The 441,070-nt window shown below is 62.5% G+C and carries 451 protein-coding genes, 2 tRNA genes, 3 pseudogenes and 1 riboswitch (1 of these 457 only partly in view); of the genes and pseudogenes, 209 read left to right on the top strand and 247 right to left on the bottom strand.

Translation table 11 applies throughout. The features are described 5' to 3' along the window. Window positions 1–19 precede the first annotated feature (19 nt). Entirely contained in the window at window positions 20–397 is a 378-nt protein-coding gene (locus tag GH983_RS05445; protein WP_153761861.1) for a glyoxalase superfamily protein, read from the bottom strand. A gap of 255 nt (window positions 398–652) precedes the next feature. Here GH983_RS05445 and GH983_RS05440 point away from each other — a divergent pair, with 255 nt between their 5' ends. Next, on the top strand, window positions 653–823 hold the full coding sequence (locus GH983_RS05440; protein WP_153761860.1) for a hypothetical protein: 171 nt from the start codon (window positions 653–655) through the stop codon (window positions 821–823). A 92-nt stretch (window positions 824–915) separates the two neighbouring features. Then, window positions 916–2,418 carry an AMP nucleosidase gene (locus GH983_RS05435; protein ID WP_153761859.1) on the top strand — a complete coding sequence of 501 codons (1,503 nt, stop codon included), beginning with the start codon at window positions 916–918 and terminating at the stop codon, window positions 2,416–2,418. Between the two features lie 91 nt (window positions 2,419–2,509). On the opposite strand, the gene GH983_RS05430 is transcribed toward GH983_RS05435, so the two are convergent. Beyond that, window positions 2,510–3,043 (bottom strand): GNAT family N-acetyltransferase, encoded by a 534-nt coding sequence (locus GH983_RS05430; protein ID WP_153761858.1) that lies wholly within the window; start codon window positions 3,041–3,043, stop codon window positions 2,510–2,512. Between the two features lie 91 nt (window positions 3,044–3,134). Then, window positions 3,135–3,608, bottom strand: coding sequence for an OsmC family protein (locus GH983_RS05425; RefSeq protein ID WP_153761857.1), 474 nt, complete (start codon window positions 3,606–3,608; stop codon window positions 3,135–3,137). 150 nt (window positions 3,609–3,758) lie between these two features. Here GH983_RS05425 and GH983_RS05420 point away from each other — a divergent pair, with 150 nt between their 5' ends. From GH983_RS05420 to GH983_RS05405, 4 genes are all read left to right on the top strand, one after another. Beyond that, window positions 3,759–4,349, top strand: a complete 591-nt coding sequence (locus GH983_RS05420; RefSeq protein WP_069043859.1) for a PadR family transcriptional regulator — start codon at window positions 3,759–3,761, stop codon at window positions 4,347–4,349. A gap of 2 nt (window positions 4,350–4,351) precedes the next feature. Next, on the top strand, window positions 4,352–4,645 hold the full coding sequence (locus GH983_RS05415) for a DUF2218 domain-containing protein (RefSeq protein WP_153761856.1): 294 nt from the start codon (window positions 4,352–4,354) through the stop codon (window positions 4,643–4,645). A 201-nt stretch (window positions 4,646–4,846) separates the two neighbouring features. Further along, window positions 4,847–6,010: a TMEM43 family protein gene (locus GH983_RS05410; RefSeq protein ID WP_194842789.1), complete on the top strand. Its 1,164-nt coding sequence runs from the start codon at window positions 4,847–4,849 to the stop codon at window positions 6,008–6,010. Between the two features lie 139 nt (window positions 6,011–6,149). After that, the gene (locus tag GH983_RS05405; RefSeq protein WP_153761854.1) at window positions 6,150–6,923 is read left to right on the top strand and encodes an SDR family NAD(P)-dependent oxidoreductase; all 774 of its coding nucleotides are present in this window, start codon (window positions 6,150–6,152) and stop codon (window positions 6,921–6,923) included. A gap of 45 nt (window positions 6,924–6,968) precedes the next feature. On the opposite strand, the gene GH983_RS05400 is transcribed toward GH983_RS05405, so the two are convergent. Continuing rightward, on the bottom strand, window positions 6,969–8,342 hold the full coding sequence (locus GH983_RS05400; RefSeq protein WP_153761853.1) for an aspartate aminotransferase family protein: 1,374 nt from the start codon (window positions 8,340–8,342) through the stop codon (window positions 6,969–6,971). A 192-nt stretch (window positions 8,343–8,534) separates the two neighbouring features. Here GH983_RS05400 and GH983_RS05395 point away from each other — a divergent pair, with 192 nt between their 5' ends. The 5 genes from GH983_RS05395 to GH983_RS05375 all read left to right on the top strand — a co-directional run bounded on the left by GH983_RS05395 (window position 8,535) and on the right by GH983_RS05375 (window position 15,452). Then, complete coding sequence (locus GH983_RS05395; protein WP_153761852.1) at window positions 8,535–9,893, top strand: glutamine synthetase family protein; 1,359 nt, start codon at window positions 8,535–8,537, stop codon at window positions 9,891–9,893. A 247-nt stretch (window positions 9,894–10,140) separates the two neighbouring features. Further along, window positions 10,141–11,739, top strand: coding sequence for a peptide ABC transporter substrate-binding protein (locus GH983_RS05390; RefSeq protein ID WP_153761851.1), 1,599 nt, complete (start codon window positions 10,141–10,143; stop codon window positions 11,737–11,739). A 62-nt stretch (window positions 11,740–11,801) separates the two neighbouring features. Next, entirely contained in the window at window positions 11,802–12,725 is a 924-nt protein-coding gene (oppB, locus tag GH983_RS05385) for an oligopeptide ABC transporter permease OppB (RefSeq protein ID WP_069041774.1), read from the top strand. Beyond that, a complete protein-coding gene (locus GH983_RS05380) occupies window positions 12,718–13,842 on the top strand; it encodes an ABC transporter permease (RefSeq protein ID WP_153761850.1) in 1,125 nt (374 codons plus the stop codon). The genes oppB and GH983_RS05380 overlap by 8 nt, the downstream gene beginning before the upstream one ends. Before the next feature lie 2 nt (window positions 13,843–13,844). Continuing rightward, on the top strand, window positions 13,845–15,452 hold the full coding sequence (locus tag GH983_RS05375) for an ABC transporter ATP-binding protein (RefSeq protein WP_153761849.1): 1,608 nt from the start codon (window positions 13,845–13,847) through the stop codon (window positions 15,450–15,452). 54 nt (window positions 15,453–15,506) lie between these two features. Here GH983_RS05375 and GH983_RS05370 read toward each other — a convergent pair whose 3' ends face one another. After that, window positions 15,507–16,424 (bottom strand): diacylglycerol kinase family protein, encoded by a 918-nt coding sequence (locus GH983_RS05370; RefSeq protein ID WP_054149619.1) that lies wholly within the window; start codon window positions 16,422–16,424, stop codon window positions 15,507–15,509. A 253-nt stretch (window positions 16,425–16,677) separates the two neighbouring features. Here GH983_RS05370 and GH983_RS05365 point away from each other — a divergent pair, with 253 nt between their 5' ends. Both GH983_RS05365 and GH983_RS05360 read left to right on the top strand, forming a co-directional pair. Beyond that, window positions 16,678–17,895 (top strand): MFS transporter, encoded by a 1,218-nt coding sequence (locus tag GH983_RS05365; RefSeq protein ID WP_153761848.1) that lies wholly within the window; start codon window positions 16,678–16,680, stop codon window positions 17,893–17,895. A 192-nt stretch (window positions 17,896–18,087) separates the two neighbouring features. Next, window positions 18,088–19,110, top strand: coding sequence for a zinc-binding alcohol dehydrogenase family protein (locus GH983_RS05360; RefSeq protein ID WP_153761847.1), 1,023 nt, complete (start codon window positions 18,088–18,090; stop codon window positions 19,108–19,110). A 48-nt stretch (window positions 19,111–19,158) separates the two neighbouring features. Here the strand turns inward: GH983_RS05360 and GH983_RS05355 are convergent, their stop codons facing one another. After that, window positions 19,159–19,632, bottom strand: coding sequence for an Lrp/AsnC family transcriptional regulator (locus tag GH983_RS05355; protein WP_054149649.1), 474 nt, complete (start codon window positions 19,630–19,632; stop codon window positions 19,159–19,161). Between the two features lie 129 nt (window positions 19,633–19,761). Here GH983_RS05355 and GH983_RS05350 point away from each other — a divergent pair, with 129 nt between their 5' ends. Further along, window positions 19,762–20,676: a DMT family transporter gene (locus GH983_RS05350; protein WP_153761846.1), complete on the top strand. Its 915-nt coding sequence runs from the start codon at window positions 19,762–19,764 to the stop codon at window positions 20,674–20,676. Window positions 20,677–20,685: 9 nt separating this feature from the next. On the opposite strand, the gene GH983_RS05345 is transcribed toward GH983_RS05350, so the two are convergent. From GH983_RS05345 to GH983_RS05335, 3 genes are all read right to left on the bottom strand, one after another. Next, window positions 20,686–21,093, bottom strand: coding sequence for a helix-turn-helix domain-containing protein (locus tag GH983_RS05345; RefSeq protein WP_054149622.1), 408 nt, complete (start codon window positions 21,091–21,093; stop codon window positions 20,686–20,688). 305 nt (window positions 21,094–21,398) lie between these two features. Beyond that, complete coding sequence (locus tag GH983_RS05340; protein ID WP_054149623.1) at window positions 21,399–22,013, bottom strand: L,D-transpeptidase; 615 nt, start codon at window positions 22,011–22,013, stop codon at window positions 21,399–21,401. A 253-nt stretch (window positions 22,014–22,266) separates the two neighbouring features. Beyond that, on the bottom strand, window positions 22,267–23,931 hold the full coding sequence (locus GH983_RS05335) for an electron transfer flavoprotein-ubiquinone oxidoreductase (RefSeq protein WP_153761845.1): 1,665 nt from the start codon (window positions 23,929–23,931) through the stop codon (window positions 22,267–22,269). 330 nt (window positions 23,932–24,261) lie between these two features. On the opposite strand from GH983_RS05335, the gene GH983_RS05330 reads away from it, so the two are divergent. The 4 genes from GH983_RS05330 (at window position 24,262) to GH983_RS05315 (ending at window position 27,891) form a co-directional block, all read left to right on the top strand. Further along, window positions 24,262–25,173, top strand: a complete 912-nt coding sequence (locus GH983_RS05330) for an NAD(P)-dependent oxidoreductase (protein ID WP_153761844.1) — start codon at window positions 24,262–24,264, stop codon at window positions 25,171–25,173. An 88-nt stretch (window positions 25,174–25,261) separates the two neighbouring features. After that, window positions 25,262–26,665, top strand: a complete 1,404-nt coding sequence (locus tag GH983_RS05325; protein ID WP_153761843.1) for an FAD-binding oxidoreductase — start codon at window positions 25,262–25,264, stop codon at window positions 26,663–26,665. Window positions 26,666–26,759: 94 nt separating this feature from the next. Then, the gene (locus GH983_RS05320; protein WP_153761842.1) at window positions 26,760–27,545 is read left to right on the top strand and encodes an SDR family oxidoreductase; all 786 of its coding nucleotides are present in this window, start codon (window positions 26,760–26,762) and stop codon (window positions 27,543–27,545) included. A gap of 118 nt (window positions 27,546–27,663) precedes the next feature. Continuing rightward, window positions 27,664–27,891 carry a hypothetical protein gene (locus tag GH983_RS05315; protein WP_054149628.1) on the top strand — a complete coding sequence of 76 codons (228 nt, stop codon included), beginning with the start codon at window positions 27,664–27,666 and terminating at the stop codon, window positions 27,889–27,891. A 17-nt stretch (window positions 27,892–27,908) separates the two neighbouring features. On the opposite strand, the gene GH983_RS05310 is transcribed toward GH983_RS05315, so the two are convergent. Further along, complete coding sequence (locus GH983_RS05310; protein ID WP_153763565.1) at window positions 27,909–28,097, bottom strand: hypothetical protein; 189 nt, start codon at window positions 28,095–28,097, stop codon at window positions 27,909–27,911. Between the two features lie 270 nt (window positions 28,098–28,367). Here GH983_RS05310 and GH983_RS05305 point away from each other — a divergent pair, with 270 nt between their 5' ends. The 4 genes from GH983_RS05305 to GH983_RS05290 all read left to right on the top strand — a co-directional run bounded on the left by GH983_RS05305 (window position 28,368) and on the right by GH983_RS05290 (window position 31,415). Continuing rightward, window positions 28,368–29,660, top strand: a complete 1,293-nt coding sequence (locus GH983_RS05305; protein ID WP_054149629.1) for an Hsp70 family protein — start codon at window positions 28,368–28,370, stop codon at window positions 29,658–29,660. A gap of 223 nt (window positions 29,661–29,883) precedes the next feature. Next, window positions 29,884–30,777: a uracil-DNA glycosylase family protein gene (locus tag GH983_RS05300; RefSeq protein WP_153761841.1), complete on the top strand. Its 894-nt coding sequence runs from the start codon at window positions 29,884–29,886 to the stop codon at window positions 30,775–30,777. Window positions 30,778–30,920: 143 nt separating this feature from the next. After that, entirely contained in the window at window positions 30,921–31,112 is a 192-nt protein-coding gene (locus GH983_RS05295; protein WP_054149631.1) for a hypothetical protein, read from the top strand. Window positions 31,113–31,256: 144 nt separating this feature from the next. Continuing rightward, entirely contained in the window at window positions 31,257–31,415 is a 159-nt protein-coding gene (locus GH983_RS05290) for a hypothetical protein (RefSeq protein ID WP_153761840.1), read from the top strand. Window positions 31,416–31,491: 76 nt separating this feature from the next. Here GH983_RS05290 and GH983_RS05285 read toward each other — a convergent pair whose 3' ends face one another. After that, a complete protein-coding gene (locus tag GH983_RS05285; protein ID WP_153761839.1) occupies window positions 31,492–32,388 on the bottom strand; it encodes a hypothetical protein in 897 nt (298 codons plus the stop codon). A 327-nt stretch (window positions 32,389–32,715) separates the two neighbouring features. Here GH983_RS05285 and GH983_RS05280 point away from each other — a divergent pair, with 327 nt between their 5' ends. Next, the gene (locus GH983_RS05280) at window positions 32,716–33,987 is read left to right on the top strand and encodes an MFS transporter (protein WP_153761838.1); all 1,272 of its coding nucleotides are present in this window, start codon (window positions 32,716–32,718) and stop codon (window positions 33,985–33,987) included. A gap of 2 nt (window positions 33,988–33,989) precedes the next feature. On the opposite strand, the gene GH983_RS05275 is transcribed toward GH983_RS05280, so the two are convergent. Further along, entirely contained in the window at window positions 33,990–34,928 is a 939-nt protein-coding gene (locus tag GH983_RS05275) for a DMT family transporter (protein WP_153761837.1), read from the bottom strand. A 300-nt stretch (window positions 34,929–35,228) separates the two neighbouring features. On the opposite strand from GH983_RS05275, the gene GH983_RS05270 reads away from it, so the two are divergent. The 4 genes from GH983_RS05270 to GH983_RS05255 all read left to right on the top strand — a co-directional run bounded on the left by GH983_RS05270 (window position 35,229) and on the right by GH983_RS05255 (window position 44,825). After that, on the top strand, window positions 35,229–36,338 hold the full coding sequence (locus GH983_RS05270) for a methyl-accepting chemotaxis protein (RefSeq protein WP_153761836.1): 1,110 nt from the start codon (window positions 35,229–35,231) through the stop codon (window positions 36,336–36,338). 248 nt (window positions 36,339–36,586) lie between these two features. Next, window positions 36,587–39,235, top strand: a complete 2,649-nt coding sequence (pepN, locus tag GH983_RS05265; RefSeq protein ID WP_153761835.1) for an aminopeptidase N — start codon at window positions 36,587–36,589, stop codon at window positions 39,233–39,235. Window positions 39,236–39,499: 264 nt separating this feature from the next. Further along, the gene (locus GH983_RS05260; protein ID WP_153761834.1) at window positions 39,500–41,860 is read left to right on the top strand and encodes a PAS domain-containing sensor histidine kinase; all 2,361 of its coding nucleotides are present in this window, start codon (window positions 39,500–39,502) and stop codon (window positions 41,858–41,860) included. 889 nt (window positions 41,861–42,749) lie between these two features. Further along, window positions 42,750–44,825 (top strand): autotransporter domain-containing protein, encoded by a 2,076-nt coding sequence (locus GH983_RS05255; protein ID WP_194842788.1) that lies wholly within the window; start codon window positions 42,750–42,752, stop codon window positions 44,823–44,825. A 92-nt stretch (window positions 44,826–44,917) separates the two neighbouring features. Here GH983_RS05255 and GH983_RS05250 read toward each other — a convergent pair whose 3' ends face one another. The 4 genes from GH983_RS05250 to GH983_RS05235 all read right to left on the bottom strand — a co-directional run bounded on the left by GH983_RS05250 (window position 44,918) and on the right by GH983_RS05235 (window position 51,739). Further along, window positions 44,918–47,869 carry a bifunctional [glutamine synthetase] adenylyltransferase/[glutamine synthetase]-adenylyl-L-tyrosine phosphorylase gene (locus tag GH983_RS05250; protein WP_153761832.1) on the bottom strand — a complete coding sequence of 984 codons (2,952 nt, stop codon included), beginning with the start codon at window positions 47,867–47,869 and terminating at the stop codon, window positions 44,918–44,920. A 52-nt stretch (window positions 47,870–47,921) separates the two neighbouring features. Beyond that, a complete protein-coding gene (locus tag GH983_RS05245; protein ID WP_153761831.1) occupies window positions 47,922–49,337 on the bottom strand; it encodes a HAMP domain-containing sensor histidine kinase in 1,416 nt (471 codons plus the stop codon). A gap of 1 nt (window position 49,338) precedes the next feature. After that, window positions 49,339–50,097, bottom strand: coding sequence for a response regulator transcription factor (locus GH983_RS05240; protein ID WP_153761830.1), 759 nt, complete (start codon window positions 50,095–50,097; stop codon window positions 49,339–49,341). 97 nt (window positions 50,098–50,194) lie between these two features. Next, window positions 50,195–51,739, bottom strand: coding sequence for a Do family serine endopeptidase (locus tag GH983_RS05235; RefSeq protein ID WP_236759320.1), 1,545 nt, complete (start codon window positions 51,737–51,739; stop codon window positions 50,195–50,197). A 208-nt stretch (window positions 51,740–51,947) separates the two neighbouring features. On the opposite strand from GH983_RS05235, the gene GH983_RS05230 reads away from it, so the two are divergent. Continuing rightward, the gene (locus GH983_RS05230; RefSeq protein WP_153761829.1) at window positions 51,948–52,208 is read left to right on the top strand and encodes a CopG family ribbon-helix-helix protein; all 261 of its coding nucleotides are present in this window, start codon (window positions 51,948–51,950) and stop codon (window positions 52,206–52,208) included. Further along, the gene (locus GH983_RS05225) at window positions 52,205–52,522 is read left to right on the top strand and encodes a type II toxin-antitoxin system RelE/ParE family toxin (RefSeq protein ID WP_153761828.1); all 318 of its coding nucleotides are present in this window, start codon (window positions 52,205–52,207) and stop codon (window positions 52,520–52,522) included. Before GH983_RS05230 ends, GH983_RS05225 begins: the two co-directional genes overlap by 4 nt. Here GH983_RS05225 and GH983_RS05220 read toward each other — a convergent pair whose 3' ends face one another. The 13 genes from GH983_RS05220 to GH983_RS05160 all read right to left on the bottom strand — a co-directional run bounded on the left by GH983_RS05220 (window position 52,523) and on the right by GH983_RS05160 (window position 66,395). Then, window positions 52,523–52,957, bottom strand: a complete 435-nt coding sequence (locus tag GH983_RS05220) for a cytochrome c-type biogenesis protein (protein ID WP_153763564.1) — start codon at window positions 52,955–52,957, stop codon at window positions 52,523–52,525. Between the two features lie 164 nt (window positions 52,958–53,121). Further along, window positions 53,122–55,110 carry a heme lyase CcmF/NrfE family subunit gene (locus GH983_RS05215; RefSeq protein WP_054151264.1) on the bottom strand — a complete coding sequence of 663 codons (1,989 nt, stop codon included), beginning with the start codon at window positions 55,108–55,110 and terminating at the stop codon, window positions 53,122–53,124. Further along, window positions 55,107–55,559, bottom strand: a complete 453-nt coding sequence (gene ccmE, locus GH983_RS05210) for a cytochrome c maturation protein CcmE (RefSeq protein WP_054151265.1) — start codon at window positions 55,557–55,559, stop codon at window positions 55,107–55,109. Before ccmE ends, GH983_RS05215 begins: the two co-directional genes overlap by 4 nt. Next, a complete protein-coding gene (gene ccmI / locus GH983_RS05205) occupies window positions 55,556–56,776 on the bottom strand; it encodes a c-type cytochrome biogenesis protein CcmI (RefSeq protein ID WP_153761827.1) in 1,221 nt (406 codons plus the stop codon). The genes ccmE and ccmI overlap by 4 nt, the downstream gene beginning before the upstream one ends. Before the next feature lie 180 nt (window positions 56,777–56,956). Next, the gene (locus GH983_RS05200; RefSeq protein ID WP_153761826.1) at window positions 56,957–57,364 is read right to left on the bottom strand and encodes a hypothetical protein; all 408 of its coding nucleotides are present in this window, start codon (window positions 57,362–57,364) and stop codon (window positions 56,957–56,959) included. A gap of 123 nt (window positions 57,365–57,487) precedes the next feature. Next, window positions 57,488–58,882, bottom strand: a complete 1,395-nt coding sequence (locus tag GH983_RS05195) for an ATP-binding protein (protein ID WP_054151268.1) — start codon at window positions 58,880–58,882, stop codon at window positions 57,488–57,490. Continuing rightward, window positions 58,879–59,544 carry a response regulator transcription factor gene (locus GH983_RS05190; RefSeq protein WP_006727294.1) on the bottom strand — a complete coding sequence of 222 codons (666 nt, stop codon included), beginning with the start codon at window positions 59,542–59,544 and terminating at the stop codon, window positions 58,879–58,881. The genes GH983_RS05195 and GH983_RS05190 overlap by 4 nt, the downstream gene beginning before the upstream one ends. A gap of 45 nt (window positions 59,545–59,589) precedes the next feature. Next, the gene (locus GH983_RS05185; RefSeq protein ID WP_153761825.1) at window positions 59,590–59,829 is read right to left on the bottom strand and encodes a hypothetical protein; all 240 of its coding nucleotides are present in this window, start codon (window positions 59,827–59,829) and stop codon (window positions 59,590–59,592) included. Window positions 59,830–60,206: 377 nt separating this feature from the next. Next, window positions 60,207–60,416 (bottom strand): hypothetical protein, encoded by a 210-nt coding sequence (locus tag GH983_RS05180; RefSeq protein ID WP_054151270.1) that lies wholly within the window; start codon window positions 60,414–60,416, stop codon window positions 60,207–60,209. Window positions 60,417–60,439: 23 nt separating this feature from the next. After that, window positions 60,440–64,219 carry a glycoside hydrolase/phage tail family protein gene (locus GH983_RS05175; protein ID WP_153761824.1) on the bottom strand — a complete coding sequence of 1,260 codons (3,780 nt, stop codon included), beginning with the start codon at window positions 64,217–64,219 and terminating at the stop codon, window positions 60,440–60,442. 2 nt (window positions 64,220–64,221) lie between these two features. Continuing rightward, window positions 64,222–64,737 carry an NlpC/P60 family protein gene (locus tag GH983_RS05170; RefSeq protein WP_153761823.1) on the bottom strand — a complete coding sequence of 172 codons (516 nt, stop codon included), beginning with the start codon at window positions 64,735–64,737 and terminating at the stop codon, window positions 64,222–64,224. Between the two features lie 132 nt (window positions 64,738–64,869). Beyond that, window positions 64,870–65,766 carry a DUF2163 domain-containing protein gene (locus GH983_RS05165; RefSeq protein WP_153761822.1) on the bottom strand — a complete coding sequence of 299 codons (897 nt, stop codon included), beginning with the start codon at window positions 65,764–65,766 and terminating at the stop codon, window positions 64,870–64,872. Then, window positions 65,763–66,395 carry a DUF2460 domain-containing protein gene (locus GH983_RS05160; RefSeq protein ID WP_153761821.1) on the bottom strand — a complete coding sequence of 211 codons (633 nt, stop codon included), beginning with the start codon at window positions 66,393–66,395 and terminating at the stop codon, window positions 65,763–65,765. Before GH983_RS05160 ends, GH983_RS05165 begins: the two co-directional genes overlap by 4 nt. A 203-nt stretch (window positions 66,396–66,598) precedes the next feature. Here GH983_RS05160 and GH983_RS05155 point away from each other — a divergent pair, with 203 nt between their 5' ends. After that, window positions 66,599–66,844: a type II toxin-antitoxin system VapB family antitoxin gene (locus tag GH983_RS05155; protein WP_153761820.1), complete on the top strand. Its 246-nt coding sequence runs from the start codon at window positions 66,599–66,601 to the stop codon at window positions 66,842–66,844. Next, on the top strand, window positions 66,844–67,248 hold the full coding sequence (locus tag GH983_RS05150) for a type II toxin-antitoxin system VapC family toxin (protein WP_153763563.1): 405 nt from the start codon (window positions 66,844–66,846) through the stop codon (window positions 67,246–67,248). The genes GH983_RS05155 and GH983_RS05150 overlap by 1 nt, the downstream gene beginning before the upstream one ends. A 159-nt stretch (window positions 67,249–67,407) precedes the next feature. Here GH983_RS05150 and GH983_RS05145 read toward each other — a convergent pair whose 3' ends face one another. From GH983_RS05145 to GH983_RS05130, 4 genes are all read right to left on the bottom strand, one after another. Next, a complete protein-coding gene (locus GH983_RS05145) occupies window positions 67,408–68,016 on the bottom strand; it encodes a phage tail tape measure protein (RefSeq protein ID WP_153761819.1) in 609 nt (202 codons plus the stop codon). A 171-nt stretch (window positions 68,017–68,187) separates the two neighbouring features. Then, complete coding sequence (locus GH983_RS05140; RefSeq protein WP_156322993.1) at window positions 68,188–68,340, bottom strand: phage tail assembly chaperone; 153 nt, start codon at window positions 68,338–68,340, stop codon at window positions 68,188–68,190. A 47-nt stretch (window positions 68,341–68,387) separates the two neighbouring features. Further along, a complete protein-coding gene (locus GH983_RS05135; protein ID WP_236759321.1) occupies window positions 68,388–68,789 on the bottom strand; it encodes a gene transfer agent family protein in 402 nt (133 codons plus the stop codon). Between the two features lie 7 nt (window positions 68,790–68,796). Next, on the bottom strand, window positions 68,797–69,204 hold the full coding sequence (locus tag GH983_RS05130) for a phage major tail protein, TP901-1 family (RefSeq protein ID WP_069041801.1): 408 nt from the start codon (window positions 69,202–69,204) through the stop codon (window positions 68,797–68,799). 518 nt (window positions 69,205–69,722) lie between these two features. Between GH983_RS05130 and GH983_RS05125 the strand changes: the two genes are divergently transcribed. Then, a complete protein-coding gene (locus GH983_RS05125) occupies window positions 69,723–70,919 on the top strand; it encodes an MFS transporter (protein ID WP_153761818.1) in 1,197 nt (398 codons plus the stop codon). A gap of 155 nt (window positions 70,920–71,074) precedes the next feature. On the opposite strand, the gene GH983_RS05120 is transcribed toward GH983_RS05125, so the two are convergent. The 14 genes from GH983_RS05120 to GH983_RS05055 all read right to left on the bottom strand — a co-directional run bounded on the left by GH983_RS05120 (window position 71,075) and on the right by GH983_RS05055 (window position 80,700). Then, a complete protein-coding gene (locus tag GH983_RS05120; protein ID WP_153761817.1) occupies window positions 71,075–71,365 on the bottom strand; it encodes a HEPN domain-containing protein in 291 nt (96 codons plus the stop codon). Beyond that, window positions 71,355–71,711: a nucleotidyltransferase domain-containing protein gene (locus tag GH983_RS05115; protein ID WP_054151341.1), complete on the bottom strand. Its 357-nt coding sequence runs from the start codon at window positions 71,709–71,711 to the stop codon at window positions 71,355–71,357. The genes GH983_RS05120 and GH983_RS05115 overlap by 11 nt, the downstream gene beginning before the upstream one ends. Before the next feature lie 78 nt (window positions 71,712–71,789). After that, complete coding sequence (locus GH983_RS05110) at window positions 71,790–72,422, bottom strand: hypothetical protein (protein WP_210251769.1); 633 nt, start codon at window positions 72,420–72,422, stop codon at window positions 71,790–71,792. A gap of 52 nt (window positions 72,423–72,474) precedes the next feature. Next, window positions 72,475–72,873, bottom strand: a complete 399-nt coding sequence (locus tag GH983_RS05105; protein ID WP_153761815.1) for a DUF3168 domain-containing protein — start codon at window positions 72,871–72,873, stop codon at window positions 72,475–72,477. 90 nt (window positions 72,874–72,963) lie between these two features. Next, window positions 72,964–73,134 carry a hypothetical protein gene (locus GH983_RS05100; RefSeq protein ID WP_153761814.1) on the bottom strand — a complete coding sequence of 57 codons (171 nt, stop codon included), beginning with the start codon at window positions 73,132–73,134 and terminating at the stop codon, window positions 72,964–72,966. A gap of 62 nt (window positions 73,135–73,196) precedes the next feature. Next, on the bottom strand, window positions 73,197–73,532 hold the full coding sequence (locus tag GH983_RS05095) for a phage head closure protein (protein WP_153761813.1): 336 nt from the start codon (window positions 73,530–73,532) through the stop codon (window positions 73,197–73,199). Between the two features lie 2 nt (window positions 73,533–73,534). After that, on the bottom strand, window positions 73,535–74,104 hold the full coding sequence (locus GH983_RS05090; RefSeq protein WP_153761812.1) for a phage head-tail connector protein: 570 nt from the start codon (window positions 74,102–74,104) through the stop codon (window positions 73,535–73,537). A 376-nt stretch (window positions 74,105–74,480) separates the two neighbouring features. Next, window positions 74,481–75,779: a phage major capsid protein gene (locus GH983_RS05085; protein WP_194842828.1), complete on the bottom strand. Its 1,299-nt coding sequence runs from the start codon at window positions 75,777–75,779 to the stop codon at window positions 74,481–74,483. Window positions 75,780–75,817: 38 nt separating this feature from the next. Then, window positions 75,818–76,393 (bottom strand): HK97 family phage prohead protease, encoded by a 576-nt coding sequence (locus GH983_RS05080; protein ID WP_153761810.1) that lies wholly within the window; start codon window positions 76,391–76,393, stop codon window positions 75,818–75,820. A gap of 135 nt (window positions 76,394–76,528) precedes the next feature. Next, on the bottom strand, window positions 76,529–76,801 hold the full coding sequence (locus tag GH983_RS05075) for a hypothetical protein (RefSeq protein WP_153761809.1): 273 nt from the start codon (window positions 76,799–76,801) through the stop codon (window positions 76,529–76,531). Between the two features lie 567 nt (window positions 76,802–77,368). After that, the gene (locus GH983_RS05070; RefSeq protein ID WP_153761808.1) at window positions 77,369–77,689 is read right to left on the bottom strand and encodes a DUF6107 family protein; all 321 of its coding nucleotides are present in this window, start codon (window positions 77,687–77,689) and stop codon (window positions 77,369–77,371) included. 237 nt (window positions 77,690–77,926) lie between these two features. Continuing rightward, window positions 77,927–78,496 (bottom strand): alpha-ketoglutarate-dependent dioxygenase AlkB, encoded by a 570-nt coding sequence (locus tag GH983_RS05065; RefSeq protein WP_153761807.1) that lies wholly within the window; start codon window positions 78,494–78,496, stop codon window positions 77,927–77,929. A 310-nt stretch (window positions 78,497–78,806) separates the two neighbouring features. Then, window positions 78,807–79,979, bottom strand: a complete 1,173-nt coding sequence (locus tag GH983_RS05060) for a phage portal protein (protein ID WP_153761806.1) — start codon at window positions 79,977–79,979, stop codon at window positions 78,807–78,809. 94 nt (window positions 79,980–80,073) lie between these two features. Then, on the bottom strand, window positions 80,074–80,700 hold the full coding sequence (locus tag GH983_RS05055) for a TetR/AcrR family transcriptional regulator (RefSeq protein ID WP_210251768.1): 627 nt from the start codon (window positions 80,698–80,700) through the stop codon (window positions 80,074–80,076). 147 nt (window positions 80,701–80,847) lie between these two features. On the opposite strand from GH983_RS05055, the gene GH983_RS05050 reads away from it, so the two are divergent. Then, the gene (locus tag GH983_RS05050; RefSeq protein WP_153761805.1) at window positions 80,848–81,822 is read left to right on the top strand and encodes a chlorophyllase; all 975 of its coding nucleotides are present in this window, start codon (window positions 80,848–80,850) and stop codon (window positions 81,820–81,822) included. Between the two features lie 246 nt (window positions 81,823–82,068). Here GH983_RS05050 and GH983_RS05045 read toward each other — a convergent pair whose 3' ends face one another. Continuing rightward, the gene (locus GH983_RS05045) at window positions 82,069–82,374 is read right to left on the bottom strand and encodes a Dabb family protein (protein WP_153761804.1); all 306 of its coding nucleotides are present in this window, start codon (window positions 82,372–82,374) and stop codon (window positions 82,069–82,071) included. Window positions 82,375–82,453: 79 nt separating this feature from the next. Next, window positions 82,454–83,074: a glycoside hydrolase family 19 protein gene (locus tag GH983_RS05040; protein ID WP_069041814.1), complete on the bottom strand. Its 621-nt coding sequence runs from the start codon at window positions 83,072–83,074 to the stop codon at window positions 82,454–82,456. A gap of 208 nt (window positions 83,075–83,282) precedes the next feature. On the opposite strand from GH983_RS05040, the gene GH983_RS24455 reads away from it, so the two are divergent. Beyond that, the gene (locus tag GH983_RS24455; protein ID WP_256367279.1) at window positions 83,283–83,408 is read left to right on the top strand and encodes a hypothetical protein; all 126 of its coding nucleotides are present in this window, start codon (window positions 83,283–83,285) and stop codon (window positions 83,406–83,408) included. A 348-nt stretch (window positions 83,409–83,756) separates the two neighbouring features. Further along, complete coding sequence (locus tag GH983_RS05035; RefSeq protein WP_069041815.1) at window positions 83,757–84,113, top strand: endonuclease domain-containing protein; 357 nt, start codon at window positions 83,757–83,759, stop codon at window positions 84,111–84,113. 238 nt (window positions 84,114–84,351) lie between these two features. On the opposite strand, the gene GH983_RS05030 is transcribed toward GH983_RS05035, so the two are convergent. The 9 genes from GH983_RS05030 to GH983_RS04990 all read right to left on the bottom strand — a co-directional run bounded on the left by GH983_RS05030 (window position 84,352) and on the right by GH983_RS04990 (window position 93,555). Then, window positions 84,352–85,833: a DNA-packaging protein gene (locus GH983_RS05030; RefSeq protein ID WP_153763561.1), complete on the bottom strand. Its 1,482-nt coding sequence runs from the start codon at window positions 85,831–85,833 to the stop codon at window positions 84,352–84,354. Between the two features lie 443 nt (window positions 85,834–86,276). Beyond that, a complete protein-coding gene (locus GH983_RS05025) occupies window positions 86,277–86,750 on the bottom strand; it encodes a hypothetical protein (protein ID WP_153761803.1) in 474 nt (157 codons plus the stop codon). A 281-nt stretch (window positions 86,751–87,031) separates the two neighbouring features. After that, window positions 87,032–88,192 carry a diguanylate cyclase gene (locus GH983_RS05020; protein WP_153761802.1) on the bottom strand — a complete coding sequence of 387 codons (1,161 nt, stop codon included), beginning with the start codon at window positions 88,190–88,192 and terminating at the stop codon, window positions 87,032–87,034. 196 nt (window positions 88,193–88,388) lie between these two features. Beyond that, the gene (locus GH983_RS05015) at window positions 88,389–88,739 is read right to left on the bottom strand and encodes a carboxymuconolactone decarboxylase family protein (RefSeq protein ID WP_069041818.1); all 351 of its coding nucleotides are present in this window, start codon (window positions 88,737–88,739) and stop codon (window positions 88,389–88,391) included. Between the two features lie 170 nt (window positions 88,740–88,909). Then, the gene (locus GH983_RS05010; protein ID WP_371418433.1) at window positions 88,910–89,113 is read right to left on the bottom strand and encodes a heavy-metal-associated domain-containing protein; all 204 of its coding nucleotides are present in this window, start codon (window positions 89,111–89,113) and stop codon (window positions 88,910–88,912) included. Window positions 89,114–89,191: 78 nt separating this feature from the next. Continuing rightward, window positions 89,192–89,635 carry a Cu(I)-responsive transcriptional regulator gene (cueR, locus tag GH983_RS05005; RefSeq protein ID WP_069043870.1) on the bottom strand — a complete coding sequence of 148 codons (444 nt, stop codon included), beginning with the start codon at window positions 89,633–89,635 and terminating at the stop codon, window positions 89,192–89,194. A 176-nt stretch (window positions 89,636–89,811) separates the two neighbouring features. Continuing rightward, window positions 89,812–92,421, bottom strand: coding sequence for a heavy metal translocating P-type ATPase (locus GH983_RS05000; protein ID WP_153761801.1), 2,610 nt, complete (start codon window positions 92,419–92,421; stop codon window positions 89,812–89,814). A gap of 139 nt (window positions 92,422–92,560) precedes the next feature. Beyond that, window positions 92,561–92,788, bottom strand: a complete 228-nt coding sequence (locus tag GH983_RS04995) for a type II toxin-antitoxin system RelE/ParE family toxin (protein WP_371418472.1) — start codon at window positions 92,786–92,788, stop codon at window positions 92,561–92,563. 302 nt (window positions 92,789–93,090) lie between these two features. After that, the gene (locus GH983_RS04990) at window positions 93,091–93,555 is read right to left on the bottom strand and encodes a YcgN family cysteine cluster protein (RefSeq protein WP_054149816.1); all 465 of its coding nucleotides are present in this window, start codon (window positions 93,553–93,555) and stop codon (window positions 93,091–93,093) included. 398 nt (window positions 93,556–93,953) lie between these two features. Here GH983_RS04990 and GH983_RS04985 point away from each other — a divergent pair, with 398 nt between their 5' ends. Next, window positions 93,954–96,089 carry a transglycosylase domain-containing protein gene (locus GH983_RS04985; RefSeq protein WP_236759360.1) on the top strand — a complete coding sequence of 712 codons (2,136 nt, stop codon included), beginning with the start codon at window positions 93,954–93,956 and terminating at the stop codon, window positions 96,087–96,089. Window positions 96,090–96,403: 314 nt separating this feature from the next. Then, window positions 96,404–97,594: a GGDEF domain-containing protein gene (locus GH983_RS04980; RefSeq protein ID WP_246727506.1), complete on the top strand. Its 1,191-nt coding sequence runs from the start codon at window positions 96,404–96,406 to the stop codon at window positions 97,592–97,594. Here GH983_RS04980 and GH983_RS04975 read toward each other — a convergent pair. After that, window positions 97,557–99,272: a diguanylate cyclase gene (locus GH983_RS04975; RefSeq protein WP_246727505.1), complete on the bottom strand. Its 1,716-nt coding sequence runs from the start codon at window positions 99,270–99,272 to the stop codon at window positions 97,557–97,559. The genes GH983_RS04980 and GH983_RS04975 overlap by 38 nt on opposite strands. 290 nt (window positions 99,273–99,562) lie before the next feature. Between GH983_RS04975 and GH983_RS04970 the strand changes: the two genes are divergently transcribed. Beyond that, the gene (locus tag GH983_RS04970; RefSeq protein ID WP_153761798.1) at window positions 99,563–100,159 is read left to right on the top strand and encodes a nucleotidyltransferase domain-containing protein; all 597 of its coding nucleotides are present in this window, start codon (window positions 99,563–99,565) and stop codon (window positions 100,157–100,159) included. Between the two features lie 125 nt (window positions 100,160–100,284). Continuing rightward, window positions 100,285–100,818, top strand: coding sequence for a DUF4269 domain-containing protein (locus tag GH983_RS04965; protein WP_153761797.1), 534 nt, complete (start codon window positions 100,285–100,287; stop codon window positions 100,816–100,818). A 129-nt stretch (window positions 100,819–100,947) separates the two neighbouring features. Here GH983_RS04965 and GH983_RS04960 read toward each other — a convergent pair whose 3' ends face one another. Further along, window positions 100,948–101,727, bottom strand: coding sequence for a class I SAM-dependent methyltransferase (locus GH983_RS04960; protein ID WP_153761796.1), 780 nt, complete (start codon window positions 101,725–101,727; stop codon window positions 100,948–100,950). A 459-nt stretch (window positions 101,728–102,186) separates the two neighbouring features. On the opposite strand from GH983_RS04960, the gene GH983_RS04955 reads away from it, so the two are divergent. After that, on the top strand, window positions 102,187–102,873 hold the full coding sequence (locus GH983_RS04955; protein ID WP_054149822.1) for a hypothetical protein: 687 nt from the start codon (window positions 102,187–102,189) through the stop codon (window positions 102,871–102,873). A 3-nt stretch (window positions 102,874–102,876) separates the two neighbouring features. Here the strand turns inward: GH983_RS04955 and GH983_RS04950 are convergent, their stop codons facing one another. Continuing rightward, window positions 102,877–103,143, bottom strand: a complete 267-nt coding sequence (locus GH983_RS04950; RefSeq protein ID WP_153761795.1) for a hypothetical protein — start codon at window positions 103,141–103,143, stop codon at window positions 102,877–102,879. Window positions 103,144–103,379: 236 nt separating this feature from the next. Next, entirely contained in the window at window positions 103,380–104,273 is an 894-nt protein-coding gene (locus tag GH983_RS04945) for an NAD(P)-dependent oxidoreductase (protein ID WP_153761794.1), read from the bottom strand. 153 nt (window positions 104,274–104,426) lie between these two features. Between GH983_RS04945 and GH983_RS04940 the strand changes: the two genes are divergently transcribed. From GH983_RS04940 to GH983_RS04910, 7 genes and pseudogenes are all read left to right on the top strand, one after another. Next, window positions 104,427–104,906, top strand: a complete 480-nt coding sequence (locus GH983_RS04940; protein WP_054149825.1) for a DUF3833 family protein — start codon at window positions 104,427–104,429, stop codon at window positions 104,904–104,906. 238 nt (window positions 104,907–105,144) lie between these two features. Continuing rightward, a complete protein-coding gene (locus GH983_RS04935; protein WP_153761793.1) occupies window positions 105,145–105,681 on the top strand; it encodes a glyoxalase superfamily protein in 537 nt (178 codons plus the stop codon). Between the two features lie 78 nt (window positions 105,682–105,759). Next, complete coding sequence (locus GH983_RS04930; protein ID WP_054149827.1) at window positions 105,760–106,137, top strand: PH domain-containing protein; 378 nt, start codon at window positions 105,760–105,762, stop codon at window positions 106,135–106,137. 238 nt (window positions 106,138–106,375) lie between these two features. Continuing rightward, window positions 106,376–106,738, top strand: a pseudogene (locus GH983_RS04925) (type II toxin-antitoxin system RelE/ParE family toxin). Then, a complete protein-coding gene (locus tag GH983_RS04920) occupies window positions 106,728–107,051 on the top strand; it encodes a DNA-binding transcriptional regulator (protein ID WP_054149829.1) in 324 nt (107 codons plus the stop codon). The pseudogene GH983_RS04925 and the gene GH983_RS04920 overlap by 11 nt, the downstream one beginning before the upstream one ends. Before the next feature lie 176 nt (window positions 107,052–107,227). Further along, complete coding sequence (locus GH983_RS04915; RefSeq protein ID WP_054149830.1) at window positions 107,228–107,812, top strand: DUF1214 domain-containing protein; 585 nt, start codon at window positions 107,228–107,230, stop codon at window positions 107,810–107,812. After that, on the top strand, window positions 107,809–108,360 hold the full coding sequence (locus GH983_RS04910) for a DUF1254 domain-containing protein (protein WP_153761792.1): 552 nt from the start codon (window positions 107,809–107,811) through the stop codon (window positions 108,358–108,360). The genes GH983_RS04915 and GH983_RS04910 overlap by 4 nt, the downstream gene beginning before the upstream one ends. Window positions 108,361–108,367: 7 nt before the next feature. On the opposite strand, the gene GH983_RS04905 is transcribed toward GH983_RS04910, so the two are convergent. Both GH983_RS04905 and GH983_RS04900 read right to left on the bottom strand, forming a co-directional pair. Continuing rightward, window positions 108,368–109,306, bottom strand: a complete 939-nt coding sequence (locus GH983_RS04905; RefSeq protein ID WP_153761791.1) for an HD-GYP domain-containing protein — start codon at window positions 109,304–109,306, stop codon at window positions 108,368–108,370. Window positions 109,307–109,526: 220 nt separating this feature from the next. Beyond that, on the bottom strand, window positions 109,527–109,739 hold the full coding sequence (locus tag GH983_RS04900) for a hypothetical protein (protein WP_054149833.1): 213 nt from the start codon (window positions 109,737–109,739) through the stop codon (window positions 109,527–109,529). A 325-nt stretch (window positions 109,740–110,064) separates the two neighbouring features. Between GH983_RS04900 and GH983_RS04895 the strand changes: the two genes are divergently transcribed. Next, window positions 110,065–111,216: a DUF2336 domain-containing protein gene (locus tag GH983_RS04895; protein WP_246727503.1), complete on the top strand. Its 1,152-nt coding sequence runs from the start codon at window positions 110,065–110,067 to the stop codon at window positions 111,214–111,216. A gap of 150 nt (window positions 111,217–111,366) precedes the next feature. Here GH983_RS04895 and GH983_RS04890 read toward each other — a convergent pair whose 3' ends face one another. The 4 genes from GH983_RS04890 to GH983_RS04875 form a co-directional block, all read right to left on the bottom strand. Further along, on the bottom strand, window positions 111,367–111,714 hold the full coding sequence (locus GH983_RS04890; protein ID WP_054149834.1) for a DUF1491 family protein: 348 nt from the start codon (window positions 111,712–111,714) through the stop codon (window positions 111,367–111,369). Between the two features lie 50 nt (window positions 111,715–111,764). Then, a complete protein-coding gene (locus GH983_RS04885) occupies window positions 111,765–112,271 on the bottom strand; it encodes a type II toxin-antitoxin system YhaV family toxin (RefSeq protein WP_153761790.1) in 507 nt (168 codons plus the stop codon). Next, window positions 112,264–112,587, bottom strand: a complete 324-nt coding sequence (locus GH983_RS04880; RefSeq protein ID WP_054149836.1) for a type II toxin-antitoxin system PrlF family antitoxin — start codon at window positions 112,585–112,587, stop codon at window positions 112,264–112,266. Before GH983_RS04880 ends, GH983_RS04885 begins: the two co-directional genes overlap by 8 nt. Before the next feature lie 167 nt (window positions 112,588–112,754). After that, the gene (locus GH983_RS04875) at window positions 112,755–114,215 is read right to left on the bottom strand and encodes a methyl-accepting chemotaxis protein (protein ID WP_371418432.1); all 1,461 of its coding nucleotides are present in this window, start codon (window positions 114,213–114,215) and stop codon (window positions 112,755–112,757) included. A 191-nt stretch (window positions 114,216–114,406) separates the two neighbouring features. On the opposite strand from GH983_RS04875, the gene GH983_RS04870 reads away from it, so the two are divergent. Further along, window positions 114,407–115,387, top strand: a complete 981-nt coding sequence (locus GH983_RS04870; RefSeq protein ID WP_153761789.1) for a glycosyltransferase — start codon at window positions 114,407–114,409, stop codon at window positions 115,385–115,387. Between the two features lie 27 nt (window positions 115,388–115,414). Here GH983_RS04870 and GH983_RS04865 read toward each other — a convergent pair whose 3' ends face one another. Both GH983_RS04865 and GH983_RS04860 read right to left on the bottom strand, forming a co-directional pair. Further along, window positions 115,415–116,425 (bottom strand): peptidoglycan-binding protein, encoded by a 1,011-nt coding sequence (locus GH983_RS04865; RefSeq protein WP_054149838.1) that lies wholly within the window; start codon window positions 116,423–116,425, stop codon window positions 115,415–115,417. After that, the gene (locus tag GH983_RS04860) at window positions 116,397–117,896 is read right to left on the bottom strand and encodes a HAMP domain-containing sensor histidine kinase (protein ID WP_083229719.1); all 1,500 of its coding nucleotides are present in this window, start codon (window positions 117,894–117,896) and stop codon (window positions 116,397–116,399) included. The genes GH983_RS04865 and GH983_RS04860 overlap by 29 nt, the downstream gene beginning before the upstream one ends. Before the next feature lie 500 nt (window positions 117,897–118,396). Between GH983_RS04860 and GH983_RS04855 the strand changes: the two genes are divergently transcribed. Together GH983_RS04855 and GH983_RS04850 are read left to right on the top strand one after the other, a co-directional pair. Continuing rightward, window positions 118,397–118,861, top strand: a complete 465-nt coding sequence (locus GH983_RS04855; protein ID WP_153761788.1) for a DUF5330 domain-containing protein — start codon at window positions 118,397–118,399, stop codon at window positions 118,859–118,861. A 280-nt stretch (window positions 118,862–119,141) separates the two neighbouring features. After that, entirely contained in the window at window positions 119,142–119,558 is a 417-nt protein-coding gene (locus GH983_RS04850) for a SufE family protein (protein WP_153761787.1), read from the top strand. 7 nt (window positions 119,559–119,565) lie between these two features. Here GH983_RS04850 and GH983_RS04845 read toward each other — a convergent pair whose 3' ends face one another. The 10 genes from GH983_RS04845 to GH983_RS04800 form a co-directional block, all read right to left on the bottom strand. Further along, window positions 119,566–120,348 (bottom strand): DUF6456 domain-containing protein, encoded by a 783-nt coding sequence (locus tag GH983_RS04845; protein ID WP_153761786.1) that lies wholly within the window; start codon window positions 120,346–120,348, stop codon window positions 119,566–119,568. Window positions 120,349–120,363: 15 nt separating this feature from the next. Continuing rightward, complete coding sequence (locus GH983_RS04840; protein ID WP_153761785.1) at window positions 120,364–120,792, bottom strand: helix-turn-helix domain-containing protein; 429 nt, start codon at window positions 120,790–120,792, stop codon at window positions 120,364–120,366. Between the two features lie 238 nt (window positions 120,793–121,030). After that, entirely contained in the window at window positions 121,031–121,459 is a 429-nt protein-coding gene (locus GH983_RS04835) for a MucR family transcriptional regulator (protein WP_153761784.1), read from the bottom strand. Window positions 121,460–121,865: 406 nt separating this feature from the next. Then, complete coding sequence (gene mnhG, locus GH983_RS04830; protein ID WP_069041839.1) at window positions 121,866–122,195, bottom strand: monovalent cation/H(+) antiporter subunit G; 330 nt, start codon at window positions 122,193–122,195, stop codon at window positions 121,866–121,868. Further along, on the bottom strand, window positions 122,192–122,587 hold the full coding sequence (locus tag GH983_RS04825; protein ID WP_153761783.1) for a cation:proton antiporter: 396 nt from the start codon (window positions 122,585–122,587) through the stop codon (window positions 122,192–122,194). The genes mnhG and GH983_RS04825 overlap by 4 nt, the downstream gene beginning before the upstream one ends. Then, a complete protein-coding gene (locus tag GH983_RS04820; RefSeq protein ID WP_153761782.1) occupies window positions 122,587–123,060 on the bottom strand; it encodes a Na+/H+ antiporter subunit E in 474 nt (157 codons plus the stop codon). The genes GH983_RS04825 and GH983_RS04820 overlap by 1 nt, the downstream gene beginning before the upstream one ends. Further along, window positions 123,057–124,637 (bottom strand): Na+/H+ antiporter subunit D, encoded by a 1,581-nt coding sequence (locus GH983_RS04815; RefSeq protein ID WP_153761781.1) that lies wholly within the window; start codon window positions 124,635–124,637, stop codon window positions 123,057–123,059. Before GH983_RS04815 ends, GH983_RS04820 begins: the two co-directional genes overlap by 4 nt. A 20-nt stretch (window positions 124,638–124,657) precedes the next feature. Further along, window positions 124,658–125,035 carry a Na+/H+ antiporter subunit C gene (locus GH983_RS04810; protein ID WP_054149849.1) on the bottom strand — a complete coding sequence of 126 codons (378 nt, stop codon included), beginning with the start codon at window positions 125,033–125,035 and terminating at the stop codon, window positions 124,658–124,660. After that, the gene (locus GH983_RS04805) at window positions 125,035–125,454 is read right to left on the bottom strand and encodes a Na+/H+ antiporter subunit B (RefSeq protein WP_054149850.1); all 420 of its coding nucleotides are present in this window, start codon (window positions 125,452–125,454) and stop codon (window positions 125,035–125,037) included. The genes GH983_RS04810 and GH983_RS04805 overlap by 1 nt, the downstream gene beginning before the upstream one ends. Continuing rightward, on the bottom strand, window positions 125,451–127,847 hold the full coding sequence (locus GH983_RS04800) for a putative monovalent cation/H+ antiporter subunit A (protein WP_194842827.1): 2,397 nt from the start codon (window positions 127,845–127,847) through the stop codon (window positions 125,451–125,453). The genes GH983_RS04805 and GH983_RS04800 overlap by 4 nt, the downstream gene beginning before the upstream one ends. A 305-nt stretch (window positions 127,848–128,152) precedes the next feature. Between GH983_RS04800 and msrB the strand changes: the two genes are divergently transcribed. The 3 genes from msrB to GH983_RS04785 all read left to right on the top strand — a co-directional run bounded on the left by msrB (window position 128,153) and on the right by GH983_RS04785 (window position 129,363). Beyond that, complete coding sequence (gene msrB, locus GH983_RS04795) at window positions 128,153–128,566, top strand: peptide-methionine (R)-S-oxide reductase MsrB (protein WP_054149851.1); 414 nt, start codon at window positions 128,153–128,155, stop codon at window positions 128,564–128,566. A 105-nt stretch (window positions 128,567–128,671) separates the two neighbouring features. Next, window positions 128,672–128,821 (top strand): hypothetical protein, encoded by a 150-nt coding sequence (locus GH983_RS04790; RefSeq protein ID WP_153761779.1) that lies wholly within the window; start codon window positions 128,672–128,674, stop codon window positions 128,819–128,821. Between the two features lie 146 nt (window positions 128,822–128,967). Continuing rightward, the gene (locus tag GH983_RS04785) at window positions 128,968–129,363 is read left to right on the top strand and encodes a hypothetical protein (RefSeq protein ID WP_153761778.1); all 396 of its coding nucleotides are present in this window, start codon (window positions 128,968–128,970) and stop codon (window positions 129,361–129,363) included. Between the two features lie 67 nt (window positions 129,364–129,430). Here the strand turns inward: GH983_RS04785 and GH983_RS04780 are convergent, their stop codons facing one another. Then, a complete protein-coding gene (locus tag GH983_RS04780) occupies window positions 129,431–130,003 on the bottom strand; it encodes a nucleoside 2-deoxyribosyltransferase (protein ID WP_153761777.1) in 573 nt (190 codons plus the stop codon). Between the two features lie 230 nt (window positions 130,004–130,233). Between GH983_RS04780 and GH983_RS04775 the strand changes: the two genes are divergently transcribed. Further along, window positions 130,234–130,959, top strand: a complete 726-nt coding sequence (locus GH983_RS04775; protein WP_210251767.1) for a TylF/MycF/NovP-related O-methyltransferase — start codon at window positions 130,234–130,236, stop codon at window positions 130,957–130,959. A gap of 95 nt (window positions 130,960–131,054) precedes the next feature. Then, entirely contained in the window at window positions 131,055–132,911 is a 1,857-nt protein-coding gene (gene recQ / locus GH983_RS04770; RefSeq protein WP_153761776.1) for a DNA helicase RecQ, read from the top strand. Between the two features lie 247 nt (window positions 132,912–133,158). On the opposite strand, the gene GH983_RS04765 is transcribed toward recQ, so the two are convergent. Genes GH983_RS04765 through GH983_RS04755 form a run of 3 tightly spaced genes read right to left on the bottom strand, consistent with a single transcriptional unit; the run spans window position 133,159 to window position 135,003 of the window. Then, the gene (locus GH983_RS04765; protein WP_153761775.1) at window positions 133,159–133,584 is read right to left on the bottom strand and encodes a type II toxin-antitoxin system VapC family toxin; all 426 of its coding nucleotides are present in this window, start codon (window positions 133,582–133,584) and stop codon (window positions 133,159–133,161) included. Then, on the bottom strand, window positions 133,584–133,826 hold the full coding sequence (locus tag GH983_RS04760) for a type II toxin-antitoxin system VapB family antitoxin (RefSeq protein ID WP_054151088.1): 243 nt from the start codon (window positions 133,824–133,826) through the stop codon (window positions 133,584–133,586). The genes GH983_RS04765 and GH983_RS04760 overlap by 1 nt, the downstream gene beginning before the upstream one ends. Window positions 133,827–133,863: 37 nt before the next feature. Beyond that, the gene (locus tag GH983_RS04755; protein WP_246727502.1) at window positions 133,864–135,003 is read right to left on the bottom strand and encodes a helix-turn-helix domain-containing protein; all 1,140 of its coding nucleotides are present in this window, start codon (window positions 135,001–135,003) and stop codon (window positions 133,864–133,866) included. Window positions 135,004–135,175: 172 nt separating this feature from the next. Between GH983_RS04755 and GH983_RS04750 the strand changes: the two genes are divergently transcribed. The 3 genes from GH983_RS04750 to GH983_RS04740 all read left to right on the top strand — a co-directional run bounded on the left by GH983_RS04750 (window position 135,176) and on the right by GH983_RS04740 (window position 138,249). Beyond that, window positions 135,176–135,922 carry a hypothetical protein gene (locus GH983_RS04750; protein WP_153761773.1) on the top strand — a complete coding sequence of 249 codons (747 nt, stop codon included), beginning with the start codon at window positions 135,176–135,178 and terminating at the stop codon, window positions 135,920–135,922. A 493-nt stretch (window positions 135,923–136,415) separates the two neighbouring features. Then, the gene (locus tag GH983_RS04745) at window positions 136,416–137,453 is read left to right on the top strand and encodes an NADP-dependent oxidoreductase (RefSeq protein ID WP_153761772.1); all 1,038 of its coding nucleotides are present in this window, start codon (window positions 136,416–136,418) and stop codon (window positions 137,451–137,453) included. 121 nt (window positions 137,454–137,574) lie between these two features. Then, a complete protein-coding gene (locus GH983_RS04740; RefSeq protein WP_153761771.1) occupies window positions 137,575–138,249 on the top strand; it encodes a type 1 glutamine amidotransferase domain-containing protein in 675 nt (224 codons plus the stop codon). Window positions 138,250–138,390: 141 nt separating this feature from the next. Here GH983_RS04740 and GH983_RS04735 read toward each other — a convergent pair whose 3' ends face one another. After that, window positions 138,391–138,888 carry a GNAT family N-acetyltransferase gene (locus tag GH983_RS04735; protein WP_153761770.1) on the bottom strand — a complete coding sequence of 166 codons (498 nt, stop codon included), beginning with the start codon at window positions 138,886–138,888 and terminating at the stop codon, window positions 138,391–138,393. A gap of 134 nt (window positions 138,889–139,022) precedes the next feature. On the opposite strand from GH983_RS04735, the gene GH983_RS04730 reads away from it, so the two are divergent. Beyond that, a complete protein-coding gene (locus GH983_RS04730) occupies window positions 139,023–139,502 on the top strand; it encodes an ABZJ_00895 family protein (protein WP_153761769.1) in 480 nt (159 codons plus the stop codon). 155 nt (window positions 139,503–139,657) lie between these two features. On the opposite strand, the gene GH983_RS04725 is transcribed toward GH983_RS04730, so the two are convergent. Beyond that, window positions 139,658–140,317, bottom strand: coding sequence for a hemolysin III family protein (locus GH983_RS04725; protein WP_054151095.1), 660 nt, complete (start codon window positions 140,315–140,317; stop codon window positions 139,658–139,660). Window positions 140,318–140,517: 200 nt separating this feature from the next. On the opposite strand from GH983_RS04725, the gene GH983_RS04720 reads away from it, so the two are divergent. Further along, a complete protein-coding gene (locus GH983_RS04720) occupies window positions 140,518–140,901 on the top strand; it encodes an MAPEG family protein (RefSeq protein WP_054151096.1) in 384 nt (127 codons plus the stop codon). 335 nt (window positions 140,902–141,236) lie between these two features. Continuing rightward, window positions 141,237–143,048, top strand: a complete 1,812-nt coding sequence (locus tag GH983_RS04715; RefSeq protein WP_305765075.1) for a methyl-accepting chemotaxis protein — start codon at window positions 141,237–141,239, stop codon at window positions 143,046–143,048. A gap of 37 nt (window positions 143,049–143,085) precedes the next feature. Here the strand turns inward: GH983_RS04715 and GH983_RS04710 are convergent, their stop codons facing one another. After that, window positions 143,086–143,592, bottom strand: coding sequence for a DUF305 domain-containing protein (locus GH983_RS04710; protein WP_153761768.1), 507 nt, complete (start codon window positions 143,590–143,592; stop codon window positions 143,086–143,088). Between the two features lie 190 nt (window positions 143,593–143,782). Between GH983_RS04710 and GH983_RS04705 the strand changes: the two genes are divergently transcribed. Together GH983_RS04705 and GH983_RS04700 are read left to right on the top strand one after the other, a co-directional pair. Further along, the gene (locus GH983_RS04705) at window positions 143,783–144,079 is read left to right on the top strand and encodes a DUF1778 domain-containing protein (RefSeq protein ID WP_153761767.1); all 297 of its coding nucleotides are present in this window, start codon (window positions 143,783–143,785) and stop codon (window positions 144,077–144,079) included. A gap of 2 nt (window positions 144,080–144,081) precedes the next feature. After that, window positions 144,082–144,600, top strand: coding sequence for a GNAT family N-acetyltransferase (locus GH983_RS04700; RefSeq protein WP_153761766.1), 519 nt, complete (start codon window positions 144,082–144,084; stop codon window positions 144,598–144,600). A gap of 83 nt (window positions 144,601–144,683) precedes the next feature. Here GH983_RS04700 and GH983_RS04695 read toward each other — a convergent pair whose 3' ends face one another. From GH983_RS04695 to xylF, 3 genes are all read right to left on the bottom strand, one after another. Continuing rightward, on the bottom strand, window positions 144,684–145,469 hold the full coding sequence (locus tag GH983_RS04695) for an ATP-binding cassette domain-containing protein (protein ID WP_054151101.1): 786 nt from the start codon (window positions 145,467–145,469) through the stop codon (window positions 144,684–144,686). Window positions 145,470–145,483: 14 nt separating this feature from the next. Then, a complete protein-coding gene (locus tag GH983_RS04690; protein ID WP_054151102.1) occupies window positions 145,484–146,797 on the bottom strand; it encodes a sugar ABC transporter permease in 1,314 nt (437 codons plus the stop codon). Between the two features lie 245 nt (window positions 146,798–147,042). After that, window positions 147,043–148,083 carry a D-xylose ABC transporter substrate-binding protein gene (gene xylF, locus GH983_RS04685; RefSeq protein WP_054151103.1) on the bottom strand — a complete coding sequence of 347 codons (1,041 nt, stop codon included), beginning with the start codon at window positions 148,081–148,083 and terminating at the stop codon, window positions 147,043–147,045. Window positions 148,084–148,322: 239 nt separating this feature from the next. Between xylF and GH983_RS04680 the strand changes: the two genes are divergently transcribed. From GH983_RS04680 to GH983_RS04660, 5 genes and pseudogenes are all read left to right on the top strand, one after another. Next, on the top strand, window positions 148,323–149,534 hold the full coding sequence (locus GH983_RS04680) for an ROK family transcriptional regulator (protein WP_194842826.1): 1,212 nt from the start codon (window positions 148,323–148,325) through the stop codon (window positions 149,532–149,534). 199 nt (window positions 149,535–149,733) lie between these two features. Then, the gene (locus GH983_RS04675; RefSeq protein ID WP_236759328.1) at window positions 149,734–149,946 is read left to right on the top strand and encodes a hypothetical protein; all 213 of its coding nucleotides are present in this window, start codon (window positions 149,734–149,736) and stop codon (window positions 149,944–149,946) included. Window positions 149,947–150,023: 77 nt separating this feature from the next. Beyond that, window positions 150,024–150,731, top strand: coding sequence for a haloacid dehalogenase type II (locus GH983_RS04670; RefSeq protein WP_153761764.1), 708 nt, complete (start codon window positions 150,024–150,026; stop codon window positions 150,729–150,731). Between the two features lies 1 nt (window position 150,732). Then, window positions 150,733–150,816, top strand: a pseudogene (locus GH983_RS04665) (trans-aconitate 2-methyltransferase); the annotation flags it as partial. Between the two features lie 158 nt (window positions 150,817–150,974). Continuing rightward, entirely contained in the window at window positions 150,975–151,223 is a 249-nt protein-coding gene (locus GH983_RS04660) for a DUF982 domain-containing protein (RefSeq protein WP_054151105.1), read from the top strand. Between the two features lie 14 nt (window positions 151,224–151,237). Here GH983_RS04660 and GH983_RS04655 read toward each other — a convergent pair whose 3' ends face one another. The 3 genes from GH983_RS04655 to GH983_RS04645 all read right to left on the bottom strand — a co-directional run bounded on the left by GH983_RS04655 (window position 151,238) and on the right by GH983_RS04645 (window position 153,231). After that, window positions 151,238–152,137, bottom strand: a complete 900-nt coding sequence (locus GH983_RS04655; protein ID WP_194842787.1) for a hypothetical protein — start codon at window positions 152,135–152,137, stop codon at window positions 151,238–151,240. Window positions 152,138–152,267: 130 nt separating this feature from the next. Beyond that, complete coding sequence (locus GH983_RS04650) at window positions 152,268–152,708, bottom strand: YqaA family protein (protein ID WP_153763554.1); 441 nt, start codon at window positions 152,706–152,708, stop codon at window positions 152,268–152,270. A gap of 220 nt (window positions 152,709–152,928) precedes the next feature. Continuing rightward, on the bottom strand, window positions 152,929–153,231 hold the full coding sequence (locus tag GH983_RS04645) for a hypothetical protein (protein ID WP_054151107.1): 303 nt from the start codon (window positions 153,229–153,231) through the stop codon (window positions 152,929–152,931). A 140-nt stretch (window positions 153,232–153,371) separates the two neighbouring features. On the opposite strand from GH983_RS04645, the gene GH983_RS04640 reads away from it, so the two are divergent. Next, window positions 153,372–153,758: a DUF1622 domain-containing protein gene (locus GH983_RS04640; protein WP_069041858.1), complete on the top strand. Its 387-nt coding sequence runs from the start codon at window positions 153,372–153,374 to the stop codon at window positions 153,756–153,758. Here the strand turns inward: GH983_RS04640 and GH983_RS04635 are convergent, their stop codons facing one another. Beyond that, the gene (locus tag GH983_RS04635; protein ID WP_153761762.1) at window positions 153,759–154,244 is read right to left on the bottom strand and encodes a DUF421 domain-containing protein; all 486 of its coding nucleotides are present in this window, start codon (window positions 154,242–154,244) and stop codon (window positions 153,759–153,761) included. Window positions 154,245–154,266: 22 nt separating this feature from the next. Beyond that, on the bottom strand, window positions 154,267–154,488 hold the full coding sequence (locus tag GH983_RS04630; RefSeq protein WP_054151110.1) for a hypothetical protein: 222 nt from the start codon (window positions 154,486–154,488) through the stop codon (window positions 154,267–154,269). 208 nt (window positions 154,489–154,696) lie between these two features. Here GH983_RS04630 and GH983_RS04625 point away from each other — a divergent pair, with 208 nt between their 5' ends. Next, window positions 154,697–156,220 (top strand): sensor histidine kinase, encoded by a 1,524-nt coding sequence (locus GH983_RS04625; RefSeq protein ID WP_194842786.1) that lies wholly within the window; start codon window positions 154,697–154,699, stop codon window positions 156,218–156,220. Window positions 156,221–156,262: 42 nt separating this feature from the next. Here the strand turns inward: GH983_RS04625 and GH983_RS04620 are convergent, their stop codons facing one another. Together GH983_RS04620 and GH983_RS04615 are read right to left on the bottom strand one after the other, a co-directional pair. Further along, window positions 156,263–157,078 carry an SDR family oxidoreductase gene (locus tag GH983_RS04620; protein WP_153761760.1) on the bottom strand — a complete coding sequence of 272 codons (816 nt, stop codon included), beginning with the start codon at window positions 157,076–157,078 and terminating at the stop codon, window positions 156,263–156,265. Between the two features lie 8 nt (window positions 157,079–157,086). After that, a complete protein-coding gene (locus GH983_RS04615; protein ID WP_153761759.1) occupies window positions 157,087–158,280 on the bottom strand; it encodes a phytanoyl-CoA dioxygenase family protein in 1,194 nt (397 codons plus the stop codon). Window positions 158,281–158,335: 55 nt separating this feature from the next. Here GH983_RS04615 and GH983_RS04610 point away from each other — a divergent pair, with 55 nt between their 5' ends. Beyond that, window positions 158,336–159,394, top strand: coding sequence for a LacI family DNA-binding transcriptional regulator (locus GH983_RS04610; protein WP_153761758.1), 1,059 nt, complete (start codon window positions 158,336–158,338; stop codon window positions 159,392–159,394). Window positions 159,395–159,399: 5 nt separating this feature from the next. Here GH983_RS04610 and GH983_RS04605 read toward each other — a convergent pair whose 3' ends face one another. Together GH983_RS04605 and GH983_RS04600 are read right to left on the bottom strand one after the other, a co-directional pair. After that, a complete protein-coding gene (locus GH983_RS04605) occupies window positions 159,400–159,876 on the bottom strand; it encodes a hypothetical protein (RefSeq protein WP_153761757.1) in 477 nt (158 codons plus the stop codon). A gap of 225 nt (window positions 159,877–160,101) precedes the next feature. Further along, window positions 160,102–160,494 carry a DUF937 domain-containing protein gene (locus GH983_RS04600; RefSeq protein WP_153761756.1) on the bottom strand — a complete coding sequence of 131 codons (393 nt, stop codon included), beginning with the start codon at window positions 160,492–160,494 and terminating at the stop codon, window positions 160,102–160,104. A 244-nt stretch (window positions 160,495–160,738) separates the two neighbouring features. Between GH983_RS04600 and GH983_RS04595 the strand changes: the two genes are divergently transcribed. The 5 genes from GH983_RS04595 to GH983_RS04575 all read left to right on the top strand — a co-directional run bounded on the left by GH983_RS04595 (window position 160,739) and on the right by GH983_RS04575 (window position 164,276). Next, on the top strand, window positions 160,739–162,316 hold the full coding sequence (locus tag GH983_RS04595) for a helicase HerA-like C-terminal domain-containing protein (RefSeq protein WP_054151116.1): 1,578 nt from the start codon (window positions 160,739–160,741) through the stop codon (window positions 162,314–162,316). A gap of 153 nt (window positions 162,317–162,469) precedes the next feature. Further along, window positions 162,470–163,276, top strand: a complete 807-nt coding sequence (locus GH983_RS04590; RefSeq protein WP_236759329.1) for an EAL domain-containing protein — start codon at window positions 162,470–162,472, stop codon at window positions 163,274–163,276. Between the two features lie 62 nt (window positions 163,277–163,338). Next, the gene (locus GH983_RS04585; RefSeq protein ID WP_153761755.1) at window positions 163,339–163,659 is read left to right on the top strand and encodes a YnfA family protein; all 321 of its coding nucleotides are present in this window, start codon (window positions 163,339–163,341) and stop codon (window positions 163,657–163,659) included. 63 nt (window positions 163,660–163,722) lie between these two features. Next, window positions 163,723–163,968: a BrnT family toxin gene (locus GH983_RS04580; RefSeq protein WP_153761754.1), complete on the top strand. Its 246-nt coding sequence runs from the start codon at window positions 163,723–163,725 to the stop codon at window positions 163,966–163,968. After that, window positions 163,965–164,276: a BrnA antitoxin family protein gene (locus GH983_RS04575; protein ID WP_153761753.1), complete on the top strand. Its 312-nt coding sequence runs from the start codon at window positions 163,965–163,967 to the stop codon at window positions 164,274–164,276. The genes GH983_RS04580 and GH983_RS04575 overlap by 4 nt, the downstream gene beginning before the upstream one ends. Before the next feature lie 32 nt (window positions 164,277–164,308). Here the strand turns inward: GH983_RS04575 and GH983_RS04570 are convergent, their stop codons facing one another. Next, window positions 164,309–164,944 carry a LysE family translocator gene (locus GH983_RS04570; protein WP_153761752.1) on the bottom strand — a complete coding sequence of 212 codons (636 nt, stop codon included), beginning with the start codon at window positions 164,942–164,944 and terminating at the stop codon, window positions 164,309–164,311. A gap of 124 nt (window positions 164,945–165,068) precedes the next feature. Here GH983_RS04570 and GH983_RS04565 point away from each other — a divergent pair, with 124 nt between their 5' ends. Next, window positions 165,069–165,764 carry a YafY family protein gene (locus GH983_RS04565; protein WP_153761751.1) on the top strand — a complete coding sequence of 232 codons (696 nt, stop codon included), beginning with the start codon at window positions 165,069–165,071 and terminating at the stop codon, window positions 165,762–165,764. Window positions 165,765–165,857: 93 nt separating this feature from the next. Here the strand turns inward: GH983_RS04565 and GH983_RS04560 are convergent, their stop codons facing one another. Both GH983_RS04560 and GH983_RS04555 read right to left on the bottom strand, forming a co-directional pair. Next, window positions 165,858–166,907, bottom strand: coding sequence for a fatty acid desaturase (locus tag GH983_RS04560; protein ID WP_069041868.1), 1,050 nt, complete (start codon window positions 166,905–166,907; stop codon window positions 165,858–165,860). 315 nt (window positions 166,908–167,222) lie between these two features. Then, window positions 167,223–167,714 (bottom strand): hypothetical protein, encoded by a 492-nt coding sequence (locus GH983_RS04555; protein ID WP_054151123.1) that lies wholly within the window; start codon window positions 167,712–167,714, stop codon window positions 167,223–167,225. Between the two features lie 105 nt (window positions 167,715–167,819). Between GH983_RS04555 and GH983_RS04550 the strand changes: the two genes are divergently transcribed. The 4 genes from GH983_RS04550 to GH983_RS04535 all read left to right on the top strand — a co-directional run bounded on the left by GH983_RS04550 (window position 167,820) and on the right by GH983_RS04535 (window position 169,223). Further along, the gene (locus GH983_RS04550) at window positions 167,820–168,164 is read left to right on the top strand and encodes a hypothetical protein (RefSeq protein ID WP_069041869.1); all 345 of its coding nucleotides are present in this window, start codon (window positions 167,820–167,822) and stop codon (window positions 168,162–168,164) included. A 12-nt stretch (window positions 168,165–168,176) separates the two neighbouring features. After that, window positions 168,177–168,386, top strand: coding sequence for a cold-shock protein (locus tag GH983_RS04545; RefSeq protein ID WP_006727165.1), 210 nt, complete (start codon window positions 168,177–168,179; stop codon window positions 168,384–168,386). Window positions 168,387–168,626: 240 nt separating this feature from the next. Further along, on the top strand, window positions 168,627–168,863 hold the full coding sequence (gene rpsU / locus GH983_RS04540; RefSeq protein ID WP_054151125.1) for a 30S ribosomal protein S21: 237 nt from the start codon (window positions 168,627–168,629) through the stop codon (window positions 168,861–168,863). Window positions 168,864–168,995: 132 nt separating this feature from the next. Then, on the top strand, window positions 168,996–169,223 hold the full coding sequence (locus tag GH983_RS04535; protein WP_006727163.1) for a hypothetical protein: 228 nt from the start codon (window positions 168,996–168,998) through the stop codon (window positions 169,221–169,223). 75 nt (window positions 169,224–169,298) lie between these two features. On the opposite strand, the gene GH983_RS04530 is transcribed toward GH983_RS04535, so the two are convergent. From GH983_RS04530 to GH983_RS04520, 3 genes are read right to left on the bottom strand one after another with little or no spacing between them, the layout of a single operon-like run. Further along, window positions 169,299–170,075, bottom strand: a complete 777-nt coding sequence (locus tag GH983_RS04530) for a VOC family protein (RefSeq protein ID WP_153761750.1) — start codon at window positions 170,073–170,075, stop codon at window positions 169,299–169,301. Window positions 170,076–170,104: 29 nt separating this feature from the next. Beyond that, window positions 170,105–170,596: a DUF1579 domain-containing protein gene (locus GH983_RS04525; protein ID WP_153761749.1), complete on the bottom strand. Its 492-nt coding sequence runs from the start codon at window positions 170,594–170,596 to the stop codon at window positions 170,105–170,107. A gap of 10 nt (window positions 170,597–170,606) precedes the next feature. Beyond that, window positions 170,607–171,338, bottom strand: a complete 732-nt coding sequence (locus GH983_RS04520; RefSeq protein ID WP_153761748.1) for a thioredoxin family protein — start codon at window positions 171,336–171,338, stop codon at window positions 170,607–170,609. 50 nt (window positions 171,339–171,388) lie between these two features. Between GH983_RS04520 and GH983_RS04515 the strand changes: the two genes are divergently transcribed. Continuing rightward, entirely contained in the window at window positions 171,389–171,835 is a 447-nt protein-coding gene (locus tag GH983_RS04515; RefSeq protein WP_069041873.1) for a MarR family winged helix-turn-helix transcriptional regulator, read from the top strand. Between the two features lie 8 nt (window positions 171,836–171,843). Here GH983_RS04515 and GH983_RS04510 read toward each other — a convergent pair whose 3' ends face one another. Together GH983_RS04510 and GH983_RS04505 are read right to left on the bottom strand one after the other, a co-directional pair. Further along, on the bottom strand, window positions 171,844–172,056 hold the full coding sequence (locus tag GH983_RS04510) for a hypothetical protein (protein ID WP_054151130.1): 213 nt from the start codon (window positions 172,054–172,056) through the stop codon (window positions 171,844–171,846). Between the two features lie 226 nt (window positions 172,057–172,282). Further along, entirely contained in the window at window positions 172,283–172,705 is a 423-nt protein-coding gene (locus tag GH983_RS04505; protein WP_054151131.1) for an organic hydroperoxide resistance protein, read from the bottom strand. Window positions 172,706–172,849: 144 nt separating this feature from the next. Between GH983_RS04505 and GH983_RS04500 the strand changes: the two genes are divergently transcribed. The 5 genes from GH983_RS04500 to GH983_RS04480 all read left to right on the top strand — a co-directional run bounded on the left by GH983_RS04500 (window position 172,850) and on the right by GH983_RS04480 (window position 176,614). After that, entirely contained in the window at window positions 172,850–173,311 is a 462-nt protein-coding gene (locus GH983_RS04500) for a MarR family winged helix-turn-helix transcriptional regulator (RefSeq protein WP_054151132.1), read from the top strand. A gap of 84 nt (window positions 173,312–173,395) precedes the next feature. After that, window positions 173,396–174,736 carry a DUF2254 domain-containing protein gene (locus GH983_RS04495; RefSeq protein ID WP_153761747.1) on the top strand — a complete coding sequence of 447 codons (1,341 nt, stop codon included), beginning with the start codon at window positions 173,396–173,398 and terminating at the stop codon, window positions 174,734–174,736. Window positions 174,737–174,819: 83 nt separating this feature from the next. Further along, complete coding sequence (gene bla, locus GH983_RS04490) at window positions 174,820–175,716, top strand: class A beta-lactamase (protein WP_210251766.1); 897 nt, start codon at window positions 174,820–174,822, stop codon at window positions 175,714–175,716. Beyond that, window positions 175,713–176,078 carry a hypothetical protein gene (locus GH983_RS04485; RefSeq protein WP_153761746.1) on the top strand — a complete coding sequence of 122 codons (366 nt, stop codon included), beginning with the start codon at window positions 175,713–175,715 and terminating at the stop codon, window positions 176,076–176,078. The genes bla and GH983_RS04485 overlap by 4 nt, the downstream gene beginning before the upstream one ends. A 131-nt stretch (window positions 176,079–176,209) precedes the next feature. Continuing rightward, complete coding sequence (locus GH983_RS04480) at window positions 176,210–176,614, top strand: host attachment protein (RefSeq protein ID WP_153761745.1); 405 nt, start codon at window positions 176,210–176,212, stop codon at window positions 176,612–176,614. 109 nt (window positions 176,615–176,723) lie between these two features. On the opposite strand, the gene GH983_RS04475 is transcribed toward GH983_RS04480, so the two are convergent. Further along, window positions 176,724–177,434: a L,D-transpeptidase gene (locus tag GH983_RS04475; protein ID WP_054151136.1), complete on the bottom strand. Its 711-nt coding sequence runs from the start codon at window positions 177,432–177,434 to the stop codon at window positions 176,724–176,726. Between the two features lie 157 nt (window positions 177,435–177,591). Continuing rightward, on the bottom strand, window positions 177,592–178,410 hold the full coding sequence (locus tag GH983_RS04470) for a L,D-transpeptidase (protein ID WP_054151137.1): 819 nt from the start codon (window positions 178,408–178,410) through the stop codon (window positions 177,592–177,594). 311 nt (window positions 178,411–178,721) lie between these two features. Here GH983_RS04470 and GH983_RS04465 point away from each other — a divergent pair, with 311 nt between their 5' ends. Next, window positions 178,722–180,932 (top strand): methyl-accepting chemotaxis protein, encoded by a 2,211-nt coding sequence (locus tag GH983_RS04465; RefSeq protein WP_246727501.1) that lies wholly within the window; start codon window positions 178,722–178,724, stop codon window positions 180,930–180,932. Window positions 180,933–181,007: 75 nt separating this feature from the next. On the opposite strand, the gene GH983_RS04460 is transcribed toward GH983_RS04465, so the two are convergent. Then, complete coding sequence (locus GH983_RS04460) at window positions 181,008–182,609, bottom strand: MDR family MFS transporter (RefSeq protein WP_153761743.1); 1,602 nt, start codon at window positions 182,607–182,609, stop codon at window positions 181,008–181,010. A 124-nt stretch (window positions 182,610–182,733) separates the two neighbouring features. On the opposite strand from GH983_RS04460, the gene GH983_RS04455 reads away from it, so the two are divergent. Further along, window positions 182,734–183,288 (top strand): MarR family winged helix-turn-helix transcriptional regulator, encoded by a 555-nt coding sequence (locus tag GH983_RS04455; protein ID WP_194842785.1) that lies wholly within the window; start codon window positions 182,734–182,736, stop codon window positions 183,286–183,288. A 164-nt stretch (window positions 183,289–183,452) separates the two neighbouring features. Here the strand turns inward: GH983_RS04455 and GH983_RS04450 are convergent, their stop codons facing one another. Next, entirely contained in the window at window positions 183,453–183,656 is a 204-nt protein-coding gene (locus GH983_RS04450) for a hypothetical protein (protein WP_054151139.1), read from the bottom strand. Window positions 183,657–183,874: 218 nt separating this feature from the next. On the opposite strand from GH983_RS04450, the gene GH983_RS04445 reads away from it, so the two are divergent. Continuing rightward, the gene (locus tag GH983_RS04445; RefSeq protein ID WP_153761742.1) at window positions 183,875–185,254 is read left to right on the top strand and encodes a TIGR03808 family TAT-translocated repetitive protein; all 1,380 of its coding nucleotides are present in this window, start codon (window positions 183,875–183,877) and stop codon (window positions 185,252–185,254) included. A 124-nt stretch (window positions 185,255–185,378) separates the two neighbouring features. After that, window positions 185,379–187,217: a bifunctional diguanylate cyclase/phosphodiesterase gene (locus tag GH983_RS04440; RefSeq protein ID WP_153761741.1), complete on the top strand. Its 1,839-nt coding sequence runs from the start codon at window positions 185,379–185,381 to the stop codon at window positions 187,215–187,217. Window positions 187,218–187,262: 45 nt separating this feature from the next. Here GH983_RS04440 and GH983_RS04435 read toward each other — a convergent pair whose 3' ends face one another. Then, window positions 187,263–187,820, bottom strand: coding sequence for a DUF2087 domain-containing protein (locus tag GH983_RS04435; protein ID WP_153761740.1), 558 nt, complete (start codon window positions 187,818–187,820; stop codon window positions 187,263–187,265). Between the two features lie 301 nt (window positions 187,821–188,121). On the opposite strand from GH983_RS04435, the gene GH983_RS04430 reads away from it, so the two are divergent. Further along, window positions 188,122–188,781: a glutathione S-transferase family protein gene (locus GH983_RS04430; RefSeq protein ID WP_153761739.1), complete on the top strand. Its 660-nt coding sequence runs from the start codon at window positions 188,122–188,124 to the stop codon at window positions 188,779–188,781. Between the two features lie 12 nt (window positions 188,782–188,793). Here the strand turns inward: GH983_RS04430 and GH983_RS04425 are convergent, their stop codons facing one another. The 3 genes from GH983_RS04425 to GH983_RS04415 all read right to left on the bottom strand — a co-directional run bounded on the left by GH983_RS04425 (window position 188,794) and on the right by GH983_RS04415 (window position 192,544). Then, a complete protein-coding gene (locus GH983_RS04425) occupies window positions 188,794–190,128 on the bottom strand; it encodes a lipopolysaccharide biosynthesis protein (RefSeq protein ID WP_153761738.1) in 1,335 nt (444 codons plus the stop codon). Beyond that, on the bottom strand, window positions 190,125–191,417 hold the full coding sequence (locus tag GH983_RS04420) for a GNAT family N-acetyltransferase (protein WP_153761737.1): 1,293 nt from the start codon (window positions 191,415–191,417) through the stop codon (window positions 190,125–190,127). The genes GH983_RS04425 and GH983_RS04420 overlap by 4 nt, the downstream gene beginning before the upstream one ends. A 119-nt stretch (window positions 191,418–191,536) precedes the next feature. After that, a complete protein-coding gene (locus GH983_RS04415) occupies window positions 191,537–192,544 on the bottom strand; it encodes an asparaginase (protein WP_153761736.1) in 1,008 nt (335 codons plus the stop codon). 72 nt (window positions 192,545–192,616) lie between these two features. Here GH983_RS04415 and GH983_RS04410 point away from each other — a divergent pair, with 72 nt between their 5' ends. After that, window positions 192,617–193,351, top strand: coding sequence for a DUF3750 domain-containing protein (locus GH983_RS04410; protein WP_153761735.1), 735 nt, complete (start codon window positions 192,617–192,619; stop codon window positions 193,349–193,351). Between the two features lie 315 nt (window positions 193,352–193,666). On the opposite strand, the gene GH983_RS04405 is transcribed toward GH983_RS04410, so the two are convergent. Continuing rightward, the gene (locus GH983_RS04405) at window positions 193,667–194,062 is read right to left on the bottom strand and encodes an NIPSNAP family protein (RefSeq protein WP_194842784.1); all 396 of its coding nucleotides are present in this window, start codon (window positions 194,060–194,062) and stop codon (window positions 193,667–193,669) included. 124 nt (window positions 194,063–194,186) lie between these two features. Here GH983_RS04405 and GH983_RS04400 point away from each other — a divergent pair, with 124 nt between their 5' ends. Then, entirely contained in the window at window positions 194,187–194,492 is a 306-nt protein-coding gene (locus GH983_RS04400) for a hypothetical protein (RefSeq protein ID WP_054151149.1), read from the top strand. Window positions 194,493–194,503: 11 nt separating this feature from the next. On the opposite strand, the gene GH983_RS04395 is transcribed toward GH983_RS04400, so the two are convergent. Further along, entirely contained in the window at window positions 194,504–195,199 is a 696-nt protein-coding gene (locus GH983_RS04395; RefSeq protein ID WP_153761733.1) for a proteasome protein, read from the bottom strand. A 274-nt stretch (window positions 195,200–195,473) separates the two neighbouring features. Between GH983_RS04395 and GH983_RS04390 the strand changes: the two genes are divergently transcribed. Next, the gene (locus GH983_RS04390; RefSeq protein WP_069041888.1) at window positions 195,474–196,499 is read left to right on the top strand and encodes a hydroxyacid dehydrogenase; all 1,026 of its coding nucleotides are present in this window, start codon (window positions 195,474–195,476) and stop codon (window positions 196,497–196,499) included. Between the two features lie 169 nt (window positions 196,500–196,668). Next, window positions 196,669–197,793, top strand: a complete 1,125-nt coding sequence (locus GH983_RS04385; protein WP_069041889.1) for a GGDEF domain-containing protein — start codon at window positions 196,669–196,671, stop codon at window positions 197,791–197,793. Between the two features lie 43 nt (window positions 197,794–197,836). Here the strand turns inward: GH983_RS04385 and GH983_RS04380 are convergent, their stop codons facing one another. The 3 genes from GH983_RS04380 to GH983_RS04370 form a co-directional block, all read right to left on the bottom strand. Next, on the bottom strand, window positions 197,837–198,838 hold the full coding sequence (locus GH983_RS04380; RefSeq protein WP_194842783.1) for an NAD(P)H-quinone oxidoreductase: 1,002 nt from the start codon (window positions 198,836–198,838) through the stop codon (window positions 197,837–197,839). 155 nt (window positions 198,839–198,993) lie between these two features. Next, the gene (locus GH983_RS04375; RefSeq protein ID WP_246727500.1) at window positions 198,994–199,422 is read right to left on the bottom strand and encodes a hypothetical protein; all 429 of its coding nucleotides are present in this window, start codon (window positions 199,420–199,422) and stop codon (window positions 198,994–198,996) included. 72 nt (window positions 199,423–199,494) lie between these two features. Further along, entirely contained in the window at window positions 199,495–201,294 is a 1,800-nt protein-coding gene (locus GH983_RS04370; RefSeq protein ID WP_153761732.1) for a bifunctional diguanylate cyclase/phosphodiesterase, read from the bottom strand. 347 nt (window positions 201,295–201,641) lie between these two features. Between GH983_RS04370 and betI the strand changes: the two genes are divergently transcribed. The 4 genes from betI (at window position 201,642) to GH983_RS04350 (ending at window position 205,701) form a co-directional block, all read left to right on the top strand. Next, window positions 201,642–202,292, top strand: a complete 651-nt coding sequence (betI, locus tag GH983_RS04365; protein WP_153761731.1) for a transcriptional regulator BetI — start codon at window positions 201,642–201,644, stop codon at window positions 202,290–202,292. A gap of 51 nt (window positions 202,293–202,343) precedes the next feature. Continuing rightward, the gene (gene betB, locus GH983_RS04360; RefSeq protein ID WP_153761730.1) at window positions 202,344–203,807 is read left to right on the top strand and encodes a betaine-aldehyde dehydrogenase; all 1,464 of its coding nucleotides are present in this window, start codon (window positions 202,344–202,346) and stop codon (window positions 203,805–203,807) included. Between the two features lie 75 nt (window positions 203,808–203,882). Next, window positions 203,883–205,535: a choline dehydrogenase gene (gene betA / locus GH983_RS04355; protein ID WP_153761729.1), complete on the top strand. Its 1,653-nt coding sequence runs from the start codon at window positions 203,883–203,885 to the stop codon at window positions 205,533–205,535. Between the two features lie 10 nt (window positions 205,536–205,545). Then, on the top strand, window positions 205,546–205,701 hold the full coding sequence (locus tag GH983_RS04350; RefSeq protein ID WP_153761728.1) for a hypothetical protein: 156 nt from the start codon (window positions 205,546–205,548) through the stop codon (window positions 205,699–205,701). Between the two features lie 59 nt (window positions 205,702–205,760). Here the strand turns inward: GH983_RS04350 and GH983_RS04345 are convergent, their stop codons facing one another. From GH983_RS04345 to GH983_RS04335, 3 genes are all read right to left on the bottom strand, one after another. After that, the gene (locus GH983_RS04345; RefSeq protein WP_246727499.1) at window positions 205,761–207,185 is read right to left on the bottom strand and encodes a virulence factor family protein; all 1,425 of its coding nucleotides are present in this window, start codon (window positions 207,183–207,185) and stop codon (window positions 205,761–205,763) included. After that, a complete protein-coding gene (locus GH983_RS04340) occupies window positions 207,182–208,501 on the bottom strand; it encodes a phosphatidylglycerol lysyltransferase domain-containing protein (protein WP_246727498.1) in 1,320 nt (439 codons plus the stop codon). The genes GH983_RS04345 and GH983_RS04340 overlap by 4 nt, the downstream gene beginning before the upstream one ends. 208 nt (window positions 208,502–208,709) lie before the next feature. After that, a complete protein-coding gene (locus GH983_RS04335) occupies window positions 208,710–209,855 on the bottom strand; it encodes an alpha/beta hydrolase (RefSeq protein WP_153761726.1) in 1,146 nt (381 codons plus the stop codon). A 372-nt stretch (window positions 209,856–210,227) separates the two neighbouring features. Here GH983_RS04335 and GH983_RS04330 point away from each other — a divergent pair, with 372 nt between their 5' ends. The 3 genes from GH983_RS04330 to GH983_RS04320 all read left to right on the top strand — a co-directional run bounded on the left by GH983_RS04330 (window position 210,228) and on the right by GH983_RS04320 (window position 213,184). Beyond that, the gene (locus GH983_RS04330; RefSeq protein ID WP_054151159.1) at window positions 210,228–211,262 is read left to right on the top strand and encodes a TRAP transporter substrate-binding protein; all 1,035 of its coding nucleotides are present in this window, start codon (window positions 210,228–210,230) and stop codon (window positions 211,260–211,262) included. Window positions 211,263–211,334: 72 nt separating this feature from the next. Continuing rightward, window positions 211,335–211,874 (top strand): TRAP transporter small permease, encoded by a 540-nt coding sequence (locus tag GH983_RS04325; protein WP_069041898.1) that lies wholly within the window; start codon window positions 211,335–211,337, stop codon window positions 211,872–211,874. Then, the gene (locus GH983_RS04320; RefSeq protein WP_153761725.1) at window positions 211,874–213,184 is read left to right on the top strand and encodes a TRAP transporter large permease; all 1,311 of its coding nucleotides are present in this window, start codon (window positions 211,874–211,876) and stop codon (window positions 213,182–213,184) included. The genes GH983_RS04325 and GH983_RS04320 overlap by 1 nt, the downstream gene beginning before the upstream one ends. Before the next feature lie 7 nt (window positions 213,185–213,191). On the opposite strand, the gene GH983_RS04315 is transcribed toward GH983_RS04320, so the two are convergent. Next, window positions 213,192–213,443 (bottom strand): Ada metal-binding domain-containing protein, encoded by a 252-nt coding sequence (locus GH983_RS04315; protein WP_153761724.1) that lies wholly within the window; start codon window positions 213,441–213,443, stop codon window positions 213,192–213,194. Window positions 213,444–213,698: 255 nt separating this feature from the next. Here GH983_RS04315 and GH983_RS04310 point away from each other — a divergent pair, with 255 nt between their 5' ends. Beyond that, window positions 213,699–214,349 (top strand): DUF2161 domain-containing phosphodiesterase, encoded by a 651-nt coding sequence (locus tag GH983_RS04310; protein WP_153763548.1) that lies wholly within the window; start codon window positions 213,699–213,701, stop codon window positions 214,347–214,349. A 13-nt stretch (window positions 214,350–214,362) separates the two neighbouring features. On the opposite strand, the gene GH983_RS04305 is transcribed toward GH983_RS04310, so the two are convergent. Together GH983_RS04305 and GH983_RS04300 are read right to left on the bottom strand one after the other, a co-directional pair. Beyond that, window positions 214,363–214,833, bottom strand: a complete 471-nt coding sequence (locus tag GH983_RS04305; RefSeq protein WP_153761723.1) for a DUF6644 family protein — start codon at window positions 214,831–214,833, stop codon at window positions 214,363–214,365. 4 nt (window positions 214,834–214,837) lie between these two features. Next, window positions 214,838–215,212 (bottom strand): DUF6152 family protein, encoded by a 375-nt coding sequence (locus GH983_RS04300; RefSeq protein WP_153761722.1) that lies wholly within the window; start codon window positions 215,210–215,212, stop codon window positions 214,838–214,840. Between the two features lie 616 nt (window positions 215,213–215,828). On the opposite strand from GH983_RS04300, the gene GH983_RS04295 reads away from it, so the two are divergent. The 5 genes from GH983_RS04295 (at window position 215,829) to GH983_RS04275 (ending at window position 217,481) form a co-directional block, all read left to right on the top strand. Then, window positions 215,829–216,068, top strand: a complete 240-nt coding sequence (locus GH983_RS04295; RefSeq protein ID WP_054151765.1) for a hypothetical protein — start codon at window positions 215,829–215,831, stop codon at window positions 216,066–216,068. A gap of 103 nt (window positions 216,069–216,171) precedes the next feature. After that, the gene (locus GH983_RS04290; RefSeq protein WP_054151764.1) at window positions 216,172–216,420 is read left to right on the top strand and encodes a hypothetical protein; all 249 of its coding nucleotides are present in this window, start codon (window positions 216,172–216,174) and stop codon (window positions 216,418–216,420) included. Between the two features lie 114 nt (window positions 216,421–216,534). Then, window positions 216,535–216,783: a hypothetical protein gene (locus GH983_RS04285; RefSeq protein WP_153761721.1), complete on the top strand. Its 249-nt coding sequence runs from the start codon at window positions 216,535–216,537 to the stop codon at window positions 216,781–216,783. 99 nt (window positions 216,784–216,882) lie between these two features. Further along, complete coding sequence (locus GH983_RS04280) at window positions 216,883–217,131, top strand: hypothetical protein (RefSeq protein ID WP_153761720.1); 249 nt, start codon at window positions 216,883–216,885, stop codon at window positions 217,129–217,131. A gap of 101 nt (window positions 217,132–217,232) precedes the next feature. Beyond that, on the top strand, window positions 217,233–217,481 hold the full coding sequence (locus GH983_RS04275; protein ID WP_069041169.1) for a hypothetical protein: 249 nt from the start codon (window positions 217,233–217,235) through the stop codon (window positions 217,479–217,481). A 93-nt stretch (window positions 217,482–217,574) separates the two neighbouring features. On the opposite strand, the gene GH983_RS04270 is transcribed toward GH983_RS04275, so the two are convergent. After that, on the bottom strand, window positions 217,575–218,006 hold the full coding sequence (locus tag GH983_RS04270; RefSeq protein ID WP_054150961.1) for an Rrf2 family transcriptional regulator: 432 nt from the start codon (window positions 218,004–218,006) through the stop codon (window positions 217,575–217,577). Window positions 218,007–218,228: 222 nt separating this feature from the next. Here GH983_RS04270 and GH983_RS04265 point away from each other — a divergent pair, with 222 nt between their 5' ends. The 6 genes from GH983_RS04265 to GH983_RS24535 all read left to right on the top strand — a co-directional run bounded on the left by GH983_RS04265 (window position 218,229) and on the right by GH983_RS24535 (window position 224,172). Continuing rightward, window positions 218,229–218,975 (top strand): phosphoadenylyl-sulfate reductase, encoded by a 747-nt coding sequence (locus GH983_RS04265; RefSeq protein WP_153761719.1) that lies wholly within the window; start codon window positions 218,229–218,231, stop codon window positions 218,973–218,975. A gap of 210 nt (window positions 218,976–219,185) precedes the next feature. Further along, window positions 219,186–220,142 (top strand): sulfate adenylyltransferase subunit CysD, encoded by a 957-nt coding sequence (gene cysD, locus GH983_RS04260; RefSeq protein ID WP_153761718.1) that lies wholly within the window; start codon window positions 219,186–219,188, stop codon window positions 220,140–220,142. A gap of 1 nt (window position 220,143) precedes the next feature. Further along, window positions 220,144–221,622, top strand: coding sequence for a sulfate adenylyltransferase subunit CysN (cysN, locus tag GH983_RS04255; protein ID WP_153761717.1), 1,479 nt, complete (start codon window positions 220,144–220,146; stop codon window positions 221,620–221,622). Window positions 221,623–221,765: 143 nt separating this feature from the next. Further along, entirely contained in the window at window positions 221,766–222,674 is a 909-nt protein-coding gene (locus GH983_RS04250) for a B12-binding domain-containing protein (protein ID WP_083229585.1), read from the top strand. Window positions 222,675–222,931: 257 nt separating this feature from the next. Continuing rightward, complete coding sequence (locus GH983_RS24260) at window positions 222,932–223,180, top strand: hypothetical protein (RefSeq protein ID WP_236759333.1); 249 nt, start codon at window positions 222,932–222,934, stop codon at window positions 223,178–223,180. Window positions 223,181–223,206: 26 nt separating this feature from the next. Then, the gene (locus GH983_RS24535) at window positions 223,207–224,172 is read left to right on the top strand and encodes a methyl-accepting chemotaxis protein (RefSeq protein WP_371418471.1); all 966 of its coding nucleotides are present in this window, start codon (window positions 223,207–223,209) and stop codon (window positions 224,170–224,172) included. Window positions 224,173–224,211: 39 nt separating this feature from the next. Here the strand turns inward: GH983_RS24535 and GH983_RS04240 are convergent, their stop codons facing one another. Beyond that, on the bottom strand, window positions 224,212–225,252 hold the full coding sequence (locus GH983_RS04240) for a LacI family DNA-binding transcriptional regulator (RefSeq protein WP_069043884.1): 1,041 nt from the start codon (window positions 225,250–225,252) through the stop codon (window positions 224,212–224,214). Window positions 225,253–225,536: 284 nt separating this feature from the next. Next, window positions 225,537–225,613, bottom strand: a tRNA-Pro gene (locus tag GH983_RS04235). Between the two features lie 337 nt (window positions 225,614–225,950). On the opposite strand from GH983_RS04235, the gene GH983_RS04230 reads away from it, so the two are divergent. Continuing rightward, window positions 225,951–226,370, top strand: coding sequence for a hypothetical protein (locus GH983_RS04230; RefSeq protein ID WP_153761716.1), 420 nt, complete (start codon window positions 225,951–225,953; stop codon window positions 226,368–226,370). Window positions 226,371–226,819: 449 nt separating this feature from the next. Then, window positions 226,820–227,080 (top strand): hypothetical protein, encoded by a 261-nt coding sequence (locus tag GH983_RS04225; RefSeq protein ID WP_040300825.1) that lies wholly within the window; start codon window positions 226,820–226,822, stop codon window positions 227,078–227,080. A gap of 42 nt (window positions 227,081–227,122) precedes the next feature. Here the strand turns inward: GH983_RS04225 and GH983_RS04220 are convergent, their stop codons facing one another. Together GH983_RS04220 and GH983_RS04215 are read right to left on the bottom strand one after the other, a co-directional pair. Continuing rightward, the gene (locus tag GH983_RS04220; protein WP_246727497.1) at window positions 227,123–227,944 is read right to left on the bottom strand and encodes a phosphate/phosphite/phosphonate ABC transporter substrate-binding protein; all 822 of its coding nucleotides are present in this window, start codon (window positions 227,942–227,944) and stop codon (window positions 227,123–227,125) included. A gap of 2 nt (window positions 227,945–227,946) precedes the next feature. Continuing rightward, window positions 227,947–228,870 carry a fatty acid desaturase gene (locus GH983_RS04215; RefSeq protein WP_153761715.1) on the bottom strand — a complete coding sequence of 308 codons (924 nt, stop codon included), beginning with the start codon at window positions 228,868–228,870 and terminating at the stop codon, window positions 227,947–227,949. A gap of 276 nt (window positions 228,871–229,146) precedes the next feature. Here GH983_RS04215 and GH983_RS04210 point away from each other — a divergent pair, with 276 nt between their 5' ends. The 7 genes from GH983_RS04210 to GH983_RS04180 all read left to right on the top strand — a co-directional run bounded on the left by GH983_RS04210 (window position 229,147) and on the right by GH983_RS04180 (window position 236,946). Next, a complete protein-coding gene (locus tag GH983_RS04210) occupies window positions 229,147–229,662 on the top strand; it encodes a sigma-70 family RNA polymerase sigma factor (RefSeq protein ID WP_153761714.1) in 516 nt (171 codons plus the stop codon). A gap of 172 nt (window positions 229,663–229,834) precedes the next feature. Then, on the top strand, window positions 229,835–230,842 hold the full coding sequence (locus tag GH983_RS04205; protein ID WP_153761713.1) for a FecR family protein: 1,008 nt from the start codon (window positions 229,835–229,837) through the stop codon (window positions 230,840–230,842). A 140-nt stretch (window positions 230,843–230,982) separates the two neighbouring features. Beyond that, window positions 230,983–233,277: a TonB-dependent receptor domain-containing protein gene (locus GH983_RS04200; protein ID WP_153761712.1), complete on the top strand. Its 2,295-nt coding sequence runs from the start codon at window positions 230,983–230,985 to the stop codon at window positions 233,275–233,277. Window positions 233,278–233,350: 73 nt separating this feature from the next. Beyond that, window positions 233,351–234,262: a siderophore ABC transporter substrate-binding protein gene (locus GH983_RS04195; protein ID WP_153761711.1), complete on the top strand. Its 912-nt coding sequence runs from the start codon at window positions 233,351–233,353 to the stop codon at window positions 234,260–234,262. Then, entirely contained in the window at window positions 234,262–235,239 is a 978-nt protein-coding gene (locus tag GH983_RS04190; RefSeq protein ID WP_153761710.1) for an ABC transporter permease, read from the top strand. Before GH983_RS04195 ends, GH983_RS04190 begins: the two co-directional genes overlap by 1 nt. Beyond that, window positions 235,232–236,176, top strand: a complete 945-nt coding sequence (locus GH983_RS04185; RefSeq protein ID WP_153761709.1) for an iron chelate uptake ABC transporter family permease subunit — start codon at window positions 235,232–235,234, stop codon at window positions 236,174–236,176. The genes GH983_RS04190 and GH983_RS04185 overlap by 8 nt, the downstream gene beginning before the upstream one ends. Next, window positions 236,173–236,946, top strand: a complete 774-nt coding sequence (locus GH983_RS04180) for an ABC transporter ATP-binding protein (protein ID WP_054150946.1) — start codon at window positions 236,173–236,175, stop codon at window positions 236,944–236,946. Before GH983_RS04185 ends, GH983_RS04180 begins: the two co-directional genes overlap by 4 nt. A 114-nt stretch (window positions 236,947–237,060) precedes the next feature. Here the strand turns inward: GH983_RS04180 and GH983_RS04175 are convergent, their stop codons facing one another. The 4 genes from GH983_RS04175 to bcsA are packed head-to-tail and all read right to left on the bottom strand — an operon-like array spanning window position 237,061 to window position 244,572. Next, window positions 237,061–238,959, bottom strand: a complete 1,899-nt coding sequence (locus GH983_RS04175; RefSeq protein ID WP_069041920.1) for a hypothetical protein — start codon at window positions 238,957–238,959, stop codon at window positions 237,061–237,063. Next, complete coding sequence (locus tag GH983_RS04170) at window positions 238,938–240,029, bottom strand: glycosyl hydrolase family 8 (protein ID WP_153761708.1); 1,092 nt, start codon at window positions 240,027–240,029, stop codon at window positions 238,938–238,940. The genes GH983_RS04175 and GH983_RS04170 overlap by 22 nt, the downstream gene beginning before the upstream one ends. Then, complete coding sequence (locus tag GH983_RS04165; protein WP_153761707.1) at window positions 240,026–242,344, bottom strand: cellulose biosynthesis cyclic di-GMP-binding regulatory protein BcsB; 2,319 nt, start codon at window positions 242,342–242,344, stop codon at window positions 240,026–240,028. Before GH983_RS04165 ends, GH983_RS04170 begins: the two co-directional genes overlap by 4 nt. Beyond that, on the bottom strand, window positions 242,341–244,572 hold the full coding sequence (gene bcsA / locus GH983_RS04160) for a UDP-forming cellulose synthase catalytic subunit (RefSeq protein ID WP_246727496.1): 2,232 nt from the start codon (window positions 244,570–244,572) through the stop codon (window positions 242,341–242,343). The genes GH983_RS04165 and bcsA overlap by 4 nt, the downstream gene beginning before the upstream one ends. Window positions 244,573–245,136: 564 nt before the next feature. On the opposite strand from bcsA, the gene GH983_RS04155 reads away from it, so the two are divergent. Beyond that, window positions 245,137–246,111, top strand: coding sequence for a GlxA family transcriptional regulator (locus GH983_RS04155; protein ID WP_194842782.1), 975 nt, complete (start codon window positions 245,137–245,139; stop codon window positions 246,109–246,111). Between the two features lie 71 nt (window positions 246,112–246,182). Here GH983_RS04155 and GH983_RS04150 read toward each other — a convergent pair whose 3' ends face one another. Both GH983_RS04150 and GH983_RS04145 read right to left on the bottom strand, forming a co-directional pair. Continuing rightward, window positions 246,183–247,883, bottom strand: coding sequence for an ABC transporter ATP-binding protein (locus GH983_RS04150; RefSeq protein ID WP_153761705.1), 1,701 nt, complete (start codon window positions 247,881–247,883; stop codon window positions 246,183–246,185). 292 nt (window positions 247,884–248,175) lie between these two features. Next, window positions 248,176–248,250, bottom strand: a tRNA-Gln gene (locus GH983_RS04145). Between the two features lie 170 nt (window positions 248,251–248,420). Here GH983_RS04145 and GH983_RS04140 point away from each other — a divergent pair. Continuing rightward, a complete protein-coding gene (locus GH983_RS04140; protein WP_153761704.1) occupies window positions 248,421–248,981 on the top strand; it encodes a type 1 glutamine amidotransferase domain-containing protein in 561 nt (186 codons plus the stop codon). A 78-nt stretch (window positions 248,982–249,059) separates the two neighbouring features. On the opposite strand, the gene GH983_RS04135 is transcribed toward GH983_RS04140, so the two are convergent. Then, window positions 249,060–249,386, bottom strand: coding sequence for a hypothetical protein (locus GH983_RS04135; protein WP_153761703.1), 327 nt, complete (start codon window positions 249,384–249,386; stop codon window positions 249,060–249,062). Window positions 249,387–249,497: 111 nt separating this feature from the next. Here GH983_RS04135 and GH983_RS04130 point away from each other — a divergent pair, with 111 nt between their 5' ends. Both GH983_RS04130 and GH983_RS04125 read left to right on the top strand, forming a co-directional pair. Next, a complete protein-coding gene (locus tag GH983_RS04130; RefSeq protein ID WP_153761702.1) occupies window positions 249,498–250,484 on the top strand; it encodes a hypothetical protein in 987 nt (328 codons plus the stop codon). Window positions 250,485–250,570: 86 nt separating this feature from the next. Beyond that, window positions 250,571–251,506, top strand: coding sequence for a DUF1499 domain-containing protein (locus GH983_RS04125; RefSeq protein WP_153761701.1), 936 nt, complete (start codon window positions 250,571–250,573; stop codon window positions 251,504–251,506). Between the two features lie 179 nt (window positions 251,507–251,685). On the opposite strand, the gene GH983_RS04120 is transcribed toward GH983_RS04125, so the two are convergent. From GH983_RS04120 to GH983_RS04110, 3 genes are all read right to left on the bottom strand, one after another. Then, window positions 251,686–252,624, bottom strand: coding sequence for an MBL fold metallo-hydrolase (locus GH983_RS04120; protein ID WP_153761700.1), 939 nt, complete (start codon window positions 252,622–252,624; stop codon window positions 251,686–251,688). After that, window positions 252,621–252,917, bottom strand: a complete 297-nt coding sequence (locus tag GH983_RS04115; protein WP_153761699.1) for a cupin domain-containing protein — start codon at window positions 252,915–252,917, stop codon at window positions 252,621–252,623. Before GH983_RS04115 ends, GH983_RS04120 begins: the two co-directional genes overlap by 4 nt. Before the next feature lie 124 nt (window positions 252,918–253,041). Continuing rightward, window positions 253,042–253,665: an FMN-binding negative transcriptional regulator gene (locus tag GH983_RS04110; RefSeq protein WP_153761698.1), complete on the bottom strand. Its 624-nt coding sequence runs from the start codon at window positions 253,663–253,665 to the stop codon at window positions 253,042–253,044. 202 nt (window positions 253,666–253,867) lie between these two features. Here GH983_RS04110 and GH983_RS04105 point away from each other — a divergent pair, with 202 nt between their 5' ends. Beyond that, on the top strand, window positions 253,868–254,152 hold the full coding sequence (locus GH983_RS04105; protein ID WP_069041933.1) for a type II toxin-antitoxin system ParD family antitoxin: 285 nt from the start codon (window positions 253,868–253,870) through the stop codon (window positions 254,150–254,152). A gap of 195 nt (window positions 254,153–254,347) precedes the next feature. Here the strand turns inward: GH983_RS04105 and GH983_RS04095 are convergent, their stop codons facing one another. From GH983_RS04095 to ppdK, 4 genes and pseudogenes are all read right to left on the bottom strand, one after another. Beyond that, window positions 254,348–254,893, bottom strand: coding sequence for a hypothetical protein (locus GH983_RS04095; protein WP_150127430.1), 546 nt, complete (start codon window positions 254,891–254,893; stop codon window positions 254,348–254,350). 427 nt (window positions 254,894–255,320) lie between these two features. Continuing rightward, window positions 255,321–255,491, bottom strand: a pseudogene (locus tag GH983_RS04090) (putative PEP-binding protein); the annotation flags it as partial. After that, the gene (locus GH983_RS24530) at window positions 255,470–255,601 is read right to left on the bottom strand and encodes a putative addiction module antidote protein (RefSeq protein WP_335622540.1); all 132 of its coding nucleotides are present in this window, start codon (window positions 255,599–255,601) and stop codon (window positions 255,470–255,472) included. The gene GH983_RS24530 and the pseudogene GH983_RS04090, both read right to left, overlap by 22 nt. A 147-nt stretch (window positions 255,602–255,748) precedes the next feature. Continuing rightward, on the bottom strand, window positions 255,749–258,415 hold the full coding sequence (ppdK, locus tag GH983_RS04080; protein WP_153761697.1) for a pyruvate, phosphate dikinase: 2,667 nt from the start codon (window positions 258,413–258,415) through the stop codon (window positions 255,749–255,751). 223 nt (window positions 258,416–258,638) lie between these two features. On the opposite strand from ppdK, the gene GH983_RS04075 reads away from it, so the two are divergent. From GH983_RS04075 to GH983_RS04065, 3 genes are all read left to right on the top strand, one after another. Then, window positions 258,639–259,640 (top strand): VOC family protein, encoded by a 1,002-nt coding sequence (locus GH983_RS04075; protein WP_153761696.1) that lies wholly within the window; start codon window positions 258,639–258,641, stop codon window positions 259,638–259,640. Between the two features lie 154 nt (window positions 259,641–259,794). Beyond that, on the top strand, window positions 259,795–261,108 hold the full coding sequence (locus GH983_RS04070) for a hypothetical protein (protein ID WP_194842824.1): 1,314 nt from the start codon (window positions 259,795–259,797) through the stop codon (window positions 261,106–261,108). 384 nt (window positions 261,109–261,492) lie between these two features. Beyond that, window positions 261,493–262,659, top strand: coding sequence for an MFS transporter (locus GH983_RS04065; protein ID WP_153761694.1), 1,167 nt, complete (start codon window positions 261,493–261,495; stop codon window positions 262,657–262,659). Between the two features lies 1 nt (window position 262,660). Here the strand turns inward: GH983_RS04065 and GH983_RS04060 are convergent, their stop codons facing one another. The 5 genes from GH983_RS04060 to GH983_RS04040 form a co-directional block, all read right to left on the bottom strand. Next, entirely contained in the window at window positions 262,661–263,083 is a 423-nt protein-coding gene (locus GH983_RS04060) for an Ivy family c-type lysozyme inhibitor (RefSeq protein ID WP_153761693.1), read from the bottom strand. Further along, window positions 263,080–266,544 carry a chromosome segregation SMC family protein gene (locus tag GH983_RS04055; protein WP_153761692.1) on the bottom strand — a complete coding sequence of 1,155 codons (3,465 nt, stop codon included), beginning with the start codon at window positions 266,542–266,544 and terminating at the stop codon, window positions 263,080–263,082. Before GH983_RS04055 ends, GH983_RS04060 begins: the two co-directional genes overlap by 4 nt. A gap of 81 nt (window positions 266,545–266,625) precedes the next feature. Beyond that, complete coding sequence (locus tag GH983_RS04050) at window positions 266,626–267,372, bottom strand: DsbA family protein (RefSeq protein WP_054149180.1); 747 nt, start codon at window positions 267,370–267,372, stop codon at window positions 266,626–266,628. A 186-nt stretch (window positions 267,373–267,558) separates the two neighbouring features. After that, window positions 267,559–267,912, bottom strand: a complete 354-nt coding sequence (locus GH983_RS04045) for a DUF5368 domain-containing protein (RefSeq protein ID WP_153761691.1) — start codon at window positions 267,910–267,912, stop codon at window positions 267,559–267,561. A gap of 10 nt (window positions 267,913–267,922) precedes the next feature. After that, window positions 267,923–269,224 carry an FAD/NAD(P)-binding oxidoreductase gene (locus tag GH983_RS04040; RefSeq protein ID WP_054149182.1) on the bottom strand — a complete coding sequence of 434 codons (1,302 nt, stop codon included), beginning with the start codon at window positions 269,222–269,224 and terminating at the stop codon, window positions 267,923–267,925. 350 nt (window positions 269,225–269,574) lie between these two features. Between GH983_RS04040 and GH983_RS04035 the strand changes: the two genes are divergently transcribed. From GH983_RS04035 to GH983_RS04025, 3 genes are read left to right on the top strand one after another with little or no spacing between them, the layout of a single operon-like run. Then, the gene (locus tag GH983_RS04035) at window positions 269,575–270,972 is read left to right on the top strand and encodes a lipopolysaccharide assembly protein LapB (RefSeq protein ID WP_153761690.1); all 1,398 of its coding nucleotides are present in this window, start codon (window positions 269,575–269,577) and stop codon (window positions 270,970–270,972) included. A gap of 10 nt (window positions 270,973–270,982) precedes the next feature. Then, the gene (locus tag GH983_RS04030) at window positions 270,983–273,511 is read left to right on the top strand and encodes a FecR domain-containing protein (RefSeq protein ID WP_194842781.1); all 2,529 of its coding nucleotides are present in this window, start codon (window positions 270,983–270,985) and stop codon (window positions 273,509–273,511) included. Continuing rightward, on the top strand, window positions 273,508–275,742 hold the full coding sequence (locus GH983_RS04025) for a CHASE2 domain-containing protein (protein ID WP_153761688.1): 2,235 nt from the start codon (window positions 273,508–273,510) through the stop codon (window positions 275,740–275,742). Before GH983_RS04030 ends, GH983_RS04025 begins: the two co-directional genes overlap by 4 nt. A 6-nt stretch (window positions 275,743–275,748) precedes the next feature. On the opposite strand, the gene GH983_RS04020 is transcribed toward GH983_RS04025, so the two are convergent. From GH983_RS04020 to GH983_RS04010, 3 genes are all read right to left on the bottom strand, one after another. Continuing rightward, on the bottom strand, window positions 275,749–277,950 hold the full coding sequence (locus tag GH983_RS04020; RefSeq protein ID WP_153761687.1) for a SulP family inorganic anion transporter: 2,202 nt from the start codon (window positions 277,948–277,950) through the stop codon (window positions 275,749–275,751). A gap of 86 nt (window positions 277,951–278,036) precedes the next feature. Then, complete coding sequence (locus GH983_RS04015) at window positions 278,037–280,307, bottom strand: SulP family inorganic anion transporter (protein WP_194842780.1); 2,271 nt, start codon at window positions 280,305–280,307, stop codon at window positions 278,037–278,039. Between the two features lie 199 nt (window positions 280,308–280,506). Further along, the gene (locus GH983_RS04010) at window positions 280,507–280,998 is read right to left on the bottom strand and encodes a DUF721 domain-containing protein (protein ID WP_054149188.1); all 492 of its coding nucleotides are present in this window, start codon (window positions 280,996–280,998) and stop codon (window positions 280,507–280,509) included. Window positions 280,999–281,080: 82 nt separating this feature from the next. On the opposite strand from GH983_RS04010, the gene mutY reads away from it, so the two are divergent. Both mutY and GH983_RS04000 read left to right on the top strand, forming a co-directional pair. Further along, window positions 281,081–282,187: an A/G-specific adenine glycosylase gene (gene mutY, locus GH983_RS04005; protein WP_153761685.1), complete on the top strand. Its 1,107-nt coding sequence runs from the start codon at window positions 281,081–281,083 to the stop codon at window positions 282,185–282,187. 3 nt (window positions 282,188–282,190) lie between these two features. Further along, complete coding sequence (locus GH983_RS04000) at window positions 282,191–282,802, top strand: HAD family phosphatase (protein ID WP_153761684.1); 612 nt, start codon at window positions 282,191–282,193, stop codon at window positions 282,800–282,802. Between the two features lie 56 nt (window positions 282,803–282,858). Here the strand turns inward: GH983_RS04000 and GH983_RS03995 are convergent, their stop codons facing one another. The 3 genes from GH983_RS03995 to GH983_RS03985 all read right to left on the bottom strand — a co-directional run bounded on the left by GH983_RS03995 (window position 282,859) and on the right by GH983_RS03985 (window position 285,830). After that, window positions 282,859–283,860 carry an OmpA family protein gene (locus GH983_RS03995; protein ID WP_153761683.1) on the bottom strand — a complete coding sequence of 334 codons (1,002 nt, stop codon included), beginning with the start codon at window positions 283,858–283,860 and terminating at the stop codon, window positions 282,859–282,861. A gap of 362 nt (window positions 283,861–284,222) precedes the next feature. Beyond that, entirely contained in the window at window positions 284,223–285,353 is a 1,131-nt protein-coding gene (locus GH983_RS03990; protein ID WP_153761682.1) for a site-specific DNA-methyltransferase, read from the bottom strand. 174 nt (window positions 285,354–285,527) lie between these two features. Further along, a complete protein-coding gene (locus GH983_RS03985; protein WP_245280835.1) occupies window positions 285,528–285,830 on the bottom strand; it encodes a helix-turn-helix domain-containing protein in 303 nt (100 codons plus the stop codon). A gap of 183 nt (window positions 285,831–286,013) precedes the next feature. Between GH983_RS03985 and GH983_RS03980 the strand changes: the two genes are divergently transcribed. The 4 genes from GH983_RS03980 to GH983_RS03965 are packed head-to-tail and all read left to right on the top strand — an operon-like array spanning window position 286,014 to window position 288,221. Beyond that, complete coding sequence (locus GH983_RS03980) at window positions 286,014–286,640, top strand: glutathione S-transferase C-terminal domain-containing protein (RefSeq protein WP_054149194.1); 627 nt, start codon at window positions 286,014–286,016, stop codon at window positions 286,638–286,640. Continuing rightward, a complete protein-coding gene (locus GH983_RS03975) occupies window positions 286,637–287,029 on the top strand; it encodes a nuclear transport factor 2 family protein (RefSeq protein WP_245280836.1) in 393 nt (130 codons plus the stop codon). The genes GH983_RS03980 and GH983_RS03975 overlap by 4 nt, the downstream gene beginning before the upstream one ends. Before the next feature lie 4 nt (window positions 287,030–287,033). Next, window positions 287,034–287,246: a 4-oxalocrotonate tautomerase family protein gene (locus GH983_RS03970; protein ID WP_054149195.1), complete on the top strand. Its 213-nt coding sequence runs from the start codon at window positions 287,034–287,036 to the stop codon at window positions 287,244–287,246. 6 nt (window positions 287,247–287,252) lie between these two features. Next, window positions 287,253–288,221, top strand: a complete 969-nt coding sequence (locus tag GH983_RS03965; RefSeq protein WP_054149196.1) for a nitronate monooxygenase family protein — start codon at window positions 287,253–287,255, stop codon at window positions 288,219–288,221. On the opposite strand, the gene GH983_RS03960 is transcribed toward GH983_RS03965, so the two are convergent. From GH983_RS03960 to GH983_RS03925, 8 genes are all read right to left on the bottom strand, one after another. Continuing rightward, entirely contained in the window at window positions 288,218–288,559 is a 342-nt protein-coding gene (locus tag GH983_RS03960; RefSeq protein WP_153761681.1) for an MmcQ/YjbR family DNA-binding protein, read from the bottom strand. The two genes, GH983_RS03965 and GH983_RS03960, sit on opposite strands and share 4 nt — an antisense overlap. Before the next feature lie 125 nt (window positions 288,560–288,684). Continuing rightward, window positions 288,685–289,107 carry a DUF1284 domain-containing protein gene (locus GH983_RS03955; RefSeq protein WP_153761680.1) on the bottom strand — a complete coding sequence of 141 codons (423 nt, stop codon included), beginning with the start codon at window positions 289,105–289,107 and terminating at the stop codon, window positions 288,685–288,687. 26 nt (window positions 289,108–289,133) lie between these two features. Next, window positions 289,134–289,724: a biotin transporter BioY gene (locus GH983_RS03950; RefSeq protein WP_153761679.1), complete on the bottom strand. Its 591-nt coding sequence runs from the start codon at window positions 289,722–289,724 to the stop codon at window positions 289,134–289,136. Between the two features lie 749 nt (window positions 289,725–290,473). Beyond that, on the bottom strand, window positions 290,474–291,154 hold the full coding sequence (locus GH983_RS03945) for a GntR family transcriptional regulator (protein ID WP_153761678.1): 681 nt from the start codon (window positions 291,152–291,154) through the stop codon (window positions 290,474–290,476). Between the two features lie 55 nt (window positions 291,155–291,209). Continuing rightward, window positions 291,210–291,524, bottom strand: coding sequence for a type II toxin-antitoxin system RelE/ParE family toxin (locus tag GH983_RS03940; protein WP_153761677.1), 315 nt, complete (start codon window positions 291,522–291,524; stop codon window positions 291,210–291,212). Beyond that, entirely contained in the window at window positions 291,511–291,756 is a 246-nt protein-coding gene (locus GH983_RS03935; protein WP_153761676.1) for a type II toxin-antitoxin system ParD family antitoxin, read from the bottom strand. The genes GH983_RS03940 and GH983_RS03935 overlap by 14 nt, the downstream gene beginning before the upstream one ends. 62 nt (window positions 291,757–291,818) lie before the next feature. Further along, window positions 291,819–292,163, bottom strand: coding sequence for an antibiotic biosynthesis monooxygenase (locus GH983_RS03930; protein WP_054151188.1), 345 nt, complete (start codon window positions 292,161–292,163; stop codon window positions 291,819–291,821). Beyond that, window positions 292,160–292,489: an NIPSNAP family protein gene (locus GH983_RS03925; RefSeq protein ID WP_153761675.1), complete on the bottom strand. Its 330-nt coding sequence runs from the start codon at window positions 292,487–292,489 to the stop codon at window positions 292,160–292,162. The genes GH983_RS03930 and GH983_RS03925 overlap by 4 nt, the downstream gene beginning before the upstream one ends. Window positions 292,490–292,657: 168 nt before the next feature. On the opposite strand from GH983_RS03925, the gene GH983_RS03920 reads away from it, so the two are divergent. The 4 genes from GH983_RS03920 (at window position 292,658) to GH983_RS03905 (ending at window position 295,164) form a co-directional block, all read left to right on the top strand. Next, window positions 292,658–293,344, top strand: coding sequence for a helix-turn-helix transcriptional regulator (locus GH983_RS03920; protein ID WP_153761674.1), 687 nt, complete (start codon window positions 292,658–292,660; stop codon window positions 293,342–293,344). A gap of 84 nt (window positions 293,345–293,428) precedes the next feature. After that, on the top strand, window positions 293,429–293,773 hold the full coding sequence (locus tag GH983_RS03915; RefSeq protein WP_054151185.1) for a multidrug efflux SMR transporter: 345 nt from the start codon (window positions 293,429–293,431) through the stop codon (window positions 293,771–293,773). Then, complete coding sequence (locus GH983_RS03910) at window positions 293,773–294,363, top strand: TetR/AcrR family transcriptional regulator (RefSeq protein WP_153761673.1); 591 nt, start codon at window positions 293,773–293,775, stop codon at window positions 294,361–294,363. The genes GH983_RS03915 and GH983_RS03910 overlap by 1 nt, the downstream gene beginning before the upstream one ends. 111 nt (window positions 294,364–294,474) lie before the next feature. Beyond that, window positions 294,475–295,164 carry an HAD family hydrolase gene (locus GH983_RS03905; protein WP_153761672.1) on the top strand — a complete coding sequence of 230 codons (690 nt, stop codon included), beginning with the start codon at window positions 294,475–294,477 and terminating at the stop codon, window positions 295,162–295,164. A 20-nt stretch (window positions 295,165–295,184) separates the two neighbouring features. Here the strand turns inward: GH983_RS03905 and GH983_RS03900 are convergent, their stop codons facing one another. Both GH983_RS03900 and GH983_RS03895 read right to left on the bottom strand, forming a co-directional pair. After that, window positions 295,185–296,105 carry a diacylglycerol kinase family protein gene (locus GH983_RS03900; RefSeq protein WP_246727493.1) on the bottom strand — a complete coding sequence of 307 codons (921 nt, stop codon included), beginning with the start codon at window positions 296,103–296,105 and terminating at the stop codon, window positions 295,185–295,187. 176 nt (window positions 296,106–296,281) lie between these two features. Continuing rightward, window positions 296,282–297,646, bottom strand: coding sequence for an LLM class flavin-dependent oxidoreductase (locus GH983_RS03895; RefSeq protein ID WP_153761671.1), 1,365 nt, complete (start codon window positions 297,644–297,646; stop codon window positions 296,282–296,284). 128 nt (window positions 297,647–297,774) lie between these two features. On the opposite strand from GH983_RS03895, the gene GH983_RS03890 reads away from it, so the two are divergent. After that, window positions 297,775–298,356: an XRE family transcriptional regulator gene (locus tag GH983_RS03890; protein WP_210251765.1), complete on the top strand. Its 582-nt coding sequence runs from the start codon at window positions 297,775–297,777 to the stop codon at window positions 298,354–298,356. A 36-nt stretch (window positions 298,357–298,392) separates the two neighbouring features. Here the strand turns inward: GH983_RS03890 and GH983_RS03885 are convergent, their stop codons facing one another. After that, entirely contained in the window at window positions 298,393–298,947 is a 555-nt protein-coding gene (locus GH983_RS03885; RefSeq protein WP_153761669.1) for a hypothetical protein, read from the bottom strand. A 303-nt stretch (window positions 298,948–299,250) separates the two neighbouring features. Between GH983_RS03885 and thrC the strand changes: the two genes are divergently transcribed. From thrC to GH983_RS03865, 4 genes are all read left to right on the top strand, one after another. Next, window positions 299,251–300,657 (top strand): threonine synthase, encoded by a 1,407-nt coding sequence (gene thrC, locus GH983_RS03880; RefSeq protein WP_153761668.1) that lies wholly within the window; start codon window positions 299,251–299,253, stop codon window positions 300,655–300,657. 20 nt (window positions 300,658–300,677) lie between these two features. Further along, window positions 300,678–301,976, top strand: a complete 1,299-nt coding sequence (locus GH983_RS03875) for a pitrilysin family protein (RefSeq protein WP_054151179.1) — start codon at window positions 300,678–300,680, stop codon at window positions 301,974–301,976. Between the two features lie 61 nt (window positions 301,977–302,037). Then, entirely contained in the window at window positions 302,038–302,649 is a 612-nt protein-coding gene (locus GH983_RS03870) for a GNAT family N-acetyltransferase (protein ID WP_054151178.1), read from the top strand. Then, complete coding sequence (locus GH983_RS03865; protein WP_153761667.1) at window positions 302,646–305,558, top strand: EAL domain-containing protein; 2,913 nt, start codon at window positions 302,646–302,648, stop codon at window positions 305,556–305,558. Before GH983_RS03870 ends, GH983_RS03865 begins: the two co-directional genes overlap by 4 nt. A 12-nt stretch (window positions 305,559–305,570) precedes the next feature. Here GH983_RS03865 and GH983_RS03860 read toward each other — a convergent pair whose 3' ends face one another. Next, a complete protein-coding gene (locus GH983_RS03860) occupies window positions 305,571–306,206 on the bottom strand; it encodes a LysE family translocator (protein WP_153761666.1) in 636 nt (211 codons plus the stop codon). Window positions 306,207–306,385: 179 nt separating this feature from the next. On the opposite strand from GH983_RS03860, the gene GH983_RS03855 reads away from it, so the two are divergent. Together GH983_RS03855 and GH983_RS03850 are read left to right on the top strand one after the other, a co-directional pair. Continuing rightward, entirely contained in the window at window positions 306,386–307,237 is an 852-nt protein-coding gene (locus tag GH983_RS03855; RefSeq protein WP_153761665.1) for a GyrI-like domain-containing protein, read from the top strand. Then, entirely contained in the window at window positions 307,234–307,662 is a 429-nt protein-coding gene (locus tag GH983_RS03850; RefSeq protein WP_246727491.1) for a DUF1801 domain-containing protein, read from the top strand. Before GH983_RS03855 ends, GH983_RS03850 begins: the two co-directional genes overlap by 4 nt. A gap of 30 nt (window positions 307,663–307,692) precedes the next feature. Here the strand turns inward: GH983_RS03850 and GH983_RS03845 are convergent, their stop codons facing one another. Next, window positions 307,693–308,298: a YqgE/AlgH family protein gene (locus tag GH983_RS03845; protein WP_069041963.1), complete on the bottom strand. Its 606-nt coding sequence runs from the start codon at window positions 308,296–308,298 to the stop codon at window positions 307,693–307,695. A gap of 187 nt (window positions 308,299–308,485) precedes the next feature. Here GH983_RS03845 and GH983_RS03840 point away from each other — a divergent pair, with 187 nt between their 5' ends. Both GH983_RS03840 and GH983_RS03835 read left to right on the top strand, forming a co-directional pair. After that, the gene (locus GH983_RS03840; RefSeq protein ID WP_246727489.1) at window positions 308,486–309,334 is read left to right on the top strand and encodes a protein-disulfide reductase DsbD domain-containing protein; all 849 of its coding nucleotides are present in this window, start codon (window positions 308,486–308,488) and stop codon (window positions 309,332–309,334) included. 71 nt (window positions 309,335–309,405) lie between these two features. Then, window positions 309,406–309,897, top strand: coding sequence for a peroxiredoxin (locus GH983_RS03835; protein WP_069043894.1), 492 nt, complete (start codon window positions 309,406–309,408; stop codon window positions 309,895–309,897). Between the two features lie 68 nt (window positions 309,898–309,965). Here the strand turns inward: GH983_RS03835 and GH983_RS03830 are convergent, their stop codons facing one another. The 3 genes from GH983_RS03830 to GH983_RS03820 form a co-directional block, all read right to left on the bottom strand. Continuing rightward, the gene (locus tag GH983_RS03830) at window positions 309,966–310,274 is read right to left on the bottom strand and encodes a Dabb family protein (RefSeq protein WP_054148958.1); all 309 of its coding nucleotides are present in this window, start codon (window positions 310,272–310,274) and stop codon (window positions 309,966–309,968) included. 92 nt (window positions 310,275–310,366) lie between these two features. Continuing rightward, window positions 310,367–310,837: a ribonuclease HI gene (gene rnhA, locus GH983_RS03825; RefSeq protein WP_054148957.1), complete on the bottom strand. Its 471-nt coding sequence runs from the start codon at window positions 310,835–310,837 to the stop codon at window positions 310,367–310,369. Beyond that, window positions 310,834–311,799: a homoserine kinase gene (locus tag GH983_RS03820; RefSeq protein WP_153761663.1), complete on the bottom strand. Its 966-nt coding sequence runs from the start codon at window positions 311,797–311,799 to the stop codon at window positions 310,834–310,836. The genes rnhA and GH983_RS03820 overlap by 4 nt, the downstream gene beginning before the upstream one ends. A 288-nt stretch (window positions 311,800–312,087) precedes the next feature. Between GH983_RS03820 and GH983_RS03815 the strand changes: the two genes are divergently transcribed. Then, complete coding sequence (locus tag GH983_RS03815) at window positions 312,088–313,791, top strand: bifunctional diguanylate cyclase/phosphodiesterase (RefSeq protein ID WP_246727488.1); 1,704 nt, start codon at window positions 312,088–312,090, stop codon at window positions 313,789–313,791. 14 nt (window positions 313,792–313,805) lie between these two features. Here GH983_RS03815 and GH983_RS03810 read toward each other — a convergent pair whose 3' ends face one another. The 11 genes from GH983_RS03810 to coxB all read right to left on the bottom strand — a co-directional run bounded on the left by GH983_RS03810 (window position 313,806) and on the right by coxB (window position 322,066). After that, a complete protein-coding gene (locus GH983_RS03810) occupies window positions 313,806–313,973 on the bottom strand; it encodes a hypothetical protein (RefSeq protein ID WP_153761662.1) in 168 nt (55 codons plus the stop codon). Between the two features lie 77 nt (window positions 313,974–314,050). Further along, window positions 314,051–315,049 carry a 4-hydroxy-3-methylbut-2-enyl diphosphate reductase gene (gene ispH / locus GH983_RS03805; RefSeq protein ID WP_371418470.1) on the bottom strand — a complete coding sequence of 333 codons (999 nt, stop codon included), beginning with the start codon at window positions 315,047–315,049 and terminating at the stop codon, window positions 314,051–314,053. A 10-nt stretch (window positions 315,050–315,059) separates the two neighbouring features. After that, on the bottom strand, window positions 315,060–315,425 hold the full coding sequence (locus GH983_RS03800) for a DUF1304 domain-containing protein (RefSeq protein ID WP_054148951.1): 366 nt from the start codon (window positions 315,423–315,425) through the stop codon (window positions 315,060–315,062). Window positions 315,426–315,497: 72 nt separating this feature from the next. Beyond that, window positions 315,498–316,241 carry an SURF1 family protein gene (locus GH983_RS03795; RefSeq protein WP_153763542.1) on the bottom strand — a complete coding sequence of 248 codons (744 nt, stop codon included), beginning with the start codon at window positions 316,239–316,241 and terminating at the stop codon, window positions 315,498–315,500. A 7-nt stretch (window positions 316,242–316,248) separates the two neighbouring features. Next, window positions 316,249–316,632: a DUF983 domain-containing protein gene (locus tag GH983_RS03790; protein WP_054148949.1), complete on the bottom strand. Its 384-nt coding sequence runs from the start codon at window positions 316,630–316,632 to the stop codon at window positions 316,249–316,251. Between the two features lie 141 nt (window positions 316,633–316,773). Next, window positions 316,774–317,649, bottom strand: a complete 876-nt coding sequence (locus GH983_RS03785) for a cytochrome c oxidase subunit 3 (protein ID WP_054148948.1) — start codon at window positions 317,647–317,649, stop codon at window positions 316,774–316,776. Between the two features lie 55 nt (window positions 317,650–317,704). Beyond that, entirely contained in the window at window positions 317,705–318,313 is a 609-nt protein-coding gene (locus GH983_RS03780; RefSeq protein ID WP_054148947.1) for a cytochrome c oxidase assembly protein, read from the bottom strand. Between the two features lie 14 nt (window positions 318,314–318,327). Then, window positions 318,328–318,462, bottom strand: coding sequence for a hypothetical protein (locus tag GH983_RS24450; RefSeq protein ID WP_054148946.1), 135 nt, complete (start codon window positions 318,460–318,462; stop codon window positions 318,328–318,330). Beyond that, window positions 318,462–319,418: a heme o synthase gene (locus GH983_RS03770; protein ID WP_054148945.1), complete on the bottom strand. Its 957-nt coding sequence runs from the start codon at window positions 319,416–319,418 to the stop codon at window positions 318,462–318,464. The genes GH983_RS24450 and GH983_RS03770 overlap by 1 nt, the downstream gene beginning before the upstream one ends. A 90-nt stretch (window positions 319,419–319,508) precedes the next feature. Then, window positions 319,509–321,167 carry a cytochrome c oxidase subunit I gene (gene ctaD / locus GH983_RS03765; RefSeq protein ID WP_054148944.1) on the bottom strand — a complete coding sequence of 553 codons (1,659 nt, stop codon included), beginning with the start codon at window positions 321,165–321,167 and terminating at the stop codon, window positions 319,509–319,511. Between the two features lie 14 nt (window positions 321,168–321,181). Beyond that, entirely contained in the window at window positions 321,182–322,066 is an 885-nt protein-coding gene (gene coxB / locus GH983_RS03760; RefSeq protein WP_150127435.1) for a cytochrome c oxidase subunit II, read from the bottom strand. Between the two features lie 377 nt (window positions 322,067–322,443). Between coxB and GH983_RS03755 the strand changes: the two genes are divergently transcribed. The 4 genes from GH983_RS03755 to GH983_RS03740 all read left to right on the top strand — a co-directional run bounded on the left by GH983_RS03755 (window position 322,444) and on the right by GH983_RS03740 (window position 325,406). Then, entirely contained in the window at window positions 322,444–322,923 is a 480-nt protein-coding gene (locus GH983_RS03755; protein WP_371418469.1) for an invasion associated locus B family protein, read from the top strand. A 111-nt stretch (window positions 322,924–323,034) separates the two neighbouring features. Next, entirely contained in the window at window positions 323,035–324,450 is a 1,416-nt protein-coding gene (gene tldD, locus GH983_RS03750; RefSeq protein ID WP_069041967.1) for a metalloprotease TldD, read from the top strand. Between the two features lie 270 nt (window positions 324,451–324,720). Then, on the top strand, window positions 324,721–324,972 hold the full coding sequence (locus GH983_RS03745) for an AbrB/MazE/SpoVT family DNA-binding domain-containing protein (RefSeq protein WP_153761661.1): 252 nt from the start codon (window positions 324,721–324,723) through the stop codon (window positions 324,970–324,972). Further along, window positions 324,969–325,406, top strand: coding sequence for a type II toxin-antitoxin system VapC family toxin (locus GH983_RS03740; protein WP_153761660.1), 438 nt, complete (start codon window positions 324,969–324,971; stop codon window positions 325,404–325,406). The genes GH983_RS03745 and GH983_RS03740 overlap by 4 nt, the downstream gene beginning before the upstream one ends. 11 nt (window positions 325,407–325,417) lie before the next feature. Here GH983_RS03740 and GH983_RS03735 read toward each other — a convergent pair whose 3' ends face one another. Together GH983_RS03735 and soxR are read right to left on the bottom strand one after the other, a co-directional pair. Beyond that, a complete protein-coding gene (locus GH983_RS03735) occupies window positions 325,418–326,734 on the bottom strand; it encodes a D-alanyl-D-alanine carboxypeptidase (RefSeq protein ID WP_153761659.1) in 1,317 nt (438 codons plus the stop codon). Window positions 326,735–326,948: 214 nt separating this feature from the next. Beyond that, window positions 326,949–327,392 (bottom strand): redox-sensitive transcriptional activator SoxR, encoded by a 444-nt coding sequence (gene soxR, locus GH983_RS03730; protein WP_153761658.1) that lies wholly within the window; start codon window positions 327,390–327,392, stop codon window positions 326,949–326,951. Between the two features lie 79 nt (window positions 327,393–327,471). Between soxR and GH983_RS03725 the strand changes: the two genes are divergently transcribed. Next, window positions 327,472–328,962, top strand: coding sequence for an MFS transporter (locus GH983_RS03725; protein ID WP_194842779.1), 1,491 nt, complete (start codon window positions 327,472–327,474; stop codon window positions 328,960–328,962). An 85-nt stretch (window positions 328,963–329,047) separates the two neighbouring features. Beyond that, the gene (locus GH983_RS03720) at window positions 329,048–330,094 is read left to right on the top strand and encodes a polysaccharide deacetylase family protein (protein WP_153763541.1); all 1,047 of its coding nucleotides are present in this window, start codon (window positions 329,048–329,050) and stop codon (window positions 330,092–330,094) included. 15 nt (window positions 330,095–330,109) lie between these two features. Here GH983_RS03720 and pdxH read toward each other — a convergent pair whose 3' ends face one another. Further along, entirely contained in the window at window positions 330,110–330,730 is a 621-nt protein-coding gene (gene pdxH / locus GH983_RS03715) for a pyridoxamine 5'-phosphate oxidase (RefSeq protein ID WP_054148936.1), read from the bottom strand. Between the two features lie 65 nt (window positions 330,731–330,795). On the opposite strand from pdxH, the gene GH983_RS03710 reads away from it, so the two are divergent. The 4 genes from GH983_RS03710 to GH983_RS03695 all read left to right on the top strand — a co-directional run bounded on the left by GH983_RS03710 (window position 330,796) and on the right by GH983_RS03695 (window position 334,425). Continuing rightward, window positions 330,796–331,251, top strand: a complete 456-nt coding sequence (locus GH983_RS03710) for an RT0821/Lpp0805 family surface protein (protein ID WP_371418425.1) — start codon at window positions 330,796–330,798, stop codon at window positions 331,249–331,251. A gap of 223 nt (window positions 331,252–331,474) precedes the next feature. Continuing rightward, complete coding sequence (locus tag GH983_RS03705; protein ID WP_153761656.1) at window positions 331,475–332,746, top strand: DnaJ domain-containing protein; 1,272 nt, start codon at window positions 331,475–331,477, stop codon at window positions 332,744–332,746. A gap of 253 nt (window positions 332,747–332,999) precedes the next feature. Beyond that, a complete protein-coding gene (gene fabI, locus GH983_RS03700; protein WP_054148934.1) occupies window positions 333,000–333,818 on the top strand; it encodes an enoyl-ACP reductase FabI in 819 nt (272 codons plus the stop codon). A 16-nt stretch (window positions 333,819–333,834) separates the two neighbouring features. Then, on the top strand, window positions 333,835–334,425 hold the full coding sequence (locus GH983_RS03695; protein ID WP_153763540.1) for a histidine phosphatase family protein: 591 nt from the start codon (window positions 333,835–333,837) through the stop codon (window positions 334,423–334,425). Between the two features lie 39 nt (window positions 334,426–334,464). On the opposite strand, the gene GH983_RS03690 is transcribed toward GH983_RS03695, so the two are convergent. After that, the gene (locus GH983_RS03690; protein ID WP_054148933.1) at window positions 334,465–334,725 is read right to left on the bottom strand and encodes a DUF1344 domain-containing protein; all 261 of its coding nucleotides are present in this window, start codon (window positions 334,723–334,725) and stop codon (window positions 334,465–334,467) included. A gap of 290 nt (window positions 334,726–335,015) precedes the next feature. Between GH983_RS03690 and GH983_RS03685 the strand changes: the two genes are divergently transcribed. The 3 genes from GH983_RS03685 (at window position 335,016) to ribB (ending at window position 340,451) form a co-directional block, all read left to right on the top strand. Further along, entirely contained in the window at window positions 335,016–338,069 is a 3,054-nt protein-coding gene (locus GH983_RS03685; RefSeq protein ID WP_054148932.1) for a GGDEF domain-containing phosphodiesterase, read from the top strand. A gap of 175 nt (window positions 338,070–338,244) precedes the next feature. Next, complete coding sequence (gene aroC, locus GH983_RS03680) at window positions 338,245–339,339, top strand: chorismate synthase (protein ID WP_069041972.1); 1,095 nt, start codon at window positions 338,245–338,247, stop codon at window positions 339,337–339,339. Window positions 339,340–339,350: 11 nt separating this feature from the next. Then, window positions 339,351–340,451 (top strand): 3,4-dihydroxy-2-butanone-4-phosphate synthase, encoded by a 1,101-nt coding sequence (ribB, locus tag GH983_RS03675; RefSeq protein WP_054148930.1) that lies wholly within the window; start codon window positions 339,351–339,353, stop codon window positions 340,449–340,451. A gap of 124 nt (window positions 340,452–340,575) precedes the next feature. Here ribB and GH983_RS03670 read toward each other — a convergent pair whose 3' ends face one another. The 4 genes from GH983_RS03670 to GH983_RS03655 form a co-directional block, all read right to left on the bottom strand. Further along, entirely contained in the window at window positions 340,576–341,274 is a 699-nt protein-coding gene (locus tag GH983_RS03670; protein ID WP_069041973.1) for an RES family NAD+ phosphorylase, read from the bottom strand. Window position 341,275: 1 nt separating this feature from the next. After that, window positions 341,276–341,710, bottom strand: a complete 435-nt coding sequence (locus GH983_RS03665; protein WP_153761655.1) for an antitoxin Xre-like helix-turn-helix domain-containing protein — start codon at window positions 341,708–341,710, stop codon at window positions 341,276–341,278. Window positions 341,711–341,830: 120 nt separating this feature from the next. Next, on the bottom strand, window positions 341,831–342,190 hold the full coding sequence (locus GH983_RS03660; protein WP_371418468.1) for a GNAT family N-acetyltransferase: 360 nt from the start codon (window positions 342,188–342,190) through the stop codon (window positions 341,831–341,833). Window positions 342,191–342,276: 86 nt separating this feature from the next. Further along, window positions 342,277–343,464 (bottom strand): winged helix-turn-helix domain-containing protein, encoded by a 1,188-nt coding sequence (locus GH983_RS03655; protein ID WP_153761653.1) that lies wholly within the window; start codon window positions 343,462–343,464, stop codon window positions 342,277–342,279. Between the two features lie 174 nt (window positions 343,465–343,638). Here GH983_RS03655 and GH983_RS03650 point away from each other — a divergent pair, with 174 nt between their 5' ends. The 5 genes from GH983_RS03650 to GH983_RS03630 all read left to right on the top strand — a co-directional run bounded on the left by GH983_RS03650 (window position 343,639) and on the right by GH983_RS03630 (window position 348,866). Beyond that, a complete protein-coding gene (locus tag GH983_RS03650) occupies window positions 343,639–344,319 on the top strand; it encodes an energy-coupling factor ABC transporter ATP-binding protein (protein WP_153761652.1) in 681 nt (226 codons plus the stop codon). Next, a complete protein-coding gene (locus tag GH983_RS03645; RefSeq protein WP_153761651.1) occupies window positions 344,313–344,918 on the top strand; it encodes an energy-coupling factor transporter transmembrane protein EcfT in 606 nt (201 codons plus the stop codon). The genes GH983_RS03650 and GH983_RS03645 overlap by 7 nt, the downstream gene beginning before the upstream one ends. Window positions 344,919–344,950: 32 nt before the next feature. After that, window positions 344,951–345,514: a biotin transporter BioY gene (locus GH983_RS03640; protein ID WP_153761650.1), complete on the top strand. Its 564-nt coding sequence runs from the start codon at window positions 344,951–344,953 to the stop codon at window positions 345,512–345,514. 82 nt (window positions 345,515–345,596) lie between these two features. After that, window positions 345,597–346,622 (top strand): DUF4424 domain-containing protein, encoded by a 1,026-nt coding sequence (locus GH983_RS03635; protein WP_246727487.1) that lies wholly within the window; start codon window positions 345,597–345,599, stop codon window positions 346,620–346,622. Window positions 346,623–346,850: 228 nt separating this feature from the next. Continuing rightward, window positions 346,851–348,866, top strand: a complete 2,016-nt coding sequence (locus tag GH983_RS03630; RefSeq protein WP_194842778.1) for a methyl-accepting chemotaxis protein — start codon at window positions 346,851–346,853, stop codon at window positions 348,864–348,866. A gap of 92 nt (window positions 348,867–348,958) precedes the next feature. Here the strand turns inward: GH983_RS03630 and GH983_RS03625 are convergent, their stop codons facing one another. The 3 genes from GH983_RS03625 to GH983_RS03615 all read right to left on the bottom strand — a co-directional run bounded on the left by GH983_RS03625 (window position 348,959) and on the right by GH983_RS03615 (window position 350,382). Continuing rightward, window positions 348,959–349,216, bottom strand: coding sequence for a DUF2188 domain-containing protein (locus GH983_RS03625; protein ID WP_153761648.1), 258 nt, complete (start codon window positions 349,214–349,216; stop codon window positions 348,959–348,961). Window positions 349,217–349,224: 8 nt separating this feature from the next. Further along, window positions 349,225–349,632: a hypothetical protein gene (locus GH983_RS03620; RefSeq protein WP_153761647.1), complete on the bottom strand. Its 408-nt coding sequence runs from the start codon at window positions 349,630–349,632 to the stop codon at window positions 349,225–349,227. A 147-nt stretch (window positions 349,633–349,779) separates the two neighbouring features. Next, a complete protein-coding gene (locus tag GH983_RS03615; protein ID WP_054148921.1) occupies window positions 349,780–350,382 on the bottom strand; it encodes a superoxide dismutase in 603 nt (200 codons plus the stop codon). Between the two features lie 195 nt (window positions 350,383–350,577). Between GH983_RS03615 and GH983_RS03610 the strand changes: the two genes are divergently transcribed. Beyond that, a complete protein-coding gene (locus GH983_RS03610) occupies window positions 350,578–350,892 on the top strand; it encodes a hypothetical protein (protein WP_153761646.1) in 315 nt (104 codons plus the stop codon). Window positions 350,893–350,897: 5 nt separating this feature from the next. On the opposite strand, the gene GH983_RS03605 is transcribed toward GH983_RS03610, so the two are convergent. From GH983_RS03605 to GH983_RS03585, 5 genes are all read right to left on the bottom strand, one after another. Next, complete coding sequence (locus GH983_RS03605; protein WP_153761645.1) at window positions 350,898–351,239, bottom strand: YkgJ family cysteine cluster protein; 342 nt, start codon at window positions 351,237–351,239, stop codon at window positions 350,898–350,900. Between the two features lie 3 nt (window positions 351,240–351,242). Continuing rightward, window positions 351,243–352,427: an MFS transporter gene (locus GH983_RS03600; protein ID WP_153761644.1), complete on the bottom strand. Its 1,185-nt coding sequence runs from the start codon at window positions 352,425–352,427 to the stop codon at window positions 351,243–351,245. 311 nt (window positions 352,428–352,738) lie between these two features. Beyond that, a complete protein-coding gene (gene dxs, locus GH983_RS03595) occupies window positions 352,739–354,658 on the bottom strand; it encodes a 1-deoxy-D-xylulose-5-phosphate synthase (RefSeq protein WP_153761643.1) in 1,920 nt (639 codons plus the stop codon). Window positions 354,659–354,747: 89 nt separating this feature from the next. Beyond that, window positions 354,748–355,674: a pirin family protein gene (locus GH983_RS03590; RefSeq protein ID WP_153761642.1), complete on the bottom strand. Its 927-nt coding sequence runs from the start codon at window positions 355,672–355,674 to the stop codon at window positions 354,748–354,750. Window positions 355,675–355,828: 154 nt separating this feature from the next. After that, entirely contained in the window at window positions 355,829–357,187 is a 1,359-nt protein-coding gene (locus GH983_RS03585) for a GntP family permease (RefSeq protein WP_153761641.1), read from the bottom strand. Window positions 357,188–357,438: 251 nt separating this feature from the next. On the opposite strand from GH983_RS03585, the gene GH983_RS03580 reads away from it, so the two are divergent. Next, window positions 357,439–357,804, top strand: coding sequence for a response regulator (locus tag GH983_RS03580; protein WP_054148914.1), 366 nt, complete (start codon window positions 357,439–357,441; stop codon window positions 357,802–357,804). Window positions 357,805–357,852: 48 nt separating this feature from the next. Here GH983_RS03580 and GH983_RS03575 read toward each other — a convergent pair whose 3' ends face one another. From GH983_RS03575 to GH983_RS03560, 4 genes are all read right to left on the bottom strand, one after another. Then, window positions 357,853–358,236 carry a DUF1850 domain-containing protein gene (locus GH983_RS03575; protein WP_153761640.1) on the bottom strand — a complete coding sequence of 128 codons (384 nt, stop codon included), beginning with the start codon at window positions 358,234–358,236 and terminating at the stop codon, window positions 357,853–357,855. Next, complete coding sequence (locus GH983_RS03570) at window positions 358,233–360,350, bottom strand: TRAP transporter permease (RefSeq protein ID WP_153761639.1); 2,118 nt, start codon at window positions 360,348–360,350, stop codon at window positions 358,233–358,235. The genes GH983_RS03575 and GH983_RS03570 overlap by 4 nt, the downstream gene beginning before the upstream one ends. Window positions 360,351–360,442: 92 nt before the next feature. Beyond that, complete coding sequence (locus tag GH983_RS03565) at window positions 360,443–361,399, bottom strand: TAXI family TRAP transporter solute-binding subunit (protein WP_153761638.1); 957 nt, start codon at window positions 361,397–361,399, stop codon at window positions 360,443–360,445. A 115-nt stretch (window positions 361,400–361,514) separates the two neighbouring features. After that, the gene (locus tag GH983_RS03560; RefSeq protein ID WP_054148910.1) at window positions 361,515–361,985 is read right to left on the bottom strand and encodes an Lrp/AsnC family transcriptional regulator; all 471 of its coding nucleotides are present in this window, start codon (window positions 361,983–361,985) and stop codon (window positions 361,515–361,517) included. Between the two features lie 182 nt (window positions 361,986–362,167). Between GH983_RS03560 and GH983_RS03555 the strand changes: the two genes are divergently transcribed. The 7 genes from GH983_RS03555 (at window position 362,168) to GH983_RS03525 (ending at window position 368,662) form a co-directional block, all read left to right on the top strand. Continuing rightward, the gene (locus GH983_RS03555; protein WP_153761637.1) at window positions 362,168–362,959 is read left to right on the top strand and encodes an ABC transporter ATP-binding protein; all 792 of its coding nucleotides are present in this window, start codon (window positions 362,168–362,170) and stop codon (window positions 362,957–362,959) included. A 41-nt stretch (window positions 362,960–363,000) separates the two neighbouring features. Next, window positions 363,001–363,771, top strand: coding sequence for a transporter substrate-binding domain-containing protein (locus tag GH983_RS03550; RefSeq protein ID WP_076392782.1), 771 nt, complete (start codon window positions 363,001–363,003; stop codon window positions 363,769–363,771). A 21-nt stretch (window positions 363,772–363,792) separates the two neighbouring features. After that, window positions 363,793–364,518: an ABC transporter permease gene (locus GH983_RS03545; protein ID WP_069041986.1), complete on the top strand. Its 726-nt coding sequence runs from the start codon at window positions 363,793–363,795 to the stop codon at window positions 364,516–364,518. Between the two features lie 12 nt (window positions 364,519–364,530). Next, the gene (locus GH983_RS03540; RefSeq protein ID WP_153761636.1) at window positions 364,531–365,220 is read left to right on the top strand and encodes an ABC transporter permease; all 690 of its coding nucleotides are present in this window, start codon (window positions 364,531–364,533) and stop codon (window positions 365,218–365,220) included. 22 nt (window positions 365,221–365,242) lie between these two features. Continuing rightward, the gene (locus tag GH983_RS03535) at window positions 365,243–366,475 is read left to right on the top strand and encodes a PLP-dependent aspartate aminotransferase family protein (protein ID WP_153761635.1); all 1,233 of its coding nucleotides are present in this window, start codon (window positions 365,243–365,245) and stop codon (window positions 366,473–366,475) included. Between the two features lie 23 nt (window positions 366,476–366,498). Then, window positions 366,499–367,410, top strand: a complete 912-nt coding sequence (locus GH983_RS03530) for a homocysteine S-methyltransferase family protein (protein WP_153761634.1) — start codon at window positions 366,499–366,501, stop codon at window positions 367,408–367,410. Window positions 367,411–367,660: 250 nt separating this feature from the next. Continuing rightward, a complete protein-coding gene (locus GH983_RS03525) occupies window positions 367,661–368,662 on the top strand; it encodes a TerC family protein (protein ID WP_371418467.1) in 1,002 nt (333 codons plus the stop codon). Between the two features lie 174 nt (window positions 368,663–368,836). On the opposite strand, the gene GH983_RS03520 is transcribed toward GH983_RS03525, so the two are convergent. Continuing rightward, the gene (locus GH983_RS03520) at window positions 368,837–369,088 is read right to left on the bottom strand and encodes an exodeoxyribonuclease VII small subunit (protein WP_153761633.1); all 252 of its coding nucleotides are present in this window, start codon (window positions 369,086–369,088) and stop codon (window positions 368,837–368,839) included. Window positions 369,089–369,090: 2 nt separating this feature from the next. Continuing rightward, window positions 369,091–370,026 (bottom strand): histone deacetylase family protein, encoded by a 936-nt coding sequence (locus GH983_RS03515; protein WP_054148902.1) that lies wholly within the window; start codon window positions 370,024–370,026, stop codon window positions 369,091–369,093. Between the two features lie 179 nt (window positions 370,027–370,205). Here GH983_RS03515 and GH983_RS03510 point away from each other — a divergent pair, with 179 nt between their 5' ends. Beyond that, entirely contained in the window at window positions 370,206–370,607 is a 402-nt protein-coding gene (locus tag GH983_RS03510; protein WP_153761632.1) for a thioesterase family protein, read from the top strand. Between the two features lie 28 nt (window positions 370,608–370,635). Here GH983_RS03510 and GH983_RS03505 read toward each other — a convergent pair whose 3' ends face one another. Continuing rightward, window positions 370,636–372,360, bottom strand: a complete 1,725-nt coding sequence (locus tag GH983_RS03505; RefSeq protein ID WP_054148900.1) for a PAS domain-containing methyl-accepting chemotaxis protein — start codon at window positions 372,358–372,360, stop codon at window positions 370,636–370,638. A 413-nt stretch (window positions 372,361–372,773) separates the two neighbouring features. Between GH983_RS03505 and GH983_RS03500 the strand changes: the two genes are divergently transcribed. The 3 genes from GH983_RS03500 to GH983_RS03490 all read left to right on the top strand — a co-directional run bounded on the left by GH983_RS03500 (window position 372,774) and on the right by GH983_RS03490 (window position 376,535). Further along, entirely contained in the window at window positions 372,774–373,577 is an 804-nt protein-coding gene (locus tag GH983_RS03500) for a TlyA family RNA methyltransferase (RefSeq protein WP_054148899.1), read from the top strand. After that, window positions 373,574–374,824: a class I SAM-dependent RNA methyltransferase gene (locus tag GH983_RS03495; protein ID WP_069041990.1), complete on the top strand. Its 1,251-nt coding sequence runs from the start codon at window positions 373,574–373,576 to the stop codon at window positions 374,822–374,824. Before GH983_RS03500 ends, GH983_RS03495 begins: the two co-directional genes overlap by 4 nt. Window positions 374,825–374,927: 103 nt before the next feature. Beyond that, the gene (locus GH983_RS03490; protein WP_153761631.1) at window positions 374,928–376,535 is read left to right on the top strand and encodes a heme peroxidase family protein; all 1,608 of its coding nucleotides are present in this window, start codon (window positions 374,928–374,930) and stop codon (window positions 376,533–376,535) included. On the opposite strand, the gene GH983_RS03485 is transcribed toward GH983_RS03490, so the two are convergent. The 4 genes from GH983_RS03485 to GH983_RS03470 all read right to left on the bottom strand — a co-directional run bounded on the left by GH983_RS03485 (window position 376,529) and on the right by GH983_RS03470 (window position 382,024). Continuing rightward, on the bottom strand, window positions 376,529–376,834 hold the full coding sequence (locus tag GH983_RS03485) for a hypothetical protein (protein WP_054148897.1): 306 nt from the start codon (window positions 376,832–376,834) through the stop codon (window positions 376,529–376,531). The two genes, GH983_RS03490 and GH983_RS03485, sit on opposite strands and share 7 nt — an antisense overlap. Window positions 376,835–377,041: 207 nt before the next feature. Continuing rightward, window positions 377,042–379,132, bottom strand: coding sequence for a methyl-accepting chemotaxis protein (locus tag GH983_RS03480; protein ID WP_153761630.1), 2,091 nt, complete (start codon window positions 379,130–379,132; stop codon window positions 377,042–377,044). Between the two features lie 183 nt (window positions 379,133–379,315). Then, window positions 379,316–380,077, bottom strand: a complete 762-nt coding sequence (locus GH983_RS03475) for a crotonase/enoyl-CoA hydratase family protein (protein ID WP_153761629.1) — start codon at window positions 380,075–380,077, stop codon at window positions 379,316–379,318. Window positions 380,078–380,245: 168 nt separating this feature from the next. After that, window positions 380,246–382,024 carry an acyl-CoA dehydrogenase gene (locus tag GH983_RS03470; protein WP_153761628.1) on the bottom strand — a complete coding sequence of 593 codons (1,779 nt, stop codon included), beginning with the start codon at window positions 382,022–382,024 and terminating at the stop codon, window positions 380,246–380,248. A gap of 403 nt (window positions 382,025–382,427) precedes the next feature. Here GH983_RS03470 and GH983_RS03465 point away from each other — a divergent pair, with 403 nt between their 5' ends. Then, a complete protein-coding gene (locus GH983_RS03465; RefSeq protein WP_153761627.1) occupies window positions 382,428–384,338 on the top strand; it encodes a PhoX family phosphatase in 1,911 nt (636 codons plus the stop codon). A 110-nt stretch (window positions 384,339–384,448) separates the two neighbouring features. Here the strand turns inward: GH983_RS03465 and minE are convergent, their stop codons facing one another. From minE to GH983_RS03430, 7 genes are all read right to left on the bottom strand, one after another. Continuing rightward, on the bottom strand, window positions 384,449–384,709 hold the full coding sequence (minE, locus tag GH983_RS03460) for a cell division topological specificity factor MinE (protein ID WP_006726700.1): 261 nt from the start codon (window positions 384,707–384,709) through the stop codon (window positions 384,449–384,451). Then, a complete protein-coding gene (gene minD, locus GH983_RS03455) occupies window positions 384,706–385,521 on the bottom strand; it encodes a septum site-determining protein MinD (RefSeq protein ID WP_069041996.1) in 816 nt (271 codons plus the stop codon). The genes minE and minD overlap by 4 nt, the downstream gene beginning before the upstream one ends. Window positions 385,522–385,550: 29 nt before the next feature. Next, on the bottom strand, window positions 385,551–386,321 hold the full coding sequence (gene minC, locus GH983_RS03450) for a septum site-determining protein MinC (RefSeq protein ID WP_054148892.1): 771 nt from the start codon (window positions 386,319–386,321) through the stop codon (window positions 385,551–385,553). A 188-nt stretch (window positions 386,322–386,509) separates the two neighbouring features. Beyond that, window positions 386,510–387,004, bottom strand: a complete 495-nt coding sequence (locus GH983_RS03445; protein ID WP_054148891.1) for a BA14K family protein — start codon at window positions 387,002–387,004, stop codon at window positions 386,510–386,512. Window positions 387,005–387,210: 206 nt separating this feature from the next. Then, a complete protein-coding gene (locus GH983_RS03440) occupies window positions 387,211–387,636 on the bottom strand; it encodes a BA14K family protein (protein WP_153761626.1) in 426 nt (141 codons plus the stop codon). A gap of 226 nt (window positions 387,637–387,862) precedes the next feature. Beyond that, window positions 387,863–388,948 (bottom strand): hybrid-cluster NAD(P)-dependent oxidoreductase, encoded by a 1,086-nt coding sequence (locus GH983_RS03435; protein WP_153761625.1) that lies wholly within the window; start codon window positions 388,946–388,948, stop codon window positions 387,863–387,865. A gap of 2 nt (window positions 388,949–388,950) precedes the next feature. After that, entirely contained in the window at window positions 388,951–390,195 is a 1,245-nt protein-coding gene (locus GH983_RS03430) for an aromatic ring-hydroxylating dioxygenase subunit alpha (protein WP_153761624.1), read from the bottom strand. A gap of 102 nt (window positions 390,196–390,297) precedes the next feature. After that, window positions 390,298–390,502, bottom strand: a riboswitch (cobalamin riboswitch). A 303-nt stretch (window positions 390,503–390,805) separates the two neighbouring features. Here GH983_RS03430 and GH983_RS03425 point away from each other — a divergent pair. After that, window positions 390,806–391,411 (top strand): DUF6656 family protein, encoded by a 606-nt coding sequence (locus GH983_RS03425; RefSeq protein ID WP_054148887.1) that lies wholly within the window; start codon window positions 390,806–390,808, stop codon window positions 391,409–391,411. A gap of 16 nt (window positions 391,412–391,427) precedes the next feature. On the opposite strand, the gene GH983_RS03420 is transcribed toward GH983_RS03425, so the two are convergent. Further along, a complete protein-coding gene (locus GH983_RS03420) occupies window positions 391,428–392,507 on the bottom strand; it encodes a diguanylate cyclase domain-containing protein (protein WP_054148886.1) in 1,080 nt (359 codons plus the stop codon). A gap of 217 nt (window positions 392,508–392,724) precedes the next feature. Between GH983_RS03420 and GH983_RS03415 the strand changes: the two genes are divergently transcribed. From GH983_RS03415 to GH983_RS03405, 3 genes are read left to right on the top strand one after another with little or no spacing between them, the layout of a single operon-like run. Next, window positions 392,725–393,717 carry an L-threonylcarbamoyladenylate synthase gene (locus GH983_RS03415; RefSeq protein ID WP_153761623.1) on the top strand — a complete coding sequence of 331 codons (993 nt, stop codon included), beginning with the start codon at window positions 392,725–392,727 and terminating at the stop codon, window positions 393,715–393,717. A gap of 5 nt (window positions 393,718–393,722) precedes the next feature. Then, window positions 393,723–395,150: an FAD-binding oxidoreductase gene (locus GH983_RS03410; protein WP_153761622.1), complete on the top strand. Its 1,428-nt coding sequence runs from the start codon at window positions 393,723–393,725 to the stop codon at window positions 395,148–395,150. A 4-nt stretch (window positions 395,151–395,154) separates the two neighbouring features. After that, window positions 395,155–395,541 (top strand): winged helix-turn-helix domain-containing protein, encoded by a 387-nt coding sequence (locus GH983_RS03405; protein WP_153761621.1) that lies wholly within the window; start codon window positions 395,155–395,157, stop codon window positions 395,539–395,541. Window positions 395,542–395,545: 4 nt separating this feature from the next. On the opposite strand, the gene modC is transcribed toward GH983_RS03405, so the two are convergent. From modC to GH983_RS03385, 4 genes are all read right to left on the bottom strand, one after another. Further along, the gene (modC, locus tag GH983_RS03400) at window positions 395,546–396,631 is read right to left on the bottom strand and encodes a molybdenum ABC transporter ATP-binding protein (protein WP_153761620.1); all 1,086 of its coding nucleotides are present in this window, start codon (window positions 396,629–396,631) and stop codon (window positions 395,546–395,548) included. Then, complete coding sequence (gene modB, locus GH983_RS03395; protein ID WP_153761619.1) at window positions 396,631–397,332, bottom strand: molybdate ABC transporter permease subunit; 702 nt, start codon at window positions 397,330–397,332, stop codon at window positions 396,631–396,633. Before modB ends, modC begins: the two co-directional genes overlap by 1 nt. A gap of 24 nt (window positions 397,333–397,356) precedes the next feature. Beyond that, on the bottom strand, window positions 397,357–398,115 hold the full coding sequence (modA, locus tag GH983_RS03390) for a molybdate ABC transporter substrate-binding protein (RefSeq protein ID WP_153761618.1): 759 nt from the start codon (window positions 398,113–398,115) through the stop codon (window positions 397,357–397,359). Between the two features lie 134 nt (window positions 398,116–398,249). Continuing rightward, complete coding sequence (locus GH983_RS03385; protein WP_153761617.1) at window positions 398,250–400,433, bottom strand: DUF1217 domain-containing protein; 2,184 nt, start codon at window positions 400,431–400,433, stop codon at window positions 398,250–398,252. Between the two features lie 352 nt (window positions 400,434–400,785). Between GH983_RS03385 and GH983_RS03380 the strand changes: the two genes are divergently transcribed. Then, window positions 400,786–401,352, top strand: coding sequence for a DUF6101 family protein (locus GH983_RS03380; RefSeq protein ID WP_054148983.1), 567 nt, complete (start codon window positions 400,786–400,788; stop codon window positions 401,350–401,352). Window positions 401,353–401,484: 132 nt separating this feature from the next. Here GH983_RS03380 and ubiA read toward each other — a convergent pair whose 3' ends face one another. Together ubiA and GH983_RS03370 are read right to left on the bottom strand one after the other, a co-directional pair. Continuing rightward, window positions 401,485–402,438 carry a 4-hydroxybenzoate octaprenyltransferase gene (ubiA, locus tag GH983_RS03375; RefSeq protein WP_153761616.1) on the bottom strand — a complete coding sequence of 318 codons (954 nt, stop codon included), beginning with the start codon at window positions 402,436–402,438 and terminating at the stop codon, window positions 401,485–401,487. Window positions 402,439–402,519: 81 nt separating this feature from the next. Beyond that, complete coding sequence (locus GH983_RS03370; RefSeq protein ID WP_153761615.1) at window positions 402,520–403,317, bottom strand: MipA/OmpV family protein; 798 nt, start codon at window positions 403,315–403,317, stop codon at window positions 402,520–402,522. Window positions 403,318–403,617: 300 nt separating this feature from the next. Here GH983_RS03370 and GH983_RS03365 point away from each other — a divergent pair, with 300 nt between their 5' ends. The 3 genes from GH983_RS03365 to GH983_RS03355 all read left to right on the top strand — a co-directional run bounded on the left by GH983_RS03365 (window position 403,618) and on the right by GH983_RS03355 (window position 407,255). Then, window positions 403,618–404,505, top strand: a complete 888-nt coding sequence (locus GH983_RS03365; RefSeq protein ID WP_153761614.1) for a branched-chain amino acid aminotransferase — start codon at window positions 403,618–403,620, stop codon at window positions 404,503–404,505. Window positions 404,506–404,608: 103 nt separating this feature from the next. After that, the gene (locus GH983_RS03360) at window positions 404,609–406,717 is read left to right on the top strand and encodes a S9 family peptidase (protein WP_153761613.1); all 2,109 of its coding nucleotides are present in this window, start codon (window positions 404,609–404,611) and stop codon (window positions 406,715–406,717) included. A gap of 220 nt (window positions 406,718–406,937) precedes the next feature. Then, window positions 406,938–407,255, top strand: coding sequence for a hypothetical protein (locus GH983_RS03355; protein WP_153761612.1), 318 nt, complete (start codon window positions 406,938–406,940; stop codon window positions 407,253–407,255). Between the two features lie 68 nt (window positions 407,256–407,323). Here GH983_RS03355 and GH983_RS03350 read toward each other — a convergent pair whose 3' ends face one another. Further along, entirely contained in the window at window positions 407,324–408,055 is a 732-nt protein-coding gene (locus GH983_RS03350; protein ID WP_153761611.1) for a cation transporter, read from the bottom strand. Window positions 408,056–408,135: 80 nt separating this feature from the next. Between GH983_RS03350 and GH983_RS03345 the strand changes: the two genes are divergently transcribed. Then, window positions 408,136–408,549: a helix-turn-helix domain-containing protein gene (locus GH983_RS03345; protein ID WP_069042011.1), complete on the top strand. Its 414-nt coding sequence runs from the start codon at window positions 408,136–408,138 to the stop codon at window positions 408,547–408,549. A 49-nt stretch (window positions 408,550–408,598) separates the two neighbouring features. Here GH983_RS03345 and GH983_RS03340 read toward each other — a convergent pair whose 3' ends face one another. Both GH983_RS03340 and GH983_RS03335 read right to left on the bottom strand, forming a co-directional pair. Continuing rightward, window positions 408,599–408,928, bottom strand: a complete 330-nt coding sequence (locus GH983_RS03340; protein WP_153761610.1) for a type II toxin-antitoxin system RelE/ParE family toxin — start codon at window positions 408,926–408,928, stop codon at window positions 408,599–408,601. A gap of 1 nt (window position 408,929) precedes the next feature. After that, the gene (locus GH983_RS03335; protein WP_069042012.1) at window positions 408,930–409,196 is read right to left on the bottom strand and encodes a type II toxin-antitoxin system ParD family antitoxin; all 267 of its coding nucleotides are present in this window, start codon (window positions 409,194–409,196) and stop codon (window positions 408,930–408,932) included. Between the two features lie 264 nt (window positions 409,197–409,460). Between GH983_RS03335 and GH983_RS03330 the strand changes: the two genes are divergently transcribed. Both GH983_RS03330 and GH983_RS03325 read left to right on the top strand, forming a co-directional pair. Continuing rightward, a complete protein-coding gene (locus GH983_RS03330) occupies window positions 409,461–409,952 on the top strand; it encodes a GNAT family N-acetyltransferase (protein WP_054148871.1) in 492 nt (163 codons plus the stop codon). A 31-nt stretch (window positions 409,953–409,983) separates the two neighbouring features. Then, window positions 409,984–410,553, top strand: a complete 570-nt coding sequence (locus GH983_RS03325; RefSeq protein WP_153761609.1) for a DJ-1/PfpI family protein — start codon at window positions 409,984–409,986, stop codon at window positions 410,551–410,553. 18 nt (window positions 410,554–410,571) lie between these two features. Here the strand turns inward: GH983_RS03325 and GH983_RS03320 are convergent, their stop codons facing one another. The 6 genes from GH983_RS03320 to GH983_RS03295 all read right to left on the bottom strand — a co-directional run bounded on the left by GH983_RS03320 (window position 410,572) and on the right by GH983_RS03295 (window position 415,795). After that, window positions 410,572–410,796 (bottom strand): hypothetical protein, encoded by a 225-nt coding sequence (locus tag GH983_RS03320; RefSeq protein ID WP_054148869.1) that lies wholly within the window; start codon window positions 410,794–410,796, stop codon window positions 410,572–410,574. A gap of 342 nt (window positions 410,797–411,138) precedes the next feature. Then, entirely contained in the window at window positions 411,139–412,056 is a 918-nt protein-coding gene (locus GH983_RS03315) for a cytochrome c (RefSeq protein WP_054148868.1), read from the bottom strand. A gap of 91 nt (window positions 412,057–412,147) precedes the next feature. Further along, a complete protein-coding gene (locus tag GH983_RS03310) occupies window positions 412,148–412,591 on the bottom strand; it encodes a cytochrome c (protein WP_069042016.1) in 444 nt (147 codons plus the stop codon). 147 nt (window positions 412,592–412,738) lie between these two features. Beyond that, window positions 412,739–413,635 (bottom strand): metallophosphoesterase, encoded by an 897-nt coding sequence (locus tag GH983_RS03305; protein ID WP_246727486.1) that lies wholly within the window; start codon window positions 413,633–413,635, stop codon window positions 412,739–412,741. Window positions 413,636–413,700: 65 nt separating this feature from the next. Beyond that, window positions 413,701–414,777, bottom strand: a complete 1,077-nt coding sequence (locus GH983_RS03300) for an AI-2E family transporter (RefSeq protein ID WP_153761607.1) — start codon at window positions 414,775–414,777, stop codon at window positions 413,701–413,703. 136 nt (window positions 414,778–414,913) lie between these two features. Continuing rightward, window positions 414,914–415,795 (bottom strand): VOC family protein, encoded by an 882-nt coding sequence (locus tag GH983_RS03295; protein WP_153761606.1) that lies wholly within the window; start codon window positions 415,793–415,795, stop codon window positions 414,914–414,916. A 213-nt stretch (window positions 415,796–416,008) separates the two neighbouring features. On the opposite strand from GH983_RS03295, the gene GH983_RS03290 reads away from it, so the two are divergent. Beyond that, entirely contained in the window at window positions 416,009–416,419 is a 411-nt protein-coding gene (locus GH983_RS03290; RefSeq protein WP_054148865.1) for a universal stress protein, read from the top strand. Between the two features lie 28 nt (window positions 416,420–416,447). Beyond that, on the top strand, window positions 416,448–416,768 hold the full coding sequence (locus tag GH983_RS03285) for a TraR/DksA family transcriptional regulator (RefSeq protein ID WP_054148864.1): 321 nt from the start codon (window positions 416,448–416,450) through the stop codon (window positions 416,766–416,768). A gap of 62 nt (window positions 416,769–416,830) precedes the next feature. On the opposite strand, the gene GH983_RS03280 is transcribed toward GH983_RS03285, so the two are convergent. Beyond that, window positions 416,831–419,149 carry a Tex family protein gene (locus GH983_RS03280; protein ID WP_153761605.1) on the bottom strand — a complete coding sequence of 773 codons (2,319 nt, stop codon included), beginning with the start codon at window positions 419,147–419,149 and terminating at the stop codon, window positions 416,831–416,833. Between the two features lie 173 nt (window positions 419,150–419,322). Here GH983_RS03280 and purD point away from each other — a divergent pair, with 173 nt between their 5' ends. From purD to GH983_RS03265, 3 genes are all read left to right on the top strand, one after another. Further along, window positions 419,323–420,594, top strand: coding sequence for a phosphoribosylamine--glycine ligase (purD, locus tag GH983_RS03275; RefSeq protein WP_153761604.1), 1,272 nt, complete (start codon window positions 419,323–419,325; stop codon window positions 420,592–420,594). Window positions 420,595–420,719: 125 nt separating this feature from the next. Next, window positions 420,720–421,169 (top strand): plant virulence effector HPE1-like domain-containing protein, encoded by a 450-nt coding sequence (locus tag GH983_RS03270; RefSeq protein ID WP_153761603.1) that lies wholly within the window; start codon window positions 420,720–420,722, stop codon window positions 421,167–421,169. A gap of 275 nt (window positions 421,170–421,444) precedes the next feature. Next, window positions 421,445–423,265: a methyl-accepting chemotaxis protein gene (locus GH983_RS03265; protein ID WP_153761602.1), complete on the top strand. Its 1,821-nt coding sequence runs from the start codon at window positions 421,445–421,447 to the stop codon at window positions 423,263–423,265. Between the two features lie 58 nt (window positions 423,266–423,323). Here the strand turns inward: GH983_RS03265 and GH983_RS03260 are convergent, their stop codons facing one another. The 7 genes from GH983_RS03260 to GH983_RS03230 form a co-directional block, all read right to left on the bottom strand. Next, window positions 423,324–423,827, bottom strand: a complete 504-nt coding sequence (locus GH983_RS03260) for a DUF523 domain-containing protein (protein WP_153761601.1) — start codon at window positions 423,825–423,827, stop codon at window positions 423,324–423,326. Next, window positions 423,824–424,123 carry a type II toxin-antitoxin system RelE/ParE family toxin gene (locus tag GH983_RS03255; protein ID WP_153761600.1) on the bottom strand — a complete coding sequence of 100 codons (300 nt, stop codon included), beginning with the start codon at window positions 424,121–424,123 and terminating at the stop codon, window positions 423,824–423,826. The genes GH983_RS03260 and GH983_RS03255 overlap by 4 nt, the downstream gene beginning before the upstream one ends. Next, the gene (locus GH983_RS03250; protein WP_054148857.1) at window positions 424,116–424,367 is read right to left on the bottom strand and encodes a type II toxin-antitoxin system ParD family antitoxin; all 252 of its coding nucleotides are present in this window, start codon (window positions 424,365–424,367) and stop codon (window positions 424,116–424,118) included. The genes GH983_RS03255 and GH983_RS03250 overlap by 8 nt, the downstream gene beginning before the upstream one ends. A 105-nt stretch (window positions 424,368–424,472) precedes the next feature. Beyond that, window positions 424,473–426,626: a glycine--tRNA ligase subunit beta gene (glyS, locus tag GH983_RS03245; RefSeq protein ID WP_153761599.1), complete on the bottom strand. Its 2,154-nt coding sequence runs from the start codon at window positions 426,624–426,626 to the stop codon at window positions 424,473–424,475. A gap of 171 nt (window positions 426,627–426,797) precedes the next feature. After that, complete coding sequence (locus GH983_RS03240) at window positions 426,798–428,732, bottom strand: DUF2207 domain-containing protein (protein WP_153761598.1); 1,935 nt, start codon at window positions 428,730–428,732, stop codon at window positions 426,798–426,800. Next, complete coding sequence (locus tag GH983_RS03235; protein WP_153761597.1) at window positions 428,729–429,994, bottom strand: 3-phosphoshikimate 1-carboxyvinyltransferase; 1,266 nt, start codon at window positions 429,992–429,994, stop codon at window positions 428,729–428,731. Before GH983_RS03235 ends, GH983_RS03240 begins: the two co-directional genes overlap by 4 nt. A 126-nt stretch (window positions 429,995–430,120) precedes the next feature. Beyond that, window positions 430,121–430,672, bottom strand: coding sequence for a LemA family protein (locus GH983_RS03230; protein ID WP_054148853.1), 552 nt, complete (start codon window positions 430,670–430,672; stop codon window positions 430,121–430,123). A 202-nt stretch (window positions 430,673–430,874) separates the two neighbouring features. Here GH983_RS03230 and GH983_RS03225 point away from each other — a divergent pair, with 202 nt between their 5' ends. Both GH983_RS03225 and GH983_RS03220 read left to right on the top strand, forming a co-directional pair. Further along, window positions 430,875–432,887: a PAS-domain containing protein gene (locus GH983_RS03225; protein ID WP_069042027.1), complete on the top strand. Its 2,013-nt coding sequence runs from the start codon at window positions 430,875–430,877 to the stop codon at window positions 432,885–432,887. A gap of 26 nt (window positions 432,888–432,913) precedes the next feature. After that, entirely contained in the window at window positions 432,914–433,315 is a 402-nt protein-coding gene (locus GH983_RS03220; protein WP_054148851.1) for a response regulator, read from the top strand. Window positions 433,316–433,320: 5 nt separating this feature from the next. Here the strand turns inward: GH983_RS03220 and GH983_RS03215 are convergent, their stop codons facing one another. From GH983_RS03215 to GH983_RS03190, 6 genes are all read right to left on the bottom strand, one after another. Continuing rightward, window positions 433,321–434,253 (bottom strand): glycine--tRNA ligase subunit alpha, encoded by a 933-nt coding sequence (locus GH983_RS03215; protein ID WP_140829073.1) that lies wholly within the window; start codon window positions 434,251–434,253, stop codon window positions 433,321–433,323. A gap of 125 nt (window positions 434,254–434,378) precedes the next feature. Next, the gene (locus tag GH983_RS03210) at window positions 434,379–435,518 is read right to left on the bottom strand and encodes a sensor histidine kinase (protein ID WP_153761596.1); all 1,140 of its coding nucleotides are present in this window, start codon (window positions 435,516–435,518) and stop codon (window positions 434,379–434,381) included. Window positions 435,519–435,627: 109 nt separating this feature from the next. Beyond that, the gene (locus tag GH983_RS03205; protein WP_054148848.1) at window positions 435,628–435,822 is read right to left on the bottom strand and encodes a hypothetical protein; all 195 of its coding nucleotides are present in this window, start codon (window positions 435,820–435,822) and stop codon (window positions 435,628–435,630) included. A gap of 36 nt (window positions 435,823–435,858) precedes the next feature. Further along, window positions 435,859–436,722, bottom strand: coding sequence for a S49 family peptidase (locus GH983_RS03200; protein WP_069042030.1), 864 nt, complete (start codon window positions 436,720–436,722; stop codon window positions 435,859–435,861). 93 nt (window positions 436,723–436,815) lie between these two features. Continuing rightward, complete coding sequence (locus GH983_RS03195; RefSeq protein WP_153761595.1) at window positions 436,816–437,622, bottom strand: tRNA1(Val) (adenine(37)-N6)-methyltransferase; 807 nt, start codon at window positions 437,620–437,622, stop codon at window positions 436,816–436,818. A 7-nt stretch (window positions 437,623–437,629) separates the two neighbouring features. Further along, complete coding sequence (locus GH983_RS03190) at window positions 437,630–437,860, bottom strand: DUF2007 domain-containing protein (RefSeq protein WP_054148845.1); 231 nt, start codon at window positions 437,858–437,860, stop codon at window positions 437,630–437,632. 125 nt (window positions 437,861–437,985) lie between these two features. Between GH983_RS03190 and GH983_RS03185 the strand changes: the two genes are divergently transcribed. From GH983_RS03185 to GH983_RS03175, 3 genes are all read left to right on the top strand, one after another. Further along, window positions 437,986–439,002, top strand: coding sequence for a polyprenyl synthetase family protein (locus GH983_RS03185; protein ID WP_069042032.1), 1,017 nt, complete (start codon window positions 437,986–437,988; stop codon window positions 439,000–439,002). 120 nt (window positions 439,003–439,122) lie between these two features. Then, the gene (locus GH983_RS03180) at window positions 439,123–440,934 is read left to right on the top strand and encodes a tetratricopeptide repeat protein (RefSeq protein ID WP_153761594.1); all 1,812 of its coding nucleotides are present in this window, start codon (window positions 439,123–439,125) and stop codon (window positions 440,932–440,934) included. A 5-nt stretch (window positions 440,935–440,939) separates the two neighbouring features. Beyond that, window positions 440,940–441,070: the start of a 4-(cytidine 5'-diphospho)-2-C-methyl-D-erythritol kinase gene (locus GH983_RS03175; RefSeq protein ID WP_153761593.1), read on the top strand. The gene runs 769 nt beyond the window's last position; the window shows 131 of its 900 coding nt (coding positions 1–131); its start codon is at window positions 440,940–440,942; the stop codon falls past the right edge of the window.

Here is a 441,070-nt window from a genome sequence, read left to right as displayed (position 1 = left end):
TTCTGCATTCAAGGATTGATCACAGGGGCTGGCCCACATCGATGCGATTGCCATCGGGATCTTCGAAGACGAAGGCCCGCAGGCCGTAATCCTTGTCCTGAAGACGCTTCACCACCCTTAGACCTCGTTGCTGCACGAGGTCATGCAGCCGGTCGATATTCTCGACCATCATGTGGGCGATGTTGAAGTCAGCGGCCTTGTGGTTCTTTTGAAGCGTGAGATGCAGTTCGGCGTCGTCGCGCTGCAGGATCATGAAGCCGACGGGGCTACCGTTCTCGAAGACCTTTCGAAATCCAAGCAGATCGACATAGAAGGCTTGGGCCCGCTCCATGTCCTTGACGGGCAAGGTCGCGGCAATGCGCCCAAACCGGAGGGCGACGTCGTGTTTTTCTGTCATGGGTGAAACCCTGTTGCCGGACGGTGGGTCGGATGGCGACGGTGCACCAAAGGCGAGGCCATTCGGTAAGGAGAGCTGGACGGGACGGTGCCCGCCGGTTTCCATTATGTCCAGAAGCCGGAGAGAGGGAAGAGGCATTTCCAGACGCCCCGCATTTCAGTTAACCCTTCTGAATGCCAGATGAACCCACATCTCAGCCAGCATTCAGACCCGCTCCGCTATACCGGTCTCAACAGATCGGAAAGGAGCAAGAACATGGCCAAGCTGGCACGGCGTCTCACCATCATCTCTTTGAGCATGGCGCTTTTCGCCTTCATGTTCGCGCAGCTCGTCGTCAACACTCAGCCGACCGTGCGGCATCTTTCTTCGGGTCTCGTCGCAAGCTGCGCGCCGACCGGCCTCAACAGCTGCCGCCCGACCTTTTGATCGAAGCCAGGCGCGCAAGCGGCTCCGAAGAAATCTTGACGCATCCCCCATGACGTCGTTTGCTTGTCAGATTTCGTCTCCTATAATGCGCCATGAACACACGAATCCTGTCCCCAGCACCCCAGAACTCCATCAGCCCCGAGCCCTTTGCGCCTCAGGTCTTCACAGATGCGACGGCGGCCGTCGACGCGCTGACGGCGCTTTACGAGCGTAATACCAATTTCCTGATCGAGGCCTTTTCGTCTCTGGCCAAGGGCGGTCCGATCGAGGGCCGATATCGCGCCTTCTATCCGCAGGTCAGCATAGAGACGACGAGCTTCGGCCATATCGACAGCCGTCTCTCCTACGGACACGTTACCTCGCCCGGCATCTACACCACGACGATCACACGGCCGCAGCTCTTCCGGCATTATCTGAAGGAACAGCTGGCGCTTCTGATGCGCAATCATCAGGTGCCGATTACGGTGTCTGAATCAGCAACCCCCATTCCGCTGCATTTTGCCTTTGCGGAAGGCGCCCACGTCGAGGCGTCTGCCGGCGGCCTCGTCGACATGCAGCTGCGCGACATCTTCGATACGCCTGATCTCACTGTTACCGATGACGAGATCGCCAATGGCGAATACGAGCCCTTGCCCGGCGAACCGCATCCGCTGGCCCCGTTTACGGCACAGCGCATCGATTATTCGCTAGCGCGCCTGTCGCATTATACCGCGACGAGCGCATCGCATTTCCAGAACTTCGTGCTGTTCACGAACTACCAATTCTATGTGGACGAGTTCTGCGCCTATGCCCGCAAGCTGATGGCGGACGGAAACAGCGACTACACGGCCTTCGTCGAGCCGGGCAACATTCTCACCCCTTCGGGCCACTCCGAACCGATCGAAGGTGTCGCCCTTGGACGCCTGCCGCAGATGCCGGCCTATCATCTGAAAAAGAAGGGGCACGGCGGCATCACTGTCGTCAATATCGGCGTCGGTCCTTCCAATGCCAAGACAATCACCGACCATATCGCAGTACTTCGGCCGCATGCCTGGCTGATGCTCGGCCATTGCGCCGGACTTCGCAACAGCCAGCGGCTCGGCGACTACGTGCTGGCGCATGCCTATATGCGCGAGGACCACGTGCTCGATGACGACCTGCCGGTCTGGGTGCCGATCCCCGCTCTGTCAGAAGTGCAGCTGGCGCTGGAAGATGCGGTCGAGGAGATCACCGGCTATGAGGGCTTCGAGCTGAAGCGCATCATGCGCACAGGCACGGTCGCCACGATCGACAACCGCAACTGGGAACTGCGCGACCAGCGTGGCCCGGTGAAGCGGCTTTCCCAGGCGCGCGCCATCGCACTCGACATGGAATCGGCCACCATCGCCGCCAACGGCTTCCGTTTCCGCGTGCCCTACGGCACGCTGCTCTGCGTCTCCGACAAGCCGCTGCATGGCGAGCTCAAGCTGCCAGGCATGGCGACGGCCTTCTACAAGACCCAGGTCAGCCAGCATCTGCAGATCGGCATCCGGGCGCTGGAGAAGCTCGGCGCCATGCCGACCGAGAAGCTGCATTCCCGCAAGCTCAGAAGCTTCTTCGAGACGGCATTCCAGTAAGGCAGCAAGCGCAGCGGCCGGCAGAAACGACAGAATGGTGTCCGGCAGGAATTTCCTTCCTGCCGGCAATCATCTGATGGGAGCCTGAATCTCAGCGCCCAAGGAATTCGCCGCGCGTCAGTTCGTACCAGACATCGCCGTGTTCGGAACCCGGGATGGGATCGGGAAAATCGGCAAACTCCGTGCGCGTGTGTTTCATGCCGATTTTTTCCATCACCCGTCGCGAACTCTGGTTCACGGCCATCGTGGTTGCCACGATCCTTTCGTAGCCACCGCTGGTGAAGCCCCATGTGACAAGCGCCGAGGCTCCTTCCGACGCCAGTCCCTGGCCCCAGCACGCTCGGCGCAGGCGATAGCCGATCTCGGCGATCATCTCCGTTTCCGGAAACAGACAGAACCATCCGACAAACGCGCCATCGGTCGTCCTGCGTGCAGTCCACACATAAGGTTCCGTGCCTCTCGGCATCAGGAACGCCGCTTGCTCCGGATCGATCTTCTGGTGATCGACCGCGCCGCCGTTCAGAAAGCGCATCACGTCCGGGTCGCGTTCCAGCGCGATGAAATCGGCAGCGTCACTCGAGCGACAAGGAGCGAGCGTCAGGTTCGCCGTCTGCAATTGTACCATCAGGTCTCCTCGCAGGTCTTCCCGTTGCATGACGATATAGGTGGTCGACGGGAGAGCTTCCGTCGGGCAATACCTGCCCCGCCCTCACCTTTCACGCCTCGACGATCTTCGCCTCGCAGCGCACGGGAAAATTCACCGAATTGGCAATGAAACACTTCTCGTGCGCGTCGCCATGCAGGTCCAGCGCGAGTTCCGGAAAGGTGCCACGCTTGATGGTAACGGTGGGGCGAAGCACGACATCGGTAAAGCGCCCCGTACCATTGGCATCCATTTCCATGACACCTTCGGCATGGTCTTCATAAGCGATCACAATGACGCCGGAGACGGCGCAGAAATGCAGATACCAAAGCTTGTGGCAGGCCGACAGCGAGGCGAGAAAGAGATCTTCCGGGTTCCAGCGCTTGGGATCGCCGCGAAAGGCCGGATCGGCGGAGCCGAGAATATCCGGCTTGCCTTCCGCCGAGAGCAGATGATCACGTCCATAGTCGCGGTAGCCGGAGGTTCCTGTACCGGCATTACCCTGCCAGGTGACCGTGACTTGGTATTCGTGCCGCTTCTCGCTCATCGACGCCCTCCTCAGCGATTCCTCTTGCGATCTTAGTCCTCACGCACAAGCCGGACCAGCATGACCCCGGAGAGATTTTTATGGCCGGGCCTTGCATCGTACGATCTAAGATATATCGTAGATGCAATTCAAACAGAACGAGAGATGATCATGAGACATTCCCAGAGCGGCCGCGGCGAATGCGGCAATCCCTTCCACGCCTTTCGCCAGGCGATGCATGCTATGCGCAATGGCGGCCCCCAGGGCGGGCCTTTCGGCGGCCCCAGAGGGCGTGGCGAACGCCGCCGTATGTTCGACGGCGGCGAGCTGCGCCTCGTTCTCTTGAAGCTGGTCGAGGACCAGCCGCGTCACGGCTATGACCTGATCCGCGAGATCGAGAGCCTGTCGGGCGGTGCCTATGCCCCTTCGCCCGGCGTCGTCTATCCGACCATGACGCTGCTTCTCGACATGGGGCTCGCGGAAGAGCATGAGAGCGACGGCCCGCGCAAGGTGATGACCATCACCGAAGCCGGCCGGACACATCTCGCAGAGCGGGCCGACGAGGTCGCGACCGCGATGGGACGCCTGACGGCGCTTGCAAAAGTCAGCGAAAGAACCGATGCAGCCCCGGTGCGTCGCGCCATGCACAACCTGAAGCAGGCCCTGCACGACTGTCTGTCGCGCGAAACGACCACGCGCGAGACGCAATTGGAGGTCGCCCGCATTCTGGACGAGGCGGTCGGCAAGATCGAAAGGCTTTGATCATGGCAACATCGACGACAACCGTTTCCACCGAAAACGGCTGGAAATATCTGCAGCAGCTCTGCAAGCACTGGTCCCACAAGCTCGAGGTCGAGCTGGACGAGCAGAACCACAAGGCCGTGGTGAAGTTTCCCGAGGCAACAGCATCCATGCACAGCGATGCATCGAGCCTGACGGTCACGATCGAGACCGAAGATGCCGGAAAGCTCGAAACCTATCAGGGCGTGGTGGCCAGCCACCTTGACCGCTTTGCCTTCCGCGAGGCCCCCCTGCCCTTCGACTGGAAAGCGGCTTAAGCCATTCCCGACGTCACGGGTCCGCCGGCCAGAACAGTCTGGTTTTTGGATCAGTCTCCTGCGTGAGGCTGATCCCTCTGGCGGAGGATGTGCAATACGTTCTGCCCCGCCTTCGATCCCCCCAAGATAAGAACTTTCCCTGGCAACAAAACTTGCTAGAAACTCGCAACTCGGCAAGGGCGCTAGGCAATGGGGGATGCCATGAATGTGGTAACAAGGACATCGACATCTTGGTTTTCTCGTCTGGGTGGGGCACTGACGGGGGCCATATTCGGCTTCATTCTCGTCATCGTGGCAATCGTCGCGCTGCTCTGGAACGAAGGGCGATCGGTCGCGACGTATGAGTCGCTGGTGGAAGGCCAGTCGATCGTCGTCAGCACCGATGCAGCGCGGATAGACCCTGCGCTCGATGGCAAGCTGGTGCATATCGAAAGCGGCGTGGTTCCGGAGGCTGACGTCGTCGACCCGGACACGGGAATCAGCGCGAGCGGCGTGATTGGCCTGGCTCGCAAGGTCGAGATGTATCAGTGGGTCGAGGAAAAAAGCAGTAAGACCGAGAAGAAGCTGGGCGGCGGCGAAGAAACCGTGACCACCTACACCTATTCCAGGGAATGGAGTGGGGATGCGCAGGACTCCTCGAAATTCCAGGAATCTGCGGGGCATGAGAACCCCGAATTCTGGCTGCCGTCGACGGAAACGCTGGTGGAGACGGCGAAACTGGGTGCCTTCAGTGTGGAAGGCTCGCAGATTGCCTCGGCTGGCACGCGGCAAGCCTTGCCGATCACCGCTGAAACGGCAGCCGAGGCTTCCGAAGCCCTCGGCTATCCCGGCGAAGGCCGTGCCGTCACGCAGGCGCTTTATTTCGGCGCCGATGAGAAGGCGCCGCAGGTCGGGGACACCCGGGTCCGCTTCGAGAAGATCGTGCTGCCCGAAGTCAGCGTCGTGGCCATGCAGCGTGGCGATCGCCTGGCCGAATACACCACGGAAAATGGCTACACGCTCTTCCTGCTCGCCGCTGGCCGCGAAACCTCGGACAAGATGTTCGCCGACAGCCAGACCGAAAACGTCATTCTGACCTGGGTTATCAGGGCAGCGGGGATCCTGGGTTTGTTCGTCGGCTTTGCCCTGATCCTGCGGATCTTCAGCGTGATCGGTGACGTCATTCCGTTCGTCGGCACCCTGATCGGCTTCGGGACGGGTCTGATTTCGTTCGTCCTGGCGATCGCGGTCGGCGTAACGGTCATTGCGATCGGCTGGTTCGCCGTCAGGCCGCTGCTGTCGATCGGGCTGATCGTGGGCGTGGTCGCAATTATCTGGGCCTATTCCAGGTATGTCCGCAAACAGACGGCCCAGCCTGCAGCGTGACCCGCGGACGGTAGAGCACTGAGCACGCCTGGGTTCACTGAAACATCCTAGGTCAAGGTGCAACGAGATGGACGAGAGCGGCCTTGCCAAATCACATCGGGGCCGCTCTAAGCTTGTCTGACAACAGGAGGACAAGCCCATGACCGCACTCACCATCCCCGACCTTTCTGGCAAGGCCGTGCTGATCACCGGCGCATCGAGCGGCATCGGCGAGGCCCTGGCACGCGGTTTTGCCGCACAAGGCGCCCTGGTCGGCCTGCACTACAATTCGAATGCGGAAGCGGCGCATGCCATCGCCCGCGACATCGAAGCCGCTGGTGGCAGCGTCGTACTGGTGAAAGCCGATGCGGCGTCATCGGAGGCCATGGCCGAGGCCGTCGAGCATGTCGCCAAGACCTTCGGTCGGCTCGATGGTGTCATCAACAATGCCGGCAGCATGATCGCCCGCGTGCTCTATGAAGAGATGACGGACGCCCATTACGACAAGGTAATGGATGTGAATGCCCGCTCGGTGATCGCTACGACACAGGCCGCCGTGCCGTATCTGAAGCGTGAGGGCGGCTTCGTCATCAATACGACGTCGGTGGCCGCTCGCACGGGCGGCACCGCCGGCTCCGGCGTCTACGGTTCCTCGAAAGCCTTTGTCGGCGCAGTCACCAAGGGCATGGCGCTGGAATTCGGCAAATACAATATCCGCGTCAACGCGGTGGCACCCGGCGTCATCACCACCCCATTCCAGGACAAATATGCCCTGCCCGGCCAGCTCGATCAGGTGGCAGCCGCCGTGCCCTTGAAGCGCACCGGCACACCGGAGGATTGCGTCGGCGCCTATCTCTTCCTGGCGTCCTCCATGCTCTCCGGCTACATCACCGGACAGACGATCGACATCAATGGTGGCCAGTTCATGCCGTGAGGCAAAGGGCGCCGGTCTCGCCGGCGCCTCATTGGTTGGGCCGCTTCACCCCTCGCCGCGATTGTCCTTCAACCAGTCAAGGCCGTTGCGCAACTTATCAACTGCCTCGTCGATCTGCGACCGCGAGATGATCAGCGGCGGGGAGAAGAGCATGCGGTCGCCGGTGGCGCGCAGCACGACGCCGGCATTGACACACTGGTTACGGACGGAAGTGCCGGTATCGTCTGGTTTCTTGAAGCGGCGGCGGGTGGCCTTGTCGGCCGCGATCTGCACCGCACCCATCAGGCCGACGCTGACGGCTTCGCCGACGAGTTCGTGGTCGGTGAGCGAGGCCAATGCCTGGGCGAGATAGGGGCCGGTGTCGTCGCGGACACGCTCGACCAGGCCTTCTTCCTCGATGATGCGGATGTTTTCGAGCGCTGCGGCGGCTGCCACCGGGTGACCGGAATAGGTGTAGCCGTGGTAGAAGTCGCCGAGCTCGTTGACCATGACTTCCGCCACGCGATCAGACACCAGGACGCCGCCAATCGGCAGGTAGCCGGAGGACAGGCCCTTGGCGATCGGCGCGAGGTCCGGCTCGAAGTCGTAATGCTGGTGGCCGAACCAGGAACCCAGGCGGCCGAAGCCGGAGATGACTTCGTCGGCGACGAGCAGGATCTGGTACTTGGCGCAAATGCGCTTGATTTCCGGCCAGTAGGTCGACGGCGGCACGATGACACCACCGGCCCCCTGGATCGGCTCGGCAACGAAGGCGGCGACATTCTCTTCGCCGAGTTCAATGATCTTCTCTTCAAGCTCGCGGGCAACCTTCAGGCCGAAATCCTCAGGTGTCAGATCCCCGCCCTCGGCATACCAATAGGGCTGGTTGATGTGGTGGATGCCCTCGATCGGCAGATTGCCCTGTTCATGCATCCACTTCATGCCGCCGAGCGAGGCGCCGGCGACGGTCGAGCCGTGATAGGCGTTCTTGCGGGCAATGACCTGTGTCTTCGTCTCGTGGCCGAGCGCCTTCCAGTAGACGCGCGCCATACGGAACCAGGTGTCGGAGGCTTCCGAGCCGGAATTGGAGAAGAAGACCCGGTTGATCTTCGGGCCGGTCTTTTCGGCGATCTTCTGGGCGAGCAGCGTGGTCGGCGGCGTCGTGGTGCCGAAGAAGGTGTTGTAATAGGGCAGTTCCAGCATCTGGGCGTGGACCACATCGGCGATCGATTTGCGGCCATAACCGACATTGACGCACCACAGGCCGGCAAAGGCGTCGAGATACTGCTTGCCGGTCGAATCCCAGATATGCACGCCTTCCGCACGGGTGATGATCTTGGTGCCGGCCGCATTCAGCTTCTTCATGTCCGAGAAGGGATGAAGATGGTGGGCAGCGTCGATGGCACCGAGGTTGGAGACGGCGGTTACTGGCTTGTTCATCGGTCGGATCCTCGATCGGGGCAGAAGCTCTTGCTTTCACGGCCAAACATGGTCCGTGCGGCTGCCTTGCCTCGCATTGAAAGGCGGAACATTATCGGCTACGAACATGACCGTCCAAAACGCGTTTGGCAAGGCACCGATTGCCGCGTTCCTCCGGCCAAATCCGCCCAAAAAGCCAACGAGAGTTTTCCCATGACAGCACCGACCGAGGCCGCCGATCTTACCGCAGCCGACCCTTCCGCGCGCATTGAGGTGCTGCTCGTCGGCATGAATGGCGACCTCAGGGGCAAGATGATTCCGCTCAAAGCCGAGGATAAGGTCTGGAAGAACACGGTGCGCCTGCCGGCCTCGACGCAATCGCTCGACATCTGGGGCGACGACAATGACGACATTACCAAGATCTCGCTGACGCTCGGAGATCCCGATGGCATCTGCATGCCGGACAAGAACTCGCTGACGACGCTTCCCTGGGGGCCTGCCGGCTCCAAGCAGGTGCTGGCCACCATGCATACGCTCGATGGAGAGCCGCATTTCGTCTGCCCGCGCGCGATCCTCGCCAATGTGATGAAGCGCTTCGAGGAGAAGGGCCTGACGCCTGTTGTTGCCACCGAGCTTGAATTCTATGTGATGGAGCCGGATTTCCGCGAGACCGGCGTGCCGATGCCACCGAAGGCGCTGGTCATGAACGGCGAGGTCGAGGGCTACCAGCTGTATGACATGCGCGCGACCGCCGCGATGGAGGACTTCCTCGATACGGTGCGCGAATATTGCGACGACATGGGCCTGCCGGCCGATGCGACGACGGCTGAATTCGGCCCCGGCCAGTTCGAGGTCAACCTTTTGCACAAGCCGGATGCCATGGCCGCTGCCGACGACTGCATCTATTTGAAGCGCGTCGTCGATTTTGCCGCCCGCCGGCATGGTTTCAAGGCGACCTGCATGGCGAAGCCCTATGGCGATCATGCCGGCTCTGGGCTTCATGTGCATGCCTCGATCATCGACAAGGACGGCCGCAACATCCTCGACGCCAAGGGCGGCGATCCGGTGAAGCTGAAGTCGATCACCGCCGGCATGCTGAGGAGCATGCAAGATGCGCAACTGATCTTCGCACCCTTTGCCAATTCCTATCGCCGCTTCCAGCCGGGCTCCTTTGCGCCTGATAAGATCGACTGGGGTTTCGGCAATCGCGGCACCGCGATCCGCATTCCGGACAAGGACGGCCCGGCTGCCCGCATCGAGCACCGTGTTGCCGGTGCAGACGCCAATCCGCATCTCTTGCTCGCCGCCATCCTCGGCGGCATCCTGCTTGGCCTCGACGAGGATCTTGATCCCGGCCAGGTCACGACGCCGGACAGCGCGCCTGAAAACCCCGACATGCTGACCTATGATTTCCTGACCGCCGTCGAGCGGTTCCGCGCATCCGCCTTCATCGCCGACATCTTCGGGGCCGAATATCAGCGCATCTATGGCGACACCAAGCGCAAGGAGGCCATGGCCTTCCTCAGGACCGTGTCGAGCTTCGATTACCAGACCTATCTGCCGCGCATCTGACCCCTACCGAGCCACCGGAAACCTTGCAGACGCGGCCCTCGGGCCGCGTTGTCGCATTTCGGGCAGGATTTGACGCTATAATTTTATTTCGTCACAAAACGGTCACACGAAATCTTCGTGCCAAGTCACAGGCCAACCCTCCAATTTCCTCCCAAAAATTAGGGTAGCCACAAAAAATGCGGCTTGCCACCTCCGCACGAATATTCTTCTCTCCCTTTCCGTTAACGTGAACTGGGAGTTCCAAACGATGTCTATCCAGACGCGCCGGCTGCTCGGCACCTCTCTTCTCCTCACCTCCTTGATGTTTGGCGCAAGCCAGGCGCTGGCCGAAGTCGTGCTTCATCGCGGCAATTCCGGCGAGCCGCAGACGCTCGATCAGGCCAATACCTCGATCGACATCGAAGCCTTCATTCTCAAGGATCTCTATGAGGGCCTGACGATCTACGACGCCAAGGGCGAAATCGTGCCCGGCGCTGCCGAAAGCTGGACCATCTCCGACGATGGCACCGTCTATACCTTCAAGATCCGCGAAAACGCCAAGTGGTCGGATGGCTCGCCGGTGACGGCTGAAGACTTCGTCTACTCGATCCAGCGCGTCCAGAACCCGGAAACCGCCGCGAAATACGCCAACATCCTCTACCCGATCAAGAATGCCGAAAAGGCCAACAAGGGTGAAGCGAAGCTGGAAGAAATCGGCGTCAAGGCCGTTGACGAGAAGACCCTCGAAGTGACCCTTGAGCGCGCAACGCCGTTCTTCCTAGAACTTCTGGCACACCAGACCGCCCTGCCCGTCTCCAAGGCAAGCGTCGAAGAGAACGGCAAGGATTTCGTCAAGCCGGGCGTGATGGTGTCGAACGGCGCCTACAAGCTCGAGAGCCACGTGCCGAATGATAACCTCGTGGTCGTGAAGAACGAAAACCACTGGGATGCCGCCAATACCCAGATCGACAAGGTTGTCTTCTACCCGATCGACGATCAGGCCGCTTCGGTCCGCCGTTTCGAAGCCAAGGAAATGGACCTCGTCTACAACTTCTCGGCCGACCAGATCGACCGCCTGAAGGATAGCTATGGCGAGCAGGTCCGCGTTTCGCCGTCGGCCTCGACCTATTACTACGTCTTCGACACCCGCCAGGAACCCTATAGCGACGTGCGCGTCCGCCAGGCCCTCTCCATGGCCGTCGATCGCGACTTCCTGGCCGAGGAGATCTATTCCGGCGCGCAGCTGCCGACCTACTCGCTGGTTCCGGATGGTCTCGGCGGCTACGAGGCAGCCAAGGCCGACTTCGCCGAAATGTCGCAGCTCGACCGCGAAGACAAGGCGATCGAACTGATGAAGGAAGCCGGTTACGGTGAAGGCGGCAAGCCGCTCAACATCGAGATCCGCTACAACACCAACCCGAACCACGAGCGCGTGGCAACCGCTGTCGCCGACATGTGGAAGAACACGTTCGGCGCAACGGTGACGATGACCAACCTCGACGTGGCCTCGCACTACGCCTACCTCCAGGAAGGCGGCGCCTTCAACGTGGCTCGTGCCGGCTGGGTCGCCGACTATGCGGATGCTGAAAACTTCCTCGGCCTCAACGTCTCGACCAACACCTCGTTCAACTACGGCAAGTACAACAACCCGGAGTTCGACGCGCTGATGGCCAAGTCCTACACCGAAGGCGATGCCGAAGCCCGCAAGAAGATCCTGCATGATGCCGAAGTCATCCTGATGCGCGACCAGCCGATCGCTCCGCTGATGAGCACGGCGAACCTGTGGCTGGTCTCCGACCGCGTCAGCGGCTGGCAGGACAACGCAGCCAATGAGCATCTCAGCCGCTTCCTCCGCGTCGCTGAATAATCTCGTCACGTGACCGGACGACGCACGGTTCAAGCCGCGCGTCGTCCATTCAGGAGCAGGACATGACATCCTTCGTACTCCGGCGGCTGATGAGCGCCGTCCCGACGATCTTCATCGTCGTCACCATCTCATTCTTTCTGATGCGCTTTGCGCCCGGCGGCCCCTTCAATCTCGAGCGCCCGCTTCCGCCTCAGACGATGGCCAATATCATGGCCACCTACAAACTCGACCAGCCGCTGATCAGCCAGTATCTGAGCTATATCGGCAATGCCGTCACCGGCGATCTCGGTCCGAGCTTCATCTACAAGGACAACACGGTCTCCGAACTGATCGGCAAGGCCCTGCCCTATTCGATCCAGCTGGGGGGGATCGCGATCCTGGTCGCGCTCATCGGCGGCGTCCTGCTCGGGACGGTCGCAGCACTCAGGCAAAACAGCACGATCGATTTTGCGGTCATGACGTTTGCGACGGTCGGCGTGACCATTCCCAATTTCGTCGTGGGTCCGGTGCTGACGCTTCTGTTTGCCGTGATCCTCAACTGGCTGCCGGCCGGTAGCTGGGGCGACGGCTCGCTGCGTTACCTCATCCTGCCGGTGACGGCGCTTGCTCTGCCGCAGCTTGCCGTTTTCGCCCGCCTGACCCGCGGCGCGATGATCGAGGCGCTGCATACCGACCATATCCGCACGGCCAAGGCTTACGGCCTGCCCTCGCGTGTCGTCGTCGTCACGCATGCGATGCGCGGTGCGATGCTGCCGATCGTCTCCTATCTCGCACCCTGTGCCGCCGCACTTCTGACCGGTTCCGCAGTGGTGGAGACGATTTTCACCATTCCCGGCGTCGGTCGCTACTTCGTGCTCGGCGCACTCAACCGCGACTATCCCCTCGTCATGGGCACCGTCATCCTCGTCGCCGTGTTCGTGATCGTCTTCAACCTGTTGGTCGACATCGCCTATGGCCTGCTCGATCCGAGGGTTCGCAATGACTGATATCACCGCTTCCCCCCAGCCGGAGATCACCGGACGCAGCCTCGCCCAGCTCGCCATGATGCGTTTTCGACGCAACAAGGCAGCCATCTCGGGCTGCGTGCTTCTGGCGTTCGTGACCCTGTTCTCCTTCGCCGGCCCGCTGTTCGTGCCACACAGCTACGATCAGGTCTTCTCCTCCTACGTCAACGTGCCGCCGAGCCTGACTCCAAGGCCCGATCCCGAGACGCTGCAGGACGTCGCCGAAAGCGTGGCCCAGCGGGCAAGAGTGCAACTCGACAGCTTTACGGTCGAGGATGGCCGGTTTACTGCCGTGATCAGCTCGGATGGGGAAATCGATCCCCGCACGATCCGCTATTTCGATCGCAACAACGAATTCAAGAATTCGGAAGTCGTGGACCAGGCAGCGGATGGTCGAAGCCTCACCGTATCCGGCAATGTGGACCAGATCACGTTCCCCTTCGGCACCGATTCCAACGGCCGTGATCTGCTCGTCCGCGTCATGCTCGGCGGGCAGATCTCGCTCGCCGTGGGTCTTGCTGCCAGCCTCGTCTCGCTCGGCATCGGTGTCGTCTATGGCGCGACCTCGGGCTATCTCGGTGGCCGCGTCGACAATGTGATGATGCGGATCGTCGAAATCCTCTACTCGCTGCCTTTCGTCTTCCTCGTCGTGGTGCTCGTGGTCTTCTTCGGGCGATCGGTGATCCTGATCTTCCTGGTGATCGGGGCGGTGGAATGGCTGGAAATGGCCCGCATCGTGCGCGGGCAGACGCTGTCGCTCAAGCGCCGCGAATTCGTCGGAGCCGCAGAAGCGCTGGGTCTAACCGACTGGCAGATCATCCGCCGTCACATCATCCCGAACACGATCGGCCCGGTCATCGTTTTCGTCACGGTCATCGTGCCGAAGGTCATCCTGCTTGAGAGCTTCCTGTCCTTCCTCGGCCTCGGCGTCCAGGCGCCGCTTGCCAGCTGGGGCACGCTGATCTCGGAAGGGGCCGCCAGCATGCAAAATGCGCCGTGGCTTTTGATCTTCCCGGCGATCTTCTTCGTGGTGACGCTGTTTTCGCTGAATTTCGTGGGCGACGGCCTGCGGGATGCGCTGGATCCGAAGGACCGATGAGCATGGACGACAGGACAAACAACGAAACCGTGCTCGACGTTTCCGACCTCAAGGTGACGTTCGCGACACCCGACGGCACAGTGGAAGCAGTCAAGGGCATCAGCTTTTCGGTGAAGAAGGGCGAAACGCTCGCCATCGTCGGCGAAAGTGGCTCGGGCAAGAGCCAGACCATGATGGGCATCATGGGCCTGCTCGCCAAGAACGGCGATGTCAGCGGCGAGGCCGTCTATGGCGGACGCAACATCGTCGGCCTGCCGATCGGCGAGTTGAACAAGGTGCGCGGTGCGAAGATCACCATGATCTTCCAGGAGCCGATGACCTCGCTCGATCCACTCTACCGGATCGGCAAGCAGATATCAGAACCGCTGATCCATCATCGCGGCATGAGCAAGACGGAAGCGCGCGCCCGCGTGCTGGAACTCTTGAAGCTCGTCGGCATTCCCGACCCCGAGCGCCGCATCGACAGCTATCCGCACGAAATGTCCGGCGGCCAGCGCCAGCGCGTGATGATCGCCATGGCCTTGGCCAACGAGCCCGACGTGCTGATCGCGGATGAACCGACGACCGCGCTTGATGTCACCATCCAGGCGCAGATCCTCGATCTGCTGGCTGACCTGCAGAAGCGCTTCGGCATGGCGATCGTGCTGATCACCCACGACCTCGGCGTGGTCAAGCACGTGGCCGACCGTGTCGCTGTCATGCGCAAGGGCGAGATCGTCGAAACGGGAAGCCGCGATGCGATCTTCGGCAACGCCCAGCACGACTACACGAAGATGCTGCTGGCGGCAGAACCCTCTGGTACAAAGCCGCCGCCGGCTGACGATGCGCCGGTCGTGCTGGAAGGTCGCAATGTCACCGTCGATTTCGACATCGGCAGCGGTGGTTTCCTGCGTCCGAACCGTACCTTCCGGGCTGTCGACCAGGTCAGCGTTCGGCTCCGCCAGGGCCAGACCATCGGCATCGTCGGGGAGTCGGGATCTGGCAAATCGACGCTCGGACGGGCGCTTTTGAAGCTGCTCGCAGCCGATGGAGCCTTCCGCTTCGAGACGGCGGATATCACGAGCCTCGATCGCGCTGGCATGCGCCCTTTCCGCAAGCAGCTGCAGCTGGTGTTCCAGGACCCCTATGGCTCACTCTCGCCGCGCCAGACGGTGGGCGAGATCATCACCGAAGGTCTCTACGTGCACGAGCCGCAGCTCAGCCGCGCCGAGCGTGATGCGCGGGCCATTGCTGCTCTCAAGGAGGTTGGCCTCGACCCGGCAGCGCGCAACCGCTATCCGCACGAATTCTCAGGCGGCCAGCGTCAGCGCATCGCGATCGCCCGCTCGATGATCCTGAAGCCCAAGGTCGTCATACTGGACGAGCCGACGTCAGCGCTCGACCGCTCCGTGCAGCGTCAGGTGATCGAACTGCTGCGCGACCTGCAGGACAAGCATGGGCTTTCTTACGTCTTCATCAGCCACGACCTGTCGGTGATCCGTGCGATGTCGGACCATGTCATCGTGATGAAGAACGGCAAGATCGTCGAACAGGGTGCGACCGAGGCGATCTTCGATCATCCGCAGGAAGACTATACCCGCGACCTGATCGCGGCGGCCTTCAGCCACTGAGCTCGGTTCATCCACAAACCAGAAAGCGGCGCCCCAATCGGGCGCCGTTTTGGTTCATGCCGGCGCCTGCGGCCGCGCCACGAGCACCTTCAGCTGTCCGGCATGGATCTTGATCTCGACGTCAGCGGGCATGCGCAGCAATTCGCCGTCGAGCACACAGGCGGCACCCTTGCGATGTTTGGGGAAATGGAGATGCACCTTCTCCGCAGTCGAGGCGGTCACTGCCTCGTTCTCCTTGAACTTGCCCCTGATGATATCGAAAGCCAGCTTGCCGACGCCTGTCGGTTCCAGCGGCTCCGCCAGATAAACGCCAAGCCTGCCGGTATCGACTCGGTCGGCGAAGAACAGCGAATTGTTGCCGAGCGGATTGTTGGAGACGGAAATCGCCGAGACCGGGCGCTCCTCGCTGCGGCCGTCGCCGTCGATGTCGAAGACGACCTCGAAGCGCGGCGGATCGAGCATGACGCCGAAGGCGGCGCTGGTGCTTGCCCGGATCTTGCCGATACGGGAGGCAAAATTCATCTGGTTGCGCATCCGGACCATGCGGGCGTGCAGACCTGCGGAAAATTGGTGCACGAAGGGACGACCGTTCGCCGTTGCAATATCGACGTTGACAACGGTTGCGTCGGCCAAGAGGTCGAGTACCTTCCAGATATCGAGCGGTAGCTTCAGCGAGCGGGCAAAGAGGTTCATCGTGCCGGCGGGGATGATGCCGAGCGGCACGCCGGCTTCCCAGGCGATGCCTGCGGCCGTGGATATCGTGCCGTCTCCACCGCCGGCCAGAAGCGCGTCAAGGTCGCTCTCTTTGCTCGCCTTTTCCAGAGATTGCACAACCTCGTCGCCGCCGACGACATCGCATACGAGATCGTGGCCCTTCGCCGCAAAGGCCCGGGTTGCCGTCTCGCAATAGGTCTGCATGTCGGTGGTCTTGAAGGTGCCACCTTCGCGATTGAGTACCGCCTTGATTTTCATGTCGCCCTTTCGCGGCCCTTGAGAGGCCAATGCTCACAACGTGTCGACGCCTCGAAAGTTTCGAAAGCCGCCTGCAGATCGATAGCGCACGAGCAGATTTCAAGATGGCGAGCAAAAGCCTTTGCCGCAGCGCACACGGATATGATAAAAAACAGTTCCTTCTTAACGGCCTGCTGGCTCCTTTCTTTCATTTCGGCTTCCTCGGAAGCGCGTTTCGCGTGGCAAGGTTCTCTTGCGCGCCCATGGTGTTTTCATGACCGAATTCGCTTCGTCCCCCACCGCAGAACTACAACAGTCCCCGGCCCTGACGCCAACGACGATCCTGCTGATCGAACTGGCGCTCGCCGCTGGCGGTTTTGGCATCGGGACCGGCGAGTTCGTGATCATGGGGCTGCTGCCGGAGGTCGCAGAGACCTACGGGGTAACGGTGCCGCAGGCAGGCCATGTGATCAGCGCCTATGCGCTGGGTGTCGTCATCGGCGCACCGATCATCGCAGCACTTGCCGCCAAACTTCCGCGCAAGACGTTGCTCTTGCTGCTCATGGGCCTCTTCGCCGTCGGCAATTTCGCCAGCGCGCTCGCCACTGAATTCTCGACATTTACGCTTCTTCGCTTCGTCACCGGTCTGCCGCATGGGGCCTATTTCGGCGTGGCCGCCCTGGTTGCCGCCGCCATGGCGCCGCCAAACCGTCGCGTTAGGGCCGTTGGCCGCGTGATGCTGGGGCTGACCATCGCCACGCTCATCGGCACGCCGATCGCGACCTTCCTGGGCCAGTTGATGAGCTGGCGCGCCGCGTTCTTCCTGGTAGCAGCCATCGCGGCCATAACCGTGGCGTTGATCGCACTCTATCTCCCGAAAGACGAAGTGGCCGAGGGTGCCAGCATCCGCCGCGAACTGTCGGCCTTCGGGCGCCTGCAGGTCTGGCTGTCCTTCGGTGTCGCTGCCGTCGGCTTCGGCGGCATGTTTGCGATCTTCAGCTATATCGCCAAGACCGTGACCGATACCGCGGGTCTCCCGGCCAGCATGGTGGCAGTGGTTCTTGCCCTCTTCGGTATTGGCATGAATGTCGGCAATATCGTCGGCAGCCGCATGGCCGACTATTCGCTGAAGGGGACGATCGGTGGCATGCTCGCCTTCAATATCGTGCTGATGGCAGTCTTTTCGCTCACCGCGCACAATCCGATCATGCTGTGCATCTGCGTCTTCCTCACCGGCTGCGGCTTTGCCGCCTGCCCGGCCGTGCAGACCCGTCTCATGGATGTGGCAGCCGACGCGCAGACGCTCGCCGCCGCCACCAATCATTCCGCCTTCAACATTGCGAACGCGCTCGGCGCATGGCTCGGCGGACTGGTGATTGCCGCCGGCTACGGCTACGCCGCCACCGGCTATGTCGGCTCGGTGCTCTCGGCCTTCGGCCTGATCATCTTCCTGATCTCCATTGCTTTGGAGAAAAGGCCGTCACGCGGCTGAGGCGGTCTTCAAGGTCCGCTTGAGGGGACAGCCGGGAAATTGCTGGCCATCCTTTCGCAAGGGCGTGACATAGTCGGCACTGTGAAATGAACCGAGGTTCTTTTCTGTGCCTACAGACAACATGTGCATTCTTGCAGAACTCCAATCAATGTCCTTAATGGGTAGCGTTCAAACGCCAGACAGGAGTTTTCCATGCGCGCCATCGGCTTCCATATGCCCCAGCCCATCACCTCGGAGACGGCGCTGGTCGATCTCGAGCTGCCCGTGCCGGAGGCGACGGGCCACGATCTCCTCGTCGAGATCAAGGCGATCTCGGTAAACCCGGTCGATACCAAGGTTCGCCGCAACCAGACGCCGCCGGCAGGCGAAGCCCGGATCCTCGGCTATGATGCGGCGGGCGTGGTCAAGGCCGTCGGTCCGGATGTCAGCCTCTTCAAGCCAGGAGACGAGGTCTACTACGCCGGCGCGATCAATCGTCCGGGCACCAATGCCGAATATCACCTCGTCGACGAACGCATCGTCGGCCTGAAGCCGAAGACGCTCTCCTTCGCACAAGCCGCCGCCCTGCCGCTGACTGCCATCACCGCTTACGAGGCGCTGTTCGACAGACTGAAGGTGAGCGATCCGGTCCTCGGCGCCGGACGGTCGATCCTGATTACGGGCGGTGCCGGTGGCGTCGGCTCGATTGCCATCCAGCTTGCCAAGGAACTAACCGACCTTACCGTCATCGCCACTGCCTCGCGCCCGGAGACGGTGGACTGGGCGAAGTCTCTCGGTGCCGATCACGTCATCAACCACAGCAAGCCGCTCGCCCAGGAATTTGCCGCACTCGGCATCGACCCGCCGGGTTTCATCTTCTCGGTGACCCATAGCGGCCAGCATCGACTGGCGATGGCCGAGATCGTCGCGCCGATGGGCCGCATCTGCCTGATCGACGACTTCCCCGAAGGCTTCGACATCCTTGCCTTCAAGCAGAAGGTCGTCTCCCTGCACTGGGAGTTCATGTTCTCCCGGCCGGTCTTCCAGACGCCTGACATGATCGAGCAGCACAAGCTGTTGACGCATGTTGCCGAACTCATCGACGCGGGCAAAATCCGCACGACGCTCGATACCGTGCTCGGGCCGATCACAGCGGAAAATCTGCGGGAGGCGCACAGGCTGATCGAGAGCAACCGCACGCGCGGCAAGATCGTGCTGGAAGGTTTTCCGGCCTGAGCCAGTTCTTACCGGCCGCCGTCTCTGCGGAGGCCACCTCTTCCGCGATCAGGTGCGAACCGGGAGCTTCAGCGGCGCGCCTGTCTTGACGCTCCTGATCGCAAAATTCGACCGGATGTCGGTCACGTTGGGCAAGACGAGTAGCTTCTCCGTGAGCAAGGTCTCGTAGGCCGAGAGATTTTCGACAACGACTTCTGCCAGGAAATCGGACTCGCCCGAAATCATGTAGCAGGCGACGACTTCGGGAATGTCGAGCAGGGCCTCGTGCAGCGCATCGGCGTTCTCGCGCGTGTGGCGCGCCACCTTGAAGGCGACGAACACGGTGAGTTCGAGCCCCAGCATCCGACGGTCAAGATCTGCACGATAGCCGCGGATGAGACCGCTCTCCTCCATCAGCCTGATACGTCGGAGGCAAGGCGATTGCGAGAGCCCGACCTTGTCGGCAATCTCGACATTGGTGATGCGTGCGTCATCCTGCAGAAGCTTGAGGATCGCGTGATCGAACTTATCGAGTTTTGGCAGCAATTAGAACTCCAGCGCTTTTTTTTGGCATATTCTGTCAAATTGCTAACCATCAGGCGTGCATTGCGCAAGGACACGTCAGAGCGAACGGCATAAGATTGGACGCAAGCATCATCCTCTGGAGCAACCATGTCCGCCGTCGGCACCACTCCCCTTCCCGGCTCCGGCCGCTCAGCGCTGGGTGCATTGTCGGCGCTGTCCGTCGTGCTCATCTGGGCCTCGTGGCTGGTTTCCACACGTCATAGCGTCGGCGCCGGGCTTGGCCCCCTCGACCTCAGTCTTCTGCGTTACGGAATTCCGGCGCTCGTGCTGGCGCCGGTCTGGTGGCGTACGGGCCTGTTTCCCAAGGGGGCCATGGGACCACTCTGCCTGATGATTCTCGGCTCCGGCGCGCCCTTCTTTCAGATCGTCGCCTTTGGCATGCGCCATACACCCGCCTCGGCGGCCGGCGTCTTGCTGCCGGGGCTGATGCCGCTTGCGGTCGCAGTCATCGGGATGGCATTCCTTGGCGAACGACCCGACAGATGGCGCAAGGCAGGCATGGTTGCGATCCTCGCAGGCGGCGGCATCCTGCTCGCGGGCAATCTGGGTGCTGACGGGCTCGGCTGGATCAGCTTCACCATCCTTCCCATCGGCGCGACGCTCTGGGCCGTCTATACCCATGCCTTCCGCCGCAGCGGACTCGATGCCTTCGAAGGAGCGGCCTTGATCTGCGTCTGGTCGACCCTTCTCAACCTTGCGGCCCTGCCCTTTGTCGGCACCCAATTCCTGACGGCACCTTTGGGGGAAATTGCTCTGCAATCCGTCACACAGGGCCTGCTTTCAGGCTTGGTCGCGACCTTGCTCTATGGGACGGCAGTTCGCGCGCTCGGCGGAACCCAGGCTGCCGCCTATACGGCGATCACGCCAGTGGCTGCGGCCATTGGCGGTGCCGTGCTGCTTGCGGAGCCGCTCGGCATCTCGGTTCTCGTTGCGGCGCTTGTCACCGGGCTCGGCGTCCTCTTGTCCACCGGCCTTTTGTCCCGACGTCCGCCCGCAGGCTGACGGCCGGCATCACGCAGCAGAACGCATGATCGCCGCACTGCCCGTCGGGCTCTCGCTCGGCTTCAGTGCCGCATCCTCGACGGCCACGAGGTTCTCCTGGCCCCAACGGCCGATCGCCTGAAGCACCGGCTCGAGGCTGCGGCCGAGCGGGGTCAGCGAATAGTCCACACGCGGCGGCACGACCGGATAGACGGTGCGGGCGACGAGACCGGCGACCTCCATGTCGCGCAACTGCTTCGACAACATGCGATGGGTAATCGATGGCAGGCGCTTCACCAGTTCGTTGAAGCGCAGCACTTCGTCCTTGAGGAGATGGTGGAGGATGACGCCCTTCCATTTGCCGTCGAACAGCTGCAGGGTCGCCTCGATCTGGCAACCACCGAGGTCGGACAAGCCGGCGTTCATATCGCGAGCCATTCAAAATCCCTTCTCAAATCTTAGACGCGGCCGGTCACCGGCGCATCTGTTCCCACTTAGTCCCGATCGGTCGGCGGAAAAAGCCTCCGGCCGATCGGAATTGGTCGACACAGCGTCAACCAGACATTCGACGCACAAGAGCGCCGGAAAGTTTCATTGCGGGGAGATTGGGGCAAAGGCTTGGAGCTGCAAGCGTGATGGCACAGTCGTGACTGGGTGTGACAAGACAGTGCCAATCGATCACAGCAAAGTGGCGCCGGTCAGGGACCAGCGCCACAATAAAGACGGGAAAGTCGCAGTGCCGATCAGGCCTGAATCACAACGACCTTGCTGCCGACATCGACGCGGGCATAGAGATCGATCACGTCGTGGTTCATCATGCGGACGCAGCCCGAGGACATCGCCTGGCCGATCGACCAGGGCTGGTTGGTGCCATGAATGCGGAACATGGTGTCGTTGCCGCCACGATAGAGATACATGGCGCGGGCGCCGAGGGGATTGTTCGGGCCGCCGGGCACACCGCCGGCATATTTCAGGTTCCGCTCGGGGTCACGGCGGATCATGTTGGGGGTCGGCGTCCAGCTCGGCCATTCTGCCTTGCGACCGACATAAGCATTGCCGGAAAGAGCAAGGCCCGCGCGCCCGACGCCGATGCCGTAGCGCATGGCCCGACCATTGCCCATCACGTGGTAGAGCCGGCGCTCTGGCGTATTCACCACGATCGTGCCCGGAGCGTGTGGCGTCTCGTATGCCACTTCCTGACGACGCAGTTCCGGCTTGATCTTCTCGATCGGTACCTTTTTCAGCGGAAACGGCTCGTCCGGCACGTCGCCATACAGGGCCTGCTGATTGGGAACGGACTGGCAGCCGGCGATGAAGAGCGGCAGGCCAAACAGAAGACCGCGGCGGGAAATGGTCATGTTTCAGGCGTCCTCGGGATTACGATTCGTTGCCGAGGAGCCTAGGAATTTATGGTTAATGACGGGTTAAATCTAAAGGTGCTTGTTAAGATCGATGGCGAAGATGGGGCGGTGGCTGGTGGCGACACCGCACTGCAATGCAAAAAGGGCGGCCTCTCGACCGCCCTTTAAATAGACATTACATGTTCGGATAGACCGGCCCTTCGCCGCCAATTTGCCAGCGGCGGTCCGTGCGGGCCTGCCTCTCGAACATTTACATGTTCGGATAGACCGGCCCTTCGCCGCCTTGTGGCGGCACCCAGTTGATATTCTGGTTCGGGTCCTTGATATCGCAGGTCTTGCAGTGAACGCAGTTCTGGGCGTTGATCACGAAGGTCTGCTCGCCCTCCTTCTCCACCCATTCATAGACGCCCGCCGGACAGTAGCGGGTCGACGGACCGGCATAGACGTCGAGTTCGGATCGCTTCTGCAGATCCATGTCCTTGACCTTGAGGTGGACCGGCTGGTCTTCCTCGTGGTTGGTGTTGGAGAGAAACACCGAGGAGAGGCGGTCGAAGGTCAACACACCATCCGGCTTCGGATAGGCGATCGGCTTGTGGCTCGCTGCCGGCTCGAGCGATGCCGCATCGGTCTTGCCGTGCTTCAGCGTGCCGAAGAAGGAGAAGCCGAGGAGCTGGTTCATCCACATGTCGATGCCGCCAAGGCCGACGCCCAGCGCCGTACCGAGCTTCGACCAGAGCGGCTTGACGTTGCGCACGCGCTTGAGGTCCTTGCCGATGTCGGTCGAACGCCATTCGTTCTCGATCTCGATCGGTTCGTCATTGGCGCGGCCGGCGGCAATCGCATCCGCAATTTTTTCCGCTGCCAGCATGCCGGAGAGCACGGCGTTGTGGCTGCCCTTGATGCGCGGCACATTGACGAGACCGGCGGAACAGCCGATCAGCGCGCCGCCCGGGAAGGAGAGCTTGGGCACCGACTGGTAGCCGCCTTCGGTGATCGCACGTGCGCCATAGGAGAGCCGCTTGCCGCCCTCGAAGGTCTTGGCGATCGCCGGATGCGTCTTGAAACGCTGGAATTCCTCGAAGGGCGAGAGATAGGGGTTCTTGTAGTTCAGGTGCACGACGAAGCCGACGGCAACCATGTTGTCTTCGAGGTGGTAGAGGAAGGAGCCGCCACCGGTCTTCATGCCGAGCGGCCAGCCGAAGGAGTGCTGCACGAGGCCCGGCTTGTGGTGCTCGGGCTTGACCTGCCAGAGCTCCTTGAGGCCGATGCCGAACTTCTGCACGTCGCTGTCGCGCGACAGGTCGAACTTGGCGATCAACTGCTTGGCGAGCGAACCGCGCACGCCTTCCGAGATCAGCACATATTTGCCGAGCAGTTCCATGCCGCGCGTGTAGGCCGGACCCGGCTCGCCGTTTTTCTCGATGCCCATGTCGCCGGTCGCGACGCCGATCACGGCGCCCTGGTCATTGTAGAGCACTTCGGAGGCTGCAAAGCCCGGATAGATCTCGACGCCGAGCGCTTCCGCATGGGCGCCGAGCCAGCGACAGACATTGCCGAGCGAGACGATGTAATTGCCGTGATTATTCATCAGCGGCGGCATCAGCATGTTGGGAAGGCGAATTGAGCCGGCCGGACCGAGGAAGAGGAACTGGTCATCGGTGACTTCCGTCTTGAACGGATGGTCGGCTTCCTCGCGCCAGCCGGGGATCAGCCGGTCGATGCCGATGGGATCCACCACGGCACCGGAGAGAATATGCGCGCCGACTTCCGCACCCTTTTCGAGCACGACGACGGTCAGATCCGGATTGACCTGTTTCAGACGGATCGCTGCCGACAGACCTGCGGGACCTGCGCCCACGATCACGACGTCGAATTCCATGCTTTCGCGTTCTGGCAGTTCCATATCCGTGCTCATCGTCATTTCCTCATCAGGCGGTCCCATCCGCCTCCTCCTTGACAAAACCGAACCCAATTGTCGAGCCGAAGCGCGACGCGCCAAGGCGCAAATTCCGGCAGGGCGATGTGAAGCGCGAGAATATCTTACGTGAACGTAAGGGTCAATGCGACGATTTCGCTGCGTTGGCTGTAGTCACCGCTCGCCGGACCTTTCTTCTCGCTTTCCCAACGAAAAGTGCGGCGCCGTGTTCCGCCTGCGTCAAATCCTGTCGCAGGCCAAAATCTGTCTTTGAAACCTTCCCCGCTTTGTCTCAGTCTGGCGACAAAACGCCAGCAGGGGGCAGACAACATGGCATTCACATATGGTTTCATCGGGCTCGGCCATCTTGGCCGCCATCTCGCCGGCAGCCTGGTCCGGGCTGGCTTCACCGTCGTGGTCAATGATCTCGATCCCGACAATGCCAAGGAGCTGGTGGCTGCCGGCGCCAAGTTTGCCGCAAACCCTCAAGCTGTGGCTGAAGTCGCAGATGCCGTGATCACGTGTCTGCCCTCGCCCAAGGTCAGCGAACGCGTTCTGACCGGCGAGCGCGCCATTCTGAAAGGCCTGAAGCCGGGTGCCACCTGGATCGAAATGAGCACGCTCGACGAACAGGAAGTCCTGCGTCTCGGCAAGATCGCGGCCGATGCTGGCGTGCGCATGCTTGAAGCGCCCGTTACCGGAGGCGTGCATCTGGCAGCCTCAGGCGAAATCACCGTCATCATCGGCGGAGATGCCGACCTCTACGATCTGCACCGGCCGGCCTTCCAGGCGATGGGAAAGCAGATTTTTCGAGCAGGCCCGCTCGGCAAGGCTGCCGTGATCAAGGTCATCACCAACATGCTCGCCTTCATCCACCTGATCGCAACCGGCGAGGCACTGATGCTGGCGAAGAAGGGGGGCATCGACCTGACGGATGCCTTCAACATCATCAAGGCCTCCTCGGGCAACAGTTTCGTGCATGAGACCGAGGGCCAGGTGATCCTGAACGGCAGCTACAACATCAACTTCACCATGGATCTCGCCGTCAAGGATCTGGGCTTTGCGCTGGGCTTCGGCCGCGACTTCGGCGTACCCCTCGACCTTGCCTCCCATGCACTGCAGACCTTCATTCGAGCCCGCTCGACCTATGGCGGCGACGCATGGTCGTCGCAGGTCGTGAAACTTCTCGAAGATGCAACCGGCACCGATCTGCGGGCACCCGGATTTCCAGCGGAGCTTTGAGCGGTTAGAGAGGTCTTGATTGGTGGCTCGGCGCCTTGCGGCGACCGGATTTTCAGGCGAAGAAGCCGCGAACAGTTCAGGTTGCACCATGTCTTCGCATTCGACCTTCTCGCCCCTCGACCTCACCTCGGCACTTGACGGCCTGCATCCGGACCTCCGGATCCTTGGTCCCGAGGCGCTTGCTGGTCGCCATCCCGGAGAAGACCAAGCGAACCTGAATGCCGGCGTGATGGCGCAGCCGGCATCGACGGAGGCGGTCGCGGCGCTGGTATCCTGGTGCAGGGCAAACCGCGTTGCCATCGTGCCGCAAGGTGGGGTCAGCGGGCTCGTCGGCGGCGGCGTTTCCCATGCGGGTGACATCATTCTGTCCAGCGCCCGGCTTAACCGGGTGCTGGCAATTCATGCGGACGAGGAAACGGTCGAAGTGGAGGCAGGCGTCACCCTGGAGGCCCTGCGGACGGCACTGGACCCGCATGGGCTGACCACAGGCATCGACCTCGGCTCGCGTGGATCGGCGACGATCGGAGGAATGGCTGCCACCAATGCCGGCGGCATCCTTGCCTTCCGCAACGGCGTGATGCGCCATCAAATCCTGGGCCTTGAAGCCGTTCTTCCCTCGGGCGAGATCTTCTCGGACCTGACGCGGGTGGTGAAGGTCTCGGCGGGGCCGGATCTGAAGCAGTTGCTGATCGGCAGCGAGGGTGCCTTCGGTTTCGTCACGCGGCTCGTGCTGAAAGTCGAGACAATCCGCCCGCATCGTGCCGTGGCGCTCCTCGGCGTACCCGATGCGAGCCGCGGGTTGCGGGTTGCCGCGCGGCTGCGGCGCCATCCGGCGCTCCAGTTGGAAGCCGCCGAGATGATGTGGCCGCGTTATGTGCGCGATCACGCCGCGCTGAAGCGCTTCGACCTGTCCTGGCTGGAGAACAATACGCCGGTGCTGCTGCTGGAAGTCTCCGGCGAGACGGCAGAGGCCGCAACAGCGCTTCTCGAGGCAGAACTCGCCGAGATCTGGGAGGAGGCCGAGCTTCAGGGCGGGATCATCGCCCAGTCCTCCGATCAGGCACGCCGCTTCTGGGAAATGCGTGAGGATTCCGGCTTCTACTTCGCCGCGTTTCCCAATGCGCCGTCCTTCGACGTCTCGATGCCGCCCTCCGCCCTGGACGACTATGTCGCCGGACTGACTAATCGTCTTGACGCGATCGGCGATGGCTTGGAGGCCTATGTCTACGGGCATATCGCCGACGGCAACCTGCATATCGCAATCGCGGCTGCCGGGCCCCTGCCCTCTGAGCTGAAGGCGGCCGTCGAGGCGGCGGTCTATGATGGCATCCGTGCCTCGGGCGGCAGCTTCTCCGCAGAACACGGTGTTGGCCTTGAAAAGCGTGCCGCCTATCTGACCCACGTCGATCCGGTGAAACAGGCGCTTGCGCGCCAGATCAAGTCCGTGCTCGACCCACACAACCTGTTCAATCCGGGCAAGGTGCCGTTCTGAAACCGGTTGATCCGCAGATCGCAGGGGTTTCGATCGCGGTCCGGCACCGATAGACTGCCGCAAAGCATATCGCATCACAGGGAAGGATACACCCATGGATCTCGGCATTTCCGGCAAACGTGCCCTCGTGCTGGCCGCATCGCGCGGTCTTGGTCTCGGCATCGCAAAGGCGCTTGCGGCGGAGGGGTGCCATGTCCTCATCTGCGGACGCACGGAAGACAAGCTCAAGGCCAATGTCGAGGCCATCAGGGCATCTGGGGGCAAGGCGGACTATGTGGTCGCCGACCTCGCCGATGCGCATTTCGTCGACCAGATGCTGCACGCGGTCCATCACACGCTCGGCGGCATCGACATCCTCGTCAACAATACCGGCGGCCCGACGCCCGGCACCGTCGAGGACATGGATGCCGAGAAGCTCTACAACTTTTTCCAGTCCATGGTGGTCCGCGTCATCACGCTCACCAATGCGCTGGCGCCCTTGATGAAGACGCAAGGCTTCGGCCGCATCCTCACGGTTGCCTCCTCCGGCGTCTTCGAGCCGATCCCGAACCTCGCCCTCTCCAACACGCTGCGCGGTGCGCTCGTCGGCTGGAACAAGACGCTGTCGGCGGAACTCGCCTCTTACGGTGTGACGGCCAACATGATCCTGCCCGGCCGCATTCACACGGACCGCATCGACGAGCTCGATGGCGCAAACGCCAAGAAACAGGGCACGTCATTGGACGAAGTGCGCGCGGCATCGGTCAAGTCGATCCCCGCCCAGCGGCTCGGCCGTGTCGAGGAGTTCGCGGCCGCTGCGGCGTTCCTCTGCTCTAGTCCAGCAAGCTACATCACCGGCACCATGCTGCGCGTAGACGGCGGGGCGGCGAAATCGATCTGAGCGGCCCGCCATCGGCGTCAAATTCGCATTAGCTAAAATGAGAGCGATCGACTGAACGGCTTGGAAAGCTCTTGGGTTTACTCAAACGTGAGAAACCTGGGAGATGAGAGTTCCCGTGATGACCGATGCCGGACATGAAGACCGGATGCTGCTGGCACTCGACCCAGCAGCACTCGTGACCGAACCCGAACCGACCGTCGAAGAGCGCGCGCGTGTCCCGCGCTCTCGCAACGCCAGCTATGGCCGGATAATCGACCACTTCCTGACAAAGCTTGAGGGCTTCAACGAAGAGCAAGAAGCGCCAGAGATGGCGCAGTACGCTGCCCGTCTCTATCATGAAGTCTGAGCACGACCGGTCTCGCCTCAACGCCGCCTCAGCCAGGCAAGCCCTGCCACACCCGCAATCGCCAAGAGAATACCATACATGATCCAGGGGCTCTGATCGATCATGAAGCTCGACGCCGGATAGGGAAAGTGACCCGAGCCCTGCCCGATCCACACGAAGCCGATCAGAATTGCGAGAGCAGCAAAGCAATGCAGGGCGATGCGCATGGGTGACATCTGTCGATCTCCAGGGTGAAGCCGACCATAGACCCAGGCGCCAACAACGGCTAGAGGCGCCCGCTTCGCAGGGACCGTCGATGCAATAGTTCGTGTCTGCGCGCCCACCTGCGCTCCGATTGCAGCCGTCACAAAAAGGTCGCTTGCCCTCGCCGCCCCCCTGTGGCATCAGGCGCCCTCTTTCATGTCTCGGCATCGCCGAGCACGACCGGCTCGCCGGGTCTCACAGACAATCAGGCATAGATAAAGGGAGCGATGGCCATGGCTGAAGCGCTTGGGCTCGATTTCGGCACGACCAATACCGTGATCGCCGTCGCGGAAAGCAGCGACGCGACACATTCGGTCGCCTACACCTCGCCGGCCGGCACATCCGACAGCATGCGCACCGCGCTCTCCTTCCTCAAGGATCGACAACTCGGCGCCGGCGCGCTGAAGGTCGAGGCGGGCCAGGCCGCAATCCGTGCCTTCATCGACAATCCCGGCGACTGTCGTTTCCTGCAGTCGATCAAGACCTTTGCTGCTTCCGCCCTCTTCCAGGGGACGCTGGTGCATGCAAGGCGCTTCCAGTTCGAAGACCTGATGGAGGTGTTCCTGAAGCGCCTGCAGGCCTATGCGGGCGATGGCTGGCCGGGCGAGGCCAAGCGTCTCGTCGCCGGTCGTCCCGTCCATTTCGCCGGCGCCAGTCCCGATCCGGCGCTTGCCGTCACCCGCTACAACGAAGCGCTGACGCGGCTCGGTTTTCCCGAGATCCACTATGTCTATGAGCCGGTGGCCGCCGCCTTCTACTTTGCCCGCACGCTCAAGCGTGACGCGACGGTTCTCGTCGCCGACTTCGGCGGCGGTACGACCGACTTCTCGCTGATCCGCTTCTCGACCGAAGCCGGCAAGCTCAGCGCCACGCCGATCGGCCAGTCCGGTGTCGGCATTGCCGGCGACCAGTTCGATGCGCGCATCATCGACCAGCTTGTGGCGCCGGAAATCGGCAAGGGCAGCCAGTTCAAGAGCTTCGGCAAGCTGCTCGACGTCCCAAGCAACTACTATCTCGCCTTTTCGCGCTGGAACCAGCTTTCGGTCTTCAAGACCTTGAAGGAATTCACCGACCTCAAGTCGCTGGTGCGCCAGGCGGAAGAGCCGGAGAAGCTCGAACTGTTCATCGATCTGATCGATCACGACGAAGGTTACCCGCTCTATCAGGCGGTCTCGGCCACAAAGATGGCCCTGTCTTCGGCGGAGGAAGCCGATTTCCGCTTCGCGCCGCTCGGCAAGGCCGGCGAGAAGCGCGTGACCCGCCGCGATTTCGAAAGCTGGATTGCCGACGACCTCGTCCGCATGGAAGAGGCGCTCGACGAGGTGTTGGCCAAGAGCAACACCGAGGCCGGCACGATCGACAAGATATTCCTCACCGGCGGCACATCCTTCGTGCCCGCAGTGCGTGACATCTTCCACCGCCGCTTCGACGCAAGCCGCATCGAGACCGGCGGCGAACTGGTGTCGATTGCCCATGGCTTGGCTTTAATCGGCGAGCGGGACGATATCGAACAGTGGGTGGCGTGAACCGGGCCGACTAACTCCCACTGCGAGCGCATGCCGGGGGGCTCCGCTCATCCTGAGGATGCCTGCGAAGCAGGCCTCGAAGGATCAAAGCCATACAGAAAACCACCCGCCCTCGTCCTTCAAGGGTCGCATACGCTCCCGCCTCAGGACGAGGGCTGGTCGCCAAAGTTTGTCCTACGCTTTCCATTTGCCTTCCGTCGGCCAAAGGCACTAGAACAGCCTCATGATCCAGGCCCGCGACATGTCCTCCGCAGAGCTCGCCGCGCTTCTCGCATTTCATGCAGAGGCCGGTGTCGAGTGGCTGGTGGAAGACGATCCGATCGACCGCATCGCGGCTTTTGCAGCCGAAAAGGCGGCGCGGCAGGTGGCACGCCCTGCAGCGGATACACAAGCCACCAATGCCCCGGCGCGCAGCCTGCCGGGACGCGGCGCAACTCCCCCCTCCGAGCGCCAGCCGACGCGGGCGCAACCCGCCCAAGGCTCGGCGCTGCCGGCAATCCCGGATGAGAATGCCATTGCCGAAGCGCGCTTTGCCGCCGAAAGCGCACGTTCGCTTGCCGAATTGAAAACTGCCATCGAAGCCTTCACCAGCTGCAATCTGAAAACCTCGGCACGGTCGACCATCACGGCCGAAGGTACCGGCACGGCCGGCATCATGGTGATCGGCCCCATGCCGAATGCTGATGACGACCGCGAGGGTCAGGCCTTTTCAGGGCGCGCAGGCCTTCTCCTCGACCGCATGCTTTCGGCCATCGGCCAGAGCCGCGAAAGCGCCACCATCACCACCATCATCCCCTGGCGACCGCCTGGCGACCGTATGCCCTCCGGCCCGGAAACTGCCATTTGCCGACCCTTCATCGAACGCCAGATCGCGCTTGCTGAACCTCGCCTGGTCCTTGTGCTCGGCAATTATGCCGCCCGCTTCTTCTTCGGTGAAACCGGGACGATCCACGCTCTGCGTGGCAAGTGGCGTGATATCGGCGCCGGCGGCCATACCGTCCAGGCCATGGCGACGCTGCATCCGCAGGAGTTGCTCGCCGCCCCAGCCAGCAAGGCACTTGCCTGGATGGATCTGCTCGCCTTCTCCGAACGCGAGAATCCTGTCCAAAACGGCTAAATTATCATCAGCATGAACAAATTATGAAGAAAGCCATGCATTTGATGCAGGGCAGGATCGCAGCCTTGTTCGTTGCCGAATCTATGCTGCACTGCGATATATAAGTCTGAAAGTGGGAGGGACACTTTTAAAGGAAGACCATCGTGAGCCTTCGCACCCGCCCCATTCACTGCAAGTTCGAGACCTTGCGTCTCGCCAGCGAACACGGCCGCAGCGCAAGCCCCTACAACCGAAGCAGCGCTGCAGTTTCCGCAGAACAGCTGAGCGCGCGCTTCACCGGCCATGCCGGTCGCATAGCGCGCCCCGCCAGTGTCTTTTCCGAATTCCGCACCTGACGTTCGACGACCTCACCGGCCAAAAACCGTCGATTTGCTGGGAACGCATATCAGGGCTTCCGCATTGTGCATTGCGGCATCGGTTCATCCATGAACAGATATACCTACAAACATCGATATGCATTTAGAGCAGAGGATAAGACCATGAACATCTCGTTCCACCCCGTCCGCAGCCTGCGCCAGGCCATGCATCACATCGGCCATGCCGTCAGCGCTTCAGAAGAGTTGTCCACCGCCGCCCGCAAGCGCCAGCAGGCCCAGGATCGTGGCGTCGAGCGCGCCTTGCAGCCGCTCGGCTTCTGATCCGGTCTGCACGATAGGCGGTTTCGTCGGGCCCGCCTTGCGCGGGCCTTTTCGCGTCTACAGATTGGAACCGTGTTTACAAGCCGCCGACCGCCCCGAGGCGGGGATCAGGCTTTCCCAGGCGAACAGGCCCGCAGATCCGCTCATAGGCAAAGTCAACAATCGAGAACTTGATCGCCTGCCAGCCACAATACTCCTCGAGGAAGTCGCGGTTGAGGATGCAGTGGTTACGATCGCCATCGGGCCAATAGAGGCAGCCCGTCTCCACCGCGCGGCGGAAAAGCCGCTGCAGATGCGTGCGGGAGATCATGAAGTGCTCGGCCATGACACGGGCATCGATCCGACCGATATCGTACCCGTCGCTACCCGGTGAATGCTCCATCGCCCGGCGAACCAGTTCATCCATGACGAGACCACCCGCCTCGGTCCACAGGAAGAGCGCCACGCGCGGCGGAGGCTCCAGCCAACTCGGATTGAGACAGGCATGGCGGGCGATCTGCGGCTGAATGAGACGGAAGAGATCCGGCTCGGCCGCAAGGGTCTCGGCCCGGTCGCCGCCATCGAGGCAATCGAGGAGCTCCAGATTTGTCACGAGCCATTGATACATCGCGCGGGTCGGCAATTCCGTCGCCTCGTAGCGCTTCGGCCGACGGTTCGGATCGCCGACGATGCGGACGAACTTGTAGCTCAACAACTGGTCGAGGAAATTCAGGACCGTATTGCGGCTCGCAGAATTGTTCGAGGTGATGATTTCGCGGAGATTGGTCGTCGTCAGTCCGCTTCCCGGCTGTGTTGGATCATATTCAAGCTGCAGCGCAAAAGCCGCCTGGCTGAGCAGCCAGCGCTGGTGAGATGCCAGCATGCGTGAAAGCCGAGGGCTCTGGTCGAACTGGCCGCGCAACTTGCCGGCATAGGCACCCAATGCGGTGGCGAATTGAGGATGACCAACAATATCGCTGGAGGAGAGCGTCATGACGGCCTCCGCGATCCGTACTTCCAGGCTGCAAAGGAGATCGACGCAGTCAGGCATCGAAATGCGTGCCGGTCCATTCCTCTGTTCGCCGCGGTCGTCCCCATTCGATCCCTTTGGCGGACGTGGACACTGGGTCCGACGCCTCTCTGACGCTGTTAGTGTGAAGGTAAACGAATTCCTGACGACGTTTCAATCCCTTATTGCCAAAGCGCGAGGGAAGAATGATATGGCGTTCACGATTGCGCCGACTTGCGTCGTATTCGACATTTCACTTGCCCGGCTCTACTGGCACTATTCTCGTTCCCAATTGCGCCCCACGGAGGCCAAATGCTGTCCAGTCTCGCCTCCATCGCCACCCTGATGCTGTCGACGCTGCTGATGATGGCGGGCTTCGGACTGATGGGCTACATGCTGCCGATCCGCTCGCTCAACGAGGGATGGTCGACCTTCATCATCTCCGTCATCGCCACCGGCTATACCTTCGGCTTTACGGTGTCGTGCATCGTCACGCCGATCTTCGTGCGCCGAGTCGGGCATGTGCGGGTCTTCGGTGCTCTGATCACGCTCCTGACCGTCTCCATCCTGCTTTGCGCGCTCGTTGTCGAATGGTGGGCCTGGATGATCTTCCGCGGTCTTTCCGGCTTTGCCATTGCTGGCGCCTATCTTCTGATCGAAAGCTGGCTCAATGAGCGGGTGACGAACGACAATCGCGGCGCCCTGTTTTCCGTCTACATGGTGACCTGCCTCGTGGGCTCGATCGGCGGCCAATACATCGTACCTCTCGGCGATGTGAACGGACCGAACCTTTTCATCATCTGCGCGCTGATCTTCTCGCTGGCACTCTTTCCTGTCGCCCTGTCGACGGCCAAGTCGCCAAGCCCGATTGCCGAGGCGCGCTTCGATCTGAAGCGGCTCTATCGCCGGTCGCCGATTGCATTCTTCGGCTCGCTGCTTTCCGGGGCGCTGTCGGGAACCTGGGGCAGTCTCGGCGGCGTCTATTCCCAAACGATCGGCATGACCACGGCGCAAGGGGCGACGCTGCTGGCTGCCTTCCTGGCCGGTGGCGCTATCTCGCAGGTGCCGATCGGACGCATATCGGACCGCATGGATCGGCGTTTCGTGATGATTGCATCCGGACTGTTCGGCGTCGGCGCCTGCGGGATGATGATCGCTTTCGGCGCGGATGACCCAACCGCGCTCTATATCGCCGGCTTCTTCGTCGGCACCGTGCTCTATCCGGTCTATTCGCTCAACGTCGCCCATGCCAACGACCTCGCCGAGCCTCATGAATATGTGACGCTGTCGAGCGCCATCATGATCCTCTATGGCATGGGTACAGTCACCGGTCCGATCATGGCGGGCACGCTGATGCAATGGTTGGGGCCGACCGCGCTTATCGGCTTCCTCGGAACGGCCTTTGCGCTTTATGCCGGCTACGCGGCCTACCGCATCACCAGACGCCCTGATGACGTGACACCGGAAGACAAGACCGATTTCCAGGCGACGATCCTGCCGATGCAGGGCGCAGACAACGCCTCTCCGCTGCCTGAGCCTGATTTGGAGGAGCAGCTAGAGCTCGGGATCGAGTCCGGGCGCTAAGCTCACCCTTGCGGGGTGGATGCCTTGCGGGCGGCCCGCCGTTCCAGGCCAAGCTGGTGTTCGCGGTAGATGATGAAGATGCCGGCCGCAACGACGATGGTCGCGCCGATCAAGGTGGTCATCGTCGGGACTTCCGAAAACAGCATATAGGCGGCAATCGAGCCGAGGATGATCGAGCAGTATTCGAAGGGTGCGATCGTCGAGACATCGGCAAAGCGATAGCTTTCGGTCAGGAAGATCTGACCCAGCCCGCCGAAGAAGCCGGCAAGGGCAAGGAGCCCGAGCCCATGCCAGGAAAGGTCGGCCCAGCCGAAGAACCAGGTAATCGCCGAGAGAAGGGCTGCGGTCAGCGAAAAGAAGAGGACGATGGTCGAGGTCTTTTCCTCGCGCACCAGCTGGCGGACCTGCAGCATGGCCCCTGCCCCGAGGACGGCTGAAACCAGCACGGCCACGGCGCCGACCGCCACGTCTGAGCCCAGCCCTTCTTCGCCGAACAGCGTAAGCTTCGGCAGGGAAATGATCAGGACACCGACAAGCCCGATCACGACCGCCGTCCAGCGATAAAGCCGGACGGTCTCCTTCAGGAAGATGGCTGCAAAGACGACGGCAATCAGCGGCATCGCATAGCCAATGGCGATCGCATCCGGCAGCGGCAGATGGGCGAGCCCATAGAAGCCTGCCCCCATCGCACAAACGCCGAGCAAACCGCGCTTCACATGGCCGACCGGGTTGTCTGTCTGGAACGCCTGACGCAACTCGCCGCGCCAGGCGAGATAGATGAGGATCGGCACGATGGCGAAAGCCGACCGGTGAAAGCTGATCTGGCCCGGCGGAATGCCGCTGCCTGCGAGTTTGATGCAGGTCTGCATAGCGACGAAGACGGTCACCGAGCAGACTTTCAGCACGATGCCGCGGAGAGGATTGGGATCGGCGAAGGCCATGGCGATCAGATTCTTGCGGGCAGGCTATGCACAATCGCATAGGGATTTTGAGCCGGCGACGACGACGCCGTGGACTCGGGCTTCCGTCTAGCATGCATGCCCGTCCGCTCCGCGCAAGTGCAGTGCAAGTGCAGATATCGGCAGGTTGAACCCAGAAATGGCCCGGAAACACCGGGTTTTTGGCCATCCATCGTTAACCGACCGTTCAAACGAGGAAATTATCTTTCCTGTCAATAAGTCATATTATTGCGGCACTTTGCCGTCTTTGCTGCTCGCTTTTTCAAACCGGGGTTTGGCGCCATGCCGCAGGCCGAATATCAGACCAATTCCATTTCAGAGATCCGCGCCACGCCCCGGTCCATGCGCCTCGTCACCGAGAGTATCGGCACCGATCTCGAGCAATTCAGCGCCGACAACGCCCAAATCGTGCGCCAGATCCGCCTTCTCGCCATCAATGCGCTGATCGAGGCGGCGAGAGCCGGTGAGGCCGGCAAAGGTTTCGCCGTCGTCGCCAACGAGGTTCAGCGTCTGGCGCAGGGTGCCGGAGAAACCGCAGAGCGCTTCCAGGAGAACGTGCTTGGACGTATCCGGCAAAGCCGGACCATGGCGGATGATCTCGTCGACCAGATGGAAGGCGTGAGACTGATCGACCTTGCCCAGACGCTCGTGCAGTTCATCGTCCGCAATCTCTTCGAGCGGACGGCGGACGTGCGCTGGTGGGCGACCGACAGCGCGCTCTGGGAAGCCCTCGAACAGCCCTCGCCCGAGCGAGCCCAGCATGCAGCCGCGCGGCTCGGCGTCATCAATCGGTTCTACACGGTCTATCTCGATCTCGTCATGACCGATGCCGCCGGCAAGGTCATCGCCTCGGCCAATCCCCGGCATCATCGCAGCCTCAAGGACCAGGATCTCTCCAGCGAAACCTGGTTTCGGGCAGCTCGCACCTGCCAGAGCGGTGACGACTATATCGTCGACACCGTCAAGCGCAGCCTGGTGCACGACAATCGCGACGTTCTCGTCTACGCCACCGGCATCCGGAAAGGCGGCCGCAGCGATGGCGCGCTTCTCGGCACGCTCGGCGTCTATTTCGACTGGAAGGCCCAGGGCCAGGCCATCGTCGAGAAGGAGGCGAACCTGGCGCCGCAGGTCGCCGAAAAGACCGAGGTCCTGCTGCTCGACGGCAACAACATGGTGATCGCCTCATCGCGTCCGGAGCGGATCTACACCCATTTCGCGCTCAACAATCCCAAACAACTCGCCAAAGGCAGCTATTACGATCAGAGCGGCGCCATCGTCGCCTTCGCAAAGACCCTCGGCTATGAGGACTATGACGGCCTCGGCTGGTCCGGTGTCATTATCCAGAGCATGGACAGTGAGGACCTCTTGCGTCAGCGGTTGCGATTGAAGTGATGCTGCCCACCTGGCTGCCGGTATTGCCGAAGATATTCTCCTGACTATTCTTGGATTTGAAGCCCGATTTCGGCCGTGAAATCCAAGAAAACCGGCGCCAGGATCAAGAGCATCGTAAAAATAACTCGTGTTTTAACAATCATTCAGAAATTGCTGCAATCATCGCGACAACTTGACCCCAGGCGATCGCGAGCCCAAGCGCTCGTGCCGTGCCTTGGTGGCCAACCCCGTAGCGACCAGGACACATTATGCGCACAGACACGGGCCGGATCGTTCATCTGGCAGACTACCGCCCCACCGACTTCGTTCTGGAACGGGTTGATCTGACCTTCGAACTGGACCCGACGGAAACCAAGGTGGAAGCCCGGTTGATCTTCCATCGGCGCGAAGGTGTCGATGCGGCAGCCCCCCTGGTGCTCGACGGTGACGACCTCACCATGACGAGCGTTCTTTTCGACCAGATCGAGATGGACCCGTCGCGCTACACCGCGACGCCCGAGAGCCTCACCATCCGCGACCTGCCGGAATCCACGCCCTTCGAGATCACAGTCGTGACGATGATCAATCCGGAGGCCAATACCCAGTTGATGGGCCTTTATCGCTCGAACGGCATCTACTGCACCCAGTGCGAGGCCGAGGGCTTCCGCCGCATCACCTATTTCCCCGACCGGCCTGACGTGCTCGCCGTCTATACGATCAACATCATTGCCGACAAGGCGGCCAATCCGCTCTTGCTTTCGAACGGCAATTTCCTCGGCGGCGCCGGCTTCGGCCCGGACAAGCATTTCGCCGCCTGGTTCGACCCGCATCCGAAGCCGTCCTATCTCTTCGCGCTGGTTGCCGGCGATCTCGGCATTGTTGAAGACACGTTCACCACCATGTCTGGCCGTGAAGTGGCGCTGAAGATCTATGTCGAGCACGGCAAGGAGCCGCGTGCGGCCTATGCGATGGATGCCTTGAAGCGTTCGATGAAGTGGGACGAAGAGGTCTTCGGCCGCGAATACGATCTGGATATTTTCATGATCGTCGCCGTCTCGGACTTCAACATGGGGGCCATGGAGAACAAGGGCCTCAACATCTTCAACGACAAGTACGTGCTCGCCGACCCCGAGACCGCGACCGACCAGGACTACGCGAATATCGAGGCGATCATCGCGCATGAATACTTCCACAACTGGACCGGCAACCGCATCACCTGCCGCGACTGGTTCCAGCTCTGCCTGAAGGAAGGCCTCACCGTCTATCGCGACCACGAATTCTCCGCCGACATGCGCTCGCGTTCGGTCAAGCGCATCGCCGAAGTCCGCCACCTGCGCTCGGAGCAGTTCCCGGAAGATGCAGGTCCGCTCGCTCATCCGGTGCGGCCCAGCAAGTATCGCGAGATCAACAACTTCTACACGACGACCGTCTACGAAAAGGGCTCCGAAGTCACCCGGATGATCGCGACCATTCTCGGCCGTGACGACTTCAAAAAGGGCATGGACCTCTACTTCGATCGTCATGACGGCGATGCCGCCACCGTCGAAGACTTCGTCAAATGCTTCGAAGATGCGAGCGGCCGCGACCTCACACAGTTCTCGCTCTGGTATCATCAGGCCGGTACGCCGCAGATCACCGTTTCCTCGTCTTATGACGCCGGTGCCAAGACGCTCACGCTGTCGCTCGAGCAGATGATCCCGGCAACTCCTGGCCAGAGCGCCAAGGAGCCGATGCATATTCCGCTCCGCTTTACGCTGATCTCGGAAAACGGCTCGGAAGCCTCGGCCTCTGCGATATCAGGCGGCGACGTCACCGGCGATGTGCTGCATCTGACCGAGCGCGCCCAGAGCTTCACCTTCTCCGGCATCGGCAGCCGCCCTGCTGTCTCGCTGAACCGCGGCTTCTCCGCTCCGGTCACCCTGCATTTCTCGCAGAGTGCTGAGGATCGCGGCCATATCGCCCGCCACGACAGCGACCTCTTCGCCCGCTGGCAGGCGATCACCGACCTCGCTCTGCCGGCCCTGATCGATGCTGCGAAGACCGCCCGTGACGGTGGTACCGTGGCGGCCGACCCCGCTTTCGTCGACGTCCTGCTTGCAGTGGCAGCGGACGAGGCGCTGGAGCCTGCCTTCCGCGCCCAGGCGCTCTCGCTTCCGAGCGAAGCCGACATCGCCCGTGAACTGGGCGGCAACAACGACCCGGATGCTATCCATGCCGGCCGCCAGGCCGTGCTCAGCGCCATCGCCACGGCAGGCGCCGATGTCTTCCGCAAGCTGCACGCCACCCATTCGGCTTCCGGCCCCTTCTCGCCAGATGCCGCAGGTGCAGGCAAGCGGGCGCTGAAGAACCTTGCGCTTTCCTTCCTGTCGCTGGCGGAAAACACCCCGGCGCTGGCCGCCGAGGCATTTGCTAAGGCCGACAACATGACGGACCTGTCGCAGGCCCTCACCATCCTCGCCCATCGCTTCCCCGATGCGGAAGAGACGAAGCAGGCGCTCACCGCTTTCGAGACCCGCTTCGCGTCGAACGCGCTCGTGCTCGACAAGTGGTTCACCATCCAGGCGACGATCCCGGGTGCGGCGAGCCTCGACCGGGTAAAGGCCTTGATGGCGAGCCCGCATTACCAGCCGACCAATCCGAACCGCGTGCGCTCTCTCGTCGGCACCTTCGCCTTCGGCAATGCGACCGGCTTCAACCGTGCGGACGGTGCGGCCTATGCCTTCTTTGCCGAGCAGATCCTCGCGATCGATCCTCGTAATCCGCAGCTTGCGGCACGCCTCCTGACCGCCCTGCGTTCCTGGCGGCTGCTGGAAGCCGGCCGAGCCGACAAGGCGCGCGCGGCGCTTGCGACCATCGAAGCCTCGGCGACCCTGTCGACCGACGTGCGCGACATCGTCGACCGCATCCTGAAGGGCTGAGCCGCCCGTCCGATCCTATGAAAAAAGGCGCCGCGCAAACCGGCGCCTTTTTTAGTCCTCGATCGTTTTCCGGCCTCCGAACGCCGGCTAATTTTCCATGAGATTCAGCCTCTTGCACTGACGCCGATAAAAAAGCGGAGTCGGAGCAATGGGTTAATATTTTCTTTACGCACCGGCTCTGGACAAGCCGAATCGGCCATGATTCCTTGGCGTCAGATTCGGGCAAGCGGCGCTCGAATCACACGAGGGACAGAGGCAGGGACGATGTTGGACGCGCGGCGGGTCACCGCAGCCGATGAGCGGCTGCGCATCAAATTTTCGGACAGGGGTGAATTCTTCACGCGGCTCGGACGGCGGTTTTTCGGCTCGTCCTCGTCCGTTTCAGGTCAGGCCGAGGTATCCGTCCGCTCGATGCGGATCGAGACCATTTTGCGTCGGGCAATCCCGATCCTCATCCTCGCTTTTCTCGCCGTCGTGGCGCTCGCCCGCACTATCGGCATCGTCAACGAACACCAGCGCATGGCAGCGGCAGCCCGCCAGTCGACGGCCCTGATCGCAGCCACGGTCAATGCCGCGCTCGGCGAACGGCCGGCGCTATTTGAGACCCGCAATCGCGCTGAGGCCGAGAAACGCCTCGCCACGTATCTGGATCACGAGCATTTTGCCAACGGTGCCCTCGTGCTGCTCGTCGACCCCACCGGCCGCGTCTTCGGCTCGTCGCCGGCAGCCGCAGGTCAGGTCGGCTCGATGCTCGTCAGCCTGCTGCCGGAGATGATGACGATCCGCAAATCCGGCAGCCGCGCCGGCGCAATCGAAACGGATCTGAACGGCGTTCCCCATCACGCGATCTTCACACCCGTCGGCACCGATGGCGCGATGATCGTCGCTGCCCATTCGCTGCAGGCTGTCGAAGACTTCTGGCGCCGCGAGCTGTCGCTCAACGTTACGCTGTTCACCTGCATCACCGTCATCCTCTTCGTCATCCTCTATGCCTATTTCTACCAGGTGAAGCGGGCCCGCGAGGCAGACGATACCTTCCTCGAATCCAACCTGCGGGTGGAAACGGCGCTCGCCCGCGGTCGCTGCGGCCTCTGGGACTTCGATCTCGAAAGCCGAAAGCTCGTCTGGTCGCGCTCGATGTACGACATGCTTGGCCTCACGCCCTCGACCCAGCCGCTGGCATTCGCCGATGCCGCCCGCCTGATGCATCCCGACGATGGCAATCTCTATGCGCTCGCCCGCTCGGTCGGTCGCGGCAGTTCGCGGCATATCGACCAGATTTTCCGCATGCGCCACGCCCAGGGCCATTATGTCTGGATGCGCGCCCGCGCCCAGATCATCTCTTCCAATACCGGCGACCTGCATGTGATCGGCATTGCGATGGACGTGACCGAACAGCACCGCCTCGCCCAGCGTTACGCCGAAGCCGATCAGCGCCTCGCTGACGCGATCGAATGCACCTCGGAAGCCTTCGTACTCTGGGACAAGAACGACAAGCTCGTCGCCTGGAACGGCCATTTCCAGAAGGTCTACGGTCTGCCTGACGACGTGCTGGTGCCAGGCAAGGAGCGTTCGCTGGTGCTCGCGGCCGCCGGCAAGCCAATCATCCAGCGCCGCATCGCCGACGCCGATGACGGCACCAATTCGCGGACCTCGGAAGTACAGCTCGCCGACGAGCGTTGGCTGCAGATCAACGAGCGCCGCACGCGTGACGGTGGCCTCGTCTCGGTCGGCACAGACATCACGCTGCTCAAGCGGCACCAGGAGCGCCTGCGTGAACAGGAACGCCGCCTGATGGCCACGATCGGCGATCTCTCCGCCTCGCAGAAGATCCTCGAGCGTCAGAAGACCGAACTCTCCGACGCCAACGAAAAGTATATCGCCGAGAAACAGAATGCCGAAGCTGCCAACAAGGCAAAGTCGGAATTCCTCGCCAATATGAGCCACGAGCTCAGGACGCCGCTCAACGCCATCCTCGGCTTCTCGGAAATCCTGCTCGCCCGCATGTTCGGCCCGGTCGGTTCGCCGAAATACGAGGAATATGCCAAGGACATCCACGAAAGCGGCAAACACCTGTTGAACGTCATCAACGACATCCTCGACATGTCAAAGATCGAGGCGGGACAGATGAAGATCCGCTGCGAAACCATTGATCTCTGCCCACTGATTGAAGAGAGCATGCGGCTGACCGCGATCCCCGCCGAAGAAAAGAACATCACCGTCGAACAGCGTATCGAAGCCAGCCTCTCGCTTGTCGCCGACCGTCGCGCCATCAAGCAGATCCTGCTCAACATCCTGTCCAACGCCGTCAAGTTCACCGATGAAGGCGGCAAGATCGCTCTTCGGGCCCGCAAGGTTCAGGGCGCCGTGATCGTCTCCATCGCCGATACCGGCATCGGCATTCCGAAAAGCGCGCTCAGCAAGATCGGCAATCCCTTCGAACAGGTGCAGAGCCAGTATGCCAAGTCGAAGGGCGGCTCGGGTCTCGGCCTTGCCATCTCCCGTTCGCTGGTCGCGCTGCATGGCGGCTCGCTGAAGATCCGCTCCCGCGAAGGCCAGGGCACGGTCGTGTCGATGCGCATCCCGGATGTGAGCTTCGCCCAAGGCTTGAAGCGGCGCGCGTGAACGCGACGGCTGCAAGCGTTGAGCGGTGTTCACCCCACGGCAACCCTTCCCGGTGAATACGCAGCCGAACTGCCTCATCCGTGAGGGTCCTCGGGCCATGACAGGCTCGGGAAAATCCGGTACGAGGCCGGAGGCAAAACAGGTACCGGACTGGCCAGTGAAGGCAAATCGCGCAATGGGCTCTATGTCAATTTGATCATCAACCTGATCGGCACCCTGCTGTCGATCAGGTTGATGATCCTGATAGTCGCCGGCATATGGATTAGGTCGGCGACGCCCGCTACGGCGTCATTTCCCTGATCTGGATGAGGATCGGCTATCTCGGCGCTCTCAAACTCGGCCTTGCTCCCGCCACTATCAATGCACTGGCGCGCCTCGACCATTCCGCCCAGCGCGAACGCGCCTGCGTCCTTGTTGGGACCGCCCTGCTCTATCTTGGCATCTGCGCGTCAACGATCCTTTTGATGGATCAGCCCAAACCGTCGGCGGGCTGCAACGGCACCCATCTAATGTGATATCGTGATAATTTTGTACTTTGTTTGGTAGCGTCGCCTTCCGCCCTCAAAGCTCGATTGCGCGCAACAAACATCGCTTGTATTTCCGAGAGTTATGAGCGCCCCATAATTCGCAATACATCTGCCCGCAAGAAAACCTACCGCAAAATACAGTCTCAACTTATCGAGGAGAAATACACCCTGTAGCTTTAACGGCTATAGAGTGCCACTCAGCCATGACAGCATCACAGCATTTCCCCTCGCTTCGCCACCGTCGTCTTTCTCTTGTCACTGCCACTTCACTAAGCCTTGTGATGAGCCTCGGCCTTACCGGTCCGGTGCAGGCGACTAGCATTGTCAACCGCGATCTATCCGTCTTGCTCTCCAGGGGTTACTTGGCAAACATTTTGGGCTTCACGAGATCGCCAAGCGGTATCGGCGCCAGCACCGGCTACTCGAGTTACCAGGATAGCAATCAACTCTCCGCCGGACCAAACACGATCACCACCCCATCGAATGATCTTGATGCGACCGCGATCAGCGGCGACGGAAGTACCGTGGTCGGTCACGAGTTGATTAACCCCGAGACCCGCCGTCTTTTCGTCTGGTCACAAGCTGACGGGTTGACCTACGTGGGCACCGATACGGTCGGCTACACATTCGACCTGCGGCACGTCAGCGACGATGGTTCGGCGGTAGCAGGGACGAACTACTATAACAATCCTACGGCGTTCTACTGGCATAAAGGTGACACGACGATCACCAATCTCGGCACTCTCGGTGGCACTCAATCCTATGCTAACGCGCTGAGCGGCGATGGCAGCACGGTCGTTGGCTATTCCTATAACGCCGACGAGGTGCAGCAAGCGTTCGTCTGGATACGCGGCGGCGGGATGGTCGGCATCGGCGTTCCTGACGCCCAAACTGCAAGCTTCGCCACTCATGTCAGCTTCGACGGCAGTGTCGTTGGCGGTGGATTGTCTAACGAATTGGGCCTTCGCGCCTTTCGCTGGACGGTTCAGACGGGCCTGACCGACCTCGGCGATCTCGGTGGTGGCGGTCAAACGACTCTCCAAGCAATGAACCGGGATGGCAGTGTCATGGTGGGGTACTCCACCGGTGCATCGGGCGGTGCGCGGGCGTTCCGCTGGGCCAATGGCGCGATCGGGGATCTCCAAGCACCAGGTTACATCAATTCATTTGCACTCGGCGTCAGCGACGACGGCGCAGTCGTCATCGGCAATGCCAGCATGCCTGACCCCAGCGGTGCCCAAGGGCCAGAAGGTCCCGTGATCCTCTACCGTGGTTTTCGCTGGACCAACGAGAGCGGCATGATCACCGTAGACCAATGGCTCCGCGACAATGGGGTCACGCTGGCGCAAGACATCACCGGCGATGCCGCGGCCGTTTCTGCCGATGGCGAAACCGTTTTTGGCCGGCTTGCGAACGGCGGCGGCTACTACATCGCCCATGTCGATCCTGATGCGGCAGGCGTGATCGACCCTGTTCCAGGAAGCGTGGTCAAGCCTGTTGCGGGAGGCGTGATCAACGTTTCCAACTATGTTACTTCCGCCGCACAGACGAATTCCGTGGCGATCGGCCTCCAGACATCAACCGCCAGCACTGTCATGTTCGGTGCCCAGGGCAGCCCGATGCGCAATCTTCTCGACGTCGGCCGTCGTTCCGTCTGGGGTACCGTGGACACCGGTTACGACAGCGGTGCGAAGTCCGAAGGGGCTGTCGCGCTGGGAGATTTCGGTTTCGGCTACGGCCTGATGGACGGCGTCACCCTGCGCCTCCAGGGGGGCGCGACGCATACCGATCAGGATCTCTATGACGGCGGCGACTTCCAGGCACTTGGCTGGTACGTGGCACCCGAAGTTACGGCCAATCTGGTCGGTGATCTCTATCTGACTGCCGGCGGCCTCTACGGTCGCGGCAAGCTTGACATCAATCGTGGTTATCTGAACGGCACCGCACTCGACTATTCGAAAGGCGAAACCGATACGGAAATGCTCTCCGGCAAGGTGCGCGTCGACTGGCTGAACGCGCTCACCTTGGGTGATGCCGCCTTTACGCCCTACCTCGCGCTTTCGCGAACCTTGGCGAAGACGGATGCCTACAGGGAAACCGGCGGCGGCTTCCCCGCCAGCCATAATGCGGTGAGTGAAAACGCGACCATCGCCCGCCTCGGGGTCGACGGCGTCTACAAGCTGAACGACACCGTGTCCCTCCTCGCCCGTGCCGAAGCCGCCTACCGCTTCGAAGAGCAGAGCACAGGCACGTCGACGGAAGTCGCCGGCGTCCAGCTCGCAGTTGCCGGTCAAGACATCAAGCAGTTCTGGCTGCGCGGTGGTGTCGGCACCGAACTCGCCATCGGCGGCGGCGTCGCTTCCTTCATGCTCAACGCCACGACCGAAAGCGACGATCCTGACGTCTGGCTGCGCTCCGGATGGAAGGTCGACTTCTGAGGCCAATGTCGCGCAAGACATGCAAAAGCCGCCGGTAACCCGGCGGCTTTTTCCATTTTCAGTTCAGGTGTCGCCGCAACGTCCCGTGCGTCCTACGTCACCACCCGCGAGAACACCTTCCTCACCGCCTTGGACAGCCGCTTCACTTCCGACTCGGCCGTTTTCATATCGGGACTTTCGGCGGCGCGTGCCACGCGGTCGGTCAGGCCGGCCGGGACATTGGCGGGATCGAAGGGGCCGTCGATGCAGAGGCGAATGACCTGCGACAGGTCCGTGTAGAGCTTGAGCGCCGAGAGGCAGATATCGAGATCGTTGGGGTCGATCAGCGTGCCGAGTGCCTTCAGAGCATCCGCAGTGGACAATTCATTGGTGCGCACGCGATGGCCCCTGGAGGGGGCCATCAGCGCCAGATATTGCGCGATGAACTCGATATCAACCAGGCCGCCGGGAATGAGCTTCAGATCCCATATGTCCTTGGCCGGCTTCTCCTGTTCGATCAGGGCGCGCATTTCCAGCACGTCCTTGACGGTCTTTGCGCGATCGCGCGGGGCTGCCAGCACCTCCTCGATGATCCGCTCGGCCTCGGCCACGAGGCCCGCATCGCCGGACATCATGCGGGCCCGCGAGAGCGCCATGTGTTCCCAGGTCCAGGCCTCCTCGCGCTGATAACGGGCAAAGGCGCGAAGCCTCGTTGCGACCGGCCCCTTGTTGCCGGAGGGGCGAAGTCGCATGTCGACCTCGTAGAGCACGCCTTCGGCCGTCGGCGCCGAGAGTGCCGCGATCAGCCTTTGCGTCAGCCGGGTGAAGTAACGCACCGGATCAAGCGGCTTTGCACCATCCGATTCAGAGGCATCGTCGTCATGCTCGTAGAGCAGGATCAGGTCGACGTCGGATCCTGCCGTCAGTTCGAAGGAGCCGAGCTTGCCCATGCCGGCCAGCGCCACCCGGCCACCAGGGATCTTGCCATGCGCCGCCTCCATCTCCGCGATGACCGCCTTCAGCGCCTCGTCGATGACGAGGTCGGCGAGGTCGGTAAAGGCATGGCCCGCCTGGGCCCCGCCGATCGAGCCGGTCAGCAGGCGAATACCGATCAGGAACCGCTGTTCGGCGGCGAAGATGCGCAGCCGGTCGAGGATTTCCTCGTAGTGGCGCGCGCTGGAGAGGAAACTCTTCAGCCGCTGGCCGAGATAGTCGCGGGTGGGAAGTTCGACCAGGAGGCCCGGATCCAGCATGCCGTCGAAAACGTGCGGCCGCTCTGCGATGATCTCGGCAAGCCTTGGGGCAGCCGCCATGATGTTGACCATCAGGTCGAGAAGGGCGGGATTGTTGCCGAGCAGCGAGAAGAGCTGGATGCCGGCGGGGAGCCCTGAGAGGAAATTGTCGAAGCGCAGAAGTGCCTCGTCGGCCCGCCGGCTCTCGCCGAAGGCCTTCAAAAGATCCGGCGTCATCTCGGTCAGCCGCTCACGCGCCTCGACCGATTGCGTCGCCCGGTATCTACCGTAGTGCCAGGTGCGGATCACACCGGAGATGGCTTCGGGCCTCTCGAAGCCGAGACCCTTTAACGTCTTCAGCGTGTCCGGGTCATCCTGCTGGCCGGTGAAGACGAGATTGCCGGTCGCGCTCGACAGGCCCTCCTCCTTTTCGAACAGGCGTGCGTAACGCTTCTCGACGGTCTTCAGCGTCGTTTCCAATGCCCGCGAGAAGGCTGTCGTGTCGATGAAGCCCAGCATGAAGGCAATGCGCTTCAGTTCGGCCTCGGTCTCCGGCAGGACATGGGTCTGCTCGTCATGCACCATCTGGATGCGGTGCTCGACATCGCGCATGAACCAGTAGCAGTCGGTCAGTTCTTCCGCCGTCTGCTCATCGATCCATCGCGCCGAGGCCAGCGCCTTCAACGCTTCTTCGGTCGGGCGGCAGCGCAGATCCGGCATGCGGCCGCCGGCGATCAGCTGCTGTGTCTGGGCAAAGAACTCGATCTCGCGGATGCCGCCGCGACCGAGCTTGACGTTGTGCCCCTTCACGGCAATCGCGCCGTGGCCCTTGTGCACATGGATCTGGCGCTTGATCGAGTGGATGTCGGCGATTGCTGCATAGTCGAGATATTTGCGGAAGACGAAGGGCACAAGCTCCCTGAGGAACCCCTCGCCTGCCTTCAGGTCGCCGGCCACCGGCCGCGCCTTGATGAAGGCCGCCCGCTCCCAGTTCTGTCCTCTGCCCTCATAGTAGATGAGCGCCGCTTCAACAGGCACGGCAAGCGGCGTCGAGCCCGGATCGGGCCTCAGCCTCAAATCGGTGCGGAAGACATAACCATCCGCCGTGCGCTCCTGCAGGATACGCACCAGACGGCGCATCATCCGGCCATAGGTCTCCATCGCATCATCGGGATCTCCAAGGATACCGGCATCCGGATCGTAGAAGATCACGAGGTCGATGTCGGAGGAGTAATTCAGCTCGCGGGCGCCGTGCTTGCCCATGCCGAGCACGATCAGCCCGCAGCCTTCAGCCGGATTGTCCCGGTTCTTGAGGGTGAGCTTCCCGCCCTCATGGCCCGAAAGTAGCAGATGATCGATGGTAGCAGCCACGGCTGCGTCTGCCACCGCACTCAGCCAGGCCGTGGTATCGCGGGCGGTGAAGACACGGGCAAGATCGGCAAGCGCCGTCAGAAAGGCCACCTTGCGCTTGGCGCGCCGCAGCCTCGCCATGACCTCGCCTTCGCCCGGCACAACACCGGCGGCATCCGGCTTCCAGGCGGAGCGCGCCTCTTCGATCGCATCGACAATCTGCGGCTCGATCGGTGCCGAGACAGCATCGAGCAAAAGCGACGGCTTCAGATTGGCGACGTCGCGCAGGTAGGGGGACAATGTGAAAGCCGCAAGGATGAAGCTGCGCAGCGGCCCTTCAGCCGAAAGATGCTCGGCGAGCGCCGGCTCCTGTTTCGTCAGATCCTTGAGCAAAGCGGTGGCCGCCTTGAGCTCTGTCTGATTCAACGGACGGATTGCTCCGTCGGCCACATCGGACAATCTGCTCGTCCTGCCGTTCCCCATCAGCGTGTCCTCTCCCGGTCGAGATTTCTAGCGAATCTCCAACCGGGTAAGGTTACGACCTCATCCCGGGAAAAACCATGGTCGCGGTCAAGCCGGGATAATCGGCATGGCTGCGAGTATCCGTCAGTTGCAGCCGGCCGCCATGGAGGGCCATGATCGCCTCGACGAGCGACAGGCCCAGGCCTGTCCCCGGCTTCGACCGGCTCTTGTCCAGCCGAACGAAACGTTTGACCACCTCGGCACGTTTGTCGGCAGGCACGCCCGGCCCCTCGTCCGAGACGGAAATCTCGACACCATCCGTCCCCCGCGAGACTCGCACCCGGATCTCCGAGCCTGCCTCTCCCTGACCACCATACTTGATGGCATTGTCGATCAGGTTGGAAATCGCCTGTCCCACCAGTTCGCGGTTGCCGCGCACGGACAGACCCGGCGAAATCTCGCAGATCATCGTCTGGCCCGCCTCTTCCGCGACCGGCTCGTAAAGCTCGGCGCTGTCGGCCGCGATGACAGAGATGTCGATGTCGGAAAGCTCGGCCGCAATCGATCCGGCTTCGACGCGCGAAATCATCAGCAGCGCGTTGAAGGTGCGGATGAGCTGGTCGGATTCGCCGATGATCGTCTCAAGGGCTGCCCTGCGGGCATTCGCATCATCCTCGTTCAGCGCATCGGCCGCCTTGTTGCGCAGGCGCGTCAAGGGCGTCTTCAGATCGTGGGCGATGTTGTCGGAAACCTGTTTCAGCCCCTCGTTCAGCTGTTCGATACGCCCGAGCATGCCGTTCAGCGACGACGACAACCGATCGAACTCGTCGCCGGAGCCCGATACGGGCAGTCGCTGGGAGAGGTCGCCGGCCATGATCTTCTGGCTCGCTTCCGAAACACGGTCGATGCGTTTCAGCGCATTGCGGCCGATGGCGAACCAGATGACGACGGCGCCGATCCCCATGATCAACAGCGCCACCATCAGCGCCTGACGCACGAGAAGTCTGAGCTTGCCTGGCTCGCCGAGATCGCGCCCAACAAGCACACGGATGCCATTGTCCAGCACGAAGACATGGCCCGTCGCGAGGTGACGCTTCACCCCGCCGCTGTCGGTATAACGCTGGTAACGGAAGGGAAAATCGGTCCAGCCCTCCTCGTCAAAGACGCCGGGTTGCAGCGAGGCGACATTGCCGGCGAGGATCTCTCCGTTCGGGCTTGCGATCACATAGAGGTTCGCCCCCGGCTGGCGGGCACGCCTCTCCATGGTTCTGAGTAGCTGGTTGATGCCGCCCCGTTCAAAGGCGCCCTGGATTTCGGTCACCTCCTGGCGAAGGGCATCGCGGGTCTGGTTGTTGAGGATGCGCTCGGCGAGCCCCGTTACGTAAAAGACGAGGAAGGCGGCGCAGAGCGCAAAGAGAATGATGTAGAGCGCAGACAACCGGACGGCCGTGGACTTGGCCAGCACCCCGATGCGGGACTTCAGCCGCATGTCAGCCTTCGTCCTTGATCATGTAACCGGCACCGCGAACCGTCTTCAGAAGCGGCCGGTCGAAATCCCTTTCGATCTTCGAGCGCAGCCGCGACACATGCACGTCAATGACATTGGTCTGCGGGTCGAAGTGATAGTCCCAGACGTTTTCGAGCAGCATGGTGCGCGTCACCACCTGTCCGGCATTCTTCATCAAGTATTCCAGAAGGCGGAATTCACGCGGCTGCAGCAGGATCTCCTTGCCGGCGCGCTTCACCTCATGGGAGAGCCGGTCGAGCTCGAGATCGCCGACCCGGTAGGCCATGTCTTGCTCCGGTTTGCCCTTGCGGCGACCAAGCACCTCGACGCGCGCCAGGAGCTCGGAAAAGGCATAGGGTTTCGGCAGGTAATCGTCGCCGCCGGCACGAAGCCCCGTCACGCGGTCATCCACCTGGCCCAGCGCCGAGAGGATGAGGACGGGCGTATCGATGCCGCGCTTGCGCAGCTCGCTGATGACGGAAAGGCCATCACGGCGCGGCAGCATGCGGTCGACCACCATCACGTCATAGGCGTTTTCGGTGCCCATGAAGAGCCCGCTTTCGCCGTCGCTCGCATGGTCGGCGACGATGCCGGCCTCGCGAAAGGCCTTGGTCATGTAGGCTGCAGCTTCCAGATCGTCTTCGATGACAAGTATCTTCATGCGCGCGACATTAGCCTCAGCATCCGCCACCGTATAGCCGGTTTCGCCGGACTTAGGCTGTCCTTGTTCCGCGATCCCCATACTTCGTCCTTTCCTTGCATCTAGCGGTCGGCGACCACCGGAAACGACAAGGGGCGCCGCCGGTCCTCGACCGCCGGCGCCCCTCGTCAGATCACAATTAGCCCTGGGCGATCGGGAGCGCCACGAAGCGGCTGCCGCTATCCGATTCGACCTGGAAGAGCGCCCGGGTCCGGCCGTCCTTCTTCGCCTGGTCGAGGACCTTCTGGACATCGGCAGCGGACGAGACCTCCTGGTTGTTGACCGAGGTAATCGTCTCCCCGGCCTTCAGGCCCTTGTCGGCGGCGTCGCTCGACGGATCGACGTCGATGATGGCAAGCCCCTTGCCGCCATCAGCAGGGCGAACGGAAAGGCCGAGGCCCGACAGTTCCTGCTCGGCTTCCGGAGCGGGTGCGGCATCATTCTCCGTGCCGGCACTCGCAGACTGTTCCGCCGGCAGTTCACCGAGCTTGACCTCGACTTCGGTCGCCTTGCCATCGCGCCACAGCGTCACATCAACCGTGGTATCCGGGGCATAGGCGGCAATGCGGCGAGCGAGATCGCGCGGATCCTTGACCGGGTCGCCATTGACGGCAGTCACCACGTCACCCTGCTGAATGCCAGCATCTTCGCCGGGCGAGCCGGCCTGCGGGGCAACAACCAGAGCACCGGCTGCCTCAGACAGGCCGAGGCTGTCGGCGATGTCCTGGGTCACCGGCTGGATCTGCACGCCGAGCCAGCCGCGAGACACCGTCCCGGTTTCCTTGAGCTTGGCGATGACATCGGTTGCAACCGAGGCCGGGATCGCGAAGGCAATGCCGACATTGCCGCCGGAGGGCGAGAAGATCGCGGTGTTGATGCCGACGACTTCGCCGTTCAGGTTGAAGCCGGGACCACCCGAGTTGCCGCGGTTCACCGCTGCGTCGATCTGGAGATAGTCGTCATAGGGGCCGGAGCCAATGTTGCGGCCACGAGCGGAGATGATGCCGGCAGTTACCGTGCCGCCGAGGCCGAAGGGGTTACCGACAGCGACGACCCAGTCACCGACGCGGACCTTCTCGTCGTCTGCGAACTTCACATAGGTGAACTTGGTGTCAGGCGCGTCGACCTTGAGCAGCGCGAGATCGGTTCGGCTGTCCTTGCCGACGAGTTTGGCATCATATTCCTTGCCGTCGTTCATCACGATGGTGAAGGCGGCACCGTCATCGATGACGTGGTTGTTGGTAACGATATAGCCATCTTCAGAGATGAAGAAGCCGGAGCCCTGCGAAGTCGGACGCAGGCGTCCCGGGCCACGCTCGGCGCGCGGACCACGGTCGCGCGGACCTTCCATGCCCGGACCGCCGAAATCACGGAAGAAGCGCTTCAACGGGTGATCGTCCGGCAGATCTTCAAAGCTGCGGCCACCGAAATTGAAGGAGAAATTGCTTTCGTCGGACGAGGCCGGCTGAACATTCGACTGGACGCGGACGGAGACGACGGCCGGCAGCACGGCCTGCACGACATCGCCGAAACTCGGGACCTGCGGCGCGTTCACTTCGACCGGTGCGGCAAGCGCCGGAACTGCGGCGAAGGGAGCAGCCGTCACCAGCATCATGGCGGCAAGGCTCGCGGCGGTGGAGGTCTTGAGGATCGTCTTGAGGGAGCGACCTTTGTTCTCGGACATGTGATCTACCTTCATCTGTTCTTCTGAATGGAGCCGCCGGACAACCCGGCGGTGGGAAGCGGTGGATGAAGTGAGATATAGGGGGCGTCACGTTACGGCGAACTGTACGGCAGATGAATTCTTCGTAATCTTTGGCGAAAGCTTGGACGGGATTTGACCCCATCTCTGGCCAGAGCTATCATCCGTATTACAAACGGAGCAAAAAGCGATGTCGAAACAGAATCTGTCAGATCCGATCACACTTCGCTTGCCACTTGATCTTCTGGGCGAAATCGAAGCTGTGGCCGGCGCCTGTGAACGCAGCCGCAGCTGGGTCATGGTACGGGCGTTGAAGGCCTATATGGCTCAGGAAGGCCGCGAGATCCTTGAGATCGCGCAGGCACGCAGGGCGATCGCCGACGGTGAGGGGACGGACGCCGATGATGTGCTCGCCGAACTGAACGCCATCATCAAGGGTGCCGCGGCGTGAAAGTCGTCGTTTCGCCCAGTGCCAGAGCGTATGTCGCGCGCGAGGCCGGCTACTTGAGAGAACGAAATCGGGCAGCAGGCGAGCGTTTGCTTCACGACTTCAAACAGTTCCTGACAGCGCTCGCGCAGTCTCCCATGATGGGTCAGGACGCAACTGAGCTTCCCCTGGGCGGCATCCGGCGCTTCGTCCTTGGAGATTATCTGATCCACTACGAGGTTGGGGCCGCAGCCATCGTCATTCTGACAATCCGCCACGGTCGCGAGCGGCCACCAGAACTGCCGCTCGACGATGCCTCCGACTACGAATTTCCTTGATCACTCACGATCCAGCAGCTTCCCCAACCGCGCTTCCTCTTCGGGCGAGAGCTTCGCCACCGGCTGCACGGCGCGCCGGCGCGTATAGACCACAGCCACGATCAGCCCGATGATCGCGAGTGCCGCCGGTGCGCCCCAGAGCCCGATCGTGCGGATGCTGAGCCGCGGCTTCAACAGCACGAACTCACCGTAGCGCGACACGACATAGTCGAGCACCTGCTCGTCGCTGTCGCCACCCACCAACCGCTCACGCACCACGACGCGCAGGTCGCGGGCGAGCTCGGCATTGGAATCGTCGATCGACTGGTTCTGGCAGACCATGCAGCGCAGCTCCGCCGAAAGGGCCCGCGCCCGCTGTTCAAGAGCAGGATCGGCGAGCACTTCGTCGGGATTGACGGCAAAGGCATGGAGGGGGGTGAAGAGCAGTGCGAGCAGGAGGAAAAGGCGGTGGAGTGTAAGCCGTCGCTGCCCCTCATCCGGCTGCCGCCACCTTCTCCCCGCAAGCGGGGAGAAGGCCGAAGCCACAAGCGCCTGCCATCCCCTCTCCCCGCTTGCGGGGAGAGGGTCAGGGTGAGGGGCAATCTTCTGAAAACAAGCACTCACTCCGCAGCCTCCAGCACCGGCTTTGCCGCCACCTTGGCCCGTTTCGGCGCACCGACCCGCAGTCTGCGGTCGGACAGCGACACGACACCACCGACCATCATGACGATCGTGCCGTACCAGATGCAGAGGATCCAGGGCTTCCACCAGACCCGCACGACAATGCCGCCATCGGCCATCGGATCGCCCAGCGAGACATAAAGCTGACTAAAGCCGAAGGTGACGATGCCGGCTTCTGTCGTCGGCATCTGGCGGGCCGTATAGAGCCGCTTCGACGACCAGACATCGGCCACTTCGACACCACCCTCGCGGATGGTGAAATGCCCCTGGTCTTCGGTGTAGTTCGGGCCGTTGGCAGCGCGCAGGCCATCAAAGGTGATGACATAGCCACCGGATTCCACCGTCATGCCCGGCTTCATCTCGACCACGGCTTCCGTTTCGAACGTGGTTACAGCCACGACGCCGAGCACCGTGACGCCGACACCGAAATGGCCGAGCGCCGTACCGAAGGCGGAGCGCGGTAGGCCCTTCAACCGAGCCCAAGCCGTGGCGACCGGATGTTTTCCGAAACCGGCGCGATACCAGAGATCGGAGACCGCGCCGCCCATGACGAAGAAAGCGAGTGCGAGACCGCCCACGGCCATCACGGGCCCGCCGTTCTGGGCGTACCAGAGGCCGAGACCGAGAACGAGCGAAAGTGCCGCCGCCACATACAGGCGCTGCAAGGCGCCGAGCAGATCGCCGCGCTTCCAGGCGAGGAACGGCCCAAAGGGTACCGCCAGCAGAAGCGGGATCATCAGAAGCCCGAAGGTGATGTTGAAGAAGGGCGGACCGACCGAGATCTTCTCGCCCGTCAGCGTCTCGAGCAACAACGGATAGAGCGTGCCGATCAGCACCGAGGCGGTGGACACCGTCAGGATCAGGTTGTTGAGGACGAGCGCGCCTTCACGCGAGATCGGCTGGAACAAGCCGCCGGCCTTCAAAAGCGGCGCACGCAGGGCAAAGAGCATGAAGGCGCCGCCGATGAAGATGACGAGAATGCCGAGAATGAAAACACCGCGCGTCGGGTCTGTGGCGAAGGCATGCACCGAAGTCAGAACCCCGGAGCGCACCAGGAAGGTGCCGAGCAGCGACAGCGAGAAGGCGATGATGGCGAGCAGCACCGTCCAGATTTTCAAAGCGTCACGCTTTTCCATCACGAGCGCCGAATGCAGGAGCGCCGTGCCCGCAAGCCAGGGCAGCAGCGAGGCGTTTTCAACAGGATCCCAGAACCACCAGCCGCCCCAGCCGAGTTCGTAATAGGCCCAGTAGGAGCCCATGGAGATGCCGGCGGTCAGGAACACCCAGGCAGCCAGCGTCCAGGGCCGTACCCAGCGCGCCCAGGCGGCATCGATGCGACCGTCCATCAGCGCAGCGATCGCGAAAGAGAAGCAGACCGAGAAGCCGACATAGCCGAGATAGAGCAGCGGCGGATGGATCGCGAGGCCAATATCCTGCAGGACCGGATTGAGGTCCTGCCCCTCGGCCGGAATGGGCGAGAGACGGATGAAGGGGTTCGACGTCAGAAGGATGAAGAGCGTGAAGGCGGCGGTGATCCAGGCCTGTACGGCCAGCACATTCGCTCTCAGACGGTCCGGCAGGTTGGTGCCGAAAAAGGCGACCATGGCGCTGAAGAAGGCCAGGATCAGCACCCAGAGCAGCATCGACCCTTCATGGTTCCCCCAGACGCCGGAGATCTTGTAGATCATCGGCTTCAGCGAATGGGAGTTCTCGTAGACGTTCTGGACCGAAAAGTCGGAAACGACGTAGCCGTAGGTCAGAACCGCAAAGGAAAAGCCCACGAGCAGGAAGAGCGCGTAGGTGCCGGTGGTCGCGACCGCCATCATCGCCGCGTCGCCGCGGCGCGCACCGATCACCGGCAGGATGGAGACGACGAGACAGGTGGCAAGCGCCAGAACGAGGGCATAATGGCCAAGCTCGATGATCATTGGATCTTCTCCTTGCCGCTCAGTTGAACCCCTTGCGCCTCCAGACGATCCGCAACGTCCTTCGGCATGTAGTTCTCGTCATGCTTGGCGAGAACGGTATCGGCGACGAACACCTTGCCCATGCCCTCGAAGCGACCTTCGGCGACGACCCCCTGCCCCTCGCGGAAGAGATCGGGGAGGATGCCGGTATAGGTCACGGGCAGCTGGCTCAGGGTGTCGGTTACTGTGAAGGTTACCGTCGAGCCTTCTCCGCGCACCAGCGAACCCGTCTCGACCAGTCCGCCGAGGCGGATGCGGGTGCCCGGCTGGACATCGGATTCGGCAAGATCGTTGGGCACATAGAAATAGGCGATCGACTGGCCAAAGGCGAACATCACCAGAAGCACGGCGGTCAGGATGAAACCCATGCCACCGCCAATCACTGCCAGGCGTTTCTGTTTGCGGGTCATTGGCTCACCTCCTCAACGGACAGGTCGAGTTCCCTCGCCATTGCGAGCAGCTGCTGGCCCTCGGCGCCGTCGGCCGGGAAGGTTTTCAGGCCCTCCTTGAGCGCGGCTTCTGCCCGTTCCTTGTCTTTCAGCATCGCATAGGAGCGGACAAGCCGCATCCAGCCTTCAAAATTATTCGGATCTTCCTTCAGCCGTGCATCGAGGCTCGCCACCATGCCGCGGATCATCTCGCCGCGATCAGCCTCCGACATGGCTCCGGCATTGGCAACGTCCTCGGCCGTCGGGTTGCCCGGGGCTGCCGGGTTCTGAGCCTGAGCTTCGCCTTCCGGCGCAGCCTGTGCCGGCTGTTCGAGAAGCGGCACGCCGGCGCTGTTGGCCGCAATATGCTGATTGACCAGTGGCATCCAGGGGGCCGTCGGCGGCGAGGCCTTGGCGATGTTCTGGAAGGCCGTGAGCGCCTCGGCGCGGCGACCGGACTGCTCGAGCGCCAGCGCCAGATAGAAGTCGGCACGCGGATTGTTGGGTTCGAGCTTCAGCGCCGCCTGGAAGGCCATCTGGGCATCGTCGGTGACGATCCCGTCATTGCGCATGACAACGGTCTCGCCGAGGCCGTTCATACGCTCGGCATCCGGCCCGAGAATGCGGATCGCATTGCGAAAGGCAAGCTCGGCATCGTCATAGCGGCCAATACGAAAATAGACGGGCGCCAGCACGTTCCAGCCGTTCCCGTCTTCCGGTGTGGTCGCGAGATGCCGCTCCACCTTGGCCACCAACAGATCGACATCGTCGCCGGGGTCGGCAATGCGTGCTTCGAGCGGCGCATCGGGTGTGCCCGGGCTGCCGATTTCCAGATAGCCCGCAAGCCCGATCACGGGAAGACAGAGCAGGATGAAGGCTTGCGACCAGGTGTAGCGACGGCGGCCGGCACGCTTCGCCGCGGCATCCGCGGGCTCGTCCCCCTCGCCTTCGCCACCGGCCTTCTCCCGACCTGCGATCGCCAGCAGACGACGGCCGATTTCGGCGCGCGCATAGTCGGCATCTTCGGGAGAAATAAGCCCCCCGGCCTTGTCCCGCTCCAGTTCGCGCAGCTGGTCGCGATAGACCGCCGCCTCGCCTTCGTCATAACGCGTCGCTCGGGCCGAAGCCCGCAGCAAGGGGGACAGCAGGACGACGGCAACAAGGACCGTCAGAAGCGCGGAGATGATCCAGAACAACATGAAACTCAATTACGTCAAGGACAGGTGCTTTCCAACAGCCAAACCTCGCCTGACGGAAAGTTGAGGCGTTTGGCCGCAAGAATTCTCTAAGTTACCATAACCCGCCCAGCCTTGACCCAAGTCAAGTGGGAGGCGCGTTCAAATGATTGAAATCCTCGGGATCAGCAGCCCGGGTTCGCCTCAGCTCAGCGGCGTCCAGGTGCCGTTCGGGTTGCGGCAGGCAGCGCCGCGGGCTTGGCGTTCACGGCCGTCCGTGAAAACCTTGTGGGTGAACTGGCGGCAGTTCTGCTGGCCGACCTGGTATGGGGCGGCTGCAATGACCTCCCCACGCACCTCGCCGCCTGCCCATATTACAGGCTGGCCACCGGGGGCAGCCTCAAGCGCGCGATATTCGGCTTCGAGCGCCCGCTGCGTCTGGCTGCGCGAGAGTTCGACGCCAGTCCGGGATACGATGCCCCCCTGCAAGGCAGAAATATAGACCGCGGAATTGGCGATTGCGCTGCGTCCGCCGCCCGAAGTGGTGCAGCCCGCAAGCGCGAGCGACACGAGGCCAGTGGCTGCAAGTATCCCGAAGTGCTTCACACCCATCAGACCGATCCAAGTCCCGTCGATTTCTGTTGTCGAGGCCGATCGTTTCGCGCGAAGCGGATCGCGGCCTTCGACCGGCTCAAGGCCATCTTATACACCTATGTAATTTCACAGGAAAATCAATCATGCAGTGTCCTTGGTCACAGCTGGTAGGATCAACTGTGCGCGAAGCCCACCGATGCCGGCGCGCGACAGGCCGAAAGAGCCTTGATATTCGCCCGAAATCTCCTTGACGATCGACAGCCCGAGCCCCGTGCCGGGCTTGCTCTCGTCGAGCCTTCGGCCGCGCTTCAGCGCCTCGCCGATCTGGTCGGGGGCAAGCCCCGGCCCGTCATCTTCGACCACCACCTCGATCCAGCCGCGCCGGCCGTCGGTCGTGTCGCCATCACGGGTCGTCATCACGGCCCGGGTGACGACCTTGGTTCGGGCAAAGCGGGAGGCGTTTTCGAGCAGGTTGCCGACAACCTCTTCGACATCCTGCTGCTCCATCGCGAAGGTCAGGTCCGGCGCGACATCGAGTTCAAACACGATATCGGCGTTCAGCTTGCGCATCACCCGCGCCAGCCGCTCCATGACGGGCTGCGCCTCGGTGCGGGCCAGCACGCTGTCGCGCTGGGCTGCGATCCGCGCCCTGTTGAGATAGGAGCTTACCTGCGCCTGCATGGCCTCGGCCTGGGTCGCGATGACTTCGGCCTGGTTCTTCTCCAGGGTGCGCGCCTCGTTCAAAAGCACGGCGATTGGCGTTTTCAGGGAATGGGCGAGATTGCCGACCTGCATGCGGGCCCGCTCGACAATGCGGCGGTTGCTGTCGATCAGCGCGTTGATCTCGTTGGCAAGCGGCTGAACTTCGCTCGGGAAATCACCTTCGATCCGCTCGGCCTCGCCCCGCCGGATTCGTTCCAGCGCCCGGCGCGCGCGGTCGAGCGGTTTCAGGCCATAGAGAATGGCAAGTCCGTTGACGACGAGGCCGCCAATACCAACCACCGCGAGAGCCGCATAAAGACGGCTGGTGAAAAAGGCGATCTCGTCTTCGACCACCTGCAGATTGCCCGACACGCGGAAGCGTGCTGCCCGTCCCTGGTCGTCGAGCACCACTTCGGTTTCGGCAACCCTTATCTGGTTGCCGACATCATCCGTCATTTCGTAATAGCGTTCGTAGTTCTGGTCGAAGGGTGTTGCGTCCACGTCGGGGACGGCCAGGTTTGCGACCCCGAGCGAGGCGGAGGCGAGCGGTGCCGTGGCATAGTTGCCGAGCGGTTCAACCAGCCAGTACCAGCCGGTTGCTGGCTGGGAAAACCTGAGATCACCCAGCGCCGGCGAACCGGTCAGGCTGTCGCTATCGCCGATCGAGACCGAGTTGACGACGTTATAGAGCTGGGCACGCAGGAGATTGTTGAATCCGCGCTCGACACCCTGGCGATAGAGGGCTGAAATCGCTACCGCAATCGTCACCAGGGCCAGCGCCGACCAGAGCGTGGCGAGGATCAGGACGCGCGCGGTGAGCGAGCGGATCCTCATTTCGCCGGGGCTTGGATTCGGTAGCCGAGGCCGCGCACGGTCTCGATCATGTCGACGCCGAGCTTCTTGCGCAGACGGCCGACAAAGACCTCGATCGTGTTGGAATCGCGGTCGAAATCTTGGTCGTAGAGATGCTCGACCAGTTCAGTCCGCGACACGACCTCGCCCATATGGTGCATGAGATAGGACAGAAGCCGGTACTCATGCGAGGTGAGCTTCAGCGTCACGCCTTCGACAGTGGCTTTCGAGCTTTTGGTGTCGAGCCGGACGGGGCCGCAGACGATTTCAGAGGATGCATGGCCTGCCGCACGGCGGATCAGGGCGCGGATACGGGCGAGCACTTCCTCGACATGAAAAGGCTTAGTGACATAGTCATCGGCGCCTGCATCGATGCCGGCCACCTTGTCCGACCAGCGGTCGCGAGCGGTCAAAATCAGTACCGGCATGACCCGGCTTGCGGCGCGCCATTTCTCCAGCACCGTAATGCCGTCCATCTCGGGAAGGCCGATGTCGAGGATGACGGCGTCATAGGGTTCGGTCTCGCCGAGGAAATGGCCTTCCTCGCCGTCAAAGGCCTTGTCGACCACATATCCCGCTTCCTGCAGGGCCTCGACAAGCTGGCGGTTCAGATTGACATCGTCTTCGACGACGAGAATGCGCATGCGTTCACCCCTCGGTGCGGAAAGCTCTTCAATCCCGGAGGCGGGTCACTCGGCGACCCGCATCGTGACCTTGCGCGGCCGTTCGTTGCCGTTGCCCGGCACGAGCACGACGATCACGCATTCACCGCCCGATTCGTGCACGGAAAGCAACTGTCCGCCGACTTCGGCGACCACGCGTTCCGCGGCTTGTCGGCAATCCGCCCCCACGGCATCGCCCACCGTCGCCGGCAAAGCCGCCACGGTCACGGCCAATGCGAGGCCCGTGTATTTCATGAAAGATGCCATTGCTGCTTCTTCTTGGATGACGTCCACTTTGGCAAATTATGTACCGCAAGGCGTCTGAATGGCAAATGAATGCGTGGGCTCAGAGTGTGGATCACGGTCGGGAGCCAATCACGACCGCCACGCAGGGGGCAAGACGCAGAGGTCACCTTGTCGGCCCCCTCTCCAACAAAATCTGAGGTTTAGCCCTGATCGGGCTAAGCCCTCGATTTTGTAACCTCTCCCAAAAGGGCAGAGGAGATGATGCGGCCGGCCCCTCCCTTCCTTTCCCTCCATAGTGGGGGAGAAAGCGAAATCGAAGGCTTAGGCGAGCGTAAGCCGCCTAAACTTCAGATTTCGCAAGTGAGGGGATCGGTGCAGTTGGCAACATCGGCCCGCCCTCACCCACCCACGCCCTTCGTCGCCGTCAGCCGCCCGTAGAGCGCGAGCAATCCTCCGACCGTACCGGCAAGCGTCGTCAGTGCATCGGCAATTTCGGCCTGCTCGGCGCCGCCGAGCTCCAGTCCGGCCCTGCCGAGAAGCGGGGCAGCGATCGCAATCAGGGCGCCCCAGACGGTCTTCGACTGGTACCAGGGTTTCATCTCCAGCATGTCATCCTCCTGTTGAATGGTTTTCAATCGACGGGAACCACCGCCTCCAGCGGCAGGCCGGCGGCCAGCCGTCCGAGTTGGCGGATGCGGAGGCCAAGCGCCGTCTGCGCCAGCCCGAAATCTGTCAGTTCATCGGCGACGGCATAGGTCCAGGCGGGCTCGGTCACCTCGACCACCCGAAGCACGGTGCCCCCATCAAGGATCTCCAGCCGGTAGCGCTCCTCCGCCTCGTCGAGCGGCACCTCCCCGTCTGTCCAGGCATCGGCCTCGATGCGGCTGCGCCGGATCCAGCTGATCGAAAGATCGCCCGCGGCCTGCCGCAGCACCTTCGCATGCACAGGCGAAAGCGGCGTCTCCGCCCGCAATCCGCCGGCAAAGACATGCGGGCCCGAAATCTCGGTCACGAGCCCCATCAGCTCGAGGATCCAGTTCTGTGCGGCCCCGCGTTCGGCATTCCCGAGCCCCAGCGGCCGGACCGCTTCGTCGAGAGCCACGACCTCGGCCCCGGCTGCGGCACCAGCCACGACTGCGTCCTCCGTGCCTCCCAGCCCGCGCAAAAGGCCCGTCAGCCGGAAGCGTCCGACCGCAATCTCCTCGGCCTCGACAAAGCCGACGACCTCCCAGCCGCCGGTATTGGCCCGGACCGCGAGCCGGTTCGCGCCGGAGAGAACAGCCATGCGGCTCGCCGAGGCAAAGGCTCCTGCTAGAACCTCGACTACAAGGGCATTCGCCCCATCGAAGCGCCCGACAGGTCCGGGGGCAAGCGGCTCCAGAAGCCGTCCCAGGGGCGCTGGCCGATCCAGCGTCAGCCTGAGCCGATAGCCCTCGGCTTCCGGAGAGCTCGATACCGCAAGCCGCCGCCAGGGACGGCCATATGCCGCAACGCTCGCGTCACCGGCATGGCTTGCACCCTCTAGCCTCGGCAGATCGAGAAATTGCACGACCGGCGCAAAGCCGGCCGCACCGCCACCGTCGACCACCCGTCCGGGTTCAACCACCGGCACGGGTGCGGAGACCTTGCCCGCAAAGGCCCTCAGCGTCAGGCGTCGCTCGAAGCCCTCGTCGATGCCCTGCACCAGAAAACGCCCGTCCGGTCCTTCGGGGAAGCGCAGAACGTCTCCGGGCTCGATCGCAATCTCCTGCGGCCCGAGCGCCAGCTGAACCGTGCGCCGCGCCAGCCGGTTGTCACGCAGCCAGCCTTCGGCGGCAGCAAGTGCTGTCTCCTCCGGCATCGCCGCCGGCAGGTCGCGCGCAAGCTGCCGATCGGTCGCGGCCTCCACCTTGCGCGAGCGCACGCTCGCCTCGACATAATCCGCCGCCGGATCATAAAAGGTCACCAGCGCCTCGGAGGCGAAATCGCTGTCATGGCCGCGCGTCTCGCTCCACAGCGGGCGATCGGCGATGTCGGCGAGGACGGTGATCTCGCGGGCAGCCAGGCTCGCCGTCGGCCGAGTGCGGAATTTCAGCCGCCCGGCGTCCTCGATCACGTCGATCTGGAAGAGGTCGAGCAAGGGCTCGATCAGGTCGCGCGCAGAGCTCAGATCCCCCTTTACATAGCCGCCGAGATCGCCTGCCACTTCCGACACGTCGAAATCGGAAAAGCCATGATCCCTGAGGATCGCCGCAATCGTGTCGGCCAGTGTCGCCGTACCCAGGCGGCCGTTCAACCAATGCCCTGTCCGCCAGTTCGATCCGTCTGCCCAGAGCGCCGTGTTCTGCGGAAAGGCCGGATAGGGCCGCGCATCCCAGGTCCAGGAATAGACATGCGATGGATCAACCATATTAGGCGGCAGAAGACTGCCAGCCCAGTGGTCGAGATGGGCCTCCAGAAACCGACGCTGCTGGCTGTCGCTGCGCGCGCCCGCCGAGAAGTGAGGCATTCCGCTCTCGGCCGATTTGGCATCGACGAAGATGTTCGGCTGGTTCGCCCCCTTGTCGACCGCGCCGCAACCGACTTCGGTCATCCAGAAGGGCTTCATGCCGGGTATCCAGGCCGTCGGGCTCGCCTGCTCGACGCCGCCGATCCGGTTGAAATGGGGGTTCTCCCACCAGGATTTCAGGTCCTTGAACCTGAAGACCCAGGGCTTGCCATAGGCGCCATCGGTGATCGGCGTCCTCACCCGCGCCCTGCGGTCTGCCTCGCTGGCATAAAACCAGTCGAACCCCTCGCCCGATGTCAGCGTCCGCGCAAATCCCTCCGCATCGTCGATGCCGGTGAAGCCATCCGGGCTTTCCGCCTCGAGATCCTCGTCGCGCCAGTCGGCGAGCGGCATATAGTTGTCGATGCCGACGGCGGTGACGTGAGGGCTCGCCCAGAGCGGATCGAGATGGAAGAAGACATCGCCCGAGCCATCCGCCGGCTGATGGCCGAAATACTCGGTCCAGTCGGCGCCATAGGAAATCGCCGTCCCGCCGCCGAGCAGACCGCGCACTTCACCGGCGAGCGCTACCAGCGCCTCGACGAATGGAAAGGCGTTGGCCTCGTCGCGCAGGGCGGTCAGCCCGCGCAGTTCCGAGCCCAGCAGAAAGGCGTCGACCCCGCCAGCAGCGGCGGCAAGCGCCGCATAATGCAATACGAGACGTCGATAGCCGTCACCGCGGTAGACGAAGCTTGAGACCTGCGCCTGCGCCGAGGCCGTCTTGTCGCTTCCGGGAGGATAGGCCGTGATCCGCCCCCGCCAGGGATAGGCCGCCTGCTCGGCGCCGCCATAGGGGTCGGGCAGGCCGTTGCCGGCGGGAATATCCATCAGCACGAAGGGATAGAGCGTCACCTTCAGCCCGCGCGCCTTGATGTCCCTGATCGCCTCGATGACGCTCTCGTCGCTCGGCGAGCCGCCATAGGCCGGACCACCGCTGTGGCGCGACACCACATAGGCATCGCCCCGCGCCAGCCCCGCGACACTCCAGGGCCGGCTCTCCTCGTTGCGGTAGCCGACCTCCACCCCCGGCAGCACCCGGCAATCACCGGCGCGCAAATCCGTGCCGAACCAGGCCACCACCAGGGCCACGCTTTCGAGATCAGGGCAAAGCGCCTGCAATTCGTCCAGCGAGGCCTGCCAGTCCGTCGCCGCCGTGAGCGTGTTGCGGTTCAGCCAGCGTTTCGCGCCCTCGCTCGGCGCATCCGAGATCCTCACCGTCGCATAACCGTGTTCGGTCGCGCCGGGAATCATCGTCACCGCCCGGATCTTCTCCTCCAGCGCGCCGACCGGTCGAATCACCTCAAACTGGATCAGCGGAATGCGGTTGCCGAAATCGTCGAGCGGCAGCCGCTCGAAGACGACATAGGCTAGCCCCCGATAGGCCGGCGCATTGGCCGCCCCCTGCTTCGCCGCAATCAGCGGATCGGCCGGCTGGCTTTCCGATCCGCGATAGACGCGCATCTCGATTTCGGTTGTGTCGAGTTCGCGCCCATCTGCCCAGACCCGCCGCACGCCCGCGATCGGCCCCTCGCAGAGCCCGAGCGCCAGATTGGCATAGTAGCGATAGGTCGTGGTGCGCGTGCCGCCGGAGGATTTTCCGCCGCTACGCTCGGTCACAGTCTCTTCCTCGAAACGCGTCGCCCAGATCAGCGTGCCGCCCAGCCGCGCGGTGCCGTAGAGCCTCGGAATAACTGTGCCTTCGCTGGCACCAGAAATGCGCGCCGAAGACAGCCGTGCACCGCTCACTTCGCGGGTGCCAGACAGCAGGCTCCGATCGATCATGCTGCCGGCAAGCGCGCCTGCCGCCTGGCCGATCGCCGCTCCGACCGGCCCGAAGACGGAGCCGAGGGCAGCACCCGCCGCCTGCAGAAGAATGGTCGCCATCTTCAGATCCTTTCGGGGAAGCGGTAGATGCCGGCAATCCTGCGCCGCCAGGCCGGCACGAGCGCCGACAACGTCACCGCCGATTGTTCATAGGCATGGATGAAGGCGTCGGGCGGCGGCTGACTGGGAGCGTATTCCGCCGAAAACCGCGCCTCGTCGGCGTCCATGTCACAGCCGCCCCCTTCCGAAGCCATACAGGCCAGAATGCCCGCATGTTTCGCCGCCAGATGCGGCCGAAAGCGAAACAGCACGAGATCGCCCGGCCGGCTCTCCGCAAAAGAAGCCACGGCTTGAAAATGCCGCCCGGCCGCCGCGATCAACCGCTCCTCGCCCGCCCGCTCCGCCCAATCAGGCGCATAGGCCGGCACGGGCTCGGGCTCTTTGCCATAGAGTTCCCGCCAGATCCCGCGAACAAGCCCCAGGCAGTCGCAGCCCACCCCCTTCACCGATCCCTGATGCCGATAGGGCGTGCCGATCCAGGTCCCGGCAATCGCCAGGACGGACGTGTTGACGGACATGGGGAAGCTCCGGAGGGAAGGTGATGACCGGGAAGCGGCGGGTGGGGGGTGAACCGAAGAGAAGCAAGCCAGGCTCACCCCACCCCGGACCTCCTGTCCGCCCTCCCCCTCAAGGGGAGGGTAGAGCAAGCCTCACCGATACAACACCCCGCCATCATGGGTGCTATCGCCACTGACATAGGAATAGGCAAAGTCGCTGCCCGGCATGTGCGGAAAGCCACGAAAATTCAGCGGGTTGCCGAAGACTGCTCGACAGGTGGCAAAACTCTTGTCACAGCCGACCGTCAGCGTCACGGCATCCCCTTCGGCCGGCCGCGCCTCGAGCGGCAGCCAGAGCCTCAGCGTCATCAGCCCACCCACCACAGCACTGCTCTCCTCGATGGCCAGCCGCTTGCCGGCCAGAGGCCCGTCGTCGAACCTCACATGCCCGAGCCGGAAATGCCCCTCGCCCAGACCCGGCAGGCCAGAGACCGTCAGCCGGTCCCCCGCCAACACCGCCGCAACGACGCCCATAACCCGGCGGTTCGCGACGTCCATGTTCACCCGGCACCTGTCATCGCCGAGATCCGCATCGCAGCGGCGGTTGTAGATCCGCCCCTCCGCCTGCTGCAGGCGATGGGCAAAGCTGCGGAGCTCCGCCGAAAAGCCCGGCCCCGCGCGGCTCACCTCGCCGATTTCCTGCACCGTAACAATCGCGTGCTGCTCTTCCGGCGCCTGCCAGTTGATCAAAAAACACTCGACCCGCGCCCCGTCAAAGCGCCCGGCTGCGAGATCGGCTTCGGTAATCGCCTCGCTCGAAAATCCGCCCCGCACCTCAGCCCCCGGCGCTGCAAGACCGCTTGCACTACTGGCCTCAGTCGCTGAGAAGCCGGTACCCGGCTCGAACACCGTGCCGGCGAAGTCGAGCCGCTGGTCATGTTCGGTGAACCCGAGCCGAAAACCGTCCCGGCAGGTAACGCGCCAGGCGCGGCACAGCGTCGTCTCGCCGGTCGCAACATGGGTGGCAAGCGCTTCAGGAAGCCTTCTCATGGGATTACCTCGATCAGCGGAATGGAGGGAATGCGCCCGGCCCGAAAGGCTTCGAGATCAATCTCGATCCGGTCGGCGTCGAAACGAACGGGCACGTCATAGTCGAAACCCGCCCGGATCTCCGTTCCCTCTTCCGGCATACGAGCGGGTCCAAAGGTGACGACCCCGGTGGCCGCATCGACGGAAAAACCACCCGTCTGCTCCACCCCGTCAAGCGCAACCCGAACCGATCCCGCCACCGGCTTCACCACCGGCCGCCGCTCGACCGCCGCGCCATCGCCATAGGCCTTCACCAGCTGGAAAGCCGCAGTCTCGCCGTCGCCCGCCCCGATCCACTGGTCGAGCGGCGTGACTGCCTCACCCGGCCGTGCCGAGGAGCAATCCACAGGATCGCGAAAGCGAAACCCATGCAGCTGCCCGCCGCGCGCCTCGAAGAATTCCAGCACGGCATAGAGATCCGCGACCGAGCGCACTGCGGTGCCGACATCATAGCGGCGCCTGGAAAACCGCCAGCGCCGATTGCGCGCCTCGCGACCATTGGAAAGCGAAATGATATCCGTCTGCCGCCCCGGCCCGCCGCTCGTGGACAGCGACAGACGCAGCGGGAAACGCTGTTCGTGAAAGGCCATGGCGGTCTCCGTTCGATAAAACTGCAAGAAAAAGAAAAGAGAAATGTCAGACGGGCGCCTGAGCGGTGATCAGTGGGGCTGACGACATCTGTCTTTGGCGGCTGCGCACGCGGATAGTCCGAACGGCTGCGCGCCTGGCGCCCCTTGGAAAACCGCCCACGACCATCTACATTGAAAGCGGAAAACATCTACATGGAGCCGTCATGGCCATCAACGTCAACAATCCGGAAGCCGATGCGCTGACGCGGCAGTTTGCGCAGATGGCAGGCGTCGGCATCACCGATGCGATCGTGATCGCCATGAAGGAGGCGATCGAACGGCGCAATCGCGCCGAAACAGCGCTGGAAACGGCCGCGCGCCTCAGGACAAAACACGAGGTAGTTCTGGCGGAACAGGCCCGGAGCCCCCTTCCCCGCGAGGTTTTCAATGACCTGTGGGGTGACAAGTGATGTTCGTCGACGCCTGCGCGATCATCGCGCTTCTGTCGGACGAGCCGGAAGCGCAGCGCGTGTCCGATGCGCTCGCGTCCGCCACGCGACCATTCACATCCCCGATTGCGGTCCTCGAAACGGTTCTCGGTCTCGCCCGCGCGGACAAGCTCGATCTTCCGGTGCCTGCGGTCGAAGCCCTGGTGACGGAATTTCTCGAAGCCCGCGGCATCGACATCCGCGATCTGCCGCCGCCTGCACATACGGTTCGCCTCTCCTCGGAGGCCGCCCATCGCTTTCGCCATGGTCGCCACGGCCTGAACCTCGGCGATTGCCTGCATTATGCCTGCGCCAAATTCCACGGCGTCCCGATCCTTGCCACCGCCGACGAGTTTCGCGCCACGGATCTCGATGTCATTGCCTGAGCGCAGGTCGGTCTGCAGACCGAGTTTGCTTGATTGCAGCTTTCGGCGCCGGCCGCCCTTTCCTTCTCCCCGCCTGCGGGGAGAAGGTGGCCCGCAGGGCCGGATGAGGGGCAAGCCACTCCCTATTCCCTATTCCCTACTCGCTACTCGCTAACCCACTCACATCCCCCGCCGTCCGCGCCCCACGGAGCGCGCCAGCATGGCCGTGATCTGCCCTTCACTTCTGGCAAAACTTGCAGCATCGCTTGCCGTCACCTGGAAATGAATGACCGTGGTCGCCCCGCTGCCCTCGGACGCCACGCCAAGCGCGCCGTCCGCACCGCGTTTCAGCGGCAGGATCGCCTCGGCGCCCGCCTCGCCCATCAGCCCGGTCCCACCGTCCATCGGAAAGTAAGTCGGTGCCGCCACGACGCCGCCGTCGGCAAAAGGGGTGACCCGTCCAGGGACACCGCCCTGGGCAAAGGCCGTGACCCCGCCGGAAAGCGCCGATCCAAGCCCGGCGGAGAGGCTGCCGATCAGGCTGCCCGCCGCATTGCCGAGCAGGGTCTCGAGAGGTTTCAGGCCCGAGGCGAGCGCGATATCGGTGAGCCGCAATCCGACCCCGCGCAACACTTCCTCCAGCCCCTTGCCGCCTGTCGTCGCGCCCTTCAGCGCCGAGGTCAGCGCCCGGCCGAAACTCGCCGAGCGACTTTCGAGATCGTCGAGCACGGAGAGCGCTGCCGCCGCATCGAGGTCGACTGCGACCGCCAGTGTGTCGTCATCGGTCATGGAAACGTCCTTTCGTGAAAGGGTCTGACGGACAGGCAAGAGACATCCGTGTTGCCTGGCAGCACTTTCCCCTCACCCTGAGGCGCCCTCGCCCGTGAGGGCCTCGAAGGGCGAGGGGGTGCAATCTGCAACACACCTCCTCCCCGAAGGGAGAGTCGGTCACGCCGACGCTCAATCTGGAAATTTCTGCATCAGGGTCTCCACCTCCCGCCGCGACAGGCCGGTAGGCTCACCGAAAGCCCCCGCCATCGCCGCCAGCTCCGGCAAGCTCAGCCCCCAGAACACATCAGGAGAAAGCCGCAGGCGGGAGAGGCCGAGCGTCATCACCGTTCCCCAGGGAAACGGCCGCACGTCTCGCCCGCCTGCGGCCCTCAAGGGGAGGTGCCGCCCTCGCCTGATCTCAGATCCTGCGCGCCTGGTTCAGACCCAAAGGTCACCGCCAGCAACTCGCCCACCAGTTTCGCTGCACCCGCCACGCCGCCCTCGACCGCCATCTCGGCGACATCGGCATCGGAAACCCGGTTGCCCCCACCGCGCAATCCGCAGGCGAGGATTCGGGTCAGATCGGCGCTCTTCAGCCGGCCACTGGCAAAACGTGTCGCGAGATCCGTGAGACTGTCAGCGCCGAAAGCAGTCTCGAGCTCGGCAAGCGCGCCGAGCGTCAGACACAGGATGCGCCGCTCACCGTCGATGACGCCTTCGACCTCGCCGCGATGGCGGTTGGCGCGGTTGACCGTCACCGGCTCGCGCATCTCGCGTTCATAGCCCCGCATCGCCGCCTCACAGCGCCGCGAAAGAAACGGCACCGGCCGATTCCAGCGCGATCTCGAAGGTCACCTCGCCGTCGTGATTGCCGGCATAATCCAGCGCCGTCACCTGAAACGGCGCCGTCACCGTGCCGAAATCCGGGATCACCACCTGATAGGTCAGGATGGAGCCGGCAAAAAAGGCCGCCCTTATCAGCGCATCGGAGGCGGCATCCTTGAACAGGCCGGAGCCCGTCAGACCGGCGCGCCGCACGCCGGCGCCCTCCAGCAGTTCCCGCCAGCGCCCGGCGCTTTCACTATCGGTCACGTCAACCGATTGCGCATTGAAGGCGAGACGTCTGGCCCTCAAGCCCGCCACCGTCACAAACTCCGCCCCATCCTCGACCTTCAGCAACAGATCCTTGCCCTTCTGCGCGCCCATGGCGTCTCTCCTTTGATGATGTCTGTGATCGCCTGTCAGCCGAGGCGCCGGCGTCGCTCCCACCTCCCCCTTGAGGGGGGAGGTCGCCGCAAAGCGGCGGGTGGGGGTGACCACCGTCAGAAAGAGCGCAACCGGAATCTGGATCACCCCACCCGGGACCTGCGGTCCGACCCTCCCCCTCAAGGGGAGGGTGGAGACGGCACACTCGAACGTCCCCTCACCCTGAGGTGCCCGGCAATGCCGGGCCTCGAAGGGCCGAGGCCACAAGCGGCGCTTCCCACCTCCCCCTCGAGGGGGAGGTCGCCGCAGAGCGGCGGGTGGGGGTGACCACCACCAGAAAGGGCACAGCCGGAAAACTGGATCACCCCACCCCGGACCTGCGGTCCGACCCTCCCCTCAAGGGGAGGGTGGATCACCCCCAAACACGCACACATCCCAAGATTTCACCCTATCGCCCACCCTGCAACCGGCCTAGAAGAAACACTCCCGCCGATTGCAACCTCCCCCCCGAGTCTCCCATGAACATGCCCCGCACCCTCCTCGTTGCCGCGCTTGCGGTCTCGCAGATCCTTGGCTGGGGCACGACCTATGAAATGCCGGCCGTCTTCGGCCGGGCCATGGCGTCCGATCTCGGACTTGCCAACGAGGCCGCCTTTGCCGGGCTCACCGTGATGATGCTCGTCATGGCCTTTCTCGGCCCCTGGACCGGCCGCATGATCGCCCGTCATGGCGCTGCCCGCGTGCTCGCCATGGGCTCGGTCCTGATGGCATCCGGCCTTGCCATGCTGGCGCTCTCGACCGGCATCGTCACCTATGCGATCGCCTGGCTGATCCTCGGCGCCGGCGGATCATTTGCCCTGACGGTCCCGGCCTTTGCCGCCGTCGTCGAGCGCGAGGGCCACAATTCCCGCCGCGCCATCGGCATACTGATGATCTTCACCGGGCTTTCCTCGGCGGTCTGCTGGCCGCTGCTGACGCTCGCCGGTGAGGCCTTCGGCTGGCGCGGGGCGCTTTTCGCCGCCGCCGCCGCGCAGCTCGTGCTGGCGCTTCCGATCCATCTGTCCCTTAGCCGCATCGCGATCACCCGCTCGGCTGAGGACCTCGCCGCAGACGCCCGGGAACCGCTGGAGTTGAGCCGTCGCATGGCGACGCTTGCCTTCCTCATGATTGCGCTCTCGACCTCGCTCGCCAGCCTGATGACCTTTGGTCTCTCGCCGCAGCTCCTGCATATCCTCGAACTCTCCGGCGCGACGCCGGCACTGGCGCTGCAGCTCGGATCGCTGCGCGCCGTCTTCGGCATTGCCGCCCGCGCCTTCGATCTGGTGCTCGGCAAGCGCTCCTCGCCTGTGACCACCGGGCTTGCCGGCATGGCCATGCTCACGGGCTCCACCCTGCTCTTGATCTTCTCATCCGGCACGCCCTCGAGCCTGCTGATGTTCACCGCGCTCTACGGCTTCGGCTCCGGCGTCACGACACTCGCCCGCGCCACGCTGCCGCTCGCCTTCTTCTCCGCCAGCCGCTTCGCCCGCCAGTCGGCGCGCCTCGCTCTGCCGCAAAACCTCGCCAATGCGACAGCCCCCGTCCTGATGACCGCCGTCATCGACCGCGCCGGCATCGATGCCGGCCTCGTGCTTGCCGCCCTCTTCGCCGCCACGGGTTTCGCGGCAATCCTGGCGCTGGCGGTGATTGCGAAGCGGGGACAGGTCAAGGTCTAGGCGCGCGGTGGGCTCGACGTCGCTGCTGGCAATCGATCCGAGGCGAGAAGCTCGACGCCAAAATGCCCCGCGAGATCGGTCAGGATTTGCTTCAGCGTTGCGAGTGCCGCTTCCAATTCAACGCGCTCGGCCCGCGCCGGAATTCGACCGGCATCCTAAGGATAGCGATAGGTGGTCGCGAACACCGTCAAGAAAGTCAGTGTTGCAAACCGCGCCTTGAATGGATCCGTGTCGGGCAGAAGCTCCCGCAACACGTCGATACGGTGGCTGTCCCGGCGCTCGGCCCTGATACCTTCCGCCGTCAGAAGGGCCAGGAGCATTTTCTCCGCAGCCTGTTGTGCATGATAGGCGTCATTGCGGTTATCGGCAGCCGCAAGCAAGGTCGCCGCCTCCAGATCCTCACGCGCCAATCGCAGCGCGTTGGCGATATGCAGTTCAGCGGACAAGCAGGATACCGTCGTCTACGATATGGCTGGCCGCAGAATTTGCGACTTCGAGGTCCGCCTGGAATTCCGAAAGGCGCGCAACGGAAACGTCTGCATGCACCCCTGAGCCTTCCTGCAGACGCCAGCCGAACAGCGGCGACATCACCGTCTCCGGCGCGTCATCCGAAACGATTACCTTCAGATCCCAGTCGCTCTGAGCGTTGGCGTCACCGCGCGCACGGCTCCCATAAAGGATCACCTCGATGGGATTGCAGGCCGCGTCGATCCGCGCAAGCAAGGTCTGCAGCTCCGGAAACCTCTCAGGATCCGCCACCCGCCCACTCAAGCTCTGCGCGATCTCGCCCATGGATCTTCCCATTGAAAAACCACCGCGAAGATACAGTATTCTGCCTTTGCGTTCCACAGCCTTGTTGTCTTGATGTCGTCAGCGCTTCAGCGCGTGACTGTCCGTCCAGGCACTGGTGATACCTCCGTCCGCACTGACGACCGCGCGCATCCACATCGACTCGCCTCGAATCATGAAGCCATTGCCAAAATCACTCGTCTGCTTCGATATCTCGCCGGTAACAGCAGTCTTAAGATCGGTCTCGAACGTTTCAGCCTCCTGCGCGCTGCAGGCAGTCGTACCGCCGAGGGCACCGATGGAGCTCATGACCTCGAAGGTACAGCTCACGGACGCAAATGAACCGTAGTCCTGATAGAATACAGCGAAGGCAAAGCCGTCAGGAGAGGTGGCCGTAAACGAGCCAGATCGAGGTATGGGTCGATCCACCCGGTCTGTGCTTGCGTCCTTGGTCCAGCCTGGTCGCTCTGCCAGTTCTCGAAGGCGCTCGATGTCGGCGGCACCTGTAACGCAAAAATCGATCATTGCCGGCAACGGGCAGGACGATGCCAGACTGTCCGAATGCGTGGATGACAAAAGGACCATGGAGAGAAAAGCCCGTTTCATCGAAACTCCTTTCAACGCAAATGTATGGAATCGAACGTCAATCGACAGCAACCAGCCTGCCACCGCACCCCTGAGGACACAACCGTTTGTCCGCAGGCGGTCCAACATAGACACCTGGCATCCCAGCCCCACGTGACGCCCGGCTCCGAGCTTCGCTACCTCACTCCACCACCGCCCGAAACCCCGCCTCGGCCACGAACAACCCCGCCTTCACCTCGCGCCGGCTTGTCGTCCGGCGGTGCCGAAAGTTGACGAGCCGAAACTCGCCCAGCATCTCCGGCAAGCTGTCGGCCAGCCGCCTCACCTCCGCCACCAGCCCTTCGGCCTCACGTCGCGAGACCGCACTCCAGGCCTCGAGCGTCAGCAGGATCTCCGCCCCTTCCGCCTCGCCGGTTGAAAAGTCGCGAGCCTCGACCGCGCCGACGACAAGCGCCGGAAAGCGTTGCGGCCGGATCGTCCGGTCGGACAGTCCTTGGGGTCCGAGCGCCGCCGTCAGTACCGCATTCCCCTTTACCGCCTGTTGAAGGCCGGCCAGCAAGGCATTGACTGCATTTGTCATCTCTCACTCTCCCGTGGCTCTGCTGTGCGACACCGACCGGCGCCTTTGTGCCCCTCGCGCACAGCCGGTGTCCGCGAAGCTCCCGTGTGCCTAGCGGCCCGTCTGCGCCTCACCCGACACCCGGTTATAGCGTCCGTCAGCGCCCAGTCCTTCGGCCGCCGACCCATCGGGCTCCATCGAGTCCCCGTCTTTCGATGTCCGATCGCTGCGCTTCGCCACACGGACTGCCAGCGCCCGCCGCAAGATCTCGGCGAGCTGCATGCCCGTCTCCTCCAGCGCCACGCCCCGCCGTCCGGATCCTCGCCCTAGTCCGGCGCCGCGGCTCATCCCGTCACCTCGCGGCACAGCGCCACCTGAAACCTTCCGGTCTCATCGGGGTCGCGCACCGCCAGGATCTCGAACACCCGCGCCCCTTTGCGAAATCGCTGCCCGGCCACGACATCGCCACGCGAGCGCACCGTCACATGATGCGTGACGGTCGCCACAAGCCCCGGCCCCTTTTCCTCTTCGGCAAAGCTGTGCGGCTCGACCAGCGCCCAGACCCGAGCCAGTTCGACGAAGCCCGTCACCGCCCCGCCCTGCCCGTCGTCCACCGGCTCCGGCCGCTCCAGCACAAGCCGCGCCGTCAGCCGCCCGGCATCGATATCCAGCAGGACCATGATCAGAGCCCTCGCCGGCAGAAGGGTGCTATCAGCCGCTCGTAACCGGGCGGCACGACAGCCGGCTGGGCTTCGACCGCGACCACGCCCCGGCAGGCATACATCGCCGCGATATGCGTAAGCATCGCCCGCTTCAGCGTCTCCGGTAGATCCGCGCCGCTCTCGCCGAAGCCGGCTGACAATTCCACCTCGATCCCGTTCATTGCCCGCCCCGGCTGCGGCACGTCCCGCAGCCAGAGCCGCGCTGGACGCGCGTGACCGTCGAGCAAGTGGCCATCAAGATCCACAGCCTGCGGCTCACCCTCGCCATCATAGACGGTCACCGCGGTCACCACCCGGACCGGCCCGCGAGGAATGGTCACAATCCCGTCCGCCGGCCAGTCGTCGAGGCAAAACCTGAAATCCCTGGTCGCCAGCACCAGCCCCGTCTCCCGCTCCAGATGCTCGCGGGCGACGATGGCAAGCGCTGAAAGCAGCGCATCCTCCTCCTCCGTATCGAGCCTCAGATGCGCCCTGATCTCGACAAGCGTCAGCGGCTCCACAGCGGGTGGAGTGAGTTCGATGATAGTCATGGGAGGTTCCTTGAAAACGAATTGCAGGTAGCCCCTCACCCTGAGGCGCCGGGCCACGCCCGGCCTCGAAGGGCGAGGCCACCCTGAAGAGTTGAGAGATGGATGCTTCGAGGGGCGCTCCGCGCCCACCTCAGCATGAGGGCGGTGGCGGGCCTCCCTCTCTTCTCCCCAGCGGGGAGAAGGTGGCGCGCAGCGCTCAGGTGCAACTTTTTGCACCGGGGATGAGGGGGAGCGAAGCTCAAGCTTACTATTCGACGCTTCGCCGAACCGCCCCCTCACCTCGCCTCCGCTGCGCTCGGCGTTCCTCTCCCCGAGGGGAGAGGCGGTCACGCGGCCGCAAAACCACCTCGCCCTCAAGCGGAGGGACACGCCACCCTCACGCCCCGAACTTCACCAGCTTGATCGCCTCGAAGTCCTGCACGCCGCCGCCGACGCGCTTGGTGGTGTAAAACAGCACGTAAGGCTTCGCCGAATAGGGATCGCGGAGCACGCGGACGCCAACGCGATCCACCACGAGATAACCCGCGCGGAAATCACCGAAGGCGATTGCCGTCGCATTGGCCGCGATCTCCGGCATGTCCTCGGATTCGGCGACCGGGAAGCCCATCAGCGAAGCGGGATCACCCGCCCGCGCTGGTGGCGCCCAGAGATAGTTGCCGTCGGCATCCTTCAACTTGCGCACCGCGCCCTGGCTGCGACGGCTCATGACGAAGGTGCCGTTCTGCCGGTGTCCCGCCTTCAGCGCATAGACCGCGTTGATCAGCACATCGGAGGCCCCGCTTGCCGCAAAGGCACCCGCCGCCCCGGTGGCAATCGTGCCGATCTTGCCCCATTCCCAGGATGCGTCATCCACCTGATCATAGCTCAGGAAACCCTTGGGCTTCAGCACACCGTCGCCTGAGACAAAGGCCTCGCCCTCCTGTTCGGCAAAGGCGATGTCAACTTCGGCCGCAATCCAGGCCTCGATGTCGACGGCGGCATCGTCGAGCAGGCCTTGTGTCGCCGCCGGCATGGCATAGAGCTCCATGGTCGGGAAGGCGAGTTCGGCCAGTTCCGGCGTGCCGGTTTGCGTGCGCGCCGCCGTCTCCGCCACCCAGCCCGAGGCAAAACCCGAGGCAGCAAACGGCTTCTTCAGCACCGCGCCCGAGACCTGCCGCACGGTCGCCAGCGACCGGATCGGTGAGATGACCCTCAGCCTGCGGCCGATCTCCTCGTCCACCTGCTGCGGCACCAGATAGCCGCCATCGCCGGAAACTCCCGCCGACAGCGCCTTCTGGTCGAGGTCACGCAGCGCTGCATCATCGCCGCGCCGGACATAGGCCTCGAAGGCCGCCTTGTGTTCGGCAAGCCCCGCCTCGTCGCGGCCGGGCCGCTCCAGCGCCGGGCGGCGCTTTTTCAGCACGAGTTCGTCGAGAAGCCGGCTCTGCTCGTCGATCGCCTTGTTGATCCGCTCGACCTTGTCGCGGGTCACGACATCGCTCGAAAGCTTCTCCTCGATCTCGCCGAGCCGCTCGTCATTCGCCTCCTTGAAAGCCTCGAAGGCATTCATGAATTCGACAAAGGCCGCCGTCACCGTATCGGGCGCCGCCTTCACCTCCGGTGCCAGCCTTGCCGCAGCACCCTTCGCCCGCCTGGCGCGCCGCCCGCCTGCCACATCCGTCACGTCCTGCCCCATCATGCCCTCACCCGTCATCATCGCGTCTTCCATGTCGCTCATCCTTTCGTGAAGTGATTGTTCGCCATCGACCGAGCCGCCCGGCGCATCAGCCGAACGAGCTCGGTTTCCCTGTCGCGGTAGAACCGCCTGTGCTTGACATTGGACACTCTCGCCGTCGGCAGCATGGGAAAGGTCACCACCGAGATCTCCCAGAGATCGGCCTCGAGAATCCGCCGCACGCCCGTCTTGCGGTCCGCCCTCGTCTTGACCGCCCGAAACCCAATCGAGAGGCCGTCCAGCGCGCCGGCCTTCATCAGCGCATGCACCTCGCGGGCGCGGCCGACATCGGTCGCGAGCCTGCCCTCGACATAAAGCCCCCGCTCATCCTCGCGGATGACAGTCCAGCGGCCGATCACCTCGGCCGGATCATGCTGAAAGAGCATGCGCACGCCGCCCGCCCCGCGCTTCGTCAGCGACGCGGCAAAGGCCCCGGGCTCGATCGCATCGCGGCCAAGATCGACCTCGCCGAACAGGCTCGCATAACCCGAAAACCGCCCGTCGCCCGCCACGCCCTTCAGCGTCAGCCCGGCATAACAAAACCGCGGCGCACCCGCCGTTTCCAAAGCCTGCATGGCTTGTCTCCTCGTGATGTTGATTGTGTCTCGCCGGCGCATTCCACCTTGATGCACAAACGAAAAAACCCCGGCGGGGCCGGGGCTTTTCAAACGAGATCAGTCGAATGGAAGTGAAGGAAAGGCCTCCGCTGCTCAGGTTCGCCGCAAGCGGGCGCCTGCCCAGTTCACCACTGCGACGATCAGAATATTGAATGTGGCATAGATGACGGCCGTAAAGACGATCAGCGCTCGAGCCGTATCCAGAAAAAAGAGGTCGGCAAGCCGCGCCATCTCGGGCCCCTCGACACCCGCCGCCTCCCATGCCTCGAAGGTCCAGCCAATACCCTTGTCGATCAGATTCACACTGACCACGATGAACAGATATGTGGCGACGAATGTGAGACCCAGCCGATTGAGTCCCCGCATCTTCGGGCACCTCTTCTTCAAAGTCCGAGCAACGGCAAGGCTTAGTATGACGGAAAGCACGAACGCACTCTGCAGAAGAAACTCAAGAAGCCATATAGTCGACATTGTCATTCCGTCTGTTACCCGAGTACGGGCGATTTCTTGATGGACAGGCGTTTCCCGAGGCGAAAGGAAGCTACGAACGTTCCATCAATATCCTCCGGAGACTCGGACACGCTTCACGATCGAGGCTTACACCGCAGCAATCCTTTCGACACCCATCGAAATCAAGGGGAAGCCAGCAGCATCCACCCACCTCCCTCTTGAGGGGGGAGGTCTCCGTAAGGCGGCGGGTGGGTGTGATCGCGGCTGCGTATCACACGCCAGACGCAGACTAAGCCGCCACCGCATCACCCCACCCCGGAGCTGTGCTCCGACCGTCCCCCTCAAGGGCGGCGTCCCCCATCGCCCCTCACCCTGAGGTGCCCTCGCAATGCGAGGGCCTCGAAGGGTCCAGTCCACCCTTTGCATCCACACAGCATCCTTCGAGGTCCCTGCCTGCACAGGGGCACCTCAGGATGAAGGCGCTCACCCACCCGCCCCGTCCCCTGCACGCCCCGTCAGCCGCACCAGAACACCCAGCCCCCACCAGGCGGTAAACGACGCGAGCGTCGCCCCCGCCAGCATGATCTCCGCCGTCGACAACCGGCCCTCAAGCCCCAGCTGTCCGGCGCCCCAGAGACCCGTCGGCCCGCCAAAGATCAGCCCGCAGGCGACGCCTGTCAGAAAGCGCACGGCGGCCTCGCGGCGGTGTTTGGGAAGCAGATAGACCAGCGAGATCGCGGAGCCCGCGACAGCACCGATCAGACGCGCGGAGGTCACCCCGCCATCATGGCCGAAGTCAGTCATTTGTTCATCTTTCGCAGTTAGCTTTTAGGAGAGCGCCGGCCGGAACGATCCCGCCCTCAAGGCTGCGGCCGGCGCCCTTTTCCCCTTCAGCCCGAGCCGAGCGCTTCACCCGTCAGGTGAAGTGGCAGCGAATTGCCGAGTCAGTGGAGTCGCTTGACGGCGAAAGTTCACAATCTGATTCAGCCGGTTGAATTGATAGATGAAGCCGTGGCTGGCCCTGCCTGCCACGAACTGCGGTCAAAACCGCATCGTCCGAAACGTCAGCGACACCCGCCGCACGCGCATCACCCGCACGCCATCAATCACGTCCGACCGCCGCGCCGGGATCGCATGCGTCCAGTCACGCCGCGCTGGTCCCACGAGCATCAGCAGCGAACGCGGCTGCAAGATGACTGCGCGCGTCTCGCCGCTTGCAAGGCATCCAAACCGCATCTCGCAGCCCGACAGCAGACTGAGCGAGGCGATCACCTCGCCGAAACAGGGCTCGCAATCGACATGCGCGCTGATCCCCTGCCCGGGCAGATATTCATTGGCAATCACCTGGTCCGGCACGTCTGAGAAAAACCCGTCCGCCACCAGCCGCTCCGCCAGCCCCTTGAGCATGTCCGGCAGCGGCCCGATCCGGCTCTCCGCCGTGGCGCTCCTCGCCCGGTAGTCATAGCGATAGCCGAAATGCCGCACCCGCCGCTTCAGCTCGCCGCTCCACGCACCGGCGTCGAGGAAGGCGGCAAGCACGGCTTCCCGTGCAGGGGTGATCCAGTCGGGGACGAGACTGGCACCGGGTGGGAGGTGGGGCTGGGTTTCCATAGGCGGTGTCCGTATCGGTAGAGCAAGCATCCTAGTGCGGACATCTGTAACTGGCATCCGTGTGATGCTGGGGGATATTGCCAGCGGAACTGATCCCCTCACTTGCGAAATCTGAAGTTTAGGCGGCTTGCGCTCGCCTAAGCCTTCGATTTCGCTTTCTCCCCCACAGAGGGGAGAGGGAGCCGAGGCCAGCCGCATCGACACCTCTCCCCTTTGTGGGAGAGGTTACAAAATCGAGGGCTTAGCCCGCTCAGGGCTAAACCTCAGATTTTGTTGGTGAGGGGATCAGTGCTTTGGCACAACAAAGCCCTCAATACCCCACCGCCTCGCGCTTCTCCTCGTCCGTCAAAAACGCCGCCGCCCCCACCCGCGCCCAGAGCGCATCGCGCTCGGCCGATAGCCCCGCCACGGTGTCCAGATCCGGCACTAGCCGCAGCGTCTCGCCCGTCAAGTCGCCGAGGAACACTGAAAGCGACGCCCCCGTGCGTGTCACCAGCGGCAGCACGGTCAGGCGATAAAAGGCGCGGTTGGCCTCCTGGTAATTGGCATAGGTGTTGTCGCCGGGAATGCCGAGCAGCATCGGCGGCACGCCGAAGGCGAGTGCGATGTCGCGGGCAGCCCCATTCTTCGCCTCGACAAAATCCATGTCCTTCGGAGAAAGCCCCATGGATTTCCAGTCAAGCCCGCCTTCCAAGAGCAGCGGCCGCCCGGCGCGCATCGGGCCGGAATAGCCCTCGTCGAGCTCCACCTTCAGCCGCTGATACTGGTCGGCAGAGAGATTGCCGCCCTCCTTCGGCTGGTAGACCAGCGCGCCGGAAGGCCGGGCCGAATTGTCGAGCAGCGCCTTGTTCCAGCGCCCCGCCGCGTTATGCAGATCGAGTGCCACCTGCGCTGCCGCCAGCGGCGCAAAACCCTCGTGATCATCGAGCGGATGAAACAGCTTCAGATGCAGGAGACCATCGAGCGCGATCCGCCTGGCCTTGGTGCCGGCGCGATAGTCATAGGCCGACGGCCAGCCATCCGCCCCGGTCACCACGCTCACCCGGTCGGGCCGAAGCAGATGCAGCGCCGCCGCCTGGTCCGAACCGCGCCCACCTGTGGCCACCGCCTCGACATAGGCATTGCCGGATAGCAGCAGCTGGCCATACAGCGTTTCGAGAAAATCCGCCCCCGTCATCGCCCCGTTCGGCCGCGCCAGAAGCGCAAGGGCCGGATGCTCCTCCCGTTCTTGCGCGCCCTGATAGGCGAGAAAACCGATGCTGGCCGCAGCTTCCGACACCAGCCGCACGCAGCGATGCGCCACCGGGTTCTTCATGAAGCCTTCCCGCGACAGCGCCGCATAGGACCTGCCCGTCCACCGCGCCTCGCCCTCGCCCGCAATCAGCGCCAGCGCCGTTCCGGGTCGCGGATGAAGCGCCTTTTCCTCGGGCACGGAGGTTCGATCCCGGGCTTGCGCCCAGGGCATTCGGAAGGGAAGTTTCATGGGGATGTCCTCGACAGAAATGAAATCGATCAGGCAGCCTGCCGCGATCGGCCCGGCCCCCGCCTATGCCGTCTCTTGCAAACGATCGCCGGCCTCAGCCTGCAGCCGGCGATACTTTGCCCGCACCAAAGCGCAATCCGTCGATCAGCAGCTCGACCATCACTGATGTCTCGCCCTCCGGTTCCGCACCCTTGATCGCGGCAAGATTGCCGATGGCGCGCAGCAATTCGTAGGGCTCGATACCGGGCCGCACGGCGCCTGCCTTGACAGCTGCGTCCAGGAGCCCGGCCAAAGCCGGCTCGAAATTCTCACGAAAATAATCCGGCAGCGCCTGAAAGGCCGGATCGCCGGAATGCAGCGCCTGAGCCAGCCCACGCTTGGCGGCAATGAACCTGGTGAAACGGCGCAGCCAGAGCGCCAGCGCCTCGCCCGGCGGATGCCCTGATGCGAGCACCGCCGCCTCCGCCGTACAGGCGTCCACCTCGCGCTTGAACACTGCGATGACGAGATCCGCGCGGCTCGGAAAACGCCGGTAGAGCGTGCCCACGCCGACACCGGCGCGGGCCGCTATCTCGCGCGCCGGCGCATCGACACCGCTTGCGGCAAAGATCGCCTTGGCCGCCTCCAGCAGCGCATCCTCGTTGCGCCGCGCATCGGCGCGCACCCGCGATCCGCCTGCGTCCTGTCCGTGATCCCCGTCCATTGCAGCCTCTTTATCCATGCGCAGTTTCCAGCAGCACGGAGAAATCCCGCGCAGCCCTTGCTAAACGGAACGACGTTCCGTATATAACCTCAACATTCGGAACACCGTTCCGCTTAATCCTTATCCCCTTCACCCCGCAATTTCCAGAGCCCGGAGCTTCATTCCATGAATGATCTCGTCACAAAAGCACGCACCATCCCGACGCCGACCCCGCAAGCAACCATAACCATCAACCCGGTCACGCTGCCGGCGCCCGGTCGAGGCCGCCCGCTCGATCTGCGCATCACCACACCGCTCTCCGGCGACAGCCTGCCGGTCATCCTTCTGTCGCACGGCCACGGCCCCTCGCTCTATATTCCCTCCAAGGACGGCTATGGCCCGCTCGTCGATTTCTATGCCGCCCATGGTTTCGTCGTCATCCAGCCGACCCATGCCAATTCGAAGGTCGCGGGCCTTGGGGTGGATGCGCCCGGCTATCCCTTCTTCTGGCAGTCGCGGCTCGACGACATGACGCTCATCCTCGACAGTCTCGGCACCATCGAACAGACCGTACCGCTGCTATCAGGCCGCCTCGATCACACTCGGATCGCGGCCGTCGGCCATTCGCTCGGCGGCCAGACCGTCGGCATGCTGCTCGGCGCGGGCCTCACGGATACCGCCGATCCGGCCGTTACCCGCATTCGCCGTCCGGAACCGCGCATCAAGGCCGGCGTGCTTCTCGCCGCCCCCGGCCTCGGCGGCGAGAGCCTCAGCGATCACGCGCGGGCAAACTACACCACCCTCAACCCGGATTTCTCGACGCTGACCACCCGCACCCTGGTCGTCGCCGGTGACGCCGACGACAATCCGCATCTGACGCCGCGCGGCGCCGACTGGCATGTCGACCCCTATCGCCACGCCCCGGGGGCGGAAGCGCTGCTGACACTCTTCGGCGGAAAACACGGCCTCGGCGGCATCGCCGGCTATGATGCCAAGGAAACCGACGACGAAGACCCTGATCGCCTCACTGTTACCCAGCGCATAACACTCGCATGGCTGAGAACTGCGCTCGATATCGACGCCAAGAGCTGGCCGGACGCGATGGCTGCGCTTGAGGCCCATGCTGCGGATCTCGGCAAAGTCGAGCAGAAGCAGATGTGAACTGGGTGCCCCGCTGCGGCGCGTGTCTCGTGCCGCAGCGGGACGGTTTGTCAGCAGACCGTTCCCGTGCAAAACTGCGCAGCACCCTTACCGGCACGAACATTTCTCTCGGACCTTGAGGAAGCACCATGATGGACATCACTGCCACTAGCGGTTTTTTCAACCAGGCCGGTCTCTTCCTGCTCGGCTTATCGGTCCTCGCCGGTCTCCATCTCTTGCTGCGCCGGCGCCAGAGCCGCTGAGCCCTCACACCCGCGCCGTCACCGCATCCCCCACCACATAATCCGCCGCATAGCGATCCTCGCGCAGCGGCTTCACCCGGCGGATGCTCTCCTCATAAAGCGGATGCGCCTTGTAGGCAGCGAGTGCCGCCTCGTCCTCGAATTCGCCGTAAACCACCAGATCGATGCTGCGGTGAAAACGGTCGGTCTTCACATTCGTGCCGATCTCCAGCCGTGTTGCACTCGGGATCTCCGTCAAGATCGATAGCCCCGCACGCACGGCCTCGAGATGTTCGGGGCTGACGGTGAAGAAGACGATGTGGCGGATCATGAGGCACCTCAAAGAGCTATTGCAGCGCAAAAGCCGATAGCATCGCGCGGGCCTCCGCTCAATGCGCCGCTTGGCCGCCTCACACCACCAGCCCCGCCCTGACAGCCGCGTCGAAGATCCTCGCCGTCACCGCGATCTTTTTCGCCCGGTCGGTGCCGTTGACGATCTTTCGCGCCCCCGTCCAGTCGGCCTTGGTGCCGGAGAAAAAGTCGGAGAGCCTTGCCCCCGAAAACAGGCCTTCGGTCATGCCGACCACCAGGATGGTGGCGGATACGTCGAGCCTGAGCGCCAGATCCGGCTCGGCCACGAGGTCGAGCCCGGTCACCCGGCTCATCTTCGCGTAGTTCTCGCGATGGGTGATCTGCACAAGACCCCGCCCATAATAGCTGCGGCCCGCCGCATCGCGGCGCCAATAGGGTGTCGTCACCGTCGGCAGCCTGCCCGCCCGCCAGGCCCGTTCCAGCCGGTTGACGGCCTCCGCATCGTCAGGCGCAAAGGTCTCGCGCACCGCCTGCATGGTGCCGCCGGTCTCGTGATGCGCGGTCGCCAGCATATAGGCGAGCCAGCGCGGATCGCCCCAGCCGCGCGCCGAAAACCGCGTCAGCACCGCCTCCACGCCGTCCACCTGCCCTTGAGAAAGCCGCCCGCCGAACACGGCATTGCGCAGCCCCGCGAAGACGATTCGCCGGTCGATCCGCATGATGAAATCCTCGATGTCGGGAAGAAAGCTGCCGGCTACGCCGTATCGGGCGCTGCGGCCCTGCGAAAAAGTTCGGAATTAAAACGATTGAAGAAATTTCAATCGTTTAGAGCTCGTTCCGTTCATATTTACAAAGGTTTAACGCTGTGGAACTTTCAGCCTACAGACACGTTTGGAGGCCAGACTTCCAAACCCGAGGAGGGAAGACATGCAGACGAACACTTCGACCAAGACCGCCGCCCCGGCAACGATCCCGGCCCATGTCCTGCAGCGCCTCGAAAACGAATGGCGCCAGGTCCGCCAGCCGGCAGCCCCCGCAACGGCTGCGAAGTAAACCTACCCACCGCATTGCGTGATCAACCGGCGTCCGAAAGGGCGCCGGTTTTTTCGTGTGGTGGATAATGGAACGGATCCCCTCACTTGCGAAATCTGAAGTTTAGCCGGCTTGCGCTCGCCAAAGCCTTCGATTTCGCTTTCTCCCCCACAGTGGGGGGAGAGGGAGCGCGGGGCCAGCCGCATCGACACCTCTCCCCCTTGTGGGAGAGGTTACAAAATCGAGGGCTTAGCCCGATCAGGGCTAAACCTCAGATTTTGTTGGTGAGGGGACCCGTTCCGTTAGCACCACACCTCTTGTCCCCACACCCCAAAGGCGCATACTGAGCCAATCCAACAGGCCAGTCCCATGCGCCACGAACCAAAACCCCTTGCTCGAGCCCGGGCGCGCCAGATGCACGCCGACCCGACCACACCCGAAGCCATGCTCTGGCGCGCGCTCCGCGACCGCCAGCTCTCCGGCGCCAAATTCCGCCGACAGGTACCGTTGCGCGGCTACATCCTCGATTTCGTCTGCTTCGAAGCCAGGCTGATCGTTGAGGTCGACGGCGGCCAGCACGGCGACAGCCTCCACGACCTTAATCGTGACGCCCTCTTCCGTGCCGAAGGCTTCCGCATCCTGCGCTTCTGGAACGACGAGGTCCTGCAGCATCTCGACGATGTCTGCCGTCATATTCTGTCGGAGCTGCGCAATTCGGGCGAGTGAGAGTGCCAACGGAACCGATCCCCTCACTTGCGAAATCTGAAGTTTAGGCGGCTTGCGCTCGCCTAAGCCTTCGATTTCGCTTTCTCCCCCACAGAGGGGGGAGAGGGAGCGCGGGGCCAGCTGCATCGACACCTCTCCCCTCTGTGGGAGAGGTTACAAAATCGAGGGCTTAGCCCGATCAGGGCTAAACCTCAGATTTTGTTGGTGAGGGGATCGGCACCATGGGCACATACCCACCTCACACCTCCCTGATCCGCGGCTCGCCACCGCCCTCCAGCATCAGCGCCGTCAGCGCCCAGACCAGCGCATCCAGCCGGTCCGGCGAGCGCCCGTTCGACAGTCCCTCCGGGCCGAAATCACACATCTGGTCCTCGAGTTCGGTAAACCGCCCCGCATGCAAAACCCGCCCCTGCTCGTAGAGCGCCGCCACCGGTTCGGCGCGCAGGAACTTGCCGCGCGTTGCCCGGACCGTCGTCACCGGCAGCCGCGCCTCGATGCCCTCGAGCAAGGCGCGCACCATGTCGCCGCCCTGGTTCACTTCGGCCACCACCCGGTCGGCCTCGAAGCGCCGATAGGCCGACACCACCGCCCGCGCCCAGCCGGCCGGGCCGGTGCCCTCCACCGAACAATCGGACAGCACCACCGCCTGGCCATTCTCCTTCAGCCCGGCCACCACGATGCCGCAGCAGGCAGAGACCCCGCCGGCCGGCGGATCGACCGCAACCACGATGCGCCGCAAGGGCTCTGAGAGCTTCACCACGATCTCATCGAGCCGCGCGCGCTTCCAGAGCGCATCCGGCCGGTCCTCGATCAGCTCGCCATCGAGCTCCTGCCGCCCGAGCCTTGTCCCGCCATAACGGGCGCTGAGCGCGCTCAGGAACCCCGGCGCCAGATGCCTCGCATTGGCCGCCGTCGCCATCCGGGTCAGCGCCGTTCCCTCATCCGCCATCAGCCGCTTCAACAGCGGCAAGGGCCGCGGCGTCGTCGTCACCACCTGGCGCGGATCATCACCCAACCTCAGCGCAAACTGCAGCATGTCGAAGGTCTCGTCGGCATGTTTCCACTTGGCGAGCTCGTCGCACCAGGCGAGGTGAAACTGCGGCCCACGCAGGCTTTCGGGGTCTTCGGACGAGAAGATCTGGGCGATCGCCCCGTTCGGCCATACCAGCCGTCGCCGCGAAATTTCCACCTCCGGCCGCATCCGCCTGGCGATCCTTGCCAGTCCCGAGGCGCCGTCGATCATCACCTCACGCGCATCGCCGAGCGTCTCCGCCACCAGCGCAATGCGCAAATCCGTCCTTTTGCCCGCCGCCAGCACCTGCGCCTGCACCCATTCGGCCCCCGCCCGCGTCTTGCCCGATCCCCGCCCGCCCAAAATCAGCCAATTGCGCCAGTCTCCGTCAGGCGGAAGTTGTTCGGGCCGCGCCAGAAGCAGCCAGTCACGGGAGAGAAAGGCGAGATCGGAAGGTGAGAGCTGCGAGAGGTTGAGTGGTCCCTCCGGGCGAGCAGCGACACCTGCACCATCCTCAATCGCCCCTGCCGTCACCCTCACGTCCCGCACCCGATGCCCTATGCCAGCCACAACAACCTCTGGAGCATCAAGCCCCGCCGCCGCCCAGCTTTCGGGCGCCATGGTCGTGGAAACAGTCTCCAGAGCGGCTGTGGTCCTCCTGCCATTCACGGCCAGCGCCTCGGCTTCCACCGCGACCTGCCCGATCATGACGGATGCGGCCCGTTCAGTCTCGACCACCCGATCCCTCATCCGCCGCCCCAGCGATTTCGGCGTCATCGGCAGTCTCCTTGGGCGATTATGCAAAACAGCGTCAGCCCTCAGGGCGCCCCTCATGCCGAGGTGTTCGCAACAGCTAGTTACGAAGCATCCGTTTGATCCGGTGCCTGTGTAACCGATCCCCTCACCAACAAAATCTGAGGTTTAGCCCTGATCGCTCTCAAGCCCTCGATTTTGTAACCTCTCCCACAAAGGGGAGAGGGGTCGTCGTCGCCAGCCCCGCGCTCCCTCTCCCCCCTTGTGGGGGAGAAAGCGAAATCGAAGGCTTAGGCGAGCGCGAGCCGCCTAAACTTCAGATTTCGCAAGTGAGGGGACCGGTTCAGTTGGCAAGCCTCCTTCAGCATCAGACCTCGAAAGCTTGGCTCAATCACCCCTCACGGCGGCCCCCGCCCCTCGGCGAGGCCAGCCACCTCCGCCAACCTCGCCGCCACCGCCGCCTCCAGCCGTGCCGCCACCTCAGCCTCGACCCGTGCCGCAATCAGCGCCTGGACCTCGCCGCGCAAAACCTCCGGATCGCGCGCCTCGATCAGCCGTTCCTCGGCATCCAGTCGGTCGCGCTCCATCTGGCGCAAAAGCGCATCGATCTTCTCCAGGGTGCGCACGATCAGCGCAATCGCATCGGTCGCCGCCTTGATGTCGGCCCGCGCCAGTTTCGCCAGCGCCTCGTCGGCCCCGTCGATCAGGATCTCGGCCCCGGCCCTGAGGCGCCGAAACAGCTCGAACTGGGCGCGCATCTCGGTGGTGAATTCGTTGAGCAGGGTCACCAGATCGCCAGCGCCCGCCGCCTTCACCTCGATGACATCAGGCAGCGCCTCCTCCAGATCCCCCCGTCGATCCTCGCCCAGCATGGCCCCCCCCCGAAACGAAAGAAGGGCCCGCCAAGCGGACCCTTCCCAAAACCTCTCCGGATCACCTTGGCCCTCAAGGCCACAGCTTCCCGATCATGTCAAAACCCTATCCGACGACCGTCACGGCGTCAAGGATTATTTTCCTATTTTGGTTATGACCCACGTCCCCCCTTGCGGGGGAGGACGGAAAATCGAAGGCTTAGGCGAGCGCAAGCCGCCTAAACTTCAGATTTTCCAGGAGAGGGGCGCAGTTCCGTTGCATCTGCCTTACCGAGCCCCCCTCACCCTGCCTTCGACCTGTTGCGCCCCGCGTTCTTCGCCTCGTAGAGCGCCAGATCCGCCCGGGTGATGAGATCGCGCGCTTCCCGCACGCCGCCCTCGCCGGTGCCGGCATAGCCGACGGAAACAGTGACGGTCGTAAGCCCGTCGGCGCGGGCCGGATGCGGGATCGAAAGCTCGCGCACGGTGCGGACCAGCCGGTCGGCCAGGAAGGCGCCGCCGGTCTCTTTGTCCACGGCAAAGAGCAGCGTGAACTCCTCGCCGCCATAGCGGGCGGCAAAGCCCTCGTGACGGGCGGCGAAGGTTGCGAGCGTCGAGGCGATGCGGCGCAGGCAGTCGTCGCCGGCGACATGGCCGAAGCGGTCGTTGAAGGCCTTGAAGTGATCGACATCGACCATCAGCAAGAGCACGTCGCTGCGGGTCTCGAGCCAGGCATGCAGCGTCTCGTCGAGATGCCGGCGGTTGGCAATCCCGGTCAGCATGTCGGTGAGCGTCAGGTCGCGCAACTGGTCGCCGCGGCGCTCGGCAATGTCGGCACGGTTCTGCGCATCGTAGCGGGCGAGATAGGTGAGACAGCGCTGTCTCTCGACATGCCAGTTGCCGTAGAGCGTGAAGAAGAGGCCGGTCACCACCTGAACGGTCAGGGGAAAGATCAGGTTCTCGTCCAGCCCCGGCTTGGCGTGGATGACAAAAAGCGCCGTCAGGCAGGTACCGGCGGTGAAGATCAGCGCAAGGCGAAAACGCAGCACCAGCAACATGTTGCCGAAGAGCAGCACGAGCGGCAGTTCACCCAGCGTATAGGTCGCATAGCTCGATTGCGAGATGTAAACCAAATAGAGCGGCAGCAGGCTCGCGACGAACATGCCGGCGAGCAAGAGCAATTCGCGGATCGCCGGCGGCACGCGGGGCACGAGATAGAAGATCACCAGCGAGCCCGGCACCAGCACCAAGAGGCGCATGGCGACCGTGAAGGGCTGGATGTCGGCCATCAGGTGCAGGCTGGTGAGATTGTAGATGTTGTAGACGATCAGGCCGACGATGATCGCATGGCGCAGATGCCGGATGCGTTCGGCGCCGAAATCCCGTTCCTCTGCGCGTTCCACTTCGGGCGCCATGCGCAACAGCCAGTTCAACCGCCCTCTTGCGCCCGTCTCCGTCTGCATGCCCCCGCCATTGCTCCCTCGCGACGCTCGAACAGCGCCGCATCGGGTTTCACCATGGCGGAAGGCGGCAAATTTTTCGCTAATTTAGAGCGCGCAAAATGAAGCTGGCCCGGTATTTTTTGGGCCGCGACCTAGCGCCGTCGCACCAGACTTTGCCCCTGCTTGACCCCAGCTCGGGGCCGGGTTGCGCCTGCCTTCAGGCCTCCGGCCCGCCGAACTGCTCCCAGGCGGCCATGGCGTCGCCGGCATACATCAGCGAGGGGCCACCGCCCATATAGACGGCGAGCCCCAGCGCCTCCTCGAATTCCGCCTTTGTGCAACCAAGCTTGATCAGCGCTTCGGTGTGAAACCCAATGCAGCCGTCGCAGCGGGTGGAAATCGCAATGCCGAGCGCTACCAGTTCCTTCACCTTTTTCGACAGCGCCCCATCCTTGGTCGCCGCGCCCGCCATGGCTGAAAAGCCCTGCATCACATCGGGAATGTCCTTGCGCAGGGTCTTGATCCCGCTTGAGATATCGCGGGTGATGGCGATGTAGTCCTTGCCCATGGCGGCGCCTCCAAAATATATACGATACTACATATATATTGAGGTTCGATGAGATTGCAAGACGTTCAGCGAGTACCGAATAGAATGCAAGTCGCCTATCTGCCGATCAAGCCCTTGCCTGTTCGACCTGCCCTCTTCCAACTATTCACTATTCGCTATTCCCTCCACCCTCACACTTCCCGCACCGGCGTATAACCCGCCTCGCGGATCGCCTGTTCGGCAAGGATCGCATCGCCTTCGACAAAGGCCTTGCGAGCTGCGAGATCGATGGTCACCGCGCTTCCCGGCAACACCTCCGCCAAGGCCTTGACCACGGTCTTCTCGCAATGCCCGCAGGTCATGTCCTCGATCTTGAAAACCGTCTGTCCAATCATGGTCTTGTCCTTTCCATTTGCCGACCGCTTCAAGCCGTCGCTTCCGATCCCTTTCTGCACCTTCCCATGGGGGCAAGGTCAATCCCCGCAGCAGTCCCCGGCCTTGTCCTTTCCGGCGGTCTTTTGCCGCAGCGGCTTGCCCTCGAGATCGGCGAGGATCGGGCAGGTGGGTCGATCATTGCCGAGGCAGCGCTCGGCGAGATGGGCCAGCGTGTCACGCATCGCCTGCATCTCGGCGATCTTCTGTTCCAGCTCCTCGACATGGGCGAGCGCCAAGGCCTTCACCTCGGCACTTGCCCGCTCCTTGTCGTCCCAGAGCTTCAACAGCCGCTCGGTCTCTTCAAGCGAAAAGCCGAGATTGCGCGATCGCCGCACGAAACGCAGCCGGTTGACGCTGTCGGCATCGTAAACCCGGTAGTTCGAGGCCGTTCGCCCCGCCGGCGCGATCAGCCCGATCTCCTCATAGTAGCGGATCATCTTGGCCGAAACGCCCGAGGCATGAGAGGCTTCGCCGATATTCATCGTCATCGTCGTTTCTCCTTTCGTCGCCGCCCCCACAGGGGGAGAGGCGGAAATTGCCGGCCTCCGCCCACGCCACCCTCCCCTTGAGGGGGAGGGTCGGAGCGAAGCTCCGGGGTGGGGTGACCCAGCGGCGCACATCAACTCACCCCACCCGCGCGTTCCGCGCGACCTCCCCCTCAAGGGGAGGTCAAGAACCCCGTCACCTTCGCCGTCCGCAACCGCAATGCATTCGTCAACACAAACACGCTCGACAACCCCATGGCCGCCGCCCCCAGCATCGGCGAAAAGGTGATGCCGAAGAGCGGATAGAGCAGCCCCGCCGCCACCGGGATCAGCGCAACATTGTAGCCGAAGGCCCAGAACAGGTTCTGGCGGATATTGGCCATGACCTTGTCCGAGAGCTCGATCGCATGCAGCGCACCCATCAGGTCGCCGCCGACCAGCACGACATCGGCGCTTTCGATCGCCACGTCGGTGCCGGTGCCGATGGCAATCCCGGCATCCGCCGTGGCGAGCGCCGGCGCATCGTTGATGCCGTCGCCGACAAAGGCGACCTTCTCACCCTTCGCCTGCAGCGCCTTGATCGCGCTCACCTTTCCCTCCGGCAGCACTTCCGCCACCACAGCATCGATGCCGGCCTTCCTCGCCACGGCCTCTGCCGTGCGCCTGTTGTCGCCGGTCACCATCATCAGCTTCAGACCGCGGGCCTTCAGGGCTGCAATCGCCTGTTCACTCGTCTCCTTGATCGGATCGGCGACCGCAATCGCCGCTGCCAGCTTGCCGTCGATGGCAACGTAAAGCGGGCTTGCGCCTTCATCGGCAAGACGGGTGACGGCGGCGGTGAGATCCGATGTCTCGCCCTCTGCCATCACCCCGAGCTTCACCATGAACCGGTCAGCCCCCGCTGCAATCTTCCGCCCGTCAACGATCCCGGTCACGCCAAACCCTGCCACCGCCTCGACATTCTCCACGGCAGACAGGGCGATCCCCCGCGCCTCCGCCGCCCGCACGATGGCATCCGCCAGGGGATGCTCCGAGCGCGCCTCAAGGCTTGCGGTCAGCCGCAGCACCTCGGCCTCGTCGAACCCCTCTGATGTCACGATCTCGCTCACTTCGGGCTTTCCGGCCGTGATCGTGCCGGTCTTGTCCATCACCACCCAGTCGATGTCCGCCAGGCTCTGCAGCGCCTCCCCCTTGCGGAAGAGCACGCCGAGTTCGGCGGCGCGGCCGGTTCCGACCATGATCGAGGTCGGCGTGGCGAGCCCCATGGCACAAGGGCAGGCGATGATCAGCACGGCCACCGCCGCCACGAGCCCGTGCGTATAGGCGGGCTCCGGCCCGAAGATCAGCCATAGGAAAAAAGTCACAACTGCGATACCAATGACTGCCGGCACGAACCAGGCGGTCACCTCATCGACCAGTTTCTGGATCGGCAGTTTCGCCCCTTGCGCTTCCTGGACCATGCGGATGATGCGCGAGAGCATCATATCGGCGCCAATGCCTGTCGCCTCGAAGCGGAAGCTCCCCGAACCGTTGACCGTGCCGCCGATGACGGTGGCACCCGGCCCCTTTTCGACAGGGATCGGCTCGCCCGAGATCATCGCCTCGTCGACGGCGCTTGCCCCGTCGATCACCCGGCCATCGACCGGAATACGCTCTCCCGGACGGACCACGACGGTGTCACCGAGCTTCACCTCCGACAGCGGCACGTCGCGCGTCGCCCCGTCGCGCTCGACCCGCGCAGTCTTTGCCTGCAGGCCTGCCAGCTTGCGGATCGCAGCCCCCGTCCGGCCCTTGGCGCGCGCTTCCAGCAACCGGCCGAGCAGGATCAGCGAGACGATGACGGTCGCGGCCTCGTAATAGACATGCCGGGCATCGACAGGCAGGATTTCAGGCGCAAAGGTGGTCACGACGGAATAGAGATAGGCGGCGCCCGTGCCGATCGCGACGAGTGCGTTCATATCGGGCGCCAGACGCAAGAGCGCCGGAATGCCCTTCAGATAGAAGCGCCGCCCAGGGCCGGCGAGAACCGCCGTCGCAAGCGCAAACTGCAGGAGATACAGACTGTTGCCGGGGAAAATCTGCATCAACACATGATGCAGCGGCGGATAAATATGCGCGCCCATTTCCATGACGAAGAGCGGCAGTGTCAGGACAAACGCGATCAGGAAATCGCGCTTCAGCCCCGATATCTCCTTCTCCCGGCGCGCCTCGCGGCTGTCGTCGGCCTGGCCTGTCGAGACCGCCGGATGCGCCGCCCCGGGAACCTCACCGGGTCTGGCCTGGCCAGCGCCCCCCTGCCCTTGTTCGGCCGCGGCTCCATCCATCGAAGCACCGACGAGCCTGACCGCATAACCCGCTTTGGCCACGGCTGCGGTAAGCGCCGGCAAGGCATCGGCCCCGCCCAGCACCTTCACCACCGCCTCGCCGGTCGCCAGATTGACGCTTGCGCTCTCGACGGCGACAACGGATTTCAAGGCCTTCTCGACCCGCGACACGCAGGAGGCGCAGGTCATGTCCTCGACCTCCAGCACCAGCGTCTCGGCCTTGGCCTCATAGCCGGCCTTGTCGATCGCTTCGAGCAGAGCGCCTGCCGAGAAGCCCGTTCCCGGGGTCACAGACAACGTCTCGGTCGCAAAATTCACCGCGCTCGCCTCGACCCCCGGCACGGATGCCACGGCCTTTTCCACCCGCCGCACACAGGATGCGCAGGTCATGCCCTCGACAGGCAAAAGGATGGTTTCGTTCTTGTTCTTGGCCACATCTGGCTTGGACTGCATATTCATAGCGGTCACCTCCGCCACCATAGATGGACCTTCCCATCATGGGAGGGTCAAGGGGGTGCTGTGACGATTTCTAGCTCAAAAGGGTTCAGAGGCTATCTGGCCAAACCTGAGCACCATGCAAAACGCGCAAGATACGGATTCAATCAGAAAGAACCGAATAGGCGGCAATATCGGGCGCTCCCGCAATGAACAGCTCTCTGGTCCCGGACACCCGCCCAGTCCGTTCACTCTCCGGAAGCTGGAGAAGTTGACGGATACCCGCCTCGATTTTCGTATCAGTGCGAATTGCTGCAGCCGGATTGTCCTGCTCGATGAAGTCAAAGATCGCCATGCGGTCAGCAATTGCCAGAGCTGACCAGGTGAGCATCAACGTCCAGTATCCTTGGCAAGGGCCGCCGCTCTGCGTTGTGCAAAGATGTCCGCCAAAGCGCCATCCTCGACATCATCGCGCACATCCTCCAGCGCCTCGCGCACCTTGGCGCGGAACCAGGCATCATGAACGGCGGGATCCGAGAGGAGCTCGATCGGCGGCTGCTGCTGCCGGAGGTCTGGATGCGCGCGGAATTGTGGAGCTAAAGGGCTCGGAGGTCCTCGGGCCGCGAAGTAGCCAGCATGACGATGGTTTCCATCATCAGCATGATAAAACCTGGCCCACCGCCCGCGAGCCCCTCAATCCCGTTCCTCTCCAACTCGCATCGGCCAGTCGACCACGTAATCCTCGAGATCCTCGACATCGAGCCCCTCCTCCGAGATCGTCCGGCCGCGGGCGGAAATCCCGGCCTGATGCACCGTTTCCGCACTGCCCGAGACCAGCGGGTGCCACCAATAGAGGTCGAGGCCTTCATCGATCAGCCGATAGCCGCAGGTCGGCGGCAGCCACTGGATTTCGCGCAGGCCCTTGAGCGTCAGCTGGATGCAGTCGGGCACGGTTTCCTGGCGGTTCTCATAGTCGGAGCAGCGACAGCTGTCGCCATCGAGCAGCTTGCAGGCAACCGAGGTGAAGACCACCTCGCCGGTGTCCCAGTCCTCGAGCTTGTTGAGACAACAGAGGCCACAGCCATCGCAGAGGCTTTCCCATTCTGCGTTGCTCATTTCGGCCAGCGTCTTGGTCTTCCAGAAGGGCTGTTCGGTCATCGTCTCGTTCAACTGACTGTGGTCTTTCGGTCTTGCTGTGGCATCTGGCTGCGGTGCTGGCCGCTATCCTCGACCAGTCGGTGGCCGGGGTGCAACGCCCGCCGCCAAAAGCGCGTCCGGGGCCGCGCCGGGTTCACCATGGCCGGCGAAACCGCTTGTTCTTTTACGGCAAATCGACCATCACTCACATAATGACGACACGCCCGTAATCTCTCCGGGTCCTGATCCCAATCGGCGGGCGCGTCAAGGGAGCCGACAACAAGTTTTCGGGAAAAGCCACGGTGGCCGACAACGACAAGCCTGACGATCTTCAGCCTGCGGAGCGCCTCGGCGGCGCCGACAGCGGCGATCGGCCAGCTTCGGGCGCCAGCGCGACAAGCGCCGAAAAGCCACAGAAGCTGAAGCGCCACATCTTTCTCAAGATCGACAGCTGGCTTGACTCGACGCTGTGGAATGCCGGCTACGACCTCGCCGAGGCCTGGGAAGAAATCACCATCTTCTTCCGCCGCTTCCGTGTGCGCGGCCTCAAGAAGCTCGGCTTCGAGATCGCCGGCGAAGCCATGACACTCGGCACGGCGGGCATGGTGCTCTTGCTCGCGCTTGCCCAGCCGGCCTTCGAGGAAACCAAGAAGGACTGGCGCAACCACGACAATTTCGCCGTCACCTTCCTCGATCGCTACGGCAACACGATCGGCCATCGCGGCATCATTCATGAAAACTCCGTTCCGGTCGACGAACTGCCGGACCATCTGGTCAAGGCGGTTCTGGCGACGGAAGACCGGCGCTTCTTCGATCACTTCGGCATCGACTTCATCGGTCTTGCGCGCGCCATGACGGAGAATGCCAAGGCCGGCGAAGTGGTGCAGGGCGGCTCGACGCTGACGCAGCAGCTGGCGAAGAACCTCTTCCTCACCAATGAGCGGTCGATCGAGCGCAAGATCAAGGAAGCCTATCTCGCGCTCTGGCTCGAGGCGAACCTGTCGAAGAAGGAAATCCTGTCGCTCTATCTCGACCGCGCCTATATGGGCGGTGGCACGTTTGGCGCAGCAGCCGCCTCGCAATTCTACTTCGGCAAGAACATCACCGAAGTGACGCTTGCCGAAGCGGCGATGCTGGCCGGCCTTTTCAAGGCGCCGGCGAAATATGCCCCGCATGTCAACCTGCCGGCGGCGCGTGCCCGCGCCAACGACGTTCTCACCAACATGGTGCAGAGCGGGCTGATGACCGAGGGCCAGGTGGTCGCGGCACGCCGCAATCCGGCTTCCGTCATCGACCGCGACGAGAAGGATGCGCCCGACTTCTTCCTCGACTGGGCCTTCGAGGAGGTGCAGCGCATCGCCGCCCGCTTCAAGGATCATACGCTGGTCGTGCGCACGACAATCGATCTTGGCCTGCAGCAGGCAGCCGAAGAGGCGGTCGCCTCGTCTCTACGCGAATATGGCGAGAGCTACAACGTCAAGCAGGGCGCCCTGGTGATGGTCGAAAACGGCGGGGCGGTGCGCGCCATGGTCGGCGGACGCGACTATGGCGAGAGCCAGTTCAACCGCGCGACAAGGGCGCTGCGCCAGCCCGGTTCGTCCTTCAAGATGTACACCTATGCGCTGGCCATGGAGAACGGCTATACGCCGGAAACCGTGGTTGTCGATGCGCCGGTCGCCTGGGGCAACTGGAGCCCGCAAAACTACGGTCGCAGCTTTTCCGGCCGGGTGACCATGGAAACGGCGCTGGCGAAATCGATCAACACGATCCCGGTCCGGCTCGCCAAGGAAAAATTCGGCATCGACGCGATCATCCAGACGACCAAGGCGATGGGTGTGGAGACGCCGATCAAGAAGGACGTGACGATCCCGCTCGGCACGTCGGAAGTCACCGTCATGGATCAGGCGACCGCCTATGCCGTGCTACCGGCCGACGGTTATGCCTCGCGCCGCCACGGCATCGCGCAGATCGTCAATTATGCCGGCGAGGTGCTTTACGACTTCGAGCGCGACGCGCCCGCGCCCGAGCGCATCCTGTCGGAACAGGCCGCCCGCTCGATGAACCAGATGATGACAAAGATCCCCTATATCGGCACGGCACGGCGCGCGGCCGTCGACGGGATCCTGACCGCCGGCAAGACCGGTACGACCCAGGCTTACCGCGATGCCTGGTTCGTCGGCTATACCGGCAATTACACCGCCGCCGTCTGGTTCGGAAACGACGACTACACCTCGACCAACAACATGACGGGCGGCTCGCTGCCGGCCATGACCTTCAAGAAGCTGATGGATTATGCCCATCAGGGCATCGACATCAAGCCGATCCCCGGCGTCGACCAGCCGATGCCGGAGAGGGAAGCCAAGCCCGAAGTCGCAGATGCCGCCAATCCGGATGCTCTGCCGCCGATGGTGCGTCCGCGCTCGCTGTCATCGCAATCGACCCGCCTGATCCGGGAGCTTGCGACACGGCTGAAATCTGCCGACGCGCTTTCGGCACCGGCGGGCACGGCACAGGCTGCGATAGAGCCCGAAACGACCGGCTCGACCGGTCGTTAAGACAATCACAAGTTTACTTCATCTCAAGCACGGTGGCTGCGAATCACGACAGCGGCGCGTCGGCTTTCGGCACTCTGTGCGTCCCATCGAGGCACAGGCCTGCGCCCGCCCTTCCCTACCATCCTGAATTGAAACAGGTTGCAGTTTCCAAGGCGTTCCAGGTCGTCAAGCGTTCACCAACGGTTAACCATGTCCCTTGTGTTCATCCATGATTTCTCGTATTGGCACATCGCCTTCACCCCAAATTAAGGGGGCCAAACATACATTTCGGCTGTTTCGACGGTTCATATATTTCAATCGGTGATTGGACATCCATGATGAGATGGCTCGGACTTCCCGCTAGGCCCCGATTGACGGTGGAGCAATATGCGGCGTTTCTCGAAGATCGCGCAGCTTTGCGCAGCCGAATGCTGAAGGCTGCCGTTGTCTGTGTTCTGATCTTCTATCTCACCTGCTTTCTCTTCGATCTGTGGTTGCTCGGCGATGTCACCATGCTGTCGGCGGTTTTGCGCTTCGGCGTGATGCTACCGATCGCGATTGGCCTGCTCGTCTACATTGCCGGCAATCATCCGATCGAGAAGAAGGAGATCGCGGCGATCCTCGTCGCGCTTCTCGCCAATGTCTGCTGGTGCGCGATCCTCGTTTCCAGTTCGAGCCCGGGCGTGCTCACCTATTTCTATGCGGCCGCGACCTTCCAGATGGCAATCACGATTGCCGCTGCCTCGCCGTTCCGTCCGGCGCTGCGCGCCAGCATATTCACCTTCTGCCTCAACTATTCGGTCATCTGGTTCCTGGAGGGGGCCAGCCCCTCCTATGTCATCCAGCATCTGGCGGTCTACATGCCGACGGTGTTGATGACGCTGCTGGTCTCCTATCAGCTCGAGGTGGAGGCGCTTACCAGCCATCTGCAGATGCAGGAAAACGAAGCGCTTAAGCGGGAGTTGTCGCGGCAGAACAAGGATCTCGCCCGGCTCTCGGTCACCGACCCGCTGACCAGGCTTGCAAACCGTCGCGGCACCGAGATGGAGTTGATGCGGCTTGCGACGGACGTGCCGGACGAGGCGCGGCGCGTGGTGCTGCTGGTCGCCGATGTCGATCACTTCAAGGCCTATAACGACGCCTATGGCCACGGCGCGGGCGACGAATGTCTGAAACGGGTGGCCCGCGCCATGCGCCGGGCCCTGCCGATGGAGGCGCATCTCGCTCGCCATGGCGGCGAGGAATTCCTCGCCATCTTCTCCGACGCCGACAGGGACATGGCACCGACGCTGGCCGAGAGCCTGCGCCGCGCCGTGCGCCAGCTCGGCATCGCCCACGGCTTTACCGGCGACCGGAACACCTATGTGACGATCAGCGTCGGCGCGGTCTCAGGGACGATCCAGTCCGAGGGCGACTTCGAGCGCCTGCTCGACATGGCCGACCGCGCGCTCTACGCCGCCAAGGCCGACGGCCGCAACACCTGGCGCGTCAGCCTCGATGAGGACGAGGCGCGGGTGGTGGCGTGAGAGTGATTGCGGGGCTTTCGCCGACTGCGTCTCCCCTGTTGCCGCCGCGAGTTCTGTTGCGTCCGGCCCTCTTGGCTTCGTAAAGCAGCTTGTCGGCCCGTTCATACAAAGTGGGAAAGCCTTCATCGCCGGAGATCGAGGTGATGCCCATGCTTGCAGTCACGGCCCGGGCGAGTGCAGGAACGGCGCTGGCGACGGTCGTCGGGATCGCCTGGCGGCGAAGCTCCGCCTCTCCATCGACGTCATGCCCGCGCAGCACCAGCAGGAACTCTTCGCCACCCAGGCGATAGGCGCGGACGTCCGGCCCGGCCTTGAGTGCGGCAGCGACTGCCTTCAGCACCTCATCGCCAACACCATGCCCGTAGCCATCATTGATCGCCTTGAAATGATCGACGTCGATGACAGCCAGTGCGGTAAAGCGGTCGGTGCGAAGCTGCTCGAAATGGCGCTCGATAGCGCGTCTGTTGAGCAAACCCGTCAACGGATCGGTTTCAGACAGACGCTCGAGCAGCTCCGCCTCGTTCAGCGCACGATCTCGCTCACGTCTGATCAGTACAAACCGATCTGCCACGCCAAGCGTTGTGAGCAGCACTTCAAACATGCAGCCGAAATAGAACAGCAGCATGGCATCCTGGCTGGGCAGTCCCGGCATTACGCCCGTCACCAACCGTATCAGTCCGACCAGTATCAATGGCGCGTAGCCAATGGCCTGGAACCTTGCGGCGCGGCTTCCGCGGCGCAATGAGTCGATCATGGAGAAGAGAAAGACGGCAAGAACCGGGGTAAATGCTGCCGTGTAGACGGTCGATTGCACCGGACGGGCCACGAAGGGGAAGCTCGCGTGGAAGACACTGAGGAAAATCGCCCATGCGGCACAATAGGGAAGGATGCGCCGCAGGAGCGGATGCAGCATTCCTTGCTCGATGAAGCTGTAGGTGAACATCGCGCCTGAAGCGATCGTCAAACCGAAGATCAGCGTCGTCATCCAGCTTAGCGTCATGGGCGGGGGATCGAAGAACACGACCGACAGACCTGATGTAACGACAAGCGTCATCAGCAGCGACAATGTCAGCACCGAGTGCCAGAGAACGAAGGGTTGCCGGAGGGCTCGATAGAATGCTGCATTGAAAATGAGGGGCATGACGAGCATGCCGGAGAGCCCGGCCATCAACAGCAGAAACCGCAGATCGTCACGGCCAGCGCCTGCGTCCACAGGTGAAAGATAGGCTTGCTCCAATGTCATCTGGTGAGAGGGCAGATCAACGACCGCGACGACATGCCGGGTCATCTCCGTGACATCAGGCAGGGCTGCATTGAAGTAGCCACCAGCCATCGAGCTGCGCAAGGAGGCGGAAGGATAGGACCTCTGGCGAATTCCACCATCCTTGTCGATCGCCAGCAGATGCACGGCTTCGAGCGCGCTTCGCCTCGAGAGAAGATATCGCGGCGGAGTCCTATCGGGTTCGATATCGAAGCGAAGCAGCACACGCTCGGCAGCGATCGAGAACGCCTGGCCCGCGCCGGAGCAGGACCATCTTTGTTCATCGCGCGCCACCGCAACGGGATCATCCGAAAGCGTGGCTTCAGCCCAGCAGGACGGGCGAAGGCTGGTCGTATCGCTCGCATAGGCGGTGTCGGCACCCAGTTTTGCCAGTACCACCAGAAACAGACATGCCAATAAATTTTTAAAGAAACCGTTGGAAATCATGGACTTTTCGATAGCGGAGAAAGCTTTTGATGCCGTTAAGAGGGGCATCTGCTTCTGGCTGCGCCAAATCAGGTATTCGGAGCCAAGAGGCGGTGTTGGCGCGTGTCGGGCATGGTTGAGGACGGCCCGGAGCAGACATACGCGGCATGTGGTATCGGAAAGCCAGACGCATCAATGATATCATCGTCCGCGATGCGAAGGGCCGTTATTCCTAACTGAGTAATGCGGCAGTCGAGTAGATAGAAAGGCAGAGGATGGGAATGCAGCATTTTCCCGATGATGCGTGGGATGCCTGGACACCGGAACTGCTTTTCCAGCGCTTCCGCTACCAGAGTTCACCCTGGTATGTGGTCGGAGGCTGGGCACTGGACCTGTGGCAGGGCTACCAGTCTCGCGATCATGAGGACCTGGAGTTCTGCATACTTTCGGATGATCTCGATCTTTTTCGCGCCCAGTTACCCGAGCTAGATTTCTTCGAGGTCCATAACGGCATGTTTGCTTATCTTGCTCCTGAAATGAGGCCTCGACCAGAGACCCACCAATTGTGGGGAGCCGACACGGCCAACGCTTGCTGGCGAATAGACATGATGATCGAACATGGCACCCCGGAAATCTGGATTTACAAGCGCGACCCATCGTTGCAGTTGCCTAGATCGACTGTCGTTCGAGAAACACCATCCGGAATTCCTTATCTCGCTCCTGCTCTCGTCCTTTTGTTTAAGGCAAAACACATTCGGCCCAAAGATGCTGCAGACTTCCAGGCTGCGTTGCCGAAGCTTCACGTTCAGGAAAAAGCCGACCTACGATGTTGGCTGGAGGCGATGTATCCCGGACATCAATGGATCACACAGCTTTAAGGAAAGACAGGATGACCGCTGTTGGCGCAAAGCCGCCTTCTGCTCTGCCCCCCACGACCACCCGCCTTGATGCGCTCCCCCTCCGGCGTTAGGTCCGCAGGTCAATCATGCGAGGGGGCGAGCCAGTGTCGCGGACCGACTATCAGACTGCCGTGCATCAAATCGCCATCCTGGAGGCGCTTGCGGCCTATGATCCGCATGTCGCGGGGACGCCGCCGCTCGGGGTCGACACCCTGACCAGCGACATCGACATTCTCTGCTGTGCGCCGGATGACGAGGCCTTTGTTGCCGATGTGCTGCGGTTCTATGGCGAAATGAGCGGCTTTCGCATCTGGCAGTGGGTGTCGAAGGAGCGGCCGGTGATCGCGACGTTTCGAGCATGCGGGTGGGATTTCGAAATCTTCGCCAGCCCCCTGCCTGTCGCCGAGCAGTTCGGGTGGCGCCATTTCGAGATGGAACGGCGGCTACTGGGGCTCGGCGGTGACGGGTTCAAAAGCGCCATTCAGGCGCTGCGGCGACAGGGCTTGAAGACCGAACCGGCCTTCTGGTCGGCGCTGGCCCAAGAGGGCGATGCCTATCTCGGCCTGCTGTCTCTGGAACAGGCGACGGATGATGAGCTTCGGGCCAAGCTTGACGCGGCCGGCTTTGGGTCAAGTTGATCCGCGCTGCGGTGCCGGTGGCCTCGGACCTGAGGCGCCAACGGTGCTGGATACGGCTGACCCTGGCGTCCCCTGCCCTCATCCGGCCTTTGGTCCGCTTCTCCCCGCCTGTGGGCAGAAGGCAAGACCTCACCCCTCCTGCGCCTTGCCGATCGGATAGAGGAAGAGCCGTGTCTTGCGGGCATCGGACAGTTCCCAGATCTCGTCGGGATCGACATCCGGCACGGGAAAACTGTTGGAGACGAAGAGGCTGCCAGGCTTCATTTCGCTGGACAGCTTCTGCCAGAGGGCGGCCATGGGGGCGGGCGAGAGGAAGGCATAGACCAAGTCTTCCTGCGCGACATTCGTCTTCCAGAGATCGCCACGGCGGATCTCGCCCTTGCCCGAGATACGCGACATGAGGCGGGCTGCGAGATAGACGGCCGGCGCGTTCTCCACACCGCGCGCCCGCCTTCCCTCGCCGTCCAGCGCGCGGACCACGCCGCCAAGGCCGCAGCCGAGGTCGAGCATGCGGGTCGCGCCACGATCGCGCATCATGTCCTTCAAGACCGAGGCTGTTTCGGGGTTGGTGAGATAGAGCGGCACGCGGCCGCGGGTGGTGTTGGAAAAGACCAGCGCCAGTAGGAGGAAGGCAAGGCCGAAGGGCCAGGCCGGCAGATTGCCGAGCAGCATGACCGAGCCCATGGCGAGCGGAAAGAGGAAGGCGATCAGCAGCCACCAGCGCGGAAGGCGCAGAAGCGCACAGATCAGTGCGGCAAGCGCGCCCTGGAGCACGAGCGCGATCGCGATCAGCGGCAGGCGCTCGACCGAGGTCGACAGCGGCGCTGTCACGGTGGCCACCACCGGCAGGGCGACGACCTGGGCGAGAAGCGCGCCGAGGATCGGCGTCTTGCGGAAAAGGGCGAGCATTCGGTCTCCGGCAGGTTTCGAACCGCGCGACACTGGCAGGTGGTGGGGCGATTCTCAAGGGCGGACCCTGCCCTTGCGGGGAAGCGCTGGAGCAAAGTTCCGGGGTGGGTGGCCGCTTGAGCATGTCTGAGGCGTGCTCACCTCCACGCGCCGCTTCGCGGGCGATCTCCACCCTCATCCTGAGGTGCCCTCACAAGGCGAGGCCTCGAAGGATCGAGGCCTCCGCTTTGCCATCCGCTCTCGTCCTTCGAGGGCCGTTTCGCTCCCGCCTCAGGACGAGGGCAAGCCCACTGCCGGGCTTGGGAATGGGCAAGTAAGGCAAGGTTCGAGTCCGGGCTGCAGGTGGACCGGGTGCGGCGGGTTTGTCGCGCCGGTCTTGCGCCCTCTCTTTGCGGCTGGCATCGTCGCGTGCGACCAGCCAAGGGCGTTCGGTCGCCACAGGTCACTTAGGGAATATGCATGGATTTCATGAGGCTGTTGAAGTCGCTGGAGGAACTGCTCTACGAGCTCGTTTCCTGGCTAGTCTTCTATCCGATGACCTTCTGGCGCGCCTTCACCCAGCCGCTCAGCATGATGCGCTATGCCGATGACGAGCTGGAGGACCGGCCGGAAGACCAGTATGACGATACGATCAGCCCGCCCCTGTTTCTCCTGATCACGCTGTTGCTTTCGCAGGCTCTGTCGACGGCATTTCCTTCCGTGGCCTCGCCGACGGAGGTCACCGCACTCACCCATTCCTTCTCCAACCTGCTCATCGTGCGCGGCGTCATCTTCGGGATCTTTCCGATGGTCATGGCCGTGACGCTGATTCTGCACAAAAGGCTGATCCTGAAGCGGTCGACGCTGCGGCCGCCCTTCTTCAGTCAGTGCTATGTGGCTGCGCCCTTCGTCTTCCTGGTCGGTCTTTCGGTTGATTTTCTGGCCATACCGGGGGAGCGAGGTACCGCCTATGCGGCGGCCGTCTTCGTCGGTGCGGTCGTCTGGTATGGGCAGGCGGAAATCCGCTGGTTCCGCCGCGATCTGGGGATCGGCAGCGCCCGGGCGACGGGGCTGTTTCTGCTCGCCTTTTTCGTGGCGATCACGACCGCTCTTGCCTTGGCGGTCGGTGTGGCGCTGCAACTGCCGCGCTGGATTGCGCCGGGTTGATGATCAGTGCCAGCTGACAGGGCGTTCGTCCCGCTCGCCGTTTTCTGCGGTATTGTCGCCAATCAAAATGCGGCCGACCTCGACTTCCAACTCCGTGCGTTCCCGCGGATCGAAATCTCGATAGCCATGGATCGCCGCGTGGGACCAGAGGATGCGCCCCGACAGCAACGGCGCATCAATCGTCGAGATCACGTGACCCTGCATCGCCACATCGAAGGTGACGAAGCTCTGGCCGCGCACTTCGATCTGCGCGCAATTGGCGATTTCCATGCGCTTTTCGTGCATGACTGTTCTTTGGGCCGTCCATGAACCCTAGAAATGAAGGGTTTTTCTATATTCCTCATATGTGAAAAACCCGCGCATTTCATCCACCAATTTAGGATTTTACCCGTAAAAATTTACAGGCAATGAGCGTTCCCCACCTTATGCGCCGATGGGGACGCGACCTGGGTGTCAGCGGCTGTCGCGCCGTGCGCATGCCCTTCTTCGCACGGCGCGAGGTCGTCTCAAACCTTCACGTATTTCCGCCAGTCGTGCTCTTCCTTGAAGCCGAGCAACTCGCGGATCTTTCGGTTCGACAGCGGCGCGTCGAAGCCGTCGATCTCACCCGTGATCGGCGTGTTCGGCGCCCATTTGGCGAGGAATTCGCGGGTCGGCACGGTCGCGGTGATCGTGTCGTTGACGGCGTTGAAGACCTGGAAACCGAGGCCGTCCTTTGCCACGCAGAGGTCGACGATCTGGCCGAGATCGCGGGCATCGATATAGGCCCAGGCATTGCGCTTGCGGCATGGCGGATCGGCGAGGTAGCCGGGGAAGTTTGCATAGTCCTCAGGCGAAATGACATTGCCGATGCGCAGCGCGTAGACATCGATGCCGAACCGCATGGCAAAAGCGCGGGCGGTCTTTTCGTTGACGACCTTGGACAGGCCGTAAGAGTCCATCGGATCGACGTCATACTCCTCGGTCAGGGGGAATTCCTTGTAATCCTTGTCGCCTTCGGCGAAGCAGACGCCATAGGTGGTCTCGGAAGAGGCGATGATCACCTTCTTGATGCCGAGCTTTGCGGCAGACTCGATGACGTTGTAGGTCGAGACGGTGTTTTCCGCGAAGGTCTTGTTGTCAGGATGCATCAAGATGCGGGGAACCGCTGCGAAATGCACGACAGCATCGGCCGGCTTCGGGCCGCCCGCTTCTTCATAGCCCTCATAGCCGAAATGGCAGGAGAGCGCGTTGAAGACCTCACCGGCATCGGTGACGTCCGTCAGGAGCGTGTGCACGCCCGGCACGTCGAGCACGGCGCGGTCGACATTCAGCACCTTGTGGCCCTTGTCCAAGAGATAGGGCACGACATGGCGCCCCGCCTTGCCGCTGCCGCCGGTGAATACGATCCGCTTGCCCATGGTGATCCTCCTCGTGGATTGGGTTGTCTGACGACCAGATAGCGCGGCGGAGGCAAAAGCGTAAGGGGCCAAAGTGCGTCTTTGAACCCCAAGGGAACCGGAGCCGCCTCCCTCGTGTTTCACCGGACCAATCGGCAAACCAGGAGAGATGCCTTGAAACTCGAGGATTTTGCAGACAGAGAGCCCAGGTTCATTCTGGAGGAGTTTTTCTCGGGCACGCTGCGCGGCTATGGGATGACCATCGGTCGCCTCGGCGGCTTCCAGAACCGGTTCACGATCGACGCCCGCGGGCGCTTCGATACGAGCGCCAATGTGCTGTCGCTGACGGAAGACTATTTCTTCGACGACGGTCATTCCGACACGCTCAACTGGACGATCCTGAAGCGTGGCGAAAACCGCTATGAGGGCCGCGAAACGCTGATCGACGGCACGGCTGAGGGCGAACAGGCCGGCTGCGCCTTCCGCTGGCAATATGCCCGCGACGTGCCGGATGCCGATGGTTCGAAGACGCGGTTCGGTTTCGACGACTGGTTCATCCTGCATGACGAACGCCACATGAGCGTGCATGCCTCGCTCACCAAGCTCGGCGTGGAGGTGGCGACGCTGGAGGCATTTTACGAGAAGGTGGGGTAGTCGCCCGAAAGTCGGAGGCAGGCTTGACGCTCTGCCAGTCCCATACTCTTGTCATGCGGTCAGGCTCTGCTAGTCTCGGATCTGGCCGATGCAGCCTGCCGCTCCGCGGCGCTTATTCCAGAGCGCGATGGTGAACGCATCACGAAACGACGTCCTTATCCTTGCCCTTTCAAATGGTGGCGACGGATCAGCAGATGCGGACACTGATCGGACCGTTTGCCACTGCGGAGGGACGACGATGCGCGACGTGCGTGACGCCAAACTGATGGCCAGATCGCTAAAGGCGGAGCTGGCCAAGAGCAATCTCGAGATCAGCCATTCCCAGGCCCTGGAACTCGTCGCAAGACAGCTGGGCTTCGAACAATGGAACATCCTAGCGGCCCGGATTGAGGCTGGAGAGACGCCGCCGGCCAAGATCTCTTTCGAGCCGCCTATCCCGATTTTCCGCATTTTCGATGTCGACAAGGCGATGGAATTCTACCGCGACTATCTCGGCTTCACCGTCGACTTCGAACATCGCTTCGGCGAGAATTTTCCGCTCTACTGCCAGGTGTCGCGTGGCGCTTGCGTGCTGCACCTGTCGGAGCACGCGGGTGATGCCTCGCCCGGCGCCAAGGCCTTCACCTGGATGCGGGGCGTGAAGAGCTTCCATGCGGATCTGACGGTCAAGGACTATCGCTACCTCAAACCGGGGCTGGAGGACGCGCCATGGGGGCTTCAGATGACGGTGACGGATCCGTTCAGCAACCGCATTGCCTTTTGCGAGCGGGTGTGAGGGCAGAGCGCGCGCCTCTACCTTGACCGCGTCGCCGCCCCTTCCCATCTCCGCTCTAACCACAGATGGAGGATCACAATGGGTTTGTTCGACGGATTGCTGGGCCATGGATCGAGCGTCGATCCTTCCGATCTCGCCAAACGGCTGGATGGCGTGTTGATCGACGGCGAGCGGGTTTCGCTCGCTTTCCGTGTCATCCGCGACGTCTTTGTCTTCACTGACAAGCGGCTGATCCTGATCGACGTGCAGGGCATTACCGGCTCGAAGGTCGACTACATGTCCGTCCCCTACCGCGCCATCACCCGCTTTTCCGTCGAAACCGCGGGCACCTTCGACCTAGACAGCGAGCTGAAGATCTGGGTGTCGGGCAGCCATGAACCGGTGACCAAGACCTTGAAGAAGGGCACGGATGTCAGAGGCATCCAGCGAGCGCTGGCGGCGGGGGTGTTGCGGTAGGCGAACGGGAGCTCGGACCTTTATTCACCAAGCTGTCTACCAGCGCCCGTATCTTGTCTTCCTTCCAAGCAGAGACAGGTGCCGCCCCTCTCTAGCTCAGGCGGCGGATGAGCGGCCGATAATGCTGAAGGACAGCAGACTCATATCTGCAGTTGCACTTCCTCACGACACATCTACACTGCTCATTGGCGGAATTGCTCATTGCCGGCTTGAGATCTATTGCACCAGGTGCTAGCTGATGACATCATATCGGGTGTTCAAGACGGCATGGTTTGCTAGAGCGGCACGGAAAGCCCGGATCGATGATTTGGCTCTATGCTAAGCTGTTGTTCAGACCGTTCGCGGGCAAGCCGATGATCTGAGCGGCGGCGTATTCAAGAAGCGGTTGGACGACAACAGGCACCGCGCAATTCTTCTGACCAAGGCGGGCGAATTCTGGGTGTTCGCCTACCTGTTTGCGAAGCAGGACAGGGCGAACATCGATGACGACGAGCTCAAGGCTTTTCGTTCACTGGCCATGCTTTACCGCCGCAAGACGACGGACGATATAGCAGCGGAATTGGAGAGCGGTGCAATAACGGAGATCTGCAATGACAGCTAAAGCGGACTATAAGTCTGACGCATTCGAGGCGATTCACAGCGCCGTTGCAGGCATGCTGGAAGCAGGCACCATTGACAAGCAGACGATGCGCCGATTTGACGAGACCTGCCTAGTTGTTCCGGACGCCATGTCGCCGGATGCCATCAAGGCGCTGCGCGAGCGCAACCATGTAAGCCAACCGGTTTTTGCCCGTTATCTCAACATCAGCCCCTCTACCGTGCAGAAATGGGAAAATGGCTCGAAACGCCCCAGTGGCCCGGCCCTGAAGCTTCTCGCAATCGTAGAGAAGCACGGGATTGGAGTTCTGGTGTGACAGTAAGCGTTCCGAACTGAGGGGACGAAAGACACTCGGTGCGACGTGCAGCAACGGCTGTGTCAAGTTCCGCCCCCTCCCGCCCCAAACTTCCCTCACTCCCGAATCAGTGATACCCCTCGGGCACTGCCGCCCGGCGCGAATGCGCCTGCATTGCCGAAGGTCTCGACCCGCCCGTGTTTCGTGTTCCCCTCATCGTCGCCACTGCGCTCGTCATCGCCTTCGGAGGCGGGATCCTGTCGGCGTTGTCGATGTTGAATGCGTCGGTCGGGTTCGGGGCCATCGAGGTGGCCGGATGGCGGGCGTTTCCGGCGGCGCAGACGGCGTCTGCCGATCCTTATGCCAAGGCGCACCGGGCCAAGGGCGGGCGGCTGCTTTACGGGTCTGCCGAAGGGCTGCAGTTCACCGCCTCTCGCGACAAGGACGGGTTGACGCTGACGGGGACCTGCTCCTACCGGATGAGCGGGCGCACACCCACGGCGAGGCTGTGGACGCTTTATGCCGCCGATGCCGACGGCAATCCCCTGGATGCAGGTCCCGAACTTCCGGCGGCGAAGAATTCCCAGACTGTTCTCAGGCGCCGTGACGGGACATTCGACATCACGATCTCGCGCACGGCAAAATCCGGAAACTGGCTCGCAATCCCCGATGCCGGCTCATTCCAGCTGGTGCTGACACTGCTAGACACCCCGGCGGCCGCCTCGACGGGCCTGTCCGGTCTTGCCATGCCGGTCATCGAGCAGATCGGATGTGGCCAATGAGCAAGCTTCTCTATGCCATCCTGACCGGTTTCTTCGGTGCGGTGCTCCTGCACATCATCATCATACTCGGCGTGCCGCATTTCACCGGACGCGACGCCTATACAAGGGTGACAGCCGAAGGCTCACCCTTTGTCTTCCACCCGCTGTCAGCTGCGCCCGATGCGGTGGGCCTGTCGAACCTCGATCCTTATCTTCGGGTCGCGGTCTGCCATTTCGACATTGCCCGCCAGCCGCTATCCCTCATTGCCCTTGGCGGCGGCGTCGATTTCTGGTCGGTCGCGATCTACGACCGGGACGCCAACGAAGTCTTCTCGATGAACGACCGCACCTCCGTTGCCGGCGATCTCGACGTGCTGGTCGCGACCCCGGTGCAGGTGGCGCAGCTCCGCAAGACGCCGATCGCGGCGCTCGCCGAAACCATCCTGGTCGAGCATCCGGGCATGGAAGGCTATGTGGTTCTGCGGGTACTGGCGCCGCAGGCAAGCTATGAGGCGGATGCCACGGCGTTTCTCGCCGATGCGGAATGCATGCCGTTTACCGGGCGCTGAACAAGTCTTAGCCGATCGGCCCGTCGCTGAGCACGCTGCCCAAACGGATGACCATCTTGCGATCGAAATGATGGGGACGGGCAAACATCCAGTCGAGCGCCTGTGATGTCGACCAGGGACGCTTGTAGGGACGCACGGATGTCAGGGCCTCGAAGACATCGCAGACCGCGCTCAGTTGAACGGGCAGGCTCAAGTCCTTCTGCTTCAGACCGAGCGGATAGCCGGAACCATCGAGAACCTCATGATGCAGGCGGCAGACGTCGAGAACAACTTGTGGGATCTCCGGATAGGACTTCAGAAGCTGGTAACCCGCCTCCGGGTGGCTGCGGATGACCACGCGCTCGCGGTCCGTCAGATTGCCGGGCTTGTTGAGGATTTCGTTCGGGATCAGCAGCTTGCCGATATCGTGCATTATGCCGGCGACACCGAGGATGCGCACCGTTTCATCGTCCATCTGCAATGAGCGTCCGAGAAGCGTCATCAAACCGCTGACGGCGAGCGAGTGGACATAGGTGGTCTCGTCCTTGCTCTTGAGGCGGGTCACCTCCAGAGCGATCGCGGTGCTGTCGGACCAGAGTTCGCCATTGTCATCTGCGGCGCGTGACAGCTCGGACATGTCGAGGGAGCGGCCGGACACGATATCGCGGAGGCTGGAGCGCAGCGCACTTGCCGATTGGCTGACCGTCCCGCGCACGGCTTCCCTGCGGGCGCGATCGCCTGTTGCGGATTTGGCCGTTGCAGGGGCGACAGCGGGTTTGCGTCCGTCCAGATCAACACCAAGGCTGAGATTGATCGATACGTTGGTCGCGGAGGAGGCGAGGATCGCCGTGATGTCCTTGTCCGTTTTCAGGACGAAGCGGCGTCTTGGGAATTCCTGGCTGGGGCACGCGACGCTTTCAATGAACATTCCCTTGCGAATGCGATCCTTGGCAATCTTCATCAGCATGGGCCGTCGACCTGGCTCCGCAATAGGCGCCCGTACCGAGGGGCAGCGGTTGATCGCGGCGTCCTGCCACGACTTCTTATTTTATCTTATCCTACTTAAACGATTTACAACCGGTGAATCGCTGGAATCGGATTGACGACTTGGCCTGGATCGCGGAACAGCGAACAGCCGTAGAAGGCCGGACGATGACCGGCAACGGAGAATGATAAGAGGATCTTGCTCAGCAAGGCCGGCGGTCGGGTCCAAAAAAAGGTCCCTTTGGTGACGGTAGAGCCGGCAAGGTCGGCAATTCCACCCGCGGCCAGATGGCGTTGGGATCCAGCCGCTCGTAGCGGATGCCGGTGAAGAAGAGGATCTCCGCCTTATGCTCACGCGTGCCTGCCGAGCGGCGCGAGGGGTTCAGCCGGTCCGAAATCCTGATGATATCCGCCATGCTCGTCTCCTTTCGAGAAGAAAGATCGAGAGGGTCGAGAGGGTCATCTCGCCCTGCCCTCCATTTACGAGGGCCGGCACAATCCGGTTCATGCTGCGGAAAGTCTCACACAAACCAGGGTCATCTGCGCCTTTCTCCGACGCGTTCCCCCTGTCGCGGTTCACCCCACGAAACGGGGTACGCATATGCCTAATATCAGAAACATGCGGCGAATCTTCTGACTTGACCATCCGCCTGTCCACAAGAAGCCATAGGTTAGTTAACAGCTTGCTAACAAATTCGTTCTAATCTCGCACACATCTGTATTGCGTTGGAGTGGGTAGTCGTGAGCGAACAGTTCAGGGAGCTTGAAAGGCCAGCCGGCGCGCGGAACAAGGATGTCGTTCTGATGGCCACGGTCACGAGTTTCCAGGCGCTCTCCTTTCCCGGCAAGTCGGAACTCCGACAATTTGCCGAGCTGTTTCAGCCACTGTTTGCCGGATCCTCTGCCGAAGCGCGTCGGGAAGCTGTCGCGGCCCTGTCGCAGAGCCCGAACCTGCCGCTCTCCGTAGCCGCCTTCATCGCCTCTCAGCCGATTTCGGTTGCCGCCCCCTTTCTCGCCTCCTCTCCGGCACTCTCCGACGACATGCTGATCATGATCGCGCGCACGCAAGGCGCCGACCATGCCCGCGCCATCGTCAAGCGTGAGCGGCTGTCGCCGACGGTCATCGACGCGCTGGTGTCGCTGCGCCATGCCCTGCCGCCGCGACCGGAAAAGGTGAAGGCAGATGAGCAGACACCGGAAATGCAGCCTCTGCAGGCGGCCAAGATGCCGGCTTCGAGCTTCGACACCGTGATGGCAGATCTCGAGATGCGCGACCTGCCGGGCGCCGCATCAGACGCTGTGGCCGAGCCTGCAGCAGAGAGCCGCGAAGAGGCGCTGCGCCAGACGATCAAGCGTATGGCCGCTCAGCAGCGGCCGCCCCGCAGCGATCGGCTCGGCCGACGCCAGGCGACGCTGGTGCAGACCGCCCTGCTCGTCCGCTTTGCCCGCACCCACGACGGTGGCTTCTTTGCCACGACGCTCGCCGACATGCTGACCTCGAGCCGCTGGCTTGCCGAGCGCGTCCTGCTCGACATTTCCGGGCGTCAGCTCGCAACGACGCTTGCCGGCGTTGCCATGGAGGATCGCGAGGCGATCTTCATCCTGGAGCACATCTACCCGCATCTCGCGCGTCGCGAGAATGGGGCAAGCCGGGCGGAGAGCCTCCTGTTCGGCATTGACCCGGACCAGGCCGAAGCCCGGATCGACAGCTGGATCCGTGCCGACCGCTATACCTTTGCCGGCGACGAGATGCAGGCCGAGGTGCGTGACGGCGTTGAGCACCCGGCGGCACCAAGCGGCATCCCGCTTGCCGCTGCCAACCAGGCCGCCCCCAAGCGTCAGCCCGTGGGCGACGAGCATGGGCGGCAGGTGCTCAGGGCGCGCAAGCGGTAGACCCAGGATATAGGCGGTAGGCAGCAGGCAGTAGGCAATAGTCGTGCCTGTTTGTGGGTTTTCGCAGCCGCCATCGGCGGTCACCCCACCCCGGCGCTTTGCGCCGACCCTCCCCTCAAGGGGAGGGTGGAATGTCGCCTTGTTGGCCGCTCAATCCTTCGTATCCGCCAGTGTCAGGTATGTACCGAGATCCTCCACCTCGATCTCGACCAGCCAGAGGTCACTGTCGAACTTCTGTTCACGCGCGATCAGAGCCTCCACGGTCTCGGGTTCGGCACGAACGAGGCGGGGCTCGAATACGCGGTCGTCGCGTGTCTCGTCATCGATCATGGCCTGAGGGGCTGGGCCATACAGTGTCTCCAGACCATCGCGGAAGCGCTGGCGCACGAAGACCGCTCCCGAGGCCTCCGAGCCCTTGGCGACAACAGCGGCATAACCGCCGTCGGAGAAGACGCGACGGGTGAGTGCGGAGACGAAGATGTCGGAGCGAATGCGCATGGGCAAGGGTTTAGGGGATTGCGCGGGCGGCGTCGAGGGTTGGAAGGGGCTCAGGATTCGTTGACCGGCCTTATCAATTGCGCAAAGCGAGCGGCTGCCCCTTTGGCCTCTTTCAGGACCGCATCGAAATCGTCTGGCGGATGCCCATTGTCGAGCATGCCCTTGAAGACCGAATAGGCATCGGATCGACTGCCGTAGGCGCGAAGTGTATCTTCATCGTTGACCCAGACGAAAACGATGATCTTTCGGCTGCTGTCGAAGCGAAAGAACAGCCTGTATTGCTGGAAGAACTTTGCCCGGAACCAGTGTTTGCGGTGACTGCCCAGCGTGTCACCCTGACGGAATTGCGGGGCGCCCGGATCGGCCGGGATATCGGTCGTCACGAGCTTGAGGATGGCGGCCAGCCGTTTCGAGGCATTCTTCCGACGCCAAGTCTCCGGGTCACGGCGCTTGCGCACTTCGACTTCGTCCGTGAGGGTCATCAACTGATCGAGAAAGAGCGGGTGAGCATAGATGGCCCAGCCGTTGGCGGCGAAGGGCGCGCGGACTTCACTCATCTTCGGGCGACAGAGGCGCGTCGAGATCGACGGCGATATCTCCGACCAGCGCTCCGATCCGCTGCACCAGCGCTCCCTCCATCGGCTTCAGCCGTTCGGGATGATCCATCACGTCTCGTTCCAGAAGATCCAGGAATGAGCCGAGGGCCGGATCGCGCTCCTCAGCCATGGCTTCGATATACACCCGACCGCTCGCATCGGTACGATAACGGATCTGGTCGCCCTTACGAAGCTGCAACTGCTTGCGCACTCCCGTCGGCACCGTCGTCTGGTACCGGTCGGTGAGCTTCGAAATCTCGTCGGGTCGCATAGTCATCGCCGGCCTCGCAGGAAACAAGGCTCAAAGTAATGCATCTGCATTGCCTGCGCAAGACAATGAAAAGGCGATCCGACTGAGAAGACCGATACGCTGCATCTACTTGGGTTTCCCTGGCCCAGGCACACGCCGATCTTGATCAATCGTTGCCAACTGCAATCGGACGATTACACCTTCACCGCCAGCCGCAGCCCACCCCAATGCCTTCCGGCGACGAAGATCGGGGCGGAGATGTCCTTCATCAGGACGAAATTGCCGCCGCCCATGTCGCGACGATAGGTCTGGACGAGGAAGGGGGCGGTGGAGCGGCCGGCGGCGAGGCCGACGCGGTCATTGAAGATGCGGCGGTTGCGGCAGTTGGCGGTGTTCCACACCGTGTCGCCCGGGCGCTGTGGCGCCGAGAACTTCTTGTTGTGGGTCGGCAGGTAGCCGTTTTCGTCGACGGCGGCACAGAAGCCGATACGGTCCGACGAGGCGGCAACCGGCTCGATGATTCCGGGCAGGACCTGGTCGGTGAAATCGGTGAAACCGGTCATCATCTGCACAGGATCAGTTCCCGGGATCGGACGATAATTGCGATCGAAAAGGTCGGCCGTACGGATCCGGCCGCTGTCGACGCCCTGCTGGAAGGCGTGGGAAATGCGGGCGGCAACATCGACGGCGGTGTCGATCCAGTCACTGTCGGCCGTGCGGATGCCGGCACTTGCGGTCAGCTGGATCAGCGTTTCCGAGAGAGCCACCACCTTGTCCACACGGCCTGCGGTCTGCTGCAGGTGATGGTCGGACTGGCGGACTTCGGCGGACATGTCGCTCAAGGTCGCGACGAATTCCGAGCACTGGCGATCGACCCGGTCGGTCGTCTGGGCCATCGCAGAGGAGCCGTCGAGAATGCGGGTGATGACCTGCTCCATGGCGGAGAAGGAGTGGTTCATCGCCTGGGAGGTCTCGCGCACGTCGCGGGCGCTGGCGGTCGCACCACGGCCGGCATCGTTCAGGCGGACGATCTTCTGGCGGATCTGGTTCAGGGTTTCCTGGATGGCACCGGTCGCCTGGGACGTCTGCAGCGCGAGCGCGCGGACTTCGGCTGCAACTACGGCAAAACCCTTGCCGGCTTCGCCCGCACGGGCAGCTTCGATCGCGGCATTCAGCGCCAGGAGATTGGTCTGCCGGGCGATCGTGCCGATCTCTTCGGCGACCTTGTCGACCTCGGCGAGCGACTGGGAGAAGCTGCCGATCTCTGTGCCGATTTCCTCTGATGTCTCGACCATGTGGTCGATCTTGTCGATGGCGCCGGTCAGGCGGGTCGCGCTGTCGGTCAGCATCCGGCGGGCTTCGCCCGCAGTCTGATCCGTTTCGCGCAGGGAGCTTGCGACATCGCGATTGGTTTCGGCGATCGACAGCGCTGTTCGGGTAATGCCGTCGAAGGTCACCGCATGGCGTTTGGAAATGCCGGCCACGTCCTGGATCGCTCCAGCGATATCAACGAGATCGACGCCGAGCGTCGAGGCCTCTTCGGCCAGGCGCTGGACTATGCCGCGCAAGGTGGCAGCATCGATTTCCGGTGGACGCGGGGTCTCCGCCACATCCTGCTGGTCATCATCGTAGCGCGCGTTCATCGCTGCAGTCATGGATCATCCTCCTCCAATCGACGGATGCTAACATCTGTATGATTAATGAGGCCTTTCTTTAGGCACCACGAGAACTCACCTAGACTAAAGTTTCAGGGAGCGCTGGTCGAAAGCCATCCGCACATGGCGTTGGAGAATTGTCGGACACCGATCCGGCATGCTAAATCACGGAAACGTGAACCAGGGCTGCCATGCACATTGTCCTCGCCACTCATACCCGCATTCCCGCGCTGCGTTACGGCGGGACGGAACGCATCATCGCCTGGCTTGGCCGCGCGCTTGCGGAAAAGGGTCATGTGATCGGGCTCCTGGGGCCGGCGGGCTCGACCTGGCACTATGGGCCGCTCACCGTCATCGAGCCCGCTCGGCCGCTCGAGGCGCAGATCCCGCGTGAGGCGGATGTCTTTCACAGTCATATCGGGCTCGATCCGGATTTCGACGGCAAGGCCTGTCAGACGATCCATGGCAATGCGGCCGGTGCCAGGCTGCACCGCAACTCGATCTTCGTCTCTGCCGACCATGCCGCGCGCCATGGCGGCACGGCCTTCGTGCATAACGGGCTCGATCCGCGCGTCTATCCCGAGCCGGACCTTGGCCATGGCGGTAAGTCCCTCGCCTTTCTCGCCAAGGCGGCCTGGAAGGTGAAGAATGTGCGAGGCGCGATCCGGGTCGCCCGCAAGGCCGGGCGGCGGCTTGATGTGCTCGGAGGGTATCGCCTGAACCTGAAAATGGGGCTGCGCCTGACGCTCGATCCCAATGCTCGTTTCCACGGCATGGTCGATGATGCGGGCAAGGCTGACGTTCTCGGGCGATCTGCTGGCCTGCTCTTCCCGGTGCGCTGGCACGAACCTTTCGGGCTTGCGGTGATCGAGGCGATGTATTTCGGCCTGCCCGTCTTTGCCACGCCTTACGGTTCCCTGCCGGAACTGGTACCGCGGCATGTGGGTTGCCTGTCGGACAAGGGCGACGTGCTGGCGGAGGCAATACGGGATATCGGGCGGTTCGACCGCGCGGCGATCCATCAGCATTTCCAGGAGAACTTCACGGCGGAGCGCATGACCGCGCGCTATCTGTCTCTCTACGAACGCATCGAGGCGGGGGAGAGCCTGCATTCGACAAGCTTCACGGCGCCAGCCGCGCCACATCAGGGCTTGCTGCCGTGGACGGACTAAAGCCGCCGTCGCTTCAGGGGCACATGATCACAAGGCACCGATGGCCTTGAGCTTCTTCAGGACCGCCGCGCTCGGCTCGCCGGTTTCCGGCAGCTGGTAGTGGCGCTCGAAGCGTCGGATGGCGGCACGGGTGTCTTCGCCGGGCACGCCATCGATGCGGATGTTCTTGTAGGCCATGTTGGAGAGGCCACGCTGGATTTCCATGACGAGGCCCGGATCGAAGTTCGCTTGCTGGACCGGCGGCGGGGCCGTCGGTTCGACGGTTTTCGGTGGAACCGGCTGGGTGGCTGTCACCGGACGCCGCGGCGCGGTGACAACCTGGGTTTCAGCGCTGCGGATCGCGGCGGCAACCGGGTCTTCGCCTGGCGCATCCACATCCATCACCGGGCGCTGCGCCGGAACGGCGGCGGTGATGCCGCGATCAAGCGTCAGCGCCGCCAGGAGTTCCGGCGTCACGAGCCCGTTGGCCTCCATGCCGACGGTTTTCTGGAAGATGGCAATCGCGGTCTCGGTGCGCGGCCCGATGACACCGTCGGCATCGCCATCATAGAGGCCGCGGCGCAGGAGTTCACTCTGGACCTGGCGAATGAGACCCGCCGTTTCCGCGGCATTGGCGGGAAGGCTGGCGGGCACGGGAGAGACTGATGTCGCGGTTTGAGCCGGTGCGGTCGCCGGGCGGGCATTGGTCGTATCCGAGGGCGCCGCCTCGCTGCCCGGCTTTTCGCGTTCGATGCGGAAGGTGGTTACGTTTTCTGCGTCCTGCTCGCTCAACAGCGGGCTACGCGGCGTGCCGGCGAGTACGCTAAAATCGGCAGCATCGCGGGTGCGCAGGAATGGCGAGGGATGCTGGCCAGGCTGATACCAGAGGGCATTGGCGGCGATCGTTCCGAAGACCAGCGTAAAGCAGAAGGCGCCACCCACGGCGCGCGGATGACGTCCGGCAAGCCGCGCAAGGGCGCCAGCGCCCGTCGAGAGAACCAGGAGGACCTTTGAGCCCGCCTTCTTCTTCTCAGGCGATTTTCGCTTTCGCTTCGTCATGCCCCGGTGCTTTCCCACCCCTTGTCAGATCACTCCCCGCTTCGGCAAGGCGCGGCGGGAATTCGACCATGTTCGTTTCACGGGCAGCCCTGGCGCCCGAACCGTCCGCCGGCAGCGTCACCAGGACCACGGTGCCCTCGCCTGCTCGGCTTTCGATCCTGAACGTGCCGCCATGGAGAGCCGTCAATCCCTTTACCAGCGAAAGCCCAAGGCCGGAACCCTCGTAGTTGCGATTGAGATCGTTCTGCACTTGTGTAAACGGGCGACCGATCAGCGCCATCTTGTCCGGCGAGATGCCGATACCTGTATCGCTGATGCTGATCGTGACTTCGTTGCCCTGTCTTGTGGCATCGATGTTCACGGCGCCACCGGCATCGGTGAACTTGATGGCATTGCCGACGAGGTTGATGACGATCTGGCGCAGTGCCCGGCCATCGGCCGAGATCTCGCCGAGGCCCTTGGGCAGACGGCTGCTCAGCTTGACGCCCTTGGTCTGGGCCTGCAGCGAAAGCATGCGTTCGCATTCGGTCAGCGACTGCGCGAGATCGACATCCTCGAGCATCAGTTCGTAGCGGCCGGCCTCGATCTTCGACATGTCGAGCATGGTGTTGACGACAGAGAGCAGGTGCGCGCCGGACTGGCGGATCAGCTGGACATATTCGCGCTGGCGGTCGTTTTCGAGCTTGCCGAAATATTCACCGGCCAGGATATCGGAAAAGCCGAGGATGGCGTTGAGCGGCGTGCGCATCTCATGGCTGACGGCAGCGAGGAAGCGGCTCTTGATCTCGTGGGCGGCGCTTGCCTCTTCTTCCTTGCGAGCCACCTCGTCGCGCATCAGCATCTCGCCTTCGATATCGAGCATCTGGGCGCGGACACCGGCAAGCGTGCCATCGTCGGAGCGGACGGCGGTCATGTCGAGACGGACATTGAGGAACTGTGCCTGATCGAGGCCGATCACCGGGCGATCGAGCCTGAGATCGGTTACTACGACATCGGCACCGAGGCGCAGCTCGTCGAGCGCCTGGACGAAGGCCAGACGGTCGGAGACATGCACCTGTTCGACAAAGGCACGCGACAGCGGCTCGCGCAGGAAAGACAGGAACATCTGGCGGTCACGACCACCGGCCGCGCGGACGATGCCGGTCGCGTCGAGTGTCAGGAACAGGCCGGGGCAGTATTCATAAGGGTCGGCCGTGGTGGTGGCGATCGCCGTCTCGGCCTCGTCCTGCTCGCTTCCAAGGCGAAGGCCCGAGACCAGCGCCAGGGCTGCGAGCAGATAAAGAGCGGTGACGAGGGCAAAACCGATCGGCAGGCCGGTCGCAACGCCAAAGACCAGAGTGAGGATGGCGGGCACGGCGACGACCGCGGGCAGAACAGCAAGGGTCAGGCGGCGCAAGGCGACGATCTCGGCCCGGTCGACCGGACGGCCGACAGCATGACGCACCAGAAGGCGGGCCAGGAGCCCGTCCATCTTTACCGTCAGTGCAGCCGACATTTTACGCAATACAACCACGCCAGAAATCCGCGACCGGTTCATCTGATTTATGGGTCTGAGGATAGGCCGACGCGCTTAAGGAATAGATAAGGCAGGGCCCCGGAAGGGCCTCCGCTCAGCCGTTCTGACCCGAAACAGGACAGCCGAACGAGGCTTTCCAAATCATGGTTAACGAGGCGTAAGCACTGAAATCATTCAAGTTTTCTGATGGCCGTTAAGATTTGTGTCGGCGCCACCAGGCCAAAAGCGGTGGATTGCGGGGCCAGCGCCACATTTATGCTTAACGGTGACCGCTAAAGTTTTACGGACGCGTCCCGAAATGGGGAGATCACTCAAATTTTAGTCGAATTCGCATCAAAACCGACCGTCTTTCGCAAATCGATTTTGGCGAATCAAACCTAGGGTGGAATTCACGAGTTCGGGGAGAAACCCGGACCGTTCCGGCAAAGACCGGCAACAGGGATTTGGTGAAGACCATGTGGTTTCTGATCAAGGGAACTTTCTATTGTACCGCGACGCTTGTCGCACTGTCCTTCCTCGCGGCCCCGCCTGCAGAGGAAAAGGATGGCGCCAGCTTCGACATGGGTGCCGCCATCACCGCCGCAAGCGGTGCCTATGAGTATGTCACCTCGCTCTGCGTCGAGAAGCCCGAGGTTTGCGAAAAGGGTGCCCAGACTTTCCAGGCGCTCGGTCAGCGTGCCCGCGAAGGGGCGCTCGTCGCCTACCAGCTGCTCGACCAGCAGTTCACCGATGAGGGCACGGCAGTTGTGGCCGATGAGATCCAGACGCCGAAGAGTGGCGCAGTCGAGATCATCAGGCCTCACGTCGAGAGCCCGCAGCTCGTCAGTGCCGAAACCGAAGCGCCCGTTATCACCGGCACGGTGACACCGACGGAACGGCCGAAGCATCTGCCGAAACCCTACCAGCCGCCGAAGCCCTGAGGGCTTGAGGCGCATGACCGACGCTCACGCGGTCATCTGACGAAATCCGGGGCGGACAGCCGCCCCCTCCCCGCCTTGCAGCCGGTTCTGCCATAGACCGGATGCCTGTCTGCCTGTCCCTGACTGAATTCGGCATTTGCCGGGCCGCGTGGCGCAAGCTGCGCGGCTTTTTTCTTTTCCAGACCCCACGCCTGAAGCATCGACAGCTTTCATTGCCGCAGCCAGTTCAAAAGCCTGTCGGTCTCAACTATATGGGTCCGACGTAACAAGCGGGTGCAGCATGGCTAACTTGAACGAGATGATCGACGACTTCGGCTTCCTGGATGATTGGGAGGACCGGATGCGCTATGTCATCGAGCTCGGCAAGGCACTGCCGGATCTGCCCGACAGCGAGAAGTCCGCCGAGAACAAGGTGCAGGGCTGCGCGAGCCAGGTCTGGCTCTCGGTGTCCTCAAGCGACGGCGCCGATCCAGACATGACCTTCCGTGGCGACAGCGACGCCTTCATCGTGCGCGGTCTCGTCGCGATCGTGCTTGCCGCCTATTCCGGCAAGAAGGCGTCCGACGTGGTCAGCTTCGATGCGCTCGACCTCTTCAAGCAGCTCGGCCTTCTCGAACACCTGACGGCGCAGCGCGCCAACGGTTTGCGCTCGATGATCCAGCGGATCCGCGAAGAGGCGGCACGCCGGCTGATGTGACTGTCCCTCAACCGATCTCCGGGCGAAAGCCCTCGTCGCCCCAGTGTCGGGCGCGGAGCCGGACGGGCGGCGGGGCATAATGGCGGGCGAGCGACAACAAGGCGGTGCGCAGCATCAGCTTGGCGGAACGGGCCGGCCACTGGCGCTCGTGTTCGACCGTTTCCAGGCCCTTGCCGAAGCAGCAGACATCGAGCGCCACGCCTGAAAGCTCCGGTCCCATGGCCTTGACGGCACGATTGACGCGGGTGCGGGCCGCGAGCGTCGCATCGGCCAAGTCGGTTGCCGGCGGGGCTGCGCCCTTGTTGCGGGTCGCAAGCCGCGGCTGCCAGCTGGCGGTGATGCGCGGCTGCAGACCGGCAAAGTCGAAATCGGCTGCCAGACGCTCGCCGGCGGCAACAGCCTCCTCTGGCAGAAACGGACGACCGTCCTTCTCCTTCAGTCGCAGCAGGGGAAAAAGGGGCGATTCCTGCAGGTTGCGGCGCACGGACTGGCGGCCCTGCGGCATATCGAGCGTACCGACCTCGACCGTGCGGTGCTGAGCGGCATGGGCCTCGTCGGGCAGGTCGCAGAGATCGCGGCGAAGCCAGGCAGCTGTCTCGGCGGTGGGAGCAAGGCCGTCCTGGGTGCGGAGAAGCAAGCCGTCGGCCAACAGGCGGGCGAGGAGCGCGGGCGAAGCGTCGGCCGGCGACGCGGCGATCCGATCGGCATTGACGGGCGGAGGCTGTTCCAGAGGGCCGGCCAAAGCCCGTCGGAGGATCTGGCGGATCTGCTTTCGTTCGCTGCGGGTCATGATCTGCCCTCTCCTTCAGATGCGCTTGCCGGCGATGAGATGGACGGCGCTTGCCATGCGCTCGACGATCGCGACAAAGGTGTCGTAAGCGCGGTCGTCGCGGCGGTCTTCGACCATGCGGCAGGCATGTCCAACGGTGGTGCGATCGCGGCCAAAGGCCTGGGCGACCTCTCCCATGGGCATCGAATAGGCGACGTGGCAGACATACATCGCCACCTGGCGGACATGGCTCGTGGCCCGGCGGCCAGGCTCCTGATCATGTTCGAGGCCTGTGGCGCGCAGCAATTCCTCGGTCAATTGCCGGACAATCATGCAGAGCAGCCGTCGCTCGGGCGTCAGAGGACGCTCGGAGAAATCATCCGCCTCGGCTGCGGGCTGCCATTCAACCGATGGTGCGACGGGAAGAATCGCGGGTGGTGTGCTGATGGGGTCGTCGGGGGTCATGGCGCGCTCCAATAAAGGATTTTATTCCTATAAAAACTAGCAGAGCCTGAGAGAATGTGAACCCCATGATTTTAGGGGCATCGCTGTGAACCATCAAATCATCGAAAGCTGACTGCCGTCGCGGCGAGCATGGCAGTCGACAACTGGAAGAGGATCTTTTTCCTATCCGCCAATGCAAAAAAAGGCCGGTCGCGGGACCGGCCTGATCTTCCTCGCGTCGCGAGAAACCAAAGAAGGCTTACTTGGCGCGCTTGCGGCGCTGGCCGAGGCCCATTTCCTTTGCGAGACGCGAGCGCGCTTCGGCATAGGCCGGGGCAACCATCGGGTAGTCGGCCGGCAGGCCCCACTTCTCGCGGTACTCTTCCGGGGTCATGTTGTAGTGGGTCATCAGGTGTCGCTTCAGCGACTTGAACTTCTGGCCGTCTTCGAGGCAGATCAGATAATCATCCTCGATCGACTTGCGGATCGGAACAGGCGGCTTCGGCTTTTCGACGACCACGGGGGCCGGAGTTGGCGAAGTGGTGTTGTTCAGGGCCAGGTGGACATCGGCAATGAGGTTGGTCAGGTCGCTGACCTGGACGACGTGGTTGCTGACATAGGCAGCGACGATGTCAGCGGTCAGTTCGACCAGCAACTGCTGGCTTGGGCCCTGCTGGGTTTCAGTCATTCAATTCTCCTGTTCAGATCCCGAAGGGGCCGCCGCCCCTGCAGACAATAGTTTACATGTCTTCCCGATCCGGCCGGACAGGGAAGGCGAAAGACACCCCCATGAAGATCACCAATTTGCCGGGTCGGCCCCAAACCGTCCGGCATTTTGCTACGCAGAATTCAGCCAAGATCACGTGTTAGACTTGCCAATATCTGGCAGTTCACTTCGCCTACATACCACGAACGCAACAGACCAGCGCTCTCAAAAGTGAATTAACACCCCTGCCGCAAATGTCCACCTGATATTTCTACTAGATTTGACGGGTATAAATCTTTTCTATTTGCCGATCAGGCATTTTGCACTGGGCAGGATAGCTAGGATTTCAATAGAGACGCTCACTCAACCAGAAATATCAGCCGTTTCATCATGACATCATATCGTCACGTACCGATGCGGATGACAGCTTATAGCCAACCTTGTGGGCCGCACGGGCAAGAAGATGAGCGGAAATCGGGGCCGTCAGGACGAAAAAGATGATGCCGGCCAGGGCACGGCCGAAGGTCGCGACATCGGCCGCATGCAGGCCAACGGCGAGCAGCAGCAGGCCGGACCCGACCGTGCCGGCCTTGGAGGCCGCATGCATCCGCGTATAGAGATCCGGCAGGCGATTGAGGCCGATTGCGGCGATGAGGGAGAAGAGCGCGCCGCCGATGGTCAGAACGGCAATGGCGATGGCTGCGAGAAGCGAAATCATTTTCCCTCCTTGCCGAGAGATCCGGCCGGTTTGCTTGCCTTGACGTTCTTGGCCGTCTTTGTCTTTGCCGGCTTCGACGGTCCGCGACCAGCCTCAACCCGCTCCCCTTCCCCGACGCAGCCGCGCGCCAGGATGAAGCGGGCAAAGGCGACCGTTGCCAGGAAGCCGACGAGACCAAGCGCAATCGCGATGTCGATATAGAGGGTATAGCCGGTCCTGAGCGCAATGACGGCGATGAAGCCGATGACGATGCCGACCAGCATGTCGAGGGCGATGACGCGGTCCGGCAGGGTCGGACCGACGACGACGCGGTAGACGGTCATCAACAGGGCAATCACGAGGATGACGATGGCGGCGACGGATGCGTATTCGACGATGAGTTCAGGGGTCATCAGGCAAATGCCTCCATGATCTTCTTCTCGAAGCCCTCGGCGATGTCACGGCGGGCGGCCTCGACGTCGGAGCAGTCAATCGCGTGGATATAGAGGGTTGTGCGGTCCTCGGAAACGTCAACGGAGAGCGTGCCCGGGGTGAGCGTGATGAGATTGGCGAGCAGCGAGATCTCCCAATCGCTCTTGACCGTCAGCGGGTAGGCGAAGATCCCGGGCTTCAGATCCATTTTCGGCTTGAGCACAAGCGTCGCGACACGCCAGGCGGACTTGGCGAGCTCGACAAGAAAGAGCAGGACCAGAGCCAGCACGCGGCGGAAGCGGCTCGTGTAGTCGCGACCGACGAAACGCTCGCGCAACAGGTAGAGCGTCAAGAGCGAGATGACGAAGCCGAAGATCAGATTGGGGACCGTGAAGCTGCCGGAGACGGTGGCCCAGATCACCGCCATCAGCATGCTAAGTGCATAAAGGCTCATCGGGCACCTCCTTCAGGGAAGACGGAGCGGATATAGGCGGTGGGATCCGAAAGACCGGCGGCGGCCTGCTGCGTGATGACGATCAGGCTGTCCGGGAAGAGGCCGAACCAGACCACGAAACCGGTCAGGATGACAATCGGCGTGAAACGCCAGCGTAGCGCACCCGCCGAGGCCGGGACAGCCGTTGGCTGCTCGCGGCCTGCGGCAGCGACCGGGCGCCAAAAGGAGAACAGAAAGACGCGGCCAAAGGCGATCGTCGTCAGGAAGCCGGAGACAAGGACCGATGCGGCCAGCCACCAGGCGCCGATATCGATCGAAGCCTTGACCAGAAGCGCCTTGGGCCAGAAGCCGGAGAAGGGCGGAAGGCCGCTTGCGGCGAAAAACAGCGCGAGCGAAATCGCGGCAAAGGCAGGTGCAGCCGTCCAGAGGCCGGCCACACGATCGAGACGGAAGCTGCCGCCGATGCGGCCGATCTCGCCAGCGACCAGATAGAGCGCCGTCATCAGGAGGATGGAGTGCAGCGCATAGAAGATCGCAGCACCCACCGCCATGTCGCCGCCGATCGCCACGCCGGCCATCATGTTGCCGATGCCGGCAACGACGACGAAACCGAGGAAGCGGCGGATGTCGTTCTGTGCGAGTGCGCCGATCGCGCCGAAGATCATGGTGAGTGCTGCGACGATCGCGATGACGAGGCTCAGCGCCTCACGTTCGACGGGGAAGAGCATGACCACGACGCGGAACAGCGCGTAGACACCGACCTTGGTGAGCAGGCCGGCAAACAGCGCCGACACGACGACGCGCGGCGTGTGATAGGAGGCCGGCAGCCAGAAATTCACCGGGAAGGCCGCAGCCTTCATCGAGAAGGCCAGAATGAAGAGCGCCGTCAGCGTCATCAGCGGCGCGGTCTCCGCATATTGCGGAACCTTCATGGCGATGTCGGCCATGTTGAGCGTGCCGAAGATGGCGTAGAGATAGCCGACAGCGATCAGGAACAGCGTCGTCGCCATCAGGTTGAGGACCGCATATTTCAGCGCGCCATCGATCTGCTCCCGCTCGGACCCGAGGATCAAGAGACCGAAGGAGGAGATCAGCAGCACTTCGAACCAGACATAGAGGTTGAAGATGTCGCCGGTCAGGAAAGCACCGCAGACGCCGGCCATCAGCAGCATCAAAAGCGGGTAGAAGCCATAGCGGCGACCGCTGTTGTTGATCTCGACATGGGCGTAGAGCGCGCCGCAGAAGGCGACGATGGCGGCGGACAGCGCCAGCAATGCTCCGGAAAGATCGACTGTGATGGCAATGCCGAAGGGTGGCAGCCAGCGGCCCATCATCATGGTCAGAGGGCCATCGGCCATGACCTTGGCGAGCAGCAGCCCGTTGTTGAGGACGAGCAGCGCCAGTCCCGTCAGTGCCACCGGCGGATGCCAGTGGGTGCGGTGGCGGATCATCATTAGGATCGCGCCGAAGGCAATGCAGAGCGCCATCGGCGTAACCGCGAGCCAGTCGGCAGCCGTCATCGGCTCCATGACATAGGCGGCGGCGTAGTCGGCAGGGGTCGTTGTGGGGGCAGCCATGTGGTCCTCGTGTCTCCCGCTCAGTAGCCGCTCGGCGGCAGCGGCTCGTCCATCGGCTCGGCGACACGCATTTCACCCGTGTCGTCGGTGCCGAGGTCCTGGTAGGCGCGATAGCTCAGCACCAGCAGGAAGCAGAAGAAGGAGAAGGAAATGACGATCGCCGTCAGGATGAGAGCCTGCGGCAGCGGATTGGCGGTGCCAGCCGGCAGCACGTCGACGCCGCCCGGAATGATCGGCGGAATCGACGGGGTCAGTCGACCGGCGGTGAAGAGCAGCATGTTGACGGCATTGCCGAGCAACACGATGCCCAGCAGGATACGGACGATCTTTTTCGACAGCATCAGATAGACGGCGGCGGCAAAGAAAATACCGACGACGAGCGAGAAGATGACTTCCATCAGCCGTCATCCCTTTCTTCGAGTGCAAGCGCGATCGAGGCGAAGGTGCCGACGACCACGAGATAGACGCCAATGTCGAAGGAAATCACCGTCGCCAGCGGCACTTCGACACCGAAGAGGCTCGGATAGACCCAGATACCGGTCATGAAGGGGTAACCGAGCGGCGCGGAGATGAAGCCGGACAGGGTTGAGACCAGCAGGCCAAAGCCGGCGATCGACATCGGATGGAAGACCATGGCGCGGCGCACGGCCTGGACGCCGAAGGCGATGCCGTACATGGCAAAGGCCGCAGCGCCGATCAGCCCGCCGATAAAGCCACCACCGGGCTCGTTATGGCCGCGCAGCAGAACGAAGATCGAAAAGACCAGCATTAGCGCGGTGAGAAAGGGTGCGAAGGTTCGGAAGATCAGGGTGTTCATGAGCGCTTGCCACCTTTCGTCTTGCTCGGACGGGCCACCGCGGCGGAGGGGGTCGTCGAGGTCACGGCCGCAACTGCCGGAGCGCCACCCACCCGGATGCGGATCAAGGCCAGGATCGACAGGCCGGTGATCATCACGACAGCGATCTCACCCAGGGTATCAACACCGCGGTAATCGACGATGATGACGTTCACGACATTGGCGCCGTGGGCGATGATCTTGGAGTGCTCGCCAAAGAAGGCGGACAGCGAACCATCAAAGGGACCCGAAGTCGAGGCCACCAGCATCAGGCCGAAGCCGAGACCGCAGGCGATGGCCAGCGAACCATCGAACAGGCGCGCCGCCATCGGGCGATGGTCGGCGAGCGACAGCCTGAGGCGGGTCATGACGAGCGCCAGAATGATGACCGACAGTGTTTCGACCATGAACTGGGTGAAGGAGAGGTCCGGCGCGCCATACAGCAGGAAGATGACGGCGATGGCAAAGCCCTGGATGCCAAGGCAGACGATGGCGGTCAGGCGGTCCTTGGCCGTGAGCACGGCAATGACGCCGATGACCGCGATCACCAGGATCGCCATTTCATGCAGATCGACTTCCGACGGGAGTGCAATCGCAGTCGGAAGTTCGCCGAACATCACCGGTGTCGCCAGAAGCACGACCGCGACGAAGATGAAGGAGAGAGTGACATAGGTTTCAAGCCGGCCGTTCTGGACGAAGCGCGTAACGGTGGTCGAGAAACGCACGAGGCCGGATATGAAATGGTCGAAGCCGCGGTCGGGGCTGATGCCGAGGCCGATGACGAGACGATCGACGGCGGCCCTCAGGCGCTCGAGGCCGAGATAGAGAACGAGGCCGATCAGCACCGTCAGCACGGACAGCGCGAGGGCGGCCCCCAGCGAGGGGATCAGGCCGATGGTCACGGTCTGGATTTCACCATCGACGGCGCTAGCCATGGGCGACGAAATGAAGCGATGGGCAAGACCGGAGAAGAGCGCGCCGCCGAGCGACAGGAGGGCGAGCGTCAGCGGGCCGATCCACAGGAGCACGGGGCCCTCATGGGCATGTTTCGGGGTCTTGCCTTCCTTGCCAATGAAGGGCTTGAGCCCGACGGCAAAGGCGATGACGAACATCAGCGCATTGCCGATGACGGCCACGGCCGTGAAGAGGATGGCGCGTGGCTCGGCGCCGGCCAGCGCATAATAGATCTCTTCTTTGGCGAGGAAGCCGAAGAGCGGCGGCAGGCCGGCCATGGAAACGCCGGAGAGAATGGCGGCGGCGAAGGTGATCGGCATCAGCTTGCCGAGGCCACCCAGTTTCGTGATGTCACGGGTACCTGCCTCGTGGTCGATCGCGCCCGCGACCATGAAGAGCGCGCCCTTGAACAGCGAATGGGCGACGAGATAGAGCACCGCCGCCTCGACCGCATGCTCGGTGTCGAAGCCGGTCAGCATGACGAGCAGGCCGAGCGAGGCGACCGTCGTATAGGCGAGCATCAGCTTCAGATCGGTCTGGCGGACGGCGAGCACCGAGCCGACGATCAGCGTGATGCCGCCGAAGAAGGGCAGCAGGATTTCCCAGGCGGGCGTTTCGCCCATGACCGGGTTCAAGCGCATCAGGAGATAGACGCCGGCCTTCACCATGGTGGCCGAATGCAGATAGGCGGAGACCGGGGTCGGCGCCTCCATGGCGTTGGGCAGCCAGAAATGGAAGGGGAACTGGGCCGACTTGGTGAAGGCGCCGCCGAGCACGAGCAGCAGGGCTGCAAGATAGAAAGGACTTTCACGCAGCGCGTCACCAGTCGAGAGCAGCAACGACAGCTGGCTGACGCCGGTGATGTTCCAGATGAAGATCATGCCGGCGAGCAGGATGAGGCCACCGCCGCCGGTGACGACCAGCGCCTGCAAGGCCGCGCGGCGCGAGGCTTCCCGCGTGTGGTCGAAGCCGATCAGCAGGAAGGAGGTGATCGAGGTCAACTCCCAGAAGACGAAGAGCATCAGGAAGCTGTCGGAGACGACGAGGCCCAGCATGGCGCCCATGAAGAGCAGGATGAAGCCGATGAACCGGCCCTGCTGCGGATGGCCCTTCATGTAGCCGCCGGCATAGAGCACGATCAGCGTGCCGATGCCGGTGATCAGCAGCGCGAAGGTGAGCGACAGTCCGTCGATGAACCAGGAGAAGGAGAGGTTCAGGCTCGGCACCCAGGCATAACCGCCAGTCACCCGCTCGCCGTTGGCGATCTCGGTCAGGAAGCCGGCGAAATGGGCAAAGGCGAGCGCCGGCGCCAGCGCCAGGACCCAGGCGCCGTTTGCACCGAGACGGGAGACGATCCACGGCGCCAGAACGGCGGCGGCAAACGGCAACAGCATGGCGACCCAGGTCATGTCGCTCGTCATCTCAGGCATTCCATCTCCCCGTGGGCAACGATCAGCGCTCGATCATCAGTCGATACAAGGTGGCACGTGTTAGGACAAGCCAACCTTTGTCTCAAGCGAAAACGGAACCTTGTCCCTTCACGGACGCGTCAACCCACGATTCTGTGAGTTCCCGGTGAGGGGGTTCAGTTTCTCGTGAAAGAAACGGGAGGTGCGAACGACCAAAGCTCAGTGACAGACAATTGCCGCCTTGCCTCCGGCTCCCTATCTATCATGCAACACCCGCGAGGCTTTGCCCTGCCCCGCGCCTGGCCAAGGAGATCATCATGACCGCTTCCACAACTGCCCCGAAGATCGTCAAGTCGGATGCCGAATGGCGCGACCAGCTGACGCCGGAGCAATACCGGATCCTGCGCGAGCACGGCACCGAGCGCGCCTTTACCGGGCCCTATTGGGACAATTTCGACAAGGGCCTTTATCGCTGTGCGGCCTGCGACGAACCGCTCTTCGTCTCCGACACCAAGTTCGACGCCGGTTGCGGCTGGCCGAGCTATTTCGAGCCGGTGAAGGCGGATGCCGTGACCGAGCATCGCGACACCGCCTTCGGCATGGTGCGCACGGAAATCCGCTGCGCCAATTGCGGCGGACATCTGGGACACGTCTTTCCCGACGGCCCGAAGCCGACGGGCTTGCGCTACTGCATCAACGGGCACTCGATGGTGTTCACGCCGATCGAGTGATGGGCAAGACCGGCGCCGGAAGACGCGCCTGGCCGAACGGCCGGGCGGCTTCCAGTCCGGCAGAGCCGCTTTCGCGCGGCAGAAAATAGCCCGAGCGAGACCTGCTTGAAGACAAAGATCATCCTTTTTATCGGCGTCGCTACCGTCGCCTTGGTCATCGGCTTTACGGCCGTCAGGTTCGCCGGAGGCGAAGCTCAGGCGACGGCATCGCTGCCGCACAAGCACTGCCCCGTGATCGGTTGCGCTTTGTCGTGAACGGCGGCCGACATGCGGCCTGAAGCGCATTGCTGCCGTTCTTGGCTGTGGAAAGCCTCATCTTAAAGCTCAAGTTGCAATCTTTGCATTTGACCGGCAAACGCGATGATGGAACCCCATTCAGGTCAACAACCTGGGGGTATGCCATGCATACCAAACTCGCGACCGTTCTCGGCCTCGCCGCCATGCTCTCATCCTGCGCCAGCAAACCGCAGGACATCGAAGCGGCCTATGTCTCGCCGACACTCTATGAAAGCCTCTCCTGCGACCGGCTGCGGGAAGAAGCGACCGCCGTTTCGGCCCGTGCCATTGCGGCAAGCGGCGCGCAGCAGAAGAAGGCCGACAATGATGCGGTCGCTGTCGGGGTCGGCCTCGTTCTCTTCTGGCCGGCGCTGTTCTTCGCCAAGGGCGATGGTGCCTCGGCCGCGGAAGTCGCGCGGTTGAAGGGCGAGATGAAGGCGATCGAGGCTGCCTCGATCAAGAACAATTGCGGCATCCGCTTCGAGGACCCGACTGCGAAGCCGGCGGCCAAGAAAGCCTGACGCGGGCAACCACCCTCCCCGCTGCGGGGAGGGTGGCATCAGAACGGCAGGGTAGCCGAGTGCTGTTTCAGGCCCTTGCCGCCAGCGCCTTCAGACACTGCTCGAACGCCGTCAGATCGGTGAAGAGCTTTTCGGGTTCGGCCGCATGCACGGCCACCGGGCCGCCGCGGCGCTCAACGCCGCCATGCAGCATCAGGTTCTCGATCATATCGAAGTCTTCAAGCGAGTGGCCATCCGGCCCGCGCATTCGGCCTTCGGCGTCACGGCTGAGCTTGCCCTCATACCAGGCGAGTGTGCGCTGGTAATGGGTTTCTGCGACATTGGTGTAGCAGGCGACGATCTTGCCGGCGCCACACATGTAGCCAAGTTCGAAGACCGTGCCCGGATCAGCGGCAATGCCGCGAAAGGGGGTCAGGTTGGCGATCACGCCATCCGCCCGGTTCATGAAGCTCTCGTCGATCTCCGAAATATTGAGCCCGAACTGACGTTTGGTCGGGGCCGGCGGGATGGCGAGGTCGCCGGGGCAGATCGGCTCGAAGCCATAGGCACGCGTCATCGCGGCCTTTTCATCGAGCACTGCGCGGGCATCCGGCAGGAAGACTTCCGGGCCGGCGAGGTAGAGTTTCAAGGGAGAGGACATCAGGGAATGGCAATCTTCTGGTCGGTGCGGAAATGGGTCGAAGGGAACATGGAGGCCCACGTCCGGCAAGGGCCTTTCGGCGCTGTGCACAGGCTTGGACGATCCGCAGAGGCGCGACTCGGCCGGGGCTGAGACGCGGCCCGCCCGCCTGCGGCAGATCAGGCTCGGGCAAGACACTGCGGGTACTGCTGATCAAGCTAAAACTCCGGCGCCAAAGGGCACTCACGACCATGGAAGCGATTACAATAGGCAGCCCGCAATTCGTCCAATATATCGCAATGATCGTCAATGAGATGACCGGCAAGAAGCCGGGCGGCTCTTTCAATCTGGAATCCATCGCGAACCTCACCGCCGCAATTTCCTCTTCGCAGTATCTGTTCACGCGGATGACCGGTGCCAAGCGCCTGAACACGCCGACCGAGGTGCTGGATTATGCGCTGTCCTGTGCCACCGTTCCGGGGCTCTGTCTCGAGTTCGGCGTCTTCTCGGGAAGGTCCATCAACCAGACCGCCCTGCAGCGGCCGGGTACCGTTTACGGCTTCGACAGCTTCGAAGGGCTGCCGGAGGGCTGGCGTGAGGGTTATGAAAAGGGCGCGTTTGCCCGCACCGACCTGCCGGCAGTGGAGCCGAATGTCGAGCTCATCATCGGCTGGTTCGACCGCACGCTGCCGACCTTCCTCGACTCGCATCCGGGGCCGCTCTCCTTCCTGCATGTCGACTGCGATCTCTATTCCTCGACGCAGACCGTTTTCACGCAGCTGCGCGAGCGCATCGTGCCCGGCACGATCATCCTGTTCGACGAATACTTCAACTATCCCGGCTGGGAGCTGCATGAATTCAAGGCGTTCCAGGAATTCGCGGTGAGCACCGGTCTGCAATACGAATACATCGCACTGAACCTCAACCACCAGCAGGTGGCTGTGCGGGTCAACGGCTGCTTCAACCGCTGGGTTTAAACGGCGTTTCACCACGTTCATTGTAAGGGCGCCTTCTGGGCGCCCTTCTGCTTTGCTGTGGCCATCCCCTGCCCTCTCGGCTAAACCCTCTGATCATGCCGACTCACTCCCATACCGATCCGCTCTTTTCCGCCCAGGCAGAGGAAGGCCCGCTTTCCGTTCTGAAGCGCGTCTATGGCTATTCCGCATTTCGCGGGCGCCAGGCCGAAGTGGTCAGCCAGGTGGTGTCCGGCGGCGATGCCGTGGTGCTGTTTCCGACGGGGGCTGGCAAATCGCTCTGTTTTCAGGTGCCCGCACTCTGCCGGCCGGGCGTCGGCGTTGTCGTTTCGCCGCTGATTGCCCTCATGCGCGATCAGGTGGAGGCCTTGAAAGGCCTCGGCGTCAAGGCGGCGGCTCTCAACTCGACGCTGAGCCGCGAGGAGTATGTCGAGATCCGCCGGGCGCTCGATCGCGGCGAACTCGACTTTCTCTATGTGACGCCGGAGCGGACCGCGACCCCAGGCTTCATCGAGATGATGCAAGGCGTGGAAATCGCGCTCTTTGCCATCGACGAGGCCCATTGCGTTTCGCAATGGGGGCATGATTTCAGGCCTGAATATCGCGAACTCGGCAAGCTTGCCGATCTCTTTCCAGGCGTGCCGCGGCTGGCGCTGACGGCCACCGCCGATCCGCATACGCGCGAAGACATCGTTGCCCGACTGCGGTTGGAAGAGGCAGAAGTCTTTACCACCTCTTTCGATAGGCCGAATATCGCCTATGAGATCGTCGAGCGTGATCAGCCGCGCCAGCAGCTGCTCCGGTTTCTCTCGCGCCACAAGGGATCGAGCGGCATCGTCTATTGCCTCTCCCGCGCCAAGGTCGAGGAGACTGCCAGCTGGCTCGACGACCAGGGGATCCGGGCACTGCCCTATCACGCCGGCATGGACCGGGCGATCCGAGACGCCAATCAGGATGCCTTCCTGAAAGAAGAAGACCTTTGCCTGGTTGCCACGGTTGCGTTTGGGATGGGCATCGACAAGCCGAATGTGCGTTACGTCGCGCATCTGGATCTACCGGGTTCGGTCGAGGCCTATTATCAGGAGACGGGGCGCGCGGGGCGTGACGGTCTGCCCTCCGAGGTGTGGATGGCCTATGGCATGGCCGATGTCATCCAGCGCGGGCGGATGATCGACGAGGGCGGGGCGGCCGACGACATCAAGCGGGTGGAACGGGCCAAGCTCAATGCGCTCTTGGCCATCTGCGAAACGCCCGGCTGCCGGCGCCAGGCGATCCTCAAGCATTTCGGCGAGAGCCACGCGGGCGGCTGCGGCAATTGTGATACCTGCCTGAAACCTGTCGAGACCTGGGACGGCTCCGAGGCGGCGATCAAGGCGCTGGCCGCCATCTACCGGACAGGCGAGCGCTTCGGCACCGGGCATCTGATCGACGTGCTGATGGGCAACGAAAACGACAAGACGATGCGTTTCGGCCATACGGACATGCCGGTCTTCGGCGCGGGCAAGGATCTCTCCGCGAAGACCTGGCAATCGGTCTATCGCCAGCTGCTTGCCGCCGGATACATCCGCGTCGACCACACGGCCTTTGGTGCACTGACGCTGGAGGAAAGTGCACGCGCGGTCTTCAAGCGCGAGGTCGATGTGCGCTTCCGCAAGGACCGGCCGACGACGGGCAAGGCAGCGCGCGGCCAGTCCTCGCGCACGGCGCAGGCCAAGGCGGGGCTCGACCAGGCGGATCAGGAACTGTTCGAGGCCCTGCGCGCCAAGCGCATGGAGCTTGCAAAAGAACAAGGCGTGCCGCCTTACGTCATCTTCCCCGACACGACGCTGGTTGCACTCGCGACCGAACGGCCGATGGATGAGGATGAGATGCTCTCGATTTCCGGCATCGGGCAATCGAAGCTGGAGCGTTACGGCGATGCGTTTCTTGAGGTGATCACGGCCTATTCGCGGTGAGGTTTCGCCCTTCCATTGAGGGGTATTGACCGCGACGATGGAGTACCCCCTCCTCTCCCCTCGGGGAGAGGGAAGCCGAGCGTAGCGGAGGCAGGGTGAGGGGGCGGACCGGCAAAGCGTTTTCCACATGGCGTTGCGCAATGCGCGCCCCCTCATCCGGCGCTTTCGCGCCACCTTCTCCCCGCTGGGGAGAAGAGGGAGAGCACCGCTCGCGACACCGCGTGCCCTCAAGGGGAAAGTTGGGTGATCACCAGCCGATATCGGTGTGGACGAAATCGTCACCCTTGTAGGCGACCCTCGTCTGGCTTGCTGTCGCGCAGGCATGAGCGAAACAATCGCCCATGTTGAGGCGGGCTGCATGGTTGACGATCTTGCCGAACCGCTGGGCGGCATCCAGAGCTTTATTGGCAACGTCGTCCGCAATGTTAACATCATGGGCCTCCAGATCGGTAATGAACTGGTCGACGAGACGCCTGGCCGTGGCGACCATGTCGGCGGTCGCGGGATTGCCCGGACCCGCCAGTCGGCGCGCGACAGAAATGCTCGTTTCGAGTTTCATGACTGCGGAAACGTAAAACGGCCCGCCTTCTTTCTCCAATCGATCCATGAGCGCATCGGCATCATCCTCCTGGGCGATGATCGCGACGGCAACGGAGGCGTCGATGAAGATCATCAGTCGTCCTCGCCCCACATCTCGTCGGATTCCCGCTTGTGATCACCAGGATGGAAGGGGCCGGCTGCGTCGGCCATGGCAAGCGTGGTGGCAAGGCGATTGCGAACCGATAGCTTCGCCTTGCGGCTTGCAATGGCGTCCTTCAGCGCATCCCTCACCGCCTCCACCTTGGTCGTCCGGGTGAGGCCGATCAGTTCGTTGGTGAGTTGGTCCACCTCGGGATCCCTGATGTAAAGTGGCATGCCAGCATATCCTCTTGAGGATTTGAATATATCCTCGCTAGCAGGTCTTTGCCAGTCCAAGGTTTTGTGCGCGTCGCCAGTCGCTCGGGCTTTCGCCTGTCACGCGCAAGAATTCCCGGTTGAAGTTGGATTTGGTCATGAAGCCCGCCTCGAAGAGGATGCGGGTGACGGGCATGTCGGTGTCGCTAAGCAGGCGGCAGGCCTCTGATATGCGGTGGTTGTTGACGTAGTGCGAGACGCTGATGCCGTGGACGCGGTTGACCGCTTCCGAGACGGCGCGGGCAGGCAGGCCGAGGCGGCGTGCAAGACGGGCAAGGTTGAGATCCGGGTCCGCCCAGAGGCGTTTCTCCCGCATCAGGTCATCAAGCGCGGTTGCGATCTGGCGCTGATCTTCGGTGGCGGTCCTCGTCGGCGTGGAAGAAGCAGGGACAGAGGCGGAGGTGTTCGCCGCATCCATGGGCACGGCTGACGGCCGGTCGCGATCGGACATGGCGCGAGGCTCAAGAGCGCTCGCCTGATCGACCGTAGCATCAGCCCCCTCGCCCGCCTCTTCCTGGCCGGCGGTGACGGCGCTGATGCCGAGGAGCAGCAGGATCAGCGTGGTGGCGGCCGAGACGACCATGGGCGAATAGCGACCGCCGGACCAGAGCATGTCGAGGCTGATCACGACATCCGTCAGCGCCGAGGCAATGAGGGCGATGCCGGTCAGCATCAGGGCGCGGAAGGAACGCAGCGAGCCATCGAGGCGGGCGGCGATCAGCCCATCGGGACCAAGGCGGGCGAGCCAGAGCAGCCCCAGACCATAACCGAGGAAGTTGGCGATGATGACGAGATCGACCGGCGCCCGGCCAATCAGAAGCAGCAGCAGCGTCGCGGCTGTCGGGAGAAGATGGGGCCAGTCGCGGACCGAGAGCCCAGGTTCTTCACGGGTGAGATCGCGGAAGGCGAGGAAGGAGAGCGCCGGCACGAGGCTCGCCATCACCGGCAAGGCCGGCAGCACGGCCATCACACCATAGCCCCAGCGCAACCCGACCAGCAGGCTCTGCACGACGTACAGCGCCAGCAGCGCAAGGAAGAGGCTGTTGCGATGCCAGCTTTCGCGGCCTTCGCCAAGAAGGCGGACGAGGAAGACGGCAAGGAACAGGGCGACGAGAAAGGAGAGCGGGACGAGCAGCATGCGGATGTTTCGATCATGGAGGCCGGGTGAGCGTGGTGCGACCATGACCGAAAGCGCGATCCCGGTCGACCCGGATCGCGATCGAGGTCGCGGATGCCAGGTTTATCGACGGAAATGAGGGCATCGAAACCGGCCGGCCGACAACGGACGTGCCAAACCAAGGAGTATCCTCATGCGCAAACGAACCATCCTTCTTTCCATCCTCGGCGGGATCATCGGCCTCGCCATCATCGACGGTGGTGTGCAGATGATCCGGGCAAGCGACGCGCTGTCAGGTCCGATCGATCTCACCGGCGTGACCCAGCTTTCGGTGACCGGGGCTTCGAGCGACATCTCCATTTCCACCGGGGGCGACGGCGCGCGGGAGGCTGTTCTCTCAGGCACGCGCCATGGCTGGGGCGCGATCTGGCGGTCCGGCTGGTTTGCCGGCGATTGCATGGGTGAGGCTCCGATGCGGCGGGACGGCGATACGCTTCATGTCGACATGGGCGATCGGGGCGGCTTCTTCGGCTGGAACGATTGGGACGACTGCACGCTGTCTCTGACGGCCACGCTGCCGCCGCAGACCCGGATCTCGATCCGCCAGGATGCCGCGCGCATGCGGCTTGCCGGCGACTTCGGTGCCATCACCGTCGACAGCGATGCCGGCGACTTCGCCCTGACCGGCCATGCCGCGTCCGTCGCCGTATCGGGTGCGGCCTTACGTGCACGGCTCGCCTTCGAGCGGGTGATGAACACCGAAGAGATCCGCATTTCAGGCCAGATGCTGGATGCCACGGTGAAGTTCCTTGTGCCGACACCGATCTCCTATGGCGTCGAGGCCGTCGCCTCCTTCGTCGACAGCGCCTTGCCGAACACGCCCGGTGCCAAGCCCGAGATCCGCATTCGCGGCGAGATGGCGCGGGTGCGGATCGAGTGAGGCGGCGGGCACCGCCGTGCTCGGAGCGGAGGCAGGCTGAGAGGGTGGGCGGACCCGTGATTGACTGACTGCGCTCCGCACCCCCTCATCCGGCGCTTGCGCGCCACCTTCTCCCCACTGGGGAGAAGAGGGAGGTCGCGGCCTTCGAAGCGCCTCCCCCCTCCCCTTGAGGGGGAGGGTCGGAGCGGAGCTCCGGGGTGGGGTGAATGGGCAAAGCACCGGCTCTGCCCAGTGCATTGTAGCCGCCGGACGTTTCACCCCCACCCGCCGCTTTCGCGGCGACCTCCCCCCCTCAAGGGGGAGGTGGAGAGCGCTAGCCCTGCCTGCCGTCACAGCCGCGACAGGATGTCATGGAACAACGCCATTCGGGTGCCGTTGTCATGGCTCATGGCCGTCGTCTTCGATGAGCGCTGAGGCGCGATCGATGATCGAACGGACAGCGTGCTCATGGCCCGGCCGAGACGGACGGGCCTTGCAAGACAGGAGAATTTCCATGCCGCAATCGACCACGACCAACCGCCGCTTCGTTCTGGCAGAGCGCCCCAAGGGCGAACCCAACGATCAGACGCTGCGGCTTGAGACCGTCGACATTCCCGAACCGGCAGACGGCCAGATGCTGCTGCGCACCGTCTTTCTTTCGCTCGACCCTTACATGCGCGGGCGGATGAGTGATGCTCCCTCCTATGCGGCGCCGGTCGAGATCGGCCAGACCATGGTCGGTGGTACCGTGTCGCGCGTGGTGACCTCGAAGCTCGAGGGCTTCAAGGAGGGTGACTGGGTCGTCGGCTTCAACGGCTGGCAGGACTATGCGCTTTCCGACGGCCGGGGCGTGACGCCGCTTGGCGCCCATCCCAGCCATCCCTCGTGGGCGCTTGGGGTGACCGGCATGCCGGGCTTTACCGCCTGGTCGGGCCTCAAGGAAATCGGCAAGCCGAAGGCCGGCGAAACGCTGGTGGTAGCAGGTGCGACCGGTCCCGTCGGCTCGACCGTCGGCCAGATCGGCAAGATCCTCGGGTTGAAGGTCGTCGGCATCGCCGGTGGACGGGACAAATGCGCCCATGCCACCGACACGCTGGGCTTCGATGCCTGTGTCGACTACAAGGCGGACGGCTTTGAAGAAGCATTGAAGCAGGCAGTGCCCGACGGCATCGACATCTATTTCGAGAATGTCGGCGGCCAGGTGTTCGATGCGGTCGTACCGCTGCTCAACACGGCTGCGCGCATCCCGCTTTGCGGACTGATCGCCCAGTATAACGCGACTTCGCTTCCCGAGGGGCCGGACCGGTTGGGCTGGCTTATGGGGCTCTTCCTGAAGAAGCGCGTCACCGTTCGCGGCTTCATCGTCTTCGACGACTTCGGCCATCTTTATCCGGAATTTTCGAAGGAGATGGCCGGCTGGGTCGAGGCCGGCAAAATCAAATACCGCGAAGAGATGATCGGCGGGCTGGAACAGGCGCCGAGCGCCTTTGCCGGCCTGCTTCGTGGCGAGGCCTTCGGCAAGCGGGTGATCCGCGTCGGGCCGGATGACTGACCCCGCGGGTGGTTCGATCCTTCGAGGCCCTCGCTTTTGCGAGGGCGCCTCAGGGTGAGGGCCGCATCAATCTCCTGACATACGACTTCCCAAGACAGATCAACACAAAGGACAAGCCACAATGAAAATCCTCATGGTTCTCACCTCGCATGACCAGCTCGGCGACACCGGCAAGAAGACCGGCTTCTGGCTCGAAGAATTCGCCGCCCCCTATTACGTGATGAAGGATGCCGGTGCGGACATCACGCTCGCCTCGCCGAAGGGCGGCCAGCCGCCGCTCGATCCGAAGAGCGACGAGCCGGATGCACAGACCGAAGCGACCGATCGGTTCAAGGCGGACCAGACGGCGCAGCAGCTGCTGGCCTCGACCACGCCGCTGTCGCATATCGATCCCGCCGATTTCGACGCGGTCTTTTATCCGGGTGGCCACGGCCCGCTCTGGGATCTGGCCGAAGACCGGGACAGCATCGCGCTGATCGAGGCCTTCGCGGCCAAGGATCTGCCGATCGGTGCTGTCTGCCATGCGCCGGGCGTGCTGCGTCACGTCAAGGGCCGGGACGGCCAGCCGCTGGTCAAGGGCCGCAAGGTAACGGGCTTCACCAATTCGGAAGAAGAAGCCGTTGGCCTGACTGAAGTCGTGCCTTTCCTCGTCGAGGACATGCTGCAGGAGCGCGGCGGGCATTATGAAAAGGGCGCCGACTGGGGCGTGTATGTGGTGACCGACGGCAAGCTTGTGACAGGCCAGAACCCCGCCTCATCGGAAGAGGCGGCGAAGGCTTTGCTGAAGCTGCTGTAAGGCAACTCTTCCACCCTCCTCTTGAGGGGGAGGGTCGGAGCGGAGCTCCGGGGTGGGGTGAACTTCGGGGGCCGCCTCGAAGCCATCACCCCCACCCGCCGCTTTGCGGCGACCTCCCCCCTCAAGGGGGAGGTGAGAGGATCAGCCCAGCTTCAGTTCCATCATCGTCAGATCCAGCCAGCGGCCGAATTTCTGGCCGACCTCGTGGTGGGTGCCGACGAGGCGGAAGCCGAGCGAGGTGTGGAGCGCGATTGAGCCCTTGTTGCCGGCTTCGATGGCGGCGACCATGACGTGGATGCCACCTGTCTTCGCGCGCTCGATCAGCGCCGTCATCAGCGCCTTGCCGAGCCCCTGGCCGTAGTGATCCTTCTCGACATAGACGGAATGTTCGACCGAGGCGCGGAAGCCATCGAAGGGCCGCCAGTCGCCATAGGAGGCGTAGCCGGCGATCGTTCCGTCGATATCCGCAACCAGGATCGGGAAGCCTCTCGTCTGGCGGAGATCGAACCAGGCGCGGCGGTTGTCGAGATCAACAAGCGTCTCGTTCCAGATCGCGGTGGTCTCGGCGACGGCGTGATTGTAGATGGCGAGGATGGCGGGAAGATCAGCTGGCGTTGCGTCGCGGAGGATGAGGGGCATGATGCGGCTTTTGCAATTTGTGGCGGAAAAACCGCCCTGCGGGAACGAGATGTGACGGGCGATACTTCGCCGCATCGACACATCGGGCAACAAGGGTGCAAAGGCAAGACCATCACAGACGGAAAAGAGTTTTCATGACCTCCATGCTTCCCGGCCTCCTCACCCGCTATGTGCTCGTCTTTGTCGCAGCACAGCTGTTCATCTATCTCCTCGTGCTGGTCCTCGACAATTTCGGCTGGGGCGACAGTCTGTCTTCGGCGGGCAATGTGGCCGTGCTGATGGCCGCCGGCTCGTCTGCGGGTACGTTCGTGGCCCAGCGGCTGAAAGGCCGGCCGAGCTGGGGCTTGAGCCTCAAGCTTTCGGCCCTGCTTGCCGTCGTCGCTGTGCTTATCGGCTCCTTGATCCTTCTCGCGATCGTCTGGGTCAACGGGATCAGCGGCGCGGAATTGCAGCTCCTCGCCGCGCAGATGGGCATGACGCCGGTCATGGCGACGCTGGTGTTGGCGGCGGTGTCGCTGGCGCTCAGTTTTCCGATGACGCTTGCGGGCTTTCGCATCGGTGCCGGCCAGGTGGCCAAGCAGATCGAGAAGCAGGCGAAGATGACGGGGATCTGAGGGCTTAGGCGTAGGCCGTCATGCGCGGCCTTGTGCCGAGCATCTGCTGCCGATGGAATGTGTGGGACAGGAGCGGAGGCGTTGAGGCCGAAGCAGACCTCAGTAGATCCTCGGGACAAGCCCGAGGATGACGATCGGGGAAAGGTTGAGGCCCCTCAGCCCAGGCTGATGGCCGTGAAGACGGCCGAATAGTGGACGATGGCGGCTGTCACCACGAAAGCGTGCCAGATGGCGTTCTGGAAGCGCAGGCGTTCCCAGACATGGAAGACGACGCCGGCGGAATAGATGCAGCCGCCGACGATGATCAGTGTCAGGGTCACGCCCGGGATGATCTCGGAGATCGGGCCCATGGCCAACGCCCCGCTCCAGCCCATGCCGAGATAGAGCAGGATGGCGAGACGATCATAGCGCCCGGGAAAGCGGAACTTCAGCCAGATGCCGGTAAACGCCGTGATCCAGATGCCGATCAGCAGCGCGAGGATCAGGGGACGATCGGCACCCTGGATGAGGAAGGGCGTGTAGGTCGAGGCGATCAGGATGAAAATCGCGGAGTGATCGAAGCGGCGCAGGATCCACTTCACCCGCGAATGCGGCCACATGTTGTAGGTGAAGGAAACCCCCAGCGAGATGATCAGGCCGAGGCCGTATATCCAGCTGGCGGCGATGTTGGCGTAGTCCGAATAGACGGTGGCGTAGAAGATCAGCGCGGTCGCGCCGACCAGCGCAAAGACCACACCGATGCCATGGATGATCCCGTCGGCGACCAGCTCGTGCAGGTCGTAGGCGCGGCCAAACTTGAAAGGATCGGTGGTCATCGGGGCTCTTCGTTTCTCGGCAGGGGACGGATCGGCGGGCAGTCGAAGCATTGCGGCAATGATGGCGGAAAAGCCTGCAACCGACAAGCCGAAGCACCATCACGAACATGTCGATCCGGTAATCTTGCTTGCTTGCCTTCTCAGCCCTCGCCGCCTACCAATCAATGATTACCAATGCCTTTTCACGCTTCGGATAGACAATGCGTTTCACCATTCTCGCGACGTTTGCCGCCCTCCTCACCTATTGCTGGTTCCTGCTCAAGGTCGGCCAGGCGCGCAAGAAGTTCCGCGTCGAGGCGCCGAAGACGACCGGCAATGCCGATTTCGAGCGGATCTTCCGGGTGCAGCAGAACACGGTGGAGCAAATGGTGCTCTTCCTGCCGTCGCTGTGGATCTTCGGTTTTTACGTCTCCGACATGCTGGCCGGGCTGCTCGGCCTTTCCTGGACAGCGGCGCGGGTGCTCTATGCTGCGGAATACTATGCCGATGCCAAGACGCGCGGACCGGGGGCGGCGCTGACCTTCCTGATTGGCATCGTGCTGCTGGTCGGCGGCACGGTAGGCGCGCTGCTGGGCGGGGCGTGAGGCGGGGGGGCCTTTTGCCGACACAACTTCCGGCTTCGTGCCCGAATTGCAGGCAGTCGCCTGCCCTACGGCCAGATTTCGCTGATAATGCACTGCTTTTGTTCATTTGCTTATTATGAAGGCGAAATTTAAGCAATTATGACGTTTATTAGTACATCATTTGCAATTGATAAACGATCGACCTTTAGCCTCTCGTAACACGGCCAGATGGAGGAGGTCGGGACAAGCAGGCTGGATCATTTCCAGGCAGTCGCAGACTGCAAGGATCGTATTCACCATTTTCCCGATGATTGCCTTCGCTTGCGTTTCACAATCCAGGCGTTTCGAGGAAGATCATGACCATTAGACTGAAGCTCTTGTCCTGCATCTCCGTTTTGACAATCGTCATTGCCGTAATCTCGGCATTCTCCTTCTTCACCATGAACGAGCAATCGAAATTATCGAATTCGATTGTGGCTGATCGCGTCATTCCGATGGAGCAGCTCAAGGTCATTGCTGATGCCTATGCGGTGGAGATCGTCGACGCGGTCCACAAGGTGCGGTCTGGCACTTTCAGCGTGGAACAGGGGCAGCAAAGCGTCGATGCTGCGATGGGGAAGATCGAAAGCAAGTGGGCGGAATACGTCGCCACCTATCTGACGCCCGAGGAGAAGGCCATTGCCGACGAGTTTCTCAAAGTCCGGCAGGGGGCTGATGCCGGCGTGAAGGAGTTGCAGGCGCTGCTTGTGGCCAAGGACATGCAGGGACTGGCCAGCTTCGCCGACAAACAGCTCTATCCGACCATCGATCCGCTCGGCACCGAGATTTCCCGGCTGATCGAGTTGCAGATCCGGGTGGCGAAGGAGAATCTGGCGGCCGGCAACGCATTGAAGTCCATGCTGACGACGCTGATGGTGGTGCTGTCAGTGGTGGCGGCCGGCATTGCCGCCTTCTCGATCTGGACCATCACGGTCGGCGTCATCCGGCCGGTCAGTTCGATCACCACTGCCATGGACCGTCTGGCGCATGGCGATCTTGATGTCGCCATCTATGGCGAGGGCCGGCGCGACGAGATCGGCGTGATGGCCTCGACGGTCGTCGTGTTCCGCGACAATGCCCGCGAGCGGGTGCGGCTGGAGAAAGAGGCCGACGACAATCGTCAGGCCGCGGAAGCGGAGCGCCTCGCGCATGAGCGCCAGCAGGCTGTGGACGCAGCGGAAGTGCACTTTGCCGTCGAACGGATCGGTCATGCGCTTGGACAATTGGCGGATGGCAAGCTCACCTGTCGGATTACGGAAGCCTTTGCCGAGCGGCTGGATGCGATCCGGGTAAATTTCAACGATGCGGTGGCGAAGCTCGAGGATGCGATGCGCCGTGTCGGCCAGAACGCGCAGGTGATCGCCGCCGGATCTGGTCAGATCCATGCCGCCGCCGACGACCTGTCGAAGCGCACCGAGCGCCAGGCCGCTTCCGTCGAGGAGACAGCCGCAGCGCTCGAGCAGATCACCACCACCATCGGCGAAACCAGCCATCGGGCCCGAGAGGCCGGGCGGCAGGTGACCGAGACACGCGGGGCTGCGGAAAGGTCCGGATCGATCGTCCAGCGGGCGGTTTCCGCCATGCAGGAGATCGAAGGCTCGTCGAAGGAAATCACCACGATCATTACCGTGATCGACGAGATCGCCTTCCAGACCAATCTGCTTGCCCTGAATGCAGGCGTCGAAGCCGCTCGTGCCGGCGAGGCCGGCAAGGGCTTTGCCGTCGTGGCGCAGGAAGTGCGCGAACTTGCCCAGCGTTCGGCGAGTGCTGCAAAGGAAATCCGCTCACTGATCGGCAAGTCGGGCGACCAGGTGAAAAACGGCGTCGAGCTCGTGGTGGCGACCGGCAAGGCGCTGGACGAAATCGTCGCTCAGGTTCAGGCGGTCAGCATCAACGTGAATGCGATCGTCGAAGCCTCCGGCGACCAGGCGACGGGCCTCAAGGAGATCAACACCGCCGTCGCCGTCATGGATCAGGGTACGCAGCAGAATGCCGCCATGGTCGAGGAATCGACTGCGGCCAGCCACTCGCTGGCCAAGGAGGCGGAGGCGCTGTTCCAGCTCATCGCGCGCTTCGAGATCGGCGGGCAGAGCCGTCCGGGTGAGCCGGGCATGCGTCGGGCGGCATAACAGCCCCCCTATGGCGACCCCAGTCGATGAGCGACGCTCACGGCTGCGGTTTGCCTGCCTCCAGGTTCGGCGCAAGATCAGGCGCGTCAGCCGGGATCGGATTGGCTTCGAGATCGGCGATCAAGGCCTTCATCTCGGCGATCTCGCGCACCTGTGCCTCGATGATCTCGTCGGCGAGCTCTCGCACGCGCGGGTCACGAATATGGGCGCGCTCGCTGGTCATGATCGCAATCGAATGGTGCGGGATCATCGCCTTCATGTAGCTCACGTCGTCTACCGTCTCCTGACTGCGCACGAGCCAGAGCGCGAAGGCAAAGACGATTACGCTGCCGGCGATGATCACCGCGTTCAGCCGCTGGTTCTTGTACATGGAAGCCATGAACCCCATCATGATCACCGCCATGACGGCGCCCATCAGAATCGCCATCCAGGTACGTGTCTGACTGTAGGTCACATGATCGAGCGCATAGGTGTTGAGATACATCAGGCCAAACATCACCACCGTCGAAGTGGCAATCATGGCAGCAAAACGGGTGTAGGTCATGGAGGCCTCCGGGACGGACTTCGGTGCCGGGTAGGCTTCTGTGAGCCCCGGCTAAGAATGCCAACAGCGGGGACGGGTGATTGTTCCATGGGTGGCGGGCTGACCGGCAGAGGACGAGGAGCCACGCCTCTGGAGTTGTATTGCGATTTGCATTACATTTGTAAAAGCCAAACTCTACGAGGTAATTCCGATGCCCCTCCCCGATCGCAAGGACTACCCCATTTCCATGCGCCTGCCGGAAGCGGATGTGGCGATGATCGACCGCGCGGCAGCTCTTAAAGGCCGTTCGCGGACAGACTTCGTCCGCGATGCGGCCGTGCGCGCCGCCGAAGAAGCACTCATGGAACAACAGCTCATCCGGATGACGGAGGAAGGCTTTGCCGACTTCATGGCGCTGATGGTGGCGCCGGCAGAGGTTGTGCCTGAACTGGTTGAGGTCATGCGCCGCCCTGCCCCCTGGGAGGCGGATTACAGAGCCAAGGACTGAACATGGCGCTTTCTGCTCCCGAGCCGCTGCATGACGGCCACGATCTGAGCGGCTTTTCCTGTGGCAAGCCTGCGCTCGACATCTGGCTGAAAACACGGGCGCGTGCCAATCAGGAGAACGGCTTTACCGTCGTGATCGTGGTGCATGATGCAGGCCGCGTCGTCGGCTATTGCGGCCTCTCGCCGACGGCCGCGCTGGCGGCGTCACTGCCCCGCTCGATCCGCACCGGCCAGCCGCCCGACCCCGTCCCATGCCTGCTGCTCGGGCAGCTTGCCGTCGATCAATCCTATGCCGGACATGGGATCGGGACAGGTCTGATCAAACATGCGCTTACCCGCTGCGTGCAGGGCGCAGCGCTTATTGGCGGGCGGGCGCTGATCGCCAATGCGATTGATGAGGAGGCGCGGCTCTTCTGGACGCGGCATGGATTTCTGCCGTCGAAAGATGATCCGTTTCGGCTGTTGCGGCCGATCTCGCATATTGCGGCGGCGCTTGAGGCGGCGGAAAAGCATCACGGATAACCTGCCCTCTGGTTACTGCGCGCGCCAAACAGAAACGAGGGGACTTTCGCCCCCTCGCCTGTCTCAGTTCAGTGTCACAACGCTCACGCCGTCTGCATGGCACCAGGGCCAGGCACCGCCCCGGGTGGGCACTTGCCGAGGATGATCATGCCGAGCACTTCGTCCTTGGTGACGTCTTCGGTGCGGGCATGGCCCACCACGCGGCCGTTCTTCATGACGAAGACGCGGTCGGCGAGGTCGAAGACATCGTGGATGTCGTGGCTGATCAGGAAGATGCCGATGCCGTCCTTCTTCAGTTGCTGGATGAGGTCGCCGACCTGGGCGGTTTCCTGCGGACCCAAGGCGGCCGTCGGTTCGTCCATGATCAGGATCTGGGCGTCGAATAGGATCGCGCGGGCGATCGCCACCGACTGGCGCTGACCACCTGACAGAGCCTTGACCGGCTCCTTGAAGCGCTGGAAGTTGGGGTTGAGACGCCCCATGACTTCACGGGCTTTCGCTTCCATCGCGACATCATCGAGCGTGCCCCAGGCGGTGCGCAGCTCGCGGCCGAGATAGAGGTTGGCGGCGGCATCGACGTTATCGGCGACGGCGAGCGTCTGGTAGATCGTCTCGATGCCATATTTCTTGGCGTCGCGCGGGTTGTTGATGTCGGCAAAATCGCCGCGGACCAGGATATCGCCGTTGTCGCGCTTGTAGGCGCCCGAGAGTATCTTGATCAGGGTCGACTTGCCGGCACCGTTATGCCCGAGCAGGGCCACGACTTCGCCGGGGAAGAGGTCGATCGAGGCGTCGTCGACGGCGTGAATGCCGCCGAAGGAAATGGAAACGTTGCGCATTTCCACGAGGGGGGTGCGGTTTTCAGACATGAGTTCAACTCCCCTTACTTCGCACGCGAGCGGTAGACGGTGTCGAGCCAGACCGCAACGACGAGCACGATACCGATGACGATGCTCTGGAGCGGTGTGTCGAGACCGAGCAGAACCATGCCCGAGTTCAGTGATTGCATGACGATGGCGCCGAGCATGGCGCCGGCGATTGTGCCGACACCGCCGGCAAGCGAGGTGCCGCCGATAACGGCTGCCGCGATTGTGTAGAGCTCGTCGAGCGTGCCCTGGGCATTGGTCGCGGCATTGAGGCGGGCCGTCGAGATGGCGGCGGCGATGGCGCAGAGTGCACCCATCAGCGCGAACAGCTTGACGGTGACCCACTTCACCTTGATGCCGGCGAGTTCTGCGGCTTCCGGGTTGCCACCGATCGCGAAGACGTAGCGGCCGAAGCGGGTGCGGTTGGTGATGAAGGCCATGACCATGGCGATGCCGATGGCGATCAGAACCGGCACGGCGATGCCGAGACCGATCTGCAGACCACCTTCCGGCCAGGCAATGCCGTTTTCTTCAGCATAGCGGCGGGCCAGATTGACCGGCATGTAATAGCTGTTGGCGACCCAGACGGCGCCGAGAACGGCCGCGCAGCCGGAGGCAACGAGGAAATATTCTGCCCAGACCGGGCGCAGCGGGAAGCCGAAGCGGCGGCGCTGGCGACGGGTGTTGAGGATCGACAGGACGATCATCAGGCAGGCGACGAGGCCGACAATCCAGCTTGCCGTGACGCCGATCGAACCATCGGCACCGCCGCCCATCAGACGATAGGTGGTGTCCATCGGGGCTACGGTGGCGCCAGACGTCACCATCCAGGCCGCACCACGCCAGACGAGCAGGCCGCCAAGCGTGACGATGAAGGCGGGCACGCCGAGGAAGGCGATGATGGCGCCATGCAGCGCGCCGATCGCCGTGCCGACGAGGATGCCGGCCGACAGCGCGATGATCCACATCATCGGATGCTCGAAGCCGATGATCGGCGGCAGGATGCGGGCCTGAAGCACCGCCATGATCATGCCGACGAAACCGAGAATGGAGCCGACCGAGAGGTCGATGTTGCGGGTGACGATGACCAGCACCATGCCCGTGGCCATGACCGAGACGGAAGCCGCCTGAACCGAAAGGTTCCAGAGGTTACGCGGGGTCAGGAACAGGCCGTTCGACAGGATGTCGAAGCCGACCCAGATGAACCCAAGAGCGATGACCATGCCCAGCAGGCGCGTGTCGATTTCGGTGGCTTGAAAGAAGCGCTTCAGCGCTGAAACATTGGATGCCCGAGCACCATGCGCGGGTGTGGCAAGGCTGTGATCCGCCATACGAAAAATTCTCCCCAGTCGTTTGTCGGCTTGCGAAGGGCCGCGCCTTGCGCGGGCTTGCGGGCATTGGACCCGCCATGCGGATCGAGGCATCTGACGTTCTTCGGCGGCTGTTGCCTGGTCGTGCGGCGGCCCCTTAAAGCCGGCCGATACCTTGCTGCCGCGATGCTCTCGACCAGTCGAAACGCCGCAGCGCAAAAGGCTGCGGCGTTCCGGCTCAAGCTCTGTGGTCAGTCACTTCAGGATCAGTTGCAGGCGGCAACAGAACCGGCGGCAACGCCCTGGCATGCTTCTTCCTTGGAGATCCAGCCAGCGTCGATGACGACGTTGAGGTTGTCCTTGGTGATCGGCAGCGGAGCGATGAAGAAGGAGTTCATTTCGACACCCTTCGGGCCGCCAGCGAACTTCACGGTGCCTTCGATCTCGTCCATCGACTTGCCGGCGGCCAGTTCGTTTGCGATTTCAGCAGCACGCTTTCCGAGTTCGCGGCTGTCCTTCCAGACAGACACGGTCTGGGTGCCGAGAGCGACGCGGTTCAGAGCGGCCTTGTCGCCGTCCTGACCGGAGACCGGAACGGAACCGGCGAGACCCTGGGCTTCCAGAGCAGCAACCACACCGCCGGCCATGCCGTCGTTCGACGAGACAACAGCGTCAACGGCGTTGTTGTTGGCGGTCAGGAACTGCTCCATGTTCTTCTGGGCAGCTTCCGGCTTCCAGCCGTCCGTGTAGGCTTCGCCGACGTTCTTGATCTTGCCGCCGTCAATGGCTTCCTTCAGGACTTCGATCTGACCCGAATAGAGGAAGTCAGAGTTCGGATCGGTCGAGGCGCCCTTGATGAAGACGTAATTGCCTTCCGGCTTCGCCTTGAACACTTCGCGAGCCTGCATGCGGCCCACTTCCTTGTTGTCGAAGGTGATGTAGTAGGCGTCCGGGTTCTCGATCAGACGGTCGTAACCGACGACCGGGATACCTTCAGCCGTTGCCTTTTCGATCGCCGGAGCAATGGCTTCCGAATCCTGGGCCAGAACGATCAGAGCGTTTGCGCCCTGGGCGATCAGGCTTTCGATGTCGGTGAGCTGCTTGGCGGCAGACGTCTGGGCGTCGGCAGAGATGTACTTGTTGCCGGCTGCTTCGAGGGCTGCCTTGATCGCTGCCTCGTCCGTCTTCCAACGCTCTTCCTGGAAGTTCGACCAGGAAACGCCGACGGTCAGACCTTCGGCGTTGGCGACAGAATGCAGGCTCACGATGACGGCAGTCGCTGCCATCAGCTTCATAACGGATTTCATTTTTAAAACCTCCCAAGGTGATAGCGGACCGTCGGAAGACCTCCCAACCTACGACCCGCTGCGAAACTGTCCTTACCCCATGGACCCCCGTCCAATGGTTTTTCTCGACAGTCGAGAAAATAACTGGCAGAAGATTCTCACGCTGTCAACACGGCCCGGAGGAGGCTTGCAAAGACAGTTGCCAAATGCTTTGGGAGGAGCATGCGGTGGACCATACGAGAGCGGGCGACAAGCCCATCATGACAGCCAGTCCGAGGGCGAGCACGGAAGCCGTTCGCCACCAGAACAATGGGCTTGTGCTGAAGGTTCTCAGGCGTGAGGGCCCGCTGGCGCATACCGACCTGTCTGCCGCGACGGGGCTTTCCTCGGCGACCGTATCGGCAATTACCTCGCATCTCGAGAAAAATGGCTTGCTGGAACGGCGCGAGGTCGCGAATGCCGGCCAGCGCGGACGTCCGCGGGCACTCTTTGCCCGTCGCCGTGACGCCGCCCATGTGATTGCGGTGCGCATCTCCTCGCATGCGGTGCAATATTCGCTCGCCGATTATCGCGGCACGATGATCGACCGATTCGAGGAGGCGCGCGAACAGGGGGCGGAATCGCCCAAGCACTTCATTGAGGGCTTCCGGGCGGCGCTTGAGCGCCTGATCCAGCGGTCGCGCCTGCCAGCGTCTTCGATCTCGACCATCTCGATCTCCAGCAAGGGGCTGGTGGACCGGGAGGGGGCGAAGCTTCTGTGGTCGCCGGTGTTCGGCTATCAGGAACTCGACTTCGTGACGGCGCTTTCCGGCTTCAGCGGCAGCCGGATCCACCTCTTCAACGAGAGCCTGCTCGTCACCCATGCGCTGGCGCTCAGGCTGGAGAAGAACAGGGGCGCACCGCTCGCCTCGCTTGCCACGCTGTCGCTCGGCCATTCGATCGGGCTCGGGATTGCCTATCGCGACCAGCATGGCGATCTCGAAATCCGGGCGCCGAATTTCGGCCATATGCTGCATGCGAGCGACGGCAAGCTCTGTCGCTGCGGCGCGATTGGCTGCATCGAGGCCTCTGCCGGCTTTTACGGCATCCTGCGCATGGCATTCGAAGTGCCGCCGGACACGATCCCGGCGAAATTCGTGCCGCTTGCCGAGATGGAAAAGATCGCAAGCCGCGCCCGCCAGGGACACCGCGCCTCCGAATATGCCTTCCGCCAGGCAGGACTTGCGCTTGGCCAGGGATTGTCACGCATGCTGAGCCTCGCCGAGGAGACGATGCCGATCGCGATCACCGGCCCCGGCACACGTTTCATGGATCTCTTGACCCGCGGCCTCGACGAGGGGCTGGCGCAATCGCAGCATGTGCGCGTGCGCGGCGCGCCGGAGATCCTTATCATCACCGAGGAAGAGACGCTTGTCTTCGAGGGGCATGTGGACCGAGCGCTGACGGAGATTGATCAGGATCTGGGTGGGTAGCGGACGCTGCACTCGGCTTCCGGGCCAGAGATGGCCCGGGGAACTCATTTTTTGGATCGACGCCTCTGTAAAGCTCAGGCATAGCAGCAGGCAATTACAATTGAAGTGCTGACTTGCAGTTATCGTCGTGTAGCTGCGTCAACCGATCGAGCGCCCGACCGGGCAGCGGGAGATCGGCCGTGCCCAGAGAGAGACCCCGATGATCAAGATCATGGTATTGCTGCATGCGGCTCAAGGCCGGGACTGGCAGACGCCGCCGAAGGGAACCAGCCTGAAGACCCTGGGCGAGGCCGAGGAACAGGGGCTGATCGAGATCCGGGGCGAGTTTCAGAAGCGCCAGTTCCGGCTGACGACCCGCGGCTTTTCGACCGTCGAACACGACCGAAAGCGGCTCGCGGCACGCCGCAGCTGATTGTGGTCAGAGGTTGGCCCCTGCCCGCTTGAACGGCAGACGCCTGAGCCCTACCCTCCTTTCAAGGAGGACGTTTCATGACAGACGCGATCGCATCCCATGCCGACGCCAGGACCGGGTCCGGGCGCCAAGCCTATGTCTTCGATGCCTATGGCACTCTCTTTGACGTGCATGCAGCCGTGCGCCGGCATGCGACGGCGATCGGGCCGGATGCCCCGGCGCTCTCCGATCTCTGGCGGGTGAAGCAGCTGGAATATACCTGGGTGACCAGCCTGATGGGGCAGTATCGGGATTTTCGCGCGCTGACCGAAGATGCGCTCGACTTTTGCCTCGCGCGGTTTCCCGGTGTAGACAAGGGCTTGCGGGCGGATCTGCTCGACGCCTATCGCAAGCTCGACTGTTTTGCAGAGGTGCCAGAGGTGCTGGCGGCGTTGCGCAAGACCGGGGCACGCATCGCGATCCTCTCCAACGGCACGCCCACCATGCTGGATGAAGCGGTTGCTGCGGCCGGGATCGGGCACCTGATCGACGACATCTTCTCGGTCGATCCCTTGAAGATCTACAAGACGGCGCCTGCGGCTTATGCGCTGGTCACCTCGGCCTACAAGATTGCCGCCCCGGATATCGCCTTCCAGTCCTCGAACCGCTGGGACATTGCCGGCGCCAAGGCCTTCGGCATGACCTGCCACTGGATCAACAGAAGTGGTGCGCCGAACGAATATGCCGATTTTGCACCCGACAAGGTGTTGTCGTCGCTTTCGGGACTCGTCGAGATTGCCGGATGAACTGGTCAGCGCGCAATATCTGCAGTTCGAGGACGAACGGACGCGGCCGGCGCGGGATCTGCTTGCGCGTGTGCGCGACTATCCGCCGATGGCGGGCGGACGGGCCGCGCTAGCCTTGCCCCGGCTCTTTATCGTGGCCTAGACAAACCGAGCGTATCTGGCGTGATGGCATCGTGACCGCTATAGAGACCGCCACGATCCGGCGCTGACGCGCCACTGACTTCACGAAAGATGAAAACGCTGATGACGAAGACCTGGAGCAAGCCCGTGATCCTGCACGGGATCGGCGAAGAGGGCGAGGATGTGGTGGTCGACAGTTCACTCGGCGCCTCCTGGGCGCTGATCGAGGACTGGCCGGAAGAGGAGAGCGAGGCGCTGGATAAGGCGCTTCTGGTGCTCGGCGCCGTCGCGCAGGGCAAAGCCAAGGAAGAGGATGGTCGCAGAGCCCTGATTTCGGCGGCGACGGCAGCAGGCGTGAAGTTTACCGCCTGAGCGGCACCTTTGACTTAAGGCGTGACGCTTGCGGTGTCGGTGGTATCGGTCGGCAGGACGACATCATCGGCAGACGTTGGCGCCAGCGGATCCGGCGCAGTGACCATCTCGTCAGCCGGATCGGGGGCCGGGTCCGTCACAGGATCGACAACGGGATCCAGCACGGGATCAACGACCGGCTCGACCGGCATTGCCGCAGCAAGTTCTTCCCGGATCTCATCGATCTTGCCGACGGCTGGACCGACACCGAGAAGCTCCTTGGCCCAATCGAGCGTTGCGTCGTCGACGACGGCACCTGGCTTTGCTGCGGCCTGAAGGGCCGCCCTCAGCGCCTCGTCGTCAAGCGCCGCATCTGTCGGCACCGTGTCGATACCACTGGCCAGTTCATAGGTGGCATAGGCGGTGACATAATTCCTGATCGCGCTCATGCGGGGATCGGAGCTGTTGAGATAGGCGCGATAGTTGCGAGTGAGCGAGTTCAATCCGGCGAGTTCTGCCCTGAGCGGTCCGACGGCAGGCTTCATCTTAGGCACCGAGGCGAGCGTAGTGATCGGCTCAAGCGGTTGGCGAGTGGCAGACTTTGTTTCGGTGCGCCCCTGGCGACGCTCCACGCTCTGGGCCTTGCTCGATTTCTGGCCCTTGCCTGTCAGTGTCGCGAATGCATCGGTGAAGAAATTACCCGTCTTGCCCCTCTCGCCGGCCTTGCCGGAAGATTTTCCACGCTCTGCGGACTTTGCTTCGCGGGTCTCGGCGCTGCGACCATTGCCACCACCGTTACCACCGCCGTTATCCTTGGCGAGGGCAGTCTTTTCGGAGAGGCTGTAATGATCGGGAGAAAGCCCGAAGGGTGCGGTCGCCAGAGCGATAGCAAATGTGGCGACAACTGCCGAGTTCGAGATCCGCATAAGTTTCATCCGCTGATCGGTTGGGCGCAGCGACGAGATTCCGACGTCAGAATTTCACGCGGATTTGACAATCTCGTCAACACATCCATTAGAATTTTAGCAAGCTCGACTTATAATGACCCGGTTGATGGCAGATGGCTCAGGTGGAGACCTGCAATGTCAGGAACGCCAGAACCGCATAGCGCCCGGCCTTGGCGATCGTGACGAGGATCAGGAAGGTGAGAAAGGGTGTGCGCAGGAGGCCGGCGACGACCGTCAAGGGATCGCCGATGATCGGCACCCAGGACAAGAGTAGCGACCAGATGCCGAAGCGCCGGTACCAGGCTTCGGCGCGAGCGAGCTTTTGTTTTGAGACGGGAAACCAGGGCCGGTCGCGGAAATGCTCGATAAAGCGGCCAAGCAGCCAGTTGACAACCGAGCCCAGCACATTGCCTGTCGTCGCGACGAGAAGCAGCAGGACAACCGGCTGATCTTCGGCGAGGATCAGGCCGACCAGCACGGCCTCGGACTGCGCCGGGACGATGGTCGCGGCGAGGAAGGCTGCCAGGAAAAGGGCTGTATAGGCGGCGAGTGCTGTGATCACCGGCCCGGTCTAGCGCGGCGAGTTCCCGCTGGCAATGTGGCGGGTTCACGCGACGGCACTTGCATCGGTTCAGACGCTTCCGGTCCTTGCAAACGAAGGCTTCGAAAAGGGCTTCGAAACTGACCAAAAGAATGACCGCCACGCATCCGGGGGCGATGCATGGCGGCCGGATGGCCGGGGGCTGGCCATCGAGACTCTTTCTGTCAGACGCTTTTCGTCAGACGACGCGGCGGGCGGCGTGCTCGATATCAGTGCCTGCGGCCTCGTCGGCATCGATCACGCGGCTGCCTTCGACGCGTGCGCCCGGCTCCAGACCCTTCGGCCCCTGGTCACGGACCTGATGCGGGGCGGGCGTGGTGATGGCGCCGTGGTTCGGATCGTTGACGTCCTGGCCGCGGACGCCATCGGCATCAGCCTTGCGTTCATCCGGATTGCTGCGCGTTTCGCGTTCGCGGGTCGCATCGGCAATCAGGCGGTCGAGCTCGTCTTTGCTCATGGCGCTCAGATCGAAATCCTGCATCTTGGTCTCCCTGCTTTTCGTGATGAAAGGTGTTCGTCTCATCAACGCGCGACGGAGCGAAAGGTGCCGTCACTGCTGTCGATTGTGGAAACCGATCGGCCGGGGCTACGTTGCATCCTTATCAAAGGGGAGCCGGATCCATGGATTTCGTCAGCATCATGCACATCATCACCCGGGCGATCGAGGCCGTCGGCGTCGCGGTTATCGTCATCGGCATTGCGGTCTCGGGATTTGCCTATCTGAAGAGCCCGCGCGGCCTGGACGCCTACGGGGATCTGAGGGCCGGCATGGGACGGGCGATCCTGCTCGGGCTCGAGCTGATGGTGGCCGGCGACATCATCAATACGGTGGCGATCGAGCCGACGCTCGATTCGGTGCTGGTGCTCGGCGTGATCGTCATCATCAGAACCTTTCTCAGTCTGTCGCTGGAGGTGGAGATTTCCGGTCGCTGGCCCTGGCAGGGCAAAGGCGGCGAACAAAGCCTGCATCGCGGCAAGACGGACGGCGGAGAGGATGAGAAGGCGTGATCAGCGCGGCTTGCCGATGATGCTGAGCGTACCGTCACTCTCCAGCACCACGGCCGCTACCTCATCGAGACTTTCGCGGCCATTGGAGCGGGCCGCGCTCATGATCTCGTCCTCGGTGATGCGCTGTCGCATCATGGCGTCGTGGCAGAAACTGCCGTTGCGTACGAGAAGTGTCGGCTCCGAGCGGATGGCCTTCGCCACGCTTTTCGATCGAACCGAGGCGAACGTGACAATGTATTGCAGGAAGATCAGCAATCCGAGCGCCGTTGCCCCTTCGGCGAGCGCAATCGATTCCTGCAGGAGAACGGCAGAGAGCGTCGAGCCGAGCGCCACCGTCACCACCAGATCGAAGGCATTGAGCTTCGCGAGCGTTCGCTTGCCAGAGATGCGCAGGAAAAGCACCAGGGTGATATAGGCGAGCGTTCCAACAAATATGGTGCGCGCCATGCCTGTCCAGCCCTGAAACAGCATCTCCTGCCAGTCCATGCCTTCGCTCCTTCCCGGTCATTCAGCGCTGCGGATTATCGGCGTTGGCAAGCGGCGATGGGCGACCGTCAGGGCCGTCCTGTCCCTCGCGCTGGTCGCTGTCTTCCATATCCTGATCCACCAGGTAGGTGTCGGAGCCGAGCCGGTTCGCCTCGCGCAGGGCATCGTTGCGGGGTGTGGTGCCAGTGGTCTCGGGCAGCTTGCGAACGCCTTCCTCGCGATGGTTTTCATGGTCAGACGTCATCGTCTTTCTCCTTGAATGTCCTTGGGTTTTTATCTCCTTGTCGAACGGCGGTTGACGCAATTCGTTCCGACCCACGGCGGCGAAACTGTCGCGGCAGACCGGTCATCGTGTTGCAATGGTGGTTCCAAACTGCTCTATAAGGACAGCCTTGAACAATTTTCGACGCAATTTCGAAAGGGCGCACGGCTTGGCAGTCTGGGGTCCCGACATGGTGTTACGCTGGTTCCGGACCATTCAAATCGGGAGTGTCCTGATCCCGGTCGTTGGCGGGCTGATCTGGGGCGGGATCGCCTGGCAGGAGCAGAAGGCGATCGCCACCGATCATGGGGTCGATACCGTCACGCTTGTGCGTCAATACTCGCAGCGCCTGATCGAGACCGAGATCATCAAGCATGGCGCGGCCCGCAGCCGGGTGAACGGCGAGCCGGCGGACTTTCTGCGTTCAGAAGCCTTTCACAGTTTTCTCGCCGGCCTTGACGGTCGCCAGCCGGATAATTTCGGATTGGCGGTCATCAGCGACGAGGGGCGGATGATTGCTTCGAGCCGTGCCTTTCCCGTCGATACGCCGATGGGCCCGCGCGACTATGTCGATGCAATCCGGGGCGGCAGTCGGCTCTATATTGACCGGATCAAGCTTGAACCGGGTGGCGAGGACGCGATCATCGTCGCGACACCCTTTGTCACCAATGATTTCCGCGGCATGATCGTCTCCTCGATCGCCACCGACACCAGCCGCACCTTCCTGCGCGATGTCGCAGCGCAGGATAATGAGGCGGCGTCGCTTACCCGCGACGATGGCAAGCTCCTGGTCCGCCAGGTCCCGTCCGAGCCTATCTTCCTTACCCCGGACACACAGGCGCGGCAGAACATGGCGCTCGGCAATGAAGGGGTTTACGAGGCGCTGGCGATCTCCGACGGTATCAGGCGCATCTACGCCTTCAGCCGGCTCGGCGGCATACCCCTCGTCGCCAATTTCGGTGTGCCGATCGACGGTATCCGTGCAGCCACGATCCGCAGCGCCCTGCCCGTCTGGCTGCTGATGCTTGCGATTTGCGCCTTCACGCTGGTTGCAACGGCGCTTGCGAGACGCAGCATGCTGGCACAGCGCGAAAGCGACCGGCAGGCGCTGAAGCGGGCAGAAGCTGAGAACCTCGCGCATCAACGGGCCGAACTCATGCGCGAGATGAATCACCGGGTGAAAAACAATCTCGCGCTGGTGACGAGCCTCATCAACATGCAGGCCCGACGCGGCAGCTTCGACGTGCAGGCGCTGCAGATGCGGGTCAGAGCGCTCGCCGAGGTGCATGACCTGCTCTACCGCTCCAGCCACGGCGAGAAAATCGATCTCGGCGAGCTCCTGACCCGCGCCTGCGATCCGGCGACGCTGGTGCCGGAAGACCGGGCCATCACGCTCCAAGCCGTTCTGCCGAGCGGCATTCTCCTGCCTGCCGACCGGGCCTCGCCGCTGGCGCTTGCTGCGCTGGAACTGGTGACCAATGCGGTGAAACATGCCTTTGCCGACCGAGAGACCGGCACGATCCGCCTGACGCTGACAGCAGAAAACGACGGCCAGGCCAGCCTCACCATCGCCGATGACGGCATCGGCATGGAGGAGGAGACCGCGCGGCGCTCCGGCACCCGCCTCGTCGATGCCTTCGTCAAGCAGGTGGGCGGCGAGATCACCCGCGAGATGGACGGCGGCACGCGCTATGTGATCCGGTTCGGCCTGTGAGGGAAGCCACGTCGGGGGTTCCGCGACTTCCCTCGCCTCCCCTCAGAGCGTCATCTTTTCCTTCGGGTGCGGGCTGTCCTCATAGGCGCCCCAGATCGACTGGTCGAAATTGATCGTGGCGCCCGTCATCAGGCCACTTTCCTCCGACGACAGATAGGCGCAGGCGCGGGCGACCTCGGCCGGATCGACGAGGCGGCCGAAGGGCTGGCGGGCGGCCGCTTCCTTCAGCCAGTCGGCGGGCGCGCCGTGATATTCCCGCTGGATGCGATCTTCGCCGTCGCTCGCCATCCAGCCGATGTTGAGGGCATTGCAGCGGATGCGGTTCTTCAAAAGGCCGAAGGCGACATTGCGGGTCAAGGTGTCGAGTGCGCCCTTGGAGGCGCAATAGGCGGCTATGAAGGGCTGGCCGGCCATTGCAGACATCGAGGAGATGTTGACGATGGTGCCCTCGACGCCATCGCGCAACATCAGCTTCACCGCATCCTGGATGAGGAAGAAGGGCGCGCGGGTGTTGATCGCGAACATGCGGTCGAACAGCGCTTCGTCGGTGTCTAGGATGGTGCCGCGATCGGTGATGGCGGCGACATTGACCAGCGCGTCGATGCGGCCGAATTTTTCGTCGGCCGCGGCAATCACGCGGCGGCAGTCGGCGACTTCGCCGAGATCGGCTGAGATGAAATGCACCGGGGTGCCGTAGCGGTCGGTGATCTCACGCGCCTTGGCCTCGCCCTTGTCGCGGCTGCGGCCGCAGATGACCAGGCCTTTTGCGCCGCGCTCGGCAAACAGCCGGGCGACTTCCGCGCCGAGCCCCTGCGTGCCGCCGGTAACGACGGCGATCTTGTTGTCCAGTCTTCCCATTGTCTTCCTCATGCCCTGCGCTTGGCAGACTGTGTCTCGACGAGCGCTGCGAAGGCCTCCGGTTCCATGCCCGCCTTGAGCGCTTCCGCCATCATGGTGTTCTGTGTCTTCGGCGCAAGGCCACCGACCGGTGGATCGCTGTCGAGATTGGTCGGGAAGGCATAGCCTTCCGCCGTTGCGGCCATGGCATTGGCGACTTCGGCCAAGGTCAGCGCGCCCTTCCTCTCGGCCGCCAGCAGCGCCGGATAGACCGCCTTGCACATGGCATCGCGGTCGACGCTTTCCATGGCGCGGCCGAAGGCGGAGGAGACCTGCAGCAGGTTTGCCATGCGCCAGATGTCATCAGACACATTGTTGCCGGCGCCGTGCATCAGGGCTGGGTTGAAGAAGACGGCATCGCCCTTCGACAGCGGCAGTTGCACATGGTGCGCGGCAAAGACGGCCTGGAAGTCCGGGCGACCGAAGGCGAGATAACCTTCGAAGAAGGACTGCGAATAGGGCAGGAAGAGCGTCGGGCCGCTCTCGACCGGCATGTCGCAATGGGCGACCGCGCCCTGCAGGGTGAGCAGCGGCGACACGGCATGGATGTGCCCCGGATAGGCCTGCATCTGTTCCGGCGACATGAAGCCGAGGTGATAATCGCGATGCGGGACCTGCGCCTTGCCGCCGGGGTTCACCCGGTTCATCTGCGCCGTCATCTGGTAGCCGCGGCCGAGCCAGGCTTCCGACGCCATGGCGATCGCGTCCGAGGCATAGTAGCGGGCGAAGTTATCGGGGTCGGCGAGCGCGTGTTTCTGCAGCGAGTTCCAGATGCGGTCATTGGCGCCGGGTTTGGCGAAATGGTCGGCGGCCGCCTTACCGCCTTCCTTCTCGGCCTGGACGATGGCGTTGAAGACTTCGGTGGCGCGATCGACGACCGCAAGATCGGCAATGGCGTTGCGGATGACGATGACGCCGGGGCCGGTCGAGAAAGCTTCGACCCACTCGGCCATCAATTCGCGGCGGGCCTCCGGATCGCGGGCGATGTCGCGCACTGCCGATCCATCATAGAGGAGCACGTTCTTCTCGACGCCGGCGGCGAATGGCCAGTCTTCGCGCCTGGTCTTTAGCGCCACCAGCGCCTTGAAGGCCTCGATGTCGCCGGCCTGGCTGTCGAGCCAGACCTTGTCGCGGCGACGGCTGGTCAGCGTTCTCTGGTCCATGATGTCCTCCCGAAATCCTCTTCCACCTTGACCATAGTCAGGCAACGAGTGAGAGATGAGCGGCAAAACACCTCAAAAACACCTCAAGGCCGATCCCATGCGCCCGCCCTTTCCGCTCAAGGACATCGCCCTGCAATCGGGCCTCAGTCTCGCCACCGTCGATCGAGCCCTGCACGGACGCGGGCATGTGGCGAAGGCGACGGGGCTTCGCATCGAGGCGGCGATCGCGGAACTGGAGCGGCAATATGCCGAGGCACGCATCGGCGGGCGGCGCCTCGTCATCGACGTGGTCATGGAAACGCCGCAGCGTTTTTCGAATGCCGTGCGCGCGGCCTTTGAAGCCGAACTGCCGGGCATGCGGCCGGCTTCGCTGTCGGCCCGCTTTCACGTGGCCGAGACCATGGAGGAACGCGATCTTCTCGCCATCCTCAAGCGCATTCGCCGGCGCGGCAGCCATGGCGTCGTCGTCAAGGTGCCCTCGACGCCGGCGATCGCGGAGATGGCGGCCGAGTTGATGGACAGCGGCATTCCTGTGGTGACGCTGGTGACCGACCTGCCCGCCACTGTGCGGCAGGGTTATGTCGGCATGGACAACCGGGTGGCGGGGGCAACGGCCGCCTATCTGCTTGCCCGCATGGCGGGGCCGGCTGCGGGCAAGGTGCTTGTCACACTGTCGAGTGCGAGATTTTCCGGCGAGGAAGAACGCCAGCGCGGCTTTCGCGATGCGCTTGGAAGGGACGCGCCGCATCTTGGCATCGTGACGATATCAGAGGGGTTCGGCGTCGACCGCACGACGGAAAGGCTGGTGAAGGCGGCGCTTGTCGCGGATCCCGAGATCCGCGCCGTCTATTCGATCGGCGGCGGCAACCGGGCAATCCTGCGCGCGTTCGCCGAGGAGCGGCGCCGGATCGACGTCTTCGCCGCCCATGACCTCGACGCCGATAACAGGGCGCTTTTGGCGGAGGGTCGCCTGACCTTCGTCATCCATCACGATCTGCGCCAGGACGCCCGCAGCGCCTGCCAGATGGTCATGGCGCATCACCGCATGCTGCCCCGGGATTTCCAGGTGGCACCATCGCGGGTGGCGATCGCCACGCCGCATGAGGGGATGTGAGGGGATTAGTCGTCGCGGCGGATCATGCCGGAGATGGCGGCGGCGGCGATGGCGGTGACGACCCAGCCTGCGACGATGAACATCTTCTGGAGGTAGAAGAGCCGGTAGCCCCACTCGCCACGCGCCGGGGACGGTGCCCAGGCATCGGTCTGGCCGAGATCGAGGACGGGCACGACGACATCGAGGGCATAGGCGAAGGCGTAGAAGGTTTCGTAGTCCTTGCCGGGGGCGTTGGCGTCGGTCCATTCGGCAGCAGGGTTTTCGGAGGGGCCGTCGGCGATGGTCTTCCAGTCTGGGGATGTGAGGACGACGGCGGAATTGGGGGCGAAATCGCCGGCGTTCCAGGTGAGTTGGGCGGCGATCATCATCAGGCCAACGAGACCAGCGATACTGCTACTTAGGAGCAACCGCTCAGCCTCACTGAGCGCGTCCTCGCCCTCCAGCTTCTCGATATCGGCATAGGTTCGGATCAGTATGCTCACCCCAGCGTTTCAACTGATCGCGACACTAGCTGCGGGTTTCGGCGCCCGCAACCATAGGGCGGCAAGGCGCTTGTGGCTCCCCCTCACCCGGCCTCCGCTTCGCTCGGCCACCCTCTCCCCGAGGGGAGAGGAGCAGTCGCAAGCGTCGTGGCGCCGGTGACCCAAACGCAAAAAAGCCGCCAGGTTGCCCCGGCGGCTTTTGTCGTTTCACACCTATCGCTCGTTTCAGACGAACTGGCTGAGGCCCGGGACCGAGGCGACGACTTCGTCGACCACGTCGGAGCCGGCGTATTCGCGGGCAACCGCCATGGTTTCCTTGGCGAGCGTCGAGATTTCGCCCATGCCGAGGCCTTGCGACATCAGCTGCTGGCCGAGGCCCATGATGCCGCCGCCGCCGATGGCGCTCATCAGGCCGCCGAGCAGGCCGCCGCCGCCAGAGCCTTCGCCATTGTGCTTGGCGACCAGTTCAGCGGCACCGGGGATGGCTTCGATCATGCGGGCGACCGGGCCGTCGGCTGCTTCGCGCTGCAGGAAGCCGAGCATCATGCCAAGGGCTGTTTCAGCCTTTTCCGGGGAAATGCCGACACTGTCGGCGATGCGGGTGACGATTTCGCTCATTCTCGAAGTCCTCCTGAGGCGATTTTGACGTTAACGTCAACGTAATGGATGTTCACGGTGAACTCAAGCGGTCCAGCCCTGGGGTGACAAAAATTGCCGGGGACAGGACGGACCCGGCAGAGCACCCGACACCGCCTTGACGCCAAGGACCGTACCAAGGTGAGACATCCGACCGTTGTCGATGTTCCACACTCCTCCTATAAGAGCAAGCTGAAGTCCTGATGACGATGGGAGAAACGTCCGCATGCTGCAAGAAGGCTCGCTCTATCTCGGCACCAGCCGCAACCCGGACGACAGCCTGAACAAGGCTGAATACATGGCGCTGAAATACGGCAACCGCCACGGCATCGTCACCGGCGCGACGGGTACCGGCAAGACGGTGACGCTACAGGTGCTGGCCGAGAGCTTTTCCGAGGCCGGCGTTCCCGTCTTTGCCTCCGATATCAAGGGCGACCTTTCCGGCGTTGCCGCCATGGGCGAGCCGAAGGACTGGATCACGCAGCGGGCGACACAGATCGGCTTTACCGATTACGCACCCGCCGAATTCCCCGTCATCTTCTGGGATCTCTATGGCGAGAAGGGCCATCGGGTGCGCACCACGGTGGCCGAGATGGGACCGTTGTTGCTCTCGCGCCTGATGAACGCTTCGGAGGCACAGGAAGGCGCGCTCAACATCGCCTTCAAGATTGCCGATGAGGGTGGGCTGCCGCTGATGGATCTCAAGGATCTGCAGGCGCTGCTCAATTACATGGCCGAACACACGTCCGAACTTTCGAGCCAGTTCGGTCTCATCTCCAAGGCTTCGATCGCGACACTTCAACGGGGATTGTTGATCCTCGAGCAGCAGGGCGCGGAGAATTTCTTCGGCGAGCCGGCGCTCAAGGTGACCGACATCATGCGCACCACCCATGACGGGCGCGGGGCGATTTCGATTCTGGCCGCCGACAAGCTGATGATGAACCCGCGTCTTTACGCGACCTTCCTGCTCTGGCTGCTCTCTGAGCTGTTCGAGGAACTGCCGGAAGTGGGCGATCTCGACAAGCCGAAGCTCGTCTTCTTCTTCGACGAGGCGCATCTTCTCTTCAACGACGCGCCGAAGGTCTTGATCGAGCGGGTCGAGCAGGTGGTGCGGCTGATCCGTTCCAAGGGCGTCGGCGTCTATTTCGTCACGCAGAACCCGCTCGACGTGCCGGAGACCGTGCTCGCCCAGCTCGGCAACCGGGTGCAGCACGCGCTTCGCGCCTATACGCCGCGGGAGCAGAAGGCGGTCAAGACAGCGGCCGACACCTTCCGGCCGAACCCCGCTTTTGACTGTGCAGATACCATCACCCAGCTCGGCATCGGCGAGGCGCTGGTGTCGACGCTCGAAGCCAAGGGCATTCCTTCCATGGTCGAGCGGACGCTGATCCGTCCGCCCTCGGGCAAGGTGGGACCGATTGACGACGCCACGCGGCAGAAGGTGATGAACCTGTCGCCGGTCGCCGGGCAATACGACATCGATCTCGATTCGGAATCGGCTTACGAGATCCTCACCGCCCGGGCGAAGAAGGCCGCAGACGCCGAGGCAGCGCGGCGCGCGGCGGAGGAGAAGGCGGAAAGCGGTGACAGCGGTGACAGCGCTGCCGGTCGCTGGACCCTGCCCGGCTTCGGCGACGAGCCCGAGGAGACGCAGAACAGCCGCAAGACGACAACGACGAAACGCTCCGGCGGCTATCAGCGCGAAACGGTGATCGAGGCCGCCATGAAGAGTGCGGCACGCTCCGTTGCGACCTCGGTTGGCCGTGCCCTGGTTCGCGGTATCCTCGGCAGTCTTCGCCGGTGAAGGCTCGCGTTTTTCTCGCGCGCCACAAGAACTGAGTGACGAAAGCTCGCCGTTATCGGCGGGTTTTTGTTCACTTCCGTGCAACCATACCTGATATATACTCATCACTGATACAATTCGCGGACCTGTCTCCGGGAATTCATGGGGTCGAGCTTGGACAGCAGTCTGGATCACGTCGTTCTGGTCAACAATGCAAAGCGCGCGCTGGAACGCGGACGCTTTGAGCTCACCTACCAACCCATCTATTCCGTCGATAACCGGGAAGTGGACAGTGTGGAAACACTGCTGCGCTGGCGCATTGCGCCTGGTCGACTGGCGGCCGCGCAGGACTTCCGCGCCGTCTTTCGCGATCCCATGATGTCGCTGTCGATCCGTGATTTCGTGCTGTCGACGACACTGCGCCAGGCGGCGCGTTGGCGGGCCGAGGGCCACGACATGGGGCGGATCAGTGTCAATGCCACGGCCTTCGATCTGTGTTCCGGCGATTTTGCCCTGCGGCTGACCGACATGGTGCAGGGTTTTGGCCTGACACCCGATATGCTGGAGATCGAGGTTGCAGAGCCGGCTTTCTATGGCCCGCTGGCAAAGCCGGTCAGCCTGGCGCTCGAAGCCTTGCATTACTGCGGCTTTTCGCTGGCCATGGACAATTTCGGCGCGACCCATGCAGGGCTTACGGCGCTCCGCAACCACAGCTTCCGGCGCTTGAAGATCGACCATTCGCTGATGCGCAGTGCGCTCACCAATGCCGTCGACAAGGCGATCGTGCGCCATGTCATCGCGCTTGGCCACGATCTCGGCATGATCGTCACGGCAGCCGGTGTCGAGAACGAAGACCAGATGGAAATCGCCGTGCAGCTCGGCTTCGACAGCGTGCAGGGCTTCTTCGTCTGCTTCCCGAAGGAAGCGGAGCTTCTGCCGCGCGTCTGTCATGTGCTCAACCTGCAGGGGCGATCCGCCTGAGCCACTGGCCTCATGCCATTATGCCCTTCCGCCCTCGCCGATGAGATGGCAGGATGGCGCCCATGACCTTGCTGATCTATCCGCTGGCTGCCCTTGCCGAAATCGCCGGATGTTTTGCCTTCTGGGCCTGGCTGAAACTCGACCGCTCGCCGCTCTGGCTCGTGCCCGGCCTTCTGTCGCTTGCGGTGTTCGCGTGGCTGTTGACACTGGTCCCCTCCGAGGCAGCGGGCCGCGCCTATGCCGCCTATGGCGGGGTCTATATCGCCGCGTCGCTTTGCTGGCTCTGGCTGATCGAGGGGCAGCGGCCGGATCGCTTCGACCTGACGGGTGCCGCGATCTGCCTTGTCGGCGCAGCGGTGATCCTGTTGCCTGCCCGGGGCTGAACGAAAAGACCCCAGATTGGCAGGATGCCGGCTTGCGGAATTTCCGTATATACATGAACTACGGTGATTGTCTGGGATGAACCGAAGCGGCAGCAGAATCTGGCGAAGCACAGCCTCGACTTTGCCGAACTCGATCTGTCGTTTTTCCTGACTGCTTCGATCCGGACGGCGAAGACCGGTCGGGCGATCGCGGTCGGAGAGTTCCAGGGTCGCGCTATCGTCGCAGTCGTCTTTCTTCCGATGGGGCGCGAAGCAATCTCCATCATCTCCATGCGTCCGGCGAGCCGTCGGGAAAGGAGCGAGACATGAAAAACAAATTCTCCTCTGCACGTCCCCTGACCGATGAGGAAGAAGCCGAGATCCAGGCGATGAGTGCGTCTGATCCCGACAACCCGGAAATGACGGAAGAGGAATTGAAGGAGTTCCGCCCCTTCCGCGAGGTGTATCCCGATCTCGCCGCAGCGATCGACCGCAAGCTTGGTCGTCCCAAGGCGAAGACAACGAAAAAGGCGATCAGCCTGCGGCTCGACCAAGAGGTGATCGAGCGGTTCAAGGCGGGTGGCGAGGGATGGCAGTCGCGGATGAACGAGGTGCTGCGAAAGGCGGTGGGGCTTTAAGACCCCTGCCCCGTTCCGCCCTCCCGAGCCATTCACCAACTCCTCCACCCTTCCACCAGCATCAGCGCCGCCAGGGCAACCAGCAGCCAGCCGGCGGCGCGGCCGATCCAGATGGTGACTTCAGGCTTCGAGACCAGCGCATCCCGCCCCTTGGCCGCAGCGAAAGCAAGCCCGCCATAGACCAGCCCCTGCAGCATGAGGGTGAGCGCGCCCATGACGAGCGCCTGACGCCAGAAGGGGCCGTATTCGGGGCGCATGAATTGCGGATAGACGGCGAGGATGAAGAGCCAGGCCTTCGGGTTGAGCAGGCAGGTGATCAGTCCCTGGCCGAAGATGCGGGCCGTCCGGTGCAGGTTTGAGGCTTCAATGCCGTCGATGACGATGGCGCTTCTGGCCAGCGTATAGCCGATCCAGATCATATAGGCCGAACCGATCACCAGCATGGGGCCGGCAAGCTGCGGGACCAGCGTCGAGAGGACTGTCACGGCGATGGTGCCGAAAAGCGTGTGGAAGACGCCGCCCAGCATGATGCCGGACGTGGCGGCCACGCCTGCGCGGCGGCCGCCGGTCAGGCCATTGGCGATGACGAAGATCATGTCCATGCCGGGCACGGTGATGATGCCTGCCAGAAGAAGCGTGAAAAGCCAGAGGTTTTCGGTGTAGGTCATGTCAGTTGTCCATGCTGCAAAGTGGATGGCCGATCCAGCTTTTCGCCTGTTTTCAGCCTGTTCGGACATGCTATAGAGAGAGCCAACTGACAGAGCTGTGTCAGTTGTGATGAGGACCTCATCCATGCGCAAGGCTTCCCGGCTGTTCGAGATCATCCAGACCTTGAGGCTCGCCAACCACCCGATAACCGCTCAGCAGATGGCGGAAAAGCTGGAGGTCACGCAGAGGTCGATCTATCGCGATATCGCCGCCCTTCAGGCGATGCGCGTGCCGATCGAGGGCGAGCGCGGGATCGGCTATATCCTGCGCCCCGGCTTTCACCTGCCGCCCCTGATGTTCACGCCCGAGGAGACGGAAGCGATCGTGCTTGGCATGGCGCTGACCAAACGCACGGCGGACAGGGAGCTGCGGGAGGCATCTGCCCGGGTGCTGGACAAGATTGCGGCTGCCCTTCCAGACCCGCTGCGCGAGGCGATCATCTCGCGCACGCTTTATGCCTGGGGACGGGTGGCAGAAGCGCCCGAGGCCATCGACTTTGCGATGATCCGCAGGGCGATCCGCGACGAGGAGACGCTGGACATCGACTATGTCAACGAGCAGCAGCAGGCGACGACGCGGCGGCTCCGGCCGATCGCCGTCATCCATTACGCGGAATCGGAAGTCGTTGTCGCCTGGTGCGAGCTGCGCGAGGGCATCCGTAATTTCCGGGTTGACCGGATGCGAGACTGCCGGGCGACAGGCGCACATTTCCGCCGCGAGGGGGACCGGCTGCGGAAGTTGTGGGTGGCGGGGTGGGACACCTCCGGCCAGGGCGGTTAGAGACGTGCCAGCACTACTGCAAATGAAACGCCCGCCGCTTCTGGAGCGACGGGCGTAAAGACTTTGCGAAAAACCGGTAGTCGTGTCGTGGACTCAGGCGACCGCCATCCGCCTGGCTTCCCGGAACGACACAAGGCGTCCGCGGGCTTCGTCCCAGAGGACGAGTTTCACGCAGGCGAAGCTTTGCATCAGCGTGATGCGGCTGATGGTCTTCAGTTCAGGGTGGTCGCGCAGGACTTCCGGCAGACGGTAGAAGGGGATCTTGCTCGACAGGTGATGCACATGGTGCACGCCGATATGGCCGGTCAGCCAGCGCAGGCCCCAGGGCAGATCGTAGTGCGAGGCGCCGTGGAGAGCGGCGTGCTGGAACTGCCACTCCGGAGGGTTGGACCAATGGGTGTCTTCGAACTGGTGCTGGACGTAGAAGAGCCAGATGCCCAATGCGCCGGCGAGCAGCACGATCGGCAGATGCACGATGAGGAAAGCATCGAGGCCGGCAAGCCAGATCATCAGCGCCGCCATGATGACCATGCCGGCATTCGTTGCCATGGTGGAGACCCAGGGCAAAGCGCCGTCCTTCATCATGCCGAAGGGCAGACGCTGCTTCAAGAGGAAGACCCAGATCGGGCCGATGCCGAAGAGCACGACCGGATTGCGATAGAGGCGGTAGCCGAGGCGGCCCATCGGGGACAGGGCCTTGTATTCGGCAACCGTCAGCGTGGTGATATCGCCGACGCCACGTTCCTCGAGATTGCCGGCGGTCGCATGGTGTTCGGCATGGGCCCGGCGCCAATAGTCATACGGCGTAAAGGTCAGGACGCCGAGCAGGCGACCGGTCCAGTCGTCGATCGAGCGACGGGCGAAGAAGGCGCCGTGGCCGCAGTCATGCTGGATGATGAAGAGGCGCAGCAGGAAGGCTGCCGCCGGCACGACGAGCACGAGGCCCGGCCAGAAGGCGTATTCGAAGCTTGCCCAGGCACCGAGCCAGAGCAGGACGAAGGGCACGAGCGTGACGCCGAGCTCGAAGCTCGAGCGCGTCAGGTCCGGTTTGCGATAGGTATTGACGATTTTCAGCCAGGCCTTGGCGTCAGGGGTCTCGTCTTCGACGATTTGATCGTCGCGGTAATCGAATGCAGCGCTCACAGGCCGGCCTCCGAAAGGTTGGTTTGATCGGGGAAGGCGGCAGAGAGGCTAATGACGCCCGATATCGGGGCGCGCGACACGGGGCATCCGAAGGAGAGGCCCGCAGCAATGGTCATGGTCGGCTGGCTTTCGTGACTTAGAGATCGCCCGTCACTCCTGGAACGGGTGGCCTCTCCTATCAGATCATGGAGGCCTTGTCGCCATGGAACACTGTCGCTTGTCCGGCTGCGGCATTTCGCCGGCCATTGTGCATGGCGTCCCGGAACACTTGTGAACCGGGACGCTGGTCTTCTGGTCAGGGACGAGCGGCGCTCATCAGCCGGCCGGCTTCAGTGTTGCGAGGATCTTTCCGACTTCGGGCATGTTCTGGGCTTCGGTTTCCGTGGATGCCCAGTAGGTGACGATGGCGATCTTTTCGTCAGAAAGGCCAATGATGCCCACGCCGATGGAGACGGGACCGTCCTTGTCCGTGCCCTTCCAGTCGATGGTCTCGAACGGCATGCCGTTCAGCTGGTCCTTTGATTCTTTCTGAGACGCCGGATCCGGCACGACACCGTTTTCTTCCAGGAAGCCGAAAACGTCGGTCATGACCTGGTCCATGTCTTCGGCGCCTGCAATGTCGAAGGAGATATAGGTGCCGGCGTCAGGAGAGTTCGCCTCGACGCCGTAATCGGTCTCGGTCGGCTGCCAATCATCGGGGATTTCCACGGTTGCGGCCGGCTCGTCGGAGGGGAAGGTAAAACTGCCTGCAAGTGCGGTGGACGCGGTGATCAGGAGGATTGCGGTTGCGGCGAGAAACTTGTTCATCGGAGGGTCCGTTGATGAGGGATGAGACGTGCCAGATGGTGGCTTTTTCAAGCCGCAGGTGGCGCGTTGTCGTAGCAAGCAGAGGTCAAGAAAGTCGTACTGTTTTTGCGTGAAACGGCCTATAGCGTTGAAAAAAATATCGATCCTTCACGATATGATGAAGAAATATTGAAGGAGCGTATTCCACGGCTTGCCACATCACTTTTTCGCCGCGGTGCAAAAGCCGCTTTCTGCAATGTTTTCCGCCGCTTCCCGCGCGCCTTTCGCTTCGTGAACAGCCTTGAAACAGCGGTTTTCCGGTTTTTGCTTGTATCGACGCCATCCTTTCCCTATATTGCCGGCATCGAAGATTGCGAGCGACTTTGTCTACGCGCTTTTAGCGCACGCCAGATTTCCTTCAACGTCGATATACCAGCCGTCGAATGTCTCGGCGGCAAGCCCAACGATTGAAAGGAAATCGTTATGAACACAGGTACCGTAAAGTGGTTCAACAGCACCAAGGGTTTTGGTTTCATCCAGCCGGATGAAGGCTCTGCCGACGTGTTCGTCCACATCTCTGCAGTTCAGCGCGCCGGCATGCGCGACCTCGTCGAAGGCCAGAAGATCGGCTACGACATCGTCCAGGACAAGCGTTCTGGCAAGAGCTCGGCCGACAACCTGCGCGCCGCTTAATAATTTGTCGCTCGCCCCCGCTGATAACGGATTTACCGGCAGAGGGGGCTGAGTGGCGAGGGAAGGTCGGGTTCCGCCCGGCCTTTTTTGTTTATCCTGTGATCGAAGCCATCAGCCGCGATCCACATCTTTGCCCGATTTTGTCGGGATCTTCGCCGGGGCATGGCGCGTTAGCCTGTCGTATCCCCTCCTTTGAAACTCGAAAACAAGCGGGCATCAACGCCCGGAAAGGAAACGACCGTGCAAGTTCTCGTTCGTGACAACAATGTCGACCAAGCACTCCGCGTGCTGAAGAAGAAGATGCAGCGCGAAGGTCTCTTCCGCGAGATGAAGGCCCGCAGCGCCTTTGAAAAGCCGTCGGAGAAGCGCGTGCGCGAAAAGGCGGAAGCCATTCGTCGCCAGCGCAAGCTCGCGCGTAAGAAGATGCAGCGCGAAGGCCTTCTGCCGGCTCCGAAGAAGGCAGTGCGTACGCGCTAATGACGCTATGATCCGTGCGCCCTCGGGCGCGCGGACCCGCCCTCCCCGCCACGAAGGCGCAACACAGTTTGCGACGCGGGCAGGGATCAGACATGCCGAGACAGGCAGCCAGGCTGCAGGAAGGATCCGGACATGACCGCCACCAAAGAGACCTTCTTCAAGCCTGAAAAGGTTTCCCCGCAGGACAAGGCCGCCACGACCGACAGCGTCGCCCGTTCGCTGATCGCTCAGGAAGCGACCGCGCGCGAACGCAAGACGGAAACGCTGAAGGCGCTGCGCATGCAACGGGAAGCGCTCGAAGCCGAGCAGGCCCCTGCACCGAAGAAGCGTGCCGTGAAAAAGGCCGTGAAGCGCGGCTGAGCCGAGCGCAAACGACCACCAAGTCAGAAATTCCAGGAAGCCGGGGCTGCGGATGCTGCCCCGGCTTCTTTCATGTCATTTCTTCGCCGCCGTCAGATTGAAATAGGCGCCTTGCGGGTCCTGGCAGGCTGCGATCCAGGCGCCACCGGGGACCTCATGGGGGCCGAACATCAACTGCCCGCCGAGAGACTTCATCCTGTCGATCGCCGAATCGATGGCCGGGACGATGAAAAAGAAGCCCCAATAGGGCATTGGCATCTCAGGCGTCTTGTTCATCATGCCGCCGATGCCGCGATCGCCGAGCTTGAAGGTCTGGTACGTCCCCAAATCTCCCATATCGACTGCCATGTCCTTTTCCCAACCGAATCGGGCGGCGTAGAAGTCCCAGACCTTTTCCCAATCACCGGCCATCAGCTCGTTCCAGCCGACCGTGCCGGTGCTGCCGGGGGTCGGCCAGCTGCCGGTTTCACCATCTGGCATCTTCGGCGTCATGAGGCAGACGACGGCGCCTTGCGGATCGGCGACGACGGCGAAACGGCCAATGCCGGGGATATCCTCCGGCGGGCGGTGGATCGCGCCGCCGTTCGACTCGTATTCGGCGGCCGTCTTGTCGACATCGTCGACGGCGATATAGCCGGTCCAGTTGGGCGGTATGCCCTGCCCTTTCATGTCCTCGGTCAACGCCATCATTCCGGCCACGCCGGAAGGGAAACCGGGTACGGCGAAGGTGGTGTAGGTAAAGCCCTCCATCTCCATATCGGTCGGCTCCCAGCCGAGCAGCGCGCCGTAAAAGGCCTTGGCCGCGGCCGGATCGGGGGTCATCAGCTCGTGCCAGATGAATGTGCCATGCATGCGCAGTCCCTCTCTCAATCTGTCGGCGATCAGCCGATGCGTTTTGCTTCGCTGGTCATGAAGGTGTGAAAGCTGCCGCCGGGTTGGCGAACACTGCCCGAGAAGGTTCTGGTGTCATCATCGACGAAGTGGATGACATCACGATAGGTCTCGGTCCGTCCGGGGTCCTGCATGCTCGGCCCCTTGGCCTCGAGCACAAGCGTCTGACCGTCATCTTCCAGCCAGCCCCTGTAGACCCAGAACTTGTCCATCATCGACCCGATCCAGCTGCCGACATAGTGGCCGAGGCGCGGATCGTAACCGAGGGTCATGATCATGGTAGCACGGCCGCCTTTCGTACCCATACCGCCCTCACCTTCCGCGACCACCCAGAGGCCGCCGATGGAGCGGATCTTTTCGGTACATCGCTTCTCGGGATCGTCGGGGTCGTAGCCTTCCATCCCGGTCGAGGTCAGGAAGAGCCAGTCGCCGACCAGCCGGTCGAGGACATGGTGATGTTCGCTGGGCTTGGCAAACTCCATGATACCCTCCTCAGTGGCAGCAACCGGCCTTTTCAGCCGGCTTGGCGACATACTCGTCCTTGCGCTTGACGAAACTCAGCGTGCCCGTCTCGTTGCGGCCGAGCGGCGCGTGGTCGAGGATCATCAGTGTGCCCAGCGCCTCCTCCCCGCCCCGGGCATATTGCGAATAGGTATGGAAGATCTCGCCCTCGTCGTTGCGGTAGAAGGCGGACAAACCCGGCAGCTCGTCAAAGGCCCGGTCGCTCGGCGTTTCGCGGAAGTTGTAGTTCACCGAACCGGAGGCGAGCTCCTCCTTGGTGAAGGAAACATGGAAATCGTAGTTGAACTCGCTGCCTGCTGACGAGACCCAGGGGAAGCGCCAGCTCATGCGGCGCTTATAGGCCTCGATCTTTTCGAGCGGCGCGCGGGAGACGGTGACGAGGGTCACGTCGTGATTGTTGAGATGCGGCAACATGCCGTCGATATGATCGGCGAAGAAGGAGCAGCCCTCGCAGCCGGCCTCCCAATCCGGATGAAACATGAAATGGTTGATCATCAGCTGGCTGCGACCATCGAACAGGTCGGCAAGCGTCTTTTCGCCCGATGGCGACTGGAAGCGGTAGTCCTTCTCCATGCGCACCCAGGGCAAGGCGAGGCGCGCGGCATTCACCCGGTCGCGCTGACGGGTCAGTTCTTTTTCCTGCTGAAGCAAGGCTTTGCGGGCCTCCAACCATTCTTCCCGCGAAACAACCGAATATTCCATTTTCCCGATCCTCCTCTTGACAATTAGGTTGATATCAACATATTTAGTCCATGTCAAACATGCCCCTGATTCCTTACGCCACGACCATCCACGTCAAAGATACCTGCCTTTGCCTGCATGCCCAGCGCGCGGCGCGCGCGCTCGCTCGTCGCTTCGATCTAGCACTGAAGCCGGTCGGACTGACCAACCAGCAATTTTCCCTGATGATGGCGCTGAACCGGCCGGAACCGCCGCCCATGGGGCCTGTTGCCAGACTTCTGGCCATGGATCGCACCACGCTGACGGCCGCGCTGAAGCCGCTTTCGGCGCGCGGTTGGGTATCGATCGAGCCGGATCCGAAGGACAAGCGCGGCAAGCGGCTGCGGCTGACGGAGGAAGGTGCGCGTACGCTGTCCAGCGCTGTGCCGATCTGGACCGATCTGCATGGCGAGATCGAGGCCGGCATGCAGGCCGACCCCGCGATCCTTCGCCGCGGACTGCTGGAGGTCAGTGCCTGACGGCTGCCTCAGCCGAGGCCAAGCGGCAGGGCGACCAGCGGACCGATCAACATGACTGTCGCCATGGCGAGCGCCACACGGTCGCGGCCCTCGAACAGCGGCCCGCGGAAGGCGGATGCCGGGTAGCTGCGGCGGATCTCGTGACGGGTCACCTCGTTGACCGGAAGATCCGGCGACAGGCGATGATCCTCATAGATTGCATTGGCTGTGGTGGTTTGCATGGTTTCGTCCTCGATTGTGGGTATCGAGGTCCAACCGGGAACAAGGGCAAAGGGTTCCCCTCCGCGCTTATTGCGCTTTCCGCTGGACTGGCGGTTGCGATTGGCACCGGCGCAGTGACGGCGCCCGGCCCGGACAATGGACGCGGCTTGGGAGCATGCGACGCGGACATGAAAAAGGCCGGCACGAGGCCGGCCTTCGGGCGGTGGATATCTCAATTGAGACCGATCAGATGACCGAGACCGGAACTTCGGTCGAGGTGCGCATGGCGTGGCTGTAGGGGCAGACGATGTGGGCGGCCGCAACCAGCTTCTCGGCCAGTTCGCGCTCCATGCCGGGGATCTCGACCGAAAGCTTCACTTCGATGCCGAAGCCAGTGCCGTCTTCGCGCGGGCCGATACCGACTTCGGCGTGGACCTTGGCGTTTTCCGGGATCTTCACCTTTTCCTTGCCGGCAACAGCCTTCAACGCGCCGAGGAAGCAGGCTGAATAGCCGACAGCAAAGAGCTGCTCGGGATTGGTGCCGGTTGCGCCGTCGCCGCCGAGTTCCTTCGGGGTGGTGAGCGTGACATCGAGGACGCCATTGTCGGAGGCGCCATGACCGGAGCGGCCGCCGGTGGCATGTCCGTGTGCGGTGTAAAGAATAGCCATTGGATGTTCTCCTTGTTTTGCGGTTGGTGAATTTCTATATAGTGGACAATTGAATTGCGCGCAATTGTTTTTTGCGCATTGAAATGTGCGCCAGTTTTGGTCACTGTGGAAACAATAGATGCCGAAAGGGGTTCATCAAGGGCTATGGATGACGAAACGCTGGAAAAGGAACTGAGGCTGGACAAGCAGCTGTGCTTTGCGCTCTACGGCGCCGCACATGCCTTCACGCGCGCCTACAAGCCATTGCTCACGCCTCTAGGACTGACCTATCCGCAATATGTGGTGATGATGGCGCTGTGGGAGGAGGACGATCTCTCGGTGAAGGCGCTGGGTGAAAAGGTCGGCCTGGATTCCGGCACGCTGTCGCCGCTTCTGAAGCGGCTCGAACAGATCCATTACGTCTCGCGCCGCCGGGATGCGGCCGACGAACGCGTGGTGTTCATCACGCTCACCGAGGAAGGGCGCGCCCTGAAGGGTCGAGCGCTCGAAGTCTTTTCGACGATCGGCAACCAGATCGGCTGCGACATTGCCGAGATCGAGAGCCTGCGTGATAGTCTCAAGCGGCTGAAAGGCCATCTCGAGGCGATCGAGGAGAACCGATCCTGAAAAGGCGCTCCTTGAGCCTCGACAGCTTGTCTGATTCTCACTCTTGGTTACGGAGCAAACTGCCGCCTTGTACGTTGTGGAACAATGGACAAGGCGCGCAATCTTTTCGATATCGTCAGTGGCAAGCTATGGCTTCTGCCTCTCATCTTTTCGGGCCTTTCGGCCCTACTCGCCATACTGCTGATCAGCTATGGACACCTTCTGGGGCCCGATGTCGTGAGCGCGGGATGGTGGCTCTATAGCGGCGAGGCCGAGACAGCGCGGCAACTGCTGAGCAGCCTGTTGGCCGGGTTGATGACGATGACGTCGCTCGTTGTCTCCGTGACCTTCGTCATCCTGACGCTTGCCGCCAGCCAGCTCGGTCCACGGCTGATTTCGCAGTTCATGTCCGACCGGCAGATCCAGTCCGTCATCGGTCTATTCATCGGCACGATCCTCTACCTCATCCTCGTTTTGCGGATGATTTCCGACACGCTGGGCAAAGACGGCGTTCCGCATATGGCGATCTCGGTCGGCAGCCTGCTGACCGTGATCTGCCTGATGTCGCTCTTGTTCTACATTCACAAGGTGGCGCGGCTGATCATCGCCGACAACATGGTGCAGGCTCTGCATCGCAATCTGCTGGTGACCCTTGATGAGGTTTTGCCCGGCGAACCGACGAAACATGTCGAAGAGGCTGCCCGTTTTGCAGGCATAGGTCAGCCGGTAGCATTAAGGACGGTCGGGCACGTACAGGTGATCGATTATGCCGCGTTGACCCGCATCGCGGTAGAAAAGGATCTGCGGATCGACGTGGCCGTGAGGGCCGGTCAGTATCTGTTGGCGGAAGGCGATCATTTCACGATTTTTACCGGAGACACCGGCGAAGGGACTGACATAGACGACGAGACGATCGCAGCCTTGCGTGCCTGCTTCACCATCGGGCTGCAGAACACCACCGCGCAGGACCTCGAATTCAGCATACGACAGCTGACCGAGATCGCGGTTCGGGCCCTTTCGCCGGGGATCAACGACCCCTTCACAGCAGTCGCCGTGGTCGACCGGCTGGCGGCCTCCTTCGAGGCAGTGCAGCAGCGCCCCCTGCCCTATCGGCAGTATCACGATGACGATGGAGTGCTGCGTCTGATCGTCAGCCGTTCCGACTATCGCCGCATGCTCAACACCGGCTTCCGATCGATCCGCCAGGCGGGCGCCGACCAGCCGCTCGTGCTGATGCGGATTGCCGCCCGGCTCGCGGACCTCGCCCATTCCGTCCGCTCGCCCGACCAGGCAGATGCGCTGAGGGAGCAGTTGGCGGCGCTGGAACAGACGGTCGAGGAATGCCATTCCATCGAGCACGACAAGTCGTCCATGCAAGCCTATCTCAGCGAAACTCGGCATGTTCTGGCAGCGATCGAGACGGTGCCGGCTGACAATCCGGCTTGATCGCTGCCCCTCCGCCTCTCCTGCCGCGCGCCTCCCTGATGCCTTGATTGCCCCCGATGCAGGCAGCAGAAGGAGAGATTCGCATGACACCATCGAGAACCCTTACCGCTCGCCGTATCACCGCCCAAATCCAGCTTCTCGTTCTGCCGCTGATGCTCCTGGGCATAGCTATGCCAGCGTCCGTGCAGGCTGCCGAAGGCCAGATCGTCGCGGCGGCCAAGCGCGTGGAGCAGAAGCTCGGCATGCGGGTCGGGCTTTCGGTCATCGACACGGGCAGCGGCGCAGTCGTCGCCTACCGGGACGATGAGCGCTTCGCCATGGCAAGCACCTTCAAGTCGCTCGCCTGCGCGGCAGCCCTGTCGGGTGGCGATGCGGTTCTCGAGCAGACGACACGCATCACAAAAGCGGACCTGCGACCGCATTCGCCGGTGACGGAGACGCGGGTCGGCACGAGCCTCTCCACGCGAGAGCTCTGCGAGATCACGCTGCGGACCAGTGACAATGCCGCCGCCAATGCGATCCTCAAAGTGCTCGGCGGGCCGGCCGAAGTGACAGGCTTCCTGCGCGGCATCGGCGATGCGACCACGCGGCTTGACCGTTATGAGCCAGAGGTCAACGAGGCGAAACCCGGCGACCCGCGCGACACGACGACACCGGAGGCGATGGCGCAGACGCTTCACCGGCTGTTGCTGGACGGCGCGCTTGCCCCTGCCGCCCGCGACCAGCTGGAAGCCTGGATGGCGGCGAATGCCGTGGCCGGCGGCCTGCTGCGGGCCAAGCTGCCAAAGGGCTGGACAATCGCCGATCGCGGCGGTGCGGGCGGGCATGGCACGCGTGGGGTGGTGGCGCTCCTGCGCCCGCCGCAAGGCGCGCCGCTCGTCATTGCGATCTACATGGACGGCAGGAAACATCCGCTGAAGACGCGGGACGCGGCGATTGCCGAGATCGGTGAAGCGGTCTTTGAAGAGTTTGCGCGATGACTGGTCGGACGATCGTCCGTCTGGCTTTCACGCTGTCGCTGGCAACGACACTGATGGCGCCCGGCACGCATGCCATGGCGCAGGAAGCCGGCACCACGGCAGAAGCACGGTCGGACTGGCAGCGGAAGAAATGCGACGTCTACCGGCAGGCCTTTGCCGAGATCCTCGACCATGTCGGACGCGAGGGCGTTTCGGACATATTCCTGGTCCAGAACCAGGCATTCATCGACAGCGGCTGTCTTGCCGATATCGATGCCTGTCCGCAGACGGAAGCCGACATAGAGGTTGCCAATGGTCTGACCATCGCCAGCATGAATGCGGGTGCTGCGAGCTCGTTCAGCCCATTTCGCTGTCGGGAATAAGCCGCGTCAATCCGCCCCTCGGCCGGCGGGTGGAACGAGGAACCGATCTGCACGCGAAGGGTTGTCCTTCGGTCAACTGCGGTGACGACACCTCCAAGCGAGCGCCGCACAGACCATCAAGGAGAATGCCCATGCAAGTACCGCAGAATGCCGTGATTGCCGTTGCCGACGGCGAGAAGCTGAGCCTCTTCCAGAACGAAGGGAATGCTCTTGAAATCAAGCTGAAGGCCATTCCGTCCGAAGAAATCGACGGTTCGAAAATCCCGTCCGGCGCCCGCCATTCCAGCAGCGCCGCCAATCCCGACGACAGCCAGCAGGACGAGGACGGCTTCAGCAACGGTGTCACCGAAATGCTGAACAAACAGGTGCTCGACGGCAAGATCAAGAACCTTGTGATCATCGCGGCACCGCGGACGCTCGGCGAGATGCGCAAGAGCTACCACAAGCAGCTCTCCGCGGTGCTGGTCGGCGAACTCGACAAGGACCTGACCGGCCACACGGTTCAGGAGATCGAAAAGGCGCTTGAAGCCGCCTGATCTCGACGCGCATTCGAGACCCCGCAATGCAAACAGGCCCCGCCGTCACCGGCGGGGCCTTCTGTCTTCTTGCGGTGATTGCCGCGCGCGATCCGATCAAGGACGCCGGTTACTGGCGGACGACGATCTTTGCCTTTGTCGGCACGCGTTCGTAGAGATCGATGATGTCCTGGTTCATCAGACGGACGCAGCCGGAGGAGACGGCCTTGCCGATGGAGCTCCATTCCGGCGAACCGTGCAGACGGTAGAGCGTGTCCTGACCATTCTGGAAGATGTAAAGCGCACGTGCACCCAGCGGATTGTCGAGGCCGCCGGGCTTGCCGCCGTTGCGGACCGAGTATTTCTCGAGTTCCGGCTGGCGGGCGATCATTTCGTCCGGCGGGGTCCATTTCGGCCATTTCTGACGCCACTGGATGACGCCGGCGCCACCCCAGGCAAAACCGTCGCGACCAATGCCAACGCCATAGCGCATGGCGGTTCCGCCACGCTCGACGAGGTAGAGAAAGCGGTTCGGGGTATCGACGACAACGGTGCCGGGGGCTTCGCCGGTGGGATCGATCACCTGCTGGCGATAGAAGCGCTCCGGAATGCGCCAGTAGGGGACGGCCGGAATGACGTAGCCGCCGTCATAAACCTCGCCATACATGGCATCGAGTTCAGGGGTGCGGCCACTCGGCGCGGCCGGCACAACGGGGCCTTCCAGACGGGTACCCGGCGGAAGCGGACGGGAGGAGGTCGTGCAGCTGGCCAGCAGGGATGCCGCGCCGAGGCCTGTCAGGGACAGAAGCGAACGGCGGGTCAAATTGGGTGTAGAGGACATTTAGGTATGAGTTTCCTGTAGCAGTTCTGCGGATGAAGACGCTGGGAGGTGCGCTTTGTTCCGCGATGATGCGATGCAAACAGGAAAGGTTCAATTAAAGCAACGCTACCACCCCCTCACGTTTTGGAGAGAGGGCTAAGGTCGCAAATGAGTGTCGCTAAATGACAACAATCGGGGTGTTGTCGGGCACGCGATCGAAGAGATCGATGACATCCTGATTGAACATGCGCACGCAGCCCGAGGACGTCGCCTTGCCGACCGACTGCCAGTCCGGCGTGCCGTGGACACGGTAGAGCGTATCCTTGCCGTCCTGATAGATGTAGAGCGCACGCGCGCCGAGGGGATTGTTGAGGCCTGCGACCAGACCGCCGCGGGCCGCGGAAACGGGTCTGAGGTTGGGATTGTTCTCGACCATGTTGTCGGTCGGCGTCCAGTGCGGCCATTTCGCCTTGCGCTGGATCACGCCCCGGCCCGACCAGGCATAACCGTCACGGCCGAGCCCGACGCCGTAGCGGATCGCCTTGCCGTTCGGCTGGACGAGATAGAGGTAGTGCGCCCTGGTGTCGACGACGATGGTGCCCGGGGCTTCCGTCGACTGGTAGCTCACCTCCTGGCGCAGCATGTCGGAGCGTACGCGGTCGAGCGGGATGGCGGGAAGCGTGTGGCCATCATCGACCATCACGCCGTAGAGCGTCCGATGCAGCGGGTTGGAGACCGGCAGACCATAGGTCTGGTGGAACTGGGTGCGGTAAAGGTCGCGCTTTTGCGGTGCGCTCTGGTCGGCGGCCGGCGGCGTGCGGGCCGGATCGTACCAGACCGGGGCCACCTCATCCTGGAAGACCTCGATGTTCATGCGGCTGGTATCGGTCATCAGGATGCAGCCTGAGAGCGAGCCGACAAGAGCCGTACCGAGGCCGAGCGACAAGAGCCGCTTCGACAGGAGGGAGGCCGGGCCGGACGGGAGAGGCTTCAACATGCTGCACCGATTCACTGACATCGTTGCCGGCACCCTGTCAGCTGCGGCTGGCGCGAAGCTTATGACCGGGGGTGACTTGCGTGCGCCGTCATGTTGCCCCCCCGAATTGGAGCTGTGACGTCGTGGTGCCCGCATGTGGGGAATTGCTTCGGATAGACTTTTACCGGAAGTCGTATTTCCCCTTCAGATCGGCACGCAACTATGATCTTTAGTATTGCAGATATTAGTGTTTCATAACTTTTTAAGGCGTCTCGATCACGATCCGTTCAACATTTCACATCTGGGCAGGGCGAACGAACGTGCTTCACAACATGAAGATTGGCAGCAAGATCTATCTGGGCTTTGGGTCGGTGCTGGTCGTGCTCGGCGTCATCGCCGGGGCCGGCGTCTATTCAAACCTCAGCAACGAGGCGTCATTCGCGGAATATCGCGAGAGCGCGAGGCAGACGAACGAAGCGGGCCGTATCCAGGCCAATATGCTGGAAGCGCGGCTCGCCTTCCGCAAGTTTCGCGCCGACCCTTCGGACGAACTGAAGCAGGATGTAACGACACGTCTCGCGACGACGAAGGCATCGGTCGACACCATGCTGAGCTATAAGCTGAGCGACACGGCAAAAACGGCCGTTTCCGGCTACCACGGCATCATCGATACCTATGCGCAAGGCTTCGACAAGGTCGTGACGCTGCAGACCCAGCGCGAAGAACTCGTGGACGGAACGCTCGACACACTCGGGCCGAAGATGGCCGCGGAACTGGAGGCGATCAGCGAGTCTGTTGCGACCTCCGGGAACGTCGAGGCGGTCGCTACGCTCGAGCGATTGAAGTATGACATCAGCAGCCTCCGCCTGGGAACCAACAAGTTCCTGCTGAACAACAGCGATGACGCATTCGAAAACGCCAAGACGTTTGCCGAAAAGGCGCGTGAGGAAGTCGCAGAAATCAAAGCGAGCTCAACCGATCCCGCCGCGACTGCTACGCTCGACAGGCTTGCGACCGAATTGGCGACCTACGAAGCCGCCATCCAGTCGGTATATGAGGTGATCAAGAGCCGGAACCAGTTGATCAGCGAGACGATGAACGTCGCCGGGGATCAGCTGTCGAAATCGGTGGAGCAGCTCAAGCTAGACCTGAAGAAGCAACAGGACACGCTGGGGCCGAACATCCAGTCGACGATGGAGACCGCCGTCGTGATCGGCAGCACGCTCGCGGCCGTCGGCTTCTTCATGGCCGGTTTCATCGCCTTCTTCATTGCGCGCAGCATCACGCAGCCGATTGGCCAGATTACCGGCGCCATGGGTGCGCTCGCCGACAACAAGCTCGATACCGTCGTTCCCGGCCTCGACCACAGAAGCGAAATCGGGCTGATGGCCAAGGCCGTCGACGTCTTCAAGCAGAACGCCATCAAGATCCGTGACATCGCTGCCCAGGAAGCAGCGCTGCAGGAGAAGAATGCCGACCTGCAGTCGAACATTGCGACCGTGGTCGATGCCGCCGTTGCCGGCGACTTCACCCGTCGCATCACCAAGCGCTACGACAATCCGGACCTCGACCGTTTCGCCGCCAACGTCAACACGCTGGTTCAATCCGTCGATGCCGGCATCGCCGAGACCGGCAGGGTGATCTCCGCCCTTGCCCAGGGCGACCTGACCGAGAGCATGGAAGGACACTATCAAGGCGTCTTTGCCAGCTTGCAGACGAATGTGAACGAGGCCATGGCCAGCCTGCGCAACCTGATGCAGCAGGTTCGCCAGTCGGCCGATGCGATCAATGGTGGCGCCGACGAGATCCGCCAGGCCTCGAATGACCTGTCGCGCCGCACCGAGAACCAGGCCGCCTCGCTGGAGGAAACCTCTTCGGCGCTTGAGGAAATCACGGTCGCCGTCAAGACCTCGACTGAGCGGGCGCAGGATTCGAGCAAGATGGTGACGGAAGCCCGGCAGTTCGCAGAGGCTTCTTCCGGCGTGGTCGGCGAGGCGACGTCGGCGATGAGCCGGATCGAACAGGCCTCGAAGGAAATCTCGCAGATCATCAACGTGATCGACGAAATCGCCTTCCAGACCAACCTTCTGGCCTTGAATGCCGGCGTTGAAGCGGCGCGGGCCGGCGAAGCGGGCAAGGGTTTTGCCGTCGTCGCCCAGGAAGTGCGCGAACTCGCCCAGCGTTCGGCAACGGCTGCCAAGGACATCAAGACGCTGATCACCAAGTCCTCGCAGGAGGTGCGGACAGGCGTCGACCTCGTCGGCTCAACCGGCCAGGCGCTGAGCGACATCCAGACGAAGGTTGTCGGTATTGCGAGCCAGGTGACCTCGATCGCAACGGCCGCCCAGGAGCAGTCGACGGGTCTCGCCGAGGTCAACATGGCCGTCAACCAGATGGACCAGATGACCCAGCAGAATGCGGCGATGGTGGAAGAAGCCGCCGCCAGCACCGCAAAGCTTGCCGAAGAGACCGCGCATCTACGATCGCTTGTCGCGCGCTTCAAGGTCCAGAAGGACGGTAACGCCCAGCGCTACGCGGCCTGATCGACCCAAAAGCTATCCTGCAAGACAAGACCCCGGCGCTTCGCACGCCGGGGTCTTTCATTTCTGTCTCAACGTTTAAGCGCCGGCAGCGGCCGCGGGCTTGCCCTCGCCTTCGCGCGGCAGGCGGATATTGGGGAGGAGGAGCGCCGCGATCAGGCCGATCACCATCATGCCGGAGGCCGTCAGGAAGAGCGGCACGAAGGCGTCCGAATAGGCGTTGGCAACCAGGGCACGGGCGGCCTCCGGCAGGGCGGCGAGGCCTTCCGGAGTGAGGTTGCGGAAATCGACACCGCCGGGCAGCGCGATCTGGACCTGGGTGAGGCCGGAGCTGACGATGGCGCCGTAGATGGAGATTGCGATCGCGGCGCCGCCCATGCGCGTCAGCGTGACCGTTCCGGTGGCGGCGCCCACGTCAGCGCGGGAAGCGGCATTCTGGACGCCGATGACGGGAACCTGCTGGCCGATGCCGACGCCAAAGCCCTGGAGCAGCATGACCAGCGCGATGAAGATCAGCGGGGTTCCGGCATGCAGGAAGGAGAAAATGCCAAGACTGACAACGCCGAGGGCTGCAGACGCAATCGAGAAGGGCTTGTAGCGGCCGCTTTTCGCGATCAGCCGACCGGCGGCGATCGAGCCGATGGCGATGCCGCCTGTTGTCGCGACGAAGAGCAGGCCGGCCATGGAGGGCGAAAGGCCGGTCGTCGTTTGCAGATAGAGGGCGATGTAGTTGACCGAGCCGATGCCGATCGCGCCCGAGACCAGCGATATGATCAGCAGCAGGTTGATGGTGGGCTTGGAGAAGAGCGAGAGGGGCACGACGGGCTCCGGCGCACGGCGCTCGACGAGGACCCAACCGACCGCGCAGAGGGCACCGAAGGCGACGACGGCGAGGCTTTCCCAGGCGAGCAGCGAGCCGAAGATCTGGCCGCTATCAGCCCAGAAGACGATGGAGGCGACGGCACCGGCGAGCAGGATCGCGCCGGCATAGTCGATCTTCGGTTTGCGGTTCGGCTTGCGATAGGGGAGCAGGAAGGCAAGGCCGATCAGGACGGCGATGCCGATCGGCAGGTTGACGAGGAAGATCGAGCGCCAGCCGAAGAGATCCGACAGCGTGCCGCCGAGGACGGGGCCAAGCGCGCCAGAGGCCATCAGCACGAGGCTCGAATAGCTCTGGTAGCGGGCCCGTTCGCGCGGCTCGAAAAGATCGGCATTGATCGAGAAGATCGAGACCATGATGCCGCCGCCGCCGAGCGCCTGCAGCACGCGGGCGGCAATCAGCGTATCCATGGAGACGGCAAGACCGCAGACCAGAGAGCCGAGCGTGAAGATCGCGATGGCTGCCATGATCACATACTTGCGGCCGAAGAGATCGCCGAGTTTGCCATAGAGCGGCATGACGGCGCTGGTCGTGAGCAGATAGGCGGAGCCGACCCAGCCGAAGCGTTCCAGTTCACCGAATTCGCCGACAATGGTCGGAAGCGCGGTCGAGACGATCTGGTTGTCGAGGGTCGCCATGAACATGGCCGACATCAGCAGAAGATAGACGAAAAGGCGGAGCCTGGGATCCGTGACCAGCGGCGTATTGTCTGCGGACGGCGCGGCGGTGGCGCTCGCTGTCGGATGCGGTTCGAAACGGGGATCGGGCCCGGAGGGGGCGGCGGTGGTGGCTCTGGTCATGGATCGGGGGCTCCTGTCTGGCCACAAAATGTGCCCCTCGCATTTATATGTCAATAGCACATATTTGCTGAAGGCATTCATTTTGCTTTCCGCACCGTTCGACCTTTGCTATGCTGGAACCATGATGTCTGCTTCGCACACCAAACTCTCGAACACTGAGCCCGAAACCGTGGATGCCCTGCCCGACAGCCTGCCGGAAGGGGGCGACGCCTCGCTGGCTGCCATCGGGCAAGCCATGACGCGCATGCGGCTGTTGATCGGCCGCCGCTTCATCGGGCGCATGGCCTTGCAACGCATCGGGACGGGGCTCGAACTGTCGGACCTCGATGCCATCGGCGTCATCAAGCGGATCGGCAGCCAGCAGGAGGTGACGGTCGGCACGATCGCCGAACAGCTGAGGATCGATCCTTCGCGGGGCAGCCGGATCGTTGCGGATCTCGTCAAACAGGGGCTGCTGGAGCGCGCGGCCTCGCAGAAGGACGGCCGCCGCAGCCTTGTCAGGGTGACGGCTGCGGGCCGCAAGGTGCTCGATGACATCGAGGCCATCAAGCGCGAGACGATCACCGAGGCGACCGCCGGTTGGTCCGACGCGGATGTGGAGACATTCGGGCGGCTCTATGCCCGCTTTACCGAGGGCCTGGAGGCGCAATTCAAGCGCTTCGAGCAGGACGAAGGCTGACGGTCTCAGGGCGGCACGGCAGCGCGCAGCTGGAACGGAAACGACCCGACCGGCACTCCCTCCCCCGAGAAAATGCCGGCCGGTCGTCATGGGACTGGTTGTTCACCACCCTCCCCGCTCCGCCAGGACAGGAAGGGCTTGCGTCCCACGCCGAAGGGAATGGCTCAGACCGGTTTCGGCCCTTGCAAGGCGTTGTAGATCTTCTTCGCCAGGATTGCCGAAATCGGGACCGAAAGGACGAGACCGGCTGCGAAGGCGGATGCGATCTGCCAGCCTTCGCGCATGTCGAGCGACAGAACCGCGATCACCGCCGCACCGCCAACGGCGCTGGCGACGAGGATATAGAGAACTGCAGCGAGGCGAAGCATGATCGTTTTCCTTCGTGTTCATGTCTTTCTGTTGTGACAATAGGATCAACCCGGCAAGTTTCCTTGATCTGGCTCAAGTCTTTGCCTGAAATTGCTTAGACCAAAGGCGAAGCGCTTCACGCGCGCCGTTAACACTGTTTTAAGCCTGTTCTTGCCGGGGCTGCACGCTTCCTCCAAGGTTCTGGCCTGACAGTGAAAGCCGTAAACGGAACGGACACATGCCTTCTCGACGCTCGGTCATGATCGGCTTTGGCGGGCTCTTTGCGACAGCGGGCCTGCCCGGCGGCCTGCGCCTTGCATCCGCCCAGACACTTGCCATGGCGGAACTGCGCGGCGGCTTCGACGCGGCCGAAGCCGGGATCCTGCCGGGCACCGAAGACGACCAGAGCGCCAAGCTGCAGGATCTGATCGACCGGGCGGCGGCCATGGGCCAGCCGGTCTTCCTGCCGGCCGGCACCTATGAGGTCGCCAATCTCGAATTGCGCGATGGCAGCCGGATCGTCGGCGTGCCGGGACTGACGCGACTTGTCTATCGCGGCGACGGACATCTGATCGCAGCCCAGGACATCCGACGCCTCAGCCTGTCGGGTCTCACCTTCGATGGCGCCAATCGCTGGCTTGCCGATTATGCCGAGGGGCTCTTCTCCTTCCGCAGTGTCGACGACGTGACGATCGAGGCTTGCGAGATCACCGGCAGCCGCAAATGCGGGATCTATCTGGCACGCTGCGGCGGCCGCATTGATACCACGCGCATCTCGGGCGCTACTGATGCCGGCATCTGGGCGATCGAAGGCAAGGCCTTCTCGATCCGCAACAACCAGATCTTCGACTGCGGCAATGGCGGCATCCTCGTGCATCGCTGGACGAAGGGCGAAGACGGCAGCGTCATTGCGGGCAACAGGGTGGCACGGATCGGCGCGACCAATGGCGGCACCGGGCAGTATGGCAACGGGATCAACGTCTTTCGCGCCGACAATGTGCTGGTGTCGCAAAACCATGTGTCGGACTGCGCCTTCTCGGCGATCCGGGCCAACTCTGCCTCCAACATCACGATCAGCGGCAACCAGGCCTTCCGATCCGGCGAAACGGCCATCTATGCCGAATTCGAGTTCGAGGGCGCGCTGATATCCGGCAACATCATCGATGGCGCGGCGATCGGCATTTCAGTCGCCAATTTCGATCATGGCGGGCGCCTGTCCACCGTCAGCAGCAACATCATCAGGCGGATCGTCAACAAGGGCCCCTATGTGCCGACGATCAGCAGCTTCGGCTTCGGCATCTCGGTCGAGGCCGATACGCTGGTCAGCGGCAATCTCGTCGAAGGCGCGGAGACGGCGGCGCTTGCCATCGGCTGGGGCCCTTATCTGCGCAATGTCATCGTCAGCGACAACATCCTGCGCGACAGCCCGGAAGGCATGCGGGTGAGCGTGGTCGAGGGCGCCGGCCAAACCGTGATCCGCGGCAATATCGTCGAGGGTGCAGATAAGGGTGCGATCCTCGGATATCGCTGGAAGGAGCGCGTCGGCGACGAGCTTTCGGATGGAGAGACCGACTATGGGCATCTCAGCATCGCAGACAATGCGCGCATTACGCGGTGACACGATCAAGGCCATGCTCGTGCGTTAACCAAGCGGAAACCAACACCGGTATTTTCGGGTAGTCGTAATCTCTGTTTAAGGTCGCGCTGATCTAATCGCCGACGACCCTAATGCAGCGAAGCCCATGTTCCTGAAACTGCAGAACACCATTCTCGAGATGATCGCGACGGGGCATCCCCTGGCGGAGACGGTCGATAGACTCTGCCGCGAGGTGGAAGCGATCAGCGACGATGTCGTCTGCTCGGTGCTGCTGCTCGACGACGAGCGGCGGCTGAGGCATCTTGCCGGTCCATCGCTGCCGCTCGAATACACCTCCGCCATCGATGGCACCGCGATCGGACCCGGCGTCGGCTCCTGCGGGACCGCCGCGCATTTCGGCGAGCCGGTTCTGGTCGAGGATATCGACACACATCCCTACTGGCAGCCCTACAAAGGCCTGGCTTTGCCGAACGGCCTGAGGGCCTGCTGGTCTACACCGATCATCGGCGCCGGAAAGGTGCTCGGCACCTTCGCCTTCTACTACCGTGTCACGCGCGGTCCCTCGGATGCAGAAAAGGCGGCCGTCGAAGCCTGCGTGCATCTCTGCGCCATCGCCATAGAGCGCGACCAGCGGATCGCCGAGCGACGCAAGCTCGCTGAAACCGACAACCTGACCGGCCTGCCCAACCGCAGCCGCTTCAACGAGACGATCGATGACGTGTCGCGCCGCGGCCAGGACTGGGCGCTGATGCTGATCGACCTCGACAATCTGAAAATGGTCAACGACACCTTCGGCCACAGCGCCGGCGATGACCTGATCCGGATCGTGGCGCATCGCTTGCAGGATCGCGCTCCCGCAGAGATGACCTTCCGCCTCGGAGGTGACGAGTTTGCCGTGATCGTGCCTTGTCTGGAGGCAACGGACCCGACAGAACTCGCCGAAGCGTTGATCCAGCGGATCAAGGAGCCGGCCGACTGCGCTGGGCACCTGATCTATCCTGCCGCCACACTCGGCGGCGCAAAGGCCGGCGTCGAGCGCAGCCCGCAGCAGGTGCGCCAGAACGCGGATTACGCACTCTATCACGCCAAGGAACGGGCGCGCGGGCGCTATCTCGAATATGCACCGGGTCTCGGCACTTCCATCGTCAAGCGCTTCCGCGCCGTGCAGGAGGTGGATCGGGCGCTGCGCGAGGACCGCATCGACGCCCATTACCAGCCGATCGTTGAACTCGCCACCGGGCGGATCATGGGATTTGAGTCGCTCTGCCGGATGAAGATGGCCGATGGCAGCATCGTCGCTGCCGCCCATTTTCAGGAGGCGATGAAGGATGCGCATGTGGCGATCGAGATCACCGAGCGCATGCTGGAGCGCATTGCGGCGGCTTGCATCGAATGGCAGCGAGACGGGCTGCAATTTTCGCGTATCGGTCTCAACCTGTCCGCCGCCGATTTCCACCGTGGTGGACTGACGCAGCGGATCGTCGATGCGGTGAGCCGCGTCGGCCTGCAGCCCAGCGCGATCGTCGCCGAGGTCACCGAATCCGTCTATCTCGCCCAGAAGGACAACGTGATTGCCGAAGAGATCCGCGCCATGCGCGAGGCCGGCATCAAGGTGGCGCTCGACGATTTCGGCACCGGTTTTGCGTCGCTCACCCATCTTCTGACGGTCCCGGTCGATGTCATCAAGATCGACAAGTGCTTCGTTCGCCGCCTGGCCGACGCCGGAAGCGGATCGGTGATCACCAAAGGACTGCTCGACATCGCACGAGGGCTCGGCATCTGGGTGATTGCAGAGGGCATCGAAGAAGAGGGCCAGGCCGAGCATCTGTTGTCGCTCGATTGCAAGGCAGGCCAGGGCTATTATTTCTCGCGTCCCATGGATCGCGACAGCGTGCGGGAGATGCTTGAAGTCAGCCAGTTCCATCCGGACTGGTCACGCATTCTCCTGGAACGCGAACGGCAATTTCTTCCCAAAGTCGGTTGAGAGACCGGCGGCCACGGCCGCCCGTCCCTGCAACCTCTCTCCGCTTCAGTTCCGTGCGGTCTGGCGACTGCCGACCCAGCGGATCAGCTCACGCGCCTCCGGTGGCGGGCGCTTTTCCACCCGGCGATAGAGGCGGCAATCGCGGGTGCGGGTGAGAAGCCCCATATTGACCAGTTCCCGGCGGATCAGCACGTGATCGCCAAAGCCGTTGTGGCGCATCAGCACCGCATTGACCGCCTTTTCCGGCATGTCCTCGCCCGCGGGCAGGAAGGACCAGAGCACCCAGAGCGCCAGTTGCTGCTGGTTGAGCTTGCCCGGCCAACGGACGAGGATGTCGGTTCCGGCGAAGCAGCGGGCGGTGAGTTCGACGCGGCGGAAATCGACGGCGGGTTCGGCATCAACCACCACCGGATGGGCCAGGCGGTCTTCGGCCGCGCGGCTTGCCTTGAAATGCTGGTAGTTGCGAAAGCCGACGGCGCGGGTCAGCATGTTCAATAGCTCGACATGGCCGGGCAAGTCTGCCCGCGCTTCAAGTTCGCGTTTCAGGTTTTTGGCAAGCGCCGACAGATCGGGGGCTGCGAAGGCATGTGTTGTCTTCGACATCTCATTTCTCCTGGTCGTGCCCGGTCTTTGAAAGGACCACATGGCCGGTGGTCACCGACTTCCGACGGGGCACGGGAAAACGAGCTTCGTCGATCAGAAGAAAGGCAGGTTTAGCTCCCCTTGTCGGGGCGGTGACGCCTGGGTGAACTGCAGACCCTGGAGGCTCAGCAATAAACGCAGCTCGGGCATGCTGTCAATTGCGGCGACGATCAGCAAAATTCATCGATCCCATCAGCGCGAACGGCTTTTCCAGAGCCCATCGGCGCGATAGCCTCCGGCCCACCAATCAAGGGAGACCGGCATGCTGAAGATCTATGGCGTCTACAAGTCGCGCGCGACGCGCATCCTCTGGCTCGTGGAAGAGCTCGGCATACCCTTCGAGCTGGTGCCGGTCATCCAGGCTTACAAGCTCAAGGATCCGACGGCGTCGGATGCGCGGCTCAATACGCGGTCGCCGGAATTCCTCGCTGTGAACCCGATGGGCAGCATTCCGACCATCGAGGATGACGGGCTGGTCTTGAACGAGTCGCTGGCCCAGACGCTTTATGTGGCGAAGAAGCAGGGCGGCACGATTGCGCCGCGCGATCTCAACGAAGAAGCGCAGATGCTGCAATGGTCGCTGTTTGCAGCAACCTCGATCGAAACGGATGCACTCAAGATCTCCATGGCCAATGCCAGCGGCAAGCTGGCTTCGGCAGAGGGACAGGCGGAAGCGGCCGAGGTCGCCAAGATGCTCGCGCGGCCGTTCGGCGTGCTTGAGGCACATTTCTCGCACAATGATTATACGGTCGGCGGACGTTTTACCGTTGCCGATATCAACCTGGCCGAGGTCGTTCGCTACGCTCAGGCCTATCAGCCGCTGTTCGACGCGCATCCGAAAACGGCGGAATGGCTTGCGCGTGTGCAGTCGCGGCCGGGATTCAAGGCGATGTGGGTGAAGCGGCTCGCCGAGGTGGAGTAACTACTCTGGTCCCTATCGATTAGCCCGTGCAAAGGGACGCGCCAGCACCCAATAACCCGTGTGGCGGTGGACCAGCCCAGTGACCACCACCAGCCGGATGAGCTGCACGACGACCATGGCGGCGGCAGCGCCGGTGATCCCGTAGAGGGGGACCAGCAGCAGCATCAGGCCGAGGCAGGCTGCGACCGAAATGGAGACGATGGCAAGGCTCAGGCGATAGCGGCCCTGGACCACGAGAAGTTCAGCTGCCTGGCCGGTAGCGGCGCGGACGATATAGGCAAGCCCCAAAAGGACAAGACAGGGATAGGCGGAGACGAAGGCCTCTCCGAAAAGGTGCAGCAGCGGATAGCCGGCGGCAAGCGTGAGCGCCACCGAGGGGATGGTGAGCCAGAAGGTGGCATTGGTCGAGCGGGTGATGCGGGCCTGCAGCCCTGCCCGGTCCGCCGAGGCAAACGACAGCGAGAAGCCACGCGCGGCGACCAGCATGAAGCCATATTGCACGAAGGCGGCGAGCGAGAGCGAACGCTGGGCGGCGAAATAGAGCGAGGCCTGATCAGGGCTTACCAAAAAGCCGAGGATGAGCACGTCGATCCAGACGAAGAGTTCTTCGGCCGTCATTGCCGGCATCATCAGCACCGAAGCGAGCAGCCAGAAGCGGCGGCGCTCCGATGTCATGACGATAGGCGCGGCCTTCTTCGGGAGGCGTGCGCGCAGGAGGAGTGCCTGGACGATGAGGACGACGATCGAGGAGAGCACGACGAGAGCAAGGACGGTCACGGCATCGAGGGGCAGGCCCGAAAGCCTCGCCAGACCGACACCGGTCATGACCAATACGGGCCGCAGGATGAAACCCGGCACGGTCGAGAGCGCATACCAGCCGAAGCCGCGGGCAACACCCGTCACATAGGTTTCGAGCGACAGGACGGGGAAGCCGAGGGCAAGCACGCCGATCGGCAGCAGGAAGGCCGGATCGAAGAGGCCCGGCAGGACAAGCAGGAAGGCGATGGCGAGAGCCGCCAGCAGGCCGGACCCGAGGATGACGGCGCGGAAGCCGGTCGCGAGATAGCCCGTCAGATGCGCGTGTTTTTCGCGCCGGCCATAGCGGGGAATGAAGCGGGCGGCGGAATCGTAGAAGCCGAGCACGCCGATCTGTCCGACGACGCTGACCCAGGTCCAGAGGATGACATAGACGCCGTAGTCCTCGAGCGCCATCAGCCGGGCGAGCAGGATCTGCAGGCCGAGCCCGACAAAGGCGGCGGCGATGCGGACGGAGATGCTGACAAGCGCCCCGCGCAGGCCGGGGTCCCGCACCGCCTGCTGCAGCCTGGCGACAAACCGGGCGATCATGGGATGCAGCACAGGACCAGGACCATGCTGCCGCCATGGCGACCAAGCAGGCGCTGGACCGCGCCGACCGCCGACAGGAGGCGGGCACGGATTTGCGACCCGAAGCGATGGTAGATGGACCGGACATGCGGGCGAAGGCCTGCCATCCAGTGATGGCAATAGAGCCGGCCGAGGCTGGTCAAGGGAACATAGAAGGCCGTCAGCGGCTCGGTGGCGTTGGTCCAGCTCGACTTGTAGGCGGAAGGATCATTGAGAAAATCGAAGCGGCGGATCCCGGTTTCGATCGCCCAGCGCTGGGCGCTCTCCATCTGCACCTTGCCCGGCGAGTGTTTCTGATAGGCAAGATCGATGGCGCCGAGGAAGCAGTAATAGTCATCGCGGAAGCGCATGCCGATTTCCATGGCGATCGGGCTGCCGTCGAGCGTCAGCGCATGCAGGTAGACGCCGTCATCGCCCTCGTTCGCCTTGGTGCCGAGATCGCGGAGGAAGGCGGCAAAACGTGGATCAAACACGTCGCGACCGAGGCGGCCGGTGTCTCTCAACCAGGCCTGTTTGAGGGCAATGCAGCGATCGATGTTGTCAGCGTAACCTGCACTTCCTGCCGGATAGACGCGATAATCGAGGGCGCCCAGCTTTTCCAATCGGTTGCGGCGGCTGTTGCGCTGCAGGCGCTGTTTCTTCGGCAAGGCGCGGTGATGGCTTTCCCAGTCAGTGATGCCCGAGAGATCGAGGATGGCGGATTGCTGCCCGTCCTCGGGGCTTACGCCCTGGCCTTGCAGAATATCTGCGAGCAGGGCTGACTGCGGTACATGGTCGAGGCAGACGGCATCGAGCCCACGATCCCTGCGGATCTCATCGAGGACTGCGCGACCAGCGTCACGATCAAAACGAGCGGGATCGTAAAGCAGCGTCGAATACTGGTTCATCGGCGCCGTCAGCGGAACGAGAAGCGTGATCGCCGGACTGATGCGGCGGGTCATCATCGGCCAGATCATCACGCAATCGGCGCCATCCCACAGTACATAGACCCGGGCGCGCACATCCGTCTTTTCCGGCGCGAGGAAAACCCTGCACCAGGACAAACACCAGTCGAAGCTCTGGAAATAACCGAAAGGCTCCGGGCAGCGCGTTTCAAGCCCCTGCCAGACATCCCTCAATGCTTCGAGTTCATTGAGCGTTTCGAGGCATTCGAGCTCCAGGTGGCGGCCATGGCGCACGAGCGGAATGGCCCAGCTACGGCCGGCGCTGGCCACGGCGACGCGGTCTCGCCCTCTGATCGCAACAGTCATGAAACTCGGCCTCGTCGTTTGCCCACGATGGGTCGTGGCCGCAGTCTAGACCGACAAGGGTTAAACCTCCCTTGAAGCAGTTGACCCCGACTGAACCGCCCGGCAAGGGCGCTCGAGGCTCAGGCGAACAGGACGTCCGTCGTGCGGATCGCGCCGACCGGCATGCCATTCCAGTTCGACATGCCGTGATGGGCAAGCGTCATCAAGGCCGCCCGCTCTTCGCTATCGGCGTCGAAATGGCGGGCAAGTAGGGCTGCGATCATCGCTTCTGCGGCGCGGGTTGCGCCATCCTCGGCCTTGACGGCGAAGGAAAGGCCCTTGTCCGGGAGAAGCGCGCAGAAGACGCCCTCGGCGCCGGTCTTGGCGAAGATCCTGCCCGGTGCGACCTGCATCAGCTTGGTGCAGAAACGCTTGGTGCCGGCGACGTAGAAAGGTTCTGCCATGCAGGCATTGATCAGGCGGCGGGCGGCAGCGGCGCGCAAGGGTTCCAGTCCCTTGCCGGTGACCAGCTTGCCGAAGCCGCGCGCAAGGCCCGTGAGCGGCACGGCATAGGTCGGGATCGAGCAGCCGTCGGTGCCGCAATTGTCTCTCGAAAGCACGGCGCCGGTCAGATCCGTCATGATGGCGCGGATAGCCTCCTGCAGCGGGTGGTCGAAGCCGGCATAGCCGCGCGGGTCCTCGCCGGTGTGGCAGCAGGTGCAGACAAAGCCGGAATGTTTGCCGGAGCAGTTGTTGTGGAGGGCGGTCGGCTTATCCAGCGTGCGGGCCTGATCGATCAACACGTGTTGGTGCGAGGACCAGTGAGCGCCGCATTCGAGCACGTCCTCATCCCGGCCGGCGGCCTTCAGCATGAAGGCTGCGGTTGCGACATGTTCCGGTTCGCCGGAATGGGAGGCGCAGGCGAGTGCGAGTTCGCGGTTTCCGAAGCCATAGGCGTCCGCCGCACCGCTTTCGACCAGCGGCAGGGCCTGCATGGCCTTGCAGGCGGAACGCGGGAAAACACCGGAATCGACATCGCCGACGGAAAAGACGATCGCGCCCTCCGCATCAATTACGACGGCCATGCCGCGATGGCGGCTCTCGACGAGTTGACCGCGCGTGACCTCGACCGTGATCGGATTTTCCATGACGTGCCTCAAAATGCCAATATTCTCTGATGCTTCTTAAAGCATGCATCGTCCTGCTGTTCGAGGTCCGGATTGAAATTTCTGTTGCGCATCGTCTCCGTCATCCTGCTTGTCTTCGTCCTGCCGACGCTGGTTTCGGCCGGGCTTTGGGCGACACGCGACCATCCGGAGGGCTGGAGTTCGGCACGATTGAGTTCGTCCGGGCTGCTGCCGACGGCCGAAGAAAGTCCGGAAGCGGCGATCTACATATTCTCGGCGATGACCGGGGGACTGAAGGGCGCGATCGCCAGCCATGCCTGGATCGTCACCAAGGACGAAAACGGCGATTATCAGCGCTATGACAAGGTGGGCTGGGGCTCGCCGATCCGCCGGAACCACCGGGCGCCCGATGCCTTCTGGTATTCCAACCCGCCGCGGCTCGTGGCCGAAGTGAAGGGCGAGGAGGCCAAGCGGCTGATCCCGATGGTGGAGGCGGCGATTGTCGGCTATCAATATGGCCAGCCGGGCGGCTACCGGATCTATCCGGGCCCGAACTCCAACACCTTCGTCGCGCATGTGCTGCGCGAAGTGCCGGAACTGGGAGCAGTGCTTCCGGCCGATGCGGTCGGCCGCGACTATCTGCCTGATGGCGCCTTCTACCATCTCGACAAGGATGGACGCGACCTGCACTTAAGCCTCGGCGGCTTTGCCGGGCTGTCGGTCGGGGTGCGCAGCGGGCTGGAGGTGAATTTCCTCGGCCTCGTGGCCGGCATTGATGTCGCGCGGCCGGGCATCAAGGTTCCGGGCTTCGGGACTGTGGGACTTTGAGCGCCCTGCCCTTACAACAAATCCCCTGAATCAAAAGAGCCACCCGCGAGGGTGGCTCCCATGAGTTTTAGTCCTTTGTCTGGACCCGGACGGGGAAACCGCCCGAAGGAAGGCTGGATCAGGCCGAGGGCTGCCCCGTCAAAACCGCACCCTTTCCAAAGTCACACACGCAGACCGAAATCTCATTAGACATTGGATCACCTTCCTTTCGTTACGTTGCCGATGACTTGAAGGTAGGGCGGAGAAATGGATTCGACAAGGCACGTTATGTGACGTTTTGTTTGGATAATTGTGTTGCATTGCAGCGGAGTGCGATCATAATTCGCGCGCCGGCGGTTCGATCACTCGCTCTTGTGCAAGGGGCGTCAGGAACAGGCGCTCATAGCTGGTAAACGGTGGGGAGTTGCCGAACCTTTGGTTGGCAGCCAAGCCATCCGGATCTTGCGCAACCTGTTGACGGTACTTCAAGTAGGATTGCTCATCTGGAAAGGTGAAGATCGCGACCGCTGTGTTGGCCTCGCCATCTTGACCGGCGCCAGGAAAACTCATCTGGGCATCGTCAGGCCTCTCGCGGGGCATGAAGTAGCCAAGATGGTGACCTCCATAGCGCTCGATGAGTCCAACCCAGATCCTTGCATATTCTTCGAAATCTGCGATCCGACCGGGGTCCAGCCGATAACGAATCTCACATGTGATTGGACGTCTCAGCATGGGACCTCTCGTCGGTGTCTTGGCGGTTCGCCACTGTTGGTGCAACGCCTTGCCATGGCGCAATTCGTGTTGACCGCCCAGCCTCCGGCAGCGACACTCCTGCCTGCAATGGGAGGAGCATATCATGGACGAATCCATCCGCTGGCGAAACATGCGCTCGGCGCCGCGCGACGGCAGCCGCATTCTCGTGACCATCCGCGCATCCGAACAGGGGCCTGGCGCCGTCGATCTCGTCTACTGGTCGAAAGGCGACCGGTTCGGGGCGGACGGCTGGCGGTCTTCCGACTCGACGCCGGGACTGATCGTTGCCTATGCGGAGCCGGAGCTCAAATGCTGGATGCCGCTGCCGGGGGTCAACATGGATGCCATGGTCCGTCCGCCGGCCTGGGAAGGCGAGGACGAAAAGGAGCTGGATGGCTCGGGGATCTGAGCCTCAGCGCCTCAGTCGAATATCTTGGCGATGGCGGCCTGTTCGGCCTTCTCCCAACGAGCCACGACATCTGCGACCTTGTCGATCTCCTTGTCGGTCAGGTGATGGGCGCCGTCCTTGGTGATGCGGCACAGGCTGAATGGCTTGCCGACGCTGGCGGAGGTGAGGTCGAGCGACTGCAACACGCGCAACACCGCCGCACAGCCGACATCGACAGAGCGCTTGCCGAGGCTAAAATGCGAGAGCAGCGAGCCCGCCTGCTGGGCCATGGCCGCCCCACTGCCGATCGCGTGTAAACCGATATCGGCATAATGTCCGATCATGCCCGACGGGGTGATTTCGATGATCCACGGCTCACCATCCCGCCATCCGGCCGCCATGACATAGGCCGAGGGCGTGCCGCCGCCTTCCTCGCCGGGCACGTCGAGAATGAAGGTGTCGTAGTGATGGCGAAGGATCGGCAGGACCTGGCTCTGCAGGGCACGGCCGATGTCCGGCGCCTCGAGGATCGCCGCACTGTTTTCGTTGAAGCTGCGCTCTACGTCTGTCAGCACCGAGCGGGCGCCGCTGCCTGCCCAGGCGGCGTCGGTGCCGAGAGGGTGAAGCTTCTGGGCCGGATAGGTCATGCCGCGCCCCTTGTCGGTGATCTGGGAATCCGATCCCATGACCACGCCATCTTCACACACGGTGGCAAGCACGACAGTCATGTTGCAGTCCTTTCAATTTCAGCGTCTCCGACGCCCGACTAGCCACCTCTCAGCGGCCGCAATAGATCGTCGTCTCGACGTTCAGAACAATGTGGGGGAACACATCATCCGCTTCTCCTAGACGCCTTGGGCCCTCAAGCCGTTCCATTCAGGTCCCGCTTTTCGCCTCCACAGGCGCAGACTTGGCCGGGCATGGCCTGCGCAGACGGCCTGCCCAGAGAGGGGCTTTTCGCGCTAAGCTCCGACCAGCCAAAGATTCTCGAGGGAGGAAACATTGAGCCGCGATATCATTCTGGTCGATCCATTGCCGAGGACACTCGACCTGATCATGGAGCCGTCCGTCCGGGCACGGCTCGAGGCGCTGGGCGAGGTGATCGTGTCAGAGGATCGCCCAATGCCGGCCGAAGACGTAGAGCGGTATCTTGCCGATACCGTCCTGATCTTCGGCCAGACCGACATGCCGAGAGAGCGTCTGGACAGGGCGCCGAGGCTGAAGGCGATCATCAATGTCGAATCGAATTTCCTGCCCAACATCGACTATCAGGCCTGTGTCGAACGCGGGATCTGGGTGATCACGCCGGCCTCGGCCTTCGCCTCACCCGTTGCGGAGGCAGCACTTGCCATGGCGCTGGATCTCGCCCGCGGGATCACGGCGGCGGATCGTGATTTTCGCCAGGGCGTCGAGCGCTATGGGCTGGAGGGCAACGCGCACACCTTCCGTTTTGCCGGCGCACCCGTCGGGATCATAGGCTTTGGCGATCTCGGCCATGCATTTCGTGACCTGATCCGCCCGTTCAAGAACAGGGTTCGCGTCTTCGATCCCTGGCTTCCCCGGGAGATCATCGAAGGCCAGGATTGCGAACCGTCGACGCTCGACGAGGTGCTCAGCGAAAGCCAGGTGGTCTTCGTGTTTGCCAGCGTCACCAGCGAGAATGAAGGCTTCATCGGCAGCAGAGAATTCGCGATGATGAAGCCGGGGGCCGCCTTCCTGCTGATGAGCAGGGCTGCCGTCGTCGACTTTCCGGCGATGATCGAAGCGGCGCAATCCGGCCATATCAAGGTGGCAACGGACGTCTTTCCGGAGGAGCCTGTCGCGGCCGACGATCCCGTGCGCCAGGCGGCGGGCATTCTCTTATCTGCCCACAGAACCGGCGGCACGCGGGACGCCTTCTATGCGCTGGGGTCGATGGCCGTTGCCGATGCCGAACTGATCATGAAGGGCCTGCCGCCCCGCCTCTGCCGCCGCGCCGACCCGGCAACGGCCAGCCGGCTACGGTCGAAGCCGGTGACTGTGTCGTGATGGTGGGGTCGGCATTGAATGGGTAGCCGGCATCCGGTCCAAAGGTCATCGCGTATCCAGATATCAGATTTTACCGTCCGGCCTGACCGAATGTTAAGCTCCCCTGCCTCAAGATCCTGGTCGTTGTGTGCCCCTTGCGGGTTCAAACCATGTCCGTGAGGGATTTGACGTGCGTGACAGAGAGACCGACGATGTCTTCAAGACGCTGGTATCGGAGTTGCATTCAACGCTCACCCCGACGACGATCATGGGGATCACCATCCTTGCCGTCGGGCTTTTCGCCTATGAGAGCCTTCAGAGCACACCGCTCCTGATTGCGACGATCGCAGCTACCCTTGCCTCCCTTGGCAAGATCGCCGTTTCCCTGGCGCATAGACGCGCTGACGCTACGAAGCGCTCAACGGTTGCGGATGCCGCGCGCTGGGAAAAGCTGCAAGGCCTTTTCATCTTTGTCATTGCGGCTTGTGTGGGTACTCTCGCCACCGTCGCCTTTGCCTACCGGGACCTGTCGGTCCATATGCTTGCCGTAGCGCTCACCTTTGGATACTGCGCCGGAGTGACGGTCAGGATATCCGTTCGGCCATTTATCGCCGCGACCGCCATCTTGCTTGCAGCCCTGCCGCCGACACTCTCGGTCATGCTGTATGGCGATACCGCCCACTGGATTTTGAGCCTGCTGTGCGTGATCTTCCTGATTGCCGCAATGCAGAGCATGCTGCATGTGTATCGAACGACCATACGGCAAATCCGCCTGTTTCTCGACATGGAGCATCAGGCACGCCACGATCCGCTGACGGGGCTTTTGAACCGCAAAGCGCTGTGCGAGGCCTATCTGAGCCTCGGCACCGCTGACGATGTGCTCACCTGCGTGCATTGTTTCGACCTTGACGGTTTCAAGAGCGTCAATGATCGCTTTGGCCATGCGGTGGGCGATACCCTGCTGGCTGAGATCGCCGGGCGGCTGCGGGAGAGCCTGGATCCACCTGCTCTTGCCATTCGGATTGGCGGCGATGAATTTGTCATCCTTCACCCCGATGTTCGGGATCCCGCCGATGCCGAAGCCCTGGCGCGCAGGGTCGTTGCACTTCTCGGCATGCCTTACCAGATTGCCGGTGATGAGATCACCATCGGCATCAGCCTCGGTTATACGATGGCCATTTCCGGATCTGTGGATCTGGAACAGATGATGGTCACAGCGGATAAGGCGTCTTACCGCGCCAAACGAAACGGCGGCGGCATTGACCGTGAAATTCCCGCAACGCTGGACCTTGGGAAGTTCTCTGTAGCCGCATGATCGCCGCTCGTGACGCGCCCGCCTCTCTCAAGCGGCGCTCGCCTCACCCCAGCTTCAGCACGATCTTGCCGATATGTTCTGAGCTTTCCATCAGCCGGTGCGCCTCAACGACTTGCTCGAAGGGAAGGACCGTATGGATGACCGGCGCCACGTCGCCGCTTTCCAGGCGGGGCCAGACTTCCGTCATCAGGTCATCGCGAATGGCGCGTTTTTCTTCCGGGCTGCGCGGGCGCATGGTCGAGCCGGTAATCGTGAGGCGCTTGGTCATGATCGGGGCAAGGCTCGCCTTTTCGACGGTCGAGCCGCCGAGGAAGGCGATGATCGAGAGACAGCCGTCCTTGGCGAGGACCTGGAGATTGCGGTCGAAATAGGCAGCACCGATCATGTCGAGCACGACATCAACGCCCTTGCCTTGGGTCTCTTCCTTGACGATCTCGACGAAATCCTCGGCCTTGTAATTGATCGCCCTTGCTGCACCGAGATCCATGCAGGCGGCGCATTTTTCGGCTGAGCCGGCGGTGGTGTAGACGGTTGCGCCGAAGGCTTTCGCCAGCTGGATGGCGGTCGTGCCAATGCCTGAGGATCCGCCATGGATGAGGACGGTCTCGCCTTCGGTCAGCCCGGCCATCTGGAAGAGATTGGCCCAGACGGTGAAGAAGGTTTCCGGCAGTGCTGCCGCCTTCACGGCATCATAACCCTTCGGAAACGGCATGGCCTGACTTGCCGGCACGGCACAGTATTCGGCGTAACCGCCGCCATTCGCCAGCGCACAGATCCGGTCGCCGAGCTGGAAATCGGTGACGCCGGCACCGAGACCGACGATCTCGCCTGCGATCTCCAGGCCGAGAATGGGGCTTGCATCCTTCGGTGGCGGATAGGCGCCCTGGCGCTGGGCGACATCCGGCCGGTTGACGCCCGCCGCCTCGACCCTGACCAGCACTTCGCCGGGCCTCGGGCTCGGCAGCGGCCCCTCGACGAGGCGCATGACCTCCGGACCCCCATGGGTGGGCAGGTCGACATGGCGCATGGTGGCGGGCAGAGACATGGGCGGGTTCCTCGGATCAATTGCTCAAGGTGAGGCATAGAGCCTCTGAAATGCGATGAAAAGGAGGCCCTTTGTCCGACGTGACAAATGGTATCGGGTATCAGTTTCGCCGGCGTCCGCCTGCACGGCCCCTTGCCGTCAGACCCGTGGAAACCTCATTCCGAGCCACGGACTGCGATGAGTTCCGGATAGGGATAATAGCGTAGACGCTTGTCGCGGCAGCGATAATCATGAAGCGTCGAGCCGAGGATCTTGTTGTCCCGCATCGATATACCGATCACGTCAGGCTGTCGCTGGCGTTCCGCGTGCCAGGCACGGACGCAAAAGGCATAAGTCTCGGTCTGCGGATCAAGCAATACGACGCTTGAAATTTCAGGTCTGACGAAATCGCCGATCTTGCCACCGTTATCCCTTACGATTTGCACGACCTGATTGCGGACAGACGACGGGGGCGGAACCTGCGATTCGGCAACGGATTGCGGCACGTCTGTCTGACAGCCCGCCAGCAGGATCAGGCTGCACATAAAGGTTATCGATTTTTTCATAAGAGAATCCCGTTTAAAGTGCAGCGCAATCTTGCGCATCTCAAGCGGGCATTCAAGTCGTGCCGCAGGTGGCGCCATCGATCCATGGGAGGATTGCGCCGTCGAGCCCTATCAGACGTCAATCAATCCGAAGGAAAGCCCACCCTCATTCTCCTTCGCCTGCTTCTTCAAATCCGCGATCTCGCCGCTGATGCGGCTGACATCGTCGATGACGAGACCGGCGGGGAGTTCCAGCACGCCGATCGAGCAGCGCATCAGCGGGAAATCGCGTTCCAGGCCCTGGCGGTCGAGGCCCTTGATGTGTCCAGTTTGGCGATCGGCTTCGGAATAGAGGTCGATGACGTCGTCGTGGAAATCCGACAGCAGGCGGTCGAGGATTTCGGTCAGCTCCTCGCGGGACCAGTCGGTGACGCCGATGAAGAAATCATCGCCGCCGACATGGCCGAGGAAATCGCCTTCGGAGAAGAAATAGCGGCGCAGGAGGGCTGCGAAAAGCGAGATGGCGTGGTCGCCCTGGTGGAAGCCGTAATGGTCGTTGAACGGCTTGAAGTGGTCGAAATCGCAGTAGCAGAAGAAGCGGGCGCCATCGCCATCCAGTGCTGCGGAACGCATGAAATCGCGGATGGCGCGGTTGCCGGGCAGGCTCGTCAGCGGGTTCTGATCCTGGGCGGTCTTCAGCTGCTTCTCGCTCATGATGCGGATCAGCGAGGCGGCGGAGACAACGCCGGCATAGCGCATGTTTTCCGTCAGGATGACGCAGTCCGAGCCCTCCATATTGGCAAACATCGTCATCAACCGCTCGGCATCGGCATCCAGGCCGACGATCGGGGCGCGGTCGACGAAGTGCGAGATCGAGCGCTCATAGAGCTTGTTCTTCAAAAGGTCGCGGCCGAAGGGCTGATAGATGTATTCCTTCAGATGCCGCTCGTTGATGATGCCGCGCGGCTCGCCATTGGCGTTCAACACCGGGAAGAAGGACTGGCCGGGATTGCGGCGGAAGAGATCGAAGACGTGGTCGATGTTCTCGTGCTCGAAGACGGTCGGCAGCGTCTCGATCTGCTTGCGGATCAGGATCTCGTCGAGCGACTGGGTGGCGCGTCGGGCCTTGCCGACATCCTGGAGATGGGGAAAGGCGCTCTTCAGTTCCGAGACAATGGTGCTGGGGCGGGCGATATACCAGCCCTGGACGAGATCGACGCCGAATTCGCGGCAGGCGAGGAACTCGCCCTCGGTCTCGATGCCTTCGGCGATGACACGGACGCCGAGCACGTGGCAGAAGTTGACGATGTTCTTGACCAGATGGCGCTTGCGCGGATTGCTGTCGAGGCCGGCGATGAAGTGACGGTCGATCTTCACATAGTCGACGGGATAGTCGCAAAGCAGCTTCATCTCGCCATGGCCGACGCCGAAATCATCGATGGCGAGCTTGAAGCCGGATCGGCGCAGGCGCTCGACGAGGGCCGCGAATTCCGGAACGCGCGTGTTGTCGAAGCGCTCGGAAAGCTCGAAGCAGACGGAGGACGGCGGCACATGGGCCTTGCGCAACTGGTCGAGCAACGTATCGACGAGCGCATTGCCTTCAGGGATCAGGCGGACGTCGAGATTGAGAAAGAGCGTGGCGCCGGCGCAATCCGGCAGGGTCGCGAATTTAGCCAGCGCCCGACTTGCGACCATCTGTTCGAGGGCTAAAAGCTGGCCGGTCGAGGCCGCCTGATCGAGCAGATCGAGCGGGCTTTCGAAGCCGATCCGGTCCTGGCCGCGCATCAGGCTCTCATGGCCGAAGACAGCACCAGTTCCGACCTCGACGATCGGCTGGAAGGCGTTTTCCACGACGAGCTTGGCCAGTGTGACGAGCTGGTCACTGGCAAAACGCCTGAGCGCCCCCAAATCTTCCGCGACCCCCGCACCCATCCGCGATACTCCCAGTATGCATTTGTTTTTATGGGCGGAAATGTGGCTGAACAATCGTCAATAAAAGCTTTCCGTTGTGTGACAGTGGGATGAAAGTTTCTCGACACGGCCACCGCTGGAACGGGCCATCGCCTGCCTGGATCATGACGCGAAAGGCCATGAAACGCAGGCCGTCCAGCGTTGGGTTCCGGGTCGGCAAGCAGCCAGATCGCTGGATCACCGACCCGCTTTCCGGTCTCGCTTTACCGTTAACGGCTGATCTCCACGGCCAGGAATCGCGCTGCCACAGATTTTTTGTTGATTGATCAGTCAATCAAAATTATCATGGGCGGGATAGGAGAAACCGGATGCCCAAGGTCGGAATGGAGCCAGTGCGTCGCAAGGCGCTTGTCGATGCCGCGTTGAAGACGATCGGCCATCACGGCTCGCTGACGGTCACCATGTCGGAGATCGCGCGCGAGGCGGGTGTTTCTCCGGCGCTGGCGCATCACTATTTCGGCTCGAAGGACCGCTTGCTGATCGAGACCATCCGCTCGCTGCTGCGGCAATTGCGGGCGGATGCAGTCGGCGCGCTCGGCCGGGCGCAGACGCCGCGGGAACGGGTCTCGGCGGTGATCCGCCTCTCCTTCAATGCCGACCAGTTCGACCCACAGGTGGTCGCCGCCTGGCTTGCCTTCTATTCGGAGGCGCAGCGCTCGGAAGAGGTGCGTCGGCTGCTCGCGCTCTATGCGCGGCGACTGCATTCGAACCTGATGTCGGGCTTGGGGCCGCTTTGTGGCGCTGAAGACGCGGGCAGGATTGCGGATGGCGCAGCCGCCATGATCGACGGGCTCTATATCCGCCAGTCTCTGAAGGCAGCGCCGCTTTCGATTGATGCCTCTGTCGCATTGGTCGAGGATTATGTGACGGGGCAGCTGCAAGCCTTGACCGCCGAAACAATTGCCCCTCACCCTACCCTCTCCCCGCAAGCGGGGAGAGGGTGCCCAAAGGGCGGATGAGGGGCATCGCCCGACAACAAGAACATTCGAACACCCGTCTGGAGACAGGACATGAAAGCCCAACCGCAAGCCTCCCACTTCATCGACGGCGAGTATGTCGAGGATACCGACGGCACCGTCATCGAGAGCATCTATCCCGCGACCGGCGAAGTGATCGCGAGGCTGCATGCGGCAACGCCTGCGATCATCGAAAAGGCGATTGCATCGGCCAAGCGGGCGCAGAAGGAATGGGCGTCCTGGAGCCCGGCGGCACGCGGTCGCGTGCTCAAGAAGGCCGCCGAAATCATGCGCGAGCGCAATCGCGAGCTGTCCGAGCTCGAAACGCTCGACACCGGCAAGCCGATCCAGGAGACGATCGTGGCCGACCCGACTTCGGGGGCTGACAGCTTCGAATTCTTCGGCGGCATCATCGCGAGTGCGATGAACGGCAGCCAGATCCCGCTCGGCGGTGACTGGGCCTATACCAAGCGCGTGCCGCTTGGCGTTGTCGTCGGCATCGGCGCCTGGAACTATCCGCAGCAGATCGCCTGCTGGAAGGGGGCGCCTGCGCTTGCCGCCGGCAATGCGATTGTGTTCAAGCCGTCGGAAGTCACCCCGCTCGGCGCCTTGAAGATTGCCGAGATCCTGATCGAGGCCGGCGCGCCGAAGGGCGTCTACAATGTCATCCAGGGGGATCGCGAGACCGGGCCGCTGCTCGTTTCGCATCCTGACGTCGCCAAGGTGTCGCTGACCGGCTCCGTGCCGACGGGGCGCAAGGTGGCAGGCGCGGCGGCCAGCCAGCTCAAGCATGTCACCATGGAACTCGGCGGCAAATCGCCAATCGTCGTCTTCGACGATGCCGATATCGACAGCGCGATTTCCGGCGCCATGCTGGGCAATTTCTATTCGACCGGCCAGGTCTGCTCGAACGGCACGCGCGTCTTCGTGCACAAGGCGATCAAGGAGACGTTTCTTGCGCGCCTCAAGGCCCGCACCGAGGCGATCCTGATCGGTGATCCGCAGGACGAGGCAACCCAGATGGGGCCGATGGTTTCGCTCGCGCAGCGCGACAAAGTCTTGTCCTATATCGACAAGGGCAAGGCAGAAGGGGCGACGCTCGTGACCGGCGGCGGCATTCCGAACAGCGTGACCGGCGAAGGCTTCTACATCCAGCCGACGGTGTTTGCCGATGTCACCGACGACATGACCATCGCCCGCGAAGAGATCTTCGGGCCCGTGATGTGCGTGCTGGATTTCGAGGACGAGGCAGAGGTGATCGCGCGCGCCAACGCCACCGAATTCGGCCTGTCGGCGGGCGTGTTCACGGCGGATTTCTCGCGTGCGCACCGGGTGGTGGATCAGCTGGAGGCGGGCACGCTGTGGATCAACACCTACAATCTCTGCCCGGTGGAAATCCCCTTCGGCGGGTCCAAGCAATCGGGCTTTGGCCGCGAAAACTCTGCAGCGGCACTGGAGCATTATTCCGAGCTGAAGACGGTTTATGTCGGCATGGGCAAGTGCGAGGCGCCGTATTGAGATGACCAGCAACACCTCCCCTCCGGGGGAGGTCGCGGAACATCACCATATTCTAGAGGCTGGGATTTTACAGCAATGAACCAAGCAGACTTCATCATCATCGGTTCCGGCTCTGCCGGTTCGGCGCTGGCCTACCGCCTCTCCGAGGACGGCAAGAACAGCGTCATGGTGCTCGAATATGGGGGATCGGATATCGGGCCGTTCATCCAGATGCCGGCGGCACTTGCCTGGCCGATGAGCATGAAGCGCTACAACTGGGGCTACCTCTCCGAGCCCGAGCCGAACCTTAACAACCGGCGCATCACGGCACCGCGCGGCAAGGTGATCGGTGGCTCCTCCTCGATCAACGGCATGGTCTATGTACGCGGATCCGCCGAGGATTTCGACGGCTGGGAGGAGAGTGGCGCCAAGGGCTGGGGCTATGCGGACGTGTTGCCCTACTTCAAACGCATGGAGAACTCGCATGGCGGCCAGGAAGGCTGGCGCGGCACCGACGGGCCGCTGCATGTCCAGCGTGGCCCCGCGAAGAACCCGCTGGTGCGCGCTTTCGTCGAGGCGGGACGCGAGGCAGGCTTCGAGACGACGGAAGACTATAACGGCGAGAAGCAGGAGGGCTTCGGCCTGATGGAACAGACCATATGGCGCTCGCGCCGCTGGTCTGCCGCCAATGCCTATCTCAAACCGGCGATGAAGCGGGGCAATGTCGAGTTGGTGCGCTGCTTTGCCCGCAAGATCGTCATCGAAAATGGCCGGGCCACTGGCGTCGAAATCGAGCGCAATGGCAAAATCGAGGTGGTGAAGGCCAATCGGGAGGTCATCGTTTCCGCTTCAACCTTTAACTCGCCGAAGCTCCTGATGCTGTCCGGCATCGGCCCGGCTGATCATCTGAAGGAGATGGGCATCGAGGTGAAGCTCGACCGGCCCGGCGTTGGCGCCAACCTCATGGACCACATGGAATTCTACTTCCAGCAGGTCGCCACCAAACCCGTCTCGCTCTATTCATGGCTGCCCTGGTTCTGGCAGGGGGTTGCAGGGGCGCAATGGCTGTTCTCGGGCACCGGGCTTGGCAGCTCCAACCAGTTCGAATCCTGCGCCTTCGTGCGCTCGGCAGCCGGCGTCAAGCAGCCTGACATCCAGTTCCACTTCCTGCCCGTCGCGATCTCCTATGACGGCAAGGCGGCAGCGAGAAGCCATGGCTTCCAGGTGCATGTCGGCTACAACCACTCGAAGTCGCGCGGCGCCGTCACCTTGCGCTCGTCCGATCCGATGGCCGATCCGGTCATCAAGTTCAACTACATGAGCCACGAGGAAGACTGGATCAAATTCCGCCATTGCGTGCGGCTCACGCGCGAAATCTTCGGGCAGAAGGCTTTCGACCCCTTCCGCGGACCGGAAATCCAGCCGGGTGAAAACGTGCAGAGCGACGATCAGATCGATGCCTTCCTGCGCGAGCATCTGGAGAGCGCCTATCACCCCTGCGGCACATCGAAGATGGGCGCGAAAGACGATCCGACGGCCGTGGTCGATCCGGAATGCAGGGTCATCGGGGTGGAGGGCCTGCGCGTCGTGGACTCGTCTATCTTTCCACGACTGACCTATGGCAACCTCAATGGCCCCTCGATCATGACGGGCGAGAAGGCGGCCGATCACATCCTTGGCAAGCAGCCCCTGCCCCGAAGCAATCAGGAGCCATGGATCAACCCGCGCTGGGAGACCAGCGACCGGTAGCTCGGACGGCTTGAGAATTATCGATGATCTCAGCGGCACGCCGCAGCTGATTGTCACGGATCCGGCAGGCGTCGGGGAAAAGCTGATCATGGATGACAACACGCTGATCGGCAATCCGGATGTCGAGATCTATCCGAACGAGGCCACTGCGGTGCTGGTCGACTAAAGGTCCGGCCTCTCTTCAGACGACATGGGAACGGAGCAGTCACAACCGCCCCCGCCAACTCAATGTGCCATGATCCGCCTCAGGATGCGGTCCGCCACGAGCTCGTAATTCTCGTCGAAGTGATGGCCGCCGGGGCGGGCGATGAGTTCGAGGCCATCCGTGACGCGTCCCTCAAGTGCCGGGCAGGCGGTGTCCTGCTCTTCCAGCCCGTACACGCATTGGATCTTGGCGGTCTCGACTGTCTCGAGGTGATCGACGGGATCGCCGTGCCTGCCTTGACCGGCAGCACCGAGCCAGCCGGAAACGGCGATTTCGAAATCGGCCTGATGCGAGAGCGCCAGCAGCGAGAGCAGCGTGACGGAGTTTCGGTCGGGCTGGGGCAACAGGCCGTAGACACGCGGCAGGATGTTGGCGCCGAAGGAATAGCCGATCAGCACGACCCTGGAGACACCCAGCCGGTTGCGGTAGTGGGCGATGATCCGGGCCAGGTCAGCCGCGGTCTCCTCGGGCGTTTTTTCGCTCCAGAAATAGCGAAGTGCATCGACGCCGATGACGGGCACGCCGTTTGCGTTGAGGCGTGCAGAGATGCGCTGGTCGATCTCGCGCCAGCCGCCATCACCCGAATAGAAGATCGCGACGGTGTCGTGATCTGGCGCAACGATGTCCTCCACCAGCGGCAGGTCGAGTGCGGCGTCAGCGGGTGCAAGGCGGGCGACGAGGGTCGAGGCTTCCGTCGAGAGCATGCGGGCGGGACCGCCCTCCCCCTCACCGATCACCACATCCGGATGGCTCGCCTCGAGCGATGCCGCATGCTGCCGCGCGCTTGCCTGCGCCGCTGGCGAAAAGGCGATACGGACGGGATTGGGCAGTTTCCCGGGTGTCAGGCCATAGGCGATGCCATGCCGTGTTTCGCGGCGCGGGGCGGGCGTGCAGAGTGGTTTTGGAAGGGACACGGCCTCGGTCGGATCGACTGCCACCGTCTCGCCAATGGTTTCGGCGAAACTGCCATTGGGTGTCTGGGCCGCCATGGCGAGCACCAGTGCGCCCCCTTCGCCAAAACCCAGCAAGCGTGGAGGGCGATAGAATTCTGCGGTATGGCTGCGGTGCAGCTGGCGGGTCAGGCGCTCGATGTCGGCTGGCAGGAAAAGACAGTCGCGCTCCGTCTCGCGCGACAGTGCAGCGCGCCAGACATTGAGGTCGACGCCAACGCCGATCGCGCCGCCCAGAACAGCCGTTTCCAGCGCCGCCTGTTCAACGCCATCCCAACCATCCGCATCGGAGACGATGATCACGACACCGGTCATGCTGCCATCATCGGGCACCGAGATGCGGTCCTGTGGCAGACTGACGATGCCGTCACCGCTGGCGGCGGCAGGAGCGGCGGAAACCTGCACCGATACGGCGAGGCAGGCCATGAGGAGCATCGCCCGCAGCCTATGCGGCAGCTGCCTGTGGCGCATACCGCTGATGTCGACAGCGGTCACCTGCGCGTCAGGCCCTTGAGGCCGCCACCGATCAGCAGGGTGACGCCGAGCAGTGACAGGACGGGCAGGCCCTGGCCGGTCACGACGAGATAACGGGGCTGCCAGTCCGGATCGAATTTCTCCTTGAAGGCGCGCACGCCTCGGAAATTGTAGAAGCGCTCGCCGTGTTCGAAGATCTGGCGGGCGACGTGGTTCCAGACGGGCGCGCGACGATTGCCTGACAGACCGGCCAGCGGCGCCATGCCGAGGTTCAGCGTGGCGAAGCCCTCTGCCTTCAGGGTTTCCATGATCTTGACGAAGAGGAGGTCCATCATGCCGCGATGGACACCGGGAACATGGCGCATCAGGTCGATGAAGGCGTCGCCGCTTGACGATGCGGTCATCAGGCTGGCGAAGGCAACGATGCGCCCGTCGAGGCGGATGAGTGCAACGGGGCCGGAGGCGATATAGGCGCGATCGAAGGTGCCGAGCGAGAAGCCCTTCTCGGCAGCCTGGTGGGCAGAGAGCCAGCTGTCGGAGACGGTCTGCAGCTCATCGAGAACTGGCGGCACGGCGTCAGCAGCCAGCATCTCAAAGCGCAAACCGTCGCGTTCGGCGCGGTTGATCGACCGGCGCAGCTTCAGCCAGTCGCCGCCGGCGAGCGTGAAGCGGGAGAGATCGACGACCGCTTGCTCGCCGAGTTTCAACGCCTGCAGCCGCATTTCGACGACGATCGGCAGGAAGTCGGGGGAGACCTGGTAGAAGACCGGGCGGCTTCGACTGCGGCGTGCTTCGGCGATGAACTTTTCGACCAGCGGCGCCCAGAGATGCTTCGGCGCGACGGGATCGAAGAGGGCGACGAGTGAGCGCCCCCGGCGTGCATACATGATGAAGCCCTGGCCGCAATCAGAGAACAGGACACGCTTGTCGCCGAGACGCACGAGACCGGCGCTGGCATTCGCCTGGGCCGGCAGCAGGGAGACGGCGCGGGCGAGATCGTCTTCGACATCCTTCGGTTCACGCCTGCGGCGCGGATTGCGGACGAGGCCGCGCGAGGCGATGACGCCGAGCACCATGGAGAGCCCGAGCGTACCCTCGGTCGCGTCGATTCCGTGGCGGGCGAGCACGAGGCCCCAGCCGAATTTCAGCAGGTTCTCTTCAGCCAGGATCGGACCGAGCAGCGCCAGCATGACAAGCGCGCCAAACACGGCGCCGCTGCGGGGCGCCCGCAAGACAAGCTTCGGGATCAGGGAAAGAACGACGAAAGATAGGGGCTTGGCATGACGTGCGGCTTGAGCAGGCGCAGGCGCTTCGGCATCGGACAATGAAGAGGCCATGATTGGAACCAAGTAACGAAGGGGGGATCGAACGCTTATTAGCGCGCATGCATGGACCGAAGCTTGTGACACCCAGGGGTAAACGAGTCGGTAAACCAACGCATAAATTGCGCAAGACACCGAATTTCGTCCATCGTCAACCTGACGAAACGCAAGGCTGACCTGCAAGTCGCGTCTTATGTCTCAGATAGCTGCGCTCAGTGCACCGTCATTGCTGACGCAGAACCCTGGCGGCCAGCGAGAAGGGACTGGAGACGGTCTGAGCGGCGGCGTCCAGCACGAAGGCACCGGCATCTCCGAGCGTTGCACTCGAGGTCGGTTTGCCCAAGGTCGCAGCCAGTTGCTTCACGTCGAAGAAGCGGTTGTGATTGGTGGCGTCGATCGACTCGAGTGACGAGATATCGATGATTGTCACGCCATAACGCTTGGCCGCCTCTGCCACTTCCGGATTGCGCGCATCCAGTGCTCCGACACGCTGGGTACCGGCGCCGAGAATGCTCGAGACTTGTAGCGCCCGGTCGTCCGGCGAGACGAGGATGGTGATCGGAATGCGCATGCGACCGATGACATCGAGCTGGGCCGTGAAGACGTCTCCATCAATGTCGGGTGCAGCCATGATGACCCTGAGCCGATCGAGGACGTCACCCTTGCCCTGCAGTCTCAACTGGCGCAGCGCCTCGACCGTCAGCCAGCCGCCCATCGAATGGGCAAAGACATCAACCACCGCACCCTTGCGCGCCCGCACCATGTCGGTCAGCAGGTCGGCAAGCGCATCGCGGGAATAGGTGGCGGCTTCCTTGTCGGCGACATAGGCCGGCAGAGCGGCAAGCGAAGGCCAGGAGAACAGGACCGGTGTGCCGTCGAAATTGCTGTCCGTCTTCAGCTGCGCCAGCCGGAACAATGCTTCCTGGAAATTGTAGTTGTAGCCATGCACAAAGACGACCGGCGTGGCGGCCTCGCGGGCGCGGATCGCCTGCAGGAGGCCTGGGCGATCCAGCACGGACTGCGAAACGACCGCGAAGTCGGTCCTTGGATCGACCTTTCGGCCGGGCTTCGGCCATTCGATATTGGCCGGCTTGTGATTTGGCGGGATGGAAACGGCGAAGCTCGCATAATTGGGCTCCCGGGTCTTGGTCGTCGTGAAGACGTTCTCGCCGGGTTCCGCGCGATCGCGTGTCGTGACCGTATACAGCGTTTCGACCCGCGTCGGCTTGTAGTCACCGAGCGCTACCGTCCCCAGCGTCTCAGGGCCCGGGCGACCGGCACAGGAGGCCAAGCCCGTTGCCGAAAGCAGGCAGAGCGCCACGAAGGCCGCGCGCGACCGACGATAGCGGCCGAAGGAAAGAAGACGCATCCGGGATCATCCTTGCAGATCGACAATCGCCCGCCTCGTGTCGTCATGACCGGGCCGGAGCGGCGAGCTATAACCGGAGACGAGGATAGAGCCAAGGCCCGGCAGCCGGCCCGTCGTCACGATCGCGGCACGGGGCCGCGACGCGCGGCTTTGCACCGCGCCATGCATACTAATCTGGTTATGATTTCCGGCCACATAATTATTTGCGTGCCCGCATCCCATCTGTAATCATAACTTACAAGGAAGAGTTTGCCGGATGGGAGTGAGGAACCGGGCGACGCGATCTTTACATGACTTTCGTCGTGTTTTCTGATTGCTCTGTTGCCTCGAGCCGGTCGATTTTTCCAGATCAACAAGACATGGGAGGAAATCATGTTGCGCCAGTTTCTTATCGCCGGATTGTCCGGTGCCGCATTGTCGATGATGGCGTCCGCCAGCTTCGCCGCAGACGTTACCCTCAAGCTTCACCAGATGTTGCCGCCACAGGCGACGATCCCCGCCAAGGTGCTGCAGCCCTGGGCCGAGAAGATACAGGCCGATTCCGGGGGCCGCATCGCGGTCGAGCTCTATCCTGCCATGCAGCTCGGCGGCAGACCGGCCGACCTCGTGGACCAGGTGAAGGACGGCGTGGTCGATCTGACCTGGACGCTGTTCGGCTACACGCCCGGCCGTTTCCCGAAGTCGGAAGCGTTTGAGCTTCCCTTCATGGTGACGACCGCGGAGGCCACCTCGGTCGCCTTCCAGGAGTATTATGAGAAGCACCTCAAGGATGAGTTGACCGACTACCACGTGCTGGCGGTCCATACCCATGGTCCGGGCCTCATCCACACCATCGCCTCCAAGCCGGTCGAAAAGCTCGAGGACATGCAGGGGCTGAAGCTGCGCGGCACCTCGAAGGTGATCAACCAGATGCTCGAAGCCATGGGCGCGTCTGCCATCGGCATGCCAGTCACGGCTGTTCCGGAAAGCCTGTCGAAGAGCGTCATCGACGGTTCGGTCGTTCCGTGGGAAGTGACCCCCGCAATCAAGATCGCCGAGCTCGCGCCGAACCATACCGGCTTCTCCGGTCCGAACGGACTTTACACCGGTACCTTCGTGTTCGCGATGAACAAGGACAGCTATGACGCGATGCCGGACGACCTGAAGAAGGTGATCGACGACAATTCCGGCAAGGAACTCGCCCGCCTCTTCGGCCAGGCCATGGACGCAGGCGACATCCGCGGCAAGGAAATTGCCGAGAAGAGCGGCAACAAGATCATCAACCTGGACGAGACCGAGACTGCACGCTGGAAAGCTGCGGGCGAGGCCGTGACCAAGGCGTGGATCGCCGAAATGGACGGCAAGGGTCTCGATGGCACGATGCTCTACAACGACGCCCTTTCGCTTATCCAGGCGAATACCCAATAACCTCCCCGCCTTGTCCGGGCGCTTGTCGGAAGGCGCCCGGACCCTTTGCACGGACTTTCAAAGGACTTTCTGATGGCGACTGCCGTTTCCACCAGCTTCGAACGACTGGAGCGGGCTTGCCATAGCCTGGCCTCCGCCCTCGTTCTGTTCGGCGGCCTCTGTCTCGTGGTTGCCTGTGCGCTGACCGTCGCGTCGATCTTCGGCTCTGTCGCCATCCGCCCCCTGCCCGGTGAAATCGAACTGGTCGAAGCGCTCTGCGGTCTCGCAGTCTTTGCCTTCCTGCCCTTTTGCCAGTTGAAGCGTGGCCATGTGGGCGTCGACATCCTGATTTCCGCCTTCGGACCGAAGGCGATGAACTGGACCCAGCTCATCGGCGACATCATCATCGCCGCGCTGATCGGGCTCGTTACCTGGCGCCATGCTATCGGCACCATGGACAAGTTCGGCAATGGCGAAACCACGCCGCTGCTTCTTCTGCCTGTCTGGTGGGGCTTTGCCATCGCGCTCGCCCTTCTTATCGCCAATCTCCTCGTCTGCCTGTATGTGATCGCTGCCGATATCCGCGACATCCGCCGCGGCAAGACGATCGTCGCTGCGATGGGAGCGCACTGATGAGCAGCATTGAAATCGGCCTCTGGTCTTTCCCCGTCCTCATTCTGCTGATTTTCCTGCGCGTGCCGATCGGCGCCGCCATGCTGGCGACCGGCGTCGTCGGCACCTATCTGGTGCTCGACCGCTGGACGCCGATCATGGCGCAGATGAAGGTTCTGGCCTGGAACACGAACGCGAATTATTCGCTGTCGATCATCCCGCTCTTCCTGCTGATGGGTCAGTTCGCGGCCCGCGGTGGCATGAGCCGGGCCCTGTTCAACGCGGCTGCGGCCTTTGTCGGCCATCGCAAGGGCGGGGTTGCCATGGCGGCGATCGGTGCGTCTGCCGGCTTCGGCTCGATCTGCGGCTCGTCGCTCGCGACCGCTGCGACCATGGCGCAGGTGGCGCTTCCGGAACTGAAGCGCAACGGCTATGCAGGCGGGCTTGCAACCGCGACGCTGGCCGCCGGCGGCACGCTCGGCATTCTCATCCCGCCGTCCGTGGTGCTGGTCATCTATGCAATCCTCGCCGAGCAGAACATCGCCAAGCTCTTCCTCGCCGCCTTCGTGCCGGGGATCATCGCCGCGATCTCCTATCTGGTCGTCATCGCCATCTATGTCCGACTGAAGCCGGAAAGTGCGGGCCAGGCGCCGCGCATTCCGTGGAAGGACCGCGTCCCGGCACTGATTGCCGTCTGGCCGGTCGTCGCAATCTTCTTTGCCGTCGTCGGCGGCATCTATCTCGGCTGGTTTACGCCGACACAGGCCGCTGCCGTGGGTGCCGTTGGTGCCGGCCTGGTCGCCTTTGCCAATGGCGGGCTCGACCGCACGTCGCTGATCGCCTGCTTCAAGGAGACGGCGGTTTCCACCGGGATGATCTTCTTCATCATTCTCGGCGCCTCGGTGTTCAACTCCTTCCTCGCCTTCTCCCGCCTGCCGCAGGTCGGCGCGGAATGGGTGACGGCGCAGGGCTTTGCGCCGATGACGGTACTGATCATCATTCTCCTGCTCTACATCATCTTCGGCTGCATCATGGATTCGCTCTCCATGATCGTGCTCACCATCCCGATCTTCTTCCCGATCGTGACGGCGATGGATTTCGGCATGAGCCCGGAGCACTTCGCCATCTGGTTCGGCATCCTGGTGCTGATGGTGGCCGAGATCGGCATGATCACGCCACCGGTGGGGCTCAATCTTTTCATCATCTCGGCGATGTCGCGCGACGTGCCGATCCGCGAGACCTACAAGGGGATCGTGCCATTCGTCGGGGCTGATATCTTCCGCATCGTGCTTCTGACGGCCTTTCCGATCATCTCGATCTTCCTGGTGTGAGGAGGCGTTAAAGACGCTCGGCCCAGGTTTCAGGCTTATCCGGACGGCAGCGCAAACAGGCACGGAAGCCGCCTTCACGGGCGGCTTCCCTCGTTTCGTAGAAGGTGACATTTTCCGGTCGCGCCGGACGCGAGGGGCAAGACGGTCGGCAGAAAATCCGGGTCGACAGCACGCCATAGACGAAATGGCCGTCCATTGCGGCATCACGGGTGCGGACCGCCTGCCAGCGGGTATCGTCTTCGGTCAAATCGGGGTTCATGCGGGGGGCGTCCTCTAAGCTACGGGATCCAAGGATCGCGGGAGAAGACCGGAAGGGCCACCCGTTTCCTGTGCCTCGCCGGAGATTTCCTGATGACGCTCACCGACAAAGCAGGCTAGAGCATCTCCGGTGATACGAGATCACCTGAGATGCTCTATCTATTTGTTTTTACGCAGTCCGGACGCAAAACCGCTAACGCACTTTTGCTGGACGTGCTCTATGTGTCAGCTCTTGCGCAACCTGATCCCGGGCCCCATGGAAACCTCGCTTTATCTGCCGGTCAAAAGCTTTCTCGAACAGGCCGGCTATACCGTGAAGGGCGAGATTGGCGGCTGTGATCTCGTGGGCCTCAGCGACGAGGATCCACCCGTGGTGGTCGTCTGCGAGCTGAAGCTCAGTTTCAATCTCGAACTCATCCTGCAGGCAGTCGACCGGGCATCCGTCGCAGACGAGGTGTGGATCGCGGGGCGCGTCTCGGCCAAGGGCAAGGGCCGCGAGAGCGACAAGCGCTACCGCGATCTCTGCCGCCGGCTCGGGATCGGCATGCTCGGCGTTGCCGACAATGGCACGGTCAATGTCATCGTCGCTTCGGTCACGCCGATGCCGCGGACCAATCCGAAGCGGCGTTCGCGGCTGATGCGCGAACACCAGAAGCGAAAGGGCGATCCAGTCATCGGCGGCAGCACACGCACACCGCAAATGACCGCCTATCGCCAGCAGGCGCTCGCCTGCACGGCGGCACTTGCCGCAGGTCCGCTGAAGGTGCGTGACATCAGGGCGAGCGTTCCCGAAGCGGGCAAGATCCTGCAGGCGAATGTCTATGGCTGGTTCGAACGGGTCGAGCGCGGCGTCTATGGCTTGACGCCTGCGGGACAAGAGGCGCTGGAGCGGTGGCAGAAGCCGTGACCACACGCCTGCCCTAGAGAAAGCCGATCCAGCGACCGGCGAGGACGGCCGACAGCCAGATTGCCAAAGAGAAGACAGCGCCGAGTTTCAGCAGAAGCGACGCCTCCTCTGCCACGATCATCTCGGCCCAGTCCCGGGAGAGATGAACGGAGACGGCATTCGCGGTTCCGAGCCCGACGAGCAGGAGCTTGATCAGAAAGGCGGTATTGCCGGCATATTCGACCGGACGTACGGAAAAGAGAAGAGCCCCCGTCAGCACCGCGCAGCCGAGCGCCACGGCTGCGATGCGGGAGAACAGTTCGGCGCTCTCGGCGAGCGGCAGGCTCTTGAACCGGCCGAGCAGACGCAGATCGAGGATCACGCTCGCCCCGATCAGCATGGCCAGCGACAGGATGTGTGCAGCATTGGCGAAGATGTAGAGCACCGGCGACCGGATGAGCGCTTGCGCGACCACCGACTCGCCGAGGATTGCCAGCCACTCCATGCCGTCAGTTTGTCACTATGCGACTGGGATAGATGTCGTAGTTCTTGCCCTCGACGATGACGCGCACGGCCTTCAGGCGCTTTTCATCCGGATCGAGCGAGCGGTTGCCGCGCACGGTGATCGCATCGCCGACCGTAGCGACACCCTCGACAAAGCCGGAACGCTGGGTCAGGTTCGGATTGCCGAGTTCGATGCGCCAGGGGCCTTCTGCCGTCTCAAGTTCGAGCGTCGGATGCGGCGGGGCGAAAGAGATCGCGGTGATCGTGCCGGTCAGGTCGATCTGGTCGGCCTCGGCCCAGGACCAGCCATGATGGGCCATGGCGGCGCCGGCAAAGAGTGCGGCGCCGGCCAGGGCCGAGAGGGAGAGTGCGCGGTTCATGATCGTTCTCCGGGTTGGGACACAACACTCAAGAGAGAGTAGTGCGCCCGACCGGCATTTCGACGTCACCTTTGCTTGATCGACGGGTGAGGTTTAGGCCAAGGACAAAAGAGGCGGCACGTTCGGAACCGCCTTCCTGACCCTTGGGAGGAGCCGCCCGTCAGGGGCGGTAGATCTGATCGAAGACACCGCCTTCGCCGAAATGCTCTGGTTGCGTCTTGGCCCAGCCGCCGAAGAGCGGATCGTCGATGGTGACGAGATCGAGCTTGGGCAGTTCGGGGCCGGAGCCTCGGCGACGAGGTCGGGGCGCGAGGGGCGGTAGACGTGCTCTCGAGAGACTTTCCCCCCCTTTCACCCCACCAAGCTGTCACAAAAGGGTGATTGTGACAAAAAATAATCGTTGTATGTCATAGTTAAATGACAGCGCATTTACAGCCTAACCCGCTGTTTTTCCTCACCTAACCCTTCAAGTATCCTCCGTGATACCGGGTACTCTCACCGAACCAATCAGTTCGATTGTGCGCAAAGGGGTATTGATTTCTCCAGCGCCATACGCCAAATACATCTCATCGAACCGAGCAGTTCGATAAAGCAAGGTTCTAAAGGCTTACACACTATGAAGACCATCGCAGCAGCACTCCTGACCACCATCGCAGCCGCTTCGGCCGCTTTCGCGATCGAGCCAGTCCCAGGCTCAATCACCTATGGCGGTGCGCAGCCAAGGCTCGAACAGGCCCCCGCCGGTTCGAACTTCTTCCACACCTTCCATCTCAACGGCACGGAAGTCCATGAGATCTACAAGGTGAATGCAGACCGGACCGTCTCCATCGTCTCCCGTTCCATGGCGAACGACTGACGGCACGCAAGACGATCCCCATCACGGGTAGATGCTACCCATCAATACAATCTAGAGCTGAACGCCTGAGGCTGAGCTCAATTCAAGATAAGGAACTATGACCATGAAGACCATCATCTCTGCCGCCCTCATCACCCTCGCAGCCGGCTCGGCCGCTTTCGCTTCCGTTCAGCCGATCCCGGGCTCGATCACCTATGACAACGCCAATGTTCAGCTGGAAAAGGCACCTGTTGGTTCGACCTTCTTCCACACCTTCTCCAACGGTGACGGCCGCGACGTTCGCGAAGTCTACAAGGTCAACGCCGACCAGACGGTAACCCTGGTCGATCGTCAGATCTCCAACGCTTCGTAATCGAAGCGTTCAACCCAACACGCCTCCCAAGACGTGAAGACCTCCAGCGGCAGGCTCGACCCTCTCCACCGCCCCGAGCCGCCGCCCACAAAACGCTACACAAGGAATACGACCATGAAGACCATCATCTCTGCAGCCCTCATCGCCCTCGCTGCCGGCACCTCCGCTTTCGCCTCCGTCCAGCCGATCCCGGGCTCGATCACCTATGACAACGCCAATGTCCAGCTGGAGAAGGCCCCGGCCGGTTCGACCTTCTTCCACACCTTCACTGACGGCAGCGGCCATGACGTCAGCGAAGTCTACAAGGTCAATGCCGACAAGTCGGTGACCCTCGTTAACCGCCAGATCTCCAACGCTTCGTAATCAGCGTCTCCCAGGACGCAAAACCCTTCGGCGGCAGGCTCGGCCCCTCCCCCTCTGACACTGAGCCGCCGCCAACCCAACGCACAAAGGAATATAACCATGAAGACCATCATCTCTGCCGCCCTGATCACCCTCGCAGCCGGTTCGGCCGCCTTCGCTTCCGTCCAGCCGATCCCGGGCTCGATCACCTATGACAACGCAAACGTTCAGCTGGAAAAGGCACCTGTTGGTTCGACCTTCTTCCACACCTTCTCAGACGGCAGTGGTCGTGACGTCAACGAAGTCTACAAGGTCAACGCCGACCAGTCGGTGACCCTCGTCACCCGCACGATCTCCAACGCTTCGTAATCAGCGCGCCTCCCAAGACGCGACACCCTTCGGCGGCAGGCTCGGCCCCTCCCCCACTGACACTGAGCCGCCGCCAACCCAACGCACAAAGGAATATAACCATGAAGACCATCATCTCTGCAGCCCTGATTACCCTCGCAGCCGGCTCGGCAGCCTTCGCTTCCGTCCAGCCGATCCCGGGCTCGATCACCTATGACAACGCAAACGTTCAGCTGGAAAAGGCACCTGTTGGTTCGACCTTCTTCCACACCTTCTCAGACGGCAGTGGTCGTGACGTGAACGAAGTCTATAAGGTCAATGCCGACCAGACGGTGACCCTCGTCACCCGCACAGTTTCCAACGCTTCCTGATCTAAGGGTGCGTGGTGGGCCTCGGGGCATCAGTCCCGGGGCCTTTTTTTTTGCGTTTATAGGGATGGCGTGAAGGGCCTTCGGCAGTTCCGGTTAGTGGGGAGGTTCGCTGACCTCGCCTGCGGCATCTGCCAGGCTGGTCGAGAGCAGCACGGCCCGGGTTTCATCGGCGACACGCGCGAAGACGCGGCGGATCTCGCAATCGTTTTCGCCGTCGCAATCCTCGCAGCGGCGATAGGCTGTCAGTGACAGGCAGGGCAGAGGTGCCACCGGACCATCGATTAGGCGCAGCACTTCGCCATAGGTGATGTCGTTGGCCGGGCGCAGCAGGAGATAGCCGCCCTGCTTGCCACGCCGGCTTTCGACCATGCCGCCGCGCTTCAGGTCGAGCATGATCTGCTCGAGGAATTTCTTCGGAATCTTTTGTTTGTCGGCAATATCAGGGATCTGGATCGGCTCGCCCGGCTCGGCGCGGGCGAGAAGCGTCAGCGCCCTCAGCGCATATTTGGCTTTCTGTGTGATCATCGAGCGTCAAAGTCTGCCAGAACCGGTGCCACAAACATGGGTCCGGCCATAGCGTAATTTGCCATGGCATTCCATGGATCATTTGAGCCCTGCGGCACGAATTGCCGCGATATCGGCGCGCAAGAGAGATATTTGCTCTTTGTCTCCGCCTCGGCGCATGTCGATTTCTGTCCGTCCCCCCGCTCATGCCGGATAATGGCACCACTGAGTAGGGACCCTATGATGACCATCAACACCTCCGCAGATCTGGCCATGGCACTGGACCAGCAACTCGCATCGGCAGACCTCACCGAACGCCTGCGTATCGTTTCAGCTCTCGATGGCCGCGCCGTCTTCACCACGTCGCTCGGCATCGAGGACCAGGTGATCACGGCGGCGATCGGGCTTGGCCAGCTGCCGATCGATGTCTCGACGCTGGAGACGGGGCGACTTTTCAAGGAGACGGTCGAGTTGATCGCCGAGACTGAAGAGCGCTTCGGGATTTCGATCAAGCGCTTTTATCCGCGCCAGGACGATATCGACGCCTATGCGGCAAAGTTCGGGTTGAACGGCTTTTACGAAAGCGTCGAAGCCCGCCATGCCTGCTGTCATGTGCGCAAGCTGGTGCCTTTGGCGGAGGCGCTCACCGGCGCCCGCTTCTGGATCACCGGCTTGCGCCGCTCCCAGTCCGGCAACCGTGCGGCCACGCCCTTTGCCGAATATGACGCCGAGCGCGACCTGATCAAGGTGAACCCGCTGGCCGACTGGTCGCTCGACGACATCAACGCTTACGTCGAGACCGAGAGCGTGCCGGTCAACCCGCTGCACGGCAAAGGTTATCCCTCGATCGGCTGCGAGCCCTGCACCCGGGCGATCAAGCCCGGCGAGCCGGAGCGCGCCGGGCGCTGGTGGTGGGAGAATGACGAGAAGCGGGAATGCGGGCTGCACGTTCCGGAGGCGGCAGCGTCTTCGGTGCCGACGCCGGCTTGAACAACTGAATGCCCTTGGATTTGCCCCTCATCCCCCTGCCGGGACCTTCTCCCCGCAGGCGGGGAGAAGGGGATAGCCGCAGACGGCGCCACAAGGCTCTTCTCCCCGTTTACGGGGAGAAGGTGGCGGCAGCTCAGGCGCAACTTGTTGCGCCGGGGATGAGGGGCAACCCCAAAAGACACATGCGGGCGGAAGCTCAAAGGAAGAAAAATGCACGTACACACATCCGAATTTGATCCGCATTCCAAGGATCCCGTCACCAAGCCGCCGCTCGATCCGCATCTGAAGGCGCTGGAGAATGAGGCCATCTATATCTTCCGCGAAGTGGCGGCCGAGTTCGAAAAGCCGGTCATGCTCTATTCGATCGGCAAGGATAGTTCGGTTCTCTTGCATCTGGCACGCAAGGCCTTCTTCCCCGGCCGCGTGCCCTTCCCGCTTCTGCACATCGACACCGGCTGGAAATTCCCGGAGATGATCGCGTTTCGCGATGCGACGGCGGAAAAGTTCGATCTCGACCTGATCGTGCACACCAATCCGCGCGGCAAGGAAGAGGGCATCGGCCCGTTCAGCCACGGCTCGTCCTATCATACCGACGTGATGAAGACGGAAGCGCTGCGCCAGGCGCTCGATGCCGGCAAGTATGATGCGGCCTTTGGCGGCGCACGCCGCGACGAGGAAGCGAGCCGCGCCAAGGAGCGCATCTATTCCTTCCGCACGCCCGACCACAAATGGGATCCGCGCAACCAGCGTCCGGAACTCTGGAACATCTATAACGGCATGATCCGCCGCGGCGAGAGCGTGCGCGCCTTCCCGCTGTCGAACTGGACCGAAGTCGACATCTGGCGCTACATCCAGGCCGAAAACATCGAGCTGCCGCCGCTCTATTATGCGAAGAGCCAAAAGTATGTGGAGCGGGACGGCATGCTGATGTGGGCCGAAGACCCGCGCTTCGAGGCCTTGCCCGGCGAACAGATCCAGGAAGGAAACCTACGCTTCCGCACGCTCGGTTGCTGGCCGCTGACCGGCGGCATCCGCTCCAATGCGACCACCCTCGACGAGGTAATCGCCGAACTCGAAATCGCCACCGTCTCCGAACGCCAGGGCCGCGCCATCGACCGCGACCAGTCCGGCTCGATGGAAAAGAAGAAGCGCGAAGGATATTTCTGAGATGACCGCAGCTGCCAATACCGCCCTCGCCTCCGAGGCAACCCAAACCGAAGCCGCACCCGTCATCCGCGACTCGCGTCCCCTTCGCCTGATCACCTGCGGCTCCGTCGATGACGGCAAGTCGACGCTGATCGGTCGCCTGCTCTGGGATACCAAGGCCGTCAAGGAAGACCAGGCGGCGACGCTGCGCCGCGATTCCGGGAGCCAAAACGATCTCGGCCTGCCCGACTTCGCGCTGCTGCTCGACGGTCTGCAGGCCGAACGCGAACAGGGCATCACCATCGATGTCGCCTATCGCTATTTCGCCACCGACCGCCGCTCTTTCATCGTCGCCGATACGCCCGGCCATGAGCAGTATACCCGCAACATGGCAACCGGCGCCTCGACGGCGGATCTTGCGGTCCTTCTGGTTGACGCCCGCGCCGGCCTGCTCGAACAGACCCGCCGCCATGCCACCATCGCCTCGCTGATGGGCATCAAGCAGTTCGTGCTGGCGGTGAACAAGTTCGACCTCGTCTCATACGACAAGGCCGTGTTCGACCAGATCAGCACCGAGTTCAAGGCTCTGGCGCTGACGCTCGGCGTGCGCCAGGTGACCGCGATCCCGATGTCGGCGCTGAAGGGCGAAAACGTCGTCTATTCGGGCAAGTCGGTCATTCCGTGGTATGAAGGCCCGACGCTGGTCGAGACGCTTGAACTCGCCACGTTGCGCTCCGGCCAGTCGACCGGCTTCCGCCTGCCCGTCCAGCGCGTCTCGCGTCCGGGCGAGAGCTTCCGTGGCTATCAGGGCACGGTTGCCGGCGGTGCGGTGAAGCCCGGCGACAGTGTCGCCATCCTTCCATCCGGGCAGATCGCCAACGTCAAGCAGATTGTCACCTTCGACCTCGTGCGCAATGCCGCCGTTTCAGGCGATGCGATCACGCTGGTGCTCGACCGGCAGGTGGACGTGGCGCGTGGCGACATGATCGTTTCGCTCGACGCCCAGCCGCAGACGGGGCTTGCCTTCGACGCACAGATCGTCGCCCTGCAGCCGGATGGCATCGTGCCGGGTAAGCGCTACTGGCTGAAAGCCGGCTCGCGGCGCCAGCGCGTGCAGGTCCAGCCTGTGCAGCAGCTCGACCTCAAGTCCGGCAAGTGGCAGGCGGCCGAGATGCTGCAGATGAACGCGATCGGCAAGGTGCAGCTTGCCTTCGACGAAACCGCGATCTTCGATCCTTATGAGCTCAACCGCGGCACCGGCGCCTTCATCCTGATCGATCCTGATACCAACAACACGGTGGCCGGCGGCATGATTAGCGCCAAGCGCACCGAACTTAGCGGGCTCAACGCCCATGAGGGGCGCGTGATCCTGTCGCTGCCGGCAGATCTTGCAGAACAGCTGCTGGCAACCGAATTACTCGCCAGCCGCCGCGACGAAGTCGAGACACGCCGTGTCACGACGAGCGCCGCCCGTCAGCTGCTGGATGATATCGACGGTTGATCGGCAGACCAGGCCACACGGTCGCACCGATACCGAACGGCTCGCCTTGCGCGGGCCGTTTGCGTTTCAAGTCGCGACAGCCAGCCCGCTTTCCTTCCTGAAATGCCACGCTAATATGTGCTGCAAATCAGCTAGGGGTGGGCATGCATCGCAACAGGCAGCAGGAGAGGGAAGTGCTGATTGGCCTGGCCGAAACACTTGCCACGAGCGGGATCTCGAAACTGCTGCTGCATGCCTGGGAGCGGCGCTACGGACTTGAGCCTACGGAGCGCAGCCCCACGGGACGGCGTTTCTACACCCGCGAACAGGTGGAACGGCTACGGCTGTTGAAGACCTGCAGCGACGGCGGCCACCGGATCAGCTCGCTCGTGCCATTGTCCAACGAGGCTTTGTCGCGGCTCGAATGCGAACTGGCGGGCCGGCAAACCATTTCGGAGATCATCGAAGCGATAAAGGACATGGACAGTGATCGTCTGCAGGCGCTCTTGCAGGCACGCGCTGAAACCGAAGCGCCCGAAGATTTCATTCGCGTCACCGCGCTGCCGCTGATGCGCGAAGTCGGCTCGAAATGGGCCGCCGGCGAGGTCTCGATCGCGGCGGAGCATATGACGACAGCGTATATCAAGCGCGTCCTCGGCGGGCTCTTCGACCGATGTCCGATGCCGTCACCTGACGCGCCGCGCCTGATCGCCACGACCCCGGAAAAGGAAGATCACGACGTCGGAGCGCTGGTCGTGACCCTGCTCGCGCGGCTCAGGGGCTGGAACGCGCTGTTTCTCGGCGCGAGCCTGCCGGCCAGAGACATCGCCGATGCGGCCCGTCGGCGTGAGGTCGTCTGCGTCTGCCTGAGTGCGCTTGTCGGACGCAGGGCGACTTTGCAGCTCCATCTCGAGACGCTGCGATCGTCGCTTTCGCCCTATATCGACATCTGGATCGGCGGCGCGGCCTACGGGAACCTCCCTCCGATCACCGGCGTCTCCTTCATGTCGAACATGGATGTCTTCCTGGAGGCGCTGGCAACGGCGGCCCCGGCCCTTCAAAAGGCTGAGTGAGCGCACTCGTCAATCTCGCCTCGGGTTCCCCTCGTTGTGGCTCCTGTTCGCGACAGTACGCGTTGGTAGTTCTTCGCTGGTCCTCCGACCTGTCATCCCCTGCCCCGTCCGCGCCGCTTCAAGGCTTGCTCGGCCCAGGGCACTACAAAAAATCGCATGAAAGGTAGACAGGGCGCTCGTATTTTAGCTCTTCATTTATTTCTTGCATGCATTTTTTTCCGCCTCTAATTTTCGCGGATGCGCTGCAGGCCAATGTCATGGTTGCGGACGCCAATCCCAACGTCACCTATATGAACCCTGCGGTCATGGACCTGCTGAAGGAAGCCGAAGTCGACCTGAAGAAGGAGTTGCCGAAGTTCAGTGTTGCGACCCTGATCGGCAGCAATATCGACGTCTTCCACAAGAACCCCTCGCATCAGCGCAACATGCTGGCCGCGCTGAAGTCCGCCACAGCGCAACGATCACCGTCGGCACCCGGGTGTTCGACCTGCTCGTCACGCCGTTGAAGCATGGCGCGAAAAAGGTCGGGTTCATGGTCGAATGGGCCGACGCCGAGGCGCGTCTGCTGAATGTCGACTATGCGGCCCAGATCGCGGCGATCTCCCGCTCCCAGGCGATCATCGAATTGTCTGTCGATGGCAAGATCATGAGCGTCAATCAGAACTTCTTCAACATGATGGGCTATTCGCCGGCGGAAATCATCGGACAGCATCACAGCATGCTCGTCGACAAGCCGCATGCAAATTCCGAGGACGACAAGACGTTCTGGCAGAGGCTGCGTGATGGCCAATATATCGCCGCCGAATTCCCGCGCATGATGAAGGCCGGCAAGAAGATGATCATGTCCGCCTCCTACAATCCGATCCTCGACATCCATGGCAAGGTGGTGATGTTCGCGACCGACGCGACGGCACGCGTCCGGACCGTGAGCTCGCTCAGGGACGCGCTGAAGCGGCTCTGTTCCGGTGACTTCGGCTTCCAGCTGACCGAGCCGTTTGCCGACGAGATCGCCTTCCAGACCAACCTGCTGGCGCTGAATGCCGGCGTCGAGGCAGCGCGCGCCGGTGAAGCCGGCCGTGGATTTGCCGTCGTTGCCCAGGAAGTTCGCGAGCTCGCACAACGTTCGGCAAAGGCAGCGAAGGAGATCAAGGATCTCATCCAGAACTCCGCAAGCGAGGTAGCCTCAGGGGTCAAGCTGATCAGCGATACCGGTGGGGCACTGAAATCCATCAGTCAGCCGATCGTCGAGATCAACGACCATGTCGTTGCCATTTCGACGGCGGCGCGCGAACAGTCGTCCGGTCTGGTCGAGGTCAACAGCGCCGTGAACGGCATGGACCAGATGACCCAGCAGAACGCGGCGATGGTCGAGGAAAACAGTGCTGCCGCCTCGACGCTGTCGACGGAAACAGACAAGCTGCGCGGCATGATCGGGCAGTTCAATCTCGGCAACCAGCAGTCCGGCGCGGCTTCCTTCCGGATGAACCGGGCCGCCTGAGCGGCCCAGACACACGTGCCCGCGCGGACGACCCTGGTGTCATCCGTCGCGGGCCGTCGATCCGCGCGACACGAGCTGGTAGCCGAGATCGACGACCTTTGCCGGATAGGCGCCCGATCCGGAGGCGCGGATGATCATGTCCACGGCACGATAGCCGATCTCGTAACGGGGAACGCGCACCGACGTGATCGCCGGGAAGGCAAAGCCGGCATATTCGAGATCGTTGAAGCCGCAGATGCCGAAATCATCGGGGACGCCGAGACCGCGCCTCTGGCATTCGAACAACGCGCCGAGCGCAATGTCGTCATTGTGGCAAAAGGCGGCATCGGCATCCGGAAACTCGCTCCTCAGCCGATCCAGCAAATGACAGCCGAGACCAACGCTCGTGCTGCTGTCGATCGAGAGCACGAGGGCCGGATCATAAAGCCCGGCTTCCTCCAGCACGGCCTGAAAGCCCTCCTGTCGGCGCCGGGCACGAAAATCCCAGGCACCACCCAGCATGGCAATGCGTCTGTAGCCCTTCGCCAGCAGATGCCGCGTCGCCGTCTCTGCGGCCAGACGGTGGTCGATCCCAACCGCCATATCCGTCGGCTGACGGCTGATATCCATGATCTCGACAACGGGGCACGGCGCGCGACGCAGGAGATCGTCGATCGCGGGGTCGCCGATCTGGCCGACATGGATGAGGCCGGCGGGGTTCTGTGACATGAAGAAGCGCAACTGGTGCAACTGATCTTCGCTGTCGCTGTCTGCGCTGGCATATTGAATGCGCAGATCGGAGGGACGAACGCGATCTTCGATACCGCGGATCAGGGCGAGGAAGGCGTGGCTGGTCAGGCCGGGCGAGAGCACGCCAACGAGACCGCTGTTCTTGCTGGCAAGGGCACGGGCCGCGAGATCGGGCACGTAGCCCATCTCTTCGACAACCTTGAGGATCGTGTCCCGCAGTTGCGGCGAGACCTTTTCGGGATCGCGCAAGGCCCGGGAGACGGTGATCGCGCTGACACCGGCCCTTTGGGCCACATCCGATAGGGTCACCTTGTCCTGGCGCTGACGACGTTTTCTCGTCCCTGGGATCATGCTCACCCGACCATCCCGATTGCAATCAATGGTGGCATTTTCAGCCGGGCCGATCCCTGCCTGCGTCGCCGAATACAATTCAAGATAGACTAATCTGCGTTCCTCAGCAATGACTTACTGAGGCAATCCCCATCTGGGAGCGAAATGGGAGATGCGTATCCACTACCACTGTCTGCAGGATATACAACTTGACCGGGCTAGAGATACAGCAAGCCGACGCCGCACATCGTCTACCGGGCATCCTATTATGGGGGACAAGCGGGGGAGATTTCGGGAAATCAAACTGGTCGGAGTGGAGTGATTCGAACACTCGACCCCCACGTCCCGAACGTGGTGCGCTACCAGACTGCGCTACACTCCGTGACCAGCGGCGCTTCTATAGACCAGCGATTTTCGTTGCACAAGCAGGGAAACGCAAAAAGCGGCGAGAAAGTTGAAGTTTTCGTGACGCGAACTGCATGCTGCTGAATTCATTGGCTTAATTGTCGATGATCGACGGCTGTCCGCAAGGCTGCGGGGATCGTCTGGCGCTGGAGCGGCGCGCCGTTGCGGGCAAGTCACCGTCGTAAAAATTGCGTCGCACAAGGAGCCACGACCATTTCGTCTGTGCCGGTTTCGCAGTAAAGCAGGTGTGGGCCGAATGCGCCCGGCGGCATGGCGCCGACAACGGCCCTCATGGGGTTCAAGGGACAGTGACAATGAATTTGCTGAAAAGCACGACGACGGGACTGATCGCAACGCTTTGCCTGGCTGCTGCAGGCTGCACGACGGTGGGTGGAGCACCGACGAACGAGATCGAAACGCGCTGGAACGGCCAACAGGCAGGCGCCTTCTTCGCCAAGTTCGGACCGCCCGTCTCGGATGCGGCCTCCGGTTCGGCGACGCTCTATACCTGGCGCGGTGGCTTCAAGACCCGGGTCGTGCCGGCGACATACGAGGATCTCGGCGACGGCAAGAGGGGCAAGCTTCTCACCCGCGCGCGCACCGAATATCTGCGCTGCGAGGTCCAGCTCACGGTCTCTTCCGACTATATCATCCGCAGCGTTCGCACGGTCGTCGACCGGCCGGGCACAAATGTCGGCAAGAGCTATTGCGCGGAATTCCTGACGGCAAGCTGATACCCCCCGCGCGCTTCAGAAAATGGAAAAGCCTCCCGCCAGCATGGCGTGGAGGCTTTTTGTTTCCAGGTCCGGTCCAACCGGACGGGCTTCGTGGCATGCGCCGTGCACCAATCGCCGCCGGGGCCTCATGCCCTCTGAACACCCGGTATATGGCGTGCGCGGGAGGACGCCGTGGATGACGCCCTCCCCGATACGCAATACAGAAACCGAGCGCTTCGCGACGCACTACCTTGGTGGAAGCGCATTCTTTATAGGGAGATCAAGGTTAACAGTTACCTTACAACCGGCAGAATTTATGGTTAATTTTCAGTGACCTAGCCGCCAAGAGAAATGCCGCGCCCGCGGGGCTCCGCTCCCTTGCAAAAAGCCTTGAAAACCAGGGGCAGCAGCGTTTCGTGATCATGTGCGCACTTGACGATGTTCTTGTTTTGTTCAAGATCGCAGTCATGACCCAGACGATCGATACCCTTGGAAAAGCGCTTCGCCACAACATGCTGGTGGTTGCCACCTGTCGTGAATGTCAGAACCAGGGGCGGTTTCTCGCCAAGGATCTCGCCAGCTTCTACGGCCACGGCCGCGACCCGTTCTCGCTCAAGTTCCGCTGCAAGCAGTGCGACACGCGAAACTGCAAGATCACCCTGATGGACAACCCTTACGACCGCACGCCGGAGACCATCGTCTGGCGCCCGGTCAAGGTGAAGCTATAAGTTAAGGGGTCTTTCCGACCTGCCACAGTTTCGGAAGGAAGCCTAACGCAGATCCGGATAGCCCGCTGCGATCGCTGCCTGTTCATGCGCGAGCAGGATGTCGTAGGCGCTCTCGTGCAGCACGACCACCTCCTTAAGCCCAAGCGTCTGACGGACACCTCCGAGTTCGGGTGCAGCGATGGCGGCCTTCAGTGCGGCGCGGAGCAAGGCGATCTCATGATCCGAGGCCGACAGTCTGGTGATGAAGGGCAGATTGGGCCCGCGCGGGGTTTCAGTGAGGATGACAAGGCCTTCGATCCGTTCCGGCGCATGGCGGCGCAGGAGATCATAGGTGATGCAGTCGATCGCCGCGAGATCGGCCCGATCATTTCGCACCGCCTCGATGCTCGCGTGATGGCCGCCGGTCTCTAAGATCTCGGTGAAGAAGGCGCGACCTCCGGCATGCGGGGCGATTGCAGCGCGCAGCAGATTGTAGCCGGAATTGCTGCCGGTTTCGTTGATCGCTGCCCTCAGTCCCCGGCAGGCCGCAAGGCTTAACGGTGCGTCCTTCTCTCGCGCGATTATGAAACTGCACATGTCGGGACCGGAGCAGCCCGGCGCCTCGTAGACCGGGGTGGCGACAAGGCGGACCCTGCCCTTCAGATGCTTGACGAAAGGGAAGCCGCAGGTCTGTGCAAGCACGAGGCGCGGATCGAGCCAGGCCTGGTGATGGGGCAAGGTCTCGTCCAGGGCGTCCGGCAGGCCGACCATGCCTGCACTGCGCAGATGGTGGCGCAGGAAGGCCCAGAACGTGCGCTGCGCCTCGACCACCACGGATGGCGCGACATACATCCGAAGGCTTGCGAGGCCGGTTTCAGGAGCCACTGTCAGGAGTGCCTCGGATGGGTCGGGCGGTCGTGTTGCCTAAAGAGGAAACGGCGCGCGACATCGAAATAGCCGCGATAGACCAGACCACCGTTCAGCCGCACGAGAAAATCGCGGTGCCGCTCATAGATGCCGGGCAGCATGTACCAGGGCAGTGCCGGCACGCGGTGATGCAGCACATGCAGGTTGTTGTAGAGGAAGAGCAGGCCGAAGAGCGGGCTTTTCTCGACGATCGCCGTGCGCTCCTCGTGATTGTCGGCAAAGCGGTGTTCGGCATAGGAGCGCAGACGAGACAGCGCCGTGCCGCAATAGACGAAGCCGAAGAAGAAGAGCAGGAAAGGCATGTCGCAGACGACGAGCACCCACCAGAGCACGATGGCCACACCGACACCATGCCAGGCCCAGAGGCGCCGGCTGTCGCCCTCGCCGCGGACCACCTTGAACGCCTCATGCCAGAGGAAGGAGGCGAGGATGATCGCCGGACCAACCGTCAGGCGGCCTATCAGGGTCAGATTGAACTCCCACAGCGTGCGGCCGAACCAGCCGAAACGGTCCCAGTCCCTGGCGGTAAAGTAATAGGATTCCGGATCCTCGATCGGATCGGTCAGATGCTCGTCGCGGTGATGGGCGAGATGGCTTTCCTTGTAGACATGGTAGGGCAGCCACAGCGAAATCGGCGGGACGCCGATCGCATCATTGATCAACTCGTGGCGGGTCGGATGATGGTGGATCACCTCATGCTGCAGCGACCCGTGCCAGGCAATCAGCCAGGCCCCCAATGGCACAAGGATCACAAGCGGAACGTCGCGCCAGAAATAAGTGAGGGCGATAAATCCCCCGTAGATCAGAAGGGCCAATGCGACGGTCGGCCATTCGATGCGCGCAATGCGCGGTATTACGATCTCACCCTCGGCAAGATGTGCCATGCAGTCCCCATAGACGAATCCCCTATGGACGTTCAGAGTAACTGTGTCCTTGCAGGCCTGATAGAATAAAAGCGGCAGAAAATGACGCGATATGATCACAAAGCGGCGGAAATCGGCAAAAAGCGCAGATCCAGCCTCGGCGGGCGGCTCCTTTGATGGGTTGCGAGCAAGTCAACCGCATCCCGACATCTCCCGCGATTGAAACCATCTGGTGAATGGGATAAGCGAAAGCTTCATTCCACACTCAGATTTTAATCCGGTGACATCGAACGCCCCATGGCTGCAGAAACCAAGAGCCATCTTGAGGTTTTCCTCGAGAACAGAACGGCCCTGGTGAGCTATGCCGCCCGGCTTCTGGGTTCGCGTGACCAGGCGGAAGACATCGTGCAGGATGCCTTTCTGCGGCTGAAGCCGGAGGATGGCGTCGGCTATGCGCCGCGCCAGATCCTCGCCTATCTCTACAGCATCGTGCGCAATCTCGCCTTCGATCAGCTGAAGCGGCGCAATGTCGAGACGCGCGGGCGCGATATCGATCCGCCCTTCTGGATCCTGCCGCAGGATCCGGGCACGCCCGAAGAGACGGTTCTTTTTGCCGACCAGGCCCGCGTCGCCCGTGAGGCGCTGGAGGGGCTGCCTGCGGATATGCGCCGGGCGATCGAACTTTACCGCATCGAAGGCTGGACGCTGGAGGCGATTGCGGGCGAACTCGGGATCTCGGTTGCGACCGCCCATCGGCTGATCCGCAGCGGCATGGTCAAGATCGCGCTCTCCATGGATCGGGCGAGCCATTGATGGGGGCGACACGGAAAAATGCCGGGGGAAAAATGAAAAAAAGCAGGGCGTCGATCGTATCTTCAATAGGCACGCAAAAGTGTGCGATAGGCGCTGCCATGTCGCGCGGAGGCGGCGGAACACTTGCAGTCGTCGCACAACACGAACGCAGCAGTCAGGGAACGGTCGGCCGGTGAGCGTCACGGATCATCCACAGCAGCAGCAGGAGCGGCTTCTCGACGAGGCGATGGACTGGCTGATGCGCCTCAACGAGGCACCGACCGATGCGGCGGTGATCGCGGCCTGGGAAGACTGGCTGCAGGCCTCGGAGGCCCATGCAGGCGCCTGGGCCCGGATCTGTCGTACCTGGGCGGCCCTTGGCGACATGCCGGCTGCCGCGCCTGAAGCCGTTCTGCCGGTCATCGATGCCGTTCCAAACCGGTCCGCTCACCCTCAAGGCTGGCGCGTCTCGCGCCGCAGCCTCGGTATCGTCTCCGCCAGCTTGATGTCTGCGGCACTGGTCGCCGTTCTCGTTGCTCCTACCCTCCAGATGCGCTTCGAGGCAGATTTCCGCACAGGGGTCGGCGAGACGCAGATCGTGACACTGGCGGATGGCTCCAAGGTGACGCTCGCTCCGGAAACGGCGCTGGCCGAGGACTTCGATGGCGGCGCGCGGCATGTCCGGCTGCTCTCCGGCGAGGCCTTTTTCGAAGTCGAACGAGATACCGCCCGCCCCTTCGTCGTTGCGGCACCGGATGCATCGGTACGGGTGCTCGGCACGGCTTTCAGCGTGCGCGACACCGGTCATGGCACGCGCGTGGAGCTGGTGCATGGGGCGATTGCGCTGACGCCGGATAAGGCAGAAGCCGACGCCGAACTGACACTGCAACCCGGTGACGTGGTGAACGTCGAACGTGCCGACGGCAAGACGGAGCGGAGCCAGGTCGCCCCCGCCGACATCGCACTCTGGCGGACGGGTCAGCTTGCCGTCACCGACCAGCCGCTGGGCGACGTCGTGGCGCTCATCCAGCGCCAGCACTCCGGCTGGATCGTCATGCCCGAGAGCGACATTGCCGCTCTCAGAGTGACCGGCCTCTATGATCTCAGCGACCCCGACAAGGCGCTGATGGCGCTTGTCGCCCCCTTCGGCCTGCAGGTCCGCAAGGCCTCGTCTTATCTGCGGATCATCTCCAGCCGATAATTTTTTCGTTCAATATCAATCCACTAAATGGACTTAGGCATACCAGACGCAAAAAATTCGGACGATGCTGAAAAACTTGTCTGAATTACTCGTATTTTCATCTAAGCAGAGCCGAGATCGGTTTCTGCATGGGAATGAGTATGCGTTCGACGAGACTGCCCGCGAAGCAGGACGCCTTGATCAGCGCGGCGTGGCGCCGCCGGCTGACGGCGACCGCTTGCGCGCTTACGCTTCTGGCGGGGGCCTCCAGCCTGCCTGTGGCGGCGCAGACGGCGGCCGGTAGCGACACCGTGCAGGCTTATGACATTCCGGCACAGCCACTTGCGAACGCATTGCGCGCCTTTGGGCAGCAGTCCGGGCTGCAGGTGTCGCTCGCCGCGGAGCTTGCCCGCCACACGCGCTCGGTCGCCGTCTCCGGCGCCCTGACGATGGACACGGCGCTCGCGCAAATGCTCACCGGAACCGGCCTTGCCTATCGCATCGACAATGGCGTCGTCGTTATCGGCGACATGTCGCCCGCCCTGCCCGGCGATATCTCCGCGACGGATGGTTCGACCGTGATCGACGAGATCAAGGTCACGGATCGGCGGATCCAAGGCGGCGTCAGCTCAGTCACTGTGGATGCCGAAGCGCTTGCGGAGCGCAATCCGTCCGACATCGCCGATGTCTTCCGCGACACGGCAGGCGTCAGCGTCGGCAGCTCGATCGCGACCTCGCAGAAGGTCTTCGTCAACGGCCTCGAAGAGACGACGCTTGCCGTCACCATCGACGGCAGCCGGCAGAACAACCGCGTCTTCCACCACAATGCCACCAACCTGATCGACCCCGCGCTGTTGCGCAGCGTCACCATCGACGCCGGCATCGCGCCGGCCGATGCCGGTCCCGGCGCACTCACCGGCTCGATCGCCTATGAGACCCGGACCGTGAAGGACCTTCTGTCCGAGGATGGTTTCGGCGGACTGGTGTCGGAGACCTATGACAGCAACGCCGAGACCTTCACCACCGGGCTCGGCGGCTGGGCGATGCAGGACGGTTTCGAGTTCCTTAGTTTCCTGAACTACGGCAGGGGCGAGAACTATCATGCCGGCAATGGCGAGGAGGTCCGCGGCACCGCGACCAACCGTTTGAGCGGCCTTGGTAAGTTCGCCTACGAAGCCGAGAGCGGCGAGCGCTTAGAGATCAGCCACGAGCGGATCCGCGACGATGCGGAACGGCCATTCCGCGCCAATGCCAGCGTGGTCACCACCGGCCGCAGCTGGGAACCTCGCTACAGAAACTACAAGCTGGACCGGGACAACACCGTCTTCACCTATAGCGACACGACGCCCGAAGGCTGGTGGGACCCGTTGTTGCGGCTCGCCTATAGCCACAGCGCGGTCGAAACGCCTGTTTATTTCGATGACGGCAGCGGAAACCCGGCTTCCTATGCGGGCCGGGGCGCAAGCGGAAGCCTGAACGGACGCGTGCAGAACAGGTTCGCGCTGGAGGATGGCGATCTGGTTGCCGGTCTCGATTTCTACAGCGACCGGATCGAGCTCGACACCGCACGCGACGCGGAAGACGCGGCGGAGACGGCCCGGAATATCGGGCTCTATGCCCAGGCCCATCTCGAGCCGTTCGATACCATGCGGCTATCCTTCGGCGGGCGGGCCGACCGGCAATGGTTCGAGGGCACCACGGGCCAGACATGGGATCATGCGGCCCTCAGCGGCAATGCCGCGATCGAATACGACCTGACGAGCATGCTGACGGCAAAAGCCGGCGCCTCGCATGTCTGGGCCGGCATTCCGCTGGCGGAAGCCTTCATCATGAATCCCGGCTGGACCTATGGCGCGACAGGGCCGGAGGTGACGACCGCCGACAACCTGATGGCCGGTCTCGAATTCCATCACGACGGCTTCACGGCGGAAGCGAGCCTTTTCCGCAGTCGCATCCACAATGCCCGCGTTGCGAAATTCGCGGTCGCGCTGGCCAACCAGAACCACGAGGTGGAGACTGATGGCTTCGAGCTTGCGGCGGGCTACGACTGGATCGACGGCTTCATCAAGGTCAAATATGCGCATGTCGATGCGGAGATCGACGGCCGGCCGGCGGATTCCGATACTGGCAATTACCTGACCACGCCGGTTGGCGACATCATCGTGCTTTCGGCGGGCCACAGCTTTGCTGACTGGGGTCTGACCATCGGCGGCGATGTCGAAATCGCGCCGGAATACAGCTCAGGCGATGCGACCTACCGGTCCTATGAGGTTGTGAACCTCTATGGCGAATGGAGCCCTGAGAGCCTGCCGCACATGACCCTTCGCGCGGAGGTGCAGAACCTCCTGAACGAGACCTATGCCAGCCGCGCAACCTACGGCCAGGAGTTCGGCAATGTGACGCCGCTGCATGAGAAGGGGCGAAGCTTCCTTCTCTCCGTCAAGGCGACCTTCTGACAACAAGACCGCATCGCGCCTGAAGGCGCGGGGCTAAACCACGACCACCCGCTTACGTTTCGGAGAGACCAGAATGACCACCCGCTCCTTTACCCGCCGCGCACTGATCGCCGCCGGCCTCACCCTTGCCGCCCTGCCGGCGCTGGCGCTCGATGTCGAGACCTATGCCGGCAAGGTCACCGTCGAGGGCACGCCGTCGAAGGTTGCCGTCTTCGACATCGCCGCGCTCGATACGCTGCTGGCCATCGGCGTGATGCCATCAGGCATTCCGGAAAACCTGTATCTGCCGGAACTGTCTGATCTGAAGGGCAAGGCCGAGGTGGTGGGCGATATCTTCGAGCCGGATCTCGAAGCCTTGAGCGCGCTTGCGCCTGACCTGATCATCGTTGGCGGACGCTCCTCCGGCAAGGAGAAGGAAACGGGCAAGGTCGCGCCCTCGCTCGACATGACCATGGACGGCGTCGATGTCGTCGACCAGGCGCGAGAGCGGGCAACGACCTATGGCGCGATCCTCGGCAAGCAGGCAGAGGCCGAAAAGGCCGTTGCCGATTTCGACGCAGCGCTCGCCCGCGCCAAGGCCGCCGTTCAGGGCAAGGGCAAGGGCCTGATCCTGATGACCAACGGGCCGAAGATCACCGCTTACGGGATCGATTCCCGCTTCGGCTGGGTGCACAAGGCGCTCGACCTGCCGCCGGCAGTCGAAGATGTCGAAGCCGCCACCCATGGCGAGCCGGTCTCCTTCGAATTCATCGCCAAGGCCAATCCCGACTGGCTGCTGGTGCTCGACCGGGCCGCCGCCATCGGCGCCAATGACCAGAATGCCAAGGCAACGCTCGACAACGCGCTGGTCGCCGAGACCAAGGCCTGGAAGAGCGGCCAGGTGATCTATCTGCCGTCGGCGGATTTCTACATCGCCGCAGGCGGCCTCAAGGCCACCGAACGGGTGCTGGCGACGATCGAGGCCGGTTTCTCCGCCAGCCAGTGATGTCTGCCATCGCTGATACACACCATCGCCGCGTGATGATTGGCGCCTGGCTCTGCCTGGCGCTTCTCGTCATGTTGAGCCTTGCCATCGGCGTGCAGGAACTGTCGCTCTCCGGCACTGACAGTGCGATGCCCTTTGCCGATCTCATGGCCATCAGCCGTCTGCCGCGCACGCTTGCCGCCGTGCTCTGCGGTGCGGGGCTCGCCGTTGCCGGCCAGATCATGCAGACGCTGACGCGCAACCGCTTCGTCGAGCCCTCGACGGCGGGTACCGCCCAGAGTGCAGCACTCGGCATCCTGATCGTGACGCTCTTTCTGCCGGCCGCCGGCCTCGGCGTGAAGGCACTGGTCGCCAGCGGCTGTGCGCTCGCCGGCACCGCGCTGTTCCTCGCCACCGCCCATCGCCTGCCACCGGAACAGCCGCATCTCGTGCCGCTCTTTGGCCTCGTCTATGGCGGCGTGGTGGGGGCGGCCGTCACCTATGTCGCCTGGCAGACTGATCTCCTGCAATATCTCGACATCTGGACCAATGGCGAATTCTCCGGCGTGCTGAAGGGTCGCTACGAGCTTCTCTTCGTCGCCGTGGTCATCGTCGCGGCGGCGATGCTGATTGCCGACCGGCTGACGATCATGGCGCTTGGCGAGGACCAGGCGACCAGCCTCGGCATCGATTATCGCCGCATGACGCAGATCGGGCTGGTGCTGGTCTCGGTCATGTCGGCGCTCTCGGTCGTCGTCGTCGGGCTCATCCCCTTTGTCGGCCTCGTCGTGCCCAATCTCGTCTCGCGTATCTCGGGCGACAATCTGCGCGGCACGCTGCCGCTTGTGGCACTCGGCGGGGCGATCCTCGTTCTTGCCTCCGACATCGCCGGGCGCGTCATGCGCTTTCCTTACGAGATCCCCGTCGGCACCGTGATGGGCGTGATCGGACCTGCTGTCTTCCTCTGGTTCATCCTTCGGGAGCGTCGCGATGCGTGACCGGATCGTGATCGGCCTCCTCCTCTGTCTGGCGCTCTTGGCCGTCATCGCCTTCATGACGGTCAACCTGCGCGGCAACATCGCTTTTGCGCTGGAGCTGCGCGGCGTCAGGCTTGCGGCGCTGGTGACCGTCGCCGTCGCAATCGCGCTCTCGACCGTCACCTTCCAGACGATCACCGGCAACCGCATCCTCACCCCGTCGATCATGGGCCTCGATGCGCTCTACCAGTTCGGTCAGGCAGCCCTCGTCTTTGCACTTGGCGGGCTGGGTTATGTCTCGCTCTCGCCGCATCTGAAATTCGGCATGGAGGCATCCGCGCTGATGCTGCTGGCCATGGTCATTCTCTGGCCGGCGCTGAAAAGCCGGATGGACCTGACGCTGATGCTGCTCGCTGGCGTCGTCATCGGCGGGCTCTTCCGCAGCCTGACCAGTCTTTTGGCACGCCTGATCGATCCGCAGGAATTCGCCGTGGCGCAGCGGGCGATGTATGCCAACTTCTCCGCGCCGAATACGGACCTGCTCGCCATCGCAGCACTCGTTACACTGTTGGCCGGCGGCTTCCTCTTCTCGCGCCGCCATCTGCTCGACATCGCCGCGCTCGGACGCGACATGGCCATCGGTCTCGGCGTCGACTGGAACCGGGTGGTGCTGCACAATCTGCTCGTCGTCTCGGCTCTGGTCGCCGTTTCCACCGCGCTCGTCGGCCCCGTCACCTTTTTCGGCCTGTTGATCGCAGCGCTTGCCGAGCGGCTGACGTCCTCGCGCCGGCATGCTTCCGTCTTCGTGGTTGCCATGTTGCTCGGCGTGATCGTGCTGGTCGGCGGGCAGACGCTGTTGCAGCACGGGCTTGGCCAGGCCGGCACGCTCTCTGTTGTCGTCGATTTCCTCGGCGGCCTTGTCTTCATCCTGCTTCTGTTTGCGAGGCGCACCCGATGATCGAATTCCAATCCGTCAGCCTCACTCGCGAAGGACAGCGCGTGCTTGAGGGCATCGACCTTGTTCTGCCGAGGGGTGGCCTCACCGCCCTGGTTGGCCCGAACGGGGCTGGCAAATCGACGCTTCTCTCGCTTGCCGCCCGGCTGTTGCCGCTGCAGCAGGGATCCGTCACCATCGACGGACTGCCGGTCGGCGCGACGCCCGGCAAGGTGCTGGCCAAGAAGCTTGCGATCCTCCGACAGGATTCCGGCCCGCCGCCGCGCGTCACCGTGCGCGAAATGGTCGGCTTCGGCCGCTTTCCGCATAGCGGCGGGCGGATGACGACGGAGGATCGCGCCATGGTCGAGGAGGCGCTTGCCCGTTTCGAGCTCGAAGGCCTTGCCAACCGCTCGCTCGACCGTCTCTCCGGCGGCCAGCGACAGCGGGTGATGGTGGCGATGACCTATGCGCAGGGGACTAACTATATCCTGCTCGACGAACCCCTGAACAATCTCGACATGTATCACGCCCGCCAGCTGATGCTGGAACTGCGCCGGCTTGCCGATGAGACCGGCCGCACCATCGTCATCGTGCTGCACGACATCAACCATGCCTCTGCGAGCGCCGACCGGATCATCGCCATGAAGGACGGCCGGATCGCCGCCGACGGGCTGCCCGGTGCGATTATGCGAACCGAGGTGCTGGAGGCGATCTACGGGTTTGAAGTGCCGGTGGTCGAAACGGGCGGCATGCGGCTGGCGCTGCAATATGCCCGGATGGGCCAGGCGTAAGCAGTCATTGGTCCGAAGCGCGCTTTTGTGGACTCCAGCAGATCGGCCGCCGGAAGAGACTTCCCCCGACGGATCGGGGGTTATCATCCGGCGCCCTTGGTCAGGCTTACCCCGTCACTGCGTTTCGACCCTGCCCTTCTTCTCGTCCTTCTTGTTCTTCTGCAGCAGCCAGGTCAGCAGGTCGGGTGTTTCCTTCGGCTTGGCCGGCGGCCGCTTTGCCACAACCCTCGGGCGATAGACCTTGACGTTGTCGAGGGCTGCGAACTTCTCGCCATACTGCTTCTTGATCGATGCGACCCGTCCCCAGTTCTTTGCGCGCGAGGCCAGAACCGCAAGGCCCACGACGCCGCCTTCGGTCGGCTCCCATTCCACCGATTGCTGGAAGAGGCGCGTTGCGTCCTTGGTGGCCTTGTTGTCGAGGCGGTGCCAGGCAAGCGCCTGGGCGCCCAGTGCCGATTTCTGCTCGAAGACATAGGCTTCGAAGGTCTTCAGCTCCTCCTCTGTGGGTACCAGAGGGGTGTCCTGATCGGTGAGGCCGGCCGATAGCAGCTCGATATAGATCTTCTTCAGCTCCGGGGTCTGGGTTGCATATTGGCGGGCCAGCTGAAGCGCTTCGTCGCGATGCTCCATGTTGCGCAGCGTGAGGATGACGCCTTCGATGCTCTTCAGGCTGGTTGTCATGCGCGTGGCGCTGACGAACCAGTGATAGGAGGCCTCCCAGCTTTGCTGGCCATAGTAGAACCAGCCAAACAGCTCCGCATCGGCGGCCGAGAACGAGCGCTGGGCATAGTCGCTGAAGCGCTGCAACTCGTCGAGCGTCAGACCGGTCGCGGCATTGCCCTGAGCAATCTGGCCCATCTTGCGGCGCACGAGATCGAAGGAGACATTGTCGAACTCACCCGTGCCGTCAGGCAGGACAGAGCCGAGGGCGACCAGCGAACGGGTTCCGGCTTCGGGCAGCAGAAGGCTTGCCTTCTGCACCGTCGACAGCCGCTCGCTCGGATCCTCGCAGGTCGTGACGATGTATTTGTAGAGATCGAAGGCACGGGCAAAGTCCCGGGACTGGGCAAGTGCTTCGGCCGTGATCCACATGGTGTTCATCTCGGCACAGACCATCAGCTGCGGCGAGCCCTCGGCCAGGCTGACCACCTGGGCCCAGTTGCGCTGGGCGTGCGAGCGCTCCATCAGCCTGCGGGTTTCGGCCTGGGCCAGCTTGTCGAGGAGTTCCTGGCTAGGCTTCCAGTTGGGGTTCTCGCTCTGCAGCCTCGCCATCTCCGTGCGGACGCGCACATAGTCGCCGCTCCCGAAGATATCCCAGAGCGGCTGTTCGGAGATGTTGTTCGGAGCGTCAAACAGATCCTCCGGCGCATCCCAGTTGGGATAGAGAGCCTTCAGGCGGCGCAGCTCCGCGCCAAGACGTTTCAGGTCGCGTGTCTGGGCATAGTAACGCAGCGCCGTGTCATCGACCTCGGGCCGGGTCGCAACCACGGGCTCCTCGGTCTGCTGGCTGAGGCGGGCGATCTGGAGCTCGACACTGTCGCGACGCGATACCGCTGCGGGCGCCTGGGCGCTGACGGCGACGGGCGCCGGCTGAACAGCCGGTCTTTTCGCCGCTGTCGCCTGGCTCGGCCCAAACGGGTTTTCACCCGGCGCGACATCGCGGATCACAGGTGAGGCAGCCTGCGGCGCCATGGCCATGGGGGTTGTCGGCTCCGGCATAGGGGTGGGCAGAACGATCTGGGCGGCAGCCGGTGCGACGGGCATCACCGGCTGCGGCGCTGCGATGGTCGGCGGCACGACGGGCGGAAGGGTCGGCGCCGCGACCGGCGCGAAGCTCGGCATCGCCGGCTGGACGCCAGCTGGCACGGAGACGTTGGACAGCACCACGCCGCCCGGAACGACAACGCCCATGGCCGGGAAGTTGTTGAACCCATCTCCCGTGGCCTGGCTGATCGGGATGGTGATGCAGGCGCCGAGAAGAAGGGCAGTCTTCAGGGGAAATCGGTCAAACATGTGGGATACCTTTCAGCGATCGCCATGAGGCTGAGCACATGGAGCGTGGCGGGGTAGTAGTCTTGGGAGCTGAAGTCAGAGAGAAGGGCGACATCGGGACGTCGGCCCAGGCTGCATTCGACGAGGCCGGCGACGGCCTGGTAGCCGGGGCCGGGCATTGGGGCGAGACGCGTGGCGGTTGAAAGCTCGACGACGGACATGGAGGCTTGACCGAACTGCTTCCAGTGGGCGGCAAAGACCTCGAGAATGTCCGGGTAGTCGCGCGAATACCAGGCCAGATAAAGCGGAACGCGGATTGCATCATAGCCGAACTGCGAGGGGTAGCCGCTTGCCGGACGTGGCGTCTCGCCCGAGAGAGACACCCAGTCCGCCGGCAATCTTGCCGGACCGAAGCGGGCCTCGCGCAGCAGACGCACACCGCTGTCCATGAGGGCTGCGGAGGGGAAACGGTTCGACAAACGTCCGAGATCGACGATCGCCGGAAATATCCAGTAGGCCATGTTGACCACCGGACCGTCCGCCTGGTCGTTTTCTCCGAAACCCTGAACACCGGGCAGGATAACGAGGCCGTGTGCCGTGTCGATCGCGGTCCGGGCGATGATGGCGTCTGAAATCCGCCGGGCCTCGCGCTGCAGGTCGGCATCGCCCCAGCGCTTCCCGGCCCGCATCAGCGCCCAAGCGATGAGCAGGTCGCCATCGGTCGCGTTGTTGCGATCCGTGATCGGCGGCATCTGCGTCGGATCCCAGCGCCAGGCGGCGAGACCGTCCTCGCGGACGAAGAGGTTGGCCTTCGTCCACTGCCAGATGCGATCGAAGCCGTCACGATCGTCAGCCGCCTCGGCCATCAGCATGCCATAGCCCTGGCTCTCGCTGTGGCTGATGCCACCGGCCCGGTTGTCGACCACCCGCCCCTCTTCGGTGAGGAAGTTGTGGCGGTAGACCAGCCAGGCGCCGGCGGCGAGATCGGCTGCAACATTTTCCTCCGTCTGCGACCGCACCATCGTTGCGGCACCCGTAAACAGGGAGCAACCCAACAGCAGAAGCGACAGGAGACGCGTGCGTGTCTTCACGATTTCCGTCCCTGCCGAAGAACGACGAAGGTCGACGCGCCGAGAAGGATTGCGGCGAGGATCTGCGCAATGGTGAACTCCCGGGCATTGTTGGAGAACCAGCCGGCCACGATCAGGCGGCCGTTCTGCAGGCTGAGCGGTTTCGTCTCATAGAGACGCTCATGGGCCGCCATCTTGCGCTCGACGAAGGTCCCGTCACCCTTGAGGGCGTTGACAGAGCCGCCGAGACGACCCCAGACATCGGCCTCAACGAGGCTTCTCAAGCCGTCTGAAAGCAGAGCCGGATCCCGAACGGCGACCACAGTCCAGGCATCCCTGTCGTTGACGAGACGCTGGGCGACCAGCATGTCTGCTTCGCCGCTGACCTGGTAGACGGCGTCGGCTGAGAGGACATTGCTGTCTTCGACGAGACCGAGCTGAGCGGCCTGGATGCGGATGCGGGTGCTGATCCCATCGTAAAGATTGTTGGTTCCCTCCCGCAGGCGGGCAACGAGAGACGTTGGCCCCGGTTCGTCCACCGTCACCGGCGTGCCGTCGACGGAGAGTGCGGGGGCGGCCACTTCGACCGGCGCGCCGCTCGGATCCGCAGAAGTCTGATCGATCGAAAGGCTCAGATCGCTCGCGATCGGATTGAGGTTGATCCCGAGATCCGACTGCAATTGGCCGGAAAAACCGGAGAAGGTTCCGAAGGCCAGCAGCGACCCCTGGCGGTCCAGCGGCCAGCCCGAGGTGACCGAAACGGGGCTGACCTCGCGCGACACATAGGCCATCTTGGCGAGGAAGGTGCCGGCTGCACCAAGAACAGCGTTGTCCATGTTTTCGACGTAGAGCGGCATGGCCGCATCGTCGTCAAAATCCGCCTTGCCGGCGGAGACCACCGCGAGATTCGGGGCGTGGCCGATCTGGGCGAAAGCCGGGATATTGAGGGTGCTGTCACCCTTGATGAAGAAGCGCGCGGTGGTGTTGCCGAGGGTCGAGGGGTCGCAGACCATATCGGACGCCGCATGCAGCTCCGCCTCGAACTCGATGACATTGTAACCGGGTCTCAGCTTGTCCAGCGGGATCGGCAGGACCTGGCCGTCGATGCGGCCTGAGCGCGCCTCGCCGAGGCGGATATTGGCGACGGTGTCACCGTTTGCGCGGATGACCATCTGGGCCGTCGGCGAAAGACCGGCGGCGTATTCGGCATTCAGTTTCAGGTTCGCGGCACCATAGTCACCCGGATAGAAGTCCGCCGGAAGGCTGAAGGCGATCGCCTGCTGGAAATGGCGGCCGGCGAAGGGACGGGCGACGAAGCCGAGTTCGGCCAGGGTGTTTGCGCTGCCGGATTCGAGCAGGCGTCCCCGACGATTGCCAAGCGCGCGACGTCCCTGGGGCGAGCCGTCGGTCACTTCCGTCTGGGCACGCAGGGTAAAGTCCCGGATCGTGCTGACGAGTTCATCGGCGGTACGGGCTGCCACCACCATGCGGCTCCGGCCCGTGGCCGGATCGATGTCGAACTCGACGCCGGACTGCTGCGGGACAACACCGATCAGGTCGCGCACCGTACCGAAGGTGCCGACCACTAGATCGATGCCGGGACCGGAGCCGGCACTGCTGCCGACGGTGACCACCGGACGATCAAAATGGCCGAGGATCGAGAGCGCCTGCACGACGGCAAAGGTACGGTCGATATCTTCGCCGGCAGCACCGCGGGGGATCAGGCCGTTGATGGCGGCATGACCATTGACGTCGCGGCTATAGGCGAGAAGCGTCGAGACATCGCTCGGATCGTCCTTGGCGTTGCGGGTGAAAACGAAGCCGCTGCGGGCAGGATCGATCTGGGTCCACAGTTCATAGGTCGCCTCGACCGAGCAATCGACGCGATGCGACTGGTCCATCAGCACGGTCACGGCATTGTAGCCGGGCTGAAGAAGCCCCTTCGGCAGCTCGAGCTCGACCTGATGGGCGTCACCGGACTTCAGGTTGACCGACCCGATGTCCCGGTCGTTGACGAAGATGCGCATCGCAGAGCGTTCCGGCGCGACCGAGATCGCCGTCTGCAAAGTCAGGATCAGCTTGGCCGAGCCCGTCATTTCCGAGGGCAGCACGACGAAAGGATATTCGCGATTGGCGGTCTCGCCGGTGAAGAACAGGTCCTGCTTGTCTGCAATCAGACGGCGGATCTGGCCCTCGTCCTGGAAATATTCCTTGGCTTCGGTCTCAACCTTGACCTGCGGTGCCAGAACGAAGCCGGCGGAGGTGGATGCAGCGGACGGCGAGGCTGCGAAGAGCAGGCCGACGATCGCCAGCGAAGAGAGGTGTTGCCTGATCATTCTCCGGCCTCCTGGTGACGGACCGGGGCAGCGGCCAGGGCCGCACCGGCAAGAGGTTTCAATCTCTGCGGCTCGGCCTTGTCGGTCGGCTTGCCACCGAGCGCGACGCCGATCGCGGCGAGCGGGCACATGATCGCCCAGCGCAGGATGCGAATGCTGCCGGCGATCATGCTCTTTGGGCGCTGGCGCAGGGCACGCTGTTCCCGGACCACCGACATGTCGTGCATCAGCAGTTCCGCGATGATCGGGAAGTGATAGGGCTCGGCATCGAAGCGCAGTGCAATCGCGCCGTCTTCGTCGGGTGCTCCGCCGGCAATGCTGACGGGCAGCGAGGTGACGAGCATGGTGGAGGAGACGTTGAGCAGCTGGAGGCGGCCGTATTCGCCCTTGCGCAACATGCGGGAGGCGCCCTGTGCCGGGATGAGCTTGGCACCCTTGGCGGAGGCCTCGGTGATTGCCCCGCGCAGGACGGTCTCGCCGAACTGCAGCTCGACATTGGTGCGCAGCGGCAGCTCGACGCCGGCGAGGTCCTGGCTGCGTTCGGTGACGACGCCCAGCGCACAGCCGGCGATCATCAGGTTCATCCAGTTCCAGGCACCGACGATCAGGAGCAGGCTCGAGATCTCAGGCTCGGTGTTGTAGCGATAGGCCGCGACAAACAGCGTGAAGCACAGGATGCCGAAGATGATGAAGTAGGGCAGCGAGAGTTCCGAAAGGCGGTCCTGCTTCAGGGAGACGCCCTTGGCGGTCACCTTGAAGGTCGGGCTCTTCGGCTTCAGGAGCACGCTGATGATCGCCTGGAACAGATAGACCGACTGGACATATTCGTAGAGTTCGGAAATCCAGGGCCAGCGAACGCTGCCATAGAGATAGCTGCGGACCATTTCCCCGACGATCAGGTACATGACCGTATAGGCGAAGAAGTCTTCGAAGGACGCGACGAAGATCTTCATGTCGAAGAGGATGAAGAGCAGCGGCGCGACGAAGAAGACGGCGCGTACGAAGGGGAAAAACCAGAAGAGCGAGCTCGAGATATAGCTCAGGCGCTGCGGCAGGGAGAGGCCGCGCTTGAAGAGCGGGTTCTTGAGCATCAGGATCTGCACCATGCCCTGGCACCAGCGGGAACGCTGGCCGACGAAGCTGGCGAAGGTTTCCGGCTGCAGGCCCGAAATCAGCGGCTTGTCGATATAGAGGCTGTTCCAGCCGCGGGCGTGGAGCTCGAGGGCGGTCTCGCAATCCTCGGTGATGGTGATGCCCGAAAAGCCACCGACCTCTTCCAGAGCCTCACGGCGCAGGACAGCGGCCGATCCGCAGAAGAAGGAGGCATTCCAGCGGTCGAGGCCCTTCTGGATCTTGCCGTAGAACATCTCGTTCTCGGACGGCATGCGGCCGAAGGTACCGAGATTGCGCTCGATCGGATCCGGGTTGGAGAAGAAGTGCGGCGTCTGGACGAGGAACAGGCGCTCGTCCTCCAGGAAGTAGCCGACGGTCTCGCGCAGGAAGTTGCGTTCCGGAGCATGATCGGCGTCGAAGACGACGACAAGATCGGCATGGGTGCGCCAGAGTGCGGCATTCAGATTGCCGGCCTTGGCATGCACGTTCTCCTGACGGGTCATGTAGACGGCGCCGAGGTCGCTGCAGAGATCCTTGAGGATTGCCGCGCGCTCCTTCGCCTGGGCTGCGGCGACCGGATCGTCGGCATTGCGCTTCTGATCGGTGCCGCCGTCGTCGAGGAGATAGACGGTGAACTTGTCCGAGGGATAGTCCATCGCCCTGGCTGCCGCCACGGTGAGCGCCAGGATCTCGCGATCTTCATTGTAGGTGGGGATGAAGACGTCGACGGTCGGGCTCTCGTCGTCGGCCAGCTGCGGCGCCCGCGGGCGATCAATCGGATCGGCGACGACGAAGAGGCTGATGCCGAGCATCAAGATGCAGTACATCTCGGCGGCGTAGAGAATGACACCGGGAATGAAGGAATAGAGATCCTCCAGCGGCGGCAGGGTGCTCGTCGTGCGCCAATAGGCATATTGCAGGATCACGACGCTCGCCAGCGCCAGGAAGATGTGGCGCCAGAAGCCGTCGAGCTTCAGCAGCATGATGGCGCCGAGAAGGGCGATCACGATGATGGAAAGGTTGAAGCGCGCGGCATGGCCGACGGGCTGGGCGATCAATACGAACATCGCCACGACGATGGCCAACCAGGTTGCATAGCGAAGCAAATCTCGCACGGGCTCGGACTCCTCATGAGTTCAATCGTCGATTGACCCGGGATGGCCCTGCCCGCTTCGCCGCGCTCTCGAATGCGTCCTCGAATTGAGACACGTCAAGCAAGATGGGGAAGCGGCAAGACCCGAAAGGTTAATCTTGACTTAACGTTAGGAGCCGTTCGCGGAGAATGGGAAGTGCAGTGTGTCACTGACTTGCGCAGTTGTCGGAATCTTGTCGCAAAATGTCCGAATAGTTGCGGTGCAGCATAGAATTCACACGCCTACACCATGCAATTAATAACCAAAAAAGGTCTGCAGCGCCATTCAAATTGTCATATATTATTTGTTATAACCGGACTCGAAGTCATCAACGAAATCCAATACAACAACACATCAATACAATTTGGTTTATACTGATACCATAATCCGCAAATAATCATACTGACTAGTTTTTAGACATTCCTAGGTCAAAATTTGTTCATAAATTCGCATTTTTCATCAAGATGAGCACATTACGACCATGGGCACCCTAAGGACCGGAGAGCGATGCGGACAGTGATGATTGTGCTGCGCAGCAATTGCGGAATGTTAGATCTGGCGTCCTTCGTCGAGGCACTTCGGTCAGCACGCGACCCGAATGGCGAAGCATCCTATCTGCTCACGACCTGCGCCTATGGGCAGGACAGCCTTCAGGCCGAGGAGCCCTGGATCAGGGTCCAGGCCGCCCATGACATCACCAGCGCGCCCCTGGACATCGATACGCTGATCCTGCCGAACTCCTCGGTGAGCGACCTGCAGGATCAGGATCTCGAATGCAGCGCATTTCTCGGCCGACGCGGCAAGTCGATCCGCCGGATTGTGGCACTCGGAAACGGCGTCCTTTTGGCTGCTGCTGCCGGGATGACGCGGGGACAGACCGTGGCGGCGGACAGCGCGGTCGAGGAACGTCTCGCGACGCTCTGCAGCCAGACGATCGTCGACCCCAATTACGATCTGCACAAGAGCGGCAAGTTCTGGAGTGCACGCGGGCCGGCCGTCGGGCTGTCGCTCGCTTTGGCCCTCATCGAGGAAGACCTCGGCCATGAGGCGGCGATGGATGTCAGCCAGCGTTTTACCGACCGGTTTCCGGACCTGCGTCCTCGCTTCGCCAATGGCGGCACACATCTGGTGCATGGCGATCGACGCAGCCCGGTCGAGCGTATCCAGGAATGGGTAATCGCAAACCCCTCGGCCGACCTCACCGTCAGCCGACTTGCCAGCATGGTCGCGATGAGTGAGCGCACCCTGTCACGCGCCTTCAAGCAAAGGACCGGCCAGACGGTGGGTGATTTCGTGCTGTCGGTCCGCTTGGCCTATGCCCGTGAAATGCTCCGCTCAGGGGAGCGCAAGATCAAGGATGTCGCGCGCCTCGCCGGCCTTGGCAGCCAGACGAACATGCGCCAGCTTTTCGTCAGCCGCTATGGACGTCCGCCTTCGGAATTTCGCAAGATCGAGGTGGAACCGGCGATCGACGACGAGCGAGCGACGCCCCTGGGCGTAGCATTGTCAGCCCGCATTTGAACGCCTGATCGACGGCCACGCGCGCCGCAGCCTATCGGAGCTGAAGCGCTTGCCCCCCTGCCCTTTATCCGTCAGGCCGCAAGCTTTGCATAGGCGCCCTGGCGCTTCATCAGTTCGGCATGGTTGCCGACTTCGACGATGCGGCCCTGCTGCATGACGACGATGCGATCGGCATTGCGGATGGTGCCGAGCCTGTGGGCGACGACAAGCGTCGTGCGGCCCCTGGACAGCTCCTCCAGCGCCGACTGGATTTCCCGCTCCGTCGTGCTGTCGAGCGCTGACGTCGCTTCGTCGAGCAGCAGGATCGGCGGATCCTTGAGGAAGGCGCGGGCAATCGCCACACGCTGTTTCTGGCCGCCGGACAGCATGATGCCGCGCTCGCCGACGATGGTGTCGAGGCCCTCGGGAAGGTTTTCCAGCATGGTCGAGAGCTGGGCACGGCGGCAGGCCTCCAGCACCTCGTCGTCGCTTGCGCCGATGCGACCATAGACGATGTTTTCCCGCAGCGTTCCACCGAACAGGAAGACATCCTGCGAGACGAGGCCGATCTGGCGACGCAGGCTCTCGACGGTCATGTCCGGCAGAGCCAGACCGTCGATGGTGATGGTGCCCGAGATCGGCTCGTAGAAGCGCGGCAAAAGCGACAGAAGCGTCGATTTGCCGGCACCGGACTCGCCGACGAAGGCGATCGTTTCCCCCGGCCTCACATGCAGAGAAATGTCATGCAACACGGGGCGGCCGGGCGTGAAGGCAAAGGTGAGGTTGGAGAAGGCGATTTCGCCGCTGAGCGTCGAGACCGGGCGGGCGTTCGGGCTGTCGGTGATCTCCGGTTCGGTCGCGAGCAGATCAAGGTAACGGCGGAAGCCGGCGATGCCGCGCGGATAGGTTTCGATGACGGCGCTGATCTTGTCGAGCGGGCGGAAGAAGACGCCAACCAGAAGCAGGAAACCGACAAAGCTGCCGGTCGTCATCGCGCCCGAGAGCACATAGGCCGAGCCGATCACCATGATCACCACCTGGACGAAGCGCATGCCCATGTAGTGCAGCGAGGACGAGGCGGCCATCACCTTGTAGGCGTCGAGCTTGGTCTTGCGGTACCTGGCATTGTCTTTGGCAAAGAGTTTCCGCTCATGATCTTCATTCGCATAGGCCTGGACGACGCGAATGCCGCCGATCGTTTCTTCCAGGCGCACGTTGAAGGCGCCGATGCGACCATAGATCTCCTGCCAGGTGCGGGTCATACGGCTGCCATAGATCGAGACGATAGCAACCGTGCCCGGCACGATGAGGGCCGTGACCAGCGCGAGTTCGACATGCATGTTGAGCATCAGGATGAAGGCGCCGACAAAGGTCATGATGGCGATGAAGAGATCTTCTGGCCCGTGATGGGCGACCTCTCCCACTTCTTCCAGGTCACGCGTGACGCGGGCGACCAGCTTGCCGGTGCGGGCCGTATCATACCAGCGCCAGGAGAGCGTCGTCAGATGCTCGAAGGCCTTGGCGCGCATCGCAGTCTCGATATTGATGCCGAGCTTGTGACCCCAATAGATGACGATTGCCATCAGGGCTGCATTGACGACATAGATCGCGAGCAGGCCGGCGGCGGCAATCAGCGTCAGCGTCCAGTTGCCGGTCGGCAGCAGCCTGTCGATGAAAGCGGTGACGGCGAGCGGGAAGGCAAGCTCCAGCAGGCCAGAAACAACGGCACAGGAAAAATCCAGCCAGAACAGACCTTTCCACGGGCGGTAATAGGCGAAAAACTGTTTCAGCATGCGATGATCCTGCAATTGTCCACTTCACCCGAAAAGGGCACTGGCAAGCGGCCGGGACGTGTCACCTCATCCATGGCAAGACCCGGGACGCGCGACAAGGCTTCCAGCGGCTTCAGCGCGCCGGATGTGCCGTTGAGCACAACCTTTCCGTTTCAGTCAAGTTTAGACGGCTTGTGCATGATCCCGCGCAGGATGAAGGGTCACGACAAGTATGGACAGGCTGCGTGGCATGACGGACGCGCGAGTCGCAACCGCAGTAAGCATATCACTTTTGAAAGACCGCCTTTGGAGATGGCTGGGGCGCCAGGATTCGAACCTGGGAATGCCGGTACCAAAAACCGGTGCCTTACCGCTTGGCGACGCCCCAACAGAGTTGCAGGCGGAAAGATGCGCTGCAAATCGCGGCCTGATTAGCAAAGCGAAAGCCGGGCGGCAACACCTTCGGAAGGAGGAACGTGCGTTTTTCCCGGAACGATGCTGCGGCCACGTCGTTTCCTTTTCATCCCCCACGAGAAAAACCAATGAAAAGGACATCCCATGCCCTCCATCACATCCGCCCGCATCCTTATCCTCGCCACCCATGGCTATGAGCGCTCCGAGCTGCGCGTGCCGCTGGAACAGCTCTCCGCCAAGGGTGCCAAGGTCAAGATCGCATCGCTCGAAAAGGCGCCGATCAAGAGCTGGGACGAGAACAACTGGGGCGACACGGTTGATGTCGATCTCACCCTCGACGAGGTGAAAATCGATGATTTCGATGCTCTGGTCATTCCCGGCGGCCAGATCAATCCCGACCTCTTGCGCAAGGAGCAGAAGGCCGTCGACCTCGTGAAGACTTTCGTCAATTCCGGCAAGGCGGTCGCTGCCATCTGTCACGGCCCATGGCTTCTGATCGAGGCCGGTGCCGTCAAGGGCCGCAAGGCGACCTCCTTCCCCTCGATCAAGACCGACATGATCAATGCCGGTGCCGACTGGCGCGATGAGGCCGTGGTCACGGATCAGGCTATCATCACCTCGCGCAATCCCGGCGATCTCGATGCCTTCGTGGCGAAGATCGTCGAGGAGATCGAGGAAGGCCGGCATCAGCGCCGCGCCGCCTGATCGCGTCTGCCAGACAACACGAGAGACCCGGCGGGCAACCGCCGGTTTTTTTGTGTTATGCCTGTGCTCACGGCATCTTCAGCCCGGAACCGAGGGCACTTCGCGCTTCAGGTCCGGCTCGTCGTGGATGAAGGTGAGCTGCAGCGTTGCCATACGCTCAATAGCGGGATCGCTGAAATCACCCAGCCCCTCTGGTGGCCCAACGGAAATGCCGCCCTCTTCCAATACGTCGACCAGCGTGCCAAATGCGCCGGCCGGAAGCGTCATCCGGATCGTGTTCATCAGGTTCGAATACATGCGCGTGTCGTCGATCCAGCCGCCGAGGCGGTTGACGGTGTCAAAGACGAAACTCGTTGCGGCCTTGCGCTCGACGCGCGTGACGGCCGTCAGCATGACGATGGCCATGGCCCGGACCCTCCCTCTCACGAGAGAGTGCAGCGGCAAGCGGTGACAAATCAAGCCTCGTGTGAAATAGGCTGAGGACTGCGGCTTGCCGCGCAAGCTCGGACCCTGGACATGAAGAAGCAGAAGCAGCCACACAGGAAAACGGGGCGGGTTGTCGCGAAGAGCGGGCCTTCAGGGGCCGTCCGCAGCGTGGCTCATGGCGAGGGCAGCGGCGCGGCGATCCGCGACCCGGCCACCGTCAACGGCGCCGAGGACAAGGCGAGCGCTGCTGCCGAACGCTTCCGCGCCGGAGTTCGCACGCCTGGCTTCCGGATCGCCTTATCGGTATTTCTCGCCGGTGTTCTGACGGTTGCAGGTTCGCTTGCCATTCCACATGAATTCGCCTTCTTCGAGCTCGGCTATCTCTTCACGCTGTCGATCTATGATCTGGTTCTGGCCATGCTCGGCCTGTCAGTCGCCATCGGCATGGCCGAGCGGCGAGGCGAGGTCGTCTCGATTGTCTTCGCCTTTCTCGGTGTGATCACGCCGATGCTCCTCTTCTTCGACCCGATCTTCAGCGCCATCCTGCAGAGCCCACTCGGGCACGAGCTCTTCCTGATCGCACCCATTGCCGTGATGCTGTCCGGCGTGGTCCTGTGGCTGCCGGCGCGGGTGCGCCGGATTGCAGCCCCGCTTGCGGCCGCTGTCGTCGGCTTCTCCTTCGCGCTGTTCATCGGGCTCGACGACTTCGGCATCGGCATCAAGGAATTCGCTTTCGCCGCCGTGCTCGGCGCGCTGTGGATCCTCGTCATCCCCGGCTTGATGCTGCGCCCGTTCCGCGGCGCCTGGCTCACCATCCCGGCACGGATCATCGGTTCCTGGCTGATGGTGATCGCGGTCATCGTTACCGTCTCGCTTTACGTGCCGCTTTCACCCGATGCACCGCCGCTGCCCGAGCTCTTTGACGACCCGTCGCTTGCGCCGCTCGATCCGGCGGTCGAGGACGGGCTTACGGAGGCGCCAGAGAGCTTCGACATTCCAGTCGACGACAACGCCATTCCGCCACCAGAGTTCGGCGACAATCCGCTTCTCGGCGGCCGGCGCAACGGTGAGCCGTGAGGCGAAGCAGACCGCATTGCCAGTCGACGCCTTCCACGTCACCCGTTACAAGCGGTCAGTGTCGCCTCTGATTCCGGTAGATCCTGATGCATATCCGCTATGACCGTCCGGTTTCCCGTTCCGCCTTTCTCGCGCGACGGCTGGCGCTGTTTTCGCTCGGCTTGCTGCTGATCGTCGTGCTGGCGCACCGCTTCGGGCCGCTCTCGACGCCGGATTTCGTGCTTTTGGTGCTGGCAGCTGCCGTGCCGGCGGCGCTTGCCGTTCCGCTTGCACTTCTCGGCCTTGCCCGGCTCTGGCAGATCGGTGCGCTCGGGGGCGTGGCTTCCGCCTGGGCGCTGATCTATGCGGCCGTGCCGCTCGCCCTGCCCGGCTATGGCTATTACCTCTATGTCACCAAGCCGAAACTGACCGAGGTTTCGACCGATCTCGCCGATCGGCCGGCCTTCGTTTCCCTGCCGGATGCGCCGCAAAATCTCTTGCCCCGCCCTGCCCTGCCTGACAATGCCGGCGAGGCGCAGCTTGCCGCCTATCCGGGTTTGAACGGCCGGCGCTATGAAGGGGCAATCGACCGCGTCTATGAGGCGGTACGCAAGGTCGCGGGCGAAAACCGGCTGGTGGTGACGGCAAGCCGGGGCGAGGAATATGGCCTGCCGGCGCTGGAACTGCGGCCGACGACGGAAGTCCCGGTCGAGGCGGAAGCCCAGGGCGCAGCACCCGCGTCCCAGGACGCACTGCCGGAAAGTGGGCCGCTGCCCACCGCGCGCCCCGAGCCGAGCCTGCTCGTGCCACTGGATGACGGCGAACCGGAGGGGACGGCCCGGCTGCAGTTTGCCACCCGCACGCTGGTGCTCGGGCTGCCCTTCGATGCCGTCGTGCGGCTTCGCGAAGAAGCGGAGATGACGCTCGTCGACATCCGCGTCGTCTCACGCTACGGGCCGCATGATCTGGGGATCAGCGATGAGATTGCCGAGGGCTTCCTGCATGCGCTGGATGCGGAGCTTCTGGGGATTGCCGGGAACTGAGGCTGGCCTTGTGCCGTTTGCCCCCCCTCTGGCCTCCTGAGCTTGTCGAAGGGCGGCCATCTCCCCCACACGGGGGGAGAGCGGAAAACGCCGGCGCTGCCGAACCCTCCACTCTCCCCACCTGTGGGGGAGATGTCGGCGCAGCGGACAGAGGGGGCAAGCCGAAGGCTCATGACCTCTCAAGCCGGCCAATACTCTCCCGACAGCTTCGCCGGACCGTCCGTAGCGATCAGGCCCTTCTCCACGAGGTCCTCGAGATGGGCGAGCACTGAAAGGGCGGCTGCCCCATGCAGGCGGGGATCGGTGGTGGCGTAGATGACCTTGACCATGTCCGATATCCGGCGATCGCCTTGTCGAATGCGCTCCAGCACGGCGCGCTCGCGCATCAGACGATGGGTGCGCAGTGCCCGGACAAAAGCGCGGGGCTCGCTGACCGGGCCGCCATGGCCGGGCAGATACAGGCGGTCGTCACGCGTGAGCAGCCGGTCGAGCGAGGCCATGTAATCGCTCATCGCACCATCGGGAGGGGCGACGATCGAGGTGGCCCAGGCCATAACGTGATCGGCGGAAAAGAGGATGCCGGTGTTATCAAGCGCAAAGGCTGCGTGGTTGGCGGTGTGGCCGGGGGTATGCACGGCGGTGAGCTTCCAGCCATCACCTTCGACGGTCTCGCCGTCGGCAAGGGCAAGGTCGGGGACAAAATCGGTGTCGGAGCTTTCGGCGAAGGGGTTCACCTCGCCTTCAAAGAGCGGACGCGACGGGCGATGCGGGCCTTCGGCGACGATGATCGCGCCGGTCGCTTCCTTTAGCCGACGGGCGAGCGGGGAATGGTCGCGATGGGTGTGGCTGACGGCGATATGGGTGACCTCCCTGCCCTGCAATGCCTCCATCAGCGCATCAAAATGCGCGTCGTTATCGGGGCCGGGATCGACGACGCAGACGGATTTCTGACCGACGATATAGGTGTTTGTGCCGTGGAATGTGAAAGGGCTCGGATTGGGCGCTGTGAGACGCTCGACGCCGTCTGCCACGGGCACCGCCACGCCATGCTGCGGCTCGAAGGCGGTAACGAATTGCGGCACCGGCTGATCGCCCGCCGGATCTTCCGTCTTGCTCATTTATACTCGATCTCGATGAAACTCATCGGCTGGTCGCCGCCATTGATGACATTATGCTCGACGCCGGCATCCCGCCGATAGGCCTCGCCGGCCTTCGACGTCACGCGGCGCTCGCCTTCGGCATCCTCGATCAGGAAATGGCAATCGGTCATCGGCACGACGACATAACCGAGGCCATGGGTGTGATGGCCGGTCGCAGCTCCCGGCTCGAAATCCCAGCGGGTGATGCGGGTGACGGCATCATCGAGCACTACAGTCGGGATGGCGGGCGGGCGGGCGGAATAGCCGGGCATGGGTGGGGACTCCGGAGGGGATGAGCGCGCAACCTAGCCTGTGGGGGTGGCGGGGGCAATTGGGGGTTGGAGGGGTGAGTGCTCCCTCAAAGGCTGCAGGCTGCGCCTCGTCCGCGTCCGGAACTCAGGTCGGAACCATGGCAGCAACCGTGATGTCGTGTTGCTCAGCCCGTTCCTCCAGGCCGCGCCTGACGCCCTCCCGATCCGCCTCGGGCCGATTCTGGCTCATCTTGCGCTTCCCCTTGAGATCGACGATCGGCATGCGCATGCCGATGATGCCGCGCAACTGTCCGCTGATGAAGGTCTCCGGAGCATCCGCGACGGTCCAGGGCTGCTTGCGGGAGGCTTCGTGGTGATTGGTCAGGCGGTTGACGACCTCGAGCAGGCGCTCGGCATCATCAAAGAACTCGACCGGACCCGAGGCGTGCACGGCTGCGTAGTTCCAGGTTGGCACCACTTTTCCATGCTCGGCTTTCGTCGCGTACCAGGATGGCGTGACATAGGCATCGGGGCCCATGAACACGGCCAGGCCGTGTCCGAGGACATCCGCCTGCCATTGCGGATTGGGTCTTGCGAGATGGCCGTAGAGCACCCCCATTTCGCCCTCGGTTTCATCAAGCAACAGCGGCAGGGGCGTTGCCATCGGCCCTGTCTCTGTCGCGGTGATGAAGTTCGCCAGATGACACTGGCGCATCATCTCATAGAGTTCGGACCTTTCGGAAACAACGAATGCTGGAGGCGTGTACATTTGGATCTCCGGTGACGTCTTCGGATTATCACATCCAACTGGCATCAAACGAAGGACCAGTTTCCGGCAAAAAGCATGGACCATTTGAGCCGTGACAGGCGGTGAAATTGGCCCGGGGATGTCTTATGTCGGCCCGCAGGTGTCGGCGTAGCGGCAGAGGGCGGACGGCGTTATCATGCCAGCACCGTCAGGAAGGATCGTTATGTCCAGACACCAGACCGTGACCGTAACATTGCCCGAAGATCTTCTCGACCTGATCCGCTCTAAGGTGGCGTCTGGGGACTATGCCAATGAAAGCCAGGTTGTTTCGGAAGGGCTGAGACTGCTCGCGTCAAACGAAGACGCGCTGGAGGACTGGCTTCGCGACGAGGTAGCGCCGACCTATGACAGGGCGATGGCCGAGCCTGAGAGCTTGCTGGATCTGGATGCAGCGTTTGATGGTATCCGCGAGGGGCTGAAGTCCGGCAAGGCTTCGGCTGCAGAATGAAATATCGGCTTCGCCTGACACGCGAGGCGAGACAGGATATCGACGCACTGGCGCGATACATCGCGGAGCGTGCGGTCCAGACAGTGGCTCTTGCCTATGTCGATCGATTGCAGGCATTTCTTGTCGCGACTCGCTCCGACCTCCCAAGCACAAATGCAATCCAAGGATGGCACGATGCGCACTAAGGTATGCGGTCTAAATTTGGCATGGGCACTGATCCAATTGCCTTGCAAAATAATAGTAACGGCTTCCGGCAACGGTATCTCGATTCAGTTGCGCAAGGTTATCTTGATTTATCGAGCTATCTGAGACGTTTCCGATTAATGCTAAATCAGGGGTGAGCGGTATAATCCATTGCGTTGGTACGTCAGGAACAATGTACTGGCCGCCTTCAGATACAACGACCCGCCAAGTCGAAACAGGCTTAAAGCGTTTATAGAACTCGTCAACGCTCTGCTGAATCCAAATGCCATTAAGGTGTCTGGTCGGCACGAAACCGCCGCTCCTAACAAAAACATAGTGGTCCCGCTCCAAATTCTCTTCTTGCTCCAATGTGAGTTCATCACCATCTAAGCCGACTAATTCAGTTTCCTGATCCCTCAATTGATTGAATCGGGATCTCACGTACCAAAGCGCAAAAAAATCATCAACACTGCGCCTATCCGGCCCTTGAACCAAGCCGCATCGTTTCGCGATAACGGCTTCTGCAGCTGCTTGAAATCTAATTTCTATATCTCGCATATATCCGGACTCAGATCGTTGATCCCAAGCCCTTCTGGCGCAGAAAATTTGGTCCTTGGGCTTTGCTTTGCGCGTTCGCCCCCAAGCAGATCATGCACCTGCAGTGTACCGCCGGCATCCGTGAATCTTGCGATGCACTTGGCTGGAAACACATGTTGCGACAACGTTAGCCCGCTGGGATTTCCCGGACGGGTCTTTGCCGGTTTGGACCATTTGGTTTCGTCTTCGTAGTCCGGTCGACCAGAGGCAATTGCTCCCGCAATGGCGGCTGCGGAATATTCTCCGCTCCGACTGTACACCTGAATAGTCCTAGTGAAATGCTTCGGTTTATTCATTGACTTTACAAGCCTCAATGATCAGCTGTTAGAATACGTCGCGCAGGTCGTTTTGGCACCACCCCTCAAGAGGCAGATATCCCATTGCCCCATCACCCCCGCGCCTTGATCGCCGCCTGGGCCGCCCAGAGCCTCGCAATCGGCACACGAAACGGCGAGCAGGAGACATGATCCAGGCCGACATCCTCGCAGAAGTCGATTGAGGTCGGGTCGCCGCCGTGTTCGCCGCAGATGCCGAGTTTCATGTCGGGGCGGGTGTTGCGGACACATCCGCCGTCAGCGAAATCCCGAGCGCCTTCATCACTGCAAGCGTGGTCTTGAGCGTCGGATTACCCTCGCTGGACAGCGTGGTCACCTCGGCAATCCCGGCCATGCCACTTGCTCTGGCGCAGACACCGAGTGCGTGCGCGATATAGTCTGCATTTCGGTCTTCAGCGCCTCATTGACGAAGACGGAAAGCGCTTCCGGTGAAGTGAGGTCTTCGGCTGGATCGTAGTCAGAAACACTCTCAGCCATCCCCTCACCCCCGCGCCTTGATCGCCGCCTGGGCCGCCGACAACCTCGCGATCGGCACGCGGAACGGCGAGCACGAGACATAATCCAGCCCGACATCCTCGCAGAAGTGGATCGAGGTCGGGTCGCCGCCGTGTTCGCCGCAGATGCCGAGTTTCATGTCGGGGCGGGTTTTGCGGCCGCGTTCGGCGGCGATGCGGATGAGTTCGCCGACACCGTCGAAATCCAGGGATACGAAGGGGTCCTGGATGATGATGCCCTTCTTCTGGTAGGTCGGAATGAAGCGGGCGGCGTCGTCGCGGGACATGCCGAAGGTGGTCTGGGTCAGGTCATTGGTGCCGAAGGAGAAGAATTCGGCGGCTTCGGCGATGATATGGGCGCGGATCGCGGCGCGGGGCAGCTCGATCATCGTGCCGACGAGATAGGAGATCTCGAGCTTTGCCTCGCCCATGACTTCAGCGGCGACCCGGTCGATGACGGCCTTGACGTAATCGAGCTCGGATCGCAGGCCGACCAGGGGCACCATGACCTCAGGGACCACGGGCGCGCCCGTTTCGCGGGCGGCGGCAACGGCTGCCTCGAAGATGGCGCGGGCCTGCATTTCGGCGATCTCGGGATAGGAGATGGCAAGACGGCAGCCGCGATGGCCGAGCATGGGGTTGAACTCGTGCAGGGCATCGATGCGGCGGCGCATGAAGCCGGGTTCCAGGCCCATGGCGTTTGCCACTTCCTCGATCTCGTCATCGCTCTTCGGCAGGAATTCGTGCAGCGGCGGGTCGAGCATGCGGATCGTCACCGGCAGGCCATGCATGATGGTGAAGAGCTCGGTGAAGTCAGAGCGCTGCATGGGCAAGAGCTTGTCGAGGGCCGCGCGGCGGCCGGCCTCGTCTTCGGCGAGGATCATTTCGCGCATCACATGGATGCGCTCACCCTCGAAGAACATGTGTTCGGTGCGGCAAAGGCCGATGCCTTCGGCGCCGAAGGAACGGGCGGCGCGGGCGTCGGCGGGCGTGTCTGCATTGGTGCGCACCGTCATGCGGCGGGTGCGGTCGGCCCATTGCATCAACTGGGCGAAATCGCCCGAGAGTTCCGGCTGGAGCATGGGCACTTCGCCCTTCAGTACCTGGCCGGAGGAGCCGTCGATGGTGATGATGTCGCCTTTGGTCAGCGTGACGCCCATGCCAACGAGCTTCTCATTGCGCAGGTCGACGCGCATGGTGCCGGCACCGGAGACGCAAGGGATGCCCATGCCGCGGGCAACGACGGCCGCATGGCTGGTCATGCCGCCACGGGTCGTCAGGATGCCCTGGGCTGCATGCATGCCGTGGATGTCTTCGGGGCTGGTTTCGACGCGGACGAGAATGACCTTGCGGCCTTCGCTTTCGGCTTCGACCGCCTCTTCCGCCGTAAACACGATGGCGCCGGTCGCCGCGCCCGGCGAGGCGGGCAGGCCCGAGCCGATGACATGGCGAGTGACGCGCGGGTCGATGGTCGGGTGCAGCAGCTGGTCGAGCGATGAGGGCTCGATGCGCATCACCGCCTCTTCCTCCGAGATCAGCCCTTCCGCCGCCATATCGACGGCGATCTTCATCGCGGCCTTGGTCGTGCGCTTGCCCGAGCGGGCCTGCAGCATCCAGAGCTTGCCGCGCTCGATTGTGAATTCGAGATCCTGCATGTCGCGGTAATGGGCTTCGAGCCGGTCGCAGATCGCGCAGAATTCGGCAAACGCCTCCGGCATCAGCTTTTCGAGCGAGGGCTTGTCGGAGCCTGAATCGATGCGGGCCGCCTCGGTGATCGATTGCGGCGTGCGGATGCCGGCAACGACGTCTTCGCCTTGCGCATTGACAAGGAATTCGCCGTAGAGTTCCTTGGCGCCCGTGGAAGGGTTCCGGGTGAAGGCGACGCCGGTGGCGGAGGTGGAGCCCAGGTTGCCGAAGACCATGGTCTGCACGGTGACGGATGTGCCCCAACCTTCGGGGATCGAATGCAGCATGCGATAGGTCTGGGCGCGCGGGTTCATCCAGCTGGAAAAGACCGCGCCGATCGCGCCCCAGAGCTGGACATGCGGATCCTGCGGAAAGGGCTCGCCCAGTTCCTGTTCCAGCACTTCCTTGTAGAGTTTCACGACCTGCTGCCACTCGGAGGCCGAGAGATCGGTGTCGAGTTCGTGGCCAAGCCTTGCCTTTTCGTCCTCCAGGATTTCCTCGAAGACCTCGTGATCGAGGCCCATAACGACATCGCCATACATCTGGATGAAGCGGCGATAGCTGTCCCAGGCGAAACGGGCGTCACCCGAATGCTCCGCGAGCGCCTCGACCGTGTGGTCGTTGAGGCCGAGATTGAGGACGGTGTCCATCATGCCGGGCATGGAGGTGCGCGAGCCGGAGCGGACGGACAAGAGAAGCGGCTGGCTGGTGTCGCCAAAGGCGCGGCCTGTTGCGGCCTCGATGCCGGATATGCCGCGGAGAACCTGGGTCTTCAGCTCGTCGGCGAGCGTCTTTCCACTCTTGTAGAAAAGGCCACAGGCATCTGACACGATCGTGAGGCCGGGCGGAACCGGCAGGCCAAGCGCCGCCATTTCGGCGAGATTGGCCCCCTTGCCTCCCAGCTGCTCGATCTCGGCCCTACTCCCCTCGGCCGCTCCTCCGCCGAAGGTGTAAACCCACTTGCGCATTGCCCTCTCCACCCGAACAGGCTTGTTTTTCCACCGTTTACAGCAATTGTGACGGATTGGAAATGTTCAACAGACAAGTTTATGCTGCAATGCATCATAATTGCGGCAGATCTCGCCTCGAAGGCTCACGCGGATGTGAAATTGCGTGGAGAGACGTGAAAGACAGATCTCGACGCGGCATTGTAAGCAAGGCCTACAAGTGCAGGGATAGATGGGGACCGAAATGACTGTTCACTGGACGCGGCGCCAGCTTTTGCGGCTGGCCGGAGCGGCAACACTGACCGGAGCGCTCACCGGAGCGCTGAGGGCGGAGGGGATCGAGACCCAGACCGCGCTTCCGGCGGCGCAGACGCCACAGCTGCCTTTCGGTCTGACGCGCCCAGTGCATGTCGGCGAGGTTTGCCTGCGGGCGAAGGATGTCGCGCGGCTCAAGGCCTATTACACCAGCATGCTGGGGCTCGACGTGCTGACGGATGCGCCCGATGCCGTGACGCTCGGGGCGGGCGGGACGCCGCTCCTGCATATCCTTGCCCGGCCGGATGCGACGCCCGAGGCGCCGGGCCAGGCCGGCCTTTATCATACCGCCTTCCTGATGCCTGACCGTGCCGATCTCGCCCGCTGGCTGGTGCATGTGGCCCGCAGCCAAATTCCGCTCACCGGCTTTGCCGATCACTCGGTGTCGGAAGCGGTTTATCTGACGGATCCCGAGGGCAATGGCGTCGAGGTCTATAGCGATCGCCCGCAGGAGACCTGGCTCTGGGCCGGCAATACGGTGACCATGGGCAGTCGTGAACTCAACATCGACGACATCTTCATCAAGACGAAGACGCGCACGGACCGCGACGAGTATACGACCGTCCCGGCCGCGTTGCGGATCGGTCACATCCATCTGAGGGTCGGCGGGCTGGAAACGGCGCGCGCCTTTTATGCCGATGGGCTTGGTCTGGACGTGGTGGCCGGCAGCGATCAGCGTGGCGCGACCTTTCTGTCGTCCGGCCGCTATCACCACCATATCGGCGCCAATATCTGGGAAAGCCGGGATGCCGGCCCGCGTCAGGACGCAATGACCGGGCTCGACTGGTTCTCGCTGCACACGAGTGATGAGGCGATCCTTGAAGGGCGCCGCGCAGATCTTCAGGCGAAGGGCTTTGCCGTCAGCGCCATCGAAGGCGGGTTCGAGGCGCTGGATCCCTGGGGCACAAGGGTCAGGCTCAAGCGGGTTTGACGTGCCAGGACCGGGCTGATGTTACAGGGTCATCACGCAATGCAATAAACGGTCACGCAAAATGACCAGACAAATCAATTGAGGGTGATGCGCTCCGGTCCAGCGTTTGCTAGTTGGCATTCTAGTAAATTGTAATCCGGAATCAAACATGACCCTGACCAGCCCGGTTTCACTGACTGAGATCCCGCAGAACAACCTTTACCAGAAGGGCGACGTCTTCGTTCTCTTCGGCGAATTGTTCGGTCGTGGCTATGTCACTGGCCTGCTCGACCAGGCCAAGAAGGCCGGCATGGAGATCATAGGGATCACCGTCGGTCGCCGTGACGAGAACAACAAGCTGCGTCCGCTGACCGACGAAGAGCTTGCCCAGGCGGAAGCCAATCTCGGTGGCCGGATCATCAATATTCCCGCCATGGCCGGCTTCGATCTTGATGCGCCCGAAGGCGAGAAGACACCGACGGACCTGCTTGCTTCGCTGACGCTGGAAAACTGGGAAACGGAAAAGCTCGACTGGGCGCATATCGAAAAGTGCCGCCAGGTTGGCGTGTCGCGTTTCCAGGATGCTGTTGCCAAGATCATGGGCGAGCTGGAAGGCATGATTGCCGATGGCCGGAATGTGCATTTCGCCCACACGATGGCCGGCGGCATTCCGAAGGCCAAGGTCTTCCTCGTTCTTGCCAACCGCATATACAAGGGCCGTGGCGCGCGCCACATGTCCTCTCAGGTGCTGCTCGACAGCGATCTCGGCAAGCTGATCCTGCAGAACTTCGACGAAGTCTCCGCCAACACGTTCCGTCACCTGATCGAGGGCAGCACTGCTATCCGCAACCGCATCGAAAAGAGCGGCGGCCAGGTGCGTTATTCGGCCTATGGCTATCACGGCACGGGCATCCTGATCGGCGACGAATATCGCTGGCAGACCTATACGAACTACACCCAGGGCTATGCCAAGATGAAGCTCGAGGCGATTGCCGAGGAGGCTTACGCTTCCGGCATCAAGGCGACCGTCTTCAACTGCCCTGAGATCCGCACCAACTCGTCCGATGTCTTCGCCGGCATTGAGCTGCCGCTTCTGCCGCTCCTGAAGGCGCTGAAGAAGGAAAATCCCGGCGCCCGCACCGAAAAGATCTGGGCCGACTGCGAGGCGCTGCTGGTCGAGGGTGCGACCGTCGAGGACGTGCTCAAGAAGATCGCGGACTTCCAGGCAAGCGACGTGATGATCCCGTTCTACGACTTCAACAACTGGCCGATGCCCAACAGCCAGGGCCAGTCCGACATCACCATCGGCACCTCGCAGGAGATTGCGCAGATGCACAAGGACGGCAAGGCGCTGATCTCGGACTATCTGAGCGTGCTCGTGGTCGAAGCAACCGGCGCGCTGATCTTTGGCGAAATGGCCAATCCGTCTGCGCCGGTGCTCTGGCTGAACCATGACATGGTCGCGCGGCAGATCAACAAGGCCGGCTGAGCGCGCGAAGCGAATAGGCAGTAGCCAAGGTCTGATGGTGCCGGGAGCTTCGCTTCCGGCATTTTTCGTTTCGCGAGGCCCCCTCCTTTGTCATCCTCGGGCTTGTCCCGAGGATCTACTGCCGCTGCTATTGGCTCGACCTTTCAGTCGGCTCCTTAAGCCTACAATCCATGGCAAGCCTTGGCAGATCCTCGGGACAAGCCCGAGGATGACGGCGTGTGTGGGCGGCGAGCACCAGCCTGAACCTGGCATAGGCCGTGAGCTGACCTGTCGAGACGCACGGTCTTTTCCGGGGGAGAACCAATCGGCCGCCGCAACGGCTGGACTTGGCACACCGATGCTGGCACGCACATGACTGGTCATCAGACAAATCGAGTCTCCCCGATGCATTTCCAGCCGCAGTATCGTGTCTATATCGCCTTCTTTCTGTTTGCCATGTGTACGGGATCGCTGTTCTCCCGGCTGCCCGACCTTCAGCTGCAACTCGGGGTCAACAAGGCCGAACTGGGGCTGACGCTGATCGGCATGGCGATCGGCTCGCTGATTTCGCTCACCCTCTCCTCGCCGCTGATCGTCCGGCTCGGGTCGCGCACGACGTTGGCCATCTGTCTGCTCGGCGTCATGGCGCTCTTGTCCCTCATCTCGCTTCTGCCGTCCGCCCCTCTCGTCTTTGCCACGCTCTTCGCCGTCGGACTTCTCGCCGGCGCTTTGGAGATCTGCCTTAATGTCGAGATCGGGCGGATCGAGGCGCAGGCCGGATTCGGCATCATGAACCGCGCGCATGGCTGCTGGAGCCTCGGCTTCTTCGTCACGGCGATCACTGCCTCGCTGGTCCGGCAGGCGGGGGTGACGATGCAGGTGCATATGCATGTGCTGCTGGGACTGATGTTCGTCATCGGTGCGATTACGATCGCGGGCATGAAGAATGCGCCTGTCCTCACCACCGCCGGAGCCGAGGACAAGGCACCGCATTTCGCGCTGCCGACGCTTTCGCTGCTGCCGCTCTGCATCATCGGCACTTCGGCCTTCCTGATCGAGGGTGCCGGCATCGACTGGTCGACGATCTACATGGAAGAAGTCTTCGACGTCTCGCCGTTCATTTCCGGATCAGGGCTGACGCTGTTTGCCTTCTTCATGGCGCTGGCACGCCTGACGGTAGACCCGGTCGTCGATCGCTACGGCGCACGGCTCGTCGGGCGGGTGTTGCTTTCGGTCGCAGCAGTAGGCATCGCCATGGCCTGGCTTGCACCGTCTCCGACGATTGCCCTTCTCGGCTTCGCTCTGATGGGCGCCGGCTGCAGCGCAGTCTATCCGATGGCGGTCTCGGCCGCGGCCCAACGCACCGATCGCCCCGCAGTCATCAATGTCGCGGCAATCGCGCAGATGGCCTTTGTCGTCTTTTTCCTCGGGCCGCCGCTTCTGGGCTTCGTGGCCGAGGCCTTCGGCATCCGCAACGCCTATCTCGTCTGCCTGCCCCTGGTGCTCGGATCGATCCTCGCCAGCGGCGCGCTGCCGGTTGGGCCTGCTCGGCGGCAGAAGCTGGCGGCTTGATTCAAGAGCGCGTCAGAAACGTCAACTCCTCCGGCGTCGGATCGCCGAAGATCTTGATGCCGAGCTTGGCGTCAGAGACATAAAGCAGGGCCCGCTTGCCGTCCTCGGAGTAAAGCACGCGGATCCAGCTTGTTTCGCAGGTCCGCGGCTCGCAAGCGCGGAACAGCTGCATGCGCTTGTCCTTGACCGCGACCTCCTCGGAGGCGAGCGCCACGTAACGCGGCTGGCGCACCAGGGCGCGCACCCAGAAGGGCAGCCCCGGCTGGCCCTTGAGCATCTCCATCAGGCTGTCGCGATGGGCCGGCGAGGTTGCCAGCACGCTCGGCAGGTAGTTGCCGGCGAGCGAGGGGGATGCGGTCTGGGCGTGGAGGGGGGCGGCGCTCACAGCCGCCAGGAGGCCAAGGGCGATGAGGTAGCGTTTCATACTACCTCCCTCTCGCGCAGGGCCTCCGCCGTCTGCAAATCAACGGAGACGAGCTGGCTGACGCCTTGCTCTGCCATGGTGACGCCGAAGAGGCGATTCATGCGAGCCATGGTGATGGGGTTGTGTGTGATGATGACGAAGCGGGTCTCGGTCGAGGCGGCCATTTCGTCCATCAGGTTGCAGTAGCGCTCGACATTGTGGTCGTCGAGCGGCGCGTCGACTTCGTCCAGCACGCAGATCGGCGCAGGGTTCGTCAGGAAGACGGCGAAGATCAGGGCCATGGCGGTCAGCGCCTGCTCGCCGCCCGACAGCAGCGTCATGGTCTGCGGTTTCTTGCCCGGCGGGCGGGCGAGGATTTCGAGGCCGGCTTCGAGCGGGTCGTCGCTTTCGATCAGCTGCAGTTCGGCGGTGCCGCCATTGAACAGATGGGTGAAGAGGCGTTGGAACTGCGCATTGACGACGTCAAAGGCGGCGATCAGCCGTTCGCGGCCTTCGCGGTTGAGGCTCTGGATGGCACCACGCAGCTTGCGGATCGCATCAATGATATCGTCGCGCTCCTTGATGAGGGCGGCGAGCTTGTCCGACAGTTCCTTCTGCTCTTCCTCGGCGCGCAGGTTGACGGCGCCGAGCCGCTCGCGCTCCATCTTCAGACGGTCGAGATTGCGCTCGACCTCGCGCAGGTCGCCGATCTCAGAGGGATCTTTCAGGCCCGTCAGGCGGAAGGCCTCATGCGGGCTGACATTCAGCGTATCACCGATACGGGTCTCGGCCTCGATGCGCCATTCGCGGGCAGAGACCAGACGCTCTTCGGCGCGGCCGCGCTTTTCTCTGCTTTCAGCGAGTTCAGCCAGGGCGGCTGCCGCCTTCTGGTCGGCCTCGCGCTGGCGGGTTTCTGCCTCGATCAGGCGATCGGCGGCATCGCGGCGGTCCTTCTCGGCCTTGTCGAGGGCGGTCATCAGATTGCGGCGCTTATCCTCAAATTCGTCGGGCGCCATTTCGAGATCAGTGATCTCGTCGCGGGCCTCGGCCTCACGCTCGCGCAGCGTTGCGATGTGTTCTTCCGCAGACTTGGCTCGGTTCTGCCAGTTCTGCTTTTCCTGGCGGATCGAGAGGATGCGGCGGCGGCGCATCTCGTCTTCGCGGGCCAGCCCCTCGAAACGGGCGCGCGCTTCGGCAAGCAGGCCCCGGTCGCGGCCGACAATAGCCTCGGCATCGCGCAGGCGGGCGTCGAGAGCAGAGAGGTCAGGCGTCTCCTCCATTTCGATGCGGGCGGTTTCTTCCTGCTCGACGATCTCCTCGATCTGGCCCTTCAGGCCGTTCACCGCCTCCTCGATCACCTCGCGGCGGCGGATGAGGTCGCCTGAGGCGCGTTCGGCCTGGGCAAGGGCATCGCGGGCTTCGGCCAGGCTTCGAACCGTCAGGCGGCTGCGGTCGCGGGCTTGCGTGAGGCGGGCTTCCTCGGTGCGGATGGCATCGGCGGCTTCGGCGAGACGATCCTCGGCCTCGACCATCTGGTCGCGGGCTTCCTCGGTTTCGATCTCGATTTCGGCAAGCCGGTTCTTCTGGGCCAAGCGCAGGGCGGCGGCACTCGGGGCATCGGCGCCGGTGACATGGCCGTCCCAGCGATAAACCGCACCATCGCGGGTGACGAGGCGCTGGCCGGGGGCGAGTTTGGGCATCAGGGCAAGCGCTTCGGCTTCCTCGACCACGCCGATCTGGCGGAGTGCCCGGGTAAGCGCTGCGGGTGCGCGGACATGGGTGATCAGGGGCTTCGCGCCTGACGGCAGGCTTGGGTCCCCTGCCCCGTCGCCATTGCCGTGCCAGTGGGCGGGGGCCGTGGGATCGAGCGCGCTGTCGAGATCGTCGCCGAGGGCGGCGCCGAGGGCGGTTTCATAACCGCGATCGACGGAGAGTTCGTCGGCGACCGGTGGGAAGTCGCCCGTCGTGGTGCTCGCGAGGATACGGGCAATGGTGCGGGCTTCGGTTTCAAGACCGTTGACGCGGGCACGGGCTGCTTCGAGCGGCTGGCGCAGATGGCTTTCGGTGCGGCGGGCTTCGGTTAGCGCCGCCTCGGCCTCCATCGCCGCACTCTCGGCGTCAGCGACGGCCTGTTCGGCGATCTCGACCATTTCGCGCTTTTCGTCCGGATCAGGCAAGGCTGCTATGCGGTCGGAGATGTCGGAGAGTTCACGGGAAGCTTCGGAGACCTGACGCTCCAGCCTTGCGCGGCGCTCCGTGAGGTCGCGGATGGCACGTTCCAGCTGGTTGCGGCCGGCAGCGGCTTCGGCGCGTTCGGCGGTCAGGCGGGTGAAGTCGCGTTCGCTATCGGCAAGCGTTGCAGCAGCGGCGTCGAAGGTCTCCTTCGCCTCCTCACCGAAGCGGCCGGCATCGGCGAGGATTTCCTCGAGTTCGGCTTCTTCCTCGGAAAGACGGGAAATGACCTCGGCATTCTCAGAGACGAGGCGTTCCTCACGGCGGATGTCTTCATCGAGCTGGGCAAGGCGGCGGGTGAGCTCATCGCGGCGACGGAGAATCCGGTTTGCTTCTTCGTCGAGTTGGCTGCGGGCGATCTGCAGGCGCTGCAAGGCGGCGGCGCATTTTGCCTCCTCCTCGCGCAGTTCCGGCATCTTCAGGCTTGCGATGGCCTGGAGCTTGGCCGCCTCCATCTGGTGGTTCGCCTTTTCCGCGACCGTGGACATGGCCTGGTTCAAGGCGCTCTCGGCCTCGCCTTCAGCCTGCTTGGCCTGCGACCAGCGGATATGCAGGAGCATGGCGTCATGGGCGCGGATGTCGGCCGACAGTTGCTTGAAACGGTTGGCCTGCCGGGCCTGGCGCTTGAGGCTCTCGATCTGGCTTTCGAGCTGGGCGGTGATGTCTTCCAGACGCTCGAGATTGGTTTCCGCCGCACGCAGCCTGAGTTCCGCCTCGTGGCGGCGGGAATGCAGGCCGGAAATGCCAGCGGCTTCTTCGAGCAATTGCCGCCGCGCCTGGGGTTTGGCCGAAATCAGTTCGCCGATACGACCCTGGCCGACCATGGAAGGCGAGCGAGCCCCCGTCGAGGCATCGGCAAACAAAAGCTGCACATCCTTGGCGCGGGCCTCCTTGCCGTTGATGCGATAGACCGAACCATTGCCGCGCTCGATGCGGCGGGTCACCTGGATCTCATCGGCATCGTTGAAGGCCGCCGGTGCCGTGCGGTCGGAATTGTCGAGATAGAGGCCGACTTCGGCCGAGTTGCGTGCAGGACGATTGCCGGAACCGGAGAAGATCACGTCGTCCATGCCCGAGGCGCGCATGTTCTTGTAGGAATTCTCGCCCATCACCCAGCGCAGGGCCTCGACGAGGTTCGACTTGCCGCAGCCGTTCGGCCCGACGATGCCGGTGAGGCCCCGTTCGATGACGAATTCGGAGGGTTCGACGAAGGACTTGAAGCCGACAACGCGGAGGCGGTTGAATTTCATGGCGCCACGCTCCGGCGAAGCAACGCACGAAAAACGGGCGCACGGGTTTCCCCGGCGCCCGTCGTCAGAACGGATCGTCGATCAGAGCATGCTGTCGATGAGGGCCGACATGGAGTCAACCGACATGTCCCCCGAATAGGCCTTGCCATTGATCAGGAAGGTCGGGGTCGACTGGACACCGAATTCCTGGGCGCCGCGGTCGCGGACTGCCGACACATCACCGGCAAGCTGGGCGTTCGTCAAGCAGGCGTCGAAGCTCTCCTGTGTAAAACCGGCAAGCTTGGACATTTGCAGCATGGCATTGCGCACGTCACCGTCGGCCGGCGCGGCCCAGGCGGACTGCTGCTTGAGAAGCGTGGAGACGAAGGGGAAGTAGCGCTCTTCGGTCGTGCAACGCGCCAGCATGAAGGCCGCCAGCGATGCGGTGTCCTGCGGGAACGGGAATTCGCGCACGACGAAATAGACCTTGCCGGTGTCGACATAACGCGCCTTGATTTCGTCGAAGGTGCGAACGTGGAAGTTTGCACAATGCGAGCAGGTCATCGACATGTATTCGATGATCTTGACCGGCGCGTTCGGGTCACCGAGCGCCATTTCCTTCAGCGGGCCGGGCTTCAATGCCTCTTCCATGTCGACGTCGCGATCGGCAGTCGGGATCTCGGCAGAGGTCGTCGAGGCGGTCGTCTCGTTGCTGACAGCGGGTTTGGGCTCGGCACTGGCGGCCTTGTCTTCTGCGTCGCTGCAGGCAGTGAGTGCCAGACCGACGGCGGCAATGGCGATACCGCCGAGGAGGCGGCGCTTGGTGATCGAGAGTTCGGATGTCGACATGGGTCAGTTACCTGCGTTGCAAGGATCTTGGATGGCTTCACCGTTATAACGGCAAAAGGCGCCAAACAAGGCAGGCTCCCCCCTGAAAAATCAAAGATCCGTGACCTTTTAACCGTAGCCACGGCAAAATTGCCGAGACCGGCAAGTCATGTGCCTGCCGGTCCGGTGTCACTTTAAGGTGCGTTTTCAGCGAACCACGGGACGGCTCACCAGCGACTGCACCGTGTAAACGAGGATCGTGATGCCGATGGCCCCCATGGCGGCGACGCCGAGCAGCACGATGATATCGACGGGACCGCCGATGTCACCAAAGCCGGAGCGGGTGACGGCCTGGACGAACCAGACGGCGCCGATCGCGCCGAGCGGCATGGCAAGCTGGGCCAGCAGGAACTTCTTCCAGGAGACCTGGCGATCGCGGATCAGCACGTAAAGATAGGCGAGCGTGATCACGGCTGCAACCGCGACCATGACCCAGAACAGGGTATGGCCGAAGATCTCTTCGAGAACCGCGACGATCATTCCGACAGTCATGTCCTTCATGGCATCCTCCTCAGGCGCGACCGCGCAGCATGGCGTTATAGGTGGGTTTCAAGGCGATCTCCTTCATCAGCCAGGAAATCCAGAGCTCTTCCAGCGGGGCGATCAGTCCGGGGAAGGACGGGACGAGATTGTCCTTGTAGTCGAACTCGACCAGCATCGCCGAGCCGATGCGGGTGATCAGCGGGCAGGACGTATAGCCATCGTAACTTTCCTTGCTCTCGCGCCCCTCGATCTGGGCGACGAGCTGGTCGACGGCGACGGGCACCTGCCATTTGACGCTGGCCGCCGTCTTGCCCTTCGGCACGCCGGCGATGTCGCCGACCGCGAAGACCTCGGGATAACGCATGTGGCGCAGGGTGTGCTTGTCGACCTCGACCCAGCCCTGGCCCACCCATTTGTCGGCCCAGGGCAGCGGGCTGTTCAGGATGACATCGGGCGCCCGCATCGGCGGGATGACATTGGTGAAGTCATAGCCGAGTTCCTTGTCGCCTTCCGGCGTGGTGAAGGTGGCGATCTTGCGCACGGGATCGATCTTCTTCATCACGTGTTCGTAGACCGTGTCGATGCCACGCTCCTCATAGAGCATGCGCACTTTTTCGGAGACGATCGGCACCCCGAAAAGCGCCTTGTTGTGGGCAGCATAGACGATCTTGGAGTTGCTGCGGGTACCCTTGCGGGTCAGGTAGTCCTCGGTGAGGAAGGTGTATTTCAGCGGGGCGCCGGCGCATTTCATCTCGGTCGCCGGGCGCGAGAAGAGGGCAAGACCGCCCTTGTCGGTGAAGCGGTCCATCTCCGCCCAGGTCTTCTCGGCGTAATCAGGGCCCGCATAGACAGAACCGATGCCGTCCTTGCCGATCAGGTCGAGCGACATGCCTTCGATGGCTGCGTAGTCGAGCTTGAGACCGGTTGCGACGAACAGGAAATCGTATTCGATCGCCTTGCCGCTCTCCGTCACCACCTTCTTGCCGTCGGGATCAACTTCCGCCGCACCTTCCTCGATCCATTCGACGCCGGAAGGCAGCCAGTCGGCCGTGCCGGACACGGAATAGGACGCGGGCTTGAGGCCTGCGGCGATCAGCGTGAAGCCCGGCTGGTACCAATGCTGCTTGCGCGGATCGAGAATGGTGATCCTGGCGCCGTCGAGTCGGTTGGACAACTGGTTGGCAAGCGCCGTTCCGGCCGCACCCGCACCGAGGATCAGAATTCGGGCATTGGTCTTGACGGGTTGTGCCGTCGCGCTGTGCAAAGGTGCCGCGGCCAGTGCCGCACCGCCGGCCGCCAGACCAAAAAATTGTCGTCTGCTGGTTTTCATTGCTTCCTCCCACGGGGTCCCGCAGGTGCCCCCTTGCCTGTTCTGGATAACGCCTCGCCGACACAGCATCGCCTACGGCTGGGCCTCCCAACGCTGATCGTTAAATATATATACTATTTCGTATCTTCGATGCAACGTAGTTATTGAGATTTCACACTAGACTGTCGTCGGGGATTTCCCTGCCCGCGCATTGCCGCGGGATCATCAGGCCTGTAACAATTCATCGCGGATGACCGATGAAGACGGCAAAGACCCAAACTTGGCCGGTCCAGTCGCGTTTGAGTTATTCTAACAAGACCTTAACGTGCCCTAGAGATTTCAGCTCGATCACAGTCAGAGTTCCTTTTCCCATGACGTTGCCGAAGAGCCGGGAGACTTTCTCTCTCGCTGCCCATAATCTGAGCCTTGCCCTTGCCACCTTTTGCGTGGCGTTGTCCGTGGGCGGAGCCCTGGCGCAGCAATCCCAAAACGTTGCGCCGCGGACGGGCAGCGCATCGATCGACGAGGTCGAGACCAAGCGAGAAGCCTTGTTCGGCCGGATGATGGCAGCACCCGACGATCTCGACACCGCTTTCGAATATGCAGCGCTGTCCTCCGAGGCCGGCGATCTGGAAGGGGCGATCTCGACGCTCGAACGTATGCTGATCTACGCGCCCGGCCTGCCACGGCTGCAGCTTGAACTCGGCGTTCTCTATTATCGCCTCGGCGCCTACGAGACCGCTCGGCAGTATTTCGACGCGGCGAAGTCCGCAGGCGACATGCCGCCGGAGGTCTCCGCCAAGGTCGACCAGTATCTTTCGGCCATCGACCAGCGCGGCGCCCCCTCGCAATTCTCCGGCATGATCAGGACCGGCATCCGCTATCAGAGCAATGCCAATGCGGGCCCGGGCAATTCGACGGTGACGCTGAATGGCCTCTCCTACACACTGGACGGCTTGAGCGTCGCCGGCGAGGACTTCAACGGCTTCGTCAATGGCGGGCTGCGTTATCGCCATGACACCGATATCCAGGGACTATCGCTGGAGGCAGGCCTTTCCGGCTATGCCGCCGGCTACCGCGACCGCAACACACTGAACACGGCTGCGGTCGAGGCCTATGCCGGCCCGGTCTTCGATCTTGGACGTTTCGGGCTCGACGACCGGACGCTCTCCGTCCTCCTGACCACCAGCGGCGTTCTGATCGAGGGTGACCGGTATATGGCATCCGCGGGGGTCTCGACGACGATCGACTGGCAAGTGACACCGGTCGACAGTCTCTCTGGCAGCCTGCAATACCGCTATGAGGATTTTTCCAACACCAAGTCCCGCCGGACCGCAAATCTGCAGAGCGGCCATCGTTTCGACGGCCAGTTTTCCTGGTCGCACAATCTCACCGAAGACTTCAGCCTGACGGGGCGCATTCTTGCGACCCGGCGCGACGCGGAGGTGGGTTACCTGTCCTCCAGCGAACTGGGCGGGGCGATCTCCGGTACCTATCGCTATGCCGCCCTTATCGGCGACGGGCCGGCCTGGATCACCGGGGTGGAAGCGGCCGTCGCCGGACGCGGCTACGACGATCCCGACAGCATGATCAATTCGGCGACGCGTCAGCGAGACACCGACTTCAGCCTCAACCTGCGCCAGATCGTGCCGTTCAACGAGCGCGTGGCGCTCGTCGCAGAGGCCGGCTACCGCAAGGTCTGGTCGAACTATGACATCAAGAGCTTTGACAACATCTCGCTGTCGATCGGCATCCAGTCCGCGTTCTAGGAGCATCACGATGAAGCCAAACACCCGTCATGCCCTGCTGGCCGCATCCGCGGCACTCTTCGTTGTCGTGGCGTTTCCCGTCAGCGCAGAGACCGATGTCGCTGGCGTCACCGCGGCGGTCAATCCCGATGCAAGCACCATCGACCGCGCTGGCAAGACGCGCCTGATCTCGCTCGGCGACCCCGTGATCCGCAATCACCGCATCGAGACGAGTGGTGCCGGCCTTGTGCAGATCCTTCTGGCCGACGGCACCTCATTCACGGTCGGTCCGAACTCGTCCGTGGTGATCGACAGCTTCGTCTATGATCCGGAGAAGAACACGGCTGCGCTGGCGGCAACGATGAGCAAGGGGGCGCTGCGCTTCATCGGCGGCAAGGCATCGAAGGCGAGCGGCAATGTAACGATCAAGACGCCGATCGGCACGGCCGGCATTCGCGGCGCGGTGGTCGACATCAACCTCAGCGGCCAGACGCCCGACGGCCAGTCCCTGCCACCGCACATGACGCTGGTCTATGGCAAGGAAGTGCAGCTCACCGGCAATGGCGCGCCGCAGCGACTGTTCAAACAGGGCTTCTCCATCGTTGCCGGCGACGGACAGCCGCGCGTCCAGCGCACCCCGCCGCAATGGGTGAGCGGGCTGCAGCAGGTGCTCGCCGGCCGGCCTGGCCAGAGCGGTGGCGCGAGCAATGCGCCGACGGAGCAGACAGTGGCCAGCAGCCCGGTTGCCGAGAGCAATTCCGCCCAGTTGCCTTCGGATAACGCCATCCCCGTGCCAACACCGCGCCCGATCGTGACGACACCGGTCGAAGATGTGGCGAGTGCGTCGCAGCGGGATGTGGGGACAAGGCCGCAGGTGCCGGGCAGCGATGGAAACAATAGCGGCGGTGCCGACACAGAGATTGCCGTTTCCGTGCTCTCGCCCAAGGAAGTGGCTGGAGGCGGTGGCTCCAGTGGGCTAAGGCTGACTGCATCGCGCGGGACACTCACCCGAAACGCCGATGGGACGCTAAGCGGAGCCGATGGCGACAGTAACCGCTTCACCCTGCCGGCGTTGAGCTCAACCAGCGTGCTGACGGAGCGAAGCGTGTCCGCCTCGGTCAACGGGACACCCGTGACCGGTACGGCCTATACCGGAAGCGGAGGTTTCTTCACCTACATGCTGACGGCCGGCAGCGGCGATCCCGAAGCGTTTTATGTCATCGGCGGTACGCCGGCAAATGCGACCAAAACGCTGTCTACGGGGCAGATCCTGGCTTACGTGCTGGAACCGGATCTACTTGCTGCGTTGACGAATGTTGAAGGCACGACCATCCCGTTCACCGGCAGCTTCATCGGTGGCAATGAAGCCGTAGTGAGCGACCTTCTCGTTGGTGGTACCAGCGGTGGAAGCGGCGCGACCATCGGACGTGCGCTGCAGGCCTCGCTCAGCATCAGCGGCACAGGTGCCGGGCAGACGAGTGCGATTAATGTGTTCAGCGGGAGTTTCGATGCGCTAGATGGCGGAGGCTATGGCCTCGTCGCCTCGACGGCGGGATCAAGCCGGTCCAATGCTATCAATTCCGCCGTGAACAGCCAAGGCAAGGCCGGGAGTATCGGCTCCACCGCCGGGAAGGATCACTTCCTCGGTACAAACGGCGAGTACCTGGTGATTGGATCGGGATCGATCGGCGAGATCGGCTTCGACTATGATGCTCCCGAGTTCGAAGGATATGAGCAAGTTCATGTGGCCAGCCGCGATGATGCCGCAACGATCGGCTCCAGTCGGACATTCGGTGGCCAGGCAATGAGCGGCTTCTCCTCCGCCGTGATCCGGCAGTGGGGCAGCAACAATCTGACGCGCGGCAGCTTCAGCCTCAACTTCGACAATGCTGCGGGCACATTCACCGGGGGCATCAGCACGGGCGGCGGCAGCTACTTCGCCGAATTCTACGGAGAAGCCGACCGATCCTATTTGTCCGACCAAGTGATTGCCGGAACCAATTCAAAGGACGGCGCCTATATGGTGTCGTCTGCCGTGGTGCCGGCGAAGATCTTCAACAACAGTACCAGCTCCACAATCTGCAATGCCTGTGAATTCATGACGTGGGGCTGGTGGGGTCGCAATGTCTATGGAGAAGTCAACTACACGGTCCATCTCGGCAACTGGATCATCGGCAAGCAGCCTGAGAACAGCGCCTTGCCGACCTCCGGCACCGCCACCTATAACGGCAATGCCGTAGGGACGGTCGTCAATGGCAGTGCCCAATATATCGCTACGGGGACAATGACCTCGACGATGGATTTCGGCGCGCGGTCAGGGACAGTTGCTGTGTCCAACTATGACAGCAAGAGCTTCAGCGCCGGGGTGAACTTCGGCAGCGGCGCGGCGACTTTCAGCGGCAACGTGACGAGCGGCGTTACCTCGGGCAGCGTCACCGGCGCCTTCGCCGCCAACGGCACCGATCCCGTCAAGGGCATCATGGGCAACTTCACGGTAACGGACGGCAGCTGGGAGTCGACCGGGATCTTCGCGGGCAGCACGACAGGCGTCGTTCCGTGACGAAGGCAGCCGGAGGCCTGCGCCCCGAACAGAGACAAGGGCGGCCGACATCACGCCGCCTGTCTTCCTCGCAGCGCCGCAAGTTCGGCGTCGTGCTGGTCGGCCTTGCCGCACTCATGATGGTCATTCTCGGCCACGCAGCTTTCTCCTCCCAGGCCTTTCGGCTCACGGCGCTGGTCTTCGACACCTATCAGGTGATGAAACCGCGTGACGCGACTGATCCACCGGTTGCGGTCATCGACATCGACGAAGTGTCGATCGGCAAGCTCGGACAATGGCCCTGGTCGCGCGGCACTGTGGCCGAGATGGTGACCAAGGCAAGCGGTCTTGGCGCGGCAGCCATCGGCTTCGACATCGTGTTTTCCGAGCCGGACCGGACGGCACCGGCGCGGCTCGTCGAGGCGATGCGGCGCCAGGGGATCGCCATCGACATCGGCGCCGACCTGCCGGACCCGGACGCCCAGCTGGCCGACGCGGTCGCCTCGAACGCCGTGGCGCTCGGGATCGCGCTCAGCAACGAGACCACCGCGCCGGCACCGGAGCCGAAGGCGGGGTTCTCGTTTCTCGGACCTGATCCGCGGGCGCGGCTCACACCCTATTCAGGCGGCTTGTCCAACCTCTCCGCGTTGACCGAACGCGCAACCGCGATGGGCTATTTTTCCTTCCCGCCGACGCCTGACAACATCATTCGCACCTTCCCACTCGTCTCCATGAGCGGCGACCGGCTCTACCCGGCCCTTTCGATCGAGGCGCTGAGGATCGCACAAGAGGAGGGCTCCTTCATCCTGCGCTCCGCCGGCACGGAAGACGGCTCGGCCTTCACCGACTTGAGGGTCGGGGCGCTCGATGTGCCGCTCTCGGCCGACGGCGAGATCTGGATCTACTATTCCGGCCTTCCGAACATGCCGGTGATTTCCGCCGCCGATCTCTTCGATCCGGAGAAGGCCGAAACATTGGCAGGGCTGATCCAGGGACGCATCATGCTGGTCGGCACAAGTGCGGTGGGTCTGCGCGATATCGTGGCGACCCCGGTCGACCCCGCCATGCCGGGCGTGAAGGTGCATGCCGAGATCATCGACCAGATCGCCAGCGGGGTATTCCTGCAGCGGCCCGACTGGATCATCGGGGCGGAACGGGCGGCAGCTGTTATCGTCGGCCTGATCCTGCTGACGGTCCTTGCAACAGCCGCGCCGGCCGTTTCGGTGGTGACGGGCCTGCTGCTGGCCGGACTTGTCGCCAGCGGATCCTGGCTTGCCTTTTCCCGGGCGTTCACGCTTTTCGATCCGTTGCTACCACTTTTCGCCCTCGGCGCGGTGTTGCTGACAGCGTTGCCGCTGCTCCTGATGCTCACCCATCGGGAGAAACGCTTCGTACGTGAAAGCTTCGGACGCTATCTGTCGCCGACCCTGGTCGAACGCCTGTCTGAAAACCCGGAAGGTCTTACGCTGGGCGGCGAGGACCGCGAACTCACCATTCTCTTTTCCGACATCAGAGGCTTTACCGGCCTCTCCGAAAAATTGACGCCGACCGAGCTCACCGGGCTGCTCAACAACTTCCTGACGCCCATGACCGACGTGCTTTTGGAGCGCGAGGCGACGATCGACAAATATATCGGCGATGCGATCATGGCCTTCTGGAACGCGCCGCTCGACATTGCGGAGCATCCGCAGAAAGCCTGTCTCGCCGCGCTCGACATGGTCTCAGCCCTCGACCGGCTCAACCGCGAGAGCGGCATGAACCTCAAGATCGGCATCGGTCTCAACTCCGGCATGGCCTGTGTCGGCAATCTCGGCTCCGACCAACGCTTCAGCTATTCCTGCCTCGGCGACAGCGTCAATCTTGCGTCGCGCGTCGAGGGCATGACCAAGCTTTACGAGGTCTCGATCCTGGTGACGGAGGATGTCAGAGCGCGGACGAAAGGGCTGGTCTTCGCCGAAGTCGACCGGGTGCGTGTCGTGGGGCGGCAGGCGCCGGTGACGCTGCATGCCTTGATCGGCAGTGCGGATGAAGCGGCGTCGGAACAGACGGACCTGCTGGCCGCCCATGTCGCCTTCATCAGCGCCTGGCAAACGGGCGATTTTTCGGCTGCACGCGAGTTGCTGAAAGACCTGCTTGTCCTGCCGCCAAACCGGCTCTCCGGCACCCATGCGCTCTACCGGGAAAGGCTGTCAGAACTCCCCGATACAGCTCCAGAAGACTGGGATGCCGTGTTTACCGCCAGCCGCAAGTAAAGGTTCTCACTCGTGCAGCGACTGCACCACGCGGTTGGCAATGGTGAGCCGCTCGGCGAGCGTGGTTGCGCAGAGGCGGTGGACGAGGAGTGCGAGCTCAGGGTCTGCCTGTTCCAGATAACGCAGCTGGCGCCGGGCGAGGCGATAGACGGTCGAGGGCACGTCAGCCACGACGTCGGCCGTGCGTGGTCCACCGCGATAGATGGCAATCTCGCCGAGCACGACGCCGGGCTTGACGGTTCTCAAACGCAGGCGCTTGCCGTTGGCGAGCACGGCCTCGACCTTGGCGCGGCCGGTCCAGAGCAGGAAGAGATCCTCTCCCGGTTCCCCCGCCCGTATGAAACGGTCACCCGGCTGGAGGCGGATTTCCTCCATCGAGGCGACCAGGTCCTTCAGCCGTGCGCTCGGACCAATGGTCTGGGCGAAATAGTCCTCGATATCCTGCCAGGTCTCTTCGCGGGCGATGTCTTGCAGTAGATTTTGCTCGCAATATTCGATGGCATGATCAAGATCGGGCTCGAGACGGAGGGCGAGGCCATGTGGCTCGCCGAGACCATTGCGGCGGAGCGTAGCCTGGCTCTCGGATGACAGACCACTGAGGAGCAATTCAGCGCCAGCGTCTGCCAAGAGGTTGCGGATCTTGACGAAAGCAGCGGCTGCCGCAGCGTCCATGCCGCTGACGCGGCGGAAATCGACGATTGCATGGCGCAGCACGGGACGATGCTGGTCCTGCAAACGCCGGCGCACAGCCGCGACCACCTGTTCCGCCGTCCCGAAGAACAGATACTCCTGGAGCTCCAGCACCTGGACCTGATCACCAACCGCTTCCAGATGGGTTGTCTCGACGGGCGGGCGATCCGTGCTGCTGCGGCGAGCATGCAGGGACGTGTCGCTGCGGATGACCGACAATCGCGCATAGTTGTAGACGAAGGACAGGATGGCGAGCGCAAGGCCTATCATCATGCCGGTCAGGAAGCCGAAGACCAGCATGCAGAAGGGAATGGTGAGAATAACCAGCCATTCGTTGCGCGGAAGTTGGCGGCGCGCTCCCCAGAGCCATTCCTCCGCCATGTCATAGCCCAGTGTGATCATAAGGCCGGCAGCCACGAAGGTAGGCATGGCACCGGCGAGTTGTCCGGCAAAGGGCAGCATCAAGACCAGTACTAGCGTTGTTGCTAAGCCTGGAAGGCGGCTTACACCGCCCATGCGGGTCGCAAGCAGTGTCATGCTCATGCTGCTGAACCCCGGCGCACCGCCGAAGCCGCCAACCAAGAGATTGGCGAGCCCGGTGGTGCGCAATTCGCTATCGGCGTCGATCTCGCGTCGCGTGGCGACCTCCTGGCCACTCGTGTTCAGAAGAAGCCCGACCATACTGAGAAGCACGACGGAAGCGATGGCGGGCGCTGCGTGAATAACGGCAGACCAATCGGCATGCGTGAAGATGGCGATGGGCGACGGCAGTTCGAGGCCGGCCTCAGCCGGCAGGGCGGGCAGCCAGTGGAAGCTCCGCGCTGTTTCAGCGTGCACGCCGAGGCCGATTAGCATCAGGTAAAAGAGGACTGCAGCCGCCAGCATGATGCCGGGGGCGACCAGCGGGCTCGAAGATCGGCGAAGCGCAAAGTTTAAAATGAAAGCGAAGATCAGGGCAATGTGCAGATTTGCGATCGCCTGACGGCCATCCACCGTCGTGAACAAGTCGATGACCGGATACCCCGCGACAAGCATGTTTACGGCCCCCTGGATCATCAGGCATCCGGACCCCGCCAGGAACCCGGCAATGACCGAGAAGGGCATGAAACGGACGAGCTTGCCGAAGCCGAATGCGCCCGACAGCACGAAGACGAGACCGGTTGCGACCGCACTGGCGCCGAGGACGGCGAAGGCGGTCATGATGCGCACATCTTCCGGCGCATCCATCAACGAGGGAGAGGCCAGTGCGGCTGCAATCGCGGCAGCCAGAATAGCAACATTCGGCTTGCGCACCTGGCCGATGCTCGTCGGGTAACGACTGCCGAGCGCGATGACGAGCGTGAGCAGGACGCTGGACATCAGGATTGCGCCGACGCCCATGCCGAAGCCGGCGGAGACGGAGCCGGTGAAGATGAGGGCGGCAAAGGCGATACTTGTACCGAGGCCATCGATGCCGGCAATCACCGCGAACAGCAGCGGCGCAATGAGACCGGTGAGCCTCGCCATGTGAGGGCGCATGGATCTCTCCGGCGCAGTCTCGGCCGGCAGTCTGTCCGGCTTTTGCGGAAACGATGCGTCCTGTAGCGTCACGAGCGTCTACGTCCTTACTCGTGCAGCGACTGCACCACGCGGTTGGCAATGGTGAGCCGCTCGGCGAGCGTGGTTGCGCAGAGGCGGTGGACGAGAAGCGCCAGCTCGGGGTCTGCCTGTTCGAGATAACGCAGCTGGCGCCGGGCCAGGCGATAGACGGTCGAGGGCACGTCAGCCACGACGTCGGCCGTGCGTGGTCCACCGCGATAGATGGCAATCTCGCCGAGCACGACGCCGGGCTTGACGGTTCTCAAACGCAGGCGCTTGCCGTTGGCGAGCACGGCCTCGACCTTGGCGCGGCCGGTCCAGAGCAGGAAGAGATCCTCTCCCGGTTCCCCCGCCCGTATGAAACGGTCACCCGGCTGGAGGCGGATTTCCTCCATCGAGGCGACCAGGTCCTTCAGCCGTGCGCTCGGACCAATGGTCTGGACGAAATAATCCTCGATATCCTGCCAGGTCTCTTCGCGACTTATGGTGGCGATCAGCCGTTCCTCGCAGCGCTCCAGGGCATGGTCGAGGTCACGTTCGCGGCCGACCGAAAGATCGGAGACGAAATCGATGCCGTTTCTCGCCAGAGCCTGCTCGATCTCAGGCGAGAGGCTGCTGAAGACGAGCTCGACCTCGCTGCCGGCCAGGAGGTTGCGGATCTTCACGAAGGTGGCGGCAGCGGCCGCATCCATGCCGCTGACGCGGCGGAAATCGATGACGACGAAGCGCAGCGACAGGCGGCTGCGATCCTGCTGGCGGCGGCGGATCGCCTCGATGATCTGTTCCGCCGTGCCGAAGAACAGGAATTCCTGCAGTTCGAGCACCTGGACCTGCTCACCCTCCAGTTCGATCAGGCTGTTTTCTGCCGGAGGGCGGTCGATGCTGCTCTTGCGTTCACGCAGCGAGGCATTGACGCGGATCACCGAAAGGCGGGCATAGTTGTAGACGAAGCTGGCGATGGACAGCGCAAGTCCAAGCGCCATGCCGCCCATGAAGCCGAAGGCGGCCATGCCGAGGGGAATGGCGAGGACGACCAGCCACTCCATGCGCGGCAGTTGGGTGCGCGTGCGCCACAGCCAGTCCTGGATCAGCTCGACGCCGAGTGCGATCATCAGGCCGGCGGCCACAAAAGTCGGCATGGCGCCGGCCAGCTCGCCGGCAAAGGGCAGCATCAGCGCCAGCATCAGGGCAGTCGCGATACCGACGGAACGGGCCTTCGCCCCCATGCGGTTTGCGAGCAGTGTCATCGACAGGCCGGTGAAGCCGGGCGCACCGCCGAAGCCGCCGGCGACGATATTGGCAATGCCGGTCGTGCGCAGTTCGGCATCGGCGTCGATTTCCTGGCGGGTCGCGACTTCGAGACCGCTGGTGTTGAGAAGCAGCCCGACCATGCCGAGCAGCGCGACGGAAATGATCGCCGGCAGGACCTGCAGGACAACGGACCAATTGGCAGTGGAAAGGATTTCAAGCGGTTGCGGGAGGGCAAAGCCCGGCCCTGAGGGCATGGCAGGCAGCCATTGCATTGCCCTCGCCTGCTCGCTGTCGACCCCGATCACCGCCAGCATCGCGTAGAACAGGGCGCCGCCACCGATAAGCACCAGCGGCATGGTCAGTGGGCTCGTCGAGCGCCTGATGGCAAAGACCATGACGATGGCGAAGACGACGGCGACATAGAGATTGGCGACCGCCTGCTGCCTCTCGGGGCGGACGAGAAGATCGACGAGGTTGCGGTCGCCAATGATCATCATGACGGCGCCCTGGATGAGCAGCCAGCCCGAGCCGGCGAGGAAACCGGCGACGACCGGATAGGGCATGAAACGCACGAGCCGGCCGAAGCGGCCAAGGCCGAAGAGCCAGAAGACCACACCGGTGACCACGGCACTCGATCCGAGAATGGCAAAGGCGGTGGCGACCTTGACCTCCTCGGGGGCCAGTTCGAGCTGCAGGGTCGCAGTTGCAATCGCGGTCGCAAGGATGGCGATGCTCGCCTCCTGCACCTGTCCGATGCTTGAGGGATAGCGGCTGCGCAGCGCAATCCACAGCGCCATGACGATGCTGGACATGAGGATGACGCCGACGCCCGTGGAAAAGCCCGCAGCCAGCGGTCCGGCAAAGATCAGCGCGGCGAAGGCGATGCTGGTGCCGAGGCCATCGATGCCGGCGATCAGTGCAAACAGCACGGGAGCGACATAGCGCCTCGCCGCGCTCGGAACAGGATAACGCCATGCACGCTGCCGTGGGACGACATCGACCGCGGTCTTGCGATCCGGGGCGGGCGCTGGATTGTGGATGTTCACGGCTTTTCCTGCTCTTGAAAAGGCATTCGCCGCCGGGGATGACATGCCGGCTCACCGACTGGTAGACGGCGCTGGCGTGGCGGGCAACGCGACCATCCGGATCGGCCCAAACTTGGCCGGATCAGCTGCAGGAAAGGCGGAGATCGACGGGGAAAACCCGCAGGTTTAACGGGTCGGGGCCAGAGGGGAGAGCCGGTGGCTATTTGCGTTTCGCCTGCAAGACGGCGGTGCCCAGACGCTCGACGGCGCGGCGGAGGTTCTCGTTTTCAATGCCGTCCATCATCGCTTCGAGCCGGCGGGCCTTCTCACCTTCCAGCTTGCGGATGCGGGGTCTCGTAATCGCCACCGAAACAGGTTTCTGGACGATGCGAACCTGGCCGATCGCGGGATAGCCGAAGAAGCCGTTGATGCGGGCGATCAGCTCGCCCTGGGCATGGGAGAGAAAGAGCGCACGCGCGCCTTCGCAGGCAACCGTCAGCACGCCTGGACGATGGCCGCCATCCTCAGGCAGATCGGAGCGGCGTGGCCAGGCGATCTTTTCGGGCCGGGTACAATCGGCAAAACCTTCGCCAACGATGTCTTCCCAGGAGCCGAGCAGCGCCGTGTTGATGCCCGCACGCCTTGCCAGCACCGGGTCGACGATGCCGTTGGCAATCTCGGAAATCTGGTTTGCGCCCTTGAATGTGGCCATGACCTCTGGGGATCCTTCACATCGGCCCTTGAACGGGCGACTGCTTTGGTCAGATATAGGCCATCCTCCCCTCTCTTCGCAAATGACCGGCGTGACACTCCCCAGCAAAGCATCGACAAGACCGACGGCTCCCATGCTTCTCGCCTGGTATGACCGGCATCACCGCGAGCTTCCCTGGCGCATCTCGCCCGCTGCGGCGAAGCGTGGTGTGAGACCCGATCCCTATCACATCTGGATGTCGGAGGTGATGCTGCAGCAGACGACGGTTGCCGCGGTGAAGGCCTATTTTGCCAAGTTCATTGCGAGATGGCCGACGGTCAGGGATCTGGCAGAAGCGCCCACCGAGGATGTGATGGCGGCCTGGGCGGGGCTCGGCTACTACGCCCGCGCCCGCAATCTGAAGAAATGCGCAGAGGCCGTGGCTTTCGATCATGGCGGCGTCTTTCCCGATACCGAAGAGGGTTTAAGGGCACTGCCCGGCATCGGCGACTATACCTCGGCTGCGGTTGCGGCAATCGCCTTCAACCGGCCATCCGCTGTCATGGACGGCAATGTCGAGCGGGTGATCTCGCGGCTCTTTGCCATCGAGGCGCCGCTTCCGGGATCGAAGCCGCAGATGAAGGCGAAGGTGGCGGAGCTGACGCCGACCGACCGGCCCGGGGACTTTGCCCAGGCGATGATGGATCTCGGCGCCACGATCTGCACTCCGAAGCGGCCGGCCTGCGCGCTCTGTCCGTTCAACGGTGCCTGTCTGGCTCTGGCCACCGACGAGCCGGAGCGTTTTCCGGTGAAGGCGGCAAAGAAGGCGAAACCGGTGCGGCTGGGGGCGGCCTTCATCGCTGTTGATCGCGATGGCAACATCCTGCTGCGCAAGCGGGTGGAAAGCGGGCTGCTCGGGGGGATGACGGAGGTGCCGACGACCGAGTGGACCTCGCGGCAGGACGGGGAGACGGGGACGAAAGCAGCCCCCTTCCCGGCCGAGTGGCAGGCGGCGGGCGCGATCTCCCATGCCTTCACCCATTTCGAGCTTCGGCTCTCGATCTTCCGCGTCGGGCCGATCGACCGCCCCTCTGTCAATCACGGTTTCTGGGTGCCCGTCACCGAACTTGATGGGCAAGCGCTGCCGACTGTCATGAAGAAGGCAATTGCGGCCGCTATTCCAACCGCCTTTCCAACTCCTAAGGGCTAAGACATGACCGAAATCCGCCATATCGTTTTCGACATCGGCAAGGTGCTGATCCATTACGATCCGAACCTGCCGTATCAGCGGATCATCCCGGACCCAGCAGAACGGGCGGATTTCTTCGCCCGGGTCTGTACCCATGACTGGAACATCGAGCAGGATCGCGGCCGCAACTGGGCCGACGCCGAGGCGCTGCTGATCGGGGAATTTCCGGAAAAGGAAGCGCATATCCGCGCCTTCCGGAAGCACTGGGCCGAGATGGTGCCGCATGCCTATGACGATAGCGTTTCCATCATGACCGGGCTGATCGATTCGGGCCGGGACGTGACCATGCTCACCAATTTCGCCGCCGACACGTTTTCCGAAGCGCGGAAGATGTATCCTTTCCTGAACCTGCCACGCGGCGTCACGGTTTCGGGCGAAGTGGGGCTGATCAAGCCTGATGTGGCGATCTATGAGCGACATGCTGTTGATTTCGGCCTATCACCAGAGCACTCCGTCTTCATCGACGACAGTCTGGCGAATGTCGAAGGCGCGCGGGCTGCCGGCTGGCAGGCGGTGCATTTTACCGGAGCGGAAAAGCTCAAGGCGGATCTGCAGGGGCTGGGCGTCTCCGCCTGATTTTCCGGGTGGTTTACCTAGTGGGTGCCCCGCGAACACGGATCATCCCTCGTTCATCAACCGGGTCGCTCGACCAGTTCCACGCGGCGGTTCATGGCGCGGCCCGGCTCTGTCTGGTTGCTGGCACGCGGTGCCAGCATGCCCATTCCGGCGGCGGCGAGGCGTTCTTTCGAGATGCCCGCCGACACCAGTGCTGCCATGACCGCTTGGGCGCGCTTTTGTGACAGCGACAAGTTCGTCTCGGCATCCCCGATCCAATCGGTGTGGCCGACGATATAGACCTTCAGCCCCGGGTTCGAGGTCAGGAGCTTCGTCATCTCGGCAATCGCCGGGGCGGCTTCGGCGGAAAGGGTGGCGGTGCCGAAGTCGAAATAGACATTGTCGAGGGCTATATGCCCCTCGTCCGAGATGCCCTTGGCCATGGCTGCGGCATCGATCATGCGGGTTTCGAGTGCGGAAGACGTGACGAGTTCCAGATGGACAGCCGCGCGTTCGGATGCATTTCCCGCGAGTGGTGCTTTCTGGTTTTGTGCGACGTAGAGCGCTACATGGCGCGTACCATCTGCTGAAACGGCTGCCATGTAGTGCTCGCCATCCTTGATATAGAGCGCGAACTCTGAGGCGGTCCCCAGATTGCGCAGCCTCCGATTTGCCGGATAGATGACCACCTTGCCCAAGAGGGCGTTGTTGCTGCCGCAGGCTCGGCCGACACATTCGAACAGGGGTGAAAAACCGGCGCCTATCAACGACGTGCGATAGTTGAGAAAGACGTCGGCAGCACTTGCGCCTTCGGGAGCGACATAGAGGCGACGCTGCAGATGCCCCTCAACCGGCTTGAGCTCGGAGGGGGCCCTACCCTTCATCGGGCCGACGGGCAGATCAAAGCGCACAAAGCCGGCATCTTCCGCGCCGTAGAGGCAGGCACCTTCGTAGACGGCCATGTCCTCAAGCGGGGCGAAGCCGTCCAAGGTCGGACAGGTTTCCGCAGACGCATTATGCGCCAATCCCAGAAGCGCGAATACAAGAATGGCGAGGAATTTCCTGGAAAGCCGGACCATGCTGCACCTCTGACCGGGCAATCCCCCAATGGCCTGCCGCCTAACCGGATGGTGGCGTGTGCACAACGCCTGATCAAGTGTTTCCTATCACTCGGCATGCGTTTCCGTCACGCAGATCGAGATCCGGGACATAAGGTGAGCTGGAGGGTGTCGGGTAAGCCCTGACTCTGGGCATTGCCTGAGAGCGAGGCGCTGGCGCGGGTGGAGTTGGCGGACCCCTGCCCGCGCCAGATCGATCCCTTGAGATCGAATGCAGCCCGATTAAAGGCTTCGACTTGCTCGAAGCTGATCACAAGAATGTGAAGTTATTCTAATTTAACTGAGAATCGGATCGGCGCAATTTGGGCGCCGATCCGATGTCTTTACTCCAGGCCGCCCATGCGGCTGCGGATGACCGCACGCAAATCGTCGATCGGCTTCAGGGCACCCTTTTCTTCGACATGCCAGAAGGTCCAGCCGTTGCAGGCATCCATACCCTGGACGCGGGCGCCGACGCGGTGGATCGAGCCGGCCTCGCCGTTTGCCGTCAGCGTGCCGTCGGCGCGGATGATGGCGGAGTGGCGGCGCTTGGCATCGGTCAGGATCTGGCCGGGCTTCACGAGGCCTGCTTCCAGGAGAACGTTGAAGGCGACCCGGGGTTCGGCCTTCTTGCCGGTCAGGACCGTCAGCTCGACCTTGCCCAAAGGCTCGACGGCGGCGATGCGGGCAGAGGCTGCATCGATGTAATCCTGCTCGCGCTCGATGCCGACAAAATGGCGGCCGAGACGTTTTGCCACCGCACCCGTGGTGCCGGAACCGAAGAAGGGATCGAGTACGATATCCCCCGGCTTGGTCGAGGCCATGATGACGCGGGCGAGCAGGGCTTCCGGCTTCTGGGTCGGGTGGACCTTCTTGCCGTCATCGCCCTTCAGCCGCTCTCCACCCGAGCAGATCGGGAAGAGCCAGTCGGAGCGCATCTGGACATCGTCGTTCGAGGCCTTCAGCGCATCGTAATTGAAGGTGTAACCCTTGGCCTTCGGATCGGGCGAGGCCCAGATCATCGTCTCATGGGCGTTCTGGAAACGGCGGCCCTTGAAATTCGGCATCGGGTTGGTCTTGCGCCAGACGATGTCGTTGAGGATCCAGAAGTTGAGATCCTGCAACGTCGCTCCGACGCGGAAGATATTGTGATAGCTGCCAATGACCCAGATCGTGCCGGTCGGCTTCAGTACGCGGCGGCAGGCGAGTAACCAGGCGCGGGTGAAGGCGTCATAGGCTTCGAACGAGGCGAACTGGTCCCATTCGTCGTCGCAGGCGTCGACGAGGCTCTGGTCCGGACGGTGGAGAGCGCCGCCAAGCTGAAGATTGTACGGCGGATCGGCGAAGATGACGTCGACGGATTTATCGGGAAGGGCTTCGAGGGCGGAAACGCAATCGCCCTTGATGATGCTGTCGACCCAGGCCAGCGGGTCGGACGAACGGCGGAGTTCGGCAATCGGAAATACAGAAGCCATCGGTTACTCACTCTTACGCTGACGCAGCACGGGATGTGAGGCTTATGGTTACCGAACTTGGTTACTGAAGGGTGAAGACGGGGTGAGATTTTGTGCGGGGGTGGGATGGCGTGGCGCGCCATCTTTCGATGCACGGCGAACTTAGTGATCAAGCAAAGCAGAAAAACCTGGCAATCAGGAAGAGACGGCCGACCCGGACGTCTGGGTCGCCTTCAGTTTTTCACCGACCGCGACGATGGCCACAAGGGCCGGAACCAGCTCCTGCCCCAGTGCTGTGAGTGCATACTCCACCGATGGCGGCGTCGTCGGCTGAATGGTCCGGGAAATCACACCACGCGCCTCCAGATCCTTCAGGCGCTGCGACAGGACCTTGGCCGAGACGGGCGGAATGTCGAGGCGCAATTCGTTGAAGCGGCGTGGACCGCCGCGCAGGTGCCAGATGACGTTCGGCGCCCAGGCGCCGCCGATGATCGACATGCACTCCGTCAGAACGCAGCTCTGGGGCGGGCGTTCGCTTCGGTTTTTTCGGATTTTCAGGGTCATGGCCGTTTCGAGTTACCGTGGAGAAACCTGAATATCCAGTAACCATAAGAAACCTGGTTTTCAAGTGTTACCACACGCCATAAGGTCTCTTCGTCCAACACAGACAAGGATCTATCCATGTTGCTTTATTTCAAGCACGGCGCCTGTTCTCTGGCGTCTCGCATCATTCTCACTGAACTGGACCGCGACTTCGATGCGGTCAGCGTCGATACCGAAACCGGCACCACGTCGGAAGGAGAGGATTACCGGACCATCAATCCGAAGGGGTACGTCCCGGCACTGAAAATCGCCCCTGGTGTGGTGCTGACGGAAAATCCGGCCATCCTTCAGTATCTCGGGGATCTCGCGCCTGGCGCGGGTTATACGCCGAATGCCGGCACACTTGAGCGCGTTCGCCTGCAGGAGTGGCTGAACTTCACCTCCTCCGAACTGCACAAGGCCTTCAGCCCATGGTTCAGCGGTCGCCCGTTCGAAGGCGAGGAGCGGGCACGCGCCGAAACCCGGCTTTTCCGGCGGATTGACGATGTTGAGGCCGCCCTCAAGGATGGACGCCCATACATTCTCGGCACCACATTCACGGTGGCCGACAGCTACCTCTTCGTAGTTCTCAACTGGAGCAATTTCATCGGCGTCGCTCTTGGCCGCTGGCCGGTCGTCGCTGCCTATGTGGCGCGCATCGCCGCACGACCAGCAGTGCGCAAGGCGTTGGCGGCGGAAGGCCTGATTTCGGACGAGGCTGCATGATGATGACGACGGAATTTCCGAGAATTGCAGCCGCCATCGAAGTCTATTTCGATGCCCTCTATTTCTGCGATGTTGCCAAGCTGCAGAGTGTCTTTCACCCACGCGCCATCTATGCGACGGCCGACGAAACACCGTTCCTGCATCGCACGATGGAGGAGTATTTTCCGATCGTTGCCGCACGCCAGTCCCCCGCCTCGCGCAAGGAACCGCGGCACGACTACATCGACTCCATCGAATTCGCCGGCGAAAACACCGCCTTTGCCCGGGTTCGGTGCTCAATCGGCGCACGTGACTTTGTCGATTTCCTGACATTCGTGAAAGTCGATGGAGTGTGGCAGATTATTGCCAAGGTTTTCCAGATCATCGAGCGACCGCCCCAGGAGCATTGAAGCGATGCCTTATGTGAACATCAAGATTACCCGCGAGGGCGCAACAGCTGCACAGAAGGCCGAACTCATCCAGGGAGTGACGAAACTGCTCGTGGACGTGCTGAACAAGACCCCTGCGACAACCTTTGTCGTCATCGATGAGGTCGCGATGGAGGACTGGGGTATCGGTGGCCTGCCTGTCGAGGCGTATCGACAGGCTTCGAAGCGGGGCGCCTGAAGCTTCATGGCTCTCAGAACCCGCATTACCGAAAACTTTGGTCTCTCGGTGCCGATCCTGTCGGCGCCGATGGCTGGCATCGCAGGCGGTGCCCTCGCGGCGGCGGTCGGTCATTCCGGAGGCCTGGGGCTGATCGGCGGCGGCTATGGCGACCGGCGCTGGCTGGAGCAGGAATTCGAACGCGCCGGCAATACCAAGGTCGGCGTCGGCTTCATCAGCTGGGCACTCGCCAGGGATCCCGGCCTGCTTGATATCGCCCTCGATCGATCTCCAAGAGCGATCTTCCTTTCGTTCGGCGATGTCGGGCAGTTTGCACCGGCAATCGCGCGCGCGGGCATCGCTCTCATCGCGCAGGTTCAAACGGTAAAGGCGGCGAAGATTGCCGTCGCCGAAGGGGCGCAGGTGATCGTCGCACAGGGCACCGAGGCCGGTGGTCATGGCGGCAGCCGCGCGACGCTTCCGCTCGTCCCGGCTGTCGTCGATGCCGTCCCCGGAACGCCCGTCATCGCTGCAGGCGGCATTGCAGACGGCCGGGGCCTGGCTGCTGCGCTCATGCTCGGAGCAGACGGCGTGCTGTGCGGCACGGCACTCTACGCGACACGGGAATCGCTTGCCAACATCCCGGCAAAGAACGCCGCGATCACCGGCTCCGGGGACGAGACCGTCAAGGGCACGGTCTTCGATCTGATACGCGGCCATGATTGGCCAACGCAATGGCAATTGCGGACACTCGACAACGGCTTGTACCGCGCATGGCACGACCGTCTCGCAATGCTGAAAGACAGTATCGATCAGGTTCGCCATCGCTATCTTGACGCTCAGGCGACCGGCGATACCGAGCAGTTGCCGGTCATCGTCGGCGAGGCTGTCGACCTTGTGCGGTCCCTGGAACCTGCCTCCCTCGTCATCGAACGCATGGCGCGCGAGGCCGAGGAGCGGATGCGAAACATCGTCAGAGACTGTATCACGCGCTAGTCGCGGGCATCCCAGGCCTTCACCACGGCCTTCTTCGCCTGCGTCCGCCAGACATGCGTCAGGTTTTCCCGCGCCCATTCGAGGTCGAGCCGGTCCGGACGGGCGAGCACCAGCCTATGGGGTCGGTGATGATCGGTGGTGAAAAAGGTGTCGGGGTCGATCTCAATCAGGTGGTCGCGCTCCTCGAAGGGGACCTTGAAGACCGGGCAGTCATGGGTCGGGTTCCAGAACAGCATGGCCTTGCCGTTGACCTTGAAGGACGGACGCCCCCAGGAGGTCGTTTCCTCCGTGGTCGGCAGGGCAAGGATGATCTGGCGCAGGGTATCGAGGGTGATCATGGCGGGTCCTCCGGAGGTCAGTCTGCCAGAGGCTTTAGGACGTGTCATCAGGTCCAGATACGCCCCCTCATCCGCCCTTCGGGCACCTTCTCCCCGCGAGCGGGGATAAGGAGACGCCGCCAGCCTCAGGGGGCAACACGCACACTCAGATATCCGCCGTCCGCGACGCTGTCGCAAAGCTCCGACCATTCGCAGCCCGAACAGGCGGTGCGGATCTCACCGGTGGCGAAGGTCTTCCTCAGACGCGCCAGCAGTGCGGCTGAGGGTGCGATACGCGCACCCAGCGGCAGCGGGCTGCCGATCAGGCGGGCGACGGCGTCTGCTGCCTCCCGGTCCCGCTCGATGACGCTTGCCCCATGGCAATGAGCCTCGGGGTCTGCGGTCAGCGGGCCGCAGATATCGTCCGGCCCCGCCACCAGCTCGATCTCCTCGCCGGTCGAGAGCCTTGCGGCAATGACCTCGTAGTTCTCGACGAAGGCGGGCGAATAACCCTTGCCGACATAGGTCAGCATGCAGAGCAGGTGGTGGGCGCGGAGCCGGACGGTCATGCGTGTATCAGTCGGTTGTCAGAGGCTTACAAGTCGAGCGGCTGTGCCTTGCGACGGGCCAGCGCCATCAGCAGGGCGGCGGCGAGAGCCGATTTCAGCACGGCGCCGAGGATGAAGGGCGTGACGCCAAGAGCCAAGCCCTTTTCGGCACCGATGAGATAGGCAAGCCATGCGCCGCCGATGGCGAGGCACAGGATGTTGGCGGCGAAATGGGCGAGGAAGCTCTTGACCACATGGCTGCCCGTCCAGCCCTTGTTCGCGAGATAACCGGCAAGCGCTGCGATGATCGGGAAGGCCACGAGATAGCCGGCGGTCGGGCCGACGAAGGGCGCAAGACCGCCGCCGCCATTGGCGAGAACCGGCAGGCCCATCATCGCCTCGCCGAGCCAGGCAAGCACGGTGAGCACGCCCAGGCGCCAGCCATAGAGCACGCCGATCATGGTCAGCGCGAAGGTCTGCATGGTGATCGGCACCGGCACCATGGGCACTGAAATCTGCGAAGCGATCGCCAGCACGCCCGTGCCGAAGAGGAGAAGAGCGGCCTGCACGGGAAGCGAACGGCCCGATATGCCAAGCGGATCGAAACCGCGGCCGGCGGGCGCAAGAATGGTCGTCATGGACAATCTCCATTTTATAGATAATTTGAAGTGGCGGAGAATCTTTTATCTATGGAATCGACGAATGCCAAGATGAAGGCTGCAAGAATCTCGGAGAAGGTCGCTGGGGTGGGGATCAAGATTGCCGAGCATGGCATAGCTTTGCGCCTCTTCTCTCTTTTTATCTATAATTTTAGAGCGAGGCCGCGCCTGTCACCCTACCCTCTGCCCGCAAGCGGGGAGAGGGAGGTGCGCGCGGTCAGCGTTTTGGCCTTCTCCCCTGCAGCCAAGGAGAAGGTGCCGCCCTTCGGCGGGCTCAGGAGGCGGATGAGGGGCAAAGGATCACCCCTCACCCTGAGGTGCCTGCGCCAGCAGGCCTCGAAGGGCGAGGCCACGGGAGGAGCCACCCGCCCTCGTCCTTCGAGGGGAGCGTTCGCTCCCGCCTCAGGATGAGGGCTTGCCACCAGAGAGGGCGCACCCATCACAGGGCGGTGGCTGGTCAGTAGAGAGCGGCACCCTTCTGCCTGGATGAGGACTTGCCTGAGGCGGCGCCGCCAACACCCTCCCGTTGAGGGGGAGGGTCGGACCGCAGGTCCGGGGGTGGGGTGACAGCGACGCTGGCCGGGATCGAAGGCGGAGGTGGTTTTCGCCCCACAAAACGGCCCGTGGCGGAAGTCGGACAGGTCGGCGGGTTTCACCCCCACCCGCCGCTTTGCGGCGACCTCCCCCCTCAAGGGGGAGTGGAGTGCGGCGGAACGGCTCGGCGACGCTCACCCGACGATCGCAAAGCCTTCGGTCTCAGCCCGGCCCGGCACCGGCATCGGCGCGCGGCCGATCCATTGGACGTGGCGCTCCAGGATGCGGGCGGCCTCCGCCGCGTCGCCGGACTTCAGTGCTTCGAGAATGGCGCGGTGGTCGTGGTCGGTGCGGGCTTCCCAGGTGGCGCGCCAGGCGACGAAGAGGAAGCGGGCGGAGACGGCGTGTAGGTCGTCGATGACCGAAAGAAGACGCGGCATGCCGCAGGTCGAGACGATCAGCCGGTGGAAGCGGCGGTTGGCCTCCTCCCAGGTGCGAACATCCTTGGCGTCATCCGCGTCGGCTGCGGCCTGTTCGGCAGCGCCCAGCACCTCCGGCGTCAGGTTGGGGGCGGCGTGGCGCAGGGCGAGCACTTCAAGTGCCGCGCGCATTTCGGCGACTTCGCGCACCTGCTTCAGGTCGAAGCTTGCGACCCGCACGCCCCGACGGGGCAGCGAGACGACCAGGCCTTGCGCCTCCAGCCGGCGGAAGGCCTCGCGCACGGGCACATGGCTTGCGCCGAATTCCTCGGCAATATGGTCCTGCCCCAGACGCGAACCGGGCACGAGTTCGCCATGGATGATACGCTCCGCAAGCGCGCGGCTGATGCGGCTCGCCACCGTGTCCTTCAAGGAATCGTCGCGGGTCTTGGGCATGCGGTCATGCATAGTGAGCGGGGCATGGCTTGTCGAGGGAGTGGCAGGACGCGCGTCAGTCGAGCGCCCTTAGGATCGCCTGCCAATCCTGCCGACCGCCGAGAATACGCAGGATGGTCACCTGCCCTTCCAGACCCACATAAACGATGAGATGACCGCGATAGGGATAGATCCGGACCGGCGGCATAAACTCGAGACGTTCGCGAAACAGCGTTGGAGACCGAGCAACCCGGTCGAAGGCCTGCACGAGTTCGTCGAGATAGCGATCGGCCTGATCGGTGGAGCAGGTTTCCGCACCATAGGCCCAGACGGTTTCGAGGTCACGCTGAGCCTCAGGCGCAAGGGTGTAGCGGGCGCTAGCGGGCGCCATGGCTCTCGCGCATCCGCCGCTTGAAGGCCTCGGGATCGAAGGGCTCCGGCGGGCCGCTTTCGATCCCCTTGGTGATGGCGGCCTGAAGCTGGTTGAACGCTGCGATGCGCTCCTGATCCTTGCGGATCAGGTCACGGATATAGTCGCTGGCATTGCCATACCGACCGCTCTCGGCCTGACGCTCGACCCAGGCCTTCATCGGATCGGGAAGGGATACGTTCATCGTTGCCATAGTCTGCCTCCAGTGATGCAGACAACATGGCGCGGATGGCAAAGTTTGTCAAAACACTGCCCTCACCCATGCCTTGCGCGACTGTCCTCCGGAGCCTCGGCCCGGTCTTCGAGACCGTAGTCGCGCAGCACTTGGGCGACGCGCAGGCGATAGGCGGCAAAGACGCCGCCCCTGCCGGCCGCTTGCGCGGCGCGGTGTTCCTCCGTCTCGCGCCAGCGGCGGACGGCCTCTTCGTCGCGCCAGAAGGAGAGCGACAGGAGCTTGCCACGGGTCGACAGGCTTTCGAAGCGCTCGACGGAGAGGAAGCCGTCGGCCGCCTCCAGTTGGGCGCGCAGTTCACCGGCCAAATCGAGATAGCGGTGGCGCTCTCCGACAAATGGCACCACCTCGAAGATGACGGCGATCATGGCTGGACTTTCGACGATGGCGAGCTGGAGACATTCTTCAGGAAGAGGCGGTCCTCCTCCAGGATGAAGCGGGCGTTCCTGGCGAATTCATAATTGGCCTTGCCGAGCGGATCGGCAGCAAGCTTCGCGCGATAGGCTTCATAGGCCGCCAGATTTTCGATGTGGTAGATGCCGTAGGCCGTGGTTGTCGAGCCCTCGTGCGGGGCGAAGTAGCCGACCAGATCGGCGCCGCAGCGGGGGATCGCCTCGCCCCAGTTGCGAGCGTAAGTGGCGAAGTCGTCGCGACCGAAGGGGTCAATGCGGTAACGGATGATGCAGGTGATCATGGAGAAACTCCTCGTTTGTTGCGAGGTGGGCTTGCCACGGCACCGACGCCTGATGCTTCGATCGGGGTCGAAGTTTTGCCCAACCCTTTCCTTCAACAGTTCGACCCGGATCGAAGCATTGGCTACACTTGCGATGCAGACTGCGCTTTCTAACGGGGAGAACATCATATGGCGGAAGGACCTGACATCGCGCGCATCGCTTCACTGATCGGCGATCCGGCGCGCTCGAACATGCTCTTGGCGCTGATCGGCGGCAAGGCGTTGACCGCGACGGAACTTGCGGGCGCGGCAGGCGTGACGCTGCAGACGGCGAGTTCGCATCTGTCGAAGCTCGAAGAGGGTGGCCTCCTCTCCCAGCGCAAACAGGGGCGGCATCGCTATTTTGCACTGGCCGACGGTCATGTCGGGACGATGATCGAGAGCCTGATGAGCTTTTCAGCGACGCGCGAGCACCTGCGCCACCGCACCGGGCCGAAGGAGCCGGAGCTGCGCAAGGCGCGGATCTGCTACGACCATCTGGCCGGCGATTTTGGCGTGCGCATGCTGGACAGCCTGGTTGGGCAGGGCGCAATCCGGGCGGAGGACGAGGCGCTGACGCTGACAACTGTGGGCGAGAGCCTGCTCGAAGGTCGCGGCCTCGATATCGGCAGCCTTAGAGCCAAGCGACGCCCGCTCTGCCGCGCATGCCTCGACTGGAGCGAGCGGCGGACGCATCTCGCGGGCGCGCTGGGGGCGGCGCTGCTCACACATTTCCTCGATCGGGGACTGGCGCGGCGGGTGGAGGAGAGCCGGATCATCCGGTTCTCACCCGAGGGCGAGCGGCATTTTCTCAAGTGGTTTCCCCTGCCCGACTGAGTTCGACATGCATGCGTCACAGGCACCTTGAAAAGAAACCAACCATACGGTATGTTTTAACATTCTCTTTTCCGGAGCCCGTCCATGAACCCCACACTGACCGCCTATGGCGCGCTGGCTGCCGCCATCGTGCTCGAAGTCATCGGCACGACGTTGCTACAGAAATCGGCGCAGTTCACCAAGCTTCTGCCGACGGCTGGCATGGTGATGTTTTATGTCGCCTCCTTCTACCTTCTGTCACAGGCGCTGAAGGGCATGCCGCTTGGCATCGCCTATGCGATGTGGGGTGGGCTCGGCATCGTGCTGACCGCTCTGATCAGTGTGTTCTACCTCAAGCAGAGCCTCGATCTGGCCGCGCTTGTGGGTATCGCCCTGATCGTTGCCGGCGTCATCGTGATGAACACGCTGTCGAGCACGGTGTCGCACTGATGGCGGCCTCTCCCTCGCGCGGAGACAAAACGCTTTCCGCGCATCACCGCAAGAAACAGCCGGAGCAGGTGCGCCGGGCTTTGCTGGACTGTGCCGCCCAGATTGCCGCCGAACAGGGTGCGTCGGCCATCACGATCCAGGCGGTCGCCGAACGAGCCGGCGTGACAAAGGGCGGGCTGCTGCATCATTTCGACAGCAAGCAGGCGCTGCTGGCCGCCGTCTTTGAGGATCTTCTCGACAAGATGGATCAGGAAATCGACCGGACTCTGGCGGATGATCCCGCGTCGCGCGGGCGCTTCACGCGGGCCTATGTGCGTGCCTGCTTCTCCGACCGCCTACTGGGCGACCGCAGCCTCTGGGGTGCACTGTCGGTCGCAATCGTCTCGGAACCGGCGCTGCGCGCGCTCTGGTCGGCCTGGCTCGACGGGCGCATGGCGCGGCATGCCGAGACCGACGGCGATCCAAGGCTGGTTGCCGTGCGGCTTGCAGCGGACGGGGTGTGGCTTGCGGACATGATGGAGAAGGCGGGCGGGCTCAAACGTTATCCGCAGGATTTCGAGGTCGTGCTGCTCGCGATGGCCGGCACCTGAAACGACACAGCCGGAGCGGACGGCAGATCTGCCATGCGCCGCGTGTGATTGTCCTCGCCCTCCCGATCGTGTAGGGAGCGACTTTCCCTGGACCACATGACGGATGTTTCCATGAGCGGCTTCGACCTCACCCTTTTCGATTGCGACGGCGTGCTCGTCGATTCCGAGATCATCGCGGCCAAGGTCGAATCGAAGCTTCTGACGGAAGCGGGTTATCCGATTTCGGTCGAGGAGATGGGCGAGCGCTTCGCCGGCATGACCTGGAAGAACATTCTGCTGTCGATCGAGAAGGAGATCGATATCCCGCTCTCAGCCAGCCTGATCGACAAGTCGGAACAGTTGCTCGACCAGAGGCTCGCCCGCGAGGTGAAGGCGATCGAAGGCGTGCAGTATGCCCTGGCGCGTCTCGCCGGTCCGCGCTGCATCTGCTCCAATTCCTCCTCGCATCGTCTCGACATGATGCTCTCCAAGGTCGGCCTCAAGGAGTTCTTCGCGCCGCATATCTATTCGGCCAAGGATCTCGGTGCTGACAGGGTCAAGCCGAAGCCGGATATCTTCCTGCATGGTGCCAAGCAGTTCAATGTCAGTCCGTCCAAGTGCGTCGTCATCGAGGACTCCGTGCATGGCGTACATGCGGCACGCGAAGCCGGCATGCGCGTCATCGGCTTTACCGGCGCCTCGCACACCTATCCCTCGCATGCCGACCGGCTGACGGATGCCGGTGCCGAGACGGTGATTGCCCGCATGCAGGATCTGCCGGGCGTGATCGCCGCCATGGCCGAGTGGGAAGGCGCGTTTTAATCGTCCGAAGAGCGACCTGTTCAGGTCTTGATGGTCAACGCCAAGGGCAGGATTTCTGCGACGAAACCGCCCCGGATCGGCATTTCGCCGTCGATTTCCACCGGGAAACGCTGGGGATCACGCGGCCGCACCTCGACGCGACGTCCTTTATGAAAACTTAAGAGCGGATGGCCGACATGGCCGGCGGAATGCAGGCGTCCCAGTAAATTCAGAAGACCGAGGATCTTTTCCTCGCGCATGACGGCAATGTCGAACAGGCCATCGGCGACATCGGCATCCGGCGTGATGTGCATGCCGCCGCCGAACCAGCCACCATTGGCAATCGCTGCGATCGCCAGCCGCCCCTGATGCACCTGCATGCCATCGATCAGCACTTCGAAATCATAGGGACGATAGCGCAGGATCGCGCGTGCCGCATGGACAAGGAAGCGGAGGGGGCCGTTCAAGATGCGTCTGCGTCCAGGCGCATTCACAGCATCGACGATTTCGCCGGAAATGCCGACACTGGCGATATTGGCAAAGTGGCGACGCTGCTCGTTGCCGGCAGCATCACGGCTGACGAGCAAACCGGCGTCAATCTTGCGGACAGGGGCGTTTGCGATGTGTTCTGCGAGGGCTGCCGGATCGCTCGGTAGCTTGAAGTTTCGGATGAAATCGCAGCCCGTGCCGATCGGCAGAAAGGCGAGCGGCATCTCGGGGCGCGACGAGGTCAGCACACCATCGACGACGTCGCTGATCGTGCCGTCACCGCCGGCGACCACAACAACGTCGTAAGGCCCCACTGCCAGCTCGCGGGCGAGCCTTCTCGCGTCCCCGCTGGAGCGGCTTTCATGGATTTCCAGATCCGGGAAACGATGGCGGAAGGCGGCAAGCAGGGGAGCCCATTGCTTCTGGCCTGCTCGGCCGCCCGCAATGGGATTTCTCACGACAGCAATTTTCAACAAGGCCTCCCTGGGGACACCGCCTTAGTGGCCCACTCCCTCTCAGTGCCAGCGCGTGCATCCCGAGGGGGCGCATGCTCCGCCATGTGGCTTGCACGCTAGCATCCGCCGAGCAGAGAGAGCAAGGCGAGGCACCGGCCCGGACCGATGCATTGCACAACATGAGAAAGACGTGATCAGCCCCGCTGATGCCGGTGGGTGGAGGCAATGTGGCGATCGGTCAGACGGGCGTTGCCGAAGAGCTTTTCCCGCAGCGGCCCTTCGCGGTATTCGGTCTTGTAGAGACCTTTCTCCTGCAGGCGGGGAACGACCAACTCGACGATGTCGTCGAAGCATTCCGGCACGACCGTGCGCGACAGGTTGAAGCCGTCGACGCCGGTGTCTTCCACCCAGTCCACCAGCCAGTCGACGACCTGATCTGCGGAGGCGACGAGTGGCGGCTGGCGGCTGCCGAGCACCATCTGTTCGATCAGTTTGCGCTTCGTCCATTGCGGCCCGGCCGCGCGGTCCATGGCCTTGATGTTGGAGATAATCGCCTGGCTCTTGCCCGTCTCGACCGGTTCGTCCATGTCGAATTTGTCGAAGTCGATGCCCATCGAGGCGGCAGCATGGGTGAGCGCGGCCTCGGAGCTCACGTACTGGCGGTAGTCCTCGAACTTTTCGCGGGCCTCCTTTTCGGTGCGGCCGGTGACGATGGTGGCACCAAGGAAGACCTTGATGTCATCGCCTTGACGCCCCAGTCCCTCGGCACGTGCCCGGATGTCGGAGACGATCTCGCGCACGCCCTCCTTCTTCTGGCCGTTGACGAAGACGCATTCAGCGTGGGTTGCGGCGAACTGTCGGCCACGCGGCGAGGAACCGGCCTGATACAGCACCGGCGTGCGCTGGGGCGAGGGTTCGCAGAGGTGATAGGCATCGACCTTGTATTGGCGTCCATGATGATGGACGGGATGGACACGCTGCGGATCGGCATAAACCTTTGCAGCCTTGTCGGCCACCACGGCTCCGTCTTCCCAGCTCCCTTCAAGGAGCTTGTAGATCACCTCCATGTATTCATCGGCGAGGTCGTAGCGATCGTCATGGGCCATCTGGCCGTCGAGGCCGATGGCGCGTGCGGCACTGTCGAGATAGCCGGTCACGATGTTCCAGCCGATGCGGCCACCGGTCAGATGATCGAGCGTCGCCATGCGGCGGGCAAAGAGGAAGGGCTGTTCGTAAGTGAGGTTGGCCGTGACGCCGAAGCCGAGATGGCGGGTGGCCGCGGCCATGGCCGGGACCAGCATCATCGGATCGTTGACCGGCACCTGCACGGCACCGCGAAGTGCTGGCGCCGGACTGCCGCTCAGAACGTCGTAGATACCGACGACATCGGCGAGAAAGATGCCGTCGAAGAGGCCAGCTTCCAAGCGCTTCGCGTAGTCGGTCCAGTAGGCGAGGCTCGTGTATTCCATCGAGCGATCGCGCGGATGGCTCCAGAGACCCTGCTGGATATGCCCGACGCAATTCATGTCGAAGGCGTTGAAACGGATTTCGCGTGCCATGCTCGTGTTCGTCCCTCTCTTTTGTCGACAGGCGGCGACTTGTGGATGCGCCGTCATCTATCGTATGCTCCCGTCCACTATAGAAGACGCAGCCGGAGAATTTGGCAAGGGTCGAGATGAAAAACACGGTGCAGAGAAACGATGTTCACGACGAGGACCGTCAGGCGCGGGCCATCGCCGAGCGGATCCGGCTGGAGCGGGAAACACGCGGCTGGTCGCTTGCGGAGCTTGCGGCGCGTTCGGGCGTCTCCAAGGCAATGATCAGCAAGGTGGAGCGCTGCGAGGCGAGCCCGACGGCGACCGTGCTCGGCCGCCTCTCCGGCGCCTTCGGCCTGCCGCTCTCGGTTCTTCTCGCGCTCGCCGAACGCGAGGGAGATCGACTGGCGCGCCGGGACGAGCAGCCGCTCTGGATCGATCCGGATACGGGCTATACGCGGCGGACGCTTTCCCCTGGGAATGGAGGTCAGCTCGAATTGCTGGAAGTGGTTTTGCCGCCCGGTGTCCGAGTGCCCTACCCGGCCTCTGCCTTCAGCTTCCAGCACCAGCAGATCTACGTGCTCGAAGGTCGCCTCGACTTTATGGAAGGCACACGCAGCCATCAGCTTTTGACGGGTGACTGCCTGCAACTCGGCGCGCCCAGCGATTGCGTGTTCGTCAACGCCAGCGACCAAGCAACCCGCTATCTGGTGGCCCTGACGCGGCGGGGCTAGGCGCCGATCTTCAGATCCGGCACCCTCCTCGGGAACTTACTTCTTCTTCGGCTGTTCGAAGCCGATGAAGACGCGGGCCGTGCCGGAGATATCGCCGGGAACGGTTGCCACCTTGCTGTAGATGAACTGCGTCGGCTGGTTCACATCGGCAAGTGTGACGGCATACTGCTCGACTTCGTTGAAGACTTCCTGACCGCCATCCACGACGGTGACGCGCACCGGCAGATTGATCGTGCCGGCCTTGCCCTGCGGGCCTGCGACGAGGCGACCCTGAACAAGCGCATTGATCGTGAGCGATGTTTCTGTGCGAGCGCAGGAGCGCGTGGTGTCGGCGAGCGAGGCCTGGAAGATGACCTGTTCGGCATCGCCGTCCTTGCCGCGCGCATAGGTGCGATAGGCGGCGGTTCCGTCACGCAGTGAAATCTGCGGGCAGAAGCCCTGCACGAAAGCCTGCTGAGTTGCGGCTGCAGCCGCGTTGCCTGGCTCCGACGGCGAAAGGCCGAGGCCACTGCCGAGACCGCCGGCGTTGCAGCCCGAAAGAACCATCATCAGCGAAACGGCGATCACACCGCGCGACACGTTTACAGACACGAGACTTCACCTTCCGCATGCTCGGCCCGAGGCCGAAAAACAGTCAAACTTGAGGCTTTTCAGCGCCCTCGCGGATGGTCTATACCAGCGGCCACGACAAAAATCGATTGGGTAGCCGGCAATTTGCTTCAATTTTCGATGGACCTTCGAGAGCCGGCAGGAGTCTCGGTATCAGCGCGTGAATGCACGACTGCCGGGCTTGCGAAATCCTGGCCGGTGCACTGGCGCAAACGGGCAAACCTCTTTATCCGAAACGCCATAGGTTTGACGGCGGCTTCGGCTCCAAATTCTTAAACTTTAGGGATGAGCGACGTGGAATATGTTTCGACCCGCGGCGAGGCTCCGAGCCTCGGCTTTTGTGACGCACTTCTGGCAGGCCTTGCCCGGGACGGCGGGCTCTATGTGCCGCGCGAATGGCCGCAGATGTCGAAAAAGGCGATCCGCGGGTTGCGCGGCAAGTCCTATGAAGAGGTCGCCTTCGAGGTGCTCCTGCCCTTTACGAACGGGGAGATCGAGCCCGACACCTTCCGCGCGATGATCGACGAGGCTTATTCGACCTTCAAGCATCCGGCCGTCGCACCGCTGGTGCAGACGGGGCCGAACTCCTTCGTGCTCGAACTCTTCCATGGCACCACGCTCGCCTTCAAGGACGTCGCGATGCAGCTGCTCGCCCGCCTGATGGACCATGTTCTCGAAAAACGCGACGAGCGGGCAACCATCGTCGGCGCGACTTCAGGTGACACCGGTGGGGCTGCGATCGACGCCTTTGCGGGTCGTGCGCGCACCGACATCTTCATCCTTTTCCCGCATGGCAAGGTTTCGCCGGTGCAGCAGCGCCAGATGACCTCGTCGCAGGACGAAAACGTGCATGCCATCGCCGTCGAAGGCAATTTCGACGACTGCCAGAACCTGGTAAAGGCGATGTTCAACGACGTACCGTTCCGCGATCGCGTCGGTCTTTCCGGCGTCAACTCGATCAACTGGGCGCGCATCATGGCGCAGGTGGTCTACTACTTCACCTCTGCAGTCGCGCTTGGCGCCCCCGACCGGAAGGTGTCGTTCACGGTTCCCACCGGCAATTTCGGCGATATCTTTGCCGGTTATGTCGCCAAGAAGATGGGCCTGCCGATCGACAAGCTGGTCATTGCCACCAATGACAACGACATCCTGGCGCGCACGATGAAAACGGGCCGCTACGAGATGAAGGGCGTCTCGGCGACCACCTCGCCGTCGATGGACATCCAGATCTCGTCGAACTTCGAACGCCTGCTGTTCGAGGCCTATGGGCGCGATGCTTCCGCGATCCGTTCGGCGATGGAGGGACTGAAGCAGTCCGGCGCCTTCGAGATCCAGCCGGAAGCACTGAAGTTCATCCGCAAGGATTTCCGCGCCGGGCGCGCGACGCAGAAGGAAGTGGCGAAGACGATCCGCACCGTTCTCGACGAGACCGGGTACCTGCTCGACCCGCATACGGCCGTCGGCGTGCATGTGGCAAGCAAGTTCGAAAAGCCGCAAAGCCCGATGGTTGTGCTGGCGACGGCCCATCCGGCCAAGTTCCCGGCGGCAGTAAAATCGGCCTCCGGTATTGACCCCGCGCTTCCGGCGTGGCTTGCTGATCTGATGGACAGGGAGGAGCGCTTCGAAGTCCTGCCCGCGGAACTGAAAGCCATCGAAAGCTTTGTCAGCAAACAGGCGCGAGCAGTCAGGTAGGAAGTGCAGAAAGACGGACCATGAATGTTGAGTGCACCCGGCTTCCATCGGGTTTGACTGTCGTAACCGAAAACATGCCCCATCTGGAAAGCGTGGCTCTCGGAACCTGGATCAAGTCCGGCTCGCGTAACGAGACCGAAGCCGAGCATGGCATTGCGCATCTGCTCGAGCATATGGCGTTCAAGGGTACGAATACGCGCACGGCCCGGCAGATCGCCGAGCAGATCGAGAATGTCGGCGGCGAAGTGAACGCCGCCACCTCGACGGAAACGACGTCCTATTACGCCCGCGTGTTGAAGGACAATGTTCCGCTCGCGGTCGATATCCTCGCCGACATCCTGACCGACAGCGTCTTTGACGAAGAGGAACTGGAGCGCGAAAAACACGTCATCCTGCAGGAAATCGGCGCAGCCGACGACACACCAGACGACGTGGTCTTCGACCGTTTCTCCGAACAGGCCTATCGCGGCCAGACGATCGGCCGTAGCATTCTTGGCACGCCCGAGACGGTGCAGTCCTTCTCCAGCGACCAGATCCGCGCCTATCTGTCGCGCAACTACACGACCGACCGGATGTTCGTCGTGGCCGCCGGCAAGGTGGACCACGATGCCTTCGTCAAGCAGGTGGAGCAGCGTTTCGCCTCGCTGCCGACAAAGCCGTCTGCGACGCCGGTGATGGATGCCGCCCACTACACCGGTGGCGAGTCGCGTGAAGAACGCGACCTGATGGATACCCAGGTCCTGCTCGGCTTCGAGGGCAAGGCCTATCACATGCGCGACTTCTACTGCTCGCAGATCCTCGCCAACATTCTCGGTGGCGGCATGTCTTCGCGGCTGTTCCAGGAAGTGCGCGAGATCCGTGGCCTGTGCTATTCGGTCTACGCCTTCCACTGGGGCTTTTCGGATACCGGCATTTTCGGCATCCATGCCGCGACCGGCGGCGAGAACCTGCCGGAACTGGTGCCCGTGATCATCGATGAGCTGCGCAAGGTCTCCGACCGCATCGACCAGCAGGAAATCGAGCGTTCGCGGGCGCAGATCCGCGCCCAGCTTCTGATGGGCCAGGAGAGCCCGGCTGCCCGCGCCGGTCAGATCGCCCGGCAGATGATGCTCTACGGACGCACCATTCCGAACCAGGAAATGATGGAACGGCTTGCCGGCATCACCACCGAACGCCTGACGGACCTTGCCGGTCGGCTGTTCTTCGACACGGTTCCGACGCTGTCGGCCATTGGCCCGGTCGATCATCTGGTTCCGCTCGACGATATCAGAGGCGCGCTGACGACACAGCCTGCCGGTATCCGCAAGGCCGTCGGCTAAGGGCCGCCGGCACAGACTGCGACCGGCGGGGACCCCGCCGGACATCGCTTGGGGATTGACGATGACGCGCTCGGTGTTTCGGTTTCTGTCCCGGCAGCCGGATATGCCGGAAATCACCAGCGAACGACTCCTCCTTCGCCTGCCCCGCTTCCGCGATTTCGAGCAATGGCACCAGCTGCGCAAAGAGAGCCGTGCATTTCTGCAGCCATGGGAGCCGTCCTGGCGCACCGACGAGCTGACCGAGCGCGCGTTTCGGCAGCGTGTGCTGCGTAATGAACAGGAATTTCACTCCGGCATGGCAGTGCCCTTCTTTGTCTTCGATCGGGCCGAGGACACCTTGCTGGGCGGGCTCACCATCGGTCTCATCCGCCGCGGAGCGGCACAAAGCTGCATGATTGGCTACTGGATGGGCGAACGTCATGCCGGCCAGGGCCACATGTTTGCCGCACTTCAGCTGGCTATTCCCTACATCTTCGGGCCACTCGAGTTGCACCGTATCGAAGCAGCCTGTATTCCGGACAACGTCAACAGCCTGAGGCTACTCGAAAAAGCGGGATTTGAGCGGGAAGGTCTTTTGCGCGATTATCTGAAAATCAACGGGGAATGGCGCGACCATCTGCTGTATTCCCGGATCGGCGGCCATAAGGCGCGGAACGGCAAGACGCCCTCATGACGAATACCCGAACCCTTTCGCGCGCCGTGCCTCGCCTCGCCGCCCTGTGGATTGCTGCGCTTACGACAGCATATCTGTGCCTCGCCGCATCGGCGGCATTCGCCGTCGAGCCGGTGAAGATTGCGCGCGACGACACTGCGCTCGACCTGACGGCAACCACCGAGATCTACACGAACCAGGGCGAGGCCTTCCAGGTTTCGACCGCCGCCGGTGCCGACGGCATTCGCCGGCGCATCGAGGTGCGTTCGAGCTCCGAGGAGCATCAGGGCGACTGGGCTGTCTTTGCGCTCGCCAATGTCTCGGAAGAACAGCTGGAGCGCGTGATCGTCGCACCGCATTTCCGTCTTTCCGGTTCCAGGATGTTCTGGCCGGATCTCGGCTCCCAACGCATCATGGCGATCACGCCATCGGAAGGCTTTGCGCTCGACCGCGTGCCGGGCCCCGATGCCGACGTCTTCCGCATTACGCTCAATCCGGGCACGGTCATCACCTTTGTTGCCGAGCTCGCGACGCCGGAGTTGCCGCAGATCTATCTCTGGGAGCCGGACGCCTACAAGGACACGGTCAACGCCTTCACCCTCTATCGCGGTATCGTGCTCGGCATTGCCGGTCTGCTCGCGGTGTTCCTGACGATCCTTTTCGTGGTCAAGGGAACGTCGATGCTGCCGGCCGCGGCAGCGCTTGCCTGGGCGGTTCTCGCCTATATCTGCGTCGACTTCGGCTTCCTCGAAAAGCTGATCTCGCTCACCTCGTCCGACATCCGAATGTGGCGCGCCGGAGCGGAAGTGGCGCTTGCCTCGTCGCTGGTCATCTTCCTCTTCACCTATCTCAACCTCAACCGCTGGCATGTGCATCTGGGCTACGCGACGCTTGCCTGGATGCTCGGCCTTACCGTGCTCTTCGGCGTGGCGATCTTCGACCCGTCGATTGCAGCCGGCATTGCGCGTGTCTCCTTTGCGCTAACAGGCGTGGTCGGCATCGGGCTAATCATCTATCTCGGCTTCAATCGCTATGACCGTGCCGTACTTCTGGTGCCGACCTGGGCGCTGATCCTGGTCTGGCTCTTCGCCGGCTGGCTGACCGTGACCGGCCAGCTCGACAACGACATCATCCAGCCGGCGCTTGGTGGCGGTCTTGTTCTCATCGTTCTCTTGATCGGCTTTACGGTCATGCAGCATGCCTTTGCCGGCGGCGCCTATCAGCAGGGTCTGTTCTCAGACCTCGAACGCCAGTCGCTGGCGCTCACAGGTTCCGGCGACACAGTCTGGGACTGGGACGTGGCGCGCGACCGCGTGGTGACGAGCCCTGATGTTTCGATACGTCTCGGCCTGTCACCCGGCACCATGCACGGCCCTGCCCGCAACTGGCTGCCGCGCCTGCATCCCGATGACCGGGACCGCTTTCGTGCGACGCTCGACGTGCTGCTCGAACATCGCAAGGGCCGGCTCAGTCACGAATTCCGGATCCGTGCCGAAGATGGTCACTTCCACTGGCTGAAGATCCGTGCACGGCCGGTGCTCGGCTCGAACGGCGAGGTCATCCGCTGCGTCGGCACGATCATCGATGTCACCGAGCAGAAGAACTCGATCGACCGGCTGCTGGTCGATGCCATGCACGACAATCTGACCGGCCTGCCGAACCGCGAGGTCTTCCTCGACCGGCTGCAGGCGATCCTGTCGCTTGCCTCGACTTCAGAGAGCGTGCGGCCTACCGTACTCGCGATCGACATCGACCGTTACAAGCAGGTCAATGACGCGCTTGGCATCGCGGCCGGCGACAACATCCTGATCGCCATCACGCGCCGCCTGCGCCGGCTCCTGAAGCCGCAGGATACGCTGGCGCGCCTTTCCGGCGACGAGTTCGGGCTGATCCTGGTGTCGGAAAAGGATCCGGCCAAGATCGCCGACTTTGCGGATGCCATTTCCAAGGCGATCATGGTGCCGCTGAATTTCGCCAATCGCGAGATCAGCCTGACAGCCTCGATCGGCCTCGTATCCTGGGTCGACCAGCAAGAGAGCGCGGCCAGCCTGCTCGCCGACGCGGAACTCGCCATGTACCGGGCGAAACGATCAGGTGGCAATCGCGTCGAGCCCTTCCGTCCGGCCTTCCGCACCGTCAGCACCGACCGCCTACAGCTGGAGACGGATCTCCGCCGCGCCATCGAGCGCAAGGAGCTGTCGATGGCCTATCAGCCGATCGTCAGGCTTGCGAATGGCGAGATCGCCGGCTTCGAGGCCCTGATGCGCTGGGATCATCCGAAGCGCGGCAACATCTCGCCGACGGAGTTCATTCCGATCGCGGAAATGTCGGACCTGATCGAGCCGCTCGGCATGTTCGCGCTGGAGCGCGCATCGGGTGACCTGATGGACTGGGAACGCCAGACGGGCGAACTGCCGATCTTCGTTTCAGTCAACCTCTCTTCGGCGCAGCTGATCTCGAGCGAGATCTACAACGACATCCGCGCCATGCTGGTGAAAACCCAGTGCGATCCGAAGCGGATCAAGCTGGAGCTGACCGAAAGCGTGGTGATGGAAAACCCGGAACAGGCGCGCCTGATGCTGGAAAAGCTGAAGGATACGGGCATCAGCCTGGCGCTCGACGATTTCGGCACCGGCTATTCATCGCTTGCCTATCTCACCCGCTTCCCCTTCGACACGATCAAGCTCGACAAGGCGCTGGTCTGCGACCAGTCGGACAAAAAGTCCGTGCTGTTACGCTCCGTCGTCTCGATGGCGCGCGGGCTCGACATGCAGGTGGTGGCCGAGGGCATCCAGACCGATCAGGACGCCGCAGACCTTGCGATGATGGGCTGCGACTTCGGCCAGAGCTATCTGTTCGGCCCGCCCTTGGGTTCGGAGTCGGTGCTGAGGCTGCTCAAGGAACGGTTTCCGCTGATGAAGCGGGCGTGAGGCGGAAGGGCCTCACGTGCGTTGGAAGGCGACCTGGAGGCCCAGCCCGACGAGGATCGCGCCCCCTACCCTTTGCAGATTGCGCTGCAGCGCCGAGACCCGTGATAGACGCGCGGTGATCGCGCCGGCCGCCAGGACGCAGACAATATCGGCGATGGTGAACATCGCATTGACCAGCGTGCCGAGGATCAGGAACTGCAGCCAGACTGGAAAGCCTGCCGTCGCATCGATGAACTGCGGCAGGAAGGCCAGGAAGAAGATCGCCGTCTTCGGGTTGAGTACTTCAACAAGCATGCTCTCCAGGAATGCACGGCCTGCTGATTTTGCGGGCGGCAGTGCGCCGCTCATTCCACCAGCCGCGCGGGCGGCACGGAACATGCGGACACCGAGATAGATCAGATAGGCAGCGCCTGCGAGCTTCACCGCGAGATAGAGCGTGGGGACCAGGTGGAAAAGGATGGACAGGCCTGCGGCGGCCGCCACCACATGCACATAACATCCGACATGAATGCCAAGCGTCGCCATCAGGCCCGCGCGGCGATCCGCAGCCAGCGTGCGGGCCGCGACATAGAGCATGGCGGGGCCCGGGATGAAGGCGAAGACGGTCGTGGTGAGGAAGAAAGCGAAGAGGATCTCGACGGCAGGCATGGATGGGCCTCACTGTGATCTGGGCATGATGGCCAGACGCTCGGAACATTGACCTCTCAGGTGGAGAGATGCAAGCCTTGCAACTGGGGCCGACGACAAAGCATGGGCCAGTTCCGCAGGATTTATCGGTCGGGATCGTGCAAGATTTCAGACGACTTCAATCACGCCAGAGAGTTCTCATGCATCGCCAGAAAGCTTATCACGACCGTCTCGATCGGGTCCTCGACTACATCTACACCCATCTGGACGATGATCTCTCTTTCGACCGTCTGGCGGACGTCGCCTGCCTTTCGTCCTATCATTGGAGCCGCATCTATTCAGCCATGCGCGGAGAGACGATTGTCGCCACGATCCGGCGGCTGAGGCTCCAGCGTGCGGCTGATCAACTCGCGAATTCCGATGCGGATATTCAGGCCATCACCCGGCGCGCCCGCTACAGCTCTGCCGACAGCTTCGGGCGGGCATTCAAGGAGGCCTTCGGTACGAGCCCGACTGCTTACCGCGAGATGGGCTCGCACGCCGCTTTCAAGGCCGCGAGCATGGCCAGCGACGGCCGCGGTTTTCCCGTGACGGTGGAGACCTTGCCGGAGCGCCGCTGCGCCGGGATCGATCACACAGGGCCCTACATGAAGATCGACCATGCCATGGGCAAACTGTTTGCCGAACTTGTCCAGCGCGGTCTTCTGCCGGCGGAGCCTGCCATGATCGGCGTGTTTTTCGACGATCCCGATCTCGGACCCGAGCACGCCCCGCGGTCGCGTGCCTGTTTGCCGATACCCGATTCGGTGGCCATCGAAATGCCGCTGGTGGAGACGGTTCTGCGCGGCGGGTGCTATGCGAAGCTCAGCTATAAGGGCCCCTATGCCGACATGCGGGGTGCCTATCGCTGGCTGCTTGGCACTTGGTTGCCCGCCTCCGGTTACGAGCCGGATGATGCGCCAATCTTCGAAGCCTATCTCAACGACCCGCGTCATGTGCCGCAAGCGGAACTGCGCACAGACATTCACCTGCCGCTAAAAGCCGCGCCATGACTGTGCCGCCCGTGCCGGACGCCGTTTACCGCGCACTCTCTAGCCACTCGGAACATGTGCGGGGGCGTCTCCTCGAGATCCGCCAGTTGATCTTCACGGTCGCGGCAGAGATCGGAAATGTCGGCGCACTGACGGAAACGCTCAAATGGGGCGAGCCCGCCTACCTGACCGAGGTCAGCCGAAGCGGAACCACCATTCGGCTGGGCGCCACCCGAGAGGCGCCCCAGGACAGCGCGGTGCTGTTCAACTGCAAGACAAGCCTCATCGACATGTTTCGCACCGCATTTCCAGCAGATTTCAAGTTCGAGGGAAACCGTGCACTTGTGATCCCTGCCGACCGCACAATACCTCAGACGCCGTTGCTATTCTGCCTAAGTGCAGCTTTGACCTATCATCGGCAGAGAGGCACAGGCTCTCGCAACTAACGGGAGGAAAAACTCCAGGACGCCTGGCCCTCAGGCGTGCCCCGCCTCCATCGACAGCATGGCCGGATTGATCCCCATCAAGGCGAGTGCCCTGTCGTATTTGTTGTCGAGGCTGCGGTCGAAGATCAGGCTTTCGGTGGCCGCGCAATGCAGCCAGCCGTTCTGGGCGATCTCTTCTTCCAGCTGCCCCGGGCCCCAGCCGGCATAGCCGAGCAGCATGGTGGCGTGGCGGGGACCGCGCCCGTCCGAAATGGCGCGGACGATATCGAGCGTGGCGGTAAGCGAGATGTCGTCGCTGACGGGGATGGAGCTGTCCGACAGATAATCGTCGGAATGCAGCACGAAGCCACGGTTCTGCTCGACCGGGCCGCCGCACTGGATCGGGAAATGGCGGGCGTGATCGGGCAGCATGATCGCGTCGTTGCGGTCGATCAGCTCCAGGTGCAGGAGGAGATCCGCGAAGGTCACCGATTGCGAGCGGTTGATGATGAAGCCCATGGCACCGGCATCGGAATGGGCGCAGATATAGACGACCGCGCGGGCAAAGTTGCCATCGGGCATGCCCGGCATGGCAATCAGCAGCTGTCCATCGAGGAAGCCGCGTTCTCTCAGATCGGTTTTCGACGACAATGCCATGCCCGCCTCCTTAGTTCGCCTTATCGGCAATCGGCTTCACGCGTGGTTCTGATGTAGTCTCCCATTCAAGATGGGCCAGAAGCGGGTTCCGATCAACCCAAAATGATTGGCATGAAGCAAGCGTGACTGGCCAAGCCGACAGCGATCTTCTAGAGCCGGAGGCATGATCTCCAAAATGAACCCAGCGATGTCTTGTTCCCATCTCCGAGGCTTTTCTCGCAGCAGCCGTGCATCGGTAGTTGCAGCAGCCCTTGGCCTGTTCTCGCTCGTGTCCGCCATGCCGGCGCTGGCGGCGAGCAGCGACTGGGCGGTGAACGAAGGCGGACGGATGCGCCTGATCCTGCTGCCCCAGGAGGCAGACGGGACGCGACACGGCGCGCTCGTGATCGAGCCCAAACCGGGCTGGATCACCTACTGGAAAGAGCCCGGCGATGTCGGCATTCCGCCCGCAATCACGCCTCAGCCGGGCGCGTCCTACACCGTGGAGCTTATCGGTTTTCCCGTGCCGAAGGTCCTCTCAAACGACGAGATGACCGATGTCGGCTATGACCAACCTGTTACCCTGCCGCTCCGCCTGAAGAATGCGCCTGATGACACCGGCGTGACGCTGAGTGCCTTTGTCGGAGTCTGCCAAAACATCTGCATCCCCTTCCAGGCCGATCTCAGCGTGCCGCCAGACGCAGACGGGATCGCCAATGCCGTCGAAACCGCCCTCGTCCGCTCGGCCCAGGCCCAGGTGCCGCCAGGTCCCTCTCCCGACTTTCACGTCATCGACCACCAGCTGGGAGCCGGCCACAGAGAGCTCGTCGTGCGGCTGAAGATGCCAGCTGGCGCCGACAGTCCGAAGGCCTTTGTCAGCGGGCCGAGCGGCCATGTCTTCGTCGATTCCGTCGCCTCCCGAGGCGCCGATGGCGAGACGGTTCTGACATTGCCGATCGGCAAGCTGCCGAAGAAATACAAGATTGCCGGCAAACACTGGGGAATTCTCGTGGTCAGCGGCGACCGCGCCATGGAAACCACGCTTGCCTTTGATTGACCCATTCCTATATTCGCCTCGATTGCCATTCGGAGGGGTTCTGGATGGAGCAACCAAGCGAGGACGATTTCATGACCATTGCCATTGGCGACAAGCTGCCCCAGGCCACCTTCAAGGAAAAGACCGCTGACGGTCCGGTGGAGATCACCACGGAACAGCTATTTGCGGGCAAGAAGGTCGTTGTCTTCGCCGTTCCGGGTGCGTTTACCCCCACCTGCACGCTGAACCACCTGCCGGGCTACCTGGAAAACCGTGATGCGCTGATCGCGCGCGGCGTCGACGACATCGCCGTCGTCTCCGTCAACGACTGGCATGTTATGGGCGCCTGGGCGCAGCATTCGGGTGGCCAGGGCAAGATCCATTTCCTCGCCGACTGGGATGCCTCCTTCACCAAGGCGCTCGGCCTCGACATCGACCTGTCGGGCGGCGGGCTCGGCGTACGCTCCAAGCGCTATTCGATGCTGGTCGAGGACGGCGTGCTGAAGAGCCTGAACATCGAAGAGAACCCGGGCCAGGCAACGGTCTCCTCGGCCGCCACGATGATCGAGCAGCTCAGCGCCTGAGCGTCTCAAGAAATTCTTCAGAACTGGAGAGGCTCGGGAAACCGGGCCTCTTCTCGTTTTGGGAAGCGTCAGTGCGCCAGATCGAAGACGAGGATGCCGGCCAGGCCACCATCGGTTGCGCCGACGATGCGTTCGCCGACTTCGACATGCTTCGGATGCTTCAGATAGTAGTCGCGGACCATCTCGTCCTCGAAGGTGACGATGAAGCCGTCATTGTAGCCGCCTGCCAGCCCTTCCGGCGAGACATTTGCCCCTGCCTTCACCTCCAGCATGCCCGGTACCACGTCCTTCAGATCGGCAATGGCCGCATAGATCGCCTGCTTCTCGGCCTCCTGGACGGCCGCCTTGAAGCGCAGGAACACGCAGTGCTGGATCATGGATGTCTCCCGTATGTTGTTTTGACGGGAGCATAGGGTCAACGGGGGAAAGGGCAAGGGGATGATGCGTGGCGCTCTCCTCGCCCCTTCAATCACTTCACCATCAGGGACTTGGGAAAGCCGCCCGACTTCTTGAACGGCTCCATGCCCTTACGGGCAAGCTCGTCGGCGCGTTCGTTCTCCGGGTGGCCGGCATGGCCCTTGACCCAGTGCCACTTCACCTTGTGGCGCTGGTTGGCGACGTCAAGCGCCTGCCACAGCTCGCCATTCTTCACCGGCTTCCTGTCGGCCGTCTTCCAGCCATTCTTCTTCCAGCCGAAGATCCACTTGGAGATGCCGTCCATGACATATTTGCTGTCGGTGTAGAGGTCGACTTCGCAGGCGTCTTTAAGCGCGTTCAGCGCGGTGATCGTGGCGAGCAGCTCCATTCGGTTGTTGGTGGTGTCGGCCTCGCCGCCGGAAAGCTCCTTCTCGGTTTCGCCGTAGCGCAGTACAGCACCCCAGCCGCCGGGGCCGGGATTGCCGGAACAGGCACCGTCTGTGTAGATCTCGACATGTTTCATGCGATCAGTCCGTATTCCGAGGCATTGGTGACAGCGCGGTGGAAGCGCAGCTTCTTCAGATATTCGAGCGGGTCCTTCTTGACCACCAGGGCTCCCGCCGGCGTCGTCAGCCAGTCATAGAGGCGGGTCAGGAAGAAGCGCAGCGCCGAGCCGCGGCAGAGGATCGGCAAGGCCTCGATTTCGGCGGCCGACAGCGGGCGCACCGACTGGTAACCCTCGATCATCGCCTTGCCCTTGGTGATGTTGTAGGCGCCATCTTTCTCGAAGCACCAGGAATTGAGGCAAATCGAGAGGTCGTAGACCAGGAGGTCGTTGCAGGCGAAATAGAAGTCGATCAGTCCAGACAGGGTGTCGCCGAGGAAGAAGACGTTATCCGGGAAGAGATCGGCATGGATGACGCCTGTGGCCAAGTCCTTCGGCCAGTGGGTGGAGAGGAAATCCAGCTCGGCGCCGATCTCGGCTTCCAGCCCCTCCTCCACCTCGTCGGCCCGTGCCTCGGACTTTGCCCAGAGCAGCTGCCAGCCTTCGAGCGACAGGGCATTCGGACGCGTAAGCTCGAAGCCTTCGCCGGCGATGTGCATCTTGGCAAGGGCTGCGCCCACCTCGCGGCAATGCTGCGCCTCGGGCTTTCTCAGCCACATGCCTTCGAGGAAGGAAATCAGCGCTGCCGGACGGCCTGAGAGCTCGCCGAGCAGTTCGCCGTCCTCGCGTGGCAGGGGCAGCGGGCAATTGAGCCCGCGCTCCGAGAGGTGATGCATCAGGCCGAGAAAGAAGGGCAGGTCGGACTTTTCGACCCGCTTCTCGTAGAGCGTCAGGATCAGCGGGGACTTCGAGGTGTGCAGCAGGAAGTTGGAATTCTCCACGCCTTCGGCGATGCCCTTGTAAGAGAGCAGTTCGCCGGCGTCGTATTGCGCCAGAAAGGCCTTGAGGTCGATTTCGTTGATGTCGGTATAGACTGCCACAGCGTAAATTCCGTGCCGCTTCGGGGATGACAGCAGTCCTATAACGGGCGCGGCGCCCATGCCAGCCCTGCTGCGACACGGGGCACAGGAAATGGTCGATGCTGACGGCCGTCAGTTCCTCACTTGGAAAGAGCATAGCCCCGGATGTTGTTCGGATTGTCGTCGCTCGTCATCTGACGCGCTGCTGCACGTCTCAAGATGCTCACCCTGTGCCGATCTTGGACGAACACTTTACGAACTGCTAATGTCGATCCGATAGCATTTCCGAAACAACGCGGGACTGTTGCAATGGATCTCCCTCCGACTGCTCGCCTGGCACATGACTTTGCTGCGACAATGAACCTCGCGCTCATCGTGGTCGACAGCCAAGGCAACATCCGCTTCGCCAATGCCGCCTTCTGCGCCATGTTCGGTTACGAAGCCGAGCAGGTTCGTGGCCGACAGATCACGATGATCATCCCAGAGCGCATGCGCGGCGCCCATTCTGCCGGCATGGCCAATGCTGCGTCGGGCGCCAAGCCAGGGCTGGCGGGAAAACCGGTGGAAGTGTCCGCGCTGAAGAGCGACGGAACGGAATTTCCGATCGAGATCACGCTTTCCATGTGGACTTCAGAGGGCGAATTCTGGGCCGGGGCCACCATTCGTGACATCTCCGAGCGGCGCGAGCGCGACGCGCGGTTGATGCGCCTTGCTTCGCATGACACGCTGACCGGCCTGCGAAACCGCCACGAATTCATGACCGTTCTTGCTGAAAAGCTGTCGTCGGGTGCTGCCTGCACTCTCCTGATGATGGATCTGGACGGCTTCAAGGACGTCAACGATATGCATGGCCATCTTGTCGGTGACAGCCTCCTGCAAGCGGTCGGGGTGCGCCTGCCCTATCTGCTCGGCGACAAGACGGTGATCGGACGCCTCGGCGGCGACGAGTTTGCAGTGCTCTTCCCCGACAGTGGTGATCCGGTCGTTGCAAAAAGAGAGGCAGCGCGAATTCTCGACGCCTTTCGCAAGCCCTTCAGCCTTGGTGGTCTGGAGCTGGAACTGGGGGCGAGCATCGGCATCGCGCTTGCGCCCGCGCATGGACGTGAGGCCGAGGAATTGCTGGCCTCGGCCGATTTTGCCCTCTACCGCGCCAAGGCGGCCGGCGGTCGTGCCTATCGGTTCTTCGAGACATCCATGCGCAACGAGAGCCAGGCCAAACGCGACATGCGCGACCGGCTGCGCAGCGCGTTGCACAAGAATGAACTCGAAATCTATTACCAGCCACAGGTGGATCTGAGCACGCGCAAAGTGGTCGGTTTCGAAGCGCTGATCCGATGGAACCATCCCGACCTCGGTCTCCTCTTGCCCGGCGCATTCCTGCCTTCCCTGGAGCAAAGCTCATTGGCCAGCGATATCGGCTGGTGGACCATCGAAGAGGCCTGCCAGATGGCGGCAGACCTCAATCGGCAGGACGGCCGATACCGGATCGCCGTCAATCTTTTCCCGCAACAGTTCCGGTCGCCACATCTATGCGACCGTGTGAGCGATGCGCTAGAACGCCACCAGGTGGCGCCGGAGTGGCTGGAACTGGAAATCACCGAAGAGGTGGCGTTGAACGATGCGGACGCGAGTGTGCAGGCTCTGAAGGCGATCCGCGATATCGGCGTCGGCGTCGCCTTTGACGATTTCGGGACAGGTTTTGCATCGCTGAGTTCGTTACAGCGCTACCCGCTGACCACCCTGAAGATTGACCGGGGCTTCATCCGCGACATTCGCACACGCACCTCGGACGCGGCAATTACCCGCGCGCTCGTCGCGATGAGCACGGAAATGGGCTTGCGGACGGTGGCCGAGGGGATCGAGGGCCCCGAACAAGAAAGCGTCTTGCGCGATATCGGCTGCCAGGAAGGCCAGGGTTATCTGTATGGTCGGCCGATGCGGAAAGAGGATGCGCTGAGATGCATCAACAATGCTGGAACGATCGGCAAACCCCTCCGCGTCAACGGGCTCTGACGTCCGTGTTCAAGCTAGTCCGCGCGGAGTTGCAGAAGTCGGCCGGTTCTGGTCTTGGCGGCAATCTGCTTCTTGCCAAAGGCGCAGTCGAAAGTTTCCGCCAGCCGGCCCTTATCTATGCTGTTGGTGGCTAGCCGCGCCTGTGAGCCGGCCAGTTGCGAGCGCGATCTTGTTTCAGCCATCAGGCCATCGAATCTCATGGCGAGCTTCGGAGACTTGCGCTGCAGGAGGCACTCAAAACTTCAGACTGCGCGGCAGGTCAGCCATTGACCCAGGCCATATCCTCTCGTGTCAGTTCGACATCGCGCAATTCGCGGTTAACGAGGAAATGTTCGTTTTCTTCCGCGGTGATGGCCAGTTCGACCTTGGCATCGAAGCGCTGGCGGAAGGCATCGATGATCTCGTCGACGATGACCTCAGGCGCTGAGGCGCCGGCGGAAATGCCGAGCGTTCCGATCTCGCCGATTTCGGACCAGTCGATTTCGGATGCGCGCTGGACCAGCATCGAGCGCGTCGCCCCTGCCCTCAAGGCGACTTCGACGAGGCGCTTCGAGTTCGACGAATTGGGAGCGCCGACGACGATGAAGAGATCGCAGCCGGGGGCGGCTTGCTTTACGGCTTCCTGGCGGTTGGTCGTCGCGTAGCAGATGCTATCGGCGGAGGGCGCCGTCAGGTTGGGGAAGCGCTCCATGAGGCGGGCGATGACGCCTGCCGTGTCATCAACGGACAACGTCGTCTGCGTGACATAGCCGAGATTGTCGGGATTGGCGGGCTCGTAGGCATCCGCATCCTCGACCGTTTCGATCAGCGAGACGCTTCCCGGCGGCAGCTGGCCCATGGTGCCAATGACTTCCGGATGGCCTTCGTGACCAATCAGGATGACATGGCGGCCAAGGCGCTCATGGCGCATGGCCTGCTTGTGGACCTTGGAGACCAGCGGACAGGTGGCATCGAGATAGAAGAGGTTGCGGCTTGCCGCATCCTCCGGCACCGATTTCGGCACGCCATGGGCGGAGAAGACCACCGGCTGCTGGCGATGTTCGGCGGGGATCTCGTCGAGTTCCTCGACGAAGATCGCGCCCTTGGCTTCCAGCCCCTCCACGACATAGCGGTTATGCACGATCTCGTGCCGCACATAAACCGGCGCGCCATAACGCTTGAGGGCGAGCACGACGATCTGGATCGCGCGATCGACGCCGGCGCAGAAGCCGCGCGGGCCGCAAAGCCTGATCGTCAGAGGGGGGCGGTTCAGGTGCATGTTCATCGGTTCAACCGGCAATCAGGACAGCGATAATGGCGAGTGCCGCCGGAAGAGCCTGAATGACAAAGATCTTCCGCGAGGCCGTTGCTCCCCCATATAGGCCCGCGACCAGTACACAGCCAAGGAAAAACAACTGAATTTGAAAACCGAAGGCGACATCCGGGTGCAGCAGGCCCCAGATCAGGCCTGCGGCGAGGAAGCCGTTATAGAGGCCCTGGTTGGCCGCCATGACCTTGGTCGCTTCGGCCTGTTCGGGTTTCATGCCGAAGGCACGGCGGCCGGTCGGCGTGGTCCAGAGAAACATCTCGAGGATCAGAATATAGATGTGTTCAAGCGCGACGAGCGCGACCAGTGTCGAAGCGAGATAGGACATGCATGTACCCCTTGGCGGCGATCGATCGGGACCGCACGGCCTTGCGTGTTTAGCCGAAAAGCTCTCTTCGGACTATCGGGTTTTGCGCCTGAACAGACCTGCGACCGCGACGGCCACGAGGGCAACTGCCAGACCGTACCAGGTGATGACATATTGCATGTGATTGTTGGGCAGGTCGATCTGCGTCACGCCGCCCCGGGGCAGACCACCGGCGACCGGGGTCGAATCGGCATCGAGGAAGAAGGGCAGAACGCGATCGGCCGGCAGATCCACGGAAGCGGCCATGCGGCTTAGATCCTTCCAGTAGAAGATGTTCGCCTGCTCGTCATTGTCGGGAACAAGCGAAGAGGGCTTTTCCGTCAACTCCGCCCGGGCAAGGCCGGTGACCGTCTGCGCACCTTCGATCTGTCCTTCGGCACGTCCGGCGGACTCCTTGCGGTCATAGGGAACGAAGCCGCGGTTGACGAGGAGATAGCGGCCGTCCGCGAGTTCGAGCGGGGTGTAGATGTAAAAGCCTGACTGGCCCTGGAAGGTCGCCAGGAAATGGCGCTCCTTGTCATGCAGGTAGCGGCCGCCGGCGGTGGCGTGACGATAGTCGACAGGTTCGCCGGTCGAGAGCAGGCGCTCCAACGTGGCAACATCCACGGGGGCGGCCGCGCTGCGTTCCTGGATGTCCGCGAGCAGACTTTCCTTCCAGTGCAGCCGGTTGACCTGCCAGGTGCCGAGCGACAGCAGGATGGCGAGCGCTGCCGGCACCAGAACCAGGGCAAGCCAGAAACGCCAGGTGCGGCGACCCTCGCGATTTGCCTCGTTCATCCGTGTCTCAGCCACGATCGATCACCCCTTGGGAGGCATTGTGCTTGTATTGCAGGGCGATCAGCAATGCCTTCAGGAAACGCATGAGCCAGAGAGTCAGCGCCACACCGAGCGGGGCAAAAACGAGGATGTGCAGCCACATCGAGGGTTGATAGGTGAGTTCCACCCAGACCGCGAAGCCAACGACGAGCAAGTCGGCGAGCAGGATGACGAAGATTGCCGGACCATCGCCGGCGTCGACCCAGGAGAGATCGAGGCCGCAGGAATTGCAGCGTGCCCTCGGTTTACTGAAGCCGTCGAAGAGCTTGCCATTGCCGCAGCGGGGGCACGACGCGGTCAGGGCCGCCTTGACCGGATCCACCGGCGGGAATTTTGCGCTGTCTTCGGTCACTGAACCTCTCCTTGATGCTGCTACGTGTCCCCGGCCAACCCTTAGAGCAAGCAGTGGTTCCCGACGAGTGCCGGATCGTCGCACGGGCCGAAAACACGAAGGGCGGCTTTCGCCGCCCTTCTGAAACTTTCGTCACCCGGATCAATGGGCGAGCGGTGCACCCCAGTCGCCCCAGATGTAGATGGCGAAGAAGAGGAACAGCCAGACCACGTCGACGAAGTGCCAGTACCAGGCGGCAGCTTCGAAGCCGAAATGCTGCTGCGGGGTAAAGTGGCCGGCAAGCGCACGGAACAGGCAGACGATCAGGAAGATCGTACCGACCAGAACGTGGAAGCCGTGGAAGCCCGTCGCCATGAAGAAGGTCGCGCCATAGATCGAGTTCTTGAAGTCGAAGGGCGAGACTGCGTATTCATAGGCCTGCACGAAGGAGAACAGGACACCGAGCAGCACGGTCAAGAGCAAGCCGTAGACGAGGCCCTTGCGGTCGTTGTGCAGCATGGCATGGTGGGCCCAGGTCACACAGGTGCCCGAGAGCAGCAGGATGACGGTGTTGTAGAGCGGCAGGTGCCAGGGATCGACAACCTCGATGCCAACGGGCGGCCACTGGCCACCGGTGAACTCGACGCGGCTCGTCTGGATCGCTTCGTTGGCGAAGAGGCTGGCATCGAAGAAGGCCCAGAACCAGGCAACGAAGAACATCACTTCAGAAGCGATGAACATGATCATGCCGTAACGCAGGTGCAGCGACACGACGCGGGTGTGATGACCTTCGTGGGCTTCCTTGATGGTGTCTGCCCACCAGGCGAACATGGTGAAAAGCACGATCGCAAGGCCGATGTAGAAGAGCCACGGGTTGGCCCAATCCACGCCGAACAGGTTCAGCGAACCGCCGTTGAGGTAGCGCATGTAGCCGACGCCACCGAAGGTGAGGACGAAGGCGCCGATCGAGGCCAGAAGCGGCCAGGGGCTCGGATCGATGATGTGGTAGTCGTGGTTCTTCTGGTGCGCTTCGGCCATTTCAGCAATCCCCGAATGTCAATTTCATTACGAGTTCCGGCGAGCCGGAGCCCTCTCACAGTTTCGGCTGTCCTTTGTCTTCCTCGACCGCGAGTGCGGCCACCGGCGCCTGATCTGCGCGCGGATAGAAGGTGTAGGACAGGGTAATCGTTCCGATGCCCTTTGTCTCATCCGCCTCGACGATGGCGGGGTCAACGAAGAAGACGACCGGCATTTCCAGTGTCTCGCCCGGCTGCAACGTGGTTTCAGTGAAGCAGAAGCACTGGACTTTATTGAAGTAGGCTCCGGCTTCGCCGGGGGTGACGTTGAAGACCGCCTCACCCGTGACCGGATGGGGCGAATTGTTTGTCGCGGTATAGGTGATCTGAACGGTCTCGCCGATCTTCGGCGTCACCTTCTTGTCGACCGCCTTAAAATCCCAGTTCAGACCGGACGCTGCATTGGCGTCGAAGGTAACGTTGATCGTACGATCCAGGACCACGTCCGAGACCTGCTCCACCCGCTGGGTCGTGCCGCCATAGCCGGTCACCTGGCAGAACAGCTGATAGAGCGGAACGGCCGCATAGGCCATACCCACCATGCCGCCGACGAAGACGACACAGGCGGTCGCTACGCCAACATTGCGGCGGTTCGAAACCTTGATGTTCTCGTTCGATACAGTCACGGTGCGAAGCCTCTTTAACCCACGTTGCCGATCTTGATGATGGTTACGACGTAGAAGATCACCACCAGAGCTGCGAGCACCACGCCAAGCGCGATGTTGCGGCCGCGACGGGACTTCTTCTGCTTGTCATTCAGTTGCACGGTCTCCATCAGGCGGCACCTCCGAGGCTTGCCGCAAAGGGCGCGACGTAAAAGTCGATCATCAGGGCCGAGAAGATCGCGAAGAGATAGAAGATTGAATAGGCGAACAGCTTCTTGGCCGGCACCATCTTTTCGTCGCCGTCGGCCATGCGCCAGACGGCGATGGAACAGTGCACGAAGATTGCGCCAAGAAGGGCTGCTACAATGCCGTAACCGATCGAAGACAGGCCGGTGAAGGTCGGCAGCACGCCGGTGATGGCCGTCAGCACGGCGTATACCGCGATCTGACGCTTGGTCGACGGGATGCCTGCGACGTTCGGCATCATAGGCACGCCGACATCACCGTAATCCTTCATCTTGAACAGCGCGAGCGCCCAGAAATGCGCCGGCGTCCAAAGGAAGATGATCATGAAGAGGATGAAGCTGTCGAGCGACACACCACCAGTCACGCAGGCCCAGCCGACCATTGGCGGAAAAGCGCCTGCCGCACCGCCGATGACGATGTTCTGCGAAGTCGAGCGCTTCAGCCACATCGTATAGACGACGGCGTAGAAGAAGATGGTGAAGGCGAGCAGACCGGCGGCAAACCAGTTCACGGCGAGGCCAAGCACGCCGACCGAAAACACCGAAAGCACGAGGCCGAAGGCGAGCGCCTCTTCCGGCGTGACGCGACCGGCCGGTACCGGACGGGTCGCCGTGCGGCTCATGATGGCGTCGATGTCGGCATCGTACCACATGTTCAGCGCGCCGGATGCGCCGGCGCCAACGGCGATGCAGAGGATCGCGATGAAGCCGATGATCGGATTGATTTCGCCGGGCGCAAGAACCAGGCCGGCAAGCGCCGTGAAGACGACGAGCGACATGACCCGCGGCTTCAGGAGCGCGAAGAAATCGCGCGGGTTCGCTTCGGACAGGCGAACCTCGCCTTCGATGCCGAATACGTCGCGATTGTCGATGACCGTCATGCTTTCGAATTCCGTCTTTCGTTTGGCTTTGCGGGCGCCGCGATCCCGAAGATCGCGGCGCCCGTTAGCGTTTCGCAGGTTAGGCGCTGCTTACTTGATCTTCGGCAGCTGTTCCCACTGGTGGTAAGGCGGCGGCGAAGACAGCTGCCATTCCAGCGTGGTCGCACCTTCACCCCAGGGGTTGTCGCCAGCGACGCGCTTCTTGGCGAAGGCTTCGAAGACGCCGTAGAGGAAGACGAGAACCGCAAAGGCCGAGATGTAGGAGCCGATGGACGAGACATAGTTCCAGCCGGCATAGGCATCCGGATAGTCGATGTAGCGGCGCGGCATGCCGGCAAGGCCGAGGAAGTGCTGCGGGAAGAACACCAGGTTCACGCCGATGAACATGACCCAGAAGTGAAGGTGGCCAACGAACTCGTTGTACATGTAGCCGGTGATCTTCGGGAACCAGTAGTACCAGCCGGCGAAGATCGCGAAGACGGCGCCGAGCGACAGAACGTAGTGGAAGTGGGCCACGACGTAGTAGGTGTCATGCAGCGAACGGTCGAGGCCGGCATTGGCGAGCTGGACGCCCGTGACGCCACCGACGGTGAACAGGAAGATGAAGCCGATCGACCAGACCATCGGGGTCTTGAAGGTCAGCGAACCGCCCCACATCGTTGCAATCCACGAGAAGATCTTGATGCCGGTCGGCACCGCGATGACCATGGTTGCGAAGAGGAAGTAGCGCTGCGCCTGGAGCGACAGGCCGACCGTGTACATGTGGTGGGCCCAGACGACGAAGCCGACGGCGCCGATGCCAACCATGGCATAGGCCATGCCGAGGTAACCGAAGACCGGCTTCTTCGAGAAGGTCGAGATGATGTGGCTGACAATGCCGAAACCGGGCAGGATCAGGATGTAGACTTCCGGGTGACCGAAGAACCAGAACAGGTGCTGGTAGAGAACCGGGTCACCACCGCCTTCAGGCGAGAAGAAGGCCGTGCCGAAGTTGCGGTCGGTCAGCAGCATGGTGATGCCGCCGGCGAGAACCGGGAGCGACAGCAGCAGCAGGAAGGCGGTGACCAGAACGGCCCATGCAAAGAGCGGCATCTTGTGCAGCGTCATGCCCGGAGCGCGCATGTTCAGGATCGTGGTGATGAAGTTGATTGCACCGAGGATCGAGGACGCACCGGAGACGTGAAGCGCGAAGATCGCGAGGTCAACCGCAGGTCCAGGCTGTCCAGAGGTCGCCAGCGGCGGATAGAGCGTCCAGCCGCCACCGACGCCATAGGCGCCTGCCGGACCTTCGACGAACATCGAGAGGACGAGCAGCAGGAAGGCCGGGACGATCAGCCAGAACGAGATGTTGTTGAGGCGCGGGAAGGCCATGTCAGGAGCGCCGATCATGATCGGGATCATCCAGTTGGCGAAGCCGCCGATCAGCGCCGGCATGACCATGAAGAAGATCATGATCAGGGCGTGCGCCGTCGTGAAGACGTTATACATGTGCTTGCCGCCGTCGATGGCAGCATCGCCTTCGAAGCCGTAGACCATCTGGGCCAGACCGTGGAAGATCTGGATGCCCGGGTCCTGGAGCTCCATACGCATGGCAACCGAGAGGGCGGCACCGATGATACCCGCGACGATCGCGAAGATCAGGTAGAGGGTACCAATGTCCTTGTGGTTGGTGGACAGAAACCAGCGAGCGAAGAAGCCCGGCTTATGGTCGTGATGTGCGTGTTCGTCGTGGGCAACAGAGCCAGCCATTGACCTCACTCCTCTCAGTTCGTTGTGTTTTCGGCAGTCTGGACGGCGGGAGCGCCGTCAACAGCAGCCATGAGAGCGCGGTTGGCGCCCGACAGATCCGAGGTCGCAGCCTCAAGCCAGGTCGCATACTGCTCGTCGGTGACGACGCGGATGGCGATCGGCATGTAGGCGTGGTCCTTGCCACACAGCTCCGAACACTGGCCGTAGTAGAGACCTTCACGGTCGGCGCGGAACCAGGTTTCGTTCAGGCGGCCCGGGATGGCGTCGATCTTGATGCCGAAGGCCGGCATTGCGAAAGCGTGAATAACGTCGGTGGGGGCGGCCGTGACCAGCAGACGAACCGTCTTGCCAACGGGAACGACGACTTCGTTGTCGACAGCCAGAAGGCGCGGATAACGTGCGACATCTTCCTTGCCGGCGTCGGCGCGGTCGGTTTCCTTCAGCATGTAGCTGTCGAAGGAGACGGCCTGCTCGCCCTCATATTCGTAGGACCAGAGCCATTGGGTGGCGGTCGCCTTGATGGTGATGTCGGGGTTTTCCGGCATCTTCAGCTGGTAGGTCAGCAGGTTGAAGGACGGGATCGCAATCGCGAAGAGAATGAGAACCGGAGCAACCGTCCAGACGATCTCGATCGTCGTATTGTGGCTCGTCTTCGACGGCACCGGATTGGCGGCGGCGCGGAACTTCACGACCACGACGATCAGGAGAATCAGAACAAAGATGGTGATCGGAACGATGAACCACAGTGTGTACTGCTCGAACCAGCTGTTGAACTCCATGATGGAGGTGGCTGGTTCCTGCATACCCATCTGCCAGGGCTTCGGCTGATCGGCGAAGCCTACAGAAGCGAAAAGCAGACAGGCCAAAGCGGCCAAGGCTGCATAGGTTCTCTTCATCACGGTTTGGTCTCCCACAAGCGCTTGATCCACATCAAACCATAGCGCAAAAATCATGCTAGTGTCGCCGTTTCAAATCACAGATTGGCCGCAATCGCAATACGCCCGCGCGAAAGGCGGTGCGGCATTTTTGCGCTTCATCAAATACATGCGACCGCGATACACAGGCTTTAACCAGTTGGGGCACCATGAGGCGCATGATTGTGCTTCTACATCCAAAAACGCAGTCCCAATTATGCCGCACTCGACCTTAAAACAGGGGTCGGGGCTTCCATTTGCGGACCCTCGCGACAAGAATGTCGTCAATGATTCGTTTTCCAGAGGTTTTCATGGGTCTGCCTAGACTTGCCTGGTCGAGCCTGACCGCGAGCGCCGTGCTGATGGCCGCACTCGCCACTCCGGCGCTGAGCCAGCAACCGCAACAACAGCCGGGCTCGATCCGCTCCAACCACGGCGCCTGGTCTGTCATCTGCGACAAGCCGGCCGGCGCTTCGGAAGAACAATGTGCGCTGATGCAGAACGTTATTGCGGAAGACAGGCCGGAAGTCGGCCTTTCCGTCGTCGTGCTGAAGACCGCTGATCGCAAGGCCCGCATCCTGCGCATTCTCGCACCGCTCGGCGTTCTCCTGAAGGACGGCATGGAGCTCTTCGTCGACGGCAACAATATCGGTCGGGCCTATTTCACCCGCTGTTTCTCAGAAGGCTGCTATGTCGAAGTCGAGATCGACGAAGAGCTGATGAAGATCCTGCGCGCCGGCAAGGCAGCCGTCTTTGCGCTTCGCGAATCGGCAGACCAGGACCGCGTCGGCATTCCGATCGAGCTTGCCGGCTTCGGCGAAGGCTATGACACACTGCCGTAAGGGCGCGGTCGCCTGATCGTGATGACATTATAGATAGGGGCAGGTCCGGCGGGCTTGCCCCTCTTTCGTTGCGCGCCTACATGCTTGATGCCAGCGCCCAAGGAGACATTCATGACCCAGGACCTTATCTCCCTCTTCGATTGCGACGAAGCCACGCTGACGCGGCGCGTTGCGGATGCTCTCAAGGGTGCTGACGACGGAGAGCTGTTCGTCGAACATGCCCAGGCGGAATCGCTGACCTTCGACAATGGTCGCCTGAAGGGTGGCTCTTTCAACACGGACCAGGGATTCGGGTTGCGCGCAGTTGCCGACGAAGCGGTCGGCTACGCCCATTCCGGTGAATTGTCGCTAGCCGCCCTCTCACGTGCCGCCGACGCCGTCGGTGCGGTGACCCATGGTTATTCCGGCTCCTATGCGACGGCGCCACAGCGGACCAATGCCAAACTCTATGGTGACGGCAACCCGATCGGCTCCCCGACCTTCGAGGAGAAGGTGAAGCTGCTCTCGGAGATCGATGCCTATCTGCGCGACAAGGATCCCAAGGTGCGGCAGGTCACGGCAACCGTCGGCGCAAGCTGGCAGGTGGTCGAGATCCTGCGTGCCGACGGCCACCGGGTGCGCGACATCCGGCCGATGACCCGCATCAATATTTCCGTTGTCACCGGCCAGGGCGACCGCCAGGAAAGCGGCTCCTTCGGCACCGGCGGCCGCATGAGCTTCAACGAGTTCCTGACCGAGGAGAGCTGGCGCCGTGGTGCCGACGACGCACTGCGTCAGGCGCTGATCAATCTCGAAGCCCAGGAGGCGCCGGCCGGCACCATGGACATCGTGCTCGGCAATGGCTGGCCGGGCGTCATGCTGCACGAGGCAGTCGGCCACGGGCTGGAAGGTGACTTCAACCGCAAGAAGACGTCGGCCTTTGCCGGCCTGATGGGCGAGATGGTGGCGGCTCCCGGTGTGACCGTTGTGGACGACGGCACGATCAATGACCGGCGCGGATCGATCACCGTCGACGACGAGGGCACGCCGTCCGCCTACAACGTTCTGATCGAGAACGGCAAACTGGTCGGCTACATGCAGGACCGGCAAAACGCCCGCCTGATGGGCATGAAGGCCACCGGCAACGGCCGTCGCCAGGGTTACGCCCACCAGCCCATGCCGCGCATGACCAATACCTACATGCTCTCGGGCGACAAGACGCCGGAGGAGATCATCGCCTCGGTGAAAAAGGGCATCTATGCCGTGTCCTTCGGCGGCGGACAGGTCGACATTACCTCGGGCAAGTTCGTCTTCGGCTGCACCGAGGCCTATCTGATCGAAAACGGCAAGATCGGCGCACCGGTCAAGGGCGCCATGCTGATCGGCAACGGTCCCGATGCGATGAAACGCATCTCGATGATCGGCAACGACACCAAACTCGACACGGGCATCGGCAATTGCGGCAAGGCCGGTCAATGGGTCCCCGTCGGCGTCGGCCAGCCGCATCTGCGGATGGACCAGATCACGGTCGGGGGCACCAAGGCCTGAGGTTGTCAGGTCGACTATGAGTGGCGCGGCGACACTACCGCAGGGCGCCTTAGGTATTCGGCTTCGCCGCCCCCTCATCTGCCGTTCGGGCATCTTCTCCCCGCTGGGGAGAATCGGGAGCGCGTGGCGCCGGTCTGCCCTCCTCTCCCCTCGGGGAGAGGGTCGCCGAGTGAAGCGGATGCGGGGTGAGGGGGCCGCGCGGAGGATCGGCACCGTTGAAAACTTGCCGGAATGGAAATTTCCATTACTCTATCCCCCAAGGAGATTTCCATGGCTTCACTTACAGTCACGATGAAGGGTCAGGTCACCCTCAAGCGGGAGCTTTTGCAGCATCTCGGAATCAAGCCGGGAGAGCGGATTACACTGGACCAGTTGCCAGGCGGCGAGTTGCGTCTTCGGGCCGAACGTCCTGCGGGAAGCATCACAACTTTCATCGGACGCCATGCCGGCAAGGTAAAAAGGCCCCTTGCCATTGACGAGATCAACGAGATTGTCGCTGCCGGCTGGGCCGGCGACAGGTGAAAATTGCCGTCGACACCAATGTGTTGATCCGCGCCGTTCTACAGGACGACCCTGTTCAGGGTCTGGCTGCAGCCAGGATCATGTCCGAAGCTTCGTTGATCGCTGTCTCCCTCCCCTGCCTCTGCGAATTCGTCTGGGTACTCAGGCGAGGCGCAAAGCTCTCGGTGCACGAGGTGGCACAGTCGATCCGAGACCTCCTGGGATCGGGTAATGTGGCCATGAATCGTGCGGCGGTGGAAGCCGGACTGGCCATGCTGGAGGCAGGCGGCGACTTCGCCGATGGTGTGATAGCCCATGAAGGGCAATGGCTTGGCGGCGAACTGTTCTGTTCTTTCGACAAGGATGCCGTCGCACTGCTGACGAAGATTGGCCAGCCTGCGAAAGTCCCCCTCTATTCTGCTGGGCGACGAAAATCTCCGTCGGAAGACCAGTAGAGTCCCCCCGCTCACCCCCGCGCGGGCATCAGGACGCAGTCGTAGCGCTGGCGGACCAGCTTGTCGCAGGCCGCACGGGCCGCTTCCTTGGTCTCGAATCCGGTGAAACGGGCGCGGTAGAAGGTGATGCCGTTGCGGGTGACCATTTCAGTATAGGTGTCGAGCCCCTGAAGCGGGCCACCGACCTTCTCGCGGGCCTGGGACAGCAAGTCCATGGCTGCCTGGGCGGATGTCGCGGCGGCAATCTGGACCTGCCACCTGCGTTCGAAAGACGTCGAAGGCGTGCTGGCGGTCTGCTGCGGGTCGACGGCAGCAAAGCGGCTTGCCGGTGTCGCGACGAGGTCTGCGGTTTCGGCCTGTGACGATGGCGCATAAGCCGAGGCGGTGCCCGGCGTCGCGGTCCCTGTTGCTCCGACGAGCCCCTGCACTGCGGCCAGCGCCGACTGGCGGGAAACCGGAACCGGTACCTCGTCGCCAAGGCGGGCTAGATCCATCTGCGCGCCGGTCGAACGGGAGACGAGAAGCTGTTGGCCGGTCGAGGCCTTCTTGATGTTGGCGTCGATCAGACGCTCCATGATCTTGTCGCGGCTGGCAGCCGTGCGGCCGCCCATGACGACGCCGATGACGCGGCGGCCATCATGCTCGACGGCGCTGACCAGATTGAAGCCTGACGCATTGGTATAGCCAGTCTTGATGCCGTCCATGCCCTTGTAGCGATACATGAGGTTGTTGTGACCGTTGATCGTCTTGCCGCGGAACTTGAAGCTCTTGGTGGCGAAGAGTTCGTATTCCTTCGGGAAGTCGCGCATCAGGGCGACACCGAGGGTCGACATGTCGCGGGCTGTGGTAAACTGCCGGGGATGCGGCAGGCCGGAGGCATTGAAGAAGGTGGTGTTCATCATGCCGAGCGAGCGGGCCTTGCGCGTCATGAGGGCCGCAAAGCCCTCTTCACTGCCGCCGATCTTCTCGCCGATCGCAGCCGAGGCGTCATTGGCCGAGCGGACGATCATGGCGAGTACGGCTTCGCGGACGGTGATGCTGTCGCCTGCCTTGACGAAGAGCTTGGTCGGCGGGCGGGAGGCGGCATGTTTCGAAAAGGGAACGGGGCTATCCCAGCTGAGCTTGCCGGCCTTGATCGCGTCGAAAACCATGTAGACGGACATCATCTTGGTCAGCGATGCCGGGTGATTGAGCACATCCGGGTTCTCGGAGGCGAGGACTTCGCCGGTCCGGGCATCGAGGAGAAGCTGGGCACTTCCTGCCTGGGCTGTCGTCGAGAGGGAGAGGATCGCCACGCAAAACGAGAACGCGATCAGCAACTTGCTCATGAAAACTCCAATGCCGCCCGGATTTCAATGATGACTGCGACTGGTTCGATTCGATCGATCCGCCGTCTTCGGGTTGAGGCCCTATGGCAAGAATGGGGCGACAATCAGCCGATCGGAATCAAATGCAACCATCGATCCACAGAAGGTCGCCCGATCATGGTCAACAGATGGTTAATCGATTGCGCGAATGCTGGCACGGACGGTCACGAAGGCGTCAGCGGGCGAAGGTCACAGCGCCAGTCCCTTCTTCACCCAGCCGGTCTGCGGGATTGACCAGCTGGCAGCGCTGGAGAGACAGGCAGCCACAGCCAATGCAGCCGTCGAGATCATGCCGCAGGCCTTCGAGAATGCGGATGCGCTGGTCGAGCCTCTCGGCCCAGCGGGTGGCAATCTCACGCCAGTCTTGGGGCGTCGGCGTGCGCTTCTGCGGCAGTGCGGACAGCGCCTCGGCGACTTCCGAGAGCGGGAGCCCCACCTCTTGCGCGGCGCGGATCAAGGCGAGCCTGCGCAGCACGTCGCGGCCGTAGCGGCGCTGATTGCCGCCCGTCCTGTCGGCGAAGATCAGACCCTTGCGCTCGTAGAAATGGATGGCGGACACGGCCAGTCCGCTGCGGCGGGCGACATCTCCGACGGTCAGATGGTTTTTTTGTTCGGGCATGGCTTTACCTCAACCTTTGTTCAGGTTGTAGCATCGCGTCAAATCGCATCCAATGCCATTTCGCAAAGTGAGTTCACGAATGACCGACAGCACGACCGACAAATCGGCCGGCCCTTCCCTACCGTCGATTCCGGACATGATTGATGAGTTCAAGACGCCGCCGAGCGAGCCGGGCGGCTGGCTCGATCTTCTGTCGCGCGAACACCTATCCACCACGCTGATGCTGAGCATGGGGGTTGCGCTCTTTGCCTTTAACGGCTTCTTCGTTTCCACCGTGCTGCCGAGCGCGATTGCCGAGATCGGCGGCGGCCACCTCATCGCCTGGTCCGTCTCACTTTACCTGATCGGGTCAATCGTCGCCGGCGTGACCGCAGCCCAGTTCAAACAACGCTTCGGTGCCCGCCGCGCCTTGATCGTGGCGACACTGGTCTTCCTCGTCGGCACTCTGACGGCAGCGTTTGCATCGACGATGGAGCAGGTTCTGCTCGGGCGGCTCGGACAGGGGCTCGGCGAAGGCGTGGTCGCGGCGATCTGTTACGCGCTCATTCCAGCCCTCTATCCGTCGCGTCTGGTGCCCAAGGTCTTTGGCGTGGAAGCGCTGGTGTGGACATGTGCTTCCTTCGGCGGACCGTTTGCGGCCGGCTGGCTGGCGGAGAGCTTTTCCTGGAGGACGGCCTTCCTGATCAATCTGCCGTTCGGGCTCGTCTTTCTTCTTCTCGCACTGTTCACGGCAAGGCCGCGCGATGAGACAGTCGCCGCGTTTGCCAGGGTGCCGCTCTCCCCGCTGGTGCTGCTGTCAGTGGGCCTTCTGATGATCCTGTCCTCAGGAGTGATGGCCGAGCCTCTGACCTCGGCCGTGCTCGTAGTGTTCGGCATTGCCCTTCTGGTCGCAAGCGTTCGCCGCGATCGGGTACTTCCAACGGGTCTGATGCCGGCGGAAGCCTTTGGTCTTTCGTCAACGGTCGGGGCGGGTCTTTGGCTGGTTCTTCTCATGCCCGTCGCCCAAGCGACCAGCAGCGTCTATTTCGTCTTGGGGCTGCAGCATGGCTTCGGCTTCGGTCCGCTGGCGGCCGGTGGGCTTGGCGCGATCATGGCGATGAGCTGGAGCCTGGTCGCCGTACTCGTTGCTCATGTCGGGACGGAGCGCGCGCGGCGGCGGGCAATCGAGTCCGGACCGCTCCTGCAATGCTGCGGCATGCTCCTGGTTGCCCTCGGCTTTCAGCAGGGATCGCTTTTCCTTCTGGTCACGGGCCAGATCGTGGTCGGTGCGGCTTTCGGCGCCAGCTGGGCCTTTCTGAGCCAGATGCTTATGGAAACGAGTACGCGTACCGAGCGAGACAAGACTTCGGGGCTCATTCCGACGCTGCAATCGGCGGGCTTCGCAATCGGTGCGGCCTTTGCCGGCCTGGCGGGCAACAGTCTCGGCTTGGCAGAGACCTCTACAAGCGAGAGCTCCCGGGCCGCTTTCTCGGCGACATTCCTCATTCCGGTACTGTGGACGATCCCTGCCATGCTGCTTGCTCGACGGGCAACCCGGCTGGCTGCGGAGCTGCCGCCGCATTCGCCATAATATTGAGACGACGTGTTGAACCTGCCTTAAGGGTTCGGGGGTAGCCTGTCTGGCATTGCAGTCAATGACATTTCAGGCAGAGGTTATGGCGGGACGGTTCAAACATAAGCTGAAGCGAGTGGCAATCACGGGGGGGCTGGAGGCGTCCTTTCTGTTGTCGCGGCTCGGGCTGGCGGCTGGTCTTCGGGGCCGCGGGGTGATCTTCACGCTGCATCATGTCCGGCCGGCCAATGCCAGACCGTTCCAGCCGAACCGGCATCTCGACATCACGCCCGACTTCCTCGACGCAGCGATCCAGACGCTAATCCGGCGCGGCTATCGCTTCCTCCGACTGGACGAGGTGCCGGCGGCTCTTGCCGAACCCGAAGGCGGACAGCCCTTTGCCGTCTTCACACTCGACGACGGGTTTCGCGACAATCGCGACCATGCTCTGCCGGTCTTCGAGCGCCACGGGGTTCCTTTCACCATCTTCGTCTGCAAGGGGCTTTCGGAGCGCAGCCATACGATGTGGTGGGAGACGCTTGCGGCCCTGATCGGGGCCCGGCAAAGGGTGGCTCTCTGCCTGCCGGCAGGGCGGATAGACATCGACTGCAGCTCGACTAGCGCCAAGTGTGCCGCATTCGACGCCGCCGCGCGCCTGCTGATGGCGGGCGACGAAGCGAAGGGAGTGGCGCAACTCGATGCGGCGGCGAATGCTGCCGGTATCAACCCGCATGCGCTGGTTTCCGAAACGGTCATGGATCGGGAGGAACTTGCCGCCCTGACCCGCAACCCGCTGGTCTCCTACGGAGCGCATACCGTGAGCCATCGCGGCCTCGCCGATCTTAACGACGAGGCATTGTTGCAGGAGTATAACGAGAGCGCCGAATATGTTGCCGGCATCACCGACACGCGCGCCGTCACCTTCGCTTATCCTTATGGCGATGCGCGGAGCGCAACGGTCCGGACGGCAGGCTATGCCGACTGGGCGGGCTTCAAGCTGTCGGTGACCACACGGCCGGGCACATTGACGCCCGCCTCGATGGCGAGCCCGCAGCTTCTGCCGCGGATCTCGCTGAACGGGCTCTATCAGAAGCCGCGCTATGTCGAGGCGCTGGCGTCGGGGCTGCCGTCGAAGCTTGTCGGCGGCTGAGCCCATCCCCCCTGATCAGGGATACATCCGGACCTTGGACCAGCCGTCGCCTTCCGCGTCGCGGCGGAATTCGATGCGGTCGTGCAGGCGGAACTTGCGATCGTGCCAGAACTCGATCGAGCGCGGAATGATGCGGAGGCCCGACCAATGGGGCGGGCGTGGGACGTTTCCGAGCGCATATTTCGCGGTGTATTCGGCGACCGCCTTTTCCAGCGCGAAGCGGCCTTCGAGCGGCCGGGACTGCTTTGAAGCCCAGGCACCGATCCGGCTGCCAAGCGGCCGGGACTGGTAATATTCGTCGGCCTCCTCATCGGAAACCACCTCGACATCGCCCCTCAGGCGGATCTGGCGGCGCAGCGATTTCCAATGAAAACACATGGCTGCCTTTTTCTGGCCGAGAATTTCCTGTCCCTTCTGGCTCTCGAAATTCGTGTAGAAAACGAAACCCCTGACATCGAAACCCTTGAGCAGCACCATACGGACATTCGGCAGGCCATCCGCATCCACGGTGGCGAGTGCCACCGCATTGGGATCGTTGATCTCCGAGGCCTCGGCATCCTTCAGCCAGGTGGCGAAGAGCGCAAACGGTTCGCTCTCTTCGGTGAAGTCACCAGTTGTTAACCCGATATCTGACATATTGTGTAAAATGCTCCCGATATGCATATTGGCCGTCGATGACGAAGCACTGGATCGCAGGCCCCTTGGCAGACATAGCAAAATCGGTCGAGCGGACAAAGGGTTGGTGCATGCGTAGAAGCTCGATCTTGCTCATCATCACTGCGACACTTCCGCTCAGCGGTTGCTTCGGCAGCAGCATGGACCTGTTCGGCTCGGATACGGTCGACAGTTCGATCTCCACATCGACTGTCGTGAAGAGTGGCAACCCCACGAGCCGCTCCGACGAACTCACCGTGCAAAGCGCTGTTTCGTCCGCGGATCTGTCCAAGACCGAGGGCAAGCCGCTTCCCTGGGCTAATGCGACGACCGGCAGTGCCGGTGTCGTGACCGCCATCCAGGAAGAGAAAGGTGACGGCGTCATCTGCCGCAACTTCTCGACAACCCGACATTCCTATGAAGGAATCGCCTACTTCTCCGGCAAGACGTGCACATCCGGCACCGGCAACTGGCAGCTGTTGAGCTTCGACCGCCGATCGTAAACGGCGGATCGATTTCGGTCGCATTCGAAAGACTTGCTTAAGCAAACCGGAAGAATGAGGTCGCCTGCCTGCCTTCGGCTAACCTTCGATTAGCATATGGCATGCGACGGTTCCCCAGACTGTAGCGTCCGGATCTGCATGAATTCGGCAGGGCGGCATGTAAGTTTTACGGATGGGGCCCGATGAACGGACCTTTTCCGCCTGAGGTGTGTTGGTGTCCTCGATGCGAGATTTTTATTCGATCCTTGGCGTGAAACGCGATGCCGGCTCTGACGAGATCAAGGCAGCATGGCGCACGAAGGCGAAATCCGTACATCCGGACAAGAACCGTGACGATCCGCAGGCCCACAACAGGTTTGCCGAGATCGGCCGCGCCTACGAAGTGCTCAAGGATCCGGCCAAGCGGAACCGGTACGATCAACAGCGCATGAAGGTGGAAGCCTTGGAACGCGAACAGACGATCATGCAGCAGCGCCAGGCAGCGCGCGAGGCGGCGGAAAAAGCCAAGCAGGCCAAGATAAATGCCGAGCGCGTGCTTGAGGAGCTGGCGCGCGCCGAGGCGGAGAAAGCCAAGGCGGATGCGACCCAGGCAGCCCAGGCCGCCAAGGCGAAGGCCGCAAAGGAACAGGCCGCCGAGGCAAAGACCAAAGCCCAGGCCGAATCCGGTGCGAAGGATGCAGCCGCAGAAACGGCTTCTGCGACCGGCACCGACAAGACTTCGACTGCCGGTGCAAGCGCTGGCCCTAAATCGGGTCCGAGCGCTACCGTCGGCGGCACGGCTTCAGGCCCGGAGGAAGCCGCTTCACGCATTTTCGGCGATAGCCCGGAAGCAGCCGCAGCCGCTGAAAGCCTGCGCCGCGAGCAGGAAGCCGCAGAGCTTCAAGAGGGCATTCCCCTGAAGCCGGCGGCATCGCCCCTGCTGGCGCCGATCGAGCTCTTCAGTTCGCTGGTGCGTCGCCTGCGCGGCGCCCCGCCGCCGCTGCCGGAAAAGGCACCCGATATCTTTGCGGATGCCGTGGTCGCGATTGCCGATCTGCTCGAGCAGAAATCCGTGTCGATCACCCTGAACGACGGGCGCGAAGTGCGCGTGCCGCTCAACGGTGTGACCGAGGGCCATGTCGTGCGCCTCAAGGGTCAGGGGCTGAAGTTCCAGGGCCTGCAGCGCGGCGATGTCGCCGTGACGATCAAGGTGCTGCGCGCCGATCGCTTCGCGGTCGACCAGTTCGATATCCGCACCGTGTTGCCGATCACACTCGAAAACGCCGTGCTGGGCTGCGAGACCCAGGTCGAAGGACCTGACGGGACCATGGTGCCCGTCACGGTGCCCGCCTGGTCGAACTCCGATCAGGTCATCCGAATCGACGACCTCGGCCTTCCCAACGCCGAAGACGGCCGTGGCGCGCTTGTCGTCGAACTGCGCGTGATGCTCTGGGAAAAGCCGGACGAGAAGGTCACCGACCTGATGCGGCTGATGCGCGAGGGGCTCTATATCTGAGCCCCTTCGGTCCCGGTGACGGGTCTCCAGGTTTCGACCTCCTCTTGTGCACAGCATTTTCGGCGAGCCTGTCGTTTGGGCCCGGCGGCAATTGTTGCGCTTCAGCCCTGCAGATTTCCGCCTGCTAAATGAGTGATTTCTGACGTTGTGATGGATGTCGGGGCCGTGTTCCGTCGATCTGAGCCTGCAATCTTGAACCCCGGATCGGCCTATGCCATAGGCAACTCCACCGAACGTCTTAAAGGGTCTCGATATGGTTCAGGGTTCCGGCCTTATGGCAGGCAAGCGCGGCGTCATCATGGGTGTCGCCAACAATCGCTCCATCGCTTGGGGCATCGCGAAGGCCTGTCGTGACCAGGGTGCCGAGATTGCCCTCACATGGCAGGGCGATGCGCTGAAGAAGCGTGTCGAGCCGCTCGCACAGGAACTGGATGCCTTTCTTGCCGGCGACTGCGACGTGACCAATCTCGAAAGCATCGACGCCGTCTTCAGCAATATCGAAGCCAAGTGGGGCAAGATCGACTTCGTCGTGCATGCCATCGCCTTTTCCGACAAGGACGAGCTGACGGGACGCTACATCGAGACGACGCGCGACAACTTCGCCCGGACGATGGATATCTCGGTTTATTCCTTCACCGCCGTTGCGGCGCGTGCCGAGAAGATCATGAATGACGGCGGTTCGCTTCTGACACTCACCTATTACGGCGCCGAAAAGGTCATGCCGCACTACAACGTCATGGGTGTGGCGAAGGCCGCACTCGAAGCGTCCGTGCGCTATCTCGCCGTCGACATGGGTGGCCGCGGCATCCGCGTCAACGCGATCTCGGCCGGCCCGATCAAGACGCTTGCAGCTTCCGGCATCGGCGATTTCCGCTATATCCTCAAGTGGAACGAGTATCATTCGCCGCTGAAGCGCAACGTCACGACCGACGAAGTCGGCAAGTCGGGCATGTATCTCTTGTCCGACCTCTCGACCGGCGTTTCCGGCGAAGTGCATCATGTCGACTGCGGTTATCACACGGTCGGCATGAAGTCGGTCGATGCGCCCGACATCGTTCTCGGCAAAGACTGAATTCGGAGACTGCGCCGTGCTCATCTACATGATCCGTCACGGCCAGACCGATTGGAATGCCGAGGGCCGGATGCAAGGCCAGAAGGATATCGGCCTCAACGACACCGGCCGTCAGCAGGCCAGCGAAAACGGGCGCAAGCTCGCCCAGATCCTCGGCGGCCGCGCCGGGGATTTCGACTTTGTGAGCTCCCCGCTCGGACGCACGCGCGACACGATGGAACGGGTGCGCACCGCCATGGGCCTTCCCCCTGCCGACTACCGGCTTGACGCGCGGCTGAAGGAGCTTTCCTTCGGCGATTGGGAAGGCTCGACACTGCCGGAACTGGCAGAGGTCTCGCCAGAGCGGGTTGAAGAACGGGCGCGGCAGAAATGGGGCTTCATTCCGCCCGGCGACGATGCGGAAAGCTATGAGATCCTCTCCTGGCGGATCGGCGCCTGGCTAACATCTGTCGAGCAACAGACCGTCTGCGTCAGCCATGGTGGCGTTATCCGCAGCTGTTTCCGGCTGATTGGCAATGTCAGTGAGGACGAGGCCTGCGAGATGAACATTCCGCAGGATCGGATCCTGAAAATCGATCGCGACCAGAAATTGATAGACTGGATCTGAGACCGACCGAGCCGCCCTCTTCGGGCGGCCCCGCGCTTGCTACTGCAGCAGTTCCAGATCGTCGACGACGCGCTTGCCGTCCACTTCCGTGTAGAAGACGAGAACCTTCTGGCCCGGTTCGAGACCCTCGAAGTTGAATTCTGAGGGAACGGCATAGGTCTTGCCGTCATCGAGAACGAGGTTCATTCCATCGATGTTCACATCACGAATGGTGGCTTCCACATCGGCGCTGCCGGCATAGACGCTGACCGGCGACAGGAAGCCTGCGGTGGCGAGAAGCAGGGATATAACGACACGCATGCAAACCACCCTCGACCAAATCACTGCTGAAACCGACTGCAAACTAGCCTCCTGAATGTGGCGGAATTCGCCCCTGACAAACTCATTTCGGGGGATAGTGGACCCGAAGGGCAACCGGGATCAAGCGCGTTCGCCGCTGTCCCCCGACAATCTGTGGGCTCGTGCTCTGGCTCAAGGACCATGTGCGCCCCCTAAACAGCGAAACGATAAAAAAACCTGCCCCTGACGAAATCCTAAATTAACCGCAGACCCATAGGCTTAGCGCAATCGGGATCAGGGGAAGCATACACTTGCGCAAGTTGACGATGGACGCGCGTGCCGACAGGCGACTGAGCAACGGCATGCTCTGGCTGATCGGCGCGGCTGTGCTGAGCGTGCTCATCGTGTCCGCAGGACTGATGATCGACCGCCAGACCGCGCTTACCGAACGCGGGCGCATCGAGCACGGGATCCTGGATCGCCTGCTGCGTGTGCAGTCCGACATCGAGACTCATCTGGATCAAGACATCAACATTGCTCTTTCCCTAGCGGACGACATCGCCGACGACGGCCTGCTTTCTCCGTTGGAGTTCAATCGGACGGTCAATCGCCTGATCACCGACAACCCGCAGCTTGACAGCATTCGCCTCGCCCCACTCGACGATCCCGCTCGCATGGCCTTTACGCCGAAGGTCACAAGGGACTCGCGGACCATCAGCGTCGACATCCCGGTCCCGCCTGTCTCATGGCAGTCCAGTACGGCATGGATTTCACTGGTCGTCGACATCGACGCTGGCCGCTTCTTCGATCATCACGGACTGCTGACCGAGGTCGACGTGCCAGACCATGAAGGGCATGACCACACCAAGGTCGCCATCGTGATGCCATCCGCCGATGGCACCGATGAAGTCTTCGGTGACGAGACGATTTTCGATGACAACCCGATCAGCACCGCGTCTGTCGGCGGGCGTCTGGGCTACAATCTCTATGGCGTACCCGCCGATGGCTGGGATGCGGCAATGAACAGGCTGCTACCGAGCCGCCTCCTGGTCCTGGCCGGCGTCATCGCGATGACGAGTTCCGTGCTGCTCGCCCTCTTCCTGCTGCGCGAGCGCAACCTGAACATCAAGCGTCTGAGAGCGCGCGAACAGCGGCTTGTCGAACTGTCGCAGCGTTTTCAACTCGCACTGGAAACCTCCAATATCGGCATCTGGGAGATCGACGCATCGACCCATGCGCTCATTTGGGACAGCCGCAGCGCCGGCCTGCATGGCCTGCCCAACAGCCTGACCGACGAAGAAGACCGCCTGGCAGACTGGTTCGCCTGTCTGCATGCCGACGATATCGGTCGCGCCGAACAATTCTATTTCGATTCCGTTGTGGCCGCGACCGCCGACCAATGGGACATCAGCTACCGCGTTCCGCTCTCCGACGACAGTTTCCGCTATCTGCGTTCAGTTGGCGCCCGCACCAGCGACGGCAGCATCACCGGTATCGTCTGCGACGTGACGACCGATACGCTGGTCACCCAGTCGCTGAGCCGCGCGAAGGAAAACAGCGACATCAAGAACGCCGAGCTGGAGCTTGCCCTTGAGGAACTCTCAAGCCGCGAGCACCAGCTGGCGGAAGCCTCGCAGCGTCTGGATCTGGCACTCGGCTCATACAATTGCGGCACCTGGGAAGGCGATCCCGTTACGAAGAGCGCCATCTGGGACGAGCGCATGCATCAGCTCTACGGCATACCGTTCAGCGACAAGCCCGTTGCCGAACACGTCTGGCTGTCACGCCTTCATCCGGACGACCGCGGCGAGATCCAGCTTGCCACAAAGCGGGCGGTCACGCTCGACCAGATCATCAACACGACACAGAGAGTGGTGTTGCAGAATGGCGAAATTCGCTACATCCGCTCGGTCGGCCAGCCGCATATCGGGCGCGACGGCAAGAAGAAGCTGATCGGCATTGCTTTCGACGTGACCGCCGACGCGCTGCTTGCCGAACAACTGCGCAATGCCAAGGCGGAAGCCGACATGCGCAACATCGAGCTGGAGCTCGCCAAGAACCGCATCGAGTTCAACGCCCTGCACGACCCGCTGACATCGCTCGCGAACCGCCGTAAGCTCGACCTCGAACTCGACACGCTGGCACGCAATGGCAACCGCCAATCGTCGAAGTTCGCGATCCTGCATCTCGACCTCGACCGCTTCAAGGAAATCAACGACACACTCGGCCATGCGGCTGGTGATGCCATGCTGGTGCATGCTTCCCGCATCCTGATGAAACACGTGCCGCGCGGCGATCTCGTCGCCCGCATCGGCGGCGATGAATTCGTGGTGCTGGCACGGCGGCAGACTTCGGTCGACGAGCTGGCGACGCTCGCCAACAAGATCATCGACGAGATGCGCCAGCCGCTCGACTTCGAAGGCTTCGATTGCCGCTGCGGCGTCTCGATCGGGGTTGCGCAATCCCAGGGCGCGGCACCCGACCCGCGCAAGGTGCTGATCAACGCCGATATCGCGCTGTACCAGGCCAAGGAAAAGGGCCGGAACTGCTACGAGTTCTTCACCCCGGACCTGCAGGCCAACATCGTCGCCAAGAAACGCATGGCCGACGACATGCTGGCCGGTCTCGACCGCGACGAATTCATCGTCTGGTACCAGCCGCAATTCGAGGCCTCCAGCATGCAGCTCTGTGGCGCCGAAGCCCTGATCCGCTGGCGCCATCCGGACCGCGGCATCCTCGCCTCCGGCAACTTCCTGAAGGTCGCCGAAGACCTGAACGTGATGGCACGCATCGACGAACTGGTGCTGCAGACGGCACTCAAGGACCAGATGCGCTGGACGGCGCTCGGCATGCAGGTACCGCGCATTTCGGTCAACGTCTCCTCCAAGCGCCTGCATGACGACAACCTGATCGACCAGTTGAAGGGCCTTTCGATCACGCCCGGTTCGATCTGTTTCGAACTGGTGGAGTCGATCTTCCTCGACGATAGCGACACGTTCGCCTCCGAGAATATCGAGAGGATCAAGGCGCTCGGCATCGACATCGAAATCGACGATTTCGGAACCGGCCATACCTCGATCGTATCGCTCCTGAAGCTCAAGCCAAAGCGGCTGAAGATCGACCGCCAGCTGGTCATGCCGGTCACGGTCCAGCCGCAGGAACGAAGCCTGGTGCGCAATATCGTCGAGATTGCCCGCTCGCTCGGCATCGAGACAGTTGCCGAAGGCGTCGAAACCCATGAACATGCCGGCATTCTGCGCCAGCTCGGCTGCGACTACCTGCAGGGTTACGCCTTCGCCAAACCGCTTTCGTTTGAGGATTTCACCCGCTTCGTCGACCGCCTGCCACAGCGCAAGGCGTCTTGAGCCGGCGCACGGCCGGATCACAGACGCCTCGGTGACACTGTGTCGTCGCAAATCGGCGGCGCGCGGCGCAAAAGCGCTTCACAGAAATTGTCAATTTGCTCTATGAGTGACGCCATCCAAGGCAGGGCCCGCCGGAAGACGTTCCGGCGGACGAGAATGGGACGGTAGCATACGCATGTCGCACAATACCTTCGGTCACCTCTTCCGCGTCACCACCTGGGGCGAAAGCCACGGGCCGGCGCTTGGCGCTGTTGTCGACGGCTGCCCTCCGGGTGTCCGCTTTGCCCAGGAGGATCTGCAGGTCTTCATGGACAAGCGCAAGCCCGGCCAGTCGCGCTTCGTCACCCAGCGGCGCGAAGACGACATCGTCAAGGTGCTCTCCGGCGTCATGCCGCAGGAAGACGGCACGATGATCACGACGGGCACGCCGGTCTCGCTGTTCATCGAGAATACCGACCAGCGCTCCAAGGATTACGGCGAGATCGCCAAGCGTTATCGCCCCGGCCATGCCGACTATACCTATGATCTGAAATACGGGATCCGCGACTATCGTGGCGGCGGACGCTCTTCCGCTCGCGAGACGGCCGCCCGCGTGGCAGCCGGTGCGCTGGCCCGGCTTGCCATGCCCGGCGTCACCATTCGTGGCGCGCTGGTGCAGATCGGCACGCACAAGATCAACCGCGAGAACTGGGACTGGGCGCAGGTCGACCAAAACCCGTTCTTCTGCCCTGATGCCGCGATGGTTCCCGTCTTCGAGGAGTATCTCGACGGCATTCGCAAGGCAGGCTCCTCTGTCGGTGCCGTGATCGAAGTGGTAGCCGAAGGCGTGCCGGCCGGCATCGGCGCACCCGTCTATGGCAAGCTCGACCAGGAGATCGCAGCCGGCCTCATGTCGATCAATGCGGTGAAGGGCGTCGAGGTCGGAAACGGCTTCCAGGCCGCCGAAATCACCGGTGAGGAGAACGCCGACGAGATGCGGATCGGGGCGGACGGCAAGCCCGTATTCCTGTCGAACCATGCCGGCGGCGTGCTCGGCGGTATTTCGACCGGTGAGCCGATCGTTGCGCGCTTCGCCATCAAGCCGACTTCATCGATCCTGACCGAGAAGCGCTCCATTGATGCCGATGGCAACGAAGTCGATGTGCGCACCAAGGGTCGCCATGACCCTTGCGTCGGTATCCGGGCCGTGCCTGTCGGCGAGGCCATGCTCGCCTGCATCCTTCTCGACCATATTTTGAGAGACCGCGGCCAGAACGGCCGGACCAGATAAGGACTTGCCCCATGAGCTATGACCAGAAGCGCGTCGTCGAGGCGATCCGCGCCTTTGAAGCCGGCGAGATCGTCGTCGTCACCGACGATGACGGCCGCGAGAACGAAGGGGACTTGATTGTTGCGGCCGTTCACTGCACCGCCGACAAGATGGCCTTCATCGTGCGCCACACCTCGGGCATCGTCTGTACGCCGATGCCGAAGGAAGAGGCCAAGCGCCTGAACCTCTCGGCGATGGTGGCGGAGAACGACAGCGCGCATACCACGGCCTTCACCGTCTCCGTCGACTTCAAGCACGGCACGACAACCGGCATTTCGGCAGACGACCGGACGCTGACGGTGCGGAATCTAGCCAACCCGAATGTCGGCCCTTCAGATTTCGTTCGCCCCGGGCACATCTTCCCGCTGGTCGCTCGCGAAGGCGGGGTTCTGATGCGCTCGGGTCATACCGAAGCCGCCGTCGACCTTTGCAAGCTTGCGGGCCTGCCACCGATCGGCGTCATCTGCGAACTCGTCAATGACGACGGCACCGTGACGCGTGGCCAGCAGGTTGCCGATTTTGCCGTGAAACATGGCTTGAAGCAGGTGTCGGTCGCCGACCTCATCGCCTATCGCCAGCGCAAGGAGACGCTGATCCAGCTGGTCTCCAAGTTCGATCTGCAGACGCCCTATGGCGCGGCCAAGGCCTATGCCTATTCCCTGCCCTGGGACCCGATGCAGCATCTCGCCGTCGTCTTCGGCGACATCCGGGACGGCGAGGACATTCCGGTTCGCCTGCATCTCGAGCATGTCGGCCAGGATGTCTTCGGCACCAACCGGCAGGTCGATGGCATCATGAAGCGGATCGCCGACAAGGGCCGCGGCGTGATCGTCTATCTGCGCGAGGGGTCCGTCGGTGTGGGTGTCTCCACCACCGCACGCAGCGGCAAGCATGACCGCGAAGATCATTCGGAAGCCCAGGCACGCGAAAGCGAATGGCTGGAAATCGGGCTCGGCGCGCAGATCCTGAAGGACCTCGGCGTCACCTCGATCCGGCTCTTCTCGTCGCGCGAGCGCCACTATGTCGGGCTCGAAGGTTTTGGCATCAAGATTTCGGCGACGGAGATCGTCTGAGGGCCTTGCCTCTCGATTGATGCGATGTGGCGGCTGACAGCCGCCTGATCACCCCACCCCGGACCTTCGGTCCGACCCTCCCCCTCAAGGGGAGGGTGGAGTGACCCGAGTGCCGCCGAAAAGCTCAGAACCCGATCGGCCCCTCGATTACCGGCTCTGGCCTGCCTTTCCAGCTCAGCCGCCAGACGTCCCCCTGGCGCACCGACTGGACGGCAGCGGGCCGCAATATGGCAAAGCAGGTTCCGCTATCGTGGCGGACTGACGGGTAGACGATGCCGTTCAGCCCGGACCGTCTGGCTTCGAGGGCCAGGCGGTTGCCCTCCGGGTAGCCGAGCGCCTTATCCAGCGAGAGCGCCGGATGATCGGGCAGCGTCCTCAGGTCGAGGAACTCTCCCGACGTGCTGCAGAGCATTTCCGCATAATCGGCCACCGCTTCATAGACGCCCGTTCGTGACAGGAATTCCGTCATGTGAAAGGCGATTTCGGCGAGGCATGTGTCTACGCCGAGCGCCGCATACCAGGCACCCCGGGTCTCACCGTTGAAGCGATTGGGTTCGCGCGGCTTGGCATAGGCGAAGCTAGCATTGATGAAATGCGCATGCGGCACGTCATAGACGAGTTCGTTGGCAGCCAGCCCGGAAATACCTGTTGACTGGGCCTGGATGCGGGTCGACGTGGCCGCCTCGATCTCGGCGAGTTCGGCGAGTTCATCGGCCGTATCGGCGAGTGGCGCGAGCACGGCTTGGCGCAAGCGTGCGGTGGAGACGAGACGCACGGTCCTTGGATAGGCGACAATGCTCACCGGAACGCCGGCGACCTCCAAGTCAGAGCCCCCCGCGCACGGCGTCGAGATAGCGGCGCACTTCGAGCATATGCGGGATCCCGCCCTCGATCATTGCAGCGACGGGCGTGCGGCGATCAAAGAGCGGCCCGGTATTCTCCAGCATCGGCCAGCGGTCGGCCATGGCATCGACGAAGAGCAGATGCAGGGCCTTGTAGATGCCGGTCAGCGCCGAGATCCGGGTCATCTGGTCCTGGCTCAGGGTTTTCGAGACGCTCTCAGGCTTCAACCGTTCCCAGGTGCTGAGCGAGACTCCGAGCAAGGCCGCCGCCTGCTGGCTCGTCAGGTCCCAATGAATGACCAGACGGCGAAAGGCTTTCAGCGCAGTCGCCGAAAGACGTTTCCGATCGGCTTCGATCGAGAAGCCCTGAGGCGGAGCGGCATCCGAGACGGCCTTGCGTTCGACGGCATGGAGCATAATCGACATCCTTCAAGTGACATATTAAATATGCGTCATTTGAAGGTCTTTTCAAGTGCACGGCAACACTGGGGCCAACAAAGTGGACATTGTGGAACGCCGGCGGCGGCTTGTCCGGCCTCAGATCACCCGCCGCGCCATGCCGACCGAACGCGGCGCAGTCTCGTCGAAGCCGAACTGGCTGTAGAGGCGGTTTGCCGGCACGTCGGCGATCAGGCTGACATAAGCCGTATTCGGCAGCGTGGCGATGAAGTCGGAGAGCGCCGCCATGATCCATTTCGCGAGCCCCCTGCCCTGATGCGCGGGCAGGATGGCGATGTCGGTCACCTGGAAGAAGCAGCCGCCATCGCCGATGATGCGGCCCATGCCCACAGTCTCGTCTCCCAGCATCAGGCTGACGCCAAAGATCGAGTTCGGCAGGCCTTTTTCCGCAGCTTCGCGGGCAAACGGCGTGAGGCCGGCTTCAACGCGAAGACGCATGTAGTCGTCGACGGCGGGCACACGGGGTTCGATGCGGTAGGCGCTGTTGTCGGTCACGTCTGGTTTTCCTGTTGATTGTGTCTTGATCAGCCGAGCCAGCCGGGCTGCAGGCGCACGGTTTCCATGCCGGCAAAGCGGGCGATACGCTGGAGTTCGGCTTCCAGCTTATCGAGGCGACCGGCCGTCGGCTTCACGCCTGGCTCCAGCCAGAGGCGGCGGACATCGAGAAGACCTTGCCTGCGTTCCGCCTTCATGTCGATGCGACCGATCAGGCGGTCGCCCTCGAGCAGCGGGAAGACGTAATAGCCATATTGCCGCTTAGGCTCGGGCACGAAGACTTCGATGCGGTAGAAGAAGCCAAAGAGGCGTTCGGTGCGGTTCCGGTCGCGGATCAGGGGATCAAAGGGCGAGAGCACGCGGATGCGGGCCGGCGGCTCGGGAGCGTCGAGGAGCGATGCCACGTGGTTCGCGAAGGCAAAGGAGGCGCGCGGCTTGCCGTCGACGGTTTCCAGTTGCAACTCCTGAAGTTCGTCGCGATGGGCGGCGACCCAGGCCTTGGCCTCGTCGGGAGTGACGATATCGAAAAAGGCGGCGATTTCGCCCGAGGTGGCGAAGCCGAGGCGGGTGAGAGCTGCCCGGCAGGCCCAGTCGACGAAGGTTTCGTGGTCGACTTCGGCGGTGTGGTGTTCGGTTGGGATCACGCGTTCGGAGAGGTCATAGACCTTCTGGAAACCCTCGCGGCGCGCAATCGACAGTTTGCCGGTATGCCACAGAAATTCCAGCGCCGTCTTCGAGGGATGCCAGTTCCACCAGCCACCGGACTTGTGGTCCTCGGCCTTCACGTCACGGGCCAGGACCGGACCGTGGTCACGGATGCGGGCATAGGTCTCATCGAAGGCCTGATCGAAGCCCTCCCCTCGCCACTTCGCCCAGTTCTGCCGGATGCGCTCTTCACGTCGGACGAAGCGGTGCTTCCAATAGGGGAAGAAGGCCGAGGGAATGACGGAGGCGTCATGCGTCCAGTGTTCGAAAAGCGAGCGATCCTTCTCAAGAAGGTGCTGCAGATCTTTCGGCCGATAGGTCTGGTTGCGGGAGAACAGGATCTGGTGATGGGCGCGCTCGACCCACTGAATGCTGTCGACCTGGACGAAGCCGAGATCGTGGATCAGGTCGTAAAGACCCTGACGCCCGAGCGCCTTTGTCGGCGAGCGGGACAGGCCCTGCCGTTCCAGGAAGATCTTTCGCGCGAGCGTGTTGGGGACGGGAATCGTCATGGCTGAGAGGCTAGGACATGTTCGCGGTTTGTTCAATGGGCGAAAACTTGTGGTAGTGGAGAGCTGCCGCGTCAGGCCGCGTCACGGTCGGCATGTTCTAAGATGTACTGGTCTCTGGCACCATGATCTCTGTCGGTCTATAGGATCACGGACTGCCCTCGGAGAATCTCCGCCTTGCATATCCGTTTCGATCAGGCCGAATTGCGCTTCGGCGACCGCGTGGCTCTCTTGCCGCTGTCGCTGTCGCTCGTCGAGCCGCGCATCGGCGTGATCGGGCTTAATGGTTCGGGCAAGACGAGTTTCGCGCGGCTTATTGCGGGCCTCGCCAAGCCGACATCGGGCACGGTGATGCTGGACGGGCTCGATACCGTTACCGACGAAAAGGCGGCGCGGGCGAAGACGGGATTCATCTTCCAGAACCCGGGCCATCAGATCATTTTGCCGGTCATTCGCGAGGATATCGCACTCGGGCCGAAGGCGCGGGGGCTGGCCGCTCCCGAGGTGGATCGACTGGTGGATGAGGTCCTCGCCCGGTTCGGGATCAGCGATCTCGCGGCGAGGCGTCCCCACGAGCTATCGGGCGGTGAGCTGCAGTTAGCGGCGCTTGCAGCGGTCTGCGTCAACCGTCCGGAGGTCGTGATCTTCGACGAGCCGACCAACCAGCTGGACCTGAGAAACCGCGCCCGCGTCAAGGTGGCGATCGACGGGCTGGCCGAACAGGCCGTGGTCATCAGCCACGACCTCGATCTGGTGACGGATTTTTCCCGCGTGCTGGTCTTCCACGAAGGGGCGCTCGTCTTTGACGGGGAGGCTACCGAAGCAATCGCCCGCTACCGGGAGATCGCCGGATGCTGACGAGCCTGCATGTGGAGGGCCGGAGACTTCTCCATCGCATCCCCGTCAAGCCAAAGCTGGTCGGGCTGATGGCTTTCGGGCTGGCGCTCTATCTTGTCCATCAACCGCTCGCCCTGACCCTGGCCCTGGTCACCACCGGCACTCTCTATCTGTCGACCGGTGTCGGCCTGTCGGAAGGATTTCGGCGGCTGAAGCCGGTCCTCTTCACCATCGCCTTCCTCGCTGTGGTCAATCTCTTGCTGCTGTCGCCGCAAGAGGCCCTCGTGATCACGCTCAGGCTCGTTGCGATCCTGTTCCTCGCGGCTGCCGTTACGGCTTCCACTAGCATTGCCGACTTCATGGCCGCCGTCACCGATCTTGCCCGACCACTCGAGCGGCTCGGGCTCCTCAAAGCCGCCGATCTCGGTCTCGCGCTCGGGCTGGTGCTGCGTTTCGTGCCGGAGATTGCCGGGCGTTACGAAGCGCTGAAAGAGGCACATGCGGCGCGCGGCATTCCGGTGAAGCTCTCGCGCATGCTCGGGCCCCTCATCATTTCGACGTTGAAGGATGCCGATCGGATCGCCGAAGCGATTGACGCCCGGGGGATTAGGGGTCAGTAAAAACCCCAGAAAGTTTACCGGGGACCCGTTCAATGACCACCAGAGACATCGTGCTCGCCGCCCTCTTCACCGCGATCATCATCGTGCTCGGCTTCATTCCGCCGGTGCCTATCCCGCTGCTGCCGGTGCCGATCACGGCGCAGTCCATGGGCGTCATGCTCGCCGGCTGCATCATCGGGGCCAAACGCGGTGCGGCCGCCTATGCCCTGCTCGTCGTGCTCGTCGCCGTCGGCCTGCCGGTGCTTTCGGGTGGTCGCGGTGGCCTCAACGTGCTCATGGGCCCGACGGGCGGTTACATCTTCGGCTGGATCATCGGTGCTTTCGTCACTGGCTTCCTCGCCGAAAAGCTCGTGCGCGAAGGCCAGTCGGCTGCCAAGCAAATGGCCGGCTTCTTCATTGCCTCCATCGTCGGCGGGATCGGGGTGGTCTATCTCTGCGGCATGCCGTGGCTCTCGGTCGCGGCCGGCACGCCCTTCGACAAGGTCGTCCTGGGCTCGCTCGCCTTCATTCCCGGTGACCTGGTCAAGGCGGCCATCGCCACACTTGCAGCGCGCGCCGTGCTCGTCGGCTACCCGCTTCTGCCGGCCCGCGCATAACACCCAGAAAGCGTCGTTCAAGAATCGAAATGCCACTGTTAAGGTGGCATTTTCCGTTCTGGGGTCTGGGGGATTTCGAACCGTGACGACCGTGCCGACACTGATCTTGGCCTGCGCTCTGCAGGCACTCGCCACAATGACAGTTCTCGCCAATGACTCCATGGCGACGTTGGAAGCAGGCGGTCTCGTCTTCACGCGCAGCGACGAGATCACCATGGCAAAGGAAGATCTCTACATCTCGCCGGAGAAGGTGCAGGTGAAATACCTCTACCGCAATACCAGCGACAAGCCGGTCAGCACCATCGTCGCATTCCCGATGCCGAAGATCGGCGGCCCCATCGAGATCATGTCTGCGGTGCCTGACGAGCAGAGCGACAATTTCATGGACTTCTCGGTCGTTCAAGACGGCAAGGAAATCGAGCCGAACTTGCAACAGCGTGTGCTCGTTCGCGGCATCGACTTCACCGCAGATGTCGAAGAGCAGGAAATCCCGCTGCAGCCTCTCCTCAAGGAAACGACGGAAGCGCTGAAGACGCTGGAACCCGATGTTATCGAGGATTGGCTGGCCAAGGGCCTGATCGCCGACATCAATTACGGCACGGGTGGCGAGGCTTCTCCGGAATATGTGCCCGTCTGGGAACTCGAATCCATCTACTGGTGGGAGACGACCTTCCCGGCCGGCGCAGACGTTGAAGTCGAGCATCGCTATCGCCCGAGTGTCGGCGGGAGTGCCGGTCTCGTATTCATGTGGGACGGCAAGCCATCCGATGCCTATGCCGAGTACCAGGAGCGCTATTGCGTCGATGACAACTTTCTGAAGGCTGCGATCAAGCTGGAGAAGAAGCAGAACCCGGATGCCGGGATCTACTATTTCGAGCAGTGGCTCTCCTACATCCTGACCACAGGCAACAACTGGTATGGACCGATTGGCGACTTTCGCCTGACCATCGACAAGCTAAACCCGGACTCGATCGTCAGCTTCTGCGGCCAAGGCGTGAAGAAGACCGGGCCGACGACATTCGAAATGCGCGCCAAGGACTTCTATCCCGAGCGGGATCTCAACATCCTGCTCGTGGTGTCCAACAAGGTTGCCATGCAAGATCCGTAAAATGGTCGCATTTGCCACCAAATTCGGCGACTGCGGTCATTCGGCCATGTCTTGGTAACGGCTTGTAAAATCGTTTCCGACAGGATTGCCAGCGATCGATCGTTTCCGGTGTCCCCCTGAGCACTCCATGATGGAGGCGCAAACGCCCGAACGGATCATGTCACCGCTGCATCTGGACGCCGGCATTCCGGCTGTCCCGCCATTTTCGCGCGCCCGAAAGTCATGATCATGTTCCTCAAAAACCTTTCGCTCAGCAAAAAGCTGATCCTCACCTTTTGCACCATCATGGCCGGATGTTTCCTGGCCTCCGTCGTCGTTTTCCTGCAGGCCTATACGGCCAAGTCCGCGCTGATCGATCAGGACCGCGCCCAGCGTATCGTCAATCTCGTCGACGCCGCGAAGACCGCGATGGCCGAGCAAGCTGCAAACGAACGCGGCTACCTGCTGTTCGGCAGCGAAAGCACGCTTGCCGCGGTGACCACCGAGCGTCAGGCCCTTGATGCAGCGATCATCGAAGCGAAAACGCTGGCGGCAAGCGACAATGCACTCATCTCCCGGCTTGATGCCATGCGGGCCGCCGCCGAAACCTATGCAAAACAGGTCGCCGATCCGCAGATCGCCGCTCGCAAGGCCGGCCAGACATCCGTCGAAGACATCGCGACGATCGGCAGCTCTGGCGCTGCGGGCGCCCTCGATTCCTTCCGGGCTGCGGCCGCCGACATCAAGACTTTGCTGGCAACGGAGACGGCGGCCACCCGCGCCCGTCTTGACGCGGCACATTTCGCCCTCGAACTGGCGCTGATCCTCGGTGCGGCCGTCGCCGGCGTGTTTGCGGTCGGGCTGATCTGGCTGCTTGCCCGCTCGATCGTCACGCCGATCACCGGCATGACCGATGCCATGGCCCGTCTCGCCGCCGGCGACCACGCCGTCGAAGTGCCGGCCGTCGACCGTGGCGATGAGGTCGGCCGCATGGCCAAAGCCGTGCTGGTGTTCAAGGATGCGGCCATCGAAAGCGCGCGCATGTCCGACGAGCGCCGCGCGATGCGCGAGCAGGCCGAGGCCGACCGCCAGAAGGCGGAAGCGGAAAAGGCCCGCGAGGCGGAAGAAGTGCGCTTCGCGATGACCGAACTCGCCAAGGGCCTCTCGGCACTCTCGGAAGGTGACGTCGTGTTCCGGCTCGAAAAGCCCTTCGCACCCCATCTCGATAGTCTGCGTGGCAACTTCAATGATTCACTCGAAAAGCTTCATGCGGCGCTGAGAACCGTGGGCGCCAACGCCCATGCGATCCACGCCGGTGCCGCCGAAATCCGCGCTTCCGCGGACGATCTTGCGCGGCGCACGGAACAGCAGGCAGCCTCTGTCGAGGAGACGGCCGCTGCCGTCGAGCAGGTCACCAAGACCGTGCGCGACACGGCCAAACGCGCCGAAGATGTCGGTCAGCTCGTCGACAGCACGCGTTCCGGTGCCGAACGCTCCGGTGAGGTTGTCCGGAACGCCGTTCAGGCGATGACGGAGATCGAGCAGTCGTCGCAGTCGATCTCCAGCATCATCGGCGTGATCGAAGACATCGCCTTCCAGACCAATCTCCTGGCACTGAATGCCGGCGTCGAGGCGGCCCGTGCCGGCGAGGCCGGCAAGGGTTTTGCCGTCGTCGCCCAGGAAGTGCGGGAGCTGGCGCAACGCTCGGCCAATGCCGCAAAGGAGATCAAGTCGCTGATTTCACGTTCGACCGCGCAGGTCGGCAATGGCGTGGCGCTGGTCGGCGAGACCGGCACGGAACTCGAAAAGATCGTCAGCGCCGTTCAGGAAATCAGCCACCATGTCGGCGCGATCGTCACCGCAGCGCGCGAACAGGCCACGGGTCTGCAGGAAATCAACCTCGCCGTCACCGCGATGGACCAGGGCACGCAGCAGAATGCCGCCATGGTCGAAGAGCAGACAGCCGCTTCGCATACGCTGGCGGCGGAGGCGGATTCGCTCAACACGCTGCTCGCCCAGTTCCGTCTGGGTCAGGGCGCATCAGCGGCCGCGCCTATCCGGACGCAGCACCGCGCAACGGCGCCCGCGTATGCGGCGCCCGCACCCGCTGCTCGCCCGGCACCGCGACAGCCGGCGGCTGCCTCTGCCGCCAATACGCCTGCCCCGTCGCCGGCGCGCGCGCTCGCGAGCAAACTCGGCCGCGCCTTCAGCATGGGTTCTGCGGCGCCCGCAGAACCGGCAAAGCAGGACTGGACGGAATTCTGATCGGCACGCGCCGGCGACCTTCCAGCGGAATCAGGAAAGCCCGTGGCTTGCGCCACGGGCTTTCCCTTTTGCCTGAACTCGAAACCGTCAGGCTACCGGTCGTCCTCGACATCATCGACGACGTCCGTCATGGGGCGGTCCGCACCGTCCGCATGTTCGTGATGCCACTCGCCTTCGGCGTCCTGCCAGCTGATTTCGGCGTCGCCATCGGCAAGCTGCTGGGCGCCTGCGGCCTTGCGGGCTGCAGCCACCGCTTCGTTGTGCGTCGGAAAGGGCTCAGAATAGACGTTGCCAAGACGATAGGCATAACCTTCGTCATGCTCCACGACGTGATAGGTGACCTTGACCATGGCCGGTCTCAGTTCCAGCGCCAGCGGCTGTCACGGGCCGGAGGAGTGGAATTGGCAAGCAGGTAGCCGACGATACCGCCGACGATGCCGAGCGTGATCAGGCCGGCGGAGGTGGCGGCTGCCGGATGACGGCGAACCACGCCAGCGACCGTATCGGCGCCTTCGCGAGCATAATCAGCCACAACATGGGCCGTGCGCGAGGCACCGTTGACGACGTCCGACGCCCGGTTGCGGATGTCATCGCGGTCGTAGCCGGTCACGGAAGAAGCCGCGCGGCCCGCTTCGTCCAGCGCTTCGGAGGCTCGGTTGCGCATGTTGCGGCTGCTGCGGCCCGCTTCGCGGCTGATCATGTCCTTCAGATCATTCATCTGTTCGCGCAGTTCACGAAGTTCTGCCTGGAGGTTGGAAGACGCCATGGTGATACCCTTTCCGTTGTTCGTGTTGTTGCCGAGGAAACGTTGCGAATGCCGGATGGTTCCATTTGCAGAATGTCAGAACATGGCAGAACCGAAAAACGCCCGGTGCGAGGCACCGGGCGTCAAAAAGCGCATTTTGCTGGACGATTACTTCGTCGCGGCTTCGTACATTTCCAGGACGTAGTCCCAGTTGATCAGGCTGTCGACGAAGGCTTCGAGGTACTTCGGACGGGCGTTGCGGTAGTCGATGTAGTAGGAGTGTTCCCAAACGTCGACGCCGAGGATCGGGGACGCGCCGTGGATCAGCGGGCTTTCGCCATTCGGGGTCTTGGAGATTTCGAGCTTGCCGTCCTTGACGGAGAGCCAGGCCCAGCCCGAGCCGAACTGGGTGGTGCCGGCTGCGACGAAATCGGCCTTGAACTTGTCATAGCCGCCGAGATCGCTGTCGACTGCAGCCTGAAGCTTGCCGGGCAGCTTGTTGCCGCCGCCATCCTTCTTCATCCAGTTCCAAAAGTGGATGTGGTTGTAGTGCTGGCCGGCATTGTTGAAGAGGCCGGCGTTCTTGCCGTAGGACTGCTTGACGACTTCCTCGAGCGACAGGCCTTCGAGGCCCGAATCCTTCAGGAGGTTGTTGCCGTTGGTCACATAGGCCTGGTGGTGCTTGTCGTGGTGAAACTCGAGCGTTTCAGCCGACATGAACGGTGCCAGCGAGTCGTAAGCATACGGGAGGGCGGGCAATTCGAAGGCCATGGTGAGATCTCCTTTTGGCAAATGGATTGCGGTTTGGCAGGTGACGGGAACATAGGTGCGGAACATCGCTCAGGCAACCTTTGCCCTTCCAAATTCCGGCCTCCAAGGGAAAGAAATGTCTTCCGTTTTTGGACTTGCACGACTTGGCGTTCCGGCCGACGCTCCGCGCCACAATGCACCCAACCGAGGTCCCCCATGTTCCGTTCCCACCCGCTTCTTGTGGCTACCGCGCTCGCCTTCATTCCCTTCGCCTCATCGGCGCTCGCCTCGTCGGGCGATGCCTGGGATGTCGCTGCCAAATGCACTGTGCTGGCCGAGAGCCGGATCGAGCAGCCGAAGGTGGTTGTCGATCCCTTCGGGACGGAGAGCTATGGCGTGGCGATCCTGACCGGCAAGGCCGTCGGGGCCGATGCGATCGTCAGCTCGATCTGCGTCTATGACAAGAAGAGCCAGGCAGCGGAAATCGGCGGGGAACTGCCGGCCGATCAGGTGACGATCAGCATCCCCTGAAGAGGTCAGGCCTCGTAGATATCAGGCTCCGGCAGGCCATCGATCGGAAAGCCGAACTCGGTGCGGGCGATCTTGCATTCCTCGTCGCCGGGCATGCAGGTGCGGCAGACATGCGGGCGCACGAGATAGACCGCGCAGCCGACATGTTTGCCGACCTCGCCGGTCAGCGCCGCACAACGCCCATTCTCGAACTTCATGCCGCTTTCGTCCTTGGCGATCATCGCTTCAGGGATGGCGGCGATCTCCTCATCGCTTTCCATGGAAAAGCGCGGCCAATCGGCGGAATAGGCGCAACAGGCGCCGCAGGCCTGGCAGTCGAAGATCTCGGGCGGAGAGGTTTCGAGCATGGCTCAGCGCCTCGCGGCGCGGACGCGCATCAGGTTCATGGCGAAGAAACCGGTGAAGCCCAGCATCAACAGGCCGACGAAGACAGGCCCGGCATCGACGGAGATCAGATCCATGGTCAGCCCCGTGCTGCCGGAGCCGGCGGCACTGCCGATGGCGTAGGCGAGTGCGAAAACGGCGGCACCCGAGACCAGCAGGCCACCACGAAAGCGCTCGCCGAGCAGGGTCAGCGCTGCGGTATAAAGCGAGAAGCTTGCAGCACCGAGGATCGAGATGGTGACCAGCAGCGCTGCCTGCGAGGTCATGAAGGGCAGAGCGAGGAAGGCGACAGCAGCGATTGCCGAGCCGGAGACGGCGATGACGGGCCGCGACAGCCGGTCGAGCAGCCAGCCGACAAAGGGCTGGGCGAGTGCCGTCGGCAGCGCCACCATGGTGACGACGAAGGCCGCAAAGTTCTGGCTGTAGCCGCGTTCGACGAAATAGAGCGGGATCATCGAGATCGCCGCGATATCCGAAAAGCCGAAGGCGACGACCATCAGGGTCAGGACCGGCGCCATTTTCACGAAAGTGAGGAGCCCGCCGGCTTCCGAGGCTTCCGGCTTGGTCTTGGCATAGCGACCGAGCATGACCGAGGCGAAGGCTACGAGGGCGACATAGGCCGCCGTCAGCGCGAAGGCGAAGCCGTCCTCGATGCCGAGAAGCGGAATGGCGAGCGGACCTGCGGCAAAGCCTGCACACATGCCAGCGCTATAGGCGCCGGAGACGCGGCCGCGCAGGCGGTCCGGACAGGCGGTGTTCAGCCAGGCCTCGGAAACCGTGTAGATGATGCTGGTGCAGAAGCCGAGTAGAAAGCGGGCGACGAACCAGACCCAGAGCTGGTCAAAGGCTGCGAAGGTGGCGAGGCAGACAGACACCCCGAGCAGCGAGGCCACGATCAGCCGGTCGCCGCGTATCCTCTGCGTCAGTCTGCCGATCAGCAGCGTCGACGAGGCGAGGCCGAGCGCAAAGACCGAGGCGTTCAAGCCCGCCATGCTGGAGGAGACACCCCGGCTTTCGAGGATCAGCGAGATCAACGGATAGGTGAGCCCCTGCCCCACAGCAAAGGCGGTGACGCCCAGAATGACAACCGCGATCGCCGCCCAATCAGGCGCGATGTCGGCTGCGATATCCGTGGTGCGTGCCGTCTGCATGGAGCCTCCGAGGCGCGCTTCAGCGCCCGTCGATTGAAGGTCCGGTCTAGCGGGGCGTTTGGGGGAAGTCCAGAGAGGGAGGCGAGAGCGTCACGGCTATCATGCCTGTAACAATACCCCCCTCTGTCACTGCGTGACATCTCCCCCACAAGGGGGGAGAGCGGAGCGCCACGTATGACGCTGCGTTTAACGCCCTCAAAGGCGGGCAATAGGCCGGCCGGTCAGTCGCTCTCCCCCCATGTGGGGGAGATGCCCGGCAGGGCAGAGGGGGGCTTGCCTGAGACAGGTTAGGGTCGCATCAAACCCATAGGTCAACCCGCCGCAATAACCCCCGGCACGTCCTGGCCCAACGCCGCGAAAACCGTCTTCAGGATGCCGGCAGCATCCAGGCCGGCCTTGGCATACATGGTTTCCGGCTTGGCCTGGTCCATCCAGACATCGGGGAGCACGAGCGAGCGGACCTTCAGGCCGTTGTCGAGCAGGCCCTCGTTGACGAGGAAATGCATGACATGGCTGCCGAAGCCGCCGACGGCGCCTTCTTCGACGGTCACCACCACCTGATGGTGGCGGGCGAGCTGGCGGATCAGGTCGTGGTCCAGAGGCTTGGCGAAACGGGCATCGGCAACCGTGGTCGAGAGGCCTGATGCGTCGAGGTCTTCGGCTGCCAGCAGGCAGTCGGCCAGACGCGTGCCGAAGGAGAGGAGTGCGACCTTGGAGCCCTGCTTGACGATGCGGCCACGGCCGATCTCAAGGATTTCGCCGCGCTCCGGCATCGGTACGCCCACACCTTCGCCGCGCGGATAGCGGAAGGAGATCGGACCTTCGTCATAGGCAGCTGCGGTCCGGACCATATGCTTCAGCTCTGCCTCGTCGGCCGCGGCCATGACCACGAAGCCGGGGAGAGCCGCAAGGAAACCGGTATCGAAGGAGCCGGCATGGGTCGGGCCATCGGCGCCGACGAAACCGGCGCGGTCGATCGGGAACCGGACCGGAAGCCCCTGAATGCCGACGTCATGCACGACCTGGTCGTAGCCGCGCTGCAGGAAGGTGGAATAGAGCGCGCAGAATGGCTTGAAACCTTCGGCTGCGAGGCCAGCCGCAAAGGTCACCGCATGCTGTTCGGCAATACCGACATCGAAGGTGCGCTCGGGGAAGAGCGACTGCAGCTTGTCGAGGCCGGTGCCCGAGGGCATCGCAGCTGTGACGCCGACGATCTTCTCGTCACGGCGGGCTTCCTCGACCAGCGCATCGGCGAAGACGGCGGTATAGGCCGGCGCATTCGGCTTGGCCTTGGCCTGGGTGCCGGTGATCACGTCGAACTTGTTGACCCCGTGATACTTGTCGGCGGCGGCCTCTGCCGGAGCGTAGCCCTTGCCCTTCTGGGTCACGACATGGATCAGCACGGGGCCCTTGGCATTGTCGCGGACATTGCGCAGCACAGGCAGAAGGTGATCGAAGGAATGACCGTCGATCGGGCCGATGTGGTAGAAGCCGAGCTCTTCAAACATGGTGCCGCCGGTGACGTAACCACGGGCGTGCTCAACGGCGCGGGTGATCGCGCGGTCGACGGTCTTGCCGAGATAGGCGGTCAGTTTCTTGCCGAATTCGCGGAAGCCCATGTAGCTGCGGCCGGAGGCGAGGCGCGCGAGATAGGCGCTCATCGCGCCCGTCGGCGGAGCGATCGACATATCGTTGTCGTTGAGGATGACGATCAGGCGAGCGTCGAGGGCGCCGGCATTGTTCAGTGCCTCATAGGCCATGCCGGCGGACATGGCGCCGTCGCCGATCACGGCGATCACCTTGCGGTCAGTCTTCGACAGCTCGGCCGCGACCGCCATGCCGAGGCCTGCGGAAATCGAGGTCGAGGAATGGGCCGCGCCGAAGGGGTCGTATTCGCTTTCCGCGCGCTTGGTGAAGCCGGAGAGGCCGTCTTCCTGGCGCAGCGTGCGGATCCGCTCGCGGCGACCGGTCAGGATCTTGTGCGGATAACACTGGTGTCCGACGTCGAAGATCAGCCGATCATCCGGCGTTTCGAAGACCTTGTGGATGGCGATCGTCAGCTCGACGACGCCGAGGCCGGCGCCCAGATGCCCTCCCGTTTTCGACACCGCGTCGATCATCTCGTCGCGGACCTCGCGCGCCAGCTGCGGCAGATCGCGATCCTCAATGGCCTTCAAGTCTTTCGGGAGCTTGACCTTGTCCAGGAGCGGGGTATCGGGCAGAGATGTCACGGGCTGATGCCTCTTCAGTCTGTTTGGATGCGCGATACCATCCCCCGACGATCAGGGCAATTCCACGTCATCAAGCGCATATATAGCGGTCAACGGCCCTCCGGCAAAGGTACGAACTCGTCTTCGTCGCCGGGAACGATGTCAAAACGGCCAGTTCTCCACTCTTCCTTGGCCTGTTCGATGCGTTCCTTGGACGACGATACAAAGTTCCACCAGATATGTTTCCTGGTTTCCATGGCCGCACCGCCGAAGAGCATGACGTGACAGCCTGTCGCGCCGCCGATCAGGGTGATCTCGTCGCCGGGGCGGAAGACGAGAAGCTGGTCCTGGGCAAAGCGGTCGCCGGCGATCTCGATCTCGCCGGAGAGAATGTAGAGCGCGCGCTCTTCCTGGCCGGCGTCGAAGGGAAAGCGGGCACCGGGCTCGAGAGCGAGGTCAACATAGAGGGTCTCAGAGAAAGTCGTGACCGGCGAACGCAATCCGCCCATGCCGCCGATGACGAGGCGACCGGAAGCGCCGCGGTCGCTGAAGGTCGGCAGCTCGTCCTTCGCCGTATGGGCGAAGGCCGGGTCGATCTCCTCCAGATGATCCGGGAGCGCGATCCAGGTCTGCAGTCCCGACATCGAGAGTGGATGACCGCGCAGGTTCTCCGGCGTGCGCTCGGAATGGACGATGCCAGAGCCTGATGTCATCAGGTTGATGTCGCCCGGAGCGATCACCAGCTCCGTGCCGAGGCTGTCGCGATGCTTGATCTCGCCGTCGAAGAGATAGGTGACGGTCGAGAGGCCGATGTGCGGATGCGGACGGACATCCATGGCTTCGCCCGCCTTCAGAACGGCAGGTCCCATGCGGTCGAAGAAGATGAAGGGCCCCACGAGACGGCGCCGGACAGAGGGGAGCGCGCGCCGCACCGCAAAACCGCCGATGTCGCTGGAACGGGGAATGATCAGGTGTTCGATGGCGTCGCAGGCAAAGGCATCGCCGGGGACGGGGTCATTTCCGGGAAAGAAGGACATGAAAAACCTCTTCGTTTGCGTGCAGAGCGCGCCGCTCTCGTGGGGTGATGCTCCCATCATAGGGCGCTACCGAGCGACCACCGAGCTCTTTTTTCGATGGTCACGAGAACGGAACGAGACGTGATCTGCCTCTGAATCGGATAGCCATCGAAGATCAGAAGCTTCCGAAGCTGATGCCCAATGCGACGATCGCCGCACAGGCGACCAGAGGCACCAGGACAGCGACGACGAAGATGTCGCCGTAAGCCTGACGGTGGGTCATGCCACAGATCCCGAGCAGGGTAATGACGGCGCCGTTGTGCGGCAAGGTATCGAGCCCTCCCGTCGCAACGGCAATCACCCTGTGCAGGAGAGCGGGATCCACGTTCTGGCTTACCGCCTGCGCAACGAGCGTCGGACCCAGTACGTCCAGCGCGATCGACATTCCGCCAGAGGCCGAGCCCGTAATCCCGGAGAGAAGCCCCGAGGACAGTGCTGCCGATATCACGACATTGCCGCCGGACAGGCCGTCGATCGCCGACCGCAAGACTTCGAAGCCCGGGAGGATAGCAATCACGGCGCCGAAGCCAACGAGGCTTGCCGTATTGAACAGTGGAAGGAGCGAGCTTTCTGCGCCCGCCCCAGTCGTTTCGAGGATCTTCGGTGGTGGGCTGACGACAAGGGCGAGCACCAGACCGAAGGTCAGGGCCGCGACGACGGACCAGAGCCCCTTGACCCTGGCCAGCTCTGTTGCGCCATAAACCGGGTCTGCCAGATAGCTGGTATCGAGACCCGGCAGGATGAACTGATCCATCAGCAGCGTCATGGGCGCCACCGATGCAATCGGCAGGGCCGCCCGCCACAGGGGCAGCGCAACCGTCTCCGACGAGGCACCGTTTCGAACAGGTGGCGGCTCTCCGGCCAGACGTGCGGTTCTTGTCCGAAGCCAGAGAAGTCCAAGACCAAGCATGATGCCGCCAGCAATCAGGCCGAGACCCGGGGCCGCAAAAGGCGTCGTGGCAAATGTCGCCATCGGAATGGCGTTCTGGATCGACGGCGTTCCGGGAAGTGCCGTCATGGTGAAGGTGAAGGCACCGAGCGCAATGGTCGCCGGGATCAGCCGGGCTGGAAGGCCGGTCTGAATGAAGAGGGCACGCGCCAAAGGCCAGGCAGTGAACGCCACGACGAACAGCGACACGCCACCATAGGTCAAAACGGCGCAGGCAAGCACCACGGCAGGTATCGCGTTCTTGCGGCCCACCAGGTCGGCAATCGCCCTTGCCAGTGTGTCTGCGGCCCCGGACATCTCCATCACCCGCCCGAACATGGCCCCCAGCAAAAAGAGCGGGAAGAAGGAGATGACGAACCCTCCCGCTCCCTTCATGAAGACCTGGGTATAGCTGGCCAGCGCCGGATCTCCGGACAGAAAGGCGGCGACCACGGCAAGCAGCGGCGCAAGTGCCAGGACGGATGCGCCAGCCCAAGCCCCGGCAATGAGCAGCGTCAGGGCAAGCAGGATGATGAGGACAGACATGGGGGCCCCACTTTATTGCGCTGCAATAGATAGAGGAATCCGACCCGGTGAGCTACCGGCAACTCGCCCGCATCATCGGCCATTCTTGCAAGGCAAGGAGATGAGCATGAAGCAAATCTGCAACGTCGAGATCAGACCAGGAGCAGGCTTTCATGCATTAATTCTTCATCAGTTATATCTAATGATTTTCATCGTAGCCGATTGATCCGTCCGGTATGGCTCGCCCGACAGACGAAGGAAGCGAGGTAATCTTGGTGAAGAAAATTCTAGCGGTTGATGATTCGAAAACCATCTTGTCCATGGTCACCCAGACGCTTGAAAACGCAGGCTATGAGACGCTGCAGGCGGAAGATGGCATCCAGGGTCTGGAAGTGCTGGAAGGCAGCGCCCCTGACCTCATCATCACCGACATCAACATGCCAAGGCTTGACGGGTTCGGGTTCATCGAGCGAATTCGCCGCAGCGATCGCTACAGAGCCATCCCCATCCTTGTGCTCACGACGGAAAACGATCCTCAGAAGCGCGAACGCGCCCGCAAAGCCGGCGCCACAGGCTGGATCGTCAAGCCTTTCGAAGCGGCCAAACTTGTCGACGCTGTAGGACGGCTGAGCGCCTGAGCTTCCGATGCCAGCCCCCTTGCAAACCTCATTCTGACGCAACCCTCATCAGGGGACGGAAGCCGGCGTGCAGGGGGATATCACGCTGTCCTCGCCGGCCTGTCTGCCCAATATCAGGCACCCAGTTTCGTGGCAGAGTTGCCAACCGCCCGGTGTTTCTCCAGAGGCGGCGAGGCGTATCTCGGAAAGTGGTGCCAGCGTCGGCGTCCAGCGCCACCAGCCATCTTCAAGCGCCGCCCCCTCGCCCGGCTCCATGCCGGCGCCGGATCCCTTGACGCTTGCCCGCTTCAGCTGCAGCCCGGGAGACGTCACCGCCCACTCTTCACGCCACTCGACCTTCTCGACCTTCTCGACCGAATGCTCCCAGGAGAGCGAAAAAGTCGTGGTCGGAATTGTCAGAACTGTTGCAGCAAGCGCGACGCAAAGGCTCATGGCGTCTCGGTCCGGGGCGGAGCCGTTCCGACTGGTGCGGGCGCCTTGCCCGGGAACTTCCAGGCCATGAGGGCAAAGAGCAGAACGAGTGCTCCACCGATCTCGTCGGTGATCGGCAGGGCCGCTACCAGGAAGAAGGCGGCGGCAGCCGCGACCAGGCGGTGCAAGATTGGCAGCGGCCGGTTGAGATAGCCGATCACGGCGATACCCCAGAGACCGATCGACAGGCTGGCCTTGATGACGATGTAGAGGACTGCAAGCGGATAGCCGATGGCCTCGGCCAGCGGACCGCCATCCTGCAGCATCAGGGCCGGCGTGTAGACGGCCATGAAGGGAATGACGAAGCCGGCGGCTGCCACCTTCACTGCTTCGAAGGAGATGCGCAGGCCCGATTCCCGGGCAATGGGGGCCGCCGCGAAGCAGGCGAGTGCCACCGGCGGGGTCAGGTCGGCGAGGATGCCGAAATAGAAGACGAACATGTGGCTGACGATCAGCGGCACGCCGAGTTCGAGCAATGCGGGGCCGGCGATCGAGGAAGTGATGATGTAATTCGGGATGGTCGGGATGCCCATGCCGAGTAGGATGCAGGTGAGCATGGTGAGGACCAGCGACAGGAAGAGGCTGTGCTGTCCGACCGCGACGACGAACTGGCCAAATGTGTTGGCAGCGCCTGTGAGCGTCATGGTGCCGACGATGATGCCGACCACGGCACAGGCGACGCCGACGGGCAACGCCGTCTTCGCGCCATCCGCCAGGCTGTCAACGCTGAGTTTCAGGGCTTGCCGGCCCCCCTTGACCAGGAAATTCCAGGCAATCAGCACCAGGATGGCGATCAGGACCGCGCGGAAGCCATACTGGAAGAAGGAGGCACCGGCGAGGCCGATGCCGATCCAGAAGATGGTGCGCACAGCCGTGTTCGACATGCCGATGGCAATCGAGCTGCCGAGGATGAGCAGCATGGTGAGCGCGAGGCCTGCGGTGCCGGCGAAAAGTGGCGTGTAGCCGGAGAAGAGGAGCCAGACGAGGGCTGCGAGCGGCAGCAGCAGATACCAGTGCTGGCGGATGGCGGCGAGTGGTGAGGGCAAATCATTCGGATCCAGACCGCTGAGGCCCCGTTTGCCGGCCTCGAGATGCACCATCCAGAAGACCGAAGCGAAGTAAAGGATGGCCGGGATAAGCGCTGCCTTGACGATCTCGGCATATTCCACACCCAGCGTCTCAGCCATGATGAAGGCAACGGCGCCCATGACAGGCGGCATGATCTGTCCGCCCATGGACGATGTCGCCTCGACGCCGCCAGCAAAGGCAGGGCGGTAGCCGAAGCGCTTCATCAGTGGGATCGTGAACTGGCCGGTGGTGACGACATTGGCGACACCGGAGCCTGAGATGGTGCCCATCAGGCCGGAAGAGATGACCGAGACCTTGGCGGGCCCGCCGCGCTTGTGACCGACGAGGCCGAGGGACACATCGGTGAACAGCTTGATCATCCCGGCCCGCTCCAGGAAGGAGCCGAACAGGATGAAGAGGAAGATATAGGACGATGACACATAGGTCGGCACGCCATAGATGCCCTCGGTGCCATAGGCCATATGGTCGATCACCTGGGAAAAATCGTAGCCGCGGTGATTGAGCGGCGAAGGCAGATATTCGCCAAACAGGCAGTAGGCGAGGAATAGGCCCGAAATGATCGGCAGCGCCGGACCCATGATCACCCAGGCACCGATGAAGACGGTGGCGATGGCCAGGACCCCGAAATAGAGATCCATGGTGATGAGATCACCAGCGCGCAGGATCAGCGGCTCATATTCGACAAACTGGTAGACGGCGACGGCGACGCCGATCGTCGCGAGCGCCCAGGCGCCTGCGGTGTAGAGCGCGCCCTTGCGCAGATTGGCGGCTACCAGCGGGAAGCCGAGAAGCAGAAGAAAGGCGACATGGGTAGAGCGGACGAGCTGGCTCGGCAGGTCGATCAGATGAGCCGCGGTCGCGATCTGAAAGAGCGAGAAGGCAACGGCGATGCCGTAGAGCAGCTTGCCCTCGGCGGTCGCCGGAAAAAGCTGCTCATGTGTGTTCGGTTCATGCGACAGGGTCTGGTCCGCAGTCGTAGCGCTCATGGGTATCCGTCCGAAGGGTAAGCCAAGGGGCAAAGGACCGGACGGCATATCGGCCGCCCGGTCCCTCAGAGGTTTTCAGAAGCCCGAGGGGCTCACAGCATTCCCTTTTCCTTGTAGTAGCGCTCAGCACCCGGATGCAGCGGGATCGGCATGCCCTTGGTGGCATCTTCCAGCTTGATGTCCTTGGCGGCGTTATGCGCGGCCTGCATCTCCGGCAGGTTCTCGAACAGCTGCTTGGTCATCTCGTAGGCGAGATCGTCGGACACCTCGGAATGGGTCACAAGGAAGTTGACGACAGCGACCGTCGGCACGTCCTCCGTCTGGCCCTCATAGGTACCGGCCGGGATGGTGGCGGCAATATAGGGTGCACCGAGCGAATTGGCGACATCGGCCGGAACGGCAACCAGAGAGACCGGCAGCGAGGTGGACAAGTCCTTGAGCGAGGCCACGCCGAGGCCGGCGGACTGGAGGGTCGCATCGAGCTGGCGATTCTTGATCAGTTCGACAGACTCCGCAAAGGGCAGATATTCCGTCTTGCCAAGATCTTCGTAGCTCATGCTGGCCGCACCGAGGATGGCGCGGGCGTTGAGTTCCGTGCCGGACTTCGGTGCACCGACGGACAGGCTCTTGCCCTTGAGATCGGCAAGCGAGGTGATGCCCGAATCCTTCGTCGCGACGATCTGAATGAAGTTCGGATAGATGGCAGCAATGCCGCGCAGTTTGTCGAGCGGTGCCTTGAAGCCTGCATCCGCATTGCCTTCCGCTGCCAGCTTGACGCTATCGCCGAGCGAGAAGCCGATCTCGCCCTTGCCCTGCTGCAACAGATTGAGGTTTTCGACCGAAGCCTTGGTGGCCTGCACCTGGGTGCGGACATCCGGGATCTTCTCGCCGTAGATCTTCGACAGGGCGACGCCCAGTGGATAGTAGACGCCCGAGGTTCCACCGGTCAGTACGTTGACGAATTGCTCGGCGCGCGCGCCGGATGTGCCAAATGCGACAGACGCGGCCAGCGCGGCTGCGATCAAGGTGCTAAGTCTCGAAAAATGCATGATTGTCCTCCCAAACAATGTAAGCAATTGCGACATCATGGGCAGGCGAGAGAGGAGCGTCAACCTCGTATTTACCGAAGTTCAGGGATATCCCGGCGGATACCGAAATCTGCGCTCATTCCCGGACGGGAATATGCAGGCCGACCTTGACGTCGCGCAGCACGACATTGGTGTGCATGCGACGGATCTGCGGGTTCTCGGCCATCAATTGCGCGCTGATATCGTCGTAATGCTCGACGTCGCGGGCGGTGATGATGGCAACGAGATCAACCTGGCCGGTGACGTAATAGACCTGCTGGACGTGCTCCTGCTTGTCGGCCCAGGCGCGGAAGCGGGTGAGCGCATCGTAATTGTCGCGTTCGATTTCCATGCCGGTGATGAAGGTCATCGGGAAGCTCGTCGCCTTGCGGTTCACCACGGCGATCTCGGCGGTGATGATGCCCTCGTCACGGAGACGGCGAAGCCTGCGCTGCACGGCGGACGGCGACAGGCCGACCTTGTCGGCAATGGCTTCCGCCTTAAGCTGGCAATCCCGCTGCACCACTTCGAGAATGCTGCGGTCGAATTGATCGAGCTTGTCCGGCATGGCTCCCCCTCCTTGCGCGACCTCGTTTTCGCCCCCTTAGCCCATTTCATTCAACTGCGCCATCTTTCCGCATCATTCGACGCCATCGCGCAGGATTTTCCCACATCGCCGCTGAAATGCGCTCGAAATCCGCAGCTTTGGCCTCCTATGGTCTCGCAATTGTCAAACTACCTGGGATCAAGATGACAGGAACCGCCCCGGCCGCGCTCGACGTGCACGACATCCACAAGAGTTTCGCCGGTATTGAGGTTCTGAAGGGCATCTCTGCCACGGCCCAACGCGGGGACGTGATCTCGATCATCGGTTCGTCCGGTTCCGGCAAGAGTACCTTCCTGCGCTGCATCAACCTTTTGGAAGCGCCCGACCGCGGCCGCATCGTGGTGGGTGGCGAAGAGCTGAAACTCAAGCCGTCTCGCAAGGGCAGCCTCGAGGCCGCCGACCGAAAACAGCTGGAGCGGCTGCGCACCGGGCTTGGCATGGTGTTCCAGAGCTTCAATCTCTGGGCTCATCGAACTGTGCTGGAAAACGTCATCGAAGCGCCCGTTCACGTTCTGAAAATGCCGCGCGGCGAAGCGATCGAAAAGGCGCAAGCGCTGCTTGCCAAGGTCGGTCTCTACGACAAGCGCGATGCCTATCCGGCCTTTCTCTCCGGCGGCCAGCAGCAGCGCGCGGCAATTGCCCGCGCGCTCTGCGTCGATCCGGCCGTGATGCTGTTCGACGAGCCGACCTCGGCGCTCGATCCGGAGCTTGTCGGCGAAGTGCTGAAGGTCATCCGGGATCTGGCCGATGAGGGCCGCACCATGCTCATCGTCACGCATGAGATGAGCTTTGCCCGCGAGGTCTCCAGCCATGTGATGTTCCTCGACAAGGGACGTGTCGAGGAAGAGGGACCGCCGGACCAGGTCTTCGGCGACCCGAAAAGCGCCCGTTGCCGCGAATTCACCCGCAGCCTTGGTGGGCGCGGGACCGCTTGAACACAAATACAGAACCATCCAACCAATCGGGGAAAACGACGATGAAACTGATCTCCCTTCTTCTCGCCGGTGCCGCCTTTGCCGCAACCGCCGTCACCGCCCAGGCCGAAGTCCGCTTCGGCATCATGAACGAGGCCTATCCGCCCTTCTTCGCCAAGGATGCCTCCGGCACCTGGAAGGGCTGGGAAATTGATCTGATGAACGCCGTTTGCGCGGAAATGAAGGAGACCTGCTCGGTCGTCGACGTCTCCTGGGACGGCCTGATCCCGGCACTGCAGACCAAGAAGTTCGACGTCATCTGGTCGTCAATGTCGATCACCGAGGAGCGCCTGAAGACCATCGACTTCACCGACAAATACTACAACACGCCGAGCAAGCTGATCGGACCGAAGGATGCGACGCCGGGTGCGACGCCTGAGGCGGTCGACGGCAAGACGATCGGCATCCAGGTCTCGACCGTGCAGTCGGCCTATTATGCCAAGCACTTTGCCGACAAGGCCGAGGAGCAGACCTATCAGACGCTGGACGAGGCCTTCCAGGATCTTTCTGCCGGCCGCATCGACTATGTCTTTGGCGACGCGATCCCGCTTGCCGACTTCTTGAAGACCGATTTCGGCAAGGATTGCTGCGCCGACATGGGCGACGTGGCGGCTGATCCGTCGGTTCTCGGCACCGGCATTGGCGGCGGGTTGCGCAAGGAAGATACCGAGCTGAAGGCCAAGCTGAATGCGGCGATCGCCGCCGTCCGCGCCTCCGGCAAGTATGACGAGATCACGAAGGCCTATTTCACCTTCGACGTCTACGGCCAGTAATCGGCAGAGATTGCAGACGAGATGGCGACTGGGTCAATGACGGCATGGCAATTGCTGGCGCTTCAGCCTCCGGGCTGGGGCGGCGCGCTGTTGACCGGTGCTGCAACCACCGTCGCGATCTCGGCCTGCGCCTATTCGATCGGCCTCGTCATCGGGCTGTTCGGGGCGCTCGGCAAGCTTTCCGACAACCGCCCGGTGGGACTGATCCTCAAGGCTTACACCTCTGTCATCCGGGCGGTGCCGGAACTGATCCTGATCGTCGGGCTCTATTATGCCGGGACCGACGGCCTCAACCGGCTGCTGATGGCCTTCGGCCTGCCGCCGATTGAGGTCAACGGTTTCGTGGCGGCCGTCGCCGTGCTTGGCTTCGTGCAGGGCGCCTATATGACCGAGGTGCTGCGCGGCGCGATCCTGGCGATCCCGACAGGACAGCTCGAGGCGGCGCGGGCCTTCGGCATGTCGCCGCTCTTGCGCTTTCGCCGGGTGACGCTGCCGGCACTGCTTCCCAACGCCCTGCCCGGCATGGCCAATCTCTGGATGTCGGTCACCAAGGACAGTGCGCTGGTCGCCGTGGTCGGCTATCAAGAACTGGCACTGACGACGCGGCTCGCCGGTGCCAATACCAAGGAATATTTCCTCTTCTTCCTGGCGGCAGCTGTCCTCTATCTGGTCATCACGCTTCTCTCCAACCTCGTCTTCCATGGCATCGAGCGCCGCGTGCGCCGGGGCCAGAAGCCGGCGCATTGAAGGGGACGTGAGATGAATTTCGAATGGATCGCGAAATACTGGCCGCTGCTGATCGAGGGCGCCTTTCAGACCGTTTCGCTGCTGGTCATCTCGGTCGGCTTCGGCTTTGTGCTGGCGGTGGGGCTCGCCTTTGCACGGGTGAGCGGCGGGCCTGTTATCCGCAATCTCGCGCTTGGCTATTCCACGGTGTTTCGCGGGACACCATTGCTGATCCAGCTCTGGCTCCTTTATTACGGCGTGGGCTCGCTGCTGCCGATGGTGCCGGGCCTGAGACAGAGCTTTCTCTGGCCGATCCTGCGCGAAGGCTTCTTCTTCGCCGCCGTCTCCTTCACGCTCAACTTCGCCGCCTATCAGTCGGAAGTGCTGCGCGGTGCGCTCTTGTCCGTGCCGAAGGGGGAGCTCGAGGCAGGACGCTCGCTCGGCATGAGCCCCTTGATGCTGATCCGGCGCATCTGGTTGCCGCGGGCGATCCGCACGGCGCTGCCGACGATTGCCGGCGAGATCGTGCTGCAGCTGAAAGCCACGCCGCTCGCCTTCACCGTCACCGTGATGGATCTCTATGCGGTCGCCTTCAAGGTCCGCCAGGACACGCTTCTCGTCTACGAGCCGCTGCTCGTGGTCACCCTCTTCTACGTCGCGCTGACTGCGCTCATCACCCGCGCCTTTGGGGTGGTCGAGGCGCAGGTGCCGATCCGCCGCTGAGGCGGCCCGAAAGTAAAATGCCATGACGAAAGCCTTCGTGACCCATCCCCTGCCCGCGTCTGCTGGTCCTGAAACCCGGGCGCTCGATGCCGGCCTGGTGATCGATCCGGCGACCGGGGCGATTGCGCCCAATATCTCGATGTCGGTCAACAATGCGCTGATGCCCGGAGATGGTGCCTTTTCCGCCGATGGCGTCGAGGATCTCGCCGATCTTCCCTATCTCTATGCCCGCTGGACGAACCCCACCGTGCGGCAACTGGAACAGCGGCTGGCAGCCCTCGAAGGCGCCGAGGAGGCGCTGGCGACGGCAACCGGCATGGCGGCGATCGCCGGGACGCTGTTCACCTTTCTCAAGGCCGGCGACCATCTCGTCGTCTCGGATGTGTGTTACGCGGGCGCCGTCGAACTGACGCAGCGGGTGCTGCCCGATTTCGGCATCGAGGTCACGCCTGTCAACATGGCGCGGCTCGATCTGGTTGAAGCCGCCATGCGGCCGAACACCAGGCTCCTCCATTGCGAGAGCCCGGTCAATCCGATCCTGCGCATCGTTGATCTCGAGGCGCTGGCGGTCATCGCCCATAAACATGGGGCGCTGATCTCGGTCGATTCCACCTTTGCCACACCGGTTGCCACACGGCCGCTGGCGGTCGGCGTCGATCTCGTCATCCATTCGCTGACCAAGTTCATCAACGGCCATGGCGACGTGCTGGGCGGGGCCGTGATCGGGCGGAAGGAACTGATCGCCCGTATCAGGGGTCGAGCCGGAGTCTATCTCGGGGCGACACTCTCGGCCCAGTCGGCCTGGCTGATCATGCGCGGCATCGACACGCTCTATCCACGCCTGCGCATGGCGTCGGATAGCGCCCTTGCCGTCGCCACCTTCCTGGAAGGGCATCCGCAGGTCGAGCGTGTGATCTACCCGGGCCTAACCTCCCACCCGCAGCATGACCTCGCCAAGCGCCAGATGGATGTGTTCGGCGGCATGATTGCGTTTCGCACGCGCGAGCCGAAAGCCGCCGCCGAGCGGCTGGCGACGCGACTGCGTGTTGCCCACTATGCCTTTTCGCTCGGTCACCAGCGCAGCCTCGTGGTGCTGCTCGACACCGAGGAGATGATGACCTCCACCTTCCGCCTCACCGGCGAAGCCCTCACCGATTATCGCGCCTATGCTGGCGACGGGCTCTTCCGCCTGTCGATCGGCCTTGAGACCACAGGCGATATCATCGCCGATCTCGATCAGGCGCTTATCCCTTGACCGTATCTGACGGAGACCTTTCCATGGCTGACACACTGATCCTCGACGGCGGCATGAGCCGCGAACTGCTTCGCCTCGGGGCGGAGCTGAAGCAGCCGGAATGGTCGGCGCTGGCGCTGATGAACAGCCCCGAGATCGTGCGCCAGGTGCATGAGGAGTTCATTGCCGCAGGCGCCGATGTCGTCACCACCAATTCCTATGCGCTGGTGCCCTTTCATATCGGCGAAGAGCGGTTCCGCAAGGACGGTCCGGCCCTGATCGCATTGGCGGGTCAACTGGCAAGGGAGGCGGCCGACGGCGCTTGCCGCAAGGTCGTGGTCGCCGGCTCACTGCCGCCGATCTTTGGCTCCTATGAACCAGAGAATTTCGATCCCTCGACGGTGCAGGATTACCTGAAGGTGCTGGTCGAGAACCTTGCCCCTCATGTGGATGTCTGGCTCGGGGAAACGCTCAGCCTGATTGCCGAGGGCGAGGCCGTGCGCAAGGCTATCCAGGCGCAGCCGAAACCGTTCTGGATCTCCTTTACGCTGGGCGACGATGCCGCCCAGATCGCGGGTGGCGAGCCGAAGCTGCGCTCGGGCGAAACCGTGCAGGCGGCAGCGGAATGGGCCGCGGGCTCGGGTGCCTCGGCGCTGCTGTTCAACTGTGCAAAGCCCGAAGTGATGAGACGCGCGGTCGAGACGGCGGCAGCGGTGTTTGCCGAAAAGGGTTCGACGCTCAAGATCGGCGTCTACGCCAATGCCTTCGAAAGCGACACCGACGACAAGGCCGCCAATGAGGGGCTGCATGATACCCGTGGTGATCTGACCGGCGACGTATATTCCCGTTTCGCCTGCGACTGGGCAGACGCGGGTGCGACCATGATCGGCGGCTGCTGCGGGATCGGGGCGGAGCATATTCACAGGGTCGCAGGGGCGCTCAGAGCGAAGGGCTGATTGCCCTTCAGCGCCACGCTCAACAGGCGCCGCTCCAATTGTGGCATTCCTGTGTTTTTTTCTCGGCGGCGCTCTTGAACTCCTGATGGCAGGCCCCATTTGAGCAGCTGCGGACCGGGCCCCTCTGACGACGGATTACCCTCGTGATGTCGGACCGCATCGAGCACGCTCGATGCCATGCCCGGACCGGACCTCTCTTCAGCGAGACCGTGCGCGCATTGCATCGAGCCCGGTCAATGCAACAGAGGTCATACAATTGGAACTCCTGCTCATTCTGTTTCTCGGCAAGCCACTCTGGATGTGGTTGCTGTTCATCCTGCTGGTCGTAGCACTTCTTGCCTTCGACCTTGGCGTCCTCAACAAGAAGGACCATGAAATCGGCATCGCCGAAAGTTTGAAGCTTTCGGCCATGTACATCACGCTGGGCGTGCTCTTCTCCGGCTTCATCTACTGGCAGATGGATACGACCGCGACCGCGCAGTATCTGACCGCCTTTGTGGTCGAAAAGACGCTGGCGATGGACAATATCTTCGTCATCGCGCTGATCTTTAGCTTCTTCGCCATCCCGCGCGAATATCAGCACCGCGTGCTGTTCTGGGGCATTCTCGGGGTCATCGTGCTGCGCGGCATCATGATCGGGCTAGGTGCGACGATCGTCGACCAGTATCATTGGGTTCTCTACTTCTTCGCCGGCTTCCTGATCCTGACGGGCGTCAAGATGCTGTTCGTCGCCGACAAGGAGCACAAGATCGAGGACAATGCCCTGATCCGCTTCCTCAAGCGCCGGATGAACGTGACGGAAGAGATCGACGGCCACAACTTCATCGTCAAAAAGCCGGACCCGGTGACGGGCAAGATCAAGCGTTTTGCCACGCCGCTTCTGCTGGCGCTCGTCATGATCGAGATCGCGGACCTGGTGTTCGCCGTCGACTCCGTACCGGCCGTCTTCACGATCACGACCGATCCGTACATCGTCTACACGTCGAACATCTTCGCGATCCTGGGTCTGCGCGCCCTCTATTTCGCGCTGGATGCCATCCTGCACCGCTTCGCCTATCTGAAGTATGCCCTGTCGGTGCTGCTGATGTTCATCGGCTCGAAGATCTTCATCGCCTGGGGCATGGGCTGGGAGAAGTTTCCGCCGGAGTGGTCGCTCGGCATCACCTTCCTCATCCTCGGCGTGGGCGTCGGCTATTCCCTGTGGAAGACCGGTCCTTCGAAGGCCGTGGAAGCCAAGAGCCCGGCCGAGTAAGCCTGAGGTTTCCAGACACCGAACGACGAATGGCCCCGCAAGGGGCCATTCTCATCTCTGGGGGATCGTTTGTCTTCAGAGGCTGGCGGCCATGCAAAAGGCGGCGGATGCACCATCCGCCGCCTCTTGTCTGCAAATCAATACGTCGGCCCGGGGACGCCTCCCGATGACTGCTTACGCGCCGTCGAGCGGCTCGACGGCGGTCGGCTTGCCGGCGCGGTCGAGACGGATCTTTTCGATGCGGTTTTCGGCCGCGGACAAGAGCTGCTCGCAATGCTTCTTCAGAAGCTCGCCGCGCTCGTAGATGGCGATGGAGTCTTCCAGCGCCACATCGCCGCGTTCGAGGCGCGCCACGATGCTTTCGAGCTCGGCCACGGCCTTTTCGAAGGAATAGCCGGTGAGATCGGCGGTTACGGCGTCGGACATACTCAACCCTTCATCAGTCTCAGAATGTGCAGGCCGGCCGATTCGGCGAGGCCTTCGAGATCATAGCCGCCTTCGAGCAGGCTGACGACCCGGTTATGGGCGAAACGGTCGGCGACTTCCAGGAGCCTTCCCGTCGCCCAGTCGAAATCCTCGCCGACCAGATTGATCTGTGCCAGGGGATCGCGATGATGGGCGTCGAAGCCGGCGGAGATCAGGATGAAGTCGGGTGAAAAGTCGTTGAGCGCCGGCAGAACGCGGCTCTTGAAGGCCTCGCGGAAATGATCGGAGCCGACATTGGGCGAGAGCGGCGCATTGACGATGTTGCGATGCTTGCCCGTCTCGTCCTTGGCGCCGCTGTAGGGATAGAGCGGCATCTGGTGTGTCGAGCAGAACAGAACCGACGGATCGTCCCAGAAGATGTCCTGGGTGCCGTTGCCGTGGTGAACGTCCCAATCGACGATCGCGACGCGCTCCACGCCATAGGTCTTCTGCACATGGCGGGCGGCGATCGCGACCGTGTTGAACAGGCAGAAGCCCATGGCCTTCGACTTTTCGGCATGGTGGCCCGGTGGGCGACCGGCGACGAAGGCGTTGTCGGCCTTGCCGGTCATCACGTCATCGACCGCTGACATCGCCCCGCCGATGGCGGTCAGCGCCACCTGCAGGCTCTTTTGCGAGGCATAGGTGTCGGCTTCGAGCTGGTTGATCTCGCCTTCCTCCTCGGGGATCTGTCGCATGACAGCGAAGAGATGCTCCTCCGGATGGGCGAGTGTCACAGCATCCTCATTGGCCTGAACAGCGTTGATCCGCTCCAGACGGGCGAAGTTCGGGTGTTCGAGCGCGATGTTGAGCGAACGCAGCCGATCGGCCCGTTCGGGGTGGCCTTCCGGCGTGTTGTGTTCAAGGAAGATCGGGTTCTCATAGAGACGGGTGGCCATGGGCATCCTTCCGGGGTTGCGCAGAAGATAATGCGACCGCCTGTCATCTTCCACCTCCTATCCGGGTTTTACCCAGTCCATGCGGGGCGGCATGCCGGTGTCTGCCGCTCTGAGCGCTTGTGAAGCCCGCCCCTATGCCGTTAGATGCCGCTAACACACGAAAACACCAGGGGAACTGCATGGACGAGACGGAACGGGTGGAGGTGAGCACACTGGTTGTCGCCTATCGCGACATTGCTCCGACCGGTGAAATGCAGGCGGCCGCCTATGTCATCCATGCCGAAGAGGCGGTGCGCCACTTCTGGCGCTATCGCCCACCGTTCGAAGACGAGCCGCATTACAGCCCGACCAAGTTCGAGGTCCGCCTGCATCAGCCGCTCAGAGCAGAGGATCAGGTGCGCATGACCGTGCAGGTCGACAAGATCGGCGGCAAATCTGTCGGGTTTGAAGTCGCGATGGAGAAGGACGGACAGACCGTCGCCGAGGTCGACATCACCTGGACTGCCCGGGAGCCGGAGACGGGCGAACCAATCGCCCTGCCCGAAGACATCCGCGACTGGCTCTATCGTTACGTGCCCTGAGCAGGGATCAGGCTCGCGGGGATGTTACTCAGGCAGCAGCGCTCTGTCGGCCGCGCAGATGCGAACCAGTTGCTGCTGCCGCAGAGCCCGGCTCGCGCCGGGCGCTACGGCGATTGAGCTTGAAAATGTCGACCAGCGTCTTCATCTTGCCGGCGCCGAGTGCCATGATGTCGCTTGCCGCAGTGATACTCGACACCAGACCAGCATTCTGTTGCGTCGCCTGATCGAGCTGGTTGACCGCATTGTTGATCTCGCTCAGGCTGGATGCCTGCTCATTGGCACCCGTGGCGATGGCATCGACATTGGTGTTGATCTCGTTGACGAATTTCTCAATGCGCTCAAGCGAAGCGCCGGTGGCATTAACCAGCCGAACCCCTTCGGAGACCTCGTTCGTCGAATTGAGAATGAGGGCGGATATCTCGCGCGCCGCCGCAGCCGAGCGCTGTGCCAGTTCGCGAACTTCCTGGGCCACAACGGCGAAGCCCTTGCCGGCATCGCCGGCACGGGCGGCTTCTACACCGGCATTCAGAGCAAGAAGATTGGTCTGGAAGGCGATCTGGTCGATGACGTCGATGATACTGCCGATCTCTTTAGAGGCATTTTCGATACGACCGATTGCCTCGACGGTGGAGCGCACCACCTCTACAGACTGACCAGTTGCCGCACGCGCCTCCTTGACGATCTCGCGCGTGTCGCGGGCCCTTACCGAGGCCTCCTTCACCGTGGCTGTAATCTGTTCCAAAGCGGCGGATGCCTGTTCGAGTGCCGCTGCCTGTTGCTCTGTACGGCGTCCAAGCGACTCGGCGTCACCCTTCAGGCTCTCGCTGTTTTCCGTCAGTGAACCGGTTTCACCAAGCACGCTTTCCAGTGTTTTCTGGAACTCCTCGATTGCCTTGTTGAAGTCATTGCGGAGCCGTTCGAATTCCGGAATGAAGGGATCGTCGATCGTGATGCGAATGTTGCATTCGGAGAGACGGGCGAGACCGGCTGCGATGGCATCCACCGCCTGGACACGCCCCGTCACGTCGATGGCAAACTTCACCACCTTGAAGACCCGGCCGTCCTCGTCGAAGATCGGGTTGTAGGATGCCTGGATGTAGAGCTTGCTGCCGTCTTTGCGAATGCGGGTGAACTCGCTCGACTTGAACTCGCCGGCGCGCAGATCCTTCCAGAAAGCATGATATTCGGGCGACCGGGCGTACTCGCCCTCACAAAATATCGCATGGTGCTTGCCCATGATCTCTTCCAGCTTGTACCCGATGGCAGAGAGGAAATTCGGGTTGGCGGTCAGGATCTGTCCGTCCGGCGTGAACTCGATTGTCGCCTGAGCGCGGGAGATAGCGTTCAGTTTGCCGCTGTTTTCCAGTTCTGCCCGCTTCCGCTCGGTGATGTCTGTGGCAAACTTGACGACCTTGTAGGGCTTTCCGCCGCGCATGATCGGATTGTAGGAGGCCTCGATCCAGATCTCTCGGCCGCCCTTGCCGAAACGCTTGTACTGAGCACTGAAGAACTCGCCACGGGAAAGGCGGCTCCAAAATGTCTTGTATTCCGGCGAATTCGCATAGTCTTGCCCGACAAACATGCTGTGATGCTTGCCCACGATTTCTGCCAGTTCATAGCCGACTGTCAGGCAAAAATTCCGATTTGCGCTGAGAATAGTGCCAGTCAGATCAAATTCGATCACGGCCTGTGATCGATCAAGGGCATTGAGAATTGACCTGGATTCATTGCCGAAGAAAGGGAGAAGAGACATGGTTGCACCTCTGCATAACAATTCACTCAGAGTTTAATTCACTCTTCCTATATAAATACTTACTAAAATTTACGATTTATTTTAATCGATCGATGCGTCTATGGTTGTTGAGATCGAGACTTGGCCCCAAAACAAATGAAGCCCCCCGGGCCCGAAACCGGGGGGCTTCTATTCCTGCAGGCCAGAAGGAGGAGGAGGAGGGCCTGCAGTTTTGTGTCGGAGCGCGCTGCTTGGGAGGATCACATCGCGCCAGCCATTGAACATTAGGATAAATTGCTTAAAGCATCTCTAATAAAACCTTGAATGGATCGGCGATCGAAAATCGCAACTCCTCGCCCGCGTCGCTCAAGCGGCAGAAGGCGATCCCGCGAAAAAGACTTGCGCGAAGGCGCATCTCCCCGCATTGACGGGGCATGAAGAAGCTCCCAGAACCCCAGCGCCTCGACCAGCTCCTGGTCGCCCTCGGCCTTTTCGCCAGCCGCTCCCGCTCCCGTGACGCCATCCAGCGTGGCACGGTGAAGGTGGACGGCAAGGTGGTGGCGAAGCCCAGCCTCGTCTTTGCCGCCACGCACCAGTTCGATATCGACGATCCGGCACAGGATTACGTCTCGCGCGCGGCGCTGAAGCTCGACGCCGCACTCGACCATTTCAACCTCTCGCCGGAAGGCTGCCACTGTCTGGATGTCGGCGCCTCCACCGGTGGGTTTACCGAGGTCCTGCTGAAGCGGGGCGCGGCGCATGTGACGGCGATCGATGTCGGCCACGACCAGCTGCATCCGCGACTGGCCAGCGACCCGCGCGTGACCAATCTGGAGGGATTGAATGCGCGTTACCTGGAGCCTGAGGATTACGACGATCAGCCTTTCGACTTTCTCGTCTCCGACGTTTCGTTCATCTCGCTGAAGCTGGCGCTGGCGCCGGCTCTCGATCAGGCCGAGCCGGGCGCGCATTGCCTGCTGTTGGTCAAGCCGCAATTCGAGGCGGGCCGTGAAGCGATCAGCAAGGCTGGGCTTTTGAAAGAACCGGAAACGGCGCCGCTGGTGGCCGCCGAACTGGAGCGCTGGCTGACAGAGGACATGGGCTGGACCAGCCTCGGCCTCATCCCCTCCCCGATCGCCGGTGGCGATGGGAACGAGGAATTCCTGCTCGCCGGCGTCAAGCCTGATGATGCCGAAGATGGCGACGACGATCAGGACGACCAAGAGGACGCAGCATGAGCGCCGAAACCGTCACGATTTCAAGCCTCGGCGCCAAAGGCGACGGGGTGGCGCATGGCGCTGATGGTCCCGTGTTTGTGCCCTTCGCCCTGCCCGGCGAAACCGTCTCGATCGCCAAGGTGAAGAACGAGGGCACGATCATGTCCTTCGCCACCACCTCGCCAGATCGCGTTCAGCCGCGTTGCAAGCATTTCGGTCCTGATGGCGTCGGTGGTGTATGCGGCGGTTGTTCGCTGCAGCATATGGCAAAACCCGCCTACAATGCCTTCAAGCGGCAGATTCTGATCGACGCCCTGAAGTCGAAGGGGATCGAGGCTCCCGTTGGCGAGATCTTCGAGGCGCATCCGCATCAGCGGCGCCGCCTCGTCTTCACCGCTAGGCGGCGTGAGACAGGCCTGGTCATGGGTTTCATGCAGGCGGAGACGCATCATGTCGTGCCGGTCGAGGAATGTCCCATCGCGTCGGACGGGCTGATCTCCCGGCTGGACGCGATCAAGATCATCGCCAATGCCTGTGGTGCCGAGCACTTCCGCGTCACAGTGACCGAGACGACCACCGGCCTCGACATCTCGCTCGACGGTTTGCGTGGCGGGCTCGGCGACCAGGAACGGCGCGCGGTCACCAATGCCGTGATCCGGCTCAAGGACATCGCCCGCGTCTCGGCCAATGGCGAGATCGTCATCGAGCCGCACAAGCCGCTGCTCGATTTCGCCGGCGCCCGCGTCGTGCTGCCGCCGGGTGGCTTCACCCAGGCAACGCATGAGGCGGAAGACCACATGGCGGCGCTTGCCATTGCCCATATCGGCAAGGCCAAGAAGGTTGCGGATCTGTTTGCCGGCGTCGGCACCTTCGCATTGCGGTTCGCCCGCTCATATTCCGTGCTCGCGGTCGAGTCTGACGAGAAGGCGGTAAAGTCGCTGGATTTTGCCGCCCGCAACACGCAGGGGCTGAAGCCTGTGAGCGTCGAGCGGCGCGACCTCTTCCGCCGGCCGCTGATGACCTCCGAATTCAAGGGCTTCGACGCCGTCGTCTTCGACCCGCCACGGGCGGGTGCCGAGGTGCAGTGTGCGGAACTGGCGAAAAGCCAGGTGAAGAAGGTGGTCGCGATCAGTTGCAATCCGCTGACGCTTGCCCGGGACCTCTCAATCCTGATCGCTGGCGGCTACCGGGTCGATAAGGTGACACCGATCGATCAGTTCCTCTGGTCACCGCATGTCGAGGCGGTTGCAACGCTCAGCAAGAAATAGGCGGAAATACAGCTTCTAGCTGCATTCGATTTCTTGCGCCACCCCCGATAATCATCTCTGATCACATCATCGAGAAAATGACGTGATCAGAGGGGGAATGACGATGTCTGAAGTCGCAGCCCACGGACATGGCGTTCGTGGCATGAGCCGTGAATCCCTGCTGGCCCTGGCCGGCAATGCCGATCCCGGAAAATTCGGCAAAATGTTTCCGCGGCTTAGGCCACTGCATGCAGAGGATGACGCGCTTTTCGATCTCGCAGAGGCCATGCGGGATAACAATGTCGACACGGGCGACCATCCGAAACTGCCGGCCGGATATACCTATCTTGGTCAGTTCGTCGACCACGACATTACGCTCGACACGACCCCGCTCGACAAGCAGCGCGCCGATCCGCTGGCGACAGAGAACTTCCGCACGCCGGCGCTGGACCTCGACTCCCTCTACGGCGACGGGCCGGGCCTGCACCCGTATCTCTATGCCAAGGAGAGTCTCCGCGCCCCACCGGGGCCGAAATTTCTGATCGGCAAGGCGCAGATTTCCGACGCACTTCCCCGACCGGAAGAGGAACCGCCCCGGAAGATCCCAGAGCTCGACAACGACCTACCGCGCAATGCCCATGGCCGCGCACTGATCTTTGACGAGCGCAATGACGAGAACCTGCTGGTGGCGCAGTTTCACCTGCTGATGCTAAAGTTCCACAATGCGGTGGTGGATCATCTCAAGAAGACGACGACCGGCCTCAAGGACCCAGAGCTGTTTAAGGAAGCGCGACGGATCGTGACCTGGCACTATCAATGGATCGTGCTCTTCGATTTCGTCGAACGCCTGACCGAGCCAGGGTTGATCCGCAGGATCAAACATGAGGGACGACGCTTCTATCGCTTCCGCAGCCGGCCTTACATGCCGGCCGAGTTCGCAGCTGCCGCCTATCGTCTTGGGCATTCCATGGTCCGGGAAAACTACAGCCACAACGCCGTTTTTCGTCCCGGCGGCCTTGCCGACGGCACACTCGAACTCATGTTCAACTTCACGGGCAAATCCGGTCTGATCGTGGGGGACCTCGCGCCTAAGCCCCCTCCACCATCGCCGCTTGGACCGCATCGCACGCTGCCGTCCAACTGGGCGATCGACTGGCGCCGCTTTTTCGATCTCGAAACCCCTCTCGAAGAAAACTTCACGCTCAATCATGCCCGCCGGCTTGACCCGCTGATCGTGCCCGCCCTGCATACACTTCCCGATCATCCCGAAGACATGAGCACAGTGGCTGCGCGGGAGTTCGTCCTGCCGTTTCGCAACCTCAGGCGCGGTTCGCAGATCGGCCTGCCATCCGGTCAGGATGTTGCCCGCGCCATGGGCTTCGAGCCACTCAGCGAGCGGCAGCTTTCGCAAGGGGCCGACGGCGAAGCTGCGGCGCGAAACGGCTTTCACAAGGCGACACCGCTTTGGTACTACATCCTGAAGGAAGCCGAGCAGCTTCATGAGGGATTGAGGCTCGGACCGGTTGGATCAACTATTGTTGCGGAGACGTTCCTCGGCCTTGTGCACGGCGATCAGAATTCCTTCCTCTGGCAGAAATCCAACTGGACGCCGCACCTGCCGGCAAAGACGCCAGGGCATTTCACCATGGCGGATCTGATCACCTTCGTCGATGATATCAATCCGGTCGGCAACGGCGTCGGGGTGGTGCCCGAGGAAAAGCCCGCTCAGTAGGTCAAAAGCGTGCCGGAGCCCGTAACATTCGCGCAACGGCAGCGTCCACCGACGCGGCCGGGATTGGCCGGGCAGGACACCTGCCCACCACCGCCGACGCTACTGGACTGGTCGACAACACAGATATAGCGCTGCGGGCGGACCGGCCGGTTCTGACGCGGGGTATTCTGGCTTTCGCTGATCGCGCCGCTGGTATCATTGACCAGGACAAAGGGGAGCGACGAGCTTGCTGCCGCTTCGGCTGAAGCCGGCGCGGCGATGACAAGCAGGCTGAGTGCGACACAGAACAAACGCAACATGAGAACCTCGGCAAGACTGGTGACAGCTGGACTTTTGCAAATGACGACGACCCGCGGACCGTTCCGGACAAGACCCGAACGGCCTAGGACCACTGTGGTTGCAGAGATTAGAGCCAAACACTGAATACAGGCTGAACCCTCGCACCCAGTAACGAGAAACGGCGCCACAGGGGCGCCGTTTCATTTTGTAGATTATCGATCGCCCGATCAGGCGGCGCGACGCTGGCCGGACGATGCGCCTGCCGAGCGTTCGTCGATACGGAACTGGTTGAGCAGAGCCGTCAGCGCCGCCGCTTCCTGAGCAAGGCCGTGGCTGGCGGCCGTCTGTTCCTCGACCATGGCGGCGTTCTGCTGGGTGCCCTGGTCCATGGTGTTAACAGCCGTGTTGATCTCCTGCAGGCCGGTCGACTGTTCGCGCGAGGCGGTCACGATGGCGTTGACATGGCCATTGATCTCCTGGACCTCGCGAACGATCACGTCGAGCGCCTTGCCGGTCTCGTTGACCAGATCGACGCCGACCTTGACCTGGTCGCCGGAGGCGCTGATCAGGGCCTTGATCTCCTTGGCAGCATTCGCGGACCGCTGGGCAAGTTCGCGGACTTCCTGAGCAACAACGGCAAAGCCCTTGCCGGCTTCACCAGCGCGTGCGGCCTCGACACCGGCATTCAGCGCCAACAGGTTGGTCTGGAAGGCGATCTCGTCGATGACACCGATGATGTTGGAGATCTCGCCCGAAGACTTCTCGATGCCCTGCATGGCACCGACGGCCTTTTCGACGATCTCGCCGGACTTTTCGGCACCGGCACGGGCGCGGGTCACCAGCTGGCCGACTTCCTCGGCACGGCGGGCGCTGTCCTTGACCGTGGTGGTGATTTCCTCAAGTGCTGCTGCCGTTTCTTCGACCGAGGCGGCCTGCTGCTCGGTGCGGCGGGCGAGGTTGTCGGCAGAGGAGCGGATTTCGGCAGCACCACCGTCGATAGCGCGGGCATTGCGGCCGACAGTGGCGAGCGCGTCATGCAGCTTCTCGACGGAGGCATTGAAGTCGACGCGCAGGCGGTCGAGATCACCGGCGAACGGGGTCTCGATGCGCGAGACCAGGTCGCCATTGGCGAGGCGGCCAAGGCCATCGGCCAGCGAATGCACGGCAAACGAGACCTGCTCGGCCTCGCGGGCCCTTGCGGTTTCGCGCTCGCGGCGTTCCTGTTCGGTCATCGAGCGGGTCTCGTCCGCTTCGCGGGCGAGGCGTCCGCGCTCGATGATGTTGTCGCGGAAGACGGCGACGGCTGCGGCCATCTGGCCGATTTCGTCCTTGCGCGCAGTGCCCGGAATTTCAGCTGAGACATCACCACCGGCGAGCTTGCCCATGACGCCAGTCATATCGACAACGGGGCGAACAACGAGGCGCGACAGGAGCGCTGCCAGGATGCCGATCATGGCGACCACGCCGACGAGGGTGGCAACCGCGGCTGCGGTGCGGAACTCGCCGATCGCTGCGAAAGCGAGATCGCGGTCGATCTGCACGCCGAGATACCAGTCTTCGCGCGGCAGGCCCTTGATCGGCAGGAATGAGACGAGAACATTGGCATCGGCGAAGGTGGTTTCGGTGATGCCGGAGCCAACAGTGGGTGTCTGGTTCGGGAAGGCATCCTTCAACGTCTTGGTGACGAGGTTGCCATCGCGATGAACGAGGATCGTGCCGTCCTGCTTGACGAGGAAGGCCGAACCCTTGCCGCCCATGTCGACCGAGTTGACCATGTTGACGAGCGAGGTCAGCGAGAAGTCGGAAGCCGCCACGCCATAGAGCTTGCCGTCCTTCTTGACGGGAATGGCGGCGCTGATGATCAGATTGCCGGTCGAAGCGTCGGCATAGGGGTCTGTCAGGACCATCTTGTCGGCCTTGACGGCATCCTGGTACCAGGGACGCTTGCGCGGATCGTAACCCTCCGGCAGCGGCTGGTTGGGAACGCTGGTAAAGACGCCCTGCTCGTCGCCGACATAGGTCGACATGAATTCGCGGATCAGGACCGGGTTGTCGAAAGCCGCGATGATGGCGGCCGCATCGGGCGCCTTGGCGGCGGCATTGCCGGCGAGTTCGGTCAGCATGACGCGGGCGCTCAGCCAGTTGGCGATGCTCTGCGAAGCCTGGAGACCGGAGCTATCGATCTCACTCTTGACGGCCGCACTCGTGGCGTTGCGCTGGAGGCTGTCTATGTAGAAGGAGAAACCGGAAAGGGCAGCGACCACCACTAGGGAGGCGACCACCAGGATCTTGGTCATCAGGTTGGAACTGGTCTTCACGATACGGTCCTGCAAAAACTCTTCGCGCAACTTTAGCGCGAGGGCGTCATGGGGCATTGTGTGCTCACGACACCATCATGGTGAGGAGACGGCAAAATCGCCGCCTGTCCATGTTTAGCCTGCAGGATTTAATGGGTAATTAAGAAGAACCGAAAGGACTCGTAAGCCCTGCGTACGAGCCTTTCATCCGCGTCCCTTCATGAAGGCTTCGAAGGCGGCGCGGGCTTCGGCGCTTTTCAGCTGGGCCACGAAATGCACGAGCTCTTCCTGCATACGGGTGCGGACCTCGTCGGCGCTGCCCTTTACCAGGGCGCGTGCGATCTTCATCGCGGCCGGCGGCTTGGACGCGAGCTGCGAAGCGATCTTCAGGGTCTCTGTCTCGACCTGATCGGGTGAGACCACCTTCCAGATGAGACCAGCCTCGCGCGCCTGTTCGGCCGAGAAGCCTTCGCTTGCAGCGAGCATGGCAAAAGCGCGCTGGTGGCCCATGACGCGTGGCGCGATCAGGCTGGAGGCGGCTTCCGGGACGAGCGCCAGATCGACGAAGGGGGTCTTGAACAGGCTGCGATCGGAGGCAACCGTCAGGTCGCAATGCATATGCAGCGTCGTGCCGATGCCGATTGCCAGGCCATCGACGCCAGAGACGAGCGGCTTGGTGACTTCAGTCAGAGCCTTGAGGAGGCCAAAGGCTGCTGGCTCGCCGACGGCGCCGGCCATGGCGAAGCCCAAGAAATCGGCCATGTCATTGCCGGCGGAGAAACAGCCTTCGGTGCCGAGGAAGACGATGGCACGGATCGTGTCGTCCTGCTCGCCCTCCAGCAGGCCTGCGGTCAGCTTCTCGTACATGGCTTGCGTGATCGCATTCTTCTTGTCCGGGCGGTTGAAGCGCAGGACGAGGACGCCGGGATGGGCTTCTGGGCGGGTGATCTCAATGTGGTCGGTCATGGGGTTCTCCTTCTCTTCTCCCCAGCGGGGAGAAGTGCCGAGCGAATGCGAGGCGATGAGGGGGTCTTGTGAGGCTTCGCCTCCCCCTCATCTCAAGCGCAAAGTATTGCGCTGAGGCCTTCGGCCACCTTCTCCCCGCTGGGGAGAAGAGGACGCGGGGCCAGCGTCTTATGCGAACAATGCCCGTGCCGCTTCCAGGCTCGCCGCACCATTAACGACACGATCCTTGAGAGCCGCCGTCTCGGCGATCAGGTTCTCGGCGGCGAAGCGGCAGAGCGCCAGGCGGTTGTCGCGGCCGTGGTCCTCGTCGGCAAGTGCGCCCTTGGCGAGGTAGACGCCGGTCAATGCGAGGCCAAAGAGACGCTGGTAGGGTGTCGCCCCTGCGAGCGCTGCCGACGTGTTGCCTGCGGCCATCTGCGAGAGCAGCCATTCGGTGGTGTCTTCGAGATCCGACAGGCTCGCGTCGAGGCGGGCGGCGGTGTCACCGAAGCCTTCGAGATTCGAGGCGCGCACGGCATTGACCACCTGCTTCAGCTCGGTGATGTAGCCCCTGATATGGTTGCCGTTCGACAGCGGCAGCTTGCGGGTGACGAGGTCGGCGGCCTGGATGCCGTTGGTGCCCTCGTAGATCGGGGCGATGCGGCTGTCGCGCCAGAAACGGGCGGCACCCGTTTCTTCGATGAAGCCCATTCCGCCATGGGTCTGGATGCCGAGCGAGGCGACATCGACACCGGCGTCGGTGGCGAAGGACTTGGCGATAGGAGTCAAGAGGGCTGCGCGCTCGGCCCAATGGCGGGCCTCATCGCCGTCAGCGTGGTGGCTCATATCGGTGGCGTGGGCGCAGACATAGCAGATGGCGCGCGAGCCTTGGGTCAGCGCCTTCATCGTCACCAGCATGCGGGCGACATCAGGGTGCTCGATGATCGGCGACATCCCCTGCCCCGTCCAGCCAGGAGCCTTCCCTTGCGTGCGGTCCTTGGCGTATTGCACGGCCTTCTGGGTGGCGGCTTCGCAGATAGCGACGCCCTGCATGCCGACGGCGAGGCGGGCATTGTTCATCATCGTGAACATGCAGGCGAGGCCCTTGTTCTCCTCGCCGATCAGCCAGCCGATTGCGCCGGCTTCATCGCCATACTTGCCGTCGCCGTAGATCATCGTGCAGGTCGGCGAGCCGTGGATGCCCACCTTGTGCTCCAGCGAATGGCAATGAAGGTCGTTGCGGGCGCCGATCGAGCCATCGTCGTTGACCAGATACTTGGGCACGAGGAAAAGCGAGATGCCGCGGGTGCCGGCTGGCGCATCGGGCAGACGGGCGAGCACCAGATGGATGATGTTCTCGGTGATCTCGTGTTCGCCCCAGGTGATGTAGATCTTCTGGCCGAAGATGCGGTAGGTGCCGTCATCGCGGCGTTCGGCGCGGGACTTCATGACGCCAAGATCCGAACCGGCATGCGGCTCGGTCAGGTTCATGGTGCCGGTCCATTCGCCGGAGACCATCTTCGGCAGATACTTCGCCTTCAGCTCCTCAGAGCCGTGGGCGGTGACAGCGTCGACCGCACCCATGGTCAGCGTCGGACCAAGCGCAAAGCCCATGGAGCCGGAGTTCCACATTTCCAAGGCGGCGACATTCAGCATATGCGGTAGCCCCTGCCCGCCGAAATCTTCCGACGCTGTCAGCGAATTCCAGCCACCTTCTGCCCAGGCGCGGTAGAGATTGTCCCAGCCATCCGGAACGACGACCTTGCCATCGACCATGCGGGCGCCCTGCTTGTCGCCAATTTCGGCAAGCGGGGCGACTTCGTCACTGGCAAAGCGGCCGGCTTCGTGGAGGATGGCATCAACGAGGTCGTCGCTCAGCTCACCGAGCTTGCCGTCTTCGATGGCCTTGGTGAGGCCAGCGACGTGCTTCAGGGTGAAAGCGATCTCTTCTACGGGCGCCTTGTACATGACGTGCTCCTCCATCTGGCGTATGCTTCATGCCACGCCCAGACTCCCACCCAGGAGGCGCGGCTTATTCTCACTTCTGGCTAATTGATTTTTACGTAAACGTCAAATCTTTTGCATGCGACAGGAGGCCTCGTTCCCGGCGCCATGCGGGTGAAAGTCGAGGTGAAGATTGCCGCCGAAACAAAGATGCGTGAGCGGTCGGACGCCTCGCTTCTGGAGAGAACGGCAGTTTTCGGATCAAAGCCAAGATGCACCAATGACTTAAAGCGGCGACCGGCGGGACCTTCGCTGGAATGCCTAAATCAGCACCTTCACAACTATCAGACTGCCCCGATTTCGTCACATCCCTGTTATCTGTCCTGACTAGTCGGAGAGTAGACTTCATCCAAAAGGAGGCTCTGCCATGACCGACACCAACACCAACCATCTGTCCTGGGACGAGTGGGACGAGCTGCACAATCCGCCGCCGGCTGTGACCGACTTCGACCGTGTCGTCGAACGCGCGATCTCGCGCCGTGGTTTCCTCGGCGTGCTGGCCATGGGTTCGGCTGCCGTAGCCATGGGCTCCGTCGGCAACCTGATGAGCTCGACCTCGGCTCAGGCGCAGGAAGCCGCCTCGCGCTTTGCTTTCAAGCCGATCGACATTGCGACCGACAACACCATCCATGTGCCGGAAGGCTACAACTGGAAGCCCCTCGCCCGTTGGGGTGAGCCCCTGTTCTCCACGGCTTCCGACATCGATCCGATGAAGGGTGTGTCGCTAGAGAATTCCGACAAGGTCTTCGGTGAGAACACCGACGGCATGGAGCTGTTCGCCATCGGCAACGCCCAGGTGATCGCGGTCAACCACGAATACGTCAACAACGAAACCAACCTGCCGCACGCGCCGGAAGGCATGCCGCAGTCGCTCGACGACGTGAAGATCCTGCAGAACATGCAGGGCGTCACCGTCATGGAAGTGGCCGAAGGCGAAAATGGCTGGGCGATCGTCGTCGACAGCAAGTTCAACCGCCGCATCCACCACAACACGCCGATGAAGCTTTCGGGTCCGGCTGCCGGCTCCGAGCTCGTCAAGACGGCTGCCGATCCCGCTGGTGTCGACTGTCTCGGGACCTTCAACAACTGCGGCGCTGGCAAGACGCCTTGGGGCACCTACCTCACCTGCGAAGAGAACTTCAACGGCTACTTCGGCTCCACCAATGCCGAGTTCCAAATGCCTGAGGACTTTAAGCGCTACGGCATCGTCGCCGAGACCCGCTATGGCTACGAGAAGTTCGACGAGCGCTTCGACGTTTCAAAGAACCCGAACGAACCGCGCCGCGCCGGCTATATCGTCGAAATCGATCCGTCTGACGCCTCCTCGACGCCGATCAAGCGTACAGCACTTGGCCGCATCAAGCATGAGAACGCCGCCGTCGTGATTGCACGCGATGGTCGCGTGGTCGTCTATATGGGCGACGACGAGCGTGGCGAGTTCCTCTACAAATTCGTCTCCAACGGGATCTATGTCCCGGGTGGCGACACCTCCAAGCTGCTTGATGAAGGCACGCTTTACGTTGCCAAGTTCTCCGACGAAGGTACCGGCGAGTGGCTGGCTCTCACCGAAGAGACCACCGGCATGAAGGCCGACGAAATCGCTGTCTTCACGCGCCAGGCTGCTTCCAAGGTTGGTGCCACCACCATGGACCGTCCGGAATGGGTTGCGGTCAATCCGGTTGCGGTCGAAGCCTATTGCTGCCTCACCAACAACAGCCGTCGCGGCGAAGTCAAGGACGGCAAGCTGCGCACCAATGCCGGCGGCGACGAGATGGCCATCAACGCGGCCAATCCGCGTGAGAAGAACGAATACGGCCAGATCGTCCGCTGGTATCCGGCCAATGACGACCACACGGATTCCGCCTTCAGCTGGGATCTCTTCGCGATGGCCGGCAATCCGGCCGTGCACAAGGACGGCGCCTATGCCGGCTCGTCGAACATCAACGAAGGCAACATGTTCAACTCGCCTGACGGCATGATGTTCGATTCGACCGGTCTCGTCTGGATCCAGACCGACGGCGAGGATTCGAACGAAGGCGATTTCGCTGGCCAGGGCAACAACCAGATGCTTGCCGGCGACCCGGTCACCGGCCGCATCGAGCGTTTCATGACCGGCCCGAAGGGTTCGGAAGTCACGGGCCTCACCTGGTCGGCCGACAAGCGCACCATGTTTGCCGGCATCCAGCATCCCGACGCGCCCTTCCCGGATGGCGAAGGCAAGCTGCCGCGCTCGACGATCGTGGCGATCAAGCGTGACGACAACGCTCTGGTGGGCTGATGGTTCGGTCGGCAGGGCGGATGTGATCTGCCCTGCCCTCCACCCAAACGAAGAAGGCCGCCGACCGGGATACCGGCGGCGGCCTTTCTCATTCGTGACGACCTGGTCGATCAGGCGGCGAGGCGCTGGGCGTTGCGCGGGATCTCGACGTCGATCTCGAGGATCGAGACGTCTTCGTCACGGTCCATCTTGATCTGCACCTTGTCGCGGTCGAATTCGACATGCTTGGCGATCACGGCAAGGATTTCCTCGCGCAGGATGGCCACCAGATCACTTTCGAGCGAGGCGCGCTCATGGGCGAGCAGAACCTGCAGGCGTTCCCGCGCCATCGGTGCGGACCGCTGTTTGCGGAACAGAGAGAAAATGCTCATGCGGCCCTCCGCGCGAAGATCTTGTCGAGGAGACCACGCTTCTCGCCAGGGATGGTGATCGGAACGTTTTCGCCGGCCAGACGACGGGCGGCGTCGAAATAGGCCATGGCAGGCGCGCTGCGGGCATCGGCGAGCGTTACCGGAGCGCCGATGTTGGAGGCGCGTAGCACGTCCATGCTTTCCGGGATGATGCCGAGCAGCGGGATCGACAGGATCTCGAGCACGTCATCGACCTTCAGCATGTCGCCACGCTGGGCGCGATTGGCGTCGTAGCGGGTCAGCAGAAGATGCTTCTCCATGCGCTCGCCGCGCTCCGCTTTCAGCGTCTTGGAATCGAGCAGACCGATGATGCGGTCGGAGTCACGTACCGAGGAGACTTCCGGATTGGTGACGACGACGGCCATGTCGGCATGGCGCATGGCAAGCGTTGCACCGCGTTCGATACCGGCGGGGCTGTCGCAGATGATCCAGTCGAAATACTTCTTCAGCTCGTTGATGACCTGCTCGACGCCCTCGGCGGTCAGGTTATCCTTGTCGCGGGTCTGCGAGGCCGGCAGCAGGAACAGGGTTTCCAGCCGCTTGTCGCGGATCAGCGCCTGCGGCAGCTTGGCGTCGCCCTGGATGACATTGACGAGATCGTAGACGACGCGGCGCTCGGCGCCCATCACCAGATCTAGATTGCGAAGGCCTACGTCAAAATCGACGACGACGACTTTTTCATTGCGCTGCGCCAGCGCTGCACCGAGAGCGGCCGTCGAGGTCGTCTTGCCGACCCCGCCCTTGCCGGATGTCACGACTATCACCTTGCCCATGTGGTTCTCCTGTCTGTCCCCGCTCAAGTTCACGTCATTCTCTCTGTCATGATTGCATCCCCCTCCAGCCAAAGCTGAACAGGATGCCCCTTCAATTCTGGATCCATATCGTCGGTCATCGCGTAGACGCCGTCGATCGCAACCAGCTCGGATTCGAACTTACGACAGAAGATCCTTGCGTCGGCATTGCCAACGCATCCGGCGAGCGCTCTGCCGCGCAACGCACCGTAGATGTGGACGGAGCCTCCGGCGATCACTTCGGCACCCGACTGGACCGAACCGATGACCGTGACATCGCCCTGGGTGTAGATGACCGACTGACCGGAGCGGATGGTTTCTCGCACGATCATCGATGGGGCCGAGACCGGGCTTTGCTGCACCACGACCTGAGGGGCTGCCTGCCCTGCATGCTCGCGTGCGGCCTCTTCCGTACCGGTTGCCTTTTCCGATTCGCCCACCTCGTTGCGCGGCACCTCGTAGTCGGCGGCCGGCTTTCCACCCTTGAGCTGCGGTGGCATGCCCGGCTCGACCAGCGAAGGACGACCGCCCTCGATGCCCATAATCGAGACGTTGCGCGCCGCGAGTTCGGCAATCAGCGCCTTCAGCTGTGGACGGTCGATCTCGATCTCGGACACGTCGAGCACGACGGGACGACCGAGGAAGAACCCGGCCGAACGGGCCGCGAGATCATCGAGCCGGACGAGCCAGTCGTCGAATGGCGGATCCGGCGTCAGGACGACGGCCAGGAAGGATCTACCCTTGATGCGGATGGAGCGAGGTTCGGTTAGCACTTTGGTCATCTATGTAAACAAATCGTTGATGAAAGGAGTAGCGCCGATTTGGTTAACAAATGGTTAACGCGGCGATTTTGCCGTTAGGAAACAGGCGGATCGGGGCTACGAAAAAACCGCCCGCGGCAAAGGCCGGGGCGGCTAGAAATTAACCCTTTCCGGCTCCTTGTGGAAGCCGGATCAGAGGGGTCTGCCGATCAATAATAGGGCGACAGGCACTGCTGACGGGGGCCGTTATACGGCTGGAAGGTGTTGGAGCGGCTATCGTAGGAGCGGTAGCGGGCATTGCACCAGTCGTAGTGGCGCGGGTTGAGACCGGCTGCGCGGGGCGCTACCGGGGCCGGACGCGGCTGTGCAATCGCACCGCCGATGATGGCGCCGGCTGCGAAGGCTGCGAGCGGATACCAGTAGCCGTTGTGGTAGCGGTAGCCCGCGCGGCGATCACGATAGCCACGATGACCATTGTAATAACGAGCGCGCTCGTAGCGATCGATGCGGCGGTCAATACGACGGTCCACGCGTCGGTCGAAGCGACGCTCGTAGCGGTCTCGATACTGCACGGTGGTGGCATCGGTCGTTGCCGCGATTGGCGCGACCGGGCGGATGACCTGGGCCTGGGCCGGGATCATACCGGTAAAGGCCATGATGGACGCGAGCGCTGCCACGGCGGTCGTCTTCAATGCAGTCTTCATGATGCTTCTCCCTGCATGTTTATTCGGTCGACCGAAGCGGGCGATGATGCCCGGTCCTCGACCTTGGGACAGAAATTAGCGAAGCCAGACTGAACTCAGGATTAATATCGTGTTCATACTTCGCGTTCCGCGCGCAACGGTCCAGCGACCGTTCTCGCGCACAAGTGCCCGTCAACGGAGGAAAAGGCCAATTGTTCCCGAACGGCTCAGTAGTAGGGCGACAGGCAGGTCCGGCGCGGCCCGTGATACGGCTGGAAGCTGTTGCTGCGCCAGTGATAGGAGCGGTAGCGTTCGGCGCACCAGCTGTAGTGCTTCGGGTTGATGCCCGCAGTATACTGCACGACGTGGCGCCGCGGCACCGGCCGATCGACAATCACGCCGGCTCGCATGGAGCGCGGCGAGATCCAGAGACCATTGTGATAGACATAGCCCGGGCGATGCAGCCGTTGGCGATGACCATGGCCACGGTAGACTTGATGCCGCGAGTAGACGGTCACGCGCTCGTAATGACGGTAGCTGGTATGGCTTTGATAGATGCGGACTTCGATGCCGCCGGCGCGGACTTCGGTCCCCGATCCCATGAACCCGGCCAAAGCCAGGCATGCGACGGCGATAGCAGAGACAAGCTTCATGCGTGATCCCCCTTGACCCGGAGACACCCGTCGACCAGCCGGCCATCATGGCCGAGGCCAAGTCCGATCACATGCAGCGATCGTGAGCCTCCATCAGCAGATGCTAACCCCTTGGGGAATGCGCTGCAAGTGGTTGAGGGGTAGCGAGATCCCGCAGAAAAGCGGAAGGGCGAGCCCCATCCGGACCCGCCCTATCTTCAAGGTCAATTGGTGGCTTGGCCAGCACCTAGGCTTCGATCTCGATGTCGCCCTTCGGCCGCGAACAGCAGGCGAGGATGTAACCTTCATCGATCTCGTCATCGAGAATACCGCCATTGTGGTCCATCTCGACTTCGCCCGAGAGTTTCATGACCTTGCAGGTGCCGCAAAGGCCGGATTCGCAGGCCGCCCCGATGCGGACACCGGCAGCACGGGCCGCCTGGAGGACCGTATGGCCGGGAGCGCAGAGGCCGTCCTTGCCGGACATGGCAAAGGTCACCTTGGTGGCCTGTTCGCCATCGCCATGGTCGGCGACGACCACCAGGGGCTCCGCCTTCACCGGCTGGAAGGCTTCCTCGTGATACTGTTTCATGTCGAAGCCTGCGCCTTCGAGCGCCTCGCGCACGGTCGCCATGAAGGGCGCTGGGCCGCAGCAAAAGACAGTGCGCTCCAGGAAGTCAGGCGCCAGAAGGGCGATCTTTGCCTTATCGATGCGACCCTTCAGGCCCGACCAGAGCTGGCCGCGGCCGAGCTGCTCGATGATGAAGCCGAGCTGGAAGTTCGGCATGTCGCGGGCCTTGGCCTCCAGCTCCCAGCGGAAGATGATGTCATCAGGCGAGCGCGCGCAGTTGAGGAAAGTGATGTCGCTGTCTGGCGCGCGGTCGCTGAGGTCGCGCGTCATCGACATCATCGGCGTCACACCGGAGCCGGCGGAAACGAAAAGGTATTTCTTGCCGGGGTGCTTGGCATAGGAGAAGTCGCCGAGCGGGCCGAAGGCCTTAAGCGCCATGCCGGGCTTCAGGTTGTCGAACATCCAGCGCGTGCCGATGCTCTCCTTCTGCGCCTTGACCGTCACGGCGACCGTATAGGGCCGCGAGGGGCTGGAGGAGAGCGTGTAGGTGCGCATCACCGGCTCTGGCCCGACGGGGATCTCGAGCGTGACGAACTGGCCGGGCAGATAACGGAACCAGAGGCCCGGCTTGTTCGGCTTGAAGGTGAAGGTCATCACGTCGGCGGCCTCAGGCGTAACGGCGACGCATTCCAAGAGATGCTCCCGGTCGGACCAGGGGCGCATCTCATCGACATGGCGATACTGGGTGACGGCGATGTTCATGATCACGCCACCGCAGACAGGCGAGCCTTGTCGCCCTGCAGGCGGCTCGTCATGAAGTTGGAATACCATTCGACGAACTGCATGACGCCACCTTCGTGATCGACGGAATAGGGACCGGGCTCATAGGCCGGCGAGCGGATGCCAAACGCGTTTTCCTCGACGATGGAGCGGTCCTGGTCGTTGGTCATGTTCCAGACATGGGTCAGCTCTTCGAGATCGTAATCGACGCCCTCGACGGCATCCTTGTTGACCAGCCAGGTGGTGGTAACGGCCGTCTCTTCGGCCGAGAGCGGCAGGACACGGAAGGAGATCGCATGGTCGCCGAGGATGTGGTTCCAGGTCGTCGGATAGTGGAAGAGCAGCATGGTGCCGATGTGGCTGATCGGCACGTCGGCGGAGAGCGGCTTCTTCACGGCGCGCTTGCCGGACATGGTGTAGCTCTCGGCATCCTCTATCAGTGGCATGCGGGCGGTGCGGAACTGGCCTGACGGGTCCATGTTGAAGGTGGACGGCAGGCCGGCGGCCTCGCAGCGCGCCCAGTGCTCGGAGATGAACGGGTCATCACCCGCACCCTGGACGCCGGTTGCGGTCGGAGCTTCCGGATAGGTGCGGCAGAGCTCCGGGTGATTGCCGGCGCAGTGGTAGCATTCGCGGTTGTTTTCCCAGACGAGCTTCCAGTTGCCCTTCTCGATGATCGTGTTCTTGTGGGCGACCTTGGCTTCCCACAGGCGGTGCGGGCGCAGATAGGGTTCGATCGAGGCGCGCATCGGCGCGAAATCAGGGGCTTCGTTGGCGAGACAGACGAAGATGTAACCGCCGACGCTTTCGCAATGGACGGTCTTCAGGCCGAATTCGGCCTTGTCGAAAGTCTCACCCATCTGGCGCGCGAAGACGAGCGATCCGTCGAGGTCATAGGTCCAGTTGTGATAGGGGCAGACGAGCTTGGCAGCTGCGCCCTTGTCCTTGGTGCAAACGCGGTGGCCGCGATGGCGACAGGTGTTGTGGAAGGCGCGGATGACCTGATCCTTGCCGCGGACGATGACGACAGGGTAATCACCGATCTGGGCAGTGAAATAGTTGCCGGCGCGCGGGATCTCGCAATCATGGCCGATGAACAGCCAGTCGCGATACCAGATCATCTCCATGTCGAGCTTGAAGTAGTCCTGGTCGATGTAAAATGGCTGTTCGAGCGAGAAACCCTCGCGGCGGTTCTTCAGCTGGCGCAGCACGTTGGCCTGCAGATCCATGTCGTCCTCGTGTTTCAAAAACTCGGGGGAGATGAGAGCGCAGCCTGCCGTCGCCCTGGGAAGGCGGTGTGCATGGCTATCTCTGGTCGCCCTCCGCAACCTCAAATGTCCGTCTGCCGAGGCTGGTTTCCGGGCTCAGGAGTGGTCCATTTGCGGACCGCGTCGGCGCCTTCCCAGGGTTACCCCCCAGTGGCCTTCTGCCAAAACGCATTCTCCACCACCGTTGCGGGGGCAGCGCCGGATTTTGACCGGCTTCCCGATTTCCCACCCTCCCTAGCAGGGCAGCACCTCGAGCTTGCCTGCATCTAATCACAGGCCGCGGGCCTCCGCTGCATTGCAGAACGACACGGCCCAAATCGTTTGCGACATCCCACAGACGACGACTAAGGGTGGCAAGGTCGGGAATTTCCCATTGTTTTCCGGGAGGTGCGGCGGCGGCGTTTCTCTGGCCGCTGAAATCATGGCGCAAACGGGCGATTTAAGGCAGTTGTATAGAACTGCACTGCGGCAAGCCTCGCGAAACCTCGCCGATGTAGAATACCATCAAATCATGATTAACCATGCTGCGTTAAGCTCAAGCAATCAGTCCGGGTACCGTCAGAGCGTCAAGATGCAGAAACTCAGATACTACGCGGCTCCCAAAGCGGAAACGCAAACGCCGCCCTCGTCAAAGGCAGTCCATACCGAGTTCCTGAGAACCGGTCGGATCTCGCGCAGCCGCGAGGACTGGCTGCCGGACGAGCGCCGGTATCTTTCCTATGAGGAAGTTGCGGCGCGGACCGGGCGGCGGCTGGAGCGGGCGGCCGAGACGACGCATGAGCGGATCAACGGCTTTCACCGTTCGATCAAGTTCCCCAAAGTCATCTTCCACCGCACACTGAACAACAGCCCACATCTGGGCTACTGTCACGTGACGGCGGCGCGCACGAATTTCGCGCAGTATGCCGATGTCAAATGGGCCTTCTACATCGCCAATTTCTTTGCCGAACTCGGTGGGGAAGAGGTGTTCTTCGAGCAGATCAAGCAGAATTACGGACGGATGTATTTCGCCGTGGCGATCAAGCCGGAGGCGGAGGCCAAGGCGATGACCATCGACCGTTCGTTCCGCAACAACGGACTTTTATTCCAGACAGTGGATCCGAAAGAGGCACTGCGGAACGTACTGATGCTCGGCGCACGAGACGCCGAGCTCAGGAAGATCATCGCAAAACTTTGAAAGTGGACTTCGACGCTCAGGCGCCGAAACCGCCCACCGGCTTCTTCTTGTAGAGCAGCCAGTCCTTCGAGACATAATCGCTTGCACCGTAGATCGTCACGGTGTCGCCGCCGGCTGCCTTCGAGGTGGCGAGCGCCTTTTCGGCGAAGTTGGTGAAGTCGAAGGCGTTCGGGGCCTGCTCGGAGAAGCAGATGCCGAAGGACATGCCTAGCTGGCCCATGCGGGCACCGGTCGACGAGCCAACGAAATTGGTGGCCTTGAGCTTGGCGCGAACGAGATCGACCACGCGGCTGATCTCTTCCTGGTCCGAAGTGTAAAGCAGCAGTCCGAAGCGGCCGGCATCGAAGCGGCAGGCGAGATCGCCACCGCCGGAGACGGCTTCCAGCACCTTGGCGACCTGCATCAGGAAACGCTCGGCAACGGCCGGGCCCATCTGCTCCTGGATGCGCGCATAGTCGTCGATTTCGCCGATGGCGACACCGCAGAGTACCGGCATTTCGGGGTTCACATAGATCTTCGCGACCGCCTTGTTGAAGGCACGGCGGCTGGCAAGGCGGGTGACCGGATCAACGAATTTCGCAGCTTCGGCCTCTTCGGCCTCGCGCTGCAGGTCGGCAAGAGCTGCGGTCTTGTCGACCACGGCGCGCACGACATTGCTGTTCTGGTGAGCGCGCTTTTCGGTCGCGGCCTTCAGCATCTTGATCGACTGGCCGAGCGGCGTACCTTCGAGATCGGCTTCGGTCAGGATGGTCTTGGAAGCATGGCCGATGACGCGGCCGTAGTCGGTGAGCGAAATCTTCTCTTCGTTCAGCAGACTGATGAAATTGCTCATCTCGGCGCGAACCTGGCCGTTCTGCCGGCTCAGCAGCCCGTCTTCATGGTGGTGCGGCAGGTATTTGCGACCGAGTTCGTCGAGGGCCTCCTGAGTCTTGATCTTGCCCAGCGCAATGAACTCGCGAACAAGTTCCGGATTGCTGCCGGAATAGGCCTCGTAAACCAGTTCGTAATTGCGCGGCAAACCGTCGATGCCCATCTGATGCATGGCGGTCGCGACACGAAGCGCAATGCTGGCGGCCGGATTCTTGACTTGCTGCATCTGTCCACTTCCCCGAATGAGGCTTTCCCGTCTCTTAGTCCAGACCATAGGCGAACAGTTCTTTCTTTCAGTTACGCCGGTAGTTAAAATTCGAATGATTTGGGCTCCCCTTTAAAAATTAGGGTAGAAACTACCCCTGGCTCGGCCGAAAAGAGGTTTGCCGCCTCCTTCCGCACGCGATAAGGACGGTCGAAGGCAGACTGGAAGGCTCTCGAAAATGGCGCGGATCATCCCGATCGCTACCGACAAGGACAAGGCGGAGGCCATTGCGGCGGCGACCGAGGTGCTGCTGCGCCACCTTCCCGTGGCGATCCCCACCGAGACCGTCTACGGGCTTGCAGCCGACGCAACCCATCCGGCGGCCATCACGTCGATCTACGAAACAAAGGGGCGGCCGCGCTTCAATCCGCTGATCTGCCATATGGCGGATCTCGAGATGGCGGAACGCTACGCCGACTTCGATCCGATCTCACGGCAACTGGCAGAGGCCTTCTGGCCGGGGCCGATGACGCTCGTTCTGCCGCTCAAGGAGAATTGCGGCATTCATCCGCTGGCGACCGCGGGGCTCGATACCGTGGGCATACGCGTCCCCGTCGGCTTTACCGCAGAGCTCATTCGCAGTCTCGGCCGGCCGCTTGCAGCACCGAGCGCCAATTCCTCCGGACGGATCAGCCCGACGACGGCGCAGCATGTGGAGGCCGATCTCGGCCAGAAGATCGAGGTCATCGTCGATGGCGGCCCCTGCCCCGTCGGCGTGGAATCGACGATCGTGAAAGTCGAAGGCGGTGAAGTGAGGCTGCTCAGACCGGGCGGCATCGCCGTCGAGGCAATTGAGGCCGTAACGGGCAAGTCGGTCATGCGTCCAAAGACGTCTGGAACGGCAGCGATCGAGGCGCCGGGCATGCTCGCGTCGCACTATGCGCCCAATGCTGCCGTGCGACTGAATGCGACAGAGGTCTCCGGCCGGGAAGCCTTGATCGCCTTTGGTCCCGACGACATATCCGGTGCATCGACAGCACATGCCGTTTTCAACCTGAGCCCCAAGGCGGACCTCGCTGAAGCGGCCAGCAATCTCTTCGATTATCTGAAGCGTGCCGATGCAAGTGGCGCGACCGGCATTGCCGTGGCACCGATCCCGGACGAGGGTCTGGGTGAGGCGATCAATGACCGGCTGATGCGCGCGGCTGCACCGCGTGGCTCGGGGGGATGACAAAGATGAATGTGACCATGAGCCTTGCGGACCGTCTGCGCGCCTTCGTCGATATCGTCGGCGAGGCCAATGCCCTGACCACGGCTGCTGATATCAAACCCTATCTGACGGAGAACCGGGGCCTCTATCACGGCGCCTCGCCGCTGGTGCTGAAGCCTGGCTCGACCCAGGAGGTTTCAGCCATCCTCAAGCTCGCCTCTGAAACGGGCACATCGATCGTGCCGGTCAGCGGCCGCACCGGACTTGTCGGTGGGCAAGTGCCGCGGGAGGACGGACACGATGTGCTGCTCTCGCTGGAGCGAATGAACAAGATCCGGGAAGTCGATCCCGTCGCCGATGTGATCGTTGCCGATGGCGGGGCTGTTCTGGCCGATGTGCAGAAGGCGGCAGAGGCGCATGACCGGCTGTTTCCGCTGTCGCTAGGATCCGAAGGCTCGTGCCGGATCGGCGGCAATCTGGCGACCAATGCCGGCGGCACGGCGGTGCTTGCCTATGGTAATATGCGCCAGCTCTGCCTCGGGCTTGAAGTGGTGCTGCCGACGGGCGAGATCTGGGATGGTCTAAGGCGCCTGAAGAAGGACAATAGCGGTTACGACCTGCGCGATCTCTTCATCGGCGCGGAGGGCACGCTCGGCGTGATCACCGGCGCCGTTTTGAAGATGGTGCCGCGTCCGCGCGGGCGGCAGGTGGCCTATGCGGGCCTCGCTTCACCAGACGCAGCCCTTGCCCTGTTCGAGAAGGCGTCGCAGCGCTGCGGCTCGGCACTGACAGGCTTCGAGCTGATGCCACGCATTGGCGTGGAATTCACCACCAAGCATATTGTCGGCGTGCGTGACCCGCTCGCCTCGATCCATCCCTGGTATGCGCTCATCGACATCTCGACTTCGGATTCGGCCGAGACCGCAGATACGATGATGCATGAGCTTTTGGCCGAAGCGCATGAGGTGGGTCTCGTGTCGGATGCGGCAATCGCCAGTTCGCTCGCCCAGCAGGATGCCTTCTGGCACCTGCGCGAGAGCATGTCCGAAGCGCAGAGACCGGAGGGCGGATCGATCAAGCATGATGTTTCGGTACCCGTCTCCCGCATCCCGGCCTTCCTCAAAGAGGCGGATGCCGCCGTGCATGCCTTGATGCCGGATGCACGGATCTGCGCCTTCGGGCATCTCGGCGATGGCAATATCCATTATAACATCAGCCAGCCTGTGGGTGCCGACAAGGCAGAGTTCATTGGCCGCTGGCGCGAGGTCAATGCCGTGGTGCATGCGGTCGTTCACAAGCATACGGGCTCGATTTCGGCGGAGCATGGCGTCGGTCAGTTGAAGCGCGACGAGCTTGCCGCCAGCCGACCGGCGATCGAAACGGAGCTGATGCGCCGTATCAAGCAGGCCTTCGATCCGGCCGGGATCATGAACCCTGGCAAGGTAATCGGCTGAGACCATGAGCGGCGCCCCTCGCCTTTCGCTCCGGATCGATCTTTCCAATGGCGCAAGGCTCGGGCCGGGCAAGGCGCAGTTGCTTTTGCTGATTGAGGAGCACGGCTCGATCCGGGCGGCGGGGGCGGCAATGGGCATGTCCTATCGGCGGGCCTGGCTGCTTGCGGACGAGATCAACCGCATGTTCAAGGAGCCTTCGATCTTCACCCGCCACGGGGGCAGAAGCGGCGGCGGTGCCGGGCTGACGCCGTTCGGCGAGTCGCTGATCGGCGCCTGCAGGCGCATGGATGCGGAGAGCCGCAAAGCACTCCAGACTGATCTCGCCTGGCTTGAAAGCATGCAGGCGGCGGAATTTGTCGCCGGCGGCCGCAAGAGCGGCGATGACGGCTGAAGCATCAGCCTCGCGCCTGACGAAACAGAGCTTCCGAAGCAATCGAGACCGTCTTGAACAGCAGATGCACGCGCATTCCAGGCGCGAGTGCGAGTTGGCGGCACGAGCGCCGTGTTACCTCTGCGATGAGAGCCTGACCGTGGCAATCAACGGTCAGCGTTACGCTGCCGCCGTCGCGCTCGGCAAGCTCGACGATTTCACCCGAGAGCCGGTTGAGCGCCGAAAGCCCCTCGCCTGCCTCGGTCGCGACGACGATATCGGAGACGGGAACGAAAACGCGGACACGGGTGCCAACCGGCAGCGGCGTTTGCCGCAGAAGGATCGGGCCGGCGGCCGACAGCGCTTCTGTCAGGCCGTCGTCCTCGTGATGCCCGGTGATCTCGGCTTCGATGAAATTACCTGCCGGCAGCTCACCGGAGGCCTCAGCCACCATCGCGAGCGCCTCATCGGGGCGTCCGACGGCGATCGCTTTGCCGGCGTCGAAGGTGACGACGGCCGTTGCCAGCCGGGCCACCTCCTCGACGGAGTGGCTGACATAGAGGATCGGCACGCCGAATTCATCGCGGATGCGCTCGATATAGGGCAGGATCTGCGCCTTTAGCGCGCCATCGAGCGCCGAGAGCGGCTCGTCCATCAGGAGCAGTTTCGGGCTTGCCATCAGCGCACGGCCAAGTGCCACGCGCTGCTTTTCGCCACCGGAGAGATGGGATGGGCGTCGGGCGAGCAGATCGGTAATGCCAAGGAGCGACGTGATGCGGGTGAGATCCTCGCGACGTTCCGCGCGCGGAAGCAGGCGTTCGCCGTAGCACAGGTTCTGCTGGACCGTCAGATGCGGAAAGAGGCGCCCCTCCTGGAAGACATAGCCGATGCGGCGGCGGTGCGGCGGCAGGAAGGTCGAGGCGTCGCTCCAGGTCTCGCCGTTGAAGCTGATGCGCCCCTCCTGAGGTCGGATCAGGCCGGCAACGGTGTTGATCAGCGTCGTCTTGCCGGACCCGGAGGCGCCGAACAGCGCCGTCAGCCCCTCGCCCACCGCAAGATCGGCTGCAAGCGTGAAATCACCCTGACGATGGCGGATCGACAGCTCCAGCATCAGGCGGCTCCCACACGAGCGGCGATGCGGCGTGACAGAAACTCGGAAGCGATGAGGGCACCGAGCGACAGGACGATCGAGATCACGGTGAGGCGCATGGCGGCGAGGTCACCACCGGGCACCTGGGTATAGGTATAGATCGCCGATGCCAGCGTCTGGGTTTCGCCGGGAATGTTGGAGACGAACGTGATCGTCGCGCCGAATTCGCCCATCGATTTGGCGAAGGCAAGGATGGCGCCGGCGGCGATGCCGGGCAGGATCAACGGCAGGGTCACCGTGAAGAAGACGTAAGGCGGCGGTGCGCCAAGGGTGGAAGCGGCAGCCTCCAGCCGGCGATCGACGGCATCGAGTGACAGGCGAATGGATCGCACGAGTAGCGGGAAACCCATGACCGCGGCAGCGAGTGCCGCCCCGGTCCAGCGGAATGAGAAGACGAGGCCGAAGGTCTCTTCCAGAAAGGCGCCTATAGCGCCTCTCCGGCCAAAGGTGATCAGCAGCAGGTAGCCGGTGACAACAGGCGGCAGGATCAGCGGCAGATGTACGAGGCCGTTGAGAAGCGATTTGCCCCAGAAGTCCTTGCGCGACAGAAGCCACGCGATCAGCAGACCCAGTGGCAGCGAAAAGATCACGGCAACGGCCGCTACCTTCAGGCTGAGCAACATCGCGGTCCATTCTTCGGCCGTCAGGGTCAAATGTGGCATCCCGGATGCTTGGTCGTGGCCATGTCAGTTTGTTTTGGCCAGCACTGTGAAGCCGGCGGCGATGAAGATGGCATGGGCGTCCGCGCCCTGCAAGTAAGCGAGGAATTCGGCGGCGCGCGGGTTCTTGCTATCCGTCGTGAGAGCTGCCGGATAGACGATGGCGGGATGGCTGTCCTCGGGGAAGCGGTCGAGGATCTTCACGCCGGGATCAACCCTGGCATCCGTTTCGTAGACGATGCCGAAAGGCGCCTCGCCGCGGGAGACGAGCAGCAAGGCAGCACGGACGTTCTCGGCCTGGGCAACCTTGTCCTTGACGCTCTCCCAGACGCCGAGGCTTTCGAGCGCGGCCTTGCCATAGGCTCCGGCGGGCACGGCATCGACATTGGCCATGGCCAGACGTTCATCGCCAAGAAGGGATGCGAGCGGGAAGCCAGGGGCGATGGTCGCCGTCGTGGCCGCATCCGTCGGCGCGACAAGAACGATCCGGTTGCCGAGCAGGTTCACCCGGCTGTCCGCCTTTACCTGGCCCACCGTCTCAAGGTGGTCCATCCATTTGAGATCGGCAGAAATGAAGAGGTCTGCTGGCGCGCCCTGCTCGATCTGCCTGGCGAGCGCCGAGCTGCCGGCGAGGGAGAGCCGGACCTCCGTTCCGCCCGCTTGCTTCCACGCAGCGGCAATCTCTTCTAGGCTCTCCTTCAGACTTGCGGCGGCGAAGATCGTGACCGGCTGTTCGGCGCGCCCACCCGACGGAGCAAGGATCATGACGCCTACTGCCAGGAGCATGGCCAGCGCCAAAGCTTTCGTCTTCAACCGGTTGATCACAAAGCCCCCCGTAGCGATATATTCGCACGGATATATCGATAGCCAAAAGCAAACCCGCAGACAAGAGGCCTGCGGGTTGCGGGAATGAACGTTGATCAGGCCTTCAGCTGCGCCAGGCTGAACAGCAGATCTGCCGAGATGCTGCCACTGCCGCCGCTCAGAATGGAGACGGCGGAATTGCTGAAACTGGCGTTTTCCGTGTCGTACATGGCAGTGTAGCGCTGCAAGAACCGCTCCAGTTTGGTTGGATCCTGCAGGTCGGCCAGGTCGAGGTTGTCGTTGATGATGCGCGCCTGCTGGTCGACGTCCATGTTGGAGAACTCGTCCGAGAAACCGAACGTCGTCCGGAAGACCGCCATGAGCGCGTCGTCGGCGATGAGGCCATAGGCATCGGTGATGTTCGGCGCGGTGCGCTCGAAATAGAGCGCCAGTCGGACAGCCTCGTTGCTTGCGCCTTCGGTTTCTTCCAGTGTCTGCCGGAGATACTTGTTCACGGTTTCCAGGGTCTCGCCACGCTGCTGGACCGTGCCGATCGTTTCGCGGGTCAGATTGCCATTGGCGTCAAAGTTGAAGGAAGCGACAAGTTCGGCCCAGCGGCTGTCGGGCTGCTGATTGACGAAGCTCTTGGGGTCGGACAGGTCCGACGCGAAAACCTGCTTGAGGAAGTCATCGGTGACATCCTCTGGATCCAAACCGTAGGCGCCGATGACGACATCGATAACGTCGCGATCGGCAAGCAGCTCCTTGACGGTGTCGATCGACTGAATGCGCTCCTGGTAAACCTCGGCCTTTTTGGTCGCGGCTTCGCGTGCGGCGGTTCTCTCGTTGTCGTCGAGGAAGCGGACTTCGTTGATGACATATTGCTTCGCGATCATCGTCGCCGTCAGCGTATTGTGCGGCGAAAGCGGCACGGCGGCATTGCCCTCGCCGTCGAAGTTGAAGAGCTTCGACATCTCGATCAGACGCGTGTCCTTCGACTTGTTGGCAAAACTGTTTGGATCGGTGAAATCGCTGGTCAGGGCCTGCCTCAGTTCGCGCACCGAGAATTCATTGGCCTCGAAACCAAACGTACGCTGCAGGACAAGGCGCATCGTCGTGTCGGTCAGAATGTCATCGACGTTTTCGGCCTCGGAGATATTGGTCTTGAAGAGCTCGGTCAAAGCCTCTTTGCGCTCTTCATCCGCATCGTCGTAGAAGGTTGCAAAGCCCGAATTCGTCGATGCGAGCTGTGTGGAACCCTGCGCGGTCATGCCGCTTTCGACCGTTCCGTCGCTGGCGAAGTTGAACTTGCCGGCAATGGCCACCCACGCATCGCCGCCATTGGTGGCCGCGTAGCTGTTCGGGTCGGAGGTGTCGCTCGTTACGATCTGCTTGAAGGTCGAAGCCCCCATCGAGCCCAGCTCGAATGCAGTCTTGACGTAATTGAACAGGCGCGTATCGGCGGTCAGTTCATCGACCGACGTGATCGTCGCGATCTTCTGCTCATAATAGGCGCGCTCGCGCTGACGATAGTAATCGGTGACGTAGATCTGCTCTTCGTCGACATACAGCGAGACGGTGGCCTCCTTCTGGGCCGCCGTCTGGGCAGTCGCGCCAGAGAGCGAGCCATCGGCATTGAAGTCGAAGGCTTCTGCGAGCTTCAGGAATTTCGACGCGTTGGCAGCGCCATTGGCGACCAACTGATTGACATAGCTGTTCGGATCCGAGGTGTCGCTCGTGAGGACCTTGGTCAAATGATCCTTGGTATAGACGTTGCCGTCGATGCCATAGGCGTCGAGTGCGAAGGTCATCAGGCGGCTATTGTTGACCAAGCCGCTGACGCTGGTGATGTTGTCGATCACGGCCTCGTAGTAGAAGGCTTCCGCCTCCAGCGTGTCGCTCTGGGCCGTAAGCGAGGCTTCGTATCTTTCGAGCAATATCGCCTGCTGGGAGTCCGTCTGCAGATCCGTCTTTTCCGCGGAGAACTGGAACGAGGCGGCGAAATTGCGGTAGCGCTCGTCGGTCAGCTGGTTGGCGAAGCTCGCTTCGTCGGAGAGATCGCTTTCCAGCACCTTTTTCATGAAGGCCTTGGCATAGGTCATCTCTTCGAGACCATGGGCCTTCATCGCATAGGAATAGAGCTGGTAGTCGTCGAGGAATTCCTCGAGGTTCGTGACCTTGCCGATGTTCTCCTTGAAGTACTCGGTCTGGCGCGCGACAACCGGATCGGAAGCGGTGCGGTTGATGCTCCCCTTGATGTCACGGTTGACGAGATTGTAGCTCAGATAGGTCGAGACCATCGGAATTCCTTAGAGAACACAGCGCGCGCGAATCACAGTATGGCGCAAAATCCTTGCCTCAAGCTTTATGAATTCATGAAGAAGCCCCAGGTCGTTTCTGCGCTCCAAAGTCGATGATCAGACCAGTCAGGCGGTATTCGTTTCGTGTCGGTACAGATCGAAGAGGAGTTTCACCTTTTCGAAACCGTGACCGGTACGACAAAACTAACCATTTGACCGCGCAAGGTTTTCTTTACCGCATCTTTTAAGCTGTCTCCAACAGCGGCTGGGTATCTTGCACCCACAGAGGACGAAAAGTCCCGAACAGACGAGCACATGACGCGCTCTCGGGTAAAACAAGGGTAGCATGAAGATGACGAACACGGTTTTGAAGCCAGCATGGGCCGGCGCCACTCTGCGTCTGGATCCCTCGCGGTTCCCCCAGCAGGTGACTTACGCATTGCGGGGCGCTCTGGGCGACGTCACGATCACCATCGACGAGCGCGGCGCCGTTCTGCGCAAGATCCTCCCCGGCAGTGGCTTGCCGCTGTCCTTTGCTCTTCCAGCGCGGGCCTTCAAGGGCGTCGCCGCGCGTGCCATCGACCATGGCGACGGTGAAGTCACCGTGACGCTTGAACTGCATCACGACGATCCGGATCTCTGCATTCCGCTGCTCGTGGCTCATGATCTCTGCGATATCGCTGCCGACTGGCGCGGCTGGGCGGATGCGTTCCGCATTCCCATGCTGATGGTCGAAGCCGATGGCGTGGCTCGTCCGCTTGAAGAGCATCTCGGCGATGTCCGCACCAAGGAAACGCAGCCGCGTCGCCGCCACTCCTATTTCGCCGAGCGTCGGCCGCGCTTCCTGGTGCGTCGCACGACCGGCAAGCTGGGTGTAACCATGAAGATTTCCGGAAAGGAAATCATCGCACGCAACTGATCGCGTCCCAACACTGAACAGCCAGAGGCCCGGAAGGCAACTTCCGGGCCTCTGGCTTTTGAGGGACATCGGCTGCCGGCGTCTCGAAATGAAACGAGATCAGCGCCTGGATTAGCGAGAACTGTACAAAGCTCAGGCGAAAGGAATGGCGGCGACGAGCCCCAAGAAAATGATCAGGCCGACGCGGTTGTTCGACTTGAAAAGCGCCAGGCACTGCGCTCCATCATCGATGTCGAGCACCTTGATCTGCCAGGCGAAGAGCGCAGCTGCAATCAAGAGACCTATGATTGCGGGGAAAGCCGCACCGGCAGCGATAAAGGCCGACAGGAGTAGCACCAGCGTCAACCCATAGAGCCCGCTCAGCCAGATCTTGGTGTCGCGATCGAAGAGACGCGCCGTCGAGCGGACGCCGACCAGCGCATCATCCTCGCGGTCCTGATGGGCGTAGATCGTGTCGTAGCCGATCGTCCAGGCGACCGCCCCGACATAGACGAGAATGGCAGCGAGCGAGAGATTGCCGTGCAGGCCGGCCCAACCCATAAGGCCGCCCCAGGAAAAAGCCAGCCCGAGGAAGAATTGCGGCCAGTCGGTGAAGCGCTTGGCAAAGGGATAGATTGCTACGACGGCGAGCGACAGGATGCCGAGCATGATCGAGAAGCTGTTGAAGCAGAGGAGCACGACGAGCCCGACCAGGGACTGCACGACCATGAAGATCTTGGCGTTGCGGCGCGAGATGCGCCCCGACGGCAGCGGACGCGACCTGGTGCGCGCGACCATGTTGTCGATCTCATGGTCGACGAGGTCGTTATAGGTGCAGCCTGCGCCGCGCATGGCGACAGAACCGACGAAGAACAGGAAGAGGTGGAAGATGAAAAGCGGAAGGTTCAGGCGCCCCTCGGCCGCAAGCGCATTGGCGGCAAGCGCCGAGGACCAGAAGCAGGGCCACATCAGGAGCTGCCAGCCGATCGGGCGATCCCAGCGGGCGAGCTGGGCATGCGGCCAGAGCCATCGCGGCAGAATGCGATAGACGAAGTTGTCGGAGGGCGCGTCGATGACGCGATCGATGTTCGGCTCAGTGGTGCTCATGGCCCAACTGATAGAGCATGGGCGGGTTCAAGAAAACCGCCCGCTCCCATCGCCGCTGCAAAATCGGCTGCGGCCTTTTCGTCAGTTGAAGCTGACGCCGAACTTATAGCTGGCAGAGACGCCGAACATCAGCTGATTCTTGCTGCCGCGTTCCTGCACGAGGCTCGAATCGGCAGCCGGGCCGGCGAGCCGCTTGTATTCGGTAAAGGCGCTCATGGTGATCTTGTCGGTGGCGTTCCAGGTGATCGCCCCGCCCGCACCATAGGAGGTCACGCCACCGTCCGGATTGTACTGGCTGAGCCCCGACGCGGCAGATTCGGCCGCGTCCACGCCGTAGTAAGCGCTGGTGTAACCGCTGGTGGCGAAGGTCATGCGCGGACCGGCCGAGACCCTGAGATCGGGCGCGATATCGGTGAAGGCATCGACCGCGATATCGGCGACCAAGCCATCATGGGCGCGGATGCCCTGACGCACTTCGGCACGGGCCCGCATCCAGTCGGTGACATAGACATCGGCGAAACCGCCGAGTTCACCGCCCCACTTGACCTCGGAGAGGCCCCGCAGCGCATCGTCAGTACCGGCGTCGCGCGAGGGCACGAACTTGCCGACAATACCGGCACGCAGAACGTCCGTGTTGTAGATTGCGAAAGAAGGATTGTCGTTGCGCGAGGAGAAGCGCGGCGCACCGCCACGGCCGACCGAAATGATCGGCTGGAAGAAGAGCTTGCGGTTCTTGGAGCCTTCGAAGGTCGGCGCGGAGATGCCGGCGCCGCCGAGGGTGACATACCAGTTTCCGGAGAAGAGACCATCGGCGAAGGCCGGCGAAGACGAGACCGCAACCGATGCGGAAAGCAGGGCGATAAGACGCAGCCTGTTCATGAAGACCCCCAAGAAAACGCAGTACACGAGACCGAAGATCGCGATCTCAACTTCGTTCAATATTTCAGGAATCCGTTACAGGATCTTTAACCACATCGGCGGCTCAGGACACTTCGGCTGCCAGGACATCAGGCGCACTGATCGATCCATCAGCCAAGCTTCTGGATTCATGTGGAAATCCACCTCGCGCGGCGGTTTTGACCTGGATCGTTGCCAAATCGTGTCCTGAGGGCGTGTTTCACCTTGACCTTGGAGCCTGAGGCGACTTTGCTGCGAAACAACGAGAACAGGAGACCCGCCATGGCCGTCGATACATCCGCCCGCACCCCCACCTTCACCTATGTCGACGGAGAATGGTTTGCCGGCAACCCGCCGCTGATCGGGCCGGTCTCGCATGCGATGTGGCTTGGCTCGACGGTGTTTGACGGTGCGCGCTGGTTCGACGGCATTGCCCCGGATCTCGACCTGCATTGCCAGCGCGTCAATCGCTCGGCCGCCAACATGGGCATGAAGGCAACCATGGAGGCCGAGGAGATCGAGCGCCTCGCCTGGGAAGGCGTCGAGAAGTTCGACGGCAAGACCGCGATCTACATCAAGCCGATGTATTGGGCCGAACACGGCCAGATGGGCTCGGTGGTCGCAGCCGATCCGGAATCGACGCGCTTTGCGCTCTGCCTGTTCGAAGCGCCAATGCACACAGCGAAGCCCTCCTCGCTGACGGTTTCCCCCTTCCGGCGTCCGACGCCCGAATGCGCGATGACCGACGCCAAGACCGGCAGCCTCTATCCGAATTCCGGTCGGATGATCATCGATGCCCGCAAACGCGGCTTCGACAATGCGCTGGTGCGCGACATGAACGGCAATGTCGTGGAGACGGCCTCCTCCAACGTCTTCATGGTGAAGGATGGTGTGGTCTTCACCCCGGCCGCCAATCGCACCTTCCTTGCGGGCATCACCCGTGCGCGCATCATGGGCCTGCTGCGCCAGGCCGGCTTCGAGGTGCGCGAGGTGACGCTTTCGGTCGAAGACTTCATGAATGCCGACGAGATCTTCCAGACCGGCAATTATTCCAAGGTCGTGCCTGTGACGCGTCTCGATGACGCGCAGTTCCAGGAAGGCCCGGTGACGCGCAAGGCACTGGAACTCTACATGGACTGGGCGAAATCGACTGCCGGCACGGACGGCTGACCCCTCGCAACGCCCCTCCCCCGCGTCCCGGCCGCTTGATCGCGGCCCCTCGCCTCTCTATCTCTCGCTGAGCTGAATGTTTCCATTTTCGGAAGGATCTCCCTTGTCCGTCTTCAAGAACCTGCCCGCCGCACCCGCCGCCGCCAAGAAGCCCGTTTCCGATACCCGTCACGGCATCACGAGAACGGACGAATACGCCTGGCTGCGCGCCGACAACTGGCAGGCCATGTTCAAGGATACCTCGATCCTCGATCCGGAAATCCGCTCCACTCTCGAAGCCGAGAACGCCTATATGGAAGCGGCGATGGCGGACACCAAGGAGCTGCAGAAGACGCTGTTTGCCGAGATGAAGGGTCGTATCAAGGAAGACGATTCCTCGATCCCGATGAAGGACGGCCCCTTTGCCTATGGCTCTGCCTTTGTCACCGGCGGCGAGCAGCCGCGCTATTTCCGCATTCCGCGTGACGGCAGCCCAAAGGACGAGTCGATCCGCGACCTGCTGCTCGATGGCGACAAGGAAGCTGTCGGCAAGGACTATTTCCGTCTGTCCGGCATCGATCACACGACAGACCACGCCTTCGGCATCTGGGGTTACGACGACAAGGGCTCGGAATACTACACCCTGCGGATCCGCGATCTCGCCACCAAGCAGGATCTGGACGATGTGCTCGAAAATACCGCCGGCGGCGGTGTCTGGGCGCCTGATGGCAAGAGCTTCTTCTATACGCTGCAGGATGAGAACCACCGTCCGTCCAAGGTCTTCCGCCATATCGTGGGTCAACCGCAGTCGTCTGACCGGCTGGTGTATGAGGAAAAGGACCCCGGTTTCTTCATGGGCGTCGGCGGCTCGTTGCTCGACGACTTCATCTTCATCGACATCCACGACCACGAAACATCCGAATACCGCCTGCTGTCCACCAAGGATTTGACGGCTGAGCCCGTGCTGGTCGCCGAGCGCGAAGAGGGCGTGGAATATTCGATGACGGAAGGCGGCGATGTCTTCTACATCCTGACCAATGCCGATGATGCCAAGGACTTCAAGATCGTCGAGGCGCCGGTGACCGCGCCGGGCAAAGCGAACTGGAAAGAGGTGGTGCCGCACGAGCCGGGCCGTCTAATCCTCAACCACATGGCGTTCGCCCGCCACCTCGTCTGGCTGGAACGTCGCGAGGGTCTGCCTGTCATCATGATCCGCGACCGCAAGTCGGGCGAGGAGCACTCGATTGCCTTTGCGGAAGAAGCCTATTCGCTGGGACTTCAGGGCGCTGCGGAATACGAGACCGATATCATCCGCTTCTCCTATTCGTCGATGACGACGCCAAGCCAGCTCTTTGACTACAACATGGCGACCCGCGAGCGCACACTTCTGAAGACGCAGGAAGTACCATCAGGCCATAACCCGGAGGATTATGTCACCCGCCGGGTCTTTGCCGAAGCGCATGACGGCGAGACGGTGCCGGTTACCCTGCTCTACCGGAAGGACACGAAGCTCGACGGCTCCGCCCCCTGCCTGCTCTATGGCTATGGCGCCTATGGCATCACCATTCCCGCCGGCTTCAACACCAATTGCCTGTCGCTGGCGGATCGCGGCTTCGTCTATGCAATCGCCCATATCCGCGGCGGCAAGGACAAGGGATTTTCCTGGTACGAAGACGGCAAGATGGAAAAGAAGGTCAATACCTTCAAGGACTTCATCTCGGCTGCCGACCACCTGGTGAGGCAAGGCTTCACCGCATACGACCGGATCATCGCCGAAGGCGGATCGGCCGGCGGCATGCTGATGGGAGCGGTCGCCAACATGGCACCGGAAAAATTCGCCGGCATCATCGCCGCCGTACCCTTCGTCGACGTGCTCAACACCATGCTCGACGACACGCTGCCGCTCACCCCGCCGGAATGGCCGGAATGGGGCAATCCGATCGAGTCGGAAGAAGAGTATCGCTGGATCGCGGCCTATAGCCCTTACGACAACGTCGATAAGAAGCCCTACCCGCCGATCATCGCTCTTTCAGGCCTCACCGACCCGCGTGTCACCTATTGGGAGCCGACCAAGTGGATCGCGCGGCTGCGGGATACGGCGCCGGATGCAGGCCCCTTCCTGCTGAAGACCAACATGGCCGCAGGCCATGGCGGCAAGTCGGGACGCTTCCAGCGATTGGAAGAGATCGCGTTTGAATATGCCTATGCGATCAAGGTGGCGGGGAAGGTCTAAAGCGGCAGCGCGGTCGCAGGCTCCAAGCAATAACGGGTGCGTTTTTGGCATTGTTTCGGCAATGCCTGAAACAGCCGCGCCTTAAAATTTCGATTCGCGGCCCGTACTTTCAGTCGCGACATTGCGCAAGGGGCAATTCCCATAGCGACATCACCGGCGCAAGCTTCGCGCAAGGTTGAAAGGTTAACAAAAGGTTAATTCTTCAACTGAGGTGTCCGCCATGAGGATCGAAAGCGGCCTGAGCGGCTACTCCTACCAAAGCCGATACGTGCCGAACACGGCAGGCGCGGAGGATGCTGCCCCCGAAACGTCCAACACCAGCGCACCCCGCGGAAGCGGTGCGAGCACGTTTTCCAGTACGCTCCTGTCGAACCAGCTGGCTTCGGCCTTGTGGACCGTCGAAGGCTCGCGCAAGGCGATCGTCGACGTCGGCAATGGCCCGAACCGGGATCGCCAGCCTGCCGACTCCCGGGTGCAGATGGTGGAAGCAGCCTACCGGGAATACGAGATACCCCCTTCGCCCTATCAGGAATTCTGATGAGACGATGCGGTCAAGAAGGCCGGCCGGCATGATGCCAGGCCGGCTTTCTTGCGTCTGGACATCCGTCAGGGGTGACGATGCACGTGCTCTGCGCCGTGCTCATGCTGAGCGTGATCATGATCATGCCCCGACCCGCAGGATACCTTCCCCGTCCCGCAGCAGGACGATGACAGGGTTATTGCTTCGCCCGCCCTCCACTCGCGGTAACTCTGGTTGAGGATCTGGACGGAGGAACTGAGGAACAGGCCTGCCATGATGCCGGCGACAATCAGGTCGGGCCAGGCAGTCGCGGTGCCCCAGACGCCGAGGGCCGCGATCATGACGATGACATTGCCGATCGCATCGTTGCGCGAGCAGAGCCAGACAGAACGCACATTGGCGTCCCCGTCCTTGTAGGACATCAGGAGAAGCACGCTCGCGACATTGGCGCCAAGCGCCAGGAAACCGATGAGGCCCATGACCGGCGCCTCTGGCACGCCGCCTTCAAAGGCCCGCCAGACTGTGGAGCCGAAGACCCAGAGGCCCATCAGGAAGAGGCTCACACCCTTGGCGGCGGCAGCCATGCTGCGGGTTTTCAGCGAGGCGCCGATCACGGCGAGCGAAATGCCGTAGGTTACGGCATCGGCGAAGAAATCGAGCGCATCGGCCTGCAATGCCTGGGAACGGGCCAGCTGTCCGGCCGTCATTTCCACGGCGAACATTCCGGCATTGATGGCAATCACCAGCCAGAGCCGGCGCTTGTAGGTGTCGGACATGCCGTCGAAAGGGGCATGGTCATGGCCGCAAGCAGCACTCATCTTTGATATCCTTCAGGTCTTGATGTGGTCATGCATCGACCTTAGGATCTCTAGTGACTAGAGGTTCAAGGGGTTATTTCATGTTTTCGATCGGGGATCTGTCCCGGCGCGCGGGGGTCAAGGTGCCGACCATCCGTTACTACGAGCAGATGGGGCTGATCTCGGCCCCGGATCGCACGGAAGGCAATCAGCGGCGCTACGAGAAGGCCGATCTTGAGCGACTGACCTTCATCCGCCATGCGCGGGATCTCGGATTTCCGATCGAGGCTATTCGGGAGTTGCTGACGCTCAGTGGCCATCCGGAAGAGCCCTGCGAGCGGGCAGACCACATCGCCCGGGAACAGCTCGATGATGTCAGGGAAAAGATCGCGCGGCTGAAGAAGCTGGAGGCGGAGCTCGCCCGCATCGTCTCGCATGGGGAATGCCATACGATCGGCGACTGTTATGTGATCCGGGCACTGTCCGATCACGGGCTGTGCGAGCACGAGCATTGAGGACCGATGCTCACGGCCCAGCGCCGGGGCAGAGGTGGAGCGGTGATTGTCAATGGCCCTCGGTTGGATTGGCCCGCTGGTCGAGCAGTGCCGCATCAATATTGCGACCTGCATAGAAGAAGCCGAGCACCAAGACGTCACCTTCCCGGGCGACGAAGGCAATGCTCAGGCGTCGGCGGAAGCCGATGATCCGAAGCCCGTCTACCGCGCCGCTTCGCAAACTTCCACGCTCAGGGTAGGCGCAGAGATCGGCGAGGAAGGATTTTACGGCACTGACATAGCTCCACGCCCTGTCCGAGCCCGAGCGTTCCGCGATGTAATCGTATAGGTCATTGAGCTCTCCGGCCGCATCCGGATGGATAATCAGCGGCCGGGTCATGTTACCGGTCACTCACGCGACTGCGGTGGCGCGCCTCAAGTCGCGCAAATACCTCGTCGCCAGAGATCAGCCGGTCGGGATTTTGTTTGGCATCGGCGAAACGAGCAGGAATTTCGACGTCGAGCCAGCGATCTCTTGCGCCATCAAGCTCATCAAGTAGTTCCAAGCCGGCGCGGACAACCGCCGAGGCATCGGAAAACCGACCGCTCGCCAGCTGACGTTCGATCCGCTCCCGATCATTGTCGTCGAGTTTAAGACTAATGGTCATCTGTCGACCTCCATGGAGACAAGCATACCATATCGCCAGCTTCAAAACAGCTGACAGTCCCCCCGTTGACAATCGATTTAAACTGGCGCATCACACCCGCCATGATCGATATCCGCGCAACCATCTCCTGCACGTATTTTTGGGCCTACCGGTAACCGGCGGCCTGACAAGATCACATTGTCAACAGGCCGCCGTCAGGCGGCCTTGTTGTTTTCCGGACGACTTTCCCCCTGACGGCACGAAATGAGACCAAGGGAAAGCAACATGACCGAAGATACAAACCTTACACTCCCCCGCCCGCCGATCGTGGCCATCCGCCATGCCAAGCCGCGCGACCTGCCGCAACTCAACGCGATGATTCTGGCGCTCGCGCAGCATCACGGCGATGCTTCGGCGATGACGCCTGATGTCCTGGAGCGCGATCTGTTCGGACCTATGCCCTGGATCCAGGCGCTGGTTGCCGACAGCGGCGAAGAGGGCCTGATCGGCTACGCCATCCTCGTGCCGCTCTACAAGGCGCAAGAAGGCAAGCGCGGCATGGAGCTGCATCATCTCTTCGTGCGCGACGGACAGCGGGGCAATGGCATCGGCCAGCATCTCGTCGACCGGGCCCGCCAGATCGCCCGCGCTTCCGGCTGTGACTTCCTTTCGGTATCGGCTGCCACCGGCAATTTCGCAGCCCACCGCTTCTACGAAAACATGGACTTCATTCCGCGCCCGGTCACCGGCATGCGTTACCTGCAGGCCTTGAGCTGAGCCTCACCCGACAGACGCAAGGAGGAACCTCATGCCCCGCATCGTGATTGCCCTGCAGAACGACTATGCCGATTGGGAACCCGCGCTCCTGATGGCGGCAACGCGTTACTGGCTCGACTGCGAAGTGGTGACGGCAAGCCCGGATGGCAAACCCGTCATCTCCATGGGCGGGCTGAAGGTCACACCCGACGTCGGCTTTGACGCGCTCGATGCCGAGCAGTTCGATGCGCTGATCATTCCCGGCGGCTATGCCTGGGAAAAGGGTGTGGCGTTTGACTTCACAGCGCTCGCCACGGCGTTTCGTGACAAAGGCAAGGTTCTCGGCGGGATCTGTGCGGCCGCGAGCGCGCTGGCGGCGACAGGCGTGCTCGACGACGTCGCGCATACCGGAAATGCGCTCGCGTCGCACAAGAAGTATCCCGGTTATCGCGGGGAGGCTCGGTATGTGGACCAACCACAGGCAGCGCGCGACGGAAAGATCGTGACCGCAGCCGGGTCGGCACCGGATACCTTTACGATCGAAGTGCTGAAGGCGCTTGATCTCTTCGGGCCCGAAGCCGAGGAAGAGCTGACGATGTTTGCCGCAGAGCATCGCCGTTGAGAACTGATGTCGTCCGCATCAGTGCCTGACGGGCGGATTCTCCGACCATTTCTGCAGCGTTGTCTTGATCAGGATGAGAGCCGCCTGCTGGGCGTGATCGCGCTCGCGCGGGTCAACGATGGCCGAGAGGCGCTTCTCAAAAGCACCAACAGTCTCATGCACCCAGCGGTGCAGAGCGGGGTCCGGATAGTTGTCGAGCAGGGACCGGAGCGCATTCTCCATCCGCCGGCGTTCGATGCTCATATCCCCTCCGCAGTCATTTCGACGACGGAAAGATGACAGACAAGGCTTGCGCGATGCTGAACAGAGCCGTGAAAGCTTGTACCAAGTGTCGATGATAAGAACCCATAGGATGGCTTATTGCGGGTTGCTGGCTAGGCGCGGCGCGCCGGGCGATGGCTCCCGCATCGGCCAAGCGGCGCAACAACGCCAGGGGCCTGCAATAAGCCACCCTTGGTCGGCTTCCCGCCTATTCTGGCGTCGCCGAGTTCCTTGACCGATGCGTCAGCATCGCTCTTCGGACCTCTCCTAGCCAGAAATTGCGGTCGAGCCGATCCTATAGATCCCTATCATCGACACTTGGTATCATTGCACCGCCGGGATCGCCTTCAGATAGGCGGCAATCGCCTCGCGATCGGCGGCCGTCAGTTCCGCCATGTTCTTCTGCACCTCGACCATGGAACCGCCGACACTGTCGTAATCGGGTGTGAAACCGGTTTCGAGATAGGTGACGATATCGCCTTCGCTCCACGACCCCATGCTCTTCGAGCCCGGCGTGATGTTGGGGATCGTGCCCTCGCCGTCCGGATTGGGACCACCGGCGAGCCACTGGCCGGAAAGGAAGCCTCCGAGCGCATTGCGCGGCGTATGGCATTCGCCGCAGTGGCCAGGGCCTTCGACGAGATACTGGCCACGCTTCAGCATGTCGGAGGCATCGGCCAGTTCAACGCGCGGGGCATCGCTGAAGAACAGGAATTTCCAGCCGCCGAGCGCGATGCGCTGGTTGAATGGGAAGCCCAACTCATGCGCAGGTGCTACGGCATCACTCGCCGGCAGCGTCTTCATGAAACCGTAGAGGTCGTTGATATCCTTCGGCGTCATGCGCGCATAGGAGCCGTAGGGGAAGGACGGGTAAAGGTGTTCGCCCGCGCGACCCACTCCACGGGTCATGGCATCGCCGAACTCGGCGAGTGTCCAGGCGCCGATACCGGCTTGCGGGTCGCTGGAAATGTTGGGTGCGTGGAAGGTGCCGAAATCGCTCTTCAGCGGTGCGCCGCCCGAAAGGACCAGCCGCGCATCGCCCGTGGCTCCGACCGGCGCATGGCAACTCGCACAACCACCGGCAAAGAACACTTCTCGTCCATGGGTGAGATCTGGTTCGCCGAGATTGGCCCAGACCGCAGGGTCCTGGCGCTGAGGCGCGGTGATGAAAAGGAACGTGCCGAAACCGGCTGCACCGAGCACGGCGAGCGTACCGAGCCCCTTTACCCATGTCGATGCCATCTCAGGCCTCCGTCTACTGCATGCACACGCCTGGAAGCGTGCAATTCGGCGGGCGATCCAGGTCGTCCGGAGATCACCCGCCGGGAGGGCCTTACTTCTTCAGACGGTAGGTCTGGTGGCAATCGCCGCAAGTGGCACCGACGGCCTGCATCGTAGCACCGACGCCGGCCTGATCAGCCGGAAGTGCGGCGAGCTGGGCTTCCGCGATGGAAGCGAGCTTGGCGGACTTGGCCTTGAAGTCGTCCATGTTCTGCCAGATCGCCGGCGCGGCTTCGGATTCCATGCCGGTTTCGGTGCCCGCGGGAAAATGGTCGGGGAAGGTCTTGCCGACTTCGGCGAGCGTAGTGAGGGCTGCCTTCACGGCTTCCGCGTCATAGGGCTTCTCGCCCTTGGCGATACCGCCGAGCGCGCCCATGGCACCGCCGACCTTCTTCATTTCATCCTGACGCACGGCCTGCGGTTCGCCCGCAGCAATGGCTGCGGTCACGCCAAGACAGATCGCCGTCGCGGCAGACAGAACGAGTTTCAACTTCATCAGCTTTTCTCCAGGGGCTCAGCCGGACGCACCGGCGATCGTTAGCAGGGCATCCTATGTTTGACGCCTTGGAACATCCGATTGAAGTCACAAAGGAGTGATGAGCATCACCCTTGGCAAGTTTCAGATATTTATGACGAATTCACGTCAGCAGGCTGTCAGTGAATTGTCAGCGGAGATGCCTGTACGGCGCTTGCCGGGACGCAGCTGAAGGCTGCGGTCGGGTTCGCGACCATGTCCCGCGATCTCGATCCGGTCATCGAAGATGGAAAGGACCGCGAAGGCGTTCTGATGCTCCGTATCGACCATGCCACGGAAGTTGACGAAGTGAACGCCGTTCTTCTCGGCATAATTGCCGGTGTGCTGGTGGCCGTTGAGGTAGGCCAGGGCCGAGGGGGACTCGGCGATGAGACCGGAGAGAGCCTCTGCACCCCAAAGCGCATGATCGGATGGCGGGTAGATGGGGTAGTGCCCGAGAAGAATGACGTCTTCGCCGCTTTCCTCGGCGGCCGCAAGTTGATCGGCGATCCAGGTCATCTGACGATCGGAAATGCCGGCATTCCACCTGTTGGCGTTCGGCGCACCTTGTTCCCGCAACGCAGCAAGACGCTGCTCGGCTTCGATCCGCCTTGGGTCGCCCTCCGGCGGAGCGAAGAGCGAGATCTCGTTGCCATCTGTGACCAGTAGACGAAGGCCCTTCATTCGCACTGCATGATAGGGCGCCGGCATCCCGAGCCTGGGGTAAACCTGCGCCAGGCACGCCGGGTCGACCATGAAGTCGTGATTGCCCGGCAGGAGAATGCGCGGCGCCTGCAACGTCTCGAGAAGATCGAGAACGGGTGGGAAATTCTCCCAACCGCGGTCGATCAGGTCGCCCAGCACCACCACGGCATCGAGGTTCTGCGCATTGAAGTGCTGCACGGCTTCACCGAGCTTGTCGAGCGAGCGGCGGAAGTAGCGGTCCCGCTCCCGATCCGGGTCGAGGTCGGCATATTGGGGATCTGCGATGATGCCGAGCCGCAGGCGGGCGAGAGTGTCAGTCATGGATGCACCGTTTGTGGTTTTCGGCGGTGCATAGGCCCTGGCCATGACGGGTGAATGACAGTCCCTCAGCCAGGAAGATTGGGCTGTATCCGGGTCTGCGGCACGATCCCGCCATACAGCGTCATGCAGATCAAGGTCAGCGGGACTGCGAGCATGGCGCCCACGGCACCCCATAACCAGGTCCAGAAGACGATGGCGACAAAGAGCATGAAGGCGTTCATCTGCAGCCGCTTGCCCATTACCGCCGGGATCAGCAGGTTTTCCAGGAGACCATCGAGAAGGAAGAAGACAAAGGCCGGCAGGAGGCCGATAAAGAGGCTTTCATGCACCAGCAAGCCGGCGATCGCCATGGCTATGGTGACCATGGCAATGCCGAGAAACGGGATAAAGCTGAGCAGGAAGGCCGCCACACCCCAAAGCGCCGGTGTACCCAGACCGCCGATCCATGCGACCACTGCGGCGACAGCACCGAAGATACCGTAAACGACGACCGCCGTCGCAAAATAATAGCCGAGCGCTTCCTCGACCTCGTTGAAAAGGCGGATGGCCTTCAGACGACGCGCACGGTCGGAAAAGGCGCGGATCAGTTCTCGACGCAGTGCCAACCGACAGGACAGGAAAAGCAACAGGCCGGCGATGAAGATGAAGAGCTGCACAAGGGCTGGCGTCACGCCGGCTGCAACGGTCGAAAGAATGGTGCCGGAATTCTCCAGCATTGTTTCCATGGAATCCGGCCCGCGCGACAGGATCGCCAGGGGCCGCTGCATCCACGGAATACCCTCAAGATATTCGATCGTGCGATTGATCATGTCCGGACCATTTTCGACCAACATGTTGATCGGCGTCCAGACGATGCTGACCAGAACGAGTAGCAGGACCAGGAAAAGGCCGGACAAGATGACGGCCGTCACAGTGGGCGGCATGCCGAGCTTGCCGAGACGGTCGGCCGCAATTCCGAGGATGAGGCCGACGACGATCGCCATGGTCAGCGGGATGAGGATGAACGAAGCCAGATGCAGCGCGACAAGCGCAAAGATCAGAAAAAGACCAATGACCGACCAGGACACGACATAGTCGAGCCCCGTCTTCTTGAAACGGACCTTGCGAGAGGGACTATGGCGATGGCTGACCTGCACGTTCACCGGACGCTCCCGGACAGGCATTTCTCTCGGCTGATAGATGATGACATGATGTTGTTCCCTCGCGACGTCCTTCAACGTGCGGGAACAACATCCGTTCCACCGGGAATAACACGGTCAGTGTTTCGGATACGGCAGATCAGCTCTGAGGTGCGACCAGCGTCAGACCGATGCCCCATGGATCTGCGAGACTGAAGCCGCGCGGGGTCCGCTCCACCTTGATTTCCAGGCTTTCCAGAGTGGTCAGCACGTCGGTCAGAACAGAGTGATCGTTGAAGGCGAGTTCGTAGTCCTGGAGCCCGGTCATTGCCCCTGTGCGAGCTGGCGCCTTGCGGCTGTTCCAGATGTTGGCGGCCACATGATGATGGTAGCTGCCGGAGGCATAGAAGCTCGCTCCCGGATAGCTCGCCATCTTCTTCAGACCAAGCACGCCTTCGTAGAAACGGTCCGCTTCAGGCACGTCGCCGACCTGGAGATGAATATGTCCAAGAGCCGCGTCCGGCGAGATGCCGGCCCACGGGGTCTTCGGAGCACCGTCATAGAGCGCCTGCAGATCAAGCCGGCGCGTGTCCATCTCGACGGTCCCATCAGGATGATAGGTCCATTCCTCCGGCTTGCGGTCCCGGTAGACCTCGATGCCGTTGCCTTCCGGGTCGGAGAGGTAGATCGCCTCGCTCACAAGGTGGTCGCTGGCACCTTCGAACTGGAGGCCGAGATTGGCAGCGTGCGCCAGCCAGTGGGCGAGCTCGGCGCGATCGGGCATGAGGAAGGCGTTGTGAAAGAGACCGGCTGCATTGCGGGGTGCAGCGGCTGCATCGCCGCGCGTCGTCAGGGTCAGGAGAACGCGATCACCGGCGCCGAGCTCGACACCACTCGGTCCATGCGCCAAGCGCTTCAGCCCGAGGGCCTTCTCGTAGAAGCCGGCCATCATCTCCAGATCACGCACGACGAGATGGGCGCGGCCGACATGCACGGGGCGGCTTAGGGCAAAGGATGCGGTTTCTGCATGGGCGGATGTCATCACGGTTCTCCTGCGGCCGAAAGCGACCTCTGGACCCAGATATGGGATAAAACCGTCGTTCACAAAAGACGACATTTCTTCGAAACATCGTTCGATAAAGATTGACGACCCGACACGCCTCAAAGTTGATCCTGATCAATGCGGCGCAGCACCAACGGACGCATTCTGCCCTCATAAAGAGGAAACACCCGGTGGGTGACAAAGGAGAGCAAGATGTACAAGAAGATCATCGTTCCGGTCGATCCGGCAGCCATTGCGGTCGGCGAGACGATCCTGACCAAGGCAAAGTCCCTGCTCGACGCAGGCGGCGAGATCGTGCTTCTGACCATCATCGAGGACATCCCCGGCTACCTGGCGATCGACGTTCCGGTCGACCTCATCGAGGGCGCGATCAACGACGCCAAGGCCAAGCTCGTCACGCTCAAGGAAACGACAGGGGTCAGCGCCCATATCGAGATCCGCTCCGGCGCCCCAGCCCGCGAGATTCTGGCGACAGCCGAGGAGCACAAGGCGGACCTGATCATCGTCGGTTCGCATGTGCCCGACTTCTCGAACTATTTCATCGGCGCCACGGCAGACCGGGTGGTGCGCCACTCGAAGATCTCCGTGCTGGTCGATCGGTGAGGTCATGATGGAGAACCCCGTACAAGCCATGGACACGGCCCATTTCGAACGCATCCTGCTTGCCCGCAAGGACGAGATCGAGCGGCGACTGAAGAAGATCGACACCGATCTCGGCACCCTGAAGAGTGCCGACAGCACCGAACGCGCGACCGAGGCGGAGAACGACGAAGTGCTGGAGGAATTCGGCCAGGTCGGCGAGGAGGAATTGCGAGCGATCGATGCCGCTCTGGACCGAATTGCCAAGGGGCGGTATGGTCAATGCGTGACATGCGGCGAGCCGATTTCGATCGAGCGGCTGAAAGCCGTGCCGCATACGCCATTCTGCCAGGACTGTGCAGCCGCTCATTGAGCGGTAGCTTTCGAGGGGCGATGGGCAGGCCGGAGTGATAAGCTCCGGCCTGTTTCTTTTTGCTATTTCTTGCGCATGGCTTCGGCGAGTGCCGCCCCCAGGCCACCCATCGCAGGCTGTTCCGGCTTCGGCGGGCGAGCGTTGGAATGTTTCATGGCGCTGGCATTGCCACGCGCATCGCCGCGCATCGAGGGCTGTTGCGCCTCGCCGCCGTCTTTCCGCATGGTGAGGGCAATGCGCTTGCGCTTGACGTCGACTTCGACGACGCGGACCTTCACGACATCGCCGGCCTTCACCACCTCATGCGGATCCTTGACGAAGCGATCGGCAAGCTGCGAAACGTGGACCAGTCCATCCTGATGCACACCGATATCGACGAAGGCGCCGAAGGCGGCGACATTGGTCACGGTTCCTTCCAGCGTCATGCCGACCTTGAGATCGGTAATTTCATCAACGCCCTCGGCAAAGGTGGCGGTCTTGAAGCTTGGACGCGGGTCGCGACCCGGCTTTTCCAATTCGGCAATGATGTCCTTGACCGTCGGCAGACCGAACTGCTCGTCGATAAAGCGCTTCGGATCGAGGCTCTTCAGCGTCGCGCTGTCGCCCATCAGCGAGCGCAGGTCGCGGCCACAGGCGGCGACGATCTTCTTCGCCACGCCGTAAGCTTCCGGGTGGACGGAGGACGCATCGAGCGGCTCCTTGCCGTTCGGAATACGCAGGAAGCCGGCGCATTGCTCGAATGTGCGGGCGCCGAGGCGCGGCACTTTCAGGAGATCCTTGCGGCTGGCGAAGGGGCCGGTCTCGTCGCGATGGGCAACGATGGCCTCCGCCGTCGTCTTGCCGAGGCCCGAGACGCGGGCGAGCAACGGGGCGGACGCCGTGTTCACGTCGACGCCGACGGCATTCACCGCGTCTTCAACGACGGCATCCAGCGAGCGGCCGAGGCGACCCTGGTCCACGTCATGCTGGTACTGGCCGACGCCGATCGATTTTGGCTCGATCTTGACGAGTTCGGCCAGCGGGTCCTGCAGACGCCGCGCAATCGAGACGGCGCCGCGCAGGGAGACGTCGAGATTGGGGAATTCCTTTGCCGCCGTTTCCGAGGCTGAATAGACGGAGGCGCCGGCTTCAGACACGATGACCTTTGTCGGCTTCGGGGCGGTCGCGGGGAACTGGGCGAGCATATCGGCCACCAGCTTTTCCGTCTCGCGGCTGCCGGTGCCGTTGCCGATCGAGATCAGCTCGACATTGTGCTTGCGGATGAGGCTGGCGAGTTCGGTCTGGCTGCCGCGGATGTCGTTGCGCGGCTGGAAAGGATAGACGGTGGTCGTCTCGACCACCTTGCCGGTGCCGTCAATGACGGCGACCTTCACGCCGGTGCGGATGCCCGGATCAAGGCCCATAGTCGGACGGGAACCGGCGGGGGCGGCAAGCAGCAGGTCTTTCAGGTTACGGGCAAAGACATGGATTGCCTCTTCCTCGGAGCGTTCGCGCAGGTCGCGCATCAGGTCGAGCGACAGCGATACGGAGAGCTTCACCCGCCAGGTCCAGCCGGCGACCTCCAGAAGCCATTGGTCGGCGGGGCCCTTGGCCGCGACCTGATAGGCGCTAGCGATCATGCGCTGGCTGGTCTTGATCGGGGATGTGTCGTCGCGGTCGACTTCGATTGCGAGCGACAGAAATTCCTCGTTCCAGCCGCGCAGCATGGCGAGCGCCCGATGGCCGGGGACGGTTGCCCAGCGTTCGAAATGGTCGAAATAGTCCGAGAATTTCGCACCCGCCTCGGCCTTGCCATCGACGAGCTTGGAATAGAGGATCGCGCGATCCTTCATGTCGTTGCGCAGGCGGCCGATGAGATCGGCGTTTTCGGAGATCTGCTCGGCGATGATGTCGCGGGCGCCTTCGAGCGCTGCCTTCACGTCCGCAACGTCCTCGGTGATGTAACCGGCTGCCAGCTTCTGGGGATCGCTCGTCCGGTCGGCGAGGATCGCATCGGCCAGCGGCTGCAGCCCCTTTTCCCGGGCGATCTCGGCGCGGGTGCGGCGCTTCGGCTTGTAGGGCAGATAGAGGTCTTCGAGCTCGGCCTTGGTGGTAACCTGGGCGATCTTGCGGGCGAGCTCGTCGGTCATCTTGCCCTGGCCGTCGATGCTCTCGAAGATCGATTTGCGGCGGGCGGCAAGCTCGCGCAGGTAGATCAGCCGTTCGGCGAGGTTGCGCAGCTGAGTGTCATCCAGGCCGCCGGTCACTTCCTTGCGGTAGCGGGCGATGAAGGGGACCGTGGCCCCCTCATCCAGCAGACCGACGGCGGCCGTTACCTGATCGGGACGGGCATTGATCTCGGTGGCGATGAGGGCGGCAATGGATCTGATGTCGTCGGCCATGGGTGTTCCATTCATTCATTCAGGGTGCGGACCATAGCGGGCGAATGCGGCAAGGCAACGGGCATGCGCCCCACTTCACAGGAAAGCAGGGCCATCCAAGGTCAATTCGGCTTGACCTTTCTCCCCTTCCCCCTTAACCGCCGGGCATTCCCTTGTGGCACTGGAGGCTGGCGATGAAGGTTTTGTTGATCGGGTCGGGTGGACGCGAACATGCGCTGGCCTGGATGATTGCCCAGTCGCCGCTTTTGACGAAGCTTTATGCCGCCCCCGGCAATCCGGGGATCGCCGAAGAGGCCGAGCTTGTTGCGCTCGACACGGAGGATCACAGCGCGGTCGTGCAGTTCTGCAAGGACAAGGCGATCGACTTCGTCGTCGTCGGCCCGGAAGCACCGCTGGTGGCTGGCATCGCCGACCGGCTGCGCGAGGCGGGCATTGCCGTCTTCGGACCGTCTGCGGCCGCCGCCCAGCTCGAGGGCTCCAAGGGCTTCACCAAGGACGTCTGCGCCCGGTTCAACATTCCAACCGGCGCCTATCAGCGTTTCAACAATGCGCCGAAGGCCAAGGCCTATGTGCGCGAACAGGGCGCGCCGATCGTCATCAAGGCCGATGGCCTGGCCGCCGGCAAGGGCGTGACGGTTGCCATGACGCTGGATGAGGCGCTCGCAGCCATCGACGACTGCTTCGAAGGTGCCTTTGGGGCTGCCGGTGCCGAAGTCGTGGTCGAAGCCTTCCTCGACGGCGAAGAAGCGAGCTTCTTCTGCCTCTCCGACGGCAAGTCGCTGCTGCCGCTTGCGACCGCCCAGGACCACAAGCGCGTCGGCGACGGCGATACCGGGCCGAATACCGGCGGCATGGGCGCCTATTCGCCGGCACCTGTGATGACACCTGAGATGGTCGAACGGACGATGAAGGAGATCATCGAGCCGACGATGCGCGGCATGGCCGAGATGGGCCACCCCTTCCAGGGCGTGTTCTTCGCCGGGCTGATGATCACCGAGAAGGGTCCCGAACTGATCGAATACAATGTCCGCTTTGGCGATCCGGAATGCCAGGTGCTGATGATGCGGCTGAAGAGCGATCTTTTGGCCATCCTCCATGCCTCGGCCACCGGCACGCTGGATCAAGTGACGGCCGAGTGGAGCGAGGACCCGGCACTGACCGTGGTGCTGGCGTCCAAAGGCTATCCGGGTGCTTATGACAAGGCGACGCCGATTGCCTCGCTTCCTGAGGCGCGCGATGGTGCCAAGGTCTTTCATGCGGGAACGGCGATCAAAGACGGCCAGCTGGTGGCAACGGGTGGACGTGTGCTCAACGCCACGGCCCGCGGCACGAGTGTAGCCGAGGCTCAGGCTGCGGCCTATGGCCTGGTTGATGCCGTAAAATGGGAGAACGGCTTCTGCCGCCGCGACATCGGCTGGCGGGCGATCGATCGCGAAAAGGCCTGACGGGCAAGCGCTCTCCCACCGCCGGGAGCATGAAATCGATCATTCGTTCAAATTTTACCAAAGCTCCTGACCGGATCGAAAGAAACGATCGCTAATGTTCATCCCAACAATCGGGGAATAACGTGATGCGTTTCATCGTTTCGACATCCATGATGCTTGCCGTCTCGGCGCTTGCCATGCCGGCTCAGGCCGGTTCGATCTCGACCGTGACGGGGCTTGCAGCTGCCCAACCGAGCATTCTTGCGATCGATTGTGCCCATTGCCCGCCGCCCGCTGCGCGGGTCGGACGGACAGATTATCAGGTCCCCACCGTTCCAAGCGGCAGCCAGACCGCGGAAGTGGTCGATGTAGATGGCGAAAAGAAGCTGAAGCGGGTGGAGAGCTGGCTCGGCGGCTCGCCCGTCGTGGTCTACACATCCGCGACAGGCTGGGCCACCGACGGCTCGACCATCGTCGCAGGCGGCCTGCCCGCAGTTAACGAAATCGACCATGGCGCAACGACCGCCGCCGTCGATGCGCCGGTCGAGGCCGACAAGGCACCGGCGCTGGCAGGCTTCGACCTGCGTCTAAACTAATCCCCCCATCCGCCCGCCTAACGATCCGGGCGCGGCGGTCTCTCGTGGTCGACACGGACATAACGCCCGGCCCAGTCCGGGCGTTATGCCGTGAGCCACTCCCCCATATATCATCGGTATTTTTTCATATCGCCGCATCTGTGGACGCTTAAATTCATTTAAATCTTTAAAGGCGAGGCTGTCTTGCAAATCCTCGGGACATGACGTGCCGATCCGTTCGACTGTTCCACCTCCCTGGCGCCCGAACCGCACGACAGACGAAAGCTCCCTCGCCCATGAAAAACCTCCGGATTTCCTTCCAGCTGATCTTGCTGATCGGTGGCCTGATGGCGGCTTTTGCCGCCGCCACTTATCTGCAGGTCCGTTCCTCCACCGAGACCATCTACCAGCAGCGCTATGAACTTCTGAGAACACAGGTGGAATCGGCGCTCTCGGTCATGAAGGACTACAACGACCGCGCCGCGGCTGGCGAGTTCTCCGTCGAGGAGGCCCAGAAGCTCGCTTACGGGCAGGTTGGAAAGATGCGCTTCGAGCCGGACGGCTATTTCTTCGCCTATGACTACGACGTCGTGATGGTCTTTCATCCCAATACCAAACTGATCGGCAATTCCGGCAAGGGCAAGGGCGACCCCAACGGCTTCCTCTACCGCGACGAACTGGTCAAGCTCGGTCGCGCCGGCGGCGGTTTCGTAGAGTTCATCGGTCCCAAGCCGGGCCAGGATCCGAACGATTACAGCTTCCCGAAGGCCGCTTACGGCAAGGCGTTCGAGCCCTGGAACCTCGTCGTTGTCACGGGCCTCTATACCGACGACCTGAAGGCCGAGATCCGGTCCAGCATCATGAAGACGGTCGGCATGTCCGCCGGGATATTCTTCCTTGCTCTGATCGCGGCCTATTTCGTCATCCGCAACATCACCACCCCGCTCAAGGCGATCCATGACGCGCTGGAAGCCGTGGCCGACGAGAATGTCAACATTGCCATCCCGCATACCGACCTCAGCAACGAGATCGGCATGATGGCGACCGCCACGAAGAGCCTGCAGGACAAGGTGCGCGAGCGCCATGCGCTCGCCGCCCGCCAGGAAGAGCAGAAACGCGAACTCGACAGCGAACGCAGCCAGAATGCAGAAGCGCAGCTTGCTGAAGCTCGCCAGCAGGCGCATGTCGTTTCGACCATCGGCCAGTCGCTGGAACAGCTCGCCCATGGCGACCTGACGGTGCGTTGCGCCGATCTGGGCCCGAAATATGCGGCACTCCGTGACAACTTCAACGATGCGCTTGCCCGTCTCGAAGAGGCCATGGCCCGCGTCAACCTCAAGGGCAACGATATTGCCGTATCGAAGGAAGAGATCCGTCGGGCCTCGGGTGAGCTTGCCACCCGCACCGAACGTCAGGCCGCCAATCTCGAGGAGACGTCTGCCGCCCTCGACGAGCTCACCGTCGCAGTTCGCCAGACGGCGGATGGCGCACGGGAAGCCGCCAATCGCGTCGGCACGGTCAGCGACGAGGCCCGCCAGAGCGACGAGATCGTTACCAAGGCGATCAACGCCATGAGCGGCATCGAGCAGTCTTCCGCCGAGATCACCAAGATCATCGGCGTGATCGACGAAATCGCTTTCCAGACCAACCTGCTTGCACTGAACGCCGGTGTCGAGGCGGCCCGTGCGGGCGAAAGCGGCAAGGGCTTCGCCGTCGTTGCGCAGGAAGTTCGCGAGCTTGCCCAGCGCTCCGCGGCTGCCGCCAAGGAGATCAAGGACCAGATCGCCCGCTCGTCGGCTCAGGTCGAACAGGGCGTGCAGCTGGTCGGCCAGACCGGCGAAGCGCTGAAGCGCATTTCCGACCAGATCGCCAGCGCCAACGACATCGTCTCGAAGATCTCGCACAGCGCCCAGGAGCAGGACACGACGCTTCGGTCGATCTCGTCCGCAGTCAACCAGCTCGATACGGCAACCCAGCAGAATGCGGCGATGGCCGAGGAAACCACGGCCTCGGCCGAGGTTCTCGCCAACGATACCGGCGACCTGCTGGACCTGATCCGCAGCTTCAAGACCAGCCAGGCTGGTGCTGGCCAGCCGCAGTATCGCATGGCGAGCTGAGCGAACACCGCATCCATGAACACAAGGCCGCCGGAGCAATCCGGCGGCCTTTCTCGTTTCAGCGGATGCTTTTGATGTGTGCTTCGAGCTTGTCGAGTTCCAGGTCGGAGAAGACGTCGATGCCGGCCTGACGCATCAGGGCTGCCGTGACGCCAAAACCGGGATGGCGGGTGCCGGAAAACGAGCCGTCATAGATGAAGCCGGATCCACAGGATGGGCTGCCGTCGATGAGAAGGGCTACGTCGCAGCCCTGCTCCCGGGCAAAGGCGACGGCCTTGCGGCCACCCTCGATAAATTCCGCAGTGACGTCGCCGCCTGTCACTTCCAACACCCGGGCCCGACCGGCAAGGACATCGTCACCGTTTTTGCCGCCTTCGATTTCAGCGGGTGGACGTGGCGTCGGCAGGCCGCCGGCCTGTTCGGGGCAGTAACCGACGAGCCGGCCCTCGGTCTTCCAACGCTCAATCAGGGGATCGTGGAGGGGCTTGCCCTTGCCGTCGTAACGGACAGGGCGCCCGAGCAGGCAGGCGCTTATGAGAATCTTGGGGGGCATCAAGGTCAGTCGTCCAGTTTACCCAGATAGTCGGCTCGCTCGTGAATGATGCGCACAACTTCCACCATGCTATCCTCCAGAATGACGTAGAAGATCAGATGTGAGCCGCAACGACTGCGGCGGTAACCAGACCGCAATGAAGGTACCTCGCTGCCTGAAAACGGATGGACTCCGATTTCCCCGATCATCGCAAGGATCTGCCTGAGGTATCGCTCGGCTTGAGCCTCAGACCATCGATCCCGCGTGTAGTCACCGATTTCGAGAAAATCCTGGCGTGCGGCCGGACTGAGCCGGATCTCAGCCACGGCTTTTCCATCTTTCGCGAACGGAAGTCATGAGATCTTCTGGATCGAAAGAAACGGAGGGCCCACTGTTTTCCCCCTCGATCAGCGCGTTGCGCAGCCATTCGACCCTGGCCTGCTCCTCCTTCAAAAGCTGCAGACCGGCTTCGACCACCTCTTGCGCCGACTTAAACTGGCCGCTTTCGAGCTGGGCGTCGATGAAGCTGTCAAAGGGCTCAGCGATGGTCACCTGGACGGGCTTGTTCATGCGAGTGGCCTCCGGCTTTCTTCGCGTCAAGAATAACACAAGATATCGCGGTCAGAAAACGGTCACTGGAAATGAAAAACCCCGCCGAAGCGGGGTCTCAAATCATCAGCCTGTGATCTTGGAGAAGTCCGCGACCGTGGCTGTCGCCTCGCGGATCGCCTTCAGGAGCGCCAGGCGGTTGGCGCGGATGGCGGCGTCCTCGTCATTGACCAGGACATCCTCGAAGAACTTGTCTACCGGGCCACGCAGGGTGGAGAGCGCCTGCATGGCGGAGCGGAAGTCTTCCGATGCCACGGCTTCGGCTGCCGATTTCGAGGCGGACTGGATGGCGGCAAAGAGGGACTTTTCCGCGTCGAGCTTCAACAGCGCTTCCGAGACGCCATCGGCGACGACGGTGCCCTTCTTCTCTTCGGCTGCCAGCAACTGGGTGGCGCGCTTGGTGCCGGCCAAGAGATTCAGGCCGTCTTCCGAGGTGATGAAGGCGGTAAGGGCTTCGGCCTTGCGAGCGACCATCAGGAGGTCGTCGGCATCGGGCGTCAGCACGGCATCGATGATGTCGTGGCGGGCGCCTTGGTCGCGCAGATAGACCTTGAGGCGGTCGTGGAAGAAGGAGAGGAGGTCGGCATCCTTGGCGACCGATGCGATCGGCAGCCGGATACCCTTCTCCAGGATCATGCGCACCACACCCAGCGCTGCACGGCGAAGCGCATAAGGATCCTTCGAACCGGTCGGCTTTTCGTCGATGGCCCAGAAGCCGACGAGCGTATCCAGCTTGTCGGCAAGCGCGACCGTCAGGCCGACCTTGTCTTCCGGCAGGCGGTCGGAAGGGCCATTCGGCTTCCAGTGATCTTCGATCGCGGCAGCGATAGAGGCGACTTCACCCTGCAGGAGCGCGTACTTGCGGCCCATCGCGCCCTGGAGTTCGGGGAATTCGCCGACGGCTTCGGTGCGCAAGTCGGCTTTCGCCAGCACCACGGCGCGGTCGACGAGGGCGGCATCGGCGCCCACGATCGGAGCCAGCACCTTCGCCAGTTCGCGGATACGCGCGACGCGCTCACCCTGCGTGCCGAGCTTGGCGTGGAAGGTGACGTTCAGCGCATCGAGCTTGGCCATGCGCTGGTCGAGCGGCTTCTTGAGATCCAGGTCGAACTTCGCGGCAGAGGCCTTCAGCGTATCGAGGTCCGGCAGGTCGCCCTGGTCGCGCTTCCAGAAATGCAGGGCATCCGACAGGCGGGCGCGCACGACCTTGCCATTGCCATGCATGATCTCGCGGCCGCCGTCGGTGGCCTGGATGTTAGAGATCAGGATGAAATGGTTGGAGAGCTTGTCCGTCTCACCCTGCGGGCGCACGACAAAACACTTCTGGTTGGTCTTGATCGTCAGGCGGATGATCTCGGCCGGGATCGAGAGGTAATCCTCTTCAAACGTGCCGAGCAGAACCTGCGGCCATTCGACGAGACCGGAGACTTCCTCCAGCAGGCCCTCGTCCTCGACCAGGTCGAGGCCATTGGCAAAGGCGATGTCGCGGGCGTCATGCAGGATCATGTCCTTGCGGCGCTCGGCATCGAGGATGACCTTGGCGCGTTCGAGGCTCGAGACGTAGTCGTCGAAGCGCTTGACGGTGATGGCGTCGGGCGCATGGAAGCGGTGGCCATAGGTGATGTTCGAGGCGACGATGCCATCGATCTCGAAGGGGATGACCTGCACTTCGTCATGCTCGGGGCCGAAGGTGCAGACGATCGACTGCAGCGGGCGCACCCAGCGCAGGCTTTCCATGCCCTTGCCCTCGATGCCGCCATAGCCGGATCCCTTGGGCATGGAGGCGAAACCGGAGCGCATCGATTTCGGCCAGGGGAAGGTTCTGATGATGCCGGGCATGACATCGGCGATGATTTCTTCCGCCGCACGACCGGGCTTTTCCATGTAGGCGACGTAGAAATCGCCCTTCTTCGGATCGGTCTTGATGATGGCCTGGTCGATCGAGGTGAGGCCAGCGCCGCGCAGGAAGCCGTCGATCGCTCCTTGAGGCGCCGAGACGCTTGGGCCCTTCTTCTCTTCCTTGATGTCGGCGGAACGGGCGGTTAGGCCACGGATATCCAGCGTCAGGCGCCGGGGCGTCCAGTATTCGCGTGCACCCTCATAGGTGAGACCCGCATCGACAAGCGCATCGGTGACCATCTTCTTCAGATCGCCAGCCGCCTTGCGCTGCATGCGGGCGGGGATTTCTTCGGAGCGGAGTTCGAGCAGGAGATCGGGCATCGGGTCTGACTTTTCGAGATGTTGCTTGAGGCTGCGGCGGACTTAGCAAGCCCTGCGACAAAAGTCATCCATGGATCGGCGCAAAATGGCGGGTGGATCAGGCGGCGGCCAGGGGATCACCCCCACCCGCGTGTTACGCGCGACCTCCCCCCACAAGGGGGAGGTGGATGGCTACCACCCTCCCCCGCCACCGCCGCCGCCGCCCCCGCCGGAGGAGCCGCCGGAGAAGCCTGACGAGGACGAGGAGCTGGAAGGCGGTGGCGTCGGGATGGTGGAGGCGATGGTCGAGGCCATGGACGACGAGAAGCCGCCGATGCGGTCACCGAACCCGCCGGGATTGCTGCCGTGGTACCAGCCGGGGCTGTAGGCGGCGGTCGCGGCGCCTGCGGCAGCGGTTGCGAGCCAGGTTTCGAAGGTCCGCGACCAGGGCTTTTCGACGCCGAGGGCCACCGCGTAAGGCAGGAGCTTTTCGAAATGGCTGGGCGACATCGTCGGCGCGCCGGCCATGTTCATCCGGTCCTTTTCGGCCAATGTCAGATAAATGCGCAGGCCCTCGATGCCGTCCATCAGCTTGCGGCCGAGCGGCGTCGGCGCGCCCATCAGGAAGAAGAAGAGCAGGTTGACCAGGAGGATGCCGCCGAAGGCGATGAGCACCGGGAATTGGTGGGTGGATTCGAGGTCCATCCACATGGAGATCAGCATCAAGCTCATGGTGGAGAGCGCAACAAAGCCGATCAGGGCCAGCGCCAGGACGGCGATGATCTTGCTGAAGAGAGAGCGGCCCCGCCTGAACGAGTTGACCAGCCCGATGGTGAAAGTACCGAAGAACACCGAGAAGAAGGTCGGCACGAAGATCAGCGCATAGACGTCCTCGTCGAGGTCTCCGAAAATGAAAAGTGCTGCGACCACGGCAATCGAGAGGCCGATGCCGAGCGAAGTGTAGCCGGGATTGCCATTGTAGTACTTGTTGCGGTGTTCCTTTTCGATCGCCTGGCGGAAGCGGTTGCCGACCGATTGCACCTTTTTGCCGTTGGCCTTGTCGATGACGAGCGTGTCGCCACTTGACGGAATTTCCGCAATCAGAGCGGCCTCACCGGACTGCAGCTTGCCGGTAATGGCCTTGCCCGTCCGACGGATTGTGATGCTGCTGTCGAGATCATCGAGCTCGACATAGCCAGCAACTGCGAGATTGAGTGCTGCGGCGGAAAGTGCTGTCCAGCCGGCACCTGAGAAGCCTTTGTTATCGATGTAATTAACGAGCGCAGGAGAGATGCCTTCCGGCGGATCCCAGCGGGGGACCGCGATACCTTTTGGCGGATCGCGGCCGACGGCGACCCAGGAGCGCAGGTAATAGAGGAAGATGACGGCCAGGCCGCCGAAGCCGATGATCGTGTTGAGATTGTCGCGGATGAACCACCAGGTGCTGTCTTCCGACGAGGGCGCTGCCACCACGCCCTTGTCGAAGGCGAGCACGATGGTCAGGCCTTCGTTCGGGCTCAGTGGCTGCGTGGTCTGGAATTCGAGACCGTTCGATCCCGGGATTTCACGGGCGTTCTGAGCGGTGGAACCCGATGGACCGGTGTAGACGGTGGTTCTTGTCGGAAGGGCGCCCTCTGGAAGCGTGACGGTCGCGCCCGCGCGATCGATCGGGAAGAGCCAGCCATAGCCTGTCACGTTCCAATAGAGCTCGTCGTGATCGTCGAAGTAACGGATCTGCCGGCCGGTCCGGTAGGTTATGGTGTAGGTGTATTCGCCTGGCTGGAGGAAGACGTCGGCTGAGCCGGTATAGATACGGATGCCGCCGGAGACGGTTTCGGTATGGTTGGCTTCCGGCCGACCGTCCCGTTCAACCGAAATCAGCTCGAAATCGACCTTCTGGCGAAAGCCCCGCGCATCCTGGGCATAAAGCGGGAAGTCGCGGAAAATTCCGCGCCTGATCTCGTTGCCCTCGGCATTGACGGTGATCGTTTCCGTCACCTCGATCGTAGCGTCGGGCAGGACCACGATATCGGCGTGGTAGTCGCGGATGACCTCTTCAGCCTGCGCGCCGCATGCCATCCAGATGAGGAGAAGGAAGGCGGAGCACAGGCGAAGCAGTGAGGTCATTTCGGATCGTTCCTGACGAGTTCGACGCCGAGTGAGGCGAGCGCATCCCAGTAGGCGGGATAGGTCTTGGCGACACAGCCGGGGTCGAGGATGGTGATGTCGCGGATCTTCAGGCCAGCCAGCGCAAAGCTCATGGCGATGCGGTGATCGGCGAAGGTATCGATGTCAGCCGGCAGCGACTGGCCTGCGAGCGACGGGTCCGAGAAGACCACGAGGTCGTCGCCCTCTTCCTTGGCCAGGCCCTCGCGGATGTTGTTGAGGCCAGTGGAGACGGCGCGGATGCGGTCGCATTCCTTGACCCGCAAGTTCTCGATGCCAACGAAGCGCACGGGCGTCTCGTTGAAGGCCGCAAGCACGGCAATCGTCGGGATCGCATCCTGCATCTGACTGCCATCGATCACGGCCGGCATGTTCGGGAACTGCGCGATCACGTCATAGGCCTTGGCGTCCGGCTGGGTGAAGGCATCCGATGGCGTGCCGATATCGATCTGGCCGTTGGTCAGGACTTCCGCGCCCCAGAGATAGGTGGCGGCAGAGGCATCCGGCTCGATGTGGAAATCGGTCGCGGTATAGCCGGTTGGCTGGATGACCCAGGAGGCCGATGTCGGCTGCTCCACCTTGGCACCGAAGGCGCGCATGGCCGACATCGTCAGGTCGATGTAGCCTCGGGCGCCGATATCGGCTCCGGCAAGCTCGATGGTGAACGGCTCCGAACCGCAGGCCGCCGCCATCTGGAGGGCCGAGACATACTGGCTCGAAAGGCCGGCATCGATGACCACGTGGTTCCTCTTGAAAGCGCCATTGGCGTCGATCGCGACCGGCGGGCAACCGGAGGGCGCGGCGATGGCAACGCCGAGCGATTGCAGCGCCTCGACCAGCGGCTTGATCGGCCGCTTGCGCATGTGCTCGTCGCCATCAACAACGTAGCGGCCCTTGCCCAACGCGAGGGCAGCGGTGAGGAATCGAGTGGCGGTGCCGGCATTGCCCAGGAAAAGTGGTTCCGCAGGCGACTTCAACTCGCCCGTGCTGGTGACGACGAAGGTGGTCGCATCCGGCTCCTCGACGGTGACGCCCATCTGACGCAGCGCTTCGGCCATGTAGCGGGTGTCGTCGCTCTTCAGCGCGCCGGTCAGGCGGCTCGTCCCCTTGGCGAGGCCTGCGAGCAGCAAAGCACGGTTGGTGATGGATTTCGAACCCGGAGGGCTCACCTTGCCGGTGAGGGCATGGGTGGGCGGAAGGATGGTCACACTGTCAGTCGTCATTGATCTCAGTCTCTATGCATGGTCTTCAGCAGGCCTGCAAAGAAGCATGCTTTGCCTGTTTAACCGGTCGCGGGTTCTGGTTGGAAAACCTTAGAACAGTTTTCCGGAACCCGCTGGAAGTGGACGTCAGAACTTGACCGTCGGTACCGCACGGTCGGCCTCGTTGGCAATCTCGAAATAGGGTTTCTTCGAGAAGCCGAACTGGCCGGCGACGAGGTTGTTGGGGAAGCTCTCGACCTTGACGTTCAGATCGCGGGCCGCGCCATTGTAATAGCGGCGCGACATCTGGATCTCGCCTTCAACGGTTTCGAGCGAACGCTGCAGCTCGAGGAAGTTCTCGTTGGCCTTCAGATCCGGATAGGCTTCGGCCAGCGCGATGATCCGGCCCAGCGCCGCCCCGAGCAGGCCTTCGGCCTGGGCGCGGCCAGCGACATCGCCCGCCGGCACGGCCTGGGCCTTGTTGCGCAATTCGACGACGTTCTCCAGCGTCTCCTTCTCATGGCCGGCATACCCCTTCACCGTCTCGATCAGATTGGGGATGAGATCTGCCCGGCGCTTCAACTGCACATCAATGCCCGACCAGGCTTCCTCCGCCATCTGCCGGGCCTTGACCAGACCGTTGTAGATGAAGACGAGGTAGGCGCCGATGGCGGCGATGATGGCCAGTGTCGTAAACATGAATGGCAGGCTCCCAGCTGATATGGCCGCACGTTAGCGGGTCAATATGGGAAAGTCATGATCGAAGTTCCGGCAAGCCCGAGGCGGCGAGCCGGAAAACGCCATGGAAGTTTGCTTCAAATTCGACACATACGGGAGCCGCTCTGTTAATCCGAGACCACTAATGTGAGCATTCGGTAGGTTTTTGCAGCGGAGCTGTCGCATGCAAGCTATGACCTGGAATACTCTGCCCTCGTGGGCCCTGCTCGCCAGCCGCGAAATTCTGAAGGCGGCGATCCCAGATCGACGGCTCAGCGATACGCTGAAGGAAATTCTTTCGATCATCACTGCGCTACCGCAACTCGATCTTTCGGAGATGGCGGCGATCTATGTGCGCGACGCGGGACAGGACCGGCAACGGCTGCTGCATCACAACACGGCGGACCAGTTGGACCTGCCGATCGACCTGCCGCCGGGCGTGTGCATGCCCGAATGTATCGCCGAGCGCGAAGACCTCCACCCCTACTGGATACCCATTAGCCTGCCCGGCAATCCGGATTTCGGCATCGGCGTCTTCTTCAGCCGGAGCGAAAGGCCCATCAATCTGGAAAGCCTGTCGGCACTCCGGCTGCTCGCCCAGGACATCGGGCCGATCATCCAGCAGCGCAATGGCTGCACGTCTTCCCTGCTCGACATGGTCGAGCTCTCGACCGACGAGATCTATATATTCGAGCCGCAGCGCTTCACGATCAGCCGGACGAATGCGACGGCGAGTGTCCGGACGGGTTATGCGCGCGAAGCCCTGACCGGCATGACACCTGCTTCGCTCAAGGTGGGCATCTCCGAACTCGATTATCGCGCCAAGCTCATGCCGCTCGTCGAAGGCACTGCCCAGAGCGTCACCTTCGACGCGATCCAGCGGCGGCGGAACGGGACTGTCTATCCGGTCAAGGTGCATGTCTGGCGGATCCGCGGCCCCTCCTCCGACCTCTTTGCCGAGGTTGCAATCGCAACTGCCGACCAGCGCAAGGCCTTTGGGCTGCTGGAACAGGTCTTCGATGCCATTCCCGGCGGGATCGGCGTCTTCGACAATCGCTCGCGGCTCTTGATGGCAAACCGGCGACTCTACGACCTGATGAACATTCCGCCGGAGATGTTTCCGCCTGGTTCCAAGTTCGAAGACATCCTCCGCTACAATGCCAACCGCGGAGAATGGGGCGATGGCGACCCAGAAGTCATGGTGCGCGAGCGGATTGAGCAGGCAGCCCTCGGCCTGCCCTACAGCTTTGAGCGCGAACGCAAAAGTGGCAAGGTACTGGCCGTGCGCTCGGAGCCGCTGTCGAATGGCGGCTATGTGTTGAGTTACTCCGACATCACGCTGCGCAAGCGGGCCGAAAAGGATCTCATCCGCCACCGCGACGCGCTCGAAAGAACGGTCCATCAGCGCACCGCCGAAATCGCCGCCCAGGCAGCAGCGCTGGAAGAGGCACTGCAGCAGGAGAAGAACATCAACGCGATGCAGCGGCAGTTCGTGGCGATGACCAGCCACGAATTCCGCACGCCGCTCGCGATCATCGACGGTGCTGCGCAGCGCATCCAGCGCAAGAAAGGCGAGATGGAGACGCGCTTTCTCGCGGACAAGACGCAGCAGATCCGATCGGCCGTTGCCCGCATGGTGGTGCTGATGGAGAGCTTCCTTTCTGCCGGGCGCATGGACACCGGCAAGATCGAGCTGACATTGGTCGACTGCTCTCTGCACAAGTTGATCGAGCAGGCCATCAAGCGGCAGAAGCTCTCATCCCAGCATCACCGGTTCGACGCCGAAATCGAGGCTTTGCCGCCCGTCATTCGATGCGATGCGCTGGGGATTTCCCAGGTGCTGACCAACCTGCTGTCCAACGCCGTCAAATATGCGCCGCGCGCGCCCGACATCACCATTCGCGGCTGGGAGGAAGACGGCTTTGTCTTTCTCTCAGTCAAGGACGAAGGCGTCGGCATCGACGCGGAGGATGTGCCGAAACTCTTCCAGCCCTATTTCCGCGCCCGCACCTCGACCGGCATTGCCGGCACGGGGATCGGCCTGTCGCTCGTCAAGCAGATCGTGACCCTGCATGACGGCGACATCTTTGTCGAAAGCGAACGCGGCAAGGGCACCTGTTTCACGCTTGTGTTGCCGGTACAGGGACCTGCAGCCAAAGACACTGCCGAACCGGCGCCGGAGGTCAGCGCCGCCTGAACCAAGGGTCAGAAAGGAAAACTGCCATGATCACCGTGCTTTGCGTCGAAGACGAAAGAGACGTCCGCGAACTGATCGCCGAGGAACTGGAGGATGCCGGAATTCGCGTGCTGCAGGCGGAAAACGGCAAGGAGGGGCTCGACAAGATCCTCACCCATCGCCCCGACATCGTGATTTCCGACATCACCATGCCGGAGATGGACGGGATCTCCATGCTCGGCGAATTGCAGATCAACCACCCGCAATTCTCCAACATGCCCTTTCTGTTCCTCACGGCACTGGCCGACCGGGAAAAGATGATCGAGGGCTTAGGCGCAGGTGCCGAGAGCTACCTTACCAAGCCCATCGACTTCGACGTGCTGATGGCGAAGATCCACGGCCTGGTCGTCCGGATCGAGAACCGCGTGGCGGCGGGGCTGGAGTTTTAGAAAGCTCAGGCAGCCCGGCCAAAATTCGCCCCACCGGCATCCGTCAGCAGGAACGCCTCGCCGCAGCTTTTCGCCAGCGCGCGAACGCGGCCAATGTAGGCCTGGCGTTCGGTGACCGAGATGACGCCGCGGGCGTCGAGCAGGTTGAAGATGTGGGAAGCCTTGATGCACTGGTCGTAGGCCGGGAAGACGCATTTGTGCAGACGCTGGTTTTCCGAGTCCGAGGGGGCGCCGGCCGCGAGCAGGGCCTGGCATTCCTTCTCGGCATCGATGAAATGGCGATGCAGCATTTCGGTGTTGGCGAATTCGAAGTTGTGGCGGGAATACTCCTGCTCGGCCTGCAGGAAAACGTCGCCGTAGGAGATCTTCTCTTCGCCTTCGCGGCCGTTGAAGTTCAGGTCGTAGACGTTGTCGACGCCCTGGACATACATGGCGAGGCGCTCGAGACCATAGGTGAGTTCACCTGCAACCGGCGAGCAGTCGATGCCGCAAACAGCCTGGAAGTAGGTGAACTGCGAGACTTCCATGCCATCGCACCAGCATTCCCAGCCGAGACCCCAGGCACCCAGCGTCGGGCTTTCCCAGTCGTCTTCGACAAAGCGAATGTCATGCAGCAGCGGATCAAGGCCGATCGCCTTCAGCGAGCCGAGATAGAGCTCCTGGAGGTTGGACGGGTTCGGCTTCAGGATGACCTGATACTGGTAATAGTGCTGCAACCGGTTCGGGTTTTCGCCGTAGCGTCCGTCCGAGGGGCGACGCGAGGGCTGGACGTAAGCGGCGCGCCAGGGCTTCGGTCCGAGCGCCCGCAGCGTGGTTGCCGGATGGAAGGTGCCGGCGCCGACTTCCATGTCGTAGGGCTGCAGCACCGCGCATCCCTTGTCCGCCCAGTAGGCGTGGAGCGTCAGGATCAGCGCCTGAAAGGAGCGCTTGGGGTCCATATGCGGGGCAAGGGGCGTGGTCATCGGGCTATCCATCGGGTTGGCTCAGGTTGCGGCCCGTCTGGTGCCATGAGCGGGCGGAAGGGTCAAGCGTCTCGGCTCTCGGCTTGGCAAGCCCGCATGGATCAGTTGTCGAGATCATCCGCATCGTGCAGCTTGCCGATCAGGGAAAAGGACACGCCCGTGGGCTCGAAGCGGATAGCGGCCTGCCCCTGGAAGAGATCGGAGACGACACGTTCAGTGAGCCGCGAGCCGAAACCGCGACGGGTCGGCTCCGTCACCGGCGGGCCGCCGCTTTCCTGCCAGTCGAAGGTGAAACGGTTGTCCTCGCCCTTGCTCCAGCGGACGCTGATGCGGCCTTCCGGTCGCGAAAGGGCGCCGTATTTTGTGGCGTTGGTGGCAAGCTCGTGGATCGCGAGCGATAGACCAAGAGCCTGCTGGGCGGAGAGATAGACCTCAGGCCCGACGATCGAGATCCGATCGTCGCCATCGATATGGGGCGCCACAGCCGTTCGCGTGATTGCGGTAATCTCGGCGGCGGTGACACTCATCCCGGTGAGCACGTCCTGCGCCTTGGCGAGCGTCTGGATGCGTCCGCCGATCGTCGCAGCCGCTTCCGGGATCGAGGTTGCGCCGCGCAGGCTCTGGCTGACGATCGACTGGACCATGGCGAGCGTATTCTTCATCCGGTGCGCAAGTTCGCGGTTCAACAGCTTGAGTTCGTCCTCATACTGTTCTCGCTCGTCGAGGTGCTTTTGCGCTTCGAGATAGGCCTCTTCAAGCGCCTGACGGTCTAAAACCGCGCTCGTGGTCTCGGTGACAACGTTCAAGAGGCCAGCAATCTTTCCTTGGTCGTCGTAGAGAGGACTGTAGGAGAAGGTCCAGAAGCTGTCCTGCATGATCCCGTTGCGCAAAATTCGCAAGGGAAGGTTCTCGATCCAAGTGCCCTCGCCCGCCTGCGCACGCAGCACGAAAGGCTCGATGCCGTCCCAGACATCGGCCCAATACTCCCGAAACGGCTGACCGAGCGCGCTTTTCTCCCGACCGGCGAGCATCGGCAGATAGGCTTCGTTGTAGAACTGGAGAAGATCGTCTCCCCACCAGAAACACGTCGGTTGGCGGGTGGCGAGAACCTGCCGAAGCGTCGTCACCAAGGCGGGCGGCCAGTATTCCGCCCCCCCAAGTGATGTGCTGCTCCAGTCGAATGCACTGATTTCGTCTGCCACCTGTCCCGGCATACCGAGAAAATGCATTGTCTGGCTCATGGGACTCCGGGACTGGGCGATACGCGAAGTGGGGCTCAAAACGCCCGGAACGCCGCTTGTTTCCTTAGGTATCGTCTCGACGTGCCGTACTCAAGCCACGGCATGCCGATTAGTCATCATCCTCGCGGCGAGGGCGATACTCCCCCGTTTCCGGATCCTGAATGAGCGTCCCGATCGCCTGGTTCTCGCGTTCTTTTTCCTCAGCACGCGATTTTGCCACCAGTTTCTCCGCATCCGCGACGAAGCGGCGATAGAGCAGCCAGGCGCCCCCCACCAGGATCGTCAGAAATATCAGCTGCGCCATGTCCCCTCGCCGTTAAGCCCTTCTTCGTCATTCCGGTCAAAGACCGTAGCGACCCCATAGTGCCTTTTCTTCGAGCGTCTCGGCAAGGCCGGCGACTGCCTGAACCGCGATCTGGTCAGGCGCAGCAAAAGCACCGATACCTGCCGCGCGGCGGCCGAAAAGGCCCTTATGGGCACCGATCAGTTCGAGGCGCGCATCCTTGCCGTAGCGGGTCTTGATTTCTTCACGCAGGCCGCCGAGGCGATCGACGAGGCCGAGTTCCAGGCCTTTGCGGCCCGTCCAGAACAAGCCGGAGAAGATTGCCGGATCGTCTGCAAGCACCGTGCTGCGGCGCGCCTTGACCATGTCGATGAAGATTTCGTGGATCTCAAGCTGCAGGGTCTTCAGGTATTCGATGTCGCTTTCCTTCTCCGGCTGGAAAGGATCGAGGATCACCTTGTTCTCACCCGCCGTGTAGACACGGCGTTCAACGCCGATCTTCTTCAGGAGTTCGGGGAAGCCGAAACCGCCAGAGACGACACCGATCGAGCCGACAATCGAGGTCGCATCGGCGATGATCTCGTCGCCGGCGATCGCGATCATGTAGCCGCCGGAGGCTGCGACATCCTCGACGAAGACGAGCACACGCTTGTTCTTTTCTTCGGCCAGCGCCCGGATGCGATCATAGATCATCCGCGACTGGACGGGGGAACCGCCCGGCGAGTTGATCGACAGGGCCACGGCGGGGCTATCCTTCATGCCGAATGCCTTTTCCAGCTGGCCGGCAACCGAGGAGAGGTTCAAGGCAGGGCGAAAGCGCGAGCCGCCGCTCATGATCGGTCCGTGCAGCCTGACGACCGGAATGACGACGCCCTTTTTCTGGAAGCGCTTGGGAACCAGCCGTTTCAGAAAGTCTGCCATGGTCGCGTTTCAACTCCTCAGGATCATCACTCTGAGCGGAGATGTAAGGAGCCGGAGAGCGAACACAATGGTTCTGCTAAAAAATCAGTGTTTTCAACGCAGGCGCCGATAGCCCACGCGGCCGTTGTTCAGGTCGTCAACCAAGGCGGCGAAGGCGTGACTGTCGGGCTTGTCGTGCATCAGGAGCGGCGCGCGCAGCTGTAGCTTCGCCCGTGACCCCTTGATTGCGGTAACCAGGATGCGGGTTGCGTTTTCGCCGGGTCTTGGGTGGATCGCCGTGATCTCCAGGCCGCCGAAGCGCCTGCCGCAAGCGGCGATGATCTCGGCGATCGACTGTGGTCTGGCAATCAGGGAGAGTTGACCGCCGGGCATCACGATCGCGCCTGCCGTGCGGATCCAGCTCTCGAACAGGTTCTCTGTCATCGCATGGGCTTCCGCCTTCAGGGCATCCGGCGTCTTGCGGTCGCCGGGATCGTTGAAGGGCGGGTTCATGATGACGTGGTGGAAGCTGTCGTCAGGGAGGCCCGCTGCGAAGCGCGCCTTGCCGGTCAAGGTGACATCGGCCTCGATAACCTCGGCGCGCTGCGCGAACTTAGCGTTTTCCGGCAGTGCGAGGCTCTTGCGGGCAAAGGCGGCCATATCGCTCGAGCGCTCGACAAGCACGACGGCAGCATCGGGAAGGCGGGTGGCAACGGCCAGACCGGCGGCTCCTGCTCCAGCACCGAGATCGGCAACCCGGATCGGGCGATCGTCCACAACGAGAGAGGCGAGCAGCATGGCATCCATGCCGGCGCGATGGCCGCGTCCAACCGGCTGCACGAGATGAAAGCGGCCACGATGAAAGGCGTCGACCGTTTCGGCCAAGGGCTTGTCGACGAGGGGCTCTAGTCTTGTGACCATCGCGCCCTCACGCTTCGCGGTCGCGCAGTTCTGCCCCAAGGCCGGCATCGGTCAGGATGCGGCGGGCCTGGTCGACACAGTCCGAATCGACCAACAGGCGGCGCTGCAGCATGCCGAGCGAACCCTCGAGGATGCTCATGGACTGGTCTGCGATCATCGAAGCGATCCCGGCGTCGCGCATCAGGCTTTCGGCAAAGGAGAGCAGGACGACGTCGTTGCTGCGAATGATCTCATGCATCGATTTCAGAACTCACTGTTAACAGCTAAACCGGCTTTCAGGCCCAGACCGAGGCAATTCGCCCCTTGCCGTGGCCTTCCGGGCTTTTTATGGTCGGCGACCAAACTGAACAGGAGTCCGGTGCGTTGGGCGTAGTCATACCGCTTGAGGAAAGCAAAAACAAACAGGCATCCGTCAAGCCTCTGGTGGACCTGACCAAAAGCGGCATGGAGCGCGTCAATCAGCTGATCCTGTCGAAGGCAGGCTCTGACGTTCAGATGATCCCGGAGGTGGCAAACCACCTGATCTCATCGGGCGGCAAGCGACTACGCCCGATGCTCACGCTCGCGACAGCCGCCATGTTCGGCTACGAGGGCGACCATCACATCAAGCTCGCGACCTCCGTTGAGTTCATGCACACGGCAACGCTGCTGCATGACGACGTGGTGGACGAGAGCGATCTTCGCCGTGGCAAAAACACAGCCCGCACCATCTGGGGCAACCAGGCAAGCGTCCTGGTCGGCGACTTCCTGCTCGGTCAGGCGTTTCGCATGATGGTCGAAGTCGGCTCGCTCGAGGCGCTCGACGTGCTCTCGACCGCGGCCTGCGTGATCGCCGAGGGTGAGGTGCTGCAGCTCTCCGTCGCCAAAAACATGGAGACGACGGAAGACGATTATCTCGCTGTCATCCGCGCCAAGACGGCAGCGCTGTTTGCGGCTGCCGCCGAAGTCGGCCCGATTGTCGCCGGCACTGACAAGGCGACCCGCAGCGCCATGAAATCCTATGGCATGAATCTCGGCCTTGCCTTCCAGCTGGTCGACGACGTGCTCGACTACGGCGGCAAGGCTGCCGAGACCGGCAAGAATGTCGGAGATGATTTCCGCGAGGGCAAGATTACCCTGCCGGTCATCCTCTCCTATCGCCGTGGCACGGCTGCCGAGCGGGAATTCTGGAAGGAATCGATCGAAGGCGGGCTGAACGATGATGTGCGGCTCGAAAGGGCGCTCGGCCTGATCGGCAAGTATGGCGCGCTCACCGACACGATCCAGCGAGCACAGCATTACGGCACCATCGCACGCGATGCACTGGCGCCGCTGCCCGAGACGCCGTGGAAGAGCGCCCTCAACGACGTGATCGACTTCTGCATCTCCCGCGTGAATTGACGCAGATCCCGTGATTGCCTTGCGGGGCTGCTTCAAAAAAGCCATTCTATTCGTGAATCATCGCCAATTGCCCGCGCGCGGGCGACCTGCGCTTGCTCTCGGTTCTTGAAAGGCTCGTCCATGCGGCAAAGCTTTGCCCTTCGCACTCTCGCCGGCACCGCGCTCGCGCTGCTGCTCAGCGTCTCGCAGGCGCCGCTGGCGCTTGCTGCTGCCACTGCCCAGTCCACAGAGGCCGAGAGCTTCGATATCGGTAGCGTCGAATCCTTTGCGGGCGCCTTCCTGGCAGCCCGGACTGCGGAAACGGATCGCGATTATCCGAGCGCGGTGAAGTTCTACAAGAAGGCCCTGGAATTCACGCCGAACGAGCTGGAGCTTCAGCAGCGTCTGATGATCGCGCTCATCATGAACGGTGAGTTCGACGAGGGCGCGGATCTCGCCAAGGTTCTGGAAAACGATCCGGCCGTGGAGCGCGTCACCTCCGTGGCCCTCGGCTTTCGAGCCATGCGAGACGGCGACTATGCGCAAGCCCTCAAGCATTTCAAATATCAGGGGCCGAACGATCTCGACCGGCTGATGAACCAGCTGCTGATCGCCTGGACCAAGGTCGGCGAGGGCAAGGGCGAGGAAGCCCTGAAGCTCGTGCAGGATCTCGATGGTCCGAGCTGGTACGGCATTTTCCGCAACTACAATGCCGGCGTGATGGCCGCCATGATCGGCGACGTCGATGCCGCGCGCAGCGCGCTGACCGACACGGTCACCGATCGCAATGGCGGTGCGACGGCGCCCGATACCTTTGCCCGTTCGGTGATCGCGCTTGCGACACTTGAGGCGCAGGCCGGCAACAAGCAGAAGGCACTCGATGCTCTCGCGGCCGGCGACGAACTGATCACCAACTTCGCCCCCTTCAAGGCGCTCCGCACCGAGATCGAATCCGGCAGCCAGCCGAAACCGGTTGTCACAACGGCGGCGCAGGGGGCGGCCGGTGTTCTCTTCTCGATCGGAGGCGCGCTGAACCGTGAAGGCGCCGAAGACACTGTCATGCTGTATCTCCAGCTTTCCCATGCGCTGGACAAGGATGCCGCCGACACGCTGATCCTGCTCGGTGGGATCGCCGAGAATGCAAAGCAGCCGGAAAAGGCGATCGCGTTTTACCGGCAGGTACCCGAGACCTCGCCGATGCGGCGCATTTCCGAGCTCCAGCTCGGCCTGACGCTCGCCGAAACCGGAAAAGTTCAGGAAGCGCGCGAACATCTGCTCGCCCTCATCGCCTCCGATCCGCAAGATATCAGAAGCTACCTCGCCTATGGCAGCGTGCTGTCCGATGCCAAGGATTATGCGGCCATGGCGGAGAATTACGACAAGGCGATCGAGATCATCGGTCCGAACCCGGCGCGGAACCACTGGTCGGTGTTCTTCCAGCGTGGCATCGCCTATGAGCGGCTGAAGAAGTGGGACACGGCGGAGCCAAACTTCCACAAGGCGCTGGAGCTCAACCCCGATCAGCCGCAGGTGCTGAATTATCTCGGCTATTCCTGGGTCGACATGAACCGCAATCTCCAGGAAGGTCTGGAGATGATCAAGAAGGCGGTCGAGCTTCGGCCGGACGACGGCTACATCGTCGATTCGCTCGGCTGGGCCTATTATCGCCTTGGTCGCTTCGAAGAGGCGGTGGTGGAACTGGAACGCGCCGTCGAGCTGCGTGCCGGTGACCCGACGATCAACGACCATCTGGGCGATGCCTACTGGCGCGTCGGGCGCAAGCTGGAAGCCAAGTATCAGTGGAAGCGCGCACTCGCCTCCGAACCGGAAGAGGTCGAAGTTCCGAAGATCCAGGCAAAAATCGACAAGGGCCTTCCGGCGATCGAGTCTGATGCCGCCAAGGTCGAGACCAAACCGGTCGAAGAGCCCAAGAAAGACGACAAGAAGACCTGAGCCGAATGAAAGACATTGCAGAGCGCCGGCCGGAGCGGATCGTCGAGACGGCTCCGGCCAAGATCAACCTTGCTTTGCACGTCACAGGTCGGCGGGACGACGGCTATCATCTTCTCGACAGTCTCGTGACCTTTGC

The organism is Agrobacterium sp. MA01 (genome assembly GCF_009650195.1).
Taxonomy (GTDB): domain Bacteria; phylum Pseudomonadota; class Alphaproteobacteria; order Rhizobiales; family Rhizobiaceae; genus Allorhizobium.
This window is presented reverse-complemented; position numbering and strand designations above follow the sequence as displayed.

What these genes read in the sequence shown, in the direction of transcription:
- GH983_RS03565 (WP_153761638.1), bottom strand. Translation starts at nt 361,399, where the DNA reads ATGCATTTTTCGAGACTTAGCACCTTGATCGCAGCCGCGCTGGCCGCG.
- GH983_RS03855 (WP_153761665.1), top strand. Translation starts at nt 306,386, where the DNA reads ATGCATCGCCAGAAAGCTTATCACGACCGTCTCGATCGGGTCCTCGAC.
- GH983_RS03280 (WP_153761605.1), bottom strand. Translation starts at nt 419,149, where the DNA reads ATGGCCGACGACATCAGATCCATTGCCGCCCTCATCGCCACCGAGATC.
- GH983_RS04240 (WP_069043884.1), bottom strand. Translation starts at nt 225,252, where the DNA reads ATGATCCCAGGGACGAGAAAACGTCGTCAGCGCCAGGACAAGGTGACC.
- GH983_RS03465 (WP_153761627.1), top strand. Translation starts at nt 382,428, where the DNA reads ATGACCGACACCAACACCAACCATCTGTCCTGGGACGAGTGGGACGAG.
- GH983_RS04000 (WP_153761684.1), top strand. Translation starts at nt 282,191, where the DNA reads ATGACCGAAATCCGCCATATCGTTTTCGACATCGGCAAGGTGCTGATC.
- GH983_RS04875 (WP_371418432.1), bottom strand. Translation starts at nt 114,215, where the DNA reads ATGACTGCAGCGATGAACGCGCGCTACGATGATGACCAGCAGGATGTG.
- GH983_RS04840 (WP_153761785.1), bottom strand. Translation starts at nt 120,792, where the DNA reads ATGACCCCCGACGACCCCATCAGCACACCACCCGCGATTCTTCCCGTC.
- GH983_RS03910 (WP_153761673.1), top strand. Translation starts at nt 293,773, where the DNA reads ATGGCGGCCTCTCCCTCGCGCGGAGACAAAACGCTTTCCGCGCATCAC.
- GH983_RS04480 (WP_153761745.1), top strand. Translation starts at nt 176,210, where the DNA reads ATGCAAGTACCGCAGAATGCCGTGATTGCCGTTGCCGACGGCGAGAAG.
- GH983_RS03520 (WP_153761633.1), bottom strand. Translation starts at nt 369,088, where the DNA reads ATGTCCGACGCCGTAACCGCCGATCTCACCGGCTATTCCTTCGAAAAG.
- GH983_RS03315 (WP_054148868.1), bottom strand. Translation starts at nt 412,056, where the DNA reads ATGGCATCGACATGGGTAAAGGGGCTCGGTACGCTCGCCGTGCTCGGT.
- GH983_RS03590 (WP_153761642.1), bottom strand. Translation starts at nt 355,674, where the DNA reads ATGTCCTTCTTTCCCGGAAATGACCCCGTCCCCGGCGATGCCTTTGCC.
- GH983_RS05395 (WP_153761852.1), top strand. Translation starts at nt 8,535, where the DNA reads ATGACAGCACCGACCGAGGCCGCCGATCTTACCGCAGCCGACCCTTCC.
- GH983_RS05040 (WP_069041814.1), bottom strand. Translation starts at nt 83,074, where the DNA reads ATGCGGATCGACCGGCGAATCGTCTTCGCGGGGCTGCGCAATGCCGTG.
- GH983_RS03270 (WP_153761603.1), top strand. Translation starts at nt 420,720, where the DNA reads ATGCGTTTCATCGTTTCGACATCCATGATGCTTGCCGTCTCGGCGCTT.
- GH983_RS05100 (WP_153761814.1), bottom strand. Translation starts at nt 73,134, where the DNA reads ATGCAGCTCGCCGAGATCTTGCGGCGGGCGCTGGCAGTCCGTGTGGCG.
- GH983_RS04615 (WP_153761759.1), bottom strand. Translation starts at nt 158,280, where the DNA reads ATGGACCAGAGAACGCTGACCAGCCGTCGCCGCGACAAGGTCTGGCTC.
- GH983_RS04825 (WP_153761783.1), bottom strand. Translation starts at nt 122,587, where the DNA reads ATGACCCCTGAACTCATCGTCGAATACGCATCCGTCGCCGCCATCGTC.
- thrC (WP_153761668.1), top strand. Translation starts at nt 299,251, where the DNA reads ATGAGCGACGTGGAATATGTTTCGACCCGCGGCGAGGCTCCGAGCCTC.
- GH983_RS03990 (WP_153761682.1), bottom strand. Translation starts at nt 285,353, where the DNA reads ATGGCTTCTGTATTTCCGATTGCCGAACTCCGCCGTTCGTCCGACCCG.
- GH983_RS04890 (WP_054149834.1), bottom strand. Translation starts at nt 111,714, where the DNA reads ATGCGCATTCGCTCCGACATCTTCGTCTCCGCACTCACCCGTCGCGTC.
- GH983_RS05275 (WP_153761837.1), bottom strand. Translation starts at nt 34,928, where the DNA reads ATGGCCTTCGCCGATCCCAATCCTCTCCGCGGCATCGTGCTGAAAGTC.
- GH983_RS04735 (WP_153761770.1), bottom strand. Translation starts at nt 138,888, where the DNA reads ATGCCCCTCATCCTCCGCGACGCAACGCCAGCTGATCTTCCCGCCATC.
- GH983_RS03725 (WP_194842779.1), top strand. Translation starts at nt 327,472, where the DNA reads ATGACCGACAGCACGACCGACAAATCGGCCGGCCCTTCCCTACCGTCG.
- GH983_RS04215 (WP_153761715.1), bottom strand. Translation starts at nt 228,870, where the DNA reads ATGGCACATCTTGCCGAGGGTGAGATCGTAATACCGCGCATTGCGCGC.
- GH983_RS04955 (WP_054149822.1), top strand. Translation starts at nt 102,187, where the DNA reads ATGGATTTCATGAGGCTGTTGAAGTCGCTGGAGGAACTGCTCTACGAG.
- GH983_RS04115 (WP_153761699.1), bottom strand. Translation starts at nt 252,917, where the DNA reads ATGCCCGGCTATTCCGCCCGCCCGCCCGCCATCCCGACTGTAGTGCTC.
- GH983_RS04060 (WP_153761693.1), bottom strand. Translation starts at nt 263,083, where the DNA reads ATGAAACGCTACCTCATCGCCCTTGGCCTCCTGGCGGCTGTGAGCGCC.
- GH983_RS04930 (WP_054149827.1), top strand. Translation starts at nt 105,760, where the DNA reads ATGGGTTTGTTCGACGGATTGCTGGGCCATGGATCGAGCGTCGATCCT.
- GH983_RS04370 (WP_153761732.1), bottom strand. Translation starts at nt 201,294, where the DNA reads ATGGGTGCGGGGGTCGCGGAAGATTTGGGGGCGCTCAGGCGTTTTGCC.
- GH983_RS03830 (WP_054148958.1), bottom strand. Translation starts at nt 310,274, where the DNA reads ATGATCCAGCACTGCGTGTTCCTGCGCTTCAAGGCGGCCGTCCAGGAG.
- GH983_RS05110 (WP_210251769.1), bottom strand. Translation starts at nt 72,422, where the DNA reads ATGTTGGACCGCCTGCGGACAAACGGTTGTGTCCTCAGGGGTGCGGTG.
- GH983_RS05105 (WP_153761815.1), bottom strand. Translation starts at nt 72,873, where the DNA reads ATGACAAATGCAGTCAATGCCTTGCTGGCCGGCCTTCAACAGGCGGTA.
- GH983_RS05410 (WP_194842789.1), top strand. Translation starts at nt 4,847, where the DNA reads ATGAATGTGGTAACAAGGACATCGACATCTTGGTTTTCTCGTCTGGGT.
- GH983_RS05270 (WP_153761836.1), top strand. Translation starts at nt 35,229, where the DNA reads ATGCCGCAGGCCGAATATCAGACCAATTCCATTTCAGAGATCCGCGCC.
- GH983_RS04775 (WP_210251767.1), top strand. Translation starts at nt 130,234, where the DNA reads ATGGAAGCGATTACAATAGGCAGCCCGCAATTCGTCCAATATATCGCA.
- GH983_RS04200 (WP_153761712.1), top strand. Translation starts at nt 230,983, where the DNA reads ATGCGTTCGACGAGACTGCCCGCGAAGCAGGACGCCTTGATCAGCGCG.
- GH983_RS03205 (WP_054148848.1), bottom strand. Translation starts at nt 435,822, where the DNA reads ATGGCGCAGCTGATATTTCTGACGATCCTGGTGGGGGGCGCCTGGCTG.
- GH983_RS05280 (WP_153761838.1), top strand. Translation starts at nt 32,716, where the DNA reads ATGCTGTCCAGTCTCGCCTCCATCGCCACCCTGATGCTGTCGACGCTG.
- GH983_RS03690 (WP_054148933.1), bottom strand. Translation starts at nt 334,725, where the DNA reads ATGCGTGTCGTTATATCCCTGCTTCTCGCCACCGCAGGCTTCCTGTCG.
- GH983_RS03980 (WP_054149194.1), top strand. Translation starts at nt 286,014, where the DNA reads ATGTTGCTTTATTTCAAGCACGGCGCCTGTTCTCTGGCGTCTCGCATC.
- GH983_RS05250 (WP_153761832.1), bottom strand. Translation starts at nt 47,869, where the DNA reads ATGGGGAACGGCAGGACGAGCAGATTGTCCGATGTGGCCGACGGAGCA.
- GH983_RS04055 (WP_153761692.1), bottom strand. Translation starts at nt 266,544, where the DNA reads ATGAAATTCAACCGCCTCCGCGTTGTCGGCTTCAAGTCCTTCGTCGAA.
- ubiA (WP_153761616.1), bottom strand. Translation starts at nt 402,438, where the DNA reads ATGAGCACCACTGAGCCGAACATCGATCGCGTCATCGACGCGCCCTCC.
- GH983_RS04445 (WP_153761742.1), top strand. Translation starts at nt 183,875, where the DNA reads ATGCCTTCTCGACGCTCGGTCATGATCGGCTTTGGCGGGCTCTTTGCG.
- GH983_RS04175 (WP_069041920.1), bottom strand. Translation starts at nt 238,959, where the DNA reads ATGTTTGACCGATTTCCCCTGAAGACTGCCCTTCTTCTCGGCGCCTGC.
- minD (WP_069041996.1), bottom strand. Translation starts at nt 385,521, where the DNA reads ATGGGCAAGGTGATAGTCGTGACATCCGGCAAGGGCGGGGTCGGCAAG.
- GH983_RS04905 (WP_153761791.1), bottom strand. Translation starts at nt 109,306, where the DNA reads ATGCTGATGAAGATTGCCAAGGATCGCATTCGCAAGGGAATGTTCATT.
- GH983_RS04030 (WP_194842781.1), top strand. Translation starts at nt 270,983, where the DNA reads ATGAAGCCAAACACCCGTCATGCCCTGCTGGCCGCATCCGCGGCACTC.
- GH983_RS05170 (WP_153761823.1), bottom strand. Translation starts at nt 64,737, where the DNA reads ATGTCCGTCAACACGTCCGTCCTGGCGATTGCCGGGACCTGGATCGGC.
- GH983_RS05080 (WP_153761810.1), bottom strand. Translation starts at nt 76,393, where the DNA reads ATGCAGGCTTTGGAAACGGCGGGTGCGCCGCGGTTTTGTTATGCCGGG.
- GH983_RS03735 (WP_153761659.1), bottom strand. Translation starts at nt 326,734, where the DNA reads ATGAGCAAGTTGCTGATCGCGTTCTCGTTTTGCGTGGCGATCCTCTCC.
- GH983_RS05430 (WP_153761858.1), bottom strand. Translation starts at nt 3,043, where the DNA reads ATGGTACAATTGCAGACGGCGAACCTGACGCTCGCTCCTTGTCGCTCG.
- GH983_RS03985 (WP_245280835.1), bottom strand. Translation starts at nt 285,830, where the DNA reads ATGTCGATCATCGGCGGCGCCTGGGCGCCGAACGTCATCTGGCACCTG.
- GH983_RS03895 (WP_153761671.1), bottom strand. Translation starts at nt 297,646, where the DNA reads ATGGCACGCGAAATCCGTTTCAACGCCTTCGACATGAATTGCGTCGGG.
- GH983_RS04020 (WP_153761687.1), bottom strand. Translation starts at nt 277,950, where the DNA reads ATGCGCCCTCACATGGCGAGGCTCACCGGTCTCATTGCGCCGCTGCTG.
- GH983_RS03340 (WP_153761610.1), bottom strand. Translation starts at nt 408,928, where the DNA reads ATGACCCGGCCGCTGATTATCCATCCGGATGCGGCCGGAGAGCTCAAT.
- GH983_RS03515 (WP_054148902.1), bottom strand. Translation starts at nt 370,026, where the DNA reads ATGGCCACCCGTCTCTATGAGAACCCGATCTTCCTTGAACACAACACG.
- GH983_RS04760 (WP_054151088.1), bottom strand. Translation starts at nt 133,826, where the DNA reads ATGCCACTTTACATCAGGGATCCCGAGGTGGACCAACTCACCAACGAA.
- GH983_RS04430 (WP_153761739.1), top strand. Translation starts at nt 188,122, where the DNA reads ATGCTGAAGATCTATGGCGTCTACAAGTCGCGCGCGACGCGCATCCTC.
- GH983_RS03870 (WP_054151178.1), top strand. Translation starts at nt 302,038, where the DNA reads ATGACGCGCTCGGTGTTTCGGTTTCTGTCCCGGCAGCCGGATATGCCG.
- GH983_RS04865 (WP_054149838.1), bottom strand. Translation starts at nt 116,425, where the DNA reads ATGACGAAGCGAAAGCGAAAATCGCCTGAGAAGAAGAAGGCGGGCTCA.
- GH983_RS05415 (WP_153761856.1), top strand. Translation starts at nt 4,352, where the DNA reads ATGGCAACATCGACGACAACCGTTTCCACCGAAAACGGCTGGAAATAT.
- GH983_RS03845 (WP_069041963.1), bottom strand. Translation starts at nt 308,298, where the DNA reads ATGGCATTGTCGTCGAAAACCGATCTGAGAGAACGCGGCTTCCTCGAT.
- GH983_RS04785 (WP_153761778.1), top strand. Translation starts at nt 128,968, where the DNA reads ATGCATACCAAACTCGCGACCGTTCTCGGCCTCGCCGCCATGCTCTCA.
- GH983_RS04695 (WP_054151101.1), bottom strand. Translation starts at nt 145,469, where the DNA reads ATGTCTGAAAACCGCACCCCCCTCGTGGAAATGCGCAACGTTTCCATT.
- GH983_RS05315 (WP_054149628.1), top strand. Translation starts at nt 27,664, where the DNA reads ATGACCGATGCCGGACATGAAGACCGGATGCTGCTGGCACTCGACCCA.
- GH983_RS05030 (WP_153763561.1), bottom strand. Translation starts at nt 85,833, where the DNA reads ATGATCGGGCAGGTCGCGGTGGAAGCCGAGGCGCTGGCCGTGAATGGC.
- modB (WP_153761619.1), bottom strand. Translation starts at nt 397,332, where the DNA reads ATGCCACATTTGACCCTGACGGCCGAAGAATGGACCGCGATGTTGCTC.
- GH983_RS03865 (WP_153761667.1), top strand. Translation starts at nt 302,646, where the DNA reads ATGACGAATACCCGAACCCTTTCGCGCGCCGTGCCTCGCCTCGCCGCC.
- GH983_RS04395 (WP_153761733.1), bottom strand. Translation starts at nt 195,199, where the DNA reads ATGACTGTCGTGCTTGCCACCGTGTGTGAAGATGGCGTGGTCATGGGA.
- GH983_RS04305 (WP_153761723.1), bottom strand. Translation starts at nt 214,833, where the DNA reads ATGGAGTGGCTGGCAATCCTCGGCGAGTCGGTGGTCGCGCAAGCGCTC.
- GH983_RS03665 (WP_153761655.1), bottom strand. Translation starts at nt 341,710, where the DNA reads ATGCTCCATGCCGTCGAACGCAAGGCCGTCTCGGATGCCGCTCCGCCT.
- GH983_RS05235 (WP_236759320.1), bottom strand. Translation starts at nt 51,739, where the DNA reads ATGTCCGAGAACAAAGGTCGCTCCCTCAAGACGATCCTCAAGACCTCC.
- GH983_RS04900 (WP_054149833.1), bottom strand. Translation starts at nt 109,739, where the DNA reads ATGGCGGATATCATCAGGATTTCGGACCGGCTGAACCCCTCGCGCCGC.
- GH983_RS05350 (WP_153761846.1), top strand. Translation starts at nt 19,762, where the DNA reads ATGTCCGCCGTCGGCACCACTCCCCTTCCCGGCTCCGGCCGCTCAGCG.
- GH983_RS04155 (WP_194842782.1), top strand. Translation starts at nt 245,137, where the DNA reads ATGTTAGATCTGGCGTCCTTCGTCGAGGCACTTCGGTCAGCACGCGAC.
- GH983_RS05370 (WP_054149619.1), bottom strand. Translation starts at nt 16,424, where the DNA reads ATGAAAATCAAGGCGGTACTCAATCGCGAAGGTGGCACCTTCAAGACC.
- GH983_RS04600 (WP_153761756.1), bottom strand. Translation starts at nt 160,494, where the DNA reads ATGAGCGAAATCGTCACCCGCATCGCCGACAGTGTCGGCATTTCCCCG.
- GH983_RS04910 (WP_153761792.1), top strand. Translation starts at nt 107,809, where the DNA reads ATGAGCAAGCTTCTCTATGCCATCCTGACCGGTTTCTTCGGTGCGGTG.
- GH983_RS05115 (WP_054151341.1), bottom strand. Translation starts at nt 71,711, where the DNA reads ATGGGCGAGATCGCGCAGAGCTTGAGTGGGCGGGTGGCGGATCCTGAG.
- GH983_RS04180 (WP_054150946.1), top strand. Translation starts at nt 236,173, where the DNA reads ATGATCGAATTCCAATCCGTCAGCCTCACTCGCGAAGGACAGCGCGTG.
- GH983_RS03800 (WP_054148951.1), bottom strand. Translation starts at nt 315,425, where the DNA reads ATGTCCTATCTCGCTTCGACACTGGTCGCGCTCGTCGCGCTTGAACAC.
- betI (WP_153761731.1), top strand. Translation starts at nt 201,642, where the DNA reads ATGCCCAAGGTCGGAATGGAGCCAGTGCGTCGCAAGGCGCTTGTCGAT.
- GH983_RS05020 (WP_153761802.1), bottom strand. Translation starts at nt 88,192, where the DNA reads ATGCAGACGGAGACGGGCGCAAGAGGGCGGTTGAACTGGCTGTTGCGC.
- GH983_RS03325 (WP_153761609.1), top strand. Translation starts at nt 409,984, where the DNA reads ATGCCCCGCATCGTGATTGCCCTGCAGAACGACTATGCCGATTGGGAA.
- modC (WP_153761620.1), bottom strand. Translation starts at nt 396,631, where the DNA reads ATGCTGGAGCTGTCGATCCGCCATCGTCAGGGTGATTTCACGCTTGCA.
- GH983_RS04995 (WP_371418472.1), bottom strand. Translation starts at nt 92,788, where the DNA reads ATGCTCACCTGGTCAGCTCTGGCAATTGCTGACCGCATGGCGATCTTT.
- GH983_RS03875 (WP_054151179.1), top strand. Translation starts at nt 300,678, where the DNA reads ATGAATGTTGAGTGCACCCGGCTTCCATCGGGTTTGACTGTCGTAACC.
- GH983_RS03550 (WP_076392782.1), top strand. Translation starts at nt 363,001, where the DNA reads ATGAAACTGATCTCCCTTCTTCTCGCCGGTGCCGCCTTTGCCGCAACC.
- GH983_RS05440 (WP_153761860.1), top strand. Translation starts at nt 653, where the DNA reads ATGGCCAAGCTGGCACGGCGTCTCACCATCATCTCTTTGAGCATGGCG.
- GH983_RS03475 (WP_153761629.1), bottom strand. Translation starts at nt 380,077, where the DNA reads ATGACCGACCACATTGAGATCACCCGCCCAGAAGCCCATCCCGGCGTC.
- GH983_RS03505 (WP_054148900.1), bottom strand. Translation starts at nt 372,360, where the DNA reads ATGTCTCTTCTCCCTTTCTTCGGCAATGAATCCAGGTCAATTCTCAAT.
- GH983_RS03285 (WP_054148864.1), top strand. Translation starts at nt 416,448, where the DNA reads ATGGACACGGCCCATTTCGAACGCATCCTGCTTGCCCGCAAGGACGAG.
- GH983_RS03330 (WP_054148871.1), top strand. Translation starts at nt 409,461, where the DNA reads ATGACCGAAGATACAAACCTTACACTCCCCCGCCCGCCGATCGTGGCC.
- GH983_RS04460 (WP_153761743.1), bottom strand. Translation starts at nt 182,609, where the DNA reads ATGACCAGAGCCACCACCGCCGCCCCCTCCGGGCCCGATCCCCGTTTC.
- soxR (WP_153761658.1), bottom strand. Translation starts at nt 327,392, where the DNA reads ATGCCCGAACAAAAAAACCATCTGACCGTCGGAGATGTCGCCCGCCGC.
- GH983_RS03950 (WP_153761679.1), bottom strand. Translation starts at nt 289,724, where the DNA reads ATGACGACCATTCTTGCGCCCGCCGGCCGCGGTTTCGATCCGCTTGGC.
- GH983_RS04595 (WP_054151116.1), top strand. Translation starts at nt 160,739, where the DNA reads ATGCTGCAAGAAGGCTCGCTCTATCTCGGCACCAGCCGCAACCCGGAC.
- GH983_RS03975 (WP_245280836.1), top strand. Translation starts at nt 286,637, where the DNA reads ATGATGATGACGACGGAATTTCCGAGAATTGCAGCCGCCATCGAAGTC.
- GH983_RS04435 (WP_153761740.1), bottom strand. Translation starts at nt 187,820, where the DNA reads ATGTCGAAGACAACACATGCCTTCGCAGCCCCCGATCTGTCGGCGCTT.
- GH983_RS04230 (WP_153761716.1), top strand. Translation starts at nt 225,951, where the DNA reads ATGAATTTGCTGAAAAGCACGACGACGGGACTGATCGCAACGCTTTGC.
- GH983_RS04520 (WP_153761748.1), bottom strand. Translation starts at nt 171,338, where the DNA reads ATGGAATATTCGGTTGTTTCGCGGGAAGAATGGTTGGAGGCCCGCAAA.
- GH983_RS03365 (WP_153761614.1), top strand. Translation starts at nt 403,618, where the DNA reads ATGGCCGTCGATACATCCGCCCGCACCCCCACCTTCACCTATGTCGAC.
- GH983_RS04725 (WP_054151095.1), bottom strand. Translation starts at nt 140,317, where the DNA reads ATGACCACCGATCCTTTCAAGTTTGGCCGCGCCTACGACCTGCACGAG.
- GH983_RS04530 (WP_153761750.1), bottom strand. Translation starts at nt 170,075, where the DNA reads ATGCATGGCACATTCATCTGGCACGAGCTGATGACCCCCGATCCGGCC.
- GH983_RS05425 (WP_153761857.1), bottom strand. Translation starts at nt 3,608, where the DNA reads ATGAGCGAGAAGCGGCACGAATACCAAGTCACGGTCACCTGGCAGGGT.
- GH983_RS04505 (WP_054151131.1), bottom strand. Translation starts at nt 172,705, where the DNA reads ATGGCTATTCTTTACACCGCACACGGACATGCCACCGGCGGCCGCTCC.
- GH983_RS03535 (WP_153761635.1), top strand. Translation starts at nt 365,243, where the DNA reads ATGACGAAAGCCTTCGTGACCCATCCCCTGCCCGCGTCTGCTGGTCCT.
- GH983_RS04110 (WP_153761698.1), bottom strand. Translation starts at nt 253,665, where the DNA reads ATGTACACGCCTCCAGCATTCGTTGTTTCCGAAAGGTCCGAACTCTAT.
- GH983_RS04280 (WP_153761720.1), top strand. Translation starts at nt 216,883, where the DNA reads ATGAAGACCATCATCTCTGCCGCCCTGATCACCCTCGCAGCCGGTTCG.
- GH983_RS03220 (WP_054148851.1), top strand. Translation starts at nt 432,914, where the DNA reads ATGATCACCGTGCTTTGCGTCGAAGACGAAAGAGACGTCCGCGAACTG.
- mutY (WP_153761685.1), top strand. Translation starts at nt 281,081, where the DNA reads ATGACCGGCGTGACACTCCCCAGCAAAGCATCGACAAGACCGACGGCT.
- GH983_RS04680 (WP_194842826.1), top strand. Translation starts at nt 148,323, where the DNA reads ATGACAGCCAGTCCGAGGGCGAGCACGGAAGCCGTTCGCCACCAGAAC.
- ccmI (WP_153761827.1), bottom strand. Translation starts at nt 56,776, where the DNA reads ATGTTGTTCTGGATCATCTCCGCGCTTCTGACGGTCCTTGTTGCCGTC.
- cueR (WP_069043870.1), bottom strand. Translation starts at nt 89,635, where the DNA reads ATGAATATCGGCGAAGCCTCTCATGCCTCGGGCGTTTCGGCCAAGATG.
- GH983_RS04690 (WP_054151102.1), bottom strand. Translation starts at nt 146,797, where the DNA reads ATGGCGGATCACAGCCTTGCCACACCCGCGCATGGTGCTCGGGCATCC.
- GH983_RS03540 (WP_153761636.1), top strand. Translation starts at nt 364,531, where the DNA reads ATGAATTTCGAATGGATCGCGAAATACTGGCCGCTGCTGATCGAGGGC.
- GH983_RS03835 (WP_069043894.1), top strand. Translation starts at nt 309,406, where the DNA reads ATGACCATTGCCATTGGCGACAAGCTGCCCCAGGCCACCTTCAAGGAA.
- GH983_RS03605 (WP_153761645.1), bottom strand. Translation starts at nt 351,239, where the DNA reads ATGCTCGAAACCTCTCCGCCCGAGATCTTCGACTGCCAGGCCTGCGGC.
- GH983_RS04545 (WP_006727165.1), top strand. Translation starts at nt 168,177, where the DNA reads ATGAACACAGGTACCGTAAAGTGGTTCAACAGCACCAAGGGTTTTGGT.
- GH983_RS05135 (WP_236759321.1), bottom strand. Translation starts at nt 68,789, where the DNA reads ATGCGGGGCTATGAACGCGAGATGCGCGAGCCGGTGACGGTCAACCGC.
- GH983_RS03180 (WP_153761594.1), top strand. Translation starts at nt 439,123, where the DNA reads ATGCGGCAAAGCTTTGCCCTTCGCACTCTCGCCGGCACCGCGCTCGCG.
- GH983_RS03485 (WP_054148897.1), bottom strand. Translation starts at nt 376,834, where the DNA reads ATGTTGCGTTTGTTCTGTGTCGCACTCAGCCTGCTTGTCATCGCCGCG.
- GH983_RS03970 (WP_054149195.1), top strand. Translation starts at nt 287,034, where the DNA reads ATGCCTTATGTGAACATCAAGATTACCCGCGAGGGCGCAACAGCTGCA.
- GH983_RS04045 (WP_153761691.1), bottom strand. Translation starts at nt 267,912, where the DNA reads ATGAAGGACATGACTGTCGGAATGATCGTCGCGGTTCTCGAAGAGATC.
- GH983_RS05435 (WP_153761859.1), top strand. Translation starts at nt 916, where the DNA reads ATGAACACACGAATCCTGTCCCCAGCACCCCAGAACTCCATCAGCCCC.
- betA (WP_153761729.1), top strand. Translation starts at nt 203,883, where the DNA reads ATGAACCAAGCAGACTTCATCATCATCGGTTCCGGCTCTGCCGGTTCG.
- minE (WP_006726700.1), bottom strand. Translation starts at nt 384,709, where the DNA reads ATGAGCATTTTCTCTCTGTTCCGCAAACAGCGGTCCGCACCGATGGCG.
- GH983_RS05215 (WP_054151264.1), bottom strand. Translation starts at nt 55,110, where the DNA reads ATGATCATCGAGCTTGGCCATTATGCCCTCGTTCTGGCGCTTGCCACC.
- GH983_RS05230 (WP_153761829.1), top strand. Translation starts at nt 51,948, where the DNA reads ATGTCGAAACAGAATCTGTCAGATCCGATCACACTTCGCTTGCCACTT.
- GH983_RS03955 (WP_153761680.1), bottom strand. Translation starts at nt 289,107, where the DNA reads ATGACCGTCCGGCTCCGCGCCCACCACCTGCTCTGCATGCTGACCTAT.
- GH983_RS03510 (WP_153761632.1), top strand. Translation starts at nt 370,206, where the DNA reads ATGGACGAGACGGAACGGGTGGAGGTGAGCACACTGGTTGTCGCCTAT.
- GH983_RS24455 (WP_256367279.1), top strand. Translation starts at nt 83,283, where the DNA reads ATGCAGACGAACACTTCGACCAAGACCGCCGCCCCGGCAACGATCCCG.
- GH983_RS03370 (WP_153761615.1), bottom strand. Translation starts at nt 403,317, where the DNA reads ATGAACAGGCTGCGTCTTATCGCCCTGCTTTCCGCATCGGTTGCGGTC.
- GH983_RS05035 (WP_069041815.1), top strand. Translation starts at nt 83,757, where the DNA reads ATGCGCCACGAACCAAAACCCCTTGCTCGAGCCCGGGCGCGCCAGATG.
- GH983_RS04325 (WP_069041898.1), top strand. Translation starts at nt 211,335, where the DNA reads ATGGCGACTGCCGTTTCCACCAGCTTCGAACGACTGGAGCGGGCTTGC.
- fabI (WP_054148934.1), top strand. Translation starts at nt 333,000, where the DNA reads ATGGTTCAGGGTTCCGGCCTTATGGCAGGCAAGCGCGGCGTCATCATG.
- GH983_RS04425 (WP_153761738.1), bottom strand. Translation starts at nt 190,128, where the DNA reads ATGATCGCCCGGTTTGTCGCCAGGCTGCAGCAGGCGGTGCGGGACCCC.
- GH983_RS04300 (WP_153761722.1), bottom strand. Translation starts at nt 215,212, where the DNA reads ATGAACCGCGCACTCTCCCTCTCGGCCCTGGCCGGCGCCGCACTCTTT.
- GH983_RS05125 (WP_153761818.1), top strand. Translation starts at nt 69,723, where the DNA reads ATGAACATGCCCCGCACCCTCCTCGTTGCCGCGCTTGCGGTCTCGCAG.
- GH983_RS03640 (WP_153761650.1), top strand. Translation starts at nt 344,951, where the DNA reads ATGACCACCAGAGACATCGTGCTCGCCGCCCTCTTCACCGCGATCATC.
- GH983_RS05365 (WP_153761848.1), top strand. Translation starts at nt 16,678, where the DNA reads ATGACCGAATTCGCTTCGTCCCCCACCGCAGAACTACAACAGTCCCCG.
- GH983_RS05260 (WP_153761834.1), top strand. Translation starts at nt 39,500, where the DNA reads ATGTTGGACGCGCGGCGGGTCACCGCAGCCGATGAGCGGCTGCGCATC.
- GH983_RS03490 (WP_153761631.1), top strand. Translation starts at nt 374,928, where the DNA reads ATGTCTGAAGTCGCAGCCCACGGACATGGCGTTCGTGGCATGAGCCGT.
- GH983_RS04340 (WP_246727498.1), bottom strand. Translation starts at nt 208,501, where the DNA reads ATGGCCTCTTCATTGTCCGATGCCGAAGCGCCTGCGCCTGCTCAAGCC.
- GH983_RS04195 (WP_153761711.1), top strand. Translation starts at nt 233,351, where the DNA reads ATGACCACCCGCTCCTTTACCCGCCGCGCACTGATCGCCGCCGGCCTC.
- GH983_RS03785 (WP_054148948.1), bottom strand. Translation starts at nt 317,649, where the DNA reads ATGGCCGAAGCGCACCAGAAGAACCACGACTACCACATCATCGATCCG.
- GH983_RS04805 (WP_054149850.1), bottom strand. Translation starts at nt 125,454, where the DNA reads ATGAACACCCTGATCTTCCGAACCTTCGCACCCTTTCTCACCGCGCTA.
- GH983_RS04510 (WP_054151130.1), bottom strand. Translation starts at nt 172,056, where the DNA reads ATGCAAACCACCACAGCCAATGCAATCTATGAGGATCATCGCCTGTCG.
- GH983_RS04660 (WP_054151105.1), top strand. Translation starts at nt 150,975, where the DNA reads ATGACGAAGACCTGGAGCAAGCCCGTGATCCTGCACGGGATCGGCGAA.
- GH983_RS04040 (WP_054149182.1), bottom strand. Translation starts at nt 269,224, where the DNA reads ATGAAAACCAGCAGACGACAATTTTTTGGTCTGGCGGCCGGCGGTGCG.
- GH983_RS05300 (WP_153761841.1), top strand. Translation starts at nt 29,884, where the DNA reads ATGATCCAGGCCCGCGACATGTCCTCCGCAGAGCTCGCCGCGCTTCTC.
- GH983_RS03420 (WP_054148886.1), bottom strand. Translation starts at nt 392,507, where the DNA reads ATGCAGCAAGTCAAGAATCCGGCCGCCAGCATTGCGCTTCGTGTCGCG.
- GH983_RS04095 (WP_150127430.1), bottom strand. Translation starts at nt 254,893, where the DNA reads ATGCGAGATATAGAAATTAGATTTCAAGCAGCTGCAGAAGCCGTTATC.
- GH983_RS04330 (WP_054151159.1), top strand. Translation starts at nt 210,228, where the DNA reads ATGTTGCGCCAGTTTCTTATCGCCGGATTGTCCGGTGCCGCATTGTCG.
- GH983_RS03335 (WP_069042012.1), bottom strand. Translation starts at nt 409,196, where the DNA reads ATGACCATTAGTCTTAAACTCGACGACAATGATCGGGAGCGGATCGAA.
- GH983_RS03615 (WP_054148921.1), bottom strand. Translation starts at nt 350,382, where the DNA reads ATGGCCTTCGAATTGCCCGCCCTCCCGTATGCTTACGACTCGCTGGCA.
- pdxH (WP_054148936.1), bottom strand. Translation starts at nt 330,730, where the DNA reads ATGTCAGATATCGGGTTAACAACTGGTGACTTCACCGAAGAGAGCGAA.
- mnhG (WP_069041839.1), bottom strand. Translation starts at nt 122,195, where the DNA reads ATGATTTCGCTTCTCGCAGCCATCGCCATTGCCGTTCTGACCATCGGC.
- GH983_RS04495 (WP_153761747.1), top strand. Translation starts at nt 173,396, where the DNA reads ATGGACAAGGCGCGCAATCTTTTCGATATCGTCAGTGGCAAGCTATGG.
- GH983_RS03610 (WP_153761646.1), top strand. Translation starts at nt 350,578, where the DNA reads ATGTTCCGTTCCCACCCGCTTCTTGTGGCTACCGCGCTCGCCTTCATT.
- GH983_RS03860 (WP_153761666.1), bottom strand. Translation starts at nt 306,206, where the DNA reads ATGCCTGCCGTCGAGATCCTCTTCGCTTTCTTCCTCACCACGACCGTC.
- GH983_RS04250 (WP_083229585.1), top strand. Translation starts at nt 221,766, where the DNA reads ATGCATCGCAACAGGCAGCAGGAGAGGGAAGTGCTGATTGGCCTGGCC.
- GH983_RS03965 (WP_054149196.1), top strand. Translation starts at nt 287,253, where the DNA reads ATGGCTCTCAGAACCCGCATTACCGAAAACTTTGGTCTCTCGGTGCCG.
- GH983_RS04515 (WP_069041873.1), top strand. Translation starts at nt 171,389, where the DNA reads ATGTCAAACATGCCCCTGATTCCTTACGCCACGACCATCCACGTCAAA.
- GH983_RS03810 (WP_153761662.1), bottom strand. Translation starts at nt 313,973, where the DNA reads ATGGCTGAAACAAGATCGCGCTCGCAACTGGCCGGCTCACAGGCGCGG.
- GH983_RS05050 (WP_153761805.1), top strand. Translation starts at nt 80,848, where the DNA reads ATGAATGATCTCGTCACAAAAGCACGCACCATCCCGACGCCGACCCCG.
- GH983_RS05390 (WP_153761851.1), top strand. Translation starts at nt 10,141, where the DNA reads ATGTCTATCCAGACGCGCCGGCTGCTCGGCACCTCTCTTCTCCTCACC.
- GH983_RS05010 (WP_371418433.1), bottom strand. Translation starts at nt 89,113, where the DNA reads ATGATTGGACAGACGGTTTTCAAGATCGAGGACATGACCTGCGGGCAT.
- GH983_RS04620 (WP_153761760.1), bottom strand. Translation starts at nt 157,078, where the DNA reads ATGGGAAGACTGGACAACAAGATCGCCGTCGTTACCGGCGGCACGCAG.
- GH983_RS03745 (WP_153761661.1), top strand. Translation starts at nt 324,721, where the DNA reads ATGGCTTCACTTACAGTCACGATGAAGGGTCAGGTCACCCTCAAGCGG.
- bla (WP_210251766.1), top strand. Translation starts at nt 174,820, where the DNA reads ATGACACCATCGAGAACCCTTACCGCTCGCCGTATCACCGCCCAAATC.
- GH983_RS03960 (WP_153761681.1), bottom strand. Translation starts at nt 288,559, where the DNA reads ATGATCACCCTCGATACCCTGCGCCAGATCATCCTTGCCCTGCCGACC.
- GH983_RS03770 (WP_054148945.1), bottom strand. Translation starts at nt 319,418, where the DNA reads ATGACGGTCATCGACAATCGCGACGTATTCGGCATCGAAGGCGAGGTT.
- GH983_RS04285 (WP_153761721.1), top strand. Translation starts at nt 216,535, where the DNA reads ATGAAGACCATCATCTCTGCAGCCCTCATCGCCCTCGCTGCCGGCACC.
- GH983_RS04835 (WP_153761784.1), bottom strand. Translation starts at nt 121,459, where the DNA reads ATGACTGAAACCCAGCAGGGCCCAAGCCAGCAGTTGCTGGTCGAACTG.
- GH983_RS04570 (WP_153761752.1), bottom strand. Translation starts at nt 164,944, where the DNA reads ATGACCTACACCGAAAACCTCTGGCTTTTCACGCTTCTTCTGGCAGGC.
- GH983_RS03585 (WP_153761641.1), bottom strand. Translation starts at nt 357,187, where the DNA reads ATGTCTGTCCTCATCATCCTGCTTGCCCTGACGCTGCTCATTGCCGGG.
- GH983_RS03195 (WP_153761595.1), bottom strand. Translation starts at nt 437,622, where the DNA reads ATGGTCACAAGACTAGAGCCCCTCGTCGACAAGCCCTTGGCCGAAACG.
- GH983_RS03380 (WP_054148983.1), top strand. Translation starts at nt 400,786, where the DNA reads ATGACGAACACGGTTTTGAAGCCAGCATGGGCCGGCGCCACTCTGCGT.
- GH983_RS04470 (WP_054151137.1), bottom strand. Translation starts at nt 178,410, where the DNA reads ATGTTGAAGCCTCTCCCGTCCGGCCCGGCCTCCCTCCTGTCGAAGCGG.
- GH983_RS03415 (WP_153761623.1), top strand. Translation starts at nt 392,725, where the DNA reads ATGGCGCGGATCATCCCGATCGCTACCGACAAGGACAAGGCGGAGGCC.
- GH983_RS04525 (WP_153761749.1), bottom strand. Translation starts at nt 170,596, where the DNA reads ATGGAGTTTGCCAAGCCCAGCGAACATCACCATGTCCTCGACCGGCTG.
- GH983_RS04970 (WP_153761798.1), top strand. Translation starts at nt 99,563, where the DNA reads ATGCAGCATTTTCCCGATGATGCGTGGGATGCCTGGACACCGGAACTG.
- GH983_RS04815 (WP_153761781.1), bottom strand. Translation starts at nt 124,637, where the DNA reads ATGGCTGCCCCCACAACGACCCCTGCCGACTACGCCGCCGCCTATGTC.
- GH983_RS03345 (WP_069042011.1), top strand. Translation starts at nt 408,136, where the DNA reads ATGTTTTCGATCGGGGATCTGTCCCGGCGCGCGGGGGTCAAGGTGCCG.
- GH983_RS05150 (WP_153763563.1), top strand. Translation starts at nt 66,844, where the DNA reads ATGTTCGTCGACGCCTGCGCGATCATCGCGCTTCTGTCGGACGAGCCG.
- GH983_RS04860 (WP_083229719.1), bottom strand. Translation starts at nt 117,896, where the DNA reads ATGGACGGGCTCCTGGCCCGCCTTCTGGTGCGTCATGCTGTCGGCCGT.
- GH983_RS03620 (WP_153761647.1), bottom strand. Translation starts at nt 349,632, where the DNA reads ATGGCGTCTTCCAACCTCCAGGCAGAACTTCGTGAACTGCGCGAACAG.
- GH983_RS04315 (WP_153761724.1), bottom strand. Translation starts at nt 213,443, where the DNA reads ATGAACCCCGATTTGACCGAAGACGATACCCGCTGGCAGGCGGTCCGC.
- GH983_RS04555 (WP_054151123.1), bottom strand. Translation starts at nt 167,714, where the DNA reads ATGAACAAGTTTCTCGCCGCAACCGCAATCCTCCTGATCACCGCGTCC.
- GH983_RS24260 (WP_236759333.1), top strand. Translation starts at nt 222,932, where the DNA reads ATGGTTGCGGACGCCAATCCCAACGTCACCTATATGAACCCTGCGGTC.
- glyS (WP_153761599.1), bottom strand. Translation starts at nt 426,626, where the DNA reads ATGCCCGATCTCCTGCTCGAACTCCGCTCCGAAGAAATCCCCGCCCGC.
- GH983_RS04035 (WP_153761690.1), top strand. Translation starts at nt 269,575, where the DNA reads ATGACGTTGCCGAAGAGCCGGGAGACTTTCTCTCTCGCTGCCCATAAT.
- GH983_RS03920 (WP_153761674.1), top strand. Translation starts at nt 292,658, where the DNA reads ATGGCGGAAGGACCTGACATCGCGCGCATCGCTTCACTGATCGGCGAT.
- GH983_RS03645 (WP_153761651.1), top strand. Translation starts at nt 344,313, where the DNA reads ATGCTGACGAGCCTGCATGTGGAGGGCCGGAGACTTCTCCATCGCATC.
- GH983_RS04140 (WP_153761704.1), top strand. Translation starts at nt 248,421, where the DNA reads ATGCCCTCCATCACATCCGCCCGCATCCTTATCCTCGCCACCCATGGC.
- GH983_RS05070 (WP_153761808.1), bottom strand. Translation starts at nt 77,689, where the DNA reads ATGACTGACTTCGGCCATGATGGCGGGGTGACCTCCGCGCGTCTGATC.
- GH983_RS05345 (WP_054149622.1), bottom strand. Translation starts at nt 21,093, where the DNA reads ATGGCTCGCGATATGAACGCCGGCTTGTCCGACCTCGGTGGTTGCCAG.
- GH983_RS03660 (WP_371418468.1), bottom strand. Translation starts at nt 342,190, where the DNA reads ATGCGTCTTCGCGTTGAAGCCGGCCTCACGCCGTTTGCCCGCGAAGCT.
- GH983_RS05165 (WP_153761822.1), bottom strand. Translation starts at nt 65,766, where the DNA reads ATGAGAAGGCTTCCTGAAGCGCTTGCCACCCATGTTGCGACCGGCGAG.
- GH983_RS04715 (WP_305765075.1), top strand. Translation starts at nt 141,237, where the DNA reads ATGACCATTAGACTGAAGCTCTTGTCCTGCATCTCCGTTTTGACAATC.
- GH983_RS03755 (WP_371418469.1), top strand. Translation starts at nt 322,444, where the DNA reads ATGGCCGCACTCGCCACTCCGGCGCTGAGCCAGCAACCGCAACAACAG.
- GH983_RS03915 (WP_054151185.1), top strand. Translation starts at nt 293,429, where the DNA reads ATGAACCCCACACTGACCGCCTATGGCGCGCTGGCTGCCGCCATCGTG.
- GH983_RS03555 (WP_153761637.1), top strand. Translation starts at nt 362,168, where the DNA reads ATGACAGGAACCGCCCCGGCCGCGCTCGACGTGCACGACATCCACAAG.
- GH983_RS03445 (WP_054148891.1), bottom strand. Translation starts at nt 387,004, where the DNA reads ATGAAGACTGCATTGAAGACGACCGCCGTGGCAGCGCTCGCGTCCATC.
- GH983_RS03705 (WP_153761656.1), top strand. Translation starts at nt 331,475, where the DNA reads ATGCGAGATTTTTATTCGATCCTTGGCGTGAAACGCGATGCCGGCTCT.
- GH983_RS05375 (WP_153761849.1), top strand. Translation starts at nt 13,845, where the DNA reads ATGGACGACAGGACAAACAACGAAACCGTGCTCGACGTTTCCGACCTC.
- GH983_RS05245 (WP_153761831.1), bottom strand. Translation starts at nt 49,337, where the DNA reads ATGCGGCTGAAGTCCCGCATCGGGGTGCTGGCCAAGTCCACGGCCGTC.
- GH983_RS05360 (WP_153761847.1), top strand. Translation starts at nt 18,088, where the DNA reads ATGCGCGCCATCGGCTTCCATATGCCCCAGCCCATCACCTCGGAGACG.
- GH983_RS04120 (WP_153761700.1), bottom strand. Translation starts at nt 252,624, where the DNA reads ATGAGCAAGACGGAAGATCCGGCGGGCGATCAGCCGGTGCCGCAATTC.
- GH983_RS04310 (WP_153763548.1), top strand. Translation starts at nt 213,699, where the DNA reads ATGGAAACCTCGCTTTATCTGCCGGTCAAAAGCTTTCTCGAACAGGCC.
- GH983_RS04275 (WP_069041169.1), top strand. Translation starts at nt 217,233, where the DNA reads ATGAAGACCATCATCTCTGCAGCCCTGATTACCCTCGCAGCCGGCTCG.
- GH983_RS04870 (WP_153761789.1), top strand. Translation starts at nt 114,407, where the DNA reads ATGCACATTGTCCTCGCCACTCATACCCGCATTCCCGCGCTGCGTTAC.
- GH983_RS04885 (WP_153761790.1), bottom strand. Translation starts at nt 112,271, where the DNA reads ATGAGTGAAGTCCGCGCGCCCTTCGCCGCCAACGGCTGGGCCATCTAT.
- GH983_RS04935 (WP_153761793.1), top strand. Translation starts at nt 105,145, where the DNA reads ATGCGCGACGTGCGTGACGCCAAACTGATGGCCAGATCGCTAAAGGCG.
- GH983_RS05335 (WP_153761845.1), bottom strand. Translation starts at nt 23,931, where the DNA reads ATGAGCACGGATATGGAACTGCCAGAACGCGAAAGCATGGAATTCGAC.
- GH983_RS04075 (WP_153761696.1), top strand. Translation starts at nt 258,639, where the DNA reads ATGACTGTTCACTGGACGCGGCGCCAGCTTTTGCGGCTGGCCGGAGCG.
- GH983_RS03215 (WP_140829073.1), bottom strand. Translation starts at nt 434,253, where the DNA reads ATGGACCCCAAGCGCTCCTTTCAGGCGCTGATCCTGACGCTCCACGCC.
- GH983_RS03545 (WP_069041986.1), top strand. Translation starts at nt 363,793, where the DNA reads ATGGCGACTGGGTCAATGACGGCATGGCAATTGCTGGCGCTTCAGCCT.
- GH983_RS04320 (WP_153761725.1), top strand. Translation starts at nt 211,874, where the DNA reads ATGAGCAGCATTGAAATCGGCCTCTGGTCTTTCCCCGTCCTCATTCTG.
- GH983_RS04950 (WP_153761795.1), bottom strand. Translation starts at nt 103,143, where the DNA reads ATGGAAATCGCCAATTGCGCGCAGATCGAAGTGCGCGGCCAGAGCTTC.
- GH983_RS03350 (WP_153761611.1), bottom strand. Translation starts at nt 408,055, where the DNA reads ATGAGTGCTGCTTGCGGCCATGACCATGCCCCTTTCGACGGCATGTCC.
- tldD (WP_069041967.1), top strand. Translation starts at nt 323,035, where the DNA reads ATGACCCAGGACCTTATCTCCCTCTTCGATTGCGACGAAGCCACGCTG.
- GH983_RS03995 (WP_153761683.1), bottom strand. Translation starts at nt 283,860, where the DNA reads ATGGTCCGGCTTTCCAGGAAATTCCTCGCCATTCTTGTATTCGCGCTT.
- GH983_RS04185 (WP_153761709.1), top strand. Translation starts at nt 235,232, where the DNA reads ATGCGTGACCGGATCGTGATCGGCCTCCTCCTCTGTCTGGCGCTCTTG.
- GH983_RS03235 (WP_153761597.1), bottom strand. Translation starts at nt 429,994, where the DNA reads ATGACGACTGACAGTGTGACCATCCTTCCGCCCACCCATGCCCTCACC.
- GH983_RS04380 (WP_194842783.1), bottom strand. Translation starts at nt 198,838, where the DNA reads ATGTCTCTGCCCGCCACCATGCGCCATGTCGACCTGCCCACCCATGGG.
- GH983_RS04270 (WP_054150961.1), bottom strand. Translation starts at nt 218,006, where the DNA reads ATGATCACACAGAAAGCCAAATATGCGCTGAGGGCGCTGACGCTTCTC.
- GH983_RS03200 (WP_069042030.1), bottom strand. Translation starts at nt 436,722, where the DNA reads ATGGCAGACTTTCTGAAACGGCTGGTTCCCAAGCGCTTCCAGAAAAAG.
- GH983_RS05330 (WP_153761844.1), top strand. Translation starts at nt 24,262, where the DNA reads ATGGCATTCACATATGGTTTCATCGGGCTCGGCCATCTTGGCCGCCAT.
- GH983_RS05160 (WP_153761821.1), bottom strand. Translation starts at nt 66,395, where the DNA reads ATGGCCTTTCACGAACAGCGTTTCCCGCTGCGTCTGTCGCTGTCCACG.
- GH983_RS04765 (WP_153761775.1), bottom strand. Translation starts at nt 133,584, where the DNA reads ATGATCTTCATCGACGCCTCCGTTGCCGTCGCGATCATCGCCCAGGAG.
- GH983_RS03310 (WP_069042016.1), bottom strand. Translation starts at nt 412,591, where the DNA reads ATGAAGTTGAAACTCGTTCTGTCTGCCGCGACGGCGATCTGTCTTGGC.
- GH983_RS03630 (WP_194842778.1), top strand. Translation starts at nt 346,851, where the DNA reads ATGTTCCTCAAAAACCTTTCGCTCAGCAAAAAGCTGATCCTCACCTTT.
- GH983_RS03410 (WP_153761622.1), top strand. Translation starts at nt 393,723, where the DNA reads ATGAATGTGACCATGAGCCTTGCGGACCGTCTGCGCGCCTTCGTCGAT.
- GH983_RS03625 (WP_153761648.1), bottom strand. Translation starts at nt 349,216, where the DNA reads ATGGTCAAGGTCACCTATCACGTCGTGGAGCATGACGAAGGTTATGCC.
- GH983_RS03435 (WP_153761625.1), bottom strand. Translation starts at nt 388,948, where the DNA reads ATGAACATCGCCGTCACCCAGTATCGCCATGTCGATGAGATGCGCCCC.
- GH983_RS04655 (WP_194842787.1), bottom strand. Translation starts at nt 152,137, where the DNA reads ATGAAACTTATGCGGATCTCGAACTCGGCAGTTGTCGCCACATTTGCT.
- GH983_RS04535 (WP_006727163.1), top strand. Translation starts at nt 168,996, where the DNA reads ATGACCGCCACCAAAGAGACCTTCTTCAAGCCTGAAAAGGTTTCCCCG.
- GH983_RS04575 (WP_153761753.1), top strand. Translation starts at nt 163,965, where the DNA reads ATGAAAAACAAATTCTCCTCTGCACGTCCCCTGACCGATGAGGAAGAA.
- GH983_RS03305 (WP_246727486.1), bottom strand. Translation starts at nt 413,635, where the DNA reads ATGACTGACACTCTCGCCCGCCTGCGGCTCGGCATCATCGCAGATCCC.
- GH983_RS04960 (WP_153761796.1), bottom strand. Translation starts at nt 101,727, where the DNA reads ATGCTCGCCCTTTTCCGCAAGACGCCGATCCTCGGCGCGCTTCTCGCC.
- GH983_RS05310 (WP_153763565.1), bottom strand. Translation starts at nt 28,097, where the DNA reads ATGCGCATCGCCCTGCATTGCTTTGCTGCTCTCGCAATTCTGATCGGC.
- GH983_RS05060 (WP_153761806.1), bottom strand. Translation starts at nt 79,979, where the DNA reads ATGAAACTTCCCTTCCGAATGCCCTGGGCGCAAGCCCGGGATCGAACC.
- GH983_RS04335 (WP_153761726.1), bottom strand. Translation starts at nt 209,855, where the DNA reads ATGCGTCTTCTTTCCTTCGGCCGCTATCGTCGGTCGCGCGCGGCCTTC.
- GH983_RS03425 (WP_054148887.1), top strand. Translation starts at nt 390,806, where the DNA reads ATGCAGAAACTCAGATACTACGCGGCTCCCAAAGCGGAAACGCAAACG.
- GH983_RS04855 (WP_153761788.1), top strand. Translation starts at nt 118,397, where the DNA reads ATGTGGTTTCTGATCAAGGGAACTTTCTATTGTACCGCGACGCTTGTC.
- GH983_RS04455 (WP_194842785.1), top strand. Translation starts at nt 182,734, where the DNA reads ATGTCTGCTTCGCACACCAAACTCTCGAACACTGAGCCCGAAACCGTG.
- GH983_RS05380 (WP_153761850.1), top strand. Translation starts at nt 12,718, where the DNA reads ATGACTGATATCACCGCTTCCCCCCAGCCGGAGATCACCGGACGCAGC.
- GH983_RS05195 (WP_054151268.1), bottom strand. Translation starts at nt 58,882, where the DNA reads ATGAGGATCCGCTCGCTCACCGCGCGCGTCCTGATCCTCGCCACGCTC.
- GH983_RS04415 (WP_153761736.1), bottom strand. Translation starts at nt 192,544, where the DNA reads ATGGAAAATCCGATCACGGTCGAGGTCACGCGCGGTCAACTCGTCGAG.
- pepN (WP_153761835.1), top strand. Translation starts at nt 36,587, where the DNA reads ATGCGCACAGACACGGGCCGGATCGTTCATCTGGCAGACTACCGCCCC.
- GH983_RS03935 (WP_153761676.1), bottom strand. Translation starts at nt 291,756, where the DNA reads ATGGCAACGATGAACGTATCCCTTCCCGATCCGATGAAGGCCTGGGTC.
- GH983_RS03560 (WP_054148910.1), bottom strand. Translation starts at nt 361,985, where the DNA reads ATGCCGGACAAGCTCGATCAATTCGACCGCAGCATTCTCGAAGTGGTG.
- GH983_RS05000 (WP_153761801.1), bottom strand. Translation starts at nt 92,421, where the DNA reads ATGAATATGCAGTCCAAGCCAGATGTGGCCAAGAACAAGAACGAAACC.
- GH983_RS05185 (WP_153761825.1), bottom strand. Translation starts at nt 59,829, where the DNA reads ATGGCATCTTTCATGAAATACACGGGCCTCGCATTGGCCGTGACCGTG.
- GH983_RS05445 (WP_153761861.1), bottom strand. Translation starts at nt 397, where the DNA reads ATGACAGAAAAACACGACGTCGCCCTCCGGTTTGGGCGCATTGCCGCG.
- GH983_RS04675 (WP_236759328.1), top strand. Translation starts at nt 149,734, where the DNA reads ATGATCAAGATCATGGTATTGCTGCATGCGGCTCAAGGCCGGGACTGG.
- GH983_RS24535 (WP_371418471.1), top strand. Translation starts at nt 223,207, where the DNA reads ATGGTCGAATGGGCCGACGCCGAGGCGCGTCTGCTGAATGTCGACTAT.
- GH983_RS05130 (WP_069041801.1), bottom strand. Translation starts at nt 69,204, where the DNA reads ATGGGCGCGCAGAAGGGCAAGGATCTGTTGCTGAAGGTCGAGGATGGG.
- GH983_RS03430 (WP_153761624.1), bottom strand. Translation starts at nt 390,195, where the DNA reads ATGGATCTGCAGGCCAACGTGCTGCGCCAGCTGAAGAACCGCCGCGAG.
- GH983_RS04485 (WP_153761746.1), top strand. Translation starts at nt 175,713, where the DNA reads ATGACTGGTCGGACGATCGTCCGTCTGGCTTTCACGCTGTCGCTGGCA.
- GH983_RS05045 (WP_153761804.1), bottom strand. Translation starts at nt 82,374, where the DNA reads ATGATCCGCCACATCGTCTTCTTCACCGTCAGCCCCGAACATCTCGAG.
- modA (WP_153761618.1), bottom strand. Translation starts at nt 398,115, where the DNA reads ATGCTCCTGGCAGTAGGCGTCATGATCCTTGCTCCGTCGGGTGGGCGC.
- GH983_RS04585 (WP_153761755.1), top strand. Translation starts at nt 163,339, where the DNA reads ATGACCTTGCTGATCTATCCGCTGGCTGCCCTTGCCGAAATCGCCGGA.
- GH983_RS05075 (WP_153761809.1), bottom strand. Translation starts at nt 76,801, where the DNA reads ATGCGGGGACTCAATCGGCTGGGTCTCACATTCGTCGCCACATATCTG.
- xylF (WP_054151103.1), bottom strand. Translation starts at nt 148,083, where the DNA reads ATGAAATCCGTTATGAAGCTGATGGCAGCGACTGCCGTCATCGTGAGC.
- GH983_RS03265 (WP_153761602.1), top strand. Translation starts at nt 421,445, where the DNA reads ATGAAAAACCTCCGGATTTCCTTCCAGCTGATCTTGCTGATCGGTGGC.
- GH983_RS04130 (WP_153761702.1), top strand. Translation starts at nt 249,498, where the DNA reads ATGAAGAAGCAGAAGCAGCCACACAGGAAAACGGGGCGGGTTGTCGCG.
- GH983_RS03240 (WP_153761598.1), bottom strand. Translation starts at nt 428,732, where the DNA reads ATGACCTCACTGCTTCGCCTGTGCTCCGCCTTCCTTCTCCTCATCTGG.
- rnhA (WP_054148957.1), bottom strand. Translation starts at nt 310,837, where the DNA reads ATGAAACATGTCGAGATCTACACAGACGGTGCCTGTTCCGGCAATCCC.
- GH983_RS04810 (WP_054149849.1), bottom strand. Translation starts at nt 125,035, where the DNA reads ATGGAAGTCATCTTCTCGCTCGTCGTCGGTATTTTCTTTGCCGCCGCC.
- minC (WP_054148892.1), bottom strand. Translation starts at nt 386,321, where the DNA reads ATGACCAAAGTGCTAACCGAACCTCGCTCCATCCGCATCAAGGGTAGA.
- GH983_RS04920 (WP_054149829.1), top strand. Translation starts at nt 106,728, where the DNA reads ATGACAGCTAAAGCGGACTATAAGTCTGACGCATTCGAGGCGATTCAC.
- GH983_RS05145 (WP_153761819.1), bottom strand. Translation starts at nt 68,016, where the DNA reads ATGACCGATGACGACACACTGGCGGTCGCAGTCGACCTCGATGCGGCG.
- GH983_RS04945 (WP_153761794.1), bottom strand. Translation starts at nt 104,273, where the DNA reads ATGGGCAAGCGGATCGTATTCACCGGCGGCAGCGGCAAGGCGGGGCGC.
- purD (WP_153761604.1), top strand. Translation starts at nt 419,323, where the DNA reads ATGAAGGTTTTGTTGATCGGGTCGGGTGGACGCGAACATGCGCTGGCC.
- GH983_RS05055 (WP_210251768.1), bottom strand. Translation starts at nt 80,700, where the DNA reads ATGGATAAAGAGGCTGCAATGGACGGGGATCACGGACAGGACGCAGGC.
- GH983_RS04125 (WP_153761701.1), top strand. Translation starts at nt 250,571, where the DNA reads ATGCATATCCGCTATGACCGTCCGGTTTCCCGTTCCGCCTTTCTCGCG.
- msrB (WP_054149851.1), top strand. Translation starts at nt 128,153, where the DNA reads ATGACCGCTTCCACAACTGCCCCGAAGATCGTCAAGTCGGATGCCGAA.
- GH983_RS04630 (WP_054151110.1), bottom strand. Translation starts at nt 154,488, where the DNA reads ATGACGTCTGACCATGAAAACCATCGCGAGGAAGGCGTTCGCAAGCTG.
- GH983_RS04010 (WP_054149188.1), bottom strand. Translation starts at nt 280,998, where the DNA reads ATGGCCACATTCAAGGGCGCAAACCAGATTTCCGAGATTGCCAACGGC.
- GH983_RS04190 (WP_153761710.1), top strand. Translation starts at nt 234,262, where the DNA reads ATGTCTGCCATCGCTGATACACACCATCGCCGCGTGATGATTGGCGCC.
- GH983_RS04780 (WP_153761777.1), bottom strand. Translation starts at nt 130,003, where the DNA reads ATGTCCTCTCCCTTGAAACTCTACCTCGCCGGCCCGGAAGTCTTCCTG.
- GH983_RS03495 (WP_069041990.1), top strand. Translation starts at nt 373,574, where the DNA reads ATGAGCGCCGAAACCGTCACGATTTCAAGCCTCGGCGCCAAAGGCGAC.
- GH983_RS24530 (WP_335622540.1), bottom strand. Translation starts at nt 255,601, where the DNA reads ATGGCCGGGATTGCCGAGGTGACCACGCTGTCCAGCGAGGGTAATCCG.
- GH983_RS03925 (WP_153761675.1), bottom strand. Translation starts at nt 292,489, where the DNA reads ATGATCACCTGCATCATCCGTTACCGCATTGACCCCTTCGGTCGCGAC.
- GH983_RS05065 (WP_153761807.1), bottom strand. Translation starts at nt 78,496, where the DNA reads ATGGAAACCCAGCCCCACCTCCCACCCGGTGCCAGTCTCGTCCCCGAC.
- GH983_RS05175 (WP_153761824.1), bottom strand. Translation starts at nt 64,219, where the DNA reads ATGGCGACCATTCTTCTGCAGGCGGCGGGTGCTGCCCTCGGCTCCGTC.
- GH983_RS04670 (WP_153761764.1), top strand. Translation starts at nt 150,024, where the DNA reads ATGACAGACGCGATCGCATCCCATGCCGACGCCAGGACCGGGTCCGGG.
- GH983_RS03250 (WP_054148857.1), bottom strand. Translation starts at nt 424,367, where the DNA reads ATGAACAAGCCCGTCCAGGTGACCATCGCTGAGCCCTTTGACAGCTTC.
- GH983_RS03440 (WP_153761626.1), bottom strand. Translation starts at nt 387,636, where the DNA reads ATGAAGCTTGTCTCTGCTATCGCCGTCGCATGCCTGGCTTTGGCCGGG.
- GH983_RS03795 (WP_153763542.1), bottom strand. Translation starts at nt 316,241, where the DNA reads ATGAACGAGGCAAATCGCGAGGGTCGCCGCACCTGGCGTTTCTGGCTT.
- GH983_RS04710 (WP_153761768.1), bottom strand. Translation starts at nt 143,592, where the DNA reads ATGACCTACACCCGTTTTGCTGCCATGATTGCCACTTCGACGGTGGTG.
- GH983_RS03850 (WP_246727491.1), top strand. Translation starts at nt 307,234, where the DNA reads ATGACTGTGCCGCCCGTGCCGGACGCCGTTTACCGCGCACTCTCTAGC.
- GH983_RS24450 (WP_054148946.1), bottom strand. Translation starts at nt 318,462, where the DNA reads ATGGAGACCGTGCAACTGAATGACAAGCAGAAGAAGTCCCGTCGCGGC.
- GH983_RS03945 (WP_153761678.1), bottom strand. Translation starts at nt 291,154, where the DNA reads ATGCCCAAGACCCGCGACGATTCCTTGAAGGACACGGTGGCGAGCCGC.
- GH983_RS03720 (WP_153763541.1), top strand. Translation starts at nt 329,048, where the DNA reads ATGGCGGGACGGTTCAAACATAAGCTGAAGCGAGTGGCAATCACGGGG.
- GH983_RS04450 (WP_054151139.1), bottom strand. Translation starts at nt 183,656, where the DNA reads ATGCTTCGCCTCGCTGCAGTTCTCTATATCCTCGTCGCCAGCGCCGTT.
- GH983_RS04465 (WP_246727501.1), top strand. Translation starts at nt 178,722, where the DNA reads ATGAAGATTGGCAGCAAGATCTATCTGGGCTTTGGGTCGGTGCTGGTC.
- GH983_RS04500 (WP_054151132.1), top strand. Translation starts at nt 172,850, where the DNA reads ATGGATGACGAAACGCTGGAAAAGGAACTGAGGCTGGACAAGCAGCTG.
- GH983_RS04290 (WP_054151764.1), top strand. Translation starts at nt 216,172, where the DNA reads ATGAAGACCATCATCTCTGCCGCCCTCATCACCCTCGCAGCCGGCTCG.
- GH983_RS05180 (WP_054151270.1), bottom strand. Translation starts at nt 60,416, where the DNA reads ATGCTGGAGATGAAACCCTGGTACCAGTCGAAGACCGTCTGGGGCGCC.
- cysN (WP_153761717.1), top strand. Translation starts at nt 220,144, where the DNA reads ATGACCGCAGCTGCCAATACCGCCCTCGCCTCCGAGGCAACCCAAACC.
- GH983_RS05090 (WP_153761812.1), bottom strand. Translation starts at nt 74,104, where the DNA reads ATGACTATCATCGAACTCACTCCACCCGCTGTGGAGCCGCTGACGCTT.
- GH983_RS03940 (WP_153761677.1), bottom strand. Translation starts at nt 291,524, where the DNA reads ATGGCGCCCGCTAGCGCCCGCTACACCCTTGCGCCTGAGGCTCAGCGT.
- GH983_RS03570 (WP_153761639.1), bottom strand. Translation starts at nt 360,350, where the DNA reads ATGAGCGCTACGACTGCGGACCAGACCCTGTCGCATGAACCGAACACA.
- GH983_RS04165 (WP_153761707.1), bottom strand. Translation starts at nt 242,344, where the DNA reads ATGATCAGGCAACACCTCTCTTCGCTGGCGATCGTCGGCCTGCTCTTC.
- betB (WP_153761730.1), top strand. Translation starts at nt 202,344, where the DNA reads ATGAAAGCCCAACCGCAAGCCTCCCACTTCATCGACGGCGAGTATGTC.
- GH983_RS04740 (WP_153761771.1), top strand. Translation starts at nt 137,575, where the DNA reads ATGAAAATCCTCATGGTTCTCACCTCGCATGACCAGCTCGGCGACACC.
- GH983_RS05420 (WP_069043859.1), top strand. Translation starts at nt 3,759, where the DNA reads ATGAGACATTCCCAGAGCGGCCGCGGCGAATGCGGCAATCCCTTCCAC.
- GH983_RS03600 (WP_153761644.1), bottom strand. Translation starts at nt 352,427, where the DNA reads ATGCAGACGGCACGCACCACGGATATCGCAGCCGACATCGCGCCTGAT.
- GH983_RS04800 (WP_194842827.1), bottom strand. Translation starts at nt 127,847, where the DNA reads ATGACGAGCGACATGACCTGGGTCGCCATGCTGTTGCCGTTTGCCGCC.
- GH983_RS05290 (WP_153761840.1), top strand. Translation starts at nt 31,257, where the DNA reads ATGAACATCTCGTTCCACCCCGTCCGCAGCCTGCGCCAGGCCATGCAT.
- GH983_RS04845 (WP_153761786.1), bottom strand. Translation starts at nt 120,348, where the DNA reads ATGACCCGCAGCGAACGAAAGCAGATCCGCCAGATCCTCCGACGGGCT.
- GH983_RS05285 (WP_153761839.1), bottom strand. Translation starts at nt 32,388, where the DNA reads ATGACGCTCTCCTCCAGCGATATTGTTGGTCATCCTCAATTCGCCACC.
- GH983_RS05015 (WP_069041818.1), bottom strand. Translation starts at nt 88,739, where the DNA reads ATGGGCAAGGACTACATCGCCATCACCCGCGATATCTCAAGCGGGATC.
- GH983_RS03930 (WP_054151188.1), bottom strand. Translation starts at nt 292,163, where the DNA reads ATGATCGCCGTCATCTTCGAGGTGGTGCCATTTGTCGGAGAGCGCCAC.
- GH983_RS05190 (WP_006727294.1), bottom strand. Translation starts at nt 59,544, where the DNA reads ATGCGCATTCTCGTCGTCGAAGACGATGTCAATCTGAACCGCCAGCTT.
- GH983_RS04475 (WP_054151136.1), bottom strand. Translation starts at nt 177,434, where the DNA reads ATGTCCTCTACACCCAATTTGACCCGCCGTTCGCTTCTGTCCCTGACA.
- GH983_RS03355 (WP_153761612.1), top strand. Translation starts at nt 406,938, where the DNA reads ATGAGGATCGAAAGCGGCCTGAGCGGCTACTCCTACCAAAGCCGATAC.
- GH983_RS04730 (WP_153761769.1), top strand. Translation starts at nt 139,023, where the DNA reads ATGACCTCCATGCTTCCCGGCCTCCTCACCCGCTATGTGCTCGTCTTT.
- cysD (WP_153761718.1), top strand. Translation starts at nt 219,186, where the DNA reads ATGCACGTACACACATCCGAATTTGATCCGCATTCCAAGGATCCCGTC.
- GH983_RS03840 (WP_246727489.1), top strand. Translation starts at nt 308,486, where the DNA reads ATGTCTTGTTCCCATCTCCGAGGCTTTTCTCGCAGCAGCCGTGCATCG.
- ribB (WP_054148930.1), top strand. Translation starts at nt 339,351, where the DNA reads ATGAGCTATGACCAGAAGCGCGTCGTCGAGGCGATCCGCGCCTTTGAA.
- GH983_RS03290 (WP_054148865.1), top strand. Translation starts at nt 416,009, where the DNA reads ATGTACAAGAAGATCATCGTTCCGGTCGATCCGGCAGCCATTGCGGTC.
- GH983_RS03295 (WP_153761606.1), bottom strand. Translation starts at nt 415,795, where the DNA reads ATGACATCCGCCCATGCAGAAACCGCATCCTTTGCCCTAAGCCGCCCC.
- GH983_RS04565 (WP_153761751.1), top strand. Translation starts at nt 165,069, where the DNA reads ATGCGCAAGGCTTCCCGGCTGTTCGAGATCATCCAGACCTTGAGGCTC.
- GH983_RS04705 (WP_153761767.1), top strand. Translation starts at nt 143,783, where the DNA reads ATGCCCCTCCCCGATCGCAAGGACTACCCCATTTCCATGCGCCTGCCG.
- GH983_RS03225 (WP_069042027.1), top strand. Translation starts at nt 430,875, where the DNA reads ATGCAAGCTATGACCTGGAATACTCTGCCCTCGTGGGCCCTGCTCGCC.
- GH983_RS03190 (WP_054148845.1), bottom strand. Translation starts at nt 437,860, where the DNA reads ATGCATGAGATCATTCGCAGCAACGACGTCGTCCTGCTCTCCTTTGCC.
- GH983_RS04210 (WP_153761714.1), top strand. Translation starts at nt 229,147, where the DNA reads ATGGCTGCAGAAACCAAGAGCCATCTTGAGGTTTTCCTCGAGAACAGA.
- GH983_RS05405 (WP_153761854.1), top strand. Translation starts at nt 6,150, where the DNA reads ATGACCGCACTCACCATCCCCGACCTTTCTGGCAAGGCCGTGCTGATC.
- GH983_RS04050 (WP_054149180.1), bottom strand. Translation starts at nt 267,372, where the DNA reads ATGTCGACATCCGAACTCTCGATCACCAAGCGCCGCCTCCTCGGCGGT.
- GH983_RS04720 (WP_054151096.1), top strand. Translation starts at nt 140,518, where the DNA reads ATGCGTTTCACCATTCTCGCGACGTTTGCCGCCCTCCTCACCTATTGC.
- GH983_RS05025 (WP_153761803.1), bottom strand. Translation starts at nt 86,750, where the DNA reads ATGCTGGGCGAGGATCGACGGGGGGATCTGGAGGAGGCGCTGCCTGAT.
- GH983_RS04645 (WP_054151107.1), bottom strand. Translation starts at nt 153,231, where the DNA reads ATGCAGGATTTCGATCTGAGCGCCATGAGCAAAGACGAGCTCGACCGC.
- GH983_RS04420 (WP_153761737.1), bottom strand. Translation starts at nt 191,417, where the DNA reads ATGACTGTTGCGATCAGAGGGCGAGACCGCGTCGCCGTGGCCAGCGCC.
- GH983_RS04625 (WP_194842786.1), top strand. Translation starts at nt 154,697, where the DNA reads ATGGTGTTACGCTGGTTCCGGACCATTCAAATCGGGAGTGTCCTGATC.
- ispH (WP_371418470.1), bottom strand. Translation starts at nt 315,049, where the DNA reads ATGCACCTGAACCGCCCCCCTCTGACGATCAGGCTTTGCGGCCCGCGC.
- GH983_RS05400 (WP_153761853.1), bottom strand. Translation starts at nt 8,342, where the DNA reads ATGAACAAGCCAGTAACCGCCGTCTCCAACCTCGGTGCCATCGACGCT.
- GH983_RS04400 (WP_054151149.1), top strand. Translation starts at nt 194,187, where the DNA reads ATGGACGAATCCATCCGCTGGCGAAACATGCGCTCGGCGCCGCGCGAC.
- GH983_RS05305 (WP_054149629.1), top strand. Translation starts at nt 28,368, where the DNA reads ATGGCTGAAGCGCTTGGGCTCGATTTCGGCACGACCAATACCGTGATC.
- GH983_RS04850 (WP_153761787.1), top strand. Translation starts at nt 119,142, where the DNA reads ATGGCTAACTTGAACGAGATGATCGACGACTTCGGCTTCCTGGATGAT.
- GH983_RS05095 (WP_153761813.1), bottom strand. Translation starts at nt 73,532, where the DNA reads ATGGTCCTGCTGGATATCGATGCCGGGCGGCTGACGGCGCGGCTTGTG.
- GH983_RS04405 (WP_194842784.1), bottom strand. Translation starts at nt 194,062, where the DNA reads ATGCTGAGACGTCCAATCACATGTGAGATTCGTTATCGGCTGGACCCC.
- GH983_RS03500 (WP_054148899.1), top strand. Translation starts at nt 372,774, where the DNA reads ATGAAGAAGCTCCCAGAACCCCAGCGCCTCGACCAGCTCCTGGTCGCC.
- GH983_RS03320 (WP_054148869.1), bottom strand. Translation starts at nt 410,796, where the DNA reads ATGAGCATCGAACGCCGGCGGATGGAGAATGCGCTCCGGTCCCTGCTC.
- GH983_RS04065 (WP_153761694.1), top strand. Translation starts at nt 261,493, where the DNA reads ATGCATTTCCAGCCGCAGTATCGTGTCTATATCGCCTTCTTTCTGTTT.
- GH983_RS05085 (WP_194842828.1), bottom strand. Translation starts at nt 75,779, where the DNA reads ATGGGGCAGGACGTGACGGATGTGGCAGGCGGGCGGCGCGCCAGGCGG.
- GH983_RS05200 (WP_153761826.1), bottom strand. Translation starts at nt 57,364, where the DNA reads ATGGGTGTGAAGCACTTCGGGATACTTGCAGCCACTGGCCTCGTGTCG.
- GH983_RS03470 (WP_153761628.1), bottom strand. Translation starts at nt 382,024, where the DNA reads ATGTACAAGGCGCCCGTAGAAGAGATCGCTTTCACCCTGAAGCACGTC.
- GH983_RS03655 (WP_153761653.1), bottom strand. Translation starts at nt 343,464, where the DNA reads ATGACGATTCCCGTCCCCAACACGCTCGCGCGAAAGATCTTCCTGGAA.
- ctaD (WP_054148944.1), bottom strand. Translation starts at nt 321,167, where the DNA reads ATGGCTGGCTCTGTTGCCCACGACGAACACGCACATCACGACCATAAG.
- GH983_RS03385 (WP_153761617.1), bottom strand. Translation starts at nt 400,433, where the DNA reads ATGGTCTCGACCTATCTGAGCTACAATCTCGTCAACCGTGACATCAAG.
- aroC (WP_069041972.1), top strand. Translation starts at nt 338,245, where the DNA reads ATGTCGCACAATACCTTCGGTCACCTCTTCCGCGTCACCACCTGGGGC.
- GH983_RS03905 (WP_153761672.1), top strand. Translation starts at nt 294,475, where the DNA reads ATGAGCGGCTTCGACCTCACCCTTTTCGATTGCGACGGCGTGCTCGTC.
- GH983_RS03230 (WP_054148853.1), bottom strand. Translation starts at nt 430,672, where the DNA reads ATGTTTACGACACTGGCCATCATCGCCGCCATCGGCGCCTACCTCGTC.
- GH983_RS03210 (WP_153761596.1), bottom strand. Translation starts at nt 435,518, where the DNA reads ATGAGCCAGACAATGCATTTTCTCGGTATGCCGGGACAGGTGGCAGAC.
- GH983_RS03575 (WP_153761640.1), bottom strand. Translation starts at nt 358,236, where the DNA reads ATGAGCCTTTGCGTCGCGCTTGCTGCAACAGTTCTGACAATTCCGACC.
- GH983_RS04135 (WP_153761703.1), bottom strand. Translation starts at nt 249,386, where the DNA reads ATGGCCATCGTCATGCTGACGGCCGTCACGCGCGTCGAGCGCAAGGCC.
- GH983_RS04745 (WP_153761772.1), top strand. Translation starts at nt 136,416, where the DNA reads ATGCCGCAATCGACCACGACCAACCGCCGCTTCGTTCTGGCAGAGCGC.
- GH983_RS04880 (WP_054149836.1), bottom strand. Translation starts at nt 112,587, where the DNA reads ATGACTATGCGACCCGACGAGATTTCGAAGCTCACCGACCGGTACCAG.
- GH983_RS04265 (WP_153761719.1), top strand. Translation starts at nt 218,229, where the DNA reads ATGACCATCAACACCTCCGCAGATCTGGCCATGGCACTGGACCAGCAA.
- GH983_RS04700 (WP_153761766.1), top strand. Translation starts at nt 144,082, where the DNA reads ATGGCGCTTTCTGCTCCCGAGCCGCTGCATGACGGCCACGATCTGAGC.
- GH983_RS05325 (WP_153761843.1), top strand. Translation starts at nt 25,262, where the DNA reads ATGTCTTCGCATTCGACCTTCTCGCCCCTCGACCTCACCTCGGCACTT.
- GH983_RS05240 (WP_153761830.1), bottom strand. Translation starts at nt 50,097, where the DNA reads ATGGGGATCGCGGAACAAGGACAGCCTAAGTCCGGCGAAACCGGCTAT.
- GH983_RS04295 (WP_054151765.1), top strand. Translation starts at nt 215,829, where the DNA reads ATGAAGACCATCGCAGCAGCACTCCTGACCACCATCGCAGCCGCTTCG.
- GH983_RS03530 (WP_153761634.1), top strand. Translation starts at nt 366,499, where the DNA reads ATGGCTGACACACTGATCCTCGACGGCGGCATGAGCCGCGAACTGCTT.
- GH983_RS04990 (WP_054149816.1), bottom strand. Translation starts at nt 93,555, where the DNA reads ATGACCGAACAGCCCTTCTGGAAGACCAAGACGCTGGCCGAAATGAGC.
- oppB (WP_069041774.1), top strand. Translation starts at nt 11,802, where the DNA reads ATGACATCCTTCGTACTCCGGCGGCTGATGAGCGCCGTCCCGACGATC.
- GH983_RS03405 (WP_153761621.1), top strand. Translation starts at nt 395,155, where the DNA reads ATGAGCGGCGCCCCTCGCCTTTCGCTCCGGATCGATCTTTCCAATGGC.
- GH983_RS04150 (WP_153761705.1), bottom strand. Translation starts at nt 247,883, where the DNA reads ATGCTGAAACAGTTTTTCGCCTATTACCGCCCGTGGAAAGGTCTGTTC.
- GH983_RS04440 (WP_153761741.1), top strand. Translation starts at nt 185,379, where the DNA reads ATGTTCCTGAAACTGCAGAACACCATTCTCGAGATGATCGCGACGGGG.
- GH983_RS04635 (WP_153761762.1), bottom strand. Translation starts at nt 154,244, where the DNA reads ATGGACTGGCAGGAGATGCTGTTTCAGGGCTGGACAGGCATGGCGCGC.
- GH983_RS04610 (WP_153761758.1), top strand. Translation starts at nt 158,336, where the DNA reads ATGAGCGGCAAAACACCTCAAAAACACCTCAAGGCCGATCCCATGCGC.
- GH983_RS04375 (WP_246727500.1), bottom strand. Translation starts at nt 199,422, where the DNA reads ATGCGCAAGATTGCGCTGCACTTTAAACGGGATTCTCTTATGAAAAAA.
- GH983_RS04980 (WP_246727506.1), top strand. Translation starts at nt 96,404, where the DNA reads ATGATGAGATGGCTCGGACTTCCCGCTAGGCCCCGATTGACGGTGGAG.
- GH983_RS05140 (WP_156322993.1), bottom strand. Translation starts at nt 68,340, where the DNA reads ATGACGCTCGGCCTCTCCCGCCTGCGGCTTTCTCCTGATGTGTTCTGG.
- GH983_RS05340 (WP_054149623.1), bottom strand. Translation starts at nt 22,013, where the DNA reads ATGACCATTTCCCGCCGCGGTCTTCTGTTTGGCCTGCCGCTCTTCATC.
- GH983_RS03815 (WP_246727488.1), top strand. Translation starts at nt 312,088, where the DNA reads ATGGATCTCCCTCCGACTGCTCGCCTGGCACATGACTTTGCTGCGACA.
- GH983_RS04640 (WP_069041858.1), top strand. Translation starts at nt 153,372, where the DNA reads ATGGATTTCGTCAGCATCATGCACATCATCACCCGGGCGATCGAGGCC.
- GH983_RS04755 (WP_246727502.1), bottom strand. Translation starts at nt 135,003, where the DNA reads ATGCTGCTCGTCCCGCTCTCCTTTCTCGTCGCCCTGTTCCTTGCCGTC.
- GH983_RS04820 (WP_153761782.1), bottom strand. Translation starts at nt 123,060, where the DNA reads ATGAGCCTTTATGCACTTAGCATGCTGATGGCGGTGATCTGGGCCACC.
- ppdK (WP_153761697.1), bottom strand. Translation starts at nt 258,415, where the DNA reads ATGCGCAAGTGGGTTTACACCTTCGGCGGAGGAGCGGCCGAGGGGAGT.
- ccmE (WP_054151265.1), bottom strand. Translation starts at nt 55,559, where the DNA reads ATGACCCGCAAACAGAAACGCCTGGCAGTGATTGGCGGTGGCATGGGT.
- recQ (WP_153761776.1), top strand. Translation starts at nt 131,055, where the DNA reads ATGCCGACTCACTCCCATACCGATCCGCTCTTTTCCGCCCAGGCAGAG.
- GH983_RS04225 (WP_040300825.1), top strand. Translation starts at nt 226,820, where the DNA reads ATGACCCAGACGATCGATACCCTTGGAAAAGCGCTTCGCCACAACATG.
- GH983_RS04105 (WP_069041933.1), top strand. Translation starts at nt 253,868, where the DNA reads ATGTCCAGACACCAGACCGTGACCGTAACATTGCCCGAAGATCTTCTC.
- GH983_RS05320 (WP_153761842.1), top strand. Translation starts at nt 26,760, where the DNA reads ATGGATCTCGGCATTTCCGGCAAACGTGCCCTCGTGCTGGCCGCATCG.
- GH983_RS05155 (WP_153761820.1), top strand. Translation starts at nt 66,599, where the DNA reads ATGGCCATCAACGTCAACAATCCGGAAGCCGATGCGCTGACGCGGCAG.
- GH983_RS04750 (WP_153761773.1), top strand. Translation starts at nt 135,176, where the DNA reads ATGCGCAAACGAACCATCCTTCTTTCCATCCTCGGCGGGATCATCGGC.